Here is a 461,373-nt window from a genome sequence, read left to right as displayed (position 1 = left end):
AAAGCCAAATCCAGGTACCCGATTATGTCCCGGCGTCCCAAGTGGACAAGGAGCAGGTCGCGGCGGCTTTCGCCTGGGCGAAGGAGAAGGGACTACTGACCAAGGACCTGTCTCCGGAGGATGTGATCTCAAATGTCCAGTTCAAGTAATAAAGACGGACTTCGCATTAACGGGCTGACCATAAGCTACAAAGAAGGGGTGCCGGCCTTTGGGCCGGCCTCGCTGCACATACCGGAGCATGGGATCTACACACTGATCGGTCCGTCGGGCTGTGGCAAGTCGACGCTCCTTAAGGCCGTTGCCGGCCTTCTTCCCCGGTATACGGGAGACATTACATATAATGGACAGCCCGCGAATGGCCGGGATACCCTCATCGGGCTTGTGCCGCAAACCTACGGCCTGCTGCCCTGGAAGACCGTTACGGCCAATCTCCGTACGGCTCTTGCGGTCACCCTTCCCGGAAGAGAGCGGAAGGAGGAGCGGGAGGAACGAATCAGCCGCTGGCTGGAAGACATGGCCATCGCCGATTTGGCCGGGCGGTACCCTCTCTCGCTCAGCGGAGGACAGCAGCAGCGGGTCGCGGTTGCCAGGGCGTTCGCGCTGCTTCCGGAAATTATGCTGCTGGACGAGCCGTTCTCGGCGCTCGATGCGATGACTCGCGAGACGCTGCAGCGGCTGTTTCTTGAGAACTGGCAAAAGCATCCGGTCACGGCTTTATTTGTGACTCATGATGTGGAAGAAGCGATTTTGCTGGGGGAAAGAATTGTCGTTATGGTGCCTGGCAGCCGGGAGCTTGATATCATCGACAATCCCGTTTTCTCATTAAATTATGAAGATAAACGAAGCAGTGCGGAGTTCTTCGAGCAGACCAAGTTGATCAGAAAGGTAATGCAGGAGAAATGGTAAAAAAAACGGGCTATCATTATATCTTACGGCTATTGCTTGTATTCTTGGGGATCAATGTGGTCTGGTATGCCGCAGCTCTGCTCATCAACATGCCGATTCTGCCGAGCCCCTTTGCAGTTTACGCGTCCTTGTTCCGGCTTGGGTACGTGGAGACCTGGTTGAATATCGGATACAGTCTGTTCCGCGTATTTGCCGGAATGCTGCTCGCGCTTCTGCTCGGCTTGCTGATCGGCCTTCTCATGGGACGTTCTGCATTCTGGAATAAGCTTCTCGACCCCGTCGTCTACCTAACGTATCCCGTGCCCAAAATTGCCCTGCTGCCGGTCGTTATGCTGTTTTTCGGACTTGGGGAAATCTCCAAAATACTGATGATCATGCTGATTCTAATCTTTCAGGTCATTATCTCCGCACGCGACGGCATAAAAGCGATCCCGGGTAGTGCCTACGAAGTACTGTCCAGCATCGGAGCAAGCGCGCTGCATAAATTTTGGCATGTGACGCTGCCTGGGGCGCTGTCGGTCATTCTCAGTACGGTCCGCATTTCACTCGGCACTGCCATTTCGGTGCTGTTTTTTACCGAGATTTACGGAACGGAGCACGGAATGGGCTTTTTTATTATGGATTCATGGCAGCGTCTGGACTACCCCGGAATGTATGCGGGCATACTGCTGTTCAGTCTCGTTGGCTTTATTCTTTTTCTGCTGGTTGATGTGCTGGATCATATCTTTATGAAATGGCGCAGGTCCTGATCGCGATCCACGGCCGTACTTTGCGAAAGACGCCGTCTTCATTAAGCCTTCTTTGCCCCATGGCGGGTGATAGGAGGTTTTTTTCTGTGAGTAAGAGATATTTCATATGGAAAATAAATGAAAATATCTTTATAATTACTAAGAATTGAGAAAAGGAGGATGAGATTTTGAAGAAAAAGCATATCCGTACCCCAGGCTTCACAGTAAAATCCGCATTAACCGGAATGGTGGCATTTACTCTTGTGATGCCTGCAGGATTAGCCGCTGCGGCCTCTTCTTCCGTTACCCTCGTAGCCCAGCCTGTTTCCCTCAATGCGCCTGCCGAAAAATCCCAGAATGCCGCGGCATCTGCGAAGACGGCCGATGCAGACCCTGCTAAGGTCAAGTTTACGAAAGAACAGGCGATCTCCAAGCTGAAAGAGTTGTTTCCCATCTTGGCGGATGCGGAAGTAACAAATGTGGAACTGGGTATTACCAATTCGTTCCCTGCGCCATCCAATCAAATGATATGGAACATTCAGTGGAATTACCAGAAGGGCAATAGCGGATATGGCTTCAGCAGCCAGGTGGACGCCGTTAATGGAGACCTGATCAGTACATCTCTCTATTTTTCGGACCGTCAGCAGAACCAGAGTTATTATCCGCCCGAGATCACCAGGGAACAGGCGCTGGAGAAAGCCAAAGCTTTTATCTCCAAAGCGGCTCCCTCCCTTTCGATTAACGATTTGGAACTGCAGGACGGCATTGATTACATGAGTAATCTTGCACTTTTTGGCCCCGTGCAATACGGGTTTACTTTTAGCGTTATTAAGAACGGCATCACTTCCCCGCTTGAAAATGTCAACATGGTCGTTGCAGCGGACGGCAGCGTAAGGCAGTTCAACAAATCGCCGGAGCATTGGAACTACCCTGCGGTTACAGCTTCGCTTTCACAGGCTAAGGCGGAGCAGACATTCAGCGACCAGTTTGATGTGGAACTTGTTTATATGCCTGTCTACAAGAATGGCGGAGGCAACAGCTGGATCCTGGGCTGGCGGCCGACCGAGCGGGCGCTGTATGCCATCGATGCCTTGACGGGAAAACGGCTGAATACTTCTGGCGCGGAAAGTACGGTCACAACCTCCGTTTACAGCGATGTTCCGCAAGCAACGAGCCGCTTTACTCCCAGAACCGCCGCTACAGAAATAACGAGCGATGAAGCGGCCAAACTGGTTAAGCAAGTCGTTTCGATTCCAGCTGCGAGAAAGCTGGTATCCAGTTCACTGGGCAGCGATTATACGGACACGGACCGGAAGATTTGGAGACTGAACTGGACGGATAACGAGTCTCTCAAGACCGGTTACCCCTCTCAATCTTACGCCGAGGTTGACGCCATTACCGGGCAAATTCTGAGTTTTAATGAAAATCGATATCCAGTCCCGCCTGGCGCCCAGGAAGCCAACAAGCCGAAGGGCAAGGAAACTAACGCGACGCGGCAGCAGGCCAGGAATAAGGCGATCGCCCTGGTCAACCTCCTGTATCCTAACGCCGCCGGCAATCTGAAGCTGGTCGAACGGGAAGATACCGCCGGCGAAGGAGCGGGCTTCACCTTCCAATTCCTTCGCTTTTATAAAGGGGTTCCGGTTAGCGATGGCGGTCTGACGCTTGTGCTCGACCATACCGGCGCACTGAAGACTTATAACGTTCCTCGGACAACAGATCTTGGGAAAGCGGGAGTCGACCTGTCTGCAGTGAAGGTTGCGAAGGCAGAGGCGCGGGCTCAGACTTTTGACCGCTATAAGGTGAAGCTGCAGTATGGAAGCTTCGGAGGCTTCGGAGGTTACGGAGGCTATACCGTTGCCGGTTACAACGAGCCGAAGATCAAGCTTGTATATTCGCCCGTACTTGCAGATCCCGCGAACGTCCCGGAAGTCATTGACGCGGTTACCGGCAAGCTGACGGCTCAATATGAGGTGCCCGGCCAATTGAAGAAAGCAGCCTCCGCTTCCGACATTCAAGGACATGCGGCCGAGCAGGCGCTGTCGACATTGGTGAAATACAATATTCTCGTACCGGATCAGGATGGTAAAGTGAATCCCGATTCCGAGATTACCGCAGGAGACTGGCTGACTTGGATATCCAAAGCGGTTACGCCTTATTTTGGGGGATATAATAACGGAACCGAACCTAAGCCGGTTGCGGGCGTCAGTCCGGAAAACCCATATTATAATGCGGTCTCCTACGCTGTGCAGAACCAGTGGATCGATCCAGGCAGCACGTTCCAAGCGGACACCAAGCTGACACGCGAGGGATTTGCGGTCCTCTTGACTTCCATTGTTAAATACAACAAGATTTCCGCCTTCTTACAGGCAGATCCGGTCTTGGCCCAATTTGGTGACGCCGCCTCGATCACCCGCAAGGGCGAAGTTGCTGTCGCTGTGAAGCTTGGGCTTCTCCAGGGAGAGAACGGCAAATTTAATCCGGCTGACACCGTAACCAAGGCCGAAGCGGCTACGGTAATGATGAAGCTGGTGGAACTCCAGGGCAAGACGGACCAGGCTATCGGACAGCCCATTTACTAATACAGCAAGCACAAAGCTTTAAGCCGTTCAACGGAGGAATTCGCCTTCGCCGGACGGCTTTTTTCTATAAGAATCCTCTTGTTTTAATTAAAAAAATTTGGGACAATAAGATACGATTGCAGTCTAGGCAGCTGCATGTTGAATGACAGGCTTCGTGGAAGCCTTGAAAAGAGGATAAATCATGAGCAAAACTTCCATCTATGGATTGACCTTTGATCAGCTGGCGGCATGGCTGCTGGACCGCGGACACCGTAAATTCCGGGCTCTGCAGGTGTGGGATTGGCTGTATATAAAGCGGGTAACGGATTTTTCGCAAATGGAAGATGTGCATCCGGACGCCTTGCAGCAGTTGGACGAGCATTTTTCCATTCGGACCTTGACCGAGCACGTAAAGCAGGAGTCGATAGACGGTACGGTTAAGTTTCTGTTCCGCCTGCCGGACGGTAATTTGATCGAGACGGTATTAATGCGGCAAAAATACGGGCTGGCTGTTTGCGTAACGACCCAGGTCGGCTGCAATATCGGGTGCAGCTTCTGTGCAAGCGGGCTTTTGTCCAAGAGCCGGGACTTGTCTTCCGGGGAGATTGTGGAGCAGATTATGCAGGTACAGCTGAATCTGGACCGTACGGGGAAGGGTGAAGCGGTAAGCCACATTGTCGTCATGGGCATCGGGGAGCCGTTTGACAATTTTGAAAATATGATAGATTTTCTGCTGATTATCAAGCATCAGAAGGGGCTGGACATCGCCGGACGGCATATCACCGTCTCGACCAGCGGCCTTGCGGACAAAATCATTGAATTTGCCGACCGCAACCTTCAGGTGAATCTGGCCATTTCCCTGCACGCGCCGAATAATGAGCTTCGCACCCGCATCATGAAGATCAACCGCGCCATTCCGATCGAGAAACTGATGCATGCGATTGGCTACTATTTAGAGAAGACGAAGCGGAGAACGACGCTGGAGTATATTTTGCTGCGGGATGTGAACGACCAGCAGGAACATGCGCTGGAACTGGCCAAGCTAATCGCCGGTTATGGCCCGCTCGTCAATGTAAACTTGATTCCGTATAACCCGGTGGATGAGCACAGCGAATATCAGCGCAGCGACCGGGAGACGATTCGGGCTTTCTTCGATACGCTGAAAAAACAGGGCGTGAGCGTCAGCACTCGTCTGGAGCAGGGAACGGACATTGATGCAGCCTGCGGACAACTGCGCAGCAAGCAGATTAAGGCATCGGCGCTGGGATAAGGTTGTTCCCCATGCTTATGAGGTAAAATAACTTACGTATATATCCCATTCACCTCACATCTTCAAGGATTTATAGATGAATTCCTTCCATATAGGGTTTATCTAAACAAACAAGCCCGTTTGCGCTTATTACAGCGTAAACGGGCTGTTTTTGTCGATTAATCAGGAAGTTTGCTTATTTCCCAAGCTGCTTATCCAGTTCGCGGACTGGATTTACACCTTTATTCTCTTCGGTAGTATGCTTGCTCATGAACCAACCGATAGCGGCAATGAGGACGAGGACGATATAGAAAGTCGCTTTCCACAAGGTGCTATGCGCGAAATCCTCGGACAATATACCGAGCGAAGGATGCGCAAGTGTAATGACAGATAGCTTGACGCCAACCCAGCCGACGATAACGAAGGCCGCAACTTCAAGTCCCGGACGGGAATGAAGAAGCTTGACGAAGAAAGAGGCGGCAAAGCGCATGATAACCAGTCCGATAAAGCCCCCGGCAAAAATAACGAGGAACACACCTCCGTCGAGTCCGCCGATTGCGGGAAGACCGCTTGGCGGAAGCGCGACGGCCAGAGCGACCGCGGCGAGAATCGAGTCGACGGCAAAGGCGATGTCAGCCAGCTCCACCTTGAAGACGGTCAGCCAGAAACCGCCTTTCTTTTTGTCCGCGTCTTCCTTTGCGCCGCTTTCCGCGGCTTCTTCCGTTACCGGCTTCTTTGAAGCAATGATTTTGCGGATGATATGATTGGCCGCTATAAACAGCAGATAGATCGCCCCGATCGCCTGCACCTGCCAGATGTCCACCAGGAACGAAATGACGAACAGCGAGCCGAACCTGAAGATGAACGCCCCGAACAGCCCGTAAAAGAGCGCCTTTTTCCTTGTTTCCTCAGGAAGATGTTTTACCATGATTGCCAGCACCAATGCATTGTCCGCGGCGAGCAGCCCTTCCAACCCCACAAGAACAAGCAGTACCCAGCCATATTCCAATAGTAATCCCAAATCCATTGTTGTTACCTCCCTCGCGTTTATGATGACCCAAAAGTATATAAAAAAGACCTTTACCAAACAGATTGAATTCAAAAGCATCAATCTGAATGGTAAAGGTCTCGCTAACAATAAGTTATTGCCAATAAAGCCGGAGAAACGGTTGCGTTCTCGTACTGACGACTTTATTTAACAGCTACTCCCCTTTACGGGATATTCGGTTCACTTAATATCTGCCTAGAAAGATCATATATTAGTTGAGAAACATTGTCAACAGCGTGGGATTTCAATCATACCATCAATGATTTGGAGTTTAATCCGCTAGAATCGACATTCCTTTGTCAGAACAAGGGGATACATGTAGAGAGATCTTTCAGTTAAGCCACTGTAAAAGGGGAGTAAAATGACATTGATTTTCAATGAAAACGGGATATGAAAACGTAAACATGAGATGTGAATGTCATATAAACTAACATATGATTTGACGAAACTGCAAACACGTGGAAATACCTTAAATTTTCTTGTTTACGCTAATTGACGATATACGGGATTGAAAATATGATGAGTGTACAGCAAAGCTTTTCAAGCAAGGTTGAGGTCAGGAAAACTGACATGTCGGATGTAGGTTACCTAACAATAACCTATTTGAGTCTTACCCAAGGAAGCCGGCTGTGAAACATTGAACAGCTGACGCTCCGCAAAACTTAGGCGCATGCCTCCGACGCGAGAATGATGCGAAGTATGCGCAAGGGAGTACAACTCCTCATTACTTTAAGGAGGTGGGAAAAATGAAGCCGCAGCCGACGTCGTGTTCATCAAGTGCAGCAGAGGACGAGATCAGTCGCCACCCTTGCTACAGCGAGGAAGCCCATCGGTTTTTTGCCAGGATGCATATCCCGGTTGCTCCCGCCTGCAACATTCAATGCAACTACTGCAACCGTAAATTCGACTGCGTGAACGAAAGCAGACCTGGGGTTGTCAGTGAGGTGCTCACTCCGGAACAAGCGGAGCGGAAAGTAAAAGGTGTAGCAGCACAGCTCATGCAGCTGTCGGTGGTCGGCATAGCCGGACCAGGCGATCCGCTTGCAAATGCGGATAAGACTTTCGATACATTTGCGAGAGTCAAGAAGCATGTACCCGACGTGATGACCTGTCTCAGCACCAACGGCCTTACACTATACCGGCACATCGATCGGATCGTGGAACTGGGGATCGGACATGTAACGATTACGATCAACGCCATCGACCCTGATGTCGGTAAAGAGATTTATCCATGGGTATTTGATGAAGGAGTGCGTTACGAAGGAAGAGAAGCCGCCGCTCTGCTGATCAGCCGTCAGCTTCAAGGCGTGGAGGAACTGGCTAAGCGAGGCATTCTCGTCAAAGTCAACTCGATTCTGATTCCGGGGGTCAACGACAAGCATCTGGTTGAAGTATCAAAGAAAGTCAAGGAGCTCGGCGCGACGCTTCATAATGTAACGCCGCTGATTATCGCTCCTGGCAGCCAGTATGAGAAAGACGGACGCAAGGCTCCTCATCCAAAAGAACTGAACCAGTTGCAAGAGCAGCTGAGCGAGGGCGGAACCAAGCTGATGCGCCATTGCCGTCAGTGCCGCGCCGATGCGGTTGGGCTGCTCGGCCAGGACCGTAATCAGGATTTCCAACTGGAGACGATGGAAGCCGATCCTGTTATCGACCTCGACGCTAGAGAACAGTTCCAACAGGAGCTCGATAGCAAAATCCGTCAGCGCCTTATCGCGAAGGAGAACCGCCGAACCATTCTTGACGAGAACAAGAAGACCAGAGTCGCGGTTGCTTCCAGAGGCGGGGACAAGGTCAACCAGCATTTTGGCCATGCGACGGAATTCATGATTTTTGATACCGACGGCGCCGAAGTGAAATTCATCGGGATCCGGAAGATACAGGCATACTGCCACGGCACAGCCGATTGCAATGGAGACAAAGACGAAACGCTTCAAGAGATCACCTCGATCCTCAGCGATTGCCGGATTCTTCTCAGCTCCGGTATCGGCGACGCGCCCCGCGCGGTGCTGAACAAAGCAGGCGTACTGCCCCTGGTCCGCAAAGGCGGAATACAGGAAGCTATACTTGAAAGTGTGAAATACGGTTCCTATTTTGAAAATATTAATATATCGAAGGGATGATTATTCATGAGTAAGAAACCAAGACAAATCGCATTTTACGGTAAAGGCGGTATCGGTAAATCCACGACTTCCCAGAACACTTTGGCACAGCTGGCAACCACTTTTGGCCAAAAAATCATGATCGTAGGCTGTGACCCTAAAGCCGACTCCACTCGTCTGATCCTGAACACGAAAGCTCAACAAACTGTACTTCACATGGCCGCTGAATTGGGTTCGGTAGAAGACCTCGAACTCGAAGACGTAGTAGCAACCGGCTTTGGCGACATCCTCTGCGTTGAGTCCGGCGGTCCGGAACCAGGCGTAGGCTGCGCAGGCCGCGGCATCATCACTTCCATCAACTTCCTGGAAGAGCAAGGCGCTTATGACGGTATGGACTTCATCTCCTACGACGTACTGGGTGACGTTGTATGCGGCGGTTTCGCAATGCCTATCCGCGAGAACAAAGCACAAGAGATCTACATCGTCTGTTCCGGTGAAATGATGGCTATGTACGCTGCCAACAACATCGCACGCGGTATCCTGAAGTATGCACAAAGCGGCAGTGTTCGTCTGGGCGGCCTGATCTGTAACAGCCGTAACACCGACCGTGAAGATGAGCTGATCATGGAACTTGCGCGTCGTCTGAACACGCAAATGATCCACTTCGTACCTCGTGACAACGTCGTACAACATGCCGAGCTGAGAAGAATGACGGTTACTCAATACAACCCTGAGCACAACCAAGCCAACGAATACAAGCAACTGGCTGACAAAATCCTGCACAACGAAATGCTGAACATTCCGACTCCGATCGAAATGGACGAACTGGAACAACTGCTGATCGATTTCGGTGTGGTAGAAGACGAAGAAACAGCTCTCAAGAAGCTGGAAGCTGCTGGTCACTAATAAAAAAAAGCGAACAGACTTCGCTTAACAATAGAAGTTGTCCAGTGAATGGAGTGGAGAGACGGTCATTCACTGGACCGAATTAAACAAAGCATGCCCTGCAGGAGGTAATGTCCTGCACAATTGAAAAGGAGGCTCAACGAATGGGACTGGATATTGAGGCGAACAAAAAGTTAGTTGAGGATATACTGGAAGCCTATCCCGATAAAGCAAAAAAAGACCGTAAGAAGCATTTTCAGATTAATACTGAAGAGACTAAGGAATCCTGCAGTTGCTCCCTGAAATCGAACATTAAATCCCGTCCAGGTGTAATGACGCCACGCGGTTGCTCCTATGCCGGTTCCAAAGGCGTGGTATGGGGACCAATCAAGGATATGGTTCATATCTCTCACGGCCCGGTTGGTTGCGGACAATACAGCTGGGGTACTCGCCGCAACTATGCGAACGGTACGCTTGGCATCGACAACTTCACAGCTATGCAAATCACAAGTGATTTCCAAGAGACAGACATCGTCTTTGGCGGCGACAAGAAGCTGGAAATCATCTGCCGTGAGATCAAGGAAATGTTCCCGCTGGCTAAAGGTATCTCTGTTCAATCCGAATGTCCGGTCGGTCTGATCGGCGACGATATTGAAGCTGTATCCAAAAAAATGGCCAAAGAACTGGAAATGCCAGTTGTTCCAGTCCGTTGCGAAGGTTTCCGCGGCGTCAGCCAATCGCTTGGTCACCATATTGCGAACGACGCTATCCGCGACTTTGTAATGGGTAAAGCGGATCTGGCCGAAACCGGTCCTTACGATGTAAATATCATCGGTGACTATAACATCGGCGGTGACGCATGGGCTTCCCGTATCCTGCTGGAAGAAATGGGTCTGCGCGTAATCGCTCAATGGTCCGGTGACGGCACTCTGAACGAGCTGGAAATCGCCCACAAAGCGAAGATGAACCTGATTCACTGCCACCGTTCCATGAACTACATGGTTGATCATATGGAGAAAGCTTACGGTATTCCGTGGATGGAGTACAACTTCTTCGGACCGTCGAAAACTTACGAGAGCCTGCGCGCGATCGCTGCCAAGTTCGACGCAACGATCCAAGAAAACTGCGAGAAGGTTATCGCAAAATACAAGCCGCAAATGGATGCCATCATTGGCAAATACAGACCGCGTCTGGAAGGCAAAAAGGTTATGCTTCTGATCGGCGGCCTGCGTTCCCGTCATACGATTGGCGCATACGAAGATCTGGGCATGGAAATCGTTGCTACCGGCTACGAGTTTGCTCATAAAGATGACTATGAAAGAACCTTCCCTGATATGAAGGTAGGATCGATTATTATGGACGATCCGACAGCATACGAATTGGAAGAGCTCGCTCAAAAACTGAACATCGACCTTATGGGATCGGGTGTTAAGGAAAAATACGTATACCACAAAATGGGTATTCCGTTCCGTCAAATGCACTCGTGGGATTACAGCGGTCCGTACCATGGCTTCGACGGCTTCAAGATTTTTGCCAAGGACATGGATATGACCGTGAACAACCCAATATGGAGTTTGATTGACAAGAAAGAAAAAGTACAGCCAGAGGGGGCGAGCGTATGAGCAAGGAAAAATTGAATATTCCGGACTATAACACCTTGTTTACGGAAGAACGCTATGTACAACAACGTGAGAACAAGAAGCAATTTGAAGCGCCTTGCAGTGATCAGGAAAAAGCAGAAGCGCTCGCTTACTCCAAATCCGCGGAGTACATGGAAAAGAACTTCGATCGTAAAGCGGTCGTTATCAATCCTCACAAAGCTTGCCAACCGCTCGGGTCGGTTATGGCAGCACTCGGATTCGAAAAAACGCTGCCGTTCGTACACGGTTCCCAAGGCTGTAACTCTTACTTCCGCAGCCATCTGAGCCGTCACTTTAAAGAACCTACGCCGGCCGTTTCCTCCTCGATGACTGAGGATGCAGCTGTATTCGGCGGCATGAGCAACATGATCGACGGTCTGCAAAATGCAGTTGCTCTGTACAAACCGGAAATGGTAGCCGTATGTACCACTTGTATGGCGGAAGTTATTGGTGACGACCTGACAGCTTTTATTGGCAATGCTCGTCAAAAAGGCGCAATCGCCGAAGATTTCCCTGTTACGTATGCCAACACGCCTAGCTTCATCGGCTCGCACGTTACTGGGTATGACGCAATGATCAAGAGCATTCTGAACCAGCTGTTTGACCGTTCCGGCCTGACTGCTGCTCCGGGTACTGGCGAAGAAGGCGAGAAGCTGAACGTGCTGCTCGGATTCGAGCCTTATACAGGCAACTTTGCGGAAATCCGCAAAATCCTGAACGCTTTCGATACGAAGTACACGATTCTCGGCGATCACAGCGGCAACTACGATTCCCCGGCTACTGGCGAATACGAGTACTACTATGGCGGAACGAAGCTAGCCGATGTTCCGAAAGCTGCTAACGCGCTGGGTTCACTTGTACTGCAAAAATACACGCTGAAGAAGACTCAAGAATATATCAGCGGAACCTGGAAACAACAAGTTTCCTCCTTGTCCACTCCGCTTGGCGTAAAAGCTACGGATAAGCTGCTCGCAGCTATCAGCGAACTGACTGGACTTCCGGTTCCGGCATCGCTCACCGAAGAACGCGGACGCGTGGTTGACGCTTACGCCGACAGCCATCCTTATCTGCATGGCAAACGCGTTGCTCTTGCCGGTGACCCTGACCTGCTGCTTGGACTTATCGGATTCTGTCTGGAGGTTGGCATGGAGCCGGTTCACATTCTGTGCTCGAACGGCGATGTGGAATTCGACGGCAAGAAGTGGAAGCTTGAAGTTGAAGAACTGCTGGCATCCAGCCCTTACGGTTCCGAAGCAACTGTCTATGTGGGCAAAGACCTTTGGCACCTGCGTTCGCTGCTGCTTAACGATCCGGTTGACCTGGCCATCGGCAGCTCGCACGTTAAATTCGCCGCCAAGGATGCGGGAGTACCGCTGGTCCGTGTAGGCTTCCCGATCTTTGACCGTCATCATATGCATCGTAATCCGATTATCGGCTACCAAGGAGCACTGAATCTGCTGACCTTGATTGTCAATATTGTCCTCGATCAGTTGGACAACAACGAGTCCGGTTTCGGTGATTTGGTTCGCTAATCAATAGGTAAAAAAGGGAGCAGATTTATCTTGGATAAATCTGCTCCCTCATCCTATTTACAGAGAGAATATGTTATAATTTGTACAATACAGATTTGGAATAGTGGCGAAATGTATACGGCTTGGGGTCCAAACGTTTCTGTTCGATTTATTCCGCATTCATTTCAGTTGTTTAGCCTTGTGGGTAGTAGGATTTAGAGCACTGAGTCTTAGCGAAGGAGATGATGATCCAATGGAGCCTATTCGAAAGGAAGAGATAGACGATCAGGCCTGCGGGAGTCTTGCCCCCAAATCAAAGCCTTGTCCACGGCCAAAACCGGGTGAGGCAGCCGGAGGTTGCTCATTCGACGGAGCGCAAATTACATTGCTCCCGATCATGGATGCTGCGCATCTCGTGCATGGACCGGTTGCTTGCGCCGGCAACAGTTGGGAAAGCCGGGGAAGCCTTTCGAGTGGCCCTTCCCTCTCCCAATACGGCTTTGCGACGGATTTGAGCAATAATGACATTATTTTTGGCGGAGAAAAAAAACTGAAAGACAGCATTGACTATATTGCCGGGCGTTTTGCGCCTCCGGCTATCTTTGTATATTCGACCTGCGTTACGGCGCTGATCGGCGAAGACATGGATGCCGTCTGTAAAGAGGCGTCCGGGCGTCTCGGAATCCCGGTAGTTCCTGTGAACAGCCCCGGCTTTGTCGGCAGCAAGAATCTCGGCAACCGGCTCGCGGGCGATGCTTTGCTCCAATATGTTATCGGTACGGGTGAACCGGAACTAGAGGCTTCTATGGGCGTAAACCTGATTGGCGAGTACAACATCGCCGGCGAGATGTGGGATATTGAAAAGCTGATGAATCAGGCGGGAATTACGCTTTTATCCCGCATTACGGGCGATGCCAGATATAAGGAAATTACCTGGGCCCACCGCGCGAAAGCCAATATGGTAGTGTGCAGCCGCGCACTGCTTGGACTGGCGAAGCAGATGGAATCCAAATATGGCATTCCCTATTTTGAAGGTTCGTTCTATGGTGCAAAAGAGACCACCTACTCTTTGCGTCAAATGGCGTTTCTGCTGAACGACAGAGAGATGGAGCGCAGGGTTGACCGGTTGACGGAGCGGGAAGAGAATCGGTTGTCTCATGACCTGCGGCCATACCGCAAAATACTTAAAGGGAAGAAAGCGGTTCTCTATACAGGCGGAGTGAAAAGCTGGTCGGTTATTTCAGCGCTGAAGGAACTGGGCATCCAGGTCGTTGGTGTCGGAACGAACAAAAGCTCGGATGAGGATGTACAGCGGATTGCCGACAGAGTCAGCGATGACACAGAGTACATCCCGGAAGGCGGAGCAAGCCGTATTATCAAGACGGTGAAGGAACGCAAAGCCGACATTATGATTGCCGGCGGGCGGAATATGTATGTTGCAATGAAAGAGCAAATTCCGTTTGTGGATATCAATCAGGAACGCCATAAGGCCTATGCCGGTTACGAAGGTCTGCTGCGGCTGGCCAAGGAATTGGTTGATTCCATGGCTAATCCGATATGGAAGCTCGCCTCCTCGCCAGCTCCGTGGGACAAGGAGGGCAGCTATGACCGTTAAGAAAAGAAGCAAACCGGTATCGGTTAATCCGCTGAAAATAGGCCAGTCTCTCGGCGGTATACTGGCGATGCAGGGCTGCTATCGGGCCATGCCGGTTGTTCATGGCTCGCAGGGCTGCTCCGCCTTTCCCAAAGCGCTTCTGACTCGGCATTTTCGTGAACCGATTGCAGTACAGACTTCAGCATTGCAGGAAATGGACGTTATTTTCGACGCAAACCGCAATTTGGAAGAAGCCCTGAACGCAGTGCTGTCCAAGCATCGTCCCGACATTATCGGGATCATCGGGACTGAGTTGACCGATGTTGCAGGGGTGGATTACCAGAGTATGCTGAAGTCGTACAAGAGAGAGCGGAATATGCGCGGCGGGCTTGCCTTCTCTGTGACGCTGCCAGACTTTCGCGGATCGCTCGAATCCGGATTCAGTGTAACTGTTGAAGCGATGGTCGATGAACTTATTCAGCAGGCGGGTCTTCGGGGACAGCGGAACGTGAATTCCCGCCAGATTACGCTGCTGCCGGGTTCTTATCTCACACCTGGGGACGTAATGGAACTCAAGGAAATCGTATCCTCCTTTGGCTTTGAGGTCATCGCGCTTCCTGATATATCGACTTCTCTGTCGGGACATCTCCTGACAGGATTCTCACCGCTGACCAGAGGCGGGGTTCCTTTGGACTCAATGCTGCAGAGCTTGCAGTCGGGGCTTACTATCGCCTTTGGCGCCAGTATGGAACGTCCGGCCAGAAGACTGCATAACGCTCTGGGTACGCCATACAAGGTGTTCCAAGGAACGATGGGGCTCAAGGCTTCCGACGAGCTGCTGAATTTCCTGCATCAAATCAGCGGTGTTCCTGTTCCCATCCGGTACTGCTGGCAGCGTGAAAATCTGCTTGACTGTATGCTTGATGCACACTTTCAGTTTGCCGGTGTCTCCGCTCTGGCTGCGCTTGAACCGGATCATCTTCGCTCTGTCTCGGAATGGCTGGATGAGCTGGGGGTTGAGCAAAAGGCGCTGATTACCTCGTATGAAACGCCGGCGGTGGCCGAAATGGAGCGCGAGGTATGGGTCGGCGACCTGGACGACGCCGAGGTGCTCGGAAGCGGAGCCGATTTGTGGATCGGAAGTTCGCACGGAATTGCGGGAGCGGAGCGTATTGGAGCGGCTTTCCTGGCTGCTGGTTTCCCGATATGGAATGAGCTCGGATCGTATATGAATGTTTCCGTCGGCTATCGTGGAGCGATGGAGTGGACCAATAAAGCAGGCAATCTATTAATGAGAAGGGAGGCGGAGCATCGTGAAAGTAGCATTCGCCACAGATGACGGAGTTCGTGTAAATGCCCATTTTGGGCAAAGTTCGATGTTTGCCATTTATAATCTTACGAAGGGTAGCAGCGAGCTTTTGGAGCTGCGCAGAATACCCGACATCGCAGCCCAGGATGAAATGGGCAAGATCGACAGCCGGATTGAGGCTATCGAAGACTGCACATTGATTTTTCTTATGCAGATTGGAGCATCGGCGGCAGCGAAGGTGACCCGCCGCAAAATCATGCCGGTCAAAGTACCGTTCGGAAGTCCGATCGATGAACAGGTTAAACGGCTCGAGGAGATGCTGCAGGGTAAACCGCCAATGTGGCTGGCCAAGGTGCTGCGTGCGGAGGAAGAGGAAGGAGCTGGGGTTAATGGATCAAATGGCTAACGAAGTCGCATGTGCGAACGAACAGCCGGCGGACAACGCTCAAGTGCGACCGAAGCGCCGCTCCAAACCGGCGCCCGATCCTGAAAAGGCGGAGCGGCTTGTCCGCCGTTTGAACGATCTGCTCAGCGCGAGCGATTATTTTGGGCGCTATGCTTCCCTTACTCCCGAGGAAAAGATTGCGAAACTGTTCCTGGCTTCAGCGGAGGATAAGGCTCAATCGGACATTAATTGCACGGCGTCCGATGAGGTCCGCCGCCAGGTGCCCGTATTGTTTCAGGCCATCGCTAGCCTGATGGAGGAGAAGAGCGGCTTGATGATTCAAAGCTCCGCGGAAATTAATGTCGAAGGGTTCGGACGTGGACTGATCTACAGCGGCCGCATTATTCTTGTGATGAAGAGCCTCCGCGCAGGCTTTCCATTTCCGTTCACTTCTCTGGAGAAAACCGTTGCCTATGGGGTCGCTTGCTTGGATGAGGGCCTTGCCTTCTTGGATAAGTATAAAGAACAGACTGCTGTGCACGGATTACTCAGTCTGGAGGGATAAACTTCATTGTCAAGAAACACCTCCGATCCTATACTATTATGAAACTATTAAATCATGAGCTATAACGGAGGTATAATGCGATGGAGCAAGGGTCGATCGGCTTGCTGGAACAGGAGCGGTATGCACGGCAGTTGAAGCTGCTGGGAGAGAACGGACAGAAAGCGCTGAAAGAAGCGACGGTAATGATCGCCGGTATCGGCGGTCTGGGTGGTACGGCAGCGATTTATTTGGCGGCTGCAGGAGTCGGTAAATTGATTCTCGCGCATGAAGGGAAAATTCTCTTGCCGGACCTGAACCGCCAGATTCTAATGGATAGCGAACACTTGGGAATGGAGCGGATGAGCACGGCCGTAGAGCATTTGCGGCGGCTCAATCCCGAGATGGAAATCGAGGGTTACAATTCCAAGATCGAGTACGACAAGGCAAAGTCTTGGGTTGAGAGCGCCGATATCGTTATCGACGCCCGTTATGATTTTCCGGAGCGGTACGTATTGAATCGACTCTGCGTAGAAGCCGGCAAGCCGATGGTGGAATCGGCGATGTACGGCTTTGAAATATCTTTGACAACAATGGTTCCAGGAGAGACGCCTTGTCTGGAATGTCTTTATCCCGACAACCAGCCTCAGTGGGAACCTTTTGGATTTCCAGTTCTGGGCGCAACCTCCGGTATTGCGGGTTGCCTGGCTGCGCTGGAAGCCGTAAAATGGATTACAAGGGTAGGGCCGGCCTATACCGGCATTATGCATCGCTTTAACTCACTTGACTTTAGCACCTACAGTGTCCGACTTGCCCGTAATCCGAATTGCGCTTGCTGCGGAGAAGGAGGTAAACCGTGAAAAGTCTCAAGCTATGTGACACAACTCTAAGGGATGGCGAACAGGCGGCTGGAGTATCATTCACGAGGGCGGAAAAGCTGGAAATCGCAAGATTGCTGTCGGAGTGCGGTGTAGAGCAAGCGGAGATCGGTATTCCGGCTATGGGGATTCGGGAACAGGAGGATATTGCGGCGATTGCCGCCCTCGGACTTCCCATGAAGCTGATGACTTGGAACCGTGCACTCAAAAGCGATATCGACAAGGCTTTGGCGACGGGAGTAAAGTGGTGTCATATTTCTATTCCCGTCTCCGAAGTTCAGCTTAGGGGCAAGCTTGGGCTTTCGCCCGCCGAAGGATTAGCCAAGCTGCTTCGCGCGGTGGAATATGCGCGTGGGCTGGGTATGGCCGTGTCGGTCGGTATGGAAGATTCGTCTCGCGCGGACATGAGTTTTCTTGTGGAATTGGTCAATTCGCTATATAAGGAAGGCGGTATTCGCTGGTTCCGTTATGCGGATACGGTTTCCGCGCATCATCCCGGTCAGATGGCTGGGCGGATAAGTACGCTGCTTGGAGCTGTACCGTCCGATGTGGAACTTGAAGTGCACTGCCATAACGATTTCGGTTTGGCTGTCGCGAATACACTGAGCGGCATCGCCGCCGGAGCGACGTGGGCGAGTACGACAGTCGCGGGAATTGGTGAGCGAACAGGCAATGCGGCGATGGAGGAGGTTGCGCTGGCCTGGCGTTATTTGTACGGCGGCCATAGTGACATCCGGGCCGAATTGCTCCAGCTGATTGCCGATATGGTGATCACGGCTTCGGGCCGCAGCGTCGGAGATTCCAAGCCGATTGTAGGAAAGATGGCGTTCACACATGAATCGGGTATTCATGTGGACGGACTGGTGAAGGATAGGGAGACCTACCAGACCTTTAACCCTGCTGAAGTCGGCAGAGAGCATAGTTTCGTACTCGGCAAGCACTCCGGGACGGGTGGCGTCGCTCTTGTACTTGGTAAGCGGGGGCTGGAAGTGGACCCGGATACGGCAGCAAGACTGCTGGTGCGTGTCCGAGAATATGCCGAGACCAGTAAAGACAATGTGCCGGAAGCCCTGTTGGTAGAATGGTTGCTGGAAGAACAACAGCAGGCCCAGAACGCGGTGTGAGAAGATGGTGAAAGCTGGTAAGCGGCTCCTAACAAAGGCAGGGCTGAAGCAACAATGGATAAAATATTAACTCAAGAACTAAGGGACTGATTCACGGGATAAGCTTTTCCTTGCGAATCGGTCCCTTTTATGTACGGAAAGCGGCAATCTGCCGCGCGACCGGGTGTCGAATGACTCATAGATTATCGTTATATTTCATGAAGCGCGAGTGACTTGCAGCTTTGAGTTTACCGGCAAAAGAGGGTAAAATAATCGGTACATTTGCAAAAACATAGACGGGATAAATGAAAACGGACATGCGGGAGGAGACAGGACATGGGCGAATGGTATGAGAAAAGCTTTGGAGAGGACTATCTGATTGTATATAGGCATCGGGATTTCGGAGGGGCGCGGAGGGAAGTCGAGCGGATGATCGGCTGGCTTGGCCTGCCGGCCAAAGCCAAAGTGCTGGACCTGTGCTGCGGCATGGGACGGCATTCGCTGGCGCTCGCGGAAGCGGGCTACGAGGTCACCGGAATCGACCTCTCGGAAGCGCTGCTGCGCGAGGCACGCGCCCAGGAAGGCGCAGAACGGGTCGCCTGGGTCCGGTCCGACATGCGGGAGCTGCCGCTTGAGGGCGGCTTTGATGCAGTAGTCAATCTCTTCACATCCTTTGGTTACTTTGAAGAGGACGAAGAGCATCTGAAGGTTCTGCGGGAAATTCGGCGGATGCTGAAGCCGGGAGGAAAGTTCATCATCGATTTCCTTAATCCTTCCTATGTGATTACCCATTTGGTACCGCATTCCACCCGGGAAGACGGAGACAATCTGATTGACGAGAAGCGGCGGATCGAGAACGGTTATGTAAAGAAAGATATCATTTTAACGTCCAAATTGGATGGAACCCCGCGACAATACCATGAGCGGGTGAAGTTGTATTCGCTGGAGAAATTCCGCGATCTAATCGAGGATGCCGGTCTCTCGATCGAAGCGGTGCACGGAAGCTACGATGAGGAGAAATATGAGGCCGAAACCTCGCCGCGCATGATTTTTGTAGGGACTCGTCCGTAGATGAACAGAAACTGGAGACAGGAGCTGAGCAGATGAGCGGCATTGGAGGAGAGGATGGAAAGATCCTCTTTTATTCAATAAAAACATAGCTGTTCTCTTTGCAAAACAGCCGGCGAAAGAAAGATTCCGCCGGCTGTTTCTTTTAATATATCAGAACGTAAAAATTCCGAAACCCAGCTTCCGGATAAAGCAGCAATGGACTGCCGTCAATAAGAAAGTTGGACGCTATCTGTGAGAAATTATTCAAGCTTCGTTATTCCGCTGCATCTTCTCCGCGTCCAAGGTATTGGACGTCTCCTCGCTATCCTCCGGTTCATGCGGAAGTCCCAACTCTTTCTCACGCTCGGCCTGCTTGCGGTGGGCAATCCGGCTGCTGGCCGCGGCAGCAATGGCCCCGACGATGTCATCCAGGAAGGTGTGCACTTTCCCGTCGCTTTTGTCGTTCAGCCTTTCCAGAACGCCGGGAGGCTTCAGCTTGTCGATATAGCCGTAATTGGTAAAGCCGATGCTGCCATATACATTGACAATGGAGAAGGCCAGTATCTCATCAACCCCGTAAAGACTTTCGTCATTTTCAATCATTTCCTGAAGCGGGGGAAGCAGCTTGCCTTCTTCCGCCAGCAGATCGAGCTGAATACCGGTCAGCACGGCATTTTGTATTTCCCGCTTGCTGAGCACCCTCTCGATATTGTGAACGCATTCCTCCATGGTTAATGAAGGGTAATATTTCTGCTGAAGCAGCAGGACAAGTTCCGCAATCTCTTCAATCTTTACACCGCGTGTGTGAAGCCAGGCCCTCGTTGCCTGTGCGACGGCTTTGCTGTTCAGACTGTAAGGAATTTTCACATCGTCCATGTTAAGTCACCCCGCTAAAAATGTCGTTGATTGGACCTCTGACCGGCTGGCATGGATCTCCATACCAGCCGTAGTCAAATTGTACGTTCACAGGAAGTATTTGTCCAGAAGAGGAGACTTATTCGGAATTCGCCAGCTTTGGCGGGTGAGGACCGGAGGTTGCAGTGACCAGCAGACACTCGCTATTTTAGGATAAGCTGTTGTTATTTTTTAGCCGGGGGGCTCGTATACATAACAGTACAAACCGTATCGATAACCTTGAAAGGGGCAAATCCAAATGAAAAATAAGCAAAAACTTGCCTTGGCTTCCGCGGCCTGCCTGCTGGCATTTCCACTAGCGCTGTCCGGCTGCGGCTGGTTCGGCTCAGACCAATCGGCTGCCATTGACCCTCCGCCTAGCGACGTGGAGGAGCAAATGCTGCAGACGAGCGGGAATACGCTGGATACCGGAGTATTCGCACCTTTTGCGGAGGAAAGTGCAGACAATGGAGTAAGCGGCAGCGACTCAGGCGGGGGCGCTGCTGATTCAGGCGCCGCGGCAAATAACGCTGCAGCCGGAAGCGGGAATTCGGCGTCTAAAGGCGAAAACGATTCGACAGCTGCCCGCACGACCGTATTTTTGCAGAATGATAACGGCCTGCTTGCTCCCGTAGCGCTCACTTTTCCTGCATCAGGCAAAGACGGTGCGCTGAAGCAGTCGCTTGAAGCGTTAGTTGACGGTGGAGCCTACGCCGCAGATCTGCCCGACGGTTTCCATGGTGTCCTGCCACAAGGCACAGAAGTTAAAAATGTAACGGTTGACCATAATCTGGCCGTCGCCGAGTTTGGCGGCAAATTCGGCACTTATGCTCCGTCTGACGAACGGAAACTGATGGAGGCCGTTACTTGGACGCTGACCGGCCAGGAAGGAATTACGGGAGTGCAGCTGTGGGTTGACGGTAAAAAGCTGGATGAGATGCCGCTTAAGGGAACGCCGCTCGACCGTCCGCTAACCCGCAGCATAGGAATTAATCTGCCATCTCAAGGTCCGGTTTCAATGAATTTCAGTACGGTTACCGTTTATTTCTCGGCAGCTTCGCCGGGCGGTGTCCAGTATTATGTTCCGGTAACCCGCTTTGTAACGCCGGGACAGGACCCGCTCAAAGCAGCGCTGAACGAGTTGATTGAGGGACCCGATTCCGAGAATGGTCTGGAAACGGTAATGACCTCAGAGACGTCGCTGGATTCCGTCGAGAAAGGACAGAACGGGGTAGTCACGGTATCGCTGAACGACGATATGTTCGATGACGGCAGCCAGGTTCCCGCCGAACTGCTGGAGTCCGTAGTACTCACGATTGCCCAGAACTCGGACGATGCCATGGTCCAGGTCCGCATGAACGGCAAGCAGACGGTTACCGGTACCGACAATGTCGATTACGGTAAGCCCGTATCGGCGCCGCAATATGTGAATGAACTCCCGCTCTAAGGGATAACTTAACTATTACTTGATATTTTTCTAAAAGTCTTATGCTCCGTGAACGCTGCGTACGAAGGAGAGCCCTGATTGCGCCCGGACGCTGCCTAGCCACCAGGCCGAAAAAGATGCTTTTGCGCCTGCACTTTGGTAGAATAAAGGATGCTTAAACGAAGCTTACGCTATACAAATGTAGGAGGCAGACAAAATGAGATCAAATGGGCGAAACGACGATGGGCTCCGGCCGCTGAAGATTACGACCCAAATCAATAAATATGCCGAAGGCTCTGTTCTTATTGAGATGGGGGACACCAAGGTCATTTGTACGGCCACTGTGGAGGAGAAAGTCCCTCCTTTTCTGAAAGGACAGGGGAAAGGCTGGGTGACAGCGGAGTATTCCATGCTGCCGCGGGCGACGCAATCGCGTAACCAGCGTGAGGCTGCACGCGGAAAGCTGACCGGACGCACCATGGAAATCCAGCGACTCATTGGCCGGGCTCTTCGTTCCGTAGTCAATCTGCAGGCGCTGGGCGAACGGAATATTACGCTGGATTGCGACGTTATTCAAGCGGACGGTGGCACGCGAACCGCGTCGATTACGGGTTCTTTTATCGCCCTGGCGTTTGCCGTTAACAAAATTGTAACGCAGCACCGTCTCACCGTGTTCCCCATAACCGATTATCTGGCGGCGATCAGCGTTGGTATTGTGGGGGACCGCCCGCTGCTGGATCTGAATTATGAAGAGGATTCCAAAGCCAATGTTGACATGAACGTCGTAATGACCGGAGGCGGCGAATTCGTCGAACTGCAGGGAACCGGGGAAGAACGGCCCTTCTCGCGAAAAGAACTGGATCATCTGCTAGGTCTGGCCGAACAAGGGATTCTTGAACTGATTGCCGCCCAAAAAGAAGCCCTTGGACCGATCGCGATCAAAATTCCATCCGGCCAGACCGGTCAAAGGGTTTAGCATGAACTCCGAAACCGGTATTCTTATTGTCGCAACTAAAAATGCCGGCAAGGTTCGCGAATTTCAGCATGCTTTTAGGCCGCTTGGTCTGACGGTAAAGAGTATGTTCGATTATCCGGAGCTGCCGGACGTAGTGGAGGATGGAACGACCTTCGCGGAGAATGCGCTGAAAAAATCGAAGCAAATTGGTGAAGCGCTCGGGCTGCCTGTGCTTGCCGACGATTCAGGACTCTGTGTGGATGCGCTTGGCGGACGTCCCGGTGTTTATTCTGCCCGCTATGCAGGCGAAGGGTCGTCGGACAAGGAAAACAACCTGAAGCTGCTCAGCGAGCTGGAGAGATTGAAGCAGGGCGAGGATACCGGACAACCGCTTCTCAGCACGGCAAGGTTTGTCTGCGCGCTGTCGCTGTACGATCCGTCCACGGCTACGGAGCTTACGGCTGAAGGCGCCGTGGAAGGCTGGATTACTTCCGAACCGGCAGGCGGTGGAGGCTTCGGTTACGACCCCTTGTTCTATCTTCCGGAATTTGAGAAGACGATGGCTGAGCTTACGCTCGAAGAGAAGCAGTCGGTCAGTCACAGGGGGATGGCGCTACGGCTCCTGACGGAGAAATTGGCCGCGCAGGGCGACCGCGCCACTATGAATTAAAGTTTTAACAAGCATGACCCCAGATCTGAATGGCGTGTCAGTCCATTCAGATCTGGGGTTGTTTTTGTTCCGCGCCATCTATCAGTATATTGGTCAAGCCGTGCGAACGATGAAGAATCCAGCTGTCATCATAACGCCGCCCCGGTAGAAATACAATGAGTATAGCGGTTGTTAATTGCTATGCAAAAAGATGCAACGCAGAAGATTTCTTTTCGTTATTGTTAATATAAAGCGAAAAAGAAGGTGACGTTTGATGGTCTGGATCATCTGGTTTATCGCCGCCGGCATATTGCTGGTCGCCGAAATGCTGACGCTCACTTTTTATCTGCTGTGGTTGTGCATTGGCGCTGTTGCCGCCGGTCTTGTATCGCTTGCCGCACCGGGCGCGGTACTGATTCAAGTACTGACCGGTTGTTTGGTTGCGCTTGGGCTGACCCTGTTCTCGAAACCGGTGGTGTCAAGGTTCCGCGCTTCGCAGGGCTTCAAGGACATCGGCACCGATATTGTCGGCAGAGAGGGAATCGTCGTTAGGCCGATCGAGCCGGGCAGATACGGGCAGGTCAAGGTCGGGGGAGATATTTGGAGTGCTGCATCGTTGCAGCAATTGAGTGTGGATGAGAAGGTTAGAGTCATCAGCAGAGGAAATACCATCATTGAAGTAGAACGTTGGGAGGTATAAGAGAATGGAATTGGCGATTATTGGAGTTATCTTGGTTGTGGTGATCGCATTTATCGCGCTTACGGTCAAAATCGTTCCGCAGCAGCGAGTAGGCATCGTCGAACGGCTCGGTAAATTTCACCGGCTGCTGACGCCGGGTCTGAACATTCTGATTCCGATTATCGACCACGTGCGGACCTATCATGATCTGCGGATTCAGCAGACGAATGTGCCTCCGCAGACGGTGATCACGAAGGATAATGTACAGGTGCAGATCGATACGATTATTTTCTATCAGGTGGTGGGCCCGGAAGAAGCAACCTATGGCATTTCCGACTATGTATACGGAGTGAGGAACATCAGCACAGCCACGATGCGGCAGATTATCGGCAAGCTGGAGCTTGACGAGACGCTGTCCGGTCGGGAGAAAATATCGACAGAAATCCGCCTCGCTCTCGATGAAGCGACGGAGAAATGGGGCGTGCGGATTGAGCGGGTCGAAGTGATCGATATCAAGCCGCCGGTGGACATTCAGGAAGCGATGGATAAGCAGATGAAGGCGGAGCGGAACAAGCGGGCGATTGTGCTGGAGGCGGAAGCGGCCAGACAGGATATGATTCTGCGCGCGGAGGGGGATAAACAGAGTAAAATCCTGAAGGCAGAGGGTGACAGGGAAGCACGGATTCATCAGGCGGAAGGCCTGCGTCAAGCGCAGGAGCTGGAGGCGCTCGGCCAGGCCAAGGCGATTCAGTCAGTGGCGGAGGCGGAAAAGCTGCGGATTGAGCTCATCAGAAGCGCGGGTCTGGATGAGCAGGTGCTTGCGTATCAGTCTTTCGAAGCTTTGGGAGAGATCTCCAAAGGACCGGCTAACAAGGTATTCCTGCCGACTGACGTCGTCAGAACGCTCGGAAGCTTGGGGGCGATGGCCGACGTGTTCAAGGCTGGTAAGGACAAATAATCTAACGGGTTTCATTTTACAATTGAGCCGTTTTCGGCTAAAGTAGGGGACACGGGCACCAACACTAGATCCGTGCTGTGTCCCTCTTTGTTGTCCCATTCTTCACTTCGGGATTCCTGGGAGCGGAACCAGCGGGAACATATCGTAAGGAGAGAAGAACGTGGCACAAAAAGAACTTTCGCCTTTTGTGGAACTGCTTGGCCTTGAGCGTCATGTCGAGGGCGGCTGGTTTAAGGAAATCTGGAAATCATCTGTTCAAATTCCCCGGGATCTCCTGGGCGAAGACTACTCCGGTCCCCGTCCTGCGGCATCAACGATCTATTTTCTGCTGCATCCGGGCGAGATATCCGAGTGGCATACCGTCCTGTCGGATGAGCATTGGCTGTGGCATGCCGGCAGCCCCCTTGTGTTAAGCCTTGGAGGAAATGGAGAACGTCCCGGTGATGTGCAGGAAATCGTGCTGGGTCTTGATATCGCTGCGGGCCAGCAGCCACAGGCGCTCATACCCGCCGGCGTATGGCAGGCCGCGAGACCGCTCGGAGACGAGCCGGTCCTTGTATCCTGCGTCGTGGCTCCGGGCTTCCACTATGACGATTTTCGGCTGATCGATAAGTCGGAGGGATAGCGGCGGGTTCTGCTGGAAACAGCCGAGCCGGTGAAATACTTGCTGTAATAACGGAGCGAAGGCTCCGTTTTTTAATATTTGGAAAGCGCTTAATTTTTTTGGGTTCGCATAAATTTGGTTGATATGGTGAGCTGTATTTTGTTTTGCCGAGAATGAATCTGCTATACTTAATTTTGGTAATTCTGCTTAGACGGCAGTATAGGCGGTTAAACATTTTTGTATAATCCAATCCATATTCGAATCTGGAGGGAGTAGAGATGAGTCAGTTGAATGGACCGTTTACAGGCGGACCTACTTTAAGTGATGGAGTAACAATGCCGTGGCTGGGACTTGGTGTATGGCAGACCAAGGATGGCGATGAAGTTATCCATGCGGTCAAATCGGCGATAGAAATCGGCTACCGCAGCATTGATACGGCCTCTGCTTACAAGAACGAAGAAGGCGTGGGGCAAGCCATCCGGGAATCCGGGGTGCCGCGTGAGGAACTGTTTATTACCACCAAAGTATTCAATAATGAACAAGGATATGAGCAGACCTTGAAGGCCTGCGAGTCGAGCCGCAAGAAACTTGGCCTGGATGTTATCGACTTGTATCTGATCCACTGGCCGGTTAAGGATAAGTTCCGCGAGACATGGAAAGCGCTTGTTCATTTGCAAAAAGAGGGCTATGTCAAATCGATCGGCGTCAGCAATTTTCAGACTCATCATCTGAACAGCATCATTGACGACACCGGTGTCGTGCCTGTGGCGAATCAGGTGGAATTCCATCCGCTGCTGACTCAGCGCGAGCTGCTGAAATACTGCCGTGAGCAGAATATTCAACTGGAAGCCTGGAGCCCGCTGCTGCAGGGCAATCTGGACATTCCGCTGCTGCAGGACCTCGCGCAGAAATACGGAAAAACGCCTGCCCAAGTCGTTCTCCGCTGGGATATCCAGCAGGGCGTCATTACGATTCCGAAGTCGGTTCATGCCGATCGTATCCGTGAGAACGCCGGCATTTTTGACTTTACGCTCAGCGATGAAGATGTTCTGGCCATTGAAGGGCTGAACAAGAACCATCGCTATGGTCCAGACCCGGATAATTTCAATTTCTAGAAGGCCGCTTTCGGCCTATCCAAATTGATTTCGATGAAAAGGGTGCCTCCAGCCGCTTTCCGCAGCTGCCGAAGGCGTCCTTTTGCTTATTAGGGGATAGTTCATTTCATGGCTGGGCGCCGCGGCGGCCCAGCTTCCTCATCAGAACAATACCGTGAAGAATGACCAGCATGCTGCATGCCATCGCCATGACTTGTCCAGCCAGATCGCTGGCTGTAAGGGTATCGAAAATGCCATGCCAGAGTATAACCGGGATGATACTCCAGCGGCTTCCTGCGCAGATCCAGGCGAGGACAACGGAACCGTAAGCCAGGCTGATTCCCCAGCCGATGATGCCGAAGCCCATGCCGAGATAATTATCGTTAAACCAGAATGCGGGCAGATGCCAAAACATCCAGATGGCGGCTACTATTAGAGCCGAGGTGAATAAAGCGTGACGGCGGTGCAGTTCAGGCAGAAGAAACCCGCGCCAGCCGCTCTCCTCGCCGATGCCGAAGGTCAGCATCCAGACAAGCGAGGTTTCCCAGATATTGAAACCGGCGGGAAGGTCGGAGGTAAGCCCGAACCGGTGCATTTCCGGAAAGCTGCCGGTAACGAGGCGATGGGCCAGGATGGCAATACACCCGTAAGTGAGCGGAAGGCCGGATGAAATCAGCAGCCACCTTCGCGGAAATGAAAATGAAAACAGCGTCTTGATCCATGCGGAGAATCCTTTGCCGCCAGGCGTAATCTCCGCGGCTACGGCTCCGACAAGCGGTCCGAAAGAACCGAGATAGAATTGCCCGGGGAGGACGGGGAGATCGGCCGCGAGCTGTTTGTTCGCAAGCAGCGGCAGCCAGCAGGCCCAGCTAAAGCCAAAGGCGACGAACAGAAACAGGATTAGTTTACTGTTGCTCTGCCTTTGGTTGGAGGACAGGCGGGGATTCATGATTACCTACTCCTTTATATAGAGTGATCTATCCCTATAATGGGAGCAAGGCATTGTGCAAGGATACGGCAAATATCACGCTTTTTAAGGATAATCATAAAACCCGCAGACCGCTATGAATTGGATAGCTTCCTGCGGGCAGAACTGTTGGAATTTAGGTGCTTAAAACGCCTCGGCTCGTTATATACTGGCTAATCGCTAGTTACTCAATGGAAATATTATAGGTGCGGAGCCAGAGATTGACCTGGGACAGATAAGCGAACAGCTGCGGGCCGGACATCAACTGTCCGAACCAGGGAAGATTGCTGGAGGACTCCGGCGATGCCGCAATTTCCCGAATTTTTGCGGAATCGATCAAAGGCAGAATAGGAGAAGACGGATCGTCAAGAATGCTCAGCGCCTGCTGCCGAACGGCATTCAGATAGCCGGGATTATGCGTCTTGGGGTAAGGGCTTTTTTTACGGTACAGCACATCCTCCGGCAGTACGCCTTCAAGCGCCTTGCGCAAGATCCCTTTTTCCCGGTCACCGACGGTTTTAATTTCCCAGGGAATATTCCACACGTATTGAACGAGCCGATGATCGCAATAAGGGACGCGTACTTCAAGACCGACACCCATGCTCATTCGGTCCTTCCGGTCCAGTAGAGTCGGCATAAACCGAGTGATATTGAGATAGGACATGACCCGCATCTGCGCCTGCTTACCGGTTTCGCCTTCAAGCTTAGGCGTCTCCGCTACCGCGTCGCTATAACGATCGCCCAAATATTCGAGCGGACGAATCCATTCCCGGATCTCGGGTGAGAGCAGACCGGCCCGCATTTTGGGAGCGACCGCCCACGGGAAAGTTCCCGAGGACAGCATTTCTTCGCGGTGAAACCAGGGATACCCGCCGAATATTTCGTCAGCCGCTTCACCGGAAATCGCCACCGTTGCCCCTTTTTTAATTTCCCGGCAGAATAAATACAGCGATGAATCGACATCCGTCATGCCCGGCAGATCGCGGGAGAAGAGCGCATTGTCCAGCGCCTCCACCAGCTCATCCGTGTCGAATTGCACATAATGATGGCGGGTCCCCAGTTCATCGACCATCCGTTTGATCCAGGGACCGTCAGCTCCGGGCTGAAAGGAATGGCTTTTAAAATATTTGTCGTTGTCGACATAGTCGACCGAATAGGTGTCCATCTGTCCTTGGCCGGTACGTTTATAATAATCCACGGCAAGTGCAGACAGCGCGCTCGAATCCAGACCGCCGGAGAGCAGGGAGCAGACGGGTACATCAGAGACAAGTTGACGCTCCAGTGTATCCTGCAGCAGTTCCCGTACCTTGGCGGCTGTCTCCTCCGGACTGTCCGTATGGGGAGAGCTTTCCAGGGTCCAATAGGCATAGCTCCGCAGGCCTTCACGGCTGTAAATCATGGCATGGCCGGGGCGTAGCTCCGACATATCCTTGTATACGCCATGTCCCGGCGTCCGGGCCGGACCGACTATAAAAATCTCCGCAAGTCCTTCCGGTCCCACGACCGGGCGGACCTTGGGATGCTGGAGCAGCGCCTTCGGCTCCGAACCAAAGATGAGCGTATCGTCCGCCTTGCTGAAGAACAGCGGTTTCACGCCTAGCCGGTCGCGAGCGAAGAATACCTGCTCGCGCAGACTGTCCCAGACGGCAAAAGCGAAGATACCGTTCAGCTTTTCCGCACAATCCGGTCCCCACTCGATATAAGCATGCAGCAGCACCTCGGTGTCGCATTGGGTACGGAACTCATGGCCCCGCTGCTTCAGTTCATTTTTTAATTCGGGGGCATTATATAATTCTCCATTATAGACAATTGCATAGACCTGGTCTTCATGGCGGGCAATCATCGGTTGTGCGCCGTTCTCGGGATCGATTACGCTGAGTCTGCGGTGTCCGAAAGCAATGGGGCCCGAAATCCAAGTACCCGCCGCATCCGGACCGCGATTCGCCAAGGTTTCAGTCATTTTTACCAGCAGCCCGGAATGTTGCGTCAGATCTCCGCGCCACTTGATAAATCCGGTTATTCCGCACATGACGGTTCATCCTCTCTTGTGTGGGTCGTTAATTGCTGTGTCCCTATCTTTTTGCCAATTAATACAGATATATGCCGAAGGAAGGCATAAAATGTATGTCCTTATCCGAACACTAGAGAGGGGGAAATTTGGCTTGGAAGGAAGGATGACCGATGTATTATATTAAGGATGCGAAAATACGCAGAATGCTTAAATATGACGGGGCGCCATGCGCCGAAGTGGGGGTACTGCCGGGAGCCGTGGGCGACTCCGCGCTTTTGGTCTATATTGTGGAAGACAACCGGGAAGAGGGGTACGAAATTGTCCGTATTTTGACCAATGACGCCGACACGGCCAGCGATTGGTATGACAATAATATGCATGACGCCTTTGTCGATGTGACTTCAAGCGCATTTACAGGCAGCCCGGTCATGAGCCCGGAGGAGGAACGGGATAAATTTCAACGGGAATTGCTGATTTTCGGGGATTTGAAAAAACAGCTAGGGCTGCGATTTCGGGACTATTCATAAGCCAATCGGAAATGAACAAGAATAAGGGAGTGTTTCTATTCGGCCATGTAGAGACTATAGGACACTCCCTTAAATGGTCTGTAAAATAAGCAGGTGACGATCAGTGGCTCTTTAGCATTTCCATTTCAACCTCTAGCTTAAACTGGCGGCGATTAAGAAGATCCATACCGGATTCCAGTGTATCGATGCGCTTGTTCGTTTTCTGTTCGAATGCTTGCTGTGCCGTCTCAATGCGCTTTACCGTTTCCAGTGTCTCGAAAAGGGCCTGCTTGAACTCCCGTTGCTCAGCTCTCATTTCCTGCTGCTCTGCACGCATTTCCTGTTGTTCTGCACGCATTTCCTGCTGTTCTGCACGCATTTCCTGCTGCTGTGCTTTCATTTCCTGCTGTTCTGTTTTAATCTCCTTCAGTTCATTTAAAATCCGTTCGAACATGGCTTCACTCATGGTTAGCTGCCTCCTTAGAAATTTAATAAGTAGCAATGGATTTCAGCACTCTTCCAACAAATCTAATTTCGGAGCCGTAACTTGCTCGAGCTTCACGTATTATGGGAGAAAGCTTAACGTTATCGGATAAAAGAATAAAATGATCACCCTGACAGTACACCCGCCGAAGCACCGGCTCGCCGTTAACCAGCACGACGGCAATTTCGCCGTCTGCCACCTTGTCTTGTTTCTGAATCAGCAGAAGATCACCCTCGGCAATGCCGGCCGAAGACATACTATCGTCCCTTGCCTGAAGATAAAAACATTCGCCTTCCTTAATCCAATCCTTTGGTGTAGCTTCATAGCCTTTAATTTCGCGAACCTGGAGATCATCGTTGTGAAAAGAAAGCTTTCCCGCAACAGGCAGCTGTACTAGCTCGGCCACACGCGGCTCTGCGCCCAGCATCGTCTCCGTTCCTTCAAGCAGCGCGGCAAACTCAACGTTCAGAGCTACAGCAATCTCGCTCAGCCGGTCCATATCCACTTTAATCTCTCCGGTTTCGTACCGCTGAATGGTCTTCTTCGTTAGTCCGAGAGCGTCTCCTAGAGCCTGCAAGCTCAATTGTCCAATGTTACGATGTTTGCGGATATTGCTGCCTACAATTTCATAGAACCGGGAGATTTCCTGAGTTTTGTTTATTGTTATCACACCTTTATTATTCAGAAATATAAGAAAGTAAGTTGATTCTAGTAGAAGTAATTATAACAAAATAATACTATTTTCGAAGAATTGTAACGTACTCAAAACTTGATCTCCCCAGCACAACCGTTATATAATAATTAACGTTGTTGCAATACATACCTTGTGTCCCAATAGCTCAGCTGGATAGAGCATGCGCCTTCTAAGCGCACGGTCGGGGGTTCGAATCCCTCTTGGGACGTACAAAACCTTCCTTCGGGAAGGTTTTTTGCGTACAGGGATGAGAACCCCCGAAGGTTCGTCGAAGCATGAGCATCGGGAGCATTGGCATCGCAGTCAGCTCTCCACCTTACAACCGGTCCGGCGCAGGCAGGCCCAATACGTCAAGCGCGTCCTTCAGCGTATCGGCGAATTTCCGCGCCAGCCACAGTCTGAAGCGCAGCCGCTCCGGCTCGGCCTTCAGGATCGGGCAGGCGGAGTAAAAATTGTTGAACAGGGTGGCAAGCGTGTGCGCGTAACCGCAGATACCGTTCGGGGCTAGATCCCGTCCCGCCGCATAGAGCGTGTCCGGCCAAAAGGCGATGTGCCGCAGCAGCGCGGCCTCGGCTTTTTCCATATGGTCCGGTATACAAGCTTCTGATGCCATATCCAGAGTCATATCCGCCGCTTTGGCCAGAACGCTGATCGCACGCGCATAGGAGTACATCAAATACACGCCGGTATTGCCGGATATTTCCGTCGCCTGGCGCAGATCGAACACTACCTCGGTTCCGAGATTGAAACGCAGCAGGTAGTAGCGTATGGCGGCGATAGCGATCGTGCGGCTGGGGAGTCCGCTTTTATCGGCGCGGTTCTGCTCAATGCTGTCCTCCACAAGGCCGATCAGATCACTCACTTTTATGCCGATGCCTTGGCGCCCGGACATAGCGTAAGAGGCTTTGCCGTCCGAAATGTCGATGCCAAGATCGGCAGCGGAAGCGGGACTTAGGGAAACAACACCGTAACCCGCATGATAGAGCTTTTCTGCCTGAGCGGAATATCCCAGCGCCCGCAGCGCCTCTTTGACCATATTCTGGGGATACTCCTGCCTCGAATCAATGACATTAATGACGACATCGGCCCTGCCGAGCGGCAGGTGTTCTCCTCCGTTTACCGTTGTAAACAAGCTCTCTTCGAATCTTTTATAGGTGAAATCCTTGTCCAACAGCCCGAATTTCCAGAGATGGTAAGCAATATCCTTGGCCGTATACGTCAAAATCCCGTTCGAGCGCACCAGCACCTTATCCGTGATATGCTCTGAATCCTGCAGCCCCTGTTCCGTTCCCTGCTTTAGCACCCAACAGTCCGCAAGCTTCCCCTCGGTTTCCTGGTAAAAAAGAGGCGTCTGCCGCAGCCGCTTAAATGCCGCCGTCCAGAACCCTTCCCTGACAATACTGCTTTCCCAGACCAGCAAATCGTATTCGATGCCGAACGGCTTCATTTCAGCGATATGTTCCCGAACGATCCGTTCAGCGGCCAGGCTGCCGAGCCAGGGGATATTCCCCGTACCTTCTTCCAGCTCATGCAGCGTTTCGGCGCGTTTGGCCGCCATTTCCGGATTCACCGCATACTCCTTGTTGATTGCCGAGTAAATGTCCCAGCAGTAATCGCCGAAGCGCACATGCTCTCCGCTCAAAGGCACATTAAGCAGACCGACGACGGTATCCGCCAGTTGGTTCCCCAGATCGTCGATATAATTATGGACCTCGACCGTATAACCGATTCTTCTTAGCATGCGGACGAGCGTGTCGCCGATGCAGGAATTCCGCAGATGGCCGATATGCATCGATTTGTTCGGATTGACCGACGTATGCTCGATGACCACTTTTTCCTCCGGCGCCGGAGGCGTAGCGAAATCTCGCTGGGCCCACGCGTTCCAGCAGATATGAACATTGAGAAAGCCGGGAGCCGCCGTTTCCGCCTTTTCCAGCAGACCCTCCGCCAGACCCGTGGACTTCAATTCCTCCTGAATCAGCTGCGCAATGACAAGCGGCGGTTTACGCAATTTCTTGGCAAGCTGCATAGCAATATTGCTTGAATAATCGCCGTGCTCCGGGTTCATTGGCTGCTCTACAGCCACGGACAGTTCTTCGGGAATCTCTAAACCAAGACGTTCCATGACACGTTTGACGCTTTGCTCAATCTCTTTTTGAATAATCTGGCTTAACATCCTCATGGCCTCCTTCTGAAAATAGAAAAAGCCCACGTCTCAAAAAGAGACGAGGACTTGTGTTCTCGCGGTACCACTCTACTTGCCAGACCGGAAGGTCTGGCCGCTTACAGGATAACGGACCCGTGCCGGGGCTTCCTACTGAGGTTTTCGGAAGTCCATCTCCCGGGTGCGCTTCATGAAGGTCTGCCGCCGGCTTCCACCATCCCGGCTCGCTGGGCATCAGAGGCCCTCCATTACTCTCCCGATCATCGACTGGCTATGAATTTTTTCTAATTATAATCGATTTTTGGGAAAAAGCAATTTGTTCTTTCGTTTTATTTACTTGCCGAAACTCCCAGACGAATGTGGCAGCCGCTGCATAATCTGGTGACGTATCCTACTTGAGAGGAGGGGTTATTCATGGGTGAAGTTGGCGGTTATGGCGTTGGTTGCAATTCCTCAACTGCGATTCTGGTGCTGTTCATTCTGCTTGTAATCATCACCAAATCTCTGTGGGTATAATTGTTCGTGTAACGTGAAAAACCGCCAGGCTCCATGGCCTGACGGTTTTTTTACTACTGATGAATGTACTGCAGCTTGCCGTTATAGGATTTTGAGCAGGGTTTTGAAGGCGACATAGTTGGAATTTTTGTACAGTACGGAATTGTTCTTGTCCAGCAGGGCGTTTTCTTTATCTCCGGTTAGATAAAATAACCCCGCAGAGCGGGGCATGCTTATAAAGCGTATTCCGTTACTTGCGCTGGAATGTCTGATTTCCCGGTCCCGCTGCGATGCCATGCATAATGAACCGGATCAGCAGCTCGATTTCTTCCTCATCGTTCCATTCTTTGTTTGGCTGCAGCAGCAGACGGGTCATAATATAGCCGATGGTTGCGGATACCGAAAAGCGGATGACTGCTGGTGTCGGAACGTCGATGATTTCCCCTTTTTGCTTAAAATGCTCGACGTGCGCGGTAATTCTTTCAAGAACCTTGCCGATAATATCCTCCATGAACTGCTCTCGCAGCTTCGGATGAAAAGGAATTTCCTGAATCAAGATTTGCAGGATCTTAAAGTTCTTGCGGGCGAAATCCAGCCGGTTCCGGATCAGGGCACGCAGAAAGTCCTCATAGCTGTCAAAAGACGTATCCAGCAAATTCCCGAAGTTTCTCATAACAAAAGGGGCAAGCAGCCGGCTCATCGTCGGTCCGACAATGGACAGCAGCAAATCTTTCTTGGTCTTGTAGTAGCGAAAAATCGTTCCCTCCGCCACGCCTGCCTTCTGGGCGATTTCGCTGGTCGCCGCGCCCGCATAGCCTTTTTCGGCAAATACATCCACGGCTGCCTGCAAAATCGCAATTTGCTTCGGCGTCATCTTCTCCTCGCGGGCGGCAAGCAATTCCACCCACTGCTCCGTATTATTGTCTGCAGAAAGATGTTCTGCCATAATGTCAACCCTCCAGACGTTTTCTGTCTGCTTATCGTACCATATATGAGGGCCTGAGTTACATTTTGCGGTGCTTGCGGAGGGCAAGCACGTTCAGCACCATGAACACGAGCGAGAAGGCGATCAGCACATACACATCCGTTTCCACGGCGTTCCAGCCTTTGCCGCGAATCATAATGTTCGTCATTGCCTCGGCCCCATAGTATAACGGAGTCGCATATCCGATCCGCTGAAGCCACAGCGGAAGAGTGTCCAGCGGGAATAATCCGCACAGAAAGATTTGCGGCACAATGACAAGCGGGATGAACTGAATCATCTGCAGTTCGTTTGCGGCATACGCCGAGAGCAGCGTACCAAGTGTTAATGCCGTCATAGAAAGAAGCAGCGTAATCAGCAGGACATATCCGAAGCTTCCAGCCATCATAATGCCCAGTACCTGAATAGAGAACCAGGAAATGAGCAGTGCCTGGAACACGGTGAAAATGCCGAAGCCGCAGACATAGCCGATGACGATTTCCCAGCGTTTAAGCGGTGTGGCAAGCAGGCGTTCGAGCGTTCCCGTCGTCCGTTCCCGCAGAAAGGAGACCCCGGCAATCAGGAAGACGAAAAAGAAGACGAATACGCCGATCATAATCGGTCCGAACCGGTCGATTGTCTTCATGTCGGCGGAGCCGTACAGATAGCTGACCTGCGGCTGGACGGAGGCTCCCGCCTGCGCCTGAGCTTGCCCGGCTGTCCGCTGATCCCCTGCTGCCTGCTCCAATGCTTGCATAACCGCCCGATTGGCTGCCGGATTGCTTCCTTCCAGTATGACCTTCGGAGCACCGCCGCCCATCGAGATCAGCGCGTCGATTTCTCCATTTTTCAGCGCCAGAGTGCCTTCTTCTTCCGCATTATACTTTATTACCTGTGCATCATGCTTGGTCAGCGCTTCCGATAGGACCGCCGCCTGCCCCGTAAGTCCGATATTAGGCTTATAGGTCTCCCCGCCAAACACCAGGCTCATCAGGCTGAGAACGAGCAGGGGGGCGGCGAACATCAGGGCCATCGTTCTTTTATCGTGAATGAACTGCCGTAAAATACGCAGCGTAAGCGCACCGATTCTCATGAACGCACACCTCCGTAATACAGAAACGCTTCTTCAATAGATGAAGAGCCTGTGGCCTGAAGCAGATTCGCTGGAGTGTCTTCCGCAAGCAGACGGCCTTCGCGGATCATGCCGAGCCGGTCGCATTTTTCGGCTTCATCCATCACATGGGTCGTGAGAACTATGGTAGTCCCCCGTTTATTCAGAGCTTTGAGCTCCTTCCAGATGGACATGCGAAGCACCGGATCGATGCCGACGGTCGGTTCGTCCAGAATAAGCAGCGGCGGCTCGTGCAGCAGTGCGATCGCCAGCGACAGCCGTCGTTTCATCCCCCCGGAGTATTGATTTACTTTTTTGCGGAGATGCTCTTCCAGATTAACGATCTCCATCACTTCCTTAATACGCTTGTTTCTCTGCTTTTTCGTAAGTCCGTATAGTGAAGCGAAAAACTCCAGATTATCCTTGGCGCTCAGCTCGCTGTACAGCGCGTCGGATTGGGCCATGTAGCCTATTTGCGAGAGCAGGGATAGCTTGGGGACTTTCACACCCAGCACATGCACTTCCCCTGAGTCGGCTTCATCAATTCCGGTCAGCAGCCTGACTAGGGTCGTCTTTCCGGAGCCTGAGGGCCCAAGTAGGCCGAAAGTCTCGGCTTTGCGCACCTCCAGGCTGATGTCTTCCAGGACAACTTTGCTGCCGAATGCTTTGCGAATATGAGATACCGCAATTACAGGCGTTTCTTGGTCCATAAGAATCACTCCGTTCTTTTTTAATTCAATATGAGTGAGTACTCACTCATTATATTAGATCAGAGATCAGCAATTGTAAATCCTTTTCTCCGCGTTTATATTGCGTTGACAAAAGTGCCCAGTTCCGGCAGAAAGAACGCGAAAAATTAGGACAAGTTCATCTTTACCAAATATTTCTCGGCAACAGATTTTACAACCAGGGCGGAAAATAACATTAGTAGTTACCTATATGAAAAGGGTGAATCCATTTGAAAAGAAATCAGTGGTTAAGCGTGCTGATGGCTTCGGCGCTTCTTGTGACTGTCAGTGAAGCAAGTGTGTATGCTGCGGCAGGCGCGAACGGAGGCAAACCAGCAGCCGTGAAATCATCCGCCAAGGCGGCGAAAGTTAAAGAAGGAACAGCGGCTTGGACGGTGAATGGCGTTCAGCACACCATCAAGACGATTGACGCCGGAGGATACAAGCTGTATTCGATCAGCCAGCTTGCAGCCGCACTGGGCGCAGGTCTGAAAGCAGAAGCGGGAGGTATCGCGCTGACAGACAGAGCAAGCGTACATACGATTAACTTTAAAGCGGGCTCCAAGAGCTTTTCGGTAGACGGCGTGAAACGGAACTTCACAACGGCTCCAACCGTATATGGCGGGAAATTGTACGTTGAGCTAAGCGCAATTGTATACGGACTTGGCGGCGAGCTGTTTGGCAGCCCACTGCAAATTCTTAGCACCGCCCGGCCGCAGGGCGAATTCGATACGCTCCATTGGGCCGCTGACGGAAGCCTTCTTGCGAACCGTGAAGGAGAAGCGACGGAAATTTATAAATTTGCATCGAACCCGGGCAGCTACAGACTGTTCTCCAATGACAGCAGAGCCGCCGATTTCTCGGTTTCGAATGACCGCCTTTTTGGTGCTTTCACGGATGAGACAGGCCAACTGCTTGTCATCGATTTGGCCTCCGGAGTGGTAAAACCGATTGGTACGGATACCAGCGTCAAGACAGATCTGACATGGTCGGCTGACGGCAAGACCATCTATTTTATCCAGGGAGACAAGCAGGAGAAACTTTCGAAAATTTCTGTGGATACCGGCGCTGTGACGGAACTGTTGGCGGATAAGGTGGAGAACAAATCCGAGCTTCAGATTTCCGCAGACGGCAAGAAAGCGGTCTACATCGTCAACATTACCGGGACAGCCAAAAATGATGCCGACAGCACGGAAGACTCCCTGACGGTCGACTACAGCAAAGCGGGAGAGCAGTTGTATCAGCTTGATCTGTCTACAAAGGATGCGAAACCGGCCGCTCTGACCTCCTCGGGCGACAACAAGCTGTACCCCGAAATTCTGGCTGACGGAACCGTTGTCTACTTAAGTGCAGACCCTGACGGCAAAGCTCCCAATACCCTGAAGACGCTGAAGCCTGACGGAACCTTCGCAGACATTCCGCTTGATATCGAGGTTGTATGGGCGCAAGAAGGCGCAGGCGGATTGATCGCATCCGGTACAGCAGCCGACGGCACGTCGCGTATCTACGCCGTTACGGCCGCCGGAGCAAGTAAGGAGTTATTCCGCACAACCCAGGACATATCTGAAGTTACGGTTTCCGGCGACGGCACCAAGCTTGGAGTGATCTCGGGCGGCAAACTGTTGGAAATCGAGAACGGCAAGGCCGTGCAGCTGACGAAATAAAACGCTTTTTCCAAAATATAAGAATGTATAAGCTTCGCGCTTATCCTTTTGTCTTATATTTCTACGAGAAACGGTACCGTCCCTATAAGGACAGCGAAGCCGTTTCTTCTTGGGACGGATTTATATTATATCGGCTTTCAAGCCGGGAGGGGAATTTATCATGAAATTGTTTAAAAAAATCACGTTTTCGGCCTTAGCTGCTGTATTTGCCGTTACGGCATCCTTCGCGGGAGCAGCATCCGCAGCAGGATCGCTGTCGGGTAAGATCACAGTCAACGGTTCAACGGCTCTGCTGCCGCTGACACTGCAAGCCGCCAAGGAGTTTCAAAGAATGAATCCGAAGGTTAGAATCGCCGCTTCCGGCAAAGGCTCTGTTACTGGCCCTCAAGCTGTTAAGAAGGGCATCGCCGACATCGGCGCCTGTGACTGGGATGCCAGCATCGACGTTCCTGGGTTTAAAGCATTTAGCGGACAGGTTGCGAACAAAGTTGCAGTCATTCCTTTTGCTACGATTGTCAATAAAAATGTCGGCGTGGACAACCTGACCACTGAACAGCTCAAAGGCATTTACTCCGGTAAAATTACGAACTGGAAGGAAGTCGGCGGTGCTGACGCGGATATCGTCGTTATTACCCGCGCTTTCGGTTCCGGTACCCGCGTCAACTACCAAGCCAAGGCGCTTGCGGGCGGCGATATCGTGAAAAAAGAGAAGAACTATAAAGAAACCGGCTCCAGCGGCGATATGAAAACGGCTGTTGCGACGACTCCAAATGCCATCGGATATATCGATTTGGTGTATGTCAGCGGTGATGTGAAGGCCGTTAAGTACAACGGTGTAGCAGCTACCTCTGAAAACGTCATTAACGGTTCCTACAAGATTTGGGCATATGGCTACTACATGACTAAGGGACAACCGACTGGTGCTGTTAAAGCCTTTATCGACTACGTTCAAAGCAAGAAGTTCCAACAGGGCTCGCTGAAAAAGCTGAAGTTCATCCCGATTTCGGCAATGAAGTAATTCTTTTGCTCATCAAAATAGAATGAATGATATGAGCCAGCCTCCGGCGACAGCGGGGCTGGTTTTTTACAGGAGGACAAGCATGGTACAACCGACCTACGATTCAACCCCTGCGGTAAATGGAAGTCTCCACAGCAAAGGGGATTCTGGCAAACGCCACGTTAGGCATTTGCTTGCGAATACTTTTGCCCGGTATTATTTTTTGTTCAGCATTTTAGCGCTTTGCCTCGTGCTTGGGCTAGTCATCGTCTTTATCGGGAAGACGGCGCTGCTGCTGCTTGGGCAGATTTCCCCGGCCGATTTCTTCCTCTCATTTAATTGGACGCCGGAAGAAGATAAATTCGGGGCTGCGGCATTTATCATCAATACGATATCACTTACTGCGCTGACACTGCTGATTTCGGTACCGGTGTCGGTAGGCATGGCGGTGCTGACCGCCGAAATCGCACCAGTCTGGCTCAAACGTTTCGTCCGGCCGATTCTTGATCTCCTGGTCGGCATTCCTTCGATTGTTTACGGTTATCTTGGTCTGACAGTCCTCCTGCCGCTGCTGCGGCGCGCCAGCGGCGAGAGTCTTGGAGATGGTCTGCTGGCGGCAGCGCTCGTTCTGGCGCTTATGGTGCTGCCTACCATTGCCCGGATCAGTGACGATGCGATCACCGCCGTACCAGGCAAATACCGCGACGCCGCATACGCGCTCGGCTCCACCCGGCTTCAGGTCATTTTGCGCGTTGTTCTGCCAGCTGCCGGCAGGGGCATCCTTGCAGCGGTCATTCTTGGCATGACGCGGGCGATCGGCGAGACGATGGCTGTCGTTATGGTCATCGGCAACACGCCGCAGCTGGCGAAGACATTGTTTACGCCAGCGTCGGTGCTGACAAGCAACATCGTTATGCAAATTTCCAACGTTGAATTCGACTCCACCTGGAACTATGCGCTGCATATGATGGCATTTTTACTGCTGCTGATTTCTTTCTTACTGATACTGGTTATCCGGTTCTTGGGACGTAAAAGGAGGGAAGGGTAATGAGCGACTTTTCCCGTACTCGGCGTACAAGCTGGGCCATCCGCCGCGATAAGCTGGCGACCTGCGGCTTTTACGGACTCGGAGCATTGGTTATGCTGCTTATTTTCTGGCTGCTGTTTACGATTTTGAGCAAAGGGCTGCCCGGGCTTGATTTCTCATTCCTGATTCGCCAGCCCGAAGAGATCGACGCCGGCGGCGGCATAGGCCCCGTACTGTTCAACTCTTTTTATATTTTACTGATCTCCCTGGTTATTTCGGTTCCCATCGGGCTGGGTGCGGGAATTTATATGGCGGAGTATGCGCCGGATAACGCATTTACCGGAGCAATGCGGATTTGCGTAGAGGCTCTGTCCTCCGTTCCATCCATCGTGTTCGGACTACTGGGACTGGCTATTTTCGCGGAGTATTTCGGTTTGGGTCTGACCATACTCGGCGGCGGTGTCAGTCTGGCGCTGCTGAATCTGCCGATGCTGGCTCGAGTGACGGAAGAAGCCGTTCGGGCCGTTCCGAAAGAGCTGCGCGAGGCGGGTTATGCGCTTGGACTGACCAAATTTTATTGTATCCTTAAAATTGTGCTGCCGGTAGCGCTGCCGTCCATCATCACGGGCATCTGTCTAGTTGCCGGACGGGCATTCGGGGAGTCGGCTGTAATTATTTTGACGGCGGGGCTCAGCACTTCGGGGGAAATGTGGGATTTCAATTTGGTCTCCCCGGGAGAGACGCTGGCTGTGCATCTATGGTACGTGCAATCGGAAGCGATTGTCGAGGATGCCCGGCAGATCGCGGACAAATCCGCAGCGGTGCTCGTTATCGTCGTGCTGCTGATCAATCTGGCGTTTCGTCTGCCGCTCTGGTGGGTTAAGCGCGGGGCGGGACGGTAAGGCAACCGCAGATCATATCTTCTTAGACGCAAAAAACCTTCCCGATGGAAGGTTTTTTGTACGTCCTAAGAGGGATACAGCCCTACGGTCTGACTGCGAAGCGGATGCTTTCGATGTGATGCTCCGACGAACCATTTGGGGTTCTCATCCCCTGAACGTAAAAAACCTTCCCGAAGGAAGGTTTTGGTACGTCCCAGGAGGGATACAGCCCTAGCGTTCTGACTGCGAAGCGGATGCTTTCGATGTGATGCTCCGACGAACCTTTGGGGCCTCTCATCCCCGGACGAGAAAAGGCCTTCCCGAAAGGGAAGACCTTTGACGTCCCAGGAGGGATTCGAACCCCCGACCGTGCGCTTAGAAGGCGCATGCTCTATCCAACTGAGCTACTGGGACACATAATACTGAAAAGCAAGCAAAAATTATAGTATCATAAAAACGATGAATATTCAACCTGTTTTTTCAAACCCGTCACAGGGTATGCTATAATCATCTACTGAGACGTTTTTGGAGATTCAGAAAGGAGGTGCCGTCATTCGAAATTCCAATTCCCCCATTAAAGAAAACATCGTGCTTTTCCCCAAAACGCTGGACTATTATCAGATTCAACTGACCGTTATGCTGGAAAGCGAGCGTTATGGAGAAGCAATTGAGCTGCTTCGCTTTTTGCTGCAATGCCAGGGGCAGGAAGAACGGCACTATGAGGAGTGGCAATCTCTGCTGGATTGGCTGGAGGCGGCATTTCCATATGCTTTACAGGACAAATATATCAACGAATCTCAAGCTTATGAAGAAGATATAGGTGAACAAGAGATGGCCCGGCAGTTGGCCAATACCAAGCTTCAAGAGGACCCGGAATATGCGGGCAAACTGCTGCATCGGGTCATGCACGAGCCTTTATCGGAAGCGACACTGCTCGCTCTGGAACAACTGTCCCATTTTGAAGGAGATGAGGTGGATTACGCCCTGACCGACTGGGTTCAGAATCCGGGCATCCATCCTATTCTTCAATTCCGGACGCTGCAGACGCTTCGCCGGCGCGGTGTACAGGGGGCTGTGGAGTTGAAGCGCGGGCCGCAGAATATTGTGGTGGAAATTGATAACGTTCCTTTACAGAATAATGATTTCCCTTCACAGATTGCCCAGGTGCTGGAACGGGTCGCTGAGCACACGGAGACTCATGAGCCGACTTTATATTATTTTGCGCAGGAGCTGTGGGAGCAGTTTATAATGTCGGTCTACGGCTCGGAAGCCTATTATGCAATTTTGAGCGGTGAAGACGGAATTCTGGATCTATGGGCGGGAGCGCTGCATCAGACGGTTTCCGAGACGCTTAACGGAACAAGGAATGAAGAAGAGACCAGGGCGATGTACGGAATCACGGAGAGTATGCGGTTTCAGTTCGAACAAGCTTACCGGATGCTGAACGGCTTTGCCGGAAAGCCTCAATAAAAGCCGTATTCCGAGAAGCAAACGAACACAAGCTACTTGAAAAGTATAATAATATTTTATATAATATAATGGTTATTCTGTGCGTGATATGTGAACCAATTTTGGAGGGGAAAGTAAACGATGAAAGCAACTTGGGAAAAAATAGAAAAGAACCTTGGCGTTCTTGAAGTTGAAGTAGACGCTGAGCGTGTAGCGAAAGCTCTCGACAAAGCCTTTAATAAAGTCGTTAAAAAAGCAAACGTACCTGGTTTCCGCAAAGGTAAAGTGCCGCGGCCGATTTTTGAATCCCGCTTTGGTGTAGAGAGCCTTTACCAAGACGCCATCGACATTCTGCTGCCTGAAGCCTACGGCGAAGCGGTTGAGCAGGCCGACATCTTCCCAGTAGACCGCCCTGAAGTGGATATCGAGCAGTTCGGCAAGGGACAAACCTTCAAGTTCAAAGCCAAGATTACTGTCAAGCCTGAAGTGACGCTCGGCCAGTACAAAGGAGTCGAAGTTCCCGCTCAAAAAGCCGAAGTTACCGACGAAGAGCTGAGCGCTGAACTCAAGCGCCTGCAAGAGCGTCATGCCGAACTCGTTGTGGTCGAAGACGCACCGGCAGCGAGCGGCGACATTGCCGTGATCGATTTCGACGGATACGTCGACGGAGAGGCTTTTGAAGGCGGCAAAGCGGAGCGCCATTCTCTGGAACTGGGAAGCAACTCCTTTATTCCTGGATTCGAAGACCAAGTCATCGGTATGGCTACTGGCGATTCCAAAGACGTCGAAGTAACTTTCCCGGAAGAATACCAGGCTGAGCATCTTGCCGGCAAACCAGCCGTATTCAAAGTGAAACTGCATGAAATCAAACGCAAGCAGCTTCCTGAACTGGACGACGAATTCGCCAAAGACGTAAGCGAGTTCGAAACGTTGGACGAATACAAGGAAGATCTGAAGAAACAGCTTGAAACCCGCAAGGCTGATGAGCTGAAAGGCGTGAAGGAAAACGCTGTTGTCGAAAAGGCTGCTGCCAATGCAGAAGTGGAAATTCCTCAAGCAATGATTGACAGCGAAATTGAGAGCATGGTCCGCGATTTCGACATGCGTCTTCGTCAGCAAGGCATGAATATGGATATGTTCCTCAGCTTCTCCGGACAAACCCAAGATGACCTGCGGGAACAAATGAAGAATGATGCAGAGCAGCGCGTCCGCAACAACCTGGTTCTTGAAGTGATTGCGAAGCAAGAGGACATTTCGGTTTCCGACGAAGACGTTGAAGAAGAACTGTCCAAAATGGCAGAGACTTACAGACGCTCTCCGGAAGAGATTCGCGGCATTCTTGCAGCCAACGGTTCGTTGGATAGTTTGAAGGGCGAAATTTCGCTTCGCAAAACCATCGAGTTCCTTGTTGAGAACAGCACAGAAGTTGAAGTTCCGGCCGAAGCTGCAGAAGAGAAATCCGAAGAAGCAAGCGCTGAATAAATTATCGTTTAGAGCGTTTTAACTAGAGCGGTCCATTTCGGGCCTCATACCCAAGTAATAAGGTGCGTATATTTTGCTTACGTGCCTTATTTTTTTGAAGAATAGCCTTTAAGTAAGTGAAAAAATGACATTGAGCTTTGAACGTGTTAAAATACTTCTGAAAAGGCAAGACTAATTTTGTATAGAGAAATGAGGTTGGTGGCATGAGTCTGGTACCAATGGTTGTGGAATCGACGAATCGAGGAGAACGCTCTTACGACATCTACTCCCGATTGCTCAAAGACCGCATCATTTTCCTGAGCAACGCGATTGATGATGATGTTGCCAATCTGGTAATAGCCCAATTGCTGTTTCTGGCAGCCGAGGATCCTGAGAAGGACATCAACTTGTACATCAATTCGCCCGGTGGTTCTGTAACAGCCGGCATGGGTATATATGATACGATGCAATATATCAAGCCAGATGTATCCACGATTTGCGTAGGAATGGCGGCTAGCATGGGCTCGCTTCTTTTGACGGCCGGGGCGCCCGGCAAAAGATATGCGCTATCCAACAGTGAGGTGATGATTCACCAACCGCTTGGGGGCGTTCAGGGTCAGGCGTCTGATATTTGGATTCACGCGGACTGGATTCTCAAAACAAGACAGAAGCTGAATCAGATTTATGTAGAACGTACAGGACAGCCCCTTGAAAAAATCGAGCGCGATACGGACCGAGATAACTTCATGAGCGCGGAAGAAGCAAAGGCATATGGCCTGATTGACGAGGTTCTGGCTGCACCGATCAAATCCTAAGGGGTGATTACATGTTTAAATTTAATGATGAAAAAGGGCAGCTGAAATGCTCTTTCTGCGGAAAATCGCAGGAGCAAGTACGCAAGCTCGTAGCAGGGCCTGGCGTTTATATATGCGATGAATGTATCGAACTGTGCACGGAGATCGTAGAGGAAGAGCTCGGACATGAGGAAGAGCTGGATCTGAAGGATATTCCCAAGCCAAAGGAGATCCGCGACATTCTCGATCAATACGTTATTGGTCAAGAACAAGCCAAGAAATCGCTGTCTGTTGCGGTGTATAACCACTACAAACGGATTAACAGCCAGAGTAAGATTGAAGATGTTGAACTGACGAAGAGCAACATTCTGCTGCTTGGTCCGACAGGCTCAGGCAAGACGCTGCTGGCACAGACGATGGCCAAGATTATCAATGTGCCGTTCGCGATTGCGGATGCTACTTCCTTGACGGAAGCCGGTTATGTCGGCGAAGACGTGGAGAACATTCTGCTTAAGCTGATTCAAGCTGCAGACTATGATGTGGAAAAAGCGGAGCGCGGCATTATCTATATTGATGAAATTGATAAAGTGGCCCGTAAATCCGAGAACCCGTCGATTACCCGTGACGTTTCCGGCGAAGGCGTGCAGCAGGCGCTGCTGAAGATTCTCGAGGGAACAGTCGCTTCGGTGCCGCCGCAGGGCGGACGGAAGCATCCGCATCAGGAATTTATTCAAATTGACACGACGAATATCCTGTTCATCGTCGGCGGAGCTTTTGACGGACTGGAACAGCTCATCAAACGCCGTGTCGGCAAAAAGGTGATCGGCTTTAATGCATCCGAAGGCGGCCAAAAGGAACTGAAAGCTGGAGAGTACCTGTCGATGGTTCTGCCGGAGGACCTGCTGAAATTCGGTCTGATCCCCGAGTTTGTCGGCCGTCTGCCGGTTATTTCGACGCTGGAGCCGCTTGACGAGAAGACGCTGGTGCGTATCTTGTCCGAACCGAAGAACGCATTGACGAAGCAGTACACCAAGCTGCTGGAAATGGATAATGTGTCGCTGAAGTTCGAACCGCAGGCTCTGGAAGCCATTGCGAAGGAAGCGATCAAGCGTAATACCGGAGCGCGCGGCCTTCGCGCCATCATCGAGAGCATTATGCTTGATGTGATGTACGAAGTGCCTTCACGTGATGACATCAAGGATTGCGTCATTACAGAGAAGGTCGTTCAGGAGAAGGCGCTGCCTGAACTGAACCTCAAGAAAGACAAGAAACAAGAGGAAAGCGCGTAATAGCTAGCCTTACAATACAGGCCTTATGTCTCCACCTTCTTCCGCCCCCCGTCCCCCGCGGGAGCGAGGGGGTGGAGCTTTGGCGTTATGGGGGAGAAACCATGTTCCTTAGACATCAGACGCGTCCAGTTAATGTAGGCGGCATCACAATCGGAGGAAACAATGAGGTTGTCATCCAAAGCATGTGCACGACCAAGACGGCAGATGTCGAAGCCACGGTAGCCGAAATTCTCCGACTTGAGGAAGCGGGCTGTCAACTGGTGCGCGTCACGGTGAATAACGAAGAGGCCGCTGCGGCCATCAAGGAAATCAAGCAACGGATTCATATTCCGCTCGTTGCGGATATTCATTTTAACTATAAGCTGGCCTTGCTCGCGATCGAGAACGGCATCGATAAAGTGCGAATTAACCCTGGTAATATTGGACGGCGCGAGAAAGTAGAAGCGGTTGTTAAGGCATGCAAAGATAAGGGCATTCCGATTCGCATCGGTGTCAATGCTGGTTCGCTGGAGGCTCATCTGCTGGAGAAATACGGTTACCCGACGCCGGAAGCGATGGTGGAGAGCGCCCTGTACCATATCGGAATTCTGGAAGAGCTGGATTTCCACAACATTATCGTGTCACTGAAGGCTTCTGACGTTCCAATGGCAATTGAAGCTTACCGCAAGGCTGCGGAGGTGATTCCTTATCCGCTGCATCTGGGCATTACCGAATCAGGCACCCTATTCGCCGGTACTGTGAAGAGCTCGGCAGGCATCGGCGCTCTGCTTTCCATGGGTATTGGCAATACCGTGCGCATTTCGCTCAGCGCCGATCCGGTAGAGGAAGTCAAGGTGGCGCGCGAGCTGCTGAAGACATTCGGACTAATTGCGAATGCGCCCACGCTCATTTCCTGTCCGACCTGTGGACGGCTTGACATCGACCTGTTCTCTATTGCAAATGAAGTCGAAGAGTACATCTCCAATATTAAGGTGCCGATCAAGGTTTCGGTGCTGGGCTGCGCGGTGAACGGTCCCGGCGAAGCGCGTGAGGCCGACATTGGTATTGCGGGAGCACGCGGTGAAGGTCTGCTGTTCCGATACGGGCAAATGATCCGCAAAGTTCCAGAGGCGGATTTGCTGTCTGAACTGAAGAAAGAAATCGATGCGATTGTGTCCCATTATGAAGCCACCGGGGAAATTCCCGGCCGCAAGGCTCATCACGAGTCCATGCAGGGAGCGGCGATATCTGAAAGCTGAGTATTAAGAATCTCATAATTATACGGCTGCGGTCTCTTTCATTGCGGGAAGGGGCCGCGCTTTTTTTACGAGTACAGAAGCAAGCTTTAACGCAGAGCCTCCGCCTTGTTCCGGTATAAATCCTATCCCATGCGTTTAGCCATTAAGGAAACGGCTATACTACCTAGTAGTACCAATGAATGGGAGGATGACTTATGGAACTTAGCATATTGCTGATGGTCGTGCAGTTATTTTTCGCGCTGGTCATCGGCGTTTACTTTTGGAATCTGCTGCGGGGGCAAAAGACAAGCAAGACGGCGGTGGAGCGGGAGTCGCGTAAAGAACTGGAGAAGCTGCGGAAAATGCGGGCCATCTCGCTGACGAAGCCGCTGGCCGAGAAGACGCGTCCGGCTGCGATCAAGGATATCGTCGGGCAGAAGGATGGTCTGCGGGCCTTGAAAGCGGCGCTGTGCAGCGCCAATCCCCAGCACGTTATCATCTACGGCCCTCCCGGTGTTGGAAAGACGGCGGCTGCCCGCGTCGTGATGGAGGAAGCGAAAAAAAATCCGTTTTCTCCTTTCAAGGCGGACTCCAAGTTTACGGAAATCGATGCCACGGCGGCCCGTTTTGACGAACGGGGCATCGCTGATCCTCTGATTGGCTCCGTTCATGATCCCATCTACCAGGGAGCTGGAGCGATGGGCGTGGCGGGTGTGCCTCAACCTAAGCCGGGGGCGGTAACCAAGGCGCATGGAGGGATTTTATTTCTGGATGAAATTGGAGAACTGCATCCCATTCAGATGAATAAGCTGCTTAAAGTGCTGGAGGATCGTAAGGTTCTGCTGGAAAGCGCATATTATAACTCGGAGGACAGTAACACGCCGGCTTATATCCACGATATTTTCCAGAATGGCTTGCCCGCCGATTTCCGGCTGGTTGGCGCAACTACGCGCTCGCCTCAGGAAATCTCTCCTGCACTCCGTTCGCGCTGCATGGAAATCTATTTCCGGCCGCTGCTTCCGGAAGAAATTTCGCTCATCACCCGGGATGCGATTCAGAAAATCGGGTTAAAGCCAAGCCCCGAAGCCGTCTCTGTTGTCCAGAAGTATGCTACGAACGGACGCGAGGCGGTCAATATGGTTCAGCTCGCAGCAGGTCTTGCACTTACGGAACAAAGAGAAACCCTGAGCGCGGCCGATGTGGAATGGGTGGCGGGCAGCAGCCAGCTGCCGCTGCGTACCGAGCGCAAGATTCCTTCCGAGCCCCAAGTAGGGGTGGTGAACGGGCTGGCGGTCTGCGGTCCGGGAATGGGCATGCTGCTTGAGATCGAAGTCTCGGCAGCTCCTGCCGCGAATGGAGCCGGCAGATTGAACATTACCGGGGTCGTGGATGAAGAAGAAATCGACGGCGGCTCGCGTACGCTCCGCCGCAAGAGCATGGCAAAAGGCTCGGTTGAGAACGTCCTGACCGTTCTGCGCTCCATGAACCTTTCGCCCGACCGCTATGATCTGCATGTGAATTTTCCGGGAGGGACACCTATCGACGGGCCTTCCGCCGGGCTCGCAATGGCTGTTGCGATTGTGTCGGCAATCCGGGAGCTGCCGGTAGACAATACGGTAGCAATGACCGGGGAGATTGGCATTCACGGAAGGGTGAAGCCTGTCGGCGGCGTAGTCGCGAAGGTAGAGGCAGCTTTGCAGGCCGGCGCCACGACGGTGCTCGTACCTAAGGACAACTGGCAGTCGCTGTTCGCCGATTTGGCGCAGGTGCGTGTCATTCCCATTGAGACAGTGGAAGAGGCATTCCGCCTTCTATTCGGCGCCCATCTCGAAGATGTCCGGCTGTCCGCCGTTGCCGGAGACACTTTTGCAGCATCTCCGGCGCTGCTGAAGGCGGACGCTTCGGGAGAAAGCGCCAATCTGTAAAGCCGTGCCAATTGCCAAGCTGCCCGTCTGTTTCGGGATCGGCTTATGCAACTTCTGCGCCAACTGGCCGCCTTGTGTGCGGTCAGTTGGTGTTTTGATGGCGCTTTTGATAAAATAAAAAACAAAAGATATGACATACAAGAGAGCGATTGGAGGTTCGAAAGCGATGGTATCCAAACAGACAAAAGGTCGTCGTTTTCCTTTATTGCCGCTCAGGGGTCTCCTTGTGTACCCAAGCATGGTCCTTCATTTGGATGTGGGTCGCGAGAAGTCAGTTAAAGCGTTGGAAAAAGCGATGGTCGAAGATAATCTGATCCTCCTCTGTTCTCAATCGGAAGTCAATATTGAAGAGCCGGGTCAAGAAGATATTTTTCGGGTCGGTACAGTCGCGAATGTGCGGCAGATGCTGAAGCTCCCCAACGGCACGATCCGTGTGCTTGTAGAGGGCGTTGAACGGGCCGAGATCATTCACTATATGGATAATGAGGAATATTACGAGGTCATGGCGCGCGAGCTTCCCGAGCAGCCTGACGAAGATCCGGAAAGTGACGCGCTGATGCGCACTGTCCTGAACCAGTTCGAGCATTATATTACCTTATCCAAAAAGGTGACGCCGGAGACGCTCGCGGCAGTATCTGACATCGAGGAGCCCGGACGTCTCGCCGATGTCATTACAAGCCATCTTGTGCTGAAGATCAAGGATAAGCAGGAAATTCTGGAGACGATTGACGTACGCAAGCGTTTGGAGAAGCTGCTTGATATTCTGGGCAACGAGCGTGAGGTGCTGGAATTGGAACGCAAGATCAACCAGCGCGTCAAGAAGCAGATGGAAAAGACGCAGAAGGAATACTATCTGCGCGAGCAGATGAAGGCGATCCAGAAAGAGCTTGGCGACAAAGAAGGCCGGGCCGGCGAAGCCGAGGAACTGCGTGCCCAGGCAGAGGAGAAGGATCTGCCGGAACGGGTCAAAGAGAAGATTGACAAGGAAATTGACCGGCTTGAGAAAATGCCTGCGAGCTCCGCAGAAGGCGGGGTCATCCGCAATTACGTGGAAATGCTGCTCAGCCTTCCCTGGAATGAATTCACCGAGGATGATCTGGATATCGTCAAGGCGGAGCAAGTGCTCGACGAAGACCACTACGGGCTGGATAAGCCGAAAGAGCGGGTGCTGGAATATCTGGCCGTCCAGAAGCTTGTCAAAAAGCTGAAAGGCCCGATCCTCTGTCTTGTCGGCCCTCCGGGAGTCGGCAAAACTTCGCTGGCGCGGTCGATCGCGCGCTCCTTGAACCGCAAGTTCGTCCGCATTTCCCTCGGCGGCGTGCGGGATGAAGCGGAGATCCGCGGCCACCGCCGCACCTATGTCGGCGCGATGCCCGGACGGATCATCCAGGGCATGAAGACAGCGGGCTCGCTCAATCCCGTCTTTCTGCTTGATGAGATTGACAAGATGGCTTCCGATTTCCGCGGTGACCCTTCTGCGGCGCTGCTGGAGGTTCTGGACCCGGAACAGAACAATACGTTCAGCGATCACTTCGTGGAGATTCCGTTCGATCTGTCGAATGTAATGTTCGTGACGACGGCCAATGCCGTGCACAACATTCCCCGTCCGCTGCTTGACCGGATGGAGATGCTGTATATCCCGGGCTACACGGAGCTTGAGAAGCTGCAAATTGCAAGCCGTTACCTGCTGCCGAAGCAGAAGAAGAATCACGGTCTGGAAGATGGCCAACTGACGATTGAGGAAGGTACGCTGCTGTCTGTCATCCGCGAGTACACACGTGAATCCGGTGTCCGGAACCTGGAACAGCAGGTTGCCGCGCTGTGCCGGAAGGCGGCCAAGCAGATTGTGTCGGGAGAGAAGGAGAGTGTCAGCATCTCTCCCAGCGACATCAAGGATTACCTGGGAACGGCCAGATACCGTTACGGGATGGCGGAGCTGGAAGACCAAATCGGTACGGTAACCGGCTTGGCCTGGACAGAAGTGGGCGGAGATACGCTGCTGATTGAAGTAACGGTGGTTCCGGGGAGCGGCAAGCTGATATTGACCGGTCAACTGGGCGACGTTATGAAGGAGTCGGCGCAGGCCGCATTCAGCTATACGCGTTCAAAAGCAGAAGAGTTTGGCATCCCGTCCGATTTTTACGAAAAGAACGACATTCATATTCACATTCCCGAAGGAGCGATTCCGAAAGATGGGCCTTCGGCGGGCATTACGATCGCAACTGCACTCGTATCTGCTCTCACTAAGCGCCAAGTCTCGAAGGATGTTGCGATGACCGGAGAGATCACGCTGCGCGGGCGGGTGCTACCGATTGGCGGACTTAAGGAGAAATCGCTTGCCGCCCATCGCGCCGGCTACAAGAAAATCCTGCTCCCTAAAGATAACGAGCGGGATCTGAAGGAAATTCCCGAGAGCGTGAGGAATGACGTGGAATTTGTGCCCGTCTCTCATATGGATCAGGTGCTGCATCACGCACTTGTGGCCAAGATCGCGGATCAGGCTGTCCAAAGTTTGCAATAGGTTTTTAGAAAGGAAGTCAAATGAAAGTAACCAAAGCCGAGTTTGTCATCAGCGCCGTCGGCCCGAATCAATACCCTGAAGACGCCTTGCCGGAGATTGCTCTGGCAGGGCGCTCCAATGTGGGGAAGTCGTCCCTGATCAACCGAATGATTAGCCGCAAAAATCTGGCCCGCACCAGTTCCACCCCGGGCAAGACGCAGCACATGAACTATTACCGCATTAATGATACGATGTATTATGTCGATTTTCCCGGTTACGGTTACGCCAAAGTATCCAAGGTCCAACGGGCGGCCTGGGGCAAGATGGTGGAGAAGTATTTGGCCGAACGCGAGACGCTTAAGCTGGTGCTACTCGTGGTTGACCTGCGCCACCCTCCAACCGCAGACGATAGGATGATGCACGAATGGCTGAAACACTATGACATCCCGATGTGCGTCGTCGCAACCAAAGCAGATAAAATTCCCAAGACCCGTCTGCCAAGGCATATCAAGATTGTGAAAGAAACGCTCGGGATTCTTCCCGGCGAAAGCTTTATTCCGTTCTCTTCGGAGCTCGGTCTCGGAAGAGACGAGCTGTGGGCGTTGATTGAAAGTCAGATAGCTTCCGGAGAACAAGCTGAAGGGCTGGAATCGGACGCGGATAACTAATCCAATCCATTCAGAGCAATACAACTAGCAACCATTTCCTGGAGGGATTTGGTTGCTTTTTTTGTTGTGCAACAATCTAAAAATTTTAATAGAAAGGGCCGATAAGAATAATATGATAGATATCCATAGTCACATCCTGCCTTTTGCAGATGATGGCGCATCCGGTTGGGAAGATGCACTTGCCATGGCGCGGGATGCACATGAGGACGGTATTCAAACCGTGATCGCAACACCCCATCATGCCAACGGGCAATATTTGAATCCTGCGGACAACATCATGGATGGGGTAGCCAAAATGAATGAGAAGCTCTGTTTGGAGGGCATACCGCTGACAGTTCTTCCAGGCCAGGAAATTCGGGTTTACGCTAATCTGCTTGATGATCTGGAGAGGGGAGTGTTACTGCCATTAGCTTCCTCACGGTATATGTTGCTCGAAATGCCTTCATCTAGAGTGCCAAGTCGAATGGAAGAGCTATGCCATGAGCTGATCATTCAAGGTTATGTACCCGTTATTGCCCACCCGGAGCGTAATGCCGAGATAGCGGCTCATCCGGAGCGGCTTGAAAGGTTGGTAGGACTGGGAGCTGTTGGACAGTTGACGGCGCAGAGTCTGACGGGCGAATTCGGAGGCAAGCTGCAGAAGCTGTCATTAGAATTATGCCGCCGAAATACGATTCATGTATTGGCGTCTGATGCCCACAACGGAGATTCCAGGCCTTTTGGTCTATACCGTGCCTATCAGATGATTGACAAACAATTAGGGGGGGAGATTGCAGGTTATTTTCGCAAGAACGCGCAGAATATTGTCAGCAATATTCCGATAGAGCAGAGAATTGTTGAAAGCTCAGGAAAAAAACGTCATAATTTCTTCGGATTATTTCGAAAAAAAGACTAACCAAAATTTTCATATAATGATAGAATGAAATTCATGACTTTGTTAATTATTGCACAAATGGGTACATTGCACTGGGTTTTTCAAAATACTAATACATAAGAGGTGGATGAAAAGTGACATTGAAGAAGAAACTGGCCGTATCGACGCTTGCGGTAAGCATGGCTGCTGCATCCGTGGCGGGGCTTCCGCTTAGCGGCAAAGGATTGGCTCAACAATTGGGATTTGTTAACGTGGCTTCGGCTGCAACCACAGTAACTAATGCTGATGTGAAAGCGAAGCTTATTAAGCTTTTCGCTAACCTGCAACCCGCCGACTGGAGCAAGCTTGAAGCCTTCTACACTGAGGTTAACGGCCTTTCCCAGCCGAAATACGAGCAAATCTTTGCTCCGATTCTGGGTAAACTGCAGCTTAACGAGCCGCAAACGACAACTTCTTACAAGTTGTACCAAAGCGCTACTAGTGTGGTCTATGATGTTTACCAAGGTGATTTTGCCGCGATCGGCAGAATTCAGACGAATGCCGATTATGCGAAATTGCTTGATGATATTGCCGTAAAAGCCAAAGTGGATCATCTGAACACTAACGATTTCGTGGAGTTTTTCTTTGGAACCTCCGGCATTGAGGCTGAGCTCCGCACATTGCTGGCAGGCAAGACACAGAGCGAGCTGAATGCAATCATTAACGATCCTTCCTCTTCCGAAGCTATCTTCGAACAAGCCTATAACAATGTTCTAAACCCTACGACCGGTACCCAAAAGGCGACGACGGTAAGCCAGGCGGTTTATGGCCTTGGAATTACCTCGACAGATGTGAAATCTGCGCTCTATAACCTGAACGTTGCCCTTCCTTCCGCAAAACCGGCGGAACAAGTGCTCGCACAGGCTTATATCCGTGCATTTGGGCTCGGCATTGCTGACGGTACCAGCGGCGGAAACGGAGGCGGTTTCGGTGGAACAACCCCTCCTACTACACCATCTACCGATCTGAGCGTATTCGATGCCTCCAAGCTCGTTACCGTGATTAACGGCAAAGCGACAGTGGCTCTGGTTGACGCCGATGTGATCAAAGCGATCCAGGCGCTTGCCGCAGCCAAGGCGGGAACCACACTGACCCTGAACCTGGGTACGGTGAATGCAGCAACGGTAGAAGTTTCGCTCTCCAAAGCGATTATCGATGCGGCCAAAGCAAACGGCATTGTTAATATCGCGATTACCTTTAACGGCGTGACCATAACGATCCCGGTATCCCAGTTTGACGCAGCCGTGACACTGACCGTTACGAAAGCCGATCCTTCTGTGGCAACTTCCGTCACTTCGCTGAAGCTGGCATCCGATGTATATGAATTCGGCCTGACGGTTGGCGGCGTGTCCACAACAACATTCAAACAACCGATTACGATCAAGCTCCCGCTTAAAAATACTGACGGGCTGGATAAAGAACTGCTGTCCGTAACGAAGATTGTATACGGAAATCTCCAGTTCCAAGGCGGAGTACTTGACGGTGAGTTTATCGTTGAGCCTCGCGATACCTTCTCTTCCTACGTGGTTGTAGAGAACAAAGTATCCTTCAACGACATCGCTAGCGTACAAACGTGGGCGGGAAGACAAATTCAGGTTGTAGCGGCAAAAGGCGCGATTGAAGGTGTAGGCGCCGGCAAATTCTTCCCTAAGAATAACGTTACCCGCGCCGAGTTCGCGAAGATGCTCATCCGTGCGCTGAACTTGGAGAATAGCACGGCTGTAAGCAGCTTCGGCGACGTGAAGAAGACCGACTGGTTCGCGCAATATGTTGCAGTAGCGGCCGAGAAAGGAATCATTAACGGACGCAGTGCTTCCAAATTCGATCCGAACGCTACGATTACCCGCGCCGAAATGGCAACAATGATTTCCCGGGCACTCAAATCGGTTCACAATCTGAAGGACGGCGAAGCTTCCGCAACGGCACTCGGCGCCTTCTCCGACGCTGCTAAGATCAATCCTTCGCTTAAAGAGGGTGTTACCTTTGCAGCCAGCAAAGGCCTGATCATCGGCAATGCCGGCAAATTCAACCCAAATAACACAGCTACTCGGGCGGAAGCGGCAGTCATCATTTACCGTACAATCAACTTCAAATAAACAAATAAGTAAGTGACGTGCCTCCTCTCATGCAGGTGAGAGGAGGTTCTTTTAAGAACATTAACAATAATAAGCTGTGCGTTTAGAACAGGCCGTTTATTTCTACGAGAAACGGTTGTCGCTCTTTAAATAGAAGGGGCAGGCGTTTCTCGTAGAAGTAAGGCTTGAAATTCAAGAAAAGCTTGGAGGGAATTATCCGTGTTATCACAAGAATTGGATCTGCGCGACTATTTTCGGATTATCCGGAAAAGGTTGTGGCTGATCGTCGGAATTGTCATCATAGCGTGCGGAATTGCCGGAATATACAGCGTATATATCAAAAACCCAGTATATGAGGCTTCAACCAAGATTATTGTCAATCAGACACCTAACCAAACGGCGTCAGCTCAACTGGATCTTAATCAAATCAACACGAATATCCAATTGATTAACACGTATAAGGAAATCATTAAGACTCCGGCTATTTTAGATATGGTGGTCAGCCAGTATCCAAAATTCAACCTGACGACTGATGAGCTGATGCAAAAAGTTAATGTCAGTTCCGTTAACAACACACAGGTCATGACGCTGAGCGTTCGTGATAATTCTTATCAACAAGCTGCGGAAATCGTTAATGCCATCTCGCTTATTTTCAAGCAGGAAATTCCAAATCTGTTCAGTGTGCAGAATGTGTCCATCCTTAACGAAGCAAAAGTCAATCCGCCGCAAGCTCCTGAACCGGTAGCACCCAATGTACTGCTGAACCTTGCTATCGCTTTTGTAGTATCTCTGATGATTGGCCTGGGGATTGCCTTCCTGTTGGAATATCTGGATGATACCTTAAAGACTGAAGCAGAAATCGAGCAAATACTTGGGCTGCCAACTTTGGCCATGATCACGAGAGTCGGGCCGGAGGAAGCGAAAGCCGGAGAACAGGTCGCCGCTTTGCAATCCAGAAAGACGGGAGAGCTTGAACATGTCACAGTTGCAAAATAAACAACGTCATCTGATCACCGTCACCAATCCGCGCTCAACAGTTTCGGAAGCATTCCGCGCCCTGCGCACAAATATTGATTTCTCCTCTATAGACGAGAAAATTCAGGTCATTATGGTTACATCCTCGGGTCCGGAAGAGGGGAAGTCGACAGTTACGGGCAATCTTGCTGTTGCTTACGCTCAGGCTGACAAGAAGGTTGTGCTGATCGATGCGGATCTCCGCAAACCGACGGGGCACCGCACCTTTTCGCTCAGTAACCGGTTCGGCTTGTCTTCGTTGCTGTCCCAGCAGGCGAATCTGGATGAAGTCATTCAGGTTTCGGGAGTTCCAAATTTGTCGATCATTACATCGGGTCCGATACCGCCCAATCCTGCCGAAATGATTGCATCCAACCGGATGAGCGCAACCCTGCAAGAGCTAAGACAACGTTTCGATATTATCCTTATAGACACCCCGCCGCTGCTCGCCGTCACGGACGCTCAAATTATGTCTTCCAAGAGTGACGGGGTCATCATGGTGGTCAGTTACGGAAAAGTTAAACGCGATATTGCAGTTAAGGCCAAAGCAAGCCTAGACCGGGTCGGAGCCCGGATGCTCGGCGTGGTCATGAACAATGTGAAGCGCAAAGCCAGTGAAGGCTCCTATTACTATTATTACGGCAATTAACAACAAATTAAACAGACCCTGATTTTCACTATTGTATTTGGGAAATCATCAATTAGATTGTACCGATGGTGCCAGTTGCAAAAGAGCTATCGTCTAACCAAGGATAACGGAGGTTTACAATGTTCAATAAGAGATGGAAAAGAGTTATGGCCTGGATATTATCCGTCATCATTGTATTAGTCGTGGGCGGCGCATTTGCGGCGAATTATGCGGTAGACAAGCTGATGAGTTCCATGGCAGGAGGCCTTGAAGTACAGAACACTGAAGATAGCGGCGAACTTGAGTCTTCAGCTGTACCGAATTCACAGACAGTTGCGGACAATTCAATAGTCGCTGATTCGGAGAATGTCAAACCGCAAGGGACTACCTCAAAAACTGGCGTTAACGCCGTATCCAAGACCGCTGTCAATGAACAACAGCCTTCGTCATCAGTTTCCCCTAAGCCGGAATCGCTAACCGATTATACTCCTCAGGTATCAGCTGATAAGGTGAGTAAGATTAACGAGAATGTCAGTATCAAGGATAAGACCGACGTTATCTCCATTGTCATGGGAGAGCTTAGTATAACCGATGTCAAACGGCTTCAGGAGTTGGCGCAGGGTGGTTTAACTCTTGATGAGAAGAAGAAGGCAAAAGATATCATTATAGGTAAAGTCACCGAGAAGCAGTACAATGAACTCAGCCAGATCGCCAAAAAATATGGCCTAAGTGAAGGTAAATCGTACAGCCAGATATTAGCAGAAGAGAAAGGAAGCAAGTAATTATGAGCAGACTAAGATACTCCGTTGCTTTACTGTGGCTGGCGTTACTGATTAGCATTGCTCCTCTACAGGTCGCGGCTGCTTCCACCGTCATTAAGGCGCAGGCCCTGCAGGTAACGATGTCGTTTGATGGGGTCAGAATGCAGCCTCCTGCCGGACAATATGTTTTTATCTACAACAATTCCACGTATGTTCCGCTCCGCTTCATCACCTATGCGCTGAAGAAAAGCGTTAGCTGGGATGCCAAGAATGTGAAAGTTACGGTTGCCGAACCCGACAGCCGGGAGATGACTACGATTAAAGAGTATTTGCTGAATGCATCCAATCGGGAAACAACTACTAACGCCTCCAAGACGATTGCTTTGACCAAGGTGAATGCAAGCTACGCATTTAAGGGGTCGGTTAAGAAAATCCCTCAGGGTCTTTCCAGTTATCTGCAGAACGGCACTTTGTACGTCCCACTTCGCTTTCTGTCGGAATCTACGGGAACAACCATAAATTGGAATCAGAAGGCCAAGACAATCACGGCATTATCCGATGCATATCGGTTACAGCAGCTTGAGTCATCTCAAGGAAAAGAAGATGATTCATATCACACAATTCCGTCAGATCAAACGGCTTCCGAACAGAAACAGACTACCCAGCCTTCAGAAGCTCTAGGCGGTACTACCGCGAACAAACCTTCTTACGAAGAGATAACCGGTGAAACGGAAGACAAGTTGACTGCACTGCAATCTCAGGCGAAATCTGTAATGATAAGCCTGGCGGCGGAATACCTAAATGCCAAGGATAATGAGACAAAGGCTAAAATATTGTCCAAGGGTGAGCAGCAGCTGAATTCTTTTACTTCATCGTTCAATAGTATAGTTTCCTCAGCGGAATCCAGGCTAAAAGCGTACGGTTATGATACGGCAATTATCGACGAATATCGCAGCGAATTTGAATCCCAGGTCCAAAGCGGGCTTGCGCTCGTTAGGGGTATGGAAGGATAATGACCTATTATTACGGCACTGGATAAGATTGTGAGAGTATGTTCGGGAATATTTACATTTATCTATGTGCTCTAAGTGGCCTCAATTCTTCTTGCCTTGTCGTAATATTTCACTACTTATTATGAATATTGTAGGAGAGAGAAGAATGATAGTTAAACAAATAGAGAAAGACTGTTATGATGAGTATGCAGTTGCAACAGATATTACATATCTTCCGATTCGGAGCAAACAGCTTTGGTTTTATAGGTATGTCAAGGCCTTGCTTGACATACCTATGTCATTGATGTGCCTCATAATAACCATTCCAATTATGTTGGTAGCCATTATAGCAATAAAGTTAGAAAGTCATGGACCTGTGTTTTATATGCAAGAAAGAGTTGGTCTGAATGGAATGATCTTCAGAGTATTCAAACTTCGATCAATGAGAATAGATTCTGAGAAGCACGGTGTTCAATGGGCAACAAAAAATGATTCAAGGGTGACGAAGGTAGGATCTTTCATTCGGAAGACAAGAATTGATGAAATTCCTCAATTTATCAATGTACTCAAAGGAGATATGAATCTTATTGGTCCCAGGCCAGAACGTCCCATGTTTACTGCTCAATTCAATGAAGAAATTCCAGGATTCATTCAACGTTTGCAAGTAAAGCCAGGAATAACCGGATGGGCTCAAGTTAATGGCGGATATGATATTACACCAAAAGAGAAGCTGGATTTAGATCTGTATTATATTCAAAACTCATCATTCAGTTTGGATATGAAAATCCTGCTCAAAACGATAAAGGTTGTATTCACTGGAGAAGGGGCAAGATAATATTTCCATCTGATAGAGGGAGATAGGAGAAAGTACTGATAATTAGGGAAGCGGGACTTATTGGTTCTGATGCAGTTGAGCAACTAGTAGAAGAAGGTTCACCAAGTTTTGTGATTGATAATTTGTCCACAGGAAAGTGAGAGAAGCATAGGATAATTTGCTTAGCTTGGTGAAGTTCAACTGTTATGATATTAAGGTGGGGGAGACTATTAAGACATTCTCTCCTGTTTCTATTACCATGATAAGCGATGATCATAAAATAACGAAAGAGATAAGATTATGATGGATAATATAATTAGTATTATTATGCCAACTTATAATTGTGAAAAGTATGTGGAGGAGGCAATTTATTCTGTCCTGGCCCAAACTTATCAAAATTATGAGTTGATTGTAATTGATGATGGATCAACTGATAAAACTGTGGATAAGATAAACATTCTTATGAAAACTGACCAAAGAATTAAGTTGTATATAAATGAAAAAAATCAGGGTGTAGCAGCAACAAGAAATAAAGGAGTGGCTTTGGCTAGTGGTATCTGGATTGCTTTTCTTGATAGTGACGATCGCTGGAAAGATGAGAAACTTGAAAAGCAATTTAACCATGCTTATGATACAAAGGGCAACTTCCTATTTACGGGTTCTTCATTTATTGACGAGAATAGTGAGCCATACAGGGGAGTGCTTGAAGTCCCTGAAAAGGTCACATATAAAGAATTACTAAAACAAAATATTATATCTTGTTCATCAGTTCTAATAAAAAAAATATATATTGAAAAATATAGAATGGAAAATGACGATACACATGAAGATTTTGGTTCGTGGCTCCGAATTCTAAAAGAAGAGGAAATGTTTGCTTATGGATTAAATCAACCTTTACTAGTGTATAGAATTTCCAAAAATTCAAAATCTGGAAATAAACTTAAATCATTAAAAATGTCGTACAAGACTTATCGATATGTTGGGTTAGACATTATGAAATCCACTTACTTCATGTGCTGGTATGTATTTCGAAGTATTAGAAAGTACAGAAATATAAAGAAACGTTTTGGATAAATATATAATAAATTTTTTTGTATTACTGCAATTATTTTCACGAGTAAAGTAGGAGAAGAGCGAATGTAAGGGGTTAAGGAACAAGATTAATCTGTTTTCTTAACGGATGATGTGGGGCTAACATCCAAAGAAGGAGTATCTATGAAAACCCTTAGAGTTTTACAAGTTGGAATGACACCAAATCCTGGTGGTATTGAAAGCTTTATTATGAACTATTATAGGAATATGGATCTTAATAAAATTCAGTTTGACTTTGTTAATATGTATGGAGATATTGCCTACCAAGACGAGATAATAAAACTTGGTGGAAGGATTTATAAGATTCCTTTTTTTAAAAAACATCCACTGAAAAATTATAAAGAAATGCAACAACTTATAAAAGAGCAAAAATACAAAATAGTACATGTAAATATGTTATCAGCCGCTTATGATTTACCGTTAATAGCTGCAGAGAAAAATGGGGCGAATTGTATAATAGCGCATTCACACAACTCTTTTTCACCCCCAGGAATTATTAGGAAGAGCATGGATTTGGTTAATAAATCAAGGATGCTAAAATATGCGACTCATCTTTTTGCTTGTTCAGAACAGGCTGGAAAATGGATGTTTAAAGAGAATAAGTCAAAAAAACCTGTACATATTCTAAATAATGCTATTGACTCAACTAAGTTTAGTTACAGTCCAGAAACAAGAGTTGAAGTTAGGTTGAAATATAACCTTCATGAAAAACTTGTAATTGGACATGTAGGGAGATATCAATACCAAAAAAACCATACTTTTCTCATAGATGTTTTCTATGAGATTTACAAAAGAAATTCAAAAGCAGTGTTATTACTTATTGGTGAGGGAGAACTTAAAGAAAAAATAACAGAAAAAGTTAAAAGTTTAGGGATTGAGAATGCAGTTAGATTCCTTGGGATTCGTTCAGATATAAATGATTTAATGCAGGCAATGGATGTTTTTTTGTTCCCCTCTCTCTTTGAAGGATTAGGTATTGCAGCTATAGAAGCACAGGCAGTAGGTTTACCCTGCTTTCTTTCGGATTCCATACCTAAAGAGGTTAATATCACCGGTTTAGTGAAATATATCAGTCTTAAAAGTACTGCTGAAACATGGGCTATTACTATTTTAGAGTCTATGGATTATTTTAAAAGAACTGATGTCTCAGATAGAATCGCTGAGAACGGGTATGATATTAAACAAATGAGTTGTTGGTTAGAGAACTTTTATTTATTGCACGGAAGCAAATAAAATACTAACAGAAGTATAATCTCAATTGTAGTGAGGTAAAAGGTGTGAAAATTCTTCATGTTGCTTGGCTTGACAATAACAAATCTAATGGAGTTTCTGTTGTAGTTCCTAATCATATTAAATATCAGAGTGCTTTAGTTCAAGTAGCATTGCTTAATACTTCAAATATTTCTCTCGATATTCCTGAGGAAGAAATTAATTATCCAATTTTTTCGCTAGGGGATTGTCCTCAAGGAAATATTGGTTTACTGCCATCTCCATTTAATGATCCCGATATTGTAATTTTTCATGGTGTATATTTTTATTATTATTATAAAACGATGGGCTTTTTGCTTAATATGAAGATTCCATATATAGTTATACCTCATGGAAGTTTAACGAGTTTCGCTCAGGAAAAGAAAAAATGGAAGAAAAAAATAGGGAATATACTTGTCTTTAATAAATTTATTAATAACTCTAGATGTATTCAATTCCTAACACAAGAAGAAAAAATATCATCTAATTGGGAGGGAGAATCGTTCATCTGTGGCAATGGTATGTCTTCTCGCACTTGTATAGTCGATAAGAAAAAAAATTCAGACTTTTTTCACTTCACATATATAGGAAGATTAGCTCTTTTTCAGAAAGGACTGGATATCCTATTAGAAGCATGTTATTCCATTTCTGATGAAATGAGAGGCAAGAAAATAAAGTTAAATATATATGGTCCTGATGATCAAGGTGATAAGAAGAAGGTTTTACATCTAATAGAAAAATATAAAATACAAGATATTGTCTGCTTATCAAATCCCGTATATGGAAAAGAAAAAGAAAAAATACTTCAAAACTCAGATGTTTTTGTTTTAACTTCTCGCTTTGAAGGGCAACCACTTTCAGTTATAGAGGCACTACTCATGGGGATTCCAGTATTGTTAACGCCTGGAACCAATATTGCTAATGAAGTTGTTTCCAATAACTGTGGATGGTGTGCGGAACTCTCGGTAAAAGATGTCGCAGATAAAATCCTTGAGATATTTAATTTAAAAAAACAAATAGCTCAATATTCATTGAATGCATCCAAATACGCTGAAAAAAACTATTCTTGGGAGGAGATCGCCAAAAAAACGGTGAGCGGTTATAAAAAACTGTTGAGATAAATCTCTTCTAGAAAGGTTAGCCAACTATGACCATTTTTCTAATGATAATTTTGTTAATACTATTAGAGGCATTTGTACTCTTTAATATTAAAACAGGTAAGAAAAATGCGAAAAAAATTTTTGTATTATTATCATTTACTCAATTATTTATCATTTCCGCTTTCAGAGGAGTAAATATTGGAGTAGATACAAAAACTTATATTTCTTACTTCTATAATATTAGATTTATAGATTTTACAAATTTAAAAAATATACCTTTAGAAAAAGGTTATGTTCTTTTAAATTATTTTTTGCATTTTTTCTCTCACAGTGGAATGATTTTGCTGATAGTTGTAAGTTTTATAACCATTGGTTTAATTATGGCTTTTATTTATAAGCACTCTCAAATAATTTGGCTGAGTGTTTATCTTTTTATAACTCTAATGTATTTTTATAGTTCAATGAATATCATGAGGCAATATTTAGCGATTTCCATACTATTATTTGGTATAACTTATGTTAGGAAACAAAAATTTATTCCCTTTCTTGTAACAGTGATCTTGGCATCATTATTTCATTTTACTTCAATTGTTTTTATAATTGTTTATTTATTTCCTAGAATTAAGTTTAATTACAAAAATATAATATTCACTTTTGTTTTAGGAATAGGGATCTTTTTCTTCTTAGAACCTATTTTATTTTTTTTGATAAAGACTTTTCCTCAATACTCGGGATATATTTCATATTTTGAAAGTAACAAAATTGGTAGTATCCTAAATTTTCTTATGATTTTTATAGTCTTTATGTTTAGTTTGATTTTTTTAAAAAGAAAAAAAATTAATATTTCTGTCGATAATAATGGAAATTTTGGTATATCAAATGAAAATGTAAACGAAGGAGCAGCAATTTATACTAGTGAGGATAAATTGTTAATATATATAATACTTACAGCGGTTATAATTTCCTTGTTATCAATAAGAATGAGTATATTAGGTAGAGTGACTGATTATTTTTCTATCTTTCTCATTATCTATATTCCGAATTTTATTATGAAAATAAAATATGGGAAATTAAGAAGCTTGGTAGTGCTAGCTATCATGTTAAGTTCTATGCTTTATAATCTTATTATTTTCTTGTATAAACCTGAATGGTATGGTGTTACACCTTATTCATTTTGGTGAAAATGAAAGTTGACTGTACTAAATAGGGCTTGCTTAACAACAAATTGGTGCGTGTGGCCCTCGGCTCGCTCTTGATTCAAGGAAGGCTTAGGCTTAAGTGAACGGGAGACCCCCTGCAGATCATGGAAAACTCTTATCTCCAGTACTTTCTTTGCTATGACGGCTACGTAGATGATGACAAAGATGCGACGATCCCAGTGTGGGAAACTGACTATGGAAATCGGCGATGACGATGTGCTAACGATTCTGCAAGTGAAGGAAGGGAAGCAGGTCTTACATATGTTGCCCTGTTGAAAACGGAAACCCGCCGGGGCACCATGATGCTGGATGCCCCCTGTGACGCCTGCCAACATCAAGTTACCCGACGGGCCTGAACCTGCTGAATCATACCCGTGAAATTCTGGAGGAAATCATCGACAAGCTGTACCAGAGGTCTTTTTACAGCAATTCACGACAATGGGACTTGTTCAGCTAGCTCTAAATAAGATATGAACTAAGAAACTGAGGTGATAAAATTGAATACTCCTTTAGTAAGTGTTGTAATCCCTACTTTTGAACGAACTTTTTTTCTAAATAGGGCCATAGATAGTGTGTTAAAACAAGATTACGAATATATTGAGATTATTGTAGTTGTTGATGGAAAGTCGGTTGAAACAAAACAGTTAATAAAAGAAAAAAATAAAGATCTTAAGGTTAACATAAAACTAATCGAAACAATAGAAAAAGTAGGAGGTAGTGAGGCAAGAAATATAGGAGCACAAAATGCAAAAGGCAGTTACATTGCCCTTTTGGATGATGATGATGAATGGTATAGCGATAAAATATCGAGTCAAATTGATCTCATCAATTACAGAAAGTTAACTCCAGATGATAAATTCATTTGTTTTACATCAATCTATACATATAAGAATACTAATCAAAAGAAATTCAGAAAATTACCCTTAATTGACTATGAATATACTGAAAAGAAAAGACTCGCAAATTATTTATTTGAACCTAAGGGTATATTTGTGGAAGGTTATATTCAAACATCTTCAATAATGGTGCCCAAAAAACTAATATTAAGAATCCCTTTTACTAAAGGGCTAATTAAACACCAAGATTGGGATTGGTTACTCAAATTAGATAAGGAGAAGGGATTAAAAGTAGTCCATGTTAGAGATCCCAAAGTGATTTTTCATTCTGATGCTCCTAAAAATAAAAGAGTTGGCTTGTCCAATCAATGGCGCTTTAGTGAAAAATGGTTAGAGTTATCACGTAATTGCTTTAGTAACAGTGCGTATGAAAGTTTTTTGCTTAGTACAGTAATATTACAAATTAGAAGCGATGAATCACTTAGTAGTTCAGAAAAAAGATATGAAATTCAAAGGCGTTTAAAAAAACTAAATTGGCTTACCTATTTCAAGCCATTTACTTGGAAAATATTAACTCGCCTTTTACTTGATATATAAACCACACCTTTATAAATTATTGACACATCGAATGGGTAAATAATTATTCCAAGAACAAGTGGTAGCAAAGATGAACACATCAAATCGAACAGTTAAATGAAGCGATGAATATTAGTGTGTTTTATGTAGTCGAAATTTTAACTAATATAAAACCTGATAATCCATATTTTTCAAACTACAAAGGATAATCGAACCTATGAATGAGAACGAAATATCTATAAAGAAAGCCGCAACAATCAATTTTATTGCAAAATATATCAATGTAGTAATTCAAATTCTTTATTCAGCTATTTTGGCTAGAATATTAACTCCTGCTGACTTTGGCATTGTAGTAGTCATAACGGTGTTTACAACTTTTTTTATGCTTCTTGCCGACATGGGTATTGGTCCAGCAGTAATACAAAACAAGAAGATTAATGAAAATGACACAAATAATATTTTTACATTTACTGTTTATTTAGGAATTGTAGTAGCTGCCCTGTTTATGCTGTTTTCCATACCATTGTCTGCATTTTATGATAATGAAGTCTATGTCCCCATTGGAGTATTGTTGTCCATATCCTTATTTTTCAATACTCTAAATATTGTTCCAAACGCTTTACTTTTAAAAAAAAAGCAATTTAAGACTCTTGGAGTGCGTCTTATCGTTATAACAATTATAAGCGCGATACCTACAATTATTCTAGCTCAGTTGGGATTCCGATATTATGCGATTGTATTTTATTCCATACTATCGTCTTTATTTACATTTATTTGGAATTATATTACAGTTCAACTGAGATTTAAGTTAACATTTGAAATGCACAGTATTATTAAAATTAGGAATTTTTCGCTGTATCAATTTGCTTTTAATTTTGTGAATTATTTTTCTAGGAATTTAGATAATCTGTTAATAGGAAAATTCATCGGAAATGCCGCACTGGGATATTATGATAAATCCTATAGATTAATGCTTATGCCAGTACAGAACTTAACCCACGTTATCACGCCAATTTTACATCCTATCCTATCTAATCACCAAGAAGACAAAGCCTACATATTTACACGGTATATGAAAGTGGTAAAGATTCTTTCACTGCTGGGAGTGTTTATTACGGTATACTGTTTTTTTTCAGCGGAAGAAATTATTTTTTTAATGTTCGGTGATCAATGGGGAAGTGCTGTTCCTAGTTTCAGAATTCTAGCACTATCCGTTTGGGCACAGATGGTTACGTCTAGCTCGGGTGCCATTTTTCAAAGTTTGGGTAATACAAGATTAATGTTTATTACTGGAATATATACATCAATTATTTCGGTTATCGCAGAATTAATAGGGGTTAGTTTTCAAAACATAACTATTGTTGCAGCTTGTGTTGCGATAGCATTTAATCTGCATTTTTTTATAGTTTATCATATACTCATTAAACGAGGATTTGAGTATAGACGCAGAGAATTTTTTGCTAAATTTATTCCGGATATCGTTGTATTTATCATTACTTTTATGGGACTGCATTTTGTTTCATCCCTAATAAATGTAGACAATCTGCTATTATCTGCATTATTTAAAGGTGTTGCAGGTGGTACTATTTATGTAATAGGTCTTCTATTAACTAAACAGTACAAGGTATTTTTGTTTTTGATAAACAGAAAAATTACTAAAGGTAGTCGGTAGGGATAAGTTCTAGCCGACTCCTACATTCTTTAGATTTGAATTCATTTGGCGACTTTTTAATAAATAAATTTGCTGCAACATATAAAGGAGAGCTTATGAAAACAATTGTTTCACTGACCACAATTCATAGTCGCTTGTTCATAGTGAAGTATACGCTAGATTCACTTTTAGGGCAGGACTATAAACCGGATTTAATCGTTTTCAATATCTCTCATGATCCATATTTATTAGACAAAGGAATTGGTGAAATTCCTGATTGGCTTAGAGACAAGAGATTTGAAGATATACAGGTAAACTGGGTTCCAAACGATGGACCTTATCGGAAATTACTCCCAGTAATCCCTTTAGCCACAGATGAAGATTTAATTGTAACAGCAGATGACGATCAAATCTATGCACCGAATTGGTTAAGTGGTTTAGTAGCAGAAGCTCGTGTCAACCCCAACAGTATCATTTGTGGAAGAGCAAGAAGACCCTCAAAAAATATTTTTGGTCGGTACCAATCCTATGACAACTGGCCTTTAGTGGTGTCAAGCTGCACCTCGATAGATTTACTTCCAACGGGTAATTGTGGAATTGTGTATCGCAAAAATTTACTTGATCTTGACTTTATATTTGATGAAAAATATCGTAATTTAGCACCGACAACTGATGATTTATGGTTTCGAGAGGCAAGTTATCGTCTTGGAGTAAAGGTCACAGTGGTCTCGGGAGTAGCAAACTCGCAGGCAAGTATAGAAGCTCCGCAAGGGGGGGCGCTTAGCGATCAAAACACGAGTTTTAGAGTTCTTCAGAAAGCAAAAGGCATATTAAAATTAGCTAGTCGTGTACTTCGTATTCTAAAAGCTTATTTAGGCATCACTTTAAATAAAAATGACGAAGCATTTAAGAAGATTAAAGGTTATAGCGATTCAGGTAAGATTAAGTCCGTTCTTGAGAATTAATAAAATCCATAATTTATGTGATTATGGGTCTGTTAAGATGTTCGATATGATGTCGGGGATTATTTTGTTTTGTAAAGGAAACCCTTGACTTCACCTCACAAAGAAAAGATATTATAGACGATGTCTGGAAAGTTTTAGAGCAAGGTATTTGAAAAAGAAGCGTTATTGGAAGAGTAAGACTTAATCAGAAGCAAGGATGTGATTTGAGAAATGAAAATTACCATAGCAGGAACAGGCTATGTGGGGTTATCCAACGCGGTATTATTAGCACAGCATAATGAAGTTATTGCGTTAGATATTATTCAAGAAAAAGTAGACATGATCAATAATAGAAGATCTCCGATCATCGATAATGAGATTGAGGAGTTTTTTGCCACAAAAGAACTAAACTTAACTGCAACTACAGACAATTATAAAGCTTTCAAAAATGCTGAATATGTCATTATCTCGACACCAACCAACTATGATCCCGATAAGAATTATTTTAATACAAGAACTGTTGAAGCTGTTATAGCTAATGTACTGTCCATTAATCCTGATGCAGTGATGGTGATCAAATCAACCGTTCCGGTTGGTTATACAGAGAAAGTAAAAGAGAAGTTTGAAACTGAGAACATTATCTTCTCTCCAGAATTTTTAAGAGAAGGTAAGGCATTATATGATAACTTGTACCCATCACGAATTATTGTAGGTGAACAGTCAGAAAGAGCTAAGAAATTTGCTGATCTGTTAGTAGAAGGTTCTCTAAAAGAAAACATTGATGTGCTATTTACCAACTCAACTGAAGCTGAAGCGATAAAGCTTTTTGCTAACACTTACTTAGCCATGAGAGTCGCATTTTTTAATGAACTAGATACTTATTCTGAAGTTAGAGGGTTAGATGCGAAGCAAATTATCGAAGGTGTAAGTCTCGATCCCCGAATAGGTGACCATTACAATAATCCTTCTTTTGGATATGGTGGATACTGCTTACCTAAAGACACAAAACAGCTACTAGCTAACTATAATGATGTTCCTAATAATATCATGGCAGCAATTGTTGATTCGAATAGAACAAGGAAAGATCATATCGCTGATAGCATCTTGGCCAAGAAACCTAAAACCGTAGGGATCTATAGATTAACAATGAAAATGGATTCTGATAACTTTAGACAGTCTTCCATTCAAGGGGTTATGAAGCGCATCAAGGCAAAGGGTGTTGAGGTAGTTATTTACGAGCCATCCCTCACTGAGAGTGAATTCTATAATTCTAGAGTTATCAATGATTTCGATGAATTTAAGAAGATTTCAGACGTGATCGTGGCAAATAGACTATCAGATGATATTAAAGACGTTTTGGACAAGGTGTATTCGAGAGATTTGTTTAGCAGGGATTAAGATAGGTCCTGGACACGATAAACGTTATACAGTTGATCCTCAAAAACTGGAGTAGTTGAGGTGAAAGCCGACCTTCGTCTTTGAGACAGGTATTGCCCAACGATTCAGTGGTATATCTATAACACGAAGTGATATGAACGAATTCTCAAGAGGCGAATAATGCGAGGTTTAATATGAAAAACACAAGGAAGAAGACACTGAAACTGAGCAAGCTGGCGTGTTTTTTCGCTCTACTTGTCCTTATCGCCATCCTTACCGCGGGTCGCTTTCTAACTGTTTTAGAATCTCCGAAGAAGGCTGACGTGATCATCGTTTTAAGCGGAGGTGCAGGACGGGTTGAGAAAGCAGTAGAATTGTATAAAGCCGGTTATGCCCCTTGCCTGATTCTATCCAACTTTCGGGAGACAGCAAACTCCTCTAGAAATATGCTTCAAACCGCCCTTGCTCTCGGCATTCCGCAGGATGTTATTCTCAATGAAGGCGGAGCTTTGAGCACATATGACAATGCTAAATTCACTTTACCCATAATGAAGAATCAAGGCTTCACTTCGGCGATTGTGGTTTCTTCCGATTTTCACATGCGGCGGGTGAAGTTTATTTTCGACTCTGTTTACAAGAAGTCTGATATTGAATTGACCTATGTAGGCTCTGCTTCAGAATATAACGCCAAGCGATGGTGGAGCGACCCGTTCAATAGAGAGATCACTTTCACCGAGTATACCAAAATGATTGGCAACTTCTTCGGCTACAATGGACCGGAAGCGAAGAAAGGCCTTGATCGGATCAAGGGCTGGTTCCGCTAATTTTGGCCAAGTAGCATTTCAAGGAACATGTATACTTCGCTCCCAATAGCCCGTCCGTCACAACTAGATGCTGATCCATTGGTTCTACCTCCAGCCTATCCCTACACAACCTCCCCATCCGACTTTTTTGCTTCTTCTCTCCTTAACAACCGCCGTGGCTTCTTCCCAAACTTAATCCAAACGCGGTCCTCGTCGTCGCGGAAGAAGCTAATGCGGAACAATTTTAGGGGGGTCCAGATTTCCTTGAAATAGTAATTGGGCATAATCACATTTCTCCTTACGAATTACTGGGTTATTTCTAATAATAAACTAGTTCTAAAGCAATGTGTGTCGGATTTTGACTCGGGAACCAACAAACATAGGTGTTTTTTCTCGAAGGTAATCTGTAGAATGTGTAATGTTTATATTTGTTTAGTTATATTTAGAAATTCTCACCTTAATTTAGCGGATGTGAATCCGAGTTCTTGCGTGTTTGCGAAATATTTATTAAAACCTTCTGTTAAATCCTTGCCCCATTCTCCTCCCTAAATTATAATAATTCTAATTTCAAAAAGTATTCATAAAATACGTAAGAAGCGTCAGCTCGGTGTGATATACTTTATATAGTGTGTAGCGAATGTGTGAAATTGAAAGTCGCGATTTGTTAGGACTGAACATGCAAATGCTAATATACAGCAACGAATTAAGACTAGGATGGTGAACTTATAGATGCACATCGTCGCCGTTGGCTTGAACTACCGTACAGCGCCTGTCGAGGTGAGAGAGCAGTTCGCTTTTGCGGAGAAGGATCTGCCGGCAGCGCTTCATCAGCTGATGCGGACGAAGAGCGTGCTGGAGGGGGTCATCGTCGCCACCTGCAACCGTACGGAAATTTACGTGGTTGTGGATCGCCATCATATGTGCGGACATTTTATCCGCAGCTTCATAGAGCAGTGGTTCGGCCTCAAGAACGAGCAATTTACACAGCATATGTATAAATATGAGGATGAGCAGGCTGTCCAGCATCTGTTCCGGGTGACCTGTGGGCTGGATTCCATGGTAATCGGCGAGACGCAGATTCTGGGTCAGGTTCGCAGCGCCTTTTTGACCGCTCAGAGTGAGGGCGCGACGGGAACGTGGTTCAACCGGCTGTTCAAGCAGGCGATAACCGTGGGCAAGCGGGCGCACAGTGAGACGTCGATCGGCGAGAGCGCGGTATCCGTCAGCTACGCGGCGGTTGAGCTGGGCAAGCGTATCTTCGGCATGTTCACCGGCAAAAAAGTGCTGATCCTCGGCGCGGGCAAAATGAGCGAGCTGACGGTCAAGCATCTGTACGCGAGCGGCGCTGCGGAAGTGATTGTTGCGAACCGAACTCTTGCGCGCGCCGCGGAGCTGGCGGAGAAGTTTGCGGGCCGTCCATGCACGCTGGAAGAAGCGGCCTCGCGTCTGCACGAGTTCGATATCGTGATCAGCTCGACGGGGGCGGAAGGCTATGTTCTGACAGCGGACAGAATCATGGAAAGCATGAAGAATCGGCAGTCCCGTCCTCTTTTCATGATTGACATAGCGGTTCCGCGCGACATTGATCCGTCAGCGTCCGAGCTTCCGAATGTGTTTCTGTATGATATTGACGATTTGGAGGGCATCGTGGAGAGCAATATGGAGATGCGGCGAGGCGAAGCCGCGAAGATCGAAGGGATGATTGCGGAGGAGAGCGACAATTTTCAGCAGTGGCTTAAGACGCTGGGCGTGCAGCCGGTCATCCGTGCGCTTCAGGAGAAATCGAGCGCCATTCATGAGGAAACGCTGGAGAGCTTGTTCAACAAGCTGCCCGAGCTGGATGAGCATCAGCGCAAGATTATCCGCCGGCTGACCAAGAGCATTGTGAACCAGTTGATGCATGATCCGATTAATGTAATCAAAGAAATGTCCGGCGAGAAGAACGGAAACGCAGCGCTTGACTTTTTTACGAAGATCTTTGCACTAGAGGATCGGCTTGAGCCCGAATCGGAGAACGGGAGCGTCGCTCCCGAGAGAAACCGCAAACCGGCGGACACGCTGCCCGGGAGCGGAAATGCCGCTCTGCCGAAGACTGCTTTTGCTCCGGCGAGCCCCTAAAGGAGGATAGCGGCATGCGTTACCTGAATGGAATATATGACGCAGCCCTGCTGCTGTATGCCCTGAGCCTGCTGTTTTATTTCTTGGATTGCCTTGAACGGAATCCGGATCGGAAGCGGTTAGGCACGGGGCTTCTTGTTTTTGTCGGCCTGCTGCAGTCCGCATGCCTTGGCATCCGCTTTTACGAGGAGCGGGGTCTGCCGATTTTTACGCCGTATGATTTTCTGTTTTGGTTCTCTTTCAGCATCGTGCTGATTTCGCTGGCTCAGTCCTTTATGCGGCGTTCCGAGTTCACGGTGCTGCTGCTCAGCGTAGCGGGATTCAGCGCTTTTTTGCTTAACCGGGTGTGGCTGACGGCGGAGGATCATACGCTACAGAGCTGGAAAGCGGTGCACGGCTGGCTGGCTATGCATATTATTCTCGCCAATCTGAGCTTTGCCGCGCTGACGCTGGGTGCCGTGTTCGGAGTCATGTACCTGTTCCTGCACACCAGGCTGAAGCGCAAGAAATGGAACGACAGGGTCCGGCGTTTGCCAAGTCTGGAAGTCCTGGACAAATATGCTTACACCTCTGTGCTTGCCGGCACGCCGCTGCTCGCGGTGTCGCTTATAGTGGCCGGGATCTCGATTGCCTCCGAAGGGCGTCTGCCGCTGTTTCAGGATTTAAAAGTGCTGTCCACGCTTGTCGGGCTCGGCATTTACATTTCCTATCTTATTTTTAAAAGATCAGGCCGGAGCAGCGGAATCGTCATGGCGCGCTGGGCGGTCTCGGGCTACGGATTTATCATCCTTAATTTTCTGCTGAATTCGTGGTCTGATTTTCATCGTTGGGGCGGGGGCTGAGATTATATGACGGTTTATTTGCCGATTATGCTGGATTGCAGGGGAAAGCATTGTGTAGTGGTCGGAGGAGGGAAGGTAGCGGAGCGCAAGACGCTGGGGCTGCTGGAGGCCGGGGCGGCGGTAACGATTATTAGCCCTGCCCTGACGCCGCGGCTGGCCGAACTAACGGACAATGCGTCAGTGGTCTGGCTGAGCCGCACCTATGCTCCCGGGGATGCCCGAGGGGCTTTTCTTGTCTATGCGGCAACCGATGATCCGGCGGTTAACGGGGAAGTGGCGCGCGAAGCGGACAGTCTGGGAGTGCCGGTCAATGTAGGTAGCCATGCGGAGGCTGGAAGCTTCATCACGCCGGGCGTGCTGCGCCGGGGCCGTCTGACGGTGGCGGTATCGACTTCGGGCGCGGGTCCCGGCATCGCCGCGAGAATCACGAAGCTGCTGGAAGAAACGCTTGGTGATGAGTACGAGGACTATCTGGATTTTTTATATAAAATGCGTCAGGAAATCAAACGGCGGGAACGGTCGCCGGAGGTTCGAAAGCGTCTGCTGAAGAGGCTCGGGACATTAAATGTGCTGGACGAAATCAGGGAAGGCGCCTTTACGGCATGGGATTCGGAACAAATCGAGACCTGGATCGCACAACATCGGGAGGAATAAAAGAATGCGAACGATTATTGTAGGCAGCAGACAAAGCGCGCTGGCATTGACACAGACTGGCCAGGTCATTGACGATTTGAAGCGGCTCTGCGCGGAGCATGGGTTCCCTTTTACATTCGAGGTGAAAAAAATCGTCACCAAAGGCGACCGCATCCTTGATGTTACGCTGTCCAAGGTGGGAGGCAAAGGGCTGTTCGTCAAGGAAATCGAGCAGGCTATGCTGGAACGGGAGATCGACATGGCTGTGCACAGCATGAAGGATATGCCCTCCGAGCTGCCAGCAGGTCTGGTTAACGGCGCGGTTCCCCGGCGTGTCGATCCGAGAGACTGCCTAATTACCCGCAGCGGCTTGGGGCTAGCCGATCTTCCTTCGGGAGCGCGGGTAGGCACAAGCAGTCTGCGCCGTTCCAGCCAGCTGGCGGCGCTGCGGCCGGATCTCGTAATCGAACCGGTGCGCGGCAACATCGACTCCAGGCTGCGGAAGCTTGCGAGCGGCGAGTACGATGCGATTTTGCTGGCGGCGGCTGGCCTGACCCGTATGGGCTGGCAGGACCGTGTGACGGCTTACCTGCGGCCCGAGGAATGTCTGCCCGCTGTAGGGCAGGGAGCGCTGGGTATCGAATGCCGTGAAGAGGATAGCGAGCTGCGGCGGCTGCTTTCATTGTATAATGATGAAGAGACTGCGCTCACGGTCGCTGCAGAACGCCGCTTTCTCGGCGTACTGAACGGCGGCTGCCAGGTGCCGATTGGCGCTTTTGCCACACTTGAGAGCATCGGAGAGGATAGCGCGGAGAAGGCGGCGGGCAGCCGAAGCATCACGCTTACCGGTATGGTCGGAACGCCGGACGGAGCCGTGATATTAAAAGAGAGCTGCACTGGCACCGATCCGGTTCAGGTGGGCGAAGAGGCGGCGAGACGGTTGATCGCCAAGGGAGCGGAGATGATTTTGGCACAGGTAAGGGGTTGAGGAGAGAGAATGGCAGGCAAAGTGTATTTGGTGGGCGCGGGTCCCGGGGATGCCAAGCTCATCACGATTAAAGGCATGGAGTGTATCAAAAAAGCGGATGTGCTGGTCTACGACCGGCTGGCAAGTCCCAGGCTGCTGAAATGGATGCCATCCGGCGGAGAGAAAATTTATGTGGGCAAGCTTCCGGACCGGCACACAATGAAGCAGGAGGAAATTAATCAGCTGCTCGTCGATCTGGCGCTTCAGGGCAAGACGGTGGTGAGATTAAAAGGTGGCGATCCGACTATCTTTGGCCGGGTGGGCGAGGAAGCGGAGCTGCTGCGCAGAAACGGCATTTCCTACGAGATCGTACCGGGCATCACGTCAGCGATCAGCGTGCCGGCATATGCGGGCATCCCGGTTACCCACCGCGATTACGCTTCTTCCCTGTCGATTATTACCGGACACGAAAGTCCGGACAAGCTGGATCGCTCGATTCATTGGGATAAAGTGACGAATGCTACGGGCACGCTTGTCTTTTTGATGGGAGTCGCCAAAATCGGCTATATCAGCGGAAATCTGATCAAGCACGGCCGTTCGCCGGAGACGCCAGTGGCGCTGGTGCGTTGGGGGACGCGCGCGGAGCAGGAGACGCTGATTGGCACGCTCGCCGATATTGAAGAGAAAGTGAAGGCGGCGAATTTCGGGTCGCCGGCTGTTATCGTCGTCGGGGATGTCGTGAAGCAGCGGGAGGAGCTGAAATGGGCCGAGGAGCTGCCGCTGTTCGGCAAGCGGATCGTTGTTACCCGGGCGCGCAGCCAGGCCAGTGAACTCGTGGACCGGATTGAGGAACTGGGCGGTGAGCCTTACGAATTCCCGGTTATCGAGACGGTAATGCCGGAGAGTGCGGAGAAAAGAGAGGAGATTGCCTCGGCGCTGGCGAAGCTTCCGGAATATGACTGGGTGTTTTTCACGAGCGTAAACGGAGTGGAGTTCTTCTTCCGCCATCTGGCGGAGCTAAAAGCGGATATTCGCGGTTTGTCCCGCGCCCGTATCGCCGCCGTCGGTTCCGCGACTGCCGAAGCGCTCGCCCAGCGCGGCCTTGTGGCGGAAGTACTGCCGGCAAGGTTCCAGGCGGAAGGATTGATCGAAGCTTACGGCGACCGGCTGCTGACGGGACAGAAGGCGCTGCTGCCGCGCGGCGATCTGGCAAGGGACTGGCTTCCGCAGAAGCTGACTGAGCTTGGGCTTGCGGTCACGGAGATCGATACGTACGAGACGATCGTTACCGGCGAGGATGACGAGGAGCTCATGAAGCTGCTGGAGGAAGGACGGATACATGCCGTTACCTTTACCAGTTCCTCCACCGTGCGCAATTTCCTCGATATCCTGAAAAGGATGGGACTAACGGACCCGCTGCCTCTGCTGGAGAAGGTCAAGATGGCCTGCATCGGTCCGCTCACGCAGCAGACGGCAGTGGAAGCCGGGCTGATTCCCGGATTGCTGGCGGAGGAGGCCACAATCGACTCGCTGGTGCATGAGCTGTGCCGCTGGAATGAACAAACAAAGAACCGGTAAAAGGGGATGCCGGGAGTGGCAATAGCGTCCAATCCGGTCATGTAAAATCAAGAAAATGAACAATCCCTGTTTAGAACAGTCCGGCCCATAGCGAGCGCCGGGCTGTTTGACGTTGATACCGGCCTGTGCTTGTTTGTCTTGACTTCCTTGTATTAAATCCTTCGGATGTGTTATTATATAGGAACAAATGTTCTTATGTGGAGGGTTGAGAATGCCGAAGACATACGAACCGGTAACATCGAAGACGGGAATGACGCGTGTGAAAGAGGAACGGATGCCTTTCGGCTGGTCGGTCAATCCGTACCGGGGGTGCGCACATGGCTGCAGCTTCTGTTTTGCCAGAGGGTTTCAGGGATTCATCGATAAAAAGGCGGATGACGAGTTCCAGAATCATATCATGCTCAAGACGAACGCGGCGGAAGCGCTGGAGGCGCAACTTTCAGGTCTGGCCCGCAAATTCAAGTACGATCTTGAAGCGATGAGAAACGAAGTGGGCGAGGTCATGATCGGAACCGCGACCGATCCTTATCAGCCGATAGAGAGCAGAACGAAGCTGACCCGAAAATGTCTGCTGGTGCTGGCCAAGTACGGTATCCGGACCTCGGTGACCACCCGGTCCCCTCTGATCCTGCGAGACTTGGATCTGCTTGAGAAGATGTATTCCTTGTCGGTTAATATCAGCATCAATACACTGAATGACGGGCTTGCGCGCAGGCTGGAACCTGGATCGCCGCTGCCGTCCAAGAGGCTGGATACGGTTCAAAAGCTCGCGGAACGGGGAATCAGAATGGGCGTATTTATTGCGCCGATTCTTCCGTTTCTGACCGATGAGCCGGGCGAGCTCGAAGCGCTGTTCGCCGCGGCGGCGGACCTGGGAGCGGCATCGGTCATGACTTCGCTGCTGCGTCTTTCCCCGGATGTGAAAGGCTGGTATTTCCGCACGCTCAGGGAACAGTTCCCGAATACGCTGGAGCCGTACCGGAGACTGTATGCGGACGGGGGTTATGCTGAAGCGGGATACCGCGAGAATATGTCCCGGCTTCTGGACGAGCTGCACCGTAAATACGCTCCAAGGTTGCGGTCTGTGTCTGAAAAGACTGGATCACGGGGCGGTTATCTGACCGGGGAAGAACCGGGGCGGTCCGGATTGGCCGAAATCGCCGGGGAGCCGCTGGCTGAGCAGCTGTCCTTTCCGTTTTGAATGGCAGGAGCGGATCGGTGACCCGGCAGGACTTCGCATCGGGAACGGATCGACTGAACCCCGCATCGGAGACGGGCTTGGCAATTGGCTCAACCCCGAATCGGAGACGGGTGTGGCAATCGCCCATAAGTGGTAAAGATGTTTTTACTCGCAGGCTGCGGTAAAATTAAAGGGCTAGATAACGCTTGGACATTAATTATAGAGATGAGGGATTGGCATGAAGAAACGCAAATTGGGCAAATCCGGTCTTGAGGTTTCCGCTCTCGGTCTCGGATGTATGGGCATGTCCGAATTCTACGGCAGCCTCGACGAAGATGAATCCATCCGCACGATTCACCGGGCGATTGAGATGGGCCTTACATTCCTTGATACGGCGGATATGTATGGAGTCGGCAGAAATGAGGAACTGGTCGGTCGGGCGATTAAGGGACGACGGGACGACGTTATTCTGGCCACGAAATTCGGCAATGTCCGCGCGGCTGACGGAACGCCGCTCGGAATAAACGGCCGGCCCGAGTATGTGAAGCAAGCTTGTGACGCCAGCCTGCAGCGTCTTGGTGTCGATCATATCGATCTCTATTATCAGCACCGGGTTGATCCCAATACTCCGATTGAAGAAACGGTCGGCGCGATGGCCGATCTTGTCCAAGCCGGCAAGGTTCGGTTTCTCGGCTTGTCCGAGGCGTCGCCCCGGACGATAGCCAAAGCGCACGCCGTTCATCCGATCGCCGCGCTGCAGACGGAATATTCGCTGTGGAGCCGGGAGGTAGAGGATGAGATTCTTCCGCTCTGCCGGGAACTCGGCATCGGCTTTGTGGCGTACAGTCCGCTCGGAAGAGGATTTTTGACCGGTCAGATCAAATCTTTCGACGACCTGGAAGAGAGCGACTACCGGAGATTCTCTCCGAGATTCCAAGGAGACAACTTCCGCAAGAACCTTGATCTGGTCGAACGTATCCATGAGATCGCCAAGGAAAAAGGCTGTTCGTCCTCTCAACTGGCGCTGTCCTGGCTGCTAAGCCGCGGAGACGACATCGTGCCGATTCCCGGGACCAAGCGGAGATCCTACCTGGAAGAGAACGCCGGTGCGCTTGATGTAACACTTAGCAAGGAAGAGCTGAGCCGGATCGACGAAGCTGCACCCCTAGGGGTGGCAGCCGGATACCGGTATCCTGAAGCTTCAATGAAAGTCATCGATAAATAACGCCGCATTCATCGAATTAATATAAGAATCACAGCTGTTCGTGTGATATACTTAACAAAGACATTGCCAATAATATGCATGAAACGGTGAATGGACAGGCTCATTTGCGCGGTCCTTCGGATAGGATGCCGCCTTGGCGAACCCAACCCTAGCCGGCTGTTGCCTTTTGGGAGCGCCAAGGCGCTGCCTGCGAGGGAGGCGGCCTGCCGGGGTTTCTTGCTGTTTTAAGGGAGTGAATCCTGCTGTACTGGGCCTCGGTAAGGACGGTACGCACCCCTTGATGCCATTTCTTCCGCGTGCAGCGGATGGCCGCAGGGAATTTGCTTACAATAAGTGCAGGAGCGGCTCATTTTAAACTTGGCCGGCAGTTCTTACAATAAGAGCCGTGCCCGCAGCTTTGGATTTATATTTTTCATTTTGGGAGGAAGTTGAATGGCCTTTCCGATTGTGCGGCATCGCCGCTTGCGCGCTTCCGCCGGTATTCGCGGAATGGTGCGCGAGACGGTGCTGAATCCGCTGGATTTAATACAGCCGATATTTGTTACATATGGAACCGGAATTAAAAGAGAGATCGCTTCTATGCCGGGCGTCTACCATTTCTCGCTTGACACGCTGAAGGAGGAGGTGGATGAAATTGTCTCCCTCGGCATCCCAGCGGTTCTGCTGTTCGGCATCCCCGAGACGAAGGACGCCGTCGGCTCTTCAGGCTTTGACGAGAACGGAATCGTGCAGGAGGCGACGCGCCTGATTAAAGAGTGGTATCCCGAACTGCTTGTTGTCGCCGATACCTGCCTGTGCGAGTTCACGGACCACGGCCACTGCGGCATGGTGCATACCCATACCGTGGACGGCATCGTACACGGCGATGTGATGAATGACGCTTCGCTTGAGCTGCTCACCCGTACGGCGGTGTCGCAGGCCAAGGCCGGAGCGGACATCATCGCGCCGTCGAACATGATGGACGGATTCGTGCAGGCGATCCGCGCCGGGCTGGATGAAGCCGGGTTCGAGCATGTGCCGATCATGTCCTATTCGGTTAAATACGCTTCCGCTTTCTACGGACCGTTCCGGGAGGCGGCGGATTCGGCGCCGCAGTTCGGCGACCGGAAGACCTACCAGATGGACCCGGCGAATGTGCGCGAAGCGATCCGCGAAGCGGAGAGCGACGTGCTGGAAGGCGCCGACATGCTGATGGTGAAGCCCGCGCTCGCTTATATGGACGTTATCCGCGTCATCCGCGAGCAGTTTGATCTTCCGCTCGTCGCCTACAATGTCAGCGGCGAATACTCGATGGTCAAGGCGGCTGCGCAGCAGGGCTGGATCAACGAGAAAGCGATTGTACTGGAGCTTCTGACAGGACTGAAGCGTGCAGGGGCCGATACCATCATAACGTACCACTCGAAGGACGCGGTCCGCTGGCTGCGCGGAGAATAGAGGGCAGTTTCCAAGACAGGAGGAATTAGGAGTGGGTAAGGAAAATATCACCCGGAGAGAGGAAGCTTCCCGGGCAGCCTTTGAAGAGGCGAAGCATTACATTCCCGGCGGGGTGAACAGCCCGGTTCGGGCGTTCAGGTCGGTCGGCTTGACCCCGGTGTATGTGGAACGCGGGGAAGGCTCCCGGATCTATGATATCGACGGCAACAGCTTTATCGATTATGTCTGCTCCTGGGGACCGCTCATTATGGGTCACGCCCATCCGGAAGTGGTCAAAGCGCTGCAGGAAACGGCGGTCAGAGGAACGAGCTTTGGTGCGCCCACGCTGCTCGAGACGGAAATGGCCAAGACGGTTGTGGAGCGCGTCGAGTCCGTGGACATTGTCCGAATGGTCAACTCCGGCACGGAAGCGACCATGAGTGCGATTCGTCTGGCCCGAGGATATACGGGGAAGAATAAAATCCTGAAATTTGAAGGCTCCTATCACGGTCATGGCGACAGCCTGCTGATCAAGGCCGGCTCCGGCGTCGCGACGCTTGGGCTGCCGGATAGTCCGGGAGTGCCGGAAGGCATAGCCTCGAACACGATTGCGGTGCCGTACAACAGCCTGGAGTCGGTTAAGCTGGCCTTCGAGCGTTACGGCAACGATATCGCGGCTGTCATTGTCGAGCCGATTGCCGGGAATATGGGCGTTGTTCCGCCTGCTCCCGGATTTCTGGAAGGCTTACGCACGGTGACCGAGGATTATGGTGCTTTGCTTGTGTTTGACGAGGTGATGACCGGCTTCCGAGTGAACCGGGGCTGCGCGCAGGGTCTGTTCGGCATCCGGCCGGACCTGACCTGCTTCGGCAAGGTGATTGGCGGCGGACTTCCCGTCGGCGCTTATGGCGGACGCCGGGAGATTATGGAACAAATCGCGCCTACCGGCCCGATCTACCAGGCGGGCACGCTCAGCGGCAATCCGCTGGCGATGGCGGCGGGTCTTACGACGCTGAAGCTGCTGACGCCGGAAGTATATGACCGGCTGGAAAGCCTTGGCGCGCGGCTGGAAGCAGGGCTTAAGGCCAATGCAGAAGAAACTGGAATCCCGCTGACAATAAACCGGGTCGGCTCGATGGTGTGCCCGTTCTTTACGGCAGAGCCGGTAACCAACTACGATACCGCGAAGAGCAGCGATGTGAACCGTTTCCGCGCCTACTTTGGCGAAATGCTGGAACAGGGAATAAGCCTGCCTCCTTCGCAATTTGAGGGCATGTTTATCTCAGCGGTGCACAGCGAGCAGGATATCGACGATACGATTGAGGCTCATCGTGCCGCATTGAAGTCGCTGTGAGGCCGGGAGAACCTGTGAGGAAGCCCGGCTGGATGCGCCGCTGGGAATGGCTGGAGACTACGCCCGGCCGCAAGGTGACCGCTGCGGAGGACACTGGTGAAGCCATTGACCGTTGGCTTAAGGAGTCAGCTGGAATGCCGGACAAGCTGCTTGCCCGGCTTCGCCGCGAGGGCGGTATCCAGTGGAGGGGGGACCGGCTCCGACTGGCGCTCTTTCCGCCCAGAGAACCGGGGATTGAACCGATCTGGCATGAGCTTGAGGTGCTGCATGAGGACGACTTCTGCCTTGTCGTCCATAAGCCTGCCGGCATGGCGGTTCATCCGGACGGAAGCGGGAATGGCGTAACGCTGGACCATGCGGTCGCTGCCCATTACGCGGCCTCCGGCGAGAACTGTGCCGTACGGCATATCCACCGGCTGGACAAGGAAACGACCGGGCCGGTGCTGTATGCGAAGAATGAATTTGCGCAAGCGGTTCTGGACGAGGCGATGCGCGCCAAAGCCATTTCCCGCCAGTACGCAGCCATTGTCCGGGGCGAGGTGCCGCGTTCGTTGACCGTGATCGATCTGCCGATCGGCCGCGACCGCCACCATGCCGCGCGCCGGAGGGTATCTCCCGGCGGACAGCAGGCTGTAACCAGGATTGTCGGCACCGAGGTATGGACGGGTGCGTCTCTGGTGAAGATCGAGCTGGAGACAGGCAGGACGCACCAGATCCGTGTCCATTTAAGCCATGTGGGGCATCCCTTATATGGGGATGCTCTTTATGGCGGGCCGACGGCGCCGGAAGTGCATGGAAGCCGTCCGCTGCTGCGGCAGGCGCTGCACGGGGAATTCCTGAGCTTTGCGCATCCTTGGAGCGGGGAGGAGCTTGAAATTGCCGATCCCTGGCCGGAGGATATGCTCCAGCTGCGGAATGCCCTTAGCGGCCGCATAGGGTAGGTAACAAGCAAAAAGGATCAGAAGCGCGACAGCCTGGCTGCCGATCGCTTCTGATCCTTCGTATTATTAGGTCAGCCAGATAATTCTGGTTGGCCTATTTTCTTAGGTGCATTTATGGGGACTCGCGTTATGCCAGCCGGATTTCGAGCAGTTCATACTCGATCACGCCTACAGGCGCATCCACCTTGATGACGCTGCCGGCTTTTTTTCCGAGAAGCTCTTTGCCCAGGGGGCTTTCATACGAAATTTTATTCTGGGCCACATCGGCCTCGGCGGGGCTTACAATCCGGTATTCGACTTTTTCCGAGAACTCAACATCGTTCAGCACGACGACCGAGCCAATGGCGACGGAGGTGACGTCTAAACTGTCTGCATCAACGACACGGGCATACTTCAACATGTTCTCCACCTGCTTGATCCGAGTCTCCATAAAGGCCTGATCGTCCTTGGCGGAATGGTACTCGCTGTTCTCCTTGAGGTCGCCGTAGCTGATCGCTACTTTCAGTCGCTCTGCCAATTCCTTGCGTTTGACCGTTTTAAGTTCTCTAAGCTCTTCCTCCAGCTGGGCAAAGCCCTCCGGTGTCAGAATGATTTCATCTTCTTTATTAGCCATTATGATCACTACTCCCAATTTCTCGCTTTTAACTCTATTGTACCCTATATGAGGGCGTATGTGATAATGGGCATTCAATTCCGGCGTTTTCCGGGCAGATTGTCATGTGTCTTTTTTAGAAGCATATACATGGGGAGAGTAACATTTTGGGCTTATGCTCCGGTTCTGTTCCGGGGTTAGATTATGCCAAGAAGGAGGACATTTCCCGTGTTTGACCAGTCCCACGGCCTGCGGTTTGATATTTACGAACGCATTCACCTGCCTCAAGACCTTCCGGGGATCGCCGCACTGGAAGAGGTTGAGCTGCTGCCGGATATTCAGGTCATTCAGCGCGAGGACCGGGCGGAGCTGAACGGACAGCTGCTGCTGACGGGCCTTTATCGGAGCGAAGACGAGAGAACGAACCGTTTGGAGCATTCCATTCCGGTCGAAATTACAGTACCCCTAGCCCGGGTAAACTCGCTTGAAGAGATCGGGGTGGAAATCGAAAATTTCGATATCGACCTGCTGACGATGCGCAGCGTGAATATTACCGGTGTGCTGTCGCTGCGCGGAATCGGGGGGACGGAGCCGGTTCCCGCCTGGCAGCGTGAAGAGTTTACCGTTGCCTATTCCCCGGATGAAGAAGATAGAGGACATTCCTCAAAGACCGCGACTCCGGCAGAAGGAGGCGAAGAATTGTATGAAAATTCGCCTTGGACATTCGGAGAAGAAATAATAGATGAGGCTTCCCATGAAAGGGAGCAGACGGGAGCATTCAGTGGCGCTCATGCGTTACCGGGCATCATGCAGAGTGAAGACAGCGATGTATCGCCCATCTTGAATCTGGAGGAGAACCAGGATGCCGAGATTCATACGGAGAGCGGCCAGCCGTATACCGCAGTACAAGAGACGGAGCTTAGCGGCCAGCGGAAGACTGCGGATAACTGGAGCCATTTTGCCGCGAGCGGCACGTTTTCCGGCGGCGGCAGCCCGTTTCCCGGCGAACGGACGCCCGCTTCGGAAACGGCGGATATTGCGGCGGCAAACGGCGCAGAGAGTACGGATATTGCAGACCCTTCAGACGACGCCTCCCTTGAGTCCTTCGCCCAGATCGGCGGCACTCAGACGGAGGAACTACTTGCACAGGATACCGGCAGCCTATCGGAGCCTGTCCTTTCCCCGGAGGAAAAGCCCGATCTGAAGATCGCCCTTGGCAGCAAAAAGGACAGCGGCGGTCAGGCGAAAGAGCATCTTACCTTCTCTTCCCTGCTGCCCTCGGGCCGTACGCGCGTTGAACAGGAGGAAGCCTCGGAGGAAAAAGCGTCTTCCGCAGCATCGGCCATTCCGGCCGAATCCTCCGATGACACTGAATGGAAGAGCCGGTTCATGCGGGATACGGACGGCGAGGAAGCTTTCAGCAAGGTTCGTCTCTGCATAGTGCAGCGAGAGGAAACGCTGGATACGATCGCGGAGAAATATCAGCTCAGCGCCCGCGAGTTGGTTCTGTACAACCGGCTGTCCGGCCAGACAGTGGAGGAAGGGCAGGTACTTTATATTCCATAACGACTCGCAGCAGTGATTTATTTTTGGGTCGTACCAATATCACGTCTCCCAGGTGGGAGGCGTTATTTTTTTGTTGTATTATTTGTATTACGTTATATAATACAAATAATACTTATTAGCTGGAGGAATCGCATGATTATTACGCTGGATTTTAAGAGCGAGACGCCTATTTACGCACAGCTTCGCAATGCTGTGGTCGTGGCAATCGGCAGGGGCGATTTGAAAGACGGCGAGAAGCTGCCGACGATCCGGCAGCTGGCGGAGGAGCTCGGCATTAACGCGATGACGGTAAATAAAGCCTTTGCAATGCTGAAAAACGAAGGATTCATTACGATTGACCGCAGGCATGGAGCTGCGGTAACAAGGCCTGAGGGTGGAAACGCGGAGTACAGGGAGAAGCTGGAGCAGGAACTGACCCTCGTCATCAGCGAAGCGAGCCTGAAGGGAATTGGCCGCAAGGAGTTCTTGAACACCTGCGCGGATATTTTTGCCGCCCTCGCCGCTGGACAGCATCCGCTTGCGGAATAGAAAGGAGTCTGATGAAATGACAATGGTATGGATATTGATCCCCATATGCCTTATTTTCCTTCTAATTATGCAGCTAACCTACGGCGCGCGTTCGCGCATACCAGGGGGAATCATCATCTTCGGCGTCGGCATCCCGGAGCATGCCTCACAGGCAGAGGAACTGAAGAGCCTGCAGACTTCTTTCCGCCGAAGTAATACCTTTTTTATCGTCATCGGTGCGCTGGCTCTCCTGCCGCTGTTTGCGTTGAACCGTTATTTTTCACTGGTCTATTTGTACTGGTGGGTCTGGATGGGCATCGTACTATGGGCGGATACCGCTTGTTTGTGAAATATCACCGGGCCGCGGCCCGGATCAAGTGCGAGCACGATTGGAGCATGGGGGAACGGCGCGTCGTCCGGGCCGATACTACGCTTATTTTTCTGAAGAAGCAAATGTCCCTGTCCCCCATATGGTTTTTCGCCCCGTTTCTGCTCTCTCTGGCCGCTGTGTTCTGCGCGTGGCGTTCTTCAAGTGAATTTGGAATCATCCTGGGCATCCAGGCAGCCGGAATGACGTTGCTGTTCTTCCTTCTGTCTCTTGCGTTCCGGCGCATGCGGACCAAGGTGTACAGCGCTGACAGCGCCATAAATGAGGGGCTCAACCGGGCGCAGCGGAGATACTGGTCGGCGCTGTTCCTGGCAATGGCCATACTGGACGCCGCATTTGCCGCAGCAGCCGTGCTGACCGGACTAGAAACCTCGGCCCGCTTCGGCTCCGTTTGGCACACTTTTATCGCTATCCAAGTGGCGGCGCCCTTTGCCATCGCCTGGTACACGGATCGTAAAATGAATGAGTGGAGTAAACGGCTTCGTGAAGCGGACGGCCAGCCATTCTACACCGACGATGACGAATACTGGATTAACGGGATTAATTATTGCAACCCAAACGAACGGAGCACGCTGGTACCCAAGCGGACCGGGCTTGGACTTACACTCAATATGGCGACGCGCGGCGGCAAAGTCTTTATGGGCGCCACCCTTATATTAGTCGCCGTGATTATTGCAGGCCTTGCGATTTTTCTCGTGAGGGAAGACTGGATGGCGCCGACACTGACGGTGGATACGGATGGAAACGTGCGTGTACAAAGTCCAAGCTACGGTTATTCTTTTCCATTGGATCAAATCCGCGAGCTGCGGCTGGAGGACGAACTGCCGGATGGGACGCGGACGAATGGGGTCGCCACCGATAGTTATGCCAGAGGGCATTTCAGACTGGAGAGCTGGGGAAATACCCGGGCGTACATATTCAAGCATTCGCCCCCTTATATTGTCATCAGGCTTGCGGATGAATATATTGTGTTTAACGATAACAAAGCTTTGGATACCCGGCGGACGTTCGAAGAGCTGAAACGCAAAGTTCGGCATGCGCCATAAATATCCGTGGCTGCAATCTGGCTGTAATGGCGAAATGATTGATTTTACGATAGACTAAAATACAGGAGACGAAGAACGTCCCGATCCATTCACTCCAGAATGGGCCGGGGCGTTTTTCGTCATTTTATGGGGGAGATGATCAGTATGAATGTTGAGGAAGCCCACGCGGCGTTTACCTTGGCACCATTTGCGGAGCAGAACAGGAGAACGAAAAGGCCGCCTAGAGCGGGGGCACCGGGAGGCCGAGAAGTTATTTTGCTGCAACATATGGTGGCCGCTTCAAGGGAATTTCAATCATTTGCATCCGGAATACGAAGTTCTTGATTGGCGGGGGCTATCCTAATTTCTGCGATTTGGCCTGGATTACGCCTTTTGCGAGACTCATTATCGAAATCAAAGGTTTCGGCCCGCACGTAACGGGTATGGACAGAAAAAAATATTGCAACGAACTGAACCGGGAAACTTTTTTAGCTGCTATGGGTTTCCAGGTCATCTCTTTTGCCTATGACGACGTTGCTCATCATCCTGAACGAACCATCACGCTTCTGCGCATGGTGCTTAGCCGCTTTCAGCCGCAGTCTTCTCCGGTTAACTTGCACAGTGTGGCGGAACGGGAAATCATCCGCCATCGCCTGCATGCTCGCCCGTCCCCTTCGACCGATCGATGTGGAGACTCATCTAAGTATCAACCACCGTACAGCCGTTCGAATGCTGCAAGCGCTATGCGGGAAAGGATGGTTTACCGCCATGACCGGAGCGATGGGCAAACATGTGGTTCGGTACGAACTGCAGCGAGGCGCGATGAACCAAATTATGCAGAAAACCTGAAATTGTACATCTTTTGTCGGCCTTGGAATTTTCACTGAATAACATGCCTGCTAAAATACAGGTTCTGGCCCGTTCAAGCTCAAATGCAGTCGGCAGAGGCCTAAGTTCCTGCACAATAGCATGTTTTTCCACCTAACCACCGCTATTGATTCGAAAAAACCTGTACTTTAGCTGTTTTCAAGACGCCGAACCCAGCAGATACTTTCTGTCAAAATTCGTCAGCGATTGTCCTGATATGACCAGTCCCCGGTTGACTAGGCAGGACTCAAAATGTATTATGTAAAGTATTAAGCAATATTTATTCAAAGACTGGGAACGGGAAGAGTAGGCGGTCAGCCCTTCAGAGAGCGGAATGCAGCAGCTGTGAGCTTCCGTAGGATGCAGCCAGCCGAAGTCGCCCCGGAGTCGCCCGCTTGAGCTTCATGTGGCTGTTAAGGCCATGATGTTAGAGCGCGCCGGCCGCAGGCCGTTATTTCTGCGCAGAGTGTCGCGTTTGTCGGCCGGATTTTCGTTATGTGCCGGCTCCGCCGTTGTCGGGCGTAGGACGCGAAACAAAGGTGGTACCGCGAAAGAATGACCTTTCGTCCTTTGAGGGCGAAGGGTCTTTTTGTTTTTTTATTTTCGAAATATAAGGAGTACTAAGCGCAAATCATACGGAGGTAGAAAGCTATGGCAGAACATGATCAATTGACACCGGCGCAGCAGCCGGAATTGGAAGCTAACGGGGGCAGCCCGGCCGGCGGTGCAAAGACCGACATGCCGACCACTTATGACCCTAAAGCTGCGGAGCAGAAATGGTATCCTTACTGGATGGAGGGCGGATTTTTCCGCGCCGGACAGCGTCCGGAAGCGAAGCCGTACACCATTGTAATTCCGCCGCCGAACGTAACGGGGATGCTGCATATCGGGCATGCGCTCGACTTTACGCTGCAGGATATTCTCATCCGCACGAAGCGGATGCAGGGCTATGATACGCTGTGGCTGCCGGGAACGGACCATGCGGGGATCGCTACCCAAACCAAGGTGGAGCAGAAGCTGCGCGCGCAGAACATCTCCCGCTACGATCTCGGCCGTGAGAAGTTCCTGGAACAGGTATGGGCATGGAAAGACCAGTATGCGGCAACGATTCATGAGCAGTGGTCCAAAATGGGCCTGTCGCTCGATTACAGCCGCGAACGGTTCACGCTGGACGAGGGACTGTCCAAGGCGGTTCGCGAAGTATTCGTCAAGCTGTACGAGAAGGGCCTGATCTACCGGGGCAAGCGCATCATTAACTGGGACCCTGCAGCCCGTACGGCCCTGTCCGACATTGAAGTAGAGTATAAGGAAGTTAACGGCCATCTCTATCATCTGCGTTATCCGCTGAAGGACGGCAGCGGCTTCATTACCGTAGCGACCACGCGTCCGGAGACGATGCTTGGGGACACGGCGGTAGCGGTGCATCCGGAGGATGAGCGGTATAAGGACATGATTGGCAAGACGCTGATTCTTCCAATCATCGGCCGCGAGATTCCGGTCATTGCGGATGAGTATGTGGAAAAAGAGTTCGGCAGCGGCGCGGTTAAAATTACGCCAGCTCATGATCCGAACGACTTCGAGGTCGGCCAGCGCCACAACCTGCCGCAGATCGTTGTTATGGACGAGAGCGGCACGATGAACAGCGAAGCGGGGCCTTACCAGGGGCAGGACCGCAGCGAATGCCGCAAGAACATTACCGCCGACCTGAAAGAGCAGGGTGTGCTCATCTCCATTGAGGACCATGTTCATCAGGTGGGCCATAGCGAGCGCTCCGGGGCCGTGGTTGAGCCCTATCTGTCGACGCAGTGGTTCGTCGCGATGCAGCCGCTCGCCGAAGCGGCGATCCAGGCGCAAAAAGACGGCACCGGCGTTAACTTCGTGCCTGACCGGTTCGAGAAGATCTATCTGCACTGGATTGAAAATGTGCGCGACTGGTGCATTTCCCGCCAATTGTGGTGGGGCCACCGCATTCCGGCTTGGTATTCCGAATCCACCGGCGAGATGGTAGTCGCCCGCGACGAAGAGGAAGCGCGCCAAATCAGCGGCCTGAGCGATCTGAAGCAGGACGAGGATGTGCTGGATACGTGGTTCAGCTCCGGCCTGTGGCCGTTCTCGACCCTTGGCTGGCCGGATGACAGCGAAGATATGAAACGCTATTATCCAACCGATGTGCTTGTAACGGGCTACGACATCATCTATTTCTGGGTGGCGCGGATGATCTTCACGGCCCTAGAGTTCACCGGCGAGAAGCCGTTCTCGGATGTGCTGATTCACGGCCTTGTCCGCGACGCGGAAGGACGCAAAATGTCCAAATCGCTCGGCAACGGCGTAGATCCGCTCGAAGTTATCGAGAAGTACGGCGCCGACGCCATGCGCTATATGATATCCACGGGCAGCACCCCGGGACAGGACCTGCGTTTCCGCTGGGAGAAGGTCGAACAGGCGCGTAATTTTGCGAACAAGATCTGGAACGCCTCGCGCTTTGCGCTCATGAATCTGGAGGGCGTGTCCTTTGAAGATATTGATATTTCCGGCAAGCTCGGCACCGCCGACCGCTGGATTTTGCATCGCCTGAACGAAACTTCCCGTGATATTTCGCGTCTCATTAATGCATACGATTTTGGCGAGACCGGACGTCTCTTGTACAACTTCATTTGGGATGATCTCTGCGACTGGTATATCGAGTTCGCGAAGCTGTCGCTTTACGGCTCGGACGAGGCTGCCAAACGCAGCACGCAATCCGTACTGGCTTATGTGCTCGACCGCACGATGCGCCTGATTCACCCGTTCATGCCGTATATCTCGGAGGAGATCTGGCAGCATCTGCCGCATCAAGGCGAGACGATTACGCTGGCCGCATGGCCGGAATACGACGCCGCACTTGAGAATCCGGATGCGGTGGCGGAAATGAACCTGTTGATGGACATGATCCGCGCTGTTCGGAATATCCGGGCTGAAGTGAATGTGCCAATGAGCAAAAAAGTAGAGCTGATCGTCAAGGCGGGCAATCAGGAGACGCTGGCCATCATTGAGCGGAACAACGCCTACATCAGCCGTTTTGCCAATACATCCTCTTTCGAGGCGGGCCTGAATCCGGAGGCTCCGGAGAAGGTGATGTCCGCCGTGGTTACGGGCGCCGAATTGCTGCTTCCGCTGTCTGGCTTGATTGATATTGAGCAGGAAATCGCCCGTCTTCAAAAAGAGGTGCAGACCCTGAACAGCGAAGTGGAGCGCGTGGATAAAAAGCTCGGCAACCCGGGCTTCGTAGCCAAGGCGCCGGCAAAAGTCATCGAAGAGGAACGGGCCAAGCAGGCCGACTACTCGGCCAAACGCGAGAAAGTGCTGGCCCGTATCGCGGAGCTGAGAGGATAACAGATATGGAACAGATTAACGGGGCCGGCGCAGCCGCCCCTTTACACACATATAGCGATGCGGTTGACTGGATCAACAGCCTCATTCCGTTTGGCATCCGTCCGGGACTTGAGCGGATCGAGCGGATGATGGAGATACTGGGGCAACCCCACCGCCGGCTGAAATTTATTCATGTAGCGGGGACGAATGGCAAGGGCTCGACCTGCGCTTTCCTCACTTCGGTACTAAGGCAAAGCGGATATTCCGTCGGGACGTTTACTTCGCCGTATATCACGAAGTTCACGAACCGGTTTCAGTATAACGGCGAGGACATTCCCGAAGAAACGCTGACGGTGCTAGCGAATCGCCTGCATCCGCTGGTGGAGGAAATTGCGGCAACGCCGCTCGGTTCCCCCACGATGTTCGAAGTAGCGACGGCGCTTGCCATTCTATACTATGCGGAAGTCTGCTTCCCCGATGTGGTCGTATGGGAGACAGGGCTGGGGGGAAGGATGGATGTAACGAACATCGTTACTCCGGTCGTCTCGGTCATTACGAATGTAGGCTATGACCACACCGATGTTCTAGGCGACACGCTGGAGAAAATCGCCTTCGAGAAAGCGGGCATCATCAAGCCCGGCGTTCCCGTCATCAGCTGCGTCTCCCAGCCGGAAGCCGTCTCTGTGCTTAAAGATAAGGCCTCGTCCTGCAAGGCGACTCTCTATCTGGCCGGAGAGCAATTTGCGTATGAGAGCAGAGGAATCGAAGAAGGCGTACAGACCTTTACTTTTAAAGGCCCTTTCCGCTCACTGGATATCGCTATTGCGATGAAAGGAGAGCATCAGCTCGCCAATGCGTCCGGCGCCATGATGGCTCTGGAAGTGCTGCGTCAATACATGGCGTTCATTCTTAGCGACGAGGATGTGCTCGCCGGATTTCGCCATACATTCTGGGCCGGAAGGCTGGAAGAAATCCCGGGAAGCCCGCGGATTGTTCTTGACGGCGCGCATAACCCCGAGGGAGCGGAAAGTCTGGCGGCGAGCCTTCCGAAGTTCTATCAATACCAGAAATTAAATTTACTAATGGGTATGCTGTCGAACAAGCATCATGAATCCTACTTCAAGCATATACTTCCTATAGTGGATACGCTTATCCTAACCGAACCGGATTTCCGGAAGAAAATGGACGCGGAACACCTTCAGCTCATTGCGGAGAGTCTGCGGAAGAATTATGCCAGGGAGCATTTGCAAATCATTGTAGAGCATGATTGGGGCAAAGCGCTGCAGCTTCTGAAGTCGATTACGGGCGGCGACGATTTGGCGGTTGTGTCCGGTACGCTGTATTTGATCGCAGATGTGCGGAGCGCACTTTTGAGGCAACCCGATTCTGAAAAAGGCTGGTGACAAACTGTTGGATACTACGGAACGAGTTCATTTTATAGGAATCGGCGGTTACGGGATGAGCGCTATTGCCCGTGTCATGTTGGAAATGGGGTATACGGTAACGGGCTCTGATGTAGCCGCTCAGGAACTGACGGAAAAATTGATTGCCAAAGGCGCAAAGGTATATATCGGCCATACGGCGGAGCAGGTGAAGGGCGCTGATCTGGTCGTCTACTCCACGGCATTGTCGAAGGATAATGTGGAGCGGGTGGAAGCGGAGCGGCTGAATATTCCGATTCTGCACCGGTCGCAGATGCTGGGCCGGCTGCTCAACCAGCGCAAGGGCGTCGCCGTCGCTGGAGCTCACGGCAAGACGACGACCTCTTCAATGATTGCCCTCGTTATGGAAGAGTGCGGGGTTGACCCTACTTATATTATCGGCGGGGAAATTATGAATGTCGGCACGAACGCCAAGGCGGGCCAAGGGGAGTTCGTTGTGGCCGAAGCGGACGAGAGTGACGGCTCCTTCCTTCAATATCATCCGTGGCTTGCAATCGTTACGAATATCGAAGCTGATCATCTGGAGAATTACGGCGGCGATTTCGAGCGTCTGAAGAGCGCCTACATGCAGTTCATGAACCAGCTGCGCGAGGACGGTACGGCAATTGTATGCGCGGATGACGAGACGGTTGTCTCGCTGCTGCCCCGGGTCAAGGCTGATGTGACGACCTACGGCATTCGCTCGGAGACGGCGGACTATACCGCGACGGATATTGCGCTCGGCGACCGCCAGGTATCGTTTACGATGAAGCATCAAGGAGAGGTTCTGGGAAGAATCGAGCTGTCGGTTCCCGGCCAGCATAATCTCTACAACGCGATGGCCACGGTTATAGCTTGTCTGAAAGCAGGCATTCCGTTCGCGGCCATTGCATCGGCTATCGTGAAATTCCACGGGGCCAAACGGCGTTTCCAGGTGCTCGGGGAAGCTGACGACATTCTGATCATCGATGATTATGCCCACCATCCGACGGAGATCCAGGCGACGATCAGCGCGGCCAAAACGACAGGCAAACGGATTATCGCGGTCTTCCAGCCGCAGCGTTATACACGCACCTTTTTCCTGCTTGACGCATTCAGCCGCGCTTTCGGCGAGGCCGACGAGGTGATCATTACGGACATTTACTCTCCGGCGGGCGAGAAGCAAATCGAGGGCGTGACTTCCGCCAAGCTGGTGGAACTGATCAGACAGAACAGCAACTCCGGAGCACGCTATCTGCCGACCAAGGAAGATGTTCTTGAAGATCTTCGGGATCGGCTTACGCCTGGCGATCTTGTAATCACCATGGGTGCGGGAGATATCTACAAGGTCGGCTATGCGCTTGCGGATAACCTGCGAAAGCGCGGGGCCTCGAAATAAAGCGGAGTTGTCTGCACATCATGCCGCCGCATTTTAAACGGTTATACGATGGTAATGTAGAGCTATAGGCGCATTCTCTTCACGATTCTGGAAGGGATGCGTCTTTTTTCACAAAATTATTATGTTATCTCCTATAATTCGACAGAACTCAATCATTGTGTTGTGCTACTATTTTACTAGTATGATTTTTGAAATCATTGCAGCTATCCTGTGCTAAACCATCAGTAACCGGAATGGACGAAACGATCTTGGGCATATATTGGTGGTGAATGTGTGGATTATCAGCTAGACATACAAACGTTGTTAATAACGCTTATACTCGGAAATGTGTTTATGGTGCTGCTCTTTACCGCATATCGTTACCGTTCCTCCCGCGATATAGCAAGCTCTTTGTTTATTATTTCAAAGTGGCTGCAGTCCGCCTGCTGGCTGGTGGTGATGATACGGTTCAGCCTTTCCGGGCCGCAGGTTGTTCTGCTGAGCAATGTGCTGATGCTTGGAGGCGGAGGCCTTGAGGTTGTCGCCCTGCTGCTGATGGCGGGAGCATTCGACGACAAGGCGAAACGTTACTATGCCGTCGTCACGCTACTAAGCGTATTGAGCTATGGGCTCATTTATTTTCTTTATCATTCGGACAACCTCCGCATCGCTTCGGCTTCCTTGGGGGCAGTACTGTTTATTGCTTTCCCGGCTTACCGCTTTATAGCGAATAAGGGAGGTTCGCTGCTTCAGACGGTTATGGGATTGATTTATGCTGCGGTGGCATCCATCATGCTCGTCCGGGCTTTCGCCGCGCTTTTCTCGGGACGAGAAATGGATATATTCTCGCCAGGGCTTATCCAGCAGTTCTACTATATCGGTATTTTTTTGTCTATGATTCTGGGGATGGCGGGTTTTGTTCTGCTCTCAAGGGAACGGTCGTATGAAGCGCTCCAAAGGATGGCGAATATTGATGAGCTGACCGGAATCCTAAACCGCAGGGCATTTATTGATAAGGCTCAGCTTGCCGCCGCAGCCGCAGCCGAGCGGGGAGAGCCGATATCCTTTCTCTTACTCGACATTGATCATTTCAAGCAGGTTAATGATAATTACGGGCATGTCACCGGCGACTGGGCTCTTCAGAATTTCGCCTCTACTGTTGAGTTTTACTTAGGCCGGGATGACTTGTTCGGCAGGTACGGAGGTGAAGAATTCGCCATTCTGCTTCCAGGTGCGGGCGAGGAGGAGAGCGACCGGAAAGCGGAGCAGTTCAGATCAGCGATTATGAGTTCACGGATTGAAGGCCATCCCCTTCAATATACGGTCAGCATCGGAGTTATTACTGTCATCCCGGACAAGAGCACACAGCTGGATCAGCTGTACAAGCTCAGCGACGCGGCGCTCTACAAAGCGAAGCAGGGCGGAAGAAACCGGGTGGTGCGAAGCCGCTGGCCGGAAGAGCCGGAGCCCGGCTGACTCTGCTGTTCGTCCTAACTTTTTGCCCCCGTTTGCTGTCAGGCAGGCGAGGGGCTTTTTTGACATGCATTGAATAACCGCAACTTATACCCGATATAATCAACAACTATTTAACAACCTCCATTTCACGGCTCTATAATAAGACCATAATATAATTCCTAGTTAACTCATTGGATTATATATTGATGAATGGGGTGGAGACATGGCACAGAACAACGGCAAAGCCAAAAAAGTGATGCTGCTCGGGCTCGACGGCGCGGACCCGACGCTCGTTGCGCGGTACATTGCACAGGGCAAGCTGCCCAATTTCAAGAAAGCGTTGAATCTTGGGGTATCGACAGAGGACCTCAGCATGCAAAGCGTGCTCCCGGCAATTACCCCGCCCAATTGGGCGTCGATCGCTACGGGCGCTTATCCGAACACGCACGGCATCACCTGCTTTTGGAACCATACGCTCGGCAATGAACTGGATGTACTTGATTACGGTTTCGATTCCAGCCTGCTGAAGGCCGAAACGATTTGGGAGGCTTATGCGAGAGCGGGGAAGAAGAGCATTATTTTCAATTATCCGACCTCCTGGCCGCCTCAGGTGAAAGACGCGATCTACGTTGACGGCACAAGCATTTATACCAATCTTCGCGGATATATCGATTACGAGAAATTATATGAAGGGGAAGCCGGGGATTTTGAACTGATCGAGATTCCGCATACCGTGGACAATACCGGAGCCAACTGCCGCTTCGAGGGCGAGGAGACGACGCAAAAAGCGGAGATCAGCAAGGACACCTATGAAGGCTTTGGCTACACCCAGCCGGGACTGGTAACAACGACTCAGGACGGCGAACTCTCCGCCGATATCCCGACAGCCGATCAGATCAAGACACCGATTAAGCCGGCATCCGGCTGGAAGCACGCCCCGGAGGGCGCACTTGAGTTTATCGTTCCGGTGAACGGCGGAGCGGAGCGGCGCTGGGGATTGCTTGCGGCGGACGATGGAGCAACATATAACCGTATTGCCATTTACTCGTCCAAAGAAAGTGAAGCCCCTCTCGGCGAAGCGGCAGCCGGTGAATGGAGCGATTGGATTTACGACCGATATACCATAAACGGCGAAGCTGTTGACGTAGCTTATAAAATCCGTGTGCTGGAGCTAGACCCTACTGGCGAGAGATTTACGTTCTATTCCTCCTATGTGCTCGATCTGAAGACCGGAAAATACTTTTACCCGCAGAGCATCGGCGAGGAACTGTACACCAAAGTCGGTCCGATGCTCCAGCCTTCCAATTACAGCCGGTTGAACCCGCAGGCCGACGGCGTGCTGCTTGAGTCGATCGAGGAAATGTACCGCTGGCATGAGGAAGCCATCAATTACCTGCTGGACAACAAAGAGTGGGATTTGTTCTATACCCATATGCACGGCATCGACATGTTCATGCATTTCTATCTCGATCATACGCTGGAAGCCGCCTCGCCCGAGTATGAACGCTACCAGGAAATCGTCTATAAAATCTATGAAATCACCGACCATTTTATCGGGGCGTTGCTCCATCGGCTGGATGGCGAAACGGCGATATTCATCGTATCCGATCACGGCGGTGTAGCCAAGAACCCGGAAACCGAGCATCCGCTGATCGGCGATATGTGGGGAATCAATGTCGGCATTCTCGGACAACTGGGTTATACGAAGATCAAGGAGGACGCTTTCGGCGCCAAAGAAATCGACTGGAGCCGCACCACGGCCGTCGCCCAGCGCGCAACCTTCATATATTTGAATGTAAAAGGCAGAGACCCTCAAGGAATTGTCGACCCGGCCGATTATGACAAGACGGTGGAGAAAATTATCGATGATCTGTACAGCTACCGCGATCCGAAGACGGGTAGAAGAGTGATCAGCTTTGCGCTTAATCGGAGCGATATGGAGGTGGTCGGCCTTGGCGGAGAGAACAGCGGCGATATCTTTTACATTCTGGAGCCCGACTTTACCCGCTGCCACGGCAATGGCCTCAGCAACCACACTTTATCGGGATATTCCATGAAGGCGCTGTTTATCGCACTCGGGGCAGGCGTGAAAGCCGGCGAGACGATTGACCGCAAAGTCAAGGTGGTGGACCTTGTGCCGACCATCTGCGAATTGACCGAAACGCCGGTACCGCGGAATGTGGAAGGCGGGGTAATCTATCAAATTTTGAGCGGGGACGGCAGTCCATCGCCGCATCGGGAAAATGAAGCCAAGCAGCCTGTTCCTGCCGGATTAGGCGGATTGTTCTAATCATCGTCGAAAAAAACAGCCGACCGTTTCACAAAACGCGGCGCTTCTTCTCTATATCTTTATCCTAGTATTCACATTGGATTTATAATATACTATGGATTACTAAAGGGCAAAGAGGGAGAAACGCATGCGTGTGGAACAGCTTTATCATATCGTAGCGATTGCGCAGACGGGTTCGATTTCACTTGCCGCCGAACGTTCCTACATTTCGCAGCCTGCGCTGAGCTCCTCGGTATCCAAGCTGGAGATGGAGCTCGGAATTACGCTCTTCAAGCGCACCAATCAGGGAGTGCATCCCACGGAAATTGGAGAAGCGATTATCAAGAAGGCGATGGAAGCGATCGGCCTGCTGGAAGATATACGCTCCATCGCCGAGGAAAGCACACAAACGCTGACCGGCAGCATTCATTTGGCGGTAGAGCCGTTTATTAGCAACTCGATTATGGTCAATACGTTGACCACCTTCAAAAACAGGCACCCCAATGTCAATGTTCTGATGAAGGTGGGAGAATCCAATAACAATCTGCGCGACATCGCGGCGGGCAAGGCCGACTTCGGGGTGCTTATGAAAACCTGCGAGCATCCGGAAGAAAAGGATCTGTGCATCAAAGAGCTGTTCGGGGATCAACTGGTGTTGATGGTCAGCCGCAAGTCTTCTTTGGCGGAGCGTTCCTCGGTGACGCTTGCGGAGGCGATGGCCCAGCCGCTTGTGCTGTACAATACCGAATTCGCCACCGATTGCGGCGTATCGGAACTTTTGAGAAAGTATGGCACCTTCCATGCGGCTTACCGGCTCGACAGCTTCCCTATGCTTGAAAAAGTCATTTCCCTGAATGAATGCTCCGCGTTCGTTCCAAAATTCATGAGCGAATACTTTGTCAGCCGGGAGAGCATTGTGCCGCTGGACATATCCGACACACGGCTGGATATTTCCATCGTTCTGGCCTGGAGCAAACGGCATCATCTGTCGCTGATCGAAAAAGAGATGATGGGGACGATTCAATCGTTCTGTTCAATGTTCCATTTTCCGGTTAAAGGAGCAGAACTTAAATGAAACAAACGCTGCAATGTCCCGATAGCTCGATTGGAAACAAGGCGGCCTGGATGGTTGTGATTGCCGGAGGGCTGATGGATGTGGTCTGGGCGGTTCTGCTGCAATTTTCGGAAGGATTAACCGTACTTTGGCCGAGCGTGTTCGCATTGGCCGCCGTAACGGTCAGCTATTTTTTGTATGTATTGTCGTTAAAGCTTCTGCCAGCCGGAACGGCCTATACAGTATTTACCGGGATCGGAACGGCCGGGACAGGGCTGATCGGCATTCTATTCCTTGGCGAGCCTGCCGGCGGCTGGAGAATTTTTTTCATCGGTATACTGCTCTTAGGAATCGTAGGACTGAAGCTTGCGTCCGGATGCGAAACCGTTCAACCAAAGGGCGGTGAACTGATCTGATCGCCTGGATTTGGCTGCTGCTTGCCGGAGCGGGCGAGGTGATCAGCGTTCCGCTCCTTAAGGAATGGCAAGGACAGAGAAAGCCGGGATGGGCCGCGGCCGCAATTGGCGCTCTGGCGCTAAGCTTCTACGCGCTTTCACAGTCGCTGTCTTCCATCCCGGTTGGAACGGCTTATGCGGTATGGACCGGAATCGGCTCCGTGGGAGCCATTTCATCAGGCATTCTCCTGTATGGAGAATCCGTAAATCCGCTGAAGCTGGCATGCATGGTTTTGATCGTCGTGGGAATGGTCGGGCTCAAGCTGACCTCGTAACAATAATGATATCTTCAAGCCTACCGGACAACTGGAGGCCTTCCGCTTATATCGGTTTCAGACTGCAAGTCTGCGGCGAGAGAGGAAGGCCTTTCCTCATGTTGGGGCCGGAATGGGGAAAGGAACGCAAGATAATGCAGGCAAAGATACGGGAAACCGGGACAACAGAACGAAGAAGCGGCAAACCGGACCGGCCGGTCCATCCATTTTTCACAGGAAAGTGGCTGTACCGCTGTATTTCCGTCGGATCACTGCTGACCGCAGCACTGATCTGGGCGCTGGCAAGCGGCCGCGGCTGGGTGAATCCCCTGTTTCTCCCTTCTCCGCATACGGTCTGGGCCGCCTTCACGGATATCCTACATGAGGGGTACAAAGGGGTGAGTTTGCTGAGCCATATCGGGGCAAGCATGCGGAGACTGTTTCTGGCTCTTGCCGCCGCTTTCGCAACCGCAGTGCCGCTGGGCATTTTATGCGGCCGCTACCGCTGGCTTCGGGCGATCTTTGACCCGTTTATCGAATTTTACCGTCCGCTCCCGCCTCTCGCCTATTACACGCTGCTGATTCTCTGGTTCGGCATTACCGATCTGTCCAAAGTCATACTGCTGTTCCTGGGAGCGTTCGCGCCGTTGTTTATTACTTCCGTATTCAGCGTTCAGCGTCTGGGCGGCGAAGTGATCAACGGGGCCAAATCGCTTGGCGCAAAGGGCTGGAAGCTCTATGTCTTTGTCATCTTCCCGTCCATCCTTCCCGAGCTTCTGACCGGACTGCGTACCGCCGTCGGCGTCAGCTACGCCACGCTGGTAGCCGCCGAGATGGTGGCCGCCGTGTCCGGCGTCGGCTGGATGGTTCTGGACGCCAGCAAATTTCTGAGAAGCGATATTATGTATCTGGGCATTATTATCATGGCGCTGATCGCAATCGTAATCGATCTGTGCATCCGCGGTCTGATCCGGCGTGTGTCGCCATGGATCGAGCAATAAAAAAGTTTACGTAGTTGATGTACTAGACGTACTAAAGGGAGAGAAAACAGGAAATGAAACAGCCTTATAAGTTTAAATGGATCTTCGCACTCAGTCTAATAGCCATGCTGCTCCTATTATCGGCCTGCGGGAACAATAGCGGAACGGCAGGCGGCAATACTGCGGGGGATGCAGCCGCAAACGCTGCCGCCCCTTCCCCGGAAAATTCGGCCGGGCCATCGGCGGCAGCTTCGTCGGACACGGCGGGCGCGTCAACAGTAGAACTGCCCAAAGAAGTCCGAATCGGTTACCAGGTGTCACCAAACGGTGAGCTTCTGGCCAAAGCGCTCGGTCTGCTCGAGAAGAAATATCCCGACATTAAAATATCCTGGCTGAAATTCGATTCCGGGCGTGATGTCAATGTGGCGGCCGCCAGCGGCGGCATCGACTTCGGACTGGTCGGCACTCCTCCCGGATCTTCGGGCATTGCTCAAGGACTTCCATACCAGATCTATTACATTCATGACGTTATCGGCAAGAGTGAAGCGCTGGTCGTCAAGAAGGATTCCGGCATCAAGTCGCTTCAGGATCTGAAAGGCCATAAAATCGCGACCACCTTCGGCTCCACTTCCCATTTCAGCCTTCTGTCCGCGCTGAAGCAGGAAAACATCGACCCGTCCACGATTACCATCCTCGATATGCAGGCACCCGATATTGTCGCCGCATGGCAAAGGGGAGACATTGACGGCGCTTATACCTGGCAGCCGAGCCAGACAAAGCTTACCGAGGACGGCGGCGAAGTGATTATCAGCTCCGCCGAAGTTGCGGCCAAGGGCGGCATAACCGGAGAGTTCGGCGTTGTCCTCAAGGATTTTGTCGACAAGTATCCGGATTTCGTCAAAGGATATATCTCCGTGCTGGATGAAGCGGTGAAAACCTACCGCGAACATCCGCAGGAATCGGCGCAGGCGCTGTCCAAGGAACTGGGATTAACGCCGGAAGCCACTCTCCAGGCGATGAATGAAATCATCGTGCTTGACGCTTCCCAGCAGACCTCGCCGGAATATATGGGGACACCGGACAAGCCGGGAGCATTCGGACAACTGCTGAAAGACACCGGGGATTTTCTGGTGGAGCAGAAATCGATTACGGCTTCGCCGGATTTATCCGTGTATCAGCATGCGCTGCGAAACGACCTTTATCCGGTCAACTAATCCAAGCTCGTCGGGACAGTTATTTTAGCGGAAGGAAGGAGAGGCACTATGATCTTGGAGGAGCGGCTTGGCGGCCAGGAGATATTGAACGCAGGAGTTTACGGGGAAAATGCACAAACATCGGAGGGCGCAACCGCCGCCCGGGATGCATCCTCGGATACAGAGGCCTTGACTGACCGGGGGAACGGTATTGTGCTTGAGGGAATCGGGCTGTCCTACCGCAACGGAAAGGTCCTCAAGCAGGCGCTTGACGACATCAATATGAAGCTTGAACCGGGCGAGCTTGTGGTGGTGCTGGGTCCCTCCGGGTGCGGCAAAACCTCGCTGCTGAACATCATCGCCGGATATCTGCGGCCCACCAGGGGGACGATCACCATCAACGGACAGCGCCATACCGCTCCCGATTCCGATGTGGGCGTCGTCTTTCAGCAGGCGAATTTGTTTCCTTGGCTGTCGCTTGCCCGGAATATCGAATTCGGGCTGCGGATGAAGGGCATGCCCAAGGCCCGGCGCAAGGAACGGGTGGCGTTCTTTCTGGATATGATGGGCCTGGCCTCTTCGGCGGGTCTGCTGCCGCATCAATTGTCGGGGGGCATGAAGCAGCGGGCCGCCATTGCCCGTACGCTCGCGACCGAGCCGGAAATCGTCCTGCTGGACGAACCCTTCAGCGCGCTCGACGCCCTAACCCGGGAGAACATGCAGGCGCATTTGCGCCAGATTTGGAGCCGGACGGGGAAATGCATGTTTTTCATCACCCACGATGTGGACGAAGCGCTGCTTCTGGCCAGCCGCCTTGTCGTTATGCATCCCGGACCGGGCCGGATTGTGGAGGATTTCACCAATCCGCTGACAACCGGAGACACACAGCGTCCATTCAGCGAGATCCGGGCCAGCCAGGAATATGCCGTATTGCGGGAGTTTTTGGTCTCGCGAATCGGCGGATATTAGGCGTTCAACGTTCACAAGAAGAACCAAATTGGAGGACTCCTATCTTCCTGATTTAACGAGGACGGGAGTCTTCTTTGAGTGTCCAAAAATGTATAGGCAGCGCCCGGGAACTCAAGGATTATTTGGAAAAGAATTGTGCTGCATTATACGAGGGATTATTGGCTGGTCAATGAGAGTGGGTTTAGAACAAACTGTATCAGACTTGTTAACACTTTTCGAAAGTTATTTGATGTTTTTCTGAAAACCCTCCTGTTTTTTTTGCCTTTTTCTCCCAGAGTGCTATAGTAGATGAGGGCAAATAGTACTAATCGTTTGCCGTGCTATCTGAATCTTTTAAATAATACGTACAAAGGAGATGCACGAAAATGAGTAGAGTTGACGGGAAAGTGGCGTTGGTAACCGGCGGAGGACAAGGAATTGGCCGGGCGATCGCGCTGCGGCTTAGTCAGGACGGATTTGCTGTTGCTGTAGTGGACTTGAATGAGGACAATGCGAAAAAGGTTGCAGGGGAAATTGAATCTGCCGGCGGGCGCTCCCTGGCGCTGAAAGCCGATGTCTCGAATCGGGATCAGGTATTCGCCGCAGTCGAGGAAACGTCCGCGAAGCTGGGCGGCTTCGACGTTATTGTCAATAATGCAGGTATTGCGCCTGTAAAAATTCTTGAAGAAGTGACGATTGAGGATTTGGACAAAGTATTCCATATCAATGTAGCCAGCGTCGTCTGGGGAATTCAGGCCGCAACGGCCAAGCTGAAGGAATTGGGACATGGCGGTAAAATCGTAAATGCCTCCTCTCAGGCCGGCCATGTCGGCAATGCCAGCCTCAGCGTATACTCCGCCTCGAAATTCGCGGTACGTTCGCTGACACAGACCGCCGCTCAGGAACTGGCCAAATACGGAATCACCGTAAACGCTTATTGCCCCGGCATTGTCCAAACTCCGATGTGGGGTTCCATCGATAAACAAATCACAAGCTCGAAGGGAGAAGCCGAAGGCGAAGCAACCAAGGAGTTCGGCAGTAAAATCACGCTTGGCCGCCTGTCGACTCCAGAAGATGTTGCCGCCTTTGTTTCTTTCCTGGCAGGTCCTGATTCCGACTATATGACCGGTCAATCGCCGCTGATCGACGGCGGCATGGTCTTCCTGTAAGAGAGACCCATTATACAGATCGAATGATATTAAATCTTTAGAAGATAGGCTGTCCCGGAAATTCTATTTTCGGGGCAGCTTTTCTTTTGGGCGGCTCTTTCAAACCCACGCATACTTTCCTACCGTCTATCATATCTTGTCTTATAGACTAGACAAGGTGAGGTGGACGGATTGAGTAACGGAAGAATGACGTTCCGGTTCGATGCCGGAAAGGACAAGCCGAAGGAGCTTCAGCCGGAACCCGGGCCGGAAGAGACGAAGCAGGAGCAGCGCGCGGAAGTATACAGCCTGGATGAGGCTCGGCGAACGGCCGGGGGAGGCCGGCAGGACAGCATCACCGGCCCTCTTCAGGCACGGGACAGAACGCAGGACCGGGAATATCGGCTGGAGGAGCTGGAACAGGCTTACAATAATAAAAAGAAATTCCCCGGTTCCGGCGCAAATCAGGATAGAAGGATTGACGAAGGCAATCGGGGTGGACAGGGAAGCAGCGGTCCTGGCGATAGATGGGACATTGCCGCCACCCCGGACAGAGAGGATATTGCGGGCGATCCGTACGGGCCGGGTGCCGATCATATCCCGGAATGGACAGCTGGATTGCTGACCGGGAAAGAACGGGAGACAGACACGGAGCTTTTGCGGGACGCATTTCTCCGTTCCCGGCCGGGCGAAGATTTGCGGCGCGGGCAGATGGAAGCCGAAGAGAGCTATGCCGGCTTTGATTACGGCTCTCCGGCATACACTGAAGGCGCCAGCCCGGATTCCAGCGGCCCCCGCCGGGAATGGTTGGAAGAGCCGGAAGACGCGGGCGGCGGTTACTACACTACACGGCGTACTTCTTCCTGGTGGAAATTCCCGGCCTCGGTAGCCGGAGCCATTGGCATCGGTCTGCTGCTGGGCTATGCCGCACTGACTTTTATCGGCGGGGTCCATGATGGCGGTTCTGTAGGTACGGCTTCGCCAGGCACTGCAGCGCAGCAGAATGCCGTAGGCAATTCCACAAGCGCCCCGGCGGTTCCGGTACAGGTACCGGCGCAGAGCTATTACCTTCTTCAATACGGAGTGTTCAGCACGCCGGAAGGAGCAGCTCAGGCGCAGCAGGAGCTGGAGAGCGCCGGGCTGGCCGCAGGGCTTGACCCTGAGGACGGCAACCGGGTGTATGCCGGACTGTCATCCGACCGGGAGCAGGCGAAGCTTCTCGGCAGCAGACTGAAGGCGAAGGGCATCGATTTATACGTGAAGGAAGTCTCTCTTCCTTCCGAGAACCAGCTTGTATTTGGCGGGAATGGCGAGACGGTTACCCGTTATTTTAATACCAGCGGAGAATTGCTGAGCGAGCTCAGCTCCCTCTCCGCCTCGCTGCTCGGCGGCGATACGGCTGCGGACACGGCGAAGGTAAGCGACCTGCATCTGCAGTGGACGGAAACGGTGAAGGCGCTGGAGGCGGGACTGCCGTCTGGGCCCTTAGCCGCCGCCAAGGAACTGGAGAAATCCGTAAGCCGGGGCGTGTCGGCTATGAACGAGTATAGCAAGAGCAAGGCGGACGGCCTGCTGTGGGAAGTACAGGCCGCGATGCTCGATATGCTCAGCGGCCAGAAACGGCTGCTGGCGTCAATGGAACAAGGATAAGCACGAGACTGTTGTTATATGAGCGTCAACTCAGGTCCGGGGTGGGGGCCATTCCTCCCGCGCCGGATTTTGCATTGTACTCACCGCCTTTTCACCGTATAATGATGGGGATGTCGTAGGCGGGCGGAGGGAAGATGGTTGATGAAGAAGAGAAATATAGGTATGCTTTTGCTCTACTTGATTCTGGGCTGGCTGGTCGGCGCCTGGGTGGCGAAGCTTCTGCAGCCGGTTAAAGCTCTGTCCTTCCTGACAAAGTCGACGTTGATCAAATGGTCGCCGCAAGCCGATCTGGACATCATTTCTTATGACGTTACAATTCAACTCAAATTGTGCATGCTAAGCCTGATCGGTATTATTATCGCCGTGTGGCTGTACCGCAGGAAGTAAGCATTTAACCATATGGAAAGGAAATTTACGACGTGAACGATAACAGCATAACTTCGATTATTCTTGCTTCCGGTTCGCCTCGCCGCCGGGAGCTTTTATCTTTACTGGGACTGCCCTTTGACGTTATCCCGAGTGAGGCCGATGAGAGCTTTTTGGCGGAGTGGGAGCCCGAACAAATTGTAAGCGCGCTTGCCCTGCGCAAAGCTGAAGCCGTTCTTCCGCTTGCAGGTGAACGGAACAGCGTCATCCTCGGAAGTGATACGATTGTTGTCCTGGAGGGGCGTATTCTCGGCAAGCCGGCAGATCCGGAGGAAGCCAGACATATGCTCTCTTCCCTGCAGGGGCGGAGCCATACAGTATTTACGGGGGTTGCCTGCATCAAGATCAGGGATGGCGTGAACGGCGACGCGCTCCGGCAGGGGAAATCAACAGGAGCTGCTTTGGTGAAAATGGCGGCCCCCGCCTTCACCAGCTTGGGTAAGCTGGGAAGCAAAGACAAGACCGGCGGCGGTGCGGTGCGGCTCGGCGGCATTGGACAATACCGCGTGCTTTCCGAGTCGCCAAGCGGAGAGCCTGCGGTTATGGCCGGCTACACGGAGAGCCGTGTGACGTTCCGGCCGATGTCGGCCCAAGAAATCGACGGCTATATCAAGACGGGCGAGCCGATGGATAAAGCCGGAAGCTACGGGATTCAGGGAATAGGTTCGCTTTTTATTGAAAAGATAGAGGGTGACTTTTACAGTATTATGGGACTTCCATTGAATCTTCTTTACCGGATGTTGTTGGAATTTGGTATCAATCCGTTAAAGGTATAATTGAGGGGATTATGTAAATTTAATTCGACAGATTCCGGTCTTAATTCCGAATAAAGATGATACCAAAAGACCATTTTCGCAAGAGATAGTGATTCTAAAGTCATGTTTGACAGTAAGCTGATATCACCAACTCCTTTAGTATCGGCTTCTCCTTTGATGCTGCGACCAGCACAATAGGCATTGACACCAAGATGGATGTTAAAGAATAGCTGAATGGCCCCAAAGAGACGAAAAATTCTGTGTGGAGCATGCGGCGAAAATGCATTAAAGCGGTTCCTTCCACGGTCCGATTTATATTTGTATTGAGATGGCTTTACCCGTATAATGATTTAGGGTATATGATAACTGCGGCGCCTGAAGGGATTTCGGACGCGTACGCACAGGTATTCGATAACTATTACTGTCATACAGCCATATCGCTTGTGCGGAGGCTGAAAGGAAGAGATCAGGGATGGAATCGTCAACGTTTATGCTGCGAGACCTTCCCCATGAAGAACGACCGAGAGAGCGCATGATGCAATATGGGGCGGAATCACTCAGCCAGGCCGAACTGCTGGCTATACTACTGCGGACGGGAACCCGCCGGGAATCGGCGATTCATGTGGCGCAGCGCATATTGGGACAGGTTGGCGGTCTTCGCCGTCTGGCCGACCTTAGCATTGAAGAAATGATGGATATCAAAGGAATCGGTCCTGCCAAAGCGGTACAGCTGAAGGCTGGGATTGAGCTGGGACGCCGGATGTCGAACTCGCGGCTGGACCAGCCGGTTACGATTCGCAGCCCGCATGATGCAGCGGATATCCTGACCGAGCAGCTTCGCTATTTGCAGAAAGAGCATTTTGTCTGTCTTTTTCTGAATACGAAAAATCATGTGATCGCGCAGGAAACGCTTTCAATGGGCAGCCTTAATGCATCCATCGTTCATCCAAGAGAGGTGTTTCGGGCGGCCATTAAGTGCAGCAGCGCTTCCATTATATGTGCGCATAACCATCCCAGCGGCGACCCGACACCGAGTCCGGAGGATATTTCCCTGACCCGAAGACTGCTTGAAGCAGGAGAGATTGTCGGAATTGACGTGCTGGACCATCTAATTATCGGCGATGACGGATTTGTTAGCATGAAGGAACAAGGACTTATGTAACAATAAACGATGCACATTGACAGGGAAAGGGAGTTTACAGCATGTTAGGTGGCTTTACAAAAGATTTGGGAATTGACTTGGGAACGGCAAATACTCTGGTTTACGTCCGCGGAAAAGGCATTGTGGTAAGGGAGCCTTCCGTCGTCGCGATCCGTACCGATACGAAAACGATTGAAGCTGTAGGTGAATCCGCCAAAAAAATGATCGGCCGTACGCCGGGGAATATCCGGGCTATCCGTCCCATGAAGGACGGGGTTATCGCCGATTTCGATACAACCGCTACAATGATCAAATACTTTATCCGTCAGGCGCAGAAGCAGCGGTCCATGTTCCAGCGCCATCCGAACGTAATGGTATGCGTACCTTCGGGAATTACCGCTGTTGAGCAGCGCGCCGTAGAGGACGCGACGAAGCAGGCCGGAGCCCGTGAGGCATATATTATCGAGGAACCGTTCGCGGCAGCGATCGGCGCCGACCTGCCGGTATGGGAACCAACGGGCAGCATGGTCGTGGATATCGGCGGAGGCACGACGGAGGTTGCCGTCATTTCGCTGGGCGGCATTGTGACAAGCCGGTCCGTACGCGTGGCCGGAGACGAAATGGATGAGTCGATTATCCAATACATTAAGCGCCAGTACAACCTCATGATTGGGGAACGCACGGCGGAACAATTGAAGATGGATGTTGGTTCCGCGCTGCCGCTGGAGAAGGCGGAGACGATGGAAATCCGCGGACGGGATCTTGTGACCGGACTTCCAAAGACACTCACCATCACATCGGACGAGATTTCCGAGGCGCTGGCCGATACGGTCAATGCCATTACCGAAGCAGTAAAAGTAACGCTGGAGAAATGCCCGCCGGAGCTTGCCGCCGACATTATGGACCGCGGGATTGTTCTGACAGGCGGTGGCGCGCTGCTTCGAAATCTGGATAAGCTGCTGGCGCGCGAGACCGGCATGCCCGTTATCGTAGCTGAGAATCCGCTCGACTGCGTGGCGATTGGAACCGGAAAAGCACTGGAAAATATCCATCTGTTCAAGACCCGCAGCAACGCATCCTTTCGCACGAAACGATAAGCTGATGAGGAGAGGGAAGGACGACGGGAGCCTCTGGAGCGGGAGAGAAAAACGGTTGTTAGAGGGTGTTGAAACTGTTTAAGCTGTTTAGCAATAAGCGACTGTTCATACTGTTGATTACGCTGGTGCTTTTTATTGTGGTTATGGGCATTTCCCTCGGAACAAGAAAGTCGCTGTCGTGGCCCGAAAATTTCGTCAGGGATACAACCGGTTTTGTGCAAAATGTGTTCTACAAGCCCGCTGGATACATAGCGGGCTTCTTTGAAGATATCGGCAACCTGAAGAATCTGGCCGAGGAGAATGAGCGGCTGAAGATCACCGTCGCTCAGTACACCCGGGAAAAGGTCCAGTATAATATACTTGCAGCCAGAGTCGCGGAGTATGAAAAATTGCTGCGCTTCACACGGTCTCAGAGCAACAAGTATAATTATGAGTACCATTATGCCCAGGTTATCAGCCTGACGACTGAGCCTAGCAATAATACGCTGGTCATTGATTTGGGCGCCCGGGACGGCGTCAAGCCAAATATGTCCGTTATTTCCGAGAAAGGTCTTGTCGGCATCATCAGTCAAGTGAGCAACTTCACGTCGACGGTCAAGCTCCTGACCATGATGGATAGCAGCGATCCTAATTCACAGCCGCCGATAGCTGCTACCGCATTCGGCAAGATCAATCAGACGTTTGGCATGGTCGAGCGTTACGATCAGCAGACGCAGCGGCTTATTATGACTCGGATTGATGAGAAGGACCCAATGGCCGTGAATGATATGATCATATCTTCCGGAATCGGCGGTCTTTATCCGCAGGGACTGATTATCGGTACGGTTGAGAGCGTCGGAGTTGGGGAGTTCGGGTTGACCAAGACCGCTGTGATCAAGCCTGCGGCCGGATTTGAGGACTGGAAGAGCCTTCTAGTCGTTTTCACTCCGCAGGAGGAGCAGTAGTGAACGCGCGCAGGCCGACTCTTATTCTGCTGCTGTTTCTGCTGTTTATTCTTCAGGGTGCCGTACTGCCTTGGGTTATACCGGATTCGTTGGAAATGCGGATTGTCCCGAATCTTGTCTTTATTGTTATTTTATTTGTGACCGTATATCATCATCGGCATACGGCGCTGGTACTGGGCCTAAGCTTCGGCATGCTGCATGATATCGTATTTTACGGAAGAATTATCGGAGCCCATTCCTTTGCTATGGGAGTGTCTGCCTATTTGATCGGCTTGATATTCCAAACGCCGCGGGCTCCGCTGCCGCTGATGATGACGATTGTGCTTCTGGGAAGCTGGCTCGAAGACAGCATTCTGTTCGGCATTTACAGCATATTCAAGCTGAACCGCGATCCATACAACTGGGCGCTTCTAAACTATATGCTGCCCACCATGCTTATTCATTTTGTCCTTGCACTTCTGCTGTACATTCCCGTCCGGCGTCAGCTTGAGAAGCTGGAGAACCGGACACGCAAGGAAGAGAAGGAGTAAGGCTTGGCCCAATTTCTCTCGAATCAAGCAGGAACTTTAGGGCCTCGGCACGAATGAATGAGAATGGGGGGAGGGGCAAATGACAGTAATATCCAAGCATGTACGGATAAAAGGCATCAAGGACGGCCTGGTCTTCCTGCTAGATGACAAATGTCCCTTTGAAGAGCTGCTTGACGAGCTTCGCTACAAGTTGGAGCACAGCCATCAAAATATTTTGACCGGACCGATCGTGCATGTGGATGTCAAGCTTGGCAGCCGTTCGGTAACAGAGGAAGAAAAGGAAGCGGTACTGGAGATATTGCGCAAACCGGGCAATCTGCTGATCCGTTCGATTGAGGCGCAGAATGCCCCGAAACCGGTGAGCGGAAGTTCGCTGTTCGTGATGAGCGGCATACTTCGGTCCGGTCAGGTGCTGCATCATAAGGGAGACCTGCTCTTTCTCGGGGACGTGAATCCCGGCGGCACGATAACCTGCACCGGAGATATTTTTATTCTTGGGGCGCTGAGAGGCATGGCTCACGCGGGAGTGGAGGGCAATGAAGAAGCGGTTATCGCCGCATCCGTGATGGCTCCGACCCAGCTTCGTATAGCCGAGATCATCAGCCGGCCTCCGGATGAATGGGAAACCCGGGAGAGCAGCATGGAATTCGCATTTTTGTCGGATGGTGCTATGAAAATCGACAAAATACACAACATCGTCAAACTGCGTCGGGATTTAAATGTGTTTAAAGGGGTGTAGCCTCATGGGAGAAGCGATTGTTGTTACCTCCGGCAAAGGCGGCGTGGGCAAGACGACCACAACGGCCAATATTGGAACCGCGCTTGCGCTGCAGGGGAAAAAAGTATGTCTCGTTGATACCGATATCGGGCTGCGAAATCTGGATGTGGTTATGGGGCTTGAGAACCGAATCATATACGATTTGGTGGATGTCGCCGAAGGACGCTGCCGGCTTGGCCAAGCATTGGTCAAAGACAAGCGGTTTGAAGAGCTGTATATGCTCCCGGCCGCGCAGACTAAGGACAAAACTTCAGTCACCCCTGAGCAGGTCAGAGACATCGTATTGGAACTGAAGAAGGAGTATGAATATATTCTTATCGATTGTCCAGCAGGGATCGAGCACGGCTTCCGCAATGCGATAGCCGGCGCCGATAAGGCGATTGTCGTAACAACGCCCGAGCATGCCGCCGTGCGCGATGCCGACCGGGTGATCGGGCTGCTTGAGCAGTCCGAAGTTGAATCGCCTAAGCTGGTCATTAACCGCATCCGGCCTGGACTCATCAAATCCGGCGATATGCTGGATGTCGAGGATATTCTGCAGGTGCTCAATATCGACTTGATCGGGATTGTGCCGGATGACGAATTGGTGATCAAGGCGGCCAATTTGGGAGAGCCGACGGTTATGAATCCGGATTCGGGCGCCGCCATCGCCTACCGCAATATTGCCCGCCGAATTTTGGGCGACGCTGTGCCTCTGATGCAGCTTGACCGCAAGCCGGGCGCATTCAAAAAGTTAAAGAAATTTTTCGGTATCGGTTAAAGGCTTAGGCCTAAGGTTACCGAAAAAGAAAGCCCCGGACACCATGTTCATTGGTGGTTGTCCGGGGCTGTTTGTTCTGCGTCAGGCGCGGAAGAAGCGCTTCGCGTATGCGGGAGAGGAACCGCCAACAGTGTGATGCCCCCGAGCAGAAGGGCTGTCATCCGTACCGCGCCGAACGCAGCAGCGAGGCGCTGCTTGAAGCGTAGCGTCGGTTGTCACCGCCCTGAACGAATTGTCTGGTCTGTTGCGTAGTTTCCCATAAGATAGCCGTTCCCTTCTTCCGGGGAAGGCTTGTTCTAAAATCGCTGCATTCCTTCATAGGATGATATTAAACAAGCCCGCCGGAGGGATCGATATGGGTCACAAAACAATCGCAGGGAATCACCGCAAGCAGCATATCCGCAATCTGCCGGAAGAAATACCGGATTTCGCCAAACCGCCGCGATACAGCATGCCGGGGGACGGCAGTGCGGAAGATTGGCGAAAATACCTGAATGGGAACGACGCCGAGCCCGACCCGGAAAAACTGTGGAAAGAGCGGCACCGCAACTGGGACGAGGAAGGAGAAAGGGAACGGAAGAACCCGCCATTCCTGTCAGGCTTTATTCGGCGCACAATTATCAGCGGACTCCTGTTCGGAGCGGTTTGGGGGATCTTTACCGTGCAGCAGCCATGGGCTTATCGCGCGCAAAATTTTATTACCGGCGCCTTAAGCAAGGATATGGACTTTACGGCTGCCCGTGTGTGGTATGAACGGTATTTTGACGGAGCTCCGGCGTTTATCCCGATTTTCGGGAACGGGGAGGAGACGGCACGGAAAGTCTCGGCGCCTCATAAGCTAACTCCTCCAATAGCAGGAAGCATTGTTAGGCCATTTGCCTCTACGCTAAAAGGCGTAGAAATTATGCCTGCGGCTGATAAAGCCGGAAGCGCGGTGGTAAAAAGCATAGATATAGGGAGGGTGCTGTCCGTTTCAAGAGAGGCGGAAGGAGGCATCCGTGTAACCGTTCAGCATAGCGGAGGAATTACCGCCGAATACGGACATTTAAACGGCACAAAGCTGAAAGCCGACGACTGGGTGCAAAGCGGCGATACCGTCGGATGGATGGAGGAAACGAATGCGTCTTCGCCCAAGCTGCTCTATTTTTCGGTGATGCGGGACAAGGCCTATATCGATCCGGCGGAAGAGATCGGTTTTGATTAGGGTCTGGGGCATTTCCTTTTTCCTGCACCCGCTGTTCGTTATCATTATGCTGCTTTCCGTGCTTACCGGGCAGTTCCTCGAATTGCTGACGCTCTTTGCCATCGTTCTCGTCCACGAGCTGGGGCATGTCTGGGCGGCGCTCCTTGCCGGAGCCACCGTCAAATCAGTGCAGCTTCTCCCGTTCGGAGGAGTCGCGGTCATTGAGGACAATGGAAAGCTAACCGCATTCCGTGAAATCGGAATCGCGCTTGCCGGACCGCTGCAGAACGTTCTGATGATCGCGTTCGCGGCCGCTTTGAAAGAAGCCGGTTGGGGCGGCGAAGCCTATATGACTTATCTCATTCAAGCTAATCTCATCATCGCCCTATTCAATATGCTGCCTATTTTGCCGCTCGATGGAGGGAGAATCGTACAAGCTGCGGTAAGCCTTCAGGCCCCGTATTACTCGACTCTGCTGTGGTGCGGAAGAATCAGCATTTTTGCAAGCGCCCTGACGGCCGTGTATGCCCTGCTGCCGCTGGGAAGCGGCGGCGGACTTCGGCTTAATCTGCTGATGATCGCCGCCTTTCTGCTGTATTCCAATATAACGGATCACCGAAATCTTCCTTTCCGGTTTTTGGCTTTTCTCATGAACCGGGGGGTCATATATGAACAACATATGGACAAAGGCACACCTGCACTCCCGATTGTTGCGCCTCTTGCGAAACCTTTGGATGATATTCTGCGTCTATTTAGACGGCACCAGTATCATTTGATCTATGTGCTTGACGCCGAAGGAGGCGTGATGGCGGTCGTACCGGAACAGCGCTTGCTCTCATCCTATTTTGGGCTATGAAGCTGACTGTTATCGGCGCTAACCGCCGATCCGCTTGGGGAAATCGGGAAATTTTTGTATACCAGAGGTGACGCCATGAAACAAATGATCGTTCACTGCTCGCAGCATATGACCCGGATGGCCCTTCTGGAGAAGGGAAGACTGATGGAATATGCGGCTGAGCGGGAGGAGCAGCAGGGACTGGTCGGCAGCTACTACAAAGGACGGGTAATGAATGTGCTGCCTGGAATGCAGGCCGCTTTTGTCGATATCGGGCAGAAAAAAAATGCCTTTCTATATGTAGATGATGTACTGCATCCGCATCTGGAGAAACAGCCTAAAGTAAAGCCATCGATTGATACGCTGCTAAAGCCCGGACAGGAAATTATTGTTCAGGTTAGAAAAGAACCTAGAGGAAACAAGGGAGCGCGGGTCACGACACATTACACGCTCCCCGGACGCTGGATGGTATATATGCCGTTTGCGGAATACGTCGGGGTTTCCAAAAAGATCGGGCGAGAATCCGAGCGGAACCGTTTGAAGGCGCTGGCCGAACGGCTGCGGAAGAATGAAGAAGGTCTAATTATGCGCACCGTGTCTGAGGACGAGCTCTCCGAAGCGGTGGAAGGAGATTTGGCACTTCTGCGGGCACAGTGGGAGAGGATCATGCGCCGCGCTCAGAAGGCGGAGGCGCCGGCGCTGCTGCACCGTGATCTCAGCATCGTTCAGCGGTTCATCCGCGACACGTTCGACCCCCGGCGGGACGAGCTTCGGATAGATTCTCCGCAAGCCGTCAAAGAGGCTGAGGCATTCTTAAGCGAGATGGCTCCGGAAGGCTACAAGCGGGTGGAACTGTATACCGGAACCGAGCCGATTTTTGCCGCATACGGGGTGGAAGAGCAGCTAGAGCGCGGATTCAGCCGCAAAATCACGCTCGAAGGTGGAGGAACACTTATCTGGGATGAGGCGGAAGCGCTCACCGTAATCGATGTCAACACGGCTCAATATACGGGCGGCGCGTCGCTGGAGGAGACGGTTACGCGCACCAATCTTCTCGCCGCGGAAGAGATCGGGCGTCTCGTCCGGCTTCGGGATACCGGCGGCATTATTATCATCGATTTCATTGACATGGAACTGGAAGAGCATCGCAAAATGGTGGTGGCCCGGCTCGAAAGTATCGTCAGTAGAGACCGGACGAAGACTTATATTCTGGGCTGGACCCGGCTGGGGCTGCTTGAGATGACGCGGAAAAAAGTGAGGCATGACGTCCTGGAGCTTTCCACCCGTCCATGCGAATGCTGCGGAGGCACCGGTCGAACGCCGATGTGGAAGCAAGGAAGGGAATAACCGGTATTGCATCGTTGGAAAATATTTATATGCAATACCAGCGTTGACTATTCCAGGTCTCCATGCTATCATCTATAAGTATGTGTCTGGTTCATTAATTTGCCTGCACATGCTGTAACCGCTCCGATCGGGTAATCAAGCGCGATTCCGGAAGGGAGAGCCACCTGGACCAGGCGAGTCTGAGACATGAGGAGGTGCAAAACCAATGTATGCAATTATCGAAACTGGCGGCAAGCAATACAAAGTCCAAGAGGGCGACGTATTGTTCATCGAGAAGCTGAACGCGGAAGACGGAGCAAGCGTAACGTTTGACCGTGTCCTGGCTGTATCGAACGAAGGCGGTCTGACGGCGGGAACTCCGCTCGTAAGCGGCGCTTCCGTAACGGCGAAGGTCGAGAAGCATGGTAAAGGTCAGAAGGTTGTCGTTTACAAATACAAACCGAAGAAGAACTACCATAAGAAGCAAGGCCATCGTCAGCCTTACACAAAAGTAACGATCGAGAAGATTCAAGCGTAAGAAGGTGCGTTTATGATTAACGTGCGGATTACACGGGATTCCTCTCAAGGCGCGATCATCGGTTTTGCCGTAAATGGCCATGCCGAGTATGACAAAAGGGGCAGAGATATCGTATGTGCCGGTGTTTCGACTGTAACGGTCGGTACTGTCAACGCGATTGAAGCCTTAACCGGAGTCGTGCTGGATTCGTCCATGAAGGACGGGTTTCTCAGCGGGACGCTGTTGCCGATTGAAGACCCCGAAACTGCTGCCAAAGTGCAGCTGCTTCTGGAATCCATGGTCGTTATGCTCAATACGATTGCAGAGTCGTACGGTAAGTATATTCAGATACAGGAAGTCATTATTTGAAGAAGGAGGTAGACAACATGTTGAAATTGGATCTCCAGTTATTCGCATCGAAAAAAGGTGTAGGTTCCACAAAGAACGGACGCGATAGCCACGCGAAACGTCTTGGTGTGAAACGCGCCGATGGTCAAGCCGTAACAGGCGGAAGCATTCTGGTGCGTCAACGCGGAACGAAAATCCACCCCGGCACGAACGTAGGCATCGGCAAAGACGATACTTTGTTCGCCAAAGTGGACGGCGTTGTGAAGTTCGAGCGCCTGGGCCGCGATCGCAAGAAAGTGAGCGTCTACCCGGTAGACGTCGCTCCGGTAGCTGCGGCTCTGGAAGCGTAAGCTTACGGACAATAATTGCTAGTAAAGCCTCCGGCATGAGCGCCGGGGGCTTTTTTTCAAAATATAAGAATCTATAGGATAGGAAAATTCTTGCCGCTTCTTGATGAACCCGGGGGAATTCCTATGGTATACTGGGTAAACATGAACGGGTCTGATTGCGGTAGAGCGCTAAGAATTCGCGAACGTAAGGGACGGGGAAGACAGTATGAAATCCTGGAAAAGCGCAGTAGGAGCTTCGGTGTTATCGGTAGCGTTTCCCTTGGGATTCGCCTGCATATGGCCGACGCTTTGGACATGCCTCCTGCTTGGCGTGTGGGCCGCAGCGGCTGCTTTATTCAGCGTCCTGGCGGTCCGCCGCCACTATGAACGAGAACTCCAGAAACAAGAACGGATCCTGCAGCAGACGGCGATCCGGACGCTTAATCATCACCGCCATGACTGGATGAATGATCTCCAGGTACTGTACGGCTATATTCAACTGGGCAAGCCTGATAAATCGGTACAGTGTGTGGAAAGAATAAAAGAACGCATCGAGCTGGACAGCCGGATATCCAAGCTCGGTATTCCTTCGCTGGTCTTCTATCTTCAATCCTTCCGCACCGTGGGGGGCAGCCTGCAGCTGGACATTGAAGTGGAAGAAGGATTGCAGCTGGGAGATAAGCTGACGCCTGAGGCCGGAGATGAGCTCACCTCAGTGATTATGCAAACGGTCAGAGCCTGCCAATTTGGAGGACTGGCTGCCCAGGGCGAGACCCGTTCGCTGCTCCTTTCTTTCAAGAAGGATGAGGGGGACGTTGTCATTGCATTCGGCAGCGACGGCTTGCGGGAAGGAACGGAGTTGTTCCGGGAACAGATATTTAATATCGTGCAGGGCAAAATTGTAACAGCGGAGCAGCTGACGCCCCATAAGGCGGACTTCCAGCTGCGCCTGCCGATGGGAATGTGAAGGAAGGTGAGACATCCATGTTTGTAGATAAAGCGAAAATATTTGTAAAAGGCGGCGACGGCGGCGACGGTCTGGTGGCGTTCCGCCGCGAGAAATATGTGCCGGAGGGCGGTCCTGCCGGCGGTGACGGCGGCAAGGGCGGCGACGTCATTTTCCGCGTGGACGAAGGGCTGCGTACCCTGATGGATTTCCGGTATCAGCGGCATTTCAAGGCCCAGCGTGGGGAAAAGGGACGTAATAAGAGCCAACACGGCGCGGGTGCCGACGATATGATCGTCCGCATCCCGCCGGGAACGGTGCTGATTGACGATGACAGCGGCGAGATCATCGCCGACATGACGCGTCACGGCCAGGAAGTGGTTGTGGCTCGTGGCGGCCGTGGCGGCCGGGGAAATATCCGGTTCGCGACACCGAATAACCCTGCTCCCGAGCTTGCGGAGAACGGGGAAGAAGGCCAGGAACGCTATGTTGTGCTTGAGCTTAAGGTCATGGCGGATGTAGGACTTGTCGGCTTTCCGAGCGTAGGCAAATCCACTTTGCTGTCCGTCGTTTCGGCTGCCAAGCCGAAGATCGGAGCGTACCATTTTACTACCATTACACCGAATCTCGGCGTTGTGGATGTAGGTGACGGCCGCAGCTTTGTCATGGCCGACCTCCCCGGACTGATCGAGGGCGCTCATGAGGGCGTTGGGCTGGGACATGAATTTCTGCGCCATATCGAACGTACGCGCATCATCATTCACGTTGTCGATATGGCGGGCTCCGAAGGCCGTGATCCGTTCGAGGACTGGGTGAAGATCAACGATGAGCTGAAGCAATACAACACAGGCCTTGCCGACCGTCCGCAGATTGTGGCGGCCAATAAGATGGACATGGAGGAAGCGGAGGAGAATCTTGCTTCTTTCCGCGAGCGCGCAGGCAGTCTTCTGCCTGATCTGGAGATCCTGCCAATCTCGTCGCTGACCCGCAAAGGCGTTCAAGAGTTGCTCTACCGCGCCGCCGATCTGCTTGATTCCATTCCGCAGGCTCCGGCCGTGGAGGAAGTGGCAGAGAGCGGTGAGCATAAAGTATATAAGCTTAAGGCTACGGAAGATGACTCTTTCACCATCACTCGTGATAACGAAGCCTATGTCGTCAGCAGTCCGAAGATTGAGCGGATGCTCAAACGGATGCAGCTTAATTCGCATGATGCGATTCTGAAGCTGGCGCGGACGCTGCGGCATATGGGTGTGGATGAGGAGCTCCGCAAACGCGGAGCGGTGGAAGGCACCATTGTTCGAATCGCCGATTTCGAATTCGAGTTTGTCGAGAACAGCAGCTACTATTGAATAAGTGAATAACGGACCGAAAGCAGGCGCAGGCATGTGTTTTCCATAATAAGGAGAACCGTGCAAGCGCCTTTTTCATGCGTTTTTCAAAGGGTGGATTGTAAAAGGAACTTGTTCTCGGGGGCTGCGACGGAGTCGGCAGTTGAATTTTAGAGTGAAACGGTTTTGTGAAAAGTATTGCAATTCTTTCTGAATAACTTTATAATGTCCACTATGTAAAAACAAAAGTCTTTGAGGAGAGGACGTTTGTGAAAGAACGTTATTATTTGGTTCGTGAAGATATTTTGCCCGAGGCGGTACTGAAAACGATGCAGGTCAAACAGCTGCTGGAAGCCGGAGATGCCAAGACGGTTCATGAGGGCGTGGAGCAGGTGGGGCTGAGCCGGAGTGCTTTTTACAAATACAAAGACGGCATCCATCTGATCCATCAGTTGGAAAGGGAACGCATCGTAACGATCTCGATGGATCTTGAGCATGAGTCGGGCATGCTGTCCAAGGTGCTGGGAGCCGTAGCGGGGCATGGAGCCAATGTGCTGACCATTCATCAGAGTATTCCGCTTCAAGGGTGGGCGAACGTTGTCCTTTCCATTGAGATCACCCACATAAATGATGAACTGGGAGACATGCTGGATAGCCTGAAAGGGATGCCTGGCGTTAAGCGCGCTTTGATTGTAGGGCAAGGTTAGAAGGGGAATATACGTTAAGGGGGATTCAGATTCAGATGAAACCGGTGAAAGTAGGATTGCTCGGGCTGGGAACGGTCGGTACGGGCGTAGTGCGCATCGTGCAGGGGAACCAGGAGGATTTGAGCAGTCAGGTCGGTTCGCCGATACATATTGAACGTATTGCTGTTAAGAACTGTGATAAGCCCCGTTCGATCGAAATCGATCCGGCGAAGCTGACAACCGATCCTTGGGAAGTCATCCGCGACCCGGAAATCGACGTTATTGTTGAGGTTATGGGCGGGGTCGACGCCACCAGAGAGTATATTTTGGAGGCGCTTGAGCGGGGTAAGCATATCGTTACCGCCAACAAGGATCTTATGGCTCTGTACGGCAGCGAAATCTTGGAAAAAGCGCAGGAAAAACAGTGCGATGTTTTTTATGAAGCCAGCGTAGCAGGAGGCATCCCGATTATCCGGACATTGATCGAGGGCTTTTCTTCCGACCGGATCGTCAAAATCATGGGTATTGTCAACGGAACGACCAACTATATACTGACCAAGATGAGCCAGGAAGGCGCTTCGTACGACGACGTGCTGAAAGAAGCGCAGGAGCTCGGCTATGCCGAGTCCGATCCGACCTCTGATGTGGAAGGACTTGATGCAGCCCGCAAAATGGCGATTCTCGGCACGCTGGGCTTCCGCACCAACGTTGAACTGCGGGACGTGAGCGTAAGCGGAATTTCCGGCGTCAGCAAAGAGGATATTTTATTTGCGAAGCGTCTTGGATACGAAATGAAGCTGCTCGGCATTGCCGAGAGCCATAATGATGAGTTCAACATCAGCGTTCAGCCTACCATGATCCGTTCGAGCCATCCGATCGCTTCCGTTAACGGAGTGTTCAATGCGGTCTATGTCTATGGCGAAGCAGTCGGGGAAACGATGTTCTACGGAGCGGGAGCGGGCGAAATGCCAACGGCAACCTCCGTCGTGGCCGACCTGGTGGCGGTGATCAAGAACTTAAAGCTGGGGGTCAACGGACTGAAACAGATCGTTCCTTATAAGAATAAGAAGCTGAAGAGCGACGACGATATTTATTTTAAGAACTTCCTGCTGCTCCATGTGGACGATAAAGCGGGGGTGCTTGCCAAAATCACCCAGGTGTTTGCCGAATGCGACGTCAGCCTCGATTCTGTTGTACAGCAGGCCAATCCGCATAACCCGAATGCCGAGATCATTATCGTTACGCATGATGCCAGCAAGTCCAGTATGAACAAGGTTCTCCGCCGTTTCGAGGAACTTGAGGTCATCCGCCGCGTCAAGAGCCATTACCGTGTCGAAGGCTGATGTAAACCGCAGGGAAGGCAATTATCTTTAAAGGAGACCATGGGTTGTGAAATATTCCATACTGCATGATAATAGAGAGCAATGTTCCATTATGTTGAAAAAAGGTCTTGCCGCAGACAAAGGGCGGTGCGCTCATGAGTAATAATAGGAAGGTTAGGGTGAAAATACCCGCCAGCACCGCTAATCTGGGTCCGGGATTCGATACGCTCGGCATGGCGCTCTCGCTGTATGCCTGGATCGAAATGGGCGAAGCGGAGCAGACCGTCTTCCACCTGTACGGTGATGAGATGAAGGATGTGGCCCGGGATAAGAGCAACTTGATTTACAAGGTTGCTCAGATGGTATTCGACGAAGCCGGCATATCCGTCCCCGAGCTGGAAATTTCGATGCATTCCGAAATTCCGCTGACACGCGGGCTTGGAAGCAGCGCTTCCGCCATTATCGGCGGCATGGTTGCCGCCAATGCGCTGATCGGGTCTCCTCTGAGCAATGACAGGCTCTTCGACATGGCAACCGCGCTGGAGAAGCATCCCGACAACGTTGGCGCTTCCCTGTTTGGAGGAATCATCGCCGCCGCCTGGGACGGCAGCCATGCGGATGTAATCCGCATCGAGCCGCCGGAGGATCTGGAAGTGCTTGTCGTTATTCCTGAATTTGAACTGGCGACGTCCAAGGCTAGGGAGGCTCTCCCGTCCAGTGTAACCGTCGCCGATGCCGTATACAATGTCAGCCGCTCTTCGCTGCTGACCGGAGCGCTGGCCTGCGGGCGTCTGGATCTGATCGGCGCAGCGATGCGGGACCGCCTGCACCAGCCGTACCGGGCTCCGCTGGTTCCCGGCATGGAGACCGTGCTGGCGGAAGCGACGCAGCACGGAGCGCTTGGAATCGCCCTAAGCGGCGCCGGTCCAACACTGATTGCGTTTGTGGATCGGCGGGAACCCGGGAAGAGCGAACTGGAAGCCTTTCTGATGGAAACGATGCGCGAGCAAGGCATTGAAGCGCGTACCCGCTGGCTTCTGCCGTGCCGAACGGGGGCGCTTGCGGAGTCTGTAGACGAAAATGGGATGCAAAATCAATCATTTTTGGATATGATAAAAGGAGAAGTACGGTCATGAAATCAATAGCGGTGCTGCCGCAGGGAACGACCTCTCATGAAGCTTTGCTGTATCTGATGAAAGGGGAGCCCTGCCGGCCGGTGTTCTATAAGCTTATTTCCGACGTGTTTCTGGCCACGGCCAAAGGAGAGACCGATTACAGCGTCATTCCCGTCGAGAATACGATTGAAGGCTCGGTCAGCCTGCACATGGACTGGCTTATTCATGAAGTGGATCTGCCGATGCAGGCCGAATGGATTTATCCTTCCGTGCAGAACCTGATCGCTAACCCCGGTGAGTTTGCGGACGGAAAAGGCGGTGTCGATTACTCGGGCATCGTAAAAATCCTCTCCCATCCGGTTGCAATGGCCCAGTGCGGCCATTTTATCCGCAGTCATGCCCCGTCTGCCGAGCTTGAAACCGTGGGAAGCACCTCGGAAGCTGTAGAAATCGTCAAGAACAATCCCGGCAAAGGCTGGGCGGCAATCGGCATTGAGCTTGGTGCGAAGACCTTTGGACTAGAGATTGTCGCGAGTAAAATTACCGATCATCACAACAATTTTACGCGTTTTGTGCTGGCGGGACCTGGGAAGCTTGATATCCCCCGCGTAAGCACCGGCAGCAAGACCAGCGTGCTGGTCACCCTGCCGGAGGATTTTCCGGGCGCGCTCCACCAGGTTCTTTCGGCCTTTGCTTGGCGCAAGCTGAACTTGTCGCGGATTGAATCACGGCCTACGAAGAAGAAGCTGGGTACCTACTATTTTTATATCGATGTGCTCGAACCGTTGGAATCGGTCCTCCTGCCTGCCGCTATTGAGGAAATCAAAGCTTTGGGCTGCCAGGTCCGAATTCTGGGCTCGTATCCCACATACACCTATGAGGAAGAGAAAGCGGAGGTGCAGTAAGTTCATGTCTGAGCAGTTGATTTATCTAGATGGACAATACGTAACGAAGGAAAATGCCATGGTATCCGTTTTTGACCACGGCTTTCTGTATGGCGACGGGATTTTTGAAGGGATCCGGATTTATAACGGCAACATTTTTAAATGCAAAGAGCATTTGGACAGACTGTATGATTCGGCTAAATCCATCATGCTTGATATCCCGCTGACTTATGACGAGATGCTGGAAGCGATGGCAGAGACGATCCGCCGTAATGAGATGCGCAACGGTTATATCCGCCTTATCGTTTCCCGAGGCCCCGGCAACCTCGGACTTGATCCCCGCCGGTGCCCCCAAGCCAGTGTCATTATTATTGTAGAGCAGCTGGCCATCTATCCCGAAGAGGCTTATCTGAACGGCCTTCGCGCCGTTTCCGTGTCCCAGCGCCGTAACATTCCGGATGCGCTGAATCCGAAGATCAAATCGCTTAACTATCTGAACAACATTCTGGTCAAAATCCAGTCCAATCTTGCGGAAGCCGACGAGGCGATCATGCTGAACGCGCAGGGATATGTGACGGAAGGCTCCGGAGATAATATTTTTATCATCAAAAAAGGCGTTGTCTACACCCCACCGTGCTACCTTGGCGCTCTCGAAGGCATCACGCGTCTTGCCATTATCGAGTTGTGCGAGAAGCTCGGCATCAAGCTTAAAGAAGAGCCTTTCACGATGCATGATATTTATATTGCGGATGAGGTCTTCTTCACCGGTACAGCGGCAGAGGTTATCGCGGCCCGCGAGATCGACGGACGGATTATTGGCGAAGGCCATGCTGGTCCGATCACGCTGAAGCTGCTTGAGGAATTCCGGAGCATTGTGGACAAAGATGGCTATAAGGTGTGGCAGTCCTAAGTTTTTGAATAGCAACGATCAATCCTTTGATGCGCATGCAATCATGCCGCATGAAAGGATTTTTTTTGCTTCTGGGATGTCAATCGCCCATGGGCTGCATAAGATGTAGTAACGAAGGAGGCGGCTCTACCGCAAATCACTGCGACAAAAAGCATTGCTCCACAAAACGTTAGGAGGTTAAATCTGCGTGAAAATACACATTGTCAAGCAAGGCGATACACTCTATGAATTGTCGAAAAAGTATGGGGTGCCGCTGGATAAAGTGATTGAAGCCAATCCGCAAATTGCAAACCCCGATGTCCTGGCTGTCGGAGACAAGGTTAAAATCCCTTCAGTTCCCGTTCCCGTGCCAGACGGCGGCGAGCTGTTCCACAAACATACGGTCATGCAGGGAGATACCCTGTGGAAACTGTCAAAGGCATGGGGGATTCAGCTCAAGGATATCATCCAGGCCAATCCCCAGTTAAAAAATCCCGATGTGCTTAAAATAGGAGATATCGTCAATGTTCCCAAGAAAGCGACGGCTTCCCCGGTACATCCAGTAGATCCAGTAGATCCAGTAGATCCAGTAGATCCAGTAAATCCAGCAAATCCAGCAAACCCGGCAAACCCGGTAAATCCGAATCTAGCCCAACCGGAATATGCGCCGATGGCTGTATCAGAGAAAACCGCCCCTGGCGGAAAGGCCTATACGGGTCCCATCGAAAAAAAGGCAGAAACAGCTCCTGTTGTACCTGCACCTGTACCTGCACCTGCACCTGCACCCACATCTGCTCCTTTAGCTATTCAAAAACCTGTTGCCATTCCTGCGCCTATTACTCCAATTAAAGAGACGATTCATACCGAGACGCAGAACCTGTACGTACAGATTTCGGTTCCCGCTCAAGAAGCGGCCCCTTTGCCGCCGATGCCTGAGCCTCTTAAGGAATATCCTATTCCCGAGCCCCCCAAGAATTATTTCGCATGCGAGCCTGTAACTCCCTGCGACAAGTCATACGGTTATCCGGGAATAACGGAAAATCCCAACTATTACGACTGCCCGCCAACTTACCCGCAGTATGAGGCCGTTCAGCCGATTTCTTATGCGCCTTGTGAGGTTCAACAGTTTGCGTATATGCCCGAAATGCCTGCGCCATATTGCTATCCGGATACAGGTTATCCTGTCGCCAATGTCTCGGCACCATACTATCCGGGTGTTATGCCCGGCTACACCACAGAGATGCCTGCTAACGACTTCAAACCTTATTCTGAGAATCCGGCGTACTACGGGGCTCAGCCAACGACGCTTCCTTGGCCTTCCTGCGGATGCGGGGAATCTCCTGGAATCCAGCCGTACCAATTTGGTAATGAAGCGCCGATGTATGGCAATATGCCTGTCTACACGAGTGAAGCCCAATCTTTCCCTTATGGCATGGGCATTCCTCAACCCTATATGGCACCTTCGTACCCGCCCGCACCCGCATCATATGGCTCTCCAGTTAACCAAGGAATCCCGCCGGTTCCGAAATTTCCGGGAACGGAGGATTGGGTTTATTCGAATCGACTTCCTGTAGACACAGAGGTTAATTCCGCCTCAGGAGCTTTGTCCGAGCAGGATGCTACTGCCGTCAACCTGACCGCAGAACAGAATGCCGCCGATCAAGGGGAAGCTAAACCGGCTTCTACGACTTCTACGGCCAAGGCCAAAACATCAAGCCGGCGTGGCAAAGACATCAAACCGGGCGGCACAACGAAGCAGCAGCGTTCGGGTAAAGTCAAAGAGACGGTGAAAAAACGTCGTAACCCTTGGATTTCCGATTGATATTTAAAGCGGTCATAGACTTTGCACGTGCAGATTCGTATCTTCGGGTACGGTCTGCACTTTTATTGTTCACTTGTCTCATTTCCGGGACTTTAGGGTTAGTTGAATAAGGAAATAGTATCATATAGAAAATTGGGAAATATTATAGGTTGTTACATATATCGCAGACATGTTATATTATAAATCTAGTTGCTGATGACATTTTGCCAATAGCTGCGAAGGGCCGTATTTTAGAGGTGCTAAAGCTATTAAAAAAAGTCTTGCAATCGATCGATAAAAATGATATATTAAAGATCCGGTTGACAAACAGTCATCCGCACTGAAGATTTAAAGCAATGAAGAGTTGATCTTTGAAAACTGAACAACGAGTGAGTGGGAATTCGCTTCTAGCGAGTTCCAAAAAGAGATGGATTTCACAGCGTGGTTCACGCTTTGGAAAGGCCATCATGAGAATGCAAATTCTCGTCAGATGTTTCAACATGAGCTAATCGCTCTATCGATAGACTTTTCGGATGGTTATTTTCTTGGAGTGATTCGAGGAAGTAACCGCACGAAAAAACCTTATTGGAGAGTTTGATCCTGGCTCAGGACGAACGCTGGCGGCGTGCCTAATACATGCAAGTCGAGCGGAGTATTTTTGAGAGCTTGCTCTCAAAAATACTTAGCGGCGGACGGGTGAGTAACACGTAGGCAACCTGCCTCTTGAACTGGGATAACTACCGGAAACGGTAGCTAATACCGGATAATTCCTCTTGGCACCTGCCAAGAGGCTGAAAGGCGGAGCAATCTGCTGTCAAGGGATGGGCCTGCGGCGCATTAGCTAGTTGGTGGGGTAACGGCTCACCAAGGCGACGATGCGTAGCCGACCTGAGAGGGTGAACGGTCACACTGGGACTGAGACACGGCCCAGACTCCTACGGGAGGCAGCAGTAGGGAATCTTCCGCAATGGGCGAAAGCCTGACGGAGCAACGCCGCGTGAGTGATGAAGGTTTTCGGATCGTAAAGCTCTGTTGCCAGGGAAGAACGTCTTGTAGAGTAACTGCTACAAGAGTGACGGTACCTGAGAAGAAAGCCCCGGCTAACTACGTGCCAGCAGCCGCGGTAATACGTAGGGGGCAAGCGTTGTCCGGAATTATTGGGCGTAAAGCGCGCGCAGGCGGCTGTTTAAGTCTGGTGTTTAAACCATGGGCTCAACCTGTGGTCGCACTGGAAACTGGGCAGCTTGAGTGCAGAAGAGGAAAGTGGAATTCCACGTGTAGCGGTGAAATGCGTAGAGATGTGGAGGAACACCAGTGGCGAAGGCGACTTTCTGGGCTGTAACTGACGCTGAGGCGCGAAAGCGTGGGGAGCAAACAGGATTAGATACCCTGGTAGTCCACGCCGTAAACGATGAGTGCTAGGTGTTAGGGGTTTCGATACCCTTGGTGCCGAAGTTAACACAGTAAGCACTCCGCCTGGGGAGTACGGTCGCAAGACTGAAACTCAAAGGAATTGACGGGGACCCGCACAAGCAGTGGAGTATGTGGTTTAATTCGAAGCAACGCGAAGAACCTTACCAGGTCTTGACATCCCTCTGAATCGCCTAGAGATAGGCGCGGCCTTCGGGACAGAGGAGACAGGTGGTGCATGGTTGTCGTCAGCTCGTGTCGTGAGATGTTGGGTTAAGTCCCGCAACGAGCGCAACCCTTGACTTTAGTTGCCAGCAGGTGAAGCTGGGCACTCTAGAGTGACTGCCGGTGACAAACCGGAGGAAGGTGGGGATGACGTCAAATCATCATGCCCCTTATGACCTGGGCTACACACGTACTACAATGGCCGGTACAACGGGAAGCGAAGCCGCGAGGTGGAGCCAATCTTATAAAGCCGGTCTCAGTTCGGATTGCAGGCTGCAACTCGCCTGCATGAAGTCGGAATTGCTAGTAATCGCGGATCAGCATGCCGCGGTGAATACGTTCCCGGGTCTTGTACACACCGCCCGTCACACCACGAGAGTTTACAACACCCGAAGTCGGTGGGGTAACCCGCAAGGGAGCCAGCCGCCGAAGGTGGGGTAGATGATTGGGGTGAAGTCGTAACAAGGTAGCCGTATCGGAAGGTGCGGCTGGATCACCTCCTTTCTATGGAGAATCGTTTCCCGCAGCGGAAACATTCAAATCGGAAGCTAAGCTTCCAAAACTCAGGTTTAGGCCTGTTGCTCACTCGTTGCTCAGTTTTGAGAGCTCAAACTCTCAAAAGCAAGAACTTGATCCTTGAAAACTGGATACCGAAACGAAAATTGCGTTTTAGAACATCTTTTAGCTGAAACTTGTGTCCAAGCAAGTTGAAATAGTTATTAGCTGAGAGCGAAGATTTTCGAATGAGAGCGACTTTTGGCTTGAAAGGCGAAAGCGAACGGAGCAATCCGGAAGCGGCCTTTCAAACAAGACGGAGCGATCAGGCGAAAATTGGAGCGTTGGTTAAGCTAGTAAGAGCACACGGAGGATGCCTAGGCGCCAGGAGCCGAAGAAGGACGTGGCGAACAACGAAAAGGCCTCGGGGAGCTGTAAGCAAGCGTTGATCCGGGGGTGTCCGAATGGGGAAACCCGGCTGTGGTAATGCACAGTCACTCCTACCTGAATTCATAGGGTAGGTAGAGGCAGACCAGGGGAACTGAAACATCTAAGTACCCTGAGGAAGAGAAAACAAGAGTGATTCCGTCAGTAGCGGCGAGCGAACGCGGAACAGCCTAAACCGAAGAGCTTGCTCTTCGGGGTTGTGGGACGTCTCACATGGAGTTACAAAGGAATAGGGTAAACGAAGAGGTCTGGAAAGGCCCGCTGGAAGAGGTAAAAGCCCTGTAATTGAAATTCTGTTCCCTCCGAGACGGATCCCGAGTAGTGCGGGGCACGTGAAACCCCGTATGAATCCGGCAGGACCATCTGCCAAGGCTAAATACTCCCTGGCGACCGATAGTGAAACAGTACCGTGAGGGAAAGGTGAAAAGCACCCCGGAAGGGGAGTGAAACAGTACCTGAAACCGTGTGCTTACAAGAAGTCAGAGCCCGTTATCGGGGTGATGGCGTGCCTTTTGTAGAATGAACCGGCGAGTTACGTTTAACGTGCAAGGTTAAGGCGAGGAGCCGGAGCCGCAGCGAAAGCGAGTCTGAATAGGGCGACGAAGTACGTGGGCGTAGACCCGAAACCGTGTGATCTACCCCTGTCCAGGGTGAAGGTGCGGTAACACGCACTGGAGGCCCGAACCCACGCACGTTGAAAAGTGCGGGGATGAGGTGGGGGTAGCGGAGAAATTCCAATCGAACTCGGAGATAGCTGGTTCTCCCCGAAATAGCTTTAGGGCTAGCCTCGGATTTGAAGTCGTGGAGGTAGAGCACTGATTGGGTGCGGGGCCCGCAAGGGTTACCAAGCTCAGTCAAACTCCGAATGCCATGGACTTGCGTCCGGGAGTCAGACAGTGAGTGCTAAGATCCATTGTCAAAAGGGAAACAGCCCAGACCATCAGCTAAGGTCCCCAAGTGTGTGTTAAGTGGGAAAGGATGTGGAGTTGCACAGACAACCAGGATGTTGGCTTAGAAGCAGCCACCATTGAAAGAGTGCGTAATAGCTCACTGGTCGAGTGACTCTGCGCCGAAAATGTAACGGGGCTAAACACACCACCGAAGCTATGGCTTGATGCTTTGCATCAGGGGTAGGGGAGCGTTGTATGCGGGTTGAAGGTTGACTGTAAGGACAGCTGGACTGCATACAAGTGAGAATGCCGGTATGAGTAACGAAAAGATCAGTGAGAATCTGATCCGCCGAAAGCCCAAGGTTTCCTGAGGAAGGCTCGTCCGCTCAGGGTAAGTCGGGACCTAAGGCGAGGCCGACAGGCGTAGTCGAAGGACAACAGGTTGATATTCCTGTACCACCATAATCCGTTATGAGCAATGGGGGGACGCAGGAGGGTAGTGACGCGGACTGATGGATGTCCGTCCAAGCAGCGAGGCTGGTGTATAGGCAAATCCGTACACCATAAGGCTGGGCTGTGATGGGGAGCGAAAATTGTAGTAGCGAAGGTCATGATCTCACACTGCCAAGAAAAGCCTCTAGCCAGGAGAAGGTGCCCGTACCGCAAACCGACACAGGTAGGCGAGAAGAGAATTCTAAGGCGCGCGGAAGAACTCTCGTTAAGGAACTCGGCAAAATGACCCCGTAACTTCGGGAGAAGGGGTGCCTCGGTAGGGTGAATAGCCCGAGGGGGCCGCAGTGAAAAGGCCCAAGCGACTGTTTAGCAAAAACACAGGTCTGTGCGAAGCCGCAAGGCGAAGTATACGGGCTGACGCCTGCCCGGTGCTGGAAGGTTAAGGGGAGCGGTTAGGGGTTAAACCCGAAGCTGTGAACCGAAGCCCCAGTAAACGGCGGCCGTAACTATAACGGTCCTAAGGTAGCGAAATTCCTTGTCAGGTAAATTCTGACCCGCACGAATGGCGTAACGACTTGGGCGCTGTCTCAACGAGAGATCCGGTGAAATTTTAATACCTGTGAAGATGCAGGTTACCCGCGACAAGACGGAAAGACCCCATGGAGCTTTACTGCAGCTTGATATTGAACTTGGGTACGATCTGTACAGGATAGGTGGGAGCCTTGGAAGCCGGAGCGCCAGCTTCGGTGGAGGCATCGTTGGGATACCACCCTGATCGTATCTAGGTTCTAACCTGGTACCCTAAGCGGGTACGGGGACCGTGTCAGGCGGGCAGTTTGACTGGGGCGGTCGCCTCCTAAAGTGTAACGGAGGCGTCCCAAGGTTCCCTCAGAATGGTTGGAAATCATTCGAAGAGTGCAAAGGCAGAAGGGAGCTTGACTGCGAGACCTACAAGTCGAGCAGGGACGAAAGTCGGGCTTAGTGATCCGGTGGTACCGCATGGAAGGGCCATCGCTCAACGGATAAAAGCTACCCTGGGGATAACAGGCTTATCTCCCCCAAGAGTCCACATCGACGGGGAGGTTTGGCACCTCGATGTCGGCTCATCGCATCCTGGGGCTGAAGTAGGTCCCAAGGGTTGGGCTGTTCGCCCATTAAAGCGGTACGCGAGCTGGGTTCAGAACGTCGTGAGACAGTTCGGTCCCTATCTGTCGTGGGCGTAGGAAATTTGAGAGGAGCTGTCCTTAGTACGAGAGGACCGGGATGGACGTACCGCTGGTGCACCAGTTGTTCCGCCAGGAGCATGGCTGGGTAGCTACGTACGGACGGGATAAGCGCTGAAAGCATCTAAGCGTGAAGCCCCCCTCAAGATGAGATTTCCCAAGTTAGTAAGACCCCTTGAAGACGACGAGGTAGATAGGTTGGAGGTGGAAGTGCTGCAAAGCATGGAGCTGACCAATACTAATCGGTCGAGGGCTTATCCAAAATAACGCAATCTTTCGTTTCGATCCAGTTTTCAGGTGATCAAGCCTGAAGAACGCTGCAACATTCATCCGCACCGGAAGGTGAAGGACCGAATGTCTCGCGGCAGCATTTGTTTCACAAATGCCCGTTTGGTGGCGATGGCGGAGGGGTTCCACGCGTACCCATCCCGAACACGACCGTTAAGCCCTCCAGCGCCGATGGTACTTGGACCGAAGGGTCCTGGGAGAGTAGGAAGCTGCCAAGCACATGAACCACTGCTGAGGTTTCAGTAGTGGTTTTTTGTTCTATCGTAGTATCATAAGTCTAGGCATTGGCAACAATAAATCACTATTGCTTTATATGATTTAATTTGATATAATAATATTCGTTGTCACGATTGAGTAGTTATTGTTATGGCCCGTTGGTCAAGGGGTTAAGACACCTCCCTTTCACGGAGGTAACAGGGGTTCGAATCCCCTACGGGTCACCATTAATTTGAATTATTATTTAATTGACGCGGGGTGGAGCAGTTCGGTAGCTCGTCGGGCTCATAACCCGAAGGTCGCAGGTTCAAATCCTGCCCCCGCAACCAATTCTTCTTTAAGAAGAGCCTCTTGGAACCGTGGTGTAGAGGCCTAACATGCCTGCCTGTCACGCAGGAGATCGCGGGTTCGAATCCCGTCGGTTCCGCCATTTAAATGTGCTCATCTAAATTTAATATATGCGGACGTGGCTCAGCGGTAGAGCATCGCCTTGCCAAGGCGAGGGTCGCGGGTTCGATTCCCGTCGTCCGCTCCATATTTTGCGCCCTTAGCTCAGCTGGATAGAGCGTTTGACTACGAATCAAAAGGTCGGGAGTTCGAATCTCTCAGGGCGCGCCATTATGACTTTTACCAACTGAATCAATATATTGTAAAGTGGGTTAAGCTGACTTACAGCTTGAGCCACTTTTTTGTTACATTGCATGTAAAAGCTCGCCTCGCCTTTTAACTGCTCTTATCCCCCTTCTGTATCAGTAATTTTTATGAACCGATCGAAGATCACAGCGTAACTGGAATATCATAACGAAGGAACCACCGCTGCATAAATTCCGGCGTCTGAGGACAAATTAAGGAAAAAAGCAGAATGAAGGGATTAACATGAGTGCTTTTCGTCTGAAAAAGCAGCTGTGGCGCCGGTGGAGACGCTGGAAAAAAGCGCTGTGGGTCGGAACGGCCTGCGTGGTTCTTACGATCTGTGCCTGGTCCGGCCTGCGTATGTCTGAGGATATATCGAGACTGTTGACAGGATCAATGTCGGCAGCGGAACAAACCTTTGCCGAGCTCAATGACCGCGCCTCTGGCGGTGACACCCTACTGCCTGGGCAGGTTTCCGCTGTGTTCGAGCAGGAAGGTCGGAAAGAGCAGGTTTCAAATCAAGGCTATACGGATTCGCTTATCAGGGTTATTGCCGACAGCGGTCTTAGCCGGAAGGTACATTACAAGACAACCTATGTATGCGGCGAGGAGATCCGTAATGTGCCTCAAGTGATGAGCCCTAAGGAATTGCAGTTCCTCATTGCGGAACATTCGGATTGGCAGGGGAAGATTGGGCCAGAAGGAGACGTCTGGCTGGAACGGAATGTGAACGATCTATCGCCTTCCTGTAAGAAGGATGCGTATATTGGCATAGATAACGAAGGAAATCTTACCCTGTTCAAAGGACCTCCTAAACGGGAGGAGGCGCTCAAAACTTTTTTTCAAATCGACATAGGCACTATGAAATCTGCTTTGCCTGAGAAGGTGTGGAGGCAACTTCAAGGCGGAATCCGTGTGCAGGATATCGATGAATACAACAGTGTTCTGTCAACCTTCAGCGATTATGCGAGGGACAATGCCGAGGCGATGTAGGGTAATTGATGTAAATCATATGATAATGGAAAAAGGATATTAGGACCGCTGGTGAAAGCCCGCGGTCTTTTTGCTGTTTATCTGTACGCCTGTACGCTTATACTGGCAGGACATGCCTTGAAGGGCGGGCCTATCTATTCGGGCAATTTATATATCGGGTATGGCAAATTTTATGCCCCCTGCGCAGCCTATTTTTGCTATAATGGGTAGAAGGAATACATATGTTCGCTTTAAGGGCGAAGAAATGGACCGTTCGGGAAGGCTCCCGTTTACAATAGAGGAGAGATGGTCTTGCGGATATTGGGGATCGACCCGGGGATTGCAATTGTCGGCTTCGGGTTTATCGATAAAAACGGCAGCAAACTGACGCCGGTGCAGTACGGCTGCATTCAGACGGAGGCCCATACGCCCGATGAGGAAAGGCTTTTGCATGTTTATGAAGGCATGCTTCAATTGATTGATCGATACAAGCCCGATGCGGTTGCTTTTGAGAAACTGTTTTTTAACCGGAACGTGACTACCGCTATGTCGGTCAGTCAGGCGAGAGGGGTATTGGTTCTGGCCTCGGTGCAGCGGGGGCTTCCGGTGGCGGAGTACACGCCGATGCAGGTGAAGCAGGCGATTGTCGGTTATGGCAAGGCGGAGAAAAAGCAAGTGCAGGAAATGGTGCGGATGTACCTCAAGCTGTCAGCCGTACCGAAACCCGACGATGTGGCCGACGCGCTGGCGGTTGCGGTCTGTCATGCCCATTCTTATACGCTGAATTCAAAGATAAATGAGGTATTACGCAAATGATCGATTTTTTAAAGGGACCGGTTGTCCATTTGGAAAAAGAATATGTGGTGCTGGATGTTCAAGGCGTGGGATACCGGGTGTTTTGCCCAAATCCTTATGCTTTTGCCAAGCAAGAGGGACCGGTGACTGTATATATTCATCATCACGTGCGTGAGGACGCGATTCTTCTGTTCGGCTTTCCCACCCGGGAGGAACAGAAGCTGTTCCGCAAGCTGATCGAGGTATCGGGCATCGGGCCCCGCGTGGCGCTTGGGATTTTGACAGGGGGAACGCCGGACCATGTCATTTCGGCTATTTATCAGGAGAATATCACATTCCTGACGAAGCTGCCGGGAATCGGCAAGAAGACTGCACAGCGTATGATTCTTGATCTGAAGGACAAGCTCGACGGTCTGGGAAAGGTCACGTTCCAAACCGGACTGTTTGCGCTGGAGGAGAATGCGGAGACCGGTGCCGGTGAGGTATCCTGGCAGGAAGCCAGAGACGGGCTTAAGGCGCTTGGGTACACGGAGAGTGAGCTGGATCGTGTCTGGCTGGCGCTGAAGAAAGAAGGCGCGGAGACTGCTTCGGTCGACGTGCTGATGAAAAAGGCGCTTAAGCTGCTGTATGTAGCGAAGTAGACCGGAACTAGCGAAGTAAAGAGTAGATGAGCAGCAGGTGACGAAGGTCCGCTAAGTACATGATGAAGTGGAGCGATGGAAAGATGGAGGACCGGATCATATCCGCAAATTTAATGATGGAAGACCAGGCGGTGGAGCTTAGTTTGCGTCCCCGTTTTCTGGCTGAATATATTGGGCAGAACCAGGTTAAAGAGAATCTGAAAATCTATATCGAAGCGGCAAAAATGCGGAGCGAGGCGCTGGATCATGTGCTGCTGTACGGGCCGCCGGGGCTGGGTAAAACGACGCTCGCCAACATCATCGCCAACGAGCTTGGAGTGAACCTCCGGACAACGTCCGGTCCCGCGATTGAGCGTCCTGGCGATTTGGCGGCGCTGCTGACGAATCTGCAGGAGGGCGATGTGCTGTTTATCGACGAGATTCACCGGCTGCACCGGACGGTGGAGGAAGTGCTGTATCCGGCGATGGAGGATTTTGCGCTTGACATTATGATCGGCAAAGGCCCGAGCGCCCGCTCGGTGCGGCTGGACCTGCCTCCGTTCACGCTGGTGGGGGCCACCACGCGGGCCGGGCTGCTGTCCGCGCCGCTGCGCGACCGGTTCGGCGTTGTCAGCCGGCTGGAATTCTATACGGTGGACGAACTGAGCTACATCGTCTCACGCGGAGCCGATATTCTCAGTATCGAAATTGTCGGCGACGCGGCTGAAGAGATTGCGCTGCGTTCAAGGGGGACCCCACGTATCGCGAACCGACTGCTGAAACGGGTTCGCGATTATGCCCAGGTCAAAGGAGATGGGATCATTACGCCGGAGGTCGCCGGCGAGGCGCTCAAGATGCTGCAGGTCGACCCGAGGGGACTTGACAGCATTGACCACAGAATGCTGCATTCGATGATCACGGGATTTCGCGGCGGGCCTGTCGGGCTGGATACGATTGCCGCTACAATTGGTGAGGAGAGCCAGACGATTGAGGATGTCTATGAGCCGTACCTACTGCAAATCGGATTTCTGCAACGAACGCCCCGGGGAAGAATGGTTACCCCGGCAGCTTACCAGCATTTAGGAATTCCGCTCCCTCCGGAGCAATCCTGATCTTTTCGAATTTGGCGATTGGAGGAGAACGTGAAGATGAGGCATTTGTGGAAGAAAGGGAAACCGGCACTGGCAAAAGGTCTGCTGGCTGCGGCGCTGGCGGCGGGATGCCTGCTCATTCCCTCTGGAGCAGGTTACGCCGATTCCCCCCGAACGATACGCGTCGCGCTATTTGCGGATATCGGCAGCAAATATAAATTGACCGTCCCGGCGGTCACACTGCAATCGGGCCAGGCCTGGAGCCTGACCGCCGAAGATGCCGGGACCGTTCTCGTTACGGTCCCCTCGGGGACAAAGGTACGGGCCAGCCTGGACGGATACCGCGTCAAGGTGCTGGAGACGTCTTCCTGGAAGACGGCGGCCGACGCGGCGAAGAAGCTTCAATCTACATCGGACAAGCCTCTGCTGTTCTTGAACTCAAAGGGCGGCAGCAATGTATATCAACTCTATACAGGAACATATGCCAGCGAAAGCGCTGCAAAGAATGCCGCTGACCGAGTGGCTAATGCCGGCTTGAGCCTTCCTGCGGATCAGCTTCCCGCCGTTAAGGGCGGCAAGCATCTGACTGCGGGCAGCTATGCCACGCAGCTCGAAGCAGATACCGCTAGGGCAAGTATCGCCGCTGCAGGCGTTGACGCCTGGACAGCCGTCGTGCCTTCCGAAGGCGGGGGATCGAGGTACGAGGTATGGGTGTCCGAAGCTGCCAGCGACAGCGATCTGGACGCGGCGCGGATTGTGCTTAGCCAGGTGCTTCCGCAGCTGTCCTTAACGACGGCTTCTGCGGGCCTCATGATCCGGACGGAAGCCGGTCTTGACCTGAACAGCGAGACGCAGGCGCCGCATTATGCGGTATCCGGCGGAGCGAAGTTCATGGCGGCCGGAAGCAGCGCGGGCATTCAGCTTGCCGAAAGAACCAAGCGGACTTACCGCGGCAGTCTGGAGCTTGGTGGATCGAACGGGTCGTTATCGGTGATTAATGAATTGCCGCTGGAGCAATATCTATACTCGGTCGTTGGCGGAGAGGTCTCTTCGAGCTGGCCGGCAGAAGCGCTTAAAGCGCAGGCGGTGGCGGCTCGCAGCTATGCGCTTGCGCAGGGGATGCGGTTTGATATCGCAAATGTAGTGGATACTACACTAAGTCAAGTATACAACGGGATCGGAACCGAAGCGGCTTCAGTTACCTCGGCGGTGGATGCCACCGCTGGAGAAGTGCTGAAGAGCGAAGGGAATATCATTGAAGCCGTCTTCTCATCCAACAGCGGCGGTGTGACGGCTGATCCGTCCGAAGTATGGAACAACGGCGGGGATGTATTTGCCAGCGTCGACAGCTCCGGCGACAGTGCTGCAGTGGCTGCCGCGAAGAAATGGTATTATGTGCTGCTCCCCGGGGGCGCTCACGGATACGTAAGGGAAGACAACGTAAAGTTGACGGGAGAGAAGACCGCAGCCGGCCTGGATCTGCTGACGGCGATGACCAAGGATGTCAATGTACGGGCTCTGCCTGTTCTTGACAGCAGCGTAAGTCCTGTCGGCAAGCTGAATCCGGGAGAGAATGCGGTTGTGCTGGACAAAGTGCTGGAGTCGGGCAGCTACAGTTGGATTAAAGGACCTTATACATCCGCCGAGCTTCTTAAGAGCCTGCAGGGGAAGACGAACGCTGCTCTGCCTTCATCCATCATCAGCCTTCAGGTGACGGAACGCGGTCCATCGGGACGGGCGGTTCAGGTCAAGGCTAACGGCAATGCCCTAAGTGTGAAGTATCCCGATTTGTACCGTTCCGCTCTGGGCGGGCTGCCCAGCACATTGTTTGATATTGTGCCATCCGGCAGTTATACTGTACTAGGCGCCGACGGCAGGACCGCGTCGGTAAGCGGTTCACAGCAGGCCGGCGTGCTGTCCGCCTCAGGGATGGTAACGGAAGGTGGCAGCGGAACCGTAGTTATGAACGGGGATAACAAGGCGAGGGTGATTGACGCCAGCCCGGGCTTCCTGTTCATTGGCTGGGGCTACGGCCATGGACTCGGCATGTCCCAGTGGGGCGTAAAGGGAATGGCAGAACAAGGGTATGACTATCAGAAGATTTTGCAACACTATTTTCAGAACGTCACTATAGTTAAGGAATGACAAGCAATGAATGTAGATTTGTATAATTTTCATCTGCCGGAGGAACTGATTGCCCAGACTCCGCTTCCCGACCGCAGCGCATCCAGGCTGCTCACGTTGGACAAGCGGAGCGGCAGGACGCAACATCGGCATTTTACCGATATTATCGACGAATTGCAGCCCGGGGACACGCTTGTGCTGAATGATACGAGAGTCATTCCGGCCCGACTGTTTGGCATCAAAGAAGACACCGGGGCTAAGGCCGAGGTGCTGCTGCTCAAGAGCCTCGGCGAAGACCGGTGGGATGCGCTGGTGAAGCCGGGGAAAAAGCTTAAGACCGGCGCCGTCATATCTTTCGGTGAGGAGCTCCGGGCCGTTATCGAAGAAGAAAGTGACATGGGCGGGCGTACGCTGCGGTTCATGTACGAAGGGATATTCCAGGAGATTTTGGACAGACTTGGTACGATGCCGCTTCCGCCGTATATTAAGGAGAAGCTGGATGACCGGGAACGGTATCAGACCGTGTACGCCCGTCATGAAGGCTCGGCGGCAGCGCCTACGGCCGGTCTGCATTTTACAGAGGATCTGCTGAAGCATATACAGGATAAAGGGGTTCGCTTAGCCTATATTACCCTTCATGTCGGCTTGGGCACATTCCGGCCCATGTCCGTGGATACGGTGGAAGAGCATGTCATGCATTCGGAGTATTTCATGCTGCCTCAGGAGACGGCGGATATGTTGAATGAAGCCAAGTCTAAGGGGAGCCGGATCGTAGCGGTAGGGACGACCTCCTGCCGTACATTGGAGACGGTCGGCGGCATGTTCGGCGATGGACCGCTTGAAGCATGCAGCGGCTGGACGGATATCTTTATCTACCCCGGCTATGAGTTCAAACTGGTCAACGCCCTGATTACGAATTTTCATTTGCCGAAATCGACACTGGTTATGCTGGTCAGCGCCTTGGCGGGCAGGGAGCATATTCTTGCCGCCTATCAAGAGGCGATCCAGCGGAAGTACCGTTTCTTCAGTTTCGGCGACGCAATGTTCATTTACTAAGTATGAGGATGGTTACGCATATGGCAGCAATTACTTACGAGCATATTAAGACATGCAAGCAGTCGGGAGCCCGGCTTGGAAGAGTTCATACTCCCCATGGAGTTATCGAAACGCCTACTTTTATGCCGGTTGGCACCCAGGCAACGGTCAAGACAATGAGTCCCGAAGAACTGAAGGATATGGACGCCCAGATCATTCTGAGCAACACATACCATCTGTTCCTCCGCCCGGGACATGATATTGTCCGCGAAGCCGGGGGCTTGCACAAATTCATGAACTGGGACCGTCCGATTCTGACAGACAGCGGCGGGTTTCAAGTATTCTCTCTGAGTGAGATGCGCAAAATTACAGAGGAAGGCGTCCATTTCCGCTCCCATCTGAACGGGGATAAGAAGTTCTTGTCGCCGGAAGTGGCGATGGAGGTGCAGAATGCGCTTGGTTCCGACATCATGATGGCTTTTGACGAATGCCCGCCTTATCCGGCGGAATACGATTACGTGAAAAGATCGCTGGAGCGGACCACCCGCTGGGCGGAGCGGTGCCTGAAAGCCCACGCCCGTCCTCATGATCAAGGCTTGTTCGCCATTGTTCAGGGCGGGATGTTCGAAGATCTTCGGAGGCAGAGTGCTGCCGAGTTGACTTCCATGGATTTCCCGGGGTATGCTATTGGAGGACTCAGTGTCGGAGAATCGAAGCAAATTATGTACGAAGTGCTGGATTATACGGTTCCGCTGCTGCCGCAGGACAAGCCGCGCTATTTGATGGGCGTCGGGTCTCCTGACGCGCTGGTGGAAGGCGCAATCCGGGGTGTTGACATGTTCGATTGCGTGCTGCCGACCCGCATTGCCCGTAACGGAACGACAATGACCAGCCAGGGAAGACTCGTTGTCCGAAATGCGCAGTATGCCCGAGACTTCGGGCCGCTCGATCCGGAATGCGGCTGCTACACCTGCCGTAATTATTCGCGTGCGTATTTGCGTCATTTGATCAAGAGCGATGAGACTTTTGGACTTCGTTTGACGACCTATCATAATTTGTACTTCCTGTTGGAACTGATGCGTAAAGTGCGGAAAGCCATCATGGAAGACCGGCTCCTGGATTTTCGCGATGAGTTTTTCGCACAATACGGTTTACATGAGAATTCAAAAGGTTTCTAAGTGCTGAATTGTGCTTTACCGAAGATTTGAAAGGGGGGTGAAATATGTTTCAATACGCTGCAGCCGCAGGGTCCCAGTCTTCGAATATTTTGGGGCTCGTCGGGCCGTTTGTCCTGATGTTTGTCGTGTTCTACTTCCTGCTGATCCGTCCTCAGCAGAAGAAGACCAAGACGCGCAATTCCATGTTAAGGGCTCTGAAAAAGGGCGATAAGGTGGTTACCATCGGCGGCTTACACGGTACGATCTTGGAGATTTCCGACGATATTGTCGTTCTCCGGGTGAATGATGTGACGAAGCTTACCTTTGACCGGGGTTCGATCAGCCATTCCGTTACAACGGAAGCGGATTCAAAGTAATATAAGAGCCTAATATTATTGACAAAGCGGCATGCCTTCCATAAACGGGAAGCATGCCGCTTTGTTAAGATTAAAGAATCTATAAGTTTTCAGCGGAGTTGAAGGATTCTTTAATCGCAAGAAAAGCTAAGGCTAATGAAGGATTCGGCGACATCTTCGAAAAGGCACCAATCGGTGCTTTTTTTATGGCCAATTCCTCTTATTTTTCAAAGATCGTTTCCATACGGTTAAAGCCATTGTGCCAGAAAAGGACATTTAGAATAACCAAAACTGCGGCATAGACGTATATTCCATAAGGAAATATACTAGCGGCATAGTGCATACCGGCAAATACGGCTAGGAGGAAAATGGCGGGCAGAGTCTTACTCATCCCCAACTGCTGCAAGTTCTTGAACGATTCGGAAAAAGGCAGCCCGCGGCCTTCCATGCGATAGCTAATCGCTGTATACAAGATTACTGCCAGCAGAACGGTAATCAGATCGGGAAAGATCCGCAAGCCGAATATTAGGAGAAACACAATACTGTCAAGCAGGTATAGCGGCAGGAACAGCCTGGTAATCGCAGCTTTTATTGCGCCTTTATGTATAGCGTTGATGTCCTCCAAAGGAAGGGTGCGGTAAATATATGAGCCTTTATAGTTGCCCGAATAGCGCAGCAATGCTACAACGGAAGGCAGAAACAGAGCGGTAAAATAAATGAACAGATACAGGGAACTGCGGGAAATGGCGGCCCAGGACGAATCCGAAAGATTGTTCAGGATGAAAATATAAGGAAAGATCACTGCAAATCCCAGCATAGGATATACTTTAAGCTTAAATTCCCTTTCTCTGGACATCATCCGCGCCGCAAAACTATAAAAGATCGCTTCATCGCGGCTGCGGCATAGCACACGGGCGAGGGATAGATGAAGACCTTTGGTTTTCCGTTTTTCATATTTGCCGCTGTCGGCCATTTTTTGCAAGTAGCGTTCAAAAGAACTTCCGAACCGGATATATACGAATACGCACAACAATGGGACAACCACAGACAGGGCGGATAGGATGAGGACCGAAAGCCTGGAATTCCCTTGTAGCAGCCACTCGAAAGGGGCGGCGAACCAGAACGGGGGCAGCAGAAAATGCCACCAATTAACCGTAAAGCTTGCACTAAAATTGATGATATCCAATACACGAAACATGATTTGATAACCAATCGTGAGCGTCACGGACAGTCCGATTTGTACATAGTTGATAATATCCTTAAGCTTCTCTCCGTCAAAAAATTTCAGTACCAGCAAATACATTAGCGAAGTCGCGACAACAACAAAGATATCGGCAGAAAATATTTCAAACAGGAACAGCAAAAAAAACGGCAGTCCATGTCTGAACAGCGACACAAGCAGCGGAATAATAGTCAGCGACGCGGATAACGAGACCAGATAGCTGAGGATATGTACCGTTTTGGCGGCAGCGAGTGTTCGGGCATCTACAGGTTTGGTATGCAGGATATGTCTGTCTTTCAAGTCGAGCAGCACGGAGGAGAAATCGGATACCATCGTGGTAGTCAGAAAGAATAGGATAAAACTGAATACGATCCCCGCTTGAAGCATATAGTTGTCCCCCAGGAGCAAAACAGGCGTTATGCCTATAGCCCCAATCAGCCCATATGCCCACAGGGATTTGATGGATGACAATGGAGACGCCCCGGAGTTCGTCTGTTTTAATACGTTGCCTTTGCGCGTATACTCAGGTTTGCTGCCGCTGGAAGAGTTGGCGAACACAGTGGACGTTCTCCTTTGGTCCATAGTGAGCTTAACCTGCAGAATCCGCCGAAGGATATCGTAATCGATGCCCGCTTTTAAGAATAACGGCTTTACTTTGTCTAACATTCTCAGTGTTAAAAATTCTTTCACTTGCTACCCCTCTTTCACTATGGACACAAACGATTCCGCAATCTCTTCATGGTCGCTGAAGCCTGTAAGCTGATTGAAAATCTGTTCGAGTGTTCCTTCTTGACTCTTGGTGCGCAGATCTTCAAAGCTCCCGTCCGCCACGATTTGCCCGCCATTAATCAAGACGATGCGGCTGCTTATTTTTTCGACGACATCCATAATATGCGAAGAATAAAAAATGGTCTTGCCCTGCGCGGCGAGCCGGGCCATTATCTCTTTCACAATCATGACGCTATTCGCGTCAAGCCCGCTGAGCGGTTCGTCCAAGAACAGAAGATCGGGATTATGCAGCAGGCTGGAAATGAGCAGGGTCTTTTGTTTCATGCCTTTTGAATAAGACGAGATTCTCGAATCGAAAGCCTTGTCCAGACCGAACAGTTCGGCCAGCCGCATCGCTTTATTTTCCGCAGCCCTCGCTTCCATGCCGTATAATTCACCCATGAACGTCAAATATTCCCTTGCGGTCAAAACGTCATATAAATCGGCGGTTTCGGGCACATAGCCAATCCGCTTCTTGTAACTCGTTCCTTCTTCCGCTATGTTAGTGCCAAACAGCTCTACGGTTCCCCGATACCCCTGAACAAGACCGAGCATAATCTTGACTGTGGTGCTTTTGCCCGCTCCGTTGGGACCGATATAACCAATAATTTGTCCAGGTCCTGCTTCCAAATCGATTCCTCGTAATACATAGCTGCCGCCATAATCCATCCACAGGTCCGAAATGGACAGTACACATTCCATTGGGTTCATTTAGTTCATCATCCTTTTTTTTAATTCACCCTATTGTACTCCGACTCACCATATCCCACAATATGGAAATCGTTCGGGAAGGGCGACGCATATTAATTCTTATAAAAAAAGAAGAAGCCTCAAAATGAGACTTCTTCAATAATTGCGTAAGTACATGTTTAGGAGCCGGTAGGGTTATGCTGAATCGCCGCCTCCATGGAAATATTCTTGTTTACCGCATAGGGGTGGCTTCGTTTCCGACCCGCAGCGCGACCTCGTTCTCACGAAGCGTGAGCTTGGCAAGTTGAACGCTGAGCGAAGAAGAGAGAATGGCCAGCAAAGTACCGCCTATCATGTCGGTGAGCCAGTGAATACCAAGGTAGAAGATGCCAAAAATAATAACGGAGGCCGAAATAGCCGTAACCGCCATCCAGCGCCGGTTCCCCGATCTTAGAGCCAGCAGCGCAGTTGTCAGGGAAATGGAAGTGTGCAAGCTGGGGAAGCAGTTGTTAAGTCCGGACAATGCCCGGTACTCCTGCTCAAATCTCGGAAATACATCCAGCATGACGAACCGGACACCCGCCGGAGCATAGGACCATACCTCGTTCACCGGGAAATACAGGTAAAAAGGAATGGCAATCGCATAGTTCAGGATAACAGCGTAACAGGTTGCATAGACCATCAGACGGTTCTTGTCCATCAGATATACTCCAAGCGAAGCGGCCAGCACCGATTGCAGCATAAACACGTAAAAGAACACGATGATCGGGGTCAGCCATGGAGTATAAAAGAGATGCTGTACTCCCTGAACGAAATGTCCTTCGAGACCGTACACAAAGTCGGTGAAATCGGAAGTGAGATGCAGACTCTTCTCAATTTGCAGTTCATACTTGTTAAGAGCGAGCACGCCGGACATTCCGGCGATCAATAGCACTAATTTGTAAGACCGCAGCAGCTCTTTGGCGAGATAAACAATCGGCGCAAACGGGTTACGGCGGGTTACAAGGCCAATAAGCAGAAAGACGATTACTACGGTGAACCAGGAAACGGTATTCATAGATTGGTAAAGCAAAGCGTTCGAAGCCTCCTTGAATGTGGGGAAAACAACAATTGGATGAAGACAGTGTATCACATTTTGGGAAGCGGCGTTTCAATTTTTTGAAATGGAATTATTAAGCTTTCTGGAAATTAACTCCAATCATGCCGCCAAGCGCGCCAATGAACGCCGCAGCCGCTATCCACAACAGGTCGACCGCTTTCAGCGGGCTGTCCAAGGCCAGAAAACCGATAATCAGTACAATGATTCCGTAAAAAGCTCCAGTAAGACTGCCCTGGTACCATCCCTTGCGGATCGCCCGCTTGCCCGCCGTCCAACCTCCGAAGGCGACAGCCAGTCCATGTACAACGTAGGTGTACAAAGAGAGATCTTGTTCGCTCAGACCGCTTCCCCAGAGCAGCAGCGAAAGAATGAAAGCTCCCAGCAGCATCCACAGAAAAGCGCGGCACAGACCCGACAGGACGGGGCTCCCGATTTTCAGCGAGAACAGTTTCCGTAGCAAATGCATGGATTAACCTCCTCTTTTTAAAGGTTGCAATTTCAGTTACTTCATACTTATGAGACGGCTTGCCCCATTAGTACATGAATGCCCGGCGGGCATTACCAGTAATTGAGCGCGGAGTTCCCGAATGTTACATGGGCTGGGCGGTCAGAATAGGGTTACATTGTTCCGTCCGGCGCTTACTGGTGTTCGGAGGATCCGAAAAAGGAGAGCGAAGCAATATGTTACGGCATATCAGCGCACATATCTTTTTGACTTTGCTGATGTATTTCTTCATCTTCCTGAGCATGCGCATCATGGGTAAGAGGGAGATCGGGAAGCTGTCGCTGTTCGACCTTACGATTTCCATTCTGATCGCTGAAATTGCCGTCTTCGCAATTGAAGATATTAAGCGCCCGCTGTATGACAGTATTGTGCCGATGGTGACGCTGGTTCTAATCCAGGTGGTGCTGGCCCAGTTCAGCTTGAAGAGCCGTAAGCTCAGACTGCTCATAGACGGCAAACCGAGCATTCTGATTGCGGACGGCAAAATCCAGCGAAAGGAAATGCGTAAACTGAGATATAATATTGATGACCTGCTCCTGCAGCTAAGAGGGCAAAATATTACCAGTCCGGCGGATGTTGAATTTGCGATACTGGAGCCAACCGGACAGTTGACCGTAATTGAAAAAAATAATGACGTCTCCTCCTCCAACCGTTCCGATAACAAAAATTACATTAATTGGAATCCCCGCAGCAGCAGTTCCGTGAGCAGCGGCGGCTCAGAAGGCAGAGCGTTCGACGAAGATTTCCCCAAAGACAAAATCCGGTATGAAGGACTGCCGGTGCCGCTGATTATGGACGGCAAGGTACAAGACGACAATCTGGAAATGATCGGGAAAACGCGGTTTTGGCTAAGAAATCAGATCCGGCAAAAAGGCGTCTCTGATTTTCGCGATGTGTTTCTTTGTTCAATTGACCACAAGGGCAAGCTTTATGTGGATCATATCCGCTCCAAGTAGCTACAGCCAGCGGCCGATAAGCGGAATTTTTTCGAGATCACGCCGTGTAAACAGTCCTGTCAACAGCGAAAGGCCGAGATAGAAAGCCATACCGAGAGCAGAGGCGAACAGAAACTGCACCCACTGCGCCTCGGCTATCGAAATGTGGGTGTGCACATACTTTACGCCAGCGCCCATAATCAACATGGCCGCGCCTGTCTTCAGAAGATCGCTCAGCTTCACGCGGAGGGAGATCAATCTGACGACGCTGAATCCGTGCAGCAGGGTGACCAGAATACTATTTACGATGATGGCGATCAGAGCGCCATTGATTCCGTATTCGGGTCTGGAAGCGAGCAGCAGGATGAGCAAAATTTTTACAATCGCCCCGACCAGCGTATTGAATAATGCCGTCCCCGGCCGTTCCATTGCTTGAAGCACCGCCTGAAGCGGAGCCTGCACGTATAGAAACAGGGCGAACGGCGCCATCATTCGCAGCATCGGAGCGGTGTCTGCGTTCCCGTACAGCAGGCTGCACAGCGGGGAGGCAAGCACGTACATAATTACAGCGAATGGTGCACCGGTTACCATAGCCAGGCGCAGCGCCTGATGAATTCGTTTATGGATCGCTCGGAGATCTTGGCGGGCCGAGGCCTCGGACAGCGAAGGCACCAGCGAGACGGCGAGTGCGCTGGTGAGCGCGCCCGGCAGCAGAAGCAGCGGGATAACCATCCCCTGGAGCGAGCCGTACTGGGCGGTTGCGAGTGAAGTGGCAATCCCCGCCACGGCAAGGCTTCGGGCGGTAATAATCGACTCCAGCAAATAAGAGAACGAGCCGACAAGTCTTCCGGCAGTTACTGGAACGGAAATGCCTAGAAGGCGCCTCAATATTCCGCCGCTGTGGACAGCGTTACCTCCGCCCGTTGGTTGTTCCGCAGTCTCCACCGGCGCGCTGTTTTGCTGGTCAGGCTGCGGGTTGTCCTTTTTTTCACCAAAATGGTACTTGATCAGCAGCACAAGCATCCCCGTAATTTCACCTACGGTAACCCCCAGCATAGCGCCTGCCGCGGCAAAGGCAATGCCCTTGGGCAGCAGCTGCCATGAGAACCACAGCATGAAAATAATGCGTGTTACCGTCTCCAGAACGGAAGACAGCGCAGAGGGAATCATGTTCTGCAGACCCTGAAAATAACCACGGTATACGGCGGAAACGGCGACAATGGTCAGCATCGGGGTCATGGCGATGAATGTGTTATATACGCGGCTGTCCGTCAGAATCGAGGTGGATACCCAGGAAGCTCCCGCCAGGGCAATTCCCGTAAACAGAATACCAAGTGTGACGCTGAGCGCAAGGGCCGTACGCAGGATGCGCCGCGACCGCTCCGGCTGATTCCTGCTTTCAGCTTCCGCCACCATTTTGGCAACGGCAAGCGGAATCCCTCCGGTAATCACTGTTACAAGCACCAAAAAGAAAGGATATCCAAGCTGGTACAAACCGACGCCTTCGGCTCCGATTACACGCGGCAGGATGATGCGCGGTATGAAGCCCAGCATCCGGTTGACAATACCCGCTGCGAGCAGGATCAGGGTTCCATAGATAAAGCTCTGCCTCTTCGGTTTCCTCAAACGGCATTCCTTCTTCCCAGGGTAAAATATATCGCCGAACGTTGTCCTACTAAATGGATATGCCGTATGTGATCGGACATGACTCGCATCCTCGCATAACATTTTGGCCGTAAAGAAGGAAAGCGGCGAAGAAGGTCGAATACTAGACTTGAGAAAAGTTCTTGGACAAGGTTTATAAGACGGCGGGAGGTGTGAACACGTGGAATCGGAGCACAATGATCAAGAGATGCTGGACAAGGATATCGAGGACATGTGCCGCAGCAAGGCGGAGGAATTCCGGCTCCTTGGTTATGAATATGTAACAGCCAAGGATGTCTGGGAGTGTGTCAGCCGAAATTACGCCAAGGAAGGAACGCCGCAGATCCATAGAATCGTGAATGACATTTATTCTTTGAAAGTGACAACTTACATGAATTACTTGACCATTTCCGCCTATAAAGGACTGAAATAAATGGAATTCGTGAGGAATTTTTGCAAACGGCTTCACAAAGGCGTAAAGTAAAAGAGCGACGACTTCATAGCTTCCCCTGTAACGGATGGCCTGCCGCATGTAACAAAAGCGGCTGAAGCCGGCCGTTTCTTTTTTGATAATATGGAGGGTGCTGTTAATGTTTGCTTGAATTGACGCTTATTTGGCGCGTCGCTATAATAGGAATATTGAGTTTAAGAAAGGGGAACTAGCAAGAGCATGAAAAGACTTCTGAGCTTTATCATTACCGTGCTAGTCTTGGCGGCCGTTATGGCGGTATCGACTCCGGGGCTGCTCGACAGAGTGCGGTTGGGTCTTGATTTGAAAGGCGGCTTCGAAATATTATATCAAGCCCAGCCTACCGAGCAAGGCCAAGCATTGACCCGGGCTTCTCTGCTGCAAACCGCTGCAAGCCTGGAGAAACGGGCCAACGTACTAGGAACAAGCGAACCCGAGGTTACCACCGAAGGAACGGATCGCATCCGTCTGAAAATCGCCGGTGTTACCAATGAGGCTGAGGTTCGTGAGAAGATGAAGGAACCCGCGGTGCTTACTTTCCGCAGCGCCGCCCCAGGCGACGCCGAAGGAACGTACAGCAAAGTCGAACTGGTAGGCAGCGACTTCGTCGAGAACGCCGCAACCATCGGCCGCGACAACCTGAATCAGATCGAAATCAGCATCAAGGTTAAAGATAAACAGAAATTTGCGGAAATTACGAAGCGTCTGCTCGGTCAGCATCTGGCCATCTACCTGGACGATACGAAGCTCTCCGATCCGCAAGTAAGAGCGGAGCTTACGGACGGAACAGCATCGATTTCGGGCAATTATACAATTGAGGAAGCCCGGAATCTGGCCGATACGATCAATCTTGGAGCCCTGCCGCTGAAGCTGACAGAGAAATACTCCCAAAGCGTAGGCGCCACCCTTGGCAAACAATCCCTGAATCAGACGGTCCAAGCCGGCCTGATTGGTTCGGTCTTTATTCTGATCTTTATGATCGGCATGTACCGTATTCCAGGTCTAATTGCCAGCTTTGCCTTGATTCTGCATACATGGCTGCTGATTCTGGTCTTCGTGTTTGCCGACTTTACCCTTACTCTACCAGGCATAGCGGCATTCATACTCGGGATCGGGATGGCGGTTGACGCCAACATTATTACAAATGAACGAATTCGGGAAGAAATGCGGAGCGGCAAGAGCATCATGTCCTCCGTCAAGGCAGGCAGCAAATCCTCCTTCCGTACCGTTATGGACTCGAACGTTACCACGATTATCGTCGCGGCCGTCATGTTCGCTTTCGGTACAGGCTCGGTAAAAGGCTTTGCCCTGGTGCTGATTGTAGAAATTCTGCTCAGCATATTTACGAACCTTTATTTCGCCCGTTGGCTGCTTAACATGCTGGTTAAGGCCGGCAAGCTGAGTAAGCCGAAGCAATTCGGGGTAAAGGAGAGTGAAATCAGTGCGCTTTAAGAAAGAGCTCGATTACGTTCACTTGAGCAAATATTTTTACATTTTCTCCATCACGCTTACGATTCTGGGAATCATATTCCTGGCGATGTTCAATCTGAATTACAGCGTCGATTTCAAGGCAGGCTCCAACGTTGACGTTTCTCTCTCCAAGAATTTGACGGTAGACCAGATCCGTACAGCTATTGGCAACATTGGCACGGATCACGAGCCGAATATTACACCCGGAACGCAGCGCCTGACCATCCGCTATGACGAAGAGCTGACGAGCCAACAGGATGCTGCGCTGAAGAGCGCCATATCCAAGCTTGACGATAAGGCATCGTTTGAAGTCAACACCGTCGATACCGAGATGGCCAAGGAGCTGGCCCGCAACGCGATTTATGCGGTTCTCATTTCCTGCCTGGGCATTATTGTCTACGTCAGCATTCGTTTCGAATGGCGCTTTGCGATAGCGGCGATCGTCGCTCTGGTCCATGACGCGTTCATGGTCGTTGCCGTTTTCTCCATTTTCCGGCTGGAAGTGGACTTGACATTCATTGTCGCGGTGCTGACGATCATCGGTTATTCAATCAATGATACGATCGTTATTTTTGACCGGATTCGTGAAAACTTGCGTTTCGGCAAGCAAAAGACCTACGACGATCTGAAAAATCTGGTGAACAAGAGCGTATCCCAGACAATCATGCGTTCGCTCTATACCGCCTTTACCGTATTCATCGCCGCGTTCTTCCTGCTTGTGCTTGGCGGCGAGTCGATTAAAATGTTCTCACTGGCCATGGTTATCGGCCTGCTATTCGGAGCATATTCCTCCATCTTTATCGCGAGCCCGCTCTGGCTGCTGTTGAAGAAGAATCAGAAGCCCAAGGGCAAGCCTGCCAAAGCATAAATGAGCTACCAGACGAAGCCGCGTTCATGACAACGCGGCTTTTGAAAACCTGGGAGAGATATCAGGTCTTTATACTCAACACGCGTGATTTTGGAAGCGGCAAGGAGGAACCCAGATGAATGAAAAGTACTCGTCTCAAAGAGAGCGTGCGGCCTGGATCGGAATTGCCGGTGATTTTGCGCTGGCTTTGGTTAAAGGAGGCGCGGGCTATTTTTCAGGGAGCAAGGCTTTGATCGCCGACGCTTTATACTCGGGCGCGGATGCCGCAGCGAAGCTGGCTGAAGTTCTCCCGTGGCGCGCCTTAGGTAAAGGGAACCATAAGAACAGACCGATTGCTCGGGATGGGAAAAGTAAGCGGGAGCCTTTTTTATCTGTAGTGTTTGCAGTGCTCATCTTGATGGGCGGTCTGCAAATCGCTTTTTCCGCAATCCGCGCTCTGACGAGCGGCAATTTGAATCCTTCGGGCAAGCTTGCCCTGTTGACGATCTGTCTGTCTTTGCTGGTGAAGGAAGTTATTTTTCAATATCAATACCGGTCTTCTCTAAAAATCGGAAACGGCAGCCACGCCGCGTATGCCGATAATCACCGTTACAGCCTGTACACTTCGCTGATCGTGTTGATTGGCACCGCATTGTCCACCATACTCGGAGGTTACCTGAATCCTCTCCTGTATCTGGACCCAATCGCCGCCCTTCTGGCAGCTTGCCTCATTCTTCGTAAAGGGTATTTGCTCATTCTAAGTACGATTCACGGAAAGGAGAGCCAAGAGCTCCCGCATGAGGACTCGGTCAGCTTTATCGATACTGTTCAGAAGGTGCATGGAGTCATCCGTGTTGAACATTTAAAGGCGCTTGAAGAAGGGCGCTGCGTAAACCTCCATGTGACCATCAGCGTCAATCCGCGAATCACCGTAATGGAAGCCCGCGAAATTGCGGACTGCGCTAAAAAGCTGCTGCAGCACCGTTTCGTCCATGTTAGCGAGGTTCATATGGATATCATTCCTTACGAGCCTGGTTATCCTTATAAAACCAACTATGAGCTGGCGGATAGCGAAACGCCGACACTGCTGCAATAACCGGCTTAGCACGAGAGAAAGGTGAACCGCATTGCTTTATTCAAAAACCAAATGGCACTCTCCGGTTGCCGATCCCGTTCAATCCAGGGAATTGGCCCGGAGACTTTCTGTTTCTCCACTGGTTGCTTCCCTGCTTGCCGCGAGGGGGATGGCAGTGCCGGAGGAAGCTCTTGCATTTATTAACGCTGGAACGGAAGAAGAGCATGACCCGTTCTTGTTGAAAGGGATGAAAGAGGCTGTTCCCCGGATTAAAAAAGCGCTGCAGGAAGAGGAACATATTCTTGTATATGGAGATTACGACGCCGACGGAGTATCCAGTACGTCTCTGATGATTTATCTGCTGCGTCATCTGGGGGCTTCTTTCGATATTTATATCCCGCACCGGTCGGGCGAGGGCTACGGACTTCATAACCATGCGCTCGATTGGGCGCTGCAGCAAGGCGTCTCACTGATTATCACAGTGGATACGGGTATTAGCGCATGCAGCCAAATCGCTTATGCGAACGAACTGGGAATGGATGTTATCGTAACGGACCACCATGAGCCGCCGGAGGTTCTGCCTGCCGCTTACGCGCTCATTAATCCGAAGCTGCCCGGCTGCCCGTATCCGTTCAAGGGATTGGCCGGAGTGGGAGTTGCCTACAAGCTGGCTCAGGCCCTTCTGGACGGTAAAGTTCCGGAAGAGTGGCTGGAGATTGCCGCCATCGGAACAATCGCCGACCTGATGCCGCTGCTTGATGAGAACCGCGCCATTGTACGCCGGGGCCTTAAGAGTATGCGCAGATCGAAATATGCTGGCATTCGGGCTCTGCTTGAAGTGAGCGCCGTAAGTGTGGAGAATGTGGACGCGGTCAATGTCGCATTTGCGGTTGCACCGCGCATTAACGCCAGTGGGCGACTTGATCATGCCGGACGGGCCGTGTCGCTATTGACCACGGATGATCCCGTAGAAGCGGAACGCCTTGCCGGAGAACTGGACCTGCTAAATAAAGAGCGACAGATGGTTGTAGAGCGGATTGTTGCGGAGGCGATCAGCCGTTTGGAAGAGAGAATTAAGGACGGAAGGCTTCCGGGCATTATCGTTCTGGCCGGGGAAGGATGGAACGTCGGGGTTGTCGGCATAGTAGCTTCCAAGCTGTTAGAGCGGTACTACAGACCGGTGATCATATTGGACATCCATCCGGAGACGGGCTGCTGCAAAGGCTCGGCGCGGTCCATTCCGGGCCTTGATATCTACGAGGCGCTTTCCTCCTGCTCTGAGCTTATGGATCACTTTGGTGGGCATCCGGCGGCGGCAGGCATGAGCTTACACCTGGACAATCTGGAGGCATTTACCTCAGCGCTTGAGGAATTCGCTTTAGGAGTCCTGACTGATGAGCATTTGGTGCCTGTCACTGAGGCGGACGGAGAGTATGCGCTGGCCGATTTGTCGCTGAAGGCCGCCGAGGAGCTTGAACTGCTGGCTCCTTTCGGTATGAGCAACCCGCTGCCAAAGTTCATTGTGCGGGAAGCGGTGGTGAAGGAGACGCGCACTATGGGCCAGGGCAATCGGCATCTGAAGCTTGTTCTGCAACAGGGAGGCGCGACAGTCGAAGCCGTTGCTTTCGGTAAGGGGGAGCTGGCAGAACTGCTTCCTCCCGGCACCGGTATTGATGTGCTGGCGGAATTGTCGATTAACGAATGGAATGGCTCCCGCAAGGTCCAGCTTATGCTTAAGGATTTGAGCGTCCCTCAGCCGCAGCTGTTTGATTTTCGCGGGGTGCGGGACGCCGCCGGCAGGACGCAGCGCCTGTGGAATTTGCTGCTGCCCCAGACCGGCGGCAGACAAGGTCTGGCCGCGGCTGTGGTCCGTAAAGATTGGCTGAAAGAGCAAGAGCTGCCGGAATGTCAAGGGATGACCTTTTGGGTATATGATCAATATAACGGAATTTCTCCGGTAGACAATCTGCCTGGGGAAGATGACGGAAGCCATGTATCTCTGCTGTGCCTGCTGGATATGCCGGAAACGACGCAGCAGCTTGATGCATTGCTGCAGACCTTTCCGGAGGTAGAGAATATCGCCCTGCTGCACTCGCTCCGCCAGGAGCGGGAGCGGCTGCTTGTTCCGACGAGAGAACAATTTAAGATGCTCTATAAATGGCTGGCCGCCATTGCCGCCGTACCGGTTCCGGAACAGGAAGCGCTGCTACGGCTCAGCCGCAAATCGCCGATGAGTCTGCGGATGCTGAGGATGATGCTAGATGTATTCGAAGAACTTGATTTTATAAGAAGAGAGCAGGGGCAGCTGTCCTTTGTGACCCGGCCCGCTGCCCGGGACCTCGCTTCCTCAAGCCATTTTATGCGCCTCAGCGAATTGGCGGAAATGGAGCAATATTTTATGGAAGGAAGTCCGTCCGAGCTGCAAGAATGGATGGAGTCGCGCCGCCTCGGCGCATCCTAAAGCATAGCGGGCGACAGGCCGTGCGGTACCCGAACTTATGCTATCAAAACTAAGCTGTTGCTTCCGAAGCAAGTTTTGCGAAGATGACTCAGGAAGCATATGCTAACAAAACTAAGCAAATGCTTACGAAGCAAGTTTTGCGAAGTTTACTCAAGACGTGTATGCTATCAAAACTTTTAGGAGGAGTTATTTTGGATTTCAAAGAAATGATTCGCGTGATTCCGGATTTCCCGCAGCCGGGCATCAGCTTCAAAGATATTACGACACTGCTGAAGGACGGCGAAATGTACCGCAGGGCTATCGATGCACTGAAAGAACGTGTGGCTCATTTGAAGATTGATGTCATCGCAGGTCCTGAAGCACGGGGCTTTGTCATTGGGGCTCCTCTTGCCTATGCGCTGGGCGTAGGGTTTGTGCCGATCCGCAAGAGCGGCAAACTGCCGTACGAGACGATTGAAGCCGGCTATGATCTCGAATATGGAAAAGACTCTCTTGCAGTACATACAGATTCGGTTCTGCCCGGTCAAAATGTCCTGATTGCGGACGACCTGCTGGCAACCGGAGGCACGATTTCCACCGCGGTGAACCTGGTCCGTCAGTTGGGCGGTAATGTGGTTGGAGCGGCATTTCTGATCGAACTGGAACTGCTGGAAGGACGTAAGAAGCTTCCCGATGTGGAAGTCGTATCCCTTCTTAGCTACGAAGTCTGATTTTCGCTGCTTAGTGAGAGCAGCTAACTGAGGGATTAACCTCCGGCAAGATTCCGCTATTTTCCGGGAAATAATAAAACCGGCAGCCCATCATCGTACTAAAGTACGAAGGACCGCCGGTTTTTTGCATGCAATTATTTGTACTGCTTAAACATCTGCCGCATCGGCTTGTTTGATCTCTTCCTTGTCATTGGACAGCCGAAGAACCTCGAAGAGCTTGAACAGCAGCGAGAGAACGATACCGACAATCGTGGCCAGCGCCATACCCTTAAGCTGAACACCGCGGATAGTAAGGGTGGTTCCGCTGATGCCCACCACGAGCACGAGCGTCGCCAGAATCATATTGGTCGGCTTCGAGAAATCAACCTTCTGTTCCACAAAGATGCGTAGCCCGGAAGCGGCGATCACGCCGAACAGCAGCAGCGACACGCCCCCCATAACCGGCAGCGGGATGTTGGCGATGATAGAAGAAAACGTGCCGGAGAACGATAGTAAAATAGCGATAACCGCTGCTCCACCGATGACATAGACCGAATAAACTTTCGTAAGAGCCATCACGCCGATATTCTCGCCGTAAGTCGTATTCGGTGTGGAACCGACGAACCCGGAGATGATGGTCGAAATGCCGTTGCCCATAAGCGAGCGGTCGAGACCGGGATCTTTGGCTAGATCTTTGCCCACAATATTGCTCGTTACGAGCAGATGCCCGATATGTTCGACGATGACGACAAGGGAGACCGGAATGATGGTTAGAATAACCTGCCAGTCAAAGGAAGGCGTCGTAACGGTCGGATGGGCAAAAAAATGCGAGTTCGCGATTGCCCCGGTATCGACCCTGTGCATAAGATAAGCCAGAACGTAACCTGTGACAATTCCGATCAGAATATGGATGATTTTCGGGAAGCCGCGGAACAGAACCGCTCCGATAACCATCACACCCAGAGTGACCATGGACAACGTAATCGCGCCCGGATCGGGCTTCCAGTCCGCCGCGCCGGATGGGGCGATCAGCCCGGCCATCCCAGCGGCCACCGGCACAAGCTCAAGTCCGATGGTGGCGACGATGGCGCCCATCACCGCAGGCGGGAACACGATGTCAACCCAACCCGTTCCAGCATAGCGTATAATCAGGGCGACAATCACAAAGATTACTCCCGTTACGATAAAAGCGCCAAGAGCAAGCGAGTAGCCGTGACGGTGGTCGCCCTGATGCGCAACCAGCACAGCCGTAACCGGCGAGATAAAAGCGAAGCTGGAGCCAAGGTAAGCGGGGATTTTGCCCCGGCAGATCAATATGTACAGCAGTGTGCCAATCCCGTTCATCAGCAGAATCATGCCGGGATCAACCCCGAACAGGTTGGGCACAAGTACGGTGCTGCCGAACATGGCGAACAAATGCTGGAGGCTCAGGAGAAATCCGGGACCTAGGGGGAGTCTTTCGTTAACTTGAATTTCACGTTGCAAACCATTCACTCCTCTTTTTGTGTTAAATCATGACGTAGCTTGTAAGGAAAACCGCCTTAACTAGATTAAATAGATCACGTGTTTTTTTCAACAACATTTTCACAAACTTCGTTATTTTTTTCACAAAATCCTAATAAATCGTTCAGAAATGCCATAGAGTGGCAAGTGTTGACGTAATCCGCCGCAAGCGTCATAATAATAGGAAACTTTCAGTATAAGGGAAGTTGTCGGCTTTTTTAAAATGAAAAGAACCGAACCCTGCCTGCGGATACGCAAAAAACGCGGGTTCATTTTATTATAGAAAGGACACGAATACGACGAGTATGGGCATTGAGCGATTACTTGAAAAGGCCGGAGCTTATATAAAAGAAAAGGATCTTCCACGCATACAGGAGGCGTATGAATTTGCCGATCAGGCCCATCAAGGCCAGGTGCGCAAATCGGGGGAGCCGTATATCCTGCATCCGCTTGCGGTGGCCGATATCGTCGTGGGGATGCAAATGGATGTCATCTCCATTATTGCGGCTCTGCTGCATGATGTTGTGGAGGATACGACGGTATCGCTCGAACAGATCCGAGAGAAATTCGGCGATACCTGCGCCATGCTCGTAGACGGTCTGACCAAGCTGGAGCGTATTCGTTTCCGGTCGAAGGAAGAACAGCAGAACGAGAATTACCGCAAAATGTTCATTGCCATGGCACAGGATATCCGCGTCATAGTGATTAAACTGGCGGACCGGCTGCACAATATGCGGACGCTGAAGTATCAATCGGAAGAAAGCCAGCGCCGTATCTCTTATGAAACACTGGAGATTTTTTGTCCCATCGCGGACCGGCTCGGTATTTCGGCCATTAAATGGGAGATGGAGGATATCGCCCTCCGCTACTTGAATCCCCAGCAATATTACCGGATTGCCAATCTGATGCATAAAAAACGCGCCGAGCGCGAGCAGTTTATCGACAGCGTCATCAGCCGCATCCGCGTCAAGCTGGATGAAATGGGCATCGAAGGCGATCTCTCCGGACGACCCAAGCATATTTACAGCGTGTACAACAAAATGTCGACAAAGAACAAGCAGTTCAACGAAATTTACGATCTGCTGGCGATACGCATTATCGTTGACAACATCAAGGATTGTTATGCCACGCTCGGTATTATCCATACCCTATGGAAGCCAATGCCAGGCCGTTTCAAGGATTATATCGCCATGCCAAAAGCAAACATGTACCAGTCGCTGCATACGACAGTCGTAGGTCCTGGCGGCGAACCGACGGAAGTGCAAATCAGAACATGGGAAATGCATCGGACAGCCGAATATGGGATAGCAGCACACTGGGCATACAAGGAAGGAAGCGGCACGGCCGGCAATCCTGAGAACCGGATGCCTTTTTTTCGCGAAATTTTGGAGCTGCAGCATGAAGCCAAGGATGCTTCGGAATTTGTCGAATCGCTGAAAATGGACTTTTTCTCCGATCTTGTCTTCGTCTTCACCCCCAAAGGGGAAGTCATCGAACTGCCGGCGGGTTCCGTGCCGCTGGATTTTGCCTTCCGGATTCATACGGAGGTTGGGAACCGCACAATTGGAGCTAAGGTCAACGGACGGATTGTACCGCTCGACCATAAGGTGAAGACCGGTGATATTGTGGAAATCCTAACCTCGAAGCATTCCTACGGGCCGAGCCGGGACTGGCTGAAGATCGCCCAGTCTTCGCATGCGCGAAGCAAGATCAAGCAGTGGTTCAAAAAAGAGAAGCGCGAGGAAAATGTCGAAAAAGGACGCGAAGCGATTGAACGCGAACTGAAACGAATCGGAATCGAGCCTTCGGATTGGATGTCGGACGACAAGCTGCTGGAAGCGGCGAAAAAGTTCGCTTTTAACGACATCGAAGATATGCTCTCCGCAGTGGGCTTCGGCGGTATTACCGCGGCGCAGATCGCTACCCGTCTCACGGAGAAGCTGCGCAAGGAGCAGGAAGAAGCGGCTGCTGCGCATCTGGAACTGACAACCGAGAAGAAGGAAATCAAAGTCGCCGAGAAGCGCAACCAGCCGACGAACGGTGTGCGCGTCAAGGGAATTGACAATCTGCTGGTCCGCTTCGCCAGATGCTGCAATCCTGTGCCGGGAGACGATATTGTCGGCTACGTCACACGCGGCCGCGGCGTATCCGTGCACCGGGCGGACTGTCCGAACATCAAGGCGGAGGAGAGCGAGGAAGCGGCGCGCGTCATCGAGGTCGAGTGGGAAGGCAGCATGGAAGCGAATTACAGCGTTGATATCGAGATTACAGGCCATGACCGCAACGGCTTGCTCAATGAAGTGCTGCAGGCGGTGTCCGAGAGCAAGACCAATATTTCAGCCGTCACCGGCCGTTCCGACAAGAACAAGATGGCGATGATTCATATGACGATTCTGATCCGCAATACGGATCATTTATATTCGGTAGTGGAAAAGGTGAAGCGGGTAAAGGATGTCTACACGGTTCACCGGATTATGCAGTAAGTCAGGAGTTGTAGCATCAATGAAAGTGGTTGTGCAGCGCTGCAAGAAAGCGCAGGTTACAGTGGGGGAAGAGACAGTCGGGGAGATCGGCGAAGGCCTGATGCTGCTCGTCGGAGTTACCCATGAGGACACTGAGAATGACGCCAAGTACCTTGCGGGCAAGATCGCAGGGCTGCGTATCTTCGAGGATGAAGCGGGAAAAATGAATCACAGCGTCAGTGAGACGGGCGGATCGATTCTGTCTGTGTCGCAGTTCACATTGTACGGCGACTGCCGCAAAGGGCGGCGACCGAATTTTATGGCTGCGGCTGCTCCTGCGGAAGCGGAGCGGCTCTATGACTATTTTAACCGGGAGCTCGAGGCGCTCGGATTGAAGGTCGAAACGGGCGTTTTTGGCGCGATGATGGATGTATCCCTGATTAATTGGGGACCGGTTACGCTGATTTTGGACAGCAAGTGATAGCCAAGGCTGTTATTCGACAGTCTGTTGACGGCTCGCAATTCTAGATAAATGGATAGCAGAATACGGATGGCCCAGGAACTTTCGAAAAAGTCCCTGGGCCATCCTTCTTTTGTTGGATAGGACGGGTACCGCCGGGGCAAACTTCACATGAAGGACTGTGAGCAAAAGATCAAGGAGTGCTAAGAATGAGACAGTCGTCTAAAGCCTGGGTCTGGAGAAATCTGGCGGCTCTTCCGGTCGGAAGCTTTAAGGAAGCTTCGGCCAACGCTAAGGAATCCGAATGGCTCAGCAAGCATGTGCTGAAGGGAAGAAGCCGCAATTTGCTGCCGCGTTCGTGACTAAAGGGGCAGCAAGAAGCGGCTTTTTTCGACAAACCGGGTTAGAAGGACGCCGATTCCGGGTAATAAAACAACAAGGGCCAAGAACAACAGAAGGGAGATTATTTTACGATGAGTAAGATTGCTTTTCTGCTTGCCGCTCAATTTGAAGATTCCGAAATGAAGGTTCCCTATGATGCGGTTAGAGAGGCCGGATATGAGGCTGATATTATCGGATTGAAACAGGGTGAAACGCTGCAGGGTAAACAAGGCAAAGCCTCCTATACAGTTGATAAGGCCATTTCTGAAGTGAACTCTCGCGATTACGACGCCGTAGTCATTCCGGGCGGCTCCTCCCCAGAGGGGCTCAGGCTAGATCCGGGTATTTTGAAATTCGTAAAGGAAGCGGATAGTGCTGGAAAACCGATCGCGGCGATCTGTCACGGACCGCAAATCCTGATCAGCGCGGGCCTGGTGAGAGGCCGTACCATTACATCCTATCCTCCGCTTAAAGATGACGTTATCAATGCTGGCGCGAATTTCAAGGACGAAGAAGTCGTCGTGGACCGCAACTTTATTACATCCCGCACGCCGAAAGACGAGCCCGCCTTTGTACGTGAATTGTTAAAGTCGCTCCGAGTCAAGGTGACTCGGTAACGTTATGACTCTAAATTAGGTTAAGGGAGGAGATAACAATGACTAGACGGATTCAGGCTTATTTCAGAACCGAAGACGAAGCGGAAGGAGCCAAGACGGCGCTGCTTTCGTTTGATGCGGACGGGCTGGACGTTTGGACGTTAACCGATCCGCTTAAGGCAGACCGCCGGCTGCTGCTTCCGCTGGTACCGACGAATAATTTGGCGGGGAGCGGCTCTACCTTTGCTGCCTTCGGTGCGGCTCCTGCGGCAGTACCCGTGGTTGCGGCGGACGTTAACGAAGGCAGAGCGCCGATGAAAGGTGATGATTCCTTTGGCACGGATGATCTCCGTGCGGACCGGATGTACGCTGACGGAGATTTGGAAGGTCTGCATTATGTAATGGAAATTAAAGTAACGGACGAAGATTTCAACGCGGTGGTTCATACCCTCCGGAGCAAAAAAGCCTTTGTCGAAATTTTTGATTAAAAATTTAGGCATGGTGTCGGAATAAATGATTTGCTTATAAAAGCCTTTTCCGCCTTCACAGGGGAAGGCTTTCATAACACTAGAAAAATAAAACGCTTTCTTTTCTGTAATATAAGAGTAATATTACATTCATGATTGCTTAATATAGTGTGTTTATAATAAAGCCATGACCCCCTTTTTTATAATATATATGATTGGACCTGCAGCAACTGGCTGCAGGTCATTTTTTTTGCCGCGTGATAGGCAGTGAAGGCAGCGGGGCGATGCAAATAAAAATTGCTGAATAAAGTCGATTCCTTTCCTTGACTTTAACGCAGTGGTTCAGTAGAATCTAACAATATACGGCATAATATTGTTTTGATGACGGGACCCAGTAATTCGGCACCCACAACCCCAGAGAGGAATCTCACGTTTGATATTTACAGTGACTTCTGAAAGTCAGGCGTAAATATTTAACTTGGCTGCAAGGATTCTGTTGATGAGCGAATGAATGACCTCCCCGAGAACGCACGGTGAACAGCGGCGCTTGCCGAATCAGTAGCCGCCCTTGCGCGTAGGCGGGCGTTAACCGCTTGAGCGGACCGAAGTTTTATGTTTTCGGCCGGAATGTGGGTGGTACCACGGGTGATCATCGTTAGCGATAATCCCTCGTCCCTGTTGATGAACAGGGCGGGGGATTTTTTTGATGGAAATTTCAAAGTGGTAAAGGGCATTTTCAGGAGGGATCAGCTGTGGCTAAAGAGAGATTCGAGAAGCCGACCGGCACGCAGGATTTGCTGCCAGGCGCGGTGGAAAGATGGCAATTCGTTGAAGAGAAAGCCAGAGATTTATGCCGGCGCTTCAACTATCGTGAAATCCGGACCCCGATGTTCGAGCATACGGAGCTGTTCGAAAGAGGCGTCGGCGAGACAACCGATATCGTGGAAGGCGAAATGTACACCTTTAAAGACAAAGGGGACCGGGATCTGGCGCTGCGTCCGGAAGGAACCGCCGGTGTCGTCCGCGCTTACGTGCAGAATAAGCTTTACGGAGAGCCGGATGTCAGCAAGCTGTATTATATCGGCCCGATGTTCCGCTACGAGCGTCCGCAGGCGGGCAGATACCGCCAGTTTCACCAGTTCGGCGTAGAAGCGTTCGGCGCGGTTGATCCGGCGATTGATGCGGAGGTGATTTCGCTTGGATACCAATTTTGTAAGGACCTGGGTCTTGGCGGCGTACGGGTCGAAATTAATTCCGTCGGCAACATTCCCAGCCGGGCCGCCTACCGCGAGAAGCTGCTAGGCTTCCTGCGCCCGATGAAGGACAGCCTGTGCAGCGACTGCCAGCGGCGTATGGAGCGGAATCCGCTGCGCGTGCTGGACTGTAAGGTCGATCAGGAGAAATTCGTAGATGCCCCGTCCATTTTGGACAGCCTTGATGAAGAGTGTACGGTTCACTTCGCCAAGGTAAGGTCACATCTGGAAGCTATGGGCGTCGAATATGTCGTTAACACGCGGCTTGTCCGCGGACTCGATTATTACACGCATACGGCGTTCGAGTACAAGGCGGCCGGCATCGGCTCCATCGACACGGTCGGCGGCGGCGGGCGCTACAACGGCCTGGTTGCCGAAATTGGCGGACCGGACCAGCCGGGCATCGGCCTCGGTATTGGGCTTGAGCGTATTCAGCTTATTCTGGAGAACCAGAAGGTGGAGCTTGGAGCGTCCAAGCCGCTGGACGTGTATCTCGTAGCGCTCGGCGAAGATGCGGAAGCCGAGGTTACCAAGCAGTTGTTCATTTTGCGCAGCTTGGGCTTCTCTGCGGAGCGCGATTATCTGGGACGCAAAATGAAGGCCCAGATGAAATCCGCCGACCGTATGTCGGCGCGTTACACCGCGATTCTCGGCGAAGAGGAGCTGCAGCGCGGAGAGATCGCTCTCAAGTCGATGGCGACCGGAGAGCAGCGTACCGTTAAGCTGGAACAGCTCGGACAGTCTCTTGTATAGAGCGGCAGTATTTACATTAGTCTGTAATCACAAATAGAGATTTTTAAATCGAAAGGGTATGATAAAGTATGCAAAGAAGCCATAACTGCGGGCAGTTGACGACAGAACAAATCGGAGAGAAGGTTACGCTGAACGGCTGGGTGCAGACCCGCCGCGACCTTGGAGGCGTACTGTTCATCGACCTTCGCGACCGCAGCGGAGTTGTGCAAATCGTCTTCAATCCCGATTATTCCGGCGAAGCACTGCAAATTGCCGACAAGACCCGAAGCGAGTATGTTATCGCCGTTACCGGTCAAGTAGTCAAGCGCGATCCGGAAACCGTAAATCCTAACCTTCCTACCGGCGAAATTGAAGTGCGCATTACCGAAATCGAAGTGCTGAACGCCGCCAAGACCCCTCCGTTCTTCATTGAAGACGGCGTGGAAGTAGATGAGTCGCTGCGCCTGAAATACCGTTATCTTGATCTGCGCCGTCCGGAAATGCAGAAGACGCTGCTGCTCCGCTCGAAAGCGGCCAAGATTTTCCGCGATTTCCTTGACGGAGAAGGCTTCATCGACGTAGAAACGCCGATTCTGACCAAGAGCTCGCCGGAAGGCGCGCGCGACTATCTCGTGCCAAGCCGGGTGCATGAAGGCGAATTCTTCGCCCTGCCGCAGTCGCCGCAGATTTACAAGCAACTCCTGATGGTTGGCGGCGTGGAGCGTTACTACCAAATCGCCCGCTGTTTCCGCGACGAGGACCTGCGCGCCGACCGGCAGCCGGAGTTTACGCAGGTGGACATCGAAACCTCGTTCCTGGCCCAGGACGACCTGCTGGCCATGATGGAGCGTCTGATGCAGCGCCTGTTCAAAGAGACGGTCGGCGTAGATCTCGCCCTGCCATTCCAGCGTCTGACTTACGCCGAGGCCATGGGCAAATACGGCTCCGACAAGCCGGACCTGCGCTTCGGTCTGGAACTGATCGAGATGAATGATATCGTCGCCAGCAGCGGTGTTAAGGTATTCGCCTCCGTTATCGAAAAGGGCGGGGAAGTGAAATGCCTGAACGCCAAGGGATGCGGCACTTGGACCCGTAAGGAAATCGACGATCTTGGCCCTTATGCGGCCCGCTACGGAGCGAAAGGCCTCGCCTGGATTCAAGTGAAGGAAGGCGAATTCCGCGGTCCGATCGTGAAGTTCTTCACCGAGGAAGAGATTGCAGCCGTAAAAGAACGCACCGGAGCCGAGGAAGGCGACCTGCTGCTCTTCTCCGCAGACAACAAGAAGGTCGTCGCCGACGTCCTCGGCGCGCTTCGTCTTAGAATCGGCCGCCAGCTCGGATTAATCGACGACAGTGTATACAAGTTCGCATGGGTAACAGACTTCCCGCTGCTTGGCTATGACGAGGAACAGAAGCGTTATATGGCAGAGCACCATCCGTTCACCCGTCCGCGCGATGAAGACGTGGCTCTGTTCGATAGCGATCCCGGCGCGATCCGCGCGCAGGCTTACGATATCGTATTGAACGGCTACGAAGTCGGCGGCGGCTCGATGCGGATCTATAAGCGCGATGTACAGGAGAAAATGTTCGACGCGCTCTCACTGTCCAAAGAAGAAGTGCAGGATAAATTCGGCTATCTGCTCGACGCATTCGAATACGGCACGCCTCCTCACGGCGGTATTGCCTTTGGCTTCGACCGGCTCGTTATGCTGCTGGCAGGGCGCACCAATCTGCGTGAAACGATCGCCTTCCCGAAAACGGCCAGCGCGACCGACCTGCTGATGGACTCTCCGTCCCCGGTTAAAGACGCACAGCTGGATGAACTGCATATCAGAGTGGCTATCAAGGAAAAAGCCAAGAAATAGGAGGCTGACATCATGCTGCATCAGTTCTCGCGTACCGAACTTGCTATCGGACCCGAGGGTCTGGAAGTTATGAAAAACAGTACGGTAGCCGTGCTTGGCATCGGCGGCGTCGGCTCCATCGCGGTGGAGGCCCTGGCCCGCACAGGCGTCGGGCGCATTATCCTGATTGATAAGGATGCGGTCGATATCACCAACATCAACCGCCAGATTCATGCGCTCACCACGACGGTCGGGCAGAAGAAGGCGGATCTGATGGTGGAGCGCGTCAAGCTGATCAATCCGGAATGCGAAGCGATTGCGCTGAACATGTTCTACACCGAAGAAACATACGAGGAACTGTTCAAATACAAGCCGGATTACGTCCTGGACGCATCGGATACGATTCATTACAAAATCCATCTGATCAAGGAATGTCTCGCCCGCAAAATCCCGATGATTTCGAGCATGGGTGCGGCCAACAAGATGGACCCGACTAAATTCCAGGTCGCCGACATCTCCAAGACAACGATGGACCCGATTGCCCGCGTCATTCGTCAGAGACTGCGGAAGGAAGGCATTAAAAAAGGCGTTAAGGTCGTGTTCTCGACCGAGGAGCCGATGAAGCCCCGTCAGGATGTGACGGATAAAATCGTTCCCGAGAACGCGCCCGAGATCCGAAAAGCGAAGCAGCCGCCGGCGAGCAACGCATTCGTGCCGCCTGTGGCGGGACTGATTATGGTCAGCGTAGCCGTTCGCGAGCTGCTGGAGGCCGGTGGGGTCAAGATTTAAAAGTTAAAATAAAACCAAGCAAGGGCGAGCGCCGAAATACGGGCGGCTCGCTCTTTTTTGCTGATGGATAGATAGGGTATAGCGTTTGCTCCGTACCTGTGCTACAATAAGAATCCTTTTTGTGCGAGCATGGCGGCGGAGCTGCAGGCTCCTTCGGCCGGTTTTGCCTTACATGGACAGGGGAGATTTTCCCCTGATATTACTTTTAGGAGGTAACTGAAATTGGAGGACAACTTTCAAAGTGCCTATCAAGAGGAACAAGAGAGGCTGAGCACGGCGCTTGCGGAGATTGACCGGCAGCTGGAAACGCTGAAGAACACACCGGTGTACACAGGCAATGATTACACTGAGCAGATTCTGGAGGATTCGAGGGAACAAAGACGTGGAAATCTGGCCAAGCTGCGGCAGGAGCCCTATTTCGGACGGCTGGATTTTGAGGAAAGCGGCGATGGGGTACGCAAGGCGCTCTATATCGGCAAAATCGGCGTAGACCGCGAGCAGGTCAGCGACCGTCCGCTCGTCATTGATTGGCGCGCGCCGGTGGCGAGCCTGTTCTATTCGTTTACCGGGGGCACGGAGCCGGCTTCCTACGAATCACCGGAAGGGCTTATTGAAGGCCTTGTCTATCTCAAGCGCAACGTCGTGATCCGCAAACGGATTCTGGAACGGGTGGCGGACACTTACGACCGCGAGAGCGACGGCCCCGCAGTATCGGATGAATTTTTGGTCTACCGCTTGGGAGAGAACAAGGATAACCGGCTGCGGGACATCGTATCGACCATCCAGGAAGAGCAGGACCGCATTATCCGGGCGGCAAAAAACACGGCGCTCATCATCCAGGGCGTGGCCGGCAGCGGTAAGACGACAGTGGCGCTGCATCGGCTCGCCTTTTTGCTGTACCAATACAAGGAACAGGTGTCAGCGGAACGGATGATTATTTTTGCCCCGAACCGGATGTTTCTGGACTATATATCCGATGTATTGCCAGAGCTTGGCGTCGGCAACATCCAGCAGAGCACTTTTGCCGATTGGGCGGGAGACTTGCTCGGTTTGGAGCTGCCGCAAAATGACGCCATGGAGACGCTGAACCGCTGGTTCGAGGCGCCGGGCGGCATGCCGGAAATCACGGATGAGACTCCGGGACGCTTCAAGGGAGCGACGAAGCTGATGTCCATTATTGAAGACGCAGTACGGCGGCTGGAATCGGGCTCGGTTCCCGAGGGAGATTTCTCTCCGTGGGAGGGGGCCGTTCTGCCGCGCAGAACGATTCTCCGGTGGCATAATGAAGAATACGCTCCGTATCCGCCCGCCAAACGAAAGGAACGGGTAATGGCCCGGATTCACCGCTGGATCGAAATGGAACTGAAGAAAAGCCCTTCCGCCGCAGCGCTCAAAGACCGGAAGAAAAAAGGGGCGCAGCGCGAAAAAGCATATGGCTCGAAATGGCCCAAATACGATCCGCTGACGATTTACAAGCAAATCTTCCGCGCTGTGAAGACGCCTGCGGATTGGCCGGCTGAAGCGCCCGAAGCGATTCCCGCATCTGTGCTGAAGGAGACGCGAAGCCAGCTTAAGAAGGGGATAGTGCTGGAGGAGGATTTGCCGCCGCTGCTCTATATTCATTATCTGCTGAACGGGGACGAGGACGTGCAGAAATTCGATCATATCGTCATTGACGAGGCGCAGGATTTCTCGCCATTCCAGATTGCGGTGCTCGATTTGTATGTGCGAGGCCACTCTTTTACCATTCTGGGTGATTTGTCGCAGGGCATCCATGCCTATAAAGGGGTGCATGACTGGAAAGAAATGCAGACTCTGTTCGCGCCGGAACACACGTCCTACCATGCGCTGACGCGAAGCTACCGGTCCACCATGGAAATTATCGATTTCGCTAACGGAATACTGTCGGCTGGAGTACATAGCGAACTTCTTGCCGTTCCGGTATTCCGCAGCGGCAGCCCTGTCCGGCTGATTCAGTACGGCGAGAAGCGGGAGGCCGACATCCAGACCGCGCTCACGGACCTGTCGGGGAGGGATTACCGGACGGTAGCGGTCTTGACCCGGACATTGGCGGATGCGGCGCATTTGTATGAAATCCTGTCGGAGCATTTTGACGATATCCATCTGATCGATGGAGGGATCACGGAATACCAGGGCGGGCTGTCAGTGCTGCCGCTTTATTTGTCCAAGGGACTGGAGTTCGACGCCGTTATCGTAGCGGATGCCGACCTGGACTCCTACGGAGAAACGGCGTGGGACGCGAAGCTGCTGTATGTGGGCTCTACCCGGGCGCTGCATGAGCTGTGGCTTATGCATAACGGCAGACTGCCGGACTATTTGCGCCAAGCGTCGGTGGACGCTGAGACGGCGCCCGGATGGCCGGACGACCCGGCGTAACCCTATCGCAAATAAAACTGGAAGAATGAATCACAAGGCGACCTGGAACTTCGTTTCCGGGCTGCCTTTTACTTAGCTGAATTCGATAAAATTTAAATTGTTAAATTTTAAAAACAACGTTTGGTTGTATCGCTAAAGGGTAATTAAGAAGAGTGGCATCAATAATCTGTTAATCTGAGGAGTGATTTAAATGGCAGACAACCGGAACGACAAAATGAGCCGCGATGCAGCGGGTCGTAGGAGTGACGAGGCCCATTCCCCAAATCATGACAAGGATTTTTATCAGGAAATTGGCAGAAGACGTGGCCGGGCCGCTTCCGACAGGTATGACAGCGAGCTTTTCCCGGAGATAGACAATGAAGACGAAGAATCCCGCAGAGGCGATTAACACGGGCTTTGGCAGGAAGGACATATCTCTAAGATAGCATAAACGTGAAATCAGCTCACCGTCGGCCGCCGAAAGCGGCCGGCGGTTTTTTCCTGTGAAGGCTTTTTTCCGCCGGGAAGCATACCTTGGCAGCAATGGAGCGATATCCCTTAGGCAGTCGTGCTCTCATCCATATGAAGTGGTATGATAGAATCATACAGCTTACAGCAAGGAGTGTAGATATGGATTTGTTCACTTTCGGGAATGAGGCGGGTGACGGCCGTCTGCTGGCGGACCGCATGCGTCCGGAGACTCTCGATGAATATATAGGCCAGGAGCATATTGTGGGCAAGGGAAAGCTGCTGCGCCGGGCGATTGAGGCCGATCAGGTTTCGTCCATTCTGCTGTACGGGCCTCCGGGCTGCGGCAAAACGACGCTCGCCCACATTATCTCCCATCATACGAAGGGAGAGTTCGTGCGGCTGAACGCCGTGGAGGCGACGGTCAAGGATGTGAGGGAAGTCATCGAGCGAGCGCAGAACGCAAAAGCCCTGTACGGTACGAAAACAATCCTGTTTCTGGATGAGGTGCACCGGTTCAACAGCTCGCGCCAGGATGCGCTCCTTCCGGCGGTGGAGAAGGGAACCATCATCTTCATTGGCGCGACCACTGAGAACCCGTTCCATTATGTGAACGGAGCCTTGATGAGCCGCTCCACGCTGTTTCAGCTGGAGCCGCTGAACAAGGCGCACAGCCTGACTGCAATGCGCCGTGCGCTGGCGGACCGGGAGAAGGGGCTCGGCTTTATGGAACTTCAGGCCGACGAGGCTGCGCTTGAGCATATCGCGGCGATGGCGAACGGCGACATTCGCCGGGCGCTGAATGCGCTGGAGCTTGCGGCGCTGACAACGCCACCAGGCAGCAGCGGCAGTGTACATATTACCCTGGAGGTGGCGGAGGACTCCATCCGCCGTCCAACCGTTAAAGCGGACGAATCCACGCAGTACGACGTGCTCTCCGCCTTTCACAAAAGCATCCGCGGCTCCAGCGACGCCGCCCTGTTCTGGTTCCTCTACGCCGTGGAGAAGCTCGGGATGGACCCGATTGTCTTCATCCGCCGCCTGATCGCCGCAGCGAGCGAGGATATCGGGCTTGCGAATCCGCAGGCGATGGTGCAGGCGGTCAGTGCGCTGGAGGCGTACCGGAACAACGGCTGGCCGGAGGCGAAGCTCAATATCGCCCAGGCGATTCTGTTCGCGGTCGAGAGCCCGAAGTCCAACGCCGTATACATGGCGATTTCCAGGGCGATGTCGGCGATCGACGAGCTTAAGTCTGCCGAAGTCCCGCTGCATTTGCGGGATACGCATTATAAGGGCTCCGCGGCGCTGGGGCATGGCGGATACAAATATCCGCATGATTTTCCCGGCCATTACGTGAAGCAGGAGTACCTGCCGGGGGCGATCTCGCGCCGGGTTTTTTACCAGGCGACTGAGCAGGGCAACGAAGTTAAGATCCGCCATAACCAGGCGCTGCGCCGGGAACAGTGAGGCAACGTCCGAGAGCCAGATGATGCGGGTGGAAAAAGAGCCTTTGCCGGCGCGCCGCTTGGCACGCTTTGGCAAAGGCTCTTAGTCTCTAAAGATTTCCCCCGGCGAAGCGCATTGCTTCTCCGTTTAAGCCGGAGGGTTATTGCGGTTGCGGAACAACCTTTTCGGCGTATTCGATGATTCCGCCGCCAAGGCAGACCTCGCCGTCATAAAATACGACGGCCTGTCCAGGCGTAATCGCCTTCTGCTGTGTATCGAAGGCGACATACAGAGTGCCGTCTTCGCGCTTCGTCAGCGTAACGCCCTGATCCGGCTGGCGGTACCGGAACTTGGCCGTGCAGCGCAGCGGCTCACTGCCGGGACTGCGGCCGTCGATCCAGTTCACGCCAGAGGCGACAAGGCCTGTCGAATACAAGCTGTGATGCTTGTCTCCCTGGACGACATACAGAATGTTGCGGCTGAGGTCTTTATCCGCAACGAACCACGGCTCGCCTGTACCCGAGCCCCCGATGCCTAGACCCTGGCGCTGGCCGAGCGTATAGTACATCAACCCGTCGTGGCGTCCTTTAATCTCGCCGGTGGCGATATCCACCATGTCGCCGGACTTAGCTGGCAGGTACTGGCTCAAGAATTCGCGGAAATTGCGTTCCCCGATGAAGCAGACCCCGGTGCTGTCCTTTTTCTTCGCCGTATACAGTCCAGCCTCTTCGGCGATCCGGCGAACCTCCGGCTTCGGCAAATGGCCGATCGGGAACATGGCTTTGGACAGCTGCTGCTGATTCAATGCGTTCAGGAAATACGTCTGATCCTTGTTGCCGTCAACCCCGCGGAGCAGCTTGAATTCGCCGCCTTCTTCCACGACGCGCGCGTAGTGTCCTGTAGCCACATAATCGGCGCCGAGCTGAAGCGCCCGGTTCAGGAATTCGCCGAACTTGATCTCCCGGTTGCACATGACGTCCGGGTTAGGCGTGCGTCCGGCCTTATATTCATCGAGAAAATATTTGAACACTTTATCAAAGTATTCTTTCTCGAAGTTTACGGTATAGTAAGGAATATCGATCTGCTCGCATACGCGGCGCACATCTTCCGCATCGGCTTCGGCCGTGCAGACGCCGAACTCGTCGGTGTCATCCCAGTTCTTCATGAAGATGCCGATGACGTCATAGCCCTGCTGCTTCAGAAGCAGCGCCGTAACGGAGGAGTCCACTCCCCCCGACATGCCGACAACGACGCGGGTATTTTCAATTGCTTTTGCCACGCTAGATCACCATCTTTTTTGTTAGAATGATAAAGCTTTAACGGTTGAACCGGAAAAAGTCAGCGGATTAAACAGGCCGCGTATATGCCTTTGTGTTATCACTGTCCGCCGTGGAAGAACAAATCTGTAAAAAAAATTACGTTTTGTGTTCCAATTACGTCTGCGGATATGATAACATAAACTCAAGAGCAGTCATCGGAATACGCTGATTTATCTTACTGTTTTGACCAACTACTAATTATACTATACCCAGCTATTATATTGAAAGAGGTGCCCCTTTGAAAATATCGACAAAAGGCCGATACGGATTAACCATCATGATGGAGCTCGCAGCCAGGTTTGGTGAAGGACCCACATCCTTGAAGAGCATTGCCGAAAAAAACGGATTATCCGAGCATTATCTGGAGCAGCTGATCGCTCCCCTGCGCAACGCGGGCCTCGTCAAGAGCATACGCGGCGCCTATGGCGGCTATATTTTATCCCGTGAAGCTTCCAATATAACAGCCGGGGATATTATCCGCGTGCTGGAAGGTCCAATCTCTCCCGTGGATTTCACGGAAGAAGACGATCCTGCCAAGCGCGACCTGTGGCTGCGTATCCGCGACAGCATCGCCGATGTGCTGGACTCCACAACTCTGGCGGATCTGATTTCCTTCAAGGAAGAGACGCATACAGATAATTACATGTTCTACATCTAGTTGTTATTTTAACTGCATGCCTGAAAAACGTTGGTATATCAACGATTAAAGCCTCCTTATGGGGGCTTTAATTATGAGAAAAATAACACTACAAATCACATTTCCTGAAACAGTGATTGACATTGATTAAATAAAGCCATGTAATAACTCTTTAAGAAAGGCATCAAATTATGTTTTATTGTGTAAAACAGGAAAAGGTTGTCTGATTTGACCCACACGATGAAGGAGGGCAGATGCAAACCAAAATGCCTTTTCATAAAAGAAAAGCCTTGTATTTATTTGGATTTCTTCTCATTTCGGATATCGTGTTGTTTCTATTACAGAAAAACGGCTATTATCTTATCCCTCTACTTAAACCGCCTGAGTTCTTTGTTGTTCTGTTTAATACGATCGTCTGTATAATAATTCTTATACTTATAAGAAAAATAATGTTCGTTGTGTATTTGAGTCTACCGTTGTTCATCTTCATAGCTTTCTCTCACTTTTGGTATGCCAGTATGGAATATCATTATAGATATCTTCATTCTCCCAAGCGGACAGAAACCCTCATTGTAAAATATAGGGTAGCCACATTAGGGGAGAGCTCTTATTTCTTTGGATTTTATCAAAAAAGCTTCCTGGGTTTACTGATGCAGAAACTAAACGGGCAGGAATATTCAGATATGATTTCTGATTATAAAGCATATAAAACGCCTGAAGAGGTTCTAGGACTGGACTATCCCAAGTGGATTAACGAAAAGGAGCTTATTTTTAACACATTGGCGGGAGAGAAGAAAATAATAATGAAATAAAATACGAAGACCGGAAGGCCGCTGGATTTGGGTGCAGCTCTTGCCGGTCTTTGTGTTTTGAGGTATGCTCTCATAGCGTGGTCACAAGGTTGTATTTATTTTGTTAATTAATGGTAACCTATGAGTGTGCTGAATGATATACAATTTTTCGGACAGACTGTGAGATAAGGATAGGGAGTTCTATATATGAAGCCAATTTATTTGGACCATGCCGCCTCGACGCCGGTTCACCTGGAGGTGGCGGAAGTCATGATGAAGATAATGACGGAACAATTAGGCAATGCCTCCAGCGTGCATGCGTTTGGCCGTTCTGCCAAGAAGATAATCAACGGAGCGCGAGATGCCATCAGCTCCTATTTAGGATGCTCCCCGGATGAATGGGTATTTACCGGCGGGGGCACGGAGAGCGACAATCTGGCGCTGTTCGGCGCAGCCCATTCCCGTAAAGGCGGTCACATAATTACAACGGCTATCGAGCATCACGCCGTGCTGCATGCCTGCGAGGAGCTGGAGAAGGAAGGATATTCCATAACATACCTTCCTGTGGATCAGACAGGCCGGGTTGCTCTGAAAGATCTCGAAGCGGCGCTTCGGGACGACACGTTCCTAATCAGCGTCATGTTTGCCAACAATGAAGTGGGTACAGTTCAGCCGATTGAAGAGATTGGCAGACTGGCTAGGGAGAAGGGGATTTTATTCCATGTCGATGCCGTTCAGGCACTGGGTTCCATTCCGATTTCACTGTCAAGCCTGCCTGTGGACTATATGAGCTTTACCGCACACAAAATCAACGGACCCCAAGGTATCGGCGGCCTCTATGTCCGGCGCGGCGCGCCGCTGCATCCCCGGCTGTATGGAGGCTCGCAGGAACGGGGGCGACGGGCGGGGACGGAGAATCTGGCCGGTGCGGCCGGATTTGCCAAAGCGGTCGAACTCGCCGCAAAGGGTCGAGCGGTCAGGAATGAAGAATCATTAGCGCTGCGGAATCGTCTGCTTGAGAGACTAGACCAAGGTATCGGGCAGGACTCCTATAAGATTAACGGGAATGCCGAGCACGGTTTGACGCATATTACGAATATTAGCTTCCCCGGCGTCCGCACGGACGTCATGCTGATGAATCTCGATATGGAGGGCATCGCCGCTTCAAGCGGATCGGCATGTACTTCGGGCTCGCTAGAAATTTCCCATGTGCTGAGGGCAATGAACCTTGCGGACGATCAATTAAGCTCGGCGATTCGATTTAGCACCGGCTTGGGTAATACTTCTGAAGAAATGGAACATGTTGCCCGGAAAATTGAAACCATTTTTAACCGGCTGCGTATTAAAGGGTAGACCCTTTTGTCGCCGGGGGTGATTTTCCCTGAATTCAGCGCAGGAGTTTTTGGCGGCTCTCACAGCCTGCCGGAATTCTCCTAGACTCCATTATAACAAGGAGATTGCGGCCATGAGACTTCAGGATTTTATTGGTCTGAATGTGTTTGGAGTCGAGGAAGGCAAAGAAGTCGGCAAAATTGTCGATTGTATTTTAGATTCAAACTGGAACATTACGGGTATTGAACTGGAAAGCAAATCTTTTTTCGGCAGTCATGTGAAAGTTGTGGCATGGGAAGACATTGTCGCCTACGGCGAGGATGCCGTGATGATACAGAATGAAGAGTCTATCCGGAAGATGGACGCAGGCAGCATACCCCATTCCTTTCTGGAGGGCAAGAATAAATTGAAAGACATGCAGGTCGTGACGGAGACCGGAACGATTCTTGGCAAAGTGTCTGATGTTTATTTTGACCAAAAGTTGGGAAACACAATAGTAGCCCTGGAAATTAGCGATGGGCTTGTGACTGATTTGATGGAAGGTCGTAAATGGCTGCCTTGCATACCGGGAATGTCCATTGGAGAGAATGCAGTGGTGGTTCCGGCACTCAGTGAAGAACGATTAGAAAAAAATATTAACATTGTGAACGGATAGGTGGAATGATGTATGAAGTGTCCAAACTGCGGGTCCAAGGATATCGGTAAGATTGGTTCCCATCAATTTTATTGCTGGGGATGTTTCATTGAACTGACGGTCAACGGCGAGAAAATGTCGGTCTATCAGGTTGAAGAAGACGGCACGCTCAGTTCGCTGGACGATTTGTTCTTCGGAGAAGAGATAGCGCAGGAGTTTCCGCACATTCACGCCACTTCCTGAGGCAGGCTTAAAACGCTTGTCTCACGAGGCGGTTACATAAGATTTATCGGCGTCCAATCTCCTTGCTGCGGGTACTGCGGCAGGGATGTTGGGCGTTTTTTATTATTGAAAAATATGCGGGGCCATCGCGCTATAATGCAGGTTTCCGAAACGGCGGTTATTTTGCGGCGGACAAACATATACTTACTTTACAAGCCAGTCCAGTTTGCCGCAGGAGGTAACGCCATGGAGCAATGGTCCGGGAATAAATGGTTTCGCTGGATGGTCGGGGTGCTTCTGGCTCTGATCATTTTGTATTTCGTTTGGCTGCTTCATCCGATGCTGCAGCATGTATTCACCTTTTTGAAAGCGGTGCTGGCCCCTTTCTTGACCGCCATGATCATATCGTATGTGCTTAATCCCGTTGTCAGTATGCTGGCTGGCCGAAAAGTGCCGCGAGGAGCAGCCGTTCTGCTGATTTATGCCGTATTCTTGACCACGATTGCCGTAATTGCAGTCAACCTCGTTCCGATGCTGATTAAGCAGCTCGAAGAGCTTAACGAGCATTTGCCGGAGATGACGCTGAGAGCGCAGGGGCTGATGCACAGTATGAATACCCGTCTGATCCCGCCTGGAGTGGAAATGGGACTCAACAACTGGTTTTTTCAGCTGGAAAATCGGCTTGCCGTGGGAATTTCGCATTTTCTGGACCATATCGGCACCACCATCGGCGTACTGTTTGACGCTTTTATCGTTCCATTTTTGGTGTTCTATATTTTGAAAGATTTCGATGTGTTTGAACGGACGCTTGTATCCTGTCTCCCGCGCTCCCGCCGCAAATCCATTGTGACGATGTTAAAAGATATCGACGAGGCGCTCGGCAATTACATCCGCGGCCAGTTCCTGGTCAGTCTGATTATCGGCATACTCGCTTATATCGGCTACGCGTTAATCGGAATGCCGTATGCGCTGCTGTTCGCGAGCCTTGTGGCCATATTCGAGCTCGTCCCGTATTTGGGTCCTTTTCTCGGTGCGGCTCCCGCAATTGTGATGGCTTCGACCATATCGTTCCGGCTGGTGCTGCTTGTCGTTGTGGTGAACACGTTATGCCAAATGCTGGAGAGCAATGTGATTTCGCCGCAGGTCGTCGGCCGGACGCTCCATCTGCATCCGCTGCTCATTATTTTTGCGCTCCTGGTCGGCGGCGAGCTTGCCGGTATTGTCGGGCTGATTCTGGCAGTGCCCTGTTTCGCGGCGGGAAAGGTCGTCCTTCAGCATGTTATCAGCTATTATATGAAGCGGAAACCGGTGTGACAGAATGCGCATTGACTGAGACGGCCGGTATTGTATATAATGTTGTGGAAAATGAACTTCAAATGATTCAAGGATGAGGAGCATTAATTTCGGATGCGTCATGCAGAGAGCCGGTGTTGTTGGTGAAAGCCGGTTGACGACAGCGAAATGAACTCGCCTCGGAGAAACGGCGCAAGCCGCTGGGCGTCTTTCGGACCGAAAGAGCAGTTCTCTTAAATGTGAGAACAGTCCAAGCGTTAACCGCCGTCGGCCCGCCCCCGTTACAGGGTGTAGAGTGAGCAAGCGCGTGGCAAAGAATGTCCGCCTGCTAACTAGGGTGGTACCACGGGAATTCAGCCTCTCGTCCCTAGCGTTTTTACGCTATGGATGGGAGGCTTTTTGATTAACTAAGTTCCGCGGTTTTCGCAAACTTGCGCGTACGCATCGCGGCAAAATCCGCATTTTTGGGACTATTGATCCCGGGGAACTTAGAGGTTCGCAGCAATTCAAGGAGGAATAACAATGAGCGACAGCAAGGGAAATACAGCCGCACAAGGTTACCGGGCGCAGGTACTGGAACCGAAATGGCAGAAGTATTGGGAAGAAAATCATACCTTTAAGACCGGTGAGGAAGCGGACAAGCCGAAGTTCTACGCGCTCGACATGTTTCCGTACCCTTCGGGAGCCGGTCTTCATGTAGGGCATCCTGAAGGTTATACGGCAACGGATATCGTCTCCCGCTACAAGCGGATGCGCGGTTACAATGTGCTTCACCCGATGGGCTGGGATGCCTTTGGTCTGCCTGCCGAGCAGCATGCGCTGGATACGGGGCAGCATCCGCGTGATATCACGATCAAGAACGTCAATAACTTCCGCCGTCAGATCAAATCGCTGGGCTTCTCCTACGATTGGGACCGCGAGATCAGTACGACGGACCCCGGTTACTATAAATGGACGCAGTGGATCTTCATTCAGCTGTACAAGCGAGGCCTGGCTTACGTCGCTGAAGTGCCGGTGAATTGGTGTGAGGCGCTTGGCACCGTACTGGCCAACGAAGAAGTCATTGATGGCAAAAGCGAGCGCGGCGGGTATCCCGTCATCCGCAGACCGATGCGCCAGTGGATTCTGCGGATCACCGAATACGCTGAGCGTCTGCTGGAGGATTTGGAAGAGCTGGACTGGTCCGAGAGCATCAAGGACATGCAGCGTAACTGGATCGGCAAATCGAAGGGAGCCGAAGTTGCCTTTGGCATCGACGGTCATGATGCTAATCTGACCGTATTTACAACCCGGCCCGATACCCTGTTCGGGGCAAGCTACTGCGTGCTGGCACCCGAGCACGAGCTGGTGGCGTCGATCACGACTGACGCCCAGCGTTCGGCCGTGGAGGAATACCAGACACTGGCTTCGCGCAAGAGCGATTTGGAACGTACCGATCTTGCGAAGGAGAAGACAGGCGTGTTTACCGGCGCCTATGCGGTCAATCCGGTAAACGGCGCCAAACTGCCGATCTGGATCGCGGACTACGTTCTGGCCGGATACGGAACGGGAGCGATTATGGCCGTTCCGGGGCATGACACCCGCGACTGGGAGTTCGCCAAGCAGTTCGGACTCGAGATCATCGAAGTTGTCCAAGGGGGCAATGTGGAAGTGGAAGCCTACGCCGGCGACGGTCCGCATGTCAATTCCGATTTCCTGAACGGGCTCGAGAATACGGCGGCCATCGCCGCCATGATCGCCTGGCTTGAGGAAAAAGGCTTCGGCAAGGGCAAGGTAACCTACCGCCTGCGCGATTGGCTGTTCAGCCGCCAGCGCTATTGGGGCGAGCCGATCCCAATCCTTCATCTGGAAGACGGCACGATGAAGACGGTCCCGGAAGATCAGCTTCCGCTCTTGCTTCCGGATGTCGACGCGATCAAGCCTTCGGGCACGGGCGAATCGCCGCTGGCGAATGTGACGGACTGGGTCGAGACGGTCGATCCCGAGACCGGGATGAAAGCCCGCCGCGAGACGAACACGATGCCGCAGTGGGCCGGCAGCTGCTGGTACTACTTGCGTTACATCGATCCGCATAACGACAAGGAGCTGTGTTCTCCAGAGAAGCAAAAGGAATGGCTGCCGGTCGATCTGTATATCGGCGGCGCTGAGCATGCGGTGCTTCACCTGCTGTATGCCCGCTTCTGGCATAAGGTGCTGTATGATCTCGGCGTTGTAAATACGAAGGAGCCTTTCTACAAGCTGGTCAACCAGGGCATGATTCTCGGCACCAACAACGAGAAGATGAGCAAATCGCGCGGCAATGTCATTAATCCGGACGAGATTGTGGGCGAATTCGGCGCGGACACGCTGCGTGTATATGAAATGTTCATGGGTCCGCTGGAAGCGACCAAGCCGTGGAACGCGAACGGCGTGGAAGGCATTCACCGCTTCCTCTCCCGTGTATGGCGCTTGTTCGTAAGCGAAGAAGGCAGCCTGAGCGCCAAAATCACAGAGGACGGCGGCAACGAAGAATTCAAGCGTACCTGGCATAAGACGATCAAGAAAGTGACCGATGATCTTGAGAATCTGCGCTTTAATACGGCGATCAGCCAGCTGATGATTTTTATCAACGACGCTTACAAACAGGAAACGCTGCCTCGCCAGGCGATGGAGAATTTCGCACAGATGCTGTCGCCTCTTGCTCCCCATCTTGCCGAAGAGCTGTGGCAGCTGCTCGGACATGAGGGCACCATCTCCTATGTGGAGTGGCCGAGTTACGACGAGGCGCTGACTGTGGACGCCGAGGTGGAAATCGTAGTTCAGGTGAACGGCAAAATCGTTCAGCGCAGCCTAATTCCGCAGGGCATGGGACAAGAGGAGATGCAGGCGCATGCAATGGGTCTCCCGAATGTGAGCGCAGCAATAGAAGGCAAGACCGTACGCAAGGTCATTGCGGTTCCGGGCAAGCTGGTCAATATCGTAGTGGGTTAGCGAAGAACGCCAAACCCCGCGGCGGGAGTTCATCCTGCCGCGGGGTTTTTGCGTTTCCGGAGTCCATCCCAATTTCCTGATTGTGAGGCGATCATTTACGCCGAGTAATGCCGTCCCTTCCGAACAGCGAATCGAGTTTGGCCACATCCTCGTCGTATTTCTTGTGCGTCGTGGCGATCAGCCGTTCGAACACCCCGTCCAGGCTGCAGCGCAGATGATTCAGGGCTTCGGCGGTAATGCCGCCGGGGACGGCGACACGGTCCTGCAGCTGCTGCGGCGTAAATTCGCCTTCGGTCAGCAGCTTTCCCGTTCCGAGAAGCATCTCGCCCGCAAGCTTTCCTGCCAGTGTATGGTCGATCCCGGTCGCTTCGACGGCAGCTTCAATCCACCGTTCGATAAAATAGCTCAGGAAAGCCGGGCCGCAGCTGGAAAAATCGGAAGAGATCCGGGTATGGTGCTCGTATATTTCCACCGGAGTGCCTATATGGGACATCAGCTTGAGCAGCTGCGTCCTATCATCGGCCTCCAGCCGGCTGCCGAGTACGCAGAGCGAGGTTCCGCTGTATACGCTGTGCGTAATGCTAGGAATGATCTTGGCGATTTTGGATGGGAGGACGCTCTCCAGATGGTAAATTTGGACCGGACTTGTAATGGACACGACGATCTGTTCGCTGCGGAGACAATGGGCGATTTCATCGGTTAGCGTTTTAAACTCCATCGGCTTGACGCATAAAAATAAAATATCGCTGCGGGACGCAGTCTCCCCGTTGCTTTCCGCCAGCGTGATTCCGGGGTGAAGCTGCGCGAGACGGGCCAGCTTCTGCGGACTGCGGTTGCTCGCAATCACGTCGCCGGCCAAAAGCCCCCCGGAAGAAAGAAAGGCGTCGATCAACAGGCCGCCCATGCTGCCCGTTCCGATAAAACCCACTTTCATCCTGTGGTTCCTCCTTTCGCGCTTGCTCTTACAGTAATGTTCTTCGTTATATGTATGCGTTACAGGCATGGCCACATGCCTGAGTTTAGGTGATGTATGGAAAAAAGGTTCGAATATTTAGAAAATTATTGAAAAAGGAGAAGCCGGTATGAACAAGATAAGTATAATCGGCGCGATTGCCGTGGCGTTAATCGGGGGCGGCTTAATCTGGACCGCCGGAAACGGAGATGAGCAAGGAATCACCGGGTGGGAAACGTTGAACGCCGAGGTGGCGAAGGCGATTGAAAGCGGGCAGACGGCGACAGTGGGCGGCAGCCCTGTGTCTGATAGCGAGAACGCGGCCTCTCGTGAGACGGATAAAATAAAAGAAGCAGAGGAAGCGGATGGCAACCCTGGACGAAAAAGCGGAGATGATAAAGATGCGGCCTCGCAGGAGAACGCTAAATCGGTGGCCGTCCCGAATGGAGACGGCGCGGGATACGCGGCTCGGGCTGAGGAAGGGGGCAGCCTGGTAACAGATGCTAGCGCCAGAGATCGGGCTGCCGCTTCCCGGGCTCCGGCGGCTGATGCTCCGGCATCGGCGGAGGGGAAGGTCAATGTCAATACGGCGGGAATCTCCGAATTGACCGCCCTGCCAGGCATCGGCGAAAAGAAAGCGCAGTCGATTCTGGATTACCGCAATCAGCATGGGGCATTTCATAACGCTTCCGATTTGGGAAAGGTAAAAGGAATCGGTCCGAAGATGCTGGAGAAGCTGAGGCCCTACGTTTTATTTTGATAAAACAGGAATTATACTTGGCGGTATTAGCGGAAGCTGCGGCAGGGAGCCGATTGATAGTTGTTATATTGCCAGGCTTCTGGGATATGCTACAATAGTTAACAACGATTTTGGAGAGAATGGGGAATGACAATGACCATTGCCTATCGCAAAGATTGGGATACGTATTTTATGGATATCGCCTTTATGGTCTCGACACGTTCTCGCTGTCCGCGCCGCCACGTCGGCGCTGTACTTGTCCAGGGCAAGAAGCTGCTCGGAACCGCCTATAACGGCGCTCCAATGGGGGTGCCGGACTGCTCCGAAGAGGGCTGCATGATCTCCGAGCAGTATGAGCTGGAGATTGTAGACGGGGCGGAGACGATGGTCAAGAAGCAGCGCTGCATCCGCACGATTCATGCGGAGCAGAATCTGCTGCTCTTTACGGACCGGATTGACCGGGAAGGCAGCACAGTATATGTGACAGACGAGCCCTGCTGGACCTGCGCGAATATGCTGGCCAACAGCGGCGTGGCCGAGATTGTCTATCACCGGAGCTATCCGAAGGACACGGAAAAGGTCCGGTTGATGATGGCCTCCAAAGGCATCCAGTTTCGCCGGCTGGAAGGATATGAGCCTCCTCGCGAAACGGTTCTGGATGTACAAGGCTAAGGCAGACGCGTTTATCAGCGTTATATGGATCAAATTAGGAGGAAGAACCTCTGTCTACGCATTTACGCGTAAACAGGGGTTCTTTTTTTTGAGATGGCTGTTTCGCCCCTCGCGGGGCAGTATTTTGCCAGGAGAAGAAGGGATGTCAATGAGAAGAAGACCGCTGCTCTATTTGGTCATCTGCTGGGTGATTGGAAATGGAGCCGCAAGTATACTGCCGACAGAAAGGCTGTTCACAGCTTGGGCTGGAGCATCGCTGCTGCTTGCAGCGGGTATGCTGCCCGGCTGGTGGAGCCGAAAGCATATAATCCTGCTGTGGATTACACTTACCGTGGGCGGAGCGTACTGGGAATGGAATGACCTGCGCAACGAAAGCGTCCTTCCAGAGGCGCTCGGATGGCCTTCCGCCCGGCTGGAAGAACTGGCGGTTCATGCGGAAGGGACAATCGTGTCAACCGTGGAGCGGGATGGGGACCGGGTCGATTTTACGGTTAAACTGGAGAAAATCCGGTCATCCGGCGGGCAGGACGGTTCTTTGCCGGTTGGTGAAGAGAGTAAGTCTGCTTCGCTTAATAGAGATGGAACAAGCGGCGCTGCCGGGACCGCTGCCCAATCGGTTCATGGGGAGAAAATCGCCGTGCAGCTGAAGCTCCAGGCAGAGCAGGAGATAGCCGCTGCGGCCACTTGGAGAAGGGGAGACCGCGTAGCGCTGGACGGCAGCCTTGCGTCACCCTCCGGTGCCCGCAATTTCGGCGGGTTCGATTACCGCGAATATTTGCGGAACCGGCATATTCACTGGACGCTGAAGGTTGCCGGGACCGGACAAGTCAAGGCAGTACCGCCCGAAACCTTGAGTCTCCGGAAGCTTCTGCGCTGGAACGACGCAGTTAGAGCGGAGCTGGGAGCGGAACTGGAATCTCTGTTCCGGGAGAAGGACGCCGGATATTTAAAGGGGCTCATTATCGGAATGCAGGATGAGCTCGATCCGGAGACGTACCGGCAGTTCTCCAGGCTCGGACTTACGCATATTCTTGCCATTTCCGGGATGCATGTCGCCGTATACGCAGGCTTTCTGCTGTTCGTTCTGTCACGGCTGAGGCTCACCAAGGAAACGGCGCTGACTGTGACACTGCTGCTCATTCCAGCGTATGTGCTTTTCTCCGGGGCTGGCCCTTCCGTCGTCCGGGCAGGGGTGATGAGCATGATCGCCTTATATGCTGCGCGTATGGGTGTATTGAAGGACGGCATGCATATTTTGAGCGTGTCTGCGCTGCTCATGCTGATATGGGAGCCGTACTTTTTGCTTAACGTCAGCTTTCAGCTGTCATTTCTCGTAACGGCCGGACTTATGCTATATGTCCCGCTGGCGGCGCCCCTTGTTTCCTTTTTGCCCCGCAGACTCGGAAGCGCGGTCGCAGTCACGCTGGTTGCGCAGCTTGTTTCGTTTCCGCTGACGATTTACTACTTCAATCAGTTCGCTGCTCTGTCGTTTGCGGCCAATCTGGTGCTCGTTCCCTTTATCACCTTTGCCGTGCTGCCTGCAGGGACGGCAGCGCTTCTGCTGGGCAAGGTGTGGCCTGCCTGTGCGGGGGCTTTGGCCCGTGTCGTTGAAATCATGAATGACGCGACTTTTGACGCGGTGGAGTGGACCGGCCGTTACGCGGGGATTACGATTTGGAGCTCGCCGTCTCTTTTATGGATCGGATTGTATTATGCACTCCTATACGGCCTGCTGCGTGTCTTGAAGCATTACGCCGATACGCACCATGCGCCGCTGTATGCGGATGACGAGACAAGGCCCCTTGAAGGGCTTCGGCCGCATTCCAACCCGCGTCATTCCGCCGCTGCGCTTCCTGGCGATCATCAGCGTATGAGAACGCTGACTCGCTGCCGGATCGCCGCCGCGGCGCTGGCCGGGGGTCTTGCATTGCTGCTATATATGGGATACCGCCCGGAGCGGCTGTCGCCCGAAGGCTCCGTCAACTTTCTTGATGTAGGGCAGGGCGACAGCATATTGATTACCACTCCGGGAGGCGCCCATATTCTGGTAGACGGCGGAGGGACGGTGAGCTTTGGAAAAAGGGAAGAATGGCGCATCCGCCGCAGTCCCTATGAAGTCGGAGCCAAGACGCTTGTCCCTCTGCTCAAAAAGCGCGGCATTCACCGGCTGGATGCGGTTATTCTGACGCATGGGGATCAAGACCATGCAGGCGGCCTTCAGGCCGTGCTGGAGGAAATCCCGGTCTCGGCGCTGCTGTTCAACGGAACGCTTGCGCAGCGGGAAGAGTATATCAAACTGATGAAGACGGCATTGGAGCGCGGCGTCAGGCTGTATGGCGTTCATAGGGGAATGGCTCTATCGCCGAACGATTCTTCGAAACTGTCCTTTTTATGGCCCGTACCAATAAAGCAGGACGGAGAAGAAATTCCGGTTCTGGAAGAACAGAATCCGGCATCCGTCGTATTTCGTCTGGACATGAGCGGGAGGAGTTTCTTGTTTACAGGGGATATAGACAGTAAGACCGAGGAGAGCATAACGGCGGCCAACCAATCGGAGGGAATCGGCGGCGCATCCGCCGTCGACGTGCTGAAAGCCGCTCACCACGGCAGCAAAAGCTCGAACAGCGCAGCTTGGCTGGAGTACTGGAAGCCATCCGTCTCAGTAATTTCAGTAGGCGCCCATAATCTGTACGGTCATCCAAGCGGCGAGGTGCTGGAACGTTTCATTGACGGTGGTATGCTTGTATACAGAACCGATCAGCATGGGGAGATTCAAATGCGTATACGGGATGGGGAAATTCAGGTTAGGCACAAGCTTAAAGCTGGGATCGATCCGGGGCAATCGTGAACCCTCGAATCGTCTCAGGTCAGCACGGGTTGCATAGGAGAATGGTAATATAGTAAATTTACTAAAAAACAGCTATACTTTTTAACAAAGTGTGATTTATTTAGTAGAAGCTTGGAGCGAAAAAAATGAAAAAACTGACAATCGAAGATGTGGCGCAAAAGGCGGGCGTGTCGAAAAGCACGGTCTCGCAATATTTGAACAAGCGCTATAAGTATATGAGCGAGGCGACGAGGAAGCGGATCGCCAAAGTGATCGACGAACTGAATTACCAGCCGAACGGCCTGGCGCGCAGCCTGAAGCGGAACCGGACGAACACGGTCGGCGTCATTGTGGGGGATATTAATTATTCTTTGTCCATCCAATGTATCCGCGCAATTGAGAACGAGCTTCAGCTCAGCGGCAATCAGGTGATTATCTGCAACGCGGACGAGAATCCGGAGAAGGAAGCGAAATATATCGAAACGCTGATGGCCCGGCAGGTCGACGGGTTGATTATTTTTCCCACAGGTGATGATCCTTCCCTCTACCATCTTTTGCTCGAAAAAAAATATCCGCTGGTATTTCTGGACCGGCTCGTTGAAGGCATTGCGACGCAGAGCCTGCTGCTGGACAATGAAATGGCGGTCAAGACGGCCTTCAAAGAATTTATCCGGTATGGGCATGAGCGGATCGCGCTGCTGACGCTGCCGGTCGGCCGCTATGCGATTACACCGCGCAAGGAACGGATCAGCGGCTACAGGAAGGCGGTCCAGGAAGCGGGGCATGAGTGGAGGGAGGATTATGTGTGCAGCGCATCCAGGGAAGAGATGGCGGGGGCGCTTGAGCATCTGCTGTCTCTGCCGCAGCCTCCGACTGCCCTCCTTGCGGCCAACGATATTGCGCTCGCCGAAATGCTGAAATATGCGAATAAACATTCCTTATCCATCCCGCGTGATTTATCGGTTATCGGGATCGACGATGCGGAATTCGCGACGATCTATAATCCAGCAATTACGACGATCCGCCAACCCGCGTATGAAATAGGGATGGAGGCTTCCAAAATCCTCCTCTCCGGCATAGAAGACACGGGCTCCACTGTGCCGATTACTTACCGGTTTACTCCGTCCCTTCAACAGGGGGACTCGGTCCAACAAGCTCCAATTTCTAAATAAAACGGTTTGCTGCCATGGCATCATCCGGCCATTCGGAGAGATGTCCTCTGCACCGTCTATTCTGTACTTTTGTCAGTGCGTGACTTGGCTGATAAACCGCTCAAGCTGTTCACGGGTCGGCAGTCCGTCCCGATCGCCGGGAGACATCACCGCCAAAGCGCCGATGGCGTTGCCGCGACGTACCGCTTCCTTGAGCGGAAGCTTCTCCAGTAGCCCGCTGATTACACCGACGGCAAAGCCGTCGCCTGCGCCTACCGTGTCCACTACCTGATCGACTTTGAAGCCCTGTACATAGCCTTCCAAATCGGATGATTTGTAATATGCGCCTTCCGGCCCCAGCTTGATGACGACCAGGGATACGCCCAAATTTAAATAGTAAGCCGCGATTTCCTCCGGCGCCGTAAGCCCCGTCAGAATCCGGCCTTCGCCAAGGCCGGGGATGAACCAATCGCAGCGGGTGGCGAGGTTATTAATCGTGTCTGCCATCGTTTTGGCGCCGGGCCAGAGGGCCGGGCGGAGGTTGGGATCGAATGATACGGTCTTGCCGCTCTGCTTCATGAATTCCATGGCGTGAACGGAGAACTCGTGGCATTCAGGAGAGATCGCTGAGGAGATGCCGGTTACGTGAAGATGTCCCGCCGAAGCGAAGTAGGATGCATCAAAGTCGGCAAGTCCCAGCTTGGAGGCAGCCGAATGTCTGCGGAAATATTCCACCTTGGGATCACCGGAAGCCACTTTTGATTTGATTAGCATTCCGGTTGGAAATTCGCGGGAGAAGGAAATGTTGGAGGTATCGATGCCTTCTTTATTCAGCGCTTTGAAAATGAAAGATCCGAAGCTGTCCTCGCCAAGCTTGGTTACATAGCCGACCGTATGCTCCAGACGCGATAAGCCTGTGGCCACATTGCTCTCTGCTCCGGCCAAAGCTTTAGAGAAAGACATCACTTCATCCAGCGGTCCTTCCTCATTGGCGTAAAACATGGCCATCGGCTCTCCAAAAGTGACAACGTCCAGATGTTTGCTCACGACGATTCCTCCTAAGAAAAGAGATTAACCTTTTTATAGATAAGCTATCTTTTGAAGATAGCAGATAAACCGGTTTTGTACAATAACATTGAGCCTCAAATTAACGGGTCTTTTCTGGAGAAATAAAAGAGATTCTTAAAAAAATCCTTATATTTCAGTGTAATTGACACGTTTTTGAATATTTCATGAGCAGCTGTTTAAAAAGAATCGATTCAAAAGTTAATTGTTATTTTCATTTTAGTGGTATCACTAGCTCGTTTATTACTAAATATTAATAAAATAATTTATCAAAAATACATATGAATGTCTACCGGCGGCGTCGACCTCGATAATATGGAGAAATGGATCCGCAGCGCTGCTAACTAATACACGAAATCTTTCAATTAGGGCTTATATCTCATAGTCCATCAATGATAGCGCTTTAAAAAAATTGCATTTATCCAATGATAACCGGTTGACATATGTTAATCGGTTATTATATAATCCGAAATGTAAGCGGTTAACACACTGAATTAGGGGGCATTTTTCCATGAAACATGTAAATAAGATGAAGTGGTTCATTCTCTCGCTGACGCTAATTTTGATTCTTTCAGCTTGCAGCAGCTCGGGAGGCAATACGCAGTCCGCGAACGGCGGGCAGAACGGCAGTTCAGGCGGCGGCATCAAAATAACCCTGCTTAACTCCAAGAGCGAGATTCAGCCACAGCTTGAGGAGGCCGCAAAGGCTTTCCATGAAGCAAACCCGACGATCTCTTTGGAAATTCAGCCTGTTCCTAATGGCGGCTCTCCTTTTGAACGCGCTTCCACTCTGTATGCTTCCGGTAATCCTCCAACCATGATCATGCTGGATACAGGGGACGTAGCCAAATTCAAAGACCGCATTCTTGACCTGAGCGGTGAGAAATGGAATGCCGACACTGTGGATCATGCCCTTGACCTGACTACAATCGACGGCAAAAATTATGCATTCCCTCTGGCTGTTGAAGGCTACGGCTTTATTTATAACAAAGCGGTTGTGGACAAGGCGGTAGGCGGAAACTTTGATCCGTCCACAATCAATACCACCGCGTCGCTGGAAAATCTGTTTAAGCAAATTGAAGCAAGCGGAAAGAAAGCTCTGGTCGTTTCTCCGATGGACTGGTCGCTTGGCGCCCACTATTTTTCCTTGGCTTATGCCGGTCAGGATAAAGATATAACCAAGGTCAACGCTTTTATCGATGATCTACGGGCAGGCAAAGTCGATCTTGCAAGCAACAAGGTATTCAACGGTCTGATGGACACATTCGATGTCATGACGAAGTACAATATCGATCAAGCTTCCCCGCTGGCGGGAACTTATGAACGCGGTCCCGAACTGCTTGGCAAAGGTGAAGTAGGCATCTGGTTCATGGGTAACTGGGCTTGGCCGCAAATCAGCAGTTTTGATACCGCTAACAAAGAGTACGGATTCCTGCCGGTACCAATCAGCAATAACGCTGGCGACTATGGCAACCAGGAAATTTCCTCTGCCGTCTCCAAACGGATTGTAATCGACAAAGAGAAATCCACACCGGAGCAGCAGGATGCAGCGAAGAAATTCCTCGACTGGATCGTGTATGAGCAGCAAGGCCAGGATTTCCTGGTGAACAAGGCCAATATTATTCCGGCATTTAAAAATATTACGCTTCCGGCCGCCGACCCGCTCGGCAAATCGATTCAGGATTACATCTCCAGAGGCAAATCCGAGCAGTCGATGAGCGATCTTCCGGCTGACCACTGGGCGAATGTGGGCGCTTCAATGCAAAAATATCTCGCCAAGCAAAGCGACCGTGCGGCACTCGCCAAAGAAATCGAGCAGTACTGGACTAACGTAAAAGAATAACGGGCTTGCCTAGGGCGGTGGGTAAGGGATTATCCCTTATCCGCCGTTTCCAAGCCAATCTTATAGGAAGAGGGATATGCATGGTTACGGATAAAGGAGTGTGGAGCCGCCTGCGGCTCAGACTGCTGTTCACGGGTCCGACGTTGTTCGCGTTTGTCGCCGTAATGATTGTTCCGTTCTTGTACGGTATCTACTTGACGTTTACGAACTGGGACGGAATATCCACGACACAATCCTTGGTGGGTTTTCAAAACTATGGGTCGGTATTCAAAGACGCGGAGTTCTGGAAGTCGTTCGGCCTGACGCTCAAGTACGTGCTGTTCACGGTCGTGTTCATCAATGTGCTTGCATTTTTGTTGGCCTATCTGCTGACGAAGGGCCTGAAGGGGCAAAGCTTTTTCCGGGCCGGCTTCTTCCTTCCCAACCTTCTGGGCGGTATCGTCCTCGGCTTTATCTGGCAATTTATTTTTAACAATGTGCTTGTATTCTTGGGTCAAAAAATGGGCATCGGCCTGTTCAGCACCTCCTGGCTTTCCGATCCGAACCGCGCCTTCTGGACACTCGTCATTGTTGCGGTATGGCAGTATGCGGGCTATATGATGGTTATCTACGTAGCCGGACTGACGGGAGTACCCGGGGATATCCTCGAGGCGGCAAGCATCGACGGGGCGAATGGCTGGCTGAAAATGACGCGTATGACCATTCCGCTTATGGTTCCTTCGTTTATCGTGTGCATTTTTCTTTCCTTGCAGCGCGGATTTATGGTCTATGATGTCAACCTTGCGTTGACGAAAGGCGGGCCGTTCAAGAGCACGGAACTGGTCTCAATGCATGTATATCAGAAGGCGTTTCTGTCCCGGGATTATGGCGTCGGCCAAGCTGAGGCGCTGGTGCTGTTCCTGATTGTGGCGGTTATTACCCTGCTCCAAGTATACTTCAGCAAGAAGATGGAGGTGGAGGCTTAATGCAGCGCTTCAAAAAGCAAACCTCCTGGCTGACGGTAATCGGTCTTTCGGTCATCCTGTTCGTCTTTATCGTTCCGTTTGTGCTGCTGCTGTTCAATTCGGTGAAAGCGAACAAGGACATTACCTCAAGCCCGCTTAATCTGCCGAAAGGCTTCGTATTCTCGAATTACACCATTGCGCTGGACAAGATGAATTACTTCCACGCATTTGCCAACTCGGTCATTATCACACTGTTTAGCGTACTGTTTATCTCTTTGTTTGCGGCAATGACCGCGCATTATTTTGTCCGGCACAATACGAAATTCAATCAATATACCTTTTTGCTGATGGTGGCTTCCATGATTATTCCGTTCCAGGCGATCATGATTCCGCTCGTCAAAATTTACGGATCACTCAACATGCTGAACAACAAATGGGCGCTGATTTTTATGTATATCGGATTCGGCTGCTCGCTTGCGATCTTTATTTACCACGGCTTCGTGAAGAGTATACCGAAGGAACTGGAGGAGGCGGCGATGATTGACGGCTGTACGCCTACTCAGACCTTTTTCCGCATCGTGTTCCCGGTGCTGATGCCGACGACGGCGACCATAACCATCTTGAATGTGCTCTGGATCTGGAACGACTTTCTGCTGCCGTCACTCGTTCTCGTCGATCCGCTGCAGCGCACGCTTCCGCTGTCCACTTTCAATTTCTATGGCACCTACACCGTGGATTACGGCCCGCTGATGGCCAGCTTGGTGCTCAGCATATTCCCGGTAGTTATCATCTACTTGTTCGCGCAAAAATATATCATTCAGGGCGTTATGCAGGGCTCCGTAAAGTAACAACCGCAGTAACGGACCTTCTTCTTGGCCATGTCAAATGGCCGGGGGACAGCTGTTCATAGATGAAGTCAACCAGAAATTGGGGTTGGCTTTTTTTCTTGCTTGAATATCCCAATGTGTCAAATTTGTAATAAAATTAGGCTGGTGGAACGTTTGATTGCCGTAAGCATTCCCTGTATGCTTAGAAAAGTGTGTGCCGAGAACAGAAGCTTCATTAGAGACAACAATGCGCGCCGTGCGATTAAGTGAAACGCTTACGTCATCGATGGCGTATGTATCCAAAAATGGTATTCTAAAATATTGTTACAGATTGCAACAATTCCGCGATCTTGCGCGTCTGTAAGATTGCATAGAGAGGGGGAACCTTCGTGGTGGAGCAGGGACTCGTCAGAGCCGCTCAATCGGGCGATCGCGACGCTCTAATCACCCTATTGCGAGAAATTGAAGGCCAAGTGTACAAGACGGCCTTTTACATTTTGCATAATGAACAGGATGCGCTGGATGCCTCGCAGGAGGCTTTGATCCGGATCTATACCAAAATCGGCTCCTATGAGGAGAAGGCCCAGTTCAAGACATGGGTTCAGCGGATCGTGACTAATATATGCATAGATAAATTCAGGAAAACGAAGCCGACTGTTTCGATCGACGAGCATGAGATGGTATTCAAAGATAAGCAAAATGTGGAACGCGAAGTTCTCTCGGGGTATTTGGCGGAGGACATCCGCGAGGCTATTGACCAACTGCCGGAGCATCATCGAACGGTTATTGTACTACGTTATTTGCAGGATTTTTCTTACAACGAGATTGCAGAAAGTCTGGACCTTCCGCTTAATACGGTGAAATCTTACCTGTTCAGGGCAAGGCAGCAGCTGCAAAACAGACTTCAGGAGTACCAGAAAGGTGGTGTATCGGGATGAACTGCGCGGAGGTGATGGAATGGATGCATCGTTATCTGGATCATGATTTAAGCCGGGACGAAAGTCTTGAAATGTTCCGCCATATCGACGCTTGCCCTTCCTGCGCGGAATTGTTCGAACGGTTGAACGCGCTCTCCAGCGAGCTGGAGCAGCTCCCCGATGTGAGCCCCCCTTTCAGTCTGGTGGATTCGATTATGCCGAAGCTTGAGGCCATCGACCGTGAGAAGGTCGCGGACGCAGTTCCGTCTACGGTAGGGACGGATTCCCCGCGGATGAGCCGCAAGGCGTCACGGGCCAAGGCCCGCCGGAGTTCCTCTCTGGCAGGCCGTTTCGGAATTGGCGCGGCCGCGGCCGCAGTAATATTTGGCATTGCCATATTCAATATGCCGGAGAAGCTGCCGGGAGCGCAGGTAGATGATATGATTAAGAGCACCTCTGGGTATAACGGCTTTAAGGAGAATACAAGTTCGGCGGCGGACGATGCCGGAGCGGATTCGGGCTCGGAGGAATCTTCCGGCGGGGCGGGCGAAACCTTTGCGGGTAGCGTTGAGAACAGCGCTCCAGCCGATACAGGCATGTCGACTTTGACTGCACCGGAGAGCCCTTCGCCGAAGAATGGCGGGCAAGCAGCAGAGGGCGGCGGCGTGGAGCAAAATGCGTCCGCTCCTACGGAGAAAGCGCGCAGTGACCGTGCGGAAGCGCCGACTGCAAGCACCGATCCAGGCAAGGATAGACGAGTCTCTAACAAGCAGACGGCAACTCCCCGGCCATCCGCCAATGCGTCTGCGGAGCCGGAAGCGGGCACGGACGGTAAGGCCGGCGAACTGAGCGATTCAGTAATGCCGGATAAAACGCTGAAGGCGCCGCAATCTGGAGATATGGGAATTATGGACATAGCTCCTGCGGAACCGTCGCCTGATTCCCCGTCCTGGACGTCGCCCGACGGTCGGTATACGGCGGTAGTGGACGGCAGTCAGCTGATAATCTACCGCGCTGCCGCAGGTGCTTCAGACGGAAGACAGGCTGTCGATACGATTACAATTGAAGGAACCTGGGTGTCGGGAGAATGGGCGGCGGATAGCCGGCAGTTTACGTATGTGACGAAGACGGACGGGAACGAGGTTAGCGGCGCGTACACCGTACCGCAGGAGACTGCGGACCCTGCCGCTGCTGCTCCATCGGCTTCAGCGTCGCCGGAATCCTCGCCGCCGTCCCCGGAAGCTTCAACAAAAAAGTGAAAAGTTGGCACGTTTTGCGGAGCTGCCGAATACAATATAGCATGAGGACAGGAATTGCTTTAGTGCGGCAGTCCCCCGCAAAAACATCGGTATGACCGACGGCTGAGGAAGTTTCTAGAGCTTCCCGCACCGTCGTTTATATAGATGAGCCGCGTAAGGGCGGAGAGGTTTTGGCTGCTTATGCCGAAGCTTCTCCGCTTTTGCTGTTTCGGGGACCATTTACGCGCGGGACCGTTTTTTGCTAAACTATTGAAACGTACAACGTCATGATCGAGCAGACTTGAAAAAGGAAGTGGCGCAAAGGTGGATGCCAAGACAGCGGTCAAGGAAATCAAGCAGGGGAATTTCTCCCCGGTTTATTGTTTATATGGAAGCGAAAAATTCCGGATGAACGAATTTGCGGCTTTTTTGGAGAGCGAGCTGATTGCGAAGGAGGACCGCGATTTCGCGGTGATTCCTTTCGACCTCTCCGAAACGCCGGTTCAGGCGGTGGTGGAAGAAGCGGAGACCGTGCCGTTTATGGTGCCCCGCAAGCTGCTGGTTGTAAGGGATGCCTCGCTGTTCACGGCAGGCAAGGATAACGCCAAGCTGGAGCACCGCGTCGATGTCCTTCAGGAATATTTAACGCGTCCCGCCGAATTCAGCGTGATCGTCTTTTTGGTCAACAGCGATAAACTGGATGAGCGCAAAAAAATCGTTAAGGCGCTGAAATCGGCCGGCATCGTGCTGCCGTTTAATACGCTGGGTGCGGAGGAACTGCTCCGCTGGGTGGAAAAAGGCATCCGGGATCGCGGCTGCACCGCCGCACCGGGGGCGGCAGAGGCGCTTATCGCCTGCGCCGGCACGGGGCTTCAAGGGCTGACGGCCGAGATGGACAAGCTGTGTCTGTTCGCTGGAAGCGGCGGAACAGTAGATACGACGGCTGTGGAGAGTCTGGTGCCGCGCGGGACGGAGCAGAACGTCTTCACGCTGGTGGAGGAACTCGCGAATTTGCGTCTGGATAAGGCGGTCGGAATGCTGCATGAGCTGCTTAAGCAGCGGGAGGAGCCAATCAAGATTGCCGCGCTTATCGCGCGGCAGTTCCGGATTATTTTGCAGGTCAAGGATTTGTCGGCCCAGAGCTATTCCCAAGGTCAGATTGCCTCCCAGCTCGGGCTTCATCCCTATGCCGTCAAGCTGGCAGGAGAGCAGGCACGCAAGTTCGCCGGAGCACAACTGCGAGAGATTTTGAGCAGCCTGGCCGATTTGGATTACCAGATGAAGACAGGGAGGATTGACAAGGTGCTGGGGCTGGAGCTGTTCATGCTGCGGCTTGGCGCCGGAAGGCCGGCATAGGAATTCTATCTATGTAAACTATCTTCCTTGATTCTCGTAATAGGCTTTGTCGGCATGCCGGTGGTCGGTTCCCTTCAAGTAGGCGAGAATCAGCCCTGGATGCTTGACAAGATACCAGTCTCCTTCTTGATCGAACTTTCGGCAGGAGGTAATCATATAGGCTTTGGTCAGCATGCCGTACTTTTTCCCGGAACGTTTCCCCCATTTCTTGAGCCGCCAGGCAAAATCGGCATCCTCGGACATCAGCATCTCTTCATTAAAGCCGCCGATGGCGTCGAAGTCGCTCTTGCGGCACCAGAAAATACCTACCGAGATCGCTCCGTATTTAATCGCCATCGGCACAAGGAGCACCAGTGCGGATACGGCGATGCCAAGGCTCATCCGCTCGAATCTTCCGGTGGTGCCGCCGCCGATATATTTTCCCCCGGACAAATGCCACTCGATTTCAGAGAACATGTTAGCCGTCATCCGGCTGTCCGCGTCGATCGTCACGATGATTTCTCCTCTGGCAGCCGCTGCGCCGCTGTTTCGGATTTGCGATAAATTTTTACGGTCGTCGTGTACAATGACGCAGTTATATGAGCGGGCGATTTCTTCCGTCTTGTCGGTGCAGCGGTTCAGAATGACGATGACCTCAACCCGTCCAACGGAGTTCTCCGAGGCGGCAGCAATAGAGTCCAGGCATTTCGTGATATACTTTTCTTCGTTATGCGCGGGAATCAGAACGGAGAAGAGAATCTCTCCCGCTTCATCCGGCCCTGTGAACATTTGGTTTTCCATAATGAATCATCTCCTATTTTCGAATGCCGTCAAGCAGCATGTCCGTCATTTTGCGGTACATCCGTCTCACATTTTCCTTATCCAGAAAGCGCGTATTGTTCGCCAATCCCGAATAAGAGCTCAGTACGGCAAAGGCCATTTCTCCGGACTCCTGCTGCTTGAATTCTCCGCGCTCGATTCCTTCCCGGATAATCTCTTCGAAACGCTGCACATAGCCCGTAATAATAGCGGCGAATTTCTGAACCACTGCGGAATCAGCCCCGATGGTTGCGATAAAATCCTCGCCGGCTTTGGTAAGCGAAAGATCCGCGTTGTCGGCAAAAAGCTCGCTGTAAGCATACAGCTTGTCGACCGCAGAAGAGAACCGGGCGGAGCGGCTGTCCCAGTCTTTCCAGGAATCCGCGAAGGCGGCTTCGGCCAGATGGACAAAAAGATCCTCTTTATTCTTGAAGTGATGATAGATGCTTCCTTTGCTAAGACCCGTTGCTTCGCAAATATCGCTGATGGAAACACCTTTGTATCCTTTTTGCGAAAATAGGGCTTGGGCGTGCGAGAGTATTCGTTCTTTGGTCTGAGCCGAATCATAGGCCCGCTGCTTTTCAGTCAAACCCGGAATGCCTCCTTTCATTGAGATACCGAACGTTCGGTATGTTTAGAGGATATATTTTCCAAAGGTCTGTGTCCAGTGAAGGATTTGTGAATGGAGGAGTGGGAGGAGTGGGAGGAAAAAACAAAAAAACCTGAACCGCATCATCGGGAGCGGTCAGGTTCTTCAATTGCTCGATATAGAAGCTCTTAGCCCTGAGCGGAAAGAGCGTTCAGTTTCTTCGCCAAGCGGGATTTCTTGCGGGCAGCCGCATTTTTATGAACGAGGCCTTTGGTTACGGCCTTGTCCAGCTTCTTGGAAGCAGCTTGGAAAGCGACTTTGGCAGTTTCTACTTCCGTACCTTCCAGCGCGAGGTCAGCAGCTTTTACAGCTGTACGAAGGGCGGACTTTTGGGAAACGTTCAGCGCACGGCGTTTTTCCGTTGTCTTAACGCGTTTTACCGCGGATTTAATGTTTGGCATTGCATTCACCTCCTGTAAGGCATTCGGAAATCATCAAATGATTCACAACTTAAAATAGTTTAGCATGTGTGCTAGCAAAATGCAACAACCAAACCGGGTGATTTCTCCATTCATTATTGTATAATCGCGCCCCTCCTCCCGCACACTATTATTAAAAAGGATAGGAGGCTCATAACGTATGGAACTGGATCTGCAGCTTTATTCGGTGCGTACCGACTTGGCGGTGGAAGCCAAGGAAATGGCCCAGAGCATGAATAACATGCCGATTCCCGGGTTGAATGAAGAGGTGGAGGAGCTAGGCGGCATCAAAATTACGCGGCTTGCCGTCAGCAATGATGAAGCTTCCCAGAGAATTGGGCGGGCAATCGGCAATTATGTCACCCTGGAAGTCCCCGGACTGCGAGGTGGAGACACAGGGCTCCAGCAGAAAGTGTCCGACGCTTTTGCCCGTGAGTTCGAAGGCTTCATGAGACGGATCGGAATTGGCCAGAACGCCTCTGTGCTCATTGTCGGGCTTGGCAACTGGAATGTGACTCCGGATTCGCTTGGACCCCTTGTGGTGGAGAATGCCCTCATTACCCGGCAATTTTACGAATTGATGCCGGATCAGGTATCTCCGGGATACCGCAATGTCAGTGCTGTCGCTCCCGGTGTGCTGGGGCTGACCGGAATCGAATCCAGCGAGATTGTCCAGGGGATCGTCGATCGCACGAAGCCGGATGCCATTATCGCTATCGATGCGCTGGCTTCCCGCTCGCTGGAACGGGTCAACACGACGATTCAGATTGCCGACATCGGCATTCACCCGGGCTCAGGCATAGGTAACAAGCGGCGCGGGCTGACGCGGGAGGTGCTGGGTGTTCCCTGTATCGCCATCGGTGTTCCAACGGTATGTTATGCCTCCACAATTGTCGGTAATGTGCTGGAAATGATGAGAAGCCACTTCGGCGGGGAAGGCGGACGCAGCAAGGAAATTATGGGGCTGCTGAACAGCATCACCGAACAGGAGCGGCTGGCTCTGGTCAAGGAGGTGCTGGAGCCGCTCGGTCATGACCTGATTGTAACGCCAAAGGAAATTGACGAATTCATCGAAGATATCGCCAACATCGTGGCCGGCGGACTGAATGCGGCGCTGCATGATGCCGTCGATCCCGGCAACGTCGGCGCTTATACGCACTGACACTGTACCCGCGATCAGCATGCGCAAGCTATAAACAAGCATGTATCGGCTTTTTTAGAGTCGGAGAATGGTATGTATTTCACAGGCGGTACCTCTTCCATGTTCAAGAGTTAGGGTAACCGTCGGGAATCGAAAAAAACATTAAGAGAGCGGGCCTTAGGGGGCTGGCTCTCTTTTTCATACTTAATAAGTTTCGCGGTCCCAGCAATGAATCTGAGGATGCTTCCAAAGCTGAGACTCTATACTTTGCGGGGTTAATTTGTTCTTCCTTTCGTTCTATCGTCTCTCTCTCACTCATAGATTTGAAGTATGAGAGATTACAGCGAGCTTGAGGAGGACATAACAATAATGAACAGAAAATGGTTTCATCTGTGGAACATCGGCCGTTTACGGTCAAAAGTGCTCGACGCGTTGGCGCTCGGAAGAACGATGCTGCTGCTCGCCTGCGGTTCCCTGGTCTTCTTCATTCTGCTGGGAGCCGGAGGAATGGCCGGAGAGAAGCTGGATAATTCGCCGCTGCCTTCGATGAAGGGGCTCGCGGCTTCCCTCTCCGGCGGAATATTCAAGGAGCTGCTCGGGATGGAAGTTCCGCATCTGCCGGATACCAAAGAGCCGTCCGCGCTGTCAGGCGGGAATGTAACAAGCTTCGTCTTTCAGCTTCTGACAAGTGTGAACCCCGGCGATCCGAAAAGCCTTCTATCACGCGAAGTGCCGGGTATGGCAGCGGATGACGCCGTGCTGCTGCGCAAAGGCTCGGGCGGAGCGGAGGGTGCTCCGGCCGACTATCATCCGGGAACGGACGGGCTGGCGACAGATACGCCGGTCGCCGAAGCGACACCGGAGCCGACTTCCGGAGAAGGCGCCGGCACGCAAGGGACGCAGCCGCCGGAGAATAGCGATGCCCCGGCGCCGTCTCCCGCAGATGCTCCGGAAGCCTCGGACACGGGCGTAAAGCGGATTTTGATCTACCATTCCCATCCGCGCGAAGCGTATAACCCGCTGCTCTCAACAAAGAGCGATAGCCCGAATTCCGCCAATCCTGCCAAAAATGTAATGCTGGTAGGTTCCTATATCGCCCAAAGGTTGGAGAAACGGGGTATCGGCACCCTCCATTCGGAAGTGGATTATGCTACCAAGGTTGCCGACTACAACTGGAATTTTTCCTATAAATATTCCCGGGTGACCGTTAAGGCGGTTATGGCGGAAAATACGGGAATGACCGAGCTGATCGATATTCACCGCGATTCGCAGCGGCATGACAAGACAACTACAGTCATTGACGGAAAGAGCTACGCGCAGGTGTATTTTATTCTGGGCCGTTCGAATAACAACTGGAAGAAGAATGAGGAGTTCGCCAATAAAATTCACCAGCAGCTGGAGAAAAAATACCCCGGGCTTTCCCGCGGCATCTGGGGCAAGTCGTCGGGCAAAGGCAATAATGGGGAGTATAACCAGTCGATGTCGCCGAACAGCGTCCTGATTGAGGTAGGCGGTATAGACAGCACCGAAGCCGAACTGAAGGCAACCTCCGAAGTGCTTGCGGATGCCATCGCCGACCTGTACTGGAGCAGCCATCAAGCGGAAAAAGCGAACGCGGAAGGTGAGCCAGCGGCACCGGCCACGAGCGAAACAGGCAGCGAACCGGCCGCTCAATGAATTGTGAAAACGGAAAGGGTGGAAAGCGATGTCTCGTTTCGGCAAAAAGATGGTGGCGGTCGGTGTTTGGGCCGGTATCGGTGTGCTTGTTGGAATGCAGTTCGGCAGCAGCGGAGGGACTGCCTCTTCCCCCGTTCCCGGCTGGAGCGTAATCTCCGGCGGCGTTCAGAACACGGCGCCTGTATCCCAGCCCCAGGCCGGGACGGTAACCGGGCTTCAGGTGCAGAGCGACGGCAGAGGGGGATATGTCTACGTTCCCGTTACCTTAGCTCCCTCGGCTGTGCCCCAGGCTCAGCCTTCGGCTGCACCGGCTGCGCAGCAGCCCGCTGCCGGTGCTTCATCACCACCGGCTAGCCTTCCGCAGCTTCCGGCCGGAAACTACAGTACGCTCACACCGGGGCAGATTCTCGTTCCAGGGGAGCATAAATCCACGGTGGACACACTCGCGGACAAGACGGCGGGTATGCTGCAGAACGCGTCCCAGAAAGGAATCCGCTGGGTAGTCTCTTTGTTTGATTCCACTGAATAAGGCGATATCTTGTTCCCGCCCCTTGAAGGAATGGCTGCCCCATCTTTCAAGGGGCGGGATCTGTTTCCGCATCCATATACTTCTATTTGGAAATATACTGCGTATCTTTATAGGACCCTGATTGCTGGGGGGAACTTGTACTGCTATAATAAGATGATTAACAACAGGCTGTCTGTGGGGGTAAGGAATGACTGACGTTAAGAAAAGACAAGAACAAATCCGCAATTTCTCGATAATTGCACATATAGACCACGGCAAGTCGACGCTGGCCGACCGGATTCTGGAATACACCGGAGCGCTCAGTTCGCGCGAAATGCAGGAACAGGTGCTCGACCAGATGGATCTTGAGCGCGAGCGCGGCATTACGATCAAGCTGCAGGCCGTTCGCCTCACGTACCTGGCCGATAATGGTGAAGAATATTTGCTTAATCTGATCGACACTCCGGGGCATGTCGATTTCACTTATGAAGTCTCGCGCAGTCTCGCGGCCTGCGAAGGCGCGCTGCTCGTCGTGGACGCGGCTCAGGGTATCGAAGCCCAGACGCTGGCGAACGTCTATCTGGCGCTGGACAACAACCTGGAGATTCTGCCGGTCATCAACAAGATCGATCTGCCGAGCGCTGACCCGGAGCGGGTCAAGCAGGAGATTGAGGACGTCATCGGCCTGGATGCCAGCGAGGCGGTGCTTGCTTCCGCCAAGGCGGGCATCGGCATCAAGGAGATTCTGGAACAGGTGGTCAAGCAGGTTCCACCACCTACGGGAGATCCCGAACAGCCGCTGAAGGCGCTGATTTTCGACTCCCATTATGACCCTTACAAGGGGGTCATTGTATATGTCCGGGTCGTTGACGGCAGCATCCGCGCCGGCTCGAAGATTAAGATGATGGCGACCGATAAGACGTTTGAGGTCATTGAAGTCGGCGCATTTATGCCGCGTATGAGCATTGTGAGTGAGCTGAATGTAGGCGATGTTGGCTTTATCGTGGCCGGCATCAAGCATGTGGGCGATACCCGTGTCGGCGATACCGTGACGGACGCCAAGCGGCCGACGCCCGAGCCGCTGCCCGGCTACCGGAAGATCAATCCGATGGTTTACTGCGGTCTGTATCCGATCGAGACGTCGGATTACAATGATCTGCGTGAAGCGCTTGAGAAGCTGCAGCTCAACGACGCTTCGCTAAGCTTCGAGCCCGAGACGTCCAGCGCGCTCGGTTTCGGCTTCCGCTGCGGGTTCCTCGGTCTGCTGCATATGGAAATTATCCAGGAGCGGATCGAGCGGGAGTTCAATCTTCCGCTCATTACGACCGCGCCGAGCGTTATTTACCGGATCAAGCTGACGAACGGCGAAATGATTGAGATCGACAATCCGTCCAACTATCCGGAAATCGGCAAGATTGATTATGTAGAGGAGCCTTACGTCAAGGCGGCCGTTATTGTGCCTAACGATTTCGTCGGCACGGTCATGGAGCTGTGCCAGAACAAGCGCGGCGAGTTCGTGAACATGGAGTACCTGGATGCGAACCGGGTAACCATCACCTATCAAATTCCGCTGTCGGAAATCGTCTATGATTTCTTCGATCAGCTGAAATCCGGAACAAAGGGCTACGCGTCCTTCGATTATGAATTGTCCGGTTACCGCCAATCGAACCTGGTGAAGATGGACATTCTGCTTAACGGTGAACAGGTTGATGCCCTGTCGTTCATCGTGCACCGCGACCGTGCCTATAACCGGGGCCGCATTATATGCGAGAAGCTGCGCGGCATCATTCCGCGCCAGATGTTCGAGGTGCCGATTCAGGCTTCTGTCGGAACCAAGGTCGTCGCCCGCGAGACGGTCAAGGCGATGCGCAAGAACGTTCTTGCCAAATGCTACGGCGGCGACATTTCGCGGAAGCGGAAGCTGCTGGAGAAGCAGAAGGAAGGCAAGAAGCGCATGAAGCAGGTCGGCAGCGTCGAAGTGCCGCAGGAAGCGTTCATGGCGGTGCTGAAGATCGACGAGTAACATTTGAGGCAAAATATCGCAGCTTATTCAGGGGAGCCTTCCGGCTTCCCTTTTCATTCTAAGGAGGACAGCTTATGACTAATCATCCCGGCATTCTAAGCAGCCGTCCACCCGAGGCGGTATATATTCATATTCCTTTTTGCACGAACAAGTGCTTTTACTGCGATTTCAACTCTTATGTGCTGAAGGATCAGCCTGTGATGGACTATCTGCGGGCGCTGGAGCGGGAAATGGAGCTGACCGTTCAAGAAAGACCGCCAGGCGTCATCAAGAGCATATTTGTTGGCGGTGGCACCCCCACCGTGCTGAAGCCGGATGAAATGGAATATTTTCTGAAGACGATACGCAGCTGCTTCCCGAACTGGGCCGAGGATATCGAATTTTCGATGGAAGCGAATCCCGGCACAACCGATCCTGACAAGCTGGCGGTCATGAAGGCGGGCGGCGTTAATCGCGTAAGCTTTGGCGTACAGGCGTTTCAGAACGAACTGCTGAGCGGGATCGGGCGTATACACAATGTGGGCGAAGTCTACCGCAGCCTTGATAATGCCCGCGCCGCCGGGCTGACCAACCTGTCGATCGACCTGATGTTCGGCCTTCCCAACCAGACGGTTGATATGCTGGGCGAAAGTATCAAGCGTGCGCTCGACCTCGGCCTCCCCCACTATTCGATTTACAGCCTTAAGGTGGAGGAGAACACGCTGTTCCATTCGCTTTTTAACAAGAATCAGCTGCCGCTTCCAAGCGAAGAGGACGAGCTGGCCATGTATCTGCTGCTGATGTCTTCCATGGAGGAGGCGGGATACAGGCAGTATGAGATCAGCAATTTCGCTAAGCCCGGAATGGAGAGCCGCCACAATATCACGTACTGGCGCAATCAGGATTATTACGGGCTGGGGGCTGGAGCGCATGGTTATGTGCAGCGTATGCGGCATATGAATGTGAAGGGTGTGGGTCCGTACATTGAAGCGACGAAGAACGGACTGCCCCGGCTGAACGCCTATCCGGTATCCCGTGAGGAGGCCATGGAGGATTTCATGATGGTTGGTCTGAGGATGCGCGATGGAATCAGCGACGCCGCTTTCCGCGAGCAGTTTGACCGCCCGCTGGAGGATGTGTTCGGGGGGCCTCTGCACAAAATGCTGAACGCCGGTCTGCTTGAGCAGGAAGGCGGAAACTACCGGTTAAGCCGTCAGGGCCTTCTGTTCGGAAACGATGTGTTCGGAGAATTTGTCGGAGTGTTGACAGATATATAATTTTTAAAATAAGTGTTGAATCCTCATTCACTGTGTTGTATATTTATTCATAGTTATTTGATGGAGGAGTGAAGCATAGTGCTAGCCAAGCCGAAACCTATACCCGCAGCGCCGGAACCAACATCTGCAGCCATTTGCAGAAGCGCTACTTTGGAAGACGTTGAGCCGCTGTATTTAATGATAGAAGAGTATGCGCAGCGCGGGATCATGCTGCCTCGTTCCCGGAAAGTCCTGGAGCGGCAGATCGATCAGTTCGTTGTGGCTGAAATAGACGGTAGGGTTGTAGGCTGCGGTTCACTGTGCAGGCTTGGAAACGATCTTGTAGAGGTACGCTCGCTCGGCCTTCGTGACGAGTGCAAGGGCCAAGGCATCGGTTCCATGATTGTGGAAGAACTGACTAAAGAAGCGAGACGCCAGAAGATTCCGAAGATTATGGCGCTAACTTATGCCGTTAATTTCTTTTTGAAGAACGGGTTTCATGTCGTGAACAAGGAAATTTTTCCCGAAAAGGTATGGACCGACTGTGTCAACTGCTCCAAGCAGGATGCCTGCGACGAAATTGCCGTTCTCAAAATGCTGGACTAATTCCTATTGCTATCTAAAAACCACTTTCCCGCCGGACGCTCGCCCGTCTGATGGGGGAGTGGTTGTTTGATTTGTCACACAAATTATAATGAAACGTTTATCTGCTCCCTTTCGTACGGGTAATTAGAACCTGGATGGACAAAATAGAGGATATGTCCAAATATTAGGATACCTATCGGGAGAGGAGCGGTATGAATGGAGTTCTATCGCAGCACTGTGCCTGCAACGCTGAAGGAGGTAAACGGCACCGATACCGGCCTTACGGCGGAGGAAGCGCAGAGGAGGCTGGAAACGGGCGGGTATAACGAATTGAAAGGAAGAGAAAGGGTTCCGGTCTGGAAGCTTTTTTTGGACAATTTTAAAGACCCGCTAGTTATTGTACTGCTGGTTGCAGCGGGGATTCAGGCAGTTCTCGGTCATGTTGTTGAAACCCTGATTATCTTCTTTGTGCTCCTGCTCAATGCGGTGATCAGCGTGGTTCAGACCCTTAAAGCCGAAAGCTCGCTGGATGCGCTGCGTAAACTGGCGGCGCCGGAAGCGAAAGTCATCCGCAGCGGTGAGACGAGGAGAATTCCGGCGCGAGAATTGGTTAGAGGTGATATTGTGCTGCTGGAGGCCGGCGATTATGTGCCTGCGGACGGACGCATTTTGAAGAGTGAAAGCCTGAAGGTTGAGGAAGGGATGCTGACTGGAGAATCGGAAGCCGTAGAGAAGCATGGGAATGTGATCGATACGGAGGTGCCTTTGGGCGACCGGCGCAATACGGTATACAGCGGATCATTAATCGTATACGGGCGCGGAAGCTTCGTTGTGACCGGGACTGCGGCCGATACTGAGATTGGCAAAATCGCGGGGCTTATCGAGAGCGCGGAGGCGAAGAGCACGCCGCTGCAGCGGAAGCTGGAGAGCTTCGGCAAAAGGCTCGGCGTTGTCATTTTGCTGCTGTGCATTTTGATATTCGGCATACAGGCCCTGCGGGCTTGGGTATCCAGTGACGGTTCGGAAATGAGCAATGCCATTCTCGATGCGCTCATGTTCGCGGTTGCGGTAGCCGTAGCCGCCATACCCGAAGCTCTGTCCTCGATTGTCACCATTGTTCTGTCGGTCGGAACGAGCAAGATGGCCAAGCAGCATGCGATTATCCGGAGGTTGCCTGCGGTGGAATCACTTGGCTCGGCCAGCGTCATCTGCACGGACAAGACAGGCACCCTTACCCAGAATAAAATGACGGTTGTCGACTACTACCTGCCTGGTGCCGGGAAAAAGCTGTTTCAGGACAACTACGAGGAATGGTCAGAAGGGGAAAGAAGACTGCTGCATATCGCGGTCTTATGCAATGACTCTCATATTAATGAAGAGGGAAAAGAACTCGGCGATCCGACTGAGGTGGCGCTGATTGCGTTTAGCCGCAGCAAAAATAAAGACTACATGGAAATTCGCGAAAGATTTCCAAGAGAAGCGGAGATCCCTTTCGATTCGGACCGGAAGCTGATGACAACGGTCCATACCTTCAATGGCCGCAGGACGATTCTTACCAAAGGAGGCCCGGATGTGCTGTTCAGCCGCTGCGACCGGGTGCTGCTGGATGGAGTGGAGTCTACATTTACCGATGAGGTGCGCTCGAAATTCGTACAGGCCAACGAAGACTTTTCCAGCCGGGCGCTTCGTGTGCTCGCCTATGCGTACAAGTCGATTGGCGGCGATTCCGCGGAAGTCAACCTGGAGGATGAGCACCGGCTGGTTCTGGTCGGTCTCACGGCCATGATCGATCCCCCGCGCGAAGAGGTGTACGATTCGATTGCGGAATCGAACAAGGCCGGCATCCGGACCATTATGATTACCGGAGACCACAAGACGACCGCGCAGGCCATTGGACGGGATATCGGCCTCATGTCGGGGGATGAAATTGCCGTCACCGGACAAGAGCTGGATGCGATGTCCGACGAAGAGCTTGACCGCAGGCTGGAATCCATCGGTGTCTATGCCCGTGTCTCGCCCGAGAACAAGATCCGGATTGTAAGGGCGTGGCAGAAGAAAGGGAAGATCACGGCCATGACCGGAGACGGCGTTAACGACGCGCCGGCGCTGAAGCAGGCGGATATCGGCGTGGCGATGGGCAGCGGCACCGATGTCGCGAAGGACTCGGCTGCCATGATATTGACCGATGATAACTTTGTGTCCATTGTAAAGGCGGTCGGCGTCGGCCGGACGGTGTTCGACAATATCAAGAAGGCGATCGCTTATTTGTTCGCCGGCAATCTGGGCGCCATTATTGCGATTCTATTCGCCCTAATCTTTAACTGGATCAATCCGTTTACGGCTATTCAACTGCTGTTCATCAATCTGGTCAATGACTCACTGCCCGCCATCGCACTCGGCATGGAGAAGGCGGAGCCTGACGTCATGAAGCGCAAACCAAGAAATATTAAAGAAGGAATCTTCGCGGGAGGGACCCTTCAGGTCGTTATTACACGCGGCCTGCTAATCGGCGCGGCGGTCATTGCCTCTCAGTACATCGGTATGCAGCATTCACAAGAGATCAGCGTCGCGATGGCCTTCACCACTCTCATTCTGGCCCGCACGCTGCAGACCTTTGCCGCCCGCTCCAACACACAGACGGCGTTCCAGGCCGGATTCTTCAGCAATAAGTACGTTCTCGGCGCGGTCCTGCTGTGCCTTTGCCTGTATGGCTTCACAGTTCTGCCCGGTGTCCGGCAGTTCTTCTCCATACCGGCTCATTTCGGGCTTAAGCAGTGGCTGACCGCCGCCGGACTGGCGCTGGCCGCCGTGATTCTGATGGAAGTCGTAAAATTATTGAGAAATGGTTTATCCGGCGCCAAAACCGCATCTTGATTGGCGAGGGCCAAGCCGGAAACGGAATATAGATTGGCGTCATATTATTATCGGATTTCTTAAAACAGCGCCATGATCCGGCAGTGAAAGCGTGATCCCAGTGTAGCCGGGGCGCCTTCGCTGTTCCGGAGCGGCGGCTGCACGTTACGGATGGCAGGATCAAGCTGTCCGCAAGCGCCGTTGTTCATAAAATCGCCCGTTCTGCCTTGCTCACCGACTTGACAATGTTAATGTCATTTTGGTATTTTTGTAATAGCGGTTAGCACTCATCTGCGTCGAGTGCTAACGAAAAAATCCACAGGGCGGTCAGGAGGGATTGATATGTTAACCGAACGCCAAAGAATGATCTTAAATGCCATTGTGGATGATTATATCCGTTCGGCCGAGCCGGTAGGATCGCGAAGCATATCCAAAAGGGGCGATGTCAAGTACAGTCCTGCGACAATACGCAATGAAATGGCCGACCTGGAAGAGCTTGGGTTCTTGGAACAGCCGCATACGTCGGCAGGGCGGATTCCGTCCCATAAAGGTTACCGCTACTATGTGGACCATCTTGTCCCCTGGAATCCGGCAGGATCAACGGAAACGGAAACCATCCGTGCCTTTTTTGCCGAAAAGCTGAATGCGATGGAGCAATTAATTCAGCATGCGGCCATGATTTTGTCCAATATGACGAATTATACTTCCATCCTTTTGGGACCGGAGGTTTTTCATACTTCACTGCGCCATTTTCAGCTGCTGCCGCTGGATGACAGAACCGCTGTGGCGATCATCGTCACCAGCACCGGACAGGTAGAGAACCGGAAAGTAAGCATTCCGCCGGAGATTTCGGTCTCCGAAATGGAGAAGGTTGTCAATCTGCTGAACAGCAAGCTGGTCAATGTGCCTCTATACAAGCTGAAAAGCAGGCTGTATTCCGAGCTTGGACAGGAAATGCAGCGTCATATCTCCCATTACGAAGAATTAATGCAGATGCTTGACACGGCGCTCGAAAGCGATCCGGAGCAGCGGATTTACCTCAGCGGCGCGACGAACATGCTGACTCAGCCCGAATTCCGCGATGTCGAGAAGGTAAAGGATATCCTCGATCTGCTGGAGGAGACGCCCACCCTGCTCAAAATGCTGGCGCCCGCTGCCGGCGGGACCGGCATACAGGTGCGTATCGGCACCGAGAACAAGCATGAAGCTTTTGCGGACTGCAGCCTAATTACCGCTACGTATTCGATTGATGGTGAAGCGGTGGGGAGCATAGGCATCCTCGGTCCGACCCGGATGGAATATGCGAAAGTATTGGGCATTTTGGGCGTTTTGTCCCGTGATTTGACAGCGATGCTGGGTCACTGGTATAAGTGAGTTTAGTGCATAATGATTGCCGTTAGTATTTTAAGGGGGTGAACATACTTGAAAGAGGAACAGGTTCAAGATTCGGGTGTGAATGAAGATAACACCATTAACGAGCAAAGCGCGGCCGATCAGGCCGAGGCGGTCTCGGATAACGATACAGCAGCGGCCGATGAAGCCGTTCAGGCGGCTTCCGGTGACAGCGATGAAATCAAGCGTCTGCAGGAGCTTGCCGATGATTATCAGGGACGTGTGCTGCGCGTCCAGGCGGACTATGACAATTTCCGCCGCCGGACGCTGAAGGAGAAAGAGGAATTGGCTCAGTACGCCACCTCTAAGCTGGTTACGGAATTGCTGCCGGTACTAGACAATTTCGAGCGCGCACTGGCTACGGCGCCGACCGGCTCGGACAGCGAGGCTTTCGCCAAAGGCGTAAATATGATATTCCGCCAGTTGGACGGGGTATTGAAGTCTGAGGGGCTTACGCCGATGGAAACGGTAGGACAGCCGTTCAATCCGGAATTCCATCAGGCTATTATGCAGGTGGAGAGCGAGGAGTACGAAGAAGGCATTGTTACGGAGGAAGTCCAAAAGGGCTATCTTTTGAAGAACAAGGTGCTTCGTCCCGCCATGGTCAAAGTCAGCATGTAGTCTGCCTATATAGACACATGAATCGCCGGAACTGCTTCCGGCGGCATTGCCGCGTCCAGCCGACGCATAAGGCGAAGAGGCATTAAGGCTGCGGAAGCAGTCCCAATCGTTAAACTTAAGCGAAAGCTTACGAAGCGAGTTTTACTTGAAGCTTGATCTTAGTTGAATCACATTCGTAAAACTTTTAAGGAGGCAAATTACTGTGAGTAAAGTTATCGGTATCGACCTTGGAACCACGAACTCATGCGTGGCCGTAATGGAAGGCGGCGAGGCCGTCGTTATCCCTAACCCGGAAGGCGCGCGCACGACCCCTTCGGTTGTAGGTTTCAAGAAAGACGGGGAGCGCATTGTCGGTGAAACGGCGAAGCGTCAAGCGATCACGAACCCAGACCGCACAATCATCTCGATCAAACGCCATATGGGCACAAACCATAAAGAAACGATCGACGGCAAGGACTATTCGCCGCAAGAAATTTCCGCAATGATTCTGCAAAAGCTGAAATCCGACGCTGAAGCCTATCTTGGCCAAGCGGTTACACAGGCGGTTATTACAGTTCCTGCCTATTTTAACGACAGCCAGCGCCAGGCGACCAAGGATGCGGGCAAAATCGCCGGTCTTGAAGTTCTGCGTATCGTGAACGAGCCTACAGCGGCGGCGCTTGCGTACGGTCTGGAGAAATCCGAAGACCAAACGATCCTCGTCTATGACCTTGGCGGCGGTACGTTCGACGTTTCCATCCTGGAGCTGGGCGACGGCTTCTTCGAAGTAAAAGCAACGAGCGGTGACAACCGTCTCGGCGGCGACGACTTTGACCAAAAAGTCATCGACTACCTCGTAGCCGAGTTCAAAAAAGAGCAAGGCATCGACCTGAGCAAGGACAAAGCTGCTGTTCAACGTTTGAAAGATGCAGCTGAGAAAGCCAAGAAAGAGCTGTCCGGCGTACTGACCACTACGGTCTCCCTGCCGTTCATCACCGTTGTCGACGGCGTGCCGCAGCACTTGGAGGTCAACCTGACCCGCGCCAAATTCGACGAACTGACAGCAGATCTCGTTGAACGCACACTCGGACCGACTCGCCAGGCGCTGAACGACGCAGGCATGACTCCGGCCGATCTGGACAAAATCGTGCTTGTCGGCGGTTCCACACGGATTCCGGCCGTACAAGATGCTATCAAGAAGCTGACCGGCAAAGAGCCGCATAAAGGCGTTAACCCGGATGAAGTCGTTGCCCTTGGCGCCGCTGTTCAAGCGGGCGTGCTGACCGGCGACGTGAAGGACGTGGTTCTGCTGGACGTAACGCCGCTGTCCCTCGGTATTGAAACCGCAGGCGGCGTATTCACAAAGATGATCGATCGCAACACGACGATCCCGACCAGCAAATCGCAAGTCTTCTCGACATTCGCCGACAATCAGCCGAGCGTTGAGATTCATGTCCTGCAAGGCGAACGCCAAATGGCGAGCGGCAACAAAACGCTGGGACGCTTTATGCTGAGTGAAATCCCACCGGCACCTCGCGGCGTTCCGCAAATCGAAGTTACCTTCGACATCGACGCCAACGGTATCGTGAATGTATCCGCAACGGATAAAGGCACGAACAAGAGCCAGAAGATCACGATCACTTCCTCCGGCGGCTTGAGCGAATCCGATATCGAGCAAATGATGAAGGACGCCGAGCTTCATGCCGAAGAGGACCGTATCCGCAAGGAACTGGTGGAAGCGAAGAACAATGCCGACCAGCTCGTTTATTCCACGGATAAGGTCATCAAGGACCTTGGCGACAAAGTAGACGCATCCGAGATTGAAAAAGCGAACCAGGCCAAGGACAAAGTGAAGTCCGCGCTGGAAACCGATAATCTGGAAGAGATCAAGGCGGCTACCGATGCGTTGAACGAAATCGTGCAGCAGTTGTCCGTGAAGCTGTATGAACAAGCGGCGCAAGCTCAGCAAGGCGCTGAAGGCGCGACTGACGCTGGTGAAGGCGCAAAGAGAGATAACGTAGTCGACGCCGATTACGAAGTGGTTGACGACGAGAAGAATCAAGGATAAAGTTAAACGATAGCGTAAGTTAGGGGAAGGTCAAAACCGGGGCATCCCGCGTTTTGGCTTTCCTTTTAATATGTATAAGGGAAATAGGGATACGTTCCTGTACGGAGGTGAAGGCAGTGGCAGATAAGCGCGATTATTATGAGGTGCTCGGCTTAGGCAAGAACGCTTCGGAAGATGAAATTAAAAAAGCGTACCGCAAGCTGGCCCGTCAGTATCATCCGGACGTGAACAAGGCCAGCGACGCCGAGGCCAAATTCAAGGAAGTGAAGGAAGCGTACGATGTACTGAGCGATCCGCAAGGACGGGCGAGATATGACCAATACGGACATATCGATCCTAACCAGGGAATGGGCGGTGGCTTTGGCGGCGGGGATTTCGGCGGCGGTTTGGGCGACATTTTCGACATGTTCTTCGGCGGCGGAGGACGGCGCGATCCGAATGCGCCCCAGCGCGGCAATGACTTGCAGTATACGATGACCATTGAATTCAAGGAAGCCGTGTTCGGCAAAGAGACCGACATCACGATTCCGCGGACGGAAACCTGCGATACCTGCTTCGGTTCCGGAGCGAAGCCCGGCACGAAGCCGCAAACCTGCTCCGTCTGCCATGGCAGCGGGCAGCAGGAGGTTGTACAGAACACGCCGCTTGGCCGGATGGTGAACCGCAGACCGTGTTCGAACTGCGGAGGCACGGGCAAGATTATCAAGGAAAAATGTTCGACATGCGGCGGCGGCGGCCGTGTGAAGAAGCAGCGCAAAATCCATGTCCGGATTCCTGCGGGTGTGGACGACGGCGCGCAGCTGCGCATGAGCGGCGAAGGCGAAGGCGGCCTGCGCGGCGGCCCTGCGGGCGATCTGTATATTGTCATCCGCGTTAAGCCGCATGATTTCTTCGTTCGCGAGGACGACGACATTCTGTGCGAGGTTCCGCTGACGTTCGCTCAGGCGGCGCTCGGAGATGAAATCGAGATTCCGACCCTGACCGAGAAGGTCAAGCTCAAAATCCCGGCCGGCACTCAGACGGGCACGTTCTTCCGCCTCAAAGGCAAAGGCGTTCCCCGGCTTCGCGGGAACGGAATCGGCGACCAGCATGTCCGGGTCATTGTGGTGACGCCAAGCAAACTGAGCGACGAGCAGAAGGATCTTCTTCGCCAGTTCGCTTCCTTCGACGGCGAGAATACGCATGAGCAGGGGCAATCCTTCTTTGACCGCATGAAGCGCGCATTCCGCGGAGATTAGTTCAAGCTGAGTCTGACCTTATTTGGTCCATATTACAAACGGCAGTCCCTCTTTTACCGGAGCGGCTGCCGTTTGTTGTATAATGGAGTACAAGTGCGCGGCGAACGCCGGCAAAATGCAGCAAGGAGCCAAAGAATGAAGACCATAATCGATATTGCCCGGGCTGCGGGTGTGGCTAAGAGCACGGTCTCCCGCTACCTTAACGGTGGATCAGTCAGTGAAGAGACAAGGGAAAAGATTGAGCGTATTATCAAGCAGCATAATTATGTGCCCAATACGTTCGCTCAAAGCCTGAAAGCGAAGAAGACCAGCATTATTGGTACCATCGTTCCCCGGCTCGATTCGTTTGCGGTTTCGCAGACTTTGATGGGAATCGACGAAGAACTCCGGGAACGGCAGTATCAATTGCTTATTTCCAGTGCCAATCAGGATATGAACCGGGAGATTGAAGAGATTTACGCTCTGGCGCGGCAGAAAATTTCCGGCCTGCTGCTGCTGGCGGCGCAAATTACGGAGCAGCATTTGAAAGCGATCCGGGAGTGCAGAATTCCGGTTGTCATGATTGGTCAGCAGCATTCATTGCTTCACAGTGTAGTCCATGACGATTTTCATGCGGGCTATATGATGGGCCGGCATATCCTGAATAAAGGCCACCGCCGCATCGCTTATTTGGGGGTTACCGAACAGGATATCGCAGTGGGAGTAATGCGCAAGGAAGGCTTTAGAAAAGCGCTGGACGAGTATAAAGACTGCGAGGTCCGATATTACGAGTCCAGCTTCAGAATGAATGAGGCGGTAGCCGCCGCAGAACGATTACTGGAGGATTGGATGCCCACGATCATCGTTTGCGCAACCGACAATATCGCGCTGGGCGTGATGAAGGCCGCCTTTTTGAAGCAGATTCCTGTTCCGTCCGGCCTTTCCGTAACCGGGTTCGGGGGGTACGATGTCACCGAAATCATACATCCGGCTTTAACGACTGTAAAATATCATTATAAGCGGGCCGGCAAGCTTGCCGCCGAAAATATCATTTCTCTAGTAAACCGGGAGCCTGTAGAAATGGTAACGGTGTTGAATTGCGAGATTGTCGGTAGAGAAAGCGTTGACAATTTGCAGGGACGCATCATATAATAACTTTGGAACCGGTTCCGAGCCTTTTCGAATTTATCTTTGGAGAGGCATTTTTATTAAACTGGTTGGAACCGGTTCCGAATTTTTTTTATAATAGTTGGAACCGGTTCCGGTCAAGGGGAGCAAATGATGAAAATGAGCAGAACGCAATTATATCGGCGAATCGATCAGGCGGAGAAGGGGGAGTGGGAATCGCTGAAACAGTTGGCGGAGCGTAGTCCCTGGAGGCAGAAGTACCATATCCAACCCGTGGCGGGGCTTCTTAACGACCCTAACGGCTTTGCCTTTTTTGAAGGGGAATATCATCTGTTCTACCAATGGTTTCCGCTGGGAACAGGGCATGGCATGAAGTATTGGTATCATACTTCTTCTTCCGACCTCGTTCACTGGAAGAATCGTGGGATTGGCATCGCTCCTGGCGGACCCTTCGATTCGCACGGAGCCTTTTCGGGAAGCGCCATTGAGAAAGATGGGAAGCTGTACCTGATGTATACAGGCAATACCCGCAGTCCAGACTGGATCAGACATCCCTTTCAGTGTATGGCCGTTATGGAGCCGGATGGGGTTATAAACAAGCTGGAGCAGCCGGTTATCCTTAAAGTTCCCCGCGGCTATACCGATCATTTCAGAGACCCAAAGGTGTGGATGGAAGGCGGAAGCTACTACTGTGTAATCGGCGCGCAGCGCCTCGACAATACGGGGAGTGTGGTGCTGTTTCGCTCGCCGGACCTGAGCCAGTGGCATTTTGAAGGGGAGATCGGCACCAACTTGAAATCATTCGGCTTTATGTGGGAATGCCCGGATTATTTTGAGCTGGATGGAACGGGAATCCTGCTGTTCTCGCCGCAGGGACTGTCCCCGCAGGGCGACCGTTGCCGTAACATCTATCAGTCAGGTTATCTGACTGGAAGGCCTATTAACTTGGCTGACCGGGAATTTCACCACGGCGAGTTCCGTGAGCTGGACAGAGGCTTTGATTTTTACGCTCCGCAGACGACACAGGCTCCTGATGGCAGACGTCTGCTGACGGCCTGGATGGGGCTTCCTGAAATCGATTATCCGACAGATGATCATGGCTGGGCGCATTGCCTGACGCTTCCCCGGGAGTTAAGCCTTAAGAACGGCAGATTGATTCAGCGCCCGGTTCGGGAATTGGTGAAGCTTAGGGGCTGCAAGACCGAAGTAAGCACGGTTGTGAATAACGAATCGCTGTCCATTGTAGAGCTTGCAGGCACCGCGTATGAGATGCTGGTTCATATCCGGGAGACGAAAGCGAACCGCTTCGGCATCGAATTCCGGGCAGGCCGGCATGAGAGAACGGTAATCTATTACGACCGCGCTGAGGGGAAATTGGTGCTGGACCGTTCCCTTTCCGGACAAAGCTTCGCCTTGGAATACGGAACGGAACGAAGATGCCCGCTGCAGCTTCGGGACGGAACGCTGACGCTGCATTTGTTCGTGGACATTTCTTCGGTAGAAGTCTTTGTGAATGACGGGGAGGAAACCTTCACGGCGAGGATTTTTCCTGAACGGGAAAGCACGGGAGTCAACTTCTTCGCAGAAGGCGGCAGGGTGGCGATTGACGCTGTAAAATGGGATACTCAATAATTAGGGGAGGCCAAGATAACTATGTCTGAAAATCAAAAAATCGCCGAGCAGGTTGTAGAGGCTGTTGGAGGAAGAGAAAATATCGTTTCTTTTGCGCACTGCGCTACCCGCCTGCGTATCATGGTACGCGACAAAGAATTGATCGACCAGAAACGTACGGAGAGTATCGATAAGGTAAAAGGAGCTTTTTTCAACTCGGGGCAGTATCAGATTATATTTGGTACGGGCACCGTCAACCGGATCTTTGAGGAAGTGGAAAGGCTTGGTATTGAAAGTACTTCCAAGGAGAATCTCAAGCAGGAGGGGAAAAAAGCGGGTAATTCCCTTCAGCGGGCCATTCGCACGTTCGGGGACGTGTTTGTCCCCATTATTCCCGTCCTGGTGGCGACCGGCCTGTTCATGGGCCTGCGCGGTCTCCTAACTCAGCCGCAGATTCTTTCCCTGTTCGGAGCCGTTCCGGAAGATATCTCGCCGAACTTTCTGCTGTTCACGCAGATTTTGACCGACACGGCCTTTGCCTTCCTGCCCGCTCTTGTTGCTTGGTCAGCGTTCCGGGTATTCGGGGGAAGTCCCGTACTAGGGATCGTTCTTGGACTTATGCTGGTAAACCCGGCGCTGCCTAATGCCTATGCTGTTGCAGGAGGGACCGCCGAGCCTCTTACGTTTCTCGGATTCATTCCTGTCGTTGGTTACCAGGGCTCCGTTCTGCCTGCCTTTTTCATCGGCCTGCTTGGGGCTAAATTAGAGAAACTTTTACGTAAGCGCATTCCGGAAGCGCTTGATTTGATTCTTACGCCTTTCCTTACGCTGCTGATCATGATCACGCTTGGATTATTCGCAATCGGACCTGTGTTTCACTCCCTTGAAACCGTTGTCCTAAATGGAACCACCTATCTGCTTGGACTGCCGTTTGGCATTGCCGGTCTGCTGATCGGTTTCTTTCAACAGATTGTTGTTGTTACAGGCGTGCATCATATCTTTAATTTTCTGGAAATTCAGCTTCTGGAGAAGACGGGCTCCAATCCATTCAACGCCATTATTACATGCGCAATGGCCGCTCAAGGCGCGGCATGTCTCGCGGTTGGGCTGAAGACGAAGAATCTCAAATTGAAGGCTCTAGCGCTGCCATCCTCGCTGTCGGCCTTTCTCGGGATTACCGAGCCTGCTATTTTCGGGGTGAACTTGCGCTACATGAAGCCTTTCATCATGGGGCTTGTCGGCGGCGCAGTAGGTGGATTTCTGGCTTCCCTGGTTCAACTGTCCGCTACGGGTATGGCGATCACCGTTATCCCCGGTACCCTGCTCTATATGAACGGTCAGCTTCCGCTGTATATATTGTGCAATCTTACCGCCATGGCTGTATCCTTCGTTCTCACCTGGATGTTCGGTTACCGTGATGCCGTATCGGAAGGCCCTGAGGAGCTGCCAGTGGCAGAAACAGGCCGTGCCCCCGGAGCGGGTGCGGCGGCTCAAGCCTCCGGGGACACCGCCGGTCAGGCTGCGGAGCCAACAAAGGTTCCGATTTTTGCTAAAGATCGCGCTGCCTTGGCGGATGCTCCCGGAACGCTCTCCCTGCTGTCTCCTATAAGCGGAACGCTGGTGGATCTGGGACAGGTGCCCGACCCGGCCTTTGCCGAGAAACAGATGGGAGACGGTATTGCGATCCAGCCGGATGAAGGGAAGGTGTATGCTCCTTTTGACGCCGTTGTGGCACATGTTATGGAGAAGAGCAAGCATGCGGTGATTCTGGAGCATGTCAGCGGGGTGCAGGTGCTGATTCATGTTGGAATCGACACAGTAGCTTTAAAAGGCGAAGGATTTACACTGAACGTTCACACTGGCGATCAAGTGAAGGCGGGACAGCTGCTGATCGAATTCGACCCGGAAACGATCCGCAGAGCGGGATTGTCCACTGTTACTCCTGTAATTATTCCAAACGGAATTGAAGGCGTGCTTGATTTTAGCATCGCTTCATCCGGAAATGTAACCGCAGCCGCTGACCGGATTATGAAAGTGAACTATGCGGTTGCCAACCATGCCTGAGACGAGAAAAAAGCATGGGGTTGTACTCTTGGAGGATTAATAATGGTCTTCCCTTATAAGGGGATGGAGCGATTGAATGCGCTGTCATTTTTCTGTTGGATCGTGCGCTTCAAGGGATAAATTGACGCTTATCTGCACACTCTAAGCCTGAAATCCGGTGTTGTAGTTATCCGCATTCGAAGAGGAGCGTGCGACGAAATCATGTCTGAAAAAAATATACTCGCCTATTTCAAAAGTCCGGAGGAAGCGGAAAGCGTCTCGCGCAAGCTTCAGTCGCTGCGGGTCGTTGATATGTCTATCGACCGCTTCAGCCGCTACGGTGGAGGCTTCACTTCCCATGCTGACCCGGCCAGCGGCTTAATTTCAAGCCTGGGAACTGCTGCTGCCGGGTATCCCGACGCAGGCGTAATGGCCGCCGCTGATCCGAGTGCGAGCGGTATGAGCCATGGCGGGTCTGGAGGACCGACGGGACGCGATATTCTGCTGACCGTCGTGGTTGATGAGGGCTCTTTTCACCAGGCTCTGTCCATCATTGAGGAAGCTGGAGGCGTGATCTGATTGTCTCTGCCTGGAAATGGTTTCTACTTGAATAGGAAAGGGGATGTTTTGCGGAATGGTCAGAAATTCAAAAGTGCTGTCCAAGAACGAGAAGCTCAAGAAACTGTTCGAAGCCAAGAATGAGGATGTGGAATTTTCTGCGGCGGAAGCGGACAGGGACGACATTAAGGCTCAGGGCCGGGCGCAGGAAGCGGACCGAAGACAGCTTCACGAGATCATAGAGGAAGAAGAATAGGCTGACTTAAACGAACCTCCCAATCTTGGCGAATCCGCCAGATTAGGAGGTTCATTTCAGCCTGCGCCGGCAGCTCCGGAATGGAGCCGCTGGGAAAAACAAGATGCTCTATGAGAAGGGTTCCGCCTCCCGGCGTCGAATTGTGAATGTTTGGGAGGGATACATAAAATGACACTTATTTTAGGCTATCAATTCGAGGAGTATTCAATACCGCTGTCGTTTGCGAACCGCTATTTTATTCTTGAATCGGCCCCGGATGGTCTCAAAGTCAGCGTTCTGCTCGATCTGGAGGAAGCACCGGTGTTTGACATTTTGAAGAATGAACCCGTCGGCAGTCCGCATTCGAATATCGTTAATTCCGTTCCCGGCGTATTTGCGGTTAAAGACAATACCGGCCGGCCTGTCTACCAGCTGCAAATCGGTGCCGAGGCCAGAGCGGCATTAACGCTGGAGGACGGAAGTGAACTTGAAGTTCGCTTTTCCGGGGATAAAATTCAGGCCGGTAAGCTGGAAGCGGACAACACTAAGTTCGGCGGAGGAGTTGGAGTTAAGGTCAGCCCGGGCGGGACAGTCGGGATCGGCAACTATTTGCCGTACCACCTGTTGAAATGGTTTGAATAAGAAATGAGAACATCGTGTTTGGGGGGCGGCCTGGAGCCGGCTCCTTTTTTTATACCGGCCTCCCTAAAAATGAACCTTTTTGCTTCACCGATTGTTATATAGACGAAACCGACAGGAAAGGAGGGCTCTTGTTTTGGATGACCGTGAGCTGTTCGAGACTTACAACCGGGATGTGTACAGAACCTGCTATTATATGGTGCATAACGCGGCGGACGCCGAAGATTTATGCCAGGACGTGTTTATTGCCGCGTTCCGCAGCCGCCGGGAAGAGCTCGGGAACCCAAAGGCGTGGATTTTGAAAATCGCCGTCAATCATTGTCTGAATCATCTGAGCCGCAGACGCAAATTGAAGCTGAAGGTTGAAGACAATCGGCATCTTCTGGCCGGAGACGCAAACAAGCCGGTGGATCGGATTGTGGAGGACCGGGAGACGGCGGGGGAATGGGCCGTTTATCTGGAACGTTTGCCCGTCAAGATCAGGGCGGCCATTACACTGAGGTATATGCATGATTTCAGCCTGTCCGACATTTCAGAGATGCTGTCCGTTCCGGTGGGAACGGCTAAATCAAGGCTGCATAAAGGGCTGAGACTGATGAAGAAGATGCTTGAAAAGGAAGGACATGCAGAAGAGGAGGGGAACTATGAAGAGGCTGGAAGACGAGCTCATGCTTCGGTTAAATGACGATGAACAAGTGCCTTATCCCGACTTTGGCGCTATGTGGGAAAGGATGGATAAGACCGTCCCTGCCGGACCGGAAATGAGAGGGACCCTCGCCGCTCCGTTCGTCCGGAAGCGGAAGGTGAAGAGAATTGCGGTTGCCGCAACCCTCGGAGCTCTGCTTGTCGCCGCTCCCGTCTATGCCGCCATACATTATGACTTAGGCTATCTGCTAAATGGGAAAAGCGGCATTCAGGCGGCGCTTGAGCAAAACATGGGTCAAACGCTGGAGCGGTCCGTCACCAGGGAGGGCATTACCATGACCTTGCGCACGGCAATAGTTGACGATAACCGGACCGTCATTTTGTACACGCTGGATGCCGGGTTCCGCCCGCCGGAGGAGTTTTGGAATTTCAAGGGTTTCTCACTGAGGGATGCCGAAGGAAATCCGATCGAGGCGGAAGTGTCCAACTTACTGAGGTGGGATTTAAGCAATAAGAGATACTATGGTATTCTCGAGACCGATTGGACGCCTTCTCAGGATAACGAGCGAGTCCAGTTGGTTGCGGAGGAACTGCGGAAATACAGCCAGCAGGAGCAGGAAATCAAACTGGATCCCGCTTCCCAGGAGCCGCAAAGCTTCACCATCGGACGGGACGGAATGCAAAAAATAAAGATTCAGCCGTTTACGCAAGGCCCGGATAAAATGATGTTTGCCTCCACAGTCACGTTCGACCGTCCGGAAGTCAAGTCGTGGACCTTTCCGCAGATTGTAGCTTACCGGGACGGAACGGAAGTGAAGCCGCTGCCCGGGGGGACCTTTGGCACGCCGGATGGAAGCGGAAATTATACCTCGCAGCAGTATTTTGACCCGAAGGCCATTCCTGGTGGAAAGACGGTGTTCAAACTGCAGTATACGCGGGTGGAGCGGACGGTGGACGGCCCGTGGACGTTTGATCTGCAGCTCAGCAAAAAACAAATGCAAAGCGGAACGATACAGACAGCGCTTAACTTACCGCTGGAAGCGGGCGACAGCGGCAGCACGCTGGAGAAGATGGTCATTACGCCGACGCAGATTCGGATCGTGATCAGAACCCGGGAGAAATATCAGGAAATTCCTTATAAAAAATATAGTTTGGAAGTTGGCGGGAAAACGCTGGAAGGCCCGAGATATTACTCCCCAATGGATCCCTATCGGATCAGCCTGCGTATTGAGCGGCCGCTCGATCTGAAGGTGACCGCCGATACACCGATTATTTTTGTGGGCAAGCACAAAGTAACCGTTCATGAAGACAAGCAAACTTCTTTTCAATTGACGGGAATATCCGATAAAAAGCGGACGCTGGAAACAACGATCGGCGGTTATCCGGTAACGTGGACCTATTACAGGCAGGGGGCCGACCTGTACGTGGAAACCGGAAGCGAAGATGCCCGTTTCGGCGGCATTAACCAGACTTATATTATGCGGGGCAAAGAGAGATTGCTCGGAAAACCGCTCACGGCCAACTTTACAGGGGACGGCAATAACAAAGCCATCGACGTTTACAAGAATTTTCAGGGGACGGAAGCGGAAATCCATATGTTTTATTACACAATCGACGATCCGGAAAAAGTAACAAGGGTCACGCTGCGACCCGGGCCGACGCAGAGCGGCAGTCCGGCGCAATAAATCAATGAACGGGCAGGTCAAGGGTATCCTTGGCAAGCCCGTTTTTTAATGCCAGAGGGAGTCCCAGCCGCATCAGCCGCGCCGAACCCGCTGTACCCACGGTTATGTTGTGACCATTGCTCAAGCATAGCTCTATTAGGTGTTTCACCGGTGGGAATTGACAAGCGCTGAGCTTGTCATTAGTCTTATAACTTACGGGACTCTGCTGGAAGGGATGAATGAAATGAATGTGACAAGATGCGGGTGGGTAAACAGCGATCCGCTTTATATAGCTTACCATGACGAAGAATGGGGCAAGCCGGTGTACGACGACCTCAAGCTGTTCGAGCTGCTGATGCTGGAAGGGATGCAGGCGGGCCTGAGCTGGTACACAGTTTTGAAAAAAAGGGAGAATTATCGCGTGGCCTTCGACGGGTTCGACCCGGAGAAAATCATCCGGTATGATGACGCAAAAATCGAAGAGCTGATGAATAATGCGGGAATCATACGCAACCGTCTCAAAATCAAGGCCATTATTAATAACGCGCGCGTATACGGCGAAATTTCCCGGGATGAGGGCGGCTTTGGCCGTTATTTGTGGAGCTTTGTCAGCGGCGCGCCGGTCGCGGGGGACCGAGAGAGCCTGAAGGATGTTCCCGCGTCGACGCCGCAGTCCGATGCTATGAGCAAAGCGCTGAAAAAGAAAGGCATGAAGTTCGTCGGCAGTACAATCTGCTACGCGTTCATGCAGGCATCCGGAATGGTGAATGATCATGTACGGGACTGCATTTGCTGGAAGGAAGGCGTGCAGGAAGGCTAGCGCTGGCTCTATCAGGCTGGCTTTCTTGGTCGCGGGTTAGCCCATAGCGGGCCTTCGGGTTTGGCGCATGGCGCGGCGGTAAGGTATAATAACTACGACTTCCGTTTGGGAAATGCGGAACAAGCACATCGAAGAAGCGTATGCTATCAAATCTTTTAGGAGGCTTCAGGACCGCAATGCTATGGCATGAATTGACGATACATACAACCGAAGAAGCGCAGGAGATGATATCCGCGCTGCTCCAGGAAGCTGGAGCGGGCGGAGTTTCGATTGAGGAATCCGGCACGCTGAACAAGACGCGCGACACGCGCTACGGGGAGCTTTATGACGAGCCGCTGAATGATATTCCCGAAGGGGAAGCAGTGATCAAGGGCTACTTCACGGAAGGATCGCCGATGGACAGCATCTGCGCGGAGATTGCGCCTCGCGTTATGGAACTGCGGGAATTCGGCATCGATCCGGGCAAGGCCGACATCAGCTGGAAGACGGTCGACGAGGATGAATGGGCTCATGCCTGGAAGCAATATTTCAAGCCGCTTCGGGTCAGCGAACGGCTGACGATCAAGCCGGTGTGGGAGGAATATACTCCTGCGAGTCCGGAGGAGAAAATCATCGAGCTGGATCCCGGCATGGCCTTCGGTACGGGAACCCATCCCACGACCGCCCTCTGTCTGAGGGCGCTGGAGAAAGCGATCTCCGGCGGAGAAGAAGTGATCGACGTCGGCACGGGCTCGGGCATTCTGGCCGTTGGCGCGGTGCTGCTCGGCGCGCGGTCCGTTCTTGCATTGGATCTTGACCCTGTTGCCGTTCAGAGCGCTGCGGAGAACGTGGAGCTGAACGCTCTCTCGGGTTCCATAACGGTAAAAGAGAGCGACCTCTTGTCCCTGCTCGGCGGCGAAGGCGCAGCGGAGACTCCCGCCGGAGCGATGTGGCCCTCTGCCAGACCGGCGCAGACGCAGGAGGCGGACGGCGCGGCAGGGGAGGATGCACCGATATTCGGCGGCGCGGACGGAAGTAGCCGTGCTGAAGACACCGGCCAGACAGCCGGTTCCGGTTCGCCGCAGGATGGACTTGGCGTGAAGCTGCCGGTCAAGATAGTGGTGGCCAATATTTTGGCGGAAATTATCGTGCTGTTCACGGATGATGTGTACCGGGCCCTTCAGCCAGGCGGAATCTATATCACATCCGGCATTTATAAAGATAAAGAAGAATTGGTAAGAAAGGCTCTGGTAGCATCCGGATTTGAAATCAAGGAAGTAACAAAGGAAGAAGATTGGGTGGCGTTTACAGCCGGAAAGAGGTAAAGATGGATTTTTTGCAAAGTATTATTCGTATGCCGCTGGATCAGCTGCCGTTTTTTCTGGTATCGATTTTGATTGCCTTTACGGTGCATGAGTTCAGCCACGCTTATTTTGCCAACCGGTTCGGCGACCCGACAGCCCGTCTCTTGGGCCGCATGACGCTGAATCCGGCGGTGCATTTTGATGTGTTCGGGATTATTCTCTTGCTGATCGCGGGCTTTGGCTGGGCGCGGCCGGTGCCGGTCAACCGCGATAACTTCAGCCGTCCGCGTCTGATGGGCATCATCGTGTCCGCAGCCGGACCGATCAGCAATCTACTGATGGCGATTATCGGCTGCCTGATCTACGGAGTGCTGATTGCAACAGGCGTCTTTGACGCTATTCCGGCGGGTAAGGGGCAGGAAGCTGCACAGCTGTTTTTAAGTGTATTCACTTTCTGGAATTTCTTCCTGTTTCTATTTAATTTGATCCCGCTGCCGCCGCTGGATGGCTACCGGATTATCGAGGATCTCGCGCCGCGTCCCATCCGGGGAAGACTGCAGCAGTTCGAGCAGTGGGCGATGTTCTTGTTTCTGCTGATCGTATTTATTCCCGCGCTTCAGGCGCGTACGATCGGGCCTTTAAGTATGTGGGCAATTATAATGCGATCGGATACTCTTAATTTTTTCTATCAACTTTTTACGTAAATGAATCTGCAGGACTGTTCATCATGTAACAAACGTTGTATGATGGAACGTGATTGAATTGAAACGGCGGCAGGGCCCGGTAGGCGAGGGACGCCGCCGTTTTCTCCTGAAATAGAAGAATGAATAAGCTCTAATTACAGAACAGGATGTTGATAAGCATGCAGCGATATTTCGTATCTCCCGAAAATTTCGGAGAAGGCAGCGTATCCATCGGCGGCGAGGATGCCCGTCATATCGCCAGAGTGATGCGCGGCAAGGCCGGGGACAAGCTGATTGTAAGCGACGGGGTGTCCCGCGAGGCGCTGGCCGAAATCGCATTGATCGGCGAAGGCATCGTCACCGTCTCCATTATAGAGAACATGCCGATGACGCAGGAGCCGCGTGTCAAGATCACGGTGGCCCAGAGTCTGCCCAAGGGCGACAAGATGGAAATCGTCATTCAAAAATGCACCGAGATCGGCGCGGCGGCGTTCCTGCCCTTTTTGTCGGAGCGAACCATCGTGCAGTACGACGAACGCAAGGAGAGCAAACGGCTGGAGCGCTGGCGCAAAATCGCCAAGGAAGCTGCGGAGCAGGCTCACCGGAACATCGTTCCGGAAGTCGCCGCACCGCTGACCTGGAAGCAGCTACTAAAAACTGTAAATCGCTATGATGCGGTCTATTTTTGCTACGAGAAAGAAGAAGGGCTCCAGCTGCGTTCTGCGGTTGCACCGTGGGCCGCGCAGCTTGGAGCCACAGCTGAAGCTTCGGCATTGGTCATTGTCGGACCCGAGGGGGGCTTTAGCGAGAACGAATGCCGGGAGGCCGAGGAGGCAGGCGCGGTGTCCGTCGGCTTGGGCAAGCGCATTCTGCGCTGCGAGACGGCAGGCATGGTGGCCGCGGCCTGCATTTTATATGAAACCGGAGAAATGGGGGAAGCTTGAAAAATGCCATCCGTTGCATTTTATACTTTAGGCTGCAAAGTCAACTTTTACGATACCGAAGGCATCTGGCAGCTGTTCAAACAGGAAGGCTACGAGCAAGTGGACTTCGAGGGGCAGGCAGATGTTTATCTGATTAATACCTGCACGGTTACCAATACGGGAGATAAAAAAAGCCGGCAGATGATCCGCCGCGCCGTCCGGCGCAATCCGGAAGCGATTGTAGCCGTTACCGGCTGCTACGCGCAGACCTCTCCGGGCGAGATTCTGGACATTCCCGGCGTCGATCTGGTCATTGGCAATCAGGACCGCGACCAGATCATACGGCATGTGAACAGCATCCGGGAATCGCGCCAGCCCGTCAACGCGGTCCGGAACATCATGAAGACGCGAGAGTTTGAGGAGCTGGACGTGCCGGGCTTTGCGGAGCGGACGCGCGCATTTCTCAAGATCCAGGACGGCTGCAACAATTTCTGCACCTTCTGCATCATTCCGTGGTCGCGGGGACTGTCCCGCAGCCGCGATCCGAAAGCAATCGTCAAGCAGGCGCATCAGCTGGTGGAGGCCGGGTACAAGGAATTCGTGCTGACCGGCATTCATACCGGCGGCTACGGAGACGATCTGGACAATTACCGCCTCGCCGACCTGCTCTGGGAGCTGGACAAGGTGGACGGACTGGAGCGCGTGCGCATCAGCTCGATTGAAGCGAGCCAGATCGACGATAAGCTGCTGGATGTGCTGAACCGTTCGTCCAAAATGTGCCGCCACCTTCACATTCCGCTTCAGGCCGGACACAACGAAGTGCTGAAACGGATGCGCCGGAAATATACGACCGAAGAGTATTTTTCCAAAATGCAGTTGATCCGCCAGGCGATGCCTGACGTTGCCATCACCACCGACATTATCGTGGGCTTCCCTGGGGAGACGGACGAGATGTTCCGTGCAGGGTATGATTTTATGAAGGCGGTCGATTATTCGGAAATGCATGTGTTCCCCTATTCCAAACGCACGGGTACGCCTGCGGCCCGCATGGAGGATCAGGTGGACGAGGAGATTAAGAACGACCGCGTACAGCAGCTGATCGACTTGTCCGAGGAGATGCAGCTGGCGTATGCCCGCAGATTCGTCGGACGCACGGTCGGCGTCATTACGGAGAGATCGGCGAAAGGCGCGCCCGGACGGGATGTTCAGCACGGCTTCAGCGACAACTACCTGCAGGTGCTGTTTGAAGGTGGCGATGAGCTGCAGGGCCAGCTCTGTCAGGTGAAGATAACCGAAGCCGGTGTGAACGAGTGCAGGGGAGAACTGGTCGGCGTAGCCGGGGAAGCTTTGCGTTCGATTTAGCCGGGAAGCCGCCGCCTATTCAAGGGTTTCATTCTCTGGAGGATGGAACCCTTCATTTTTGATGAATTTTTTTCCAATAGGGTAATGATTTCGGACAGGATTGTCGATATATTTGGAAGGGTTTGGAGAAGCCTGTGAAACTATTCATAACCAAAGGAGACCTACCATGTTATCGAACAAGAAAATGACTCATTGGGTTCTGCTTGTCGCCCTTTTCGTTTCAATTCTGTTCCCGGCGGGCGCTGGGGCCGCTGCAGGGGATGTTAATTCCATCGAATTCGACAGCGCGTCCAAAGTTGAACTGACAGTCGGCCAAACGCCGAAGCAGCTGAAGGTGCTCGCTACAGTGGAAGGAAGCTCCTCCAAGAGGGACATTACGGCCGCAGCCGTCTGGACGTCGTCCGATACCGGCGTGGTGACCGTGTCCAGCGGCCTGCTGACACCAAAAGGCAGCGGCAGCGCCATCATTAAGGCTACGTATAATAATTCGGTGGCAACTATAGAGGTATCCGTATCTTATCCTTATAAAAATCTGAAGCTGGAACATGAGGGCTCCGGCAGCTACAAGCTGGGCGATAGCGGGAGCCTGCTGCAGGTCACGGCGACCATTGCCGGCGGTGATTCGGAAACGGCTGTGAATGACGTGACGGAAGATGCCGAATGGAGCAGCTCCAATGGAAATGTACTAACCGTATCCGATGGCTTGCTTAAGCTTGTCGGCGAAGGATCGGCTACCATCGCAGCCAAATACAAAGGGCTTACCGCTTCCTTCAAGGCGACCGTGGCGCTGCCGTATTCCGGGCTGGAGATTAGAAGCGGCGGGGCAGCCGTGGACGAGCTGGAAATGTTGATCGGAGACGATGCCGTGTCCTTAAGCGCTTTTACCAAGGCGTCCGAACAGAGCGATGTGAAGAATGTGACCGCGGATGCGAAATGGACTTCCTCCAACACATCCGCCGTGACGGTGGAGAATGGCGCTATTAAGGCCATTGGCATCGGGAAAGCAACGATCAAGGCGGATTATCTGGGAGTTTCTCAGTCGGTCGACGTCTATGTGCGCGCTCCTTACGAGGCGCTGCTGCTTACGCCGTCCGGCGATCAGACACTGTTTATCGGCGAAACATTGAAGATGAAGGCCGAGGTGCGCGATGCGGCGAATTCAACCATCGATGTGACAAGCGATGCGAATTTCAGCCTGGACAACAAGCTTGCGGCGGCGCTGAGTACGGGCACCGAGACCGTCATTACCGCCAAGGCAGCCGGAACTTCGGCGGTTAAGGCGGAATACAAGGGAAGCTCCAAAAGCTTCAAACTTACAGTTTATCCGACACTGAGCGCCATGAAGGCGGACAGTACGAAGCTTGAGCTATATACCGGGGATACCGCTGGACTTCCGAAGGTCAGCGGAACTAAACTGGACGAATCCACGGTGGATATCAACCAGGAAATAGAGTGGACTTCAGCGAACGAGGATATCGCCATGATCAAGGACGGCAAAATCTCGGCGGTTTCCGCTGGAACGGTTCATCTTACGGGGAAATGGAAAGAGGCCCAAACGGTGTCCTCCAAGGCGGACTTTCGCAGTAAAAGCGTGGATGTTGTACTGACGGTAAAGGACAAGGTGCTTGTGCTGATCGGTCCCGAGGATGATTTAGGTCTCGTAGCGGGCGAAGAAGCACAGCTTCCAGAGGTGAACGCCGTTATGGAGAACGGCGACGAGAAGGATGTTACGGACGAGATCGCTTGGACCCTTTCGGGCAGCAATGCCGTCATCAAGCAGACAAGCTCCGGCAAGGTCATCAAGGGACTTGTCAAAGGCTCTGCGACGCTGAAAGGCACCTACTCCAACAAGAGCATCTCCATACCGGTCAAGATTGAGCAAAAAATCGTCAAAATCACGGTGGATCCCGCTGTTCTGGAAATGAACATCAAGAACACCAAATCCATTAAGGCTACCGGATATACAGCGGCAGGCAAGACTGTGAACCTGTCCTCGGTCATGAACTGGACGTCATCCGATACGGCCGTGGTTTCCGTCAAGGGAGCCAGCATCAAGGCGCTCGCTGAAGGAACAGCCTCATTGTCCGGATCTTACCAGGGCATTTCGGTAACCGTTAAAGTATCCGTTGTCCCGAAACTGACCAAGCTGAAGTTGAGCGAGAATCGGTTCAAGCTGTCTCCGGGGAGTGCGGCTTCGGTTTCTGTTACAGCTGAATATGATACCGGAAAGACGGCGAGCGTAACGGGAAGCGTCGTGTGGACAAGCTCCAAGCTGTCCGTGGCGTCGATTTCCCAAAGCGGAGCCATTGCCGCTTATTCCAAAGGAACGGCTGTACTTAAAGGGAAGTTCGGCGGAAAAACCGTTTCGGTAACGGTAACAGTAAAATAAATAAACGGTAAAATAGAATGAACGAAAGGCGGCCTGCTCACTGCAGCCGCCTTTCCAGCCTTGACCATACAGGCAGGTAACAGAGAGGCAGCGCCAGCAGCGAGCAGGCGACGTTAAACAGCGTCTGCGCGTGGGCGATCTGCGCGGCGGGACCCCCGCCGATCCAGGCGGCGGTCTCCTGAATCAGACCGGTCAGAGGCAGGAACACAATCGCGCCGCCGACATTGAGAGCGACATGCGACCAGGCGACAAAGACGCCGGACGGACTGCCGCCGATGGAGGCGATGACCGCGGTGACGCAGGTCCCGACATTGGCGCCAAGCACAATAGCGATGCCGAGCTCCGGCGGCAGCGCTCCGGAAGCGGCGACGCCCATCGCCATGCCGATGACGGCGCTGCTGCTGTGTACCAGCGCCGTCAGGCAGGCTCCAGCGGCAAAGCCCCACACGGCGTTCTCCGCCGCCCGGTTCAGGAACCAACTGAAGAGGCCGCTCTCCTGCAGTGCGGGGCCGATTGACTGCATAACGGAGATGCCCCACAGAACGAGCGCGAATCCGGCGATCGCCAGGCTGGCGAACTGAAGCGGCAGGGCGATTCTGCGTCCGGTTTCCGCGAGATGCGAGCGGTACGGCGGAAGCTCGCCGAGCGTGACGGCCGCAGCCCATAAGGCGAGCGAGGCCGCCAGCAGCGGAGCGGCGAACCTGCCGATTTGCAGGCCGATCAGCTCCGTCGTCAGGCAGGTGCCGATGTTGCTGCCGAGTATAATGCCGAGGGTCCTGGCATAGGTCAGCAGCCCGGCATTGACCATGCCGATCGACAGCACCGTTACAGCGGTGCTGCTCTGGAGAACGGCGGTGAGCAGGCTGCTGGAGGCCATGCCCATGAGGGGCGTGGCCGTCGCTTTGTTCAGAACGCCGATAAGCAGGGGACCGGCAAGCTTGGACAGCGCGGTCTCCATCAGCTTCATTCCGGCAAGAAAGATAATAATGCCGTATAATACGGGGAACAGCACATCGCGAATCATAGCAGCGGTTCTCCTCTTTTCAGCAGGGTTGTACACCAATATATGAATGCGGTGACCGGGACATGCATGAGCAAGGGACCTATATTTAACAAACAACAGGGAGTTGAGGCTAGTGGCATCGGTCATTTTACAGCGCAGCCGCAAAAAAAGGCTGGAAGCGGGACATCCGTGGATATACGGAAACGAAGTGGAGACGGTGGAAGGAAACCCCGTAGAGGGAGGGCTGGTGGACGTCCTCAGCCATCAAAGAAAATACTTAGCGACCGGATACTATAATCCGGCTTCGCAGATCAGGATTAGAGTCGTGTCGCACAGCCCGCTTATGGAGATGGACACGGCCTTTTTCGCGGACCGGTTTGCCCGCTGTCTGCATCACCGTGAGCGGTTTCTTGGCGAGGAGAACGCCTACAGGCTGGTGTACGGAGAGGCTGATTTTCTGCCGGGTCTGATTGTCGACCGCTTCGGCGACGTGCTTGTTGTGCAGCTGCTGACGCTCGGAATGGACAAGCGCCGCGCCGAAATCGTCGAAGCACTGGTACAAGTATTGAAGCCGAAAGGCATCTATGAACGCAGCGATGTTGGCGTGCGCGAGCTTGAGGGGCTGGAGCTGCAGACGGGAGTTCTGTACGGCGAATGCCCGCGTCACGTCACCGTGACCGAGAACGGACTGAAGCTGATTGTCGACATCGAACAGGGCCAAAAGACGGGCTATTTCTTCGACCAGCGGGAGAACCGCGCTTCCATCGCTCCTCTGATGACCGGATGGGGAGCGCGCAGCGGTATTACGCTTCAAGAGGTTAAGGGTGAACATGGCTTAAGCCGGACGGTTCCCGTCAACAAGAGCGGCAAGGAGGTCGCCTTCCCTTACTGGGACGGCGCGACCGTGCTTGAGTGCTTCTCGCATACGGGCAGCTTCACACTGAACGCCTGCAAATACGGGGCGAAAAAGGTCACCTGTCTCGACGTTTCCGCCCACGCGATTGAGAGTGCCAAGGCCAACGTGGAGCTGAACGGCTTCAGCGACCGGGTGGAGTTCGTCGTGGACGACGCTTTCCAGTATTTGCGCAGCCAGGTGAAAGGGCTGGAGGAACGGGCGGAACGCGCCGCCGTGAACGCCGGAGTGGCTTCACCGGATCAATCCGCAGCTAATGCGGGAGGAGGCAAATCCGCATCCAAGCCGGATACCTCCAAGCCGATGACAGCCGGAGGAGGACGGACCTGGGATGTCGTCATTCTCGATCCGCCCGCCTTCGCCAAGACGAAGAGTGCAGTCAAAGGGGCATGCCGGGGCTACAAGGACATCAACCTGCACGGCATGAAGCTGGTGAACGAAGGCGGCTATTTGGTCACCGCCAGCTGTTCCTACCATATGCGACCGGAGCTGTTTCTGCAGACGATCGCTGAAGCCGCCGAGGATGCGGGCAAGGTGCTGCGGCTGATCGAATGGCGCGCAGCCGGCAAAGATCATCCGCAAATTTTGGGTGTGGACGAGGGTCATTACCTGAAGTTTGCCATTTTTGAGGTCACCTCGAGGTAAGGGCAAATTCGTTAATAGTCCATTGCGGCGCCGTTAATCACCGTCAGCGTGATGTTTGCCGCCTGCAGAGCATCATTTATGATTCAGTTAACAGGCGTTACCGGGCTGTTCTTGAGGGTCTGACCAAGACCTAAAGGACAGCCTTTTGCATGGGTCTTGATATTGTGAAAGCCATTCCCGCTTTACGTTGGGATTCCACTCTAGATATTGGGAGTATCCCAAACGTATGTTCTGTTTTGTGTTTGTATGATATAATGATAGGACGAATAACAGCTTTTCTGTCCATTGAGGGTGGAGAGCTGATATATAGAACGCATAAATTGTATTTTTATTCGCGGAAGGAGTCTATAAAGCATGCCGGTGACGTTTTTGATCGGCCGTTCGGGCAGCGGTAAAACGACGAAAATATGGAACTCGATCTGTGCGACTTTGCGTGAGGATCCCTTGGGTGCTCCGATCATTCAACTGGTCCCGGAGCAGGGCTCCTTTAGCGCCGAGCAGGGGCTGCTTAGCGCCTGTGACAATCGGGGCAGCCTGCGCGCGCAGACGCTCAGCTTTCCGCGTCTCTCGTACCGGGTGAAGCAGGAGACCGGCGGAAGAGGCGGCGTGCCGATCGGCGATGAAGGCAAGAAGATGCTGCTTTACAAAATTTTGAGCCGGCGCAAGGAAGAATTGAAATTGTTCGGCGCTTCGTCGGACCGTCCCGGCTTTGTGGACCGGTTGAGCCGGCTGCATTCCGAGCTGAAGCGATGCTGCCTTACAACCTCCAATCTGGAGGAACAGCTGTCCCGGATACGGGAGTCAGCGGTCGGCAGTCCGATCCTTACCGGCAAGCTGGAAGACTTGAATATCGTATTCACCGATCTGGAGCAGGCCATGTCCGATCTGTATATTGACGAGGAAGACCGGCTGGCCGAGCTTTCGGAGCTGATCCCCTCTTCTTCTTTCGTTTGCGGTTCCTCTATTTTCGTGGACGGCTTCCGGGGGTTTACGGCCCGCGAATTTACAGTGCTGCGCCAACTGATGCTGCATGCCGCCGACATGACAATCGCGCTGACGCTCGACCGGCCCTTTCTCGGCGGGCACCGGCCGCATGAGCTGGAGCTGTTTCATCCTTCGGCCTCCGCTTACATGAAGCTGAGGGGGATGGCGGAAGAGCTTGGCCTTGATGTCAGGGACGAAGTGCTGGCGCCCGCGGTGCTGCCGCGCTTTGAAGGTGCGCCCGCTTTGGCGCATTTGGAGCGCGGCTTTGACCGCCGGCTGCCATACCGGGGACCGAAGCCAGCGGAAGATGAGATAACGATCCGGGCGGCCGCGAACAAGCGCGCGGAAATGGAAGGCGCGCTGCGGGAGATGCGGAGACTTGCGCGCGAAGAAGGAGCGAAGTATGGCGAAATGGCTGTATTCGTCCGCAAGTTGGAGGATTACGATTATCTTGTGCCGGCCCTTTTCCGGGATTACGGCGTACCGTTCTTCCTTGACCGCAAGGCGGGAGAGCTTCACCATCCGCTAGTGGAGTTTATCCGTTCGGCGCTGGACATCGTCCGCCGCCGCTGGCGGTATGAGGATGTGTTCCGCTGCGTGAAGACGGGCTTTCTGCTTCCATTGGACGGCAGCTTGACCAGGGACCATATGGACACTCTGGAGAACTATATCCTTGCCTGCGGCATTCAAGGATATCGCTGGACCGATGAGAAATACAAATGGAAGGCGATCCCAAGCCTGTCGCTGGAAGGCGGAGGAAAGACCGACGCCCGGCTGGTGCCGCTGATGGAAAGATGCCGGAAGGCGATAACTGCGCCACTGAAAGCTTTCGAACAGCGAATTAAGAAGAGCCGCAGCGGATTTGATCTGTGTAAGTCGGTATTCGGGCTGCTGGAAGACAGTGCCGCCGCGCGCAAGCTGGAATACATGAGCGCCGCAGCGCTGGAAGAAGGGAAAACTCAGGATGCCCGGGAACACCGGCAGCTGTGGGGCGCCGTCCTTGATCTGCTGGATCAGATCGTGGAGATGATGGGCGAGGAGACTTTGAGCGTCGACATGTTCGCTGGAATTTTGGAGACGGGGCTTGCCGAGCTGCGGATGGGCCTTGTTCCTCCGGCGCTTGATCAGGTGCTTGTCGGAACGATGGACCGGACGCGGGTCTCGGGAGTCAAGTACGCTTTTTTACTCGGCTTCAACGAAGGGGTCGTACCGGCGCTGTTTCAGGAAGACGGCGTGCTGTCCGAGACGGAACGTTCCCTTTTGGAAGGAGCGGGCATGGAGCTTGCGCCTGGATCTTCCCGCCAAATGCTGGATGAACGCTTTCTGATCTATGATGCTCTGACTTCGGCTTCCCGCAAGCTGTGGGTCAGCTATGCATGTACGGATGACGATGGCAAAGGCTTGCTTCCTTCGGAAATGATCCGCCATTTGCGCAGGATGTATCCGTCACTGGCCGAGATACCTCTGCAGAGTCTTCCGGTGTCGGCTCCGCCTGAGGAGCATCACGATTTCATCGGCCATCCCGAGCAGACTCTGCGTATGCTGATCGTACAGCTGCGCCAGTGGAAGCAGGGACAGGATATCCCGCAGATCTGGTGGGAGGTCTATAATTGGTTTGCGGAGAACGGGGTATGGGGACCGCGTTTGCAGACCTTGATAAGCTCGCTGTTTTACCGTAATCCCGGTATGCCACTCCGAAGAGAAACAAGTCTCAGGCTGTACGGCGGCTCCACGCTGCGCGGAAGCGTCTCGCGAATGGAGAAATTCGTCTCCTGTCCGTTCTCCCATTTCGCCTCTTACGGCCTGCGGCTCAAGGAGCGCCAGCTGTACAAGCTTCAGGCTCCGGATATCGGGCAGCTGTTTCACGCCGCGCTGAGTACCATGGCGTCGAAGCTTCAGAGCGAGGGACGAAGCTGGGGGGCTCTGACACCCGAAGAATGCCGGAAGGAAGCCGGTGACACGGTGGACATGCTGGCGCCAATGCTTCAGGGAGAGATCCTGAAGAGTTCGAAGCGTTATGGATATATTGCCCGCAAGCTTAAGAATATTGTCGGGCGGGCTTCTGTTATTCTCGGGGAGCATTCGCGAAGGGGCAGCTTCGATACCGCTTTTCTCGAGCTGGATTTTGGTCCGGGCAAGCCGCTGCCGCCACTGCGCATTGAACTACCGAACGGCTGTTTGATGGAGGTCGTAGGAAGGATCGACCGCGTTGATACCGCAGAGGGCGAGAACGGAATACTGCTAAGGGTCATCGACTATAAATCCAGCCGCAAGGATCTTAAGCTTCATGAAGTGTATTACGGATTGTCGCTGCAGATGCTGACGTATCTGGATGTGCTGCTAACCTATGCCGAGGAGTGGCTAGGGGAACCTGCGTTTCCGGCGGGAACGCTGTATTTTCACGTCCATGATCCGCTGCTCTCGTCGCCAAACGGCATGAACCGGGAGCAGGCGCAGCAGGAACTGCTGAAGCGGTTCAAGATGAAGGGGCTGCTCATGGCGGACCGTGAAGTCGTCTCGCTCATGGATACGAGCCTGGACAAGGGACATTCAAGTATCGTGCCGGTTGCGCTGAAGAGCGACGGCAGCTTTTACAGCAGTGCTTCCGTCGCTACGCCCGAGCAGTGGGACCGTCTGCTGTCTTCCGTAAGAGGGACGATCACGGAAATCGGAACCCGCATCACGGAAGGGGACGTAGCCATCACGCCTTACCGGATTCAGCAGGAGACCGCATGCACGTTCTGTTCCTATAGAGCGGTGTGCCAGTTCGACGAGGCCGTGGAAGGCAACGGATACAAGCATTTAGGCAAGCCGGGCAAAGACGCAATCTGGGAGATGCTGTCCCGCAAAGACGAAGGAGGAAACAGACCGTGATCATGCCGGCAAAACCGGAAGGAAGCATATGGAGCGACGATCAATGGCGGGCCATCGCGGAGAGCGGGGACGACATTCTTGTGGCGGCGGCGGCCGGCTCCGGCAAGACCGCGGTGCTCGTCGAGCGGATCATCCGTAAAATCGGCGACGAGAGCAGCGGCTTCAGTGTGGACCGCCTGCTGGTGGCGACATTCACAAAAGCGGCCGCATCCGAAATGCGGCAGCGCATCCGCGAGGCGCTGGACCGCGAGCTTGAGAATGATCCGGACAACGCCCATTTGCGGCGCCAGCTGGCGCTGCTCGGCAAAGCCTCCATTACGACACTGCACTCCTTCTGTCTTGAGGTCATACGGCGTTACTATCAGATGATCCCGCTGGATCCCGGCTTCCGCATTCTGAATGAACACGAGGCGGAGATCATGCGTCAGGAAATACTGGAGGAGCTGTTCGAGGAAAAATATGAAGAGGCTGGCGAGGACGGCGTGTTCGTACAGCTCGCGGACTGGTTCAGCGGAGAGCGCACCGATGACGCCGTGCATGCGCTCGTTCAGCGTCTGCATGATTTTGCGCGAAGCCATCCTTGGCCTAAGGAGTGGCTGAGGGAGACGGCGACGGGCTTCTCGCTGCCGGATACCGAAACCCTGTCGCGCACGTCCTGGGTGCGCAGCATACTCGACGAAGCAAGGTTGGCGCTGGCTGCCGCCATTAGCCAGTTGGAGCGGGGACGGCAAATTGCCCTCCAGCCCGGGGGCCCTGCGCCTTATGCCGATAACCTGGCGGCGGATCTAGAGATGGTTGAAGGGCTGCTGCGGGCTGTGGAAGAGAAACCCTGGGCCGAGTTGTACGACCTGTTCCGCGGCGTCTCCTTCGGAAAGCTGAAGCCCTGTAAGAAGGATGCGACCGATCCCGCTCTTCAGGAGGCTGTAAAAGGCTTACGCGATGAAGTGAAGAGCCTCGTTGGCGAGCTTCAGAACTCGCTGTTCGGGCGCCCGGCGGACGTCTTTCTTCGCGAGCTTCACGAAGCGGGTCCGCTGATGAAAGAATTGGCGGAAACGGTGATTCAGTTCGGCGAGCGCTACCTGGCGGAGAAAGCGGGCAAAGGGCTGGTCGATTTCAGCGATCTGGAGCATTACTGCCTGGCTATTCTACGCCACACCGATTCTACAATAGGGAATTCTATGCCTTCGGACGCCGCGCTGGAATATCGGTCCCAGTTCGACGAGGTGCTGCTTGACGAATATCAGGATACGAACAGTGTTCAGGAAGAAATTGTACGGCTGATATCAAGGGAAGAGCCGGGCAACCGGTTCATGGTCGGCGATATGAAGCAGAGCATCTACCGCTTTCGCCTCGCGGAGCCGGGATTGTTCCTGGACAAGTACCGGAGCTACGGCAGAAGCCGGTCCGCGGACGGACGCGGCCAGAACGGCCTTGAAACGAACGAATCCGGCGGCATTGAGACGAACGCGACTGAAACCGGAAGGTCACAAGGAATCGTCATCGACCTGGCGCGTAATTTCCGCAGCCGGATGGAGGTCGTTAACGCCGTTAATATGGTATTCCGCCAAATCATGAACGAGACGGTGGCTGAAATCGACTATGACGAGCGGGCGGAGCTCATATACGGCGCAAATTTCCCCGGCGCTGCGGATAAGGGGCCGGATACGTATTTTGCGCCCGAGCTGCTGCTGATCGACCGGGGAAGCTCCAGAGGAACATCGGAAGAAAGAGCCGAAGACAGTGAAGCGGGACCGGTGGAAAGTGAATTAATCGAAAGTGAGACCGCGCAGTTGGAGGCCCGGGCTATCGCCCGGCGGATCGCCCGGATGACGGGAATGAACGGCGGCGAGCCGCTGCAGATCTATGACAAGGGCCTTCGGGCCATGCGCCCGGTTGTATACGGCGATATCGTCATATTACTGAGGTCCGCAAGCCTGTGGGCCCCGCTGATGCTGAAAGAGCTTCTGCTGGAAGGCATTCCAGCCTACGGCGACCAGAACAGGGGGTATTTTCAGGCGACCGAAGTTGAGGTTATCCTTTCTCTGCTGAAAGTCGTGGATAATCCGCAGCAGGATATACCGCTGGCAGGAACGCTGCGTTCGCCTGTAGTCGGACTGACCGAGGAAGAACTGGCGAAGGTTCGCCTTTGCAGCGAAGGCTCGTACTATGAAGCGGTTATTGCGGCGGCCTCGGAAGGAATGAGAGCAGGCAGTGCGGGAAGCGTCGGGGAGGAAGCCGGGATTGCAGGCGAGAAAGTAGACTTGGATACGGTTGGCTTCGGGAGCATAAGTGGAAATGAAGGCGGCCGAGCATACGAAGTCCAGGGCGGCGCCGAAAACGCGGCGGAGACAGCCGCGGCCGGTGAGTCTGGAAACGCGGAAATGGTGGTGCCCAGTGAAAAGGTATACGCTAAACCGGCGATTTCCGGCAGACTCCGGGATAAGCTGAACCGGTTTCTGTCGCAGCTCAAAAGCTGGAGAGACGAGGCGCGCCAGGGTGACGTAAGCGGACTAATCTGGCGTATATACGGAGAGAGCGGATACCTGGAATGGGTTGGCGGGCTGCCGGGAGGTGCCCAGCGGCAGAGCAATCTTAAAGCGTTGTATGACCGGGCGGTGCAATTCGAGAACGATACATCGGCTCGCGGCTTATTCCGTTTCCTGGTGTTCATATCCCGGCTCCGCGAGAACGGCGGCGATTTGGGAGCGGCCGGGGGCAGCGGCGAGCAGGGCGAAGGCGTCCGGATCATGACCATTCATAAGAGCAAAGGGCTTGAGTTTCCGGTCGTTTTTCTGGCCGGAATGTCCAAAGGCTTCAACCGTCAGGATCTGTACGCTCCGTTTCTGACGCACAAGGAGCTCGGCTTCGGCCCGCGCTTTCTGGAGCGGGAGACCCGGGTCAGCTATCCGACGCTGCCCTACCTTGCCATTGGCCGCCGTTCGCGGTTGGAGCTGCTGGCGGAGGAAATGCGGGTGCTTTATGTGGGGCTGACACGCCCTCGCGACAAGATGATTCTTGTCGGCACCGTCCGCGATCTGGAGGGCAAAGTGGCGAACTGGATGTCGTCCAGCAGCGGAGATGAAACGCTGCTTCCCGATCATTTGCTTGCCCGGGGACGCAGCTATCTAGATTGGATAGGACCGGCGTTGATCAGGCACCCCGGCGCGGCGATTTTGCGGAAAATCGCCGGCAAGGAAGGAGCGGCTCCGGTTACCTTGCGCGGCGATCTGTCCAACTGGAGCGTAAGCGTTCTGCCATCCTCGGAACTCGAGACAGGCCTTCATTCAGTCAAGGACGACGGAGAGGACGGGGAAGAAACGAGAAGAAAGACGCTTCACGAACTGAGCCGGGGGATGCCGGTGACGGCTTATTCCGGGACAGATGATTCGGCGGCCGAACGCTTGTCATGGCATTACCCATATGCAGCGGCTGCCGGCATTCCGGCCAAAACCTCCGTTACGGAGCTTAAATCCCTTTTGTCTTTGCAGGACCGGCCCTCGTATGATCTTCTGGAAGAGGGGCTTCCCTTAGCGAAGGAGCGCGGCGCCGCCGCTGCCGACAGCTTGCATTTGCGGCGTCCGAGATTCATGGAGCAGCGCGGCATTACACCGGCGGAACGCGGGACGGTGTATCATACCGTCATGCAGCATATCCCGATGGAAGGAGAAGCAGGCCTTGCGGAGGTGAAAGGGACGCTGGAAAGGCTGCAGCAGCTCGGTATTTTGACGGAAGAGCAGGCGGCGGCAGTCGAGCCGGAGAAAGCGGCGGCTTTTTACGAGCATCCGCTCGGCCGCAGGCTGCTGGCTTCACCATGGAAGAGAAGGGAAATGCCTTTCAGCTATTTGGTGCCCGCATCCGAAGCATACCGTGGCCTTGAGGCTCTGGACAGAGCATCTTCGGAGCTTCCTGGGCAGAGCGGCGCGGCTTCCTCCGTCCTTATCCAAGGGGTGATCGACTGTCTTTTCCGGGAGGAAGGGCGGCTTATCCTGCTGGATTACAAGAGTGATGCGGTTCTGGAACATCGGGGCGGACTGGAAGCCCTGAAGGAGAAATACCGTTACCAACTTAGCCTGTACTCGCAGGCGCTTGGTGATATTTTGGGCGAAGAAGTTGCCGAAGCGTGGCTGTATTTCTTTGACGGCGGTCATGCCGTCCGCGTATAGCGTGGATGATTTCGGCAGACCGTGAGCATCTCCCGATTTGTGGCGGTCATGCCGTGAACTTATTCCACTAAAAATACCATGATCGTTGACAGTCCTTTTATTCTGACTGAGTGGACGACTAATAAGGCCCAGCGGCAAGGAGAGATTGGTTTTTAATGATGATGATTCACAAAATATGGTGTTTGTGATATTTACAATCGCCCGGTTAGGGGCGGGAAAGAGGCGGAAGATGCGGATTTTGCATACGGGCGACTGGCATTTTGGCCGTACGCTGGAAGGAAGAAGCAGGCAGAAAGAGCAGGAGGCGTTCGTTGACGAACTGGTCGCCATTGCCGAGGAGGAACGCGCGGACCTTATTATGATGGCAGGTGACGTCTATGACTCCGTCAATCCTCCGGCTGCGGCCGAGCAGTTATTCTATGAAGCGGCCTCAAGACTTGCATCCGGGGGAAGGCAACTTGTCGTTATCGCTGGCAACCATGACCAGCCTGAGCGCGTATCCTCCGTATCCCCGCTTGTCTTCGGACACGGTATTACCCTTGTCGGTCTGCCCGCAAGCGATCCGGTGACGGTCCGGGTAGCCCGGACGGGGGAAACTGCGCGTATAGCGGCTCTTCCGTACCCTTCCGAAGCCCGTCTGGGCGAGCTGCTTGCCGAAGATAGCGACGAAGCCGGACTGCGGTTCGCTTACAGCGCGCGTGTAGGCCGCCTGATGAAGCTGTTGTCCCGGGAATTCAAGCCTGACACGGTCAATCTGGCGATGAGCCATATTTATGTGCTGGGCGGCGTGGAGAGCGACTCCGAGCGCCCGATCCAGGTCGGCGGGGCGTATACCGTTGATCCTTCGGCGCTGGCATGCGGCGCGCAGTATACGGCGCTCGGCCATCTCCACCGTCCGCAGAAGGTCAAGGGAGAAGGGGTTATCCGGTACAGCGGCTCTCCGCTGGCGTACAGTTTCTCGGAGGCGGGCCAGGCCAAGTCCGTCACGATGCTTGAACTCTCCCCGGGAGGGGAGGCGAAGCCGGAAGAAATTCTGCTGCGCTGCGGACGTCCCCTGGTGGAGTGGGACTGCGCGGGGGGACTGGATGAAGTATACCGGTGGCTTGACGAGGAGAGGGACGCCAATGCGTTCATCGATCTGAGAATCCGCCTAAGCGAGGCGCTGTCGATGGGAGATATTCAGCGGTTGCGTAAGGCGCGGGAAGGTATTGTACATATCCGCCCGGTCTATCCGGAGATGGAACGTGAACTGGAAGCGTCCCTCCGCTCTCGGATGCCGGTGCATGAGCTGTTCAGAAGGTTCTACCAGCGGCAGACCGGGGGAGCGGAGCCGGAAGACAGCCTAGTGGAGCTGTTTCTGGAACTGGCGGAGGAAGAACGTGAGGGACAGGAAGCGGAGGAGACCTTATGAAGCCGATACTGTTAAAAGTAAGCGGGCTGCAGAGCTACCGCGAAAGTCAGGAGATCGATTTCCTCAGCTTGTGCGAGACCGGACTGTTTGGCATTTTCGGACCAACGGGCAGCGGAAAATCGAGCCTGCTCGATGCCATTACCCTGGCGATGTACGGCAAGGTGGAACGCGCCGTGAACGGGACGCAGGGGATCATGAACCATTCCGAGGATACCCTTGCTGTGGCGTTTACCTTCGAGTTGAGCTCCTCCCACGGGGCGCGCCGCTACCGGGTGGAGCGGAGATTCAAACGGACAGGTGAGCAGTCCGTCAGCAATACAGTGAGCCGCTTCGTTGAGATTGGACCGGATGGAGAAACCGTGATGGCAGACAAGCTTGCGGATGTGACGAGCTGCGTCGAGGACAGAATCGGGCTTAAAATGGACGATTTTACCCGGGCTGTCGTCCTGCCCCAGGGCAAGTTCGCCGAATTTCTGTCGCTGCGCGGAGTGGACCGCAGACAGATGCTGCAGCGCCTGTTCCACTTGGAACAGTACGGCGACCAGTTGGCGCTGAAGCTCAGCCGCCGGGTCAAAGAGAACGAGGCGGCGCTGCGCGCGCTGGAAGCCGAACAGCAGGGGCTGGGCAGCGCTGGAGCAGAGGATGTGCAAGCGGCGGAGAAGCGTCTAGCGGAGGCTGTACTCCACGCCGCGAAGTGCCGCGAGCGCTTGGAGGCGGCGTCCCGGCAGGCCGAGCGTTTCGGCAAAATCCGTGAGCTGCAGGAGGAACGCTCCCGCCGGGAGATGAAACAGCTGGAGTTCCGGGCGCAGGAAGCGCAAATTGCCTCGATGGAGCTGCGGCTGCTGAAGAGCGACGAAGCCGCCAAGATTGCGCCCGCGCTGAAGGCATGGCGAAGCGCGGAAGAGGCCTGGCGCGCCCGTGCCGCGTTAGCTGACCGGCTGGAGGCGCACCTTGCGGTGTCCGAGCAGGAGGCGTCCCGTGCCGCCGAGGCCGAGCAGCAAGCGCATGGGGCGCTTGCTGCGGAAGAGCCGGCCCTGCGGGAGCGGGAGGGCCGGCTGCGCCAGGCGCTCGAGCTGGAAGCCGAGCTGGCCGGACTGCGGCAGACGCTCGCGGAGCTGGCCGAGCGCCAGGCGGAGGCCTCCCGCGGGCTGGAAGCCTCGCGGGAGACGCTGGCCCGGGAGCGGGAGCTTTTGGCCAAAGGCCAAAAGCGGCAGCAGGAGCTGCAGCGCAGCCTGCAGCCGCTCGAGGTCCGCTCCCAGGAGCGGCAGGCTCTGCAGGAAGCGATGCAGAGCCTGCAGGGCTTGCGCTCCGCCGAGTCCCAGTGGGAGCAGGCGGAGCGGGAGGGGCGCGAGCGCGCCGCTGCGCTCGGCGCGGTTCAAGGCCGTCTCGCGGAGGCCGAGACGGCTGCTGCGCGGCTGGCCGAAGCGCGCTCGCACGCCGCGCGGGACGCCGCCCTGCATCTGGAGCGGGCGGCGTCCGCGGAAGAGGCTGCAGCCGCCGTCGCCGGGCGGCTGGAGCAAGCTGGCGCGGCGCTGGAAGCCGCGCTCCGGGAGCGGGAGCTGCACCGGCTGTCGCTGGCGCTCTCCCGCGAGCTGCGGGACGGGGCTCCGTGCCCCGTGTGCGGCAGCGAGCATCATCCGGCGCCGGCATCGCTGCAGGGCGGCGAAGAAGATCTGGCGGTAGAGCGGAAGCTTCAGGACGTGAAGACGTTGACGGCGCGCGCGCTTGAGGCTCGCGGCATGCTGCGGAGCCTGCGGGAGCAGGACCGCGCTTGGCTGGAGCAGGTGTACGGTGAATCCGGCTCCCTCTCCGGGACTCCTGCCGCTGCGGGCGCTTCGCTGGCCGAAGTCGGGCAAGAGATCCCCGGATTAACCGAAATTGCAGCTGCCTTGAGCCAAGCAGCGAGCTCCGACTTATTAGCCGATGGAGACGCAGTTTCTTCCGCATGGCCGGAAGAAACTGCCGTAGCGGAGCTTGAAGAACAGCTTGCAGGATTGCAGAGCTGCTCTCGGGATCTGCGGCGCCGGGCGGTACAGTGGCAGGAGGAAGACCGTCAGGCGCAGCAGCGTCTGCTGAAGGAAGCCGCCGACGCCGAAGCTGCGCGAAGCTGGGAAGAACAAACGGCGGCCAAGGCGGAGGAACTGAAGCGGCAGCTTTTGTTCTTGCGTCAGGAATGGGAGCGGCGGTTTCCTCAGCTTGCGCCGGGCGAAGCGGAGCAAGCCTACCGCGAGCTGCGGCGCAAGGATGAAGAAGCCGAGGAAATCAGAGGCAGGCTGGACATCAGCGTGAAGTTTCTGGACGAGAAGAGCGCTTCCGTACAGCTGCTGCAGGACAGAATTTCCGAGCTGGATAAGGAACTGGCCGGCTGGATGGCGCAGCATACGGGCAAAGAGGAGCTGCTGCGCGAGAAAGAACAGCGGCTGCTGCAATGGACGGAAGGGCATTCAGCCGGTTCTCTTCTGGCGGAATGCGAGCGGCGTCTGCAGGAGCTGCAGACGGCCGCAGAGGAAGGCAGGCGCCGTAACCGCGCTGCCGCCGACAGGGCGCAGCAGGATGCCAGAGAGGCGGCGATCGCACGCCAGGCAGCGGATTCCGCCCGTGAGCACTATGCCGCCGCAGCTGCGAACTGGGAAGAAAGCCTTGCTTCTTCATCGTTTGCTTCAGCCGCTGAAGCCGAAGAAGCGGCGCTGGATGCGGGAGAACGCGAGGCGGCTTCCTCGCGTGTGCGGGCGCACCGTGACGGCGAGGCGGAGGTCAGCGCGCAGCTTCGCCACATCGAAGAGAGGCTCGGCGGCGACGCGGTGACCGAGGACGAGTGGCGGGACTGCGAGAACGAGCTCCGGCAGTGCAAGGAGGATGATGAAGCTGCGCTGCAGGCCAAAGCGCGCGGAGAGCGTGATCTGGAGGATCTGCGGCAGAGGCATATCCGCTGGAGTGAGCTGGAAAGCCTGCGCGCCGGGCATGAGAGCATGCAAAGCAAGTTGTCCAAGCTGCAGTCCTGTCTGCGGGGCAATGCTTTCGTTGAATATATCGCGGAGGAGCAATTGATGCAGGTATGCCAGGCGGCTTCTCAGCGTCTGCGCTTCCTGAGCAGACAGCGCTATGCGCTGGAGGTCGACTCCGGAGGCGGCTTTGTTATCCGTGACGACGGAAACGGAGGGGTCAAGCGGCCGGTATCCACTTTGTCGGGCGGAGAGACGTTCCTAACCTCGCTGTCGCTTGCGCTGGCGCTGTCCGCGCAGATTCAGCTTCGCGGACAGTATCCGCTGCAATTTTTCTTCCTGGACGAAGGCTTCGGCACGCTGGACCCCGAACTGCTCGATACCGTGATCACATCGCTTGAACGGCTGCATAACGACCAGCTGTCGGTTGGTATTATCAGCCACGTCCCGGAGCTCCGGGCAAGGCTTGCCCGGAAGCTGGTTGTGGTCCCAGCTTTACCGGGCGGAGCGGGTTCAAGCATCATTTTGGAAAAAAATTAAAATGGATGGGGGGTTGTGATAACTGTCACAGAGACAGTATTACCCCCCTGTTATAATACAGCTAAGCCGACATCATTTGAAACACCTCGGCGGACGTATGACAGGGAATTGATTCCTTTTCATACGTCCGCCGCCGAATCAGCTTAATCAGCTGTGAAGGGTGTTTCTTTTTTTTTTTTTTTTTGCCTGTTTACTGACATGAATGGAATTTTGTTTCCGCTGTATCTGATACAGATTTAACAGCCGCGAATTTATTATATAGTAATCCATATTTATCCTGTTGTCCGTCGCGTTGCTTTCGAAAAAGAGCAAATTCCTGTATGATAAATGGATAGCGACGACGGTCTTGGCTGCGGTTATTTTTGCCAATGAGCCGAGAGTCCGATTATCGTCAGAGACAGCCCAGACCACATGCGGGAAAGGGTGCTTCAAATATCCTTTAGGAGGAAGCTGCTGTATGGAAACCATTTTTAGCAAAATTATCGAGGGAAGCATTCCCTGCAACAAGGTATTTGAGAATGAACGAATTTTGGCATTTTACGATATCGAGCCTGCCGCTCCGGTGCATGTGCTGATTATTCCCAAGAAACCGATTCCGTCGATGAACGAGGTGGCTCCCGAGGATTTGCCGTTGATCGGAGAAATGCACAGCGTGGCGCAGCAAATCGCCAAGGAATTGGGTATCGCGGAAACCGGGTATCGTCTGATCAATAACTGCGGACCGGACAGCGGGCAGGCTGTTCAACATCTGCACTATCATCTTGTCGGGGGATCGAAACTTGGCGCGCTGATCGGCAATTCTACATCCCACGCCTAAGAGAGCGACCGGGAATATAGGCTTTTTACGAAAAAAGAATGGGCATAAGGTTGACACTTTATTTCGGTTTGACCTATAATGAAATTTGATGAACCGTGTTATGCTCTTGGACGGTCTGGTCGGAGGGAGGGAAAACTGGTGTCTGAAACGAAAGTTCGCAAAAACGAGACAATTGATGCTGCACTTCGTCGCTTTAAACGTTCCATCGCTAAAGATGGCGTCTTGGCTGAGGTGAAGAAACGCAAGCATTATGAAAAGCCAAGCGTTAAGCGCAAGAAAAAGTCCGAGGCTGCTCGTAAGAGAAAGTTTTAGGAGGATTACCCAAGCATGAATCTTAGCGAACGATTGAACGAAGATATGAAGCAGGCGATGAAGAGTAAGGACAAGTTCAAACTCTCCACGATTCGAATGGTTCGTTCGACGATAAAGAATCTTGAAATAGATTTGAAAAGAACATTAGACGACAACGAAGTGCTTGATATCCTTAGTCGTGAGATCAAACAGCGCAAAGATGCCCTCCAAGAATTTGAAAAAGCGGGTCGTGACGAGCTTGCTGCAAGCAATAAAGCAGAAATCGAGATTATAGCACAATATCTACCCGAACAGCTTTCCGAAGAAGAAATTAAGGTAATTGTACAGCAGACCATCCAGGAAACCGGTGCTTCTTCGAAAAATGATATGGGCAAGGTGATGAGCGCGCTGATGCCGAAAGTCAAAGGCCGCGCTGACGGTAAACTCGTGAACCAGGCGGTTCTGCAATTTCTGCAATAACATAAGTTGAACACCTCTTTCTATAGGGGTGTTTTTCTTTTTTTACATAAGTCCAGGTTTGGCGGCAAGGCTGGACGCAAAGTCCTTGAAACGCATAACCTTTCTATCTCGTAGTTAACATTATATATCCACATATTATATTATCCGGAAAAATGATCGAAACTAGCTTAAATAGATCGGAGGGATATGTTGTGACGGGTTTGCGAAAAATCGCTCTGGCCGCCTGCGCTCTGTTCCTGCTGCTGTTCGTTCCGCTTGGAGCCGTAACGGTCCAGGCCGCTGGCACTCCAGCCTCGCCGGCTGCCAGCGGCGAACCGAACCAAGGCCCGGTATTTATTCTGCCCGTGGACCAGGAGATCGAGCGGGGACTGGAGAGCTTCCTGAAGCGGGGATTCCAGGAAGCGGATAAATACGGCGCTAAGCTGATAGTGCTGGAAATCGATACGCCTGGCGGACTGGTGGACAGCGCGGAACAAATAGGGGCAATGATTCGGGAGAGCGAAATTCCTACCCTTGCCTTTATTAAAGGGGATGCGGCGTCTGCTGGCAGCTATATCGCGCTGAATGCGAAAAGAATCGTGATGAAGCCCGGCAGCATGATCGGGTCGGCTTCGCTTGTTGATGGGAGCGGCAGAAGCGTGGATAATGCCAAGCTGATCTCGTTCTGGAAGTCGAAAATGGCGGGTGCGGCGGCGCTGAATGGACGCGATCCGGATATCGCGGCCGGAATGACGGATATCAATATGGTCGTCGACAAGCCCGAGCTGGGCGTGCACAAGAGCAAGGGAGAGATTATCGCTCTGACCAGCGATCAGGCGCTGAAAGCGGGATACGCCGACGCCGTAAAGGATTCGCCGGAGGCGGCGGCTTCGTGGATGGGTTATTCGACCAATGATATTTTTCACGTGCAGCATACCAGTGCGGAAAAGCTGTCGCAATTTCTGACCCATCCCGTCGTCATGACCGTTCTGCTGTTTATCGGGATCGCCGGAGTGGTCATTGAGCTGCTTGTACCCGGATTCGGGATTCCCGGCATCGTTGGAACGCTCGCTTTCGTCCTGTATTTCTTCGGCAACTATGTGGCGGGATTTGCCGGCGCGGAGACATGGCTGCTGTTCATCGTTGGCCTCGTTCTAATGGTGCTTGAGCTGTTCGTGCCGAGTTTCGGCATTCTGGGGGTTCTAGGCTCCATCAGTCTGATTGCGGGCGTCGTAAGAGCCGCATACAGCTTTACGCATGCGCTGTTCAGCTTGGGCATTGCTTTTGCGGCCGCTGTAGTGGTCATTATCATTGTCGCGGTAGCATTCAAGGACCGGGGCATATGGAATCGATTTATTCTCAGCGACAGCTTAAGCAAGGAACAGGGCTTCATCCCTACTCCCGAGAAGCTGGATCTCGTGGGTCTGAGAGGAGTAAGCATAACACCGCTTCGCCCGGCAGGTACGGCCCTAATCGCAGACGAACGCTTCGATGTGGTCACCGAAGGCGGATTCATCGGCGTGAATACTCCTGTCTCCGTTATCAAAGTCGAAGGCGGCAGAATTGTGGTGAAGGAAAGCCGGGAATAAGGTAAACTATGTAAGTGTTTTTGCGTATGTTCAATATTTATAAACAGAAAGGGTAGATATAACAATGGAAGCATCCTTAATAACCATCCTGCTGATCGCCGTCGTCGTGATCATTGCTCTGAGCATCTTTCTCAGCTTCTTTCCGGTTATGCTGTGGATTTCGGCTCTGGCGTCCGGCGTTAGAATCAGCATTATTACACTTGTCGCCATGCGGCTGCGCCGTGTAACGCCAAGCCGGATCGTTAATCCGCTGATCAAAGCGACCAAGGCGGGTCTAGGTCTTAATATCAACCAACTGGAAAGCCACTATCTGGCGGGGGGCAATGTTGACCGTGTCGTCAATGCGCTGATCGCCGCGCAGCGGGCCGATATTCCGCTGGAATTCACCCGGGCGGCGGCCATTGATCTAGCCGGACGCGATGTGCTCCAAGCGGTACAGATGAGCGTTAACCCGCGCGTAATCGAGACGCCCACCGTGGCTGCGGTTGCCCGCGACGGGATCGAAGTGAAGGTCAAGGCACGGGTTACCGTTCGAGCCAATATCGACCGGCTCGTCGGCGGCGCCGGTGAGGAGACGATCATCGCCCGCGTCGGCGAAGGCATTGTAACGACGGTAGGTTCAAGTAATTCGCATAAAGACGTTCTGGAGAATCCGGACTCGATCTCCCGCACCGTGCTCCAGAAAGGGCTCGACGCCGGAACGGCGTTTGAAATTCTGTCCATCGATATCGCGGATGTGGATGTTGGCAAGAACATTGGCGCTTACCTGCAGACGGAACAGGCCGAAGCAGACAAGCGGATTGCCCAGGCGAAGGCCGAGGAACGTAGAGCGATGGCCGTGGCGCAGGAGCAGGAAATGAAGGCCCGCGTCGTCGAGATGAAGGCCTTGGTCGTCGAATCCGAATCCCAGGTGCCACTGGCTATGGCCGAAGCGCTGCGCGGAGGTCAAATCGGCGTGATGGATTATATGAATCTGAAAAATATCGAAGCCGATACCCAAATGCGCGGGTCGCTCGGCAAGATGGGCGACCAGGATAACGACGGTTCCAAGAGCAATAAATAATGAACACAACGAGTAGGGGAGATGAGACCCCATGAGCTGGATTTATGTCATTGCGGTAATTATTTTCGCGATTGTGTCCCAAGCAAACAAAGCGAGCAAAAATAAAAACAAAAACGGAAGATCCCCCCGCGGCGGAATGCCGCCCTTTGGCAGCGGTCCGGGCGAGGGGCCCCTGCGCCGTCCAAGATCCGGCCAGCCGGATTCCGGAAGAGCGGCAGAGCCGCGCAACAGCGGCTTTCCGGTCCCCGCTCCATCCTCCCGGCAGCCGGGACAGCAGATGGACGAAGGCCGTGAATCCGATCCGGCGCCTGCGTTTCCAGAACCTGCTCTATTCCCGACTCCCGATTACATGTCAGGAGAAGGGACGTCGATGGAGCAGCCCGAAGAAGTGGACGGGGTCGAGGTCCGGCAGGAGCGTATGCGGCGAGAACTGGAACGCGTCCACCGCGCTCTGGACCGGATCTCGGACGATATGGGAGGAGACGGCGGAGCCGGGCCGAAATCCCGCTCGTCGGCGTCGTCTTCGCAGAGTTCGCCGTCTCTGGGCGTAGAAAGCGATCTGCGCAGCGGACTCATCTGGGCGGAAATTCTCGGCCCTCCGCGCTCCCGCAGGCCCATGAGCTCCCGCCGTCCGGGCGGGTTGTGAGCCGCGCCTCGCATCCCTTTTTTAAATTTCAACCAAATGAACAAAGATGTATCCTAACGGGTGTATCGTCCGCAAAATTAAGAGTTCGCTGGCCTATTCAGGAAAGGTGAACTCAGATTGCGACGGTCTCCCGTTTTTTCTTTTTTGGCAGGCTGCTTTCCGTTTGATTTGAAATCTCCCGGCTTTCATAAATAAGAGTCTTCCCGCATAAGGTGTACAGTACAGGAAGGGGGAGCGTCTACTTATGACCCGGATTGGCCGCAGTCTGCGGGGATGGACAAACGGGATGCTGGATTTGCCGCAGGATCTGCTGAGCGACATGCCCCGGATCACCCTCATCGGGAACAAGGAAATGGTCATTGAGAACCATAGAGGCGTGCTGAATTTTTCCCCCGGTCAGCTGACGCTCGCGCTTTCGAAAGGATCGCTGGAAATTGCCGGAGAAGGCCTTGTCATCACCTCCATTCTGGGAAGGGAATTGGCGGTGGAGGGCGTGATCGGGGAAATCAGATATAAGGAAAGCGGGGAGAAGCGATGAAGGAGCCGCCACTATCATGGCTGCGGGGGACTGTTGCGCTGCATATTTCCGGGAAGCGGATTGAAGGACTGATTAATGCCGTCAACGAAGCCGGAATTATCATATGGAATGTAAAAGCGACCGAAAGCGGTGTCAGTCTGCGTCTGCTGCTGAACGATTTCTACGCTCTCCGGCCGCTTCTGAAGCAGACAGGCTGCAGGATGCATATTACGGGACGGATCGGACTGCCGTTCGTGGCCGCCAGACTGTGGAAGCGGAGTTTTTTTGCCGCAGGCCTGGTGCTGTTCGGCATTATTCTGGTGCTGCTGTGTTCTCTTGTCTGGAGTGTTCGGGTGGAGGGGAATAAGCGGCTGGCTTCGGAGGATGTGCTGGATGCCGCCCGGCAGGAAGGAATTTATCCTTTTCAGTGGATATGGCGAATGGATTCTCCGGACAAGCTTTCCAAGCACCTGGCGGCGCGGCTCCCGGGCGTATCCTGGGTTGGAATCGAACGTAATGGAACAGCGGTTAAAATTCAAATCGTCGAAGCCGCGCTGCCCGAGAAAAAACCGCTTAGCAGCCCCCGTCATCTCATAAGCCGCACCGATGCGGTTATCACCGATATCTACGCCGAGCAGGGCAGGCCCGTGGTTCAGCGCAACGCGAGAGTGAAGAAAGGCGATATCCTTATTTCCGGGATTCTGGGCGATGAGGCAAATAGGCAGGCCGTCGTTGCCAAAGGGGAAGTCAAGGGGCTTGTCTGGCATGAGTATAATATCGAGGTTCCGCTGCAAAAAAAGAATACCGCTTATACCGGTGAGCGAAAGGATAGAAGCTACTTCGTTCTCGGCAAGTGGGCGGTTCAGCTGTGGGGCTATGGCAAATCGCCTTTTGAAGAGTCGCGTACGCTGACCGAGCTTGATCCGCTGACTTGGCGTACTATCCGGCTGCCGATTGGCTGGATGACGGAGAAAGAAATGGAAGTCAAAGAGACTCGGGAGACACTTACGCCGCAGGCGGCGAAACAGGCGGGGCTGGCACTGTCGGAGGCCGATATTGCGGCACGCTACGGCAGCGACAGCGTCATCAAAAGCCAAAAAATTTTGCATGAGAAGAAAGAGAATGGTAAAGTTTATATGAAAGTGCTTTTTGAAGTGGAAGAGAGAATTGCGGAGGAACTTCCGATAGTATACAACCAAGGAGAATGAGGCTATTTGTCAGATAAGACTGCAAGCATTCAAATATCTTTGCAAAATGCGGGAGAAGCTCTGGCGCTTTTCGGCCCGCAGGACAGCTTCTTAAAGCTGATTGAGAGAGAAATTCCCGCCCGTATCGACTCGCGTGAGGCAGAGCTTACGGTGCATGGCAGCGAACGGGAAGTGGACATGCTGACACAGCTGTTCCAGTCACTGCTCTCCCTTGTTCGAAGCGGTTATATTCTGAGCGAGCGGGATGTGCAGTATGCAGTGGAGCTGGCGAAGGATTTCCGCGCCGATCAGCTGCTGGATCTGTTCAAGGGCGAAATCACTACGACTTTTCGCGGCAAGCCGATTCGGGTCAAGACGATTGGACAGAAGCACTATGTAACGACGATCAAGAAACGGGACATCGTATTCGGTATCGGCCCGGCGGGAACCGGAAAGACTTATCTTGCCGTTGTGCTTGCCGTTGCTGCTTTGAAGGAAGGATCGGTCAAACGTATTATCCTGACCCGTCCGGCGGTGGAAGCCGGCGAGAGTCTGGGGTTTCTGCCGGGAGATTTGCAGGAGAAAGTAGATCCGTATCTCCGGCCGTTGTATGACGCCCTGTACGACGTGATGGGACCCGATCAGGTAGCCAAGGCTCTGGAGCGCGGACTGATAGAAATTGCGCCTCTGGCTTACATGCGCGGGCGCACGCTTGACGATTCGTTTATTATTCTTGATGAGGCGCAAAATACGACGCCGGAGCAGATGAAGATGTTCTTGACCCGGCTTGGCTTTGGTTCGAAGATGGTTATTACGGGCGACGTAACTCAAATCGATCTGCCTCGGGGAAAGAAATCGGGTCTCATTGAGGCCAATACGATCTTATCCTCGATTGAGGATATCGGATTTGTGTATTTTGCGGAGCAAGACGTAGTGCGGCATTCCCTGGTGCAGAAAATCATCGTTGCCTATGAACGCTCAGCCGAAAACCTTGAATAAAGGGGACTGTCACCATGGCTTCAAAGCAACCGTCCAAATTCAGCGGATTCACATACAATGTGAGCGGATGGAAGTATAGTGCGGCGACTCGCTATGCTCTTTTTCTGCTGCTCGGTATCCTGGTCTATTTCAGTCTGGCACCGGATCTGCTGCCTAAACGGTACGACATCAGGGAAAACACGCACAGCGCTAAGGAAATCACGGCTCCTAGGCAAATTCCCGATAAAAAGGCAACGCTGAAGGCTGAGGAACAAGCGGCCGAGAACGTGCCGCTGAAATATCAGATTATTCCGATCCGTGCGGAGAATCTCGTAACCTCTCTGCTGGACCGTATCGACCGACTCAATCAGGACGACACCATCTCCCAAAGCGATAAGACCTCCATCTACCGGGAGGAAATCCCGCAGCGGGCCAATGATTTTATATTGAGCTTTGTGTCATCCAGCCGGAATAGCGGAACCTATTCGGACAATCTTTTGAACGAGATGCAGTCGAAAATCAAGGAGCAGGTCTATTCCATACCGGAAGAGACGTATATCAAAATACCGCGCCTGACCTCGCAGGACATCATCGAGATGAAGCCCGTGGCCCGGGATATCGTCAGCAGGCTGATGAATGACCAGATTACCGATGCCGACGCCGCACGCGCTAAGGTGGCGGAACAGGTCAGCATCAGTTCGCTCTCTCAGCGAACGGCCCGCGAGGTAGTGCAGGAGCTCGCACGTCTGGCTATTACGGCCAATAAATTTTATGATGAAGATGCCACCAAGGAAGCGAAAGTCCAGGCCCGGGAAAATACGCCGCCTGTTTTTATTGAGCAAGGCGAGGTGCTCGTGGCCAAAGGAGATCTCATTACGCCTGAGCTGTATCAACTGCTCGACGAGAACGGCTTGCTGCGGAACAATGTCGATTATTGGCCTCAGCTTGGACTGCTCATCCTTGCGGCGCTCTTTTCTATCGGCCTGCTGATGTTTATCCGGCAGTCCGGAACATCCGGCTCTACCGGATTTAAGTATAATAATTCCCAGCTTCTGATGCTGGTGATCGTCTTTCTGATCACGATTATATCTATGCGGCTTGCAGCGTTTCTGCAGAGCGACACACGGCCGTTTATGGGCTTTCTGGCGCCGGTTGCCATCGGGGCGATGCTGGTTGCGCTGCTGCTGGATATAACGCTTGCCTATTTCTGTTCCATCCTGTTTGCCGTACTGGCCAGTGTTATCCTGAATGTGCAGCAGAATACGATTTTTGATTTCAACTATGGTTTCTTTGCGCTGGTCGTTTCGTATGTAGCCGTATTCGCCACTCATCGGGCGGGGCAGCGCACAACGCTGCTCAAAGGCGGCATCATGGTCTGTCTGTTCGGCTCGCTGACTGTCTTTATGATTAACCTGCTGGGAAGCGGCGCATGGCAGCAGATTCATACGCTGTATGCTATCGGCTTCGCTTTTGCCGGCGGCCTGCTGACCGTTGTGCTGGTCATTGGCCTTATGCCTTTTTTTGAATCGACGTTCGGCATTCTGTCTGCGCTCAAGCTGGTAGAGCTGTCCAATCCGAACCATCCGCTGCTGCGCAAGCTGCTGACGGAAACGCCGGGTACATATCATCACAGCGTAATGGTCGGCAACTTGTCGGAGGCGGCGGCAGAAGCAATTGGAGCGGACGGCCTGCTCTGCCGGGTCGGTTCATATTATCATGATATCGGCAAGACGAAGCGTCCGTTCTATTTTATCGAGAACCAGAACAATATGGAGAATCCGCATGATTCCATCGAACCCAAGCTGAGCAAGTCGATCATTATCGCGCATGCGCGCGACGGGGTGGAAATGCTGAAGGAGTACAAGCTCCCCAAGCCGATCAGGGATATCGCGGAGCAGCATCATGGAACGACTTTTTTGCATTATTTTTATCATAAAGCGCTGCGGCTGGCGGAGGAAAAAGGTATAGAGCCCGACTTCACCGAAGATGATTTCCGTTACCCCGGTCCGAAAGCCCAGTCCAAAGAGTCCGCGGTAATCGGTATTGCCGACAGCGTGGAGGCGGCCGTCCGCTCCCTTCGCAGCCCCACGGTAAACCAGGTGGAGACGATGATCGAGAAGATTATCAAGAGCCGGCTTGACGATCATCAATTCGATGAATGCGATCTGACGCTGAAAGAGTTGGACATTATCGCCCGGACGCTGAAAGAAACAGTGATGGGCATTTTCCATTCGCGCATTGAATATCCGGAGGAAGCGAAAAAGCCGAAAAAAGAGGAAGGGGCCGTTGAATAGCATGAGCCTGCAGCTGGTTTGGAGCAATGAGCAAGAAGAAATGGAAATCGACGATCGGCTGATCTCGCTGCTGGAAAGCATTCTGGAACAAGCGGGTAGGCTTGAAGGGATCGACGCCGGTGAGGTGGATCTGACCTTTGTCGACAATGAGCGGATTCATGAGCTTAATAAGGAGTATCGCGGCATCGACCGGCCCACCGATGTGCTGTCCTTCGCGCTTAACGAATCCGCAGAGGATGAGCTGGAAATCGTCTATGAGCTTAGCGAGGATGAATCGGAGGAAATTCCCGATATGCTCGGCGATATTATCATTTCCGTTACCCGCGCCAAGGAACAGGCGGACGATTACGGCCATTCGTTGGAACGGGAGCTGGGCTTCTTATTCGTTCATGGGTTTCTGCACTTGCTCGGATACGATCATCAGGATGAGGCTTCTGAGGCGGAAATGATGGGCAAGCAGGAGCAGGTGCTGTCGCAGGTAGGGTTGACCCGCTGATGCCCAAAAATACGGCGGTAGGCCCCAAACGTTTCTGGAAGTCGTTCTGGTATGCGGCCCAGGGGCTCAGACAGGCCTTCCGGACCGAAATGAATATGAAGGTGCATACTTGCCTTGCCGTCTTAGTACTGCTGTTCGCCGGGCTGCTGCGTGTACCCCCGGGAGACTGGATGCTGCTGCTGCTGGCGATCACGCTCGTGCTGGCGGCCGAGCTGATCAATACGGCGATCGAGTCGGTGGTCGACCTCGTGTCGCCGGAAGTCCACCCCTTGGCCAAAGCGGCAAAGGACACCGCTGCGGGAGCCGTGTTTCTGGCGGCGGCGTTTGCCGTCATTGCGGGCATCTATGTTTTTTATCATCCGGTGATAGACTGGATTACGGCACTTATGTCATAATCGGAATACAACTTTATAGACGGAAAAGGCGGATAAGCCGTTAGGCGGTTCCGCCATCTTTGTCTTTGCTTCGTTTTTTTATAATCGGTTCGTGCAGCCTATTCTCAGATGTTATAGGAGCTTATACTAATAAAACTTATTAACGCTTCCGAAGCGAGTTTGCTGAAGAATACTCAAGAAGCTAATACTAACCAAACTTAGCAACGCTTCCGAAGCGAGTTTTGCCGAAGAACATTCAAAGGAGTCTATGCTAACAAAACTTTTAGGAGGACAATGATGGATTCCATTACGCTGCTGCAAGAGGCGATCAAAGCCCGTGCCAAAGCTTATATCCCATACTCCCGTTTCGGCGTTGGAGCCGCTCTGCTGGATCAGGACGGACATGTTCATCACGGCTGCAATATCGAGAACGCCGCTTACAGCGTCACTAACTGCGCCGAGCGCACCGCACTTTTCAGCGCAATGGCCCAAGGACATACACGCGGCAGCTTTAAAGCGCTTGCCGTTGTAGGTGACACCGATCTGCCGATTACACCTTGCGGCGCATGCCGGCAGGTAATCGTAGAGCTGTGCGATCCCGACATGAAAATCATTCTGGGCAATATAAAAGGGGACATTCGCGAGACAACCGTCCGCGAGCTGCTGCCCGGCGCTTTCGGTCCTGATGAGTTAAAGCAGGGACAGGCTCCAGAGTAAGTGCGTAAGTGAAGCGGCGAGCCGCTAGCGTTGCCCGCACGTAGTGGAAGGGACCCCGCCGCCGAAATGCGCACGTGTTTGCACTAACGTAAGCGGTGCGGCGAAGCCGCCAGCGGTTGCCCGCACTCAGTGGAAGGGACCCCGCCGCCGAAACGCGCACGTGTTCGCGCAAGCGTAAGCGAAGCGGCGAAGCCGCCAGCGATTGCTCGCACGCAGTCTCTCAGCACACGCTCGCACATCACTCTGTGCTCCGCTCTTCCCAGCGCAAACCGAAGCGGGTGACCGCAGGGAACGTAAGCGTGTCATTCGCCGTATCCCCTTCAACGCTCCAACCGTGGCAGGCACGCCCACTTCCGGGTGTCCAGAGGGCGGGGCCCTTGGGGTCCCCCTTGGCTAAGGGGGATTTAGGGGATCGAAAAAAGAACTCGAAAGGTTGAGATCATATGAAATTCAGATCAGGCTTTGTCGCCATCATCGGCAGGCCCAACGTAGGCAAATCAACGCTGATGAATCAGGTCATCGGGCAGAAAATCGCCATTATGTCGGACAAGCCGCAGACGACCCGTAACAAAATTCACGGGGTCTATACGACGAACGGTTCGCAAATCGTCTTCCTCGATACGCCCGGCATCCATAAACGCCAGTCCAAGCTGGGGGATTACATGAACCAGACGGCGATGAGCACACTCGGCGAGGTGGAAGCTGTGCTGTTTCTGATAGACGCCGCCGAGGGCCTTGGAGGCGGTGACCGTTTCATCGCCGAACAACTTCAAGGTCTGAAGACGCCGGTTATTCTGGTGATGAACAAGATCGACAAGCTGGAACCTGAAGCGCTCCTGCCGCTAATTACGGAATACAGCAAACTGCATGATTTTGCCGAGATCGTTCCCATTTCAGCCAAGGTAGGCAGCAATGTAAATACACTGCTGGAGCAGCTGCAGAAATACCTGCCGGAAGGCCCGCAGTATTATCCGGAGGATCAGGTGACCGACCATCCGGAGCAGTTCGTTATCGCCGAGCTGATCCGCGAGAAGATCCTGCATCTGACCCGCGAGGAGGTGCCGCATTCCATTGCGGTGGCTATTGAGGATATGCGGGCGGAGCCGAACGGAGTCGTGCATATCTCCGCTGTTATTTTTGTCGAGCGGGATTCGCAAAAAGGGATTATCATCGGCAAACAGGGTGCTATGTTGAAGGAAGTTGGCAGAAGAGCACGTACCGATATTGAGAACCTGCTCGGGTCCAAGACGTTTCTGGAGCTTTGGGTAAAGGTGAAAAAAGACTGGCGCAACCAGGAGCGCGTGCTGCGCGATTTGGGCTTCCACAAAGACCAATGATCTTCATCACAAATGACTGCCAGTAATTGCAAGGATAGAACCCGTTCCATCGCACATCCTACTTTGTGAGGACATCGTGTTTTGCGAAGGGGGATAAATACGAATGCGAGATTTTTCGTGGAAGTATTTTGCAATGACTGGGGATGTCGATGCCTATCTGCTGTATAGGGAAGCGGGAGAACCGCTGAATCCGGCGGCCGAGACAGCGGCGGAAGAAGAGCAGGTCTATGACGAAGAAGCGAAGTAAGAACTGGTTGCTTGCCGAGTGGTTGGGGGAAGAGGCATGCTACACAGGGTGGAAGGGATCGTCATCCGCAGTATGGACTACGGCGAGGGGAATGCAATCATTACACTTTGCACCGAAAACGCGGGTAAGGTAGGAATTCTCGTCCGTGGAGCCAAAAAGGTAAAAAGCCGTCATGCTGCCCTGATCCAGCCGTTTACGTTGGGGCAATATGTTTTTTTCAGAAATAACGGAGGACTCGGTACACTGAATTCCGGCGAGATTATAAGTTCCCATCATTCGATCAGGGAGGATCTGATTAAAGCCGCCTACGGCTCTTATGCCTGTGAGCTGCTCGATCGGGTGCTGCATGACGAGGAGACGGGTAGCTTTTGGTTCCGGCAGTTGTCGGCCTGCCTGAATGCGCTGGAAGAAGGCAAGGAGCCGGGAGTTATTATTAATCTGTTCGAGATGAAAATACTTCAAGCGGCCGGCTACGGTCCGCAATTGGATTCCTGTATCGCCTGCGGGCGGGGGAAGGCGGACGAAGAGCTGCTGCTCAGCCCGCGGCTGGGCGGCGCTCTGTGCCGCAGCTGCCGCCATAATGACCCGCCGGCAATGGAAGTGTCCTCCCGCGCACTGAAGCTGCTCCGGCTGTTCGCTGCGCTTGATCTGACCCGCCTAGGCAATGTGGACGTCAAGGAGAGTACGCGTGAAGAATTAAAAAAAATCATGCGGGCGTTTATGGATACCCAGCTCGGCCTCCGGCTGAAGTCGCAAAATTTCCTGGATCAGCTCGATAAATACAATATTTGACGAAAGCCCGATTTTCCGTTAATATAGGAAAAGTCTCTTCTTGTTGGAATATGCCTTACCAAAGGCAAATAACGAGAAGGCCGCCGCTGGCTGAAGCCGGCAGGCATGTAGAACGGGAAAGTAGTGGACGATTGCTTGAAATAGCGAGCCGGGGACGGTGAGAGCCCGGTAAAGCAGCGCTCATGAAACGGCACCCGGGAGTGCGGAGGCGGCAGCATGAAAAGTGGATTTCGTCAGCACCGGCGCAGTCAGTGAAGAACGGAATCAAGTAGGGTGGAACCGCGGGAGAATATGAACAGCTCTCGTCCCTATGTCTGAATTTCAGGCATGGGGGCGGGAGCTTTTTGGTCTGGAATGGAGAACATCTCATTTTCCTTCCGGAATATAAGAACACCGCCTCCATCGCAAGACGTTTTGCCGGGCGTTATGTTCGCTGGTCCCAAGAACCGCGAAATCCGGCAGCTCTCAAACTAAAGCGAAGGAGTCGGTAACATGAATTTTCAGCAGATGATTTTGACGCTGCAAGAGTTCTGGTCGAAGCAGAACTGCATTATCGTTCAGCCGTACGACACGGAAAAAGGCGCGGGCACGATGAATCCGATGACATTCCTGCGTTCCCTCGGACCCGAGCCGTGGAAGGTCGCTTATGTCGAGCCGTCCCGCCGTCCCTCCGATGGCCGTTACGGAGAGAACCCGAACCGTCTGTACCAGCATCATCAGTATCAGGTCATTATCAAGCCGTCCCCGGATAACATTCAGGAGATCTATCTCGACAGCCTGAAGGCGCTCGGCGTCGATCCGCTGCAGCACGATATCCGGTTCGTTGAAGATAACTGGGAGAACCCGTCGCTCGGCTGCGCGGGACTCGGCTGGGAGGTATGGCTGGACGGAATGGAAATTACGCAATTCACCTATTTTCAGCAGGTGGGCGGAATTGAGACCAGCCCGGTTTCGGTTGAAATCACATACGGCATGGAGCGGCTCGCTTCTTATATCCAGGAGAAGGAGAACGTGTTCGATCTGGAGTGGGTCGAAGGCTTGACCTACGGCGACGTGTTCCACCAACCGGAGGTGGAGCATTCCACATATACCTTCGAAGTCTCGGACGTGAGCATGTTGTTTGGCCTCTTCAATACGTATGAAGCGGAAGCGCGGCGGGCGATGGACCGCCATCTTGTATTCCCCGCCTATGATTACGTGCTGAAATGCTCGCATACGTTCAACCTGCTGGATGCGCGGGGCGCAATCAGCGTGACGGAACGTACGGGCTTCATTACAAGAGTCCGTAACCTGGCCCGCCAAGTAGCGGCAACCTATGTGGAGGAACGCGAGAAGCTTGGCTTCCCGCTGCTCAAGAAAGAAGGTGTTCAGCTTGGCTAAGGATCTGCTGTTTGAAATCGGGTTGGAGGAAGTCCCGGCACGCTTTATCCGGGCGGCGATGGAGCAGCTTCAGGACAGAACGGCAAAATGGCTGGACTCCTCCCGCCTTGAGCACGGAGAAGTGCAGTCGTTCGCGACGCCGCGCCGTCTGGCCGTTCTCGTAAAGGATGTTGCCGAAAGACAAGCCGATGTCAGTGAAGAAGTCAAAGGGCCTTCCCGCAAAATCGCGCTTGACGCGGCCGGCGAGTGGAGCAAAGCAGCGCTTGGATTTGCCCGAAGCCAAGGTGTTGCCCCTGAGCAGTTCACTTTTAAGGAAGTGGGCGGAGTCGAATATATTTATGCCACCAAGAGCAGTGAAGGTGTGGACACTTCTTCCCTGCTTGCTGAAGGGCTGACCGGAATCGTAGGTGCCATGACGTTCCCTAAGAATATGCGCTGGGGAGCGTATGATTTCAAGTTCGTCCGTCCGATCCGCTGGCTGGTCGCTCTGTTCGGCAGCGACCCTATCGATTTTGAAATTACGGGTGTAAAGGCGGGCAATGTCAGCCGCGGCCACCGTTTTCTCGGCAAGGACGCGGTCATTGGCCAGCCTGCCGACTATATTGAAAGCCTGCGGTCCCAGCATGTCATTGCCGATGTAAAGGAACGCGAGACTCTGATACTCGGACAAATCAACAAGCTTGCTTCCGATAAAAACTGGACGATTGCGATCAAGGACGACCTGCTGGAAGAAGTGCTGTTCCTGGTGGAAACCCCAACAGTGCTGTTCGGCACGTTCGATCCGGCTTTCCTGAATATTCCGCAGGAAGTGCTGATTACTTCGATGCGGGAGCATCAACGGTATTTCCCTGTTCTGGATGCTGAAGGAAAACTGCTTCCATATTTCGTCACCGTGCGCAACGGAAATGCCGAACATCTGGAGACGATCGCCAAAGGGAACGAGAAGGTGCTGCGCGCACGTCTGTCGGATGCGAAGTTCTTCTATGAAGAAGACCAGAAGCTGAAGATCGAAGACGCGCTGGCCAAGCTCGAAAATATCGTTTATCATGAAGAACTCGGCAGCGTTGCCGACAAAGTCCGCCGCATCCGCCAGATCGCAGATAGTCTGGCCGGCAAGCTGCAGACAGCGCCGGAAGTGGCGACGAAAGTCAGCCGCGCCGCAGACATTTGCAAATTCGATCTGGTGACCCAGATGGTGTACGAATTTCCGGAGCTTCAAGGAACGATGGGCGAGGACTATGCCCGCAAAGCGGGTGAAGATGAGCAGGTGTCCAAGGCGATATTTGAGCATTATCAGCCTCGTTTTGCCGGAGACGCCATTCCGTCTACGGAAGCCGGCGCTATCGTCAGCATTGCCGACAAAATCGACACCATTGTCGGCTGCTTCTCGATCGGCATTATCCCTACCGGCTCTCAAGACCCTTACGCGCTGCGCCGCCAGAGTGCGGGCATCGTGCAAATCGTGCTGGAGCGGGAGCTTCCGGTCGGTTTGAACGATATTTTTGAAATCGCCGTTCAGATTCATAAAAATACTCGAAATTTGAAACTTTCCGCTGAGGAACTCCGTAATAACCTGTATGAGTTCTTCGGACTGCGCGTTAAGCGCCTGTTGTCGGACAATGTGCGTTACGATGTGGTCGATGCGGTTATGGCCGCAGGTTACGACGATATTGTCGCTGTTGTTGCCAGAAGCAAGGCGCTGGCGGATGCCGTCCTGTCCAAGGAGAACTTCAAGAATACGGTTGATTCCTTCAACAGGGTCAGCAATCTGGCGGCCAAATCCACCGGAGCTGCTCTGGATTTCGCACTTCTGGGTGAAGCGGCCGAAAGCGCGCTGTACGAAACCTGGCAGTCGCTGCACACGCCGTACCAAAAAGCGCTGGAAGCGAATGATGCGGTTCAGGCGCTCACGTTGCTTGCTGGACTCAGCGATGCCATAACCGTCTTTTTTGACTCCGTCATGGTCATGGCCGAGGACGAGCGGGTGCGGGAAAACCGGCTTGCGCTGCTGGCAGGCATCGATGCCGATTTGAAGAGCTTCGCCGATTTTGGCAAACTGGTCTGGTAGCTTCTGACTGAAGTCCGCATGCCGGCTTTTGTGAAGAAAGTGTCGGTTTGGTGGTATAGAAGGCGGGTTTAGGGTATAAATATACGGAACGGTGCCCAAAGCGTAAGCTTATGGCCTATCGTTCCGTATTTTACGCTTTTTAAAGATTGGATAGAGCCGGCAGGATTTTTTGGGATCGTCGCGTATATATATTACACGGGAAACGGTGACAGACTATGGGAAGCTCAGACACTCGGGAAATAACCATTGTGGTCGATGCGGATGCCTGTCCGGTCAAGAAGGAAACGGCGGACACCGCCCGCGCTTATGGAGTTCCGGTGATCATGGTGTCGTCCTACGCTCACGAACTCCACGGTGGTGAAGGCGTGACAATCGTGCACGTAGACAACAGCGATCAGAGCGCCGACCTCTACATTGCCAATCACATTAAATCCGGGGATATCGTACTGACCGGCGACTATGGCCTTGCGGCTCTGGCGCTTGCGAAAGGATGTCATGCCCTTTCTTTCAGGGGACAGACATACGATGAGACCAATATGGATATGATGCTTGAAGGCAGGCATGCCAGGGCGAAAGAGCGCCGGAGAGGCCGTTACTCCAAAGGGCCTAAGCCGTTTACCGCAGAGGATCGAAATACTTTTCAACATAAACTGACAAAACTTTTGAAATTATTGCAGGAGAATGTTCAGCCGTAGCGAATATTATTTATTTGTCAAGGGATGAAGGTGGTTGTTAGTGGCAAGCGGACACGGCAATATCCCCGAGGAAGTTATCGAAAGCGTGCTGGCGCGGCATGATATTGTTGATACCGTAGGGAAAGTTGTCCATCTGACCAAGCGGGGGAAATATTTGTGGGGCCTCTGCCCGTTCCATTCGGAAAGCACCCCTTCCTTCACAGTAACTCCGGATCGTGGAGTGTTTCATTGTTTCGGCTGCGGCATGGGGGGAAATGCCATCAAATTCAGGATGGAAATCGAAGGGTTATCCTTTCCCGAAGCCGTCAAGATTATGGCCGAAGAGAGCGACATTCCGGTACCGGAAGGCGCGGGGGGCATGCAGTCCGCGCATAGTCCGGAACTCGACCGGCTGCTTCAAGCGTATGAATGGTCTGCGAAGTTCTATCATTATTTGCTGAAGAATACGGAATACGGCAAAGCCGCTATGGATTATTTAAGATCCCGGAAATTCAGCGACCAAATGATTGACCAGTTCCAGATCGGATATGCTCCAGATCGTTGGGATACGCTGCTTCAGTTTCTGGAACGACGGAATTTCGACCTTGCCGAAATGGAAAAAGGCGGACTGCTGTCCTCAAGAAGCGAAGGCAAAGGTTATATCGACCGTTTTCGCGGGCGGATTATTTTTCCGATTGCGAACCGTGCCGGTAAAGTGGTGGCTTTCGCCGGAAGAATTCTCGGGGAAGGTCAGCCGAAATATTTGAATTCTCCGGAGAGCAAGCTTTTTAACAAAAGCCGGATCTTGTACAATCTGCACCAGTCCAAAGCATCTATCCGCAAAACGCGGCAAATCGTTCTTTTTGAAGGATACGGAGATGTCATTTCGGCCTGGGAATCGGGTGTGCAGAACGGTGTGGCGACCATGGGCACTTCGTTAACGGAGAATCATGCGTCGATGATGAAAGCTTTGGCCGATGAAGCCGTGATCGCTTATGATGGAGACCGGGCGGGACAAGCTGCGGCGATGAAGGCCCTCCCGATGCTCGAAGCGACCGGACTGCGCGTCAAGGTGGCGGTGCTGCCTGGCGGACTGGATCCTGATGAATTTGTGGCTCAATATGGAGGAGACCGCTTCAGGGAACAAATCATTGAATCCGCGGTTTCAACTGTAAAATTTAAGCTTATATATCTGAAAAAAAACCATATACTCCTAGAGGAAGACGGCAAAATCGCTTATGTCAAGGAGGCGCTGCAAATTATTGCTTCCCTGCATTCTTCTACGGAAAGAGAAGTGTATCTGAAGGAAATTGCCTCCGAGCTGGAACTGAGTTACGACAGCTTGAAGCAGGATTGCAATTTGCTCAGGGCTTCGATGCAAAAAAACATGCCCGAAGGGGATAATAACGTTAAAAGGTGGAATAATGGTAGGCATAAAAAAGGGCAGGTTCAAGCAAGGACCTTGCTTCCGGCTTACCATGCCGCGGAACGGAGTCTGCTGTCCCTGATGTTTCAGGATGGTGACGCCGCCGCGTATGTAAATGAACATCTGGGAGAAGATTTCAACATCGATGATCATGCGGCTATCGCCGCTTATCTATACGCCTATTACGCGCAAGGCAAGCAGCCGGAAATCAGCCGGTTTCTGTCCTCGCTCCAGGACGATCGGCTAGAGAAGATCGCAGCCTCGATTTCCATGATGGAGTCGCCGCCGGACTGGAGCACGCAGGTACTGGATGATTATATCCGCGAGGTGCGGAAATATCCCGTGCAGCGCATGATGGAGAAGAAACGGGAAGAAATGATTCAGGCGGAAAAAGCCGGTGATTTTTTGCGTGCGGCACAAATAGCAAGTGAGATTATTGCCCTAGAAAGACAGTGAACGTTGACAGGATGTATCTAGGGAGGAGGGAGTCGAATAATGGCGAACGATCAGCACACCGAACTGGAGGCGGAATTTACGCTCGACCAGGTCAAAGATCAGCTTATTGAGTCTGGCAAGAAAAGATCTTCACTGAATATTAAAGATATCATGGAGAAACTGTCGCCATTTGATCAGGACCCCGAACAAATGGATGAATTTTATGAGCAGCTTAGCGATTTGGGGATTGAAGTCGTTAACGACAACGACGAGGAAGTAACGCTTCGTCCAAATGATGAAAACGAGAGCGGAGATGGCGACGATTTCAGCTTTGACGATGATCTGTCGCTTCCGCCCGGAATCAAGATTAACGACCCTGTTCGTATGTATCTAAAAGAAATCGGCCGTGTGCCGCTTCTGTCCGCCGATGACGAGGTTGAATTGGCCATGCGGATCAAGAACGGCGACGAAGAAGCGAAGCGCCGTCTGGCTGAGGCGAATTTGCGGCTGGTAGTCAGCATCGCGAAGCGCTATGTAGGCCGGGGAATGCTGTTCCTAGATCTTATCCAGGAAGGCAATATGGGTCTGATCAAAGCGGTGGAGAAATTCGACCACAACAAAGGGTTCAAATTCAGCACTTATGCAACCTGGTGGATCCGTCAGGCCATTACCCGTGCCATTGCTGACCAAGCGCGTACGATCCGGATTCCCGTTCATATGGTGGAAACCATCAACAAGCTGATCCGCGTATCCCGCCAGCTGCTGCAGGAACTGGGGCGCGAACCCACGCCGGAAGAAATTGCAGCCGAAATGGAGCTTAGTGTTGAAAAGGTTCGGGAGATCATGAAGATTGCCCAGGAGCCGGTATCGCTGGAAACTCCGATCGGGGAAGAAGACGATTCCCATTTGGGCGATTTTATCGAGGATCAGGAGGCGCTTGCCCCTGCGGACGCGGCGGCTTACGAGCTGCTTAAGGAGCAGCTGGAAGATGTGCTTGATACGCTGACCGAGCGTGAGGAGAATGTGCTCCGCCTGCGCTTCGGGCTCGACGATGGCCGGACGAGAACGCTTGAGGAAGTCGGCAAGGTGTTTGGCGTTACCCGGGAACGGATTCGTCAGATCGAAGCCAAGGCTCTACGCAAACTTCGCCATCCGAGCCGCAGCAAACGGCTTAAGGATTTTCTGGAATAACCGCTCTTCATGGACCTTCTGCTGCATGCGGCAGGAGGTCCTTTTATTTTGGACCATAGCCGCGCTAGAAAAGAGGGATAGCCGTTGAATATGGAAAAACGTGATATTATTTTGAGAGAAATTCAGTACTGGCGCCGCACCAGGCTGCTTTCGGAACAGTACTGCGATTTCCTAACCAATTTATACGAAGATGAAGGCAAAGTAAAAAGCGAAAATCCGATAACGCTGCAGAACTTGCAGCAGGGGAATATTAAAATATGGCTGTTTGCTTTTGGAATTATTTCCTTGATTTTGTTAATTGGTTTTTATTTTAGCGTTTTTCCTTGGGGTTTGCAACTTGCAACAGCGCTTTCGGTACTCGTGGTTTGTTACGGATATGCCAGCCTATGGAGAGATAGAATGCCGGCAATCGGCCTGTCACTGGCGGGAATTGGAAGTTTGCTGATGCTCGGCTTCGGCTTATGGATGATATCGCTCCATAGTCTGAATCCGCAAGTTTGGATTCCGATCCTGGTGGGAGCTTGCGGGCTGGTCTGGATCATTCTTGGATTCCAGCTTCGGATCGGTCTGCTTCAGTTCAGCGGTTACGGGGCGCTAAGTCTTCTGTATGCCGGTTTCGCTGCCAGGCTTCGTCCGGAGGCAGGCCTGTGGGAGCTGCAGTTGCTCTGGCTTCCGCTGTGCGTGCTTATGATCTGGCTGAGCTGGCTGCTGTACCATAGGGTAAAAGGGGTCTCCGGCGTCTATTTTGCGGTAGGTGCTGCTCTATGGCTCATGCCTGAAATAGACAGCCTGCTGCTGCGCCATGATTACCCGCAGTGGATTTCCCTTCTCCTGATTGGAAAAATTGCGACCGAACTGGCGGTGCTGTTTCTCTTTCGAAAAAAATGGATTGCGTGGGTGGCTACATGAACAACGTAAAATTATCGCAAAGACTCGGACTGCTGCTTGAACAAATTCCGCACGGCTCGAAATTGGCCGATATCGGCTCGGATCATGCGCTGCTGCCGCTGGCTGCCGTGCAGACCGGACGCGCCGTAAGCGCGATAGCCGGGGAAGTAAACCCAGGCCCGCACCGTGCGGCCGAAAGGGCCGTTCAGGACGCAGGACTGAAGGATCGCATCTCCGTCCGCCGCGGGGACGGGCTGGAGGTGCTCAGGCCGGAAGAGGTGGACTGCATTACGATTGCGGGCATGGGCGGCGCTTTGATCGCCTCGATTCTGAACAGGGGCAAGGTGGAAGGTAAACTGACAGCTGTCCGCACTCTGGTGCTGCAGCCCAATGTCGGAGAGGATATTCTTCGCCGCTGGCTGCTGGATAACGGCTGGGTGCTGACTGCCGAAGCCCTTCTTGAAGAAGACGGCAAACGATATGAAGTTCTCACCGCTGTGCCGGAAGACTTGGAGAAGGGGATAACCAACGAAGGCCTGTATTCGGATGCGGCGCAGGCGGGCGGAGAGCGCCCGTACAGCATGGAGACGCTGCTGCATATGGGCCCTTGGCTGATCCGGCGGCCAAGCCCGGTCTTTGCTGCCAAGTGGCAGGATGAAATATCCAAGCTGGAGCGTATTTTGGAGTCGCTCTCGAGGTCAGAGCTTGAATCTGCCGGAAGCAAACGCACGGAGATCGAGGCGCGAATCAGAGAGATCACGGAGGTGCTGGCATGTTTGCCAAAGGACAAACCGTAATTCAATATATGGAGCAGCTTGCTCCAAAGCATGTGGCGGAGGAAGGCGACAAGATCGGCCTGCAGCTCGGCAGCCTGCATAAAGAAATTACAGGCGTTCTGGTTGCGCTCGATGTGAACGACGAGGTGGTCGATGAGGCGATATCCCGCGGGTGCAATCTGATTATCGCCCATCACGCGATTATCTTTCGGCCGCTTCAGCAGCTGCAGACGGATACGCCGATGGGAAAAATATACGAGAAGCTCATCAAGAATGATATCGCCGTCTATATCAGTCATACGAACCTGGATGTGACCGAGGGCGGTATGAACGACTGGATGGCTGAGGCGCTCGGCATTGAGAATGCTGCTCCACTCAAAGATAGTCATACGGAACAGTTGTCCAAGCTCGTCGTCTTTGTACCGAAGGAACATCACCAGAAGGTGCTGGATGCCGTCCTGAACGCCGGGGCGGGCTGGATCGGCAATTACAGTCACTGCAGCTTCAACATCGAGGGTTACGGCACATTTATGCCCCGCGAAGGCACCGACCCGTATATTGGCGAGCAGGGCAAAATGGAGCGGACGGAGGAAATCCGTATTGAGACGATTGTCCCGCTTGGCATCCGAGGCAAGGTCATTCAGGCGATGCTTAAAGCCCATCCATACGAGGAGGTCGCCTATGACCTTTATTCAATGGATCTCAAGGGCCGGAGCTTCGGGCTGGGCCGGGTAGGCAAGCTGAAGGAGCCGACAACGCTGGGGCAGTTCGTGGAAACCGTGAAAACCGGCCTGAACGTTGAGAAAGTGCGCGTGGTAGGGGACCTGGACCAGCCAGTCCGCAAAGCCGCCGTGCTCGGCGGATCGGGCGGGAAATTCTTAAGCAGCGCGGTCTTCCGCGGCGCCGATGTGCTGGTCACGGGCGATATCGACTACCATACGGCGCAGGATGCGCTGATGGCCGGCGTCGCGCTGATCGATCCCGGGCATAATGCCGAGAAGATTATGAAAGTAAAGGTTGCCGAGTGGATCAAGGATAAGCTGACGGAGCATAAATATGGAACGCCAGTTTACGCTTCCGAAGTGAATACGGAACCGTTCCGGTTCATTTGAGCCGGATGCTCTTTATTCCGATTTTTCGCGTGAGCTTCCATGTTTTCTGAGGTAGATCTCAGTGGAAAAAGGGAATAATTACACTTGTTTCGGAATAGCGCAATCTGTATAATATATAATGTTGTTCGGAAAGTTTGACAGACAATCGCCGGCGGCATTGAGCCGCGGGAGGAAAGTCCGGGCTCCATAAGGCAGGGTGCTGGATAACGTCCAGTCGGCGCGAGCCGAAGGATAGTGCCACAGAAATGGACCGCCGATGGCCGCTTGCTTGCAAGCGGCACAGGCAAGGGTGGAACCGAGGTGTAAGAGACCCCGAGGAACGCTGGTGACTTCGTTCCTGGTAAACCCCACCTGGAGCAAGACCTAAAGGAACGCGGCCGATTCCGAGAGGAAGAGGCAGCCTTCGCCTGAGGCGCGTTCGGGTTGGTCGCTGGAGCTGTGCAGCAATGTACGGCCTAGATAGATGATTGTCGCTCACAGTGGGAGGGTAGTTCCCGTCAGAACCACAAAGAGCACAGAACCCGGCTTACGGCAAACTTTCCTAAACTGGCAACACTTATATTTGGACAAACGTACGTAATAAGCGGCGGCGCAACCGGGAAACCCGGAAGCGCCGCCGCTTTTTGAATACAGGTATAAACTCTTTATTAGAGGCTCCCCGGATGCAAGGTTTCCAGACCTTTGCTGCTCCATTCTTCGAGGGCTTCTTCCAGGCGCTTCACGGCCAGCGGCAGCAGCTGGGGCGGCGTATGGGTGAAGTTCAGCCGCATTGTGCTGCGGTCCGGCTCCCCGGGATAGAATACTTCACCCGGGACGAAGGCGACGCCGCGGGCGACGGCCAGCGGCAGCAGCTCTGCGGTATTGATGGACTTGTCCAGCGTCAGCCACAAGAACATGCCACCTTGCGGCTCCTCCCAATGGGCGCCCTTCCAATTCCGGGACCGCAGCTCGAAGGACAGTGCTTTCATCCGCGCGGCGTACTCGCGGGAAATGGCGGCAATATGCCCTTCAAGATCAAAGCCCGACAGCAGCTCATCCAGGGCGCGCTGGTCGACGGCGCTGGAATGCAGATCGGCCGCTTGTTTGGCTCTTGCGACTGTGGAGACAAGCTCCCTACTGCCCGCGACCCAACCTGTGCGCAGGGCGGGGGCGACGATTTTGGAGAAGGTGCCGGTGTAGACGACAGTCCCACCTCCCATAGCGCCGTCGATGGCCGCGAGCACAGGGAGTCCTACTTTGTCTCCCCCGGCAAACGCGATTTCTCCGTAAGGGTTATCCTCAAGAATAAGCGTGCCATTGCTGCGGCACAGCTCTACGACGCTGCGTCTGCGGCCTTCGCTCCAAGTCGCTCCCGTCGGGTTGCCGAAGGTCGGAACGGCATACAGCAGCTTGGGCTTATGGAGCCGGAGCTTGTCCTCCAGATCGTCCGGCAGCATGCCGTCCGCATCGCTGGCAACCGGGACGATGTTGGCGCGGTAGGACCCCAGCACTTGAAGAGCGGCCAGATAGGTGGGCGATTCGACGAGCACCGTGTCGCCGGGATCAAGCAGCACCCGGCAGAGCAGGTCGATCGACTGCTGCGAGCCGGTCGTCAGTACCACCTCCGCCGGAGATACCGCGATTCCCTGCCGGGACAGCCTTGCGGCAACTTTTTCACGGAGCGGAGTATAGCCTTCGGTTATGCCGTACTGCAGTACGGAAGTGTGCCCGGACAGCGCCCGGTTGTAAGCTTCACGAACCGCTTCCAAGGGAAACAAATCTTCCGCCGGCAGACCGCCGGCTAAAGAGATGATGTTGCCTCCTTGAGTCAGCTTCAGAATATCGCGCACGGCCGATGAGCCAAGATGACGCGCCATGGTGGAATAAACAATATTCATGCACTTATGCTCCTTACCCTCTGATTTGATGGTATCATAGCGGCAGAGCAGTATAACAGTAAAGCTTTAAATATAACAGTGGGGGTGACCAGAGCGATGCACATCGAATTGAGCCGCGCCGGCGGCAGGCCGCTTCCGCTGCAGATTAGCGAGGCGCTAGGGCAGCGCATATCCTCCGGACTGTTGCAAAAGGGGGCGAAACTGCCTTCGGTTAGGAAGCTGGCGGTCTCGCTAGGCGTCAGCCAGGTGACGATCAGCAAGGCGTACGCCGACCTCGAAAGACGCGGGCGGATTGTACGCCGCCAAGGCCTCGGCTGCTTTGTCGCCCCGCTGAAAGACGGGAAGCAGGAAGCCGGGGATTACCGCGCAGGAAACGCCGGGCGGGCCGGAGAATGGGGCTATGGGGACGGAAATAAGAGTGAGAATCATTGGGAGGAAAAAGGCGGAGGAAGCCGAAGCTCAGGCCGGAACGCAATACAGAAGGAGTCCGGCGCGCGGAGGAAATTCGCTTGGCAGGAGGACTACGGGGATTATTTGCCGAGAGCGCAGCTGTGGCGGAATTTCGACTATTCCGAGGCGGAATACTCCTTCCATCTGGCAGCCATTCATTCCGGAATGCTTCCCTTGAAAGAGATCGGTGAGGCGATGACGATGCTGGTGGCGAAACGGCCGGAGCTGATGTCGGTCTACGGTAATTTTCAGGGGGATCTGGGGCTGCGGGAAGTGATGACAACACATCTGCGGGCACGCGGCATCCCCCTGTCCGCCGCTAATCTCATGATTACGAGCGGGGCCCAGCAGGGAATCGATCTGGTGGCCCGGACCTTTGTCGGTCCCGGCGATGCGGTGTATCTGGAAGCGCCCAGCTATACGGGAGCCATCGACGTTTTTGCGGGAAGGGGAGCGGAGATGATATCTGTTCCTATGGATCAAGATGGCATGCGCATCGACCTGCTGACGAAGCTGTGCGACCGGCGTCCGCCCAAGCTGATTTATACCGTACCTACGTTTCAGAATCCGAGCGGAGTTACGATGAGCATGGAAAGAAGACAGCGGCTTCTCGAGCTTGCCCGAAGCTACCGCTGTCTCATTGTGGAGGATGATCCTTTTTCCGATTTATATTTTTACTCTCCCCCTCCATCCTCCATCAAGAGCATGGATAAGGAAGGGCATGTCATCTATATGAAAAGCTTCAGCAAAGTGCTGGCACCGGGCTGCCGGATTGCCTGCGTTGCTGCCGAAGGCGATATCCTTGAACGGCTGATCGCCGCCAAGGCGGCCAGCGATTTGGGCAGCCCGCTGCTGAATCAGCTTGCGGTGCTCCCGTTCATCGCGGGCAAATATGACGCTTATACGAAGGAGCTGCGGGCCGCGCTGCGGTCCCGCATGGAAAAAGCGGCCAGGCTGCTGAAACGCCACGCTCCGCAGGGAGTGGAGTGGAGACTTCCCGGGGGCGGACTTAATCTATGGCTGGAGCTGCCGAATTCCGTCAACATCGGGGAGCTGTACAGAAGGGCGTCGCGGCAGGGCATTTCTTTTTTGGCGGGGCATGTATGCCATGCCGGTGAGCCGTCGTCCAGCCATATCCGGCTTTGCTATGCCCAAATGGAGGAAGAGCAAATGGAGCGCGGTCTGCTGCTCCTGATGCCGCTGCTCAAGGAAGCCATGAACGACAGAATGATGTGACCGTTTGATCGATGTACTTATTTGGTCTTCAGTCTGCGTTCCAGCAGGTTGATCTTTTCCCTGACATGCTGCGGCCACAGCTCAAGCGGAACCTCGCCGCCGGAAGCCGCCTGCAGCGTTTTGTAGATATCCACCTGCCCCCAGCCAAAATATTTATCATGACCCGGGTTGCCGAGATCGACGGTGTTCTTGGTCATGAGATCCATGACCTCTTTGTTCGTCAGATCCGGATTCAGCGAGCGCACCAGACCGGCGAGGGCGGCGGCATGCGGGCTGGCCATGGAAGTTCCCGACAGCGCCGCGTACTGGCTGCCCGGATACGTACTGGCGATACTTTCACCGGGCGCTGCGACATCGACGTAATCGCCGTAGTTGGAGAAGGACGCTTTTTCGCCCGAAGCGTTCGTCGCGGCAACAGCCAGCACCTCGGGGTAGGCTGCGGGATAACCGGGGCGTTCCGTGTTGTCGTTTCCGGCTGCGGATACGAGCACGGCGTCTTTGTCGTAGGCGTACTTGATGGCATCATGCAGGAACTGCGAGTCGGCATAATTGCCGAGGCTGAGATTGATGACTTTGGCCCCGTGATCCACCGCCCAGATAATGCCTTCGGCAACCGCATAGGTAGTGCCGGCTCCGGAGTTGTCAAGCACTTTAACAGGCATGATTTTGTTGTACCAGCTGATGCCCGCCACTCCTTCGGAATTATTGACCAGTGCCCCTATTATGCCGCAGACATGGGTGCCGTGGCCTACGTCATCATCCGGTTTGGCTCCGCTGGAAATGGCGTTATAGCCGGAGAGCAGCTGCCCGCGAAGATCGGGATGGTCGGCCTGGACACCGGTATCGACAACGGCGACGGTGACCTTGTTGCTGCCCTTGGACAAATTCCACCCCCGGCCGGTTTCGATCGCTGGCAGATTCCATTGATAGTCGGGGAACAGCAGATCATTCGGAGTAATAACAGAGGCTGTATTTTCATCTGTGGAATCATTGGTTAAGTACACATAGTGAGGCTCGGTGTACAGCGGATGCCATTTAGAGGCAAAGTATGTCTTGAGCTGAGAATAGCTCATATTGGCAGAACGAAAGATGTAAGCGTAACCCAGCTTGCGGGGGGCTCCGCAGCGGATGTCGGCAGCTATCTTTCTAAGTTGGTCTGACCCCGGATGGCCTTCCCTGAACCGGACGACGATTTCGTTCTCGTAAAAATGGCTCGCGTTCTCATTGTCATGCCCGGTTTTGACGGTTATGTCCCGCAGCGTGTCGGCATGAACGGACTCGACGCGGAATTTACCTTCCTTGGGGTAGGGAATGAGCCGTAAGTTTTTACGTTGATGCTCGGCCACCCGGCTGAGTACGGTCTGGTCGATCATGGCGAGAACGCCGACTTGTCCATCCCGGCTCCGCTGACCCATAATGAAATACTTGCGGGTACCGACGGCAAATGAGGGCGATTCGTAGGATTGATACTTTTTAACAGCCGATTTGGCGGCATTCAGATACTGACGAAGACGCTGCTGCTGCTCACGGGTGCCTTCCGGCGGAATGGATTTGAATGTCCTAATCTGCTCTGATGAGAAGTCGATCCACATGAGCATGGCTATATGCCCGTGGCTATGCTCCAGCTGCTGCGCATACAATGCAACATCACGCGGCGGCTTGCCTGCTGTTGCCGTAAGCATTGCGCGCAAATCCCGGCCCGCATCAACGCGGTTCAGCCTTTCCGTGGCGGTAACATCCTGGATCAGCGCCGTTTTTTTCATAGAATGCTCTTGTGTTGGACGCACGTATCCTGCCTGCCGCATGTTCTGCCCCGTTCCGGGACGCGAAGCCATGCTAACCACTAATGCGGAAGCGCAGACCGCGGTGAGCAGACCGGCGATGACAATATTTTTACGCGACATATTTCCCGCTCCTCCCTGACATTGTAATAAGGTTAGAATGGGAGGACGCAGCCTGATTTATACATGTGCAAAAGGGATACCGCCGAACCTGTTTTTGTGTTAGGATAGACATGAAAATGATTGAAATGCTAGGAATAATGTAACAGCAGGCAAGTTAAATTAAAGCCGAGGACCATAAGGGGGAGCAACCGCCATGTCAGCCAATATTCAGAATTTGTGCGAAACGACGAGAGAAAAACTTAAATATGCCATTGAGAAAATGGAGGCATTCCTGAATCACTACGCGTTGCCGCAGCTTGCGCCCGAACAGGACGAAGAAACGGCGCATTTTTATCAAGGATTTCTTTCCGACCTCCGTCACTTGCTGGTGTTCTCCGAAATGTCGTACGAGAAGCTGGGAGTTGCGCTCCGCCGCGCCACATTTAATGAGGATTTTGCGCAAAAAGCGCTTTATAATGTATACCACTTTGGTGTCAATAACTTCTTTTATCCGAAAAATGAAAGTTACTCGGAAGATGGCCGTTACGCTTACACGGGACAGGATGCCATCCGCTTCCGCAAAAAGCCGGTCCGTCCCGTCCGCGATATCGTGCTGGATATTACCAAGGTGTATGAGGAACTGCGCGATGATCTTACCTATTATGAGAACGATTATTTAACTGAACGACGTATGCAAAATCAAGTGTAATCACTAAAGTCTCCCTGCGCGGGGGGCTTTTTTTTATTCCCGAAGAGTCTTGTCATGCTGTATCCTTGGCTTCTATACTGTTTCGGTTTGATTCACATTCGGAACTTCCCGCGCTGCATAACAGCTCTGCCGGAAGGACATAATGAACCCGAGGTGATATCAAATGGCAAATGCCGCACAAACCGTAGTCAACTGCAGTGTGAGCAACTGTAATTATTGGGGTGAAAGCAACATCTGCCGCGCCGAGGAAATCATTATCGAAATCGACAAGCACTCGGGCAGCCGGATGAAAGAAGAATTCGCCGAAGAAATGACCTTCGCGAATCATCATGATGTTGCTGCAAATTCCTCTGCAACCTGTTGTCTTACCTTTAAGCCAAAAGCGTAGGAGGTACCTCATGGACAGTGGACACAAGGGTTCAGGATCGAACGGTTCCAAACGCAAAAAAGTCACGCTGCGTCCGCGCAGAGTCGATTACCCTCGGAAAGCGCCCGAGCACCGCGAGGAATACGCATCCGAGATCAGTCCGCTTCCGGTCCGTTCTACCTCTCCAGCCGATTCGGGGGAGCGGGTTGCGGACGGGGAAGGGGAGGCGAATAAGACTGCCGGCTATGCCGGACTTGTCTTGGGAATTGCTTCTCTGTTCATTTGGCCGGTTATTTTGGGACCGTCGGCGGCAGTATTGGGCTATTATGCTTATAATAAGGGCCGAAAAACAGCCGGAGGTTGGGCGATCGGTCTTGGTATTGTCGCGACATTGAGTTATTTCGTTATGATACCTTTCGCGCGGTAAAGATTTTAGTAGGGAACGGTTGGCAAAAAGGCTTTCGGACCTTGGAAAAGGGGCTGAAAGCCTTTTTTAAAACACGCAAAACATAAAATAAAGGAATATTTAACAAACTCAATCCAAAAGCCGATATAATTATTATAGTACTAGACTAAAGGAAGAGGGAATGCGGCAGCATGAATATTAATCCCGCCGTCGCCAGCCAGTCTGGCCAATTGAAATGGATTAACCTGAGAAGCTCCGCCGATGCAGGCATTTCGGCAAAAAATAATGAAAACGCAGCATCGGGAGCATCCCGTTTTGAAGCGGTTCTTGCAGAACAATCGTCATCTGCTGGCGATGTGCAGGCCCGGACTTCTACGTCCGAAGACGGGCTGCTATGGCAGAAAGTTGGCGCCGTGGGATCAGGCGCTATTTCCGGGGAAATAGCGGGAATGGATGCCCGGATTGACGGAGCTTCGGATACAGCGGCAAAGCCGACCGGCTATGAAGATCTTATTCAGGCGGCGTCGTCCAAATACGGGGTGCCTGCCGATCTGATAAAAGCGGTCATTGATACGGAATCCTCTTTCAATCCGAATGTTGTTTCCTCAGCGGGAGCCAAGGGACTGATGCAGCTAATGGATGGCACCGCCGAAGGTTTGGGGGTATCCGATCCGTTCGATCCGGCTCAAAGCATCGACGGAGGCGTCCGCTATTTGTCGTATCAACTGAATCGGTTTAACGGACAGGAGAAAATGGCTCTTGCCGCCTATAACGCTGGTCCGGGCCGCGTAATCAAGCTCGGAGTGAATACGGACGAAGAGCTGATGCAGCAATTGGACAAGCTGCCGGAAGAAACGCAGGCCTATATTGCCAAAATTGAACGCGCCCGCGCCAAATATGCGGTATAGCGTTATAATAGAAAGGGTCAAACTGGACAAACCGTTCGCGCCGTGTTTCGGCCACCGGGTTCTCGTTTGATCCTTTCACTTTATTGACAGCAAAGGAGTTTTGCCACATATGATTTATTGGGATTATGCCGCCGCCGCGCCGCCCTATGACGAGGTCGCGCGAACGGTGGAGCAGCTGATGAGGCTGCATTATGCGAATCCCTCTTCACTGCACCGCGCCGGGACCGAGGCTGCCGCTCTGATTGGACGCGCCCGGGAAGTAAGCGCCGCTGCGCTTGGCGTCCTTCCAGGGGAAATCAGATTCACCTCCGGGGCGACCGAAAGCAACAATCTGGCCATTAAAGGTGCCGCTTTGCAGTATGCAGGAAGAGGCCGCCATATCATAACGACGGAGATCGAGCATCCTTCCGTCTATGAGAGCTGCCTGCAGCTGCAAAAAATGGGCTGGGAAGTGACTTTCATCCGGCCTGATGCATACGGAATGGTGAACCCTTCAGAGGTTGCCGCCGCAGTGCGGCGTGATACGGTACTTGTAAGCGTAATGCACGTCAATAACGAAATCGGCTCGGTGCAGCCGCTGGCGGAGATCAGCCGCGCCGTCAAGTCGGCCAATCCCCGGACGTTGTTTCATGTGGACGGCGTTCAGGGGTTCGGCAAGCTCCCCGGAGGTCCCCTGGATTTCGGAGCGGACTTGTACAGCTTGTCTCCGCATAAAATCCGCGGTCCCCGTGGAAGCGGCCTGCTGTATGTCAAAGAAGGGGTTCAAATGTTCCCGCTGCTGAGCGGCGGCACTCATGAGGGTGGCATTCGTGCCGGAACGGAGAATCTGCCGGCGATCGTCGCCGGTGCCAAAGCGCTGCGGATGGCGGCTGAGCGGCGGGGAGAATTCGTCTCCCGCATAGTGCCACTCCGGAACAGGCTGCTGGCATTTTTGCGGGAAATACCCGAGTTCACCATAAACAGCAGAGAAGAGGGAGCGCCTCATATCGTGCATTTTTCTTATCCCGGCATGAAAGGCGAGGTTATGGCGCGCCAGCTCGAGCAGCTCGGCATGCTGGTATCCACCCGCTCTGCCTGTTCGTCACGGCTGGCCGAACCGAGCCGTGTGCTGCTCGCGATTGGCCGGGATGAAAGTGCGGCGGTAGGCGGCATTCGCATCAGCTTCGGGGATGAGCATACCGCAGGCGATGTCGCCGCGTTGGAACTGGCGCTGCTTAGCGCAATTAAAGCTTTGAAGATTGCTGAAGGAGGCATGCGGTAACATGAAACCGATAGAGCCCGCGCGTTTGGCGGGAAAAAGCATAGAATACGCCGACATGCTGCTGCTGCGTTTCGGAGAGTTTACGCTTAAAGGCAAGAACCGCACCCGTTTCGAGAAGACGATGCTGCGGCATGTCAGAGAAATAGTCAAGCCTTATCCGAAGGCAAGACTGCTCAAGGAATATGGACGAATATACGTGGAGCTGAATGGAGAACCAGCGGAGGAACTGCTGAAAGCACTCGTCAAAGTGTTCGGCATTTCATCCATCAGTCCGGTAAAGGCTGTCAGGCCAGTGCTCGAGGAGATCGTGGATGCAAGCCTTCGATTTATCGAAATGATCAATCCTGAACCGGGCACAACGTTCAAAGTGAATGCCCGGCGGGTATGGAAGGATTTCCCGCATGGCTCGCAGGAGATGAACCGTCTGGTGTCCGCTCCAGTGCTTAAAGCCTTTCAGGCGCTTTCCGTCGACGTCAGAACTCCGGAGCTCGAGCTGAGGGTGGAGATCCGGGAGCAGCAGGCTTATATTTTCTGCGAGAATATTCCCGCAGTTGGCGGATTTCCGCTCGGCACCAACGGCAAGGCCATGCTGCTTCTTTCAGGCGGGATCGACAGTCCTGTGGCAGCATGGTCTTCCATGCGGCGGGGGCTGGAAGTGGAATGCGTTCATTTCTTCAGCTATCCTTATACAAGCCGCGAAGCCCGGCAGAAGGTTGTCGATTTGTCCAGAGTGCTGTCGCGGTATGCGGGAAAGATTCGGCTGCATCTGGTACCGTTTACGGAAGTACAGACTTCGTTTGCCGGAATCGGCCAGGACAATTTAATGATTACACTGATGCGTAGGGCGATGCTGAGGATTGCGACCACGCTGGCAGAACGCGAGGGTGCGCTGGCGATAATCACCGGTGAAAGTCTCGGTCAAGTCGCAAGCCAGACACTGCCCAGCATGAACGTCATCGGACGTGCGACCGAGCTGCCGCTGCTGCGGCCGCTCGTCATGATGGACAAAGCCGAAATTGTCGATCTGGCGCAGCAAATCGGCACTTATGATTTATCCATTCTCCCTTATGAGGACTGTTGCACGCTGTTCCTGCCGAAGTCGCCCACAACCAATCCGAATCTCAATATAGTCGAGAAAGTCGAGGCGACGCTGCCCGGCTATGGAGATCGGCTTGCCGAGGCTGCTGCGGCGGCTATTACGGTTGAAGTCACTCCGCATGGAGACGAGCGTCCTGCCGATGAAGCCGATTTAATCCTAACGGTCAAGGAAGATTGGTTCTAATCCTTCACGTGAAACTGGGACAGGAAGCATAGCTTGCCTTAGCCGAGCATACAAGTAGTTACATAGCCGGTTCGGGAGGAATGTGCGATGGAATCGATATGGCTGCTTGGGGAAATATTAATGGTGAATTTAGTGCTCAGCGGGGATAATGCCGTAGTTATCGCAATGGCGAGCAAAAATCTGCCGGACAGACACCGGAAAAAGGCCGTATGGTGGGGGGCGGCGGGTGCTGTACTTCTGCGCTGCATACTGACGCTGGCGGCGGTGCTGCTGCTGAAAATCCCTTATATTCAGGCTGGCGGCGGGCTCATGTTGCTCTGGATAGCGTTCAAGCTGCTGATGGAGGAGGAAGACCATATCCGTGTGAGCGAAGGCTCGACCGTGTGGAAGGCGATAAGGACCATTTTGGCCGCAGATTTTATTATGAGTCTGGACAACGTCCTTGCAATTGCCGGACTGGCGAAGGGCGATCTGGCCCTCATTGTCATCGGGATTGCGCTCAGCATTCCGGTCGTTGTATGGGGCAGCGGCATTATCACCGGGTGGCTGCATCGCTTTCCGATACTTATCTATCTCGGCGCCTATATTCTGGCCTACACCGCCGGGGAGATGCTGCTTCAGGATGCCAAGCTGGGCGCGATGCTGTCTTTCCTGCTGCCAACTCTGCACTCTTTACTGCCGGTCGCGCTGGGCGTTGCCGTCGTGGCGGCGGGCGGCATCAAGCGGCATACCCCAAGAACGGGGTAGAGAAGGGGAAAATAAGCTGCGCCGCTTCTGGATTTTCCTTCAAATTTTAGAGATTCATCGCAGTTTCCGTCCTTAGCGCAGCCTTGCTCTCCCAAAGGCTTTCTGTGCAGACCTCAAAGAAAAGGCCCCATCCTGCGGGGCCTTTTCTTTGAAATATAAGAATCTATAAGTTTTGCACTTAAAGATGGTCTTATATTTCTACGAGAAACGGATGCCCTCCTCCTGCGAGGACGGCGCAGCCGTTTCTTCTTGAAATATAAGACTTTATAAGCTACGCGCCTATCGTTTGGTCTTATATTTTACGAGAAACGTACCTGCGTCTTAAAAAGACGCCGTCTGCCGTTTCTTCTTGGCTTTACAGTGGCGAATGATGGTGTTTTTTGCGGTATTCGGATAAAATAAAGAAGAATCCTGAAGCGTCGGACAGCCGATGCGGAGCGGAAGAGATGCGAGTTGAAGGGATGGGTGGTATGATGTCCTCCAAAAACGATATAAAGCTGGGTCTGTTCGTCGTATGCGCCGGGCTCGTTATTTTACTGGGAAAATTAGGGGTGTTCGGGTTTTTAGGACGGGCGCTGTGGCCGCTGCTTCTGCTGCTGCCGGGATTATTCCTGCATGTTCTCGTCTTCGGGCGGCGGTTTACGCCTGCAGCGCTTATACCCGCCGGTATTCTCACCGTATACGGCTTGCTGTTTGGCCTGTGCAATACGTGGGGCTGGGGACTGATGGCTTATCTCTGGCCTGTGCTGCCGCTGGGTGTGGCGGTCGGCCTTTACGAGTATTCGCTTTTCGTATCTCCGCGGAGCGGCGGACTAACCGCAGGAGCCATAGTTCTTGGCGTTCTCAGTGTCGCGCTGATGTTCTTAAGCATCTTAGGCTCCGGAGTTATGTATATTATCGGAGCGGTTCTCGTTCTGGCGGGAATTTGGCTGATCGCAGGACGGAGCGGTGGGCGAAACAAGTGGAACAGGGGCTGGTAAGCTTATTCAGTCTCAAAATTGTTTTTTCATGAAAATACTTGCTTTTCACAGTGCTTTCACGATACAATTAAAAATAATGTTGAAGCGTCGGGTTTTGCGTCCGGCGCTTCTTTTATGAAGCCTTCGGTTCCTGCTGCAATTTCAATTGATTTTATTTGATAAATGAAAGGATTTGGATACAAATCATGCATTCAAGAGAACAAATTCGCAACATTGCGATTATCGCCCACGTTGACCATGGCAAAACGACGCTAGTCGACCAATTGCTGCAGCAGTCGGGAATTTTCCGTGAGCACGAGACGGTACAGGAGCGCGCCATGGATTCCAACGATCTGGAACGGGAACGCGGCATTACGATTCTGGCAAAGAACACAGCCATTACCTATAAAGATTTCCTGATCAACATTGTAGATACTCCCGGACACGCCGATTTCGGCGGAGAAGTGGAACGGATTATGAAGATGGTTGACGGCGTACTGCTCGTCGTCGACGCGTATGAGGGCTGCATGCCGCAGACGAAATTCGTGCTGCGCAAGGCGCTTGAACAGAACCTGACCCCGATTGTGGTCGTCAACAAGATTGACCGTCCGGCAGCCCGTCCGGCGGAAGTCATCGACGAAGTGCTGGACTTGTTCATTGAGCTCGAAGCCAGCGACGATCAGCTTGAATTCCCGGTCGTATACGCCTCCGCGCTGAACGGAACATCCAGCCTTGATCCGGAGAAACAGGACGACAATATGCTTGCCCTGTATGAAACGATCATCGAGCATATCCCTTCTCCGACGGAGAGCGTGGAAGAACCGCTGCAGTTCCTTGTTACCCTGATGGACTATAACGAGTATCTGGGCCGTATCGCCATCGGCCGTGTCAACCGCGGCATTATCCGTCAAGGCCAGGCGGTAACGGTTATCCAGCGTGACGGCAAGCACAAGTCGGCGCGCATCGAGAAGCTGTTCGGTTTCCAAGGCCTGAAGCGCGTGGAGACCGAGGAAGCCGGCGCGGGCGACATCGTGGCGCTCGCCGGCATCAAGGACATCAACATCGGCGAGACGATTGCCGATCCTGCGAATCCTGAAGCGCTGCCTGTTCTGAAGATCGACGAGCCGACGATGCAGATGACCTTCCTGGTCAACAATTCTCCGTTCGCCGGTAAGGAAGGCAAATGGGTAACTTCCCGCAAACTGCGCGAGCGTCTGTTCAAAGAGCTTGAGACGGACGTTTCCCTGCGCGTAGATGAAACCGACAGTCCGGACGCCTTTATCGTATCCGGCCGCGGCGAGCTGCATCTCGGTATTCTGATCGAGAATATGCGCCGCGAAGGATACGAAATGCAGGTTTCCAAGCCTGAGGTTATCGTCAAGGAAATCGACGGCGCCAAAATGGAGCCGCTCGAGCGACTTCTCATTGACGTGCCGGAAGACAGCATGGGCTCCGTTATGGAGAGTCTGGGCACCCGTAAGGCCGAAATGGTTAATATGATCAACAACGGCAACGGCCAGGTCCGTCTGGAATTCCTGATTCCGGCGCGCGGCCTGATCGGCTACAACACGCATTTCCTGACACTGACGCGCGGCTACGGCGTTATGAACCATGCGTTCGACAGCTACGCACCGCTGATCGGCGGCCAGGTGGGCGGGCGCCACCAAGGCGTGCTCGTCTCGACTGAGACCGGAACTTCCACCTTCTACGGCATGATGGGCGTGGAAGACCGCGGTACGCTGTTCCTGGAGCCGGGCACCGACATTTACGAAGGGATGATCGTGGGCGAGCATACGCGCGACAACGATATCGTCGTGAATATCTGCAAGGAAAAAGCATTGACCAACGTTCGTTCCGCGACGAAGGACGAAACTGTCAAGCTCAAGACTCCGCTCCTGTTCTCGCTGGAGCAGGCGCTTGAATATTTGAACGATGACGAATATTGCGAAATTACGCCGAAATCCGTTCGCCTGCGCAAGAAAATTCTGAACAAGAGCGAACGCGAGCGTGCGGAGAAGCATCGTAAAATGGCCGAAGCCAATATGTAATCAAAGGCACTCTCAGATAAAAGAATCAGCCGCCGGAATCTTATTTCGGCGGCTGATTTACGTTTTCCGGACATATGCGATACAGGCGGAATAACATTTTGCCGATAAAGATGAATAAGGGGAAATCATGCGGCGAATCGGAAGTTTTAAGGTGGTTAAGCCTCTTTCGATGATATAATGGATGTAGTATCCATAACCCGGAAGGAGTGACGACCCTTGCAAATTTGGTTTGCCGCGCACCCTTTGATTGCCTATGTCATTATCTTTGTTCTGCTTACTTACGTGTACAACCGGGTATTTCGGGTGAATCAGAAACTGCCCCTGCTGAAGGAAGTTGTGCTCTATGCGATGATGGCCCTCGGTTCGGGTATCCTGCTTATTTTTCAGCATGATAAGCTGCCGATCATTCAGTGTCTGCTCGTCGCCGTCGGCTTGATGCTGCTCGTCCGGGTCCGTTATTTCGTCGAGGCAAGGCAGAAGCGCAAGGCGGCGGCCGAATCTGCAAAGAGGCAGTAGAACGCAACCTTTAAGTGATAAAAACGTCTATTATGTATATTGGTATTCACTAATTCTCAAAAAAGAAAAGGACTTAAATTCATTATGAGTACTAAGAATGGCAGTTTGCCTCCAAGATCCAGAGATCAGCGGAGCGGTGTCAGCAGGCACACAGGGCCGTCTTCCAAACCTGCGGTCCGCAAAAAGAAAAAGAAACCGGGCTTTTTGGCCAGGCTTGGAAGAATGCTGCTGATTCTCTTGTTGCTGTCGGCGCTCGTCGTGGTCGGCTACTTCTTGTATTTGTACTACAAGCTGGACAGCGGTGTGCTGGATACGGGTGTCGACAAACCGGTAGCCGCTGCAAACTCGGCCAAAGTCAAGCCTCTGACGGTGCTGCTGCTCGGTACGGATTACCGGCCGAAGCATAAATCGTATCTGACGGATGTCATTATGGTTGTTGCGCTCAATCCCCAAACGGAATCGGCAACCATCGTGTCGCTTCCCCGTGATACCTATATGGAGCTGGACGGCTACAAGAGGACGAAAATCAATGAGTATTACACCCGCTTCAAGAACAAGGAAGACACCTCCGGCATCTCAGCGGAGGATGAAATGAAGACGATGATGGGCAAATATCTGGGAGTTAACATCGACTACGTAACTGTGCTTAATTTTCAAGGCTTCCGTGAGGCAGTAGACGAGCTTGGCGGCGTGAAGGTCGATATCAGCGAGGATATGTGCTATACGGACAGTGTGGACGGCACCGACATCAATCTGAAAAAGGGTCCGGCCAAATTGGATGGCGACGAAGCGCTTGATTATGTCCGCTACCGCAAATCCAACTGTAAACCGAAGACGAACGCCTCCGATGATTTCGACCGCAACCGGCGCCAAAGCGAGGTGCTGCATTCGCTCATGGATCAGGTGCAGTCGCTGGGGGGAGCTGTAAAAATCGGCGGAGTGCTGGATGCGATCAACGATAATATGGAGACCGACATCGAGAAGGATCAGATTAAGAATATGATCGCGGCGTATTGGAAAATGTCCAAGGATAACGTGGAGTTTAAGCCGGTAACCGGCACCTGGCGCAGCCCTTATGTATATATTAACGAAGAAGCTCTTGACGCTGCGAAGCAGAGCCTAAAGGACCGACTGGGAGGAGCCGCCCCGGCGGCGTCCGCAGCTCCATAGATGCGCGGCGGCATCCAACAAGCCCCGACTTTCCCAAATTGAATGCAAGTTTGGGCATATGTTATAATATAATTAATTAAGTTCTAACATGCTGCACAAGGGGGCCTGTCAACATGTCCGAATCCGCTGCCCAGCTTACCGAATCCCTGCTGAAGTTGCTGCAGAACGAAACATTTGTGCTGCTTAATACCGTTGATGCGGAAAGCGGCGGCCCTACGTCCACGGTTATTTCTTGGGTCTATGCAGTAGATTCTTCCACGCTCAGACTGGCGATTGATCACCGTTCGAGGCTGGTCAGAAACATGAAGGAGAATCCCCTGGTAACCCTGACCGTCTTTGGGGAAGGAACGGTTCATGCCATTAATGGCAGTTCCGTCGTTAAGGTTGATCCGCTTCCAGATGTTCCGTTCGAGATGTGCTGCTTCGATGTGCAAATTTTGGCGGTGCGAAATGCACTTTTTTATGGCGCACAGTTGGAATCTGCCCCAAAATATGCCAAAGCATACGATCAGCGTGCGGCGGAGAAGCTGGATGGACAAGTATTTGCCGCAATGCAAAAAGCCTAGTGAGAGTTCACTGGGCTTTTTTTGACCTTTGGACCATTGAATCTGTGCGCAAGACTGCCGATATAAAGGTTATTGCTGGCCTCGAGGTGTCGTATCTTCGGGAGCCTGCGGAATGATCCGCCCGATGATATCGGCCATTTCGGCGGCAAAGCCGGAGACAGGGCGGCCTTGGCGGAAGTGACGGCTCAGCTCGGCAATCCGTGAAGACATGTCGATATCCGCGGTCACGAGCGCGTTAATGCCTCTGTGGTCTTTGCGAAAAGCCTCGGCGACCGAGTATTTGACTGTTCCCACTCTGGAGCGGCTGAGCGACCCGTCCACGTCGATGCCGACAACCGCGGTGTTGCCCATTACGACACAGTGCGCTCCATTGACGCCAGGCACTCTTTTGGCCAGCTGTTCCAGATGGTCTTTTAGCTCAGTGTCTCTTGGGGAGACAACGGCCGTTCCTTCATCGGCCAGCGGTCTTACCCCGCGATCCCCGTTATTCGCGCCATGCACTGCCGATTGTTTATCCTGAGGAGAGGGTGATGACTCTTTTTTAACCATACCGCAGCTTGTCAGCAGCAGTAGAAGGACCAGCAACAGACAAATTGATTTTCTCATAGATGCTTGCTCCTTTCGTCCAAGATGAACTCTGGTTTTATCTTTGCCAGCGGCGAAAAGAGTTATGTATCTTTAAGACAAACCAGGCGCTGTGGAGGGGATAACATGAAAAAGATCTTTGTACTGGATACCAATGTACTGCTTCACGACCCCAATTCGATTTTTTCGTTTAAAGAGAATGAAGTAATCATTCCTGCCGTGGTGCTGGAAGAGATCGATAATAAGAAACGGAACGCCGATGAAATCGGACGCAATGCCCGTACGGTGTCCCGCCTGCTTGATGGACTTCGCGAGCGGGGTCATCTGCACAGCGGCGTGGAGCTTGAGCACGGGGGCAAGTTGAAGGTCGAACTGAATCACCGCAGCTTCATCAAGGTGCAGGAGATGTTCGGCGAGGTATCCACTGACAATCGGATTTTGGCTGTGGCGCTTAATTATTTGCAAGAGGAGAACGAGAAGGCCGATCCCCGGCCCGTCGTGCTCGTAAGCAAAGATGTTCTGGTCCGCATCAAGGCCGATGTGCTCGGCATTACGCCGGAGGACTATTTATCCGACCGCACAGGCGACTTAAATGAACTGTACGCCGGGTACCAGACACTGCCTGTTCATCCGGCGCTGATTGACGAGTATTACAGCAACCGCTCCCTTTCCGTCAAGCAGCTGCAGTTGTCCTATCCGCTGTATCCCCATGAATTCATTATCCTGAAGGATGAGATCGGCAGCGGCAAATCGGCACTGCTCAAGGTAAGCGGCGACGCCAGTCGTCTGGAGCCGCTCTATCTCGGCAACGATCCCGTATGGGGAATCAGCGCCCGCAATGCGCAGCAGCGGATGGCACTCGAACTGCTGCTTAACGAAGAAATTCCGCTTGTCACCATCACCGGCAAAGCGGGGACGGGCAAGACGCTCATGGCTCTTGCTGCCGGACTGTTCAAGGTTGAGGATGAGCATAAATACAAGAAGCTCCTGATCGCCCGGCCTGTCGTTCCGATGGGCAAGGATATCGGTTATCTGCCTGGTGAAAAAGACGAAAAGCTCCGTCCGTGGATGCAGCCGATATACGATAATTTGGAGTTCCTGTTCGACACGAAGAAAGCCGGCGACATCGACAAAATTCTGATGGGTCTCGGCAGCATTCAGGTTGAGGCGCTGACCTATATTCGCGGCCGCTCCATTCCGGGACAATTCATCATCATCGACGAAGCGCAAAATCTGTCGCGCCACGAAGTAAAGACGATCGTCTCCAGAGCGGGCGAGGGCAGCAAGGTCATATTAATGGGTGACCCTGAGCAGATCGACCACCCTTATCTCGATGCCGCAAGCAATGGGCTCAGCTATATTGTGGAAAAGTTCAAACAACAGGGGATCAGCGGTCACATTACGCTCGAAAAAGGTGAACGTTCCCGCCTGGCTCAACTGGCGGCTGATTTGCTGTAGAAACGTTCCTATCAAAATTACACGCAGGGGCCGGGAGGAAACTTCCGGCCCCTGCTGTGTGCAGAATACAAAGAAAGCGTTATCATCAGTGGGCAGACAAATGCGCCGCAGACTGGTAAAATAGGGAGATGGCCCCGAAACGGACAAGGAGGAGAAAATGCTGAAACGCAAAAATTACTGGCTGCTGTTTGCTATTTTGCTGCTGTCGCTGACGAGCTTATCTCCCAGTATGGACCTGAACCAAACGGATGACCCTCCTCTCATGAACGAGTATCAATCGCAATCGCAGAGCTCCTCTCTCCGGCAAAAGGGCGAGCCGGCACATCTTCGGATATCGGTGTCGCTGAGCTATAAGGAGTTCCGTGAACTGCAAAATATAAGCAGCAATTTCGAATTATCCAGCGGAGTGACGGTAGAGCTGAACAATCTTGGAGAAGCAGCCGGAGACGACGCTTTGATGAATGAGCTGACGATCGGGAACAGCCCCGATATTGTGATGACAGAAGCACATCATATCAGGGAACTTGCGCAGCAGGGATATTTGCTGCCCGTTGACGTATACCGGAGCTCGCCCGGGGGTACGCCGCTAACCCCGCTGCTGCCGCTGCTGCAATGGAACGGCTATGCCTGGGGCATGCCGCTGGATGTTGATCCATATATCTTTGTCTATTCGCCAAAGGTGATGAAGGAGCTCGGAGCTGAGGCGCTGCCGAGAACTCTTGACCAGTGGACCCGGCTGCTTGAACAAAGCCTCAAGAAGCCGGGTACATACGTGCTGGCAATGGATGCGGGCAGCCCTTACGGTGTGTCCGCCTTTCTGGAAAGCGTGGGCAGCTCCCAGTTTCCGGGGAGCCGAGAGGCGCTTGACTGGATCGGGCAGGCGCGCAGCTCCATCTATCTGACGGACGGACAGGACAATGGAGTCTGGAATATGCTTCGGGAGGGGAAGATCGCCGCAGCCGTGCTTCCGCTTTCCGAATGGCAGGAGAGCAGAGGAGGCGATCTGGTAGCGGAGGCGCCATGGATGGGAGACCCGGCCGGAGAGGAGATGCTGTACTGCCGCAGCTTCGCCCTCTCGGCGCAGACCCGAAGCCCGGAGGCGGCGGCCGACTGGCTGTCGTATATAACATCGGCGAGATCGCAGCTGGATTGGCTGGCGAGCACCGGGCGGCTGCCGGCGGCGGAAGAACTGTACCGGGGCGGGCTGCCGGGCGGAGATAGTCTTCCCTTTGACACCGTAAGCCTGCTGACGGGTGGAGGCGGCCTAGCCGGAGAGCCTCAGGCCGGCTGGAGCGAAATAACGTCAGCGGCGGGTTTGCTGCTGACCGGCAAGCTGGATGCGGCGGGATATATCGAAGCGCTCTCGAATTCCCCTGAGGGAGAGGAGAATGGGCCCTGAATGGGCGTATTAACCTTAGAACGACAGCGTAAGCTTCACATGAAGCACGCCATCCTTGCTGTCCACTTCAGAGGCATGAAGGAAAGAGACGATCTTAGACGGATAGAAGCCAAGGTCAAACTCCTCTTCCAGTGATTTGCGCGTCGTATCGGGCAGTTCAAGGCTATTGAAGATGATGCTGTCCACATGAAACATCAGCCCGTTCATTGGCTCTTCCTGTATGGTGTAATGCCCCTGCAGACGAAGAGACAAGTCCCCGCTCTTGCCGGAGGCGATAACCGAACCGTTCTCGAACGTAAAAGCAAAATTGTCGAACAGCTTGTTCTCGGAATGCAAAAATTCGTTCAAATCCGCTTCTTTCAAATTCAATTCGTAAGTCATCCCCCGGCGCGTCAGAACGCCGTCACGGCTCTCGACGAACTGCGGCAGATGATTCATCGCCGCGGACAGCGCCTTAAAATAAGTCTTGACTTCATGGATTCCGATATTTTGCCAATACGCTGTAAATTCTTCCAGAAGGGCCGCCATGCTCTCCGGATTTCCGCTGCTCTGAATGGTGCCATCAATATCCTTATGCAAAGCTTCAACCCGCTGCTTCTGTTCCTCCAAAGCGCTTCTCAGTTCCGCCAACTCCAGCGAAGAGCGTTCCGCCGCAGCCAGCGTGGTCCGCAGATCTTTATACTCTTTCTCATACTCCGCCAGTATTTCCTTGTCATGACCCATTATCATTTCATAGTAATCGAGCATAATGAACCATTTGCTAAGAGTCTTTGCGGACAGCAGGGCGGTCAGCAGCGGGTCCCTATCCCCTGTATAGTAAGCGCGCACAACGGCGCCGGCCCGTTTTTCTTTTTCCGAGATATCGGACTTTTTCTTGGCGGCCTGACTGCTCAATGCGGCTGTCTTTTGTTCAAGTGCGTGCTGCTCGGCGCCGATGCGTTCAATTTCCTTTTCGATTTCAGCCGCGGACAGCGTTTGCTGCATCAGCCTGCGGGCTTCTTCATTATCCGGAAAAGACGGCATGGAAGAGGGACGGGATGCGGAAGGAGCGGCGGCTAATGTACTTTGTTCCGGATTGGCGGACGAATAAGGCGCTGTCGGAATCAGCAGCAGCAAGCAGCAGAGCAGTATGAACAGGAAAGCAGCCAGTCGTTTGCGGAAGAGCACCGCCCTCACCTCCTTGGAAGACTTAGCTTATGCTAGGTATGATATGTTCGATCCTGTAAAAATATCATACCCCTTTTCAGGCCGGCAGCCTATAACAAGGCACACAAAATAACCCCACAGCGCGTGGGGCTTTGATTTCGATGTTGCTCAAAGGCTTTATCCAGGGCTCACAAGGGAAGGCCCATCTCGAAGATTGTCCAGTAGCTGAATCCTGTAAAAGTGACGATCATATAGCCCCAGAACAGGAGGATATAGGTTTTTTCGGTGAACTTCATATATCCCATGATCACGAAAAATGCGGTCTGTAAAAAGAACAGCAGGGCCATTTCGACCATATCTCCAGCAAAAGCCATCAGACCGATGGTCAGCGTGAAAAATCCCAGTACCCGAAACATCCGAGCCACTTTACCATCCCCCTTCTTAGGTTGGAACGAACGGATAAACCTATATTTATTATACCTGGTGAACAAAATAGTGTAAACGAATACAATGGAAAAATAGGGTGATTTCCCAGGGAATATGATCTATATGATTGACGGTGGGGAAAAATGCTGAAAGTGCTATTTTCACGAACTGCGTATGAGTGGAAGTCAAAATGGAAATACAAAAGAGTATCAAATAGATTCTATGAACTCTATGAGAGGCATAGGAATGGAGTAAGCAGCTTTTATCCCCATTCACTTGCTGGCGGGACCGCCGGTTATGAAGATGGTTATTTCAAGATGTTACTAGGAGGTTTGGCTTTATGACAGCCATTAGACAGGATGCCTGGAGTGAGGAAGACGATCTCATTTTGGCGGAGGTTACATTGCGCCATATCCGGGAAGGCAGTACACAGCTTGCCGCATTTGAAGAAGTGGGCGAAAGAATCGGCAGGACATCGGCGGCCTGCGGATTTCGCTGGAACAGCAGTGTGCGCAAAAGTTACGAGGAAGCGATTTCTATTGCGAAAGGCCAGCGCCAGAAAAGGAGCTATCTGAAAAAACAAACCTCGTCCAGAGGCGCGCAGGTAGCCGGCTTCATTATCGGTGACGGTGATGAGGTTTACGGAAGTGAAGGAGCCGAGAACTCCTTGTCCATCGACGCCGTTATCCGGTTTCTAAGACAGTGGAAGGGCACTTATCAGGAGGCGGGCCGTCAGCTAAAAATGCTGGAAAGGGATCTTCGCGATAAGGAGGAGGAGCTGTCCGAACTTCGAGCCGAGAATGAGAGATTGTCCAAAGAAGTGAATACAGCCCAAAGCGATTATCGTGTGGTTAACGACGACTACAAGGCGCTCATTCAGATCATGGACCGCGCCCGCAGGCTCGCATTCTTAAGCGAAGAGGAAGAAGAGATCAAGAACCGTTTCAAGATGGACGCTAACGGCAACCTGGAACGAATCGAATGAAGGAGAGTAATACTTACGAAATCCCGTCTGCGGCTTTAAGAGATGCCGCGTTGGCGGGATTTTCCTTTTGTCCGCCGTCCGATATACTAGACAAGTAACCCCACAAAATGGGGCCGTGGTTTCAAAGCTTACTCAGATGCTTTTGTAATAGACTCCGGAAACTTATAATTAAATGATGGATGGACGGTGGATAGAGCTTTGAGAATCGATATTATTGGCGCGGGCTCGCTCGGACTTCTGCTGGCGGGAAAGCTGATCTTCGCCGGAAGCAGAGTCCGGCTGTGGTGCAGAAGCGAAGAACAGTGTGCGGCGCTTTCGGAAGACGGCATTACGGTAAGCTATGAAGACGGACGGGAGCCGATTCTGGTCCCAGGCAGCGAGATTGAAGCACTGCCTATGAGCGAGTTCTCCCGGCTCTATCCGGAGAAGCCCGGAGACTGGCTTGTGCTAACGGTCAAACAAGGGCCGCTGCACAAGATGCTGCCGGAACTCCTTGCTCCGCTTCGGCAAAGTGAACTGAATCTTCTGTGCCTTCAGAACGGCTGGGGACATATGGAACTGCTTCGGGAGCTGCTGCCCGCGGCCCATCTGTATGCCGCCGTAACGACGGAGGGAGCCAAGCGGGAGTCTCAAGTCCGTGTCGTTCACGCCGGGACGGGGCAGACTGTCATCGGTTTGTGGGGGGAGAGCGGGACCGTGCAGAATAATATTGCAGCTTCATTGGCGAAGGCGCTGGTGTTAGCAGGATTTCCCGTAACTTTGTCGAATCAAGTGGATACCGCGATTTTCCGGAAGCTTCTGATTAATGCCGTAATTAATCCGCTGACCGCCGTATGGCGTATTCCGAACGGCGAACTGCTCTCCTCGGATCTGCGCCTGAGTATGATGAGAGAGCTTTATGAGGAAGCGGTTTCCGTCTATGATGCCTGCGGAATTGCCTGCGAATTCAGCTTATGGGATGACATCCTGGAGGTATGCCGCGCGACATCCGGCAATCTGTCCTCCATGCTGGCAGACGTTTTGGCCTCTAGGGAGACGGAAATCGGCTGGATTAACGGCAGTCTTGTGGAGTTGGCGAAACAATCGGGCATAGATGTTCCCGCGCACCGATGGATCATCAGGATGGTGGAGGGCATGATTGTAAAGGAGAGGTGAAGCCGCTTGGAATGGCTCCGCAATTCGCTGATCGTATTAAGCATATTGCCTGTGCTGCCTTTTTTGCTCGTCTATTTTATCTCTGTTGCTATGGGGCGGGACAAGAAGCCGGCTCTTCAGCTGGCTATGGATGTGACGACTGTTTTTCTGCTGTTCTCCGTATCCGCGCTGTTCAATATCATTTTTCATTCGGGCTTCGGATTCTATCTGATTCTGCTGCTTGTGCTGATTGCGGCCGGATTGATCGGCGGTGCACAGAATCGTCTGAAGGGAAAGGTGGATGGGAAAAGATTGCTGAGGGCGGTCTGGAGGCTTGGCTTTTTATTCATGGGGACAGGCTATGTGCTGTTCATGGTTGTCGGAATGATCAAATATATCTTGCAGGTAATGTCATAAAATCTAACATGAATAGAATAAGATTGTCACATAATTTTTAAAAAAATGAAAAAAGTTTATTTACGAGTACATTCCTCTGGATTTTTTTGACCACTGGTTGTATAATCATAAACCATATACCACATTCTATTTAGGGGGAACTGCTAGATGAAGAAGAGCAAAAGTCTTTTACTCCTGTTCGCACTCGTTCTTGTTATCGGAACTGTGCTTGCAGGATGCGGCGGTGGCAATAATGCTGCCACGAACACTGGCAACGCCGAAGGCAACACGCCGGCCGCAACTGATGGAAGCGCATCGGGCGAGAAGCTTGCCGCTGATCAAACGCTTAAAATTAACCTGAGTGCCGAACCTCCGACATTCGATCCGGCTCTTGCGCAAGACAGCCAGGCTAACACGGTCCTGAAGACCATGTACGAAGGTCTGACTCGCATGAATGACGAAACTGGACAAGCCGAGCAGGGCATCGCCGAGAAATGGGATGTATCCGCTGACGGTTTAGTATATACGTTCCATCTGCGCGACGCTAAATGGAGCAATGGCGACCCTGTAACTTCCGGCGACTTCGTTCGCGCTTGGAAACGGGTCCTTGATCCAGCCGCTGCAGAGGCAGCACCTTATGCATACCAATTGTACTACCTGAAGAACGCGCAAGAATATTATGACAAGAAAATTACCGACTTCAACCAAGTTGGCGTCAAAGCAGTTGACGACAAGACGCTGGAAGTAACACTGGCAGCACCTACTCCTTACTTCCTTGGACTTCTGTCCTTCTATACTTACTATCCGGTTCACAAATCGGTTGAAGGCAATGCAAAATGGGCAACTAACAAAGACACAATGGTTGTTAACGGTCCTTTCACCCTGACCGAGTGGACGACTGGACAAACTCTGCAAGTAACGAAGAACGAAAACTACTGGGATAAAGATTCCATTAAACTTAGCAAAATCGACTTCTCGCTCGTGAACAGCAGCGCTACCGAGCTTTCCGCTTACGAGAGCGGCCAGCTTGACTATGCAGGCGCTCCTAACGGTGAAATTCCTACCGAGCAGCTTCCGATTGTACAGCAAAAATATCCGGATGAGTTCCAGAGAAAAGGTATTGCAAGTGTGTACTATTACGAGTTCAACGTAACCGAGAAGCCTTTTAACAACGTTAAAATCCGTAAAGCTCTTGCGATGACGATCGACCGTCAAATCCTGATTGATAAGGTTACGCTGGGCGGACAGCTGCCGGCATTCGGCTACGTTCCTCCGGGCATTGCCGGCGCTGACGGCGAATACCGTACGGCTATTAAAGATAGCTACTTTACTGAAGATGATGCACAAGCTAAGACATTGCTGGCTGAAGGTCTACAAGAAGAAGGCCTGACTAAATTGCCTGCTTTCACTTTGTCGTACAACACGAGTGAAGGCCACAAGAAGATTGCCCTGGCAATTGCTGATATGTGGAAGAACGCTCTGGGCATTGACGTGAAGCTGGAAAACCAAGAATGGGCCACATTTATCGAAAACCGTCAACATCAGAACTTCCAAGTTGCCCGCGCAGGCTGGACAGCGGACTACAATGATCCGATGACCTTCCTCGACATGTGGGTAACCAAAGGCGGCAACAATGACACCGGATATGCCAACCCTGAATACGACAAGCTGATTGCCGACGCGAAAGCAACGGACGATTTGGCAGTTCGTCAAGAGAAATTTGCTGCTGCTGAGAAAATGATCATTCAGGACGACATGATCCTGATTCCGATTTACTACTACACTAACAACACGCTGATTAAGCCTTACCTAAAAGGCATTACACATGACTTCAGCGGAGCTGTTGACCTGACTCACGCTTACCTGCTCGAGCACTAAGATTGAAGAATTGCTTTAAGCTTCAGTAAGTATATTTAATTGAATGATTAAATATCTGGAGTAGATCATGCACTTCGGGATATATATGTGGAATTCCATATATATCCCTTTTTTTTTGAAATATAAGCCTTATCTGTTGCGTACTTATCCTTTGCCTTATATTTTTACGAGAAACGGATGCCGTCCCTGTCAGGACGGTACAGCCGTTTCTTCTTACATGTTTATCATTTGTAAAAATTATGTATAAATTACAAAATATAGAATCGTGGACAATTGGTCAATAATTGCATAAAATCATATTATGTTGTGAAAAAAATGTCGAAGGAGGTGTTGACGGGCATGGTACGCTATGTTGCCAATAAGTTTTTTTATATGCTGGTTTCCCTGTTTGTGCTGATCTCAGCAACTTTTTTTCTGATGAAGGCCATTCCGGGTGATCCGTTCACATCCGAGAAGAAAATACCTGATGAAATCCGCCAGCGGCTGTATGAACAGTACGGTCTGGACAAGCCCGTCTCCCAGCAGTATCTCAAATATTTGGGTAATATTGTGCAAGGTGATTTTGGGGTTTCCATGAAACGCTTGAATCAGGATGTATCGCATATTATTAGCCAGACGTTCTCCGCTTCACTGAAGCTGGGCCTTGTCGCCATTATCGTATCGATTATTGTCGGCATTCTGCTTGGGATGCTGGCAGCACTGTACCACCGCAAATTCATCGATACCGCGGCAATGGTGGTGGCGGTACTCGGAATAGCAGTACCAAGCTTTGTGCTTGCTACGGTACTGCAGTATATTTTTGCTTCGAAGCTAGGTTGGGTTGATGTCATGGGCTTCAATGATCCTTTGGACTATGTGCTTCCGGTGGCCGCATTGTCGGCGCAGCCGATTGCGTTTATCGCCAGGCTGACCCGCTCCAGTATGCTTGAAGTGCTGCATGCGGATTATATCAAGACGGCGAAGGCCAAGGGTCTTAGCTGGATCGTTATTCTCTTCCGCCACGTGCTGCGCAACGGCATTATGCCGGTTGTAACATATATTGGTCCGATGACGGCCAATATCGTTACCGGCTCTGTCGTAATCGAACAGATTTTTGGTATCGGAGGCATCGGCAAGCAGTTCGTCGAAGCGATAAGCGTACGCGATTATCCGATTATTATGGGAATTACGATTTTCTACGGTATTTTGCTAATGGTGGCGCGCTTTGTTACGGATGTCGCTTATGTGTTAGTGGATCCGCGCATCAAACTGACCGGGGGAAAGGAGGGCTAAAGAGTGGCATCTGAACAACATACGGTTTCATCGGGCGTTAACCTGAAGCCTGAAGATTTCCGCAAGATCGGCGTGGACGAGAAGCAGGCGGAAGTGATTCAACGCGAAAGTCTGTCGGCCTGGCAGGACGCCTGGCAGCGGCTTCGGCAGAACAAAATGGCCATGGCCTCCCTGGGCCTTCTGGTATTAGTTATTATTGGCGCCATTTTCGGCCCGCATATCACCAAATTCAACTACTATTCCAATGATTTGCTAAACACCAACCAGCCGCCGAACGCCGAGCATTGGTTCGGCACCGATGACCTGGGCCGCGATATGTTCGTCCGCACCTGGTACGGGGCGCGGATTTCCTTGATCGTAGGTCTGGCCGCGGCCCTGATCGACCTTCTGATCGGGGTTGTATACGGCGGCATTATGGGATTCTTTGGCGGCCGTACGGACGCCATCATGAACAAGATTTCTGAAGTTCTGTATTCTATTCCATACCTGCTTGTCGTTATTTTGCTTCTGGTTGTGCTGGAGCCAAGCTTAGGGACGATCATCCTGGCGCTGACAATTACGGGCTGGATTAACATGTCGTGGATTGTGCGCGGCGAAATTATGCAGCTCAAGAACCGGGAGTATGTTCTGGCATCCCGTTCCATGGGAGCCGGTTCCAAACGCCTGCTGTTCAAGCATTTGCTGCCGAACGCTATCGGACCTATTATCGTAACGGTTACGCTGTCCGTTCCGAACGCGATCTTTGCGGAAGCCTTCCTGAGTTTTCTTGGACTCGGCGTACAAGCACCTAGAGCCTCGCTCGGTTCCATGATCAGTGACGCGCTGACCGGCTGGCTCGCATTCCCGTGGCGCATGCTGTTCCCGGCTATTCTGATCAGTGTGACCATGCTGGCCTTTAACATTTTTGGCGACGGACTTCGCGACGCACTTGACCCTAAACTGAAGAAATAGGAGGTGAACGATAATGGACCCGATTTTACAAGTAAAAGATTTGCAAGTTTCGTTTTTTGTAAAGGGCGGTGAAGTACAGGCCGTCCGTGGTATGAACTTCGAGATCGGCAAAGGGGAGACGGTAGCGATCGTCGGCGAGTCTGGCAGCGGAAAGAGCGTTACCGCTCAATCGATTATGCGGCTGATCCCAACGCCGCCATCGAAAGTGAAGAAGGGCGAAATTATTTTCCAGGGACAGGATCTTCTCAAGAAAAGCATTAAAGAAATGGAAGCTATTCGCGGCAAAGACATTGGCATGATATTTCAAGACCCGATGACCTCTCTTAACCCCACGATCAAAGTGGGCAAGCAAATCACGGAAGTATTGATCAAACATCAGAAAATGTCAGCGGCCGAAGCGACCAAGCAGGGCATTGAAATGTTGAAGCTTGTCGGCATCAAGAATGCCGAGGCCCGCTTTAATCAATATCCCCATGAATTTTCCGGCGGTATGCGGCAGCGGGTTATGATCGCGATTGCCCTTGCCTGCCGTCCGGCGCTGCTCATTGCGGACGAGCCGACAACGGCGCTCGACGTAACGATCCAGGCACAAATCATGGACGTTATGAAGGATATGCAGCAAAAGCTCGGCACCTCCATTATTCTGATCACGCATGACCTTGGCGTTGTAGCCGGCATGTGCGACCGGGTGATCGTCATGTATGCGGGTGAAGTGGTGGAAACGGGAACGAGATGGGAAATTTTCAAAAACCCTCAGCACCCGTATACGAAAGGTCTGCTTCGTTCGATGCCTCGTCTGGACCAGAAGAAAGGCGAGCCATTGATTCCGATCGTCGGCACGCCGCCCGATCTGATCAAACCGCCGATCGGCTGCCCATTCACCGCGCGCTGCAGCGAAGCAATGGCGATCTGCGAAAGAATTGATCCGGGCACTACGGAATTCAGCGATACGCATACGGCGCGCTGCTGGAATCTGCACCCGATGGCCAAGGAGGTGCAACAATCTTGAGCAAACAACTGATTGAGGTGGAAGGCCTCAAGAAATATTTCAATGTAGGCAAAGGCAAGGTGCTCAGAGCGGTCGATAATATCAACTTCTCGATCCGCGAAGGGGAGACGCTCGGAATGGTGGGCGAGTCCGGCTGCGGAAAAACGACCGCGGGCCGCACGGTCCTTCGTCTGTACGAACCGACCGCTGGCAGCGTTAAGTTTAACGGTACGGACATTTACAAACTGTCTCCAGGGAAAATGAAAGCTATGCGCCGTGACATGCAGATGATCTTCCAGGACCCTTACGCGTCGCTCAACCCGCGCTTTACGGTTTCGGATATTATCGGCGAAGCGCTGGATATTCATAATATGGCCGGAAGCCGTGCTGAACGGAAGAAACGGATCGAGGAACTGCTCGATATGGTCGGACTTAACCATGACCATGCAACGCGGTATCCGCATGAATTCTCCGGCGGCCAGCGCCAGCGGATCGGAATTGCCCGCGCGCTTGCGGTTAATCCGAAATTCATCGTCTGCGATGAACCGATTTCAGCGCTTGACGTGTCGATTCAGGCTCAGGTCGTCAACCTGCTGAAAGAGCTGCAGAGCCGTCTGGGTCTTACTTATCTGTTCATTGCGCATGATTTGTCCATGGTTAAGCATATCAGCGACCGTGTAGCGGTTATGTACTTGGGCAAAATGGTCGAGCTAGCCGAAAGTGAAGAGCTGTACGCCAACCCGCTTCATCCGTATACCAAAACGCTGTTGTCGGCCATTCCGATTCCCGATCCAGAAATCGAGGTCAACAAGAAGCGGCTGCATTTTCATGATGAGCTTTCCAGCCCGATCTATTCGGCTGATGAGAAGACCAATGAAGAAGAGACGAAGCTGGTTGAGGTTTCGAAAGGCCACTGGGTAGCCAAGGCATACGCCTAAGTTTCGGGCACAGCCTGAACTCTCTTGTCCGAAAGGAAAGTACTTGAAAGTTCCGGGGTTTCCGGCAGCTCTAAAGGAGCGGCCGGAAACCCCGTTTTTTTGATGAATTTTGAGAATGATCTTTGACGCGGCGTTCTCCTTTAGATACAATCATTTAAGAAGTTTGAGAACAGGGGGCAGCTTAAGATGAATGTTGTACCTGAGCCGCTGCCGGGCGGACCGGCGCTTGCCCAAGGGTTTATGCACAGCTATGAAACGGTCGCCCATTTATATGGCGGTGATTTTCTTATGCATGAGAACAAGAGGCAGCGAGCCGTTTGGCTGGATCAAAGCGAGAGCCTCCGGGCTGACCGCAGCAAGCTTGCGGAAGTGCTGCGGGCCTATAACTCAAGGTATAATAACCACGAGAAGGTAAGGATATCGCTCGATCTGCTGGAACAGCCGGAGACACTGGTCGTTGCCGGTGGACAGCAAAGCGGCCTGTTTACAGGCCCGCTTCTTGTTATCTATAAAGCGGTCACGGCTATTCTTGCCGCACAAGAAGCGAGCCGGGAGCTGGACCGGCCGGTTGTGCCTATTTTCTGGATTGCTGGCGAGGACCACGACTGGGATGAGGTTAATCATACATATGTGCTGAACCGGTCGGGGGAAGTAACGAAATTGAGAATCGAGTATCCGGATGCGGGACATTCTTCGGTCAGCCATATTGAAGTGGAAGAGGAGCATTGGCGTCGCCCGCTTGAACAACTGGAAGAGCTGCTTCAGGAGAGTGAATTTAAGGCGGAAATGATGGAGCTCATGCGGGCCGCCGCCGCAGGCGGCAGCATGTGCGGCGCTTTTGCAGAAATTATGGGTTCGCTGTTCGGTAAATACGGTCTGGTGCTGCTGGATTCCGCGGACCCCGCGCTGCGGCGGCTGGAGCAACCGTTCTTCCGCTCATTGATCGAGAACAATGATACTCTTGAAGCTTCTTACCATAAGACAGCCGCCGACATTAAGGAGGGAGGATTTCAGCTTCAGGCCGATGTGACGGCTGGCGGAGCAAATCTTTTTTATATCCATGAAGGCGCGCGGCTGCTGCTGCTCAAAAAGGATGGAATATTCACCGACCGCAAAGGCACTGTCTCTTTCTCCCGCGAGGAGCTGCTGGATCTTCTGGACCGGCACCCCGAACGATTCAGCAACAATGTGTTGACCCGGCCGCTTATGCAGGATTATCTTCTGCCTGTATTGGCAACGGTGCTTGGACAAGGCGAGATCTCATACTGGGGGATTACCGGCCGGGCGTTTGCGCATATGGGGCTGCGGATGCCGCTGATCATTCCCCGCATGTCTTTTACTATCGTGGAGGGCACGCTGCACAAGCATCTGGAGAAATATGGACTGACTTTCGCCGATGTCCAAGGTGGACTGGAAGACAAGAAGCGGCAGTGGCTTGAAGCGCAGGATGAGCTTGAGCTTGGCAGAAGGTTCGAGGAGGCGAAAGCCGCTTTTACCGCTATGTACGAGCCTCTTATCGAACAAATCGGCACGGTCCAGGCCGGACTCATCAAGCTGGGCGGCAGCAACAAGGAGAAAATACTGGATCAGATTTCATTCTTGCAAAATAAAGTGCAGGACGCGATGGCGAAACAGAATGACGCCGCACTGCGGCAGTGGGAGCGGATTGAACGTTCGCTTATGCCGCTGGGTAGACTCCAGGAACGAGTTTACAATATCATCTATTATTTGAACAGATATGGCCTATCCTGGCTGGACGGGCTGATGGAGCTCCCCACAGATTACAGCGGGACGCACCGCATTATCTATATGTAAGAAGTAAATATAATAAATGACGATCAGGAGGTTATCTAATGAGTTCTCTATCCAAGCAAAATAGTATTGTTGCCGATATGTCGCTCGCTCCAGAGGGACATCTCAAAATTGACTGGGTTCGCCAGCACATGCCCGTGTTGAACCGTATTCGAGAGCAGTTCGAAACCGAGCAGCCGTTCAAAGGGTTGAAAGTATCCATTACGCTGCATTTGGAAGCCAAAACCGCCTACTTGGCCAAAGTCGTGCAGGCCGGCGGCGCGGAGGTAACGATTACTGGCTCGAACCCTCTCTCCACGCAGGACGACGTATGCGCCGCGCTGGTCGAAGACGGGATTACCGTATTTGCCAAATACAATCCGACACCCGAGGAATTCAAGGCGCTCAACATTAAGGCGCTGGAAAGCAAGCCTGACCTCATTATCGACGATGGCGGCGACTTTGCGACGCTGCTGCATTCCGAGCGGCCCGATCTGATGGTGAACATCCGGGGCGGTGCGGAGGAGACAACGACCGGTATTATCCGGCTGAAGGCTCTGCAGAAGCAGGGCGTGCTGAAATTCCCGATGGTTGCCGTCAACGATGCATACTGCAAGCATCTGTTCGATAACCGCTACGGCACCGGTCAGTCCGCTTGGGACGGCATTATCCGTACGACCAATCTGATGGTTGCGGGCAAGACGGTCGTGGTTGTCGGTTACGGATGGTGCGGCAAAGGCGTCGCCATGCGGGCCAAGGGACTTGGCGCGAACGTAGTCGTCACGGAAGTCGATGCGATTAAGGCGGTTGAAGCGCATATGGACGGGTTCCATGTGATGCCGATGCTGGAAGCGGCCAAGCTGGGCGATTTCTTTGTTACCGTAACAGGCAACCGTTACGTCATCCGGGGCGAGCATTACGATGTGATGAAGGACGGGGCCATTATGTGCAACGCCGGTCATTTCGATGTGGAGGTCAACAAACCGGAGCTTGCGGAGAGAGCGGTAACGCAGCGCGTTGTCCGTAAAAATATCGAGGAATACCAGCTTAAGGACGGACGCAAGCTGTACCTGTTGGCTGAGGGACGGCTGGTCAACTTAGGCGCGGCGGACGGACATCCGGCGGAAATTATGGACATGACGTTTGCCCTTCAGGCGCTCTCTCTGAAATATGTAAATGACAGCTACGAAAAAATCGGCGTCAAGGTCGAGAATGTTCCTTATGAGCTGGACGAGCAGGTTGCCCGCTACAAGCTGGAAAGCATGGGGCTGGGCATTGACCGCTTGACACCCGAGCAGGTTGCGTATTTGGACAGCTGGAATCTGAATGGATAAGCGCTCAGCTTATTAATTCTTATATTATGAAAAAGGCAGCTTGCCAATGCAATATTGGCCAAGCTGCCTTTTGTTAATTCGGCGTTTTAATAAAATCCACTATGAAATTTCGGTCTATTTAATAGAAGGGATTTTTCGGAAATGAAAGGATAAACCAGTCGAAATACGGATTCGCGCAGAGCCGACGTGTAAATTTTGTGTTCGACATAAAGGACGATCCCATCATCCACTTCGCTAAATTTGCCCATTCTTTTACTTCCGGCGCGGTTGGCATTTATTTCTTTCGTCAATAGTCTTTTATCTGGTTCATTTTGCTGTACCCTGTATTATGTCGCATTGCGCCGGACACCCGAATAGAGCTACGCGATTTTTTTAGGATGCAACGATGATAAGGATAGGAATAAATTTCCTTTAAACGGAAAAAGGTTTTTGATTTTTAGTGACGAATCTATTATGCTTAAGTGGTGAAAAGTGGGGCAAAGTGGGGACCCGAGGGATTAAGGAGTGGGCAGCCAATGTTTATGGGGGAATACCAGCATAGCATTGACGATAAAGGCCGTATTATTATTCCGGCTAAGTTTCGTGAACTGCTCGGCGCCTCTTTTGTGGCCACCCGCGGACTCGATTCCTGCCTTTTCGTTTATCCCATGGAAGAATGGGCAATCATGGAACAAAAGCTGAAAAGTCTGCCGCTCATGAAGTCCGACGCCCGCGCGTTCAGCCGTTTCTTTTTCTCGGGAGCGACGGAATGCCAGTGGGACAAGCAGGGGAGGGTGACCCTTCCCGCTAATCTGCGAGAGTATGCAAAGCTGAACAAGGACTGTGTCATTCTGGGCGTATCGAACCGGGTGGAAATCTGGAACAAGGAGCTTTGGGAACAGTACTTCGGGCAGTCGGAAGAATCGTTCAACGAGATCGCCGAGAAGCTGGTGGATTTCAACTTTGATTTATAATCTATATACCGAATACTGTCTTGGAGGGATAAGTCTTGTTTCATCACATCACGGTTCTGAAGGAAGAAGCGACGGAGGGCTTACATGTCAGAGAAGACGGCATCTATGTGGATTGTACGCTCGGAGGAGCGGGGCACAGTGCCCTGATCGCTTCCCGCTTGGGGAGTCAGGGCCGGTTGATCGCGCTCGATCAGGATGACTGGGCTTTGGACAACGCCAAGGAAAAGCTGGCCGCCTTCGGAGACAAAGTTATCCTGGTCAAGACGAATTTTCGGGATTTGGAGGAAGTGCTGAGAGCGTTGCCTATGGTACCGCAGAAAGACGGCATCCCTCAGGTGGATGGTATCCTGTTCGATCTGGGCGTCTCTTCCCCGCAATTTGACGAAGGAGAGCGCGGCTTTAGCTATAACCATGACGCTCCGCTCGATATGCGGATGGACCGGGGTGCCGAATTGACCGCCGCGGAAATCGTAAACACCTGGCCCGAACAGGAAATCGCCCGTGTGCTGTTCCGGTATGGAGAGGAGAAGTTCTCCAGGCGGATTGCGGGAAAAATTGTGGAGCGGAGAGCAGTTCGTCCTATTAATAGCACGGGGGAACTAGCCGATATAATTAAAGAGGCAATTCCGGCCGCGACGCGCAGGACGGGCGGTCATCCCGCCAAACGAAGCTTTCAGGGGCTGCGCATTGCCGTGAACGACGAATTGGGCGCTTTTGAAGAGGCCCTTCACGCGGCTGTGCGGTGCTTGGCTCCCGGAGGCAGAGTTTCCGTGATTACGTTCCATTCCCTGGAGGACCGGATTTGCAAGCAAATCTTGAACAGCTATGTCGGCCGCTGTACGTGCCCGCCGGATTTTCCGCTATGTGTATGCGGAGGCGAAGGCCAGATGAAACTGATCAATCGCAAGCCGCTTACGCCTGGCGAAGAGGAGCTAACCTTGAATCCTCGCGCCCGCTCGGCCAAGCTGCGCATTGCAGAGAAATTGTAAAAAGACGATAAAAGGAGAGTCAGAGATGGCCTATACCCGCGGCAATTTGGCAGTGCAGCAACAAAGGGAACCGAAAGTTAATCCACGCTACCGCGAAAAGACAAAGGTTATCACAAGGCGAACGACGCTCCCCATGCAGGAGAAGCTTCTATATCTCCTGACTCTTGCCTTATTCGTCCTTGTGTCCAGCGTTCTGGTATGGCGCTATGTCCACATTTACGATTTGAACAAGCAGGCGCAGAATCTTGATACGAAAATTTCAGAGGCGAAGAAACAAATTGCCGTCTATCAGAAAGATAAGCAGGACCTGGAGCAGCAGATTCCAGGCAAGGCGCGTTCCTGGGGCTGGAGCTCTCCTGACGACGAACAGACGATTTTTGTGCCTCGTAATGTTGCTTATACTAATGAAAAATAGTCATAGGGTCGGTAAGAACGCGAAAAAGAGTTGTGAGGTTTGCGTATGATAAAAAGAATAAAGCTTCGGACGCTGTTCATAGGGGGATGTATTACCCTCTTTTTTCTTGTTCTGGTCGGACGGGTTTTCTATATTCAGGTGCTTCAAGGGGATTTTTGGCAAAAAGAAGCCGCGAAGACTTGGGCGCACACAACAATTATCAAAGCCCAGCGCGGAGAAATTACAGATCGCAACGGAAGTGTTCTTGCCAGCGACGTGCCCGCTTATACAGTGGTCGTGGAGCCGAAAGTGATCCATGAACAGGGTATCCGGGACGAGGTGATCCAAGGACTGCATGAGATATTGAACAAGCCGGTTTCGGAACTCGAAGAACTGGTCGATTCGAAGGACAAGGACGGCAATTTAAATAAGAACCGCGAGGTGCGCAACGAGGGCTGGAAGGTCGATCAGGAAGTGGCTGACAAGATTACCGAGTTCGGGAAGAAGCTGGAGAAGGAGCATGATATCCGCGAAACCGGCATCGGCTTTGTCAAGGACCAGAAACGCTATTATCCCAAAAACTCACTGGCCGCTCATATTCTTGGATATACGGACCGTGACGGCAACGCCGTAGCCGGACTTGAATATTTCTACGACAAGCTGCTTAAGGGCACCAATGGCTCTCTTAACTATCAGAGCGACGGCAAGGGTGTTAAGCTGCCCGATGCGGCAGAGACGTATAAGCCGGTCGTCAACGGCGATAGCCTGAAGCTGACAATCGACAGTACGATCCAGTATTATATCGAAGATGCAATGAAAGAAGCCTACACGGAATACCAGCCGAAGAGCATGACAGTGATAGCGGCTGATCCCAATACGATGGAAATTCTGGGAATGGCCAATCTGCCGACCTTCAATCCCAATGAATACTGGGCGACTAAGAACCAGGGGGATTTCTACAACCATGCGATCAAGTCCATCTACGAACCGGGTTCGACATTTAAAATTGTGACGCTGGCGGGCACGGTGCAGGAGAAGCTGTTCGATCCGAACGCAAAGTTTCAGTCGGGCTACATCATGATCGGAAGACGGCGTCTTAATGATATGCGTGGAGGTTGGGGGAGAATTACCTATCTGGATGGCGTGAAGCATTCCAGTAACGTGGGTTTTGTCAAGCTGGGCTATGAGATGCTGGGAAAAGATAGACTGAAACAATACATTGAAAATTTCGGCTTCGACCAAAAGACGGGAATTGATCTTCCCGGAGAAGCCAAGGGAGTGCTCACGCCGCAGTATGACGTGGAATACGCGACACTTGCCTACGGTCACGGGAAGGTTCAGGTTACGCCGATCCAGCAGCTGGCCGCGGTGTCGGCGGTCGCCAACGGCGGCAAGCTGATGAAGCCATATGTGGTTAAGGAAATCAATGATCCGAATACCGGCAAGGCCACTGTCACAAAGCCGGAGGTGGTACGCCAGGTGATCTCGGCGGAGAGCGCCAAGCAAACTAGCATTTATCTGGAGCAGGTTGTCGCAGACCAGAAGATTGGCACCGGCCGGCATGCTTATATCGAAGGGTATCGGGTTGCCGGCAAAACCGGTACGGCGGTTAAGGTGGTCAACGGGGAGTATGACTACACCAAGAATGTGGTTTCTTTTATCGGCTACGCCCCGGTTAACGATCCGAAGATTGCAGTGATTGTCATCGTCGACGACCCCAAGACGGAACTCGGTGGCGGCGGGGTGGCGGCTCCGATATTCAAAAAGATCGTTTCCCAGTCTTTGGAGTATATGGGTGTCCCCAAAGTGTACGCGAATGACAAGAACGGAAAAAAATCCGGGGATGATGCGGTGGCGGCTCGCACTGCTCCGAACATGGTCGGCCAGACGATGAAATCCGCGAGAGAACAACTCCTTGACCAGGGCTTTGATTTCGAGAGTGTCGGAGGCGGTCCGGCAGTGGTCAGTCAGTATCCGTCCCCGGGTACGGCGCTGTCCTCCGGTCAGAAGGTATACCTGCTGAGCGAACAGGGCGATAAACCGACTATTCCCGATCTGCGCGGCGAATCGCTGCGTGACGCGCTTGAAGTACTCAGCCTGCTGAAGGTAGGCATCCAGGTCAGCGGAGAAGGGTATGTCACGGTACAGAAGGAATCCGTGAATAACGGAAAAACGCAAGTTGCGCTGACCCTTATGCCTAACAAGCAAGATGCAAAAGACACCGAAGCAGCCTCGGGGGAAGCGACCGGTCCGAATGCCGAATCGGCTTCCGAACCAAAACCGGATATAAACTCTAAGCAGAATGCCGCATCCTCGAACTAGGCTTGTTCTAAGCCCTGTTTGTCCTGAATAGTCATGAAGAAAGAGTGCATGTCTATGCTTTGGAAGGCGGGGATGACGGAATGAAAGTTTCGAAAGTTGTTTCGCGGCGGCGTATGCTATGGACTCTGCTGGGGCTTGCCGTGTTATTCATAGCTCTGGTCTTGCGTCTTGCCTATGTGCAGCTGTCCAAGGGAGAAGAACTGTCGGCCAAGGCGGAGAATTCGTGGCGCCGTAACATTCCGTTCACGGCCAAACGCGGTGAAATTCTGGACCGCGAAGGGACTGCGCTGGCCTATAACATCAGTTCGCCGACCGTGTATGCCATTCCGGTTCAGGTCAAGGACAAAGAGGGGACGGCGGTGAAGCTGGCTCCGCTTCTGGGAATGACGCAGGAGAAGCTGGTAACCTTGTTATCAAAACATGAATCCACGGTGAGACTGCAGCCCGGCGGACGCAAAATTACGATGGAGCTTGCCGGGAACATTCGTGATTTGCAGCTGCCGGGCATCGTTGTGGCTGAGGACAGCAAGCGGTTTTACCCGTATGGAGATTTGGCGGCGCATATACTTGGCTTCACAGGCATAGACAATCAGGGGATTACCGGGATCGAAAATGTCTATGACAAGCTGCTGAGAGGCATCGGAGGGAATATTTCGTATTTGTCCGATGCAGGGGGTCGGCTGATGCCTGGATCTTCGGAGAGATACGCTCAGCCCCAGGATGGCCTGAACCTGGAACTGACCATCGACAAGCAGATTCAGTCCATTATGGAACGTGAGCTGGATCAGGCCATGGTCAAATATCAGGCCAACGCAAGCTGGGCGATTGCAATGAATCCGAAGAACGGGGAGATTCTGGCGATGGCCAGCCGTCCCGGCTATGAGCCGGGCCAGTATAAGGAGTATGACTCCGCGATCTATAACCGGAATCTGCCGATTTGGATGACCTACGAACCTGGTTCGACATTCAAGATCATTACGCTGGCGGCGGCGCTGAACGAGAACAAGGTGGATTTGCAGCATGACCACTTTTACGATCCCGGCTATATTGAAGTGGGCGGGGCCAAGCTCCGCTGCTGGAAAAAAGGCGGCCATGGCAGCGAGACATTCCTGCAGGTGGTGGAGAATTCCTGCAATCCCGGCTTCGTTGTTCTGGGACAGCGGCTCGGTAAAGACTCGCTGTTCCAATATATCCGCAACTTTGGCTTTGGCAGTAAAACGGGAATCGATCTGAACGGCGAGGAGAACGGTATCCTGTTCAAGCCGTCGCGGGTAGGGCCGGTGGAACTGGCGACTACAGCCTTCGGCCAAGGGGTATCTGTGACGCCGATTCAGCAGATTGCGGCGGTGTCGGCGGCGGTCAACGGCGGCAAGCTCTATAAGCCGCATGTCGCCAAAGCGTGGATCAATCCGGATACCGGGCAGACCGTATCCAAAGTGGAGCCGGAGATGGTTCGTCAGGTCATCTCGGAGGAAACATCGAAGAAGGTGCGCGAAGCGCTGGAGAGCGTCGTCGCCAAAGGAACGGGCCGGCCGGCATTTATTGACGGCTACCGGGTCGGCGGCAAGACGGGTACTGCTCAAAAAGTCATTAACGGACGCTATTCCGCGTCGGAGCATATCGTTTCTTTTGTCGGCTTCGCGCCTGCGGATGATCCGCAAATTGTCGTTTACACCGCTGTGGACAATCCGCAAGGCATCCAGTTCGGGGGCGTTGTGGCTGCGCCGATCGTGCAGAATATTCTGGAAGATTCCCTGCACTATTTGAAGGTTCCTCAGCGTAAGGACCAGCTTGCCAAAGTCTACAAACCCGGGGAGACGCCCATTGACGTCGTTCCGGATTTGGTCGGCGCCACGGTTCAGGATATTTTCGAGGATATGAATATGAACTTCAATCTTGTCCGTTCCGGCACCGGAGACATGGTCATCAATCAGGCGCCCAAGGCGGGAACAAGAGTGGAACGGGGATCCACGATCCGGATTTATATGGGTTCTTCCAGTCCATAATGATAAAGAGAGATTATTCGATACAATAGAGCGAGGGATTGAAAATGAAACTTGAAGAATTATCATCTTGTCTGGCAGCTGCGCGTTTGTATGGAAATGGCGGGATAGAGATTACCGATTTGCAGGCGGATTCCCGCCGCGTAAAGCCGGGGGATCTGTTCATCTGCCTGCCCGGATTTACCGTGGATGGACATGATTTTGCCCCACAAGCCGCATCAAGCGGGGCGTCTGCGCTTGTAGTCGAGCGAAAACTTGAAATCGATCTGCCGCAGATTCTGGTCGATGACAGCCGGTTTGCAATGTCCGTTCTGTCGAATGCATTTTTCAAGTCGCCCAGCAGCCGGATGAAGATGATCGGCGTTACCGGGACGAACGGCAAGACGACGACAACGTATCTGATCGAACGCATCATGGAGGACCATGATGTAAAGACGGGACTGATCGGAACGATACAAATGCGTTACGGCGGGGTTAGCTATCCTATGCCCCGGACGACGCCGGAGTCACTTGAGCTTCAACGTTCTTTGAACGATATGGCTTCCAAAGGCGTGCAGTGCTGCGTGATGGAGGTTTCCTCGCATGCGCTCGAACAGGGGCGGGTAAAAGGAACGGATTTCCGTACGGCCATTTTCACCAATCTGACACAGGATCATTTGGATTATCATCATACGATGGAAGAGTACCGCGCGGCGAAGGGACTGTTTTTCTCCAGACTTGGAAATGTGATTTCTCCATGGAAAGAAGAACGGAAATACGCTGTGCTGAACGCGGACGACGCGGCAAGCTCCTATTTTGCGGCTCAGACGGCGGCGGAAGTCATTACATATGGCATTGACAACGAGGCCAACGTCCGAGCATCGCAAATCTCTATCACGGCCAAAGGAACCTCGTTTCACGTAGACACCTTTAAGGGTGAAGCTGATATTTCGCTCAAGATGGTAGGTAAATTCAATGTGTACAATGCGCTTGCCGCCATAACCGCCGCTCTGCTTGAGGAAGTTCCACTCGCGGATATCAAGGCAAGCCTTGAAGCGGTGCCGGGTGTAAGCGGGCGTGTCGAGTCAGTTGACGAAGGCCAGCCGTACGCGGTCGTTGTGGACTATGCGCATACTCCGGACGGACTGGAAAATGTGCTTCGCACGGTCCGGGAGTTCGCAGAGGGCAAAGTTCTGACCGTCTTTGGCTGCGGCGGCGACCGCGACCGGACGAAGCGGCCGCTGATGGGCAAGATCTCAGCCAGGTACAGTGACCTTATATTGGTTACTTCCGACAACCCGCGTACTGAAGATCCGGCAGCGATTCTAAAGGATATTGAGGCCGGCTTGATTGAAGACAGCGTGGACCGCAGCCGGTATGAGCTGATTGTCGACCGGCGCGAAGCCATCGTGAAAGCTATTGATATGGCAAGCCCCGGCGATGTAGTATTGATTGCGGGGAAAGGTCATGAGACCTACCAACTCATTGGCGGCGCCGTTCTCGATTTCGATGACCGCATCGTCGCCCAAGAAGCCATAAGGGGTCGAAGCCATTGATTACAAGAACACTGCAAAGCATAGCCGACATGTGCGGGGGCGAGCTGTCCCCGGGCAGCGCCTCCGGTACAGAAATTACGGGTGTCGTCACTGACTCCCGAAAAATTACTCCCGGCTGCCTGTTTGTACCGCTGGTTGGCGACAGCTTTGACGGACATGATTATAGTATACTTGCGCTGGAAGCCGGCGCTGCTGCTACGCTGTGGACGCGGGATAAAGGCGCCGCTCCGCAGGGAAATGCGGTTTTGGTAGATGACACGCTGGCCGCGCTTCAGCGTCTGGCATCCGCCTATCTTCAGGAAGTGGCTCCGCGCGTAGTCGCCGTCACCGGCAGCAACGGAAAGACGACGACCAAGGATATCATTACCGCCCTGCTTGAGACGCGGTTCAAGGTGCACAAGACGCAGGGGAATTTTAATAATCATATCGGCTTGCCGCTCACTGTTCTGTCCATGTCGCCGGATACGGATATCGCTGTACTGGAAATGGGCATGAGCTCGCGCGGAGAAATATCGCTGCTCTCGTCCTTGGCACAGCCGGATACGGCCGTTATTACCAATGTGGGAGAATCGCATCTTCTCCAGCTTGGCTCGCGCAAGGAAATCGCACGGGCGAAGCTGGAAATCACCGAGGGGCTTAAACCGGGCGGCCTGCTGATCTATAACGGCGACGAACCGCTGCTTGCCGAGGTGATGGGCGAGCCGGGATTCACGGCGCCGGAGGGCCTCCGGACGTTCCGCTTCGGGCTTGAGCCCGGGAATGATGATTATCCGACAGGAATCATGACGCATCAAGGCGGAACAACGTTCACTTCAAGCCGCCACGGCGAGCAAGCTTTTACGCTTCCGCTGCCCGGTATGCATAATGTCGTGAACAGCCTGGCCGCGCTGGCGGTGGCCAGCCATTACGGAGTGAACGAGGCAGAGCTGGCAGACGGACTTAGCAGACTCAAGCTGACCGGAATGCGGATTGAGATCATGCGGACGTCCTCCGGTCTTACGCTGCTGAACGACGCCTATAATGCCAGCCCTACGTCAATGAAGGCTGCGATCGATGTGCTTGAGTCCATGAAGGGCGCAGGCTCCAAAATTGCGGTGTTAGGGGACATGCTTGAGCTTGGGCCGGACGAAGCCGCCTTCCATGAAGAAATTGGGTCTTATCTGGACCCGGAGAAAGTTGACTTTGTCTTTGCGTACGGTCCGCTGTCCGCATATTTGGCGAAGGCCGCTGCACATCGGTTCGGTCCTGACCGGGTATATGCTTTTACAGACAAGTCTGCGCTGACCGATCTGCTCATCAAGAAGACCGAAAAGAAAGATATCGTTCTGTTCAAGGCGTCCAGAGGTATGAGGCTGGAAGAATCGCTTCAGCGTCTGTATGACCATTTTAATCAAAGTTAAAGATTTGGAGAGGGTGAACCCGTGGATTATCAACTGCTGCTTCTGACTATCGCTGTATCTTTTATCCTTGCGGTCATTGCCGCTCCGCTGCTTATTCCGCTGCTGCGCAGAATGAAATTCGGACAGCAGGTTCGCGACGACGGACCGCAAAGCCATCTTAAAAAAGCGGGAACACCCACTATGGGCGGCGTCGTCATCATCCTGGCGTTTACATTGTCCTACCTGAAATTTTCCGTCGTGAATACGGACTTTTATGTTCTGCTGGTAGCTACGCTCGGGTATGGCTTAATCGGCTTTTTGGATGATTATATCAAAATCGTGTTTAAACGCTCGCTCGGCCTGACGCCCCGTCAGAAGCTGCTGGGTCAGCTGATTGTCGGCGCGGCCATGTGCGGGCTGCTTATTTCCGCGGGACACAGCACAGCCATTAGCATTCCCGGAACCGCCGTCAGCTTCGACTGGACCGGCTGGTTCTATTATCCTTTCATCGTGATCATGATGATGGCGATTACCAATGCGGTCAATTTCACAGATGGCGTGGACGGTCTGCTGTCCGGGACAGCCGCAATCGCGCTGGCCGCTTATGCGGTGGTGGCGATGCAGGCGACTTCGATTGCGGCCGGCGTGTGCGCTGCGGCGATGATCGGCGCAGTGCTCGGATTTCTCGTCTTCAACGCCCACCCCGCCAAAGTGTTTATGGGCGACACCGGATCACTCGGCATCGGCGGTGCTATTGGGGCAATCGCCATTGTCACGAAGAGCGAGCTGCTGTTTGTCGTTATCGGCGGCGTCTTTGTTATTGAGATGCTGTCCGTCGTTTTGCAGGTCGCGTCATTCAAGACACGCGGCAAGCGTATTTTCAGAATGAGCCCGATTCACCATCACTTCGAGCTTGGCGGCTGGTCGGAATGGCGGGTCGTCATTACCTTCTGGGCGGTAAGCATCATCTTGGCTGGCCTGGGACTTTATATCAGCAAGGGGTTGTAGATAATGAAACATCCGGATATGTACCGCGATGAAGAGATCGTCGTTCTAGGACTTGCGAAGAGCGGAGTGCAGGTGGCCAAGGTGCTGCATGAGCACGGCGCCGTCGTCACGGTTAATGACAAAAAAGAGAGAGAACAATGTCCCGAAGCTTCCGAACTGGAATCTTTGGGAATTTCTGTTCTATGTGGAGGTCATCCGGACGGACTTGTCCACGAAGGCGTAAAGCTCGTCGTTAAAAATCCCGGAATCCCGTACAGTGTTCCGCCGGTTCAGAAAGCGCTGGAGCTGGGCATCGAGGTGGTGACTGAGGTTGAGGTTGCCTATCATCTGTGCGAGGCGCCGATCATCGGTATTACGGGCTCCAACGGCAAGACGACCACAACGACCTGGGCAGGAAAAATGCTGGAGGCCGCCGGTATGAATCCGATCGTGGCCGGAAATATCGGCACTCCGCTCACTCAGGCGGCGCAGGAAGCATCCGCGGATAACTGGATGGTAGTGGAGCTGAGCAGCTTTCAGCTAAAAGGGACGGAAGACTTCCGGCCCAAAGTAGGCTGTCTGCTGAATGTGGCCGAGACCCATCTTGACTACCACGGCGATATGCGCGACTACGTGGATTCCAAAGCCAAGCTTTTCTCCAATCAGGGTGTGAGCGATACGGCTGTGCTTAACTGGGACGATCCGTACTGCAGAGGACTCGTCCCTGGTATCAAGGCGGGAATCCTGCCGTTTTCGATGAGTGAAGAACTGGTGCAAGGAGTATTTGTCCGTCCCTCTTTCGTGCCGGATATCGAGGATGACCTGAAACGCGTTATTGTCTATCGCGACTATACAGAGAGTGAGACCGTGATCGCGGAGGTGGCTTCCATCGGTCTTCCCGGACGCTTTAATGTGGAGAACGCGCTGGCCGCCTGCGCCGTCGCCATTGCCGCCGGAGCGGACCCTGCCGGACTCGCCGAAACACTGGCTTCTTTCCGCGGTGTGGAGCACCGGCTGGAATATGTCGCAGAAAAGAACGGCGCGGCTTATTACAACAACTCCAAAGCGACGAACTCCAAGGCAACGTCGATGGCGCTTGCCTCGTTCCGCCAGCCGATCGTGCTGATCGCCGGAGGGCTTGACCGAGGATCCGATTACATGGAACTGGTCCCGGTCCTTCAAGGACGCGTCAAAGCGCTGGTGGCGCTTGGACAGACGAAGGACAAGCTCGCGCATGTTGCGAAGCTCGCCGGATTAAAGACGGTTATCACTGTCGATAATGGAGACAGCGCCGCCTCGGTGCTTCAGAAGGCCGTGCAGGAAGCTGCCGCACTCGCCGAAGAAGGGGATGTTGTTCTGCTGTCCCCCGCTTGTGCCAGTTGGGACATGTTCACATCCTATGAAGTGCGCGGGCGTATTTTTAAAGAGGCGGTGCATAATCTGTAAGTAGGGAGGAATTGGATAAGCCTCCACTACGATGCAAGAGGTGTGCTCCCCATGAACAAGACTCGTCCTGCGCCGGATATCTGGCTGCTTATTCCGATTCTGGCGCTCCTGGCCATAGGCATGATTATGGTGTACAGTGCGGGCTCTGTGCTGGGCTTTCGCAATTATGGCGATTCTTTTTATTTTGTCAAAAGACAGCTGCTGTTTGCCGGGCTGGGTCTAGCCGCCATGTTCTTAACGGCCAACTTGGAATACCGGGTTTTGAAGAAGCTGTCCAAACCGGTGCTTATCGTCTGCTTCATCCTGCTTGTGATGGTATTGATTCCGGGAATCGGCGTTGTGCGCGGCGGCGCGCGCAGCTGGCTCGGCATCAGTTCCTTCGGCATCCAGCCCTCCGAGTTCATGAAGATGGGGATGATCCTCTTTCTGGCGAACTGGCTGAGCCGCGAGGATTATGACATCTCTTCATTCACGCGCGGGCTTCTACCGCCGCTGGCCCTGATCGGGACAGCCTTCGGACTGATCATGCTTCAGCCCGATCTCGGCACGGGGACGGTGATGATGGGGGCGGCCCTTATGATGATCTTTACCGCCGGGGCGAGAATGAGCCATTTGCTGGGCCTTGGCGCGGCGGGAGCCGCCGGATTCGCAGCGCTGGTCGCAGCCGCCCCTTACCGGCTTCAGCGGATTACCGCATTTCTCGACCCCTGGTCGGACCCGCTTGGCAAGGGCTATCAGATCATCCAGTCGCTGTATGCGATCGGCCCAGGCGGACTTGGGGGGCTTGGGCTCGGCATGAGCCGGCAGAAATACAGCTATGTGCCCGAGCCGCAGACGGACTTTATCTTTTCCATACTGGCTGAAGAACTGGGCTTTATCGGCGGACTTGCGGTATTGATCTTATTCCTTATCCTGATCTGGCGGGGAATGAGAGTGGCGATGAGCCTGCCGGACCGATTCGGCAGCTATCTGGCTGTAGGCATCGTCTGCATGGTGGCGGTGCAGGTCGTCATTAATATCGGCGTGGTCATCGGCATGATGCCGGTTACGGGCATTACGCTGCCGCTGATCAGCTACGGCGGATCTTCGCTGACGCTGATGCTTACGGCGCTCGGCATTTTACTTAATCTATCCCGTTATGCGAGGTGAAGGCAATGCGTATCGTATTAAGCGGCGGCGGCACGGGAGGACATATTTATCCCGCCGTCGCCGTGGCAAGGCAACTGGAGGGAGAGGATGAGTCTTCCGCTTTTTTATATATTGGCGGGACGCGCGGGCTTGAAAGCAAGCTGGTTCCCCAGGAGAATCTTCCGTTTCGCTCGATCGATATTACCGGCTTCCGGCGAAAGCTGTCGCTGGACAATGTGAAGACGGTGATGCGTTTCCTGAAGGGCGTGAGAGAGTCCAGACGGATGCTGAAGGAATTTAAGCCCGATGTCGTCGTCGGAACCGGCGGATATGTCTGCGGCCCGGTCGTATATGCGGCCTCAAGGCTAGGCATTCCTACCCTTATTCACGAGCAGAACGCGATTCCGGGCTTGACCAACCGCTTTTTAAGCCGGTACGCGAGTACGGTGGCGGTCAGCTTCGAGGGGACCGAATCGGCTTTTCCCGGAAGCAAGCGCGTCATCTACACCGGTAACCCGCGCGCGACAACGGTAAGCAAGGCGAATCCGAAGCGGGGTTACGCAACCCTGGGCATACCCGAAGGCAGCACGGTTGTGCTGGTGGTCGGCGGCAGCCGGGGGGCAAAAGCGATCAATGAAGCAATGATCGAAATGGCCTCGCTTGCCGTAAAGGAATCCCAAGTTCATTACGTGTATGTCACGGGTGAGCCCTATTACGAGGAGACGCGTAAAAGCCTGCGGCAGAAGCTTGGAAGTCTTCCAAGCTGGCTTCATGTGCTTCCCTATATTCATAATATGCCGGAAGTGCTTGCGTGCACTTCCCTGATTGTGAACCGTGCGGGCGCTTCTTTTATCGCCGAAATTACGGCGCTGGGCATTCCTTCCGTTCTTATTCCGTCTCCCAACGTCACGAACAACCATCAGGAAGCGAATGCGCGGCAGTTGGAACGCGCGGGAGCGGCCATCGTGATCCTGGAGAGGGATTTATCCGGACAGTCGCTCTACAAGGCGGTCCGCTCCATCACGGACGACCCGGCCGTCCGGAAGCAAATGTCCGCGGCTTCACTGGCGCTGGGCAAGCGCGATTCCGCGGCTCTTGTCGTTCAGGAGCTTCGCCGGCTTGCCGGTTCGCGCCGCAAGTGAATCGGCCTCGGCAGGTACGGTCCTGTAATAGCAGCCTATCCTTCGTTTCCTGGCTCCCTCCTGTCACACACCCGAGGAGATCTACATACGATATCCTATAAAACGTGACAATCACCTAAGGCTGCTTTCCGAAAGAGGGCGGACGGTGCGGCTCTTGAAGAGAGAGAATCTTGCGACTGCCCGAAGTTTCCGAATAGCGGCTGCCCTTGCCGGCTTAAGCGTGCTTTTAACCTAAGCGCCGGCGGCGCCTAGCGGGGGGTGAGCGGTAATCTCGGAGGTGATACATTGGACAAATTGGTGATTGAGGGTGGAATTCCCCTGTCAGGCACCATACGTATCCATGGAGCAAAAAACGCGGCGCTGCCCATACTGGCGGCGAGCCTGCTGGCCGAAGGCGTTCACTCGCTGCATAATGTGCCAAAGCTGCTGGACATCGAAACGATGCTTGCGATTATGGAGCGGCTCGGCTGCACGGCCGGACATGAAGGGGATACGGTAACGGTGGATACATCGTCTGCCTGTTCATCCCATGTTCCGGAAGATTTGATGAAGCAAATGAGATCATCCATCTTCCTGATGGGACCGCTGCTGGCAAGGTTCGGCGAAGTAACGATCTATCAGCCGGGAGGATGTGCAATCGGCGAACGCAAGATCGATATGCATCTGCGAGGATTGCAGTCTCTAGGGGCGGAGATCGAGGAAGCGAGCGGGAAAATCTCCTGCCGGGCGGACCGGCTTAAGGGCTGCGACATTCACCTGGACTATCCGAGCGTAGGCGCGACGGAGAACATTATGATGGCCGCCGCGACCGCAGAGGGAACCACGACGATTTCCGGAGCGGCCCGTGAGCCGGAGATACAGGATCTGCAGAACTTCTTGAACCATATGGGGGCCTCGATTATCGGAGCGGGCACCGATACGATTACAATACAGGGCGTACAAAAGCTGCGATCCTGCAGCTATGAAGTTATTCCTGACCGAATTGTCGCGGGAACGGTCATGATCGCCGCGGCGGCCACCCGGGGAGATGTCACGCTTACGCACACCAACGCGGGTCATCTGAATTCGCTGATTCATGTCCTGAAGCGCGCCGGTGTTCAAATTACAGTGTGCAATGATATAATCAGTATTAGTTGTATGGGACGCCCCCGGTCGGTAGAACGCATTGTGACTTCGCCCTATCCGTCTTTTCCGACGGATCTTCAGTCCCAGATCATGGTGCTGCTGGCACTGGCGGACGGTTTCAGCATCATCAAGGAGACTGTGTTTGAAGGCAGATTCAAGCATGTTGAGGAAATGGTGCGGATGGGCGCCGATATTTCGACCGATTTGAACCGTGCATTTATCCGCGGCGTTAAGCGGCTCTATGGCGCCACAGTAGAAGCGACCGATCTGCGGGCCGGGGCGGCGCTTGTCATTGCGGGGCTGGCCGCTCAAGGCACTACCGTCGTTGAGCAGGCTCATCATATTGACAGAGGCTACGACGGCATTGAACTGCTGTTTCAGAAACTCGGCGCCCGGATCAGCCGCAAGACACGTGTGCCGGGGCCGATTGATCTGGCAAATTAAACTCCCCTGTCTCCTCCAAGCCTAAACGTATGGGGGAGGCAGGGCCTTACTACGGAGAATAAAGAATGTCAAATACCCGACTGCCTGTCCTGCAAGAGGACAAGCCCAAGAAAAAAAGAAGCCGTAAGGTTACGGCGATCCTGCTGCTGCTGTTTATCGCGCTGCTTGGCGTTATTTTTTTCCGTTCGCCGGCCAGCCGAATTACGGAGATTGATTTCCAAGGCAGCAAATACTCTACCCCGGAAGAGCTGCTTCGGCAAAGCGGCCTTAAGAAGGGCGGGCAGTTTTTTGCCGTATCAAAAGGTGAAGTGGAGAAATCGCTGCTTGAGCTGAATACGGTACAGCAGGTGACGGTGGACAAGCATTTCCCCGGCGTCGTTTCCGTACAGATTAAGGAGTTTCCGGCTGTTGCCTACGAGATTGATCCAAGCGGGAGTCTGAAAGCAATCCTCTCCAGCGGCGCGTCGGTTTCCATCGATGAGAGCGGGATTGCCGTAGAGAAGCCTATTCTTACGGGCTGGAAGGCTTCCGATCCTTATAAGACTAGGCTGTGCGGAGCGCTGGCGGAAATACCGAACGAGCTAACCAGCGATATATCCGAGATCGTTCCTTCGCCTACGCTCTCTTTTCCGGACCGGATCAAGCTGTATACCCGTTCGCACTTTGAAGTGACTACGGCCGTCTCTCTGCTGAAAGACAAGGTGGAGTACTTGAATCAGGTCATCGAAACGAAAGAGCCGGGCATGATTACCATGCTTGAAGCGGATTCCTATGTGCCCTTTGCCGGCAGTGAGGTACAAGAAGACGCCAAAGAATAAATAGCCCCTACTCATAGGGGATAAAAAATGCTACAATCGGTTTTATGGGCAATAAATTTTCATCCCTCTTTTTTCTTCGGATTTTTTAAATTTAAGCAAACTTTTCAATATCCTGCTCTTGCTCATATTTCCAAGTGAGGGAACTTCCTTCCCGCTCAAAAAATTTGGAGAAAAAAGAGGGAAAGGAATGGGCATGTGGAATAAGGTAGATAGACGTTTCCGTCCCTATATTGGCGATGGAATACCATTACGATTAATCAGGAGGTGCCATAGGGCTTGAGCAACAATGACATCATTGTTAGTTTGGACATCGGTACATCCAAAGTTCGGGCAATTATAGGGGAAGTTACCAATGGAACCTTGAATATTATCGGTGTCGGATCTGCCGACTCGGAGGGTATACGCAAGGGTGCGATTGTAGATATCGACCAGACAGTCCAGTCCATCAAGAGCGCTGTTGAACACGCTGAACAGATGGTGGGCATTCAAATATCCGAAGTGTATGTCGGCATTTCCGGCAATCATATCGGTCTGCAATCCAGCCACGGCGTAGTAGCCGTCCAGAACGAAGATCGCGAGATCGGCGAAGAGGATATCCTGCGCGTTCTCAAAGCTGCGGAAGTCATTGCACTGCCGCCGGAGCGTGAGGTGATCGATGTCGTCGCCAAGCAATATATCGTCGACGGTCTTGAAGGCATTCAGGACCCGCGCGGAATGATAGGCGTTCGCCTCGAAGTGGAGGCCACCATCGTTACTGGAGCTAAGACGCCAATACATAACCTGCTGCGCTGTGTGGAGAAATCAGGACTGAAAGTTAAGGACCTTGTGCTGATGTCTCTCGGAGCCGGCGGGTTAGCGCTTTCCAAGGACGAGAAGTCCAGGGGAGCGGTGCTGGTGGATATCGGAGCCGGCGCAACGACGATAGCCGTATATGAAGAAGGTTCCCTAATTGCAACCTCAACTATACCGATCGGCGGAGAATTTGTAACGAATGATATCGCCTACGGACTGCGCACGCTGACCGACCAGGCGGAGAAAGTCAAGCTCAAATACGGATGTGCCTGGATTGACGACGCAGCCTCCGAAGTGGTCTTCAAGGTGCTGAGAATCGGCAGCAACGTGGAGAAGGAATTTAACCAGGAGGATCTGACGGCGATCATCGAGCCGCGCGTCCAAGAGATTTTCCACCTGATTCGTCAGGAAGTGAAGAGACTAGGTTACAGCGACCTCCCGGGAGGTTATATACTAACGGGCGGAACTGTATCGATGCCGGGCGTGTTAAAAGCTGCTCAAGCGGAATTGTCCGCATCTGTCCGGATCGCCGTTCCCGACTACATTGGGGTAAGAGATCCCGGATTTACCAGCGGCGTCGGCATATTACACCATGTCGTCCGCAGCTTTCGGGGACGCGGCAGCGGCGCGGTTGCGAGCGCGAACAAGAAGTCGGTGGGCCGCAGCAAACCAAACGCCGCACCAAGCCAGGAGGCCGCTCAGAAGCAGGGATTTGTGGAGCGTCTAAAAAATATTTTCAGCGATTTTATATAGTGAACGTCCAGATACACTTGGACCGGCCATCCAAGCACATTGAGGGGGAGAGGGAACAATATGTTGGAATTTGATTTTGAAATGGAGAGCCTGGCGCAAATTAAGGTCATCGGCGTTGGCGGCGGCGGCAGCAATGCAGTCAACCGGATGATTGAAAATGGCGTTCAGGGCGTAGAGTTCATCACGGTTAATACGGACGCCCAGGCGCTGCATATGGCCAAATCGGAACATAAATTGCAAATCGGGGACAAACTGACCCGCGGTTTGGGAGCAGGCGCCAATCCGGAGGTCGGGAAGAAAGCGGCCGAAGAATCCCGCGATCTGATTTCGAATACTTTAAAGGGAGCCGACATGGTGTTCGTTACCGCAGGCATGGGTGGTGGAACCGGCACAGGAGCTGCGCCGGTGATTGCCGAAATCGCCAAGGAATGCGGAGCGCTCACGGTTGGCGTAGTTACCCGTCCTTTTACATTTGAAGGCCGCAAGCGGTCCACGCAGGCTGAGCTTGGCATCGAGGCGCTCAAGGAAAAAGTCGATACACTTATCGTCATTCCCAATGACCGTCTTCTCGAAATCGTTGATAAGAAGACTCCGATGCTGGAGGCGTTCCGCGAAGCGGATAACGTGCTGAGACAGGCGGTACAGGGTATATCCGACCTAATCGCCGTTCCCGGTCTGATCAACCTTGACTTTGCCGATGTGAAGACGATCATGACGGAACGCGGCTCGGCGTTGATGGGCATCGGAATCGCAACCGGCGAGAATCGTGCTTCCGAAGCGGCGCGCAAGGCGATTATGAGCCCGCTGCTTGAGACTTCGATTGAAGGCGCGCGCGGTGTCATTATGAACATTACCGGCGGCTCCAATCTGTCGCTGTATGAAGTCAACGAGGCGGCGGAAATCGTCACCTCTGCTTCCGACCCTGAAGTCAACATGATCTTTGGTGCGATTATCGAAGAGAGCATGAAGGATGAGATCAAGGTAACGGTTATCGCTACCGGCTTCGAAACCAAGGCTGCTCCTACCGCACCGGGACGCCGTCCGGCTTCGAATCAGAACGAGCCCGCAGCGGACAAGGCGAATAATCTTCGTCCGTTCGGCAACCAAATGAGCTCTGATCAGTTGGATATTCCGACCTTCCTGCGCAACCGTTCACGGGGCAATAACGACTGATCATACAGGTGAGCAAGTCTTTCCCTCGGAGAGAAGAATAACCGGGTTTCTTGGCCATAAGGCGAAGGAACCCGGTTTTTTTACGTATTACAAACCCAAGGAAGCCGCCCTGAGAAGGAGCAGCTTCTTTTTTACGTTCAGAAGGGTACTGCAAGTACTGATAATCGGCTTCTGAGCATAAGCTGTTCTTGACGGATACAAGAAATCTCGACAAAAAAAGCCCGCTAACGCCCCCCAGGTTTAGACAGACTTTGGACTTGAGACTTTCTATACTATTCCTATCGCAGCAAAAAGACCCGAAGCCAAGCATTCTTGTTGCCGTCAATATGCAGCCTTAAGCAGGTGAGTGAATGGTAGTTTATATCGACTTGATCTTTGCCGCCAATCTGCTGATCGACGCGGCGCTGCTCTGGCTGACCGGCTGGATGATCAAGGTGAGGATCAAGTGGTGGCGGCTGTGGTTATCCGCTCTCGTTGGTGCGCTCTATGTCGTCATGATGTTTGTGCCGGAGCTTTCCTTCATGTATACCTTTTTAATTAAGTTCGGCTTGTCGGTCGTTATGCTCTGGGTCGCTTTCGGTTATCCCAGCCTGCAGGGCTTCTTTCGGAGTATGGGAGCCTTTTATATGATCAACTTTGCAGCGGCGGGCGGCATTCTTGGCGTCCATTATCTGCTCCAAAGCTCTGGTGATATCTGGAACGGAATCTTGTATACGGCGACGGGAGGATATGCCTACCGGCTAAAAATCGGGTTTTGGTTTGTGTTGTTGATCCTGCTGCTGGTGCTGTGCTGTTACAAAGCCGTTCATTCCTCTCGCGCGCGAAGAGAGAAGCTTGAAGCTTATATCGGCATGGTGCAGGTGGAAATCGACGGCGTGACGGTCACCTGCTCCGGACTGCTCGATACCGGCAACAGGCTGTACGATCCTTTGACAAAAACCCCCGTTATGGTGATGGAGGCATCGCTGTGGGAGGAGTATTTGCCGAAGGAATGGAAAGGACGTCTATCTCAGGAGGGGGCGGATCAACTGCTTTTAGAGACGGACGGGCAGTCCTTTATATGGCAGGACCGGCTAAGACTCGTGCCCTACCGTGGAGTGAATAGGGGAGCGTCGTTTATGCTCGCGCTAAAGCCCGACCATGTTGCCGTAACGCTCGGCGGAGAGACTGCCCTGCACCGCAAGGTGCTGATTGGCCTTGACGGCGGCACGCTGTCCGGAGACGGAGCCTACCGGGCGATCATCCATCCTGATCTGACACAGGGAGAAGCTGCCGCTGAGCCGGGAGGAGTGGCTTGATGGGACTGAAAGTCATAGAAAGCGAAGCCCGAATTTCATACCGGAAATACCGGCCTGCGCAAACGGGCGGGAGAGCGTGTACGGCAGCTTCCTGGCGCGCACTTCTGGAAGGAGGAACAACGATGATCAAATGGAAACTGACGCTGCAGCTCCAATATTACCGGGTGCTGTTTCTGCTGGGGCTGAAAAGCCAGGAAATTTACTACATCGGAGGCAGCGAGGCGCTTCCCCCGCCGCTGACGCGGGAGGAAGAGGATTATCTGCTTCAGCGGCTCCCTTCGGGTGACGCGGCCGTACGCGCAATGCTGATCGAGCGCAATCTGCGCCTTGTCGTGTACATAGCGCGCAAATTCGAAAATACCGGCATTAATATCGAGGACCTGGTATCCATCGGCGCGATTGGTTTAATCAAGGCGGTCAACACGTTCGATCCCGAGAAAAAAATTAAGCTGGCCACGTATGCGTCTCGCTGCATCGAGAATGAAATCCTCATGTATCTGCGCCGCAACAACAAAACGCGCAGCGAGGTATCCTTCGATGAGCCGCTTAATATCGACTGGGACGGCAATGAGCTGCTGCTGTCGGACGTGCTGGGCACGGAGAATGATACCATCTACCGGAACATCGAGGAGCAGGTGGACCGCAAGCTGCTGCAGAAGGCGCTGGAGAAGCTGAGCGAGCGGGAGCGGCTCATTATGGAGCTGCGGTTCGGGCTGCGCGGCGGCGAGGAGAAGACGCAGAAGGACGTCGCCGATCTGCTCGGCATCTCCCAATCCTATATTTCCCGTCTGGAAAAAAGAATAATCAAACGGCTGCGAAAAGAGTTCAATAAAATGGTCTAGCCTGCCCTGGAGGGAACCTTACGGGAGGAATTTACCAAGGAATAAAATGGCCGACCGGGGAGATAATGTACAGTAATGTTTCTCCTTGGGAGGTTAATCATCATGACCCGAAATAAAGTCGAGATATGCGGTGTGGATACCGCCAAGCTGCCCGTTCTGACGAACGCGGAGATGCGGGAGCTGTTCACTTCGCTGCAGCAGCACGGCGAAAAATCCGCCAGAGAGAAATTGGTAAACGGCAATCTGAGACTGGTCCTGAGCGTGATTCAGCGGTTCAACAACCGCGGGGAATTCGTGGACGATTTGTTTCAGGTGGGCTGTATCGGGCTGATGAAAGCCATCGATAACTTCGATCTGTCGCAGAACGTTAAATTTTCCACCTATGCGGTGCCGATGATTATCGGCGAAATCCGCCGCTACTTGCGGGACAACAATCCGATACGCGTCTCACGCTCTCTTAGAGACATCGCCTACAAGGCGCTGCAGGTGCGCGACAGCCTGACGAACCAGAACTCGCGGGAGCCTACGATTTTCGAGATTTCCGAGGCGCTGGGTGTACCGAAAGAGGATGTCGTATTTGCTCTCGACGCCATTCAAGACCCTGTATCCTTGTTCGAGCCGATCTATCATGATGGCGGCGATCCGATTTACGTCATGGACCAGATCAGCGACGACAAGAACAAGGACGTCTCCTGGATTGAGGAAATTGCGCTGCGGGAGGCGATGCAGAGGCTGGGACAGCGGGAAAAACGCATCCTGTCGATGCGGTTTTTCGAGGGCAAGACGCAAATGGAGGTCGCCGATGAAATCGGCATTTCCCAGGCGCAGGTCTCCCGGCTTGAGAAGTCGGCCATCCAGCAGATGCAAAAGCATGTGAAGTCATAACCCAAATAAGGACAACCAATCCCACCCGAGGGTCCGGCCTGACGGTGGGCTATTTTTTTGACAATCATGAATAAAAAGCATTTGACCAAGCCGCTGCTACATATACTTAAAGTATACGTTTGAACTAACAGAGGTGGCGGACATGAATCAGGAAACTCTGGCTTCGGGCAAAAAAATGAAAATTTCCGATTTTCAGGCTAAAGACGTTATCAATATTATCGATGGCAGGCGCCTTGGACAAATCAGCGATCTGGAGCTGGATCTGCGGCGAGGAGTCATTGACGCTATTATCGTTCCGGGGTATACGAGGTTTTTGGGATTGTTCGGCGGGGGCGCCGATCTCGTCATTCCGTGGCGGAACATTGTGAAGATCGGTTCGGATGTCGTGCTCGTCAAAATGGAGGAGCCCCGCCCTTCACAGGAAGCAGAAGAACGGGAGATGCTGGTAATCCAGCGGGAAGAACGGAATGAACGGCGCGCGTATTGAACGCTGCGCTGTCTTTTTGCGAAACAGGAATCGAATGTGCATACCCAAACCGGATACATCCGGGCTTTACATGAATCATGTCCTAATATGCTTGAAAGACAAGGTTCCACTTTGTGGGGTTGTCATATGGTACACTTAAAGACGGGGTGAGAGAATGGAACCTTTTGTACAAAATAGCGGCAGTCCGGCATTATTCAGCCTGAAACCGTGGACTGACCGTTTTTCGGAAATAACAGCCGGATTTACCGGACGGACAGGGGGAGCTGGGAGCTCGCCTTATGAGAGCCTGAACTGCGCTCTTCATGTGGGAGACATTCCGGAGGATGTCATCAAGAACCGTAAGACAATCGCTGAAATCCTCGGTTTTACGCTCGAAGACTGGACATGCGGGGAACAGGTGCATGGTGCGGAAATCGCTGTTGTAACGGCAGACGATAAAGGGCGCGGCAGCCTTGACCGGACTTCGGCGTTTGCGGATACGGACGGACTGCTGACCGATGTGCCCGGCGTGCTGCTGACTTCTTTTTATGCGGATTGTGTGCCCCTCTTTTTCTTTGACCCGGTGTCAGGCGCCGTCGGATTAGCCCACGCAGGCTGGAAAGGGACAGTGGCGGAAATCGCCTTGGCCATGGTTCTGAGAATGGAAACGGTCTACGGCAGCCGAAAGGAAAATATCCGGGCCGCTATCGGACCGAGCATCGGCGGCTGCTGTTATGAGGTTGACGATTTCGTAATGAACCGCGTCCGAGGGTTGGAGGATAGCCTGGTTCAGGAGCAGGAATCCGCAGAGGGTCTATATCGCCCGTCGACCGCGCATTATGGCAAAATGATGCTCAACTTGAAAGAATTGAACCGACGCATTATGATAAAAGCAGGAATATTGCCGACTCATATCGAATGTACAACTTGGTGTACAAGCTGTAATCATGATTTGTTTTTCTCATACCGTAAGGAAAACGGTGTTACGGGAAGAATGGCGAGCTGGATCGGAATAAAGGAGAGTTGACCGTTGTCCTCGACATTGCAGGAAAGAATAGCCGAAGTCAGCCGGCGGATTGAGCGCGCGTGCGTAAGAAGCGGACGGGACAGCCGTGATGTCAATATCATCGCTGTGACGAAATATGTATCGCTGGAAGCGACATCCGCCGTGCTGGCTTCCGGTCTTGTAAATATTGGCGAGAACCGCTGGCAGGTTGCGGAGAGCAAGTGGAAAGCGCTGGGACATCAGGGGAAATGGCATTTTATCGGGCATTTGCAGACCAATAAGGTGAAGGATGTTATCGGCAAATTTCAATATATTCATTCACTGGACCGGATGTCGCTGGCCAAGGAATTGCAGCGCAAGGCGGAAGCGGAAGGGCTCGATGTGAACGTTTTTCTTCAGGTGAACGTCTCCGGAGAAGAATCGAAATACGGCCTGAGTCCGGACAAGGTTCCCGATTTTTTGCAGGAGATCTTGGGTCTTAACCGCGTCAAAATCATCGGACTGATGACAATGGCGCCGCATGAGGAAGATCCGGAGCTTACGCGTCCGGTATTTCGCGGCCTTCGTGAATTGCGGGACAAGCTTAACGGTATGGGGCTGACTCCGGAGCCGATGACAGAGCTGTCGATGGGCATGTCGAATGACTTTGAAGTTGCGATTGAAGAAGGGGCCACCTGGGTTCGCCTAGGTACGGTATTGGTAGGCCATGAGGAGGGATCGTAATGGGCGTCATGAACCGGTTTATGAGCTTTTTGGGTTTACAGGAAGAAGAGGAGATCGTTGAACGTGAACCGCTTAACCAGCATGATGAGGAAGATTATGCACCGAGTCCTGTAGATACGCGCAAAAACCAGCGGGTAGGGAACGTTGTCAGCATCCATTCGCAAAAAAATGTAAAGGTTGTGCTGTACGAGCCGCGGTCATATGATGAAGCTCAGGAAATCGCCGACCATATTCGCTCGCACCGTACCGTCGTCGTCAATCTGCAGCGGGTCCGCAATGATCAGGCGATGCGAATTATCGATTTTTTAAGCGGAACGGTGTATGCTTTGAGCGGCGGAATTTCCAAAGTCGGGGGGAATATCTTCCTCTGCTCGCCGGATACCGTTGAAATACAAGGCTCCATTTCAGAAATACTTGCAGACGATCAAGACTATAACAGAATGAGGTGAACGGGCTTTGTCCCAAATCAATTCCATTATTGAAATCCTATTCAACATCTATTTCTACATGATTCTTTTCTACGTGCTGATGTCCTGGCTTCCCAATGTCCGTGACAACTTTATCGGTGAGTTGCTCGGAAAGCTGGTTGAGCCTTATTTGACGCCATTCCGCAAGATTATTCCGCCCTTGTTCGGAACGATCGACTTTTCGCCGATCGTAGCGCTGCTCGTGCTTGAGCTTGCAGCGAACGGATTGCGGTCCGTACTGATTTATCTGATAGGATAAGGGATGAAGAACGAAATTTACGGTCATTTTCATCCTGATGAGCGGCAGTTTGTGGATCAGGCCTATGAGTGGGTGGAGAATGCGGCCCGTTATCATGAACTGAAGCTGACGGATTTCCTCGATCCGCGGCAGGGGTACATCCTGCATTCTTTGGTGAACCGTCATCCCGATGTGAAGGTCAGATGGGAAGGCGGACATGAAGAAGCGGAGCGGCGGAGAGCGCTGATCGCTCCCGACTACCGTGATTTGGAAGCCGAAGATATGGCGCTGAATGTGCTGAGCATAACACCGGCGGAGCAGAAACTTTCGGAACTGGAGCATGGAGATTATATGGGTTCCCTGCTCGGTCTGGGAGTCAAGCGTAGCAAAATCGGCGATATCCACGTCCTTGAGAACGGCTGCCATGCCGTAGTGACATCGGATATCGCCGATTATTTAGCACTGCATATGAGCAGCGTAGGCCGCGCTTCAGTCAGCGTGGAAGTGCTGCCGGTTTCGGAACTTCGCAGCTCCGAAGTTAGGCTGGATCCCATGGAGATTACCGTGTCCTCCCTGCGTCTGGACGGAATCGCTGCGGATGTGTGCCGGCTAAGCCGAAGCAAAATTCTTGTTCCTGTCAAAGCCGGCCGCGTCCGGGTGAACTGGAAGGTGGAGGAGGACCCTTCTTCCCATCTAAAAGAAGGCGATGTGGTCTCCATTCAAGGCTTTGGACGGTTTAAAGTGCTGGAGATTGGCGGACTGACAAAAAAAGGCCGATACCGGGTTCGAATCGGCAAATTTGTATAATTTTCTTGCAGGAGTTTCGGTACGCTTGTCGAAATTGATTAACTCATGAGGGCAGCTAACATTTGTGGAGCTGGACGCCGATAATTGTAGAAGAGGCGAGTTCTAAGGCAGTCACGGGAAGAATGGGTCGATCGCCCTTTCCTAACTTGTTTTTCTGACTTTCTTCTTCGTCCGCGGAGATGAACGGACGTTTGGGCGAGGCCCGAAATTTCTAGGAGGTGCACAGCATGCCATTAACGCCGCTCGATATACATAACAAGGAGTTTACCCGACGGCTCCGAGGTTATGATGAAGACGAGGTCAATGAATTTCTGGATCAGGTCATCAAGGATTACGAGAGCATTATCCGTGAGAACAAGGAGCTGAGCAATCAGCTTATGGCTCTGCAGGAGCGCTTGGACCATTTCACGAACATCGAAGAGACCTTGTCGAAGACCATCATTGTCGCCCAGGAAGCTGCCGATGAAGTGAAGAACAACGCCAAAAAGGAAAGCCAGCTGATCATCAAGGAAGCTGAGAAGAACGCCGACCGGATTATCAACGAGGCTCTGTCCAAGTCGCGCAAAGTCGCGATTGAGACCGAAGAGCTGCGTAAGCAGGCTTCGATTTACCGCACGCGGTTCCGGACACTAGTGGAAGCGCAGCTGGAGCTGTTGTCCCAAGACGATTGGGACGCGCTGGAAAGCCGCGAGGTTCGTGAAGAAGTATTTTGAAGCACTGCCTTGGCCTGTTGACTTTTGTCGTCAAAGAGGCTATAACTAGAACATATATGCAATATCCTATACGTATTCGATGACGGGACAAGTACGTCATGGTAATGATCCCCAGAGAGTCGGCGCCCTGCTGCAAGCCGATGTTCAGACCATGCCGGAATATCCTCCCTAAGAAGCGAACCTGAAACGAACGTTGTGTCGTGCGTAAGGTGAGCCGTATCCCGGACGTTACACCGGACCCGCGTTCTTGCGCGGGAGCTGAGATCGCGCTGTACCCCGGCCGTTTTATACGGAAGGAATCTGCGCGGAATTAGGGTGGTATCGCGAGCGTCGCCTCGCCCCTTCGGGGGCGGGGCGTTTATTATTTTAGGGGCGATCCCCCTAAATCTCCCTTGCTCAAGGGGGACCCCAAGGGTTGCACCCTCTGGACACCCGCAAGGGTTGGCGAGGGTCGCAGGGCTTGGCGGACGGGGAGCGGGGGTCGGCGGTGGAGCGGCCCTTCTCGCGGCATCCCCTGACGGGGACGCCGCTCGGGGCCTTCACAGCGCCCGAGAAGGCGTGCGGCTGCGCGCCGCCCGCCGGAGGCCCCTCGCGAGTGCTGCCCTAAACGGGAACGCGGCTCGGGTGCCAACGTAGAGCGGCCGCTTGCGGCAAGCGGGCACACCACCAACAGTAACTCTAAAAAACGCCGCTGCCTCGGACCCAGACAAACTTCCGGGTGTCCAGAGGGCGAAGCCCTTGGGGTCCCCCTTGGCAAAGGGGGATTTAGGGGGATCGAAAATTAAAGGAGTTGACCATCATGCATAAAGTAGACATCAAAGAAAAAGCGCGGGACAGAGACGTCCGCATCTTAAAGAAATGGAACGAGGAGAATACGTTCCGCAAATCGATCGAGTACCGTGAAGGCAAGCCGAACTATGTATTCTACGAAGGTCCGCCGACCGCGAACGGCGCACCGCATATCGGGCATGTGCTCGGCCGCGTTATCAAGGACTTTATCGGCCGCTACCAGACGATGAAGGGTTACCGCGTCGTGCGCAAGGCCGGATGGGATACTCACGGCCTGCCGGTCGAGCTTGGCGTAGAGAAGCAGCTCGGCATCTCCGGCAAGCAGGAAATCGAAGCCTACGGCGTCGAGAAATTTATCAAAAAGTGCAAAGACAGTGTCTTCGGCTTCGAGAAGCAGTGGCGCGAATTTTCGGAAGCGATCGGATACTGGACGGACCTGGACAATCCGTATATCACGCTGAACAACACGTATATCGAGAGCGTGTGGAACATTCTCGCAACGGTTCATGAGAAAGGGCTGCTGTACCGCGGACACCGCGTCAGCCCGTACTGTCCGAGCTGTCAGACGACGCTCAGCTCGCATGAAGTGGCTCAAGGGTACAAGACGGTTAAAGACCTGAGCGCCACGGCCAAATTCAAGCTGGACGACAGCGGAGAATATGTGCTGGCTTGGACGACGACGCCTTGGACGCTTCCGGCGCATATGGCGCTCGCGGTCAATCCGGACATGGATTATGTTCGGGTGCAGCAGGAGGACGGCGTCTATATTATGGCCAAGAATCTGGTTGAAGAAGTGGCCAAAGGCGAGCATACGGTACTGTCCGAGCTTAAGGGCTCGGACCTGGTCGGCAAGACGTACCAGCCTCCGTTTAGCTATATCCAGGCGGAGAGAAGCAATGTCATCGTCGGCGCTTCCTTCGTTACGGACGCGAGCGGTACGGGGATTGTCCATATGGCTCCTGCGCATGGCGAAGACGACTATAAGACCTGCCGCGAGAACGGCATCAGCTTCGTGAATGTTGTGGATACGTCGGGTAAATACACCGATACGGTAACTGATTTTGCCGGACGCTTTGTGAAAGACTGCGACCTTGATATCGTAAAAATGCTGTCGGAGAAAGGTCTGCTGTACGGCAAGGAAAAATACGAGCACAGCTATCCGTTCTGCTGGCGCTGCGACACGCCGCTTCTGTACTATGCGACAGACAGCTGGTTCATCAACACAACGGCTATCAAAGATCAGCTGATCGCGAACAACAACGGCGTTGACTGGTATCCGGGCCATGTCCGCGAAGGCCGGTTCGGCAAGTTCCTCGACGAGCTCGTAGACTGGAACATCAGCCGCAACCGCTACTGGGGCACTCCGCTGAACGTATGGATCTGTCAGGAGACGGGAAAAGAGTTCGCGCCGCACAGCATCGCCGAGCTGAGAGAAATGGCAGTCGACTTTGTGCCGGAAGACATCGAGCTGCATAAGCCGTATGTGGATAACATCCGCCTGCGCAGCCCGTTCAAGGAAGGCGCGGAAATGGTGCGGACCTCCGAAGTTATCGACGTATGGTTCGACAGCGGCTCAATGCCGTTTGCCCAGAGCCATTATCCGTTCGAGAACGCGGATAAGCTGGACGATCAATATCCGGCGGACATGATCTGCGAAGGCATCGACCAGACGCGCGGCTGGTTCTACAGCTTACTTGCGGTATCAACGCTGTTCAAGGGTAAAGCGCCATACAAAGCCGTTATCGCGACCGGCCACATTCTCGATGAGAATGGCCAGAAGATGTCCAAATCCAAAGGCAATGTCATCAATCCTTGGGATATCATGAACGAATACGGCACCGACGCCTTCCGCTGGGCGATCCTGGCCGACAGCGCGCCGTGGAACAATAAGCGCTTCTCCCGCGGGATTGTTGGCGAGAGCAAATCGAAGGTTGTCGATACGCTGGTAAACACCCACGCGTTCCTGACGCTGTATGCGGGCATTGACGGCTATGATCCGGCCGAGCATCCTTTCAAGCTGTCGGATCACAAGCTGGATCGCTGGATACTGTCCCGTCTGAACAGCCTGATCCTCGTTGTGGATAAAGGGCTTGCGGTCAATGATTTCGTCAATTCGTCCAAAGCGATCGAGAACTTTATCGACGAGCTGAGCAACTGGTACATCCGCCGTTCCCGCGACCGTTTCTGGGGCAGCGGGCTTGGAGAAGAGAAGCTGGACGCTTACCGCACATTGACACATGTGCTGCTGACGACGGCGAAGATCGTCGCTCCGTTTATGCCGATGCTGGCCGAAGATATTTTTGTCAACCTGGGTGGCGGAGAAAGCGTGCATCTGGCGGATTATCCGGCAGCAGACAAGAGTCTGATTGATGCTACGCTTGAGCAGGATATGGAAAGCGCCCGTAACATCGTCGAGTTGGCGCGCAACGTCCGTAACGAGACGGGAATCAAGACCCGTCAGCCGCTCTCCGAACTGATCGTATCCATTGGCTATAGCTTTAACGTCAATGAGTATGAGGAGATCATCAAGGACGAGATCAACGTCAAGTCCATCGTGCTGGAGACTAGCGACAGCGGATTTGTCGATTTCACTTTGAAGCTGAACCTGAAGGTCGCGGGCAAAAAATACGGCAAAAACGTCGGCTTCATCCAAGGGTTCCTTAAATCGATGGACAGCGACGCCACTCGCGGCGCGGTTCAAAACGGGCGGGTCGCCGTCACCTCTCCGGAAGGCGAAGAGCTGCAAATCACCGCGGAAGAGCTGCTGATCGACAAACAGGCCAAACCGGGCTTCGCGTCCGCATCCGGCTACGGAATTACGGTCGCCCTGAATACTGAAATCACGCCCGAGCTGGAACAAGAGGGCTGGGTGCGTGAAATCGTACGCGCAGTTCAGGATTACCGCAAACGGCTCGATCTGGCAATTGATAAGCGTGTCGCGCTGACTCTGAATGTCGATGACGAGCTGAAAGCGGCAGTTACCGCGTTCGAAAGCGTCCTGCGGGAAAATGTTCTCGTTACGACTGTTGATTTCGGCAGCGGCGATTCTTTTGAAACGGTGGATATCGGCGGCAAAACGATCGGCATTCTTATCGGCTGAAGCTGCCGTTCATCGGCTGAATTGGCGCATGTCCCATCCGTAAAGTGCATATACTAGCGTCAGAAGTATGACCGCAGGCGTTAATACGTGAAATATTCCTGCTTGAATATTTCGGCGCTAATAGGCGAGTCCCGTGCGAATGAAGAGACAGACATCTCTATTCGCCGGGCTCGTTTACTTTTCGGCGCAAAACGGAGGGGGCGCAAGATGAAGGAGGATAGAGACGGAGGGGCAGGCCGGAGCGGAGAGTCGAAGCATTGGAAACCGCTGGCGCGTGACAGGAAGGGGCCGCCAGAACCCCCTGACAAGGAAAAGATCGATACCGTTTACCGGGTGGCTACTCAATGGGCGCAAAGAATGGAAAAGTCGCGGATTTCCGAGTATTTGGAGCTGCTGCATTCTCCTTGGCGGCTGATATGGCTGAACGTGCTTTCGGGTACCGCGCGCGGCGTCGGAATCGCGATAGGGTTTACTTTTTTTGCGGCAACGATCATTTACGTGCTTCAGGTGCTGGGGGCTCTGAATCTGCCGATTATCGGGGATTACATCGCCGATATCGTCCGCATCGTCCAACATCAGCTCGAACTCAATACGTATTAGTTCCAGAAAAAAACGGCCCGCATGCAGAACATCTGCGTGTGAGCCGTTTTCTATGACTAAGCTTAATACTCCATTACAAAAGCTACGTTTTGCCAGCCGGCGCCAACAGTCCAGAACAGAAGCTTGTCTCCGCGTTCGATTTTCCCGGTAGATACAGCTTTGTGCAGAGCGATGAAAGGGCTGCTCGTCGAGGTATAGCCGAATTCATCGCCGATGTAGACAGCTACGTCGCTGCCGATGCCGGTTTTTTCGGAAACCGCTTGAATGTTGGGAAGTGATAGCTGAGAGAAACAAGCCACTTTAATTGATTCAGGGGCTATCTCATTATCACTAAGCAAGGTGTTGATAGACTCAGAGGCGGCGTTAACGCAGATTGAATCGTCAAAAGGAATGAATTTAACATTGAACTGTCCGGCACCTACGCCGGTGCGGCCCACGTTGGCTAAGCCTTCCGCCGGAAACATCGAGTTGCCGTAGACACAAGTGTCTGTCTGGTAGATGGAATCTATGAAGCCTACGGAATTCTCATCATGCTCCAAAATGACAGCGGCGGCGGCATCACCGAAGTTGGCATAATACACGGGGTCATTCTTATCGGCATGCGGTGCAACATGGTCAGAGCCGATGACCAGAGCGCGGCGGATTCTTGGATTGGCCATCATTTGCCGGCTAACCTGTTCAACTGAAGCTGTCATTCCCGCGCAGTTCGCATTGCTGTCGATGCAGATCGTATGGGACGCTCCGTTTATCAGCCGGTGAATCATCAATGAGTTCGTAGGGAAGATATATTCAGGAGTTTGGCTAGCATAAGCGATAAGGTCGATATCAGCACCGGTAAGACCGGTCTTCTCCAGAACATTGCTCGCCGCCTCGAAGGCCATCGTCAAGGAATTTTCTTCCTCATTGTCGATGCTATAGCGGTTTTCACGGCCCAGAGCGGCCAGAAGTCCACGGATATCAATGCCCTTTTCGTCAAAATGCTGAATGAAAAAGTCGTTGCCAATCTTTTTACTTGGATGATAGATATCAATGTCCTTAATACGAATCCCAGCCATATGTATCCTCCTAAAAGTTTTGTGAGCGTTCACTCCATCGGTTTAACTAGACCGAAATAATTTCCAGGTTTTCCAGTCCCGCTTTGCGTCCCAGACGAGACAGCTGCATTTTGAGGACAGGATTATTCTCAAGGGTAAGATTCACTCTTACAAATCCGTCGCTCTTGAACATGATGAAGCAGCCTTCAAGAAGCGGCACAACTTCAGGTGCGGTTACATTCAGCTTTCTGCAATCAATTTGCAGTTGATAGTCTGCAGGAGTAATAGCGCTGATCGTTTCTTTATAGGCTTGAATCGATTTAAGGCCGTCTTCTTCTGTAAAAGTTCCCTCCAATTCAATATCAATTACCTTTTTAGCCGAGTCTGTCTTCAAAATAAATTTTCCCATGTGTACATCTCTCCCGGAATTTGATGAGTTTAGCATGAAGTCCGACTGCATTTTGCGCAGGGCCGTTTTCATGTAAATATCCTTTAAAACGATTTGCTAATGCCAACATTCGACATGGTAACGTTAGCTTTGGGATATTTTTCTTTATTGTATACTTATATTTCTCAGATATGCAATAAAAAAGTCGAATGATGCATTATTTTGTCGATGGTGTAGTTATTGGATTTCTTCCAGTGTCGAGAGAAGGACATTAAAAGCGGAAATAATTCTCGGAGCGCCAACACATGGCACAAGATGCAGTAAAATCCCCTTGATTTGATCAACGGTCATGCCTACACGGAGCGCCATCACATAATGAACGCCGAGCTGCTCGAATTGGCCCATCGTAATCAGAGAGGAAATAACGGCAATCTCTTTCCAATCGGCGCCAATAGTGGTCCGCTGAAAAATGTCGCCATAAGCGTTGCCCATAATAAATTCAGCCAATTCGGGAAAATGCTCTTTGATCGGAGCCATCGCCTTGGCCCCATAGTCGCCGGAAAGATTAGAGAAATGCTTGAAACCGCTGTTTACGTTGTCTTTCATAGAAATGCCTCCTAAAAGTTTTGCTGGCGTATGCTCCCCGGGTTACTTTTCGTGAAAGCTTGCTTCGGAAGCATATGCTTGTTTTGTCTGTGAAACTATTAATCAAGATTTAGTGTGCGGTGTGCGGTAGGAGGCACTTCGTCACGGTCAGTCAATAGCTCGATGACGGCAACACGGTTTAAAGCCACAGCTTCGCTGATAGCAGTAGCAAATTGTTCTTTGGTCTCGCATTTGTAGCCGGCAGCTCCCAGCGATTCGGCAAATTTTACGGCATCCATAGGAACTTCAAATAAAGTTCCGTCGATTCTGCCTGTAGTTTTTTCCATTCCTTTTAACGCCATATCCAGCTGCATATTATTCACAACGATAAAAATGACCGGGATATTCTTGCAAACGGCAGTATTAATTTCTGTACCGAGCATCATGAAGCAGCCGTCGCCGGTAATGCAGAATATCGTTTCCTCAGGAGAAGCAGCCTTTGCTCCAATAGCCATGCCGATTGCGTTGCCCATGCAGGCAAAGTAAGCGTCGAAGACAAAACTGCCCGGCTTCTTCACGTTGTACCACTTCACGGCATTGAAGCCGTGGCTGCCGTCATCAACAAATATGGTATTGTTATAAGGGATCAGGTCGCTCATCGTGCTCATTACCGACGCCAGTGAAAGATTGGGCAGATCGGGCAGTTCTTCCGCATAATGAACAGCCGTCTCCGGATCACGTTTTTTAATAGCGGCAGTATCAACATTCTGGAGATACAGCGACAAGTTATCCCGCAAATCTCCGCCGACCGCAATCGTCTGGGAGGTCAATATTTTTCCCACAAAGGTGGGATCGACGTCAAACTGAATCAAGGTCTCCGGATGATTCTCCGCTTTGAGGTTACAAATGGTCATATCACTGAGACGTGATCCAAGCACGATAAACAAATCACTGCGATTCAACAAATCGTCGCCATGCCTGCATCCGCCAACACCGATTGGACCGTGGTATAGCGGATGATCCCAGGCGATAGCGCCTTTGCCGCCGGGAGTAGTAACGACAGGAATATTAAAGGTCTCTGCCAATTGAACCAATTCCGTATGCGCACCGGAGCGGTTGACGCCTTTGCCGGCTATGATCAGAGGTCTGCTGGAATGGTTAATGGCATCAACAATACGGTCAAAATTAGCGTAACTGACAAGCGTTTCCCGTTCGGGGATAACAATTCGGCATTCTTTTAGCGGTTCTGTCTGGACATCAAAAGGAATGCACAGATGAACAGGTCCGCGCTTGCCGCTCAGCGCAATTGAAATAGCATGGTTAAAAATCGTGCTGAAATGATCGCCGCGTTCGATTAGTTTGCTGAAGAGCGTAGCGGGTCTGAACATGTCCGCCAAATCGGCAAGATACGAAGAAGAATCCTGGCACTGGGGAATTCCGAGCTCCTGAATGGATTGATGCCCCGTAATAAACAGCACAGGGAGGTTGTTGGCTTTGGCATGTGCCGCCGCTGTGAGGAGGTTCGTCCCCCCTGGACCGGAAGTACCGAAAGCCACGCCGAGATTTCCGGTTTTCAAGGCATAGCCGGAAGCTTCAAATCCGGAGCTGGATTCATGTCTCCCAGGAATAAATTCAATACCATAATCTACCATTTTGAGAACTATGGGACAAATAGATTTACCGATAATGCCAAAAGAATGCGTCACTCCGAGATTGCGTAGTGCTTCTGCCATATAATCTGCGACTGTCTTCAAAAGATCCACCCCACAAATCAAGTATTGTTTGCCATGTTATCTAACAAATAATAGAAAACCTGCACTCAAAACAGAGTACAGGTCGGTTGACAAAATCACCATATAGGACGCTTGATATACTAGCGTTCTGGTTCTTCAGCAACCTGGCTGTCATGGTCTCAAGCAAGATTTGAGACTGTAGATCCATGGCTTTGCGTCATTCCCTTTCGGAGAACTTTGCCCATATTGAGTTTATGAAAAAATAAAGAATAATTTTCCCTTACAATATATTCCTTGCTCTGCTTTTGTCAATATATTTATATAAATAGGCTCGGAATTTGACGAATTAATTGATTTTCTATACATATTGTCTGGAATTAACGAAGGATAAAAGACCTATACTGAGCACGAAGAGTCCTTAAAAGAAAAGAAGCAGCCCTTGCGGCTACTCCTTTTCATTGTTAGCGTAAGGATCAAGCAGGTAGTCGCCTTCTCCGCTGTCCATGTAACTCTGGTACTGATGTCCCTTCACGACGGTAACATGATTGCCTGTTATGTCCGTGGCGATGAAATTTTCCCAGGGCTCGACGAAGCCATCTGGATCATCAGCTTCGATTTCCATATCATTGTAAGAATCGATATTATTTCCCTCCGCCATAGCCGGCGTGTTGGAGGTGCCGAAGCTTTCGACGATCTGCCAGGCGTCCTCGCCGTCAAATCCGTTATACTCATGCTCGTCGAGACTGCTTCGCCCAAAAGGAGGAGTAAGAAATTCCTCTTCCACGGGGCGCGTATGCGGCTTTTCCTGGCGGGGGCTGTATTCCTTGGAGTAGCGTGTGGCGGGAAGAACGGCCAGTCGCTCATATGGAATCGGCTGTCCGCTCGCCGCGCAAATGCCGTATGTGCCTTTGTCCATCGCCTCAAGCGCGTCGTCTATATCCTTTAGTTCCAGTTCTTCGAGCTCTTGAAGCGATATATCCATGGAACGATGATACAGGTCGGTGGCGACATCGCCGGGATGGTTGTCGATTTCCGACAGTTCGCCCGACATATCCCGCATGGAATCTTCAAGACCGTGATCTTCATTCTCCTTAAGCCTGTGCCGGATATCGTCCCGCTGCCGGATAAGAAGGCCACGCAGGCGGGCAAGCTGTTCCGAAGACAGGTGATTCATTAGCCTCGGCTCCTTTCCATTTGCCGTTTTCCTTGTTAGGTTGGCCGATTGGCCGGTTTTTTACCGCTGGCAAATTGTGCTTTTGATAAGTGCGGCGCGGGGTGCGCCGCAATGGACGGGTTCTTGAGGCCTGTGCTACAATATACAGGTCTTTTATACACGTTTTGGACCGCTTTCGGGCGGGAAAAATAAGAACGGAGTGACAAGCTGAAGTGGTGTACTATCTGATCGCGCTAATCGTATTTTTGCTTGACCAGGGAACGAAATATCTGATCTCCACCCGGCTGGAAATCGACGAACAAATTCCGGTGATCGGAAACTTTTTTGTCATCACATCGCACCGCAACCGCGGCGCCGCTTTCAGCATTCTGCAAGACCAGCGCTGGTTTCTCATTCTGGTGACGCTTGTCGTCTTGATTGGAATCGTCTGGTATTTGAACAAAGTAAGAAGGACGCGGCGCTTGCTTCCCTTGGCGCTGTCGCTTGTGCTTGGCGGCGCAATCGGCAACTTTCTCGACCGGGCGCTTACAGGCGAAGTTGTCGATTTTCTGCGGTTTAATTTCGGCAGCTATACGTTTCCGATCTTTAACGTGGCGGATTCCTGTATTGTCGTCGGTGTAGCGCTTATTATTCTCGATTCCATTATGGATATGAGGGGCGGCCCAACTGAAGTGATTGAAGTGAAGGAAACAAGCGAGGTAGAGGAAAGGAATGAACAGCATTGAGTAAGGACGCCCATAATGAAGGGGCAGAAGGCGAGACCGTGGATAATGATATCGTCGTCTGGACCGTTCAGGAGGAATACGCCCGCGAACGCATCGATAAATATTTAACCGAAGCTTGGGAAGAGGATATTTCCCGCTCCCAGGTGCAGCAGTGGATCGAGGCAGGACATGTAACGGTAAACGGCAGGACGGTAAAAGCGAACTACAAGCTCTTCACGGGTGATACAATCTCTGTGACGGTTCCGGAGCCGGAAACCTCGGAACTGACGCCGGAGGATATTCCGCTGAATATCGCTTATGAGGACGCCGACGTGATTGTCGTCAACAAGCCGCGCGGCATGGTCGTGCATCCGGCGGCAGGTCATCCCTCAGGCACGCTGGTCAACGCCTTGATGTACCACTGCAAGGACCTGTCGGGAATTAACGGCGAGATTCGTCCCGGCATTGTGCACCGGATTGACAAGGACACATCGGGCCTCATTATGGCCGCCAAGAACGACGCCAGCCACAATTCACTTGCTGCGCAGCTCAAAGCGCACAGCGTGACCCGGCGCTATTTGGCGGTTGTCCAAGGCAATGTGGCCCATGATCAGGGAACGGTGGACGCTCCGATCGGCAGGGACCCGCATGACCGCAAGCTGTATACGGTAACGGAGAAGAACAGCAAGACGGCGGTAACCCATTTTACCGTGCTGGAGCGGTTCGGCGATTGTACCCTGCTGCAGCTTCAGCTGGAAACCGGCCGGACGCACCAGATCCGGGTTCACATGAAATTTATCGGGCATCCGCTCGTCGGAGATCCCGTATACGGCCGGAGTAAAGGAATCTTTATGGAAGGCGGACAAGCTTTGCACGCGGCCATACTCGGATTCGTCCATCCTTCCACGGAGGAATATTTGGAGTTTTCGGCGCCGCTGCCTGAGGATATGGAAGAACTGCTCGCCCGTCTGCGGAGCAGATAAGTACAAATCAACTGCGGATTTGTCCATTGTTTTGAAGCCGCTGTTACGTCATATTTAACAATATAGAATGGATAGGCTGAGCGCCTGTTCATCCGTCTTATATTCCAGAAGCAGGAGTGAGATCACTTTTATGAGCATTGAACACTATCAGAATACGTATATCCAGAACAATTTCGCAGACCGAATCGGCGGAGCGAATTACGGCAAGGACACCAATATCTATAAATTTGAGAAGATTAAACGCGCCAAGGCTTCGGCCAAAAAAGACTTCCCCGATATTGAGCTGATCGATATGGGCGTAGGCGAACCGGATGAGATGGCGGATGCGGGCATCGTCGCCAAGCTGGCGGAAGAAGCGGCCAAGGAAGAGAACCGCGGTTATGCCGACAACGGCATTGCCGAATTCAAGGAAGCTGCTGCTAAGTACCTGAAAGAGGTATTTAACGTCGACGGGATTGATCCTGTAAATGAGGTGCTTCACTCCATTGGCTCGAAACCGGCGCTCGCGATGCTGCCTTCCGCTTTTATCAACCCGGGCGATATTACAATCATGACCATTCCGGGCTATCCGGTGCTTGGCACCCATACGAAATATTTGGGCGGCCAAGTCTACAATGTCGAGCTTAAGAAGGAGAATAACTTCCTTCCTGACCTGAGCTCCATTCCGGAAGACATCGCATACAAGGCGAAGCTGCTCTACCTGAACTATCCGAACAACCCGACGGGCGCAAGCGCGACTCCGGAATTTTTTGCTGATGTTGTAGCCTGGGCGAAAAAATACAATGTTGTCGTCATTCATGACGCTCCATACGCGGCGCTGACGTATGACGGTCTGAAGCCGCTGAGCTTCCTGTCCGTTCCCGGCGCGAAAGACGTTGGCGTAGAACTGCATTCCCTTTCCAAATCTTACAATATGACCGGCTGGAGAATCGGCTTTGTGGCCGGCAATCCGCTGATCGTCAAGGCGTTCGGCGACGTTAAGGACAACAACGATTCCGGCCAGTTTATCGCTATTCAGAAAGCGGCGGCCTACGGTCTTGCCCATCCGGAAATCACGGAAGCCATCGCGGCCAAATATTCCCGCCGCCACAACCTGCTGGTGGACGCGCTGAACAGCCTTGGCTTCAAGGCGACGAAACCGAAGGGCTCTTTCTTCCTGTACGTGGAAGCGCCAAAAGGCGTCAAGGGCGGACGCCGCTTCGAGTCCGGCGAGGACTTCTCCCAATTCTTGATTCGCGAGAAGCTGATCTCGACGGTGCCTTGGGATGATGCGGGCGCGTTCGTGCGATTCTCCGTCACTTTTGTGGCTAAAGGTGAAGAGGAAGAACTGCGCGTGATTTCGGAAATTAAACGCCGCTTGAGCGACGTCGAATTTGAGTTTTAATTTGCCTGAAAGCAGTAGCCCTCGTGCCGGTTCTTGGTGCGGGGGCTATTTTTCTTGGATATAGTTGACACGGGCTGTCCATTCTGTCATAATTCATATGATAAATGAATAGCGCCTTTAATTCAGTCCCGTGAGGCTGGCAAGGTAACGTGAATCGAGGTTCGCGGCTTATTTGTAGGGAATCCGTCTGTCTGCACGGAGCTCTTTTGCTGCGCGCCCGTCATTCTTCTTCAATCTGCGGATTTCACTCCTTGCCTGCTTCAGGCAAGGAGTTTTTTGTTAATATCGGAAAGAATGAGCATCATGATTCGACTTCCTGATATTGCAAGGGAAGCTGCCGCAACAGAAGGATTGGGACGGTATCGCTGAAAGGGTATCGACAGATGCTTTTCTTATGTGAGCCAAGATGCGGGAACAGGGCGCCCGACCTGGAGGGCATGATTACAATGATTATCGAAAAGAACGTCATTATGGACGAGACGGCGATTCGCCGGGCGCTTTCGCGCATTGCCCATGAGATCCTCGAGAAGAACAAAGGCATCGAAGATTGCGTGCTGATCGGCATCCGCACCCGAGGTGTATATCTGGCACGCCGGATCGCGGAGCGGATTAAGGAAATCGAAGGCGCGGATGTTGCCTACGGAGAGCTTGATGTCACCCCTTACCGCGATGACTTGGAACCCGGGAAGAATAATAATGCGAACGACGGAGATTGTAACGGAAAAGGGACGCTGATCATTCCCAGCGGCGATTCCGGCACTCGAGACAAAAAAATCATCCTGTTCGACGATGTTCTCTACACCGGACGCACGATTCGCGCGGCGATGGACGCGCTTATGGACTGCGGACGGCCGAGAATGATTCAACTCGCGGTTCTGGCAGACCGGGGTCATCGGGAAGTGCCCATTCGTCCGGATTATGTAGGAAAGAACGTGCCGACCTCAAGGCATGAATCGATCGAAGTGGCGCTGAAGGAAGTCGACGGAATGGACGAAGTGCACATACTATCGAACTGGGAGGCAAAATAAATGATGACAGCTACCAGAGTGAAAGAACGCAGTCTGCTCGGACTGAAAGGGCTGGACCAAACGGAAATTGCTGCAATATTAGGAAGAGCGGCATATTGGGACAAGCAGACTGAAAAGGTAAGCTCGGTGCTTGCTTCCCGGTTCGTCTCGAACATGTTTTTTGAGAACAGCACGAGAACCCGGTTCTCATTTGAAATGGCGGAGAAACGTCTTGGCGCCCAGGTGCTGAACTTCACTGCCGCGGCTTCCAGTGTGGAAAAAGGCGAGTCGATTTACGACACCGTGCGCACCTTGGAGTCCATGGGAATCGACGCGGGCGTCGTGCGGCTGAAGCCGGCCGGTGTGTTGGCCCAACTGTCGGAGAAGGTATCGATTCCGCTGATCAACGCCGGCGACGGCAACAACGAGCATCCAACGCAGGCGCTGTTGGACATGTACACCATGATCAAGACTTTCGGCGAGATCAAAGGCTTGACCGTATCGATCATCGGCGATATTATGCACAGCCGGGTAGCCCGCTCCAATCTGTGGGGACTTACAAAAATGGGGGCCAAGGTGCTGTTCTGCGCGCCGGAGAATATGAAAGCCCCTGAACTTATGGAGCATGCGCCTTATGTTACGATGGATGAAGCGCTGAAAGCGGATGTGGTCATGATGCTCCGTGTTCAACTTGAACGTCACGCTTCCGGGATGCTGCAGTCGGCTGAGGAATACCGGCGGCAGTTCGGCTTGACGGAAGAGCGCGCTTCGAGATTAAGTCCGAATACGGTCATTATGCATCCGGCGCCGGTCAACCGGAACGTCGAGATAGACGATGCGGTGGTGGAAAGCGCCAAGTCGCTCATTTTTCCTCAAATGTCCAATGGTGTTCCGGTGCGGATGGCTGTCATTGAGAGAGCGATCCGATAAAGTCGAAAAGGGCTGAGTTAATAAATATACACAAGAATGAATTTTTATTATATAATAACATAAGAGCCCGGATGGATCTGTCGCGGGCAAAAGGAGACAGCATGAACGTGATTATCAAAAATGCCAGTGTTTTGAATGCGGAAGGCGGTTTGGAGCGCAAGCATATCAAGATTGAGAATGGCGTCATCTCCGCTGTCCTGAACGAAAGCGAAAGTGCCGCGGAAGGCCCCGAGACGATCGATGCCGCCGGCAAGCTGCTTGTCCCGGGGTTCATCGACATGCATGTACATTTGCGCGAACCGGGCTTTGAACATAAGGAAACGATTGAAACCGGCAGCCGCTCGGCGGCCAAAGGCGGATTTACGACGATTGCCTGCATGCCGAACACCAAGCCGGTCACGGACAGCCCGGAGATCGTACAGCTCGTAAAGGACAAGGCTCTGGAGGCTGGACTAGTAAAGGTGCTGCCTTATGCAGCAATAACGAAAGGGCAGCAAGGACAAGAGCTTACGGATTTTGCCGCTCTCAAGGAAGCCGGAGCGATCGGCTTTACGGATGACGGCGTAGGCGTGCAGACGGCTCAAATGATGAAGGATGCGATGAATATCGCAGCTTCCATGGATATGCCCGTAATCGCGCACTGCGAGGATAATTCACTGGTGGTAGGGGCTCCGGTGGCCGAAGGAAGCTTTGCCCGCAAGCATGGGCTTAAGGGCATTCCGAACGAGTCGGAAGCGATCCATGTCGGACGGGATATTTTGCTGGCAGAAGCGACTGGCGTGCATTACCATGTGTGTCATGTCAGCACCGAACAGTCGGTTCGGCTGATCCGTCAGGCCAAAGAAATCGGCATCCGCGTGACCTCCGAGGTATGTCCACATCATCTGCTGCTGTCCGAAGAAGATATCCCCGGCCTTGATGCAAACTGGAAAATGAACCCGCCGCTGCGCTCTCGCCGCGATGTGGATGCTTGCATCGAAGCATTGCTGGACGGAACCATCGACATCATCGTAACGGACCACGCGCCGCACAGCGCGGAGGAGAAAGCGAAAGGAATGCAGCTTGCACCGTTCGGGATTGTCGGATTCGAGACTGCTTTTCCGCTGATGTATACGAAGTTTGTCGCCGCCGGCAAGATGGATCTTTCCCTGCTGGTCAAGAGAATGACCTCAGATCCGGCCCGCGTGTTCAGACTAAATACCGGTGTTCTGGAGCCGGGAGCACCGGCCGACCTGACGCTGATTGATCTGGAGACGGAGAAAGAAGTCGATCCGAACCATTTTGCCAGCAAGGGACGCAATACGCCGTTTACAGGCTGGAAGCTTAAAGGCTGGCCGGTGATGACCCTCACGGACGGACGTGTTGTATGGAGTGAAGAACAAGAAACGAACCGGAAGAACGAAGCGGGGCTTCAGGCCTAAGAGGCGGAAGAATCGAAGCGGACACTCCGGAGATTAAGAACACATACAGTTTTGAGAATACAGAATGAAGAGGAGTGGAAAGGATGCAGGCAAGATTGCTGCTACAGGACGGAACGCTGTTTACCGGCACCGCATTCGGCGCAGAGGGCGAGAAGACTGGAGAGGTTGTATTTAATACCGGGATTACGGGATATCAGGAGGTACTGTCCGATCCTTCGTACTGTGGACAAATCGTGACGATGACGTATCCGCTGATCGGGAACTATGGCATCACTCGTGATGATTTCGAGTCCGTGCGGCCCTTCGTGCATGGCTTCGTCGTGCGCCGGCATGAGACGGTGCCGAGCAATTGGCGCGCCGAATACAGCGTTGATGACCTGCTGAAAGAGTACGGGATTCCCGGCATCAGCGACATCGATACCCGTATGCTGACGCGCATCATCCGCCACTATGGCACGATGAAGGCCATCCTGACCACTTCAACCAAGCCGGTGGAAGAACTGATGGAAATGATGAACGATACATCAATCGCCGAGCTGCGCAACCAGGTGGCCCGCACCTCCACCGCCAGCGCATACAGCAGCCCCGGAACGAAGGAGAAGATCGTGCTTGTGGACTACGGCGCCAAGACGGGGATTCTGCGCGAACTGAACAATCGCGGCTGCGATGTCATTGTCGTACCTCATAATGTTACGGCTGACGAGATCCGTCGCATCAATCCCGACGGCATTCAGCTGTCCAACGGTCCCGGGGACCCCAAGGATGTGCCGTATGCAGTTAAGACCATTTCCGAGCTGCTCGGCGAATACCCGATCTTCGGCATCTGCCTGGGCCACCAGTTGTTTGCGCTGGCCTGCGGAGCGGATACCGAGAAGCTTAAATTCGGACACCGCGGAGGCAACCATCCGGTCAAGGAACTCCAAAGCGGACGCTGCTACATTACGTCCCAGAACCACGGCTACACCGTTAACGAAGATTCTGTACACGGCACGGAGCTTGAAATAACGCATATTAACAACAATGACAAGACGATCGAAGGGCTGAAGCATACCCGCTATCCCGCTTTTTCGGTGCAGTATCATCCGGAAGCGGCGCCGGGACCGCATGACAGCAGCTATTTATTCGACCGCTTCCTGAATATGATTGCGGAGCACAAGCGGGCTACTCCAGCCGTTTCCCGTCAGGCGCAGCTTGCGGCGAACGCACGCATCGCGGCTCCTACCCCGAAACAGCAGCTTGAAGCCGTGAAAGGAGCTTACTAATAGAATGCCTAAGAACGAAAAGCTTAAGAAAATACTCGTAATCGGTTCCGGACCGATCGTTATCGGCCAGGCAGCTGAATTCGACTACGCGGGAACCCAGGCCTGCCAGGCGCTCAAGGAAGAGGGCGTCGAGGTTATCCTCATCAACAGCAACCCCGCCACTATCATGACCGATACGAATATGGCGGATAAAGTATACATTGAACCAATCACGCTTGATTTCGTGACCGGCATCATCCGTCAGGAGCGTCCGGACGGACTGCTGCCGACGCTCGGCGGGCAGACGGGCCTCAACATGGCCGTTGAGCTGGCGCGCGCCGGTGTACTGGAGCAGGAGAACGTTAAGCTGCTCGGCACCCAGCTGCATTCCATCGAGAAAGCGGAAGACCGCGACCTGTTCCGTGACCTGATGCGTGAACTGGAACAGCCCGTGCCGGAGAGCACGATTGTTACAACGCTGGACGAAGCGCTTGCGTTTGCCGATGAGATCGGCTATCCGCTGATCGTCCGTCCGGCCTACACGCTGGGCGGCACTGGCGGCGGGATTTGCGCGAATGAAGAAGAGCTGCGCGAGACGGTAAAATCCGGCATCCGCTACAGCCCGATCAGCCAGTGCTTGATTGAGAAGAGCATCGCGGGCATGAAGGAAGTCGAATATGAAGTTATGCGCGACGCGAATGACAACTGCATCGTGGTCTGCAACATGGAGAACTTCGACCCTGTCGGCGTACACACCGGCGATAGCATCGTTGTCGCTCCGAGCCAGACGCTGTCCGACCGTGAGTACCAGATGCTCCGCAGCGCCTCACTGAAGATCATCCGCGCGCTGAACATCGAAGGCGGCTGTAACGTTCAGTTCGCGCTTGATCCGCAGAGCTACCAATACTATGTCATCGAAGTGAATCCGCGCGTCAGCCGTTCGTCTGCGCTGGCGTCGAAAGCCACCGGCTATCCGATTGCGAAAATGGCCGCCAAAATCGCCCTCGGTTATACGCTTGATGAAATCATCAATCCGGTCACCGGGCAGACGTATGCCTGCTTCGAGCCGACGCTGGATTACATCGTCAGCAAAATTCCGCGCTGGCCGTTCGACAAGTTCATCTATGCGAACCGCAAGCTCGGCACGCAGATGAAGGCGACTGGCGAAGTAATGGCAATCGGCCGCACTTTCGAGGAGTCGATTCACAAAGCGATCCGTTCGCTGGAGATCGGGGTACACCGGTTCAAGCTTCCGGGAGCGGAACTGCTTGAGGATGAAGTGCTGAAGACCCGGCTGGCGAAACCGGACGACGAGCGTATCTTCCTGATTGCCGAAGCATTCCGCCGCGGATATCAGCTTCAGGAAATTCAGGATATTACCCAGGTCGACTGGTGGTTCCTTGACAAAATTGAAGGCTTGATCGGCTTTGAGGACCGTATCCGCGAAGAAGAGAGCCTGACACCGGAAACGCTGTACCAGGCGAAGCGTCTGGGCTTTACCGACCGTGCCATTGCCGAGCTGCGCTCGGAAGGTCAGCCGGGAGGCAAGCAGACGAAAGAAGCCGAAGTTCGGACGATGCGTCTCGAACAGGGGCTGAAGCCTGTCTACAAAATGGTCGACACCTGCGCAGCCGAATTCGAGGCGACCACCCCTTACTATTACTCGACCTATGAAACCGAGAATGAAGTGCTTCCATCCGATAAGCAGAAAGTGGTTGTTCTCGGCTCCGGCCCGATCCGTATCGGCCAGGGTATCGAATTCGACTACTCCACGGTGCATGCCGTCTGGGCGATCCAGAAGGCAGGTTACGAAGCGGTCATTATCAATAATAATCCGGAGACAGTGTCTACCGACTTCAACACCTCCGACCGGCTTTATTTCGAGCCGCTGTTCTTCGAGGATGTCATGAATGTTATCGAGCAGGAGAAGCCGATCGGCGTTATCGTACAGTTCGGTGGACAGACGGCGATCAACCTGGCCGCGCCGCTGAGCGCAGAAGGCGTGAAGATTCTCGGCACAAGTCTTGGAAGCATCGACGAGGCGGAAGACCGCAAGCGGTTCGAAGCGCTGCTGTCTCGTCTGGATATCGCGCAGCCGCAGGGCAGCACCGTAACGACGGTGGACGAAGCCGTGGGTACGGCCCAGTCGCTCGGCTATCCGGTTCTGGTGCGTCCTTCTTACGTGCTTGGCGGACGGGCGATGGAGATCGTCTATTCCGATACCGAGCTGCTGACCTATATGAAAGAGGCGGTTAAGGTCAATCCGGACCACCCTGTGCTGATCGACCGTTACATGCTGGGCAAAGAGGTTGAAGTCGACGCCATTTGCGACGGCGAAACGGTGGTTATTCCCGGCATTATGGAGCATGTGGAACGCGCGGGCGTCCATTCCGGCGACTCCATCGCGGTATATCCTCCGCAGCATCTGGAAGACAGCCTGAAACAGAAAATCTCCGAGATCACGATCAAGATCGCCAAGGAGTTGAAGACGATCGGACTGGTCAATATCCAGTTTGTCATCTACAAAGGCGAGGTTTACGTGATCGAAGTGAATCCGCGCTCGTCGCGTACCGTACCGTTCCTGAGCAAAGTGACGGGCATCCCGATGGCCCATCTGGCCACGAAGGTTATTCTCGGCGGCAAGCTGAAGGACGAAGGCTACAGTGAAGGCTTGTGGCCGGAGAGCGATTATGTCTCCGTCAAAGTGCCGGTTTTCTCGTTCGCCAAGCTGCGCAGAGTAGAGCCGACGCTCGGTCCGGAAATGAAGTCCACCGGCGAAGTTATGGGCCGCGACAGACTGTACGCGAAGGCGCTGTATAAAGGCCTGATCGGGGCGGGAATGAAAATTCCGACAACCGGGTCGATTATCATAACAGTGGCCGACAAGGACAAAGCGGAAGCGGTCGAGCTGATGAAGGGCTTCCACCGTCTGGGCTATAAGATCATCGCCACGGGCGGTACTGCGGCAGCCATGGAGAAAGCGGGCCTCAACGTCATGAACGTCAACAAACTTGGCGAAGGCGAGCCGACTATTGTCGACCTCATCCGGGGAGGCCAGGCGAACTTCGTCTTCAACACGCTCACCAAGGGCAAGACGCCGGAGCGTGACGGCTTCCGCATCCGCCGCGAAGCGGTGGAGAACGGCATCGTCTGCATGACCTCGCTTGATACGGTAACGGCGCTGCTGCGTATGCTGGAGACGATCAATTTCTCCTCGCAGTCGATGCCGGCTTTTGTGGGACAATAAGAAAAGTGCGTAAGGCACAGGGAATTACAGGAACGGTTTGCGTCATATCGCAGACCGTTCCGCTGTGCCCGGGCATTTGTACGCTATAAAATCGGAAGCGAGAGCTTTTTCATATACTCAGCGAAGGAGTGTTGTTATGACCGGAGAAAGGCAGCCCGTGCAGGAAGCTGCGGCGCAGGAGAATACCGTCACACAGGACACGCAATGGGAGAGCATGGCCAATCGGCTGATGATCCCGCTTGATTACCCGGATGCCGGGCAGGCGAAGGAGCTGATCAGCAAGCTGAAAGGCATCCCGTGCTACATGAAGGTCGGCATGCAGCTGTTCTACGCCGCCGGTCCGGATTTTGTCAGAGAACTGAAGGCCCTTGGCTATTCCGTATTTCTTGACGTCAAAATGCATGATATCCCGAACACGGTAAAAGGCGGAGCCGAAAGCGTGACCGCCCTTGGCGTCGATATGTTCAACGTACATGCATCCGGCGGTTCGGCCATGATGTCCGCCGCGCGGGAAGGCATCGATGCGGCCCTGCGCAAAAACCCGGAGCTCGCCCGTCCGCTGGTTATTGCGGTGACTCAGCTTACCAGCACCAGCCAGGACGTCATGAACGGCGAGATCGGCATTCCCGGCGAAGTGCCGGATACGGTCGTGCGGTACGCGAAGCTCGCCGCAGCTGCCGGTCTGGACGGCGTTGTGGCGTCGCCTATGGAAGCTGCTGCCATATCGGCAGCCTGCGGCCCTGCATTCCGCACCGTGACCCCCGGTATTCGCCCGTCCGGATCTTCTCTGGACGACCAGAGCCGCGTCATGACGCCGGGACAGGCGATCCGGCAGGGCAGCCACTTTCTGGTCGTAGGACGGCCTATAACGGCAGCTCCTGACCCGCGTCAGGCTGCTGAGCATATTATTAAGGAGATGATTCAAGCGTGAGCCCATTGCTGAATAGAAGTGAACAAATTGCATCTTATCTGTTAAAGATCGAAGCGGTCGCGCTTCGTCCGCAGGAACCTTTTACGTGGACCTCGGGCATCAAGTCCCCGATCTACTGCGATAACCGTCTTACCTTGTCTTATCCTGAAATCCGCAGCTATATCGCCGACGCGTTCGCGGAATTGATTGCTACCGAATATCCCGGCACCGAAGTCATCGCCGGAACGGCAACTGCGGGCATTCCGCACGCGGCCTGGGTCGCCGATAAATTGAATCTGCCGATGGCCTACATCCGCGACAAAGCGAAGGGACACGGCAAACAGAACCAAATCGAAGGAATCATTGCACCCGGCCAAAAGGTCATCGTCATTGAAGACCTGATTTCGACCGGAGGCAGCTCGATTAAGGCTGCGCAGGCAGTAAAGGAAGCGGGAGGAGAGCCGCTCGCGGTGCTGGCGATTTTCAGCTATGAATTGGATCGCGCAACAAATGCATTCAAGGAAGCGGGCATTCCGCTGCAAAGCCTGTCCAATTACAGCACGCTGATCGACGTTGCGCTCGGTCAAGGCAAAATAGTGGCTAATGATGTCGAGCTGCTTCAGTCGTGGAGACGCGACCCATCCTCTTTTGGAAACTGATTAATTTTGAAGAAACCGTCCGATTGCAGGGCGGTTTTTGTTTTTACTTCTTGAATCAGACGAAAATATCTAAATTATATAAAAATTATCTATGAATAACCCCCTAAAAAACCATTAGTGTACTTGATTCTTCTCCTTTTATAATTAACTCATACAAGTGAATTGTTTCACTAATGAGAAATGAGGTTTGGATCATGAAGAACAAGTATATGCCCGCTGCCATCTCCCTGTATATCAACTACATCATTCAGGGAATTAGCGCAATCATTCTCGCACAGAACATGGAATTCCTCACAGGGCAGTTTCACACGGACAAAGCGGGGGTCGCTTACGTCATTTCCGGTCTTGGAATCGGGAAACTGCTGGTACTGTTTATTTCCGGGGTCTTATCCGACCGTTTCGGACGCAAACCGTTTGTACTTTTGGGCATTGCAGGATATGTGGTTTTTTTTGCGGGGATTCTATTTAGTCCCAATGTTGCGGTCGCGTTTATATTCGCGGTAATCGCGGGTATCGCGAACTCCTTCCTGGATTCCGGCACCTACCCGGCGCTTATGGAAACCTTCCCTAACGCGACCGGAACGGCGAACATTATCATCAAAGCGTTTGTAGCGCTTGGCCAGTTCTCTTTGCCGCTGATGATCAGCTTTGTCGTTAGCAACAACCTGTACTTCGGTTACACCTTCTATGTTTGTATCGGGGCTCTTCTTATCAACGGTATTTTCGTTCTCCGGCAAAAATATCCCCCAATGAACGTCGCGAAGCCGGCCGCCGCTGCCGGTGGAGAGGAAACCGTTAAAGCGAATTTCTGGATTGAGGGCCTGGCCCTGATCTTGATCGGCTTTACCTCTACAGCTACCTTCTTCATCATTTCGGTTTGGCTGCCTACGTACGGACAGGAGGCTGCCGGTATGGCAGCGAACGCTTCGCGTCAGTTGATCAGCTATTACAGTATCGGATCGCTGGTTGCCGTATTTATTACGGCCGTTCTGGTGAAAAAATGGGTCAAACCCGCTACTTTCATTTTGATTTATCCTTTGATTTCACTGGCTTGCCTATTCCTGCTCTGGGCGAACCCGACTCCGGCTATCGCCGTTTTCTCGGCGTTCGTAATCGGCTTTACCGCAGCCGGCGGAGTTCTGCAGCTCGCGCTTACCACTATGGCTGAACTGTTCCCGTCGAGCAAAGGCAAAATTACTGGCTCTGTCTACACCTTGTGCAGCTTGGCAACCTTCGTTTGCCCGGTTGTGACGGGAAGACTGGCCGAATCCAATATTAAGAACGTTTTGGTATTCAATATGGCTAATACTGCAGTTGGTGTCATTCTGGCTGTTATTGTGCTGATCCGCTACAGAAAAGTGTTCAAGACCCATAACATGCAAAAAGCAGCTTAATTCGCTTAAATCACTATCTAAAGGAGAGGCCCAAATGAAATACTATCAAGTCAAAGGTCTGGATAAACCTGTCTCTGAAATTATCCTTGGAACTGGATGGTTCAATTTGGCTCCTGCGGAGCAGGTTAATGAATTGATGGAGGCCTATGTCGCTTCCGGCGGCAACGTTCTGGATACCGGACGCTTTTACGGTGTAGGCAAAAGCGAGCGTGTGGTCGCCGACTGGATTAAAAGCACCGGGAAGCGCGAGGAGCTGGTGTTGATCAACAAGGCTGGCCACCACTACGTGGACGAGAATAATGTACACTACCCGGAAGTAAGCCGGGTGAAGCCGGAATGCATTACGGAAGATTTGGAATACAGTCTGAACAACATGCAGCTTGAATATTTTGATATGTATCTTCTTCACCGCGATGATGTCACCGTGCCTGTCGGGGATCTGATGGACCGTCTGGAGCAGCATCACAAGGAAGGTAAAATTAAGGCGTACGGAGTCAGCAACTGGAGTATTGAGCGGATTGAAGAGTCAATGGCCTATTGTGAGGCCAAAGGCTACCAGGGCATTTCCGTGAATAATCCGTCCTACAGCCTTGCACGGGTTGACACCCCCCGCTGGGTGGGAGCCGTGTATGCGGACGATGCTTATGCGCGTTGGCATGAAGGCAAGGATGTCTTCCTGATTTCCTGGGCTTCCCAGGCTGCCGGATTCTTTGCCGATATTTACCCGACGGACGGAACCGCTCCTGCAGACATCATCGCCGCTTATTTCAACGATGAGAACTTCGAGAAGCTGCACCGCTGCAACATCCTTGCCGCCGAGAAAGGCCAGGATGTGGAGCCGATCAACGTTGCGCTGGCGTATGTGCTTAGCCAAGGCTTCCCTGTAGCTGCCGTCGCTGGCCCGAGAAACGTCAAGGAGTACCTCTCGACCTTGAAGGTGCTCGATCTTAAGCTGACGCCTGCGGAAGTGGCGTATCTGTCGCTTCAAACGAATTCGGTAACGGCATAAGATGCAAATGCTGCATTTGCGGTATTCGGATCAATCATCCGGATGCCGCAAGTTTTTTGTAAATATGGGCAAGCTAACGGAGAAGGTGGGCTTGATCATTTTATAATAGGGAGAAGATTGCAGCATGAACTGGGTATATTTTGCGAGGCTGTTCAGAACAAAATTTCAAGCGGGCTGTCTGGCCAAGCGGCTCGAACAGGACGGCTGGATTTACGGCTACCATGATCCGCGGTTTGTAGAAATTTATCGTTCACGCAGAGGAAAATATGGGGTTCGGTTTCTTCCCTGAAAAAATGGTCGGCAGCTTCTTGACTTAACACTATGTTATATTGTATACTATTTATTGTCGCTGTTTGAATATGATTACTGACGCGGGGTGGAGCAGCCCGGTAGCTCGTCGGGCTCATAACCCGAAGGCCGCAGGTTCAAATCCTGCCCCCGCAACCAATTTTCACCTAAAGTTCAATCAGCCATTATTTCGGATATTTTGATCAGGGCCCTTAGCTCAGTTGGTTAGAGCGGTCGGCTCATAACCGATTGGTCGGGGGTTCGAGTCCCTCAGGGCCCACTTTGATAAAACCCTTGCGCAGCAAGGGTTTTTTGCTGTCTTGGGATTTTTTCAATGGAAAGTAAAGACGGTGGGAAAGACCGGATCAAGCGATTTGCTAACGGATTTGCTAACGGGAGTTAGGCTTGATATACCCTCCGCCAGGATAGCAACAAACGAGATCATTATCTTCGTAAGCATCACCCGTATTCTGCCTTATAAACGTTCAAAGTCGATACACCCAGCGAAGTCCTAGAATTTCTCCACGCCGCATCCACGTATACACTGCCAAGGAAAACACGATGTAATGAACATGGTCTTTCGAAGATTCCAGGAACCTCGTAAATTCCTCAACTGTCCATTCGCGTTAACCTTGCTACGCTTCTAAACTTTACTCATGATATCCGGCGTAAGTGCCTAAAGCTTACTTTACCCAGTGCCGGAATAATGCCTACTCGATTATGGTCTTCTCGGTATCGTACTAGGTGGGCTTAAAGTTGGCTTGGCGTTGTCATATTACAATTACACTGCTGATCACTTACGATCACTTACGGCGGTCTGCTGGAATACCTTATAGAGTATTAAGAATGTGAGGATGAAGGATTATGGAAAATCAAAATTTATCAGAAGTTCTTATGTTTGCATCTCTACTTTCCGTCTTTGTATTAGCGGCAGTACAATTGGTTAAGACAACGGTCAACCTGCCAAAAAACATCATCCCACTGATCGGCGTCGGCATCGGTCTGCTGGTCGGCGCGGTGGCGTACCCTTTTACGGACATGGAGTTGGTGCTGCGGTTGTGGTCAGGGGCGCTGGCGGGGCTGTCTGCAACGGGGCTCTTTGAGCTGGTGTTTAATAATCGGTGCGGGAAGACGAAAGAGTAGATCTAAATGCGCACTGGCTTCGGCTGGTGGGCTTTTTTACTATTCACAAAACTGATCGTACACAAGTGAACAATATTGCTGAAAAAGAGAATAATTAACCATCATTGCTTGGTTAGAGCGGTCGGCTCATAACCGATTGGCCGGGGGGCGAGTCCCTCTTTTGAAGAAGACAATGGTAATTATAGTGTGTTTAGAATACCACCTATTAATATTAATGAGCCCAGCATTATAGAAACTGCTCCGCCAAACTTTATTGAGCCTATATAGGCATCGCTGGGTTCAGAGTCGCCTTTTACTTTCCAGCCTTCGCTTAAAGACCAGCCGAAAGTTGGCTTACTAATAGCAAATATGCCCAACGCGATTATTAGAAGTCCGAGAATAATAAGGAAAACGGCAAAGAACAACTTTAAATCATCCCCTTTGTAATAAATACGGGATACTTTCAGGAATGTTACTCTCAAATGAAGTACGTTTGCACCAACCGTCACCATGAAGAACACCGTTTATGTAAGCGAAATCGTTCATTGTCTCGCCCTATATGAATTATAGTTACTGCTTTCATTTTACCATAGAGGAGGAAAAATTCATGCGTTGCATTACCATTCTTCAACCCTGGGCGACCCTGATCGCTCTCGGCGAAAAGAAGTTTGAAACGCGCAGCTGGAAGACTAAGAACCGCGGCCAGCTCGCTATCCACGCCGGCAAGAAGATCGATAAGGAGATTTGCCAGCGTGAGCCCTTTAAGAGCGTCCTTGCCAAGCATGGCTACACGGCAGATAACCTGCCAACCGGTTCCGTCGTGGCGGTGTGCCGGCTGAAGGAATGTTACCGAGTGACGCGGCCTTATGGCGAGAACGGATTGATTTCGCTGGAAGGCACCCATCAGCTTCGAACATGGGGAGATTACCTAAGCAACGAACAACTTTTCGGCGATTACAGTGACGGCCGCTTTGCCTGGGAGCTGGCGGACGTTCAGCGGCTGCCGGAGCCAATTCCGGCCAAGGGAAGACAGGGGCTTTGGAATTGGGATGGTGTCTAGTAAGACAATAACCCCGTCAGACCAATCATGCCTGTCGGGGTTATTTGGCATTTTAGCCGTACCGGTTGTCCGGAAGGATTACCGCAATCCATTCAGGATGAAGACGGAGCGCCGGTTAAATCCTCGATATCCGTTGATCCAAAAATAAGCAAAGCAATAACGATAATAAGAAGAATGTTTCCGGCAAAACTTTCTCCGTCAAAGCCGCTCATTAGGTTGCCCACCTTTTTCGTGAGATTATTTGTTGTTCCCGGTTTTCTTTTTTAATGCTTCCATAAGATCGTTCAATGTTAAGCCGCCGTTATCATTCATGAAGTTGACCAGCTTCTCGACATTGCTGTCGCTTAAATCGCTTAATTTTTTGTATTTGCCTACCAGGCTGATGAATAGAGAAGCGTCAGTGTACAATTGCACGGAATCCACTTTAAGCTTTCCAGTCAACAAAAGCGCGGCCACGGCTAATTCAAGCCCTTTACTTTCCTTAAGTGCGGAAGCGGTGGTTTTCTTTTTGGAGCTTGAAATTTTGCGTTTTCCGAGAGGAGCCATAATTCTCCCTTCCTCCCTAAACTTTATCTTAAAAAAGGATAATTGGCGCATCTTCTGTACCACACTTTATGCTGGCTCCAAGCTTTTTGTGTGTAGGGCGATTAGGACAGAGTAAGGTTAATGCGGTAAACTTAGGGATGATGGCAACAGTATATTCAAGCCTTTTGGTTATCTTTGAACAAAGGCTCCCGCTCGCCGGCTTCAATCGGGAAATGAAGTCGATTCTGAGCCGGAGGGAGCGGGCAAGGAAACAACGGAGACTGATTGAAGGCGCAGGGGGGCAGAAAGGCGTAATTGAAATCAAGAACGACAGTTCCATCCGCTTCGGGTTGAATTAACAGAAAACGCAATGCCTCATAGGTTTGACGGCCATTCGTTAAATCCTTGAAAGTAAGAACGATTTGATTGAAAAATGCATACGTAACGAGTTCATAGCTCTCCCCGTTTATTTGAAATCTGATGTCCCCTGGGGAGGGCAATTCTTGAGTTAAGCCCTGTTGATTAAACAGCTCGAAGGATACAGTTCTGCTTGCGCTGGAAGGCAAGTACTCCGCTTTCACAACCCACTCCGGGTTATAGGGATAGGAGGAGATGCCGTCAAACTTCCGGATTGCAGCAGAGTCTGAATCCCAAATACGGATGCCGTAATTGATTCCGTCAGGAGTAATGACTGTAGCTGTGAGCCGGTCGGTATAACGAATAGCGGATGATGGAGTCACTAAAACGGTGCCGTCCACTATTTTGCCGTCTACCTCAATTTTGTCATCAGCAGAGGAGGACAACAACAGTCCCTGCTGCGGCTCGGAGGCCGGAGACCAAGTGCCGGGGATTTCTGCAAGCGAGCAGGATTCACTAATGAAGTAGCGATTGATCTCCGCCAAAATTCCTTGTGGACCAATCAGAGAATTGATGCGTTCGGAACGCCAAGTTTCATAATGTTTCATTCTTTTCATCCTTTCAGATTTGATTTATGATCCCTGCTTGAGAGATACTTGAACATGTGGTTTTTTAAAAAACCAATGAGTCACGACTCTGTAGCTTTATTTTTAGCACCTTAAATGACGCGTGTCAAACATTATTTTTGCAGGAGGCAGGCAATGAGTCTTACGAAAAATAAAATTATGCAATCGGCTATCCGTTTATTTTCTAAAAAAGGATATCAATCAACTTCCATACAAGATATAGCGGACGATTGCAGCATCGCTAAAGGAACGATATATAAGTTTTTTCCTTCAAAAGAAGATTTGTATATCCATATTCTGGATGAACGGCATCAACAAATGTCGCAAGAGATTGACCATATAACGCAGAATCCGGGCTTGACGCCAAGAAACAGGTTCATCGCCGAAATCGACTATCAAATCCGTAATTATATGAATTATGGATCAAATGACAACATGGAATTGGCCCCTTTTGATAGCAGCAAAATCCGGTCCTATATTGATAAATTTATGAGGAAATTGTTGGCATATTATCGGGATCTATTAATGCGATATTACGGATCGGATGTTAAAGATCATGCTTGGGATTTAGCGGCTCTGTTCTCCGGTGCGTTAAGGGAATACAACTATTTGATGTTCTTTGGCAACAAGCCCTTGTCGTATGGAGAACTTACCGTGTTCATTGCGGAACAAATGGATAGCTTGGTTGAAGGATTGAAAAAAAGTACTTCACCGTCTATTTTGTCCGATTCATTAATGGGCGATTTCGTGTTGGACGACCAAGAGGAGTTTTCGATTGCGGAACGCAAAGCCTTGCTGTACGAAGTCTTGCTGTCTACCATTCAGGAAATCAACGTGTCAAATTCGAGAAAAAGTGAACTGCGGGAAGTGCTTTTATTATTGAAGGAGGAGGGGGAGAGTGAGAAACCAAGACAGTTTTTGCTGAATGCTCTTTTAAACGATTTGGCCAAAGAGAATGAACTGGGCACTTATGTCAGCCAGTTGAACCGATTAATTAGTACTACCCTGTCACATTCCTAAATCGGGTCACCTATTCCAGCCCCAAACATACCTTGAACATTGAAAGGGGGGCGACTGAATGGATCTGCTCTGGGTATTAATTATTGGCGGACTGATTGGTTGGTTAAGCGGCAACCTGATTGGCAGAGACGTGCCGGGAGGCTTAGTCGGTAATATCGTGGCCGGGTTCGTTGGATCTTGGTTGGGTACAGAACTGCTTGGGAATCGTGGACCGGTCGTAGGAGGATTTTATGTCGTACCGTCGATTGTCGGTGCAATAGTGGCGCTGCTTATTTTTTTCGCGATTGCCCGCAGTGACGGCTACCGAAGACGATAAACGGAAATGACGCCAAAGATAGTTCGGAATCAGCCCAGCACCTATCTATGTTTGCCTTAATAGGATGTGGTGATATCGCATAATCTTAAGGAGGCATGCAGCGGATGCAGAAGAAACGGGCTACAGTAGTGAAGAAAGCAGTATCTCCCAGACAAGCACAGAGACATGTACATGAATTTGAAGGCAGCACTAAACTGGCTGAGGCAGGCGCAGATCGGCATAACCACCGCTTTGCAGGCGTTACAGGACAGGCGATTCGGGTAGGAAGTACTCATGTCCATGAAATTGATCTCGAAAGAACGGATTTTCTGGACCATTTTCATAATCTGAGAAGAATTAGAACGGGACCGGCTATTCCAGTCGGAAATGGCAAACACGTGCACTTTGTAACAGGCCGAACTACATTAAACGATGGTCATACACACCAGTTCAATTTCGCAACATTGATTGAATCGCCTCTTGTTTAATTTTTTTAGCTTGCATTTTGTATGCTTAAGGTCAACCAGAGATTGCTGGTTGGCCTTTTTTTCTGAATACATTAATGGGCGGGCATTAGGCACTTTCAGGTCTATGGGTGAATACCCTGTAAACGAAGTGGTTCAAACCTCAGTTAAGGCGGTGTCATCCCGTTATGTATTATCAACCTTATGTTATTCCCCAGCATGCGTTAGCCAACTGGTCGTACCATCGTAACAGCGATATGGTGATTGGGCTTATCGAGCAATCCATTCAAGGGGAACGGAACGATGAATTGTTTTATGATTTTCTCATCAAGCTTGCGCCTACTCAGCAGCAGAAAGAGGTTATTACAGGCATTCGTGATGATGAGAGAAAGCACAGGGCCATGTTCAGAACCTTATATACCCAATTAACGGGTAAGGCTCCTGCCCCATCGGACAAAGCTTCAGAACAACTGCCCGCCAGCTATCTGGAGGGGATTGAAAAGGCTTTGTTAGGCGAGTTAAAAGCTTTTGAAAAATACCGTACGATCTATCTGCATATCAATCCCCAGTACCGAGATTGGATATTCGAGATTATGACGGACGAGATTAAACATGCAGGTTATTACAACTGGCTGTACGCCAAAAATAAATAGGATGTCTCAAGAGATCATTTCCATTTGGCCCATACGTTATACTTTCCTGTGACATATTCTGTGTTGTATTCAATTGCAGAGGAGGTTTTCGATCATGGGTGCTGATTGTGGCGGTGTTGGTGGAGCAAATTATGGACCAATGTATCCTTGTAATTCGACGGGAGCGATTCTGGTTCTATTCATCCTGCTTGTTATTATCCTTAAAGCCTGTTGGCTCTAGTAGCGAAAACCGGTGCAGCCCCTTCAAGCTTGGCTTGAAGGGGTTGTCATTTAATAATGAACTCGATCCGTGTCCCATCCGGGTATTGATCCAGCTGATTGCCAACCCAACTGCCCGCACCACGGTTGTCAGCCGGTGATATGTATGCGATGTCCGCCCCCGTTCCGCCTTCTTTGCACATAGCCATAGGCCATTCATCGCGGTCGTAGCGCTTTTTGGTAGGGACGCCTTTTAGCGATTCCTTGCGGTTCTCCTCGGCTCCGCCACGGTCAATCGTACATATTTTGGATTCACCCTTATCCATGGCCTCCTCAATATGCTCTGCGGTCTCCGGATATTCGTCCGACGGGAAGATCAACTGCACCACCTCTGAATCGGAAGCAGGAGGATTCTCGAAGTTCCAGCCGTTTTTTTCAGCCAGGTAAGACAGCACCAGAAGCAGCAGAATGATGACCAGAAGATAGGTCTTATGCTTACGTTTACGCACTTTAATCTCCTTTCATTAACGGCAAGTACATTTCATTATAATTCATTCGGGGAGTCTGTCACAGAGGATTCCTACTTTTTTCAGTTGCGCATTTCGACAATTTTTTCTATCCTTTTAAAAGGAGGGATAGAATACATGAGAATAGCCTTACTGGTAGGCGCGGCGATATTGCTTGCACTGCTCAGCGCCTGCGGCGGAGGAGCGCCAGCTGCATTATCCCAAGAAGATATGCAGAAGAGCGTTCAGCAATTTTATGACGAGATGTCGACACTCGATCAGAGCGCGAAATCGTCCTTGGATGATTTTAACGAAGCGCTTGCTTCCTATTCCGGAGGCACGTTAACGGCTGATGAGCTGGAGAAGGCCATCAAGAAGTTTCAGGATACGGCATCCGACTTATCGGACCAGGCTCATGACGTAAAGATTCCATCCGGACTTCCGGATAATGTCGAGAAGCTTTTGGCAGAAGCCAAGGACTCTTTTCAAAAAGCCTATGAGATCAAAAAAGAAGCTTCGGAAAGCGCCGTTTCTCCCGATGTAACCGCCGAACAGTTCGATCAAATGAATAAAAATGCGGACATTGTGATGCTGTATGGTATTTCCAAGCTTAACGAAGCGAGAGAAGCAATCGGGTTGTTGGATACGAAGAAAAGCGAATAGACCGGATCAAACCGTCCCGGGTAAAAAGGCGCGCAGCGGCAGCAGCTGTCAGCGTCTTTTTCGCTGTTATTTTTTCCTTGTTGATTCATGAGCGGAAAAGTGGATATAATACAAACATACGTTCCTGTATTGGAGAGCGGAGAATATTTTTTGAAAAAAGGAGGCGAATCCCTTTGGGTAAAAAACTGGAGGGAAACGGTTTGTGGGAAAGCAGCCGCATGATGCTGCCTGAGCATAAGCAGCGAATTCTGGAGGAACAGCGGGAGATACTGCGCCGGGAACCGCCCGTGCTTGATGACCAGAAGCGGGAAGAGATGGAACGAACGCTGACGCTGTCGCTGCGGGAGCATGTCCGGGTAACGCTTGTTCTGTTCGATTCTTATGAGGATGTGAGGCTGAGCGGGTTTGTCACCTCCATTCATGCCCACTCGCGTGAAATCAAGCTGCAATGGGCGGACGAGTGGAGATGGATCGGGCTGGACTGCATTATCGAAGTGTACCCTGGTTAATATGGGGGGCTAACGAACTGCCCGGGTGACAGTCCGCGCCCGACTCTTCAGATTCAGTATCAGGATACTTGTGCCATTTGTGTGACTCGGACTTTAAGGCTAACGCTCCGTCCCTTCGCTTTTCTCAAAGGCGATCAGCGTAACGGGGCTGCCTGTCAATCGCGCGATGTTGGCTTCGGCGCTGCGAATGATCTCGACGGCGTCGTCCTGCTTCTCCAGAGCCGCAATTTTGTAGCTGTCGAAATATATATCCATGGTTGATCCCACCTTTCTGTAAGTTAGTGTTCCCGGCAGCGGTTGAATAATGCGGCATGCTCTGCATAGAGTCGGGCGTATGGGGAGAAGCTAACAGCGACTAACATAAAAGGAGGGACACACCTTTGAAAAAGAAGCTGATGGCTAGCCTTGCATGCAGCGCTGTTTTATCGATGAGTCTGATGGGTGTCGGTTATGCAGAGAATACATCTGCAGCCGAGGCGGAAAGCGTGGCGGTTAACGCTACGGAAACCAATAGCGGAATGACCGCCAACATGTATCGCGGCGACCGGGTAACCTATCCTACAGGTACCACGTACACCAACGACAATACGATGACCGCACCGGGCCGTACGGGCACAGCCGTTACTCCGCTGGGCACTACGCGTACCGGCACATACCGCGCTACAAATGCGGCAAACAATCGCAACTATTCCAATTGGGGATGGCTTGGTCTGATCGGCCTGTTCGGTCTGGTGGGCATGAGAAACAGAACCGGCGAACGCCGTTAATTCGAGCAGGGACAATGGCCCGTATCCGGTGAAGCGCCGGTGCGGGCCATGTTTTGTCCAGCGATAGAAAAGCGGATGCACAGAAAAAATAATGATTGCGTCAACTATAGAATCATGATATTATATATCTTGTCGCGTCACGCGCGTAAGTTTATTTTACCCCTGCCGGGGTGGCGGAATTGGCAGACGCACAGGACTTAAAATCCTGCGGTACGTGAGTACCGTACGGGTTCGACCCCCGTCCTCGGCACTAGAAGAACAAGGGTTTCAGCTCATTAGAGCTGGAACCCTTGTTTGTTTTTAAAGTGATTTGCTAACATTTTGCTAACGGCGCCTTTTTTTGTGTGTAGATTCGAGGTTTCCGGTACGCTCGGAATGATGCTTGAATTGATTTTATAACGAGCGCTCTTTATTCAAACTCTACGTTCGAGGATTCTGTCACGCTCCATTCTCAGGCGCTGGATTTCTGCTCTAATGACTTCTTTACGATAAGGTAAAGTATTCTTGTCGCTATGCTCCAAAGCAAGCTTTACGTGGAGTATGGCAATATCCAGCAGCGCAGACTGGATTGCCGCATCATCTAATGCTCCCCAAGCGATATGCTTCATTGAGCGGCCCCCTTTGATTTCTTAGAAAAGATATCGTTGATCTTTTGTGCGGTATCCTTTTTCGTCTCCATGTCGATGTGCGTATAAGTATTGGCTGTAATGCTGATGGTTGAATGTCCCAGCCAGACCTGAATCTCTTTCAGACTTACGCCATTTTTAATCAAGTAGCTGGCTGTCGAGTGCCTGAGATCATGGAATCTGATATGCGGCAATCCGTTCTTTGCAAGTATGGCTTTGAATTTGTGATTCAGGTATTCCGTCTTCATGGGACTGCCGTCAGGCCAGCAGCATACAAGACCGCTATCGACGTAATCTTTGCCATATAGCAGTTTGTTTTTTATCCGTTGTTTCTTTAGAGGTAATAGATAATCTTCGAGTTTTTCCATCAAAGGCAGAATGCGCTGGCTGCTCTCGCTTTTAGGTTTCTTTACCACAACTTCTTTACCGTACTTCACGCGAACCTCTTTAATCGAGATTGTCTTTTCTTCGAAATTGATACAATCCCACTTCAATCCAAGCACCTCAGAACGTCGAAGCCCATAATGAGCAGCGAGATATACTGCCGATTCTATCGGTGTACCCAAGCAAACCTCAAACAGCTTTTCGAGCTGTTCGACAGTGTAGTAGCTAGCATTGAATTTCTCCTGCTTTGGAAGCACGATTCGATCAGCAGGATTAAAAGGAATCAGGTTCATTCGCACTCCGAATTTCAAAGCACTCCTAATATTAGCGTGGTGTCTTCTTAATGTTTTAGCGGATAATCCTTTTTTGCCAGTCGATGGATCATCTTGATACTTTGTCTCATAATATTTTTGCAGATGCATAGGTTGTAATTCTTGTAGGAGTATATCATTTGTTTTCCTGAAATATGGAATGATATGCTTTGTTACAATCATCTCATAACCTTCCCAAGTAGTTCCCTCTACCTCACTTTTAATAACGTTATTAAGCCAATCCAGCATAAATTCGGTGAATTTGAGTTTTCGTTGTGGAAGGACAAAACTGTTGTTGTCCATTTTTGTAAGTGTTTCTCGCAGAAACTTTTCGGCATCGGATTTCTTTTCGCATTTGGTATTAATCCACTTTGGCTTTCGCTTCCCGGACTCGTCCTTCGTTTCAACAATGATGTACCAGTATTTATTGCGTTTACGTAAGCTGCCTTTCATGTGCTTCGACCTCCAATGATTTTTTTGGGATATGAAAAAGACAGGAGCGTGATTGCCCCTGCCTATAAAGCTGGAATGGTAAGTATATAGAATTAATTAGCTGTTAAACGCAAAGTGAAAAATAATACAGGAAAAAATATGAAAATGTGATAAAGTCCTAATTTATAATCACATTTTCATATTTTTTGGAGGTATATATGAATATTCGCGATAGTGATACACCTGAATCTCTTTTAGCTTTTTTCAATGAAAGTTACGCTGGTGATCATTTTTATGTTGATGAGAATGGGGATTTCAATGTACACATAAGTGGACAAAAGGCATCAACCTTCCACTTTATTTTGATTCCAGTGGAAAAAGTTAACGTGTTGGATAAACAAGGAAACATCAAAGATATGCGTTACAAATTTTATGCTTTAAGAGAAGGGGCGACAGTTCTTTTGGAGCCTATCACTATTCTTAAGAAAGAACTGCATAATGTGAATTGGATTCGGCGATGGAATCAATTTGCTGTACTAGACTCTATAACTCCGAAATCTTATGTGTGGATTTTGCAATTTTTAAATCACATTGATAAGAAGATTCCAACAGTAAATGAGCTAGATTTAATTGGTTGGCACAAAGATGAACAAGGTTGGTTTTTCTTACATTCTGGAGGGAAGATCGGTAAGTCGAGACAAACCTATAGAACCACATTTACAGAATTTAAATTCTTGAAGAACAACTCTTTAAGCGAGGAGCAAGCGTTTAAGGAGACAATTGAAATGCTAAATATCTGTGATCAAAAGGTGACGTATGCTCTACTGAGTTACTCTCTTCTTTCGCTCATTGTTACTCCTCTTGTAGAGTCCAAAGATTTGTCACCTAACTTCGCCATGTGGATTTATGGAAAGACAGGTTTGGGTAAGACAAGATTGTCAAGTCTTTTTACAAGCTTTTACGATACTGAAAACATAGTTCGTGTTGACTCTTATAAGAAGGATTTAAAATCAGCTTACACCAAACATAAGGACAGCGTTATTGTAGTTGATGATTATGGAACTTCAAAAACTGCAGAGAATGAATATCGTACTGACGAAAAAGTCGAGAATATCATTCGATGGTTAGGGGATAGACAACTTTCCTCAGTCGATGATGCTTTACCAACCGGAATGGCTTTATTTACTGGAGAACGGTTCCTTAACAATAATGAGAAAAACAGTTCAACAATCGCTCGTACAATCAGGATATCAATGGATAACATTTTCAATCGTAATGAGCCTGGATTTGATTCAGCTAAGATGAAGAGATTCGAGAAGTTTGAAAAGATGAATCCATTATCCACAAGTATTTTCTTTTATCTGGATTGGTTATCAGAAAAGTTAAACTCCCAAATGATTGATCAATACAAAAGCGACTTCCAAAAATTAAGATTGAAATTTGAATCTAAAGTTCATTCTAGGATTATTGATAGTATTAGTCACCTATTTAATACTTTCAATTTTTATATCTTGTATGCAGCGGAAAAAGAATTTATAACGCCGCTGGAATCACAAATAATTAGTGATAATGCATTGCAAATATTTATGAATATACTAGAGGATCAATCAAAACCCGTTGTTCACCCTCAAGTTGAGTTATTTCTAGAATTGCTGATAGAAGCAATCAGGGGGGGGGCAGTCAAAATAGCTTTGCCTCATGATCTTAGTTATTCAAATGGACGCCTCAATCCATCAAATGGGACACTGGGAATCTATTATCCTGATACAGAAGAATTAAAACTTGTATGGGAAAGTTCATATGGAATTTTATATCAGGAATCCAGAAAACGTAATGAAATTTTAGTAGGAGTGAAAAAATTAGGGAAGTTGCTAGAGGAAGCAAACCTGATACTTAAATCTTCAAGCGGCATTACAACACCACTTCAAACCCAAGACGAAAATTTCAGGCATTCAACATCCAGAGCTATAACGTTTGATGCTCGAAAGATAGTTAATGTTTCAGAGCTAATAATAAAATTAGATGAGCAATCAAAGCAAGATACATTACGTTACATAGAGGAGTGGGAGGGAATTGAAGATGACACTTATGATTACCAAGATATAGAAGAGAGTTTATCAGATGCGAATTTAATTGATACGGGCTTAATATCCAACGAAGATGAATGGAATCATAAGAAGGGAAAATAGCATCGTAACTCCACTTTATTCTTTATTATTTGCCTGGTAACAGTTCCTTAAATAATACTACCCCTCCGCCAATTAGATACTGTCGTATAGGCGGTGCGGGTGTAGGAGGTGCTGTTGCTTTGGTGGACATGGTGTACCTTGTATACAGAATGACCCGGATAGAGTATGACAGAACTTTTACTTCAATACAGTCATACTTAAAGAAATATTTAAATAAGAGTCAACTTCGCAAAGACCATCATGATAAAAATGCCTATGTCACAAATGCGTTCTCCCAGATCGGTTTTCAAGAAATTCGAATACGTTCTGCTTCTTGGGGCCACTATTCTATAGAGGTACGTTTACGTCCCAAGCTAACTATTGATAAAGAAGGATATTATTCTTTAGCAAAAGTATCTGAATTTGATTGGGTTCGAGATGTCTTTAATTTTGTATTAAAGGATACTCTTTCATTAAAAGTCCCCGACTTTTTTGAATGGACAGCCAAAAGAATAGAAGCTGCTGTAGATATAAACTTACAAGAGGTCTTGATTCCACAATATCTATCTTTATTTAAAAGGGGGTTTATTCCTGATTACTTTATGGACAATGATAAAACCAAGAAGTATTTTTCTGAAATCACTAACTGTTACTTGATGTCAGAAAACAAAACAGTCAATTGGTATAATCGTTATGAAACACTCTTAATAAAAGAGGGTAAAAGTAAAAAGAAATGGGTGGATTTTTCGCAGACAAAAGGATTATTTCGGTTTGAAACTCAAGTTCGCAATGGAAAGGAAACTGTAAAAGAAGTATTAAGCAAACAAAGATTAAAACATGAAGTAATGAAGTTTTATAAATTGATTGTTGGGGAAGGTGACTATCACACCTTGAAATGTGCAGAGCAAATTATAAATCAAAGGGTACAAAATTTCAAAAAACGTCAAACACTCATTACTATGCTTAAATTTATCGAACATTGCGGAGGAATCACTAAAGCGAAAGAAATTTTTGTTAATAGTAATGAAAACACAAAGATGTCTGCTGATAGATTTGGTAAGATGCTTAAAAAACTTAGGGATTTGAATATTAATCCTGTTCTAATTCCTGAAGAATGGGGAATTGATTTTATTGAAAATCCTTATGCGAAAATTGAGGAGGAATTTGAATGAACTGAAGCCCGCAATTAATTAAAATACGGGCTTCAAGTAGCTGACTCTCATTATTCTTCTTTATACTTATCGTACAAATCCTTTGCTGTTTCAATCACATTAAATTTGTTTTCAATTGTTTGGCTCACTGCATCTACACCACATTCTACTACACGCTCCCAAAAATCACTCATCATTTGATTCCTCCATTAATTTTTTTCACTAATGTTTCCAAGCTTTGAGGCCGCTGAGTGTTCCATATCCAACACCAAATAAATAACCAACGGCTGTTCTTACGCCAGGGAATAATGCTGTGCCAAGTGCTGCCCCTACGCCTCCTCCAAAAAGTGCGCCCACTGCGGTCAGGGCAGACTTCCCAGCTGTTTCTATTACTTTATCCATGAATCTCACCTCCTTTCAGGGACTAACGCAAAATAAACGGGAGGAGCTGTCGCTCTTCCCGTTGTACTGGTAACTCTATTTAGTTTGCTTTTCAGTATTTGAAGATGTATTAAACAATCGAATTAACTTAAAGAGATAACCGATTAAGTAAAACGGGGTTACGGCCCAGCCAACAAATAGAGACAAGATGATCTTGTAAACGATATAATTAGAGATTGTTGTAAATACAGTGATGTTACGTTGTGGCTTGCTTATGAATTTCCAACCAAACGGTATAGAAAGAAGAACATATATTTCAATCATTGGCTTTATATCCTCCAATACAATCTGAATTATGCCTTTTGAAGAATAGTACCTTCTTGTTTTTTGAAGGATAGAGTTGCTGAATTAACGGCATTTTGAACAATAGGATTGGCATTATAGGCATGTATGTATTCTTTGATACCGGGATTATGCCGATTAGTGATCATACTCTTTTTCTTGAATTTTGAAATGACAGAATAAGTCTGCTTTTTTTCGTTAATCCAGATTGTATGCACAGTCTTATTTTTAAATACAAAGCGAACACGTCCCTGCCCTTTTTCAACTGTGAAATCAGGATGGGCAAAAGTGCCCAACTGATCGTATAACTGTTCATTTGTAACCAGTGCCGACATAGGATGATTTGCGAAGTTTAACTTCAATAATCTCACTCCGGCTATTCCGTTTATAATCATGTAGGCCAAAGCCCAACCAATAATAAAACCAATAAACAAACCAAATCCCAGACCTCCGATTATCATAAAAGAAATGCAAGATACAGGAATTAAGCCGTAGTACCATTTTTTATAGCCCTTCATAGGATTTTCTAAGACTATAGGTTCTTGGGCAAATGTATGCTTGCCTGAAGCACTGTTCATCATTATATTTCCTCCAATATGATTGATATGCTATTTTTCAATAACTAAAAGATTAACTGTCCTTTAAGTTCCTTTCTTGTTTTCAATAATCATATTTGTGTTGTCCATCAATACTTCCAGTAGACACTGCTTAATGGTTTCAGGGGTTATAGTTAAAGTTGAAGGATGGCAACTGCTTCTCACACCTCCCTTTGGATCATACAAAGTCAATAGGTCAATTAAGGTGATCTCCAGAGCAGCCGAGATTTGTTCTAGTATTTTGATCGTAGGGTTCTTTTCTCCACGTTCAATCTGCCCAATGTAAGATGTGTTTACCCCTGCACTTAGTGCAAGCTGCTCCTGACTGAAACCATTTTTCAATCGCAAAATCCTGATATTTTCCCCAATAGATTCGATGCTGTTCATTTCCCTTCACCCCTAATCAAACGATAGAATTTTTTGGTAGGAGGCTCAACAGGATATAGTACGGATTTCAATGCTTATAGTAGGGAATTGATACGGAGTGTGGTTAAACCGTGGATAAAAGCACTTAAGAGAGGTCTTTACATCTGATTATTTGAAGGACATGTCAATAAAAGCTGTTTAGCGAACTTTAGAAATGCCCATGTTCTTTCAAACTGTAGAAGCGATTGCCGCCGATAATTACATGATCAAGGACTTCTATTCCTATGATTTCCCCAGCAGCTATGAGTCGTTTTGTTAAATTAATGTCCTCAATGGATGGCTCCGGGTCTCCGCTCGGGTGGTTGTGAGCGCATATGAGCGAGGCACTACAGCGTCTTATGGCTGCATGGAATACTTCTCTAGGATGGACGATAGCGGCGTTCAGAGAGCCTATGGAGATGACTTCTTTGAAGATGAGGCTGTTCTTAGTGTTGAGGAAGAGGCAGATGAAGTGTTCTTTTTGCTCATGACAAAGTTCTGCTTCGAGGAGTTTAAAAACATCTTGGGGTGTGCGAATAATACAGTTTTTTTGATCTTGGATGGTGATAGATTTAGCTAATTGGATCAGTGCGTATATTTGTAGTGCTTACTTTTTACCAATACCTTTTATAGATGTTAATTGTTGCTCAGATGCATTTATAAGTTCTGCTCTAGTTGGAAAAATATCTAGTAAATTACCAATTTCATCGTTATCATGCTTATCTCTTAATATTTGAGCCAATAACTTAATGATATCTTCTTTTTGCTCACTACACATTCTAGCATTCCCTCTCCTTAGGTTAATAATATATTAAATAGTTAATGCAAAGTTATAATATAGATTTAAAATCCATGAATATACTCTTGGGAAAGATACGATTGTAAATTTTTTCTTGTCGATCTTTCTGTTTATTAGTATTATTGAACTAGTTTTTATCAAAGGAACGTAGAAAAAGGAGCTGGATTCTCTATGGATATAACTATGTTGATTATCAGTATCGCATCAATGATTGCAACAATCATATCGACAATATTTGCGATCAAAGCTAAAAATGAAGCGAGACTAATATTAACTCAAATCAAAAATACCGAGATCAATTCTGATCTTCAAAAACACGACATAAAAAATAGTGGAAAAATTGATGTTGAAAATAGTGGAAAAAATAATGGTGTAATGGCTGGTATTGTCACAGGAGGAATTGATAAGCGTGATAGATAAAAAACGCAATTTCACAATTACCAATACAGGAGAAAACAACGGACTTATGACAGGGGATGTGTATGGTGGTATTACATACATACAACCAGAGAATACCGTCAGTACTTTTTCTTTAATTCCATCCTTAATTGAAAAGTTAGCCGAACTAGCAAATGTTGATGATGAAGACATGGAACGGTCTTACAAATTGAATCCGATTGACTTGATGAGTTATACCATTGAAGAAAAGATAAAATACAATGATGTCATAAAGTATAAAGAGTTAATTAGGGAATATAGCTTATATGGAAGTATTTGTGAGCAAGCATTTAATATAATTGACAATAACAATGTAGGGATAAAAAGTAAGGTTTTAAGAAGCGTTTCTGTTCTTTACAGAGAATGCAAAGGTGGGATTTTACTTGAAAATAGAGCGAGTACACAACCTGAAATGGACATTGTCAGATTAAATGCGGATAGAATTTTAGATTTTGTCAAGAGGGACTTAGAAAGTCGAATTACTAGAAATGATAATTTATTTGTTGAAGAAATTGATGAAGCACTAATGAGAATAATTTGTTATGCTTTTGTGGAATGTAAGATATTGGAGAAACCGCAGGTGGTTTGAAAATGATAATAAATATAGATAGAGAACCGAAATATTCACTGTATTACATTGGTGGAATAATTTTAGATTTATTAAAAAAACATGACTCCTTATCTATTGACGAGCTTTATGAAAAGACTAAATCTATCATAGATAGTAATCTGTATATTGATTTTATTTATTATTCATTAGATTGGTTATATATGCTTTCTCTAATAAATATTGAGCAAGATAAGGTGAAAATATGCTAATTCATAGGCTAATCGTAAGAAAAACGAAACCCGAAATTGAGATTATTAGGGATATTTCCTTCAATCATAAAGGGTTAAGTCTTATTGTTGATAACACAAGTGATTCAGCAAAAGACAGCGGTAATAACGTCGGTAAAACCACAGTTGTTAAAATAATTGACTTATGCCTTGGAGCTAAATCGGTTAGAAGTTTATATTTTGATGTAGACACAAAAAGTGAGAATCATGAAATAAGAGAATTCCTAATGGAGCATAAAGTTGAAGCTGAGTTAATTCTAGTTGATCCGAATAAAAAAAAGAAAAGCAGTATTGTTAGACAATTATTTAATAGAGGAAAAAGAATCATTGATTCCATTGAATTCACCCAAGAAGAATTCTGGGGAAAACTGAAGCTTTTATTGTTTGATTTAGATGAGCACAACCCCACTTTAAGACAGTTGATCCCTAAGTTCGTTAGAGTTGATAATATAACCTCTGAAAATATGATTAAATATCTTGGAAATACAACATCTAACGATACATATGATTCAATCTATCTGTTCCTCTTTAGAATAATAAAAAATGATTTACTCAGTAAAAAAGACACTCTTTCAGCAAATCTAAAAGAAGTAGAAACAAAAATTAGACTTTTACAACATGACGAGAATATCAGTTCGCTCGATATTTTAGAGCAACGAAAACAACTTATAGATAGCGATTTAGTAGAACTTTCAACAAAAAGAAAAAACCTTGATTATATGGAGACCTATAAGGAGGAATTGAAAAATAAAAGAAATATTATTAATTCAATTAATGAAGTAGAAGCTGAAATGCAGATGTTACAATTTGAAATAAAACAAATAACTGTAAATATAGAAAAATTAGAGAATGAAAAAAGCAATATAAATCATAGTCAAATAAGTTATATTTATAATGAAGCCAAAGCCTATATTGGCACAGTTAATAAAACATTTGAAGACTTACTCCTTTTTCATAATAAGATGATTCAAAATAGAATAGATTTTGTAAAGGATCAATTAACAATCAAAGAAAAGCGCTATACTGAACTGGAATACGGAAGAGATACACTGTTAGAACAGAATAAAAACTTAACAATTGATTTACTTGATGAAGGACTACTTGAAGAGTTGAATTCTATAAACCAAAAAATAGAAGCACTTGTCCTAGAAAAAGGTGCTATAAACCAAACTATAAAAATATTAACAAGTGCTGAAACCTTAAAAGATAATTTGACTAATGATATCAAACAAATTAGCCAACAGATGGATTCAAATAATATCAATGATATTATAGGTAAGTTTAACGTATATTTTTCGGATTACTGTGAAAAATTGTATGGTGAAAAATATTTATTTGTATACAATAGCAAATGGAAGGAACAGAATAAATTCCCTGTTTCGCTGGATTTATTTAAGGGGAATGTAGGAACCGGAATGAAAAAGGGCATAATTGTAGCCTTTGATTTAGCTTATATAAAGTTTGCAGAAGAAATGAGCATTGTTTCTCCAAGATTTGTAATACATGATAAGTTAGAGAATACCCATATCAATCAATTGAGAACAATATTTGAATTATCTAGAGATATCAATGGCCAGTATATTGTTCCTATTCTTAGAGAAAGGGTCGACAAAATCGAATCCGCTCTAATTGAAGAGTGTAAAGTACTAGAGCTTAGTAAGGATGAAAAGTTCTTTAAAGTATAGTGTTTAAACTGGTTCAAAGATCTACATGCTTAATTTAGAGAAAAACCCTTAATACTTAAGGGTTTTTCGTTTGTTTAGGGTAAGTTGAAGTATGGAAAGACGAGTGAAATCAAGGTTTTTAAAAAATGTTTTCTTGAATGTTTTTTTGGTGAAAACTGCTTTTATATCAGGCTTTATTGCTTGAAAAAACAAGCTTTTACAGATGAGAAAAGCCGATCTTAGAGGGTCGGTCTTCTTTGTTTTGGTATAGTTGTTCTAATTTAAAATAAATTAAATTATCGCTGAAATAAATAATTTTTTAATCCCGTTACTCAAATTACATACAACAAGCATATCAGCCATTCCTCGCTCGACAAATACACTGTTAACTTTTTTATTGTAGAATTTGCTCTGAATAATATTTATTAAGCAAATCTTCATCTAGATCGTTAATTTCATTTCCCATATAAACTGTTTTATTTGTTTTAGCATGTCTACAAATGTCAAATAAATCAAGTTTCATAACCCGCTTTGAATAAAATGACTTTAATATTTCTATTTGAGGAGGTGATTTAAGAAAATCAATTATTTTATTTACCGTTATACTGCCATGATATACATCGAATTTTTGAGTGAAGTGCTGTTTAAAAGCTCCTTCATTAATCAACATCAATGAAGGAGGAGTCCTACTTAAAAACATATTAAATGAAGACTCATCAATTATGTATACTCCATTAACCTCTAGTGGTCTACCTATCATAGAAGTTGTTATTAAAATGCGATGATAATTTTCAATTTGAAAATCATTATCTAAAGTTAATTGCTCTTTAATAAGAGTAGGATTGTTACTGAAAAAGTCAGCTATTCTATTAATTTGCGCTGTCTCTTTATAGAGTTTAAATAAATGATTAGCATGTTGTCTTGTAGTGTATGGCTGAACATGGGCTTTACATTCGACAAAAAATATATCATTCTCCATAACAAAAGCCACATCACATTCATATTCAGTATCGTTTACTCTTTTGTACAAAGGTGAATATTTTATTTTATTTATTTTAAATCCAGCTTTCAATCTATCTTCAAACCCTTTTCCCTTAAAACTCAGTTTACTATTTCTGGTTAAAAAGTTTGAAGAAAGTGCTCTTGCCGGGTCAGCATATATCATTAGCGAAGGTATTAGTACAAACTGATCATCCACTTTAATTAACGGGCAATCCAAGATATCTTGCGATTTGTTATTAAATGTAAATATATTAAAAATACTTTCAAATTCTATGTTTGAAAAACCATTTTTTAAATATAATTCTTTCCACATTTTCTTTGTTTTACTAATGCAATAATTTTTAATTCTATATCCATTTCTTCTAGCATGTGTAGCAAGAAATCTTTTGCATTCATTAATGAGTAATTGATATGCCTTAATCCATTTTGAAAGTTTAATATTTTCCACCTTTTCTTCCAAGGTTGGTGTACCGAAATACAACGTAGAGAATAGATACGTTAACTTTTCTAGCTGATCAGACAATTCATAATCTGATTCCTTATTCAATACTTTTCCCACAGCACTCATTTGCCAACCTTCACGCAAGTTAACAAACCTTTCATTTGAAATGATATTATTCAACTCAAATTCATTGTCTGAAATCTCAAATGTTATTTTGTTGTGAATTTCACCTAGAATATTTACTTCAGAATACTTCCAGTACTCAATCATATCGTTTATTTCGTTCCAGTATGTACTAAAGAATATATGTTTACTTGATATATCAAGATATTGAGCTTCAATAAATTTATTACTTCCGCAAAATTCATAGTTATTGAACATAAAGAACTTTAAAATCATTCCTGTAGACTCGATTGCAGAATCCCTCAACGCAACTTTTAAATTGAAATTTTTACTTGTATCTGTATTCCCACTTAGGCCATATAGATATCTTTCAAGAGAAAGCAAATAAGAAACCACTTGATATTTATCTACTTCTTTCCCTAGTTTATCAAAATATGCTGAACGCATTTGATTAAATTTAGCAATAATATCTTCAATAATTTCTGATTCAGTAATTAAGTTATTTACTTTTCTTTTTTCATCATCTTTAATCAATGGCAAAAGCGTATCAATTATTTTATTAAATATCTCTTTGTTTTTTGTATCTTCATAAAAACTAACAGCGATACCTGATGCCTTTATAATTGATATTACCTTGTCAATTCCTTGAGATTCTAAAATACTTAATAAATATGCCAGTATGTTATCAAAGCCTTTTTTTATTTCGTTTTCAAATTTATAAAAATTATAATTGTCTGGATCTAAAAGATTCATTTTTACCACTCCTATAATAAAAATTTATTGGAGAATATCAAATAAAGATTGATTATTATCACCCTGAAAATAATATCATGCAAATATTTAATTTATACAATAAGAGATTGAATTAAATTATACAGACCCTTAGGTATTCTTACTATGATCAACTACCTTTATCTGATCTAAAAAAGGAAAATGCCGGAAAACGTCGAATTTAGTTCTTAAGTTTATGTAGAATAAAACGTTTTTCATAGTGGGATGCCTTGCTGAATATCTTGATTTTAGAGCTAATAGAAAAAGCAGTATTAAAATAAGAAACCAAGTTATAAAGGTGAAGAATAAAGAGAAATCGGGGTGTTATCTTGAGTAAAATTATTATTAAGAGGCTTTATATTAACCCGCAACTTACAATAAATTTCAATGAGGGACAAAACTATATTATCGGATTAAATGGTTCAGGTAAAACAACTTTGTTCAACTTGATTCAATATTTATTAGGTCTGAAAGGTAACTTTACGAGATTAATAAATTACTGGTCATTCGATTCCCCTTATCTGGAATGCAAGTTTAAAGATAAGAGTGTGCGTATTTCGAGAAAATTACCTTCTAATATGATTTTTTTTGAAGGGGATATACATAGGCAAGCCAAAGCAAACTCAATTGAGTTAAATCAAATATATACTGAATTAATGAATATAAAATTTGTTTCACCATTTAATGAGCTTGCTACGCTTGATATATTGGGACATTCTTTTTATGCTGAACTGGACATTAAAGGGAATAGCAAAGAGAAGCAGGACACATACCATAAGATTGTTGGCTATAATTCAGAATACCTAGACTCAATAGAAAAGGATATTAAAACAATTGAAAATGAAGTAGCATTTGATAACCATGGATTGAAATTGGTTGAGAAATACAAAAACGGCGTAGAGAATTCCATAGCAAAAATCATCGAAGATAATACATTAAACAAGTTGAATGACATAATAGGTTTTGAATATAAAAAAATCAAAGAAAAAATAATAGAAAATTATAATTTAATGGAAAGAGCACGTACTATATTAATACAAGAAAAGGAATTTAGCGAAGAGTTTATCAATGAACAATTATCAATTATTGATGCTTTTTTTTATCATACTATAAATCATTTAACCAAACGGAACGAGAATTTCTATAATTTTAAAGACGTCATGAAGCAAAGGAATTTTAATGTCTTTTCATATGGGCAGAAGAATATCATTCTTTTCGTTTTACGGTTAACTTTTTGTAGAGATTTGAAAGATTTAAAATATAATAATGGTGCGGGAATATTAGTAACAGATGATTTACTTTCTGTAAACGATGCTGATTCTTCTACAGGAGTTACTGAAAAAATTACTGAAGTTGTGAATGAAGGTGCGCTCCAATATATCAGTTTCAGCCGTTATAATAGCTATATTCCCAAGGAGCATGTGGTTTTTGAGATGCCTGGCATACAAGGAGGAGGTATCTTTGAAAGATAAAAGTAAACTTTCTGTGATAGTTGCTATTATAAGTTCTTTCATATCTTTATTAGTATTATTATTTGGTAATAATATATACGATAGATTAAATAATAACTCTACGTTAATAATTGAAACTAGTAAGACCAACCAATTTTTACCTGACAAGCTACTCGAAATAATGAATGATAATACTCTCAAGAATAATAACAGGCCATCTGCTGATTCATTAAGAGTCATAAAAATTAAAAATAAAGGAATTTCTTCGAAAAATTTAAGAATCCAGTTAGATTTAGATGGTTCAATATTCGATTATAAAATAGAAAGTACTGAATCAATTAAAGACAGCAGCATTAGTTCTAACTCAACAGTAATTGTTAATATGGATAGGTTATCTCAAAATGCTTCTATAGAATTAATAATATGGTTTCATGAAGACTATAAAAACTTCTATGCCTCTTATTCCGATGATATTTCGAGTAATATAATTCCATATAACGAGAATAAAAATACAACTAAAAAGTCAATTGTTATCATAATTTTAGTTGTAATACTTATTGAGTCTGTATTATTTATAATAAATTCACTTAGACGAATGAATATAGCTAAAAAAGAACGAGAAAAGACTGAACTTCTAGACTATGTTTTAACTGGAATCAATAATAGCTTTTCAGAAGAAGATACAACAATTAGTGAATCTGAAAGTAAATCACCTGGTCCATCAGAGAAAGACCACGCTTTGGAAAGATTAAGTAAATTAATAGAGAAGAAAAGCTAATCTTATTGGATTGGTAGATTAAGATGGAGTCTTTCCAGAATACATAATAGGGTACCTCGGGGTTACGATGCCATTAAGAAAAAAATGCTCAATGATACTAACCGTTGAGAAGCGGGTTCATCTTGACCGCAAATAATTATTCAGACACTTCTTTTCGAGCCATTCCAGCATAGAAAATGTTGCTTGAATGAAGCCAGCATTCACAGGTACAAAGGTGGCATCAGCGCATGCGAGGTCGCCAAGTTTATTGGTCTGCCGGAATCCCTTGTCCAGACTGTATCTACAGTCGATGATTCTGATACTTAGAACAAGCTCAAAACACCAATTTTAAAATTCAGGATCTAATTGATGTGATTCAAACAAGGATAAAAAAAGAGCAGAAGCATTTAGCTCCTGCTCAATTATTTGCTAACATTTTTGCTAACACTGCTGCATATCCAAATCCCTGAAAGTAGAGAGTATGGAACACAAAAAAGCACCCTTAACCCGCGTGGTTAAAGGATTTATGTGCGATCTTTCCGTGGTGTAGATAAGAAGCTAAAGGGCCGTTTCAAGACTTAAAATCCTGCGGTAGGTGACTACCGTACCAGTTCGATCCCGGTCCTCGGCATTCTAAGTAAGATCAAGGGTTTCGGCTTAAAGCCCTTGAATAAAAGCTTCCGTCAAAAGCTAAAGGTTTTGTGTATCTAGGAATCATATTTCAAACACAGGACCACGACGATACACTCCTTTTCGGTGCTTGTCTAACCACAAGTACTGGAGAGGAGTTTTTATTATGGCTAGAATTAAACAAATCATGACCGGCGACAGACGGCCCCTCTCCCCCGCATTTCTCCGCCTTCACAAGGCTCGCCTGCTTTTTCCGATAGTAGTAGATCTGTTTGCTTACACCGACGATCCGTAAAATACGGTTTGCGGCATGCCCCCAGCTTAATCCATTTGTCGGCTATTTCCATTTGTCCGGCAAACTGGATTCTGCTTTTTAGGAGGTCACGCAATACAGCGATTAATACACCATGAAATTGACAATCGAATATCATTACAGTAAACTGTAAACAATACACTAAACTGTAATGATAACAGTGAAATGTAACTGGAGGTGTGTCATGAATAGTTATACCGCCAAACAGATAGCGGATATTCTTCAACAAGACGACCCACGCATGAATTTGCGAACGGTAAGGTATTACACACAAATTGGTATGATACCGCCCCTTGAATTAGTCGGTAATAAAAGGGTGTACACGGATAATCACATTCACTACTTTCGGGCTATTATCACCTTATCAAGGACTGGCGAAACGTTAGCGTCCATTCAGGAAACGTTAAAGAAACTTTCATTGGAGGACATTGAAAAAATCAGTCAGCAAATGGCACTGTTTGAACCGAGCCGAATTATTGAAAACGAAACGCTAAAAATAACTGATGATGTCATCATAACGATAAGCCCCCGAATTTCTGCTGAATTAAAACAAAGAGTTATTGATTCGGTATCTCAAGCTTTAAGGGGTGAGAAACAATGAAGCTTGAAGTTAAACTAGCCAAGTCAATGATGGAGAACAAAGAAGGAATGAATCACTTATGGATACAAATCTTTCGAGATGAAGCAACTGCTTCCGAAAAAATGGAAATACACATACAGCTTCCGGATGGGATTTATCGCTCATGCAATCTCAATGGCTATGCAGAGAATGAACGTAAACAAATTGTGCTTGATTCTAAGGACAAGGATGTTCTGATTGAAATTTTCACCCAAGAAGCAATTGCATGTGGTGAAATGACAATTAGTGTGACTCTGTTTTCATGCGAAAACACAATAACTCAAGAAATACCAATTCAGTTGGTAAGTGAAGATGAAATGGATTTGGTCGAAATTGACGAACAAGTTGTCGAGCGTATTAAAAAATTAGTTAATACCCCATCAACTAATGAAGATGCAGATATCGTTTTCATCCAATCAAAGATTTTGGAAGCAAGGAGCAATGAGTTTTCTTACTTAGAAAAGAAATACCGTGTTGATTACTGAAAATGAAGGAAACGTAACTAGAAAGGATGGGTGGGGATTGTGGATGATGATCGAGTTGAATATACTGTAGAATATCAAGACACTAATGGTATTTTATATTTTGAAAATGTGAAAGCATCTAACTTGTCCGAAGCAAAAGTGCAGATTCGCCAAAGACTCCCTGACGTGTTCATTAGAGCGGTTACGATTGTTCCGAATCAGAATGAGGATGAACAATAATTTGCGAAAGACCGTGCATTTATTGGCGGTCTTTGTCTTTAGAAGGAATAATTCGTTTTTATTTTCGAACAAGAGGGGATGATTATTAGGATGAAACGAGTTCTTTTATATATTACGTTTTTATCGTTATTATCCGTTTCTTTACATACTGTATCCGTAGCGGAGATCAAACCCCAGCCTCGACTTTCCGAAGGATCTACTTCAGCTGCCGTACAACCAATGCACCCGTTTCCAGAGCATGTACAGTATAAGAGGGGTGTCATAAAACCAAATGATGTTTCTCAAAAACAGTTGGATGACGATGTGCGTAAAAAGTATGATGAATGGAAAAATAGCTATCTGAAAATGCACCCCAAAAAATCGAATCAATATTACGTTTTTTACAACCTAGAAGGAGCTGCTTCACCTGCTAATGCTGTATCTTGCTCAGAAGGTCATGGTTATGGCATGCTAATCACTGCATTGATGGCAGGTTACGATCCTCGTGCAAAAGAATACTTTGATGGCCTGTACCGATTTTACAAAGCGCATCCAAGTGTTAGCGATCCGGCTTTAATGGCTTGGCAGCAGATTAAAACGAAGGCTGGAAATATCGTTAATACCCCCCAAAGTGAAAGCGATGACGGAAATCGTTCTGCTACAGATGGAGATATGGATATAGCGTACGGACTGCTGCTAGCTAATGAACAGTGGGGGAGCGATGGAGAAATTGACTACTGGAGCGAAGCAAAAGCCGTGATTGATGCGATCATGAAGAAAGATGTAAATCATCAGAAATTTAACTTGAAATTTGGTGATTGGGTAAATGATAATGACACTGATTACGGACTTGCAACCCGTCCCTCTGATTTTATGATGAGCCACCTTAAAGTTTTTGAGGAAATTACAGGTGATAAAAATTGGGGAAAAGTGATCAATAATACATACAAAATTATCAACTCTATTTCAAGAAAATATAGCCCAACTACCGGTTTACTTCCGGATTTTGTCGTATGGAATCGTAGTGCTTATGCACCAGCACCTGCTAATTTTCTAGAAACAGATAGGGACGGATACTTCAGTTGGAACGCAGCACGTGTCCCATGGAGAGTTCCCATTGATTATTTGCTAACAGGAGATACACGGGCACTGGGCCAGGTAAGAAAAATGAATGCGTGGATACAACAAAAAACAAGTGGCAATCCGAAGAAGATTATAGCAGGGTATAAACTAAACGGAGAGTCGTTGAACGATACCGATTCCGCTATAGCTTTCTCTGCACCTTTTGCAGTTAGTGCTATGGTAGACCCAAGTAACCAAAAATGGCTGAATGCACTATGGAAAAGTACTGTGAGTTCTCCTACATCTAATAATACTTACTACGGTAACAGCATCAGATTGCTTTGCATGATCACGATCTCTGGGAACTGGTGGGATCCCACAGTCATTTAAAGCTAAAAGGATGTAGAAGAAATTACAGGATATTGGAAATGATCGCATGGCTCCGTTTTCAAGCGGGTGTCTGTGCGATTTTTTTGTGTCTAAAACATTCAGGCATTCGCTCATGATTAGCTAAAGTTACTGTAAGGTTCGGTAGCTGGATTTGTTTTGGCTCGATCTTTTTCCACGACAATCTGCCGCATTTGAAAAAGGCAATCAGTTTGCGAGCAAGCTAGTCCTTCCCGGTTAATATCTCAACCATGATTCCTGCTCCAAGCCGGAAGCCGTATGTAAAAGAAGCGGCCAGTTCCATTCCATGTGTCTGAGCGTATAAGTCCAACAAAGCCTCAAGCTCCTCAAACTCCTCCTCGGAATGCTGCTTTTTCCAAGCCTCCATCGCCTCGGATGTCTTTCGGCTGATCTGCCGATAATTCGGGTCGCTGGAGATCACTTTTTCATCGGGGCACAGATTGCCATGATACAATTCCTCCAAAAGGCTTCTCATTCCATCCCCATCCTTTCTGTAAAAATCTGTGAATTGAGTACCGCGGTCGGTATATCCAACTCTCCGCTTTCATAACGGGAATAGGTAGCTTGCGTAATGCGAAGTATATTTGCCAGCTCTTGCTGGGTCAAATCTTTGTCTTCCCGTAAATCCCGAATATTTTTATACATATTCATCACCCAAAACCTATCTTAGTTTATACGAAACTCGCATGTTGATTTTTATGCATTTTTCGCATAGTTAACATTTAACCAGGACACTCTTTTCACTTCAATAGTATGGAACTTCATCAAGATTGCTCCGAGAGGCCAAGCTCTCCTGGCTCATTTTCTGTTTTTGCGAGTGTCCTTAATTCCATTATCCCGTTGGCTACGAAGAAAAATCCACATAGTATACTCTACAAAACGAAATTTATTTTTGGTATGACCTAAGCATAAAGGCTTCAGAGTTGGTGAAACTCGTTGAAAATGAGATTGAAAAAGAATGAGCGACCATTGTAATTATTTCGGAATGACTGTGCGAAAACGCATGGTCATTTTATGTTTGAGTAAGTGTTGATAAAAAAACGCTGGATACCACCCGAGCGTAAGAGAGAAATGAAAGGCAACTTGAACAGTTGCCTAGGCAGATACGTTGTTGACAGTCTACCGCTTCTTTTGGAGCGGTTTTTCTTTTGCTGTTAACTCTCCCAATTTCACCCCATTAAGTATTATCTTGTAAGCGATTTCTATGTACTGTACCTTAGCTTTCATACCAACCTTCTGCTGAGTTCACTGCGATTGGTAAGGAAAACAGTCAAATTATAGGGAATTTTATCCAAAAAGTTCTCAGTTTGTTCATTGATCTTTGTTTCCCTGCCCCTTTATAATCTGGGTGGATTTGCCATAGAAAGAAAGTGATTCCATGGATAGGAGACTCCCAATCGACGAAAAGGAGAGATTTGATGAGAATCAACAGGAGAGATTTTCTCAAGTGGTCGGTGGCAGCTGTGGCAGCGCTGAAATTGGAGATGGATATGGACAAGCTGAACACGGTTATGGCGGCGGACACGGACCCTCCGGTCATTTGGCTGCTGGGATCGGGCTGTTCGGGCTGCAGCATATCCACACTGAACGTGACGAACCCGACCACCATCGAAGATGTGCTTCAGAACAAAATCAGTATGAAGTATGACAGCACGCTCATGGCGGCATCAGGTGAAAGTGCGATGCAGGCGCTTGAGAATGCGGCGAACCAGTATAACGGACAATTCATTCTCGTGATCGAGGGCGCTATTCCCGGGGGAGCCTCCAAGAACTACTGTATTATTGGCGAGCAGAACGGGGTGCCGCTCACTATGTATGATGCTGTGCTCAAATATGGGCCGAAGGCGAAATATGTCGTGGCGGCAGGCACCTGTGCCTCCTTTGGCGGTGTGGCGGCCGCAGCCCCCAACAGCACAGGATGTGTATCTGTGAAGTCGCTGCTGGGAAGCCAAACCGCGAACCCGGTCGTCAATTTGGCAGGATGTCCCGTGAATGCGACGGTAATGGTACAGACGCTGCTTGATTTAATCTTGACTGGTGTACCTTCTCTCGACAATAATAGCCGCCCGAGTAAATATTTCGGAACAACCATACATAGTGTGTGTCCGAGAAAAGGGCAAACCCAGGTCACCCAGCCCGGAATTTACGGCTGCTATAAGAATGTCGGCTGTAAAGGCCCCGGAAACCAATCGCCATGTCCTTCACTGAAGTGGAACAACCAACAAGGCTGGTGCATCCAATCCGATTATCCGTGCATCGGCTGCACAGCTCCTGCATTCCCGCTAAATCCACTCATTACCGTTTCAAGCGGCAGCTAAGAAAGGGTGAATGATCACCTGGCCTCCTTTAAAGTGGTTCCATGGATAGGAGACTCCCAATCGACGAAAAGGAGAGAATTTGATGAGAATCAACAGGAGAGATTTTCTCAAGTGGTCGGTGGCAGCTGTGGCAGCGCTGAAATTGGAGATGGATATGGACAAGCTGAACACGGTTATGGCAGCGGAAACGGACCCGCCGGTCATTTGGCTGCTGGGATCAGGTTGTTCGGGCTGTAGCATATCCACACTGAATGTGACGAACCCGACCACCATCGAAGATGTGCTTCAGAACAAAATCAGTATGAAGTATGACAGCACGCTCATGGCCGCCTCAGGTGAAAGTGCGATGCAGGCACTTGAAAATGCGGCGAACCAGTATAACGGACAATTCATTCTCGTGATCGAGGGCGCTATTCCGGGAGGAGCTTCTAAAAACAACTGTATTATCGGCGAGCAGAACGGGGTGCCGCTTACCATGTATGATGCGGTGCTCAAATATGGGCCGAAAGCGAAATATGTCGTGGCGGCAGGCACCTGCGCCTCCTTTGGCGGTGTGGCGGCTGCAGCCCCCAACAGCACAGGGTGCGTTACCGTTAAGTCGCTGCTGAGCGGCAAAACCGCGAACCCGGTCGTCAATTTGGCGGGATGTCCCGTGAATGCGACGGTAATGGTGCAGACGCTGCTTGATTTAATCTTGACTGGTGTACCTTCTCTCGACAGTTACAGCCGCCCGACTAAATATTTCAACAGAACCGTACACAGTGTTTGTCCAAGAAGAGAAACAGAAGAAGTATCCCAGCCCGGAAAATACGGCTGCTATGAGGAAATCGGCTGCAAAGGCCCTGGGAACCTATCGCCATGTCCTTCGCTCAAGTGGAACAACAAACAAGGCTGGTGCATCCAATCGAATTATCCGTGCATCGGCTGTACATCTCCCGCATTCCCGTTAAATCCTGTCATTTCCGTCTCAAGCGGCGACTAAGAAAGGGTGAATGATAATGAGTACAATTAAACTGGATCCAGTAACTCGTCTGGAAGGACATTTGAAGGTCGAAGTCACGCTGGACGCAAATAATGCGGTTGCTTCCGCCACCGTCGCCGGGATGCTGTTCCGGGATTTTGAGAACATGCTGCTGAATCGGCCTCCAAGGGATGCTGCTTTCCTGACTCAGCGGATTTGCGGTGTATGCCCTGTCCCTCAAGCCGTTGCTTCCTCAAAGGCGGTTGAAAAAATTAAGGGCTTTAAACCTAATCTCCAGGGGCTGATGCTCCGGAATCTGATTCAAGGGGCAAATTTCCTGGACAGCGGGATCACGCATTTTTACCATTTATCGTTACTAGACTATATTCAAGGTCCGCAGATGAGCCCATGGACGGGAGGCTACACGCAGGATCTAAGGTTCAATGCCACCGATACCCAAACGCTGACAAATCACTATCTTTCGGCGCTGCAAATCCGCAGAAAGGCCAATGAAATGGCGGCCATCTTCAGCGGTAAGCTTCCCCATGCCGCGAATATTGTTCCGGGCGGTGTAACGGCGTTGCCATCGGCAACTGAAATCACCAACTTCAGAAACTATTTGAACGATATACAGTCCTTCATTTCTAGTACTTATCAATCGGATGTCAACATGCTGGCTTCGGCCTATAGCGATTACTACAACGTGGGCACAGGGTACGGAAACCTGCTTACCTTCGGCGTATTTGACACGAATACTTCCGGAAGCTTGTTATTCCCAGCCGGCACTGTCATCAATGGAACCGTCGGCGCATTCAGCGAAGCGAACATTAAGGAATACAATAAATATTCCTATTACTCCTCTCCGAGCGGACAAGCCCCGGCAAGCGGCACGACAACAGCGAGCTACGGAAAGAGCGGAGCTTACACCTGGTTGAAATCTCCCCGGTACAACGACACGCCTTTCGAAGCGGGACCGCTGGCCAGAGTGTGGGTAAGCGGCGACTACCGCAATGGCGTATCCGTTATGGACCGGCATATGGCGCGCTACGTAGAAATGTCGAAACTCGTAAGCAATATGCAAACTTGGCTGGATCAATTGACACCAGGGGCCAGCGGCTTTACGAATATCGGCGATCCGGTATCGGGCAGCGCCTCCGGATTAACGGAAGCTCCCCGGGGCGCGATTGGCCATTGGTTATCGGTATCCAGCTCCAAAATTTCCAAATACCAAATCATTACCCCAACCTGCTGGAACGCCTCTCCTATGGACGACGCCGGCAACCCGGGCCCTGTTGAAAAAGCACTGATTGGTACCCAGGTGGCAGACCCGGCGCAGCCTGTGGAACTGCTCCGCATTGTGCATTCCTTTGATCCGTGTACCGGTTGTTCCGTGCATGTCATGTCCCCAGACGGCGTGGAAATGTCCAAATTTGTCGTGCAGCCTCTTGGCAAATAACGATGAAGGACACCGCGGTCATTGGAATCGGCAACATACTCCTGAAGGATGACGGCATCGGCGTCCATACGATCCGCGAGTTGGAGAAAGAAGACCTCCCGTCCACTGTTGAACTGGTGGATGGGGGGACTTCCACCCTTGCCATGCTGAGCTATTTTCTGGAGTGCCGGAAAATTATCGTTATCGATTCGTTGAAGGCCGGCTTGGAGCCTGGGACGATTTACCGGATCAGGCCAGAGGATCTTGCGAGCTACGAGAAGGGGAATTTATCCATTCACGATGTTCAAATTTTAGATGTGGTCCGAATGGCCCGTATGCTTGGCTCCGCCCCGGACGTCATCATATTCGGCATTGAACCGCAGGAGATCGGTTTTGAACTCGAAATGTCGGAACTCATGAGGAGCAAGATTCCCGACATCATCGGGCTTCTCAAGCAAGAATTGGGCTTCGCAAGTCAGGAGGAAACGAACTTTGCATGAAGCGGCCATTGTAGAAAGCGCCTTGGAATTAATCCTCGCGAAAGCCGAAGAGCACCATTTGACAAAAATCAAACGCATTACAGCCAAGGTGGGAGAACTGTCGGGAGCACTTCCGGAAGCCATGCAATTCGTTTTTCAAAACGCATCGCAAGGTACGATTGCGGAAGGGTCGGATTTTATCATCGAACAGGTGGAAGCAACAGCCTCATGCGGGAGCTGTGACATTACGTTTCCCATCCGTTATTATCATCCCGTATGCCCTTCGTGCGGCGGGCTGAACAATCAGGTCCTTACAGGTTATGAGCTATATATCGATACGATGGAGGGTGATTAAATGAGCAGTATTAAAGTCGTTACCAACATCTTGAAAGTGAATGACGAGCTAACGCAGCAGAACAAGAAGCTGATGAACGAGAAGGGCCTGTATGTCATCAATTTGATGAGCTCGCCGGGATCGGGCAAAACTTCCATTCTGGAGAAAGTGATCGCCAAGCTAAAGGATGAAGTGAAAATTGCGGTGATTGAGGGTGACCTCTATACGACAAAGGATGCCGAAAGAATCGAGGCTCATGGCGTACAGGTCGTGCAAATCAACACCGAGGGCGGGTGTCACCTGGACGGGCAAATGATCCGGAACGCTTTAAGCCATTTGAACTTGGAAGAGACGAACCTGCTGATTATCGAGAATGTCGGCAACCTGATTTGTCCCGCGTCCTTCGAGCTGGGGGAGGATCTGATCATTACCGTGTTAAGTACGACGGAAGGAAACGACAAGCCGCAGAAATATCCGCGCATGTTCGAAAAGTCCGGCATTGTCATTTTGAATAAAGTTGATTTGGTGCCCTATACGAACTTTGACAAGGATGAATTCCACAAGGATATACAGGAAATCAATCCTAAGGCGAAGGTTATTGAAACTTCCTGCATGACCGGCCAGGGAATTGATGAGCTTTGCGCCTGGTTGAAGGAAACGATCTCGATCTCGAATCCAGTATAAAAAAAGGAGTGTTATCTATGCCTCATATTGGTTTTGGCGAACTTATTGTTATTTTGGTCATCGCGTTAATTGTGTTCGGTCCCGGCAAGCTTCCCTCCGTGGGCGGAGCTATCGGTAAAGCCTTCTCCGAATTTCGGAAAGCGGGCAGGGAGTTAACCGGCGAGACTGCCGCTTCCACCACCGCTAACGAGCCTGTTCCGGTTCAAGCAGCCTCTGTTCCGGTTCAAGCCGTCGTTACTCAAGAAACCAATGAAGTTAAGTCGTAATCGTCTCATCGGTGAATATTGATGTGGGAGAGCGAAAATATCGTTAAGGCCGTTCGCTGGCTGGGCAAATTCCGCGCCCGCATCATTGCCGGTGTGCTGGTTGTCATTGTCTCGGCGACGGCCGTATATGCGGTGTCGGACCCGCTTTTGAAGCTTTTGTGCCGGCCGCTTCAGAATCAGCCGCTGTTCTTTATGACTCCGGTGGACGGAGTAATGACGAAGCTGAAGGTGGCGATGTTCGGAGGAATTGTCGCTTCTTTTCCCGTGCTGGCCTGCCTGCTCGTGTCCATGTTCGCCCCCCTGCTGGGACGCGGCATTCGTCTCAAAATTTATTTTTTAGCCATTCCGTTCGCTGTCGTTCTGTTTGCGGGGGGAATCGCATTTGCCTATGAGTTTATTTTGCCGAACACCGTCGACTTTCTGATCAAGAGCGGACAAGGAGTTCTGAGGCCGTTGATTTCCGGGAGTGCTTATGTGTCGTTTATGGCATTCTTTTTGATTTCGGTGGCCCTGGTTTTTGAACTGCCGATCGTGATGGTTGCGCTGTCGAGAATTGGCCTGATTCATTCCAAGATGCTGATGAGAAAACGGAAATTTGCGATACTGGGAATTGCGATCCTACTGGCGATTTTGTCTCCAACCCCCGATGCGTTCTCGCTGCTGGCGGAATCGATACCGGTGGCGGCACTGTACGAAATCAGCATTTGGACGATTTACCTTCTGGAGCGAAAGGGCATGCCAAGGATGAAGCGTGTGACTACCCATGATTAATCAAAACCGTTTGCAGCAAGATACGGATCAACCGGTGTTGGAGCATTTGGCCGAGCTGCGCAGAAGATTGATTGTGATAGTGGCTTCCGTCATCGTTCTGACTGCCGTCATTTATACGAAAGCGTTCCTGATTGTGGAGATTCTAAAAAGATCCGTTGGGAACGAGGGGCTGGATCTGGCGTTTTTTTCGTTAACCGGAGCTTTTGTCCTGAGGGTCAAGCTGTCTTTTATTGCGTCCCTTGTCGCGCTGTCCCCGCTCATTGGTTACCAGCTGCTTGCTTTTATCGGTCCCGGCCTGACCGTCAAGGAACGAAAAGTGCTGCTTTCGGCGGTGGTTTATATGGTTCCCTGTTTCGTTTTGGGCGTCATTCTCAGTTATGCGGTGGTCGTTCCTTCTGTTTTGCGCGTACTTCTCACATACGGAAACTCTTATATGAAGGCGGCCTTGTCGGGCGAGGAATACATCAGCTTCATTGCGATGCTGTGCGTCGTTTTCGGTCTTGTATTCACTCTTCCTTTTCCGCTTATCGCGCTTGGGAAGCTGGGGCTCCTGCGTTCCTCCTGGATGAAAAAAGCGAGGTTCACCATTGTGTTCTCCGTATTGGTCGGGGAAGGTTTGCTCGCGGCTGATATCACCTCGGTTGTCCTGCTGGCCGTTCCTTTGATTCTTATTTACGAAATTAGCCTGAGAGTCGTCATACGGATGGAGAAACGCAGGGAGGCGGCGTCACAGTAACATCTATATAAGATGGACTTGAAAAATGACATAAGAGTAAGAGAGTAACGAAGGGGAAGTTTGGAACTGTAGGAGCGATAGCGGCCGGAAGTCCAAGCATTCCTCGAAGATACGACCGATACCCAAATGAGAAAATCTCAAGTTCATATTATTCAGGAATGGAATGAGGGCGAGAAGCTATGTCGAGTGAGGTCATCCGGGTGGATGTCCAAGTGAAGGGCATTGTGCAGGGAGTGGGGTTCCGCCCTTTTGTATACCGGCTTGCGCATCAGCATGATCTGAGAGGGTGGGTCACGAATGACGCAAGTGGCGTCAGACTGGAGGCGGAGGGCCGCAGGCCAAATATCGATGCTTTTTTGGATTCATTGCGAACATCCGCCCCGCCACTCTCTCATATCGAGGAACTGACTTCGGAACTGCACTCTCCGATCGGTTATACCGAATTCCGTATAAAAGAAAGCGTTGGCGCCGCCTCTCACGAGGTGCGCCTCTCGCCGGATATTTGCGTTTGTGAAGATTGTCTTGCGGAATTGAAGGACCCCGGTAACCGGAGGTACCGCTATCCGTACATCAACTGTACCAACTGCGGGCCCCGGTTTACCATTACGGTTCAAGTTCCATACGACCGAAAAACTACGACTATGCGGGATTTCGAGTTATGCGAGGATTGTGCGAAGGAATACCATGACCCGGCTGACCGGCGATTTCATGCCCAGCCAGTAGCTTGTCCAGTATGCGGTCCGTCGGTATATCTGCTGGATGCTTCCGGCAAAAGAGTGGATACGGCTGATCCGGTCGCAAGTGCCGCCGAACGTTTGAAGTCGGGCGATATTTTGGCGGTCAAGGGCCTTGGAGGCTATCACCTGGCTTGCGACGCGACGCAGGAGGCGGCGGTACGGGAGCTGCGGGCGCGCAAGCGCAGGGACGGTAAACCGTTCGCGGTTATGGCGGATACGCTGGAGACGGTTCTCCGCATCTGTGCCGTGACGGAGAAGGAGCGGGAGCTTCTCACGAGCCCCCGGCGGCCGATCGTCCTGCTTCCCTTGAAGACAGAGGCATTGAAGTTTCTTCCGGCGGCGGATTCCCTTTCCCCCGACAACAACATGCTTGGCGTGATGCTGCCGTATACACCGCTGCAGCATCTGTTGTTTCAGGACGGATTGGAGCTTATGGTCATGACGAGCGGCAACCGTTCCGGCGAGCCTATTGTGTACCGCGACGAGGAGGCGGTCCCGGCTCTTCAAGGAATCGCCGACTATTACCTGGTAGGGAAGCTGCCTATTCATATGAGGACGGATGATACGGTAACCAGTGTGTTTCGGGAACGGGAGTACATTATTCGCAGATCACGGGGGTACGTTCCTTATCCCGTCGACTTGGCCGCTGTCGTTCAATCGGCGGAAGGGAAGCCGCACAAGTCCGGCAACCCTCCCATTTTGGCTTTGGGGGGAGAATTAAAGAATGCCTTTTGTTTGGTGAAGGACCGCAAAGCCTTTGTCAGCCATCATATCGGCGATCTGGATAACCTGGAAACGCTGGATTCCCTGATTGGCGGAGTGGAGCATTTTGGGCGTATTTTCGCAGCCGAAGCCGGGGTTTTGGCTTACGATATGCACCCTGGATACCGATCCTCCCAATATGCTTCCGAACAGAAGAACATCGTCAAGATTCCCGTTCAGCATCATCACGCGCATATCGCTTCCTGCATGGCGGAGAACGGCGTTTCCGGTCCGGTGATCGGGGTCGCCTTCGACGGAACGGGACTAGGGGAAGACGGGCATATCTGGGGCGGTGAATTTTTCGCCGGGGATTACGGCGGATTTGAGCGCATGGCCCGCTTCGGGTATGTCCCGCTCCCCGGTGGGGATACGGCCGTCAAGGAGCCTTGGCGGATGGCTTTGAGCTATATCATGAATGACGAAGCGGCTGAGCTGCCGGCCGAGTGGCTGAAGACAATCGAGCCGTACAAAAGGGACATCGTCAAACGCCAAATTCTGCAGCGCATCAACACGCCGCTCACGAGCAGCGTCGGCAGGCTGTTTGACGCCGTGTCATCTCTAACTGGCATATGTCATTATGCCGAGTACGAGGGCCAGGCGGCCATCCGTTTGGAAAGCGCGGCAGACCCCGAGACGTCACGGATTTATCCGTACGAAGTGAAGGCTGTGCAAGGCATGTTTGAGATCGGCACTGCGCCTCTAATCCGGGAACTGGTTCTCGAAATTCGGGACGGAAGGAGTATTTCCGGAATTTCCGGAGCGTTTCACCGGACATTGGCTGCAATTGTAGGGGATATCTGCGGACGGATTCGATCCAAGCGGGGTCTAAATGAGGTGGCGCTCAGCGGCGGTGTGTTTCAAAACCGCTTGCTTCTCGCCTTTACGGTTGATGAATTGGAACGCAGCGGGTTTCGCGTATGGCTCCACAGCAAGGTGCCTGCCAATGATGGGGGGCTTTCACTGGGCCAGGCGGCGATCGCGCTGGGCAAATATCTCACATGGGAAGGGATGCGGGAATCATGTGTTTAGCAATACCCGGAGAAGTAACAAGCGTAAGCGGCGACAGGGCGGTGATTGATATTACCGGTATCCGGAGGGAAGTGTCCATTGCCCTGGTTGACCGGGTGAACGTTGGAGATTACCTGCTCGTTCATGCGGGCTGCGCGATTGCGATCATCGATAAGCAGGAAGCCGTAGACACGCTGGAGCTGCTCCACCAGCTGGCGGGGAATATCCATGATTAGTGAATTGGAACAATTCCGAAATGAAACGTTGGCGGAAGGCTTGGTGAAGGCCATCCGGCGCTATGACGGAAGGCCCGTTTCGATTATGGAGGTATGCGGCACCCATACGATGGCGATCTCCCGTTACGGAATTCGGGAACTATTGCCGCCGAACGTCAGGCTCATTTCGGGACCGGGCTGTCCGGTCTGCGTAACCCCGAGCTTTTACCTGAAATCGGCTTTGGAGCTCTGCAGGAGAGAAAATACCATCGTGGCCACTTTCGGCGACATGATGCGGATTCCGTATAAAGGCGTCAGCTTGCTGACCGAGAAGGCGCTGGGCAGGGATATCCGTATGGTCTATTCCCCGCTGGATAGTCTGGATATCGCCCGTCAGCATCCGGACAAGACCGTTATCTTTCTGTCCGTCGGATTTGAGACGACGGTTCCGGTTACGGCCATCGCGGTTCTGGAGGCCGCGCAGCAGGGGCTTGACAATTTCATGATCCTGTCGGCCAATAAAACGATTCCGGCAGCGATGCATCTGCTGTCTTCGGACCCTGAAGTTGCCGTTGACGGATTTCTGTATCCGGGCCATGTCAGCGCGGTGATCGGCTCCGGCCTCTACGAGGAACTGGCCAAGGCGTATGGGATTCCGGGAGCCGTCACCGGGTTTGACCCGGCGGATATTTTGGGCTCGATCCTATACGTTCTGGAGCAAATCCGGGACAAGAAGGCCACAGTCGCCAACTTGTATTCCATGGTTGTTCAGCCAGGTGGCAATCCGATTGCCCGAGGAAAAATAGATGAGGTATTCGAGCCTTCGGATGCCGTCTGGCGGGGACTCGGGCAGATCCCGGGCTCAGGCTTGCGGCTTCGCGAGAAATACAGGGCCTTTGATGCGTGGGGCCTGATCAACGGCTCCGTGGAGGAGCGGGACGAGGAAGCGGGCGGCTGCCGCTGCGGCGATATTTTGAAAGGAAAATGCCTCCCATCCGATTGCAAGTTGTTTGGAAAGATATGTACGCCCGAAACCCCGGTCGGTTCCTGTATGGTGTCGAGCGAAGGGACTTGCGCGGCATATTACCGATATCAGTAGCGGGAGGAAGTCCAATGAGCGAAATCATTACTTTAGCCCATGGCAGCGGGGGGAAGCTGACCCATCAACTGATCCAAGGGATATTTCAGAAGCACTTTCGGAATGATTGGCTCCTTGAGGGGGGCGATTCGGCAGTGCTGGAAACTCTCCCGGGACAAATGGCATTCACCACGGATTCCTATGTCATTCATCCGCTTTTTTTCAGGGGAGGGAACATCGGGAAGCTGGCCATCTGCGGGACTGTTAACGATTTGGCCGTCTGCGGGGCCATTCCCAGGTATATTAGCTGCGCTTGGATCATCGAAGAAGGGTTTGATTTTGGGGAACTGGAGGAGATTGCAGAGTCCATGGCGGCGACCGCACAGGAAGCCGGCGTATTGATAGTAACCGGCGACACAAAAGTCGTTCCAAGAGGCTGTGCGGATAAGCTGTTCCTTAACACCTCGGGAGTGGGCTTTATTCCAGAAGGTCTCCGGCTGTCTCCCGCCTTGATCCGGCCGGGGGACCAAGTGATCGTCACCGGTACGATCGGGGACCACGGGACAGCGATTCTGATTGAGCGGGAACAGCTTCAGGTGGAAACCGGACTTGCAAGCGACTGTGCGCCGCTGAATGGAATGCTGGAGCTGGTAACGGCTTCAATGGGCGGTGCCGTGAGACTTATGCGGGACCCGACCCGCGGCGGCGTAGCCACTACACTGAATGAATTTACGGAGGGGCAGGGCTTCGGCATCCGGCTGGAGGAAAATGCGCTTCCCGTAAAAGGGGAAGTGAGCGGTCTATGCGGCATGCTGGGGATGGACCCGCTGTACATAGCCAATGAGGGCAAAGCCCTTCTAGTGGTGGACGGGGCCCAGGCGGACCGAGCGATGGAACTGCTGCGCAGTCACCCGTATGGGCGGGACGCCGCCGTGATCGGCGAAGTTGTCGCGGACCATCCGGGAAAGGTGTATATGCGCACGCTGGCCGGAGGTCACCGCATCATCGATATGCTGGTAGGCGACCAACTGCCCCGAATTTGTTAAGCGGACTGCAGGATATCTGTAAAAATGAAGCGCGAGGCGCTTTTTACCAGGAGAAGGTGTATTAATGAGGAGAATTTCCGCCAGTAACGGCTACGTCTACTTTCTTGTTGTATTGGCGCTGCATGTGTTGGGGGGAGCCGGATTTCTCATGGCAACGGCCCACGAACCGAAGTTGTGGGGGCTTGGCCTTTTGGCTTATACGCTCGGCCTGCGACATGCTTTTGACGCCGATCATATTTCGGCCATTGACAATACGATCCGGAAACTGATCGAACGGAAGAGAAACCCTTTAGGGGTTGGCATGTATTTTTCCCTAGGACACTCGACGGTCGTCTTTCTCATGGTGCTGGGGATCGCGCTCTCGATGAACACGTTTGTGCTCGATAATCCAAAAGTACGTGAAATCGGCGGGCTGATCGGGACGCTGGTATCCGGTTTCTTCCTGATCTTCGTCGGACTGATTAATGTGTTCACACTTATGAAGCTATGGGGCAGAGCCCGGGGGGCGGCGAACCGAACAGGCGGGGATTTCGAATCGGGTCATATGCATGGGCCCAAAGGGATGTTTACCAGATTTCTGGCTCCTGCCTTTCGAATGATCAATAAAAGCTGGCATATGTATCCGCTCGGATTTCTGTTTGGGCTTGGCTTTGATACGGCCACTGAAGTGAGCCTGCTTGCTATAACGGCCAGCACCGCGAACGAATCGTTCTCGATTATCGGCATTTTATCCCTGCCGCTGCTGTTTGCTGCCGGAATGAGCTTGATGGACACCATCGACGGCGCGATTATGACAAGGGCCTACCGCTGGGCATTCATTTCCTACAAGAAAAAGACAGCCTATAACCTGATCGTTACCGGTGTCTCGGTTGTATCCGCATTTTTTATCGGCTCCGTTCAGCTCGTTCATTTAATTGAAGCAAAATGGCCGCAGCCTGCCCAGTGGATCAATAGGCTCGGTATCGATCACCTTGGCTACGCTCTGGCCGGATTTCTGATTTTGACCTGGATCGTCTCCATGATTATTTGGAGAGGGATGAGAGGCCGACAGGCTGTTGACGGAACGTGAAAAGGAAAAGCTTCTGATTACAGTTGCGGGCAAATTTGTGGAAGGACCTTCGTGCAACGATATGAGTATTTAGGCGTTAATGGATTACGGAACGCGCCTGATGAATGGTTATGAAGAAGGTCCGGTACGTCCAAATACTGCCGTTAACCAGGTTGATTGGATGAAGCGGTTATTATCGGAGTTCAAAAATAGCTGTCGAGACATTGTCGATAGCTATTTTGTTTTTTTAGCTGTTGCACTTCATATTACAATCCGTCATTACAAAGAAGGTAATTGGTTAAATCGGGCGAATTATATATGTCAGTATGAACATTAGCGAAGTTCGTAAATTAGGCGTTAAGTGAAATTCTTGAAGCCAGTAAAAGAGAGGGAACCATGAAAAGATCTGAAAGAATTAAGATCAAAAGCAAAGTATTTGAAGTGTTATTTTTAATAATTTCTATTATTACAATGTTTCTGTTTTTATATCTTCAAATAATACATAAAGCTAATTTAAGTGAGTTTATTAAAGACTTTGTACAAGTTAATATTACATCTACATTATCTATTGCTGCCTTAGTTGCAAGTATGGGGGCTTTTAGATGGGACCATTATAGAAAGGCGTTAATTCATGAGGGTTTAGATGAGTTTGATCGAAAGAGATTTATTTATAGTAATGCAAAACTTCCATTATACCGAGTAATTAAGTTAAATAGCATATTTATAATAATTAATTTAATTACTTTACAGGCGGGAACAATAACAGTAAATAAAATTAGTCTATATTACGTTACGATCGATTGGAAATGGATAATTATTGCATTAATACTCACATGTTTAATATTGGGATTGACTTTGATTTATTCATCAATGAAGTATATGAAAGACCTGATTTTTAAGTAATCCGTCTGTATTTTCGATGAAGCCACGTACTGCACCAACATCTATTTAAGTTGCGTTGCTAACATTCCTGGGTCCGATAGAAGATAAGAAGTTAGGAAGCGAAAATTCAGCCGGACAACCCTGTGAGCACGCTCAATTCACTCATAGAATGGCTGAAATCACCTTGGCGATGTACTCAAGACGGGGTTTTAAGTATCCGCTTACATTTTAGAGAATTGATACCTGTGCCTTACTATGAGAAAGAGCTGCATATTTCTATAGAACCTAACACGATAGGCCAAACGACACGTTCTATAAAAAAAATTTCATCCATTTAAAATTAACTGAATTTCTCCTCCATTTTCCCCGGAAAATCGACCCGGCCGGTCATTTGGCGGCGCAGCAGGCGCAAACCCTTGATCTTATGCGGAAAATCCATGCTTGGGCCGCTTTAGAAACGTAAAATTTAATCGTTTTCATTTCGGTTTATTTTCCACTGAATGATGGGCTTGACAACGGCTTAAGTAAGCGGAATCATTTGCTGGAATTTATGATGCCGAGCTTGACGCAAATACGTATGTTTGTTACGGTTTTTACAAGCGAATGACCGCTGAACAGCATTTTTGCGAAATATTTGCTTAATGATGCGAGAGATGTTGACTAAACGGACAAAGAGGAGATGGTTGATCTTGATCAAAGGACTGATTTTCGATTTTGACGGAACGATTATCGATACGGAGACGGCTTGGTACACCGCATTTCAGGAAGCCTATAAGGAACATGAGGTTGACCTGACGCTGGAACAGTACTCAACTTGCATCGGAACAAGCCTGAACAGTTTTAATCCTTACGAATACCTGATGACCGATTTGAAGCTTGATATTGACAAAGATGAATTCAGAAAGGCTGTCCGGCAAAGGCACAGCGAGCTGATGGAACTGCAGGCAGTACGTCCGGGCATTCAGCATTATCTGGATTCGGCCAAAGCAGCCGGACTGAAGATTGGGCTTGCCACCAGTTCGGATAGAAATTGGATTGACAAGTATATGGACCAGCTTGGCATCCGCGAATATTTCGATTGTATCTGTACCGCGGACGATGTCGAGAATGTAAAACCCGATCCGGAATTGTACCAGCAAGCACTGTCCTGTCTCGGTCTGAAGCCTGAAGAGGCTGTGGCTATTGAGGATTCACCGAATGGCTCCAAAGCTGCGGCGGCGGCCGGCCTTGATTGTGTCGTGATTCCAAACGAAATCACAGGTTTTCTTAAATTTGAAACTCCGCATCATAAAATAGAAAGTTTATCACACCTCGATTTCGACCATGTGCTTACCCGCCGCTGTTTCCAAGATATGAATCTCCAGGTTCAAGCCCGCTGACGTTTACTTCTTTCCGACTGACCAAGTTCAGAGAGGAACAGATGTACATCCTAAATTCAGACTTTCATATTTCTTGTTCCTCGCAGCAGTATATTAAATTGACTAAGGGGGACGCCATTGTGAAAGCCGTACATTTTGGGGCAGGCAATATTGGCAGAGGGTTTATCGGCCCCGTCTTGTCTCGCTCCGGTTATAACGTTTGTTTTGTCGGACGCAATAAGAGAAAGATTGCCGAACTGCAAAAGAGGGGACAATATCCGGTCACCCTGGCCAACGAGAACCGGGACAAATTTATTGTGGATAATGTAACAGCCATTAATTTGAATGATACCGAGAAGGTAGCGGAAGCGATTGCTGGTGCGGAACTCGTAACGACTGCCGTCGGAGTCTCTGCGCTGAAGGATATTGCGGGAACGATAGCCCGCGGTATCGAACTGCGGCTGAGCCGAAGCCGCACACCCGAGCCGCTGCATATTATCGCCTGCGAGAATGGAATCGGGGGAAGCCAGCGGTTGAGAAAATCCGTATATCGGTATTTGCAGCCGGACATGATCAAGCGCGCCGAACGCAGTGTGGCGTTTCCGAATACGATGGTCGACCGCATTGTGCCCGTCCAAAAGCATGCCGATCCGCTGGCAGTCATGGTTGAACCTTTCAGCGAGTGGATTGTTCCGCGAAGCGGGATGATTGGCGATTATAACGAGATCCAAGGGGTCCGTTATGTCGATTCTCTCGATCCCTATCTGGAACGGAAGCTGTTTACCGTAAATACGGGTCATTGCAGCGCCGCTTATTTCGGATATCTTGAAGGCTACACTTCATTGCAGGAAGCGATGTCTGATCCTGGTATCCGCTCCCGGGTATACGGCGTCCTGCAAGAAACGGGGGCGATGCTGGTACACTTATACGGATTCGACCCGGCGCAGCATGAGAAATACATTAAGAAAATGATGGAACGCTTTGCAAACCGTAATTTCAATGATAAAGTTTCGCGAGTGGCCAGATCTCCGCTCCGCAAGCTTTCCCCGAACGAACGGCTCGTACGGCCTGCACTGAAGGCGCATGAGCTAGGATTCGAAACTTCTCATCTGGTCTCGGCTATTGCCTCCGCGCTGCTCTATGAGAATAATGATGATCCGGAGGCGGTAAGTCTTCAAATGGCTATACGGAGTTCGGGTATCGAAAAGGTAGTGTCTGATGAATTAGGCATTTCGGCCGAACACCCGCTGCACAGCCGCATCGTGGAGGAATATTTCGACACCTGTGTAAAATACCAGCATAAGACCGGCCTGGGCTTTGAGACGCTTACCGGTTCCTTAAGCAGTTCGGCGGTATCCGACAACCCGTAATTGCGGCTTGCTGCAAGGCTTGGGATATCGCAAGACAAAAGAGACCGCATATCTGTGGTCTCTTTTGTCTGGGCGCGTATTTCAGGTCCTGCCGGATTCCCCCTCACGCTCTCAAGACGGCTCTTCCAGGCGGGAATCCTTCACTGGATGACTTTAATTTTCTTGTTGAAACGATATATTAAGAACAATGCCCTGACAAACAAGTCTATTGCAATAGACAGCCATACTCCTGCAATTCCAAGCCCCATCCAAATCCCCAGAACATAAACACCTATAACCCGAATGAGCCACATGCCTATGGTTGTACTGTACAATGGACTTTTTGTGTCTCCCGCACCCTGCAATGCTCCTGCCAACACTAATCCGATAGCCAGGAAGGGCTGGGCGAAAGCATCAATACGCAAGGCTGTAATTACCATACCTCGAACATCTGTCTCGTTTGTAAACCACGATGCGGCAGCAGGGGAAAGAAAGAATAACAGAACACCCACGAAGGACATGAACAGGACAGCGATCACGGCAGCTATTTTTCCGAATTGATAAGCGTCATGTTGACGATTCGCCCCTAAGCGTTGCCCTACAAGCGTAGCTGCCGCCACCGCTAAACCATATCCGGGCATGTAAGAGAACACCTCGATATTGCCTGCTATGGTGTGAGCGGCATAGGTATCGGTGCTGATTCGAACAATTAAGCCAAAGTACAGCACCTGGCCGAAACGCATAATAAGCCGTTCAATAGCGGCAGGTGTAGATAATTTCAATAAAGGTAGAGCAAATTCACGATTGAAAATGAACCCCTGAGTTATCGGGAAAGATAATCTCGTCTTTCGAATGTGAAGATACAGCAGAACCGTACCTGCTATCCGCACAATCGTAGTCGCCCACGCCGCACCTGTAATGCCAAGACCGTCAAACCCGGGAATCCCAAAAATAAGTACATAATCCAGAGGGATATGAAAGACGTTAATCCACAGTCCGATCTTCATAGGGGTCTTGGTATTGCCCGCCGCCCTTAATATGCTGCCGAATACCGTCATTAACGAAATCAGAATTGAGGGTACCGCGACAATCCGGAAATACTTCACCCCTTCGGCTACTACATTCGGCTCCGCTCCCATGACACGCAATAATGTCTCGGCAAAGAAGAAGGTAACTATTCCAAAAAATAATCCCGCCGCCAATCCTGCCCATGTTGACTGTTTTGCGATAGCTTTAGCTCTTTCAAAATCCCCTGCCCCCACGCTTTTCGCGATCATGGAAGAAGTACCGACACCTAATGCCATAAATACCGCTATGTAAACAGCCAGAATCGCATTGGTCACACCAACGGCGGCAACCTCTGTCAATCCCAGTTTAGACACAAACAATGTATCGACAAATCCTACGACCGTTTGAAAAAAATTCTCGATCATAGCCGGGATAGCTAAGGCCAGTATGATTTTGGCTTTCTGCCCCCGAGTCTCACTCGGCATCTCAAGCAGATTCGCTGACATAACATCCCCCATTATCTGATGGTTAGGTTAGTCTTATTTTATCCCCCCAGGGGGGATATGTAAATGAAATGATCTAAACGGATCCGTTAAAATATAATATTTTGTGTATATTGAAATTTGATATTTTCTTTTCTGGAAACCTTTATAGCTTTATTCGGGCAGATAGCTGCACATTTCATGCAAAACTGACAATTATGACCGTGAATGAGTATTTGATTTACCTTTTTAATATTTCTAACCGGGCATTGATTTGCGCAAATGCCGCAACCTATACATCGTGTTGGTGTTGTTTCCAGTCTAAGCATAAGCCGCATAGATACCCAAGGAAGAGGTGTTTCCCTCGTTAAGAAGGATATAAACTTTGACCCCTTAAACTCCGACTTCCATAAAAAGTTACTTGCCATTGTATCGCAAATAAAACGGTCTGCCTTTTTACTTGCTGCAATAAGCATTTCTCGATTTTTATCTTGACAGAAATCAGTATCGACCATATTGTTTGGCATTTTTATTTCACATGAAGAAGCGGGGGCATATCCTTTATTTGTAAGTAAAGAATAAAGCGGCGATAAAACATGAGCAGATTCATTGAGTGTAACCATTACAAATACTTTCGTTCCTTTGCTATAAGGCAGCGATTTAAAAAACCTCCAAATAAAAGGGGACATAGATTGTGCATTAACTGGAAACGCAACCCATATTTCGCTCGCTGATTCAAGTGAATCATACCCATTCTCAATAAGTTTCAAAGATACACCGATTCCGAATGATTCAAGCGATTTTACGGTATGGTTAACAATAAATTTCGTGTTGCCTGTGCCGGAAAAATAATAAAAATCAACATTCTTATTCATTGTCTATCCCTCCATGTTCCGCCACAACTTGTTCTAGTAATTTTATTGTCTCTTCGCACCAATGCGCATAAGCATCCCAAACTTTTTGACCAAAGGATAAGACCATTAGGATTTGTCTGTGATTGCTATGTACATCAATATTTTCTTTAAGTTGGCTTTCAAATTTATCGAATAATTCCCGCTGTTTTCGATGGTTTATTTCAAATTCTTTAACATGATTGAGCATATTTTTTGATGAAGTTTCATTTGAAAAATACAATTTCAATAAAATTTCATATCGTATAAGTTCCTTTTCCACGGGAACTTTAAGCCATTCCTGTAATTCTATTTTTCCTTGAGTGGTAATTTCGTACTTTTTGCTTTCTTTACCTCTCTTGTCTGACTGATCGGAAGCGACAATGAGGCCTTCCAACATAAGTTTTTTTAACTCAGGGTAAATTTGACCGAAGCTTTCGTTCCAAAAAAAGGACAGTCGCATATCAATGATTCGTTTTATTTCATAGCCTGACAGATGTTCTTCATTTAATAGCCCAAGTATGACATACCGGGTCTTGTTTTTATTAGTCGGCATTTTCTTTGCTCCAATCTAAAAGATATATCTTTTAGATATAAAAGCATATACATAGAGAAAAGTCAACTTCGCAGGATTCGACAGGTTCGTTTACCCTAATAAAAACCCACAGAGAAATATTCATTTTCCCTGTGGGTTTCTTCATTATATTATTCACTGTTTCCGGATCTTCTGGATATTTTGATTTCACTATCTGTACCTTTAATTTGCATGGAAAGCAGGGCATTCAGATCGTGAAAAGACAGATTTTCCAAAGAGCTGATTTTTTCCATAATTTCGCTGTTGAATATTTCTTCGACGCGCCGAATCTGAGCAGTCAATTTTGACCAACACAGATTTTGCACATCAGCATGAACAAATCATGCTCAATTCGGTTGCCGTAATGGACCTGCTGCTACCAAATCCTTTGGAAATAAAAGAACACCCGGCGATGTCGTCGCAACCGCGTTCAAAGGGCTGGAAAAGAAAAAAATAAGTGTGGTGGACGGGAAGCAAAATATTTTTTCATCCGTACTGCTGCCGAAATTCTTATCAAGAAATAGAATGATTAACCTCGTGTCCAATATTATGGGCAAAAGAATAGATAAGGAAGGACTATAAAATGAGAACAAGAGTATTGGGTTCAAATCTGGAGGTTTCTGAAATTGGCTTGGGCTGTATGGGAATGAGCCAATCCTATGGAAAAACGGACGGAAGTGAAGGCGCTGCCTAAGGCCCATTCCGAGGTTGGCATTGAAGTCGGACTGAAAGATTTTGCGGTTATGTCAAATGGTGAAGTGTTTGGCAATCCCAAATTTTTTCGCACCTTGGAGAATAGACTCGCCAAAGCCTACTACGATCAATGTCCTCCCGTACCATGCACATTACCGGAACCCAGAGGTCAAGAATTTGAACGTTCGCGAATGGACATGCCCGGAATGTGGCACGGGTCATAACCGAGACTTGAATGCCAGTCTAAATATTCTGGCTGAAGGTAAAAGATTGCTACAGATGTAGATCATACACGAACTGCCGGAACGGCAGGGTTCGCTTGGCAAACTTCTCTTCACTAGAAGAGACTACCCAAGAATCTGCTTCCTCTAAGCATAAGCGTAGGGAGGGGAGTGTTCAAACTATATTCATCGCATAGATAAAACGGTACCCATTGAAGAAACCATTGGTGCGATGTCTGATTTGGTTTCGGAAGGTAAAATCAGAAATATCGGTATATGTGAAGCATCGCTTGATACCATCGAAAAGGCAAATAAAGTTCATCCGCTTACTGCCGTATCTGATCGATAATATTAAAGCGGCGGATGTTGTGTTAACTGCTGAGTAAATGGCAGAATTGGATCGCTTATTTGACTTTTCAGCCATTCAAGGAACGAGCTATCCTCAAATACTTATGGAAGAGCTAAATTTATAGAGAAACTGAAGGCCAATAATACATGCGGAGGTGATGTGGTAATGATGGGGGAACTTGCTCCGGAACGAGATTTTCACATTCGTATGCTGGCCTCTGATGAACCGCCGCCTTATGAACTGTTGCTGATCGCCGACCCGTCCCGCGAACTGGTAGACCGCTATCTGGAGCAGGGAACCTGTTACATTGCCGTGCTGCCCGAAGAGGCATTTCCGCAGAAGCCGGTTGGCGTCTTTGTACTGCTGCCGAGGGATGCGGAAACGGTTGAAATTATGAATATCGCCGTAAGGGAAGATGCTCAGGGTAAAGGGATCGGGAGAAGATTGCTGCAAGCCGCAATTGAAATAGCGAAAGCCTCTGAAGTCCGGAACATCGAGATCGGTACAGGGAACTCCAGTATTCATCAGCTCGCCCTTTACCAAAAATGCGGATTTCGGATCACCAGTGTGGACCGTGACTTTTTTGTCCGAAATTATAAGGAAGCCATCTATGAGAACGGCATCCCATGCCGGGATATGATCCGGTTAAGGTATGAAGTTGGGGAGACAGCGTATTAGGACTGCAGAGTAACGAAAAACCCGCGAGAAACCTTGAGTCTTAAGGTATTTCGCGGGTTCTGTATTTTTTGAACATTTTTACCGCAGAAGCAATGAGTATTGCACCAAGTACCAATTTTAGCAGACTGGAAGATACATAGCCGATCAACATTCCGCCGATAAAGGAACCGATAATGGAGCCAATACCCATAGGCAGGACGAGATCTTTCAATTCGCTTCTCTGTTTATAAGCCCCATTGGAACCGTGTCTGATTATGCCGATCAGCACAGTCGGTAAACTAATGAGAATGCTGGCTGTACCTGCAATTTTAATATCCAGTCCAAATACTAAGATTAGAGTGGGGATAATCAGCTCCCCGCCGGCCACACCGAGCAGACTGCTCACAACTCCAATGCAAATACCAAAAATGACGCCAACAATAATCGCAACCGGAAGCGCCATAGGAATGCCGCCCGATACAATAGGATGAAAGGATTCCACTAGAAGAAGGACGCCGATGCCGACCAATAACACGAGAATAACCTTCTCCAGAGCGCGTTCCGATAGATGCTTCGAGTAATTAGCTCCCGAGTAAGCGCCAACCATTCCTCCAGCAATAAACGCGAGTATGATTGGAATATCTTTGACCAGGTCACTTATCGCGATTTTGGGAAGGCGAAAGATCAGAGAGGAGATTAGAGTAACTAAACTAACCGCCAAATTAAAGGCCACAGCTTGCCGGGCGGTATAACGAAATAATCCAACCAGCACGGGAAGACGAAACTCAGCACCTCCTAGTCCGATTAAACCTCCTAAGCAACCGATGGGTGCTCCTGTGACCAAGGCAAGCAACGATTTTTTACCACTGCCTTCCATTTAATGAAAACCTCCTTAAAATATGAATATAAAAACAAAACAATACATAACATCGTAAAAACAGACTGAATTATGTGCTGAAATAAACTAAACAGAACAAAACAATACGTAACAAAATTAAAACAAGTCTATACTATGCCATAATAAAAGACAAGAGAAAAAATCCGAAAATTTTCTAAGTTACGGGGAGATTCATTCCTGTCGATTTGTTGCGAATAATGTAGAAAAAGCATTGACAAGACACAGCCTGGACTCTATAATTTAAGAGTTTAATCCGACAAAAATGGTATGTTTAAATAGGGAATGTAAATTTATACCATTGGACGAGATGTATATAGTAAAGGAGCCAAGGCAATGCCGGAATTAAGCAATAGGCTGGACGGATTTACCGAATCGATTATTCGCAAAATGACTCGTGTAGCCAGAGAGTATGACGCCATTAACTTATCCCAGGGCTTTCCGGATTTCGATCCGCCTCGGGAACTGACGGAGGAGCTGCGGAAAGTAGCGGACGAAGGACCTCATCAGTATGAGATTACGTGGGGTTCCGAGTTGTTCCGGGAAAAGCTTGCGCTCAAGCAGACGAAGCTGATGGGTATCCCGGTAGATCCGGCAACGAATATTGTCGTGACCTGCGGCAGCACCGAAGCTATGATGGCAGCGATGATGACGGTGTGCAACCCGGGCGACAAGGTTATCGTATTCTCTCCGTTCTATGAAAATTATACGGCGGATGCGATTCTGACCGGCGTAACCCCCATTTATGTGCCGCTTGCCCCGCCGGAATTTCAGTTTGACCCTGCAAAATTGCGGAATGCTTTTGAACAGGGAGTCAAGGCGATTGTCCTGTGCAATCCGTCGAACCCGACAGGAAAAGTATTCACGCGCGAGGAACTGGAGGAGATTGCCCGGCTCGCGGTAGAGTTTGACACGTTCGTGATTACGGATGAAGTCTACGAGCATATTGTGTACGAGCCGCATGTACATACGTACATGGCCTCTCTGCCAGGTATGTTTGAACGGACACTGTCCTGCAGCTCGCTGTCCAAGACGTATTCGATTACCGGCTGGAGACTTGGGTACATTATCGGTCCGGCTCATGTCATTGAGGTCTGCCGCAAGGTGCATGATTTCCTCACCGTCGGAGCAGCCGCTCCATTGCAGAAAGCCGCCGTGAAGGGCCTCGAAATGGACGACGCTTATTACGAAGAGCTCGCCGAGGTATACGAGCGGAAGCGGACGCTGTTTCTGGACGGACTGGACCGGATCGGTCTCAAGTATTACAAGCCCCAAGGGGCGTATTATGTGCTGGTGGATATCAGCGAGTTCGGCGAGCCGGATGATTACAAGTTCTGCGAGTGGCTGGCGAAGGAGATTGGAGTGGCCGCGGTTCCGGGTTCAAGCTTTTTCCGGGAGGACGTCCACCAGTATATCCGGTTTCATTTTGCCAAGAAGGAAGAGACACTTGTAGAGGCGCTCAAACGGCTGGAGAAACTTGCGGCTTACCGGGGCGCGGAAATAACGAATATCAAATAAATTGAATGTGAGAGGAACAGACAAAAATGAACAAGATAAAAAAAGGGTTGGTCATTACACTGGTAGTTTCCCTGATGGGACTTCTGCTCGCCGCATGCGGCGGCAATGAGAAAGCGGCGGATGCGGGCGCATCGCCGGAGGCGAAGAAAGACATCAAGATTGGCGTATCTCCCGGCCCTTATGGCGATATGATCACAAAAGCGATTGCCCCATATATGGAAAAGCAGGGCTATAAGATTGAAGTCGTTCAATTTTCGGACTATGTGCAGCCTGACCAAGCGCTGGGCAGCGGAGAAATCGACGCCAATCTGATGCAGCACACGGTATATCTGACGAAATTCGCTGCGGACAACAAGCTGGACATCGGCAAGGTGATCTCGGTTCCGACAGCGGGCATGGGCGTGTATTCCAACTCGGTGAAGAATTTGGCCGATATTCCGGACGGTTCCAAGGTAGCGATTGCCGTAGATGCTTCCAATCTGGCGCGCTCGCTGCGTTTCCTGAAGGCTCTTGGTTTGATCGACCTGAAAGCCGATGTAGACCCGACCAAAGCCACCGTGCATGATGTATCGGTAAATCCGCATAACCTGGAGTTTGTGACGATGGATGCCGCCCAAATCTCGCGCAGTCTGGACAGCGTGGCTGTAGGTCTGATTCCCGGAAACTTTGCCATTGCGGCAAAGCTTGACCTCGCAAGCGCTCTCGCTGTTGAGAAGCTGACGGAGGATTACAAGAACGTCGTTGCTGTGCGGACACCTGATATTGAGGGACAGCTTGGCAAGGATCTGAAAGCGGCGGTCGAGTCGGAAGAGTTCCATCAAGCGATTGAAGATGCGAATGGAATTTTCAAAGCCTTTGATAAACCGGAATGGTATACAACCAAATACGGCAAATAATCAATCAGCTGTACAGCAGGGCATGAACGGTGTTGATTGCAGGAAAGGGTGCTCGTGGTGATTGTTCTTGATAAAGTCAACGTGATCTTTAAACAAAAGGGCCGGAGAATGCAAGCGGTCAAAGAGGCGTCCATTACGGTAGGCAAGGGCGAAATCTTTGGAATTGTCGGGCCGAGCGGAGCCGGGAAGAGCACTTTGGTTAGGGTAATCAATCTCCTGCAGCCGCCTGCTTCCGGCAAAGTCATTGTAGGCGGTCAGGATATTACCCGCTTCAAAGGCGCCGCGCTGCGCAAGGTTAGATTGAAAATGGGCATGATCTTCCAGCACTTCAACTTGATCAGCGGAGCGACGGTGTACAACAACATAGCGTTCGCGCTCAAAGCTAACAACTGTCCCGAGCAGAAGATTCGCGGCCGGGTGCTTGAACTGCTCGAGCAGGTGAATCTGTCGGACAAGGCGCAGGTTTATCCGGCCAATTTGAGCGGTGGGCAGAAGCAGCGGGTAGCGATTGCACGCGCTCTAGCGAACGATCCGGAAATCCTGCTGTGTGACGAGGCGACCTCGGCGCTCGACCTGGAGAACACGGAAGAGATCATCCGGATTTTGCGGCGCATCAACCGTGAGAATCCGATTACGATTGTGTTCATCACGCATGAAATGGATGTGGCCCGGAAGCTGTTTGACCGCATTGCGGTGATGGCGGAAGGTGAAATCGTGGAGGTCGGCGATACGTACCAAATATTCACGGAACCGCAGCATCCGCTGACCCGCTCATTGGTTTCCCGAGTGCTGAATATCGAAGTCCCGGAGCATTTGCAGCTGGCGGATCAAGAGGAAATGCTGAAGATCACCTACACTGGCGAGCGAGCTTATGAACCACTCATCAGCAAGGTGTCGAAGGAATTTGACGTGCTGGTCGATATTCTCCACGGCAAAATCGAATATATTCAAGGCAAGCCGCTCGGTATTCTGCTCATCAAACTAAGCGGGAACGCAGCGGAAATTGCCAGAGCCCGGGACTATATTTCCGGACAGGTGTTTAAAATTGAACGGATTTCCGCCGCGAAAGAAGGGGGAGAGCTGAATGGATAGCACCTGGGATATTTTGCGATTGGAGCTGCCCTCCGCTATTTGGGAAACGCTGATTATGATTGGCATTTCCTTAGCCGCTTCACTTGTGTTCGGATTGCTAATCGGTCTCATTCTGTATTTGTCAGCCAGTCCCCTGTTCTTTCCCAAACGGACGCTCAATGCGGTGATGGGCGTGCTGGTGAATGTGATCCGCTCCGTCCCATTCGTCATTTTGCTCGTGCTGCTCATTCCATTGACCAAGGTGATGGTCAACACGACCATCGGGCCGGTAGCTGCTTCGGTTCCGCTCGCCTTTGCTTCCGTCGCGTTCTTCGCCCGGCTGGTGGAAGGGGCATTCAGCGAAGTGGATAAAGGGGTGCTGGAAGCGGCCATTGCCACTGGAGCGGGCTTAGGTCTGATTTTGCGGAAGGTGCTGTTTGTGGAGGCGATGCCGGGCCTGATCCGGGCAACGACCGTGACCGTTATCAGTCTGATCGGTTATTCCGCAATGGCGGGCCTCGTTGGAGGCGGCGGGATCGGCGATCTGGCGATCCAGTACGGATATTACCGCTATGAAACGGGCGTGATGATCGCAACAGTCCTTCTGCTGATTGTCATTGTCCAGGGAGCGCAATTCGTCGGCGATTGGTGCGCCCGGGTATTTACCAGAAAGTAGAGGTGGGTTTCTTGCAGGAACTGTACAGCATTATTTCCGATCCGGAACGGATCAAGACGGAAGGAATCGCGGAAAAGTATGTTACGGATAATCTGGGACGCCTGCAGGGAACCTGCGACGCTCTGGTTTTTCCGGTTAGCACGGAAGAGGTCAGCGGAGTGATGAAATGGGCGTATGCGCACTCTGTTCAAGTGACGCCGCGCGGGGCGGGGACGAATCTCGTCGGGTCTACCGTACCGGAGCATGGGGGCATTGTGCTTGATCTGTCCCTGATGAACCGGATTGTGGAGCTGGACGAAGACACGTTGACGGTTACGGCCCAGCCGGGCATCCTGCTTGCAGATCTGCAAGCATATGTGGAAGCCCGCGGGCTGTTCTATCCGCCCGATCCCGGGGAGAAGCAGGCGACAATCGGCGGCAACATCAGCACCAATGCCGGCGGCATGCGGGCGGTCAAGTACGGCGTGACGCGGGATTATGTGCGCGGGCTGACAGCGGTCTTGCCGAACGGCGAGGTGATTCGCACCGGCGGCAAGGTGGTGAAGGACAGCTCGGGGCTGTCGCTCAAACATCTGCTCATCGGTTCGGAAGGCACGCTTGGCATCATCACCGAATGCGTATTGAAGCTTATTCCGAAGCCTGCGTTCGTAATGGGGGCGCTTGTGCCTTTTGACAGCCTGAAGACGGGGATTGACGCTGTAATTCGGCTCATTCACGAGAATGTGGGACCGACCGCTATCGAGTTCATGGAACGCAAGGTGGTTGCCCTGGGCGAGCGGTTTATGGGAGTCTCCTTTCCATACCCGGAGGCGTCGGCGTATATTCTGCTGTCCTTCGACGGCAACAGCGAGGGCGAAGTCCGCTCCAACGCGGAGCGCGCGCGTCAGTCTGTCGTTCACAGCGGAGCTCTAGACTTCCTGCTGCTGGAGGACAAAGAGACGCTGGACGAAGTCTGGAAGGTTCGCGGGGCGCTGGTCAGGGCGGTAGAAGCGGTGTCTGAGCAGGAGCCGGTAGATATCGTCGTGCCGATCAACAAGACGGCGGATTTTATCGCTTACGCTAATGAAGTGGAGCAGGAAAGCGGCGTGCAGCTGATCAGCTTCGGCCATGCCGGGGACGGCAATGTGCATTTATGCGTGGTACGCGGCGAGCGGGATGCGGAGGCTTGGCAGAAGGATTTGAAAGCCGTCATGAGCCGCATCTACGGAAAAAGCCATGAGCTTGGAGGCTTGACGTCGGGCGAGCATGGAATCGGGCTGAGCAAGAAGCCTTATTTCCAGAAAGCGACGGACCCGGCGCTGATCGCTGCCATGAAGCAGATCAAGGATGCGCTCGATGACCGCCACATTCTGAATACAGGGAAGATTTTTTGAGGAAAAGCACGCAAGATGCGTAAGGCCTTGCCCATTTAGGGAAGCCTGTATACGGTAGGGCAAGTAATAATATGTTAAGGCGGGAGCACCGTCACCAGTTTTCAGGGTGGCGATGCTTCTTTTTTGTTCCGGGAATATCAACAGGAAAGCGGCGATAGCTAATGCCTATCAGAAGATAGATTATTAATCTTGGTAAAATCTGAGAGATCATGCTAATCTGTTGACATCTGGCCAGATACATATTTGATTAATGAAGGAGGACAAGCAAATGGCACAGGATGAAAAACTGCTGGAGCCTAATGAACAAAATTTTGCTTTGGCCGCCCAATGCGTAAGCAAGGGAGGGGTAATCATCGCCCCCAGTGATACGAATCTGGCTCTGACGCTTAATCCTTGGGCTGATGAAGCCATTGACCGGGCTTTCGCCATCAAGAATAGACCGGCGACCTCCGCGTTGACTTTGTTTTTTCTGAATCCCAATGATTGGAAGGAATATGCGACGGCGGCTGATCCCGGGCTTGTCCAAGCATTCGTTGATGCTTATTGGCCGGGACCGCTCAATATTGTGCTCCCGAAGAAAGAGAATGCTCCTGATAAAATGGTTCGCGGCGGTTCCACGATCGCGATGGGCTGTCTCAGTAATCCCGTATGGCGTGGGATGATGCGTCATTTGGACATTCCTGTGACCATGACATCAGCGAATCTTTCGGGTCAGGCTGACGGCGTTCTTGTGGATATGAAGCTGGCTCTGAACCAAGTCGGGAGTAAAGTGGATTATATTCTGGAAGGCGGAGCTCAGGGTACGACAAAGTCCAGTACGATCATCAACCTTTCCGGAGAACCCCGAGTCCTGCGGTATGGAGATATTACTGTCGCCCAATTGAATCAAATCGCTCCCGTCTTTAAGGAAATTAGTTAAGCTCTAACTTTAACTTAATTTCATCGGCAAACTGCCAATATTCAAAAATCTCCTTTCAAGCCTGACCAAATCCGGCTCTAAGGGAGATTTTTGTCTCTTCCTGGATCTATTGTTGTTTCCCCAGCAGATTCAACTGCCACGTCACCCCGAATTTATCGCCAACCCAGGCGAATTTATCGCTGAAAGGGTATTTATCCAGAGGCATGAATACCTGGCCCCTTTCTGACAGCTTGCCGAACAGATTCTCGATTTCTTCCTCGGTCTCGCAATTGACATAGAGTGAAATGGCCGGTGTAAAAGTAAAGTCATGCGGCGTATTGCTGTCAATGCACATAAACTGCTGACTGTTTAGGGAGAAGACGGCATGCACCACGCTTCCTTCCGCTCCTGCCTCGCCAGGTCCGTAACGCTGAATATGCAGAATTTCCGACCGCTCGAACAAAGAAACGTAGAAGTTCATGGCTTCCTCGGCTTGTCCGGAAAACATTAGAAAAGTTGTGATCTTTTGATTATCCATATCTATCGCTCCTTTATCGAAATAGAAAAAACGAACCAAACTAACGAACATGCGTTCTATAAAAGTATTATTAATAAGTATCGACGACTTGTCAAGACCTTAATCATAATCATGAGAAAGCGCCTCTTAATTCTCTGTTCAATTTGTTAATAAAGGAGGATAATGGAATTGATGCAGGAAGAAAGTATAAGTAAGTTTTAAAGAAAAGGACGGCCGCCGCAATGACTGACTTTATTAAAGCAAGGAAAAAAGAAATGAGTTATCATGAGCAGTTTTACCGCGACACCGCTCTTTTTGAACCTGGGACCTGGTTATCTAAGCCAGTAAAAGTCGTAATGAATATGCTTCCAAGATTAGACCTTAATAAAAAAGTTAGAGTGCTTGACCTGGGATGCGGTGTTGGAAGAAACAGCATTCCTGTCGCGCATAGAATTCAGGACCTGCTGCCCGTCGCGATTGACAAACTTAGAACTTATGCAGAAGAATACAAGGTGAATGAAATTATACATACAGAAGTAGCGGATGCGGAATTTTATCAGATTAAACCAGGCCATTTCGATTACATTATCGCATGTTCCTGCCTTGAGCATGTCTCCAGCATAGCTGCTTTCCGGTCTGTGATTCAGCGGATGATTAACGGTACAAAACATAACGGTATCCATTGCATCCTGATGAGCACGGAAGTCATGGAATATCAGATTGAAACCGGCGAAGAAACGGAAGGAGAAATTGAATTAAATCTCAAGACGGAAGAAGCATTCAACACATTGAGAGAATTGTATATCGATTGGGAAATTTTAATTCAAAGGGTCGTGCCTCAAACGATTAACGAACATAAGTGCGATAAAGAAATTGAGTTCAGAAGCAATTGGCTTACTTTTGCAGCAAGAAAAAGGGATAATCAGAATCGGGGCGAGATTGGCTTTTGATGAAGCTGACGACCTTTCTGCCGGAATTGCTCCGCATGTGTCTTCTATTTTGGGCACAGAACATCATCCTATGAAATAGAAAGGTTAGTGTTTAAGACATTTTTTAATCCTAAAAGGGAGGCAGGTGGCCGCTTTGAGCAAATCAGAGGCTTTTGCTAGCTCTATCGCGCAATATTTGAACTATACCAAAATGCCTTGGGGGCGGTTGTTCTACGAGACGGCATGGCAGCAAATTGATCGGTTTTGGACCGGGCAGGGACAGTCGATTTTGGATATTGGCTGCGGCTTTGGCATTTCCAGCAATGAATACGCCAAGCGGGGGAACAAGGTTACCGGAATCGATCTGACTAAATCCATGATTGAGATTGCACAAGAACAGGGAACAGATGCTCAATTTATCAACGGTTCATTCGAGAATACGGATGACAGATTGGGGATCTACGATTGGGTGTTCTGCCACAACATTCTGGAGTATATGGAAGACCCGAAGCTTTTCATCAACAAAATCAGCGGCTGTCAAAAGCCAAACGGGTATCTATCCCTGATCGCGCACAATCCGGTGGCCAAAATCATGAAGAAGGCAATCATTAATAAAGACCCGGACTCCGCTCTGGCGAGCATGGAAAGCTGCAAGGAATACAGCGCAATCATTCAGACGGATATTACTACATTTTCTTGTGAACAGCTATCCGAATGGCTCGGTGAATCGGGATATGAAATGGTCGGGCGTTTCGGAATACATAATCTTTATGGATATATAGCGGATAACGAGATCAAACAAGATGAAGAATGGCATAATCAAATGAAGAAGCTGGAGCTTGAGCTTGGATGCCTGAGCCCGTACAGAGAGATTGCAATATTCACTCATATCGTTGCGACAAAGCAAATTTGAGGAGGCTTAAGCAGGTGACTGATTTAAGACTGATTGGGCAAGGCAGAACCGCCGATATATTTGAATACTCGCAAGGAAAGATTATCAAGCTGTACAAAAAGGATTTTCCCGCCGAGGCGATCAATCAGGAGCTTGTGGTCAGCGGGTTGGCCTGTTCACTCGGCATTCGCACGCCGGAGCCTTTTGGACATACACAACTGGACGGCAGGGATGGATTAATATTTCAGCGCATATCGGGCGTTTCTTTGCTTAGTCTATTCATCAAAAAGCCCTGGACCATTCCTAAATATTCAAAATTGCTGGCGAACCTGCACGCTGAAATCCATACTTATGAGGCAGCCGAATTGAACAGGAGACAGAAGCAGGTTCTCTGTGAGTACATACAACAAGCTCCTCTGCTTACTGAACAGGAAAAGGAAAAGATTATCCGCTACACGGAGAAATTGCCTGACGGGAACAAGCTGTGCCACGGCGATTTTCATCCGGATAACGTGATGTTTGACGGGGGTTATTGGATCGTTGACTGGATGACCGGAATGTCGGGAAATCCTGCCGGGGACGCGGCCAGAACGGTTATTTTGCTAAGTGTCGGTTCTATGCCTGACGGTACTCCAGCCCCCATTAAGTTATTTGTTCAATTCCTAAGAAACAAGCTGAAGGCAGCCTACATTAAAGAGTATCTTCGGGTAACCGGGCATGATTATTCAACCATAGACGAGTGGATATTGCCGGCAGCGGCGGCCAGATTAGTCGAATGGATTCCGAAGGATGAGAAAGATGAGTTGTTATCTATCATCAGAGCCAGGTTAAAGACATTGATATAAGCTTCATTGGATCGAAAGGAGAGGCCCAACGTTGATTTATGTAATCAAATTTATCTACAGCTTCGTGCTGCCCCCAGGAACATTTGTTGTGCTGCTGACGCTGCTGGCATTATGGCTGTTATGGAAAAAACAGCGCGGTCCGGCAGTGCTGCTGCTCGCCGTAACGCTGCTGCTGTATTTGGCGTCGGCGCCGATGATCGCGAACCCGCTGATGCGCAGTCTCGAATCGCGATATGCCCAGCCGGAGCAGGTTCAGGGCGACTGTCTGGTGGTGCTTGGCGGCGGAGCTACGACAGGAACGCCCGACATTGATGGCAAGGGCAGCTTGGGTGGGTCGGCGGCCAGCAGGCTGCTGACCGCGGTCCGGCTGCATCGTCTGACGGGATTGCCGGTGCTGTTCAGCGGCGGGCAGGTTTTTGCCGACAGCGGCAACGAGGGCGATATTGCCCGCAGGCAGCTGCTCGGACTGGGAGTGGATGAACGGAGTATTCTTATCGAGAACCGTTCGCTGAACACAGAGCAGAATGCCGAGTTTACGGCCGCGCTCATGAAGGAACACGGGCTGAGCCGCCCGGTGCTGGTCACTTCGGCCTTCCATATGCAGCGGGCGGTTGCGGAGTTCCGGCAAGCCGGAATGGAGGTCCAGCCATATCCGACCGATTACCATATAAGCGCCGCCGCCTCAGCGGCTTGGTATGCGGGCAAGCTGGCGCCCAGCCCCGGTGCAATTGAAACGGTGGGAACGACGCTGAAGGAATATCTCGGAATATTGGCAGCTGTGATCAAAGAAAAAATATAACAATGGAGGATCTATGTTATATCACTTAAGCGAAGAGCCCGGCATCGAAATCTTTCATCCCCGCCCCTCGAAATCCTTTCCCGATTTACAGCCGGTCGTCTGGGCAATCGACCATGAGCATGCCCCGCATTATTACTTTCCCCGGGACTGCCCCCGGGTGATCTACTCGAAGCCGAAGGGGGCGGCGGTGGAAGACACCGGGAGTTTTTTTGAGCATACAAGCGCAGATAAGATTATTGCCGTAGAGAGTGCCTGGCTGGAACGCATTCGCCATACACGGCTGTACAGATACACTTTTGCGGAAGATTCTTTCACATTATTCGACGAGACGGCAGGGTATTATATTTCGCTGGAAGAGGTCAGTCCCGTAAACGTGGAACCGATGGGCGATTTGTTGTCCAAGCTGCTCCAGGAACCGGTTGAGCTGCGTTTTACACCGGATTTGCATCCTCTGCGGAACCGTATAATTCAATCGACGTTGGATTTTTCAATCATTAGGTTCGGTAATGCCGTACCATCTAAATATTATTAATGGAGAAGAGTGCGGTCAGGAAATTAGTCATGGAGCGGCTGCAAAGAAGGACTTGAAGAAACGGGAAGAAGCGAGGTTGAAATATTGGAGAGAGGCATACATAAAGGGAAATTAAGAGGTACGGCTTTCTTTATTCTGCTGATCGTCATAATGTTGGTTATGCAGCAAGCGGTGAATTATTTATCCTATGATTACAGAGGACCCTCCGGCTATGCGCTCCGTATGCTGTCCAAAGTCGGATATGCGGAACCTTTTGCCCGAATGCTGCTCTGGTACGGGGTTCAAATCGGAATCACCTTCGTCCTGATCAAGCTGTTCCTTTCAAGGCCGCTCCATGAACTGGGTTTCAACTGGAAGAACGTGAGGGCGGGACTGAGGCTAATCGGCATCTTTCTTATTCTGTATCCGCTCGCGTATCTTTCTCTCCGGGGACTGCTGGTATATGAGGGAATTTACTCGCCGACAGGCGAGCTTCAACATCAGAGCACAGCCTATATCATTACGGATTTGCTGACTTACGGAATGCTGCCGGGCATTGGAGAGGAGCCGTTTTTTAGAATATTTGTCATTGAATACTTGGCTGTGTACGTGTTTGCGGGGCTGCGTGACAGAAAGATGAAATGGCTTTTGGCGACGGTTTCAAGTCTCCTTTTTTCACTGGGGCATGTGTTCGTCTTCTGGTCGCCCTTTTCGTTGCAGTATAACGGGGTGCAATTGATTCATGCTTTTCTGCTGGGATATTGGTATTGCTATATGTATTTTAAAACGGAAAGCATCGCCGCACCCGTGATTTGCCATAATTATTCGGATTTTGTCTATCGGCTGGCGTCGTGGATGTTAGGCTAACATTAAGGAGAGACTGCACATGGAAAATACCGAACTGGTACAGGTGGCGCCGGAGCATCCGGATCTGGCCCTGTTGATTGCACAGCTTGACCACTATCTGTTTGAGCTTTACCCGCCGGAAGAAGTCTTTCTGGTTGATTTCGAAGATCCTTACGTAAATGATATTTATTTTATCGTCGCTTACCTGAACTCCCGCCCAGTCGGATGCGGAGCGATTAAGAAGCTGGACGAAGAGCATGTGGAGCTGAAGCGTTTCTTCGTGGAGCCGGAGTTCCGGAACAAGGGAATCGCCCGGATGATTATGCAGCGGCTGGAAGAGGAGGCGGCAAATCAGGGATATAAGGGAATCAAGCTGGAAACGGGAGATCAGCAGACGGAGGCGATCGGATTCTACAAAAAGAACGGCTACGGCGAGATTGAACGGTTCGGAGAATACGCCGATTGTCGATCCAGCCTGTGTTTTGAGAAGAAATTGTAGATGACCCTATTCTATTTGATTCGTCACGGTGAACCGGATTGGCAGATCAATGAAAATTACAGGCTAAAAGGGCATGGACGGGATTTAGCACCTCTAACCGCACGAGGAATCCGCCAGGTGTATGAAACATCAAAAGATCAACGGTTGCGGCAGGCGGAGCTTATCATCACTTCCCCCTACACCCGGGCGATGCAGACCTCGGCGATTCTATCCAAGGAACTGTCATTGGACATCGCCGTCGAGTTCGACCTCCGGGAATGGCAGCCGGATCTCACATTCGAATATGATACGCTTGAGCGATTAAACGAACTCGTCCAAGACTATGAACGATGCGGCGGGGTGTATCCCCCGGGAGAAACAAGGATTTGGGAATCGAAGCCAATGCTGAAAAGCAGGGTGGACAGCGTCCTGAGAAGATATGCGCAGCATGAGGTTGTTATTGTAGTCGGTCATGGCATGGCTTTTCGGACCCAGGTGAACCGGGAGGATATTCCTTGCGCTTCCATTACGGAGTATGAGATTGGCAAATGAATATGACGTAACAGGAGAGGTGATCATTTGATTTTTTCGCATATTTTATTTGATCTGGACGGTACGCTGACAGACCCGAAGATTGGTATAACCAAGTCCGTGCAGTATGCGCTTGCCAAGTTTGGTATTGTCGAAGACAATTTGGATCGATTGGAGCCGTTCATCGGGCCGCCGCTGGCTCATTCGTTTCAGGAGTTTTACGGTTTTTCAGAGGCGGATGCTTGGCAGGCCGTGCAGTATTACCGGGAGTATTTTGCGGACAAGGGTATTTTCGAAAATGAGCTGTATTCCGGCATTCCCGAGCTATTAAGCATGCTCATTCAGCGGCAGGCCGTTCTGATCGTCGCGACTTCCAAGCCGCTTGTGTTCGCCGAGAAGATTTTGAAGCATTTTCAGCTGGAGCACTTTTTCCATGCGGTGGTCGGGAGCGGCCTTGATGGAACATTGTCGGATAAGAGTGAGATCATTAAGCATATCCTGGAAAAAGAGAATCTGGAAACAGCCGGAACCGTGATGATCGGAGACCGGAAGCATGATATTATCGGAGCGCATAACAACGGAATATCGTCGATTGGCGTCTTGTACGGGTACGGCAGCGCGGCTGAGATGGAAGCTATCGGGCCGACCTATTGCATACATACTGTACAGGAACTGTATGAAGCGTTTGCTTCAGAAGGAGAGGCGGCAGGTTCACTATGATTTCTATTAGAAAGATCGGCAGAGAAGATTTGCCAGAGTTAAACGGCTTGTATGAGGAGCTGACGGGACACAAGAGCAATGAGGCCAAGCTGGCCAGCGTATTCGAATCGGTTGAATATAATGACAACTACATTCTGCTGGGCGCTTTTCAAGACGATATACTGGCTGGTTCGCTGATGGGGATCATCTGCCAGGATTTTGTGGGAGAATGCAAGTCTTTTATGGTGATTGAGAATGTCGTTGTTGCCAGCCGTTTCAGAAGACAAGGTGTTGGCAGGGTATTAATGCAGGAGATCGAGCGGGCGGCGCGGGAAAAGATTGTACTTATATCATTTTTGTATCGGGCGGGCAGCGGGCGGAGGCGCATAAGTTCTACGAAGAGTTAGGCTATAGGAAAGAGAATGTGGTAGGGTTTCGCAAGCATTTTTAAAGGAGCATCAGATTAAGGAAAGGCGGGATAATGAATGCCGATCGACTTTCACGACCACAATAATCAATCGACCTATGCCTCCAGAGAGGCGGAAGCGAGCTGGATTCAAACGATAGAGAGGAATGTCCGGCTTCAAGGAAAGCGGGTATTGGATATAGGCTGCGGCGGAGGGATATACACAAAGGCATTAGCGCTTTCCGGCGCTGCCGATGTGACGGGAATGGATTTTTCGGCTGAAATGCTAAATGGAGCGGCGGAGAATTGCAGGGACATTCCGAACATCAGTTTTGCTCAAGGAAATGCGCTTGATACAGGTCTTAAGGACGGACAGTACGATATTGTGCTGGAGCGCGCGTTGATTCATCATATTAGAGACCTAAGCGCGTGCTTTCAAGAAGCCTATCGGGTAATGAAACCTGGCGGAAAATTCATCATCCAAGACCGGACGCCTGAAGATTGCTCGCTTGAGGGGAGTTCAAGCCATATCCGCGGCTATTTTTTCGAGAAATATCCGAAGCTGCTTCAGCAGGAAATTCAAAGACGCTATTCCGGCATTGAGGTTATTGACGCTTTAAGGCAGACCGGGTTCAGCCTGACCGCCGAGTTTTCATACTGGGAAACCCGTAGAAGATATGAGGACTTTGAACAGCTGGGGCTGGATTTGCTGGGCCGGACGGGAAGATCTCTACTATTTGAGCTGACGGATAATGAGCTCTCGGAGCTGGTGAATTTCATCGGGCAGCGTCTGGTAATCGGCCAACCGATACAAGAACAGGACCGATGGACGGTGTGGATCGCGGAAAAATAATACGAACGGCCGGAGGTGAATATTATCATGTCCAAGGATTTGCAGCCTGTTACATACCGCGAGTACACGCCGACAGGGGAAGAATTTATCACTTTGGTTGAAAGCGCGGGCTGGCACGGGGTAAAGGAGAAGGGAAGCGGGCAGCTGGGAGCGGCTCTGCGCCAAAGTTGGCTGGTTGTTTCAGCTTTTGAGGAGGATCGGCTGGTAGGAATGGGCCGGGTGATTTCGGATGGCATTTTTCAAGCGTTCATATGTGATTTGATTATTTTACCGGATTACCAGGGCAAGGGCATTGGCAGCGGTATTCTGGGCAGATTGCTCAAAAAGTGCAAAGAACAGGATATCCTGATGGTCCAATTGTTTGCGGCGGCGCATAAGTCCGGCTTTTATAAAAAGTTCGGGTTTGAGGAACGGCCTGAGGCGGCGCCGGGGATGAGATGGGTCAGCAAAGACAGCGTATAGCATTTTAGGAGAGTAAGTGGAGGTTTAACAAAAATACCGTAAGGTGAACCGTATGCCAATGTCTGAATATTATCAAAACCTGAGGGCTAAAGTAGGCTCGGGATTATTGTTCATGCCCTCGGTCGCAGCGATCATCAGAAACGATCTGAATGAAAGCTTATCGTGATCCCTTACCCTAGAGAGATCTTTTCCCGGCAAAAAAGAGAGGCAGCGATGTTTGAATAGATAGATGTGGAAGGAGAAGGGTATGAACATTGCCGCGATCATTCTTGATCTTGACGGAACCCTGTTAAATTCGGAGAAGAAGGTTACGGACAGAAATCTCAAAGCCATCCTTGCCTGCCATCAAAGTGGAATGCAAATTATTTTTGCAACGGCCCGGCCGCCGAGAGCGGTTAAACAGATGCTGCCCCAAAAGCTTCAGGATATAGGTTCCTTTGTCTTCTACAACGGCGCTATGGTGAGCTGCGTACAAACGAATGTTAACGCCCATTATTCAATCCCCTCTTCATTATCGAGAGAGCTGTTGGATTATTGCGTGGATTCCCATCCAGATATTGTTATTGGAGTGGAAGTTCAGGATGAATGGTTCAGTTTGCGCGAGGTGGATGATTCCGTTGTTAAGCATGTCCGGGGACGGCCTGTTCTGAAGACGATGGAAGAATTACGCCAGTATGACGCAACCAAGATTCTCATCAGTGGGCTTCCGGATTACAAGTTTTTGTTCGAAAGGTTCGGTTCAAGCCTGAATATTATTCTTACCGATAACGGAACGCTGGTGCAGATCATGTCCAAGGATGCTTCTAAGGAGCAAGCCGTTCGATTCTTATGCGAAAAATTTGGCATTTCTTTGGAAAAGGTTATGGCGTTTGGCGATGATTATAACGATATCGGACTGTCTGAAATTTGCGGGTACTCCGTTGCGATGGGCAATGCGGTTGCCCCTCTCAAAGCCATGGCGCAAGAAGTTACGGTCAGTAACGATGAGGATGGCGTAGCGTTGGTGCTGGAACAATATCTTTTGACAACAATAGCTGAATGAGAGGATTTTGTTATGGAAATATCGAAGGCGGAGCGGGAGGATGCGGCTGAAATATTGGAGCTTCAGTATCTGTCATACCAAAGCGAAGCGCAAATCTATAATGACTATACCATTCAGCCGCTGATGCAGAACTTAAGCGAGTTGGAAGAAGAACTGGAGAGGCACTTTGTGCTTAAAGCGGTGATCAGCGGCAAAATCGTAGGTTCCGTAAGAGCTTATCAAGAGAATCAGGTTTGCAAAATCGGCAAGCTGATTGTCCACCCGGATCATCAAAGTACCGGAATCGGGACGACCCTGCTAAATGCAATTGAACAGCAGTTTGGCAGTTGCCGCAAATATGAATTGTTCACCGGTGAAAAAAGCCAAAAAAATCTCTATCTATACGCTAAGTTGGGCTTTAAACCGTGTCGGAAGGTAGAGGTCGACCGGCACTTAACCATCATTTATTTGGAGAAGGAGCGAAAAATATGAATCGTAGGGAATATCGGTCTTACTATTTTCCATACTAGGTACTTCAATCCGAACTGAGGTACCTAGTGCTGGAACTTGGTGTCAAATCTGGAGTACAGCATAACCGACCCGTCAAAATTTTTAAGCTTCACGTACTCATCGGAGAACATTTGGACAAGGCCGGCGCCTACGCGGGAATACATGCCGTCAGGACCGATCTGCAGGGCGAACACGTATTTTTGCGCCAGTGCGGCGGTAAAAAATTCGGCGTTTTTCATAATCGTATATGGCATGACTTTCCCTCCTGGTTTTCTTGGACTAGCATATGGGAGCGCGTTAATTTGCTAAATTATACATCGGTGTTTCGAAAGTTTCAATAAGTTTTCAGTATGGTCACATTTTTGAATTTAGGGCAGCAAAAAAAGCAGCGGCAGGCGCTGAGTTCTGCGGCCTTTCGCTGCTTTTGGAATGACGTTATTGTTTGCTCTCTTCGCTTGTATTAACATCTTCAGGCGTGTCCCCGGTCAGACTCTCCTCAATATTGTCCATAATGCCCCCGACGATATCTTCCACCTTGCCGGTCGCCCCTTCCCGTTCCGCTTGGGGGTTGTCAGGATCGGGAATCGGCTCCACGCCGCTTCCCTTGGGATCCGTCAGCCTGTTCTTATCCTCCATGGGTTTTCATTCCTTTCTGCATAGGTCCGCTGATTAGGTTATGCAAAACCGGTCTTTCTATGTAACGAGTAGACCGGATCAGGGAGATTGAACGAGCACAGGCCTGACTGGACGGCATGGAAACAAGTAAGAATCTGGAGTGGACATTTGATCTCTGGCAGACACAAGCACGAACGGGAAAATGTCCCTTATATTTTCGGAAAAAGGCTGTCCTGGAACGATAAACGGGAAAAGCTCCGGCTTATTTCTCCAATTTCTTATGGTTTCGGCCAAATCGCCTGAATAAAGCGGAGAAATTCCCTTCCATGCCCTGTTTAAGCCGTTTTCAGATAAATAAGAGGGAGGAATTCCGTTTCATCCGTTCGCCCCCCTCCCATTTCCCGATCACCGTTTGACATACAGTACAGGCGGAAAATTTAGGATGAGAGCGGCTGATATGCTTTGAATTAATCGCGGAAAATATTATCAATCTTCGCGATTTCATCCGCGTTCAGCTTGACATCCAGCGTTTTGAGGTTGGCGAGAATTTGCTCCGGCTTCTTGGCGCCCGGAATAAGCGAGTCGATTTCGTCCCGGGTCAAATACCAGGCAAGAACCAGATTGGCGACCTCCGTATCCTTCGACTTGGCGATTCCGCGGAGCTGATCCACTTTCTCCAGGTTGCGGACAAAAGCTTCGCCGGCAAACTGCGGATTGTTCGCGCGGATATCGGAGAAGGTAGCGTTTCGGTCGTATTTGCCGGCAAGAAGCCCGGAGGCCAGCGGGAAATACGGAATAAAAGAAATGCCGTGTTCTTTGGCATAAGGCAGCAGGTCCTTCTCGGCTTGACGCGCGAGTAGGCTGTACTCCGATTGAATCACATCGACATAACCGTTTCGGTTGCCCTCGCGGAGCTGGTCGATGTTGAAGTTGGAGACGCCGATTGCCCGGATTTTCCCCGCTTCCTTCAGGCGCTGCAGCGCGCCTACGGCTTCGTCTTTGGGCGTATTCTCATCCGGAAAATGTATATAATACAGGTCGATATAATCCGTCTGGAGCCGTTTCAGGCTGGCGTCCACCGAAGCCTCCAGAAAGGCTGGAGAGTTGTCGAACACGATATCACTGCCAACCAGTTTATGCGCGCCTTTGGTCGCGATGATGATCTCGTCCCGGTTGCCTTTTTCTTTAAGCACTTCGCCAATAAGCTGCTCCGACCGTTCAGGCCCGTAAATATAGGCCGTGTCCAGAAAGTTAATACCATGCTCCAGAGCGGTACGAACCATCTCCTTACCGGTTTCGTCGTTCAGGTTCCGGAACAGGTTATGCCCGCCGACAGCATTTGTGCCGAGTCCAATGGGAGTAACATAAAGGTCTGTTCGTCCAAGCTGTTGTTTAATAGACATTAATATGTTCATCTCCTTTTGTATAGTTACTTATTAACTCAACTTTCGCACCTAAAAAATCAGCATAAACCCTTGAGGCAGTAAGAAGAATCCAATAAATTTGTCCGTATTGACAAAAAACACCTTGCTTGTTTGGTATCATGGAAGTGTCGAGCAACCATGCCAACAAGAAAGGTGCGTAACTCTATGTTACAACAACATTCCCTGTCTGAACAGTCTCGCTTTTCCAAACTTTTCGCTACTCTTCAAATCGGGAAATCCTTACGAAATGCGGGGATTTCCAAGTCATTTGGCCTTTCCAGTCTCGCGGTCTTTCAAATCGTCTTCTCTTTGGTATTTGAGGGAAAGAACTGGTTCCGGTTGCTAGAAAGCCAGCGGGGCACGTATCTTCCTGGAAAAGATGTCGTCTATCGATTCCTGAATCATCCTTCCTTTGCGTGGAGGAAATTTCTGCATACGCTAAGCTTTAGAATCGTGTCGCATTTTGAGTCACTCATTTCATCTTCTCGTGTGCGAGTATTCATCATCGACGATTCCGTGCTGAGCCGAAATCGGAGTAAAAAAGCCGAATTATTAGCTCGGGTATTTGACCATACGACAGGTAAGTTCACCAAAGGCTACACCCTGCTGACGCTAGGCTGGTCAGATGGCTTTAGCTTTGCTCCGCTTGACTTTGTCATGCTTTCTTCGGCCAAGCTTGCAAATCGAATCTGCGAAATGACTTCAAAAATCTCAAAACGCAGCATGGGGTACAAGCGTCGAATGGAGTCTTTCTCTCGAAAACCGGATGCCGTAGTCTCGTTGTTGGAAAGGGCGTTAGCTGCAGGTTTTACCGCTGATTACGTACTCATGGATAGCTGGTTTACTCAAGCCCCACTTCTTCGCCAATTAACGGACAAAGGCCTTTCCGTCATTGGGATGGTGAAGGAGATGAAACAGCGATATCTTGTTCAAGGACAGCGAATGACGCTACGTGAAGTCTTTCAAAGCCTTCCGAAGTCGAGTTCCAAAGACATTAAAGGTTCCATGAGCATACACACGACCTGCGGTCTGCCCGTGAAGCTCGTTTTTGTGCGCAACCGCAACAAACGGCGGGAATGGCTTGCGATTTTAAGTACAGACGTCTCCCTGGATTCCGCCGAAATCGTGCGAATTTACGGGATGCGTTGGAATATAGAGACCTTTTTCAAAGTAACCAAAAGCTATTTAAAACTCGGAACGGAGTTTCAAGGCCGTTCGTTTGACCAACTGATTAGCCATACTACCATTGTATTCAGCCGTTATTTGGCAATGGAATACGAACGTCGTCAAGCCAGTGATGATCGAACACTCGGTGGACTCTTTTTTCTCTTTGCGGACGAGGTCCGCGATCTGAACTTCCAGACTGCGCTCCAGCAACTCATGATTTTATTTCTCGAAATGGCTCAAGCGAAGACCAAGAAGAACCAAACGTCGGTTTTTTGTCAACTGCAGGATTGGATCTCTAGTTTACCCAGCTATATCAAGGGTTTGTTTAAAGATTTGAGCTGCGAAAGTTGAGTTATTAAGTATAACAAATGTATGATATATAACCAAAAGTTGACGGGCAGCGCGTTAAGCCCTCCCCCGCAGAAGGGGGAGGGCTGCCGTATTAGGATGAGCAATTACTTAAATGGTAGAGCCAACTGCTGCCGCAGGAGCTAGGATTGCAATGTGGACAACGCTTTCAATTTCCAGGCGACAATCTCTTTGAAAATGTCTTTAATACTCAAGTCTAAGCGCTTTCTTTGGATCTTGAGGATGTCTTCCGATTTTACGGTTACCTTCCTTCCGTAAACCGTAACCTCCCATTCATAGCCGGAGCCTGAAGGTTTCCTTACCACGGACATTTCGTAAGAAGATTGGCGCGCCTCATCATTAATTGCCTGAACATCCCGTGATAAACGTTCGAGCCTTTCTTCAGTAGCGTTGTGAAATAAGAGAACCATAATTGCCCCTCCTAATAGTAGTTTAGTAGCATAACTTTATCGATCAGCGATTGTACAATACTGACTTCAAAAGTGTATGTTTTGTACTGTATATATAGTATGATACTGGAACTTGCGGCAGGAGTGAAGAGATGTTTTTGTCGGAAAAATTCGAATCCCCAAAATAGCCACATAGTCCCAAATTGCTTCGTATTTGTGTTCATATAAAACGTTTACACCCTTGAATTTACTTGAGATTTGAGATATCCATTTTGTATATCATACTGTATGTCGACATTTTGCTTACCTACTTTATTAAACAGCAGTGGATTTGTCGAAACACCCTGCAGGACACTCTTAGTTTACCGGCTGCTTTTCCTGTTGTGTCTGCCTCATTTGTAATTTACTATTAATATCAATAATGCTGCAGGAAGGAGCCGCATCGTGGCAAAACAGAAATATTATGTGGTATGGGAGGGACGCAAGCCGGGTGTGTACGCGACTTGGGCGGAATGCAAGCGGCAGACGGACCAGTTTACGGGAGCAAAATACAAATCCTATGAGTCGAAGACCGCGGCTGAGGAAGCGTTCCGGGCAGGCTGGAAGGGCAATTGGGGCAAGACAGGGTCTGAAAAAGGCGGCGCAGCCGGCGGGTCCCAGGTAAGTCATTCTTCCAAGAGCACAGGCGCTCAGACAGCCGCAGAAACAGTCGACTATAACAGCATCTCGGTTGATGTGGGAACAAGGGGAAACCCCGGCCCTGTCGAATATAAAGGAGTAGACACACGGACGGGAGAGGTTATCTTCTCCTGCGGTCCGATTAGCAAGGGTACGAATAATCTCGGTGAATTTCTGGCTATTGTGCACGCCCTTGCGCTTCTGCAGAAAGAAGGCAGCGGCAAGACGGTATACAGCGATTCGGTCAACGCAATGAAATGGGTCAGAGAGAAGAAGGTGTCGACCACCCTGCCCCGGGACCATACGACGGAGGAGATCTGGGGGCTCATCGACCGAGCGGTGAACTGGCTTCAGACGCATACATACGACAACAAGGTACTGAAGTGGCAGACCCGGCAGTGGGGAGAGATCAAGGCGGATTACGGAAGAAAATAAGAGAGAAGCGTTCCCTGCCTCCCAGCAGGGAGCGAATCCATACTGGGGAGATATGGAAGGGGAATCACATGATATTCGGCAATGATTGGGACGAGGTACTGCATGAAGAAACGCAGAAGCCGTATTTTCAGGAGCTGCGATATACACTGGCTAGGGAATATAAGCAGTATACGGTTTATCCGCCGAAGGAACTGCTGTTCTCAGCTCTGAAGCTGACGGCCTACAACAAGACGAGGGTTGTCATTCTGGGACAAGATCCTTATCATGGCGCGGGACAGGCCCATGGGCTCAGCTTTTCGGTGATGCCCGGTGTGAGAATTCCGCCGTCCCTGCGCAATATTTATGCAGAGCTGGCCAGTGATATCGGCGCTGGCAGTCCGAATCACGGATCGCTGCTGCATTGGGCGGAGCAGGGTGTGCTCCTGCTCAATGCGGTACTGACCGTGCGCGAAGGCCAGCCCAATTCGCATAAAGGAATGGGCTGGGAACGGTTTACGGATGCTATTATGGAGAAACTGAACGAAAGGGGCACGCCGCTGGTCTTCATTCTATGGGGTAGCCATGCCCAGCAGAAGGGCGCTTTCATCGACCAGAACCATCATAAAGTGATCCAGTCGGCGCACCCGAGTCCGTTCTCGGCTCACCGGGGCTTTCTCGGCAGCCATCCGTTCTCGGGGACCAATCAATTTCTGAGCGCTCACGGTCTGGAACCGATCGATTGGACCATACCGAATTTATAGGACGGGAAAGGCAGAAGGGGGCTATTTTGAATGAGACATTGGGTAGGCAAGCCGGTTATTGCGTATCTTGGAAAGCCTCCTTACGTCACGATGAGGGGTGTGCTGCGCAAGTGGGACAGCGCCGGGGGGCGCGTTGTGATCGGCCATCAGGAGGCCGGAGTCCCCATTCGTGACATTGCGATTATCAAGGCGCTGGCTCCCAAAGAAAGAGCGCTCCCTCCGGTCCTTCATTCCGTCGGCTATATTATGAAAGACCGATTGCAATTCGATAATGCCGTCTATTTCAAGTCGGCGGTCTCGGTCTGGAAGGGGGACCGGCTGATTGCGCTTAATACCACCCTTGTTTCCCATACGAAGGGATCGGTCACTTTGGAAGACGGAAGAACGCTGATGAAAGGAACGCATCTGTTTGTCGTCCGCTCGCTAAGAGGCTAGTGTGCGGCTTAAGCAAGCAACCTCAAAGAGCCTTGTCTGCTAATAACGCAGGCAAGGCCTTTTTACATGGTTAGATCGGGTTTAAATTACATTTCGTTCGTCCGTTCCGCGATGATAATTTCGTATACCCGCAGAAAAATAATTTTGACGGTCATATAGACCGGCAGCGCTATCAGCACACCGATGATTCCGTAGAATTCTCCGCCCACGAGTACAAGGATTACCGTTGTCAGCGGATGGACATCCAGAGATTTGCCGTAAATGATCGGCGTGAGCAGGTTATCCTGAATTTGCTGCGAGGCGACGATAATCACCAGAGACCATAAGGCGGTCATGGGAGATTCGATAAAACTGACGATAACGACCGGAATGGAGGCAAGAATAGCGCCAATATAGGGAATGAAGTTCAGAGGCACCGACACGAGGGCCAGCAGCAGGGCATATGGCAAACCGATCACAAGAAAACCGATGTACAGGGTGAGGCCCAGGATCAGATTAAGAACCACCCGCGTAACGATGAAGCTGCTGAGCGCCGAATCAATTTGCTCCAGCGTCTCCTGCCCTTCACTGCGGTATTTTCGCGGAACCAGGCCGAGCAGAATACGGGGCAGCTTATGGCTGTCTTTCAGCATATAGTACAAAATAATCGGCAGTGTGGCCACAACGACAACAATGTTGGAGATGACGGTAATCAGATTGCTGATGGAGTTCGTCACCCAGGTTACCGCGTTTTGCAGGTATTCGGTTAACCGGACCGTCAGATCCGATTCTCCGCGGAAGAAGCGCGCAAACATCGGGTTCTCGCGCAGACGGTCAAGCTGGGTCTGGAGATCTTGGACAAGATACGGGGCATTTCGGATAAAATTCTGGATTTGATCCTGCAGCGTCGGCCAGACGGCGACCCAGAAAATAGCGAACAGAGCAATAAATACCGCATAGATGAGCAAAATGGCGATCGGGCGCTTGAGCTTTCTTTTTTCCAGATAATTGACCAGCGGGCGAAGCAAATAATACATGAACCCAGAGAGCATCATCGGCACGAGCAGAAGATTAATGATGGTCCCAATGGGCGAGAATATAACCAAAACCTTGGAGCCGAGATAAAGGATAAGCAGAAGAAATATAATTCCAAGCGTGGTACGGAAAAACTTGTTCTGCAGCAGCAATGGCCGCACCTCCTAATATAGACCGAATCGTATGTATGGTGGCTCTACTGATATGCTAACTCTACTAAATAGTTAAACCCAAGTCTATGTTTATAACCGCTGGATTCGATTCAGGAGAGGGACGGAGAACATGCCAAACAGGCTGTCTTCCCGAATAAACGGACAGGAGACAGCCTTGCTTTGATGTAAATATAAGAATCTTTAAAATTCACGCTTATAGATGGCCTTATAATTCTACGAGAAACGGATACCCTTCTCCTGCGAGAACGGCGCAGTCGTTTCTTCTTGTTATTTTGTTTTTTTGTTAGTCTCAGCCTGAGTCGATTCCTTTGCTTTTACGAGGGACAAGAAAAAGAAGAAATCGCCCAAAGCGCTCAGCGCCGCAGCGATGATGGCGTAATCTTCTGCGGACAGTTCCTCTTCCTGTGGGATGCTTTGGATGCTTTTCTTATTTGCCATCTTCTCTCACCCGCTTCAACTGGTCGTATGCTACAAGGTATGCCATAAAGAGCAAAGACGGAATAGGCGGGAAGGATGTATTTTCCAAGGCTTCTTGAGCAGGAAGGCGCGTATTGATTATACTGGATTAATCGGACAATCACTGGCTAAAGGAGAATTAGAGGATGATACTGCATAAAGGAGAGATTTTATTTAGGCAGGGCGATAGCTGTGATACGCTGTACCATATTAAGAGCGGTTTATTTAAAGTGACCAGGCTGCATGAGAATGGGAATATCGTGCTGTTTAACATCCTATATCCTGGCGAGACGGTGCCTCATCATTCGCTCATCTCACCTAAAGAAGCCCATGGGACAGCCACTGCGCTGATGAGCAGCGAAGCCCAGCTCATCCCCGCGTCGGAGTGGTACCGCCAGCTGCGCGAGGAGCCCGGTAAAGCGATGGAGGTTGCTCTTCTGCTGCAGGAGAAGGTAAGATTCATGCAGACCCGTCTGGACCATCTTACGATCGGGGCGCCTGCCGAAAGGTTGGAGCTGCTGATCGGATGGCTGCGCGATTATTCCCATGGGGTCCCATTGACAGAACTGCTGACCCAGGAAGAGATCGGACAGCTGATCGGCGTCCGCAGGGAGACGGTGAACAGGCTGCTGCGTGGCTGAGCTTGTACTTTTTTCTGGAAGAACTTGTCTCCTTATTGGGAAATGGCTTTTTCCGTGGTATAATGGGGTCAGACTTCAAAACAAAATCGAAAGGATCAGGATACCATGTGTCCCCGAAGGACGAATCCCCAAAGGACGATTTGGAAACGTTATGATCTATCTTATACTTAGCTTCCTTGTAGAAGGTGTGTGAACAGTCAGTTGACGCTAAACCGCCTCTACGAAGGAAGGGAATAGGTATGCGAAGGAGAAAGACAACCGGTTCACCCCGTCGTAGAGGTTGGTGGGACGTCTAGCCGCCATTTACGATAAGGGGAGCCTGTATGAGGAACCATAACAGCGGTGTTCGTCTGCCGCTACAATTAACTATTAATTTGATCGGAACGTTGTTGCTTAGCTTTACTTACTATCACATCAATTATCAGAACCATCTGACCGAAGGCGGGTTCGTAGGACTGTCGCTGCTCGGCAAGTACGTTCTGGGACTGTCGCCATCCGTTACCGTCCTGCTGCTTGATCTTCCGGTTCTGCTGGCAGCCTTGGTGCTCAAAGGAAAGGGATTTGTCTGCAATACATTCATTTCCATTGTGTCGTTTACCGTGTTCTACGGACTGATGGAACGCTATTCCGGACTGGTGCTTGATTTCCATGGCAATCTGGCGCTGGCGGCGCTCTTATCCGGACTGCTAACGGGTATTGGCGCGGGGCTGGTGCTGCGATGCGGAGGCGCAAGCGGCGGTGACGACATCTTGTCTCTCTTGATCAGCGAGTGGAAGGGGATCAAGGTCGGCACCGTGTTCATTATAATGGACATTGTCGTGCTGCTGCTGTCACTCTTCTATATGCCGCTCAGAGAAACGATGTATACGGCGATGGCGGTGATCGTGGCCGGCCAGGTTATCACGTTTACAACTTCGTTCGGTAAACCGAAGCGGAGAAAGAAGAAGCTGCAGGTTCAGCCTGCGCTTGTGGGCCGTAAGGAAGCCACCGCTGCGGGGAAATTATAACAATTACTTGGGGTCAGCCGAAACCGGCTGGCTTTTTTAACGTATAGAAGGAGTAAGGATGCAAATCCTAAAGTTATACAGTATCCGAAGAAAAGGAGGAAACAGCATGCTCAGGAAACTTATCGACAAACTCATTCACTCCGTCGGACACTCGAAATACGAAAGACGCGGAGGTTCTTCCGGAAATTACCGGAGACCGATGCATTACGGAAATTCCTCAAGCAGCAAACGCGGTTATGGGAGCGCACGCGGCCACGGCTATTACAAGAACAGATATGGAAGTTCAAGTTGAATATTCGCTCGCTTCTTAAATGTAGTAAATAAGAAACGGATGCTAACCTAATTTCGGGAGGCGTCCGTTTCTTGTTATTCAATGAGATCGGCCGCGAAAGTCCATATCGGATAATGCCTGCTGGACATCCTGAATGAACTCCTGCGTTTCCGTGTATGGATTCGATTCCTCGTTAAGCAGTCTCAGCAGTATGTGCCGCACCCCCGCCGTAAGCTCCAGCTCTTCTGACCAGCTGCGCTCGCCGCCGCCCGGCGTGGGGGTAAACCCTGAATACAGCATAAAGAGCATAAGATGTCCGATGTCGTGCAAATCCGATTGTTTGGACGCGGGCATGCGCTTCGGCAGTCCGTCTTTATCCCGCTCCGCTTCGCCGTCATTACTCGGGCTTTCGTCCCCGATCCGGCGGGCCAGACCGAAATCGATCAAATAGATATCATCCCCCCGGAGTATGATGTTGGGAATGCGTAAATCAAGGTGCACGAAGCCGCGTTCATGCACATGGTTTACCCGTTCCATCAAGCTCAAGACGAAGCGCAGGGTGTCTTTTTCCCCAAATATGCATCCCTGCTCGAAAATCAGCTGCTCCAATGTATAACCTTCAATATAATCGGTAACCAGCCAAGCAGAACCCATCTCCTCAAAATAATCTCTGCAGGCCGGGATATAGGGATGATCCAGCTGCATAAGGATATCCCGTTCCCGCTTCAGCATCTGCTTTCCAGTATCCCGCTTGCTCGGTTTGGCCTGCTTGACGGCCACCTGGCGTCTCTCCAGTTTATCCAGGCAGCGGTAAGCCAGCCCGTAGCTTCCCATGCCGATCCGCGAGAGCACCTCGTAACGCTGTCCGATCAGCTCCCCTTTCTCCCTGGGGTAATCCCTCCAGGCAGATATGAATGCGCGCAGGCGTGCAAGCAATGGACATCCTCCCAACATTATTCCGTCATGTGTAATCTATTCCTTCATTATTGCATATTTACCTGGGGCATTCGCAAGTCTGGAAGTCAGATGACAAGAGAGTGCGTTAGAGTTTCTTGCTTGAAAAATAGGGCTGCAAGTTTCAGAAATTACGTCCGGTGTTTAAGCAACAGTATAAAGAAAAAATATTGAAATCTAATCATTGAGGAGGCGTAAGCTTGGATCTGCTAGCCATTATTAAAGCCATCGTACTTGGTCTGGTTGAAGGCCTGACCGAATTCGCCCCAGTATCCTCTACAGGGCATATGATTATTGTCGATGATATGTGGTTGAAATCGCAGGAATTTCTCGGAAAATACACGGCTAATACATTTAAAGTCGTGATCCAGCTCGGTTCAATCCTTGCGGTTGTCGTCATTTTCAGGAATCGCTTTATTGATTTGCTCGGACTGAAACGCTTCAGCCGCGGCTCGCTTGAACCGGTCCCGGACGGCCAGCCGGCGCAGATAGAGACCGGGGGCCGTCTGAAGCTTGGGCAGGTTATTGCAGGTCTAATTCCAGCCGGTCTGCTAGGAATGTTATTCGAAGATTATATTGATGAATATTTGTTCTCGACATCAACTGTGCTGATCGGTCTTGTAATTGGCGCCGTATTTATGATCTGCGCGGATTTATTTGCTCCGAAGCGCGTCAGGACGCAGAGTGTTGACCAGATTACATACAGGCAAGCGCTTGCGGTGGGCTTGATCCAGTGTTTCTCTCTCTGGCCCGGCTTCTCCCGCTCCGGCTCGACGATTTCGGGAGGCGTCCTTCTTGGCCTGAGCCACCGGGCCGCCGCTGACTTCACCTTTATTATGGCCGTGCCGATCATGGCCGGCGCAAGCCTGATCTCGCTTTACAAGAACTGGCAGTATTTTACGCTGGATGCGTTGCCGTTCTTTATCGCCGGATTTATCAGCGCCTTCGTATTCGCGCTGCTGTCGATGCGGTTCTTTCTGAAGCTGATCAACCGGATCAAGCTGCTGCCGTTCGCAATCTACCGCATCGTGCTGGCCGCCCTGGTCTATATTATTTTCTTTTAACCGGTTATCAGGTATCGATATAACCAGAACCCCTGTCTCCTATTGCGGGCCGCAGGGTCTTGCCGTAACATAAAAGTTGTACTCATCAACCATTCACTAAATAACGGAAACAGGTGCTTGCCGGAATAGAGAGTTCCGGAGCTTAAAAGGGAAGCTCGGTGCAAAGCCGACGCGGTCCCGCCACTGTAACGGAAGAGTCTTTCGGCCCTTTATGCCACTGTCAGCCCAGCGCTGACGGGAAGGCCGCTGATGACGATGACGCCGCAGCCAGGAGACCTGCCTGTTTCGACGCACTGCTGAACCTACGGGAGATAGGGAGGTGTTGGATCGCAAACGTGATATTAACGTAGGCGTCTTTCCTCTTGCGCTTTTAAGGAAGGACGCCTTTTTGTTGGATCGTTTATGGGAAAAAGGAAGCGGGCCTTCCGAGGTGGATAAGATATTACTTCCTTAAACAACGGAATATGATGTTTTGTGAAAGATTACAGTAGGATAAGTCGAATAGGAGGAGCATGGAAATGACAACTCAAGTAAAAATAAGCAATCTCGGATATCCAAGAATCGGCGCGAACCGGGAATGGAAAAAAGCGCTGGAGGCTTACTGGGCGGGACGAACCCAGGAGGAACAGCTGCGGGCGGAAATGGACCGCATTCAGCTGGATAATCTGCGCAAGCAGCAGGAGGCGGGCATCGATCTGATTCCTGTCGGGGATTTCACGTATTACGATCATGTGCTGGATACGGCAGTCATGTTCGGTATTGTGCCGCCCAGGTACCGGTATGAAGATGGACCTGCCGGACTGGATTTGTATTTTGCGATGGCACGGGGTAATTCCCGGGCGGCGGCATGCGAAATGACGAAATGGTTCAATACGAATTACCATTACATCGTGCCGGAGATTGGGGATCTTACACCTGTTCTAACAGAGAACAAACCGCTTGCCGCATACCGGTTCGCTAAAAAGCAGGCAGGCATTGACGGCAAGCCCGTGGTCATTGGACTCTATACATTCCTGAAACTGTCCAAGGGCTTTGCCCTATCGGAAATCCGCAGTTTGGCCCAGCGCTTTCTGCCGGTCTATGTGCAGCTGTTGCAGGAGCTGGAGCGGGAGGGGGCGGCTTGGGTTCAAATAGATGAACCTGCTGTGGTGACCGGACTGCGGGAAGAGGATATTGAGCTTCTAAGCGATATTTATAGCGAGCTTCATTCCGCTGTTCCGGGTCTTTCCATTATGCTGCAGACATACTTTGAGTCCGCCGAGCCGCTTGAAGCCCTGCTTAAACTGCCGGTGCAGGGAATCGGACTCGATTTTGTACACGACAGCGGGGCCAATCTGGAAGCGATTGAGCGCCTGAGCTGGCCGGGGGATAAGACGCTTGGAGCCGGAGTGATCGACGGGCGCGGGATTTGGCGCTGCGACCCGGACGATAAGCTGGCGCTGGCTCAGCGCCTGGCTGCCCTTGTCCCGGAGGGCAAGCTGATTTTGCAGCCATCCAGCAGCCTGCTGCATGTGCCTGTGACGGTGCGCAGCGAGGAGAAGCTGAAGCAGGAGGTGCGGAACGCGCTGGCCTTTGCCGATGAGAAGCTGGCAGAGCTTGCGCTGCTGAAACGGGCGCTGCTTGAAGGCCGTGACGCCGCCGGGGCTTCGTTAGCCGAGACGCAGGCTGCGCTGGCCGCCTTCCGCAAACTGCCCGAGCGCAGCCGCGCGGACGTGGCAGAGCTTGAACGCGGCTTGACGGAGCTGCCTGACCGGCGGAGTCCGGCCTATGCCGAGCGGGCGAAGCGCCAGCAGGACAAGTGGCGTCTGCCGTTGCTGCCGACAACGACAATCGGCAGCTTTCCGCAGACGCCGGAAGTCCGGCAGGCGCGGCTGAAATGGCGCAAGGGCGAGTTGAGCCAGGAAGTCTATGACGACTTTATCCACCGGCAAATTGTGGACGCCATCGCTCTTCAGGAGAACATCGGTCTGGATGTTCTGGTGCACGGCGAATTTGAACGGACAGATATGGTGGAGTTCTTCGGGGAGAAGCTGGATGGATTTCTGTTCACGCAGAATGGCTGGGTGCAATCCTACGGTTCCCGCTGCGTCAAGCCGCCGGTCATTTACGCCGATGTCGCTTTCACCGAACCGATGACCGTCAAGGAAAGCGTTTATGCGCAATCTTTGACGAAGCTTCCGGTAAAGGGCATGCTGACCGGGCCGGTCACGATTCTGAACTGGTCATTCGTTCGCGACGATCTAAGCCGGGAGCGGGTAGCGAACCAGATTGCGCTTGCGCTGCGGCAGGAGGTTCTGGCGCTTGAAAGCGCCGGAGTGGAAATGATTCAGGTGGACGAGCCGGCGGTGCGCGAAGGACTTCCGCTTAAGGAGAAGGACCGCAGGCATTATCTGGACTGGGCCGTAAAATCTTTCCGCATTTCCACGAATCTCGTTCGGGATACGACACAAATTCATACCCATATGTGCTATTGCGAATTTGGCGATATGATCGATTCCATTTCCGATATGGATGCGGATGTTATTTCCATTGAGACGTCGCGAAGCCATGGTGAGCTGATTGCAAGCTTTGAGAAAATGGAATATGACAAAGGGATCGGCCTTGGAGTCTACGACATCCATAGTCCGCGTGTTCCGTCGGTGGGAGAAATGGAGACCGGTATCGACCGGGCGCTGCGGGTGCTGCATCCGGAGCAGTTCTGGATCAACCCGGACTGCGGACTGAAGACGCGGGGCTGGAGCGAAACGGAAGCTTCGCTGCGGAATATGGTGGCAGCTGCGGAAGATGCAAGAAAGAAGGCGCGGGCTATTCAGCCGTAACTTACGCAAGATCGGCTTGACAAAGAATAAACCGGGAATCCGATCCCGGTTTATTCTTTGAATATACACTTCTTATTTCTTTTTAAATGTGTCACAATCTGTTTCTTCGGAGCGGGAAGCTTGTCTCACGTTGTTGAAAGCAATGAAGATCGACTCGGCATTGCACTTGTTTTCATTCGCCCAATACGTGCAGGTGTTCACTTCGCAAAGTACATCTTTGGCCATGAGTATTCACCCTCCAATCATAAAAATGGATTACTCTTCGTTAGTATGATTCCATCATATCTCTTGATTTATACCAAAAGATCATTAGAGTGATCTGGCAAGGCTCTCATCAGCACATGACTGAAGAAGTCGCTCAAGAAAGCTTTGCGCTCCGCAACCTTTCATAGTCTGGAAACGTCTGGAGATTAAAATCGGACGAACAGATAAATTGGGGGGATAAGGATGTTCAAACGAAGTATGTATTACATGGTAACGGTGATGGTGTTGTTGTGTGTCATGCTAGCTGGCTGTAGTTCGGGCGGCAGCGCCGGAAGCGCGGATAAGGCTGCAAATTCCGCGATGAGCAAAAGCGTCTCATTTCAATCGAATGTGGTCACAGAGGGGGCTCCCGCTGCAGCTGCTCTTGCAGATTCAGCCGAAACCGCGCAAAAGAGCGGATCGGGGAGTGGTAAAGACTTCGCCAGCTTTTCAGCTGCTGAAGAAACCGTCAGCAGCTCCGGCGGTTTCACGGCCGGCGATGTAGCCGCAGGATTGAACAAGAAGCTGATCTACCATGCCAATCTCAACATGGAAGTGGAAAATTACGAGAAAGCGCAGACGGAAGTGCGGAATAGGATCAATCTTGCACGCGGCTACATTCTCGGATTCACGGAAACGATGTCGGATTCCGAGCATGGCGGCACGTTTGTCGTAAAGGTGCCGGCCTCCGGTTTCTCTTCCTTCCTGGACAGTCTAGAGAAGATCAAGAATGAATCGCTTCAACGCAGTATCGAGGGTCAGGACGTTTCCGAAGAGTATGTCGACCTCGAAGCGCGCCTAAAGGCAAAGCAGCTGCTGGAAACCCAGTATGTCGAATTTATGAAAAAGGCGACCAAAGCCACGGATCTTGTATCGTTTGCCAACGAGCTTGGAAAGGTTCAGGAGGAGATCGAGCAGATCAAGGGAAGAATGCGCTATATCGATCAAAATGTGCTGTACTCGACGGTGGAGCTTAGGCTGTACCAGCCGGACGAGAGTACCTTAAATTTGCGTAAGGAAGAGCCGCAATCACTATTTGGCAGAGCCTCTGACGCGCTGCGCGGAACCTTGAATGCACTCTCCATGGGATTAGATTGGCTCATTATCGTCCTGGCAGGGGCGCTGCCGATACTGATCGGAGCCGGCCTCATTCTGGCCGTGCTGCTCTGGTTCCGGCGTTCAAGACGCCGCCGCCGCGAAGAGGCTTCGCTGCTGATTCGGGAAGCCAATCGGAGTAAAGAGGAGGATGCTTACAGAACGGCTGGACAAAGCAAAAGCCGGACGGACGGGGAAGATAAGCCTGGAGATGCGCCGCAGGCGCTGGAACCGCCAGAAGACAAATAAGTGAACAAGCCTCCGGACGGGCGAAGCCCGTTCTGGAGGCTTTTGTTGCATTCCTGCTGTATAGGAGAGGCGTATTATTGGAATAAGACGCGGTATTCGCCATAACCTTCCTCTTCAAGATCCTCCCTTGGAACGAAGCGCAGCGCGGCGGAATTGATGCAGTAGCGGAGACCGTTCGGTCCCGGTCCGTCGTTAAAGACATGGCCGAGATGCGAATCCGCTTCTTTGCTGCGTACCTCCGTGCGGATCATCAAATGGCTGAGATCGGTCTTCTCTTTCACCGAGTAGTCGCGAAGCGGCCGGGTGAAGCTGGGCCATCCGCAGCCGGAATCATATTTATCCTTGGAACTAAAGAGGGGCTCTCCGGATACGATGTCCACATAAATGCCTTCTCCGTGATGATCCCAATATTCATTTTGAAAAGGGGATTCCGTGGCATTATTCTGCGTTACCTCGTATTGCAGGGGCGTAAGCCGCTGCTTCAGGCTCTGCTTGTCATCTTTATGCGACCAATGGCTCTCGATAAAGTCTTCCCGGCCGGAGGCTTTGCGGTAGCGTTTGTAATGGCCCGGATTTTTGCGGTGATAACCCTGATGGTAATCTTCCGCAGGATAAAAAATTCCAGCCGGAACAATAGGCGTCACAACTGGCCCCGAGAAGCGGCCGCTTTGCTCGGTTGCGATCTTGGATGCCTCGGCTTCCTTGCGCTGCTCCTCATTGTGATAGAAGATCGCCGTCCGGTAGGAAGAGCCGCGGTCATGGAACTGGCCGCCTTCATCCGTCGGATCAATTTGCTGCCAGAACAGCTCGAGCAGCTTGCTGTATGGAAAGATTGAAGGATCGAACGTGATTTGCACGGCTTCGGCATGGCCCGTTGTTTCGGAGCAGACCTCTTCGTAAGTCGGATTGACCGTATGCCCCCCGGTATAGCCGGAGACGACATCGATAATGCCGGGCAGTTCCTCGAACGGGGAGACCATACACCAGAAGCAGCCGCCTGCAAAAGTCGCTTTTTCGGTGCGGGAGCCTGTTTGGTTACTCGGATTGTCACTCATAGTTGTCCCTCCTATTAAATCAAACAATTAAATAGAACACAATTTAATTATAAACCATATAAATACTTTATGCCAACAAGCGCAAGCTTCAGGCTGAACCTTTGCTCCGGTGCCAGCCGCCTTTTAGCAGAATACCGAACAATAGGAGCGCCGCAATGTACAGCGCCGCGGCTATTCCGGCGGCTGCGGGATGCTCCCGGGCGCTTCCGCCGAGAAAGGCGAAGAGAGCAATGCCCGGAATTTTACCCAGACCCGAAGCAAGGATAAAGCTCCAGAAGGGCAGGCCCGCCGCAGCGGCGTACACATTGACCGCTGATTGCGGTATTACCGGCAGCAGGCGGGCCGCAACGACAGAGGCGAAGGGATGCCGCTGAACGGCAGCCGTGAATTTGTCCAGCGCCGGAATTGATGACAAATAAGCGCGTCCTTTTTCCGGAAACAGCCATTTGACGCCGCCGAACATCAGCGCCGCAGCCGCTGTTGTCGCCAGCCAGCACATTGCTCCGCCAGCCAGACTTCCGTAAACATATCCGAACAGTCCGATGACGGCTTTATATGGCACGACAGGGAACAAAGCCAGCGCGGCCGCGGCCAGGATCGAGAGCAGAGCATGCCCGTCTTGGCCGAGCCAGTCAAGAATAGTATATCTGTAGATAAACGCGGCGCCCATGCCCGAAACATAACTCAGCGCCAGCAGCCATTTTCTCATTGTAATATGTCCTTTCCGTTTCATCTTCACCCATCATACTGAAAAAAATTGAAGAATAGAAGAAAACTCATTTGTCGGATTGTCTTGGCAGGGTATAATAGTTCATTAGAGTTGAAGCGGCCGTTGCCGCAAGGGACAGAACAGGCAGAGAGGGGGAAGAGAATGGATGATTACCGCAAATCGGTGGAAGACCAGATTGTGGAAAGCTATAGGCGCGACGAAGAAATGATGATTCTCGTATTCGCCCAATGGTGCGTGAATAACGGTCTTGATCCGGAAGCCATATATTTGCAGGCCTACCCGCAGCAGCATGGCAATGAACAGCTTGCCAAGGCCCTTGCGCTGACTGTGCCTGTGGACGAGTCCGGTTTTATTTCGGATGATACGGTGCTCGGAGTGCTTTCACTATATGGAAACGATGACCTGGCTTTTGTCATCACCGAGGCGATAGCTGCAAGAGCGCAGGGGGAACGTGGCCAGTAGCGGCAGCTTAACTGGATCTTGGCGGCCATAACTTTTTTTGGAAAACAATGTTCAATAGGAACGTAATGTGGTAAAATTATATGTACTAACTAAATGTAAGTTTTAATTAGCGAGAGGTGAGAACAATGGAAGAGCATCAATTGGCGTTGTGTCCCCGCTTCGAGACGGCATTCTCTTTTCTGGGCAAACGGTGGAACGGCCTCATTATTAAGACACTGATGAGCGGACCGAAACGTTTTAAGGACATATCCGGCCTTATTCCCTTGATGAGCGATAAAATGCTGTCGGAACGGATGAAGGATCTGGAGAGCGAGGGCATTCTGGAGCGGCATGTCTATCCGGAGACGCCTGTGCGTATTGAGTACGAGCTTACGGAAAAAGGCCGCGCGCTGGAGCCCGTCATGGAGCAGATTCAGAAATGGGCGGAACAGTGGGTGAAGTAAAGGCGGGGCAAGCAGCAGAACAACCAGAAAACTGACGTCGAATCTATCGGCGCCAGTTTTCTTTTTCAAAATATAGGATTTTGCAATTTAAACGAGAATACCTCTTTCGCTTTTTAATTTAAAAATCTCTTCAACCGCTTTTTTATAGCCGCCGGCCTGTTTAAAAGAATCACTGATCTTCTTAATATTTTCAACATAGCTTGGATCGTTTAAAACCTTTTCCACAGAATCCTTTAATAAATCCGGAGTAAGTGTGTCCTTATCAAGAGAAATGGCCGCTCCGAGTTCTGCAGATCTTCCCGCCATGTAAGGCTGGTCTGCTCCTATAGGAATCGCTACAAAAGGCACATTATTATACAATAAATCACTAGTACTATTCATACCTGCATGAGTTATTGCCACGTCGGTATACTTTAAAATCTCCGATTGAGGCACAAAATTTCTTACAATAAAATGACCAGGTATTTCAAATTCAGATAAATCCACATTGTAAGCAGTCATTACCACAACAGCATCGCTATTGGCAAAAGTTTTAAAGAAAAGTTCATAAAGCTTGGTGTCCGTATTAAACACGGTGCCGAGTGAAATATAGACGACTTTTTTGCCTTCCAATCGTTCAAAAGGAAAATCCAAATTCTCTTGCCGGTCATAGATTGGCGGTCCGATAAATTTAAAGCTGTCATCATAATACTCCGGATGGGAAACAAAATATTTTGAAGTATAGGCAATATTAATATCGCCTTTATTAAAAAATAAGCTCATTAGGTTATCCGGCATTTCCACCCCATAGGCTTCTTTCAATTGTTTTGTTACTTTTTTGTAAGTTTCCATAACAGGATGATTTTTCATTAGCTCTTCATTGTTGAATTCTTTGTGCTGGGCCATAAGTTCCTTGGGAGTAGCAAATACGGCAAAGGAAGAAACCGAAGGAATTTTTAAGATTTGAGCAAAAGCATTTCCAAATGGATACATCGCCGTATACATAATATAATCAAAATGTTTATCCTTAATTTGATCTAAAACATCTTCTATTATTTTATCGCTTGACTTGAGCGCTTCATTAATATTATCGAATAATCTCTCTAACCCCGTGTCTTGAGGCGTGTTGTCTTTTCTGTTAGCAAAGATTGATTCTACCTTATAACTTTTAAATTCAGCACCGGTTTTTTCGATTTTTTCTTTAAACTCTTCTGTACAAAAATAAGTGACTTCCTCACCTTGATTGATTAATTCATTTACCAATCCGAGTGTCGGATTAACATGACCATGAGCCGGGATACTTAAAAAAAGTACTTCTGACATCTCTTCACATCCTCTTCTTATTTCTTCTATAAAATACTCTAGTGTGCAACATGTATATTATGCCGGGTGGATTCATTTAAGAACTTTTCAATGGCTTCAGCGGCTTTTTTAGCCCCGCCAGCTTCTTGAATGTTCTTCTGCATGTCATACACATGCTGCTTCAATTGCTTGTCCTCTGAAACTTCTTGAACAGATTTCTGTAAAATTTCAACGGTTACTTCATCCGGCAGAAAATGCTGCCCTAATCCCAATTCCGTTACGCGGCGGGCGGTCACTTCCTGCTCAAACATCTGTGGGATGACAACCAGAGGCACGCCGTAGCTCAACGCTTCCATTGTGCTGTTCATGCCGCCATGCGTAATAAACAACCGGGCATGAGGGAGAATTTCAAGCTGCGGGATCTGCTGGCGGACAATAAAGTTATCTGGAATGTCGCCCAAACTTTCCGGACTGATCTTAGATCCAGTGGACATGACTACCTGCCAACCGGAGTCGCGAAAAGCTTCGATGCACATTTTATAGAATTCCGGCCATGGGTTGAAAATCGTACCTAACGATATCAGCATGACAGGGCGGTCATTATTCTCTTCGATCGGCAGGCTTTCATCATAGCTGCGCTTGCCAATAGACGGACCAACAAAAAGGAAGTGTTCGTCAAACAGATCGCCTTTAAGCTGAAAAGCACGAGGCATAAAGGCAATATTCAATTTCTCCGGAGTGAATAATTCCATAAAGGATACACCCTGAATCCCTTCCTTCTCCGAAAAAGCCTTCAGCTTTGACGCTAATTCATTCTTGACCTCGTCCGTAACATCAGGTAACAACGATATATGCTCATTATTTGCATAGGAAGAGTACAGCCGTACCGCGTCTATGCCGTGCTTTGCGGCAAACAGTTTTCCAGCCAGCGCCATAAAATCAAACAGAATTAAATCCGGAAGATCATCCGCATACATCTGCTCGAGTTGATAGTAAGTGGATATCGCTTCTTCAAGGAATCTCATGGGGAGATTTTCCGAATGGGTGCTTATGGCTTCACTAATTTGTTTGACATGATTTAGTTGTTCAAATAGATCCATTGAGTCCGAATGATAGGGAAGAACCGAAACCTCTGTTTCCTTAACAACCGGTATGAAATTTTCTGTTGCCGGATAAGTCACTTTATAGCCTCTTTTTACAAGCTCCGCTACAACGGCGAGTGTGGGATTGATATGTCCGTAAGCAGGAATATTAATCATTGCAATATGAGTTTTCTTCACTTTGATCGACCTCCATTTGGATTAGAATTGTGCCAGGTGATGGAATAAATTATAGTATATGTAAAAATAGAGTTCAATTTTAATAGAGATTTTATCCACGAAAATAGACAAAAGAGGTGAAAGTGTTGCATCAAACCAGAGAATGGATTTTTGAAGCGTTGCTTATATTATTGGAGACCACACCCTACGATCAGATTAAAATTACCAGCATTACAAAAAAAGCAGGAGTCGCCAGACAGACCTTCTACAGGAATTATAAAAGTAAAGATGACATCATTATCCAATATTTAGATGATATATTTAAACAGCGACTAACAATAATAAAAAAATGGCAGGGCAATAATCAGCATGATGTTCTTTCTGATCTCCTCTTTGCGCATTTGAAGAAGCATCGTGAACCTTTACTAAAAGTCATCAATACTGTACCTGATTATTTAATATTTGAGCGATTTGAGGAATTCATAAAATATTTAGTACATCTGTATAATAAAGAACATAAGACTACAGACAAATTAAACGAATTACATTTTAAATATTCAATACAGTATCAAATTGCGGGAGGTTTAACGATCATAGTAGACTGGCTCAAGAACGATATGCCGTTGTCTTTTGAAGAGATGAGAGCAATCATGAGTGAATTTGGAAAGTCATTTATTGAACAAGGCATTTATGTGCCTGATATTTTATATAGCCTTGCGGATCAATTGGAGAGTTTGTGATAATCTCATTCTCCAAAGCGTTCAAAAAGCGACTCGGCATCCCCCAATGAAATACCGGCTTCAGTCGGAGCAAACCGCCCGCCATTCCAAGGAATGACGGGTATTTTGTTGTTTGCGCTTCTTCCCTGAGAAAAAACTTGCACAATAATCATAAAGAAGTAATATAATAGAAAAAACGAATGTTCCTTGTTTGTTGGAAGCGCTTACTAAAATGCTGTGTCAAACCGCCTTTACACATCGTGACGTAACGGCTATGTCTTTCGGATTGCTGTACACACCTGAATTCATTCCTTTATAAATTCCCCCGCCATGCGGGGCAAATTGAGGGAGGCGAGCAAGATGAAGACCACCCTGCTCTCGCGGGAGATAGGTTATGGAAAAAAGGATGTCGCCGAGCTGGAAAGCGCATCCGTTAAAGTGCAGCTTATTTATGATAAGACGCTGTTCATGCTGCACAGCCACATGCCTGCCTCGTTATGGGACGCTACGTTTGCAGTGCCTTACAGCATAATTTCTTCTCTATACAAAGGTAACGGCGACGGCGGCACGGTGTTTCAGAAATGGATTCAAGGGCCCTCGGGCTGGAAATGCATCGGTTGTGAGAGACACTGTTTGGAAAAGGGCGAATCGGAAAGCAGTACGGATGTATCGGATCAGCGGCGTACCTACACGTTTCATAACGGCAGAAGACAAAGCCTGATTCTTCAGGCGGTTATTTGGTCTTTATTTGAAAAAACGCTGATGCTTCATCCTTTTCTTGGCGCCGAGGCATTTCTTGATGGTGATGATCTGGAGACGATATCGGCCTATTTTGTGCCCACCTATGTCAATGACGTCCGTTTTCGGGAGCTTAAAAAGCCCTGCAAAGCATACACGGACATGGAGGTCCGCGTCTTTCAGGAGTGGATCGCCGCTCCTGACCTTGTGCTCCAATGGGATGGCGGTTTGACGGAAGGAAGATGGATGACCGGCGTGTATGTCAATCAGACCCAATTTGCCGGACTTGGGCCTTACTTGAAGGACGCTGCGGGCAAGCGCACTTACATGGAAGCCTATGTGCAATAAGATCTGTTCAATATGTTGATGGATTTGCCGTGATTCCAATCACACGGAAGCTCTCTCTCCGGGGTTAAGGTGTAAAAGTAGATAAAAAGCACCCCTGAGGAGGAGCCATAATGAGCATAAAACAACCCTTATTCAATAGTGATACGATGGTAAGAGATATTGTGCTGCAGTTCCCAAAAGCAGCGGACTACTTCAAGGCAAACAAAATCGATTTCTGCTGCGGCGGCGTGAGGCCGCTTCGGTCGGCAGCGGACGAGCGCGGTTTAGATGCGGGCGCCGTCCTCGGCGATTTGTACAAGCTGGTGGAGCAGTATCCTGTTCTTGAGGAAGATACAGTCTGGAACGAAGCATCGTCCGAAGCGCTGATCGGCCATATTGTAAGCAAACATCACCGTTATCTGCGCGAAGAGCTTCCGCTGATCGGACAGAATGTTGCCAAAGTGTTTCATGTGCACGGCGGAGACTCTCCACATCTGGCCGAGCTGTACCGCCTGTTCAACCAGTTGAAGGATGAATTGCTGGAGCACACGGCGAAAGAAGAAGCGCAGGATTTCCCGAGTATTCTTGCCTACGAGCAAAAGGGGGACGCAGAATCTTTATCCGCGCTGCGGGGGGCTCTTCATAATTTGGAAGAGGAGCATGACGCTGCGGGGAACCTTCTGAGACAGCTTCGAGCCGTCACCAGCGACTTCACTCCCCCTGAGCATGCCTGCACGACCTACCGTCTGACTTATGCGCGGCTGGAAGAACTAGAAGGCATGACCTTTGAGCATGTACATCTGGAGAACAATATTCTGTTCCCGCGATATCAATAATTGATTTTTTATAGCAGCCGATTTTCCGAGACGTGATTGTTTCAGGAGAATCGGCTGTTTTGGTTGACTAAAATGAGCGGTTTGTCAATAGGGGAAGCGTTAAAAGTTGTTACAAGTTAGTGTGAAATCTTTCACTATTGATGTGACTGCAGTCACGCGGCACAAAAATGTAAAATGTATAATTCCGGTATAAAGATACAAGAGAAGACAATCAAAGCTTTGAGGAGGACCTGACAATGACATCGATTCGAGAAAAATTAGTACTGATCGGCAACGGCATGGCAGGTGTCGGTACCATCGAACAGATTTTGAAGCTTGGCGGCGCATACGACATCACTGTCTTCGGCAGCGAGCCTCATCCGAACTACAACCGTATTATGCTGTCTTACGTCCTTGAAGGAAGCAAAACAGTGGACGATATTATCCTGAACGACTGGAGCTGGTACAAGGATAATGGAATTACTCTGCATACGGGAACGACGGTAGCCCGTATCGACGGAGACAAGCGGCAGGTTATTACGGAGAACGGTTTGACCGTTGATTACGATAAAGTCATTATCGCAACGGGTTCCAATTCGTTCATTCTACCAATCCCTGGCAGCGGTAGGGAAGGCGTCGTCGGCTTCCGCGACATCGCCGACTGTGAAGCGATGCTGGAAGCCGCGAAGCAGTATGGCAAAGCGGCTGTCATCGGCGGCGGATTGCTCGGCCTCGAAGCGGCGAAAGGGCTCGTGAACCTTGGCATGGACGTAACGGTCGTCCATCTGATGGAAGACCTGATGGAGCGCCAGTTGGACCATACCGCTGCTTCGATGCTGAAAGCGGAACTGGAACGACAGGGCGTCAAGTTCGCCATGGGCAAGCAGACGGTGGAGCTGACCGGCGATGAGCGGGTAAGCGGTCTGCGCTTTATCGACGGTACGGAGCTGGAAGCGCAGTTTGTCGTTATGGCTGTCGGCATCAAGCCGAATGTGTCGGTGGCGAAGGCCAGCGGTATTGAAGTGAACCGGGGCATCGTGGTGAACGACTACTTACAAACGTCGCTTGCGGACGTGTATTCCGTCGGCGAATGCACCGAGCACCGCGGCGTCTGCTACGGCCTGGTAGCCCCGCTGTTCGAGCAGGGCACCGTACTCGCGAAGCATTTATGCGGCGTGGAAACCAAGCCTTATGAAGGTTCGGTCGTCTCGACCAAGCTGAAGATTTCCGGCGTCGACGTCTTCTCTGCCGGGGAATTCATCGATACTCCGGAGCACACGGTTATTTCCGCCAAAGATGACTGGAAGAGAACCTACAAGAAAATTTTGCTGAGGGACAACATCATTGTCGGCGCCGTTCTGTTCGGCGATGTGACGGAATCCGGCAGCCTGCAGAAACTGGTGAAGCAGGGCGCAGTGATGACCGACGACATTTATGCGGACGTTATGGGCACCGGCTGCTGTGGCGGAGGCGGGGCCAAGAAGACGGCGTCCGTCGAAAGCATGTCTGACGAGGAAATCGTCTGCGGCTGCAATGGTGTGACCAAGAAGGCGATTGTGGACGCCATCACCGATAACGGCTTCACAACCGTGGACGAAATCAAGGCCTGCACCGGCGCTACACGATCCTGCGGAGGCTGTAAGCCGGTCGTGGAACAGATTCTGCAGTACGTGCTCGGCGACGGCTTCGAGCAGAGCGCGAAGACCGGGATTTGCAGCTGTACGACGCTCAGCCGGGATGAAATTGTGGCACAAATCCGGGCCAAAGGACTGACAACGACCAAAGAGGTTATGAACGTCCTTGGATGGAAACAGGAAGAGGGCTGCTCGAAATGCCGTCCGGCGGTCAACTATTATCTGGGCATGATCTATCCGGATACGCATGAAGACGAGAAGGAATCCCGCTTCGTCAACGAACGGATGAGCGCGAACATTCAGAAAGACGGCACATTCACAGTCGTTCCGCGGATGTACGGCGGGGTGACCACTCCGGAAGATCTGAAGCGAATTGCCGATGTCTCCATCAAGTATGATGTCAAAGTCGTCAAAGTAACCGGCGGACAGCGTCTGGATCTGATCGGCATCAAGAAAGAGGATGTGCCCAAAGTATGGGAGGAGCTGGACATGCCTTCCGGCTATGCTTATGCCAAATCGCTGCGGACGGTCAAGACCTGCGTAGGCTCCCAGTTCTGCCGGTTCGGCACTCAGGATTCGATGAGCATGGGAGCGCTGCTGGAGCGGAAGTATGAACGGCTTGATTTCCCCGCCAAATTTAAAATGGCCGTGAACGGCTGCCCGCGGAACTGCGCGGAATCCTGCACGAAGGACATCGGCATTGTCGGCAACGATGGAGGCTGGGAAGTGTTCATCGGCGGCAACGGCGGCATCAAGCCGCGGATAGCAGATTCTTTCTGCAAAGTGAAGACGGACGAAGAACTGGTGGGGATCTGCTCCGCCGTTATGCAGTACTACCGTGAAACCGGTAATTACCTGGAAAGAACATCTGAATGGGTGGAACGAATAGGGCTGGAGCATATCAAGACTGCCATTCTGGACAACGAAGAGGAGCGCAAGGCGCTTGCGCATCGCATCGACTTCGCCTTGACCCAGGTTCAAGATCCGTGGAAAAAAATGCTGATCGACGGCGCGACACGCTCCGCGCTGTTTGAAGCGACGGAGATCCGTTAAATCAATCCGGGAAAAAGGAGAGAGGGCAATGGAAGCAGCAAGAAAACCCTATGCCGCAGGCAAGGTGGAAGAATATCTGAAGCAAATCGGCCGTGTGATCGTTATCGAAGGCAAGGAGCTGGCCGTGTTCCGCACTTCGGGGGACGAGTTCTACGCTCTGGAGAATCGTAGTCCCCATCCGAAAGGCGGCCCTCTGGCCGAGGGAATCGTATCCGGATACTACTTGTACGACCCGCTGTACGATTGGAAAATCGATTTACGCACCGGCGAGGTTCAAGCGCCCGACAAGGGACAGGCGGCGGCTTATCCCGTTCAGGTTGATGGAGACACTGTGGTTATCGCAATTTAAGGATATTATAGAGAAAATAATGGGGTGTTAGGGGCATGTTTACGCAAAGTGTGGAAAATATTATTGAAGCGGCGGTTGCCAAACGCGACAAAATGAATGAAAGCTTGCCGCGTTATGCATTGGCGGCGCTGCTTGCCGGCGCTTATGTCGGTATCGGCATCATCCTGATCTTTACTTTGGGGGCGCCTCTGGCAGCGGCCAAGTCGCCTTTCCAGCCGCTCGTAATGGGAGCAACCTTCGGCATCGCGCTGACGCTGGTCATCTTTGCCGGTTCGGAGCTGTTTACCGGAAATAACATGTTCTTTACCGCCAGCACCCTCGCAGGCAGAACAAGCGTGTGGGATACGATCAAGAACTGGATTATCGTCTTTCTAGGCAACCTTGCCGGCGCGCTGCTGCTGGCCTGGCTGGTGCAAGGAACGGGACTCTTCAAGGCCGCTTCCCCTGATCATCTAATCTTTGCAGCGGCAGCCAAAAAGATGAGCCTGCCTATTTCCGAATTGTTCTTCCGCGGCATTCTGTGTAACTGGCTGGTCTGTCTGGCGATCTGGATGTCGTCCCGGGTGAAGAGCGAAGGCGCCAAGCTGGTGCTGATCTGGTGGTGCCTGCTTGCCTTCATCGCCAGCGGCTACGAGCACAGTGTGGCGAACATGACACTGATGAGCGTGGCGCTGCTGCTGCCGAACCATCCGGAGACCGTCAGCTTGGCCGGTTGGCTGCATAACATGATCCCGGTCACGCTGGGCAACATGATCGGCGGCGGCGTATTCGTCGGCATGGCTTACTGGGTTATTTCACCCGTCCGTTCCGTCCGCAGCAAGCAATAGGATTCAAGTGTATGAGAAAGAACGGCAAGTCTCCGGGTGATTGGAGGCTTGCCGTTTATTTTTTTACCGAGCAAAGCTATATGAAAATATTGTTTCTGAAACAGAAGAAAAAAAGCGCCCAAACAGGGCGCCCTGACCACGAAAATCAAAGGGTCAAAAAACACGAACAATTTATGTTTCACTGAGGAAGGAATAGGGTAAAATAGTGGGGATGTTAGATTCGGCAAATCTCGTTAGGACACAGCTCACAGTGGCAAATGTCCTGCAGCATCTCAATATTTTTTATAACAATCATGCCGTTCTCGTATTCTACGGCGTCTTTTTTGCGCAGATCGCTAAGCATGCGGTTAACACTCTCGCGTGTCGCGCCAATCATGTTGGACAAGTCGGTATGCGTAATTTTTTTGTTAATCAGAATGGCGTCGCCGTTCTTCTCGCCGTAGGTGTTGCTCAGACGTATCAGCGTGGAGCAGAGCGCGCCCGGTTTGCCGTACATCATCAGGTCGCGGAACTTAGTCTGCGTCAGGCGGTGATGAATGCCCATCCATTTCATAAAGTCGATGGCAAAATCACAGTGCTGGCAGATCAGAATTTCCAGATCTTTGTGTTCAATCACACCGACCTCGCTTTCCTCGATCACTTCGGCGGTGAAGCTGTGCTTCGTGCTGAAGAAAGGATCGGCTTGACCGACCATGTCGCCAGCTTGATACATATAAAGTATGAGTTCCTTGCCTTCATCCGTGGACTTGGTGAGCTTGACGCGTCCGCGTTTGAGATAAAACAGTTTATCCGAGTAGTCGCCTTCCCAGAATAAATGAGAGCCTTCCGGAACTAACCGTTCCTTCATCGTTACCAGCAGTCTGTTAAAGTTTTGTTCGGAGAAACAGTTAGTGTTTCCGTGGGCTTCGATAACATTCGTATGATCTTTCATAATCGATATCCCCCTTTATTCCCTCAGTTTTTCAATAAATTTTAAATTAATTATACAATGAAATTCTTCATTGTGGGTGGAAAAATCACGGAAAAAGTGTCTAATTTTCAACATTGTGATTATTTTCACTTCAAAAGCGTGATTTTTAGTGTGATTTCTAATAGGTTTTTTCAATGAACGCTGTTATCCGTTACCCGAGACGGGGGAAAATAGCTTTTCTTAATATAAAACATGGTTAAGCCTTAGGCAAGTAGAATGTGATTTAAGACACAACTTTTTAAGAGCTGACATCGCCTGGTCAGGGCAATGTACACTAACGCATAGAGTCTATGATGAATGCTGAACGCGTTCCATTCAAATTGGGAGACCTATACGTTTACGCCCATGCTTTTTCATATAGAAATAGCATTTCGAATTTGGCTGCACGCGGCATAATATCGCTCAGTGATTTTTTTACGGAGTGCGTTAATTTAGGTTGGGTATCTCGTGAATCAATGTGTGGAACTAATCGGTGATTTACTTTTCTTTCATATGAGAGGATGCTGTGGCTTCTCGGCAGCCGGCCGCATGATTCAGAATCCCATTATTCAGAGCAGCATGTTTGTTGAACAGCTGCGTGCCTTTCCGTTATACTTGTGGACGATTGATACATACTATATGAAGAAGTTATTTTTAACGGGATTTTATCCAGAATGGTTTGAAGCATCCCGGATCGGTGGCGTGTTGGAGCACGAATGCTTCTTTTTCTAGAATTCCTCAGTTTTAATTTAAAATTAGGAATAATAGCATAGATAGTTCTACTAACAAGCGACAACCTATGCAATTTCCGGATAAAGGCATTGATTTCTTCTATAAAACGATTGTTATCCTGAGAGTAATGAGCATAGAAAAAAGCAGATATAGGAAGGATGGCCCTAATAAAGTTCTTTAGTGTAAGCGGTTTTATAATAGAAGAAAAAAATTTTTGTACTTTGTGAAAGATTTCACTATACAAGTTGCACATGATGTGATATTATCAATTTTGTAGAGAAGAACAACACACAAATTGACAGGAGGACGAGGGAAATGGCAGTTAAGAATGAAGTAGCCGCCCAAGTGCAACAACCAACCGCTGAAGAATATATTCAGACTCTGGTGGATAAAGCGAAGAAAGCTCAAGAAGCATTCATGGCTCTCGATCAGGAACAAGTTGACAAAATCGTTCATGCTATGGCGCTGGCCGGTTTGGACAAACACATGTACCTGGCAAAATTGGCTGTTGAAGAAACAGGCCGTGGTGTTTATGAAGACAAAATCACGAAGAACATTTTCGCAACGGAATATATCTGGCACGGAATCAAGTATGACAAAACAGTAGGCGTAATTGAAGATAATGTTTACGACAGCTTCCAAAAGATTGCTGAGCCGGTCGGCATCGTAATGGGCATCACTCCGGTAACCAACCCAACATCCACCACGATGTTTAAAGCGTTGATTTCCATTAAGACGCGTAATCCTATTATATTCGGTTTCCACCCGTCCGCGCAAGCTTGTAGTGCCGCAGCAGCAAAAATTTTGCATGACGCAGCAGTAAAAGCAGGCGCTCCTGAGAACTGCATCCAATGGATCGAGCAACCGACCATGGACAAAACCAACGCATTGATGAACAACGACGGCGTGGCTCTGATCCTGGCAACAGGCGGATCCGCAATGGTTAAAGCGGCATACAGCTGCGGCAAACCGGCTCTTGGCGTAGGCCCTGGTAACGTGCCTGCCTTCATTGAGAAGAGCGCTAATATCGATCAAGCGGTTAATGACATCATTCTTTCCAAAACTTTTGACAACGGCATGATCTGTGCATCCGAGCAGGCTATCATCATCGAAGAGCCGATTTTCGACCAAGTGAAGAAGAAATTGATCGCCAACGGCTGTTACTTTGTTAACAAAGAAGAAGCTGCCAAGCTGACCAACGGCGCAATGAACGTGGAAAAATGCGCGGTTAACCCGGTAATCGTCGGTCAATCCGCTGTGAAAATCGCCGAAATGTGCGGAATTCAAGTTCCTGCAGGCACCAAAATCCTGATCGCCGAACTGGAAGGCGTAGGTACTAAATACCCGTTGTCCGCTGAAAAGCTGAGCCCGGTTCTGGCTTGCTATAAAGTTAAGAATGCCGATCAAGGTATCGAACGTGCGGCACAAGTTGTTGAGTTCGGCGGTCTGGGCCACAGCTCTGCTATCCACTCCAACAACGAAGAAGTAATCATGAAGTTCTCGAACCGTCTGCAAACCGGACGTATTCTCGTCAACTCGCCTTCGACTCATGGCGCGATCGGCGACCTCTATAACACGAACATCCCTTCGCTGACTCTGGGCTGCGGATCGTACGGACGTAACTCGGTATCCCAAAACGTTACTGCCATTAACTTGATCAACGTGAAAAGGGTGAATCGTCGTACCGTGAATATGCAATGGTTTAAAGTACCGGATAAAATTTACTTCGAAAAAGGTGCAACTCAGTACCTGGCCAAAATGCCTGAAATCACTCGTGTTGCAATTATCACCGACCCGGTGATGGTTAAACTCGGCTACGTGGAAAGAGTAGAACACTATCTGCGTCAACGCCAAACTCCTGTAGCGATCGAAGTATTCTCGGAAGTTGAACCGGATCCGTCGACAACTACGGTGGAAAAAGGCACGGCTATGATGAACAGATTCCAGCCTGACTGCATCATCGCTCTAGGCGGCGGTTCCCCAATGGACGCTGCTAAGGGAATGTGGCTGTTCTACGAACATCCGGATGCTGACTTCGAAGGCTTGAAACAAAAATTCTTGGATATCCGTAAACGGGTTTACAAATTCCCGAAACTGGGTAATAAAGCTAAATTCGTTGCAATTCCGACAACTTCGGGTACGGGTTCGGAAGTAACCTCCTTCGCGGTTATTACCGACAAAACTTCTGGCAACAACACGAAATATCCGCTGGCCGATTATGAGCTTACTCCTGACGTAGCCATCATCGATCCGGAATTCGTATACAGCCTGCCGAAGACTGCCGTTGCCGATACAGGTATGGACGTACTGACGCATGCCATCGAAGCGTATGTATCCGTTATGGCGAGCGACTACTCCGACGGTCTGGCTATCAAAGCTATCCAACTGGTATTCCAATACCTGGAGAAATCCGCTCTGGAAGCCGACAAGCTTGCCCGCGAGAAAATGCACAACGCATCGACGCTGGCCGGTATGGCATTCGCCAACGCGTTCCTGGGCATCAACCACAGCTTGGCGCATAAATGGGGCGGTCAATACCACACGGCTCATGGACGCACCAATGCCATCCTGATGCCGCACGTTATTCGTTACAATGCGAAGAAACCTTCGAAGTTTGCTGCGTTCCCGAAATATTCCCACTTTGTGGCTGACGAGCGCTATGCTGAAATCGCCCGTATTCTGGGACTGCCGGCTCGCACGACGGAAGAAGGCGTCAATAGCCTGATCAACGCAATTCGCGATATGAACAAAAAACTGGGTATCGAAGAATCGTTCCAACAACTGGGCTTCGATCCGAAGGATTTCGAATCCCGCGTAGACTACCTGGCAGACCGCGCATTCGAAGACCAATGTACAACTGCCAATCCGAAGCTTCCGCTGGTAAGCGAACTTGCCGACGTATACCGGAATGCCTTCTACGGCAGATTTGACAACTAATTATTAGGTCTAAATCAGGGTTAAAATATATAAAGAAACAAGCTCATTGACAGTTCAAACTGGGATTGAGGTTAAAGTGACAAATATCACCAAAAAGATGCTATATGGTGATATTTGTCACAGTTTTCTTCGGGAAAGTAAACTAAGATGTTTATATAAGATCCCAGTTATTGAACATCAAATGTGAATTTTGTTACAAATAGCAGCATGGGATCACGAGACACGGGATTAACCTTCAAGCCCGCGATCTCTACAAATCATATAAATATATGGAGGGATTAGCATGTCGGTGATTGAAAGAGAAGTACAAGAGATTAAGTCGGGGTGGCGCAATTTTGTAAGTGGCAAATGGTCTAAGAAGGTTAATGTCAATGATTTCATTGACAAGAATATCAAACCTTATGAAGGCAACGAACAGTTCCTCGTAGGTCCAACTAGCAACACTAACGAATTGTGGAAAATTATTTCCCAATTGAGCAAGGAAGAAAGAGAAAGAGGCGGCGTGTGGGATATTGATCTTAACACGGTTTCCACCATCACTTCTCACAAACCTGGCTACATCGACAAGGACAAGGAACAAATTGTAGGCGTTCAAACGGACGCGCCTTTCAAACGTTCGATCCAACCGTTCGGCGGTATCAAGATGATGATCGATGCTACTAAAGCATACGGCTTCGAACTTCCGAGCAGCATTGTCGACATGTTTACGAATATCCGCAAAACGCACAACCAAGGCGTATTTGATGCATATACATCTGACATGAGAGCTGTGCGTAAAGCAGGTATCATCACGGGTCTTCCGGATGCTTACGGTCGTGGCCGTATCATTGGTGATTACCGCCGCGTTGCTCTGTACGGTATTGACTTCCTAATCAAGGAAAAGAAACAAGAACAACTTAACCTTGAAGTGGATTCCATGAGCGAAAGTGTCATTCGTCTCCGCGAAGAGCTGTCGGAGCAAATCCGCGCTCTGAGTGAACTGAAAGAAATGGCTGCCGCGCACGGATTTGATATTTCCAAACCTGCGAACAACGCCAAAGAAGCTTTCCAATGGGTATACTTCGGCTACTTGGCTGCCATCAAGGAACAAAATGGTGCGGCTATGTCTTTGGGCCGTGTATCCTCCTTCCTGGATATCTACGTGCAACGTGACGTTGAAGAAGGTACACTGACTGAAGAAACAGCTCAAGAACTGGTTGATCATTTCGTTATGAAACTGCGTATCGTTAAATTCCTGCGTACGCCTGAATACAACGATCTGTTCTCCGGTGACCCAACTTGGGTTACGGAATCCATTGGCGGCATGTCCGTTGACGGCAGAACTCGCGTCACTAAGAACAGCTTCCGCTTCCTGCATACACTGTACAACCTGGGACCGGCTCCGGAACCAAACCTGACTGTTCTGTGGTCCGAGAAGCTTCCTGAAGGATTCAAGAAATATTGCGCCAAAGTATCCATCGAGACCAGCTCGATTCAATACGAAAATGATGATCTGATGCGTCCGATTTACGGCGATGACTATGGTATTGCTTGCTGCGTATCCGCAATGCGCATCGGTAAACAAATGCAGTTCTTCGGCGCTCGCGCTAACCTGGCAAAAGCTCTGCTGTATGCAATCAACGGTGGTGTGGATGAAAAGTCCGGCGCTCAAGTAGGACCTGAATTCCCGCGTGTTACTTCCGAAGTTCTGGACTACAATGAAGTTATGAAACGCTTCAAACCGATGATGGAATGGCTTGCAAAGACTTATGTCAATACGCTGAACGTTATCCATTATATGCATGACAAATACTCCTACGAACGTATCGAAATGGCGTTGCATGACCGCGACATTCTGCGTACGATGGCTTGCGGTATCGCTGGTCTGTCGGTTGCTGCCGACTCCTTGAGCGCTATTAAATACGCCAAGGTTAAACCAATCCGCAATGAACAAGGTATCGCTATTGACTTCGAAATCGAAGGCGAATTCCCTTGCTACGGCAACAACGACGATGCGGTTGACAGCATCGCAGTTGAACTGGTTGAATCCTTCATGAACATGATTCGCAAACATCAAACTTATCGTGATTCCCTGCCGACTCAATCGATTCTGACGATTACTTCGAACGTTGTATACGGCAAGAAAACGGGTACTACGCCTGACGGACGTAAAAAAGGCGAACCTTTCGCACCGGGTGCTAACCCAATGCACGGACGCGACAAGAAGGGTGCTCTTGCTTCCCTGAGTTCCGTAGCTAAACTGCCTTATGAAGACAGCCTTGACGGTATTTCCAATACCTTCTCGATCGTACCTAAGGCACTGGGTAAAGATGAAGAGGGACGTAAATCGAACCTGGTATCCATGATGGACGGATATTTCCACAGCAAAGGCCATCACCTGAACGTTAACGTATTTAACCGCGAACAACTGATGGACGCTATGGAACATCCTGAGAACTACCCGCAACTCACCATCCGCGTATCCGGTTATGCCGTTAACTTCATCAAGCTGACTCGTGAACAACAACTTGATGTTATTAACCGTACTTTCCACGGTTCGATGTAAGTTGCCTAAGATGTATTAAACTTTAAAATATGCTGTAACAAGCAAGGTGATACCGCCCTTGGATCAAGGGCGGTAAAATCTTGTGCTGATATTGTTAAAATTTTAAGTTTTTTGATTGATAGCCAGTCGTGAAGAAAGGATGACCTCCTATGATTAAAGGCCGTATCCACTCTCTGGAAACCTTCGGAACCGTAGACGGGCCTGGTATCCGTTTCATTTTATTTATGCAGGGGTGTTTAATGAAATGTCAATACTGCCACAACCCGGATACGTGGGCTTTAGATGAGGGCAGAGAAGTAACTGTGGAAGAGATTCTTAAGGAAATCGAACCTTACCTAAATTATTACCGTACCTCCGGTGGTGGATTGACCGTATCCGGCGGAGAACCGACGCTTCAGGCAAAGTTCGTGGAGCAGCTGTTCACCGAGGTGAAGAAACGTTGGAATCTGCATACGACTCTGGATTCCAATGGATATAACGAAGGAGATAAAATTACGGATCTCCTAAACGTAACGGATCTTGTGCTTCTGGATCTCAAGCATATCGATGAGGAGGCTCATCTCAAGCTGACTGGTAAGTCGAATGAGCGTACATTAAAGTTGGCTCGTTGGTTATCGGATCATGGACGCAAGATGTGGGTTCGTCTTGTCTATGTACCTGGAATTCATGACAAGGAAGAAGATCTGCTTAATCTGGGACGCTTTATCGGAACGTTGAATGGTGTAGAGAAGTTCGAGATTTTGCCGTATCATCAAATGGGGGTCTACAAGTGGGAAATGCTTGGCAAGCCTTACGAACTTGAAGGTGTGCCAAGTCCTTCCGATGAAGAAGTGCAGCGAGCTTACCAGCTTATCGAGGAAGGCCGCAAGCAGACAGCTCTTGTATAAAATTATTTCATTACTGAATATAAATCGGGATTCCGGAGCGAGGTTCCGATTATTAATAACGAATGAGAGTCATTCATCCGAGCACAATAAAAGCTGCTTCCACCGTCCGATATTCTTCGGAAGATGAAGCGGCTTTTTTTCATGATTAGAGAATGCTTAGGAGATCGCCTCACGAACCTTCATTTGATTTCCTGGGAAATTGGGATGAGTTTCTGCTCTTACCGGATACCATGATTTTGATTAGAGCGGGGGAAGCCACAAGTGCGAGCGCTCTGGAATCTGAGAGATCCATTAAAAGTTACCTTGGGTACCGTACTAAGGATTTCGGTGTTCACATCCGGAACCGTCTGCTTATGGATGCTTTACTGAAACAACTGTCAGTAGGTGTGACAGAGTAAAGAGAATGAATGGCCAACTGATGAATTTGGCGGCACAGTACATAGAAGAAGTAGCAGTTCTCCGAAATTTCCGAATTCGGGATAGCAATATGAACTATACTAATTCTTTTTCAGGAAGAAATTTATGTCTTTTTGCAAATATTCTCCATTTTGCTGAAACTTTTTGCCTGGGTTTGCGTCTAATACTATGTTTTGTTTTGGGGAAGCCATGACAAAAGCGTTAGCCGCCTGAGGCGGCTGTGTTTTTGACTGGAATATCAGAGATAGGCGGAGTTCACGCCATCCAAGTTCTTATTTTTACAAAAAAGGGAGTAGAAGGAGTCATACTAATGAACGTTAGAAAATTGGCATTAATAGCTGTACTTACGGTGGCGCAAGCCGCCTCGGCAATTCCGGCATTTGCTGAATCCGCAACACAGATACCGGCTGGGACGGCAGCAAAGTCCGCAGTCGCCAATACTGTATCCTCTGCTTCGCCGAAAGTAGCCGCTGCAGCTACGGCGATTACCGGAACGGTGTCACCAGCGCCAACAACGTCGCCGTCTCCAACGGCATCGCCGAGCGCTTCGGCCTTGCCGTCATCTACCGTGGAAGGATCGCCGGCGGTGGAACAGCCTGGTGTAACTCCGCAACCGTCAGCCTCCGGGTCACCGTTAGCCACACCTCAGCCGACCGCAACTTCGCCAGTACCGATTCCTGCTAGTGTCGCCGGTGCGGGACAGCTTGTTCTGATGATGAACAGCAACAAGATGTATCTGAATGGCGTCCAATATTTGGCGGGCCAGCCAATGGCCGTGAAGAATGGCGTATCTAATGTGGCTATTCGGGCTATGGTGGAGCGCGTGGGCCTGAAATTGACCTACAATGGTGCGACTAAAGAAACGATTATCATGAAGGACGGCAATGAGCTCCGTTTCAAGACAAACAGTAAGATTTATACGGTGAACGGCAGGGCGACAACGATGAAAGGCCCAGCCTACCAATACAAAAACACCTTTATGGTTCCGCTGACCTCGATTACTCAGGCGCTTGGAATCCCATATACGGTGGATAACGTGCAGAAGCGTGTCATCCTGACTTTGCAGACGAAGCCTAAAGCTTCCTTTACGGTACAGCCAGCAGAGATTTTTGCGGGAGAAACGACTGTTAATTATGTGACAAGCAGTACAGCCTCGAACGGTGCGACGATTGTCAACGAGCGCTGGGAAGGACGGCAGGACATTTTTGAACAGCCTGGCTATTATACAGTCAGTTATTCAGTTATGGATTCCAACGGCCAGTGGAGTGACCCGTATTCGGTAACCATTAACGTTCTCAAGCCGAATCAGCCGCCGGTGGCGCAGTTTACGACTAATAAAGACGAATACAAGATGGGTGAGCCAGTCACCATCACGAATATCAGTACCGACCCGGACGGCGATCAGCTTACGGAATCATGGTCCAATCGGGCGCTGGCTTTCTTTAATCCTGGTCCCGTCTCTATTCAACTGACAGTTACCGATACCCATGGTCTCAGCAGCACTTTCGAGAAGACGATCAATATTACCAACGAAGTGCTGTACAGCCAGGAGGACTTCAACAAACTCTTCGTGCCACTGGGGGATATTTATACGATCAACGGAAGCGAAATACCGAGTTGGAGCAAGATCGCCTATACTACGGGTTCCGAGCCCGTGACGCTGATCCGCAGCAACAGCCCCGAAACAGTATATTCTGAAGGTATTGTCTATCAGGAGACAGCGATGGGGGATACCCGGTTGATGGTTCACCATAAGAATTCGATGTCGACGAACATGAAGATGTACGTCATTGCAACGAACAACAACATTTATCCTGCTACCATTACAACGCAGCGTTCCGGTTTTGGCGGTCCGCTTGATATTCCTACGGCAACAGGCAAAAAGTCTATCGAAACGTATTTTCAATCCATCCAGTCAAGCAGTGCTTATAGCAATGTAACCTTGCAGCCTGGAGAAAGCAAAGCGGTTCTTACCACAATTAATAATGTGACGATGAAACCGGGCCAGATTATTTCACTCATGTCCGATGTATTCAGCGATTACCCGGTAAAATATTCCGTAATCATGATTGACGCTACCAAGGACCCGCTGCTTACATTGCCAACTCTTGGTTACCTGGATCGCGACGGTGTACATAACCGCGGGACATATTCGGATGCGAACCGCATTATCACGGTAACCGATCCGGTAGGCGCGACACCTTCGAGATTGGTGATCGGGGATAACAACAGCGACCCAAATCTTCCGGGAACGGACGCGCTTACGGGTACGGTAGCTTCCAACGCAGGCAACTTCGGCGTCGTCTACAAAATTACTCTGACCCGGGTCGCTCCCAATACGCTGATCACGCTCAATCCGCGCGGCGGGAAATATCAGGGACCGCTTCTGGTAAATGGCGGCATCATTCAGGCTCCAAATGCGGGCGCCGTTGACGCGCCGAACCAGAACAGCGTGCTGTACCGCACCGGTAATCTTGAGCAGACGGTAGAAATCATGTTCACCGCAGCTTCCGGAAGCAATTTGCCGGTTAATCTGCTGTTCATGCCGCTTCCGGCTCAGAAGGCACAATAACCAAAACGTCTGGGCATTATATAAATCTTCCCGGCAAAGCCCGTGTTAAAGCGGCTTGCCGGGAATTTTTTTGAAGAAAATCCCATAATCCGACGGTGAGCTGAGCTTCATTGACGGCGTCATATTTTTGGGGCATTATTAAAAGAGGGGTTATTTACCTTGAACCTTTACTTTTGGGAGATGAGCTTATGCTGTCGACAGAAGAAATACTAGAAGCCATGTCGGAGCAGGGACTGCGAATCACCGACCAGCGCAAGACGCTTGCCAAATTATTCGGCGAGAGTACGGGGTATTTGTCCGCCAAGGATGTATATAAACATATGGAACGCAAGTACAGCGGGCTCAGCTTTGATACGGTCTACCGCAACCTGCGGGTAATGGAAGAGATGGGCGTGCTGGAGCAGATCGTCTTTGAGGACGGCATTAAATTTAAAGCCAACTGCAGTCAGGACCATCACCACCATCATATGATATGTTTGCAGTGCCAGAAGACGTATCCCATTTCCTTCTGCCCGATGAATATGACAGATACGCCCGATCAATTTCGGGTTGTGAAGCATAAATTCGAAGTGTTCGGGTACTGTAGGGAATGTGAGGAGGCCGGCTTGGAGGATAAAGCGGCTCGCGGAGAAGAGGGGAAATAGTTATGGGAATCGGACGAACAGCGGTACAAGCACCAATCAAAGTTTACCGCAAGTTCATCTCTCCGCTAAAGCCGGCTACCTGCCGGTTTTATCCGACCTGCTCGGCGTATGCGCTCGAAGCGGTGGAAGTGCACGGTCCTCTTAAGGGCTCCTGGCTTGCCGCCAAGCGGATCGCCCGGTGCCATCCTTTTCATCCGGGTGGTCTTGATCCGGTTCCTCCGGTGCAAGAGAAGATTTCCAGCCAGGAAGCTGCACGCCCTACTTGACATTGGTGAGCTATATTGGTTATATTTTCAATAATAAATGTATTTCCGACGAATGGATGAGTACATCGGGACGCCAGTACAGAGAGCCGGGGCAGGTGCAAGCCGGTCTGGAACGTCAGATGGAAGATGGTCCGGGAGGAACCGCTCGCGAGCGATCTGAGGCTGCATCCAGCCTCCGCGTAAGCCTGCGGCGTGACCAGCGTTAATGGGCAGTTCCCACAGCGGGAACTGAATAAGTCCGTGCTCCGTGAGGGGCCGGGGAACTTTGGGTGGTAACGCGTGAGACAACTCTCGCCCCATATGGGGGCGGGAGTTTTTTTGCGGGCAAAAACATTTAAGAACAGGTGCGGCGCTCCACAGGTGCTTGAAATAAGAAAGCATCGTGTCATGGAACCGACCGGGTGCACCGGCAGTGCGGCTGCGGCTGCAAGAAAAGAAAGGATGACGGAAATGAGTCAGGAGAACACTTTTTATTTAACAACGCCAATCTATTACCCGAGTGATAAGCTGCATATCGGCCACGCGTATTCGACGGTTGCCGGCGATGCAATGGCGCGCTACAAGCGGCTCCGCGGGTATGAAGTCCGCTATTTGACGGGTACGGACGAGCACGGCCAGAAGATTGAACGGAAGGCTGAGGAAGCAGGCAAGACTCCTCAGCAGTTCGTGGACGATATCGTCGTCGGCATCAAAGATTTATGGCGCAAGCTTGACATCTCCAATGACGATTTCATTCGCACGACGGAAGAACGGCATAAAAAAGTCGTCCAGGACATTTTCGACCGGCTGCTCCAGCAGGGAGATATTTATAAAGGCGAGTATGAAGGCTGGTACAGCATTTCGGACGAAACTTTTTACACGGAGACGCAGCTTATGGATATCGTTCGCGATGCGGACGGCAAAATTATCGGCGGCAAAAGCCCGGACAGCGGACATCCCGTGGAACTGGTGAAGGAAGAAAGCTATTTCTTCAAAATGAGCAAATACGCGGATCGGCTGCTGCAGTATTACGAGGAGAACCCGGATTTTATCCAGCCGGAATCCCGCAAGAATGAAATGATCAACAACTTCATCAAGCCGGGCCTTGAAGACCTGGCGGTATCCCGCACTACGTTTGACTGGGGCGTTAAGGTCAAAGGCGACGAGAAGCATGTAGTCTATGTCTGGATCGATGCTCTGACCAATTATATTACCGCTCTCGGTTATGGCTCTGAAGACCGCAGTCTGTATGATAAATTCTGGCCTGCCGATGTTCATCTCATGAGTAAGGAAATCGTCAGATTTCATACGATCTACTGGCCGATTATTCTGATGGCGCTGGGCGAGCCGCTGCCGAAAAAAGTGTTCGCGCATGGCTGGCTGCTGATGAAGGAAGGCAAAATGTCCAAGTCGAAAGGCAATGTCGTGGACCCGGTAACGCTGATCGATCGTTACGGTCTCGACGCTCTCCGCTATTATCTGCTGCGTGAGGTTCCTTTCGGTTCTGACGGTACATTCACGCCCGAAAGCTTCGTGGACCGAGTCAACTACGACCTGGCCAACGACCTCGGGAACCTGCTGAACCGCACCGTTGCGATGATCGACAAATATTTCGGCGGCGAACTGCCTGCCTATGAAGGCCAGGTAACCGCTTTTGACGGCGAATTGGAATCGGCGGTTGCTCTTACCTACGCCAAAGTGGAAGAAGCAATGGAGAAAATGGAATTCTCGGTCGCGCTTGCCGCGATCGGAGCGCTCGTCAGCCGGACAAACAAATACATCGACGAGACGCAGCCGTGGGTTCTGGCCAAGGACGAGAGCAAAACCGGCGAACTGGCTTCCGTGATGAGACATCTGGCCGAAGGGCTGCGGACGGCTTCGATTCTGCTTCAACCGTTCCTGACTCAAGCGCCTGCAAAAATCTGGGAGCAGCTTGGCATAGCAAAGGGTGAGCTGACCACCTGGGACAGCGGTAAGACGTTCGGTCTTATCCCGGCCGGCACGAAGCTTGTGAAGGGATCGCCGATCTTCCCTCGGCTGGACGTAGAACAGGAGGTTGCCTACATCGCTTCCGTGATGGGAGGGGGCAAGAAGGCGGCTGAGGCGGGCGCGGAAACTGCAGCCGAAGCCGCTAGCGCGCAACTGGCAACAGCAGCAGCCGCCGATCCGGAAGAAGAGCACAAAGAAGAAATCGGTATCGACGATTTCGCCAAATCCGAGCTGCGTGTCGCGCAGGTGCTTGCCGCTGAGCCGGTGAAGAAGGCTGACAAGCTGTTGAAGCTGCAGCTCGATCTCGGCTATGAGCAGCGCCAGGTCGTGTCCGGCATCGCCAAGTTCTATACGCCGGAGGAACTTGTCGGACGCAAGGTGATCTGTATTGTGAACCTGAAGCCGGTGAAGCTGCGCGGCGAGCTGTCGCAGGGTATGATTTTGGCGGCTTCCAAGGGTGACCAGCTTACGATTGCGACGGTACCCGATTCGATGCCGAACGGCGCAATTGTAAAGTAGATTGAAGAAGCAAACGCTTGATTAAGAGTTTAATTACGAAAGCGGCTTGGTCATTAGACCGGGCTGCTTTTTTTCTACTAAAGATAGTAAAGAATAGTATAAATCGCTCTATTACCGTAAGAATAAATATTAGGCGATTGACTTATCGTAACGATTACGACTATAATCTAATAGTAAAGTTTACGATCAGGAGGAGAAACACACAAAATGTCATCTAAAGGAATCAAGGGACTGGCGCTTCCCCTTATACTGCTGGCGCTACTACTGTCCGGCTGCGGTCCGAAGAGCAGTGGTACAATCGTGGAAGACAAGGTGAACGTGGTTACCACTTTTTACCCTATTTATGAATTTGCGCAGGAAATCGGCGGGGAAGACGTAAATGCCATCAATCTGCTGCCGGTAGGCGTGGAGCCACATGACTGGACGCCGCGAAGTCAAGATATCGTGAATACCTCCAAAGCGCAGCTGTTCCTGTACAACGGTGCGGGCCTGGAGGGCTGGGTTCCGAATTTCCTGAAGGGTCTGGATAGCAGCAGTAAGGTGCAAGCGGTCGAAGTAAGCAAAGGCATCGATTATATTATGACAGATGATGAGGAAGACCATGATCACGGCGGGGAAAATGGGGAGGAAGCATCCGGCGACTCGCTCCATACCGATCCGCATACATGGGTCAGCCCGAAATCGGCCCTTCTGATGGCCCAAAATATTAAAAACAGCCTGGTACAGGTTGATCCCGCGCATAAGGACGGATACGAAGAGCGTTACGGTAAAGTAGCGGAGCGTTTAAAGGCGCTGGACGCTAAGTTCGAAACGGAGCTGGCAAAGGTCCCGAATAAAGAGATCGTGGTGTCCCATCAGGCGTTTGCCTATCTGTGCCGCGATTACGGCCTTACCCAGCACGCGATTATGGGCCTATCTCCGGATGCCGAGCCGCGTGGGCAGGATTTGGTGAAGCTGGCGGAACTGGTGAAAAAAGAGCGTATTCGTTATATCTTTTTCGAGGAGCTGGTTTCGGACAAATTGGCCAAGACGCTGGCCGCCGAAGCGGGCGTGTCCACTATGGTGCTTAATCCGGTGGAGGGGCTTACGGAGCAGGAGCAGCAAAACAATGACAATTATTTCACCCTCATGGAGAAAAATTTGCAAAATTTAATTCTGGCTTTAAAATAAGGGAGAAAGCCTACGTGAAAGGGGGGATTCCCATGCAACCGGTATCCCTGGACTGCCATCAGCATATGATTGATATACAGAACCTATCGTTTTCCTACGGGGAACAGAAGGTCATTTCAGATTTGGATTTCACTGTGAGAGAACGTGATTTTGTCGGCATTATCGGCTCGAATGGAGCCGGCAAGACCACACTGCTTAAAATGATCGTCGGCCTGCTTCCGGCAACCGAAGGCGAGATCCGCCTGTTCGGCCAACCGGTCCGTAAGTTCAAGGATTGGGAACGAATCGGTTATGTGCCGCAAAAAAATGCCTTCAATCCGCTGTTTCCGGCGACGGTACGGGAAGTAGTCATGTCCGGACTTTACAACAACAAAAATGTATTTCGCCGTATCTCCCGTGCCGAGCAGTGCAAGTGTGATGACGCAATGGAAGTTATGCGCATTCAGGGTATTCAGAACAAACGGGTCGGCATGCTGTCCGGCGGCCAGCAGCAGCGCGTCTTTTTGGCGCGGGCGCTGATTAACCATCCGGATCTGCTCATTCTGGACGAACCTACGGTCGGTATTGACATTGAGACGCAGGCTGCATTCTTCGATCTGATTACGCATATGCATGCCCATCATCATATGACATTCCTGATGGTTTCGCATGACATCGATATGATCGAAAACTATCTTGGCAAGGACCCTATGCAGTGTAACGGCAAAATCAATTTCTATTCCCGCCACTCGCATGAGCTTCAGAATTGCACTGCCAAAGACCTGCAGCATACGCTCATATAATAAAGATCGGCCATTGTACAACATAAGACGATCAGGTTATTAATATTGGAGGTATTAATCTTGATCTTTATATACGATCGGCCATTGTACAACATTAGCCGATCAAGCCTTTAATCTTTAAGCTTTTAATCTAGGTACGAAAAAAGTCAAGCGTGTCCCGCCTTTTGGGACGTAAGCGATCATGAGTCAAACAGACCCAGGGTGCGCCTCCCTGAACACCTTCGCCAAAAATTGCAGGTGTCCAGAGGGCGCAGCCCTTGGGGCCCTCCCCGGTGGGGAGGGTTTGGGAGGGGAAACTTCACTTTGGATATTTTGTTCAGCGATTTTTTTCAGCGGGCGCTCGCGGGCGGCCTGTTGATTGGTATTACGGCGCCGCTTATGGGCGTTTTTCTTGTGCTTAGAAGGCTGTCCATGATTGGGGACTCGCTGGC

429 protein-coding genes, 10 tRNA genes, 3 rRNA genes, 1 other RNA gene, 3 pseudogenes, 2 riboswitches and 3 other annotated features (2 of these 451 running past the window's edge) are annotated in these 461,373 nt (G+C 51.2%); of the genes and pseudogenes, 374 read left to right on the top strand and 72 right to left on the bottom strand.

Annotation, left to right across the window (positions count from 1 at the left end; translation table 11 throughout):
• The 5 genes from KP014_RS25355 to rlmN all read left to right on the top strand — a co-directional run.
• On the top strand, positions 1-149 hold the 3' portion of the coding sequence (locus KP014_RS25355; RefSeq protein WP_051500332.1) for an ABC transporter substrate-binding protein. The gene continues 835 nt to the left of window position 1, outside the view; only the last 149 of its 984 coding nucleotides appear in the window; its start codon lies off the left edge, out of view; it ends in the stop codon at positions 147-149.
• Positions 133-906 carry an ABC transporter ATP-binding protein gene (locus KP014_RS25350; protein ID WP_036598530.1) on the top strand — a complete coding sequence of 258 codons (774 nt, stop codon included), beginning with the start codon at positions 133-135 and terminating at the stop codon, positions 904-906. Before KP014_RS25355 ends, KP014_RS25350 begins: the two co-directional genes overlap by 17 nt.
• The gene (locus KP014_RS25345; RefSeq protein WP_051500331.1) at positions 900-1,655 is read left to right on the top strand and encodes an ABC transporter permease; all 756 of its coding nucleotides are present in this window, start codon (positions 900-902) and stop codon (positions 1,653-1,655) included. Before KP014_RS25350 ends, KP014_RS25345 begins: the two co-directional genes overlap by 7 nt.
• Before the next feature lie 167 nt (positions 1,656-1,822).
• Positions 1,823-4,216, top strand: a complete 2,394-nt coding sequence (locus KP014_RS25340) for an S-layer homology domain-containing protein (protein ID WP_036598529.1) — start codon at positions 1,823-1,825, stop codon at positions 4,214-4,216.
• A 181-nt stretch (positions 4,217-4,397) separates the two neighbouring features.
• A complete protein-coding gene (gene rlmN / locus KP014_RS25335; RefSeq protein WP_036598528.1) occupies positions 4,398-5,465 on the top strand; it encodes a dual-specificity RNA methyltransferase RlmN in 1,068 nt (355 codons plus the stop codon).
• Between the two features lie 175 nt (positions 5,466-5,640).
• Here rlmN and KP014_RS25330 read toward each other — a convergent pair whose 3' ends face one another.
• Complete coding sequence (locus tag KP014_RS25330) at positions 5,641-6,471, bottom strand: TerC family protein (protein WP_175491874.1); 831 nt, start codon at positions 6,469-6,471, stop codon at positions 5,641-5,643.
• A 767-nt stretch (positions 6,472-7,238) separates the two neighbouring features.
• Between KP014_RS25330 and nifB the strand changes: the two genes are divergently transcribed.
• The 11 genes from nifB (at position 7,239) to KP014_RS25275 (ending at position 19,511) form a co-directional block, all read left to right on the top strand.
• Positions 7,239-8,615, top strand: coding sequence for a nitrogenase cofactor biosynthesis protein NifB (gene nifB, locus KP014_RS25325; protein ID WP_090834296.1), 1,377 nt, complete (start codon positions 7,239-7,241; stop codon positions 8,613-8,615).
• Positions 8,616-8,621: 6 nt separating this feature from the next.
• Positions 8,622-9,500, top strand: coding sequence for a nitrogenase iron protein (gene nifH, locus KP014_RS25320; RefSeq protein WP_216700418.1), 879 nt, complete (start codon positions 8,622-8,624; stop codon positions 9,498-9,500).
• A 143-nt stretch (positions 9,501-9,643) separates the two neighbouring features.
• The gene (nifD, locus tag KP014_RS25315) at positions 9,644-11,101 is read left to right on the top strand and encodes a nitrogenase molybdenum-iron protein alpha chain (protein WP_036598245.1); all 1,458 of its coding nucleotides are present in this window, start codon (positions 9,644-9,646) and stop codon (positions 11,099-11,101) included.
• Positions 11,098-12,651: a nitrogenase molybdenum-iron protein subunit beta gene (gene nifK / locus KP014_RS25310; protein WP_036598247.1), complete on the top strand. Its 1,554-nt coding sequence runs from the start codon at positions 11,098-11,100 to the stop codon at positions 12,649-12,651. The genes nifD and nifK overlap by 4 nt, the downstream gene beginning before the upstream one ends.
• 232 nt (positions 12,652-12,883) lie before the next feature.
• Positions 12,884-14,245 (top strand): nitrogenase iron-molybdenum cofactor biosynthesis protein NifE, encoded by a 1,362-nt coding sequence (gene nifE / locus KP014_RS25305; RefSeq protein ID WP_036598249.1) that lies wholly within the window; start codon positions 12,884-12,886, stop codon positions 14,243-14,245.
• Positions 14,235-15,563, top strand: coding sequence for a nitrogenase iron-molybdenum cofactor biosynthesis protein NifN (nifN, locus tag KP014_RS25300; RefSeq protein ID WP_036598251.1), 1,329 nt, complete (start codon positions 14,235-14,237; stop codon positions 15,561-15,563). Before nifE ends, nifN begins: the two co-directional genes overlap by 11 nt.
• Positions 15,538-15,939 carry a nitrogen fixation protein NifX gene (nifX, locus tag KP014_RS25295; RefSeq protein WP_036598253.1) on the top strand — a complete coding sequence of 134 codons (402 nt, stop codon included), beginning with the start codon at positions 15,538-15,540 and terminating at the stop codon, positions 15,937-15,939. The genes nifN and nifX overlap by 26 nt, the downstream gene beginning before the upstream one ends.
• Positions 15,923-16,483, top strand: a complete 561-nt coding sequence (locus KP014_RS25290; protein ID WP_036598255.1) for a DUF269 domain-containing protein — start codon at positions 15,923-15,925, stop codon at positions 16,481-16,483. The genes nifX and KP014_RS25290 overlap by 17 nt, the downstream gene beginning before the upstream one ends.
• An 80-nt stretch (positions 16,484-16,563) precedes the next feature.
• Positions 16,564-17,319, top strand: coding sequence for a HesA/MoeB/ThiF family protein (locus KP014_RS25285; RefSeq protein ID WP_036598257.1), 756 nt, complete (start codon positions 16,564-16,566; stop codon positions 17,317-17,319).
• Complete coding sequence (locus KP014_RS25280; RefSeq protein ID WP_036598259.1) at positions 17,316-18,461, top strand: homocitrate synthase/isopropylmalate synthase family protein; 1,146 nt, start codon at positions 17,316-17,318, stop codon at positions 18,459-18,461. The genes KP014_RS25285 and KP014_RS25280 overlap by 4 nt, the downstream gene beginning before the upstream one ends.
• A gap of 315 nt (positions 18,462-18,776) precedes the next feature.
• Complete coding sequence (locus tag KP014_RS25275; RefSeq protein WP_036598261.1) at positions 18,777-19,511, top strand: class I SAM-dependent methyltransferase; 735 nt, start codon at positions 18,777-18,779, stop codon at positions 19,509-19,511.
• Between the two features lie 243 nt (positions 19,512-19,754).
• Here the strand turns inward: KP014_RS25275 and KP014_RS25270 are convergent, their stop codons facing one another.
• Positions 19,755-20,366 carry a phosphatidylglycerophosphatase A family protein gene (locus tag KP014_RS25270; RefSeq protein ID WP_051500300.1) on the bottom strand — a complete coding sequence of 204 codons (612 nt, stop codon included), beginning with the start codon at positions 20,364-20,366 and terminating at the stop codon, positions 19,755-19,757.
• Positions 20,367-20,643: 277 nt separating this feature from the next.
• Between KP014_RS25270 and KP014_RS25265 the strand changes: the two genes are divergently transcribed.
• The 7 genes from KP014_RS25265 (at position 20,644) to KP014_RS25235 (ending at position 26,770) form a co-directional block, all read left to right on the top strand.
• A complete protein-coding gene (locus KP014_RS25265) occupies positions 20,644-21,831 on the top strand; it encodes a GerMN domain-containing protein (protein WP_036598263.1) in 1,188 nt (395 codons plus the stop codon).
• A gap of 196 nt (positions 21,832-22,027) precedes the next feature.
• Positions 22,028-22,786, top strand: coding sequence for a ribonuclease PH (gene rph / locus KP014_RS25260; protein ID WP_036598265.1), 759 nt, complete (start codon positions 22,028-22,030; stop codon positions 22,784-22,786).
• A gap of 1 nt (position 22,787) precedes the next feature.
• The gene (locus KP014_RS25255) at positions 22,788-23,435 is read left to right on the top strand and encodes an XTP/dITP diphosphatase (protein WP_036598266.1); all 648 of its coding nucleotides are present in this window, start codon (positions 22,788-22,790) and stop codon (positions 23,433-23,435) included.
• Positions 23,436-23,688: 253 nt separating this feature from the next.
• A complete protein-coding gene (locus KP014_RS25250; RefSeq protein WP_036598268.1) occupies positions 23,689-24,114 on the top strand; it encodes an NfeD family protein in 426 nt (141 codons plus the stop codon).
• 4 nt (positions 24,115-24,118) lie between these two features.
• Positions 24,119-25,051, top strand: a complete 933-nt coding sequence (locus KP014_RS25245) for an SPFH domain-containing protein (protein WP_036598270.1) — start codon at positions 24,119-24,121, stop codon at positions 25,049-25,051.
• A 160-nt stretch (positions 25,052-25,211) separates the two neighbouring features.
• Positions 25,212-25,676 (top strand): cupin domain-containing protein, encoded by a 465-nt coding sequence (locus tag KP014_RS25240; RefSeq protein ID WP_090834298.1) that lies wholly within the window; start codon positions 25,212-25,214, stop codon positions 25,674-25,676.
• 257 nt (positions 25,677-25,933) lie between these two features.
• Complete coding sequence (locus tag KP014_RS25235; RefSeq protein ID WP_090834299.1) at positions 25,934-26,770, top strand: aldo/keto reductase; 837 nt, start codon at positions 25,934-25,936, stop codon at positions 26,768-26,770.
• 106 nt (positions 26,771-26,876) lie between these two features.
• On the opposite strand, the gene KP014_RS25230 is transcribed toward KP014_RS25235, so the two are convergent.
• Together KP014_RS25230 and asnB are read right to left on the bottom strand one after the other, a co-directional pair.
• Complete coding sequence (locus KP014_RS25230; protein ID WP_051500366.1) at positions 26,877-27,698, bottom strand: type II CAAX endopeptidase family protein; 822 nt, start codon at positions 27,696-27,698, stop codon at positions 26,877-26,879.
• Positions 27,699-27,900: 202 nt separating this feature from the next.
• Positions 27,901-29,745 (bottom strand): asparagine synthase (glutamine-hydrolyzing), encoded by a 1,845-nt coding sequence (asnB, locus tag KP014_RS25225; RefSeq protein WP_036599287.1) that lies wholly within the window; start codon positions 29,743-29,745, stop codon positions 27,901-27,903.
• A gap of 152 nt (positions 29,746-29,897) precedes the next feature.
• Here asnB and KP014_RS25220 point away from each other — a divergent pair, with 152 nt between their 5' ends.
• Positions 29,898-30,254 (top strand): hypothetical protein, encoded by a 357-nt coding sequence (locus KP014_RS25220; RefSeq protein ID WP_036599288.1) that lies wholly within the window; start codon positions 29,898-29,900, stop codon positions 30,252-30,254.
• Positions 30,255-30,354: 100 nt separating this feature from the next.
• Here KP014_RS25220 and KP014_RS25215 read toward each other — a convergent pair whose 3' ends face one another.
• On the bottom strand, positions 30,355-30,699 hold the full coding sequence (locus tag KP014_RS25215; protein WP_051500367.1) for a hypothetical protein: 345 nt from the start codon (positions 30,697-30,699) through the stop codon (positions 30,355-30,357).
• Between the two features lie 22 nt (positions 30,700-30,721).
• Positions 30,722-31,387, bottom strand: coding sequence for a LexA family protein (locus KP014_RS25210; RefSeq protein WP_246590581.1), 666 nt, complete (start codon positions 31,385-31,387; stop codon positions 30,722-30,724).
• A gap of 158 nt (positions 31,388-31,545) precedes the next feature.
• On the opposite strand from KP014_RS25210, the gene KP014_RS25205 reads away from it, so the two are divergent.
• Positions 31,546-31,619 (top strand) — tRNA-Arg (locus KP014_RS25205).
• Positions 31,620-31,727: 108 nt separating this feature from the next.
• Here the strand turns inward: KP014_RS25205 and KP014_RS25200 are convergent.
• Positions 31,728-33,587: an arginine--tRNA ligase gene (locus KP014_RS25200; protein WP_090834300.1), complete on the bottom strand. Its 1,860-nt coding sequence runs from the start codon at positions 33,585-33,587 to the stop codon at positions 31,728-31,730.
• Between the two features lie 42 nt (positions 33,588-33,629).
• Positions 33,630-33,848, bottom strand: a binding site (T-box leader).
• Between the two features lie 141 nt (positions 33,849-33,989).
• Between KP014_RS25200 and KP014_RS25195 the strand changes: the two genes are divergently transcribed.
• Positions 33,990-34,091: a sporulation protein YjcZ gene (locus tag KP014_RS25195; RefSeq protein WP_201778732.1), complete on the top strand. Its 102-nt coding sequence runs from the start codon at positions 33,990-33,992 to the stop codon at positions 34,089-34,091.
• A gap of 229 nt (positions 34,092-34,320) precedes the next feature.
• Here the strand turns inward: KP014_RS25195 and KP014_RS25190 are convergent, their stop codons facing one another.
• Genes KP014_RS25190 through KP014_RS25180 form a run of 3 tightly spaced genes read right to left on the bottom strand, consistent with a single transcriptional unit; the run spans position 34,321 to position 36,852 of the window.
• The gene (locus KP014_RS25190; protein WP_036589027.1) at positions 34,321-35,016 is read right to left on the bottom strand and encodes a TetR/AcrR family transcriptional regulator; all 696 of its coding nucleotides are present in this window, start codon (positions 35,014-35,016) and stop codon (positions 34,321-34,323) included.
• A gap of 58 nt (positions 35,017-35,074) precedes the next feature.
• Positions 35,075-36,124 (bottom strand): ABC transporter permease, encoded by a 1,050-nt coding sequence (locus tag KP014_RS25185; protein ID WP_036589028.1) that lies wholly within the window; start codon positions 36,122-36,124, stop codon positions 35,075-35,077.
• Complete coding sequence (locus KP014_RS25180; protein WP_036589030.1) at positions 36,121-36,852, bottom strand: ABC transporter ATP-binding protein; 732 nt, start codon at positions 36,850-36,852, stop codon at positions 36,121-36,123. The genes KP014_RS25185 and KP014_RS25180 overlap by 4 nt, the downstream gene beginning before the upstream one ends.
• A gap of 248 nt (positions 36,853-37,100) precedes the next feature.
• Between KP014_RS25180 and KP014_RS25175 the strand changes: the two genes are divergently transcribed.
• The 4 genes from KP014_RS25175 to pstA all read left to right on the top strand — a co-directional run bounded on the left by KP014_RS25175 (position 37,101) and on the right by pstA (position 41,460).
• Positions 37,101-38,534 (top strand): TolB family protein, encoded by a 1,434-nt coding sequence (locus tag KP014_RS25175; protein ID WP_036589032.1) that lies wholly within the window; start codon positions 37,101-37,103, stop codon positions 38,532-38,534.
• 160 nt (positions 38,535-38,694) lie between these two features.
• Complete coding sequence (locus KP014_RS25170) at positions 38,695-39,552, top strand: phosphate ABC transporter substrate-binding protein (protein ID WP_036589037.1); 858 nt, start codon at positions 38,695-38,697, stop codon at positions 39,550-39,552.
• Between the two features lie 82 nt (positions 39,553-39,634).
• Positions 39,635-40,579, top strand: coding sequence for a phosphate ABC transporter permease subunit PstC (pstC, locus tag KP014_RS25165; RefSeq protein ID WP_036589039.1), 945 nt, complete (start codon positions 39,635-39,637; stop codon positions 40,577-40,579).
• The gene (gene pstA / locus KP014_RS25160; protein ID WP_090834301.1) at positions 40,579-41,460 is read left to right on the top strand and encodes a phosphate ABC transporter permease PstA; all 882 of its coding nucleotides are present in this window, start codon (positions 40,579-40,581) and stop codon (positions 41,458-41,460) included. The genes pstC and pstA overlap by 1 nt, the downstream gene beginning before the upstream one ends.
• A gap of 319 nt (positions 41,461-41,779) precedes the next feature.
• Here pstA and KP014_RS25155 read toward each other — a convergent pair.
• A tRNA-Arg gene (locus KP014_RS25155) sits at positions 41,780-41,853 on the bottom strand.
• A gap of 117 nt (positions 41,854-41,970) precedes the next feature.
• On the opposite strand from KP014_RS25155, the gene KP014_RS25150 reads away from it, so the two are divergent.
• The 34 genes from KP014_RS25150 to KP014_RS24985 all read left to right on the top strand — a co-directional run bounded on the left by KP014_RS25150 (position 41,971) and on the right by KP014_RS24985 (position 83,016).
• Positions 41,971-42,909: a hypothetical protein gene (locus KP014_RS25150; RefSeq protein ID WP_051500335.1), complete on the top strand. Its 939-nt coding sequence runs from the start codon at positions 41,971-41,973 to the stop codon at positions 42,907-42,909.
• 120 nt (positions 42,910-43,029) lie between these two features.
• On the top strand, positions 43,030-44,370 hold the full coding sequence (gene tig / locus KP014_RS25145; protein ID WP_036598615.1) for a trigger factor: 1,341 nt from the start codon (positions 43,030-43,032) through the stop codon (positions 44,368-44,370).
• A gap of 203 nt (positions 44,371-44,573) precedes the next feature.
• Positions 44,574-45,164, top strand: coding sequence for an ATP-dependent Clp endopeptidase proteolytic subunit ClpP (clpP, locus tag KP014_RS25140; protein WP_036598613.1), 591 nt, complete (start codon positions 44,574-44,576; stop codon positions 45,162-45,164).
• An 11-nt stretch (positions 45,165-45,175) separates the two neighbouring features.
• Positions 45,176-46,432: an ATP-dependent protease ATP-binding subunit ClpX gene (clpX, locus tag KP014_RS25135; protein ID WP_036598612.1), complete on the top strand. Its 1,257-nt coding sequence runs from the start codon at positions 45,176-45,178 to the stop codon at positions 46,430-46,432.
• 101 nt (positions 46,433-46,533) lie between these two features.
• A complete protein-coding gene (ispG, locus tag KP014_RS25130; RefSeq protein ID WP_036598611.1) occupies positions 46,534-47,670 on the top strand; it encodes a flavodoxin-dependent (E)-4-hydroxy-3-methylbut-2-enyl-diphosphate synthase in 1,137 nt (378 codons plus the stop codon).
• A 194-nt stretch (positions 47,671-47,864) separates the two neighbouring features.
• Positions 47,865-49,574, top strand: a complete 1,710-nt coding sequence (gene lonB, locus KP014_RS25125; RefSeq protein ID WP_090834302.1) for an ATP-dependent protease LonB — start codon at positions 47,865-47,867, stop codon at positions 49,572-49,574.
• 166 nt (positions 49,575-49,740) lie between these two features.
• Complete coding sequence (gene lon / locus KP014_RS25120) at positions 49,741-52,095, top strand: endopeptidase La (protein ID WP_036603898.1); 2,355 nt, start codon at positions 49,741-49,743, stop codon at positions 52,093-52,095.
• Between the two features lie 20 nt (positions 52,096-52,115).
• Positions 52,116-52,742, top strand: coding sequence for a ribosome biogenesis GTP-binding protein YihA/YsxC (gene yihA, locus KP014_RS25115; protein WP_036603896.1), 627 nt, complete (start codon positions 52,116-52,118; stop codon positions 52,740-52,742).
• 52 nt (positions 52,743-52,794) lie between these two features.
• On the top strand, positions 52,795-53,637 hold the full coding sequence (locus KP014_RS25110; protein WP_246590580.1) for a tyrosine-protein phosphatase: 843 nt from the start codon (positions 52,795-52,797) through the stop codon (positions 53,635-53,637).
• 113 nt (positions 53,638-53,750) lie between these two features.
• On the top strand, positions 53,751-55,751 hold the full coding sequence (locus KP014_RS25105) for an S-layer homology domain-containing protein (protein WP_036603893.1): 2,001 nt from the start codon (positions 53,751-53,753) through the stop codon (positions 55,749-55,751).
• Between the two features lie 198 nt (positions 55,752-55,949).
• A complete protein-coding gene (locus KP014_RS25100; protein ID WP_036603890.1) occupies positions 55,950-56,726 on the top strand; it encodes a YveK family protein in 777 nt (258 codons plus the stop codon).
• On the top strand, positions 56,707-57,393 hold the full coding sequence (locus tag KP014_RS25095; protein WP_036603888.1) for a CpsD/CapB family tyrosine-protein kinase: 687 nt from the start codon (positions 56,707-56,709) through the stop codon (positions 57,391-57,393). The genes KP014_RS25100 and KP014_RS25095 overlap by 20 nt, the downstream gene beginning before the upstream one ends.
• A gap of 119 nt (positions 57,394-57,512) precedes the next feature.
• Positions 57,513-58,154 (top strand): hypothetical protein, encoded by a 642-nt coding sequence (locus KP014_RS25090; RefSeq protein ID WP_036603886.1) that lies wholly within the window; start codon positions 57,513-57,515, stop codon positions 58,152-58,154.
• 2 nt (positions 58,155-58,156) lie between these two features.
• Complete coding sequence (locus tag KP014_RS25085) at positions 58,157-59,146, top strand: copper amine oxidase N-terminal domain-containing protein (protein WP_036603884.1); 990 nt, start codon at positions 58,157-58,159, stop codon at positions 59,144-59,146.
• A 145-nt stretch (positions 59,147-59,291) separates the two neighbouring features.
• Positions 59,292-59,960 (top strand): sugar transferase, encoded by a 669-nt coding sequence (locus tag KP014_RS25080; protein WP_036603881.1) that lies wholly within the window; start codon positions 59,292-59,294, stop codon positions 59,958-59,960.
• Positions 59,961-60,239: 279 nt separating this feature from the next.
• Positions 60,240-61,013 carry a glycosyltransferase family 2 protein gene (locus KP014_RS25075; protein ID WP_036603879.1) on the top strand — a complete coding sequence of 258 codons (774 nt, stop codon included), beginning with the start codon at positions 60,240-60,242 and terminating at the stop codon, positions 61,011-61,013.
• A gap of 141 nt (positions 61,014-61,154) precedes the next feature.
• Positions 61,155-62,264 carry a glycosyltransferase family 1 protein gene (locus KP014_RS25070; protein ID WP_036603877.1) on the top strand — a complete coding sequence of 370 codons (1,110 nt, stop codon included), beginning with the start codon at positions 61,155-61,157 and terminating at the stop codon, positions 62,262-62,264.
• Between the two features lie 44 nt (positions 62,265-62,308).
• Positions 62,309-63,400: a glycosyltransferase gene (locus KP014_RS25065; RefSeq protein WP_036603875.1), complete on the top strand. Its 1,092-nt coding sequence runs from the start codon at positions 62,309-62,311 to the stop codon at positions 63,398-63,400.
• A 41-nt stretch (positions 63,401-63,441) separates the two neighbouring features.
• Positions 63,442-64,560: an EpsG family protein gene (locus tag KP014_RS25060; protein WP_216700417.1), complete on the top strand. Its 1,119-nt coding sequence runs from the start codon at positions 63,442-63,444 to the stop codon at positions 64,558-64,560.
• A 515-nt stretch (positions 64,561-65,075) separates the two neighbouring features.
• A complete protein-coding gene (locus KP014_RS25055; protein WP_036603869.1) occupies positions 65,076-66,011 on the top strand; it encodes a glycosyltransferase family 2 protein in 936 nt (311 codons plus the stop codon).
• A 196-nt stretch (positions 66,012-66,207) separates the two neighbouring features.
• A complete protein-coding gene (locus KP014_RS25050) occupies positions 66,208-67,662 on the top strand; it encodes a lipopolysaccharide biosynthesis protein (RefSeq protein ID WP_036603866.1) in 1,455 nt (484 codons plus the stop codon).
• A gap of 95 nt (positions 67,663-67,757) precedes the next feature.
• A complete protein-coding gene (locus KP014_RS25045) occupies positions 67,758-68,606 on the top strand; it encodes a glycosyltransferase family A protein (protein ID WP_036603864.1) in 849 nt (282 codons plus the stop codon).
• Positions 68,607-68,816: 210 nt separating this feature from the next.
• Entirely contained in the window at positions 68,817-69,983 is a 1,167-nt protein-coding gene (locus KP014_RS25040) for a nucleotide sugar dehydrogenase (RefSeq protein ID WP_036603862.1), read from the top strand.
• 173 nt (positions 69,984-70,156) lie between these two features.
• On the top strand, positions 70,157-70,786 hold the full coding sequence (locus KP014_RS25035) for a YdcF family protein (RefSeq protein ID WP_036603860.1): 630 nt from the start codon (positions 70,157-70,159) through the stop codon (positions 70,784-70,786).
• 708 nt (positions 70,787-71,494) lie between these two features.
• Entirely contained in the window at positions 71,495-72,883 is a 1,389-nt protein-coding gene (hemA, locus tag KP014_RS25030; RefSeq protein WP_036603857.1) for a glutamyl-tRNA reductase, read from the top strand.
• A 14-nt stretch (positions 72,884-72,897) separates the two neighbouring features.
• The gene (gene ccsA, locus KP014_RS25025; RefSeq protein ID WP_036603855.1) at positions 72,898-73,725 is read left to right on the top strand and encodes a cytochrome c biogenesis protein CcsA; all 828 of its coding nucleotides are present in this window, start codon (positions 72,898-72,900) and stop codon (positions 73,723-73,725) included.
• Positions 73,726-73,731: 6 nt separating this feature from the next.
• Positions 73,732-74,379, top strand: a complete 648-nt coding sequence (locus KP014_RS25020; protein ID WP_036603851.1) for a precorrin-2 dehydrogenase/sirohydrochlorin ferrochelatase family protein — start codon at positions 73,732-73,734, stop codon at positions 74,377-74,379.
• Positions 74,380-74,383: 4 nt separating this feature from the next.
• Entirely contained in the window at positions 74,384-75,346 is a 963-nt protein-coding gene (hemC, locus tag KP014_RS25015; protein WP_090834303.1) for a hydroxymethylbilane synthase, read from the top strand.
• 9 nt (positions 75,347-75,355) lie between these two features.
• Complete coding sequence (cobA, locus tag KP014_RS25010; protein WP_036599255.1) at positions 75,356-76,903, top strand: uroporphyrinogen-III C-methyltransferase; 1,548 nt, start codon at positions 75,356-75,358, stop codon at positions 76,901-76,903.
• Positions 76,904-77,114: 211 nt separating this feature from the next.
• The gene (locus tag KP014_RS25005; RefSeq protein ID WP_036599253.1) at positions 77,115-78,104 is read left to right on the top strand and encodes an SPL family radical SAM protein; all 990 of its coding nucleotides are present in this window, start codon (positions 77,115-77,117) and stop codon (positions 78,102-78,104) included.
• Between the two features lie 217 nt (positions 78,105-78,321).
• Positions 78,322-79,308, top strand: coding sequence for an aldo/keto reductase (locus tag KP014_RS25000; RefSeq protein ID WP_036599251.1), 987 nt, complete (start codon positions 78,322-78,324; stop codon positions 79,306-79,308).
• Between the two features lie 432 nt (positions 79,309-79,740).
• Positions 79,741-80,742, top strand: a complete 1,002-nt coding sequence (hemB, locus tag KP014_RS24995) for a porphobilinogen synthase (protein ID WP_036599250.1) — start codon at positions 79,741-79,743, stop codon at positions 80,740-80,742.
• Between the two features lie 31 nt (positions 80,743-80,773).
• Positions 80,774-82,075 carry a glutamate-1-semialdehyde 2,1-aminomutase gene (hemL, locus tag KP014_RS24990; RefSeq protein ID WP_036599247.1) on the top strand — a complete coding sequence of 434 codons (1,302 nt, stop codon included), beginning with the start codon at positions 80,774-80,776 and terminating at the stop codon, positions 82,073-82,075.
• A 32-nt stretch (positions 82,076-82,107) separates the two neighbouring features.
• Entirely contained in the window at positions 82,108-83,016 is a 909-nt protein-coding gene (locus KP014_RS24985; protein WP_090834304.1) for an RluA family pseudouridine synthase, read from the top strand.
• Positions 83,017-83,143: 127 nt separating this feature from the next.
• Here KP014_RS24985 and greA read toward each other — a convergent pair whose 3' ends face one another.
• Positions 83,144-83,629: a transcription elongation factor GreA gene (gene greA / locus KP014_RS24980; protein WP_036592131.1), complete on the bottom strand. Its 486-nt coding sequence runs from the start codon at positions 83,627-83,629 to the stop codon at positions 83,144-83,146.
• A gap of 207 nt (positions 83,630-83,836) precedes the next feature.
• On the opposite strand from greA, the gene KP014_RS24975 reads away from it, so the two are divergent.
• The 56 genes from KP014_RS24975 (at position 83,837) to yajC (ending at position 139,887) form a co-directional block, all read left to right on the top strand.
• Positions 83,837-85,174 carry a LysM peptidoglycan-binding domain-containing protein gene (locus KP014_RS24975; protein ID WP_036592130.1) on the top strand — a complete coding sequence of 446 codons (1,338 nt, stop codon included), beginning with the start codon at positions 83,837-83,839 and terminating at the stop codon, positions 85,172-85,174.
• Between the two features lie 132 nt (positions 85,175-85,306).
• Positions 85,307-85,702 carry a GntR family transcriptional regulator gene (locus KP014_RS24970; RefSeq protein ID WP_036592129.1) on the top strand — a complete coding sequence of 132 codons (396 nt, stop codon included), beginning with the start codon at positions 85,307-85,309 and terminating at the stop codon, positions 85,700-85,702.
• Positions 85,703-85,718: 16 nt separating this feature from the next.
• On the top strand, positions 85,719-86,030 hold the full coding sequence (locus KP014_RS24965) for a hypothetical protein (protein WP_036592128.1): 312 nt from the start codon (positions 85,719-85,721) through the stop codon (positions 86,028-86,030).
• The gene (locus KP014_RS24960) at positions 86,006-87,115 is read left to right on the top strand and encodes a hypothetical protein (RefSeq protein ID WP_036592127.1); all 1,110 of its coding nucleotides are present in this window, start codon (positions 86,006-86,008) and stop codon (positions 87,113-87,115) included. The genes KP014_RS24965 and KP014_RS24960 overlap by 25 nt, the downstream gene beginning before the upstream one ends.
• 353 nt (positions 87,116-87,468) lie before the next feature.
• Entirely contained in the window at positions 87,469-87,981 is a 513-nt protein-coding gene (locus KP014_RS24955) for a hypothetical protein (protein ID WP_343223021.1), read from the top strand.
• A 718-nt stretch (positions 87,982-88,699) separates the two neighbouring features.
• Positions 88,700-91,333, top strand: coding sequence for a valine--tRNA ligase (locus tag KP014_RS24950; RefSeq protein WP_036603813.1), 2,634 nt, complete (start codon positions 88,700-88,702; stop codon positions 91,331-91,333).
• 5 nt (positions 91,334-91,338) lie between these two features.
• On the top strand, positions 91,339-92,715 hold the full coding sequence (locus tag KP014_RS24945) for a bifunctional folylpolyglutamate synthase/dihydrofolate synthase (RefSeq protein WP_036603804.1): 1,377 nt from the start codon (positions 91,339-91,341) through the stop codon (positions 92,713-92,715).
• A 7-nt stretch (positions 92,716-92,722) separates the two neighbouring features.
• Positions 92,723-94,111 carry a UDP-N-acetylmuramate--L-alanine ligase gene (gene murC, locus KP014_RS24940; protein WP_036603800.1) on the top strand — a complete coding sequence of 463 codons (1,389 nt, stop codon included), beginning with the start codon at positions 92,723-92,725 and terminating at the stop codon, positions 94,109-94,111.
• Positions 94,112-94,384: 273 nt separating this feature from the next.
• On the top strand, positions 94,385-95,566 hold the full coding sequence (locus KP014_RS24935) for a GGDEF domain-containing protein (RefSeq protein WP_036603798.1): 1,182 nt from the start codon (positions 94,385-94,387) through the stop codon (positions 95,564-95,566).
• Between the two features lie 202 nt (positions 95,567-95,768).
• Positions 95,769-97,835, top strand: coding sequence for an alkaline phosphatase family protein (locus KP014_RS24930; RefSeq protein ID WP_090834307.1), 2,067 nt, complete (start codon positions 95,769-95,771; stop codon positions 97,833-97,835).
• A 127-nt stretch (positions 97,836-97,962) separates the two neighbouring features.
• Positions 97,963-98,889 carry a LysR family transcriptional regulator gene (locus tag KP014_RS24925; protein WP_036603796.1) on the top strand — a complete coding sequence of 309 codons (927 nt, stop codon included), beginning with the start codon at positions 97,963-97,965 and terminating at the stop codon, positions 98,887-98,889.
• Positions 98,886-99,284 carry a DMT family transporter gene (locus KP014_RS24920; protein WP_051500621.1) on the top strand — a complete coding sequence of 133 codons (399 nt, stop codon included), beginning with the start codon at positions 98,886-98,888 and terminating at the stop codon, positions 99,282-99,284. The genes KP014_RS24925 and KP014_RS24920 overlap by 4 nt, the downstream gene beginning before the upstream one ends.
• On the top strand, positions 99,281-99,598 hold the full coding sequence (locus tag KP014_RS24915; RefSeq protein WP_051500620.1) for an SMR family transporter: 318 nt from the start codon (positions 99,281-99,283) through the stop codon (positions 99,596-99,598). Before KP014_RS24920 ends, KP014_RS24915 begins: the two co-directional genes overlap by 4 nt.
• A 134-nt stretch (positions 99,599-99,732) precedes the next feature.
• Complete coding sequence (locus KP014_RS24910) at positions 99,733-100,578, top strand: ABC transporter permease (RefSeq protein WP_090834321.1); 846 nt, start codon at positions 99,733-99,735, stop codon at positions 100,576-100,578.
• Between the two features lie 53 nt (positions 100,579-100,631).
• Positions 100,632-101,771, top strand: coding sequence for a taurine ABC transporter substrate-binding protein (locus tag KP014_RS24905; RefSeq protein WP_246590579.1), 1,140 nt, complete (start codon positions 100,632-100,634; stop codon positions 101,769-101,771).
• A gap of 48 nt (positions 101,772-101,819) precedes the next feature.
• A complete protein-coding gene (locus KP014_RS24900; RefSeq protein ID WP_090834308.1) occupies positions 101,820-102,719 on the top strand; it encodes an ABC transporter ATP-binding protein in 900 nt (299 codons plus the stop codon).
• Positions 102,720-103,084: 365 nt separating this feature from the next.
• Positions 103,085-103,867 (top strand): (S)-acetoin forming diacetyl reductase, encoded by a 783-nt coding sequence (locus KP014_RS24895; RefSeq protein WP_090834309.1) that lies wholly within the window; start codon positions 103,085-103,087, stop codon positions 103,865-103,867.
• 171 nt (positions 103,868-104,038) lie between these two features.
• The gene (locus KP014_RS24890; RefSeq protein ID WP_139210609.1) at positions 104,039-105,496 is read left to right on the top strand and encodes an SPOR domain-containing protein; all 1,458 of its coding nucleotides are present in this window, start codon (positions 104,039-104,041) and stop codon (positions 105,494-105,496) included.
• 141 nt (positions 105,497-105,637) lie between these two features.
• Entirely contained in the window at positions 105,638-105,883 is a 246-nt protein-coding gene (locus KP014_RS24885; RefSeq protein ID WP_036603282.1) for a DUF4321 domain-containing protein, read from the top strand.
• A 32-nt stretch (positions 105,884-105,915) separates the two neighbouring features.
• Entirely contained in the window at positions 105,916-106,698 is a 783-nt protein-coding gene (locus KP014_RS24880; protein WP_036603279.1) for a Maf family protein, read from the top strand.
• Between the two features lie 451 nt (positions 106,699-107,149).
• Positions 107,150-107,839 (top strand): RadC family protein, encoded by a 690-nt coding sequence (radC, locus tag KP014_RS24875; RefSeq protein ID WP_036603277.1) that lies wholly within the window; start codon positions 107,150-107,152, stop codon positions 107,837-107,839.
• 41 nt (positions 107,840-107,880) lie between these two features.
• Positions 107,881-108,915: a rod shape-determining protein gene (locus tag KP014_RS24870; RefSeq protein WP_036603275.1), complete on the top strand. Its 1,035-nt coding sequence runs from the start codon at positions 107,881-107,883 to the stop codon at positions 108,913-108,915.
• Between the two features lie 65 nt (positions 108,916-108,980).
• Positions 108,981-109,859 carry a rod shape-determining protein MreC gene (gene mreC, locus KP014_RS24865; protein ID WP_036603274.1) on the top strand — a complete coding sequence of 293 codons (879 nt, stop codon included), beginning with the start codon at positions 108,981-108,983 and terminating at the stop codon, positions 109,857-109,859.
• The gene (gene mreD / locus KP014_RS24860; protein WP_036603272.1) at positions 109,859-110,389 is read left to right on the top strand and encodes a rod shape-determining protein MreD; all 531 of its coding nucleotides are present in this window, start codon (positions 109,859-109,861) and stop codon (positions 110,387-110,389) included. The genes mreC and mreD overlap by 1 nt, the downstream gene beginning before the upstream one ends.
• Positions 110,390-110,468: 79 nt before the next feature.
• Entirely contained in the window at positions 110,469-111,128 is a 660-nt protein-coding gene (minC, locus tag KP014_RS24855) for a septum site-determining protein MinC (RefSeq protein ID WP_036603270.1), read from the top strand.
• Between the two features lie 4 nt (positions 111,129-111,132).
• The gene (gene minD / locus KP014_RS24850) at positions 111,133-111,927 is read left to right on the top strand and encodes a septum site-determining protein MinD (protein ID WP_036603269.1); all 795 of its coding nucleotides are present in this window, start codon (positions 111,133-111,135) and stop codon (positions 111,925-111,927) included.
• 355 nt (positions 111,928-112,282) lie between these two features.
• Positions 112,283-113,131, top strand: a complete 849-nt coding sequence (locus tag KP014_RS24845) for a M23 family metallopeptidase (RefSeq protein ID WP_051500590.1) — start codon at positions 112,283-112,285, stop codon at positions 113,129-113,131.
• Entirely contained in the window at positions 113,124-113,966 is an 843-nt protein-coding gene (locus tag KP014_RS24840) for a M50 family metallopeptidase (RefSeq protein ID WP_036603267.1), read from the top strand. The genes KP014_RS24845 and KP014_RS24840 overlap by 8 nt, the downstream gene beginning before the upstream one ends.
• A gap of 75 nt (positions 113,967-114,041) precedes the next feature.
• Positions 114,042-115,292 carry an Rne/Rng family ribonuclease gene (locus KP014_RS24835; RefSeq protein ID WP_036603265.1) on the top strand — a complete coding sequence of 417 codons (1,251 nt, stop codon included), beginning with the start codon at positions 114,042-114,044 and terminating at the stop codon, positions 115,290-115,292.
• Positions 115,293-115,398: 106 nt separating this feature from the next.
• Positions 115,399-115,483: a sequence feature (ribosomal protein L21 leader region), on the top strand.
• Between the two features lie 14 nt (positions 115,484-115,497).
• A complete protein-coding gene (gene rplU / locus KP014_RS24830) occupies positions 115,498-115,809 on the top strand; it encodes a 50S ribosomal protein L21 (RefSeq protein WP_036603262.1) in 312 nt (103 codons plus the stop codon).
• A 12-nt stretch (positions 115,810-115,821) separates the two neighbouring features.
• Positions 115,822-116,157 carry a ribosomal-processing cysteine protease Prp gene (locus tag KP014_RS24825; RefSeq protein ID WP_036603259.1) on the top strand — a complete coding sequence of 112 codons (336 nt, stop codon included), beginning with the start codon at positions 115,822-115,824 and terminating at the stop codon, positions 116,155-116,157.
• Positions 116,158-116,174: 17 nt separating this feature from the next.
• Positions 116,175-116,486: a 50S ribosomal protein L27 gene (rpmA, locus tag KP014_RS24820; protein WP_025688063.1), complete on the top strand. Its 312-nt coding sequence runs from the start codon at positions 116,175-116,177 to the stop codon at positions 116,484-116,486.
• 205 nt (positions 116,487-116,691) lie between these two features.
• Complete coding sequence (locus KP014_RS24815) at positions 116,692-117,432, top strand: Spo0B domain-containing protein (RefSeq protein WP_090834311.1); 741 nt, start codon at positions 116,692-116,694, stop codon at positions 117,430-117,432.
• A 17-nt stretch (positions 117,433-117,449) separates the two neighbouring features.
• The gene (gene obgE, locus KP014_RS24810) at positions 117,450-118,760 is read left to right on the top strand and encodes a GTPase ObgE (protein ID WP_090834312.1); all 1,311 of its coding nucleotides are present in this window, start codon (positions 117,450-117,452) and stop codon (positions 118,758-118,760) included.
• Positions 118,761-119,008: 248 nt separating this feature from the next.
• Entirely contained in the window at positions 119,009-119,446 is a 438-nt protein-coding gene (locus tag KP014_RS24805; protein WP_036600762.1) for an ACT domain-containing protein, read from the top strand.
• A gap of 35 nt (positions 119,447-119,481) precedes the next feature.
• Entirely contained in the window at positions 119,482-120,768 is a 1,287-nt protein-coding gene (locus tag KP014_RS24800) for a homoserine dehydrogenase (protein WP_036600764.1), read from the top strand.
• 134 nt (positions 120,769-120,902) lie between these two features.
• Entirely contained in the window at positions 120,903-121,883 is a 981-nt protein-coding gene (thrB, locus tag KP014_RS24795; RefSeq protein WP_090834313.1) for a homoserine kinase, read from the top strand.
• Positions 121,880-122,767 (top strand): prephenate dehydratase, encoded by an 888-nt coding sequence (gene pheA / locus KP014_RS24790; protein ID WP_036590189.1) that lies wholly within the window; start codon positions 121,880-121,882, stop codon positions 122,765-122,767. Before thrB ends, pheA begins: the two co-directional genes overlap by 4 nt.
• Before the next feature lie 4 nt (positions 122,768-122,771).
• A complete protein-coding gene (gene ilvE / locus KP014_RS24785; protein WP_090834314.1) occupies positions 122,772-123,656 on the top strand; it encodes a branched-chain-amino-acid transaminase in 885 nt (294 codons plus the stop codon).
• A 187-nt stretch (positions 123,657-123,843) separates the two neighbouring features.
• A complete protein-coding gene (locus KP014_RS24780; protein ID WP_051499510.1) occupies positions 123,844-125,457 on the top strand; it encodes a LysM peptidoglycan-binding domain-containing protein in 1,614 nt (537 codons plus the stop codon).
• A gap of 561 nt (positions 125,458-126,018) precedes the next feature.
• A 16S ribosomal RNA gene (locus tag KP014_RS24775) occupies positions 126,019-127,575 on the top strand.
• Positions 127,576-127,912: 337 nt separating this feature from the next.
• Positions 127,913-130,841, top strand: a 23S ribosomal RNA gene (locus KP014_RS24770).
• Between the two features lie 127 nt (positions 130,842-130,968).
• Positions 130,969-131,085: ribosomal RNA gene (gene rrf, locus KP014_RS24765) — 5S ribosomal RNA — on the top strand.
• Together the 16S, 23S and 5S rRNA genes with 5 tRNA genes alongside form the textbook arrangement of a ribosomal RNA operon.
• A gap of 150 nt (positions 131,086-131,235) precedes the next feature.
• Positions 131,236-131,310, top strand: a tRNA-Glu gene (locus KP014_RS24760).
• A 25-nt stretch (positions 131,311-131,335) separates the two neighbouring features.
• Positions 131,336-131,412, top strand: a tRNA-Met gene (locus KP014_RS24755).
• Between the two features lie 24 nt (positions 131,413-131,436).
• A tRNA-Asp gene (locus tag KP014_RS24750) sits at positions 131,437-131,513 on the top strand.
• Between the two features lie 30 nt (positions 131,514-131,543).
• Positions 131,544-131,618 (top strand) — tRNA-Gly (locus KP014_RS24745).
• Positions 131,619-131,624: 6 nt separating this feature from the next.
• Positions 131,625-131,701 (top strand) — tRNA-Arg (locus KP014_RS24740).
• A 258-nt stretch (positions 131,702-131,959) separates the two neighbouring features.
• Entirely contained in the window at positions 131,960-132,709 is a 750-nt protein-coding gene (locus tag KP014_RS24735) for a BofC C-terminal domain-containing protein (protein WP_036591187.1), read from the top strand.
• Positions 132,710-133,000: 291 nt separating this feature from the next.
• A complete protein-coding gene (gene ruvC, locus KP014_RS24730) occupies positions 133,001-133,504 on the top strand; it encodes a crossover junction endodeoxyribonuclease RuvC (RefSeq protein ID WP_036591189.1) in 504 nt (167 codons plus the stop codon).
• On the top strand, positions 133,501-134,124 hold the full coding sequence (ruvA, locus tag KP014_RS24725) for a Holliday junction branch migration protein RuvA (RefSeq protein WP_036591190.1): 624 nt from the start codon (positions 133,501-133,503) through the stop codon (positions 134,122-134,124). Before ruvC ends, ruvA begins: the two co-directional genes overlap by 4 nt.
• Positions 134,125-134,207: 83 nt before the next feature.
• Positions 134,208-135,215 (top strand): Holliday junction branch migration DNA helicase RuvB, encoded by a 1,008-nt coding sequence (ruvB, locus tag KP014_RS24720; RefSeq protein WP_090834369.1) that lies wholly within the window; start codon positions 134,208-134,210, stop codon positions 135,213-135,215.
• A gap of 36 nt (positions 135,216-135,251) precedes the next feature.
• A complete protein-coding gene (locus KP014_RS24715; protein WP_090834368.1) occupies positions 135,252-137,339 on the top strand; it encodes a SpoIID/LytB domain-containing protein in 2,088 nt (695 codons plus the stop codon).
• 6 nt (positions 137,340-137,345) lie between these two features.
• Positions 137,346-138,374 (top strand): tRNA preQ1(34) S-adenosylmethionine ribosyltransferase-isomerase QueA, encoded by a 1,029-nt coding sequence (gene queA / locus KP014_RS24710; RefSeq protein WP_036594238.1) that lies wholly within the window; start codon positions 137,346-137,348, stop codon positions 138,372-138,374.
• Positions 138,375-138,394: 20 nt separating this feature from the next.
• A complete protein-coding gene (gene tgt / locus KP014_RS24705; protein WP_036594239.1) occupies positions 138,395-139,531 on the top strand; it encodes a tRNA guanosine(34) transglycosylase Tgt in 1,137 nt (378 codons plus the stop codon).
• A 44-nt stretch (positions 139,532-139,575) separates the two neighbouring features.
• On the top strand, positions 139,576-139,887 hold the full coding sequence (yajC, locus tag KP014_RS24700; protein ID WP_036594240.1) for a preprotein translocase subunit YajC: 312 nt from the start codon (positions 139,576-139,578) through the stop codon (positions 139,885-139,887).
• Positions 139,888-140,086: 199 nt separating this feature from the next.
• Here the strand turns inward: yajC and KP014_RS24695 are convergent, their stop codons facing one another.
• The 4 genes from KP014_RS24695 to KP014_RS24680 all read right to left on the bottom strand — a co-directional run bounded on the left by KP014_RS24695 (position 140,087) and on the right by KP014_RS24680 (position 144,111).
• Entirely contained in the window at positions 140,087-141,754 is a 1,668-nt protein-coding gene (locus tag KP014_RS24695) for a hypothetical protein (RefSeq protein WP_139210613.1), read from the bottom strand.
• 27 nt (positions 141,755-141,781) lie between these two features.
• A complete protein-coding gene (locus tag KP014_RS24690; RefSeq protein WP_036594243.1) occupies positions 141,782-142,567 on the bottom strand; it encodes an ABC transporter ATP-binding protein in 786 nt (261 codons plus the stop codon).
• A gap of 211 nt (positions 142,568-142,778) precedes the next feature.
• Positions 142,779-143,618: a phosphatase PAP2 family protein gene (locus KP014_RS24685; RefSeq protein ID WP_246590578.1), complete on the bottom strand. Its 840-nt coding sequence runs from the start codon at positions 143,616-143,618 to the stop codon at positions 142,779-142,781.
• Between the two features lie 100 nt (positions 143,619-143,718).
• The gene (locus KP014_RS24680) at positions 143,719-144,111 is read right to left on the bottom strand and encodes a TIGR04086 family membrane protein (protein ID WP_036594245.1); all 393 of its coding nucleotides are present in this window, start codon (positions 144,109-144,111) and stop codon (positions 143,719-143,721) included.
• Positions 144,112-144,326: 215 nt separating this feature from the next.
• Between KP014_RS24680 and KP014_RS24675 the strand changes: the two genes are divergently transcribed.
• On the top strand, positions 144,327-145,106 hold the full coding sequence (locus KP014_RS24675; RefSeq protein WP_036594246.1) for a YetF domain-containing protein: 780 nt from the start codon (positions 144,327-144,329) through the stop codon (positions 145,104-145,106).
• On the opposite strand, the gene spoVB is transcribed toward KP014_RS24675, so the two are convergent.
• The gene (gene spoVB / locus KP014_RS24670; RefSeq protein ID WP_036594248.1) at positions 145,107-146,711 is read right to left on the bottom strand and encodes a stage V sporulation protein B; all 1,605 of its coding nucleotides are present in this window, start codon (positions 146,709-146,711) and stop codon (positions 145,107-145,109) included.
• Between the two features lie 199 nt (positions 146,712-146,910).
• Here spoVB and KP014_RS24665 point away from each other — a divergent pair, with 199 nt between their 5' ends.
• From KP014_RS24665 to KP014_RS24640, 6 genes are all read left to right on the top strand, one after another.
• Entirely contained in the window at positions 146,911-147,162 is a 252-nt protein-coding gene (locus KP014_RS24665; protein WP_036594250.1) for a post-transcriptional regulator, read from the top strand.
• A 237-nt stretch (positions 147,163-147,399) separates the two neighbouring features.
• Positions 147,400-148,650 (top strand): protein translocase subunit SecD, encoded by a 1,251-nt coding sequence (secD, locus tag KP014_RS24660; protein ID WP_036594251.1) that lies wholly within the window; start codon positions 147,400-147,402, stop codon positions 148,648-148,650.
• On the top strand, positions 148,640-149,536 hold the full coding sequence (gene secF / locus KP014_RS24655) for a protein translocase subunit SecF (protein WP_051499920.1): 897 nt from the start codon (positions 148,640-148,642) through the stop codon (positions 149,534-149,536). Before secD ends, secF begins: the two co-directional genes overlap by 11 nt.
• A 115-nt stretch (positions 149,537-149,651) precedes the next feature.
• Positions 149,652-150,611 carry a cation diffusion facilitator family transporter gene (locus KP014_RS24650; RefSeq protein ID WP_036594252.1) on the top strand — a complete coding sequence of 320 codons (960 nt, stop codon included), beginning with the start codon at positions 149,652-149,654 and terminating at the stop codon, positions 150,609-150,611.
• 31 nt (positions 150,612-150,642) lie between these two features.
• Complete coding sequence (recJ, locus tag KP014_RS24645; protein WP_036594253.1) at positions 150,643-153,051, top strand: single-stranded-DNA-specific exonuclease RecJ; 2,409 nt, start codon at positions 150,643-150,645, stop codon at positions 153,049-153,051.
• 191 nt (positions 153,052-153,242) lie between these two features.
• Positions 153,243-153,761, top strand: a complete 519-nt coding sequence (locus KP014_RS24640) for an adenine phosphoribosyltransferase (protein ID WP_036594254.1) — start codon at positions 153,243-153,245, stop codon at positions 153,759-153,761.
• Positions 153,762-153,908: 147 nt separating this feature from the next.
• Here the strand turns inward: KP014_RS24640 and uraA are convergent, their stop codons facing one another.
• Positions 153,909-155,225, bottom strand: coding sequence for a uracil permease (gene uraA, locus KP014_RS24635; RefSeq protein ID WP_036594256.1), 1,317 nt, complete (start codon positions 155,223-155,225; stop codon positions 153,909-153,911).
• Between the two features lie 323 nt (positions 155,226-155,548).
• Between uraA and KP014_RS24630 the strand changes: the two genes are divergently transcribed.
• The 11 genes from KP014_RS24630 to KP014_RS24580 all read left to right on the top strand — a co-directional run bounded on the left by KP014_RS24630 (position 155,549) and on the right by KP014_RS24580 (position 168,538).
• The gene (locus KP014_RS24630) at positions 155,549-157,726 is read left to right on the top strand and encodes a RelA/SpoT family protein (RefSeq protein WP_036594257.1); all 2,178 of its coding nucleotides are present in this window, start codon (positions 155,549-155,551) and stop codon (positions 157,724-157,726) included.
• Between the two features lie 19 nt (positions 157,727-157,745).
• Entirely contained in the window at positions 157,746-158,186 is a 441-nt protein-coding gene (dtd, locus tag KP014_RS24625) for a D-aminoacyl-tRNA deacylase (protein ID WP_036594259.1), read from the top strand.
• A 188-nt stretch (positions 158,187-158,374) separates the two neighbouring features.
• Positions 158,375-158,527 carry a hypothetical protein gene (locus KP014_RS24620; RefSeq protein ID WP_175491882.1) on the top strand — a complete coding sequence of 51 codons (153 nt, stop codon included), beginning with the start codon at positions 158,375-158,377 and terminating at the stop codon, positions 158,525-158,527.
• Positions 158,528-158,638: 111 nt separating this feature from the next.
• Complete coding sequence (locus KP014_RS24615) at positions 158,639-159,163, top strand: type 1 glutamine amidotransferase domain-containing protein (RefSeq protein WP_036594260.1); 525 nt, start codon at positions 158,639-158,641, stop codon at positions 159,161-159,163.
• A gap of 38 nt (positions 159,164-159,201) precedes the next feature.
• A complete protein-coding gene (locus tag KP014_RS24610) occupies positions 159,202-159,630 on the top strand; it encodes a hypothetical protein (RefSeq protein WP_090834366.1) in 429 nt (142 codons plus the stop codon).
• A 731-nt stretch (positions 159,631-160,361) separates the two neighbouring features.
• Positions 160,362-161,615 (top strand): histidine--tRNA ligase, encoded by a 1,254-nt coding sequence (gene hisS / locus KP014_RS24605; RefSeq protein ID WP_090834365.1) that lies wholly within the window; start codon positions 160,362-160,364, stop codon positions 161,613-161,615.
• Between the two features lie 68 nt (positions 161,616-161,683).
• The gene (aspS, locus tag KP014_RS24600) at positions 161,684-163,459 is read left to right on the top strand and encodes an aspartate--tRNA ligase (protein WP_036594738.1); all 1,776 of its coding nucleotides are present in this window, start codon (positions 161,684-161,686) and stop codon (positions 163,457-163,459) included.
• Positions 163,460-163,471: 12 nt separating this feature from the next.
• Positions 163,472-164,227, top strand: a complete 756-nt coding sequence (locus KP014_RS24595; RefSeq protein WP_090834364.1) for a tRNA threonylcarbamoyladenosine dehydratase — start codon at positions 163,472-163,474, stop codon at positions 164,225-164,227.
• 222 nt (positions 164,228-164,449) lie between these two features.
• Positions 164,450-166,624, top strand: a complete 2,175-nt coding sequence (locus KP014_RS24590) for a HelD family protein (RefSeq protein ID WP_036597320.1) — start codon at positions 164,450-164,452, stop codon at positions 166,622-166,624.
• A gap of 190 nt (positions 166,625-166,814) precedes the next feature.
• The gene (locus KP014_RS24585) at positions 166,815-167,012 is read left to right on the top strand and encodes a hypothetical protein (RefSeq protein ID WP_036597321.1); all 198 of its coding nucleotides are present in this window, start codon (positions 166,815-166,817) and stop codon (positions 167,010-167,012) included.
• A gap of 221 nt (positions 167,013-167,233) precedes the next feature.
• Positions 167,234-168,538, top strand: a complete 1,305-nt coding sequence (locus tag KP014_RS24580) for a replication-associated recombination protein A (protein WP_036597322.1) — start codon at positions 167,234-167,236, stop codon at positions 168,536-168,538.
• Between the two features lie 139 nt (positions 168,539-168,677).
• Here KP014_RS24580 and mnmA read toward each other — a convergent pair whose 3' ends face one another.
• Complete coding sequence (gene mnmA / locus KP014_RS24575; protein WP_036597324.1) at positions 168,678-169,796, bottom strand: tRNA 2-thiouridine(34) synthase MnmA; 1,119 nt, start codon at positions 169,794-169,796, stop codon at positions 168,678-168,680.
• A 278-nt stretch (positions 169,797-170,074) separates the two neighbouring features.
• On the opposite strand from mnmA, the gene cymR reads away from it, so the two are divergent.
• From cymR to leuS, 7 genes are all read left to right on the top strand, one after another.
• Positions 170,075-170,494: a cysteine metabolism transcriptional regulator CymR gene (gene cymR, locus KP014_RS24570; RefSeq protein ID WP_036597326.1), complete on the top strand. Its 420-nt coding sequence runs from the start codon at positions 170,075-170,077 to the stop codon at positions 170,492-170,494.
• A gap of 233 nt (positions 170,495-170,727) precedes the next feature.
• A complete protein-coding gene (locus tag KP014_RS24565; protein ID WP_036597328.1) occupies positions 170,728-171,285 on the top strand; it encodes a hypothetical protein in 558 nt (185 codons plus the stop codon).
• Positions 171,286-171,471: 186 nt separating this feature from the next.
• Positions 171,472-172,617: a cysteine desulfurase family protein gene (locus KP014_RS24560; RefSeq protein WP_036597330.1), complete on the top strand. Its 1,146-nt coding sequence runs from the start codon at positions 171,472-171,474 to the stop codon at positions 172,615-172,617.
• Between the two features lie 112 nt (positions 172,618-172,729).
• Positions 172,730-173,251 carry a PRC-barrel domain-containing protein gene (locus KP014_RS24555; protein ID WP_036597332.1) on the top strand — a complete coding sequence of 174 codons (522 nt, stop codon included), beginning with the start codon at positions 172,730-172,732 and terminating at the stop codon, positions 173,249-173,251.
• A gap of 12 nt (positions 173,252-173,263) precedes the next feature.
• Positions 173,264-173,473, top strand: coding sequence for a hypothetical protein (locus tag KP014_RS24550; RefSeq protein ID WP_025696091.1), 210 nt, complete (start codon positions 173,264-173,266; stop codon positions 173,471-173,473).
• Positions 173,474-173,698: 225 nt separating this feature from the next.
• Positions 173,699-174,766, top strand: coding sequence for an AI-2E family transporter (locus tag KP014_RS24545; protein WP_036597334.1), 1,068 nt, complete (start codon positions 173,699-173,701; stop codon positions 174,764-174,766).
• Between the two features lie 61 nt (positions 174,767-174,827).
• Positions 174,828-175,117, top strand: a binding site (T-box leader).
• Between the two features lie 150 nt (positions 175,118-175,267).
• A complete protein-coding gene (leuS, locus tag KP014_RS24540; RefSeq protein WP_090834363.1) occupies positions 175,268-177,715 on the top strand; it encodes a leucine--tRNA ligase in 2,448 nt (815 codons plus the stop codon).
• 91 nt (positions 177,716-177,806) lie between these two features.
• Here the strand turns inward: leuS and comER are convergent, their stop codons facing one another.
• Positions 177,807-178,649 carry a late competence protein ComER gene (gene comER / locus KP014_RS24535; RefSeq protein WP_036596224.1) on the bottom strand — a complete coding sequence of 281 codons (843 nt, stop codon included), beginning with the start codon at positions 178,647-178,649 and terminating at the stop codon, positions 177,807-177,809.
• Between the two features lie 148 nt (positions 178,650-178,797).
• Here comER and KP014_RS24530 point away from each other — a divergent pair, with 148 nt between their 5' ends.
• From KP014_RS24530 to KP014_RS24515, 4 genes are all read left to right on the top strand, one after another.
• Entirely contained in the window at positions 178,798-179,427 is a 630-nt protein-coding gene (locus tag KP014_RS24530; RefSeq protein WP_051500165.1) for a ComEA family DNA-binding protein, read from the top strand.
• A gap of 132 nt (positions 179,428-179,559) precedes the next feature.
• Complete coding sequence (locus KP014_RS24525; RefSeq protein ID WP_036596235.1) at positions 179,560-180,078, top strand: deoxycytidylate deaminase; 519 nt, start codon at positions 179,560-179,562, stop codon at positions 180,076-180,078.
• A gap of 142 nt (positions 180,079-180,220) precedes the next feature.
• Positions 180,221-182,926 (top strand): ComEC/Rec2 family competence protein, encoded by a 2,706-nt coding sequence (locus KP014_RS24520; RefSeq protein ID WP_051500166.1) that lies wholly within the window; start codon positions 180,221-180,223, stop codon positions 182,924-182,926.
• A 125-nt stretch (positions 182,927-183,051) separates the two neighbouring features.
• A complete protein-coding gene (locus KP014_RS24515) occupies positions 183,052-184,077 on the top strand; it encodes a LacI family DNA-binding transcriptional regulator (RefSeq protein ID WP_036596225.1) in 1,026 nt (341 codons plus the stop codon).
• A gap of 72 nt (positions 184,078-184,149) precedes the next feature.
• On the opposite strand, the gene KP014_RS24510 is transcribed toward KP014_RS24515, so the two are convergent.
• Positions 184,150-185,103 carry a sugar kinase gene (locus KP014_RS24510; protein WP_036596226.1) on the bottom strand — a complete coding sequence of 318 codons (954 nt, stop codon included), beginning with the start codon at positions 185,101-185,103 and terminating at the stop codon, positions 184,150-184,152.
• 529 nt (positions 185,104-185,632) lie between these two features.
• Between KP014_RS24510 and KP014_RS24505 the strand changes: the two genes are divergently transcribed.
• The 6 genes from KP014_RS24505 to holA all read left to right on the top strand — a co-directional run bounded on the left by KP014_RS24505 (position 185,633) and on the right by holA (position 192,246).
• Entirely contained in the window at positions 185,633-186,964 is a 1,332-nt protein-coding gene (locus tag KP014_RS24505) for an ABC transporter substrate-binding protein (RefSeq protein ID WP_090834361.1), read from the top strand.
• Between the two features lie 80 nt (positions 186,965-187,044).
• Positions 187,045-187,929 carry a carbohydrate ABC transporter permease gene (locus KP014_RS24500; protein WP_036596228.1) on the top strand — a complete coding sequence of 295 codons (885 nt, stop codon included), beginning with the start codon at positions 187,045-187,047 and terminating at the stop codon, positions 187,927-187,929.
• Positions 187,929-188,756 carry a carbohydrate ABC transporter permease gene (locus KP014_RS24495; protein WP_036596229.1) on the top strand — a complete coding sequence of 276 codons (828 nt, stop codon included), beginning with the start codon at positions 187,929-187,931 and terminating at the stop codon, positions 188,754-188,756. Before KP014_RS24500 ends, KP014_RS24495 begins: the two co-directional genes overlap by 1 nt.
• A gap of 368 nt (positions 188,757-189,124) precedes the next feature.
• Positions 189,125-189,673 carry an RNA polymerase sigma factor gene (locus KP014_RS24490; RefSeq protein ID WP_025691314.1) on the top strand — a complete coding sequence of 183 codons (549 nt, stop codon included), beginning with the start codon at positions 189,125-189,127 and terminating at the stop codon, positions 189,671-189,673.
• Entirely contained in the window at positions 189,670-190,911 is a 1,242-nt protein-coding gene (locus KP014_RS24485) for an anti-sigma factor family protein (protein ID WP_090834360.1), read from the top strand. Before KP014_RS24490 ends, KP014_RS24485 begins: the two co-directional genes overlap by 4 nt.
• Before the next feature lie 303 nt (positions 190,912-191,214).
• Positions 191,215-192,246 (top strand): DNA polymerase III subunit delta, encoded by a 1,032-nt coding sequence (gene holA, locus KP014_RS24480; protein ID WP_090834359.1) that lies wholly within the window; start codon positions 191,215-191,217, stop codon positions 192,244-192,246.
• Between the two features lie 18 nt (positions 192,247-192,264).
• On the opposite strand, the gene KP014_RS24475 is transcribed toward holA, so the two are convergent.
• The 3 genes from KP014_RS24475 to rpsT all read right to left on the bottom strand — a co-directional run bounded on the left by KP014_RS24475 (position 192,265) and on the right by rpsT (position 194,094).
• Positions 192,265-193,029, bottom strand: a complete 765-nt coding sequence (locus KP014_RS24475; RefSeq protein ID WP_425517289.1) for a glycosyltransferase — start codon at positions 193,027-193,029, stop codon at positions 192,265-192,267.
• A 10-nt stretch (positions 193,030-193,039) separates the two neighbouring features.
• On the bottom strand, positions 193,040-193,633 hold the full coding sequence (locus KP014_RS24470) for a TetR/AcrR family transcriptional regulator (protein WP_051500088.1): 594 nt from the start codon (positions 193,631-193,633) through the stop codon (positions 193,040-193,042).
• A 188-nt stretch (positions 193,634-193,821) separates the two neighbouring features.
• Positions 193,822-194,094 (bottom strand): 30S ribosomal protein S20, encoded by a 273-nt coding sequence (gene rpsT, locus KP014_RS24465; RefSeq protein WP_036595487.1) that lies wholly within the window; start codon positions 194,092-194,094, stop codon positions 193,822-193,824.
• Positions 194,095-194,272: 178 nt separating this feature from the next.
• Here rpsT and gpr point away from each other — a divergent pair, with 178 nt between their 5' ends.
• The 7 genes from gpr to KP014_RS24430 all read left to right on the top strand — a co-directional run bounded on the left by gpr (position 194,273) and on the right by KP014_RS24430 (position 204,155).
• On the top strand, positions 194,273-195,274 hold the full coding sequence (gpr, locus tag KP014_RS24460) for a GPR endopeptidase (RefSeq protein WP_036595489.1): 1,002 nt from the start codon (positions 194,273-194,275) through the stop codon (positions 195,272-195,274).
• 348 nt (positions 195,275-195,622) lie between these two features.
• On the top strand, positions 195,623-196,930 hold the full coding sequence (locus KP014_RS24455) for a stage II sporulation protein P (protein WP_036595491.1): 1,308 nt from the start codon (positions 195,623-195,625) through the stop codon (positions 196,928-196,930).
• A gap of 28 nt (positions 196,931-196,958) precedes the next feature.
• Positions 196,959-197,459, top strand: a complete 501-nt coding sequence (locus KP014_RS24450; protein ID WP_090834358.1) for a hypothetical protein — start codon at positions 196,959-196,961, stop codon at positions 197,457-197,459.
• 187 nt (positions 197,460-197,646) lie between these two features.
• Positions 197,647-199,461, top strand: a complete 1,815-nt coding sequence (lepA, locus tag KP014_RS24445) for a translation elongation factor 4 (protein WP_036597533.1) — start codon at positions 197,647-197,649, stop codon at positions 199,459-199,461.
• Between the two features lie 74 nt (positions 199,462-199,535).
• Positions 199,536-200,717, top strand: a complete 1,182-nt coding sequence (gene hemW, locus KP014_RS24440; protein ID WP_051500253.1) for a radical SAM family heme chaperone HemW — start codon at positions 199,536-199,538, stop codon at positions 200,715-200,717.
• Between the two features lie 78 nt (positions 200,718-200,795).
• Complete coding sequence (locus KP014_RS24435; protein ID WP_281426429.1) at positions 200,796-201,302, top strand: N-acetyltransferase; 507 nt, start codon at positions 200,796-200,798, stop codon at positions 201,300-201,302.
• A 195-nt stretch (positions 201,303-201,497) separates the two neighbouring features.
• A complete protein-coding gene (locus KP014_RS24430; protein WP_090834357.1) occupies positions 201,498-204,155 on the top strand; it encodes a cation-translocating P-type ATPase in 2,658 nt (885 codons plus the stop codon).
• A gap of 59 nt (positions 204,156-204,214) precedes the next feature.
• On the opposite strand, the gene KP014_RS29180 is transcribed toward KP014_RS24430, so the two are convergent.
• Complete coding sequence (locus KP014_RS29180) at positions 204,215-204,343, bottom strand: hypothetical protein (protein WP_281426428.1); 129 nt, start codon at positions 204,341-204,343, stop codon at positions 204,215-204,217.
• A gap of 133 nt (positions 204,344-204,476) precedes the next feature.
• Here KP014_RS29180 and hrcA point away from each other — a divergent pair, with 133 nt between their 5' ends.
• From hrcA to KP014_RS24340, 18 genes are all read left to right on the top strand, one after another.
• Complete coding sequence (gene hrcA, locus KP014_RS24425) at positions 204,477-205,508, top strand: heat-inducible transcriptional repressor HrcA (protein ID WP_036589865.1); 1,032 nt, start codon at positions 204,477-204,479, stop codon at positions 205,506-205,508.
• Positions 205,509-205,556: 48 nt separating this feature from the next.
• On the top strand, positions 205,557-206,147 hold the full coding sequence (grpE, locus tag KP014_RS24420) for a nucleotide exchange factor GrpE (protein ID WP_036589867.1): 591 nt from the start codon (positions 205,557-205,559) through the stop codon (positions 206,145-206,147).
• Positions 206,148-206,349: 202 nt separating this feature from the next.
• The gene (gene dnaK, locus KP014_RS24415; RefSeq protein WP_036589868.1) at positions 206,350-208,194 is read left to right on the top strand and encodes a molecular chaperone DnaK; all 1,845 of its coding nucleotides are present in this window, start codon (positions 206,350-206,352) and stop codon (positions 208,192-208,194) included.
• 116 nt (positions 208,195-208,310) lie between these two features.
• Positions 208,311-209,432 (top strand): molecular chaperone DnaJ, encoded by a 1,122-nt coding sequence (dnaJ, locus tag KP014_RS24410; protein ID WP_036589869.1) that lies wholly within the window; start codon positions 208,311-208,313, stop codon positions 209,430-209,432.
• A gap of 93 nt (positions 209,433-209,525) precedes the next feature.
• Positions 209,526-210,563 (top strand): LacI family DNA-binding transcriptional regulator, encoded by a 1,038-nt coding sequence (locus KP014_RS24405; protein WP_281426477.1) that lies wholly within the window; start codon positions 209,526-209,528, stop codon positions 210,561-210,563.
• A gap of 129 nt (positions 210,564-210,692) precedes the next feature.
• Positions 210,693-212,171, top strand: coding sequence for a glycoside hydrolase family 32 protein (locus KP014_RS24400; RefSeq protein WP_036589872.1), 1,479 nt, complete (start codon positions 210,693-210,695; stop codon positions 212,169-212,171).
• Between the two features lie 21 nt (positions 212,172-212,192).
• The gene (locus tag KP014_RS24395; protein ID WP_090834356.1) at positions 212,193-214,214 is read left to right on the top strand and encodes a sucrose-specific PTS transporter subunit IIBC; all 2,022 of its coding nucleotides are present in this window, start codon (positions 212,193-212,195) and stop codon (positions 214,212-214,214) included.
• A 201-nt stretch (positions 214,215-214,415) separates the two neighbouring features.
• Entirely contained in the window at positions 214,416-214,772 is a 357-nt protein-coding gene (locus tag KP014_RS24390) for a hypothetical protein (protein ID WP_036602153.1), read from the top strand.
• A gap of 55 nt (positions 214,773-214,827) precedes the next feature.
• The gene (locus KP014_RS24385) at positions 214,828-215,007 is read left to right on the top strand and encodes a YfhD family protein (protein ID WP_036602168.1); all 180 of its coding nucleotides are present in this window, start codon (positions 214,828-214,830) and stop codon (positions 215,005-215,007) included.
• A 168-nt stretch (positions 215,008-215,175) separates the two neighbouring features.
• Positions 215,176-215,628 (top strand): hypothetical protein, encoded by a 453-nt coding sequence (locus KP014_RS24380; RefSeq protein ID WP_036602155.1) that lies wholly within the window; start codon positions 215,176-215,178, stop codon positions 215,626-215,628.
• Between the two features lie 133 nt (positions 215,629-215,761).
• Positions 215,762-216,310 carry an RNA polymerase sigma factor gene (locus tag KP014_RS24375; RefSeq protein ID WP_036602156.1) on the top strand — a complete coding sequence of 183 codons (549 nt, stop codon included), beginning with the start codon at positions 215,762-215,764 and terminating at the stop codon, positions 216,308-216,310.
• Positions 216,270-217,955, top strand: a complete 1,686-nt coding sequence (locus KP014_RS24370) for a DUF4179 domain-containing protein (protein ID WP_036602158.1) — start codon at positions 216,270-216,272, stop codon at positions 217,953-217,955. The genes KP014_RS24375 and KP014_RS24370 overlap by 41 nt, the downstream gene beginning before the upstream one ends.
• Positions 217,956-218,178: 223 nt before the next feature.
• Positions 218,179-218,754 (top strand): DNA-3-methyladenine glycosylase I, encoded by a 576-nt coding sequence (locus KP014_RS24365; RefSeq protein ID WP_036602170.1) that lies wholly within the window; start codon positions 218,179-218,181, stop codon positions 218,752-218,754.
• A 176-nt stretch (positions 218,755-218,930) separates the two neighbouring features.
• A complete protein-coding gene (gene prmA, locus KP014_RS24360; RefSeq protein WP_036602160.1) occupies positions 218,931-220,058 on the top strand; it encodes a 50S ribosomal protein L11 methyltransferase in 1,128 nt (375 codons plus the stop codon).
• A gap of 2 nt (positions 220,059-220,060) precedes the next feature.
• Positions 220,061-220,741, top strand: coding sequence for a site-2 protease family protein (locus KP014_RS24355; protein ID WP_036602162.1), 681 nt, complete (start codon positions 220,061-220,063; stop codon positions 220,739-220,741).
• A gap of 158 nt (positions 220,742-220,899) precedes the next feature.
• A complete protein-coding gene (locus tag KP014_RS24350; protein WP_090834355.1) occupies positions 220,900-221,664 on the top strand; it encodes an RsmE family RNA methyltransferase in 765 nt (254 codons plus the stop codon).
• Between the two features lie 3 nt (positions 221,665-221,667).
• Positions 221,668-223,005, top strand: a complete 1,338-nt coding sequence (gene mtaB / locus KP014_RS24345) for a tRNA (N(6)-L-threonylcarbamoyladenosine(37)-C(2))-methylthiotransferase MtaB (protein ID WP_090834354.1) — start codon at positions 221,668-221,670, stop codon at positions 223,003-223,005.
• A gap of 166 nt (positions 223,006-223,171) precedes the next feature.
• Positions 223,172-225,394 (top strand): hypothetical protein, encoded by a 2,223-nt coding sequence (locus KP014_RS24340; RefSeq protein ID WP_090834353.1) that lies wholly within the window; start codon positions 223,172-223,174, stop codon positions 225,392-225,394.
• A 37-nt stretch (positions 225,395-225,431) separates the two neighbouring features.
• Here the strand turns inward: KP014_RS24340 and KP014_RS24335 are convergent, their stop codons facing one another.
• Positions 225,432-226,418: a Na/Pi cotransporter family protein gene (locus KP014_RS24335; protein WP_090834352.1), complete on the bottom strand. Its 987-nt coding sequence runs from the start codon at positions 226,416-226,418 to the stop codon at positions 225,432-225,434.
• Between the two features lie 112 nt (positions 226,419-226,530).
• Between KP014_RS24335 and KP014_RS24330 the strand changes: the two genes are divergently transcribed.
• The 18 genes from KP014_RS24330 (at position 226,531) to KP014_RS24245 (ending at position 252,297) form a co-directional block, all read left to right on the top strand.
• A complete protein-coding gene (locus tag KP014_RS24330) occupies positions 226,531-227,955 on the top strand; it encodes a class I SAM-dependent rRNA methyltransferase (protein WP_036602285.1) in 1,425 nt (474 codons plus the stop codon).
• A 354-nt stretch (positions 227,956-228,309) separates the two neighbouring features.
• Positions 228,310-231,813 (top strand): helicase-exonuclease AddAB subunit AddB, encoded by a 3,504-nt coding sequence (addB, locus tag KP014_RS24325; RefSeq protein ID WP_036602286.1) that lies wholly within the window; start codon positions 228,310-228,312, stop codon positions 231,811-231,813.
• Between the two features lie 2 nt (positions 231,814-231,815).
• Positions 231,816-235,976 carry a UvrD-helicase domain-containing protein gene (locus tag KP014_RS24320; RefSeq protein WP_090834376.1) on the top strand — a complete coding sequence of 1,387 codons (4,161 nt, stop codon included), beginning with the start codon at positions 231,816-231,818 and terminating at the stop codon, positions 235,974-235,976.
• A 229-nt stretch (positions 235,977-236,205) separates the two neighbouring features.
• Complete coding sequence (locus KP014_RS24315) at positions 236,206-237,387, top strand: exonuclease SbcCD subunit D (RefSeq protein WP_036592463.1); 1,182 nt, start codon at positions 236,206-236,208, stop codon at positions 237,385-237,387.
• Positions 237,384-240,869, top strand: coding sequence for an AAA family ATPase (locus KP014_RS24310; protein WP_090834351.1), 3,486 nt, complete (start codon positions 237,384-237,386; stop codon positions 240,867-240,869). The genes KP014_RS24315 and KP014_RS24310 overlap by 4 nt, the downstream gene beginning before the upstream one ends.
• A 457-nt stretch (positions 240,870-241,326) precedes the next feature.
• A complete protein-coding gene (locus KP014_RS24305) occupies positions 241,327-241,686 on the top strand; it encodes a histidine triad nucleotide-binding protein (RefSeq protein ID WP_036602246.1) in 360 nt (119 codons plus the stop codon).
• Between the two features lie 138 nt (positions 241,687-241,824).
• The gene (rpsU, locus tag KP014_RS24300) at positions 241,825-241,998 is read left to right on the top strand and encodes a 30S ribosomal protein S21 (protein ID WP_005547957.1); all 174 of its coding nucleotides are present in this window, start codon (positions 241,825-241,827) and stop codon (positions 241,996-241,998) included.
• A gap of 15 nt (positions 241,999-242,013) precedes the next feature.
• On the top strand, positions 242,014-242,457 hold the full coding sequence (locus KP014_RS24295) for a GatB/YqeY domain-containing protein (RefSeq protein WP_025699541.1): 444 nt from the start codon (positions 242,014-242,016) through the stop codon (positions 242,455-242,457).
• 191 nt (positions 242,458-242,648) lie between these two features.
• Complete coding sequence (locus KP014_RS24290) at positions 242,649-244,025, top strand: NfeD family protein (RefSeq protein WP_246590577.1); 1,377 nt, start codon at positions 242,649-242,651, stop codon at positions 244,023-244,025.
• A gap of 64 nt (positions 244,026-244,089) precedes the next feature.
• On the top strand, positions 244,090-245,088 hold the full coding sequence (floA, locus tag KP014_RS24285) for a flotillin-like protein FloA (RefSeq protein ID WP_090834349.1): 999 nt from the start codon (positions 244,090-244,092) through the stop codon (positions 245,086-245,088).
• A gap of 31 nt (positions 245,089-245,119) precedes the next feature.
• A complete protein-coding gene (locus tag KP014_RS24280) occupies positions 245,120-245,734 on the top strand; it encodes a hypothetical protein (protein ID WP_036593656.1) in 615 nt (204 codons plus the stop codon).
• A gap of 244 nt (positions 245,735-245,978) precedes the next feature.
• On the top strand, positions 245,979-246,272 hold the full coding sequence (gene yqfC / locus KP014_RS24275) for a sporulation protein YqfC (RefSeq protein ID WP_036593652.1): 294 nt from the start codon (positions 245,979-245,981) through the stop codon (positions 246,270-246,272).
• Complete coding sequence (gene yqfD / locus KP014_RS24270; protein ID WP_036593651.1) at positions 246,269-247,459, top strand: sporulation protein YqfD; 1,191 nt, start codon at positions 246,269-246,271, stop codon at positions 247,457-247,459. Before yqfC ends, yqfD begins: the two co-directional genes overlap by 4 nt.
• Positions 247,460-247,465: 6 nt before the next feature.
• Complete coding sequence (locus KP014_RS24265) at positions 247,466-248,437, top strand: PhoH family protein (protein WP_036593649.1); 972 nt, start codon at positions 247,466-247,468, stop codon at positions 248,435-248,437.
• Positions 248,438-248,451: 14 nt separating this feature from the next.
• Positions 248,452-250,710 (top strand): HD family phosphohydrolase, encoded by a 2,259-nt coding sequence (locus KP014_RS24260; protein WP_036593647.1) that lies wholly within the window; start codon positions 248,452-248,454, stop codon positions 250,708-250,710.
• Between the two features lies 1 nt (position 250,711).
• Entirely contained in the window at positions 250,712-251,206 is a 495-nt protein-coding gene (gene ybeY, locus KP014_RS24255; RefSeq protein WP_036593644.1) for an rRNA maturation RNase YbeY, read from the top strand.
• Positions 251,206-251,601 carry a diacylglycerol kinase gene (locus KP014_RS24250; protein WP_036593643.1) on the top strand — a complete coding sequence of 132 codons (396 nt, stop codon included), beginning with the start codon at positions 251,206-251,208 and terminating at the stop codon, positions 251,599-251,601. Before ybeY ends, KP014_RS24250 begins: the two co-directional genes overlap by 1 nt.
• 276 nt (positions 251,602-251,877) lie before the next feature.
• On the top strand, positions 251,878-252,297 hold the full coding sequence (locus KP014_RS24245; protein WP_036593640.1) for a cytidine deaminase: 420 nt from the start codon (positions 251,878-251,880) through the stop codon (positions 252,295-252,297).
• A gap of 83 nt (positions 252,298-252,380) precedes the next feature.
• Here the strand turns inward: KP014_RS24245 and KP014_RS29175 are convergent, their stop codons facing one another.
• The gene (locus KP014_RS29175) at positions 252,381-252,509 is read right to left on the bottom strand and encodes a hypothetical protein (protein ID WP_281426427.1); all 129 of its coding nucleotides are present in this window, start codon (positions 252,507-252,509) and stop codon (positions 252,381-252,383) included.
• A 231-nt stretch (positions 252,510-252,740) separates the two neighbouring features.
• On the opposite strand from KP014_RS29175, the gene era reads away from it, so the two are divergent.
• From era to rnpB, 12 genes are all read left to right on the top strand, one after another.
• Positions 252,741-253,634, top strand: a complete 894-nt coding sequence (gene era, locus KP014_RS24240; protein ID WP_036593638.1) for a GTPase Era — start codon at positions 252,741-252,743, stop codon at positions 253,632-253,634.
• A 103-nt stretch (positions 253,635-253,737) separates the two neighbouring features.
• Positions 253,738-253,881, top strand: a complete 144-nt coding sequence (locus KP014_RS24235) for a YqzL family protein (protein ID WP_090834348.1) — start codon at positions 253,738-253,740, stop codon at positions 253,879-253,881.
• Between the two features lie 36 nt (positions 253,882-253,917).
• Positions 253,918-254,673, top strand: coding sequence for a DNA repair protein RecO (gene recO, locus KP014_RS24230; protein WP_036593636.1), 756 nt, complete (start codon positions 253,918-253,920; stop codon positions 254,671-254,673).
• Positions 254,674-255,165: 492 nt separating this feature from the next.
• The gene (gene glyQ, locus KP014_RS24225) at positions 255,166-256,053 is read left to right on the top strand and encodes a glycine--tRNA ligase subunit alpha (protein WP_036593634.1); all 888 of its coding nucleotides are present in this window, start codon (positions 255,166-255,168) and stop codon (positions 256,051-256,053) included.
• On the top strand, positions 256,046-258,121 hold the full coding sequence (gene glyS, locus KP014_RS24220; RefSeq protein ID WP_036593632.1) for a glycine--tRNA ligase subunit beta: 2,076 nt from the start codon (positions 256,046-256,048) through the stop codon (positions 258,119-258,121). Before glyQ ends, glyS begins: the two co-directional genes overlap by 8 nt.
• 215 nt (positions 258,122-258,336) lie before the next feature.
• Positions 258,337-258,816 carry a YaiI/YqxD family protein gene (locus tag KP014_RS24215; RefSeq protein WP_036593630.1) on the top strand — a complete coding sequence of 160 codons (480 nt, stop codon included), beginning with the start codon at positions 258,337-258,339 and terminating at the stop codon, positions 258,814-258,816.
• Between the two features lie 40 nt (positions 258,817-258,856).
• Positions 258,857-260,677: a DNA primase gene (gene dnaG / locus KP014_RS24210; protein ID WP_036593627.1), complete on the top strand. Its 1,821-nt coding sequence runs from the start codon at positions 258,857-258,859 to the stop codon at positions 260,675-260,677.
• Positions 260,678-260,716: 39 nt separating this feature from the next.
• Positions 260,717-261,847 carry an RNA polymerase sigma factor RpoD gene (rpoD, locus tag KP014_RS24205; RefSeq protein WP_036593625.1) on the top strand — a complete coding sequence of 377 codons (1,131 nt, stop codon included), beginning with the start codon at positions 260,717-260,719 and terminating at the stop codon, positions 261,845-261,847.
• Between the two features lie 84 nt (positions 261,848-261,931).
• A complete protein-coding gene (locus KP014_RS24200) occupies positions 261,932-262,756 on the top strand; it encodes a hypothetical protein (RefSeq protein WP_036593623.1) in 825 nt (274 codons plus the stop codon).
• Positions 262,753-263,532: a tRNA (adenine(22)-N(1))-methyltransferase gene (locus KP014_RS24195; protein WP_090834347.1), complete on the top strand. Its 780-nt coding sequence runs from the start codon at positions 262,753-262,755 to the stop codon at positions 263,530-263,532. Before KP014_RS24200 ends, KP014_RS24195 begins: the two co-directional genes overlap by 4 nt.
• Entirely contained in the window at positions 263,508-264,623 is a 1,116-nt protein-coding gene (locus tag KP014_RS24190; RefSeq protein WP_036599307.1) for a Nif3-like dinuclear metal center hexameric protein, read from the top strand. Before KP014_RS24195 ends, KP014_RS24190 begins: the two co-directional genes overlap by 25 nt.
• 129 nt (positions 264,624-264,752) lie before the next feature.
• Positions 264,753-265,167, top strand: an RNA gene (gene rnpB, locus KP014_RS24185) — RNase P RNA component class A.
• A 103-nt stretch (positions 265,168-265,270) separates the two neighbouring features.
• On the opposite strand, the gene KP014_RS24180 is transcribed toward rnpB, so the two are convergent.
• Complete coding sequence (locus KP014_RS24180; RefSeq protein ID WP_090834346.1) at positions 265,271-266,500, bottom strand: aminotransferase-like domain-containing protein; 1,230 nt, start codon at positions 266,498-266,500, stop codon at positions 265,271-265,273.
• Between the two features lie 96 nt (positions 266,501-266,596).
• On the opposite strand from KP014_RS24180, the gene pdxR reads away from it, so the two are divergent.
• The gene (gene pdxR, locus KP014_RS24175; protein ID WP_036591582.1) at positions 266,597-268,186 is read left to right on the top strand and encodes a MocR-like pyridoxine biosynthesis transcription factor PdxR; all 1,590 of its coding nucleotides are present in this window, start codon (positions 266,597-266,599) and stop codon (positions 268,184-268,186) included.
• A gap of 17 nt (positions 268,187-268,203) precedes the next feature.
• On the opposite strand, the gene KP014_RS24170 is transcribed toward pdxR, so the two are convergent.
• Positions 268,204-270,090: a S8 family peptidase gene (locus tag KP014_RS24170; protein ID WP_036591585.1), complete on the bottom strand. Its 1,887-nt coding sequence runs from the start codon at positions 270,088-270,090 to the stop codon at positions 268,204-268,206.
• A gap of 193 nt (positions 270,091-270,283) precedes the next feature.
• Here KP014_RS24170 and KP014_RS24165 point away from each other — a divergent pair, with 193 nt between their 5' ends.
• The 12 genes from KP014_RS24165 (at position 270,284) to KP014_RS24110 (ending at position 281,008) form a co-directional block, all read left to right on the top strand.
• Positions 270,284-270,778 (top strand): YpuI family protein, encoded by a 495-nt coding sequence (locus KP014_RS24165; RefSeq protein WP_036591588.1) that lies wholly within the window; start codon positions 270,284-270,286, stop codon positions 270,776-270,778.
• Positions 270,779-270,941: 163 nt separating this feature from the next.
• Positions 270,942-271,166: a DUF1540 domain-containing protein gene (locus KP014_RS24160; protein WP_036591591.1), complete on the top strand. Its 225-nt coding sequence runs from the start codon at positions 270,942-270,944 to the stop codon at positions 271,164-271,166.
• 10 nt (positions 271,167-271,176) lie between these two features.
• Positions 271,177-271,572 (top strand): hypothetical protein, encoded by a 396-nt coding sequence (locus tag KP014_RS24155; RefSeq protein ID WP_036591593.1) that lies wholly within the window; start codon positions 271,177-271,179, stop codon positions 271,570-271,572.
• A 170-nt stretch (positions 271,573-271,742) separates the two neighbouring features.
• Positions 271,743-272,459: a lytic transglycosylase domain-containing protein gene (locus tag KP014_RS24150; protein ID WP_036591595.1), complete on the top strand. Its 717-nt coding sequence runs from the start codon at positions 271,743-271,745 to the stop codon at positions 272,457-272,459.
• 109 nt (positions 272,460-272,568) lie between these two features.
• Positions 272,569-273,720 carry a cysteine desulfurase family protein gene (locus tag KP014_RS24145; RefSeq protein WP_090834345.1) on the top strand — a complete coding sequence of 384 codons (1,152 nt, stop codon included), beginning with the start codon at positions 272,569-272,571 and terminating at the stop codon, positions 273,718-273,720.
• Between the two features lies 1 nt (position 273,721).
• On the top strand, positions 273,722-275,002 hold the full coding sequence (gene thiI, locus KP014_RS24140; RefSeq protein WP_051500190.1) for a tRNA uracil 4-sulfurtransferase ThiI: 1,281 nt from the start codon (positions 273,722-273,724) through the stop codon (positions 275,000-275,002).
• Positions 275,003-275,089: 87 nt separating this feature from the next.
• Entirely contained in the window at positions 275,090-275,749 is a 660-nt protein-coding gene (locus KP014_RS24135; RefSeq protein ID WP_036596721.1) for a TerC family protein, read from the top strand.
• A gap of 473 nt (positions 275,750-276,222) precedes the next feature.
• Entirely contained in the window at positions 276,223-276,729 is a 507-nt protein-coding gene (locus tag KP014_RS24130; protein WP_036596767.1) for a hypothetical protein, read from the top strand.
• Between the two features lie 185 nt (positions 276,730-276,914).
• On the top strand, positions 276,915-278,756 hold the full coding sequence (typA, locus tag KP014_RS24125; protein ID WP_036596722.1) for a translational GTPase TypA: 1,842 nt from the start codon (positions 276,915-276,917) through the stop codon (positions 278,754-278,756).
• Between the two features lie 216 nt (positions 278,757-278,972).
• Entirely contained in the window at positions 278,973-279,272 is a 300-nt protein-coding gene (locus KP014_RS24120) for a YlaH-like family protein (protein ID WP_036596723.1), read from the top strand.
• An 84-nt stretch (positions 279,273-279,356) separates the two neighbouring features.
• Entirely contained in the window at positions 279,357-280,442 is a 1,086-nt protein-coding gene (locus tag KP014_RS24115; RefSeq protein WP_036596724.1) for an LCP family protein, read from the top strand.
• A 113-nt stretch (positions 280,443-280,555) separates the two neighbouring features.
• Positions 280,556-281,008: a pyridoxamine 5'-phosphate oxidase family protein gene (locus KP014_RS24110; protein ID WP_036596725.1), complete on the top strand. Its 453-nt coding sequence runs from the start codon at positions 280,556-280,558 to the stop codon at positions 281,006-281,008.
• A gap of 69 nt (positions 281,009-281,077) precedes the next feature.
• Here the strand turns inward: KP014_RS24110 and KP014_RS24105 are convergent, their stop codons facing one another.
• On the bottom strand, positions 281,078-281,614 hold the full coding sequence (locus KP014_RS24105) for a YhcN/YlaJ family sporulation lipoprotein (RefSeq protein ID WP_036596727.1): 537 nt from the start codon (positions 281,612-281,614) through the stop codon (positions 281,078-281,080).
• Between the two features lie 105 nt (positions 281,615-281,719).
• Here KP014_RS24105 and KP014_RS24100 point away from each other — a divergent pair, with 105 nt between their 5' ends.
• Positions 281,720-283,051, top strand: coding sequence for a PhoH family protein (locus KP014_RS24100; RefSeq protein WP_036596729.1), 1,332 nt, complete (start codon positions 281,720-281,722; stop codon positions 283,049-283,051).
• Between the two features lie 157 nt (positions 283,052-283,208).
• Complete coding sequence (locus tag KP014_RS24095) at positions 283,209-284,450, top strand: extracellular solute-binding protein (protein ID WP_036596731.1); 1,242 nt, start codon at positions 283,209-283,211, stop codon at positions 284,448-284,450.
• A gap of 15 nt (positions 284,451-284,465) precedes the next feature.
• On the opposite strand, the gene KP014_RS24090 is transcribed toward KP014_RS24095, so the two are convergent.
• Positions 284,466-285,617, bottom strand: a complete 1,152-nt coding sequence (locus KP014_RS24090) for a hypothetical protein (protein ID WP_090834344.1) — start codon at positions 285,615-285,617, stop codon at positions 284,466-284,468.
• 167 nt (positions 285,618-285,784) lie between these two features.
• Positions 285,785-286,021, bottom strand: a complete 237-nt coding sequence (locus KP014_RS24085) for a DUF2626 family protein (protein WP_036596732.1) — start codon at positions 286,019-286,021, stop codon at positions 285,785-285,787.
• Between the two features lie 341 nt (positions 286,022-286,362).
• On the opposite strand from KP014_RS24085, the gene KP014_RS24080 reads away from it, so the two are divergent.
• From KP014_RS24080 to KP014_RS23900, 37 genes are all read left to right on the top strand, one after another.
• Positions 286,363-287,007 carry an RsfA family transcriptional regulator gene (locus KP014_RS24080; RefSeq protein WP_036596733.1) on the top strand — a complete coding sequence of 215 codons (645 nt, stop codon included), beginning with the start codon at positions 286,363-286,365 and terminating at the stop codon, positions 287,005-287,007.
• 198 nt (positions 287,008-287,205) lie between these two features.
• On the top strand, positions 287,206-288,162 hold the full coding sequence (locus KP014_RS24075) for a ketopantoate reductase family protein (RefSeq protein WP_036596771.1): 957 nt from the start codon (positions 287,206-287,208) through the stop codon (positions 288,160-288,162).
• Positions 288,163-288,168: 6 nt separating this feature from the next.
• A complete protein-coding gene (locus KP014_RS24070) occupies positions 288,169-288,558 on the top strand; it encodes a DUF3397 domain-containing protein (RefSeq protein WP_036596734.1) in 390 nt (129 codons plus the stop codon).
• A gap of 147 nt (positions 288,559-288,705) precedes the next feature.
• Positions 288,706-290,415, top strand: a complete 1,710-nt coding sequence (locus tag KP014_RS24065; RefSeq protein WP_036596739.1) for a peptide ABC transporter substrate-binding protein — start codon at positions 288,706-288,708, stop codon at positions 290,413-290,415.
• A 339-nt stretch (positions 290,416-290,754) separates the two neighbouring features.
• Complete coding sequence (locus KP014_RS24060) at positions 290,755-291,687, top strand: ABC transporter permease (RefSeq protein WP_036596741.1); 933 nt, start codon at positions 290,755-290,757, stop codon at positions 291,685-291,687.
• A gap of 3 nt (positions 291,688-291,690) precedes the next feature.
• On the top strand, positions 291,691-292,638 hold the full coding sequence (locus KP014_RS24055) for an ABC transporter permease (RefSeq protein WP_036596748.1): 948 nt from the start codon (positions 291,691-291,693) through the stop codon (positions 292,636-292,638).
• Positions 292,639-292,651: 13 nt separating this feature from the next.
• Entirely contained in the window at positions 292,652-293,647 is a 996-nt protein-coding gene (locus KP014_RS24050; RefSeq protein WP_036596749.1) for an ABC transporter ATP-binding protein, read from the top strand.
• Positions 293,641-294,564 (top strand): ABC transporter ATP-binding protein, encoded by a 924-nt coding sequence (locus tag KP014_RS24045; protein WP_036596751.1) that lies wholly within the window; start codon positions 293,641-293,643, stop codon positions 294,562-294,564. Before KP014_RS24050 ends, KP014_RS24045 begins: the two co-directional genes overlap by 7 nt.
• A gap of 186 nt (positions 294,565-294,750) precedes the next feature.
• Positions 294,751-296,379, top strand: a complete 1,629-nt coding sequence (gene bshC, locus KP014_RS24040) for a bacillithiol biosynthesis cysteine-adding enzyme BshC (protein WP_036596753.1) — start codon at positions 294,751-294,753, stop codon at positions 296,377-296,379.
• A 38-nt stretch (positions 296,380-296,417) separates the two neighbouring features.
• On the top strand, positions 296,418-297,689 hold the full coding sequence (locus KP014_RS24035) for an adenosylhomocysteinase (RefSeq protein ID WP_036596755.1): 1,272 nt from the start codon (positions 296,418-296,420) through the stop codon (positions 297,687-297,689).
• Between the two features lie 515 nt (positions 297,690-298,204).
• Complete coding sequence (mraZ, locus tag KP014_RS24030) at positions 298,205-298,642, top strand: division/cell wall cluster transcriptional repressor MraZ (RefSeq protein ID WP_025691635.1); 438 nt, start codon at positions 298,205-298,207, stop codon at positions 298,640-298,642.
• 35 nt (positions 298,643-298,677) lie between these two features.
• Positions 298,678-299,631: a 16S rRNA (cytosine(1402)-N(4))-methyltransferase RsmH gene (gene rsmH, locus KP014_RS24025; RefSeq protein ID WP_036596759.1), complete on the top strand. Its 954-nt coding sequence runs from the start codon at positions 298,678-298,680 to the stop codon at positions 299,629-299,631.
• A 25-nt stretch (positions 299,632-299,656) separates the two neighbouring features.
• Positions 299,657-300,046 (top strand): hypothetical protein, encoded by a 390-nt coding sequence (locus KP014_RS24020; RefSeq protein ID WP_036596761.1) that lies wholly within the window; start codon positions 299,657-299,659, stop codon positions 300,044-300,046.
• A 45-nt stretch (positions 300,047-300,091) separates the two neighbouring features.
• Positions 300,092-302,347, top strand: coding sequence for a penicillin-binding transpeptidase domain-containing protein (locus KP014_RS24015; protein ID WP_090834343.1), 2,256 nt, complete (start codon positions 300,092-300,094; stop codon positions 302,345-302,347).
• 80 nt (positions 302,348-302,427) lie between these two features.
• A complete protein-coding gene (locus tag KP014_RS24010) occupies positions 302,428-304,353 on the top strand; it encodes a stage V sporulation protein D (protein ID WP_090834342.1) in 1,926 nt (641 codons plus the stop codon).
• A gap of 44 nt (positions 304,354-304,397) precedes the next feature.
• Positions 304,398-305,885 (top strand): UDP-N-acetylmuramoyl-L-alanyl-D-glutamate--2,6-diaminopimelate ligase, encoded by a 1,488-nt coding sequence (locus tag KP014_RS24005; RefSeq protein WP_036605369.1) that lies wholly within the window; start codon positions 304,398-304,400, stop codon positions 305,883-305,885.
• Positions 305,882-307,285 (top strand): UDP-N-acetylmuramoyl-tripeptide--D-alanyl-D-alanine ligase, encoded by a 1,404-nt coding sequence (locus KP014_RS24000; protein ID WP_036605370.1) that lies wholly within the window; start codon positions 305,882-305,884, stop codon positions 307,283-307,285. Before KP014_RS24005 ends, KP014_RS24000 begins: the two co-directional genes overlap by 4 nt.
• 21 nt (positions 307,286-307,306) lie before the next feature.
• The gene (gene mraY / locus KP014_RS23995; RefSeq protein WP_090834341.1) at positions 307,307-308,272 is read left to right on the top strand and encodes a phospho-N-acetylmuramoyl-pentapeptide-transferase; all 966 of its coding nucleotides are present in this window, start codon (positions 307,307-307,309) and stop codon (positions 308,270-308,272) included.
• Between the two features lie 3 nt (positions 308,273-308,275).
• Positions 308,276-309,697, top strand: coding sequence for a UDP-N-acetylmuramoyl-L-alanine--D-glutamate ligase (gene murD / locus KP014_RS23990; RefSeq protein ID WP_036595264.1), 1,422 nt, complete (start codon positions 308,276-308,278; stop codon positions 309,695-309,697).
• A 51-nt stretch (positions 309,698-309,748) separates the two neighbouring features.
• Complete coding sequence (gene spoVE / locus KP014_RS23985) at positions 309,749-310,846, top strand: stage V sporulation protein E (protein ID WP_090834340.1); 1,098 nt, start codon at positions 309,749-309,751, stop codon at positions 310,844-310,846.
• 5 nt (positions 310,847-310,851) lie between these two features.
• Complete coding sequence (gene murG, locus KP014_RS23980; RefSeq protein WP_036598763.1) at positions 310,852-311,967, top strand: undecaprenyldiphospho-muramoylpentapeptide beta-N-acetylglucosaminyltransferase; 1,116 nt, start codon at positions 310,852-310,854, stop codon at positions 311,965-311,967.
• A 285-nt stretch (positions 311,968-312,252) separates the two neighbouring features.
• Entirely contained in the window at positions 312,253-313,536 is a 1,284-nt protein-coding gene (gene murA / locus KP014_RS23975) for a UDP-N-acetylglucosamine 1-carboxyvinyltransferase (RefSeq protein ID WP_090834339.1), read from the top strand.
• A gap of 65 nt (positions 313,537-313,601) precedes the next feature.
• Entirely contained in the window at positions 313,602-314,354 is a 753-nt protein-coding gene (locus tag KP014_RS23970) for a cell division protein FtsQ/DivIB (protein ID WP_036598768.1), read from the top strand.
• 276 nt (positions 314,355-314,630) lie between these two features.
• Positions 314,631-315,899: a cell division protein FtsA gene (ftsA, locus tag KP014_RS23965; protein ID WP_036598770.1), complete on the top strand. Its 1,269-nt coding sequence runs from the start codon at positions 314,631-314,633 to the stop codon at positions 315,897-315,899.
• Between the two features lie 60 nt (positions 315,900-315,959).
• Positions 315,960-317,072 (top strand): cell division protein FtsZ, encoded by a 1,113-nt coding sequence (gene ftsZ, locus KP014_RS23960; RefSeq protein WP_036598772.1) that lies wholly within the window; start codon positions 315,960-315,962, stop codon positions 317,070-317,072.
• Positions 317,073-317,422: 350 nt separating this feature from the next.
• Entirely contained in the window at positions 317,423-318,370 is a 948-nt protein-coding gene (spoIIGA, locus tag KP014_RS23955) for a sigma-E processing peptidase SpoIIGA (RefSeq protein WP_036598775.1), read from the top strand.
• 122 nt (positions 318,371-318,492) lie between these two features.
• Complete coding sequence (gene sigE / locus KP014_RS23950; protein ID WP_025701506.1) at positions 318,493-319,212, top strand: RNA polymerase sporulation sigma factor SigE; 720 nt, start codon at positions 318,493-318,495, stop codon at positions 319,210-319,212.
• Between the two features lie 102 nt (positions 319,213-319,314).
• On the top strand, positions 319,315-320,097 hold the full coding sequence (gene sigG, locus KP014_RS23945; protein WP_036598778.1) for an RNA polymerase sporulation sigma factor SigG: 783 nt from the start codon (positions 319,315-319,317) through the stop codon (positions 320,095-320,097).
• Positions 320,098-320,239: 142 nt separating this feature from the next.
• Positions 320,240-320,584 (top strand): YlmC/YmxH family sporulation protein, encoded by a 345-nt coding sequence (locus KP014_RS23940; protein WP_036598780.1) that lies wholly within the window; start codon positions 320,240-320,242, stop codon positions 320,582-320,584.
• A 154-nt stretch (positions 320,585-320,738) separates the two neighbouring features.
• Complete coding sequence (gene pgeF / locus KP014_RS23935) at positions 320,739-321,590, top strand: peptidoglycan editing factor PgeF (RefSeq protein ID WP_036598784.1); 852 nt, start codon at positions 320,739-320,741, stop codon at positions 321,588-321,590.
• 3 nt (positions 321,591-321,593) lie between these two features.
• Complete coding sequence (locus KP014_RS23930; protein ID WP_036598787.1) at positions 321,594-322,292, top strand: YggS family pyridoxal phosphate-dependent enzyme; 699 nt, start codon at positions 321,594-321,596, stop codon at positions 322,290-322,292.
• Positions 322,292-322,741 carry a cell division protein SepF gene (locus KP014_RS23925; protein ID WP_036598789.1) on the top strand — a complete coding sequence of 150 codons (450 nt, stop codon included), beginning with the start codon at positions 322,292-322,294 and terminating at the stop codon, positions 322,739-322,741. Before KP014_RS23930 ends, KP014_RS23925 begins: the two co-directional genes overlap by 1 nt.
• A 7-nt stretch (positions 322,742-322,748) precedes the next feature.
• Positions 322,749-323,018: a YggT family protein gene (locus KP014_RS23920; RefSeq protein ID WP_036598791.1), complete on the top strand. Its 270-nt coding sequence runs from the start codon at positions 322,749-322,751 to the stop codon at positions 323,016-323,018.
• A gap of 3 nt (positions 323,019-323,021) precedes the next feature.
• Positions 323,022-323,804, top strand: coding sequence for a YlmH family RNA-binding protein (locus KP014_RS23915; protein ID WP_036598792.1), 783 nt, complete (start codon positions 323,022-323,024; stop codon positions 323,802-323,804).
• Between the two features lie 227 nt (positions 323,805-324,031).
• A complete protein-coding gene (locus KP014_RS23910; protein ID WP_036598794.1) occupies positions 324,032-324,517 on the top strand; it encodes a DivIVA domain-containing protein in 486 nt (161 codons plus the stop codon).
• A 799-nt stretch (positions 324,518-325,316) separates the two neighbouring features.
• Positions 325,317-328,406, top strand: a complete 3,090-nt coding sequence (gene ileS, locus KP014_RS23905; RefSeq protein ID WP_090834337.1) for an isoleucine--tRNA ligase — start codon at positions 325,317-325,319, stop codon at positions 328,404-328,406.
• Positions 328,407-328,613: 207 nt separating this feature from the next.
• A complete protein-coding gene (locus KP014_RS23900) occupies positions 328,614-329,006 on the top strand; it encodes a DUF5665 domain-containing protein (RefSeq protein ID WP_246590576.1) in 393 nt (130 codons plus the stop codon).
• Between the two features lie 62 nt (positions 329,007-329,068).
• Here KP014_RS23900 and KP014_RS23895 read toward each other — a convergent pair whose 3' ends face one another.
• The 5 genes from KP014_RS23895 to KP014_RS23875 form a co-directional block, all read right to left on the bottom strand.
• Positions 329,069-330,061 (bottom strand): 3-oxoacyl-[acyl-carrier-protein] synthase III C-terminal domain-containing protein, encoded by a 993-nt coding sequence (locus tag KP014_RS23895; RefSeq protein WP_036602811.1) that lies wholly within the window; start codon positions 330,059-330,061, stop codon positions 329,069-329,071.
• Positions 330,062-330,107: 46 nt separating this feature from the next.
• Positions 330,108-330,449 carry a hypothetical protein gene (locus tag KP014_RS23890; RefSeq protein WP_036602813.1) on the bottom strand — a complete coding sequence of 114 codons (342 nt, stop codon included), beginning with the start codon at positions 330,447-330,449 and terminating at the stop codon, positions 330,108-330,110.
• A gap of 216 nt (positions 330,450-330,665) precedes the next feature.
• Complete coding sequence (locus tag KP014_RS23885) at positions 330,666-331,034, bottom strand: carboxymuconolactone decarboxylase family protein (protein WP_036602809.1); 369 nt, start codon at positions 331,032-331,034, stop codon at positions 330,666-330,668.
• A gap of 98 nt (positions 331,035-331,132) precedes the next feature.
• Positions 331,133-332,746, bottom strand: coding sequence for a thiamine pyrophosphate-binding protein (locus KP014_RS23880; RefSeq protein ID WP_246590575.1), 1,614 nt, complete (start codon positions 332,744-332,746; stop codon positions 331,133-331,135).
• Positions 332,747-332,901: 155 nt separating this feature from the next.
• A riboswitch (cyclic di-GMP riboswitch) is annotated at positions 332,902-332,998 on the bottom strand.
• 193 nt (positions 332,999-333,191) lie between these two features.
• Positions 333,192-333,920 carry a TraR/DksA C4-type zinc finger protein gene (locus KP014_RS23875; RefSeq protein ID WP_090834336.1) on the bottom strand — a complete coding sequence of 243 codons (729 nt, stop codon included), beginning with the start codon at positions 333,918-333,920 and terminating at the stop codon, positions 333,192-333,194.
• Between the two features lie 212 nt (positions 333,921-334,132).
• Between KP014_RS23875 and lspA the strand changes: the two genes are divergently transcribed.
• The 16 genes from lspA to KP014_RS23795 all read left to right on the top strand — a co-directional run bounded on the left by lspA (position 334,133) and on the right by KP014_RS23795 (position 350,240).
• On the top strand, positions 334,133-334,645 hold the full coding sequence (lspA, locus tag KP014_RS23870) for a signal peptidase II (RefSeq protein WP_036592555.1): 513 nt from the start codon (positions 334,133-334,135) through the stop codon (positions 334,643-334,645).
• A 38-nt stretch (positions 334,646-334,683) separates the two neighbouring features.
• Positions 334,684-335,607 carry an RluA family pseudouridine synthase gene (locus tag KP014_RS23865; RefSeq protein ID WP_051499723.1) on the top strand — a complete coding sequence of 308 codons (924 nt, stop codon included), beginning with the start codon at positions 334,684-334,686 and terminating at the stop codon, positions 335,605-335,607.
• Between the two features lie 130 nt (positions 335,608-335,737).
• The gene (locus KP014_RS23860) at positions 335,738-336,991 is read left to right on the top strand and encodes an LL-diaminopimelate aminotransferase (RefSeq protein WP_036592551.1); all 1,254 of its coding nucleotides are present in this window, start codon (positions 335,738-335,740) and stop codon (positions 336,989-336,991) included.
• Positions 336,992-337,437: 446 nt separating this feature from the next.
• Positions 337,438-338,019, top strand: a complete 582-nt coding sequence (gene pyrR, locus KP014_RS23855; RefSeq protein ID WP_036592550.1) for a bifunctional pyr operon transcriptional regulator/uracil phosphoribosyltransferase PyrR — start codon at positions 337,438-337,440, stop codon at positions 338,017-338,019.
• Positions 338,020-338,928: an aspartate carbamoyltransferase catalytic subunit gene (locus tag KP014_RS23850; RefSeq protein ID WP_036592547.1), complete on the top strand. Its 909-nt coding sequence runs from the start codon at positions 338,020-338,022 to the stop codon at positions 338,926-338,928.
• 101 nt (positions 338,929-339,029) lie between these two features.
• A complete protein-coding gene (locus KP014_RS23845; RefSeq protein WP_051499722.1) occupies positions 339,030-340,349 on the top strand; it encodes a dihydroorotase in 1,320 nt (439 codons plus the stop codon).
• Positions 340,350-340,432: 83 nt separating this feature from the next.
• Positions 340,433-341,611: a glutamine-hydrolyzing carbamoyl-phosphate synthase small subunit gene (gene carA / locus KP014_RS23840; RefSeq protein WP_051499721.1), complete on the top strand. Its 1,179-nt coding sequence runs from the start codon at positions 340,433-340,435 to the stop codon at positions 341,609-341,611.
• Between the two features lie 4 nt (positions 341,612-341,615).
• Positions 341,616-344,837 (top strand): carbamoyl-phosphate synthase large subunit, encoded by a 3,222-nt coding sequence (gene carB / locus KP014_RS23835; RefSeq protein WP_090834335.1) that lies wholly within the window; start codon positions 341,616-341,618, stop codon positions 344,835-344,837.
• Positions 344,838-345,051: 214 nt separating this feature from the next.
• Positions 345,052-345,768, top strand: coding sequence for an orotidine-5'-phosphate decarboxylase (gene pyrF, locus KP014_RS23830; protein WP_246590790.1), 717 nt, complete (start codon positions 345,052-345,054; stop codon positions 345,766-345,768).
• The gene (pyrE, locus tag KP014_RS23825) at positions 345,765-346,406 is read left to right on the top strand and encodes an orotate phosphoribosyltransferase (RefSeq protein ID WP_036591342.1); all 642 of its coding nucleotides are present in this window, start codon (positions 345,765-345,767) and stop codon (positions 346,404-346,406) included. The genes pyrF and pyrE overlap by 4 nt, the downstream gene beginning before the upstream one ends.
• Positions 346,407-346,600: 194 nt before the next feature.
• On the top strand, positions 346,601-347,800 hold the full coding sequence (locus tag KP014_RS23820; protein WP_036591340.1) for an MFS transporter: 1,200 nt from the start codon (positions 346,601-346,603) through the stop codon (positions 347,798-347,800).
• 34 nt (positions 347,801-347,834) lie between these two features.
• On the top strand, positions 347,835-348,809 hold the full coding sequence (locus KP014_RS23815) for an aldo/keto reductase (RefSeq protein ID WP_036591339.1): 975 nt from the start codon (positions 347,835-347,837) through the stop codon (positions 348,807-348,809).
• A 124-nt stretch (positions 348,810-348,933) separates the two neighbouring features.
• Complete coding sequence (locus KP014_RS23810; RefSeq protein WP_175491879.1) at positions 348,934-349,098, top strand: hypothetical protein; 165 nt, start codon at positions 348,934-348,936, stop codon at positions 349,096-349,098.
• Positions 349,099-349,179: 81 nt separating this feature from the next.
• A tRNA-Met gene (locus tag KP014_RS23805) sits at positions 349,180-349,256 on the top strand.
• Positions 349,257-349,303: 47 nt separating this feature from the next.
• Positions 349,304-349,377: transfer RNA gene (locus tag KP014_RS23800), tRNA-Ile, on the top strand.
• 584 nt (positions 349,378-349,961) lie between these two features.
• Positions 349,962-350,240: a holin gene (locus KP014_RS23795; RefSeq protein ID WP_036591337.1), complete on the top strand. Its 279-nt coding sequence runs from the start codon at positions 349,962-349,964 to the stop codon at positions 350,238-350,240.
• Positions 350,241-350,419: 179 nt separating this feature from the next.
• Here KP014_RS23795 and KP014_RS23790 read toward each other — a convergent pair whose 3' ends face one another.
• Positions 350,420-350,731, bottom strand: coding sequence for a DUF6199 family natural product biosynthesis protein (locus tag KP014_RS23790; protein WP_246590574.1), 312 nt, complete (start codon positions 350,729-350,731; stop codon positions 350,420-350,422).
• 95 nt (positions 350,732-350,826) lie between these two features.
• Between KP014_RS23790 and KP014_RS23785 the strand changes: the two genes are divergently transcribed.
• The gene (locus KP014_RS23785; RefSeq protein ID WP_090834333.1) at positions 350,827-351,279 is read left to right on the top strand and encodes an ASCH domain-containing protein; all 453 of its coding nucleotides are present in this window, start codon (positions 350,827-350,829) and stop codon (positions 351,277-351,279) included.
• Between the two features lie 237 nt (positions 351,280-351,516).
• On the opposite strand, the gene KP014_RS23780 is transcribed toward KP014_RS23785, so the two are convergent.
• Positions 351,517-351,825: a hypothetical protein gene (locus tag KP014_RS23780; RefSeq protein WP_036598480.1), complete on the bottom strand. Its 309-nt coding sequence runs from the start codon at positions 351,823-351,825 to the stop codon at positions 351,517-351,519.
• Positions 351,826-351,980: 155 nt separating this feature from the next.
• Positions 351,981-352,769, bottom strand: coding sequence for a DUF1684 domain-containing protein (locus KP014_RS23775; protein ID WP_051500325.1), 789 nt, complete (start codon positions 352,767-352,769; stop codon positions 351,981-351,983).
• Positions 352,770-352,922: 153 nt separating this feature from the next.
• On the opposite strand from KP014_RS23775, the gene KP014_RS23770 reads away from it, so the two are divergent.
• From KP014_RS23770 to KP014_RS28945, 5 genes are all read left to right on the top strand, one after another.
• On the top strand, positions 352,923-353,807 hold the full coding sequence (locus tag KP014_RS23770) for a TetR/AcrR family transcriptional regulator (protein ID WP_036598477.1): 885 nt from the start codon (positions 352,923-352,925) through the stop codon (positions 353,805-353,807).
• Between the two features lie 58 nt (positions 353,808-353,865).
• Positions 353,866-354,123 (top strand): GlsB/YeaQ/YmgE family stress response membrane protein, encoded by a 258-nt coding sequence (locus KP014_RS23765; protein WP_036598475.1) that lies wholly within the window; start codon positions 353,866-353,868, stop codon positions 354,121-354,123.
• 104 nt (positions 354,124-354,227) lie between these two features.
• Positions 354,228-354,590: a YmaF family protein gene (locus KP014_RS23760; RefSeq protein WP_036598474.1), complete on the top strand. Its 363-nt coding sequence runs from the start codon at positions 354,228-354,230 to the stop codon at positions 354,588-354,590.
• A 164-nt stretch (positions 354,591-354,754) separates the two neighbouring features.
• Positions 354,755-355,219: a ferritin-like domain-containing protein gene (locus KP014_RS23755; protein ID WP_051500324.1), complete on the top strand. Its 465-nt coding sequence runs from the start codon at positions 354,755-354,757 to the stop codon at positions 355,217-355,219.
• A 94-nt stretch (positions 355,220-355,313) separates the two neighbouring features.
• On the top strand, positions 355,314-355,439 hold the full coding sequence (locus KP014_RS28945; RefSeq protein WP_139210611.1) for a sporulation protein YjcZ: 126 nt from the start codon (positions 355,314-355,316) through the stop codon (positions 355,437-355,439).
• Positions 355,440-355,485: 46 nt separating this feature from the next.
• Here the strand turns inward: KP014_RS28945 and KP014_RS23750 are convergent, their stop codons facing one another.
• A complete protein-coding gene (locus tag KP014_RS23750) occupies positions 355,486-355,932 on the bottom strand; it encodes a NucA/NucB deoxyribonuclease domain-containing protein (RefSeq protein WP_175491884.1) in 447 nt (148 codons plus the stop codon).
• A gap of 129 nt (positions 355,933-356,061) precedes the next feature.
• On the opposite strand from KP014_RS23750, the gene KP014_RS23745 reads away from it, so the two are divergent.
• The gene (locus KP014_RS23745) at positions 356,062-356,586 is read left to right on the top strand and encodes a hypothetical protein (RefSeq protein WP_036598470.1); all 525 of its coding nucleotides are present in this window, start codon (positions 356,062-356,064) and stop codon (positions 356,584-356,586) included.
• Positions 356,587-356,759: 173 nt separating this feature from the next.
• Entirely contained in the window at positions 356,760-357,095 is a 336-nt protein-coding gene (locus KP014_RS23740; RefSeq protein WP_036598469.1) for a YolD-like family protein, read from the top strand.
• Positions 357,096-357,194: 99 nt separating this feature from the next.
• Here KP014_RS23740 and KP014_RS23735 read toward each other — a convergent pair whose 3' ends face one another.
• Positions 357,195-357,350, bottom strand: a complete 156-nt coding sequence (locus tag KP014_RS23735; protein WP_175491878.1) for a hypothetical protein — start codon at positions 357,348-357,350, stop codon at positions 357,195-357,197.
• A 125-nt stretch (positions 357,351-357,475) separates the two neighbouring features.
• On the opposite strand from KP014_RS23735, the gene KP014_RS28940 reads away from it, so the two are divergent.
• Together KP014_RS28940 and KP014_RS23725 are read left to right on the top strand one after the other, a co-directional pair.
• A complete protein-coding gene (locus KP014_RS28940; RefSeq protein ID WP_051500323.1) occupies positions 357,476-357,862 on the top strand; it encodes a WGxxGxxG family protein in 387 nt (128 codons plus the stop codon).
• A 164-nt stretch (positions 357,863-358,026) separates the two neighbouring features.
• Positions 358,027-358,112 (top strand) — tRNA-Leu (locus KP014_RS23725).
• 163 nt (positions 358,113-358,275) lie between these two features.
• Here the strand turns inward: KP014_RS23725 and KP014_RS23720 are convergent.
• Positions 358,276-358,470, bottom strand: coding sequence for a hypothetical protein (locus KP014_RS23720; protein ID WP_036598468.1), 195 nt, complete (start codon positions 358,468-358,470; stop codon positions 358,276-358,278).
• On the bottom strand, positions 358,467-359,636 hold the full coding sequence (locus KP014_RS23715) for a tyrosine-type recombinase/integrase (protein WP_036598466.1): 1,170 nt from the start codon (positions 359,634-359,636) through the stop codon (positions 358,467-358,469). Before KP014_RS23715 ends, KP014_RS23720 begins: the two co-directional genes overlap by 4 nt.
• A gap of 197 nt (positions 359,637-359,833) precedes the next feature.
• Here KP014_RS23715 and KP014_RS23710 point away from each other — a divergent pair, with 197 nt between their 5' ends.
• Positions 359,834-361,804 (top strand): DUF927 domain-containing protein, encoded by a 1,971-nt coding sequence (locus KP014_RS23710; protein WP_036598464.1) that lies wholly within the window; start codon positions 359,834-359,836, stop codon positions 361,802-361,804.
• Between the two features lie 122 nt (positions 361,805-361,926).
• On the top strand, positions 361,927-362,955 hold the full coding sequence (locus KP014_RS23705) for a hypothetical protein (RefSeq protein ID WP_175491877.1): 1,029 nt from the start codon (positions 361,927-361,929) through the stop codon (positions 362,953-362,955).
• Between the two features lie 50 nt (positions 362,956-363,005).
• Here the strand turns inward: KP014_RS23705 and KP014_RS29170 are convergent, their stop codons facing one another.
• The 6 genes from KP014_RS29170 to KP014_RS29270 form a co-directional block, all read right to left on the bottom strand.
• Positions 363,006-363,131: a hypothetical protein gene (locus KP014_RS29170; protein WP_256716985.1), complete on the bottom strand. Its 126-nt coding sequence runs from the start codon at positions 363,129-363,131 to the stop codon at positions 363,006-363,008.
• A gap of 25 nt (positions 363,132-363,156) precedes the next feature.
• A complete protein-coding gene (locus tag KP014_RS23700) occupies positions 363,157-363,336 on the bottom strand; it encodes a hypothetical protein (RefSeq protein ID WP_036598461.1) in 180 nt (59 codons plus the stop codon).
• 332 nt (positions 363,337-363,668) lie between these two features.
• The gene (locus KP014_RS23695) at positions 363,669-364,238 is read right to left on the bottom strand and encodes a hypothetical protein (protein WP_036598458.1); all 570 of its coding nucleotides are present in this window, start codon (positions 364,236-364,238) and stop codon (positions 363,669-363,671) included.
• Between the two features lie 60 nt (positions 364,239-364,298).
• A complete protein-coding gene (locus tag KP014_RS23690) occupies positions 364,299-364,640 on the bottom strand; it encodes a helix-turn-helix domain-containing protein (protein WP_036598457.1) in 342 nt (113 codons plus the stop codon).
• Positions 364,641-364,827: 187 nt separating this feature from the next.
• Positions 364,828-365,220 (bottom strand): RadC family protein, encoded by a 393-nt coding sequence (radC, locus tag KP014_RS29275; protein ID WP_343223135.1) that lies wholly within the window; start codon positions 365,218-365,220, stop codon positions 364,828-364,830.
• A gap of 45 nt (positions 365,221-365,265) precedes the next feature.
• Positions 365,266-365,436 carry a hypothetical protein gene (locus tag KP014_RS29270; protein WP_343223019.1) on the bottom strand — a complete coding sequence of 57 codons (171 nt, stop codon included), beginning with the start codon at positions 365,434-365,436 and terminating at the stop codon, positions 365,266-365,268.
• A 192-nt stretch (positions 365,437-365,628) separates the two neighbouring features.
• Between KP014_RS29270 and KP014_RS23680 the strand changes: the two genes are divergently transcribed.
• Genes KP014_RS23680 through KP014_RS23670 form a run of 4 tightly spaced genes read left to right on the top strand, consistent with a single transcriptional unit; the run spans position 365,629 to position 368,417 of the window.
• Complete coding sequence (locus tag KP014_RS23680) at positions 365,629-365,877, top strand: hypothetical protein (protein ID WP_036598455.1); 249 nt, start codon at positions 365,629-365,631, stop codon at positions 365,875-365,877.
• Positions 365,867-366,484 carry a hypothetical protein gene (locus KP014_RS23675; protein ID WP_036598454.1) on the top strand — a complete coding sequence of 206 codons (618 nt, stop codon included), beginning with the start codon at positions 365,867-365,869 and terminating at the stop codon, positions 366,482-366,484. The genes KP014_RS23680 and KP014_RS23675 overlap by 11 nt, the downstream gene beginning before the upstream one ends.
• Before the next feature lie 2 nt (positions 366,485-366,486).
• Positions 366,487-366,714, top strand: coding sequence for an ABC-three component system middle component 6 (locus KP014_RS29435; RefSeq protein WP_036598453.1), 228 nt, complete (start codon positions 366,487-366,489; stop codon positions 366,712-366,714).
• Positions 366,708-368,417, top strand: a complete 1,710-nt coding sequence (locus KP014_RS23670; RefSeq protein ID WP_036598452.1) for a DUF2326 domain-containing protein — start codon at positions 366,708-366,710, stop codon at positions 368,415-368,417. The genes KP014_RS29435 and KP014_RS23670 overlap by 7 nt, the downstream gene beginning before the upstream one ends.
• Before the next feature lie 373 nt (positions 368,418-368,790).
• On the opposite strand, the gene KP014_RS23665 is transcribed toward KP014_RS23670, so the two are convergent.
• A complete protein-coding gene (locus tag KP014_RS23665) occupies positions 368,791-370,716 on the bottom strand; it encodes a hypothetical protein (RefSeq protein WP_036598451.1) in 1,926 nt (641 codons plus the stop codon).
• 347 nt (positions 370,717-371,063) lie between these two features.
• On the opposite strand from KP014_RS23665, the gene KP014_RS23660 reads away from it, so the two are divergent.
• The 7 genes from KP014_RS23660 (at position 371,064) to KP014_RS23635 (ending at position 376,639) form a co-directional block, all read left to right on the top strand.
• The gene (locus tag KP014_RS23660; protein WP_036598450.1) at positions 371,064-372,206 is read left to right on the top strand and encodes an ATP-binding protein; all 1,143 of its coding nucleotides are present in this window, start codon (positions 371,064-371,066) and stop codon (positions 372,204-372,206) included.
• Positions 372,196-372,963, top strand: coding sequence for a hypothetical protein (locus tag KP014_RS23655; protein WP_036598448.1), 768 nt, complete (start codon positions 372,196-372,198; stop codon positions 372,961-372,963). The genes KP014_RS23660 and KP014_RS23655 overlap by 11 nt, the downstream gene beginning before the upstream one ends.
• A 775-nt stretch (positions 372,964-373,738) precedes the next feature.
• Entirely contained in the window at positions 373,739-373,867 is a 129-nt protein-coding gene (locus KP014_RS29165; protein ID WP_281426426.1) for a hypothetical protein, read from the top strand.
• 202 nt (positions 373,868-374,069) lie between these two features.
• Positions 374,070-374,486 carry a MerR family transcriptional regulator gene (locus tag KP014_RS23650; RefSeq protein WP_036598446.1) on the top strand — a complete coding sequence of 139 codons (417 nt, stop codon included), beginning with the start codon at positions 374,070-374,072 and terminating at the stop codon, positions 374,484-374,486.
• Entirely contained in the window at positions 374,483-374,989 is a 507-nt protein-coding gene (locus KP014_RS23645; RefSeq protein WP_036598444.1) for a hypothetical protein, read from the top strand. The genes KP014_RS23650 and KP014_RS23645 overlap by 4 nt, the downstream gene beginning before the upstream one ends.
• Before the next feature lie 39 nt (positions 374,990-375,028).
• Positions 375,029-375,208, top strand: coding sequence for a hypothetical protein (locus tag KP014_RS23640; protein WP_036598442.1), 180 nt, complete (start codon positions 375,029-375,031; stop codon positions 375,206-375,208).
• Positions 375,209-375,298: 90 nt separating this feature from the next.
• Positions 375,299-376,639, top strand: coding sequence for a family 8 glycosyl hydrolase (locus tag KP014_RS23635; RefSeq protein ID WP_036598440.1), 1,341 nt, complete (start codon positions 375,299-375,301; stop codon positions 376,637-376,639).
• Positions 376,640-376,859: 220 nt separating this feature from the next.
• Here KP014_RS23635 and KP014_RS23630 read toward each other — a convergent pair whose 3' ends face one another.
• Positions 376,860-377,132 carry a DUF6809 family protein gene (locus KP014_RS23630; RefSeq protein WP_036598438.1) on the bottom strand — a complete coding sequence of 91 codons (273 nt, stop codon included), beginning with the start codon at positions 377,130-377,132 and terminating at the stop codon, positions 376,860-376,862.
• A gap of 35 nt (positions 377,133-377,167) precedes the next feature.
• Positions 377,168-377,302 (bottom strand): annotated as a pseudogene (locus KP014_RS23625) (helix-turn-helix domain-containing protein); the annotation flags it as partial.
• A 773-nt stretch (positions 377,303-378,075) separates the two neighbouring features.
• On the opposite strand from KP014_RS23625, the gene KP014_RS23620 reads away from it, so the two are divergent.
• The 18 genes from KP014_RS23620 (at position 378,076) to KP014_RS23535 (ending at position 394,145) form a co-directional block, all read left to right on the top strand.
• Positions 378,076-378,975 (top strand): hydrogenase small subunit, encoded by a 900-nt coding sequence (locus tag KP014_RS23620; RefSeq protein ID WP_090834330.1) that lies wholly within the window; start codon positions 378,076-378,078, stop codon positions 378,973-378,975.
• A gap of 82 nt (positions 378,976-379,057) precedes the next feature.
• A complete protein-coding gene (locus KP014_RS23615; protein WP_090834329.1) occupies positions 379,058-379,957 on the top strand; it encodes a hydrogenase small subunit in 900 nt (299 codons plus the stop codon).
• A gap of 16 nt (positions 379,958-379,973) precedes the next feature.
• On the top strand, positions 379,974-381,392 hold the full coding sequence (locus tag KP014_RS23610) for a nickel-dependent hydrogenase large subunit (protein ID WP_036599567.1): 1,419 nt from the start codon (positions 379,974-379,976) through the stop codon (positions 381,390-381,392).
• Positions 381,393-381,394: 2 nt separating this feature from the next.
• A complete protein-coding gene (locus KP014_RS23605) occupies positions 381,395-381,871 on the top strand; it encodes a HyaD/HybD family hydrogenase maturation endopeptidase (protein WP_036599566.1) in 477 nt (158 codons plus the stop codon).
• Positions 381,864-382,205, top strand: coding sequence for a hydrogenase maturation nickel metallochaperone HypA/HybF (locus KP014_RS23600; RefSeq protein WP_036599565.1), 342 nt, complete (start codon positions 381,864-381,866; stop codon positions 382,203-382,205). The genes KP014_RS23605 and KP014_RS23600 overlap by 8 nt, the downstream gene beginning before the upstream one ends.
• Positions 382,206-382,868, top strand: a complete 663-nt coding sequence (gene hypB / locus KP014_RS23595) for a hydrogenase nickel incorporation protein HypB (RefSeq protein ID WP_036599564.1) — start codon at positions 382,206-382,208, stop codon at positions 382,866-382,868.
• A gap of 17 nt (positions 382,869-382,885) precedes the next feature.
• Complete coding sequence (locus KP014_RS23590) at positions 382,886-383,134, top strand: Sec-independent protein translocase subunit TatA/TatB (protein ID WP_036599562.1); 249 nt, start codon at positions 382,886-382,888, stop codon at positions 383,132-383,134.
• A 21-nt stretch (positions 383,135-383,155) separates the two neighbouring features.
• The gene (gene tatC / locus KP014_RS23585; RefSeq protein ID WP_036599561.1) at positions 383,156-383,905 is read left to right on the top strand and encodes a twin-arginine translocase subunit TatC; all 750 of its coding nucleotides are present in this window, start codon (positions 383,156-383,158) and stop codon (positions 383,903-383,905) included.
• Positions 383,898-384,641, top strand: a complete 744-nt coding sequence (gene tatC / locus KP014_RS23580; protein ID WP_036599558.1) for a twin-arginine translocase subunit TatC — start codon at positions 383,898-383,900, stop codon at positions 384,639-384,641. The genes tatC (KP014_RS23585) and tatC (KP014_RS23580) overlap by 8 nt, the downstream gene beginning before the upstream one ends.
• A gap of 179 nt (positions 384,642-384,820) precedes the next feature.
• Positions 384,821-387,169: a carbamoyltransferase HypF gene (gene hypF / locus KP014_RS23575; protein ID WP_036599556.1), complete on the top strand. Its 2,349-nt coding sequence runs from the start codon at positions 384,821-384,823 to the stop codon at positions 387,167-387,169.
• The gene (locus tag KP014_RS23570; RefSeq protein WP_036599553.1) at positions 387,160-387,384 is read left to right on the top strand and encodes a HypC/HybG/HupF family hydrogenase formation chaperone; all 225 of its coding nucleotides are present in this window, start codon (positions 387,160-387,162) and stop codon (positions 387,382-387,384) included. Before hypF ends, KP014_RS23570 begins: the two co-directional genes overlap by 10 nt.
• Positions 387,377-388,462, top strand: coding sequence for a hydrogenase formation protein HypD (gene hypD / locus KP014_RS23565; protein WP_036599550.1), 1,086 nt, complete (start codon positions 387,377-387,379; stop codon positions 388,460-388,462). The genes KP014_RS23570 and hypD overlap by 8 nt, the downstream gene beginning before the upstream one ends.
• A 14-nt stretch (positions 388,463-388,476) precedes the next feature.
• Positions 388,477-389,487, top strand: a complete 1,011-nt coding sequence (hypE, locus tag KP014_RS23560; protein WP_036599549.1) for a hydrogenase expression/formation protein HypE — start codon at positions 388,477-388,479, stop codon at positions 389,485-389,487.
• Positions 389,488-389,551: 64 nt separating this feature from the next.
• Positions 389,552-390,556: a HoxN/HupN/NixA family nickel/cobalt transporter gene (locus tag KP014_RS23555; protein ID WP_051500380.1), complete on the top strand. Its 1,005-nt coding sequence runs from the start codon at positions 389,552-389,554 to the stop codon at positions 390,554-390,556.
• Between the two features lie 79 nt (positions 390,557-390,635).
• A complete protein-coding gene (locus KP014_RS23550; protein WP_036599547.1) occupies positions 390,636-390,872 on the top strand; it encodes a hypothetical protein in 237 nt (78 codons plus the stop codon).
• Between the two features lie 59 nt (positions 390,873-390,931).
• On the top strand, positions 390,932-391,438 hold the full coding sequence (locus KP014_RS23545) for a hypothetical protein (protein ID WP_036599546.1): 507 nt from the start codon (positions 390,932-390,934) through the stop codon (positions 391,436-391,438).
• Between the two features lie 668 nt (positions 391,439-392,106).
• Entirely contained in the window at positions 392,107-392,796 is a 690-nt protein-coding gene (locus tag KP014_RS23540; RefSeq protein ID WP_036599544.1) for an HAD family hydrolase, read from the top strand.
• 119 nt (positions 392,797-392,915) lie between these two features.
• On the top strand, positions 392,916-394,145 hold the full coding sequence (locus tag KP014_RS23535) for a mannitol-1-phosphate 5-dehydrogenase (RefSeq protein WP_036599543.1): 1,230 nt from the start codon (positions 392,916-392,918) through the stop codon (positions 394,143-394,145).
• Between the two features lie 140 nt (positions 394,146-394,285).
• Here KP014_RS23535 and KP014_RS23530 read toward each other — a convergent pair whose 3' ends face one another.
• The 3 genes from KP014_RS23530 to KP014_RS23520 form a co-directional block, all read right to left on the bottom strand.
• Positions 394,286-395,638 (bottom strand): MATE family efflux transporter, encoded by a 1,353-nt coding sequence (locus KP014_RS23530; RefSeq protein WP_036599542.1) that lies wholly within the window; start codon positions 395,636-395,638, stop codon positions 394,286-394,288.
• Positions 395,639-395,724: 86 nt separating this feature from the next.
• The gene (locus KP014_RS23525) at positions 395,725-396,489 is read right to left on the bottom strand and encodes an EFR1 family ferrodoxin (RefSeq protein ID WP_036599539.1); all 765 of its coding nucleotides are present in this window, start codon (positions 396,487-396,489) and stop codon (positions 395,725-395,727) included.
• Positions 396,482-397,060, bottom strand: coding sequence for a PadR family transcriptional regulator (locus KP014_RS23520; RefSeq protein ID WP_051500379.1), 579 nt, complete (start codon positions 397,058-397,060; stop codon positions 396,482-396,484). The genes KP014_RS23525 and KP014_RS23520 overlap by 8 nt, the downstream gene beginning before the upstream one ends.
• A 677-nt stretch (positions 397,061-397,737) precedes the next feature.
• On the opposite strand from KP014_RS23520, the gene KP014_RS23515 reads away from it, so the two are divergent.
• The 4 genes from KP014_RS23515 to KP014_RS23500 all read left to right on the top strand — a co-directional run bounded on the left by KP014_RS23515 (position 397,738) and on the right by KP014_RS23500 (position 399,019).
• Positions 397,738-397,995, top strand: coding sequence for a transposase (locus KP014_RS23515; RefSeq protein ID WP_051500378.1), 258 nt, complete (start codon positions 397,738-397,740; stop codon positions 397,993-397,995).
• On the top strand, positions 397,949-398,056 hold the full coding sequence (locus KP014_RS29430) for a zinc ribbon domain-containing protein (protein ID WP_216700415.1): 108 nt from the start codon (positions 397,949-397,951) through the stop codon (positions 398,054-398,056). The genes KP014_RS23515 and KP014_RS29430 overlap by 47 nt, the downstream gene beginning before the upstream one ends.
• Positions 398,057-398,176: 120 nt before the next feature.
• Positions 398,177-398,341, top strand: a complete 165-nt coding sequence (locus tag KP014_RS23505; protein ID WP_090834328.1) for an aldo/keto reductase — start codon at positions 398,177-398,179, stop codon at positions 398,339-398,341.
• 165 nt (positions 398,342-398,506) lie between these two features.
• A complete protein-coding gene (locus KP014_RS23500; protein WP_246590572.1) occupies positions 398,507-399,019 on the top strand; it encodes a GNAT family N-acetyltransferase in 513 nt (170 codons plus the stop codon).
• 40 nt (positions 399,020-399,059) lie between these two features.
• Here KP014_RS23500 and KP014_RS23495 read toward each other — a convergent pair whose 3' ends face one another.
• Positions 399,060-399,875 (bottom strand): sulfite exporter TauE/SafE family protein, encoded by an 816-nt coding sequence (locus KP014_RS23495; RefSeq protein ID WP_036599537.1) that lies wholly within the window; start codon positions 399,873-399,875, stop codon positions 399,060-399,062.
• A 354-nt stretch (positions 399,876-400,229) separates the two neighbouring features.
• On the opposite strand from KP014_RS23495, the gene KP014_RS23490 reads away from it, so the two are divergent.
• From KP014_RS23490 to KP014_RS23465, 6 genes are all read left to right on the top strand, one after another.
• The gene (locus KP014_RS23490) at positions 400,230-401,411 is read left to right on the top strand and encodes a pyridoxal phosphate-dependent aminotransferase (RefSeq protein WP_036599536.1); all 1,182 of its coding nucleotides are present in this window, start codon (positions 400,230-400,232) and stop codon (positions 401,409-401,411) included.
• Positions 401,412-401,437: 26 nt separating this feature from the next.
• Positions 401,438-402,307 (top strand): MetQ/NlpA family ABC transporter substrate-binding protein, encoded by an 870-nt coding sequence (locus KP014_RS23485; RefSeq protein WP_036599534.1) that lies wholly within the window; start codon positions 401,438-401,440, stop codon positions 402,305-402,307.
• Positions 402,308-402,364: 57 nt separating this feature from the next.
• Positions 402,365-403,399 carry a methionine ABC transporter ATP-binding protein gene (locus tag KP014_RS23480; protein ID WP_036599568.1) on the top strand — a complete coding sequence of 345 codons (1,035 nt, stop codon included), beginning with the start codon at positions 402,365-402,367 and terminating at the stop codon, positions 403,397-403,399.
• Positions 403,392-404,054: a methionine ABC transporter permease gene (locus tag KP014_RS23475; RefSeq protein WP_036599533.1), complete on the top strand. Its 663-nt coding sequence runs from the start codon at positions 403,392-403,394 to the stop codon at positions 404,052-404,054. Before KP014_RS23480 ends, KP014_RS23475 begins: the two co-directional genes overlap by 8 nt.
• An 11-nt stretch (positions 404,055-404,065) precedes the next feature.
• A complete protein-coding gene (locus KP014_RS23470; protein WP_216700414.1) occupies positions 404,066-405,427 on the top strand; it encodes an FAD-binding oxidoreductase in 1,362 nt (453 codons plus the stop codon).
• A 268-nt stretch (positions 405,428-405,695) separates the two neighbouring features.
• Positions 405,696-406,346: an L-threonylcarbamoyladenylate synthase gene (locus tag KP014_RS23465; protein WP_036599531.1), complete on the top strand. Its 651-nt coding sequence runs from the start codon at positions 405,696-405,698 to the stop codon at positions 406,344-406,346.
• Between the two features lie 106 nt (positions 406,347-406,452).
• Here the strand turns inward: KP014_RS23465 and KP014_RS23460 are convergent, their stop codons facing one another.
• Positions 406,453-406,863 carry a VOC family protein gene (locus KP014_RS23460; protein ID WP_036599530.1) on the bottom strand — a complete coding sequence of 137 codons (411 nt, stop codon included), beginning with the start codon at positions 406,861-406,863 and terminating at the stop codon, positions 406,453-406,455.
• A gap of 215 nt (positions 406,864-407,078) precedes the next feature.
• Between KP014_RS23460 and KP014_RS23455 the strand changes: the two are divergent.
• The 15 genes and pseudogenes from KP014_RS23455 to KP014_RS23390 form a co-directional block, all read left to right on the top strand.
• Positions 407,079-407,792, top strand: a pseudogene (locus KP014_RS23455) (class I SAM-dependent methyltransferase); the annotation flags it as partial.
• Between the two features lie 133 nt (positions 407,793-407,925).
• Positions 407,926-408,684 carry a class I SAM-dependent methyltransferase gene (locus KP014_RS23450; RefSeq protein ID WP_090834326.1) on the top strand — a complete coding sequence of 253 codons (759 nt, stop codon included), beginning with the start codon at positions 407,926-407,928 and terminating at the stop codon, positions 408,682-408,684.
• Between the two features lie 14 nt (positions 408,685-408,698).
• Positions 408,699-409,508: a phosphotransferase family protein gene (locus KP014_RS23445; protein ID WP_036599524.1), complete on the top strand. Its 810-nt coding sequence runs from the start codon at positions 408,699-408,701 to the stop codon at positions 409,506-409,508.
• A gap of 31 nt (positions 409,509-409,539) precedes the next feature.
• Complete coding sequence (locus tag KP014_RS23440) at positions 409,540-410,307, top strand: YdcF family protein (RefSeq protein ID WP_036599521.1); 768 nt, start codon at positions 409,540-409,542, stop codon at positions 410,305-410,307.
• A 13-nt stretch (positions 410,308-410,320) separates the two neighbouring features.
• Entirely contained in the window at positions 410,321-410,839 is a 519-nt protein-coding gene (locus tag KP014_RS23435; RefSeq protein WP_036599518.1) for a DUF6886 family protein, read from the top strand.
• 84 nt (positions 410,840-410,923) lie between these two features.
• Positions 410,924-411,685, top strand: coding sequence for a CPBP family intramembrane glutamic endopeptidase (locus tag KP014_RS23430; RefSeq protein ID WP_036599515.1), 762 nt, complete (start codon positions 410,924-410,926; stop codon positions 411,683-411,685).
• Between the two features lie 19 nt (positions 411,686-411,704).
• Complete coding sequence (locus KP014_RS23425; RefSeq protein ID WP_036599513.1) at positions 411,705-412,163, top strand: GNAT family N-acetyltransferase; 459 nt, start codon at positions 411,705-411,707, stop codon at positions 412,161-412,163.
• Positions 412,164-412,694: a histidine phosphatase family protein gene (locus KP014_RS23420; RefSeq protein ID WP_036599510.1), complete on the top strand. Its 531-nt coding sequence runs from the start codon at positions 412,164-412,166 to the stop codon at positions 412,692-412,694.
• Positions 412,695-412,721: 27 nt separating this feature from the next.
• Positions 412,722-413,393: an HAD family hydrolase gene (locus tag KP014_RS23415; RefSeq protein WP_036599508.1), complete on the top strand. Its 672-nt coding sequence runs from the start codon at positions 412,722-412,724 to the stop codon at positions 413,391-413,393.
• On the top strand, positions 413,390-413,779 hold the full coding sequence (locus tag KP014_RS23410; RefSeq protein ID WP_246590570.1) for a GNAT family N-acetyltransferase: 390 nt from the start codon (positions 413,390-413,392) through the stop codon (positions 413,777-413,779). Before KP014_RS23415 ends, KP014_RS23410 begins: the two co-directional genes overlap by 4 nt.
• 78 nt (positions 413,780-413,857) lie before the next feature.
• On the top strand, positions 413,858-414,631 hold the full coding sequence (locus KP014_RS23405; RefSeq protein WP_036599506.1) for a class I SAM-dependent methyltransferase: 774 nt from the start codon (positions 413,858-413,860) through the stop codon (positions 414,629-414,631).
• Positions 414,632-414,658: 27 nt separating this feature from the next.
• Positions 414,659-415,093 carry a GNAT family N-acetyltransferase gene (locus tag KP014_RS23400; RefSeq protein WP_036599504.1) on the top strand — a complete coding sequence of 145 codons (435 nt, stop codon included), beginning with the start codon at positions 414,659-414,661 and terminating at the stop codon, positions 415,091-415,093.
• Positions 415,094-415,145: 52 nt separating this feature from the next.
• A pseudogene (locus tag KP014_RS29480) lies at positions 415,146-415,253 on the top strand (NUDIX hydrolase); the annotation flags it as partial.
• 87 nt (positions 415,254-415,340) lie between these two features.
• Positions 415,341-416,135, top strand: a complete 795-nt coding sequence (locus KP014_RS23395) for a Cof-type HAD-IIB family hydrolase (protein ID WP_036599503.1) — start codon at positions 415,341-415,343, stop codon at positions 416,133-416,135.
• 12 nt (positions 416,136-416,147) lie between these two features.
• On the top strand, positions 416,148-416,606 hold the full coding sequence (locus KP014_RS23390; RefSeq protein ID WP_036599501.1) for a GNAT family N-acetyltransferase: 459 nt from the start codon (positions 416,148-416,150) through the stop codon (positions 416,604-416,606).
• Between the two features lie 62 nt (positions 416,607-416,668).
• Here the strand turns inward: KP014_RS23390 and KP014_RS23385 are convergent, their stop codons facing one another.
• The 3 genes from KP014_RS23385 to KP014_RS23375 all read right to left on the bottom strand — a co-directional run bounded on the left by KP014_RS23385 (position 416,669) and on the right by KP014_RS23375 (position 418,642).
• On the bottom strand, positions 416,669-416,878 hold the full coding sequence (locus tag KP014_RS23385; protein WP_036599499.1) for a hypothetical protein: 210 nt from the start codon (positions 416,876-416,878) through the stop codon (positions 416,669-416,671).
• Positions 416,879-417,059: 181 nt separating this feature from the next.
• Complete coding sequence (locus tag KP014_RS23380) at positions 417,060-417,260, bottom strand: hypothetical protein (protein ID WP_036599497.1); 201 nt, start codon at positions 417,258-417,260, stop codon at positions 417,060-417,062.
• A 446-nt stretch (positions 417,261-417,706) separates the two neighbouring features.
• The gene (locus KP014_RS23375) at positions 417,707-418,642 is read right to left on the bottom strand and encodes an aldo/keto reductase (protein WP_036599494.1); all 936 of its coding nucleotides are present in this window, start codon (positions 418,640-418,642) and stop codon (positions 417,707-417,709) included.
• A gap of 186 nt (positions 418,643-418,828) precedes the next feature.
• On the opposite strand from KP014_RS23375, the gene KP014_RS23370 reads away from it, so the two are divergent.
• On the top strand, positions 418,829-420,181 hold the full coding sequence (locus KP014_RS23370) for an IS4 family transposase (RefSeq protein ID WP_036587643.1): 1,353 nt from the start codon (positions 418,829-418,831) through the stop codon (positions 420,179-420,181).
• A gap of 140 nt (positions 420,182-420,321) precedes the next feature.
• Here KP014_RS23370 and KP014_RS23365 read toward each other — a convergent pair whose 3' ends face one another.
• Positions 420,322-420,609, bottom strand: a complete 288-nt coding sequence (locus tag KP014_RS23365) for a hypothetical protein (RefSeq protein WP_036604134.1) — start codon at positions 420,607-420,609, stop codon at positions 420,322-420,324.
• A 423-nt stretch (positions 420,610-421,032) separates the two neighbouring features.
• On the opposite strand from KP014_RS23365, the gene rnhA reads away from it, so the two are divergent.
• The 3 genes from rnhA to KP014_RS23350 all read left to right on the top strand — a co-directional run bounded on the left by rnhA (position 421,033) and on the right by KP014_RS23350 (position 422,876).
• Complete coding sequence (gene rnhA, locus KP014_RS23360) at positions 421,033-421,701, top strand: ribonuclease H (protein ID WP_036604132.1); 669 nt, start codon at positions 421,033-421,035, stop codon at positions 421,699-421,701.
• Between the two features lie 71 nt (positions 421,702-421,772).
• Positions 421,773-422,441 (top strand): uracil-DNA glycosylase, encoded by a 669-nt coding sequence (locus tag KP014_RS23355; protein ID WP_036604135.1) that lies wholly within the window; start codon positions 421,773-421,775, stop codon positions 422,439-422,441.
• A 30-nt stretch (positions 422,442-422,471) separates the two neighbouring features.
• A complete protein-coding gene (locus KP014_RS23350; protein ID WP_036604131.1) occupies positions 422,472-422,876 on the top strand; it encodes a hypothetical protein in 405 nt (134 codons plus the stop codon).
• Between the two features lie 86 nt (positions 422,877-422,962).
• Here KP014_RS23350 and KP014_RS23345 read toward each other — a convergent pair whose 3' ends face one another.
• Both KP014_RS23345 and KP014_RS23340 read right to left on the bottom strand, forming a co-directional pair.
• The gene (locus KP014_RS23345; protein ID WP_036604130.1) at positions 422,963-424,042 is read right to left on the bottom strand and encodes an AI-2E family transporter; all 1,080 of its coding nucleotides are present in this window, start codon (positions 424,040-424,042) and stop codon (positions 422,963-422,965) included.
• Between the two features lie 288 nt (positions 424,043-424,330).
• Positions 424,331-424,501: a hypothetical protein gene (locus KP014_RS23340; RefSeq protein ID WP_175491847.1), complete on the bottom strand. Its 171-nt coding sequence runs from the start codon at positions 424,499-424,501 to the stop codon at positions 424,331-424,333.
• 164 nt (positions 424,502-424,665) lie between these two features.
• Between KP014_RS23340 and KP014_RS23335 the strand changes: the two genes are divergently transcribed.
• The 3 genes from KP014_RS23335 to KP014_RS23325 all read left to right on the top strand — a co-directional run bounded on the left by KP014_RS23335 (position 424,666) and on the right by KP014_RS23325 (position 426,459).
• Positions 424,666-425,160 (top strand): Crp/Fnr family transcriptional regulator, encoded by a 495-nt coding sequence (locus tag KP014_RS23335; protein ID WP_036604129.1) that lies wholly within the window; start codon positions 424,666-424,668, stop codon positions 425,158-425,160.
• Between the two features lie 323 nt (positions 425,161-425,483).
• Positions 425,484-426,167, top strand: coding sequence for a YitT family protein (locus tag KP014_RS23330; RefSeq protein ID WP_036604128.1), 684 nt, complete (start codon positions 425,484-425,486; stop codon positions 426,165-426,167).
• Between the two features lie 106 nt (positions 426,168-426,273).
• Positions 426,274-426,459: a hypothetical protein gene (locus KP014_RS23325; RefSeq protein ID WP_090834137.1), complete on the top strand. Its 186-nt coding sequence runs from the start codon at positions 426,274-426,276 to the stop codon at positions 426,457-426,459.
• Between the two features lie 78 nt (positions 426,460-426,537).
• On the opposite strand, the gene KP014_RS23320 is transcribed toward KP014_RS23325, so the two are convergent.
• Positions 426,538-427,374, bottom strand: a complete 837-nt coding sequence (locus KP014_RS23320) for a serine/threonine protein kinase (protein WP_036604127.1) — start codon at positions 427,372-427,374, stop codon at positions 426,538-426,540.
• Positions 427,375-427,592: 218 nt separating this feature from the next.
• On the opposite strand from KP014_RS23320, the gene KP014_RS23315 reads away from it, so the two are divergent.
• A complete protein-coding gene (locus tag KP014_RS23315; RefSeq protein WP_036604125.1) occupies positions 427,593-428,456 on the top strand; it encodes an undecaprenyl-diphosphate phosphatase in 864 nt (287 codons plus the stop codon).
• A 94-nt stretch (positions 428,457-428,550) separates the two neighbouring features.
• Positions 428,551-428,754: riboswitch (cobalamin riboswitch) on the top strand.
• Between the two features lie 220 nt (positions 428,755-428,974).
• Positions 428,975-431,275: a 5-methyltetrahydropteroyltriglutamate--homocysteine S-methyltransferase gene (gene metE, locus KP014_RS23310; RefSeq protein WP_090834138.1), complete on the top strand. Its 2,301-nt coding sequence runs from the start codon at positions 428,975-428,977 to the stop codon at positions 431,273-431,275.
• A 72-nt stretch (positions 431,276-431,347) separates the two neighbouring features.
• Here the strand turns inward: metE and KP014_RS23305 are convergent, their stop codons facing one another.
• Positions 431,348-431,500: a DUF1540 domain-containing protein gene (locus KP014_RS23305; RefSeq protein ID WP_081754946.1), complete on the bottom strand. Its 153-nt coding sequence runs from the start codon at positions 431,498-431,500 to the stop codon at positions 431,348-431,350.
• A 222-nt stretch (positions 431,501-431,722) separates the two neighbouring features.
• On the opposite strand from KP014_RS23305, the gene KP014_RS23300 reads away from it, so the two are divergent.
• Complete coding sequence (locus KP014_RS23300; RefSeq protein ID WP_063619493.1) at positions 431,723-432,862, top strand: DUF4349 domain-containing protein; 1,140 nt, start codon at positions 431,723-431,725, stop codon at positions 432,860-432,862.
• 74 nt (positions 432,863-432,936) lie between these two features.
• Here the strand turns inward: KP014_RS23300 and msrB are convergent, their stop codons facing one another.
• Positions 432,937-433,917 (bottom strand): peptide-methionine (R)-S-oxide reductase MsrB, encoded by a 981-nt coding sequence (msrB, locus tag KP014_RS23295; RefSeq protein WP_036596054.1) that lies wholly within the window; start codon positions 433,915-433,917, stop codon positions 432,937-432,939.
• A gap of 88 nt (positions 433,918-434,005) precedes the next feature.
• Entirely contained in the window at positions 434,006-434,626 is a 621-nt protein-coding gene (locus tag KP014_RS23290) for a TVP38/TMEM64 family protein (RefSeq protein ID WP_246590569.1), read from the bottom strand.
• 162 nt (positions 434,627-434,788) lie between these two features.
• Between KP014_RS23290 and KP014_RS23285 the strand changes: the two genes are divergently transcribed.
• Both KP014_RS23285 and KP014_RS23280 read left to right on the top strand, forming a co-directional pair.
• Positions 434,789-435,109 (top strand): hypothetical protein, encoded by a 321-nt coding sequence (locus tag KP014_RS23285; RefSeq protein WP_036597052.1) that lies wholly within the window; start codon positions 434,789-434,791, stop codon positions 435,107-435,109.
• A gap of 125 nt (positions 435,110-435,234) precedes the next feature.
• The gene (locus tag KP014_RS23280; RefSeq protein WP_025703145.1) at positions 435,235-435,552 is read left to right on the top strand and encodes a winged helix-turn-helix transcriptional regulator; all 318 of its coding nucleotides are present in this window, start codon (positions 435,235-435,237) and stop codon (positions 435,550-435,552) included.
• A gap of 87 nt (positions 435,553-435,639) precedes the next feature.
• On the opposite strand, the gene KP014_RS23275 is transcribed toward KP014_RS23280, so the two are convergent.
• Positions 435,640-436,854, bottom strand: a complete 1,215-nt coding sequence (locus KP014_RS23275; protein ID WP_036597050.1) for a macrolide family glycosyltransferase — start codon at positions 436,852-436,854, stop codon at positions 435,640-435,642.
• A 38-nt stretch (positions 436,855-436,892) separates the two neighbouring features.
• Positions 436,893-438,113, bottom strand: a complete 1,221-nt coding sequence (locus tag KP014_RS23270) for a macrolide family glycosyltransferase (RefSeq protein WP_036597049.1) — start codon at positions 438,111-438,113, stop codon at positions 436,893-436,895.
• A gap of 122 nt (positions 438,114-438,235) precedes the next feature.
• On the opposite strand from KP014_RS23270, the gene KP014_RS23265 reads away from it, so the two are divergent.
• Complete coding sequence (locus KP014_RS23265; RefSeq protein WP_216700413.1) at positions 438,236-438,832, top strand: TetR/AcrR family transcriptional regulator; 597 nt, start codon at positions 438,236-438,238, stop codon at positions 438,830-438,832.
• 5 nt (positions 438,833-438,837) lie between these two features.
• Here the strand turns inward: KP014_RS23265 and KP014_RS23260 are convergent, their stop codons facing one another.
• The gene (locus tag KP014_RS23260; RefSeq protein WP_216700412.1) at positions 438,838-438,984 is read right to left on the bottom strand and encodes a hypothetical protein; all 147 of its coding nucleotides are present in this window, start codon (positions 438,982-438,984) and stop codon (positions 438,838-438,840) included.
• Between the two features lie 187 nt (positions 438,985-439,171).
• Here KP014_RS23260 and KP014_RS23255 point away from each other — a divergent pair, with 187 nt between their 5' ends.
• The 6 genes from KP014_RS23255 (at position 439,172) to KP014_RS23230 (ending at position 444,739) form a co-directional block, all read left to right on the top strand.
• Positions 439,172-439,897: a hypothetical protein gene (locus KP014_RS23255; RefSeq protein WP_036597046.1), complete on the top strand. Its 726-nt coding sequence runs from the start codon at positions 439,172-439,174 to the stop codon at positions 439,895-439,897.
• A 110-nt stretch (positions 439,898-440,007) separates the two neighbouring features.
• Positions 440,008-440,712: an iron-sulfur cluster repair di-iron protein gene (ric, locus tag KP014_RS23250; protein ID WP_036597045.1), complete on the top strand. Its 705-nt coding sequence runs from the start codon at positions 440,008-440,010 to the stop codon at positions 440,710-440,712.
• Positions 440,713-440,948: 236 nt separating this feature from the next.
• Entirely contained in the window at positions 440,949-443,378 is a 2,430-nt protein-coding gene (gene nirB, locus KP014_RS23245) for a nitrite reductase large subunit NirB (protein WP_090834140.1), read from the top strand.
• Between the two features lie 28 nt (positions 443,379-443,406).
• On the top strand, positions 443,407-443,727 hold the full coding sequence (nirD, locus tag KP014_RS23240) for a nitrite reductase small subunit NirD (protein WP_051500215.1): 321 nt from the start codon (positions 443,407-443,409) through the stop codon (positions 443,725-443,727).
• A 35-nt stretch (positions 443,728-443,762) separates the two neighbouring features.
• A complete protein-coding gene (locus tag KP014_RS23235; RefSeq protein WP_036597042.1) occupies positions 443,763-444,554 on the top strand; it encodes a formate/nitrite transporter family protein in 792 nt (263 codons plus the stop codon).
• 11 nt (positions 444,555-444,565) lie between these two features.
• A complete protein-coding gene (locus tag KP014_RS23230) occupies positions 444,566-444,739 on the top strand; it encodes a hypothetical protein (RefSeq protein WP_175491848.1) in 174 nt (57 codons plus the stop codon).
• A gap of 29 nt (positions 444,740-444,768) precedes the next feature.
• On the opposite strand, the gene KP014_RS23225 is transcribed toward KP014_RS23230, so the two are convergent.
• Positions 444,769-445,485 carry a Crp/Fnr family transcriptional regulator gene (locus tag KP014_RS23225; RefSeq protein WP_036597040.1) on the bottom strand — a complete coding sequence of 239 codons (717 nt, stop codon included), beginning with the start codon at positions 445,483-445,485 and terminating at the stop codon, positions 444,769-444,771.
• Between the two features lie 1,065 nt (positions 445,486-446,550).
• On the opposite strand from KP014_RS23225, the gene adhE reads away from it, so the two are divergent.
• The 11 genes from adhE to KP014_RS23170 all read left to right on the top strand — a co-directional run.
• Positions 446,551-449,172, top strand: a complete 2,622-nt coding sequence (gene adhE, locus KP014_RS23220) for a bifunctional acetaldehyde-CoA/alcohol dehydrogenase (RefSeq protein WP_036597038.1) — start codon at positions 446,551-446,553, stop codon at positions 449,170-449,172.
• A gap of 283 nt (positions 449,173-449,455) precedes the next feature.
• A complete protein-coding gene (pflB, locus tag KP014_RS23215; RefSeq protein ID WP_036597037.1) occupies positions 449,456-451,717 on the top strand; it encodes a formate C-acetyltransferase in 2,262 nt (753 codons plus the stop codon).
• A 149-nt stretch (positions 451,718-451,866) separates the two neighbouring features.
• On the top strand, positions 451,867-452,604 hold the full coding sequence (pflA, locus tag KP014_RS23210) for a pyruvate formate-lyase-activating protein (RefSeq protein ID WP_036597035.1): 738 nt from the start codon (positions 451,867-451,869) through the stop codon (positions 452,602-452,604).
• 727 nt (positions 452,605-453,331) lie between these two features.
• Positions 453,332-455,593: a copper amine oxidase N-terminal domain-containing protein gene (locus KP014_RS23205; protein ID WP_036597032.1), complete on the top strand. Its 2,262-nt coding sequence runs from the start codon at positions 453,332-453,334 to the stop codon at positions 455,591-455,593.
• A 188-nt stretch (positions 455,594-455,781) separates the two neighbouring features.
• Positions 455,782-456,237, top strand: coding sequence for a Fur family transcriptional regulator (locus KP014_RS23200; protein WP_036597031.1), 456 nt, complete (start codon positions 455,782-455,784; stop codon positions 456,235-456,237).
• A gap of 2 nt (positions 456,238-456,239) precedes the next feature.
• Positions 456,240-456,503 carry a membrane protein insertion efficiency factor YidD gene (gene yidD, locus KP014_RS23195; protein WP_036597030.1) on the top strand — a complete coding sequence of 88 codons (264 nt, stop codon included), beginning with the start codon at positions 456,240-456,242 and terminating at the stop codon, positions 456,501-456,503.
• 2 nt (positions 456,504-456,505) lie between these two features.
• Complete coding sequence (locus KP014_RS23190) at positions 456,506-456,709, top strand: hypothetical protein (RefSeq protein WP_216700411.1); 204 nt, start codon at positions 456,506-456,508, stop codon at positions 456,707-456,709.
• Between the two features lie 244 nt (positions 456,710-456,953).
• Positions 456,954-458,990, top strand: coding sequence for a methionine--tRNA ligase (gene metG / locus KP014_RS23185; protein WP_090834194.1), 2,037 nt, complete (start codon positions 456,954-456,956; stop codon positions 458,988-458,990).
• Between the two features lie 207 nt (positions 458,991-459,197).
• On the top strand, positions 459,198-460,160 hold the full coding sequence (locus KP014_RS23180; RefSeq protein WP_036589494.1) for a metal ABC transporter solute-binding protein, Zn/Mn family: 963 nt from the start codon (positions 459,198-459,200) through the stop codon (positions 460,158-460,160).
• 32 nt (positions 460,161-460,192) lie between these two features.
• Entirely contained in the window at positions 460,193-460,942 is a 750-nt protein-coding gene (locus KP014_RS23175) for a metal ABC transporter ATP-binding protein (protein ID WP_036589491.1), read from the top strand.
• Positions 460,943-461,245: 303 nt separating this feature from the next.
• Positions 461,246-461,373 carry the 5' portion of a metal ABC transporter permease gene (locus KP014_RS23170; RefSeq protein WP_036589490.1) on the top strand. The gene runs 676 nt beyond the window's last position, so 128 of the gene's 804 nt are visible here — the first part of the coding sequence; the start codon lies at positions 461,246-461,248; the stop codon falls past the right edge of the window.

The organism is Paenibacillus sophorae, assembly GCF_018966525.1.
GTDB classification, from domain to species: domain Bacteria; phylum Bacillota; class Bacilli; order Paenibacillales; family Paenibacillaceae; genus Paenibacillus_AQ; species Paenibacillus_AQ sophorae.
This window is presented reverse-complemented; position numbering and strand designations above follow the sequence as displayed.

Excerpts from the sequence above, each read along its gene's own strand:
- KP014_RS25350 (WP_036598530.1), top strand. The coding sequence starts at position 133 with ATGTCCAGTTCAAGTAATAAAGACGGACTTCGCATTAACGGGCTGACC.
- KP014_RS25345 (WP_051500331.1), top strand. The coding sequence starts at position 900 with ATGGTAAAAAAAACGGGCTATCATTATATCTTACGGCTATTGCTTGTA.
- rlmN (WP_036598528.1), top strand. The coding sequence starts at position 4,398 with ATGAGCAAAACTTCCATCTATGGATTGACCTTTGATCAGCTGGCGGCA.
- KP014_RS25330 (WP_175491874.1), bottom strand. The coding sequence starts at position 6,471 with ATGGATTTGGGATTACTATTGGAATATGGCTGGGTACTGCTTGTTCTT.
- nifB (WP_090834296.1), top strand. The coding sequence starts at position 7,239 with ATGAAGCCGCAGCCGACGTCGTGTTCATCAAGTGCAGCAGAGGACGAG.
- nifH (WP_216700418.1), top strand. The coding sequence starts at position 8,622 with ATGAGTAAGAAACCAAGACAAATCGCATTTTACGGTAAAGGCGGTATC.
- nifD (WP_036598245.1), top strand. The coding sequence starts at position 9,644 with ATGGGACTGGATATTGAGGCGAACAAAAAGTTAGTTGAGGATATACTG.
- nifK (WP_036598247.1), top strand. The coding sequence starts at position 11,098 with ATGAGCAAGGAAAAATTGAATATTCCGGACTATAACACCTTGTTTACG.
- nifE (WP_036598249.1), top strand. The coding sequence starts at position 12,884 with ATGGAGCCTATTCGAAAGGAAGAGATAGACGATCAGGCCTGCGGGAGT.
- nifN (WP_036598251.1), top strand. The coding sequence starts at position 14,235 with ATGACCGTTAAGAAAAGAAGCAAACCGGTATCGGTTAATCCGCTGAAA.
- KP014_RS25290 (WP_036598255.1), top strand. The coding sequence starts at position 15,923 with ATGGATCAAATGGCTAACGAAGTCGCATGTGCGAACGAACAGCCGGCG.
- KP014_RS25285 (WP_036598257.1), top strand. The coding sequence starts at position 16,564 with ATGGAGCAAGGGTCGATCGGCTTGCTGGAACAGGAGCGGTATGCACGG.
- KP014_RS25275 (WP_036598261.1), top strand. The coding sequence starts at position 18,777 with ATGGGCGAATGGTATGAGAAAAGCTTTGGAGAGGACTATCTGATTGTA.
- KP014_RS25270 (WP_051500300.1), bottom strand. The coding sequence starts at position 20,366 with ATGGACGATGTGAAAATTCCTTACAGTCTGAACAGCAAAGCCGTCGCA.
- KP014_RS25265 (WP_036598263.1), top strand. The coding sequence starts at position 20,644 with ATGAAAAATAAGCAAAAACTTGCCTTGGCTTCCGCGGCCTGCCTGCTG.
- rph (WP_036598265.1), top strand. The coding sequence starts at position 22,028 with ATGAGATCAAATGGGCGAAACGACGATGGGCTCCGGCCGCTGAAGATT.
- KP014_RS25255 (WP_036598266.1), top strand. The coding sequence starts at position 22,788 with ATGAACTCCGAAACCGGTATTCTTATTGTCGCAACTAAAAATGCCGGC.
- KP014_RS25250 (WP_036598268.1), top strand. The coding sequence starts at position 23,689 with ATGGTCTGGATCATCTGGTTTATCGCCGCCGGCATATTGCTGGTCGCC.
- KP014_RS25245 (WP_036598270.1), top strand. The coding sequence starts at position 24,119 with ATGGAATTGGCGATTATTGGAGTTATCTTGGTTGTGGTGATCGCATTT.
- KP014_RS25235 (WP_090834299.1), top strand. The coding sequence starts at position 25,934 with ATGAGTCAGTTGAATGGACCGTTTACAGGCGGACCTACTTTAAGTGAT.
- KP014_RS25230 (WP_051500366.1), bottom strand. The coding sequence starts at position 27,698 with ATGAATCCCCGCCTGTCCTCCAACCAAAGGCAGAGCAACAGTAAACTA.
- asnB (WP_036599287.1), bottom strand. The coding sequence starts at position 29,745 with ATGTGCGGAATAACCGGATTTATCAAGTGGCGCGGAGATCTGACGCAA.
- KP014_RS25220 (WP_036599288.1), top strand. The coding sequence starts at position 29,898 with ATGTATTATATTAAGGATGCGAAAATACGCAGAATGCTTAAATATGAC.
- KP014_RS25215 (WP_051500367.1), bottom strand. The coding sequence starts at position 30,699 with ATGAGTGAAGCCATGTTCGAACGGATTTTAAATGAACTGAAGGAGATT.
- KP014_RS25200 (WP_090834300.1), bottom strand. The coding sequence starts at position 33,587 with ATGTTAAGCCAGATTATTCAAAAAGAGATTGAGCAAAGCGTCAAACGT.
- KP014_RS25195 (WP_201778732.1), top strand. The coding sequence starts at position 33,990 with ATGGGTGAAGTTGGCGGTTATGGCGTTGGTTGCAATTCCTCAACTGCG.
- KP014_RS25190 (WP_036589027.1), bottom strand. The coding sequence starts at position 35,016 with ATGGCAGAACATCTTTCTGCAGACAATAATACGGAGCAGTGGGTGGAA.
- KP014_RS25185 (WP_036589028.1), bottom strand. The coding sequence starts at position 36,124 with ATGAGAATCGGTGCGCTTACGCTGCGTATTTTACGGCAGTTCATTCAC.
- KP014_RS25180 (WP_036589030.1), bottom strand. The coding sequence starts at position 36,852 with ATGGACCAAGAAACGCCTGTAATTGCGGTATCTCATATTCGCAAAGCA.
- KP014_RS25170 (WP_036589037.1), top strand. The coding sequence starts at position 38,695 with ATGAAATTGTTTAAAAAAATCACGTTTTCGGCCTTAGCTGCTGTATTT.
- pstC (WP_036589039.1), top strand. The coding sequence starts at position 39,635 with ATGGTACAACCGACCTACGATTCAACCCCTGCGGTAAATGGAAGTCTC.
- pstA (WP_090834301.1), top strand. The coding sequence starts at position 40,579 with ATGAGCGACTTTTCCCGTACTCGGCGTACAAGCTGGGCCATCCGCCGC.
- tig (WP_036598615.1), top strand. The coding sequence starts at position 43,030 with ATGAAAGCAACTTGGGAAAAAATAGAAAAGAACCTTGGCGTTCTTGAA.
- clpP (WP_036598613.1), top strand. The coding sequence starts at position 44,574 with ATGAGTCTGGTACCAATGGTTGTGGAATCGACGAATCGAGGAGAACGC.
- clpX (WP_036598612.1), top strand. The coding sequence starts at position 45,176 with ATGTTTAAATTTAATGATGAAAAAGGGCAGCTGAAATGCTCTTTCTGC.
- ispG (WP_036598611.1), top strand. The coding sequence starts at position 46,534 with ATGTTCCTTAGACATCAGACGCGTCCAGTTAATGTAGGCGGCATCACA.
- lonB (WP_090834302.1), top strand. The coding sequence starts at position 47,865 with ATGGAACTTAGCATATTGCTGATGGTCGTGCAGTTATTTTTCGCGCTG.
- lon (WP_036603898.1), top strand. The coding sequence starts at position 49,741 with ATGGTATCCAAACAGACAAAAGGTCGTCGTTTTCCTTTATTGCCGCTC.
- yihA (WP_036603896.1), top strand. The coding sequence starts at position 52,116 with ATGAAAGTAACCAAAGCCGAGTTTGTCATCAGCGCCGTCGGCCCGAAT.
- KP014_RS25095 (WP_036603888.1), top strand. The coding sequence starts at position 56,707 with ATGTCACAGTTGCAAAATAAACAACGTCATCTGATCACCGTCACCAAT.
- KP014_RS25090 (WP_036603886.1), top strand. The coding sequence starts at position 57,513 with ATGTTCAATAAGAGATGGAAAAGAGTTATGGCCTGGATATTATCCGTC.
- KP014_RS25085 (WP_036603884.1), top strand. The coding sequence starts at position 58,157 with ATGAGCAGACTAAGATACTCCGTTGCTTTACTGTGGCTGGCGTTACTG.
- KP014_RS25080 (WP_036603881.1), top strand. The coding sequence starts at position 59,292 with ATGATAGTTAAACAAATAGAGAAAGACTGTTATGATGAGTATGCAGTT.
- KP014_RS25075 (WP_036603879.1), top strand. The coding sequence starts at position 60,240 with ATGATGGATAATATAATTAGTATTATTATGCCAACTTATAATTGTGAA.
- KP014_RS25070 (WP_036603877.1), top strand. The coding sequence starts at position 61,155 with ATGAAAACCCTTAGAGTTTTACAAGTTGGAATGACACCAAATCCTGGT.
- KP014_RS25060 (WP_216700417.1), top strand. The coding sequence starts at position 63,442 with ATGATAATTTTGTTAATACTATTAGAGGCATTTGTACTCTTTAATATT.
- KP014_RS25050 (WP_036603866.1), top strand. The coding sequence starts at position 66,208 with ATGAATGAGAACGAAATATCTATAAAGAAAGCCGCAACAATCAATTTT.
- KP014_RS25045 (WP_036603864.1), top strand. The coding sequence starts at position 67,758 with ATGAAAACAATTGTTTCACTGACCACAATTCATAGTCGCTTGTTCATA.
- KP014_RS25040 (WP_036603862.1), top strand. The coding sequence starts at position 68,817 with ATGAAAATTACCATAGCAGGAACAGGCTATGTGGGGTTATCCAACGCG.
- KP014_RS25035 (WP_036603860.1), top strand. The coding sequence starts at position 70,157 with ATGAAAAACACAAGGAAGAAGACACTGAAACTGAGCAAGCTGGCGTGT.
- hemA (WP_036603857.1), top strand. The coding sequence starts at position 71,495 with ATGCACATCGTCGCCGTTGGCTTGAACTACCGTACAGCGCCTGTCGAG.
- ccsA (WP_036603855.1), top strand. The coding sequence starts at position 72,898 with ATGCGTTACCTGAATGGAATATATGACGCAGCCCTGCTGCTGTATGCC.
- KP014_RS25020 (WP_036603851.1), top strand. The coding sequence starts at position 73,732 with ATGACGGTTTATTTGCCGATTATGCTGGATTGCAGGGGAAAGCATTGT.
- hemC (WP_090834303.1), top strand. The coding sequence starts at position 74,384 with ATGCGAACGATTATTGTAGGCAGCAGACAAAGCGCGCTGGCATTGACA.
- cobA (WP_036599255.1), top strand. The coding sequence starts at position 75,356 with ATGGCAGGCAAAGTGTATTTGGTGGGCGCGGGTCCCGGGGATGCCAAG.
- KP014_RS25005 (WP_036599253.1), top strand. The coding sequence starts at position 77,115 with ATGCCGAAGACATACGAACCGGTAACATCGAAGACGGGAATGACGCGT.
- KP014_RS25000 (WP_036599251.1), top strand. The coding sequence starts at position 78,322 with ATGAAGAAACGCAAATTGGGCAAATCCGGTCTTGAGGTTTCCGCTCTC.
- hemB (WP_036599250.1), top strand. The coding sequence starts at position 79,741 with ATGGCCTTTCCGATTGTGCGGCATCGCCGCTTGCGCGCTTCCGCCGGT.
- KP014_RS24985 (WP_090834304.1), top strand. The coding sequence starts at position 82,108 with ATGCGCCGCTGGGAATGGCTGGAGACTACGCCCGGCCGCAAGGTGACC.
- greA (WP_036592131.1), bottom strand. The coding sequence starts at position 83,629 with ATGGCTAATAAAGAAGATGAAATCATTCTGACACCGGAGGGCTTTGCC.
- KP014_RS24970 (WP_036592129.1), top strand. The coding sequence starts at position 85,307 with ATGATTATTACGCTGGATTTTAAGAGCGAGACGCCTATTTACGCACAG.
- KP014_RS24965 (WP_036592128.1), top strand. The coding sequence starts at position 85,719 with ATGACAATGGTATGGATATTGATCCCCATATGCCTTATTTTCCTTCTA.
- KP014_RS24960 (WP_036592127.1), top strand. The coding sequence starts at position 86,006 with ATGGGCGGATACCGCTTGTTTGTGAAATATCACCGGGCCGCGGCCCGG.
- KP014_RS24950 (WP_036603813.1), top strand. The coding sequence starts at position 88,700 with ATGCCGACCACTTATGACCCTAAAGCTGCGGAGCAGAAATGGTATCCT.
- KP014_RS24945 (WP_036603804.1), top strand. The coding sequence starts at position 91,339 with ATGGAACAGATTAACGGGGCCGGCGCAGCCGCCCCTTTACACACATAT.
- KP014_RS24930 (WP_090834307.1), top strand. The coding sequence starts at position 95,769 with ATGGCACAGAACAACGGCAAAGCCAAAAAAGTGATGCTGCTCGGGCTC.
- KP014_RS24925 (WP_036603796.1), top strand. The coding sequence starts at position 97,963 with ATGCGTGTGGAACAGCTTTATCATATCGTAGCGATTGCGCAGACGGGT.
- KP014_RS24920 (WP_051500621.1), top strand. The coding sequence starts at position 98,886 with ATGAAACAAACGCTGCAATGTCCCGATAGCTCGATTGGAAACAAGGCG.
- KP014_RS24910 (WP_090834321.1), top strand. The coding sequence starts at position 99,733 with ATGCAGGCAAAGATACGGGAAACCGGGACAACAGAACGAAGAAGCGGC.
- KP014_RS24905 (WP_246590579.1), top strand. The coding sequence starts at position 100,632 with ATGAAACAGCCTTATAAGTTTAAATGGATCTTCGCACTCAGTCTAATA.
- KP014_RS24900 (WP_090834308.1), top strand. The coding sequence starts at position 101,820 with ATGATCTTGGAGGAGCGGCTTGGCGGCCAGGAGATATTGAACGCAGGA.
- KP014_RS24895 (WP_090834309.1), top strand. The coding sequence starts at position 103,085 with ATGAGTAGAGTTGACGGGAAAGTGGCGTTGGTAACCGGCGGAGGACAA.
- KP014_RS24885 (WP_036603282.1), top strand. The coding sequence starts at position 105,638 with ATGAAGAAGAGAAATATAGGTATGCTTTTGCTCTACTTGATTCTGGGC.
- radC (WP_036603277.1), top strand. The coding sequence starts at position 107,150 with ATGGAATCGTCAACGTTTATGCTGCGAGACCTTCCCCATGAAGAACGA.
- KP014_RS24870 (WP_036603275.1), top strand. The coding sequence starts at position 107,881 with ATGTTAGGTGGCTTTACAAAAGATTTGGGAATTGACTTGGGAACGGCA.
- minC (WP_036603270.1), top strand. The coding sequence starts at position 110,469 with ATGACAGTAATATCCAAGCATGTACGGATAAAAGGCATCAAGGACGGC.
- minD (WP_036603269.1), top strand. The coding sequence starts at position 111,133 with ATGGGAGAAGCGATTGTTGTTACCTCCGGCAAAGGCGGCGTGGGCAAG.
- KP014_RS24845 (WP_051500590.1), top strand. The coding sequence starts at position 112,283 with ATGGGTCACAAAACAATCGCAGGGAATCACCGCAAGCAGCATATCCGC.
- KP014_RS24835 (WP_036603265.1), top strand. The coding sequence starts at position 114,042 with ATGAAACAAATGATCGTTCACTGCTCGCAGCATATGACCCGGATGGCC.
- rplU (WP_036603262.1), top strand. The coding sequence starts at position 115,498 with ATGTATGCAATTATCGAAACTGGCGGCAAGCAATACAAAGTCCAAGAG.
- KP014_RS24825 (WP_036603259.1), top strand. The coding sequence starts at position 115,822 with ATGATTAACGTGCGGATTACACGGGATTCCTCTCAAGGCGCGATCATC.
- rpmA (WP_025688063.1), top strand. The coding sequence starts at position 116,175 with ATGTTGAAATTGGATCTCCAGTTATTCGCATCGAAAAAAGGTGTAGGT.
- KP014_RS24815 (WP_090834311.1), top strand. The coding sequence starts at position 116,692 with ATGAAATCCTGGAAAAGCGCAGTAGGAGCTTCGGTGTTATCGGTAGCG.
- obgE (WP_090834312.1), top strand. The coding sequence starts at position 117,450 with ATGTTTGTAGATAAAGCGAAAATATTTGTAAAAGGCGGCGACGGCGGC.
- KP014_RS24800 (WP_036600764.1), top strand. The coding sequence starts at position 119,482 with ATGAAACCGGTGAAAGTAGGATTGCTCGGGCTGGGAACGGTCGGTACG.
- thrB (WP_090834313.1), top strand. The coding sequence starts at position 120,903 with ATGAGTAATAATAGGAAGGTTAGGGTGAAAATACCCGCCAGCACCGCT.
- pheA (WP_036590189.1), top strand. The coding sequence starts at position 121,880 with ATGAAATCAATAGCGGTGCTGCCGCAGGGAACGACCTCTCATGAAGCT.
- ilvE (WP_090834314.1), top strand. The coding sequence starts at position 122,772 with ATGTCTGAGCAGTTGATTTATCTAGATGGACAATACGTAACGAAGGAA.
- KP014_RS24735 (WP_036591187.1), top strand. The coding sequence starts at position 131,960 with ATGAGTGCTTTTCGTCTGAAAAAGCAGCTGTGGCGCCGGTGGAGACGC.
- ruvA (WP_036591190.1), top strand. The coding sequence starts at position 133,501 with ATGATCGATTTTTTAAAGGGACCGGTTGTCCATTTGGAAAAAGAATAT.
- ruvB (WP_090834369.1), top strand. The coding sequence starts at position 134,208 with ATGGAGGACCGGATCATATCCGCAAATTTAATGATGGAAGACCAGGCG.
- KP014_RS24715 (WP_090834368.1), top strand. The coding sequence starts at position 135,252 with ATGAGGCATTTGTGGAAGAAAGGGAAACCGGCACTGGCAAAAGGTCTG.
- queA (WP_036594238.1), top strand. The coding sequence starts at position 137,346 with ATGAATGTAGATTTGTATAATTTTCATCTGCCGGAGGAACTGATTGCC.
- tgt (WP_036594239.1), top strand. The coding sequence starts at position 138,395 with ATGGCAGCAATTACTTACGAGCATATTAAGACATGCAAGCAGTCGGGA.
- yajC (WP_036594240.1), top strand. The coding sequence starts at position 139,576 with ATGTTTCAATACGCTGCAGCCGCAGGGTCCCAGTCTTCGAATATTTTG.
- KP014_RS24695 (WP_139210613.1), bottom strand. The coding sequence starts at position 141,754 with ATGTTAGACAAAGTAAAGCCGTTATTCTTAAAAGCGGGCATCGATTAC.
- KP014_RS24690 (WP_036594243.1), bottom strand. The coding sequence starts at position 142,567 with ATGAACCCAATGGAATGTGTACTGTCCATTTCGGACCTGTGGATGGAT.
- KP014_RS24680 (WP_036594245.1), bottom strand. The coding sequence starts at position 144,111 with ATGCATTTGCTACGGAAACTGTTCTCGCTGAAAATCGGGAGCCCCGTC.
- KP014_RS24675 (WP_036594246.1), top strand. The coding sequence starts at position 144,327 with ATGTTACGGCATATCAGCGCACATATCTTTTTGACTTTGCTGATGTAT.
- secD (WP_036594251.1), top strand. The coding sequence starts at position 147,400 with ATGAAAAGACTTCTGAGCTTTATCATTACCGTGCTAGTCTTGGCGGCC.
- KP014_RS24650 (WP_036594252.1), top strand. The coding sequence starts at position 149,652 with ATGAATGAAAAGTACTCGTCTCAAAGAGAGCGTGCGGCCTGGATCGGA.
- KP014_RS24630 (WP_036594257.1), top strand. The coding sequence starts at position 155,549 with ATGGGCATTGAGCGATTACTTGAAAAGGCCGGAGCTTATATAAAAGAA.
- dtd (WP_036594259.1), top strand. The coding sequence starts at position 157,746 with ATGAAAGTGGTTGTGCAGCGCTGCAAGAAAGCGCAGGTTACAGTGGGG.
- KP014_RS24620 (WP_175491882.1), top strand. The coding sequence starts at position 158,375 with ATGAGACAGTCGTCTAAAGCCTGGGTCTGGAGAAATCTGGCGGCTCTT.
- KP014_RS24615 (WP_036594260.1), top strand. The coding sequence starts at position 158,639 with ATGAGTAAGATTGCTTTTCTGCTTGCCGCTCAATTTGAAGATTCCGAA.
- KP014_RS24610 (WP_090834366.1), top strand. The coding sequence starts at position 159,202 with ATGACTAGACGGATTCAGGCTTATTTCAGAACCGAAGACGAAGCGGAA.
- aspS (WP_036594738.1), top strand. The coding sequence starts at position 161,684 with ATGCAAAGAAGCCATAACTGCGGGCAGTTGACGACAGAACAAATCGGA.
- KP014_RS24595 (WP_090834364.1), top strand. The coding sequence starts at position 163,472 with ATGCTGCATCAGTTCTCGCGTACCGAACTTGCTATCGGACCCGAGGGT.
- KP014_RS24585 (WP_036597321.1), top strand. The coding sequence starts at position 166,815 with ATGGCAGACAACCGGAACGACAAAATGAGCCGCGATGCAGCGGGTCGT.
- KP014_RS24580 (WP_036597322.1), top strand. The coding sequence starts at position 167,234 with ATGGATTTGTTCACTTTCGGGAATGAGGCGGGTGACGGCCGTCTGCTG.
- KP014_RS24565 (WP_036597328.1), top strand. The coding sequence starts at position 170,728 with ATGCAAACCAAAATGCCTTTTCATAAAAGAAAAGCCTTGTATTTATTT.
- KP014_RS24560 (WP_036597330.1), top strand. The coding sequence starts at position 171,472 with ATGAAGCCAATTTATTTGGACCATGCCGCCTCGACGCCGGTTCACCTG.
- KP014_RS24555 (WP_036597332.1), top strand. The coding sequence starts at position 172,730 with ATGAGACTTCAGGATTTTATTGGTCTGAATGTGTTTGGAGTCGAGGAA.
- KP014_RS24550 (WP_025696091.1), top strand. The coding sequence starts at position 173,264 with ATGAAGTGTCCAAACTGCGGGTCCAAGGATATCGGTAAGATTGGTTCC.
- KP014_RS24545 (WP_036597334.1), top strand. The coding sequence starts at position 173,699 with ATGGAGCAATGGTCCGGGAATAAATGGTTTCGCTGGATGGTCGGGGTG.
- leuS (WP_090834363.1), top strand. The coding sequence starts at position 175,268 with ATGAGCGACAGCAAGGGAAATACAGCCGCACAAGGTTACCGGGCGCAG.
- comER (WP_036596224.1), bottom strand. The coding sequence starts at position 178,649 with ATGAAAGTGGGTTTTATCGGAACGGGCAGCATGGGCGGCCTGTTGATC.
- KP014_RS24530 (WP_051500165.1), top strand. The coding sequence starts at position 178,798 with ATGAACAAGATAAGTATAATCGGCGCGATTGCCGTGGCGTTAATCGGG.
- KP014_RS24525 (WP_036596235.1), top strand. The coding sequence starts at position 179,560 with ATGACCATTGCCTATCGCAAAGATTGGGATACGTATTTTATGGATATC.
- KP014_RS24520 (WP_051500166.1), top strand. The coding sequence starts at position 180,221 with ATGTCAATGAGAAGAAGACCGCTGCTCTATTTGGTCATCTGCTGGGTG.
- KP014_RS24515 (WP_036596225.1), top strand. The coding sequence starts at position 183,052 with ATGAAAAAACTGACAATCGAAGATGTGGCGCAAAAGGCGGGCGTGTCG.
- KP014_RS24505 (WP_090834361.1), top strand. The coding sequence starts at position 185,633 with ATGAAACATGTAAATAAGATGAAGTGGTTCATTCTCTCGCTGACGCTA.
- KP014_RS24500 (WP_036596228.1), top strand. The coding sequence starts at position 187,045 with ATGGTTACGGATAAAGGAGTGTGGAGCCGCCTGCGGCTCAGACTGCTG.
- KP014_RS24495 (WP_036596229.1), top strand. The coding sequence starts at position 187,929 with ATGCAGCGCTTCAAAAAGCAAACCTCCTGGCTGACGGTAATCGGTCTT.
- KP014_RS24485 (WP_090834360.1), top strand. The coding sequence starts at position 189,670 with ATGAACTGCGCGGAGGTGATGGAATGGATGCATCGTTATCTGGATCAT.
- rpsT (WP_036595487.1), bottom strand. The coding sequence starts at position 194,094 with ATGCCAAACATTAAATCCGCGGTAAAACGCGTTAAGACAACGGAAAAA.
- gpr (WP_036595489.1), top strand. The coding sequence starts at position 194,273 with ATGGAACTGGATCTGCAGCTTTATTCGGTGCGTACCGACTTGGCGGTG.
- KP014_RS24455 (WP_036595491.1), top strand. The coding sequence starts at position 195,623 with ATGAACAGAAAATGGTTTCATCTGTGGAACATCGGCCGTTTACGGTCA.
- KP014_RS24450 (WP_090834358.1), top strand. The coding sequence starts at position 196,959 with ATGTCTCGTTTCGGCAAAAAGATGGTGGCGGTCGGTGTTTGGGCCGGT.
- lepA (WP_036597533.1), top strand. The coding sequence starts at position 197,647 with ATGACTGACGTTAAGAAAAGACAAGAACAAATCCGCAATTTCTCGATA.
- hemW (WP_051500253.1), top strand. The coding sequence starts at position 199,536 with ATGACTAATCATCCCGGCATTCTAAGCAGCCGTCCACCCGAGGCGGTA.
- KP014_RS24430 (WP_090834357.1), top strand. The coding sequence starts at position 201,498 with ATGGAGTTCTATCGCAGCACTGTGCCTGCAACGCTGAAGGAGGTAAAC.
- KP014_RS29180 (WP_281426428.1), bottom strand. The coding sequence starts at position 204,343 with ATGAACAACGGCGCTTGCGGACAGCTTGATCCTGCCATCCGTAACGTG.
- hrcA (WP_036589865.1), top strand. The coding sequence starts at position 204,477 with ATGTTAACCGAACGCCAAAGAATGATCTTAAATGCCATTGTGGATGAT.
- KP014_RS24400 (WP_036589872.1), top strand. The coding sequence starts at position 210,693 with ATGAAAATGAGCAGAACGCAATTATATCGGCGAATCGATCAGGCGGAG.
- KP014_RS24395 (WP_090834356.1), top strand. The coding sequence starts at position 212,193 with ATGTCTGAAAATCAAAAAATCGCCGAGCAGGTTGTAGAGGCTGTTGGA.
- KP014_RS24390 (WP_036602153.1), top strand. The coding sequence starts at position 214,416 with ATGTCTGAAAAAAATATACTCGCCTATTTCAAAAGTCCGGAGGAAGCG.
- KP014_RS24385 (WP_036602168.1), top strand. The coding sequence starts at position 214,828 with ATGGTCAGAAATTCAAAAGTGCTGTCCAAGAACGAGAAGCTCAAGAAA.
- KP014_RS24380 (WP_036602155.1), top strand. The coding sequence starts at position 215,176 with ATGACACTTATTTTAGGCTATCAATTCGAGGAGTATTCAATACCGCTG.
- KP014_RS24370 (WP_036602158.1), top strand. The coding sequence starts at position 216,270 with ATGAAGAGGCTGGAAGACGAGCTCATGCTTCGGTTAAATGACGATGAA.
- KP014_RS24365 (WP_036602170.1), top strand. The coding sequence starts at position 218,179 with ATGAATGTGACAAGATGCGGGTGGGTAAACAGCGATCCGCTTTATATA.
- prmA (WP_036602160.1), top strand. The coding sequence starts at position 218,931 with ATGCTATGGCATGAATTGACGATACATACAACCGAAGAAGCGCAGGAG.
- KP014_RS24355 (WP_036602162.1), top strand. The coding sequence starts at position 220,061 with ATGGATTTTTTGCAAAGTATTATTCGTATGCCGCTGGATCAGCTGCCG.
- KP014_RS24350 (WP_090834355.1), top strand. The coding sequence starts at position 220,900 with ATGCAGCGATATTTCGTATCTCCCGAAAATTTCGGAGAAGGCAGCGTA.
- mtaB (WP_090834354.1), top strand. The coding sequence starts at position 221,668 with ATGCCATCCGTTGCATTTTATACTTTAGGCTGCAAAGTCAACTTTTAC.
- KP014_RS24340 (WP_090834353.1), top strand. The coding sequence starts at position 223,172 with ATGTTATCGAACAAGAAAATGACTCATTGGGTTCTGCTTGTCGCCCTT.
- KP014_RS24335 (WP_090834352.1), bottom strand. The coding sequence starts at position 226,418 with ATGATTCGCGATGTGCTGTTCCCCGTATTATACGGCATTATTATCTTT.
- addB (WP_036602286.1), top strand. The coding sequence starts at position 228,310 with ATGCCGGTGACGTTTTTGATCGGCCGTTCGGGCAGCGGTAAAACGACG.
- KP014_RS24320 (WP_090834376.1), top strand. The coding sequence starts at position 231,816 with ATGCCGGCAAAACCGGAAGGAAGCATATGGAGCGACGATCAATGGCGG.
- KP014_RS24315 (WP_036592463.1), top strand. The coding sequence starts at position 236,206 with ATGCGGATTTTGCATACGGGCGACTGGCATTTTGGCCGTACGCTGGAA.
- KP014_RS24310 (WP_090834351.1), top strand. The coding sequence starts at position 237,384 with ATGAAGCCGATACTGTTAAAAGTAAGCGGGCTGCAGAGCTACCGCGAA.
- KP014_RS24305 (WP_036602246.1), top strand. The coding sequence starts at position 241,327 with ATGGAAACCATTTTTAGCAAAATTATCGAGGGAAGCATTCCCTGCAAC.
- KP014_RS24295 (WP_025699541.1), top strand. The coding sequence starts at position 242,014 with ATGAATCTTAGCGAACGATTGAACGAAGATATGAAGCAGGCGATGAAG.
- floA (WP_090834349.1), top strand. The coding sequence starts at position 244,090 with ATGGAAGCATCCTTAATAACCATCCTGCTGATCGCCGTCGTCGTGATC.
- KP014_RS24280 (WP_036593656.1), top strand. The coding sequence starts at position 245,120 with ATGAGCTGGATTTATGTCATTGCGGTAATTATTTTCGCGATTGTGTCC.
- yqfC (WP_036593652.1), top strand. The coding sequence starts at position 245,979 with ATGACCCGGATTGGCCGCAGTCTGCGGGGATGGACAAACGGGATGCTG.
- yqfD (WP_036593651.1), top strand. The coding sequence starts at position 246,269 with ATGAAGGAGCCGCCACTATCATGGCTGCGGGGGACTGTTGCGCTGCAT.
- KP014_RS24260 (WP_036593647.1), top strand. The coding sequence starts at position 248,452 with ATGGCTTCAAAGCAACCGTCCAAATTCAGCGGATTCACATACAATGTG.
- ybeY (WP_036593644.1), top strand. The coding sequence starts at position 250,712 with ATGAGCCTGCAGCTGGTTTGGAGCAATGAGCAAGAAGAAATGGAAATC.
- KP014_RS24250 (WP_036593643.1), top strand. The coding sequence starts at position 251,206 with ATGCCCAAAAATACGGCGGTAGGCCCCAAACGTTTCTGGAAGTCGTTC.
- KP014_RS24245 (WP_036593640.1), top strand. The coding sequence starts at position 251,878 with ATGGATTCCATTACGCTGCTGCAAGAGGCGATCAAAGCCCGTGCCAAA.
- era (WP_036593638.1), top strand. The coding sequence starts at position 252,741 with ATGAAATTCAGATCAGGCTTTGTCGCCATCATCGGCAGGCCCAACGTA.
- KP014_RS24235 (WP_090834348.1), top strand. The coding sequence starts at position 253,738 with ATGCGAGATTTTTCGTGGAAGTATTTTGCAATGACTGGGGATGTCGAT.
- recO (WP_036593636.1), top strand. The coding sequence starts at position 253,918 with ATGCTACACAGGGTGGAAGGGATCGTCATCCGCAGTATGGACTACGGC.
- glyQ (WP_036593634.1), top strand. The coding sequence starts at position 255,166 with ATGAATTTTCAGCAGATGATTTTGACGCTGCAAGAGTTCTGGTCGAAG.
- KP014_RS24215 (WP_036593630.1), top strand. The coding sequence starts at position 258,337 with ATGGGAAGCTCAGACACTCGGGAAATAACCATTGTGGTCGATGCGGAT.
- rpoD (WP_036593625.1), top strand. The coding sequence starts at position 260,717 with ATGGCGAACGATCAGCACACCGAACTGGAGGCGGAATTTACGCTCGAC.
- KP014_RS24195 (WP_090834347.1), top strand. The coding sequence starts at position 262,753 with ATGAACAACGTAAAATTATCGCAAAGACTCGGACTGCTGCTTGAACAA.
- KP014_RS24190 (WP_036599307.1), top strand. The coding sequence starts at position 263,508 with ATGTTTGCCAAAGGACAAACCGTAATTCAATATATGGAGCAGCTTGCT.
- KP014_RS24180 (WP_090834346.1), bottom strand. The coding sequence starts at position 266,500 with ATGAATATTGTTTATTCCACCATGGCGCGTCATCTTGGCTCATCGGCC.
- pdxR (WP_036591582.1), top strand. The coding sequence starts at position 266,597 with ATGCACATCGAATTGAGCCGCGCCGGCGGCAGGCCGCTTCCGCTGCAG.
- KP014_RS24170 (WP_036591585.1), bottom strand. The coding sequence starts at position 270,090 with ATGTCGCGTAAAAATATTGTCATCGCCGGTCTGCTCACCGCGGTCTGC.
- KP014_RS24165 (WP_036591588.1), top strand. The coding sequence starts at position 270,284 with ATGTCAGCCAATATTCAGAATTTGTGCGAAACGACGAGAGAAAAACTT.
- KP014_RS24160 (WP_036591591.1), top strand. The coding sequence starts at position 270,942 with ATGGCAAATGCCGCACAAACCGTAGTCAACTGCAGTGTGAGCAACTGT.
- KP014_RS24155 (WP_036591593.1), top strand. The coding sequence starts at position 271,177 with ATGGACAGTGGACACAAGGGTTCAGGATCGAACGGTTCCAAACGCAAA.
- KP014_RS24150 (WP_036591595.1), top strand. The coding sequence starts at position 271,743 with ATGAATATTAATCCCGCCGTCGCCAGCCAGTCTGGCCAATTGAAATGG.
- KP014_RS24145 (WP_090834345.1), top strand. The coding sequence starts at position 272,569 with ATGATTTATTGGGATTATGCCGCCGCCGCGCCGCCCTATGACGAGGTC.
- thiI (WP_051500190.1), top strand. The coding sequence starts at position 273,722 with ATGAAACCGATAGAGCCCGCGCGTTTGGCGGGAAAAAGCATAGAATAC.
- KP014_RS24135 (WP_036596721.1), top strand. The coding sequence starts at position 275,090 with ATGGAATCGATATGGCTGCTTGGGGAAATATTAATGGTGAATTTAGTG.
- KP014_RS24130 (WP_036596767.1), top strand. The coding sequence starts at position 276,223 with ATGTCCTCCAAAAACGATATAAAGCTGGGTCTGTTCGTCGTATGCGCC.
- typA (WP_036596722.1), top strand. The coding sequence starts at position 276,915 with ATGCATTCAAGAGAACAAATTCGCAACATTGCGATTATCGCCCACGTT.
- KP014_RS24115 (WP_036596724.1), top strand. The coding sequence starts at position 279,357 with ATGAGTACTAAGAATGGCAGTTTGCCTCCAAGATCCAGAGATCAGCGG.
- KP014_RS24110 (WP_036596725.1), top strand. The coding sequence starts at position 280,556 with ATGTCCGAATCCGCTGCCCAGCTTACCGAATCCCTGCTGAAGTTGCTG.
- KP014_RS24105 (WP_036596727.1), bottom strand. The coding sequence starts at position 281,614 with ATGAGAAAATCAATTTGTCTGTTGCTGGTCCTTCTACTGCTGCTGACA.
- KP014_RS24100 (WP_036596729.1), top strand. The coding sequence starts at position 281,720 with ATGAAAAAGATCTTTGTACTGGATACCAATGTACTGCTTCACGACCCC.
- KP014_RS24095 (WP_036596731.1), top strand. The coding sequence starts at position 283,209 with ATGCTGAAACGCAAAAATTACTGGCTGCTGTTTGCTATTTTGCTGCTG.
- KP014_RS24080 (WP_036596733.1), top strand. The coding sequence starts at position 286,363 with ATGACAGCCATTAGACAGGATGCCTGGAGTGAGGAAGACGATCTCATT.
- KP014_RS24065 (WP_036596739.1), top strand. The coding sequence starts at position 288,706 with ATGAAGAAGAGCAAAAGTCTTTTACTCCTGTTCGCACTCGTTCTTGTT.
- KP014_RS24060 (WP_036596741.1), top strand. The coding sequence starts at position 290,755 with ATGGTACGCTATGTTGCCAATAAGTTTTTTTATATGCTGGTTTCCCTG.
- KP014_RS24050 (WP_036596749.1), top strand. The coding sequence starts at position 292,652 with ATGGACCCGATTTTACAAGTAAAAGATTTGCAAGTTTCGTTTTTTGTA.
- bshC (WP_036596753.1), top strand. The coding sequence starts at position 294,751 with ATGAATGTTGTACCTGAGCCGCTGCCGGGCGGACCGGCGCTTGCCCAA.
- KP014_RS24035 (WP_036596755.1), top strand. The coding sequence starts at position 296,418 with ATGAGTTCTCTATCCAAGCAAAATAGTATTGTTGCCGATATGTCGCTC.
- mraZ (WP_025691635.1), top strand. The coding sequence starts at position 298,205 with ATGTTTATGGGGGAATACCAGCATAGCATTGACGATAAAGGCCGTATT.
- KP014_RS24020 (WP_036596761.1), top strand. The coding sequence starts at position 299,657 with ATGGCCTATACCCGCGGCAATTTGGCAGTGCAGCAACAAAGGGAACCG.
- KP014_RS24015 (WP_090834343.1), top strand. The coding sequence starts at position 300,092 with ATGATAAAAAGAATAAAGCTTCGGACGCTGTTCATAGGGGGATGTATT.
- KP014_RS24010 (WP_090834342.1), top strand. The coding sequence starts at position 302,428 with ATGAAAGTTTCGAAAGTTGTTTCGCGGCGGCGTATGCTATGGACTCTG.
- KP014_RS24005 (WP_036605369.1), top strand. The coding sequence starts at position 304,398 with ATGAAACTTGAAGAATTATCATCTTGTCTGGCAGCTGCGCGTTTGTAT.
- murD (WP_036595264.1), top strand. The coding sequence starts at position 308,276 with ATGAAACATCCGGATATGTACCGCGATGAAGAGATCGTCGTTCTAGGA.
- spoVE (WP_090834340.1), top strand. The coding sequence starts at position 309,749 with ATGAACAAGACTCGTCCTGCGCCGGATATCTGGCTGCTTATTCCGATT.
- murG (WP_036598763.1), top strand. The coding sequence starts at position 310,852 with ATGCGTATCGTATTAAGCGGCGGCGGCACGGGAGGACATATTTATCCC.
- KP014_RS23970 (WP_036598768.1), top strand. The coding sequence starts at position 313,602 with ATGTCAAATACCCGACTGCCTGTCCTGCAAGAGGACAAGCCCAAGAAA.
- ftsZ (WP_036598772.1), top strand. The coding sequence starts at position 315,960 with ATGTTGGAATTTGATTTTGAAATGGAGAGCCTGGCGCAAATTAAGGTC.
- spoIIGA (WP_036598775.1), top strand. The coding sequence starts at position 317,423 with ATGGTAGTTTATATCGACTTGATCTTTGCCGCCAATCTGCTGATCGAC.
- sigE (WP_025701506.1), top strand. The coding sequence starts at position 318,493 with ATGATCAAATGGAAACTGACGCTGCAGCTCCAATATTACCGGGTGCTG.
- sigG (WP_036598778.1), top strand. The coding sequence starts at position 319,315 with ATGACCCGAAATAAAGTCGAGATATGCGGTGTGGATACCGCCAAGCTG.
- KP014_RS23940 (WP_036598780.1), top strand. The coding sequence starts at position 320,240 with ATGAATCAGGAAACTCTGGCTTCGGGCAAAAAAATGAAAATTTCCGAT.
- pgeF (WP_036598784.1), top strand. The coding sequence starts at position 320,739 with ATGGAACCTTTTGTACAAAATAGCGGCAGTCCGGCATTATTCAGCCTG.
- KP014_RS23925 (WP_036598789.1), top strand. The coding sequence starts at position 322,292 with ATGGGCGTCATGAACCGGTTTATGAGCTTTTTGGGTTTACAGGAAGAA.
- KP014_RS23915 (WP_036598792.1), top strand. The coding sequence starts at position 323,022 with ATGAAGAACGAAATTTACGGTCATTTTCATCCTGATGAGCGGCAGTTT.
- KP014_RS23910 (WP_036598794.1), top strand. The coding sequence starts at position 324,032 with ATGCCATTAACGCCGCTCGATATACATAACAAGGAGTTTACCCGACGG.
- ileS (WP_090834337.1), top strand. The coding sequence starts at position 325,317 with ATGCATAAAGTAGACATCAAAGAAAAAGCGCGGGACAGAGACGTCCGC.
- KP014_RS23900 (WP_246590576.1), top strand. The coding sequence starts at position 328,614 with ATGAAGGAGGATAGAGACGGAGGGGCAGGCCGGAGCGGAGAGTCGAAG.
- KP014_RS23895 (WP_036602811.1), bottom strand. The coding sequence starts at position 330,061 with ATGGCTGGGATTCGTATTAAGGACATTGATATCTATCATCCAAGTAAA.
- KP014_RS23890 (WP_036602813.1), bottom strand. The coding sequence starts at position 330,449 with ATGGGAAAATTTATTTTGAAGACAGACTCGGCTAAAAAGGTAATTGAT.
- KP014_RS23885 (WP_036602809.1), bottom strand. The coding sequence starts at position 331,034 with ATGAAAGACAACGTAAACAGCGGTTTCAAGCATTTCTCTAATCTTTCC.
- KP014_RS23880 (WP_246590575.1), bottom strand. The coding sequence starts at position 332,746 with ATGGCAGAAGCACTACGCAATCTCGGAGTGACGCATTCTTTTGGCATT.
- KP014_RS23875 (WP_090834336.1), bottom strand. The coding sequence starts at position 333,920 with ATGAATCACCTGTCTTCGGAACAGCTTGCCCGCCTGCGTGGCCTTCTT.
- KP014_RS23860 (WP_036592551.1), top strand. The coding sequence starts at position 335,738 with ATGAGCATTGAACACTATCAGAATACGTATATCCAGAACAATTTCGCA.
- pyrR (WP_036592550.1), top strand. The coding sequence starts at position 337,438 with ATGATTATCGAAAAGAACGTCATTATGGACGAGACGGCGATTCGCCGG.
- KP014_RS23850 (WP_036592547.1), top strand. The coding sequence starts at position 338,020 with ATGATGACAGCTACCAGAGTGAAAGAACGCAGTCTGCTCGGACTGAAA.
- KP014_RS23845 (WP_051499722.1), top strand. The coding sequence starts at position 339,030 with ATGAACGTGATTATCAAAAATGCCAGTGTTTTGAATGCGGAAGGCGGT.
- carA (WP_051499721.1), top strand. The coding sequence starts at position 340,433 with ATGCAGGCAAGATTGCTGCTACAGGACGGAACGCTGTTTACCGGCACC.
- carB (WP_090834335.1), top strand. The coding sequence starts at position 341,616 with ATGCCTAAGAACGAAAAGCTTAAGAAAATACTCGTAATCGGTTCCGGA.
- pyrF (WP_246590790.1), top strand. The coding sequence starts at position 345,052 with ATGGCCAATCGGCTGATGATCCCGCTTGATTACCCGGATGCCGGGCAG.
- KP014_RS23820 (WP_036591340.1), top strand. The coding sequence starts at position 346,601 with ATGAAGAACAAGTATATGCCCGCTGCCATCTCCCTGTATATCAACTAC.
- KP014_RS23815 (WP_036591339.1), top strand. The coding sequence starts at position 347,835 with ATGAAATACTATCAAGTCAAAGGTCTGGATAAACCTGTCTCTGAAATT.
- KP014_RS23810 (WP_175491879.1), top strand. The coding sequence starts at position 348,934 with ATGAACTGGGTATATTTTGCGAGGCTGTTCAGAACAAAATTTCAAGCG.
- KP014_RS23795 (WP_036591337.1), top strand. The coding sequence starts at position 349,962 with ATGGAAAATCAAAATTTATCAGAAGTTCTTATGTTTGCATCTCTACTT.
- KP014_RS23790 (WP_246590574.1), bottom strand. The coding sequence starts at position 350,731 with ATGGTGACGGTTGGTGCAAACGTACTTCATTTGAGAGTAACATTCCTG.
- KP014_RS23785 (WP_090834333.1), top strand. The coding sequence starts at position 350,827 with ATGCGTTGCATTACCATTCTTCAACCCTGGGCGACCCTGATCGCTCTC.
- KP014_RS23780 (WP_036598480.1), bottom strand. The coding sequence starts at position 351,825 with ATGGCTCCTCTCGGAAAACGCAAAATTTCAAGCTCCAAAAAGAAAACC.
- KP014_RS23775 (WP_051500325.1), bottom strand. The coding sequence starts at position 352,769 with ATGAAACATTATGAAACTTGGCGTTCCGAACGCATCAATTCTCTGATT.
- KP014_RS23770 (WP_036598477.1), top strand. The coding sequence starts at position 352,923 with ATGAGTCTTACGAAAAATAAAATTATGCAATCGGCTATCCGTTTATTT.
- KP014_RS23765 (WP_036598475.1), top strand. The coding sequence starts at position 353,866 with ATGGATCTGCTCTGGGTATTAATTATTGGCGGACTGATTGGTTGGTTA.
- KP014_RS23760 (WP_036598474.1), top strand. The coding sequence starts at position 354,228 with ATGCAGAAGAAACGGGCTACAGTAGTGAAGAAAGCAGTATCTCCCAGA.
- KP014_RS23755 (WP_051500324.1), top strand. The coding sequence starts at position 354,755 with ATGTATTATCAACCTTATGTTATTCCCCAGCATGCGTTAGCCAACTGG.
- KP014_RS28945 (WP_139210611.1), top strand. The coding sequence starts at position 355,314 with ATGGGTGCTGATTGTGGCGGTGTTGGTGGAGCAAATTATGGACCAATG.
- KP014_RS23745 (WP_036598470.1), top strand. The coding sequence starts at position 356,062 with ATGAGAATAGCCTTACTGGTAGGCGCGGCGATATTGCTTGCACTGCTC.
- KP014_RS23735 (WP_175491878.1), bottom strand. The coding sequence starts at position 357,350 with ATGGATATATATTTCGACAGCTACAAAATTGCGGCTCTGGAGAAGCAG.
- KP014_RS23720 (WP_036598468.1), bottom strand. The coding sequence starts at position 358,470 with ATGAAGCATATCGCTTGGGGAGCATTAGATGATGCGGCAATCCAGTCT.
- KP014_RS23715 (WP_036598466.1), bottom strand. The coding sequence starts at position 359,636 with ATGAAAGGCAGCTTACGTAAACGCAATAAATACTGGTACATCATTGTT.
- KP014_RS23710 (WP_036598464.1), top strand. The coding sequence starts at position 359,834 with ATGAATATTCGCGATAGTGATACACCTGAATCTCTTTTAGCTTTTTTC.
- KP014_RS29170 (WP_256716985.1), bottom strand. The coding sequence starts at position 363,131 with ATGATGAGTGATTTTTGGGAGCGTGTAGTAGAATGTGGTGTAGATGCA.
- KP014_RS23700 (WP_036598461.1), bottom strand. The coding sequence starts at position 363,336 with ATGGATAAAGTAATAGAAACAGCTGGGAAGTCTGCCCTGACCGCAGTG.
- KP014_RS23695 (WP_036598458.1), bottom strand. The coding sequence starts at position 364,238 with ATGATGAACAGTGCTTCAGGCAAGCATACATTTGCCCAAGAACCTATA.
- KP014_RS23690 (WP_036598457.1), bottom strand. The coding sequence starts at position 364,640 with ATGAACAGCATCGAATCTATTGGGGAAAATATCAGGATTTTGCGATTG.
- KP014_RS29270 (WP_343223019.1), bottom strand. The coding sequence starts at position 365,436 with ATGTGTAGTGAGCAAAAAGAAGATATCATTAAGTTATTGGCTCAAATA.
- KP014_RS23680 (WP_036598455.1), top strand. The coding sequence starts at position 365,629 with ATGGATATAACTATGTTGATTATCAGTATCGCATCAATGATTGCAACA.
- KP014_RS29435 (WP_036598453.1), top strand. The coding sequence starts at position 366,487 with ATGATAATAAATATAGATAGAGAACCGAAATATTCACTGTATTACATT.
- KP014_RS23670 (WP_036598452.1), top strand. The coding sequence starts at position 366,708 with ATGCTAATTCATAGGCTAATCGTAAGAAAAACGAAACCCGAAATTGAG.
- KP014_RS23665 (WP_036598451.1), bottom strand. The coding sequence starts at position 370,716 with ATGAATCTTTTAGATCCAGACAATTATAATTTTTATAAATTTGAAAAC.
- KP014_RS29165 (WP_281426426.1), top strand. The coding sequence starts at position 373,739 with ATGGCTAGAATTAAACAAATCATGACCGGCGACAGACGGCCCCTCTCC.
- KP014_RS23650 (WP_036598446.1), top strand. The coding sequence starts at position 374,070 with ATGAATAGTTATACCGCCAAACAGATAGCGGATATTCTTCAACAAGAC.
- KP014_RS23645 (WP_036598444.1), top strand. The coding sequence starts at position 374,483 with ATGAAGCTTGAAGTTAAACTAGCCAAGTCAATGATGGAGAACAAAGAA.
- KP014_RS23635 (WP_036598440.1), top strand. The coding sequence starts at position 375,299 with ATGAAACGAGTTCTTTTATATATTACGTTTTTATCGTTATTATCCGTT.
- KP014_RS23630 (WP_036598438.1), bottom strand. The coding sequence starts at position 377,132 with ATGAGAAGCCTTTTGGAGGAATTGTATCATGGCAATCTGTGCCCCGAT.
- KP014_RS23620 (WP_090834330.1), top strand. The coding sequence starts at position 378,076 with ATGAGAATCAACAGGAGAGATTTTCTCAAGTGGTCGGTGGCAGCTGTG.
- KP014_RS23615 (WP_090834329.1), top strand. The coding sequence starts at position 379,058 with ATGAGAATCAACAGGAGAGATTTTCTCAAGTGGTCGGTGGCAGCTGTG.
- KP014_RS23610 (WP_036599567.1), top strand. The coding sequence starts at position 379,974 with ATGAGTACAATTAAACTGGATCCAGTAACTCGTCTGGAAGGACATTTG.
- KP014_RS23605 (WP_036599566.1), top strand. The coding sequence starts at position 381,395 with ATGAAGGACACCGCGGTCATTGGAATCGGCAACATACTCCTGAAGGAT.
- hypB (WP_036599564.1), top strand. The coding sequence starts at position 382,206 with ATGAGCAGTATTAAAGTCGTTACCAACATCTTGAAAGTGAATGACGAG.
- KP014_RS23590 (WP_036599562.1), top strand. The coding sequence starts at position 382,886 with ATGCCTCATATTGGTTTTGGCGAACTTATTGTTATTTTGGTCATCGCG.
- tatC (WP_036599561.1), top strand. The coding sequence starts at position 383,156 with ATGTGGGAGAGCGAAAATATCGTTAAGGCCGTTCGCTGGCTGGGCAAA.
- tatC (WP_036599558.1), top strand. The coding sequence starts at position 383,898 with ATGATTAATCAAAACCGTTTGCAGCAAGATACGGATCAACCGGTGTTG.
- hypF (WP_036599556.1), top strand. The coding sequence starts at position 384,821 with ATGTCGAGTGAGGTCATCCGGGTGGATGTCCAAGTGAAGGGCATTGTG.
- KP014_RS23570 (WP_036599553.1), top strand. The coding sequence starts at position 387,160 with ATGTGTTTAGCAATACCCGGAGAAGTAACAAGCGTAAGCGGCGACAGG.
- hypD (WP_036599550.1), top strand. The coding sequence starts at position 387,377 with ATGATTAGTGAATTGGAACAATTCCGAAATGAAACGTTGGCGGAAGGC.
- hypE (WP_036599549.1), top strand. The coding sequence starts at position 388,477 with ATGAGCGAAATCATTACTTTAGCCCATGGCAGCGGGGGGAAGCTGACC.
- KP014_RS23555 (WP_051500380.1), top strand. The coding sequence starts at position 389,552 with ATGAGGAGAATTTCCGCCAGTAACGGCTACGTCTACTTTCTTGTTGTA.
- KP014_RS23550 (WP_036599547.1), top strand. The coding sequence starts at position 390,636 with ATGGATTACGGAACGCGCCTGATGAATGGTTATGAAGAAGGTCCGGTA.
- KP014_RS23545 (WP_036599546.1), top strand. The coding sequence starts at position 390,932 with ATGAAAAGATCTGAAAGAATTAAGATCAAAAGCAAAGTATTTGAAGTG.
- KP014_RS23530 (WP_036599542.1), bottom strand. The coding sequence starts at position 395,638 with ATGTCAGCGAATCTGCTTGAGATGCCGAGTGAGACTCGGGGGCAGAAA.
- KP014_RS23525 (WP_036599539.1), bottom strand. The coding sequence starts at position 396,489 with ATGAATAAGAATGTTGATTTTTATTATTTTTCCGGCACAGGCAACACG.
- KP014_RS23520 (WP_051500379.1), bottom strand. The coding sequence starts at position 397,060 with ATGCCGACTAATAAAAACAAGACCCGGTATGTCATACTTGGGCTATTA.
- KP014_RS23515 (WP_051500378.1), top strand. The coding sequence starts at position 397,738 with ATGGAAAAACGGACGGAAGTGAAGGCGCTGCCTAAGGCCCATTCCGAG.
- KP014_RS23500 (WP_246590572.1), top strand. The coding sequence starts at position 398,507 with ATGATGGGGGAACTTGCTCCGGAACGAGATTTTCACATTCGTATGCTG.
- KP014_RS23495 (WP_036599537.1), bottom strand. The coding sequence starts at position 399,875 with ATGGAAGGCAGTGGTAAAAAATCGTTGCTTGCCTTGGTCACAGGAGCA.
- KP014_RS23490 (WP_036599536.1), top strand. The coding sequence starts at position 400,230 with ATGCCGGAATTAAGCAATAGGCTGGACGGATTTACCGAATCGATTATT.
- KP014_RS23485 (WP_036599534.1), top strand. The coding sequence starts at position 401,438 with ATGAACAAGATAAAAAAAGGGTTGGTCATTACACTGGTAGTTTCCCTG.
- KP014_RS23475 (WP_036599533.1), top strand. The coding sequence starts at position 403,392 with ATGGATAGCACCTGGGATATTTTGCGATTGGAGCTGCCCTCCGCTATT.
- KP014_RS23465 (WP_036599531.1), top strand. The coding sequence starts at position 405,696 with ATGGCACAGGATGAAAAACTGCTGGAGCCTAATGAACAAAATTTTGCT.
- KP014_RS23460 (WP_036599530.1), bottom strand. The coding sequence starts at position 406,863 with ATGGATAATCAAAAGATCACAACTTTTCTAATGTTTTCCGGACAAGCC.
- KP014_RS23435 (WP_036599518.1), top strand. The coding sequence starts at position 410,321 with ATGTTATATCACTTAAGCGAAGAGCCCGGCATCGAAATCTTTCATCCC.
- KP014_RS23425 (WP_036599513.1), top strand. The coding sequence starts at position 411,705 with ATGGAAAATACCGAACTGGTACAGGTGGCGCCGGAGCATCCGGATCTG.
- KP014_RS23420 (WP_036599510.1), top strand. The coding sequence starts at position 412,164 with ATGACCCTATTCTATTTGATTCGTCACGGTGAACCGGATTGGCAGATC.
- KP014_RS23410 (WP_246590570.1), top strand. The coding sequence starts at position 413,390 with ATGATTTCTATTAGAAAGATCGGCAGAGAAGATTTGCCAGAGTTAAAC.
- KP014_RS23405 (WP_036599506.1), top strand. The coding sequence starts at position 413,858 with ATGCCGATCGACTTTCACGACCACAATAATCAATCGACCTATGCCTCC.
- KP014_RS23400 (WP_036599504.1), top strand. The coding sequence starts at position 414,659 with ATGTCCAAGGATTTGCAGCCTGTTACATACCGCGAGTACACGCCGACA.
- KP014_RS23395 (WP_036599503.1), top strand. The coding sequence starts at position 415,341 with ATGAACATTGCCGCGATCATTCTTGATCTTGACGGAACCCTGTTAAAT.
- KP014_RS23390 (WP_036599501.1), top strand. The coding sequence starts at position 416,148 with ATGGAAATATCGAAGGCGGAGCGGGAGGATGCGGCTGAAATATTGGAG.
- KP014_RS23385 (WP_036599499.1), bottom strand. The coding sequence starts at position 416,878 with ATGCCATATACGATTATGAAAAACGCCGAATTTTTTACCGCCGCACTG.
- KP014_RS23380 (WP_036599497.1), bottom strand. The coding sequence starts at position 417,260 with ATGGAGGATAAGAACAGGCTGACGGATCCCAAGGGAAGCGGCGTGGAG.
- KP014_RS23375 (WP_036599494.1), bottom strand. The coding sequence starts at position 418,642 with ATGTCTATTAAACAACAGCTTGGACGAACAGACCTTTATGTTACTCCC.
- KP014_RS23370 (WP_036587643.1), top strand. The coding sequence starts at position 418,829 with ATGTTACAACAACATTCCCTGTCTGAACAGTCTCGCTTTTCCAAACTT.
- KP014_RS23365 (WP_036604134.1), bottom strand. The coding sequence starts at position 420,609 with ATGGTTCTCTTATTTCACAACGCTACTGAAGAAAGGCTCGAACGTTTA.
- KP014_RS23350 (WP_036604131.1), top strand. The coding sequence starts at position 422,472 with ATGAGACATTGGGTAGGCAAGCCGGTTATTGCGTATCTTGGAAAGCCT.
- KP014_RS23340 (WP_175491847.1), bottom strand. The coding sequence starts at position 424,501 with ATGGCAAATAAGAAAAGCATCCAAAGCATCCCACAGGAAGAGGAACTG.
- KP014_RS23335 (WP_036604129.1), top strand. The coding sequence starts at position 424,666 with ATGATACTGCATAAAGGAGAGATTTTATTTAGGCAGGGCGATAGCTGT.
- KP014_RS23330 (WP_036604128.1), top strand. The coding sequence starts at position 425,484 with ATGAGGAACCATAACAGCGGTGTTCGTCTGCCGCTACAATTAACTATT.
- KP014_RS23325 (WP_090834137.1), top strand. The coding sequence starts at position 426,274 with ATGCTCAGGAAACTTATCGACAAACTCATTCACTCCGTCGGACACTCG.
- metE (WP_090834138.1), top strand. The coding sequence starts at position 428,975 with ATGACAACTCAAGTAAAAATAAGCAATCTCGGATATCCAAGAATCGGC.
- KP014_RS23305 (WP_081754946.1), bottom strand. The coding sequence starts at position 431,500 with ATGGCCAAAGATGTACTTTGCGAAGTGAACACCTGCACGTATTGGGCG.
- KP014_RS23300 (WP_063619493.1), top strand. The coding sequence starts at position 431,723 with ATGTTCAAACGAAGTATGTATTACATGGTAACGGTGATGGTGTTGTTG.
- msrB (WP_036596054.1), bottom strand. The coding sequence starts at position 433,917 with ATGAGTGACAATCCGAGTAACCAAACAGGCTCCCGCACCGAAAAAGCG.
- KP014_RS23290 (WP_246590569.1), bottom strand. The coding sequence starts at position 434,626 with ATGAGAAAATGGCTGCTGGCGCTGAGTTATGTTTCGGGCATGGGCGCC.
- KP014_RS23285 (WP_036597052.1), top strand. The coding sequence starts at position 434,789 with ATGGATGATTACCGCAAATCGGTGGAAGACCAGATTGTGGAAAGCTAT.
- KP014_RS23280 (WP_025703145.1), top strand. The coding sequence starts at position 435,235 with ATGGAAGAGCATCAATTGGCGTTGTGTCCCCGCTTCGAGACGGCATTC.
- KP014_RS23275 (WP_036597050.1), bottom strand. The coding sequence starts at position 436,854 with ATGTCAGAAGTACTTTTTTTAAGTATCCCGGCTCATGGTCATGTTAAT.
- KP014_RS23260 (WP_216700412.1), bottom strand. The coding sequence starts at position 438,984 with ATGATTATTGTGCAAGTTTTTTCTCAGGGAAGAAGCGCAAACAACAAA.
- KP014_RS23255 (WP_036597046.1), top strand. The coding sequence starts at position 439,172 with ATGAAGACCACCCTGCTCTCGCGGGAGATAGGTTATGGAAAAAAGGAT.
- ric (WP_036597045.1), top strand. The coding sequence starts at position 440,008 with ATGAGCATAAAACAACCCTTATTCAATAGTGATACGATGGTAAGAGAT.
- nirB (WP_090834140.1), top strand. The coding sequence starts at position 440,949 with ATGACATCGATTCGAGAAAAATTAGTACTGATCGGCAACGGCATGGCA.
- nirD (WP_051500215.1), top strand. The coding sequence starts at position 443,407 with ATGGAAGCAGCAAGAAAACCCTATGCCGCAGGCAAGGTGGAAGAATAT.
- KP014_RS23235 (WP_036597042.1), top strand. The coding sequence starts at position 443,763 with ATGTTTACGCAAAGTGTGGAAAATATTATTGAAGCGGCGGTTGCCAAA.
- KP014_RS23230 (WP_175491848.1), top strand. The coding sequence starts at position 444,566 with ATGAGAAAGAACGGCAAGTCTCCGGGTGATTGGAGGCTTGCCGTTTAT.
- KP014_RS23225 (WP_036597040.1), bottom strand. The coding sequence starts at position 445,485 with ATGAAAGATCATACGAATGTTATCGAAGCCCACGGAAACACTAACTGT.
- adhE (WP_036597038.1), top strand. The coding sequence starts at position 446,551 with ATGGCAGTTAAGAATGAAGTAGCCGCCCAAGTGCAACAACCAACCGCT.
- pflB (WP_036597037.1), top strand. The coding sequence starts at position 449,456 with ATGTCGGTGATTGAAAGAGAAGTACAAGAGATTAAGTCGGGGTGGCGC.
- pflA (WP_036597035.1), top strand. The coding sequence starts at position 451,867 with ATGATTAAAGGCCGTATCCACTCTCTGGAAACCTTCGGAACCGTAGAC.
- KP014_RS23205 (WP_036597032.1), top strand. The coding sequence starts at position 453,332 with ATGAACGTTAGAAAATTGGCATTAATAGCTGTACTTACGGTGGCGCAA.
- KP014_RS23200 (WP_036597031.1), top strand. The coding sequence starts at position 455,782 with ATGCTGTCGACAGAAGAAATACTAGAAGCCATGTCGGAGCAGGGACTG.
- yidD (WP_036597030.1), top strand. The coding sequence starts at position 456,240 with ATGGGAATCGGACGAACAGCGGTACAAGCACCAATCAAAGTTTACCGC.
- metG (WP_090834194.1), top strand. The coding sequence starts at position 456,954 with ATGAGTCAGGAGAACACTTTTTATTTAACAACGCCAATCTATTACCCG.
- KP014_RS23180 (WP_036589494.1), top strand. The coding sequence starts at position 459,198 with ATGTCATCTAAAGGAATCAAGGGACTGGCGCTTCCCCTTATACTGCTG.
- KP014_RS23175 (WP_036589491.1), top strand. The coding sequence starts at position 460,193 with ATGCAACCGGTATCCCTGGACTGCCATCAGCATATGATTGATATACAG.